Source organism: Streptomyces sp. Y2F8-2 (assembly GCF_014905555.1).
Lineage (GTDB): Bacteria > Actinomycetota > Actinomycetes > Streptomycetales > Streptomycetaceae > Streptomyces > Streptomyces cynarae.
In genome coordinates, this window is the sequence record NZ_BNGS01000001.1 from 454,218 (window position 1) to 915,590 (window position 461,373).

The window sequence follows — 461,373 nt, forward strand, 5'->3', positions numbered from 1 at the left end:
GGCCAGCACCGCGGCGTGCCAGTCGTGGTCCGTGACGCCGTCGACGAGCAGATGGCCGCCGTTCGCGCAGATCGCGTACGCCGGGGTGGGGCCCGGCAGGTTGATGCGCTGGTACTGCTTGCGGGTGCGGGTGGTGGTCGGTACGAACACCGCCCGGTCGCCGAGGTCGGTGAGCAGCCCGGCCGCGGTCTCGGTCATGTACGACAGCGGCCTGCTCTCGTGGACCTCCACGCACAGCAGCCGGGGCGCCCGCGCGTCCGGCATGGTCAGTGCGAGCGCCGCGGAGGAGTAGATCAGGGTGCGGTCGAGGTCGCTGGCGACCAGTACGGGGCTCATCCGGCCACCGCCTTGCCGTCGGCGCCCGTCGCACCCCGCGTGTACCGGGGGTGGATCAGCCCCACGCAGGTGTACGGCAGCCCGTCGACCTCCTCCACCGGCACGCCCCGCTGGGCGGCCAGCAGGCGCACATGGTCGAGGTCGGCGCCGGCCCCGGCGCGGGCCAGGATCTTCCACGGCACCCTGCGCAGCAGCACGCGCGTGGTCTCGCCGACGCCCGGCTTGACCAGGTTCACGTCGTGGATGCCGTACTCCTCGCTGATGCGCTCCACGGCCGCCCAGCCCTCCCAGGTCGGCGTGCGGTCACCGGCCAGCAGTTCCTTGGCCTGGAGATCGACCGCCTCCTCGACCTCGGTGAAGCGGGCCGAGACGGCGTCGAGGAAGGCCACCGAGACATCGGCCCCCGCCAGCTCGCGGTAGAACTTGGCGCCGTGGTAGTCGTGCGGGCCGATCAGGTCGGCGCGCAGCACCGTGCGCGAGATCAGGCCGGAGACCGTGGAGTTGAGGCAGGCGGACGGGATGAGGAAGTCCTCCCGGGTGCCGTACGTCCGCACGCACGAGCCCGGGTCGGCGAGCACCGCGATCTCCGGGTCGAAGCCGGTGATGCCGTCGGACGCCTCGAACTCCCTGATCGCCTCGGCGAGTTCCCGAGTGATGGCGCCCTTTCCGGTCCAGCCGTCGACGAAGACGACGTCGCTCGGGTCGTGGCGGTCGGCGAGGTAGCGCAGCGCGTTGGCGTCGATGCCGCGGCCGCGCACGATGGACACCGCGTAGTGCGGCAGGTCCAGGCCGTGCCGGTGCCGGGCCCAGCGGCGCATGAGGACCCCGACGGGGGTGCCGGCGCGGGCCAGGGAGACCAGGACGGGGCGCGGCGACCGTTCGGCGAGGACCGTCTCGGTGACCACGCCGACGGCCTGCGCCAGGCGGGCGGCCGAGGCCTCGAGGGCCGCGTGGAACAGCTCCTGGTACTGCTCGCTCGGCTGGTACTCCACCGGCAGCGACTCCGCGTAGTGCGCGCCGCCGCTCTGGATGGCCTCCTCGCGCTCCTCGGTCGGCGCCTCCAGGGTGACGTCCGAGAGGTCCTGGAGCAGCCAGCCGACCTCGTCGGGCGCGTACGAGGAGAAGGCGGGGCCGCGGAGGGGCTCGGGCAGCATGGCGGAACTTTCTGACGAGGCGGCGACGGGCGGGGGCGGCGCGGGGACGTAGGCGGGGACCACCGCGAGCAGGACGTGCGGGGTGTGCGCGGCGAGCCGGTCCAGGAGCCCGCCGGGGGCGTGCAGTCGGGGGGTGTCGGCCACCGAGTCCACGACCGCGACGACGGCGTCGAAGCCGGCGCCCGCCACGTTGTAGGCGTAGCGCTCGCCGGGGCCGTCGGCCGGGTCGTCGTGCGCGGGGAACACGATGCGGGTGCGTATCGCGTAGCCGGGGTCGTCGACCGCGAGGACGGGCGAACGGGTGGTGGTGGAGTAGCGGATCTCGGCGGGCACCGTCTCCTCCAGCTCGCGGGCGAGCCTGAGCGGCGCGTACATCAGCTCCTCGAAGCCGAGTACGAGGACACGGCGGGCGCCCGCGGGCAGTGCCCGGGCGAGCCGCGCCGCCATCGCGGGCAGTGCGCGCTCGAGGCGGGAGCGGTGCTCGGGGGTGAAACCGTGCCGTCCGCCGTCGGGCAGCCCGTGGGGCCAGCCGAGGTCGACGCGGGTGATCGTCCCGTGGGCCTCTTCGTGGCGCACGGGCGTCTCGTGCCGGGCGACCAGCTCCTGCCCCTTCTCCAGGACGCCCTCGGGCAGCTTCACCGTGCCCGAGGCCGCGGCCACCAGGTCCACGCGGGCGCCGATCTGCTGGGCGAAGTCCTCGAGCCGGCCCAGATCGGCGGGCGAGCGCAGGTCGACCAGGGCGACGACGACGTACCGCTCGCGCGGGTACCGCTCGTGCAGGTCGCGGATCGTGTTCATGACGGTGTTGCCGGTGGAGAACTCGTCGTCGACCAGGACGAGCGGGCCGTCGCCCGCCAGCAGCGCCGGGTCTTGCGGGAGCAGCAGGTGCGAGGTGGCGTGGGAGTGGGACTCCTCGAAACCGCCGGCGCGGGCGACGCCCTCGACGGGGCGGCGGGTGGAGTGCAGGTAGGGCACCGGGCCGAGGCCGTCCGCGACGGAGTGACCGAGTCCGGTGGCCGTCTCCGCGTACCCGAGGACGACCGCGTGGTCCGCGTCCTCCTCCCCCAGCAGGTCCCGCACCCGCCGGCCGAGCGCCACCCCGTGGCCGTGGACGACGGACGGGAGTTGCGGGACGTGCTTGCCCAGCACGTTGGAGACGAGCAGGTGCGCCCGCTTGGGGTTGCGGCGCAGCGCGAGCCCCAGCAGCTGCGTCAACCGCTCGTCGCCGACGAGTTCGACCCCGAGCCGCTCGGCGACCCAGGTCCCGGACCAGACCACGTTCTTCATCGATTCCTTCACGGCTGTCACTGCGGCAGCCCGGCTGCCAGCAGCTCGACGAAGCCGACGTTCTCGTTGGCGACGCCGAAGACCTCGGCGCGCCGCAGGGTGCGCTCGGCCCAGGCGCGGTGCGGCTTCACCTCGTTCATCTTGTTGGTGTACGCCGAGCGCAGGACCCCGCCGCCGAGTCGCTCGGGCCGCAGGATGTCCTGGGCGTCGCTGTACTCCTCGTGGCTGACGACCGACAGCGCGTGCACGGGCATCACGTGCGAGGGGTGGATGCAGGTCTTGCCGAGCAGGCCGTTGGCGCGGTCGAGGGAGATCTCGCGCAGCAGCCCGTCCATGTCGTGCTCGATCAGCGTCTCGCGCAGTTCCTCGACGTGGCCCTCGAGGAAGGGGCTGCGGCGCAACTGCGGCTTGAACATGCGCTCCTGGACCCGGAAGTACTCCCACACGGGCCCGGTCACCGTGAACCCGGTGCCGTCGGCCCGGCCGAGGACGTTGACGACGTCGGCGATCACGGAGGCGACGATCTGGACGTCGTAGGCGGTCATGTCGGGGGCCCGGCGCAGGCCGTACGAGGAGCAGAAGTCGGTGACGCCGAGGCGCAGCGCGAGGACGCGGTCGCGCCACTTGTCGACCGTGCGGAAGATGCCGTCCAGGGTCTCCCGGCGAGACTCCAGGTAGAGCAGGTCGGGCGACTCCAGGACGGGCATGGCGAACAGGCGGCGCCCGCTCGCCGTCTCGGCCGCGGTGAGCGCCTCCAGGAAGGGGACGCCGCGTTCCTCGGTGAACTTGGGCAGCACGAAGCCGGACAGCAGCCGGACGGCCGGGCCGAGGCGGGCGACCAGGTCCGGGATCTGCTCCGGGACGCGGACGCGGACGAAGAGGAGCGGCAGTTCCGCGTCCCCGCCCGATGCGAGGTCGGTGAACTGCCGGACCAGGTTCTCCTCCGCGGGCACGACGTCCGCGTCGTCGATGGAGTCCTCCAGGCACAGCACCATGGAGACGACACCGCGGGCCGCCTGCTTGACCACGTCGTCGGCCAGGTGCGGGCGGGTCGCCGGACTGTAGAGGGTGGCGCCGAGGGCCGCCGCGAGAACGGGGGCCGGCGAGTCGGCGGTGAAGACGGCCGGCTCGCGGTAGAAGAGACGCTTCCGCTCCTCAGGGGCGATGTGCCCGAAATGACGCATATGACTCCCCCGTGATGCAGGACTGCCCGGAAAGACGTGGCCGGTAATAGTACGTACAACTCCGTGTCATGGGTTCCCCTCGGGCATGAAGTTCAGGTAACTCGGCCGTGTCGACGCACGTGCGGAGAACATGCGGACGGATGGCCCCCGCGTTGTCGTGACCAGGACGGAGAGGGCAGGATGACGGGCATGACGCACGCGATGGTGAAGGGGTCGAACGTACTGCTCGAGGCCACGGCGGTACGGGCGGTGCTGCGCTGGGCGCCGGGGCAGGGCGTGCCCGAGGTCGACGCCTCGGCGCTGCTCCTGGGTTCCGACGGTCGTGTGCGGTCCGACGAGGACTTCGTCTTCTACAACCAGCCCCGGCATCCGTCCGGGAAGGTCCGGCTGCTCGGGAAGAAACGGGAGACGGACGGGCTGACCGACACCATCCAGACGGACCTGGCGGGTGTCGAGCCGGGGGTGGGGCGGATCCTGCTGGTCGCCTCGGCGGACGACGTCACGTTCGACCGGGTGCGAGGGCTGCGCATCCTGCTGTACGACGCGGGGGTCCTGGAGGGGGAGCCGCTGGCGTACTTCGACGTCAAGCCGGAGACGGGCGCGGAGACGGCGCTGATCTGCGGGGAGCTGTACCGGCGGGGGGAGGACTGGAAGTTCCGGGCGCTGGGTGAGGGATACACCAACGGGCTGAAGGGCCTCGCGAACGACTTCGGCATCTCGGTGGACGAGTCGGAGGAGGCGGCGGCGGCTCCTGCGCCGGAGGTGCCGGTTCCTGCGCCGGAGGTGCCGGTTCCTGCGCCGGAGGTGCCGGTTCCCGCGGCGGAGGGGTCGGTGCCGTTGCCGCCGGAGCAGCCGGTGGGGGCGCCTGCGGCGTACGGGTATCCGGCGGAGGCGGGGACCGCGGCTGTGGCTGCGCCTGCGACTGCCCCGGTGCAGCCCGCTTACGGGTATCCGCAGCCGGCGTACGGGTATCCGCAGACTGCGCCGGTGCCCGCGTACGGCTATCCGCAGACGGCACTGCCGGTGCCGGACCCCGACTTCAAGCTGCCGCCGCAGGGGCCGCAGTTCATCGGGCGCCAGGGTTAGGCGCTCCCGGCGGCTCCGGTTTCCCGGGGAGGCACGACTGCCCGCGGCCACGACGGCTGACGCTTGCCCGCAGCCCACGTACGACGGCTACGCCTTGGTCTTGTAGCCGCGGCCCCACTGCAGGCCCCAGCCGTACAGGCGGTCCAGCTCTGCCTGGAAGCCGTAGACGAACCTCACCTCCCGGCGGACGATGATCTCGCCCTTGACGTTCTCGATGAGGACGACCGCGCAGGAGCGGGCCTGGGGGTGGCGTTCGTCGAGGCCGATCTCGATGCGGGGGCCGCTGCTCGGGTAGAGCGTGACGTGGGCGTGGGTACGGTCGAACGCCGGCGTCTGGTCGTAGATGTAGACGAAGATCAGCAGCCGCTTGAAGTCGTCCCGGTGGTCGAGGTTGACGAAGATCGTCTCACCGGAGCCGGAGCCGAACCGGTCGTCGCCGCTCAGCTTGATGTACGGCGGGTCGTTGAGCTCCCCGTAGAAGCTGCCCAGCGGCTGCACCACGCCCTTCGTGCCGTCGCTCAGCTCGTACAGGCACCCCAGGTCGAGGTCCACGTTGACCATGCTCTGGGTGTGCGCCTGCACGACCTCGGGGGTGAAGAACCGCAGCGGGTTGCGGAGCAGGCTGCCGCGCTCGGGGCCGCCTATGTCGGACGTCCGCATGCGCCACGAAAGGTTGATGCGCAGGTTGCCGCTCGCCGCGCCCTGCTTGGTGAGCGAGACCCGGTGGTGCCGCTTGGTCAGTTCGATCGCGTTGGTCGCCGCGCTGCCCGAGTCGAAGTCCGTCGCCCGCGCGCGCCACACGCCGTCCCAGAAACCCATGCCCGCCCCCTGCACCTACACGTCCCACCGGTTCCACAGCCGCGGGGCGGCCGCCGAGGACGCCTCCTCGCGACCGCCCCGCACAGAGCGTTCCTCGCCCCGCGTCCCATCACACCCCGGACGAGACCTCAGTCTTCTCGTCCGAGGCCGTCGCTTTTCCCTCGGCCGCGGCGAGCGCTCGGTTGCGGCGCACGGAGGACCAGAAGGACGCTGCGATCAGGACGACGCCGACGAGGCCGGTGACCACCTCGTTGATCTCGTACTGGATGGTGACGAGGAGGATCACGGCGAGCGCGCCGATCGCGTAATGGGCGCCGTGCTCCAGGTAGACGTAGTCGTCGAGGGTGCCCTGGCGGACCAGGTAGACCGTCAGCGACCGCACGTACATCGCGCCGATGCCGAGGCCGAGCGCCATCAGGACGATGTCGTTGGTGATGGCGAACGCGCCGATCACGCCGTCGAAGGAGAAGGACGCGTCCAGGACCTCCAGGTAGAGGAACATGAAGAACGCGGCCTGGCCGGCCAGGAGCACCGCCGAGCGCGGCTTGCCGCTGCGGGCGGCCTCTTCCTCCTCCTCGTGCTCGCGCTCCTCCTCTTCCTCGAGCTTGTCCTCGAAGTAACCGGAGAGACCGCCGACGATCATGTAGGTGATCAGACCGGCGATACCGGAGATGAGCACCGTCTGCGCCTTGTCGACGTGCGCGCCGCCGTGCTGGTGGGCGTGGGCTGCGAAGGTCATGGAGGCGATCAGCAGGACGATCAGCGAGATGCAGACCGACAGCATGTCGACCTTGCCGAGCTTGGCGAGCGGACGCTCGATCCAGCGCAGCCACTGGATGTCCCGGTCCTCGAAGATGAAGTCGAGGAAGATCATCAGCAGGAACATACCGCCGAACGCCGCGATCGCCGGGTGGGCGTCGGTGACGAGCTGCTGGTACTGGTCCTTGTCCGTCAGCGCGAGGTTGACGGCGTCTATGGGGTTCTTCTTCGCGGTGACGGCGACGATGACGACGGGGAAGACCAGTCGCATGCCGAAGACCGCGATCAGCACGCCGACCGTGAGGAAGATCTTCTGCCAGAAGGCGTTCATCTTCTTCAGGATTCCGGCGTTGACCACCGCGTTGTCGAAGGACAGCGAGATCTCGAGGATGGAGAGGATCGCCACGATGCCGAAGGCGGTCCACCCCCCATAGAGGACCGCCAGGGCCAAGCCGACCGCGGTGACCACGAACGACCAGCCGAAGGTTTTCAGAAGCACTGGCTACCCAATCCGTATGTGTACGGGGCTACCCGTCGCCGTACCCGGCTTTACCCAACATTGACCACAGAGTCTAGAGGGGTCCCGGTCCAGCCGGGACATGTGGTCAAGCCGTACCGGAACATCGCAGGTCCGGGAGGGCAAAGGCCTGGAGGCGGGCACAGCGGAGAGCCCCTTTACGAAACGTTCACTCCGAAGTCGAGAGCGATGCCGCGCAGGCCGGACGCGTACCCCTGACCCACGGCGCGGAACTTCCATTCGCCGCTGTGGCGGTAGACCTCGCCGAAGATCATGGCCGTTTCGGTGGAGGCGTCCTCGCTGAGGTCGTAGCGGGCGAGCTCCTGGCCGTCGGCCTGGTTGACGACACGGATGAAGGCATTGCTGACCTGGCCGAACGTCTGACCGCGCTCATCGGCGAGGTGGATGGAGACCGGGAAGACGATCTTGTCGCACTGGGGCGGGACCTTGGAGAGGTCCACCAGGATGCTCTCGTCGTCGCCCTCACCCTCACCGGTGAGGTTGTCGCCGGTGTGTTCGACAGAGCCGTCGGGGCTCTTGAGCTGGTTGTAGAAGACGAACCACTCGTCACCGAGAACCCGACCGCCGCTGCACAGCAGTGCGCTGGCATCGAGGTCGAAGGGGGCCCCGGTGGTGGAGCGCGCGTCCCAGCCGAGCCCGATCATCACCTGCGTGAGGTTCGGCGCGGCCTTGGACAGGGAGACGTTGCCTCCCTTGGCGAGCGTGACGCCCATGATCCTGATCCTCCCCGGTACGTGGTTGCCCCGGGAGCGAAAGCCCCCGGTGGCCGGGGGCTGATCCCCCGGTCGCGGGGGTTTCCTCCCCCGGTGGCCGGGGTGGTGCCCCGGTGACGAGGCCGGCCCCGGTGGCAGGGCTTCACCCCGTTGCTCGGGCTTGGCCCCATTGATGGGTCGGCCCACTGAGGGTCGGCCCCACTGATGGGTCGGCCCCGGCGATGGAGTCGACCCCGGCGATGAGGGTTTCTTCCCCCGGCTGGTCGGGGGCTCCCCCGGTGGTCCTGGTTTCTCCCCCGGTGACCGGAGGGGAAACCCTCGGCGGCCGGAGGCGTGGTGCCGCGCGGGCGAGTCGTCGAGGCCGGAGGCAGGCCGACGAGCCCCGAGGGGCACACGGCCCTCGCGCAGCAGACGGCTCCCCGCACCGCCCGCGCCGGACGGTGCGGAGGAGTCCGTGGGCTGGTGCGCTCGGCTCAGACGTTGACGCCGAAGTCCTGGGCGATGCCCCGCAGGCCCGAGGCGTAGCCCTGGCCGATGGCACGGAACTTCCACTCGGTGCCATGGCGGTACAGCTCGCCGAACACCATGGCGGTCTCCGTGGACGCGTCCTCGCTCAGGTCGTACCGCGCGATCTCCTGCTGGTTGGCCTGGTTCACCACGCGGATGAACGCGTTGCGCACCTGGCCGAAGGACTGCTGACGGTTCTCGGCGTCGTAGATCGACACCGGGAAGACGATCTTGTCGACGTCCGCCGGCACACCGGCGAGGTTGACCTTGATCACCTCGTCGTCGCCCTCGCCCTCACCCGTGAGGTTGTCACCCGTGTGCTCGACGGAGCCGTCGGGGCTCTTGAGGTTGTTGAAGAACACGAAGTGCTGGTCGCTGGCCACCTTGCCCGACGAGTTCAGCAGCAGAGCGCTGGCGTCCAGGTCGAAGTCGGTGCCGGTGGTGGTGCGGACGTCCCAGCCGAGTCCCACGAGGACCGCGGTCAGGCCGGGGGCCTCCTTGGTCAGCGATACGTTGCCGCCCTTGCTGAGGCTGACTCCCACGAGTCCCTCCATTGGTGTCCAGGGGCGGGGAGCCCCGTCGTGCGATGTACCGGATCAACGAGTCGATCCTAGTGACGGGTTCCCACGCCCCACAGGCCTTGGAACCGAAGTAAGCCGAAGGGGCGCGCCCCTCGGGCGGACCCTTCGACACGGGATCACAGGGTGTCGAGCGCCTTCACGTACTCGTTCAGGTCGCGCGCGTCCGGCAGGCCGTTGACGACGGTCCACCGCACGACGCCCTCCTTGTCGATGATGAAGGTCCCGCGCACCGCGCAACCCTTGTCCTCGTCGAAGACGCCGTAGGCGCGCGAAATGTTGCCGTGCGGCCAGAAGTCGGACAGCAGCGGGTACTCCAGGCCCTCCTGCTCGGCGAAGACACGCAGGGTGTGGATGGAGTCGTTGGAGACGGCGAGCAGCTGGGTGTCGTCGTTGACGAACTTCGGCAGGTTGTCGCGCAGCGCGCACAGCTCGCCGGTGCACACGCCGGTGAAGGCGAACGGGTAGAAGAGCAGCACCACGTTCTTCTGACCGCGGAAGTCCGAGAGCTTCACGGCCCTGCCGTGGTTGTCCTTGAGCTCGAAGTCGGGGGCCTTGTCGCCGACCTGGATCGCCATGGTCCTGCTTCCCTTTCGACGGGACGGTTGAGGCAGGACCACCCTACGCAGCGACCAGGGCACGCTCACGGACGGGCTGGGCGAAACCAGCCCGTCCTGGGGGTGCCCCCTGCTCGAAGAGCTTGGCGGAGATCGAGGACGAGGCCGTTCAGGCCGATGGGGTCTGGGGGCGCAGCCCCCGGCTGCGGCCACCCAGACGGGGGCACCGCTCAGCGCACGGCACCCCAGCGGAGCGTCACCGCTTGGACTTCGCCGCCTTCGGCGTCACCAGACGCGAGCCGCTCCAGTCCTTGCCCACACTGACGCTCTTGGACGCCGACAGACCCGCCGTCGTCGCGGCCTCCGAGATGTCGCTGGGCTCCACGTAGCCCGTTCGGCCGGTCTTCGGCGTGAGGAGCAGGATCGAGCCGCCTTCTTCGACGTACGTGGTGGCGTCCACCAGCGCATCCGTCAGGTCGCCGTCCTCGTCGCGGAACCACAGCACCACGGCATCGGCAACGTCGTCGTAGTCCTCGTCCACGAGCTCGCTGCCGACAACTTCCTCGATGGCCTCGCGAAGCTCCTGGTCGACATCGTCGTCGTAGCCGATCTCCTGGACCACCTGCTCGGGCTGGAACCCCAGCCTCACGGCAGGGTTCGTCCGCTCCTCCGCGTGGTCCGCGGTCGCGCTCACGGGTTGCCTCCTGATCATGTGTTGGTGAGTATCTCAGCCACGCGCGTACGCGAAGCATTGGCCGTAGTCCACACGGGCGGGGCGGATCGCGCAAGTACCCGGCGGTTCAGACCGCCGAAACGGTGACGATCCCGGCCGTGTCGCCGCAACTCCAGGCACCGTATCGCGCCGCGAGGTGACCTACACCACACCGTTCTGCCCGGTTTGCGCATTCCGGAATCATCCGCGGGTACGAGTCCCGAATGACTTTGCGGGGCGCGTCACGGCCTGGGCGTATCGTTGCGTTTTGATCGGGCCCGCCCCTGAACATCCGGTCCGCCGCCGTGGTTACCTCGCGGTAGAGATGACGTTTCACTTCCCCGAGGTACACGATGGGGACCGGTGCAGGCACAGGAAAAAAGTGGCCCTCTGACAGGTAAGGAACAGCGTGGCTTCCGGATCCGATCGCAATCCGATCATCATTGGCGGCCTTCCGAGTCAGGTTCCTGACTTCGATCCCGAGGAAACCCAGGAGTGGCTCGACTCGCTCGACGCCGCCGTGGACCAGCGCGGCCGTGAGCGGGCCCGCTACCTGATGCTCCGTCTGATCGAGCGGGCCCGTGAGCGGCGTGTGGCCGTGCCCGAGATGCGCAGCACGGACTACGTCAACACCATCGCGACCAAGGACGAGCCGTTCTTCCCCGGAAACGAGGAGATCGAGCGCAAGATCCTCAACGCCACCCGGTGGAACGCCGCCGTCATGGTCTCCCGCGCCCAGCGCCCGGGCATCGGCGTCGGCGGTCACATCGCGACGTTCGCCTCCTCCGCCTCGCTGTACGACGTGGGCTTCAACCACTTCTTCCGCGGCAAGGACGAGGGCGACGGCGGCGACCAGGTCTTCTTCCAGGGGCACGCCTCCCCGGGCATCTACGCCCGCGCGTACCTCCTGGACCGGCTCACCGAGCAGCACCTGGACGGCTTCCGCCAGGAGAAGTCCAAGTCCCCGTACGGCCTCTCCAGCTACCCGCACCCGCGGTCGATGCCGGACTTCTGGGAGTTCCCGACGGTCTCCATGGGCCTCGGCCCGATCGGCGCGATCTACCAGGCGCGGATGAACCGCTACATGGAGGCGCGCGGCATCGCCGACGCCTCCAAGTCGCACGTGTGGGCCTTTCTGGGCGACGGCGAGATGGACGAGCCCGAGTCGCTCGGACAGCTGACGATCGCCGCCCGCGAGGGCCTGGACAACCTGACCTTCGTCGTCAACTGCAACCTGCAGCGCCTGGACGGCCCGGTGCGCGGCAACGGCAAGATCATCCAGGAGCTGGAGTCGGTCTTCCGTGGCGCCGGCTGGAACGTGATCAAGCTCATCTGGGACCGCTCCTGGGACCCGCTGCTGGCCCGGGACCGGGACGGCGTGCTGGTCAACAAGATGAACACGACGCCCGACGGCCAGTTCCAGACGTACGCCACCGAGTCCGGCGCGTACATCCGCGAGCACTTCTTCGGCGACGACCTGCGGCTGCGCGCGATGGTCGAGAACATGACCGACGACCAGATCCTGCACCTGGGCCGCGGCGGTCACGACCACCGCAAGATCTACGCCGCGTTCTCCGCGGCGAAGGCCCACAAGGGCCAGCCGACGGTGATCCTGGCCAAGACGATCAAGGGCTGGACGCTGGGCCCGAACTTCGAGGGCCGCAACGCCACCCACCAGATGAAGAAGCTGACGGTCACCGACCTCAAGCACTTCCGGGACCGCCTGCACCTGCCGATCTCCGACAAGGAGCTGGAGTCCGGCCCGCCGCCGTACTACCACCCGGGCCGGGACTCGGAGGAGATCCAGTACATGCACGACATGCGCAAGGCGTGCGGCGGGTACGTCCCGACGCGCGTCGTGCGGTCGAAGCCGCTGGCGCTGCCGGACGACAAGACGTACGCGACTGTGAAGAAGGGCTCCGGTCAGCAGTCCATCGCCACGACCATGGCGTTCGTACGGCTGTTGAAGGACCTCATGCGGGACAAGGAGCTCGGCAGGCGGTTCGTACTGATCGCGCCCGACGAGTACCGCACCTTCGGCATGGACTCGTTCTTCCCGAGCGCGAAGATCTACAACCCGCTCGGTCAGCAGTACGAGGCCGTGGACCGGGACCTGCTGCTCGCGTACAAGGAATCGCCGACCGGGCAGATGCTGCACGACGGCATCTCCGAGGCGGGCTGCACGGCGTCGCTGATCGCGGCGGGTTCGGCGTACGCCACGCACGGCGAGCCGCTCATCCCGGTGTACGTCTTCTACTCGATGTTCGGTTTCCAGCGCACCGGCGACCAGTTCTGGCAGATGGCCGACCAGCTGGCGCGCGGCTTCGTCCTCGGCGCGACCGCCGGACGTACGACACTGACCGGTGAGGGCCTGCAGCACGCGGACGGCCACTCGCAGCTGCTCGCCTCCACCAACCCGGCGTGCGTGGCCTACGACCCGGCGTTCGCCTACGAGATCGCCTACATCGTCCAGGACGGCCTGCGCCGGATGTACGGTTCCTCGCCCGAGCACCCGCACGGCGAGGACGTCTTCTACTACCTCACCGTCTACAACGAGCCGATCCAGCACCCGGCCGAGCCGGCGAACGTGGACGTCGAGGGCATCCTCAAGGGCATCTACCGCTTCAGCGAGGGCACGGCGGGCAGCGTCCCGGCGCAGATCATGGCCTCGGGCGTCGCTCTGCCCTGGGCGATCGAGGCGCAGAAGCTCCTCGCCGAGGAGTGGAACGTGAAGGCCGACGTCTGGTCGGCCACCTCCTGGAACGAGCTGCGGCGCGAGGCGGTGGCGTGCGAGGAGCACAACCTGCTGCACCCGGAGGAGGAGCAGCGCGTCCCGTACGTGACGCGGAAGCTCAGCGGTGCTCAGGGGCCGTTCGTGGCGGTGTCCGACTGGATGCGGTCGGTGCCGGACCAGATCGCGCGCTGGGTGCCGGGCACGTACCAGTCACTGGGCGCGGACGGCTTCGGCTTCGCCGACACGCGCGGTGCGGCGCGCCGCTTCTTCCACATCGACGCGCAGTCCGTCGTCGTGGCGGTGCTCGCGGAGCTGGCGAAGGAGGGGAAGGTCGACCGCTCGGTGCTGAAGCAGGCCATCGACCGGTATCAGCTGCTGGATGTGACGGCGGCGGACCCGGGCGCGGCGGGTGGCGACGCGTGACGTCACGCCGCGCTCGGGTTGAGCGGTAGCGGCGGTGACGGCCGAAGGGCGGCGGGGCCCGGCTCCCGCCGCCCTTCGTCGTCATATCTCTTTACGTTCTTTACGATGCGGGCATGAACGAGCAGTCGGCGCAGGCCCGTTGGGAGGACCTCACCCAGCGCCCCCTGCTGGCGCTGGCGGTCCTGTTCGGCGTCGCGTACGCGGTGCCGATCGTGGACAGCGGGGCGAGCCGGGCAGTGGCGACCGCTTGCGCGGTGGCGGAGTGGGCGGTGTGGGCGGCGTTCGCCGCCGACTACCTGGTGCGGCTGGCGCTGTCCGGCCGGCGGCGTGAGTTCGTACGGACGCACTGGCTGGACCTGTGCGCGGTGATCCTGCCGATGCTGCAGCCGCTCAGACTGCTGCGGATGGTGGCCACGCTGATACTCGTGGGGCGGCGGGCGCGGATGGCCTCGCAGATCCGGCTGACGACGTATGTCGGCGGAGCGGTGATCGGGCTGCTGATGTTCGGGTCGCTGGCCGTGCTGTCGGTGGAACGGGAGTCGCCGCGCGGGAACATCAGGACGCTGGGCGACGCGGTGTGGTGGTCGTTCACGACGATGACGACTGTCGGGTACGGGGATCATGCGCCGACCACCGGGCTGGGGCGGATGATCGCCGTCGGGCTGATGCTGTCGGGCATAGCCCTGCTGGGTGTGGTGACCGCGAACATCGCCGCGTGGTTCATCGCGCGGTTCGAGAAGGACGACGTCGAGGAGCGGCGGCAGACCGCGGCGATCGAGGCGCTGACGGAGGAGGTGCGGGCGCTTCGCGCGGAGGTCGCCTCGCTGGTGCGGGAGCGGGAGGGGCAGCGGGGTTAGCCCCGTGCCGGGGAGTTCACGACTGCCCGCAGCTGCGCTACGTCAACCCCGGCGCCCCGCCCGCCAGCCACACGATCGCCAGGAGCGTGTCGATCGCTCCCAGGACCACGGCCACCAGGGCCGGCACCGAACGGTTTCCCGTCCAGGTGCGGCCCATGGCCAGCCAGCCGCAGACGACCGCGACCGGGCCCAGGATGATGCCGAGGGCGAAGAAGCCCGCGATCGCACAGATGACTCCGACGATCCCGAGCGTCGCGCGATCCGGCCCGCTCCGGGACCACATCCGGCTCCGTGAGCGGGGGTACCTGCGCGTGCCGTGTCCGAAGCCCGCCATCATCATCTCCCTGAACTCGGCCGTCGGTTCGGGCTGATGTGCGGGTACCCCCGTTTCGCGTTTCAGTCCTGCCGATGCGCTGCCCCCCTCCAGCAGCGCACCGCAGGACGTGACCCACTGTGACCCGCGGCACGCGCCCGGCGGGAGGGATCTTGAGCGCCTTCACCCTGATGAGCGAACTTGCCCCCGGGCGGCGTCAGATGTGCGCGGCGCCCGCGCCCGCCTCCGCGTTCTCCCCGCGTTTGGTGAGCAGCGCGACCAGTACGGCCACGGCCGCGACCCCGGCCGCGACGAGGGAGGCGAGGCTCATCCCGGAGATGAACGTGTCGTGCGCGACGGAGGTGATCTTCGCGGCGAACGCCTCCGGCGTGCCCTTCGGCACCGGGGCGACCCCGACCTGCACCGCCTCGGAGGCCTGGTCCAGCTGGGCCTGGCTGAGCGGCGGGAGCCCCGCGTCCTTCCAGTTGCCGGGCAGGTCGTGGTCCACCTTGGAGGCCATCACGGCGCCCAGCACGGCCGTACCGAGGCTGCCGCCGATCTGCATGGCGGCCTGCTGGAGACCGCCGGCCACACCGGACAGCTCCATGGCCGCGTTGCCGACGATGACCTCGGTGGCACCGACCATCACGGGCGCCAGGCCAAGGCCCAGGAGGGCGAACCACAGCGACATGACGGCGCTCCCCGTGCCGGCCTCGAGCGTGGACATGCCGTACATGGCGACGGCGGTGGCGGCCATGCCGCCGGCGAGCGGGATGCGCGGGCCCAGCTTGGTGATCAGCGCGCCCGCGAGCGGGGAGCCGACGATCATCATGCCGGTCAGCGGCAGGAGGTGCAGGCCGGCCTCGATCGGGCTCATCCCGTGCACGTTCTGCAGGTAGAAGGTGACGAAGAACAGGCCGCCCATGAAGGCGATCGCCATCAGGACCATCAGGACGACACCCGCGGACAGCGGCACCGAGCGGAACAGCGACAGCGGGATCAGCGGCTCCTTCACCTTCGTCTCCCAGACGGAGAAGAGGGCGAAGCCCAGCACGGACGCTCCGATGAACAGCCAGGTCTTCCCGTCGCCCCAGCCCCATGTCGGGGCCTTGATCAGCGCCCAGACCAGGCAGAACATGGCGCCGGACAGCAGCGCGATGCCGAGGATGTCGAAGGCGCGCGGCGCGTTCTCGGCGCGGTGGTCGGTCAGGATCAGCAGGCCCAGGACCAGGGCGAGGGCGCCGACCGGAACGTTGATGAAGAACACCGACTGCCAGTTGACGTGCTCGACGAGGACGCCGCCGAGGATCGGGCCGCCCGCGGTGGAGGCGCCGATGACCATGCCCCAGATGCCGATCGCCATGTTCAGCTTCTCGGCCGGGAAGGTGGCCCGCAGCAGGCCGAGCGCGGCCGGCATCAGCAGCGCGCCGAACAGGCCCTGGAAGACGCGGAAGGTGACGACCGCGGCGATGCTGTGCGACAGGCCGATCGCGCCCGACGCGGCGGCGAAGCCGGTCACGCCGATGAGGAAGGTCTGCCGGTGGCCGAAGCGGTCGCCGAGCTTGCCCGCGGTGATCAGGGACACCGCGAGGGCGAGGAAGTAGCCGTTGGTGATCCACTGGACATCGGCGAAGCTGGCGCCCAGGTCCTTCTGGATGGCCGGGTTGGCGATGGCCACGATGGTGCCGTCCAGGGCCACCATCATGACCCCCACGGCAACGGTGATCAGGGTGAACCACGGGTGCCCGCGCAGCCCCCTGCCCGGCGCGGGGTCCGACGGGGCTGCCGGCGCCTTGTCCCCCGGCCCTGTCGTGTCGACGGTCTGACTAGTCATGCGTTCGAGGCTAGTGACAGCCACTGACAATTGACAAACCATTTCACAAGTCGGTAACTGTCACGCCGCTCCCGGATAGTGTGAACGGGACTGATGAACGGAATGAGGACTGATGGAAACGGCGTCGCGGCCGGGTCTGCGTGAGCGCAAGAAGCAGCGCACCCGGGACGCGCTGTTGCGTGCCGCCCTGGAGCTGTTCACCACCCGGGGGTACGAGGAGACGACCGTCGACGACATCGCCGAGGCCGTGGACGTCTCGCAGCGCACCTTCTTCCGGTACTTCGCCGGCAAGGAGGACGTCGTCTTCTTCGCCCAGTCCGTCGCGGAGGAGCATTTCGTCGACCTCCTGCGCGGACGGCCGCTCGACGAGGCCCCTTTGGAGGCGCTGCGGCAGGCGGTGCTGGAGGGCTGGGACGGCATCGGCGAGGCCATCGAGCGGATCGTCCCGGTGGAACTCCACATGCGCACCTACCGGTTGATCGAGTCGACACCCTCCCTGTTCGCCACCCATCTGCGCCGCTCGGCGGAGCTGGAGGAGGAGATCGCCCGGATCATCGCCGAGCGTGAGGGACTCGACGTGGACACGGACCCGCGGCCGCGTGTCGCGGTGGCCGTGTTCGGCGGGGTGATCCGGGTCACGGAGCGCCTGTGGTGCGCGGGAGGCGACACCAGCGTGGACGCGATCCGCGAGCTGACGGCCTCGTATCTCGACGCCCTCCGCCCCGCGTTGGCGGACAAGTGGCGCACGGAGTGACGACGTACGCATACCGCGGGAACTGATTGTGTGTCGGCCCCGCGGGCGTCAAGTGAATTCCCGGCACACTCGGAGGCGCCGGCCGCCGGGCGAGTGACCTCTCGGTGACAGCGTGTGCCAAGTGGTGTGCGCCTCATCGACTTAGCGTGATGATCGAACGCAAGGCCTACCCGTTTTGCCCTAATTGGCATATAGGAAACGTGAGACGCGTCACTCGGTTAACGCGAGACCCTCTCGTTCTCCTAGTGTGTCCTCCCAGTGACTTCCTTCGACACCTCCCCGCAACTCAACGTCTGGCGCGCACTGCTCGCGCTGGCCGTGGTCTTCGTGATGCTCACGACGACCGGCTGGACCGCCGTGCGCAGCCACCGTGGCGCGACGCCCCTCGAGGCGTCGCGTTCTGCGTGGGAGCACGGCACGATCGCCGGGCACAGGCTGCCGGACCCCGGCGACTCCCCGGCCCACCTCGCCCGCTTCTTCTCCTCGCTCAGCGCCCACCAGCGCTCCCGGCTCGCCCACCGTTACCCGCTCGCGGTCGGCAACATGAACGGCGCGCCGGTGGGCCTGCGTTACGAGGCCAACCGCATCGCCCTCGACCAGCAGCGGAGGGTCGAGCGCGCCCGGATGCACGACGACCGGCTGTCGTCGGTGGGCCAGCAGGCGGCGGGCCGCCTCATGCACCGCTTCGAGGCGCTGATGCAGCAGGGCCGGCAGATCCTCGCCTTCGACCCGGACGGTTCGGGCCGCATCGCGGAGGTCTTCGGCGACCTGGACTCCGCCCGGCGGGTCTCGGTCGTCGTACCCGGTGTCGACACCGACCTGCTCACCTTCCAGCGCACCGTCCGCAAGTACTCGGCCCCGGTCGGCATGGCCCAGTCGCTGTACACGGCGGAGCGTGCGGCGAGCCCCGGGACCCGTACGGCCGTGATCGCCTGGGCCGACTACACCTCGCCCAGCGGCCTCGGCATGGAGGCGGCGACCGCGATGCGCGCCGAGGTGGGCGCCGTCCGGCTGAACGCCCTGCTGCGCGCCCTGCCCGGCCGGTCGTCCGTCCAGCTGTACTGCCACAGCTACGGCTCGGTGCTGTGCGGGATCGCCGCGCGCACGCTGCCCGCACGGGTGTCCGACATAACGGTGGCGGGCAGCCCCGGCATGCGCACCGAGTCGGCCACCGGGCTGCACACCACGGCCCGGGTGTGGGCCATGCGGGACGCCGACGACTGGATCCAGGACGTGCCGTACCTGGAGGTCGGGGGCCTCGGCCACGGCGCCGACCCGGTCTCCCGCGGCTTCGGCGCGAGGGTGCTGTCCGCACAGGGGGCGCAGGGGCACGCCGGCTACTTCGCGCCGGGCACCGAGAGCCTGCGCAACTTCGCCGAGATCGGCGTCGGGGCGTACGACGCGGTGCACTGCGCACGCGACGATGACGCGTGCCGGGCCGATCTGCCCGGCACGGTGCCGGTCGGACGCGCGTAGAAGACCAGGAATTGCGGTCTGCTCGGGGAGCGACGGAGGAGCGCGTGCCGCATACGATGAGCCGCATGGGTGACGTACTGGCCGGATTTCATGCCGTCTGGGAGTTCGAGTCCGACTCCGTGCTCATCCGCTTCGAACGGGGGATCCGCACACCGAAGCTGTTCCAGGCGCTGGGGCAGCGCCGTATCCCCCTGGAGGCGATCGCGGGGGTCGCACTGAGCCCGGGCAGACGCGGGACCGTGGTCCTGCACGCGGTGCCGAGACCCGGCGCCGACCCGCTGATGGAAGCGGCGGACGGACAGCTCAAGGAGACCTCCGACCCCTACCGGCTGGTCCTGCCCGCCGCCCGCGAGACCCTGGCCGAGTACTACGCGGACGAGCTGCGCGCCCGTATCGGAGGGGACGGCACGCCGGCCGAGCGGTTCCTGGTCGCGCCGCCCGAGGCGCCGCTGCAGTTCAAGGCATACGACGGGAAGGCGTCCTTCGACGGCAAGGCGGTGTCCTTCCGCTGGTTCTGGACGGGCGCGTCCTCGGCCAAGTGGAAGGCCGGCGACCAGAGTTTCCCGGTCACCGGCCTCAGCGGGGTGGAGTGGCGCTCGCCCGAGGTGTTCGACGGGTACCTGCGGTTGCTGCGCCGAGATGCGGGTGGCCTGCCGCCGGCTCAGCCGGACCAGGACCCGGCGGCTGTGGTGTTCGGGCTCGGCTACGGCCCGGTGCATGAGTCGTTGCCGTTCGCCGCGGCGGTGCTGGCCGCGGTGCGCGGCGCGGGCACCGCCCCGGTCGCCGTGCCCGCCCCCCGGCGGGACCCGGCGGACATCGCCGAGCGGATTCGCCACCTCGGGGAGCTGCATGAGGCGGGGCTCGTCACGGACGAGGAGTTCTCCGTGAAGAAGGCGGAGTTGCTGGCGGAGCTTTAGAGCTCCGCCGGGGGCGGGGCGACCTCCCTGTGCCCCCATCGCGGCGGAGCCCCACGATGTCGCAGGCCAGCGCCCCTGTCGGGGCGTACCACTCCGGCCCGTGCGACGCGCCCTACTCCCGCCCCACCGACGTGAAGCTCATGTCCGGGTAGCGGTCGCCCGCCACCTTGGCCGCGATCGGCTCCAGCAGGGACAGCTCCTCCTCCGTCAGGACGATGCGTGCGGCCTCCACGTTCTCCTCGACGCGGTGGCGCTTGGTCGTACCCGGGATGGGGACCACCGCGAGGCCGCGCACCGTGGCCTGCTGCTGCACCCAGGCCAGTGCGATCTGCGCCGGTGAGGCGCCGTGGGCCTTCGCGACCGACCGGATCGGTTCGAGGAGCGCCACGTTGGCGGCCGCGTTCTCGCCGGTGAAGCGGGGCATCGTACGGCGGAAGTCCTGGTCGGTGAGGTCCGTCTCCGCGTTCGAGAAGGAGCCCGTGAGGAAGCCTCGGCCGAGCGGCGAGTACGGCACCAGGGCCACGCCCAGCTCCTTGGCGGCCGGCACCACATGGGCCTCGATGTCACGGCTGAACAGCGACCACTCCGACTGCACGGCGGCGATCGGGTGGACGGCCCGGGCCGCCCGGAGTTCGTCGGCGGTGACCTCGCTCAGCCCCAGGTGCTTGACCTTGCCCTCGCGCACCAGCTCCGCCATCGTGCCGACGGACTCCTCGATCGGGACGTTCACGTCCCGGCGGTGCATGTAGTAGAGGTCGATCACGTCGACGTCCAGGCGCTTCAGGCTCGCCTCGACGCACTGACGGATGTAGGGCGGGTCGTTGCGGACGACCCGCTTGAACGGGTCGTCGGGCGAGGTCGAGATCGCGAACTTGGTGGCGATGACGACCTCGTCCCGGTGCGCCTTGAAGAACGGCGACAGGAACCGCTCGTTCTCGCCCGCGCCGTACATGTCCGCCGTGTCGTACAGGGTGACGCCGAGCTCCAGCGCCCGCTCCAGGGTGGCACGCGACTCCTCGGCGTCCGCGGGGCCGTACGCGAAGCTCATGCCCATGCAGCCGAGGCCCTGCACACCCACCTCGGGGCCGTCGTCGCCGAGCCGCACCTGCGTGATCCTGCTGTCCGTCATCAGGGCCTCTCCGACGCCAGGGCGCGCCCGGCGTCCGCGTAGAAATCGATCTTCCGGTTGAGCACCGCGAGCGTGTCCTGCAGCTCCGCGATCCGGGCGAGCACGTCCCGGCGGGTCGCCTCCAGGAGTTCGTAGCGCTCGGCATACGTGTGGTCTCCGGCGCGGACCAGCTCGGCGTAGCGCACCATGTCGGCGACGGGCATGCCGGTGAGCCGGAGCTTGCCGACGAGATCGAGCCAGTCCAGGTCGGCGTTGCAGTAGCGGCGCTGCCCGGTGTGCGAGCGGTCCACGTTGGGCATCAGCCCGATCCGCTCGTACCAGCGCAGGGTGTGCGCCGTCAGGCCGGTGAAGGCGACGACCTCGCTGATCGTGTAACTGTCCTGTCCATCGGGGCGGGGGTGCCGCCCGGGCGGTACGCCGCAGATGTCGGTCCCGTTTTCGGCCGCCTGGGCCAAGGTCTCGATCACCGTCATGGCCTCCACGCTAGGGCCTTCGAGTGCACTCCAAGCAAGCGGAATGCAATGAAAATGGCGAGACCCGGACGACGGGCTGTGACTAGCGTGCGGGACATGAGTCTCGTACGCCGGGCCGTGCCCGAGGACGCCGACGAAGTGCTGCGCCTGCGCCAGGTGATGATCGACTCGGTCTTCTCGACCGGCTCCTCCGCCCCCTCCGCCTCGTCCACGAAGTGGCACGAGGAGTCCCTGCCGACCCTGCGCGGCCGGCTCGCCGATCCGGACGGCGGCTTCGCGGCGTTCGTCGTGGACCATCCGGAGCGGCCGGGGGCGCTGGCGGCGCTGGTGGCCGGGACGATCGAGTACCGGATCGGGCGGGCGGGCAATCCGCACGGGCGGGTGGGGCACGTCTTCAGCGTCGCCACGGATCCGGACGCGCGCCGCCGCGGCTATGCCCGCGCCTGCATGGAGGAGCTGCTGGGCTGGTTCCGGGAGCAGGAGGTCCCCCAGGTCGACCTGAACGCGTCCGCCGAAGCGGAGCCGCTGTACGCGTCGCTGGGCTTCGTGCGCAAGCCGGACCCCTCGATGCGGTTGCAGCTGTGAGCCGCTTAGGCTCGGGGGCATGCCCCTGCAGAGCCTGGCACTGATCGAGAACTGGCCCGTTCCCGCCGCCGCCGCGGCGGTCGTCCGCGCGGACGGCACCGTCCTCGGTGCGCACGGTCCGGTCGACCACCGCTTCCCGCTGGCCTCGGTCACCAAGCCGCTCGCCGCGTACGCGGTGCTCGTCGCGTACGAGGAGGGTGCGATCGAGCTCGACGAGCCGGCGGGGCCGTCCGGCGCCACGGTGCGTCATCTGCTCGCGCACACCTCCGGGCTGGCCTTCGACGAGCACCGGGTGACGTCGGCGCCCGGGGAGCGGCGGCTGTACTCGAACGCGGGGTTCGAGGTGCTGGGCGACCATGTGGCGAAGGCGACGGACATCCCGTTCGCCGAGTACGCCCGGCAGGCAGTGCTGGAGCCGCTCGGCATGACGTCCACGACCCTCGACGGCTCCCCGGCGAAGGACGGCGTCTCCACGGTGGCGGACCTGGCGCGGTTCGCGGCGGAGGTGCAGGCGCCGCGACTGCTCGATGTGCGCACGGTGGCGGAGGCGATGACGGTGCAGTACCCCGGGACGAAGGGGGTGCTGCCCGGGTACGGGCACCAGAACCCGAACGACTGGGGGTTGGGGTTCGAGATCCGCGACTCGAAGTCGCCGCACTGGACGGGTTCTTCGTCCTCGCCGCGAACGTTCGGGCACTTCGGGCAGTCGGGCACGTTCCTGTGGGTCGATCCGGACGCGGGGGTGGCGTGCGTAGCGCTGACGGACCGCGCCTTCGGCCCGTGGGCGATCGAGGCGTGGACGCCGTTCACGGACGCGGTGCTGGCGGAGGTGCGGGGCTGACCGCTCGGGCGCGGCGCTCGGTCGCGCATCCCCAGGCCACCGTCAGCGCGGCGGCGCCCAGGCCGAACGCGGCGACGAGCGCGTTCATCCAGGTGTAGACGCCGCTGCCCGAATACGTCGTGCCGTCGTCCAGGACGCAGTCGAAGCCCAACGGCAGGTGGGACGGACGGTATCCGACGAGGTGCTCGCGCACGTCCCGGGGGACGTCACGGCAGGAGGGGGAGGGGGTCGAGTCAGCGCCGGACTCGGATTCGTGCGCCGCGTAGTCGACCGCGCCGAGCCCGATCAGGTAGAGGCCGACGGCTGCGACCGCCGCCATGACGGCGCACCAGCGCAACAGGTCCAGGGCCCAGTCCGGACGGCGTCCGGGGAGGGCGGCGGAGAGGACCTTGACAACGACCGCTATGAGCCAGACGGGGCTCGCCAACAGGGCGGGCAGTGCCAGCAGGACGAGCACGGGTCGGTCACCTTCCCTGAGGGTGCGTGCGGAGGCATCGCACTACTGGGGAGTCATTTCCCACACCAGCAGTTCCGCCCGCGTCACCGCCACCGCCTCCAGGTCCTTGGCGTCCGTGATCCGCGCCGCGTCCCCCGGCCCCAACTCCTCACCGTCCAGCAGCACTTCGCCACGCACCACGTGCACGTACAGGAACGGCGCATCCGGCACCGCCGTCCGCTCCTCCGCGCCCAGGCGCCGTACATGGAGCATCGCGCCCGCCTCCGGGACCGCGTACGGGGTGGAGTCGGCGATGCCGTGGACGACCTCGTAGACCGGGTCGCCGCCGGGTGTCAGGGGGGACAGCCACATCTGGACGAAGACCAGGGGGGTCTCACCGTCGTTGCGTTCGACGTGGCGGACGCCTGCCCCCGCGCTCAGGCGCTGGACGTCGCCGGGGCGGATCACCGACGTGTGGCCCGTGGAGTCGCGGTGGGTCAGTTCGCCCTCCACCACCCATGTGACGATCTCCGTGTGGCTGTGCGGGTGCTCGTCGAAGCCGGCGCCCGGTGCGAGCCGCTCCTCGTTGCAGGCGATCACCGCGCCGAAGCGGAGATTGTCCGGGTCGTAGTGCGGGCCGAAGCTGAAGGCGTGCAGGGACTCGATCCCGGCCGCCGGGTCCCCTCCGCGGTAGCGCTCGCCGGTGCGCCGTACGTCCATCACAGCCCCACCGTAGCCCCGTACATCCCGCGCTCAGGGACCCCCGCCACACGGTCCCGTCCCGATAAGGCAGTCTTGTCCCCGTGCCCGAACCCGAAGCCCGCCTCACCGAGCCCGCACCGCATTCCATCCATCCGCACGCCGCGACCCTGAAGCGGCTGGAGAAATCTTCCGGAAGCCTCGCCGCGCAGGCCATCGCGCGCATGGACGAGACGCTGCCCTGGTACCGGGCGATGCCTCCGGAGAACCGTTCCTGGATCGGGCTGGTGGCTCAGGCGGGTATCGCCGCGTTCACCGAGTGGTTCCGGCACCCGGACGCCCCGCAGGCCATCTCCACCGATGTGTTCGGCACCGCGCCGCGCGAGCTGACCAGGGCGATCACCCTGCGGCAGACCGTGGAGATGGTGCGCACCACCATCGAGGTCATGGAGTCCGCCATCGACGAGGTGGCCGCCCCTGGCGACGAGTCCGTGCTGCGCGAGGCGCTCCTCGTGTACGCGCGGGAGATCGCCTTCGCCACCGCGCAGGTCTACGCCCAGGCCGCCGAGGCCCGCGGCGCCTGGGACGCGCGGCTCGAGTCGCTCGTCGTGAACGCCGTGCTCAGCGGGGAGGCCGACGAGGGGGCCGTCAGCCGGGCCGCCGCACTTGGCTGGAACTCGCCTGAACATGTGTGCGTGGTGCTCGGTACGGCGCCCGACGGTGACAGCGAGTTGACGGTGGAGGCCATTCGACGGGCTGCCCGGCACGCCAAATTGCAGGTCCTCACCGGGGTGCTCGGGGACCGGCTCGTGGTCATCGCCGGCGGCAGCGACAATCCGCTCGCCGTCGCCAAGTCGCTCATCGGGCCGTTCGCCGCCGGGCCGGTCGTCGCGGGGCCGATCGTGCCCGATCTGCTCGCCGCGACCCGGTCCGCGCAGGCCGCCGCCGCGGGCCTGAAGGCGTGTTCTGCCTGGCAGGACGCGCCGCGCCCGGTCCTGGCGGACGATCTGCTGCCGGAGCGCGCGATCGCAGGCGATCCGGGTGCGCGCGAGCAACTGGTGGAGGAGATCTACAGACCGCTGGAGGAGGCGGGCTCGGCGCTGCTGGAAACGCTCAGCGTGTACCTGGAGCAGGCATCCAGTCTCGAGGGCGCCGCGCGCATGCTCTTCGTTCACCCGAACACCGTCCGCTACCGGCTCCGACGTGTGACTGACGTCACCGGTTGGTCACCCTCTGATGTACGCTCCGCGTTCACGTTGCGGATCGCGCTGATCCTGGGGCGTCTGGCCGAGGGTGATCCCCAGACCTAGTCTTTTGTCGGGGGCCCACAAAACCCCCTGCGGTTCTTCGTCCTTGTCCCCACGGGCGGCCCCGGCCGTCCCCAAGAGAGAGTGTGAGAGTGCTCGTACTCGTCGCTCCCGGCCAGGGCGCCCAGACGCCCGGCTTCCTGACCTCCTGGCTCGACCTCCCCGGCGCCGCCGACCGCGTCGGCGCCTGGTCGGAGGCCATCGGACTGGACCTCGTCCACTACGGCACGCAGGCCGACGCCGACGCCATCCGGGACACCGCCGTAGCCCAGCCCCTGCTGGTGGCTGCCGGGCTGCTGTCCGCCGCGGCACTCGGTATCGGCACATCTGCCGCTGACGCGGCGGGCACCCCCGGCGCCGTCGCCGGGCACAGCGTCGGCGAGATCACCGCAGCGGCCTTCGCGGGCGTCCTCGGCGACACCGCCGCGCTGACCCTGGTCCGCAAGCGGGGTCTGGCCATGGCGGACGCCGCCGCGATCACGCCCACCGGCATGTCGGCCCTGCTCGGCGGCGACCCCGAGACGACGATCCCGCACCTGGACAAGCTGGGCCTGACCCCGGCGAACGTGAACGGCGCCGGGCAGATCGTGGCCGCCGGCACCCTGGAGCAGCTCGCCGCCCTGGAGGCGGACAAGCCGGAGGGTGTGCGCCGGGTCGTTCCGCTGAAGGTGGCCGGTGCCTTCCACACCCACCACATGGCCCCCGCGGTCGACGCCCTCGCGCACGCCGCCGAGGCGCTGACGCCCGCCGACCCGCAGGTCACGTACGTCTCCAACAAGGACGGGCAGACCGTCGAGACCGGTGCCGAGGTGCTCAAGCGCCTGGTCGGCCAGGTCGCCAACCCGGTCCGCTGGGACCTGTGCATGGAGACCTTCGAGAAGCTGGGCGCGACCGCGCTGATCGAGGTGTGCCCCGGCGGCACCCTCACCGGCATCGCCAAGCGCGCGCTGCCGGGCGTCAAGACCCTCGCCCTGAAGACCCCCGACGACCTCGACGCGGCTCGCGAGCTCATCGCCGAGCACAGCGCCTGATCAGGAGAGCGAGAGCATGTCGAAGATCAAGGCACGCAAAGGCGCCCCCTACGCGCGCATCCTCGGCGTCGGCGGGTACCGTCCGGTCCGGGTGGTGCCGAACGAGGTGATCCTGGAGAAGATCGACTCCTCCGACGAGTGGATCCGCTCCCGCTCCGGCATCGAGACCCGGCACTGGGCGAACGACGAGGAGACCGTCGCCGCGATGTCGATCGAGGCGGCCGGCAAGGCGATCGCCGACGCGGGCATCGCGGCCGACCAGATCGGCGCGGTCGTCGTCTCCACCGTCTCCCACTTCAGTCAGACCCCGGCCGTCGCCACCGAGATCGCCGACAAGCTCGGCACGAACAAGGCCGCCGCCTTCGACATCTCCGCGGGCTGCGCGGGCTTCGGGTACGGCCTCACGCTCGCCAAGGGCATGGTCGTCGAAGGCTCCGCGGAGTACGTCCTCGTCATCGGCGTCGAGCGGCTGTCGGACCTGACGGACCTGGAGGACCGGGCCACCGCGTTCCTGTTCGGCGACGGTGCCGGCGCGGTCGTCGTGGGTCCCTCCGAGGAGCCGCACATCGGTCCGACCGTGTGGGGCTCGGAGGGCGACAAGTCCGAGACGATCAAGCAGACGGTGCCGTGGAACGAATTCCACTCTCGACTTCGCTCGAGCGGGGGGACCCCCACGGGCGACGTCTCCGAGCTCCCGGTGGACAGCGAGGGCAACGTCAAGTTCCCCGCGATCACGCAGGAGGGCCAGGCGGTGTTCCGCTGGGCCGTGTTCGAGATGGCGAAGGTCGCCCAGCAGGCGCTGGACGCGGCCGGGATCACCTCGGACGACCTGGACGTCTTCATCCCGCACCAGGCCAACGTGCGGATCATCGACTCGATGGTGAAGACTCTCAAGCTGCCGGAGCACGTCACGGTCGCCCGTGACATCCGCACCACCGGCAACACCTCGGCCGCCTCGATCCCGCTCGCGATGGAGCGGCTCCTGGCGACCGGCGAGGCGAAGAGCGGCGACACCGCGCTCGTCATCGGCTTCGGGGCGGGTCTCGTCTACGCCGCCACGGTCGTTACCCTCCCCTAGGCACTCCGTGCCGGATCATGCGGTCCGGTGCGGAACTGCACCACCTGCCGCTGACGCGGCGGGCGCCACACCCTGATGGATATCTACGAAGGAGCGCCTGACATGGCCGCCACTCAGGAAGAGATCGTCGCCGGTCTCGCCGAGATCGTGAACGAGATCGCCGGGATCCCCACCGAGGACGTCCAGCTGGACAAGTCCTTCACCGACGACCTGGACGTCGACTCGCTGTCCATGGTCGAGGTCGTCGTCGCCGCCGAGGAGCGCTTCGACGTCAAGATCCCCGACGACGACGTCAAGAACCTCAAGACGGTCGGTGACGCCGCCGAGTACATCCTCAAGCACCAGGCCTGATCGACCGATCACCTGGGCAGACAGCCAGGCGCCGGGCCAGTGGTCCGGTCGCCGGGCCGTCGCCCCGCCACCCGGCGGTGGCGCCGCTGAATCCTCGTATCCGTTGGAGAAAGAATTCCCGTGAGCTCGACCAATCGCACCGTGGTCGTCACCGGTATCGGCGCAACCACACCGCTGGGTGGCGACGCGGCCTCTACCTGGGAGGGCCTGATCGCCGGCAAGTCCGGCGTCGGACCCCTGGAGCAGGAGTGGGCCGCCGAGCAGGCGGTCCGCATCGCCGCGCAGATCGCCGTGGAGCCGTCCGAGGTCATCCCGCGGCCCCAGGCCCGCCGTCTGGACCGTTCGGCGCAGTTCGCGCTGATCGCGGCCAAGGAGGCCTGGGCGGACGCCGGTTTCACCGCCACGGCGGGCGAGGACGCAAGCGTCGACCCCGACCGGCTCGGCGCGGTCATCGCCTCCGGCATCGGCGGTGTGACGACCCTGCTCGACCAGTACGACGTGCTGAAGGAGAAGGGCGTCCGCCGTGTCTCCCCGCACACCGTGCCGATGCTGATGCCGAACGGCCCGTCCGCGAACGTGGGCCTGCTCGTCGGCGCCCGCGCCGGTGTGCACACCCCGGTCTCCGCGTGCGCTTCGGGCGCCGAGGCCATCGGCTACGCCATCGAGATGATCCGCACCGGCCGCGCCGACGTCGTCGTCGCCGGCGGTACGGAGGCGGCGATCCACCCGCTGCCCATCGCCGCGTTCGGCAACATGATGGCGATGTCCAAGAACAACGACGACCCGCAGGGCGCCTCGCGTCCCTACGACGTCGACCGTGACGGCTTCGTCCTCGGTGAGGGCGCGGGCGTCCTGGTCCTGGAGTCCGCCGAGCACGCCGCCAAGCGCGGCGCCCGCGTCTACGCGGAGGCGGTCGGCCAGGGCATCTCCGCCGACGGCCACGACATCGTGCAGCCCGAGCCCGAGGGCCGCGGCATCTCGCACGCCCTGCACAACCTGCTGGACAACAGCGACCTCGACCCGGCGGAGATCGTGCACGTCAACGCGCACGCCACCTCGACGCCGGCCGGTGACATCGCCGAACTGAAGGCGCTGCGGAAGGTGTTCGGGGACCACGCGGACCACATCGCGGTCTCCGCGACCAAGTCGATGACCGGTCACCTTCTCGGTGGTGCGGGCGGCGTGGAGTCGGTGGCGACCGTTCTCGCGCTGTACAACCGGGTGGCGCCGCCGACGATCAACGTGCAGAACATCGACCCGGAGGCCGAGGCCAACGCGGACGTCGTCCGCGGGGAGGCCCGGAAGCTGCGGGCCGAGGGCCGGATCGCCGCGCTGAACGACTCGTTCGGGTTCGGCGGCCACAACGTGGTGCTGGCGTTCCGGACGGTCTGATCAGCACCCCGGGCTACACGTGAGGGGCCCCCACCGGCTGGTGGGGGCCCCTCACGTCGTGTGCGGAGGTCTTCAAACCACCTGGTGGAGCCAGCGCACCGGCGCTCCCTCGCCCGCGTACCGGAACGGTTCCAGTTCGTCGTCCCACGGCTTGCCCAGGAGCCGGGCCAGTTCCGCCTCCAGGTCGCTCTCGCCGCGCTGGGAGCGGATGAGGGCCGCGCGCAGCCGGTCCTCGGGGATCAGGATGTCGCCGTGGATGCCGGTGACCGCGTGGAAGATGCCCAGGTCGGGGGTGCAGCTGTAGCGCTCGCCCTCGGCGGTCGGGCACGGTTCCGCGGTGACCTCGAAGCGCAGCAGCTGCCAGCCGCGCAGCGCGGAGGCGAGCTTGGAGGCGGTGCCGGCCTCGCCCTGCCAGGAGAACTCCGATCTCCAGGTGCCGGGGGCGGCGGGCTGCCGGATCCAGTCGAGGTTGACGCGGGTGCCCAGCACGCCCGCGAGGGCCCACTCGACGTGCGGGCACAGTGCGCGGGGCGCGGAGTGCACGTACAGGACTCCACGTGTCGTCACCTGAACCTCCGGGCAGAGCGCCACATCTTGTAACTTTGCGGAACGGGTGTGGCAAGGGCGGCCACGGGGCGAGGCTACCGTGCGGCGGGCCGAGGAGTGTGACGTACCGTCGGTCCCGTTGCCCGTGAATGCCGAGGTTTCACCCAAGGGGACGCGGGCCTGACCCAGCGTGTTCGAAGCGCTGCCGAACGAGGGGACCACGGATGCGGAAGCGAAGCCACCGCTTCAGGGCCGTCGCCGCGGTCGCGGCCGCGGTCGTCCTGGGGCTCGCGGGATGCGACGCCTCGGGTGGCGACGGGGGGCGGGGCACCGCGCCGTCGTCGCGGCCGTCCCCGAAACCGGTCTGGAACCGCTCCCCCGACTCGATCGCCGCGGTCGGCGACTCCATCACACGCGGCTTCGACGCCTGCACCGTGCTGTCCGACTGCCCTCAGGTGTCGTGGGCGACGGGCACCGACACCGGCGTCGACAGCCTGGCCGTACGGCTCCTCGGGGCGACCGGGGCGGCGGAGCGCAGCTGGAACTACGCGACGACCGGGGCACGGATGGCCGACCTGGCCGGGCAGGTCGCGCAGGCGGTGCAGCGCAGGCCGGAGCTGGTGACGGTGATGGTCGGGGCCAACGACGCCTGCCGCTCCTCCACCTCGGCGATGACCCCGGTCGACGACTTCCGCGAGCAGTTCGAGGACGCGATGGCGGTCCTGCGCCGGTCGCTGCCGAACGCCCAGGTGTACGTCTCCAGCGTGCCGAACCTCATGCGGCTGTGGTCCGAGGGCCGCACCAGTGCGCTCGGCAAGCAGGTGTGGAAGCTGGGCATCTGCCCGTCGATGCTGGGCGACGCGGACGCGCTGGACGCCGCGTCCACCCAGCGGCGCGCCACCGTGCAGTCGCGGGTGGAGGAGTACAACCGGGTCCTGAAGGAGGTGTGCGCGAAGGACCGGCGGTGCCGCTTCGACGGCAACGCGGTCTTCGACTACCGCTTCGGGCCCGCGCAGTTGAGCCCCTGGGACTGGTTCCACCCGAGCAGGAACGGTCAGGCACGACTCGCCGAGATCGCCTACCGTGCCGTCACCGCCGAGGATCCCGTGACCTAGGGTTTCCCACATGAGCGAACTTTTCGGCACACTTCCCGACGGCTCGGCGGTCCACCGCTGGACGCTGGAGCGGGGCGGGGTGCGGGTGCGCGTCCTGTCGTACGGCGGGATCGTGCAGTCGGCGGAGGTCCCGGACCGGGACTGGGCCCGGGCGGACGTGGTGCTGGGCTTCCCGGGTCTGGACGGCTATCTGCGCCACCCCGAGTCGTTCCTCGGGGCTCTGGTCGGGCGGTACGCCAACCGCATCGCGGGCGCCCGCTTCCCGCTCGACGGCCGGACCTACGCGCTGGAGCCGAACAACGGCCCCAACTCGCTGCACGGCGGGTCGCGGGGCTTCGACAAGCGGATCTGGGACGGGGAGCCGGTGGAGCACGGCGTCCGGCTGTCCCGGGTCAGCCCGCACGGCGAGGAGGGCTTCCCGGGCCGGCTCGAGGTCTCGGCGACGTACACCCTCGATGCGGACGGCGCGCTGCGGATCGTGTACGAGGCGGTCACGGACGCGCCGACCGTGGTGAACCTGACGAACCACTCGTACTGGAACCTGGCGGGTTCCGGGAACGCGGGCGGCCACGAGCTGAGCATCGCGGCCTCCCGGTACACCCCGGTGGACGCGGACCTGATCCCGACGGGAGCGCTGGAGACCGTCGAGGGCAGCCGTTTCGACTTCCGGGAGTCCCGGAAGGTGGGCTCCGGCTACGACCACAACTTCGTGCTCGACAAGGGTGTGACGCGCACCCCGGTCGAGGTCGCCGAGCTGCACGACCCGGCGTCAGGGCGCCTGCTCACCGTGTCCACGACCGAACCCGGCGTGCAGTTGTACACGGCCGACCACCTCGGCGCCCCGTTCGCCCCCGGCGACGGCATCGCACTGGAGACCCAGCACTTCCCGGACTCACCGAACCGCCCGGACTTCCCGAGCACGCGGCTGCGGCCGGGCGAGGGGTACCGGTCGGAGACGGTGTACCGCTTCTCGGTGCGCTGAGGTCCGTCGAACGAGCGACGAGCCCCGGTCCGGCCGTCAGGTCCCGGACCGGGGCTGTTCGTAGGGGGACTCGGTCCCGCCTCAGACGTTAATCGCCGTCGTGACCCGGTGGTCGGCGATCGGGCGTCCGCCCTGGACTTCGTACGAACCCTTCACAAACGTCCACGTGGGCGCGCGCTCGTCGCAGATCTTCGGCGCCTCTGACGGCACGGCACTCCCCTGCCGCGGCGCCGGTCCTGTCCCCGGCCGGGGAGGCGTTCGTGGCGGCCTTGCGGGAGACGGCGTACGTCCCCGGAGGCGCGCTCAGTGGTGGGTGATCTGCTCGTCCTCGGGGGCGTCCTCCGCCTCCCGGGCGTTCTCCTCACCCAGCAGGTCCCGGGCCAGCAGTGTGGCGCCCGCGACCGCGCCCGGCATCAGGAAGACGGCGACGAACGGGACGAGGAACGCCAGGCCGAGGGGTGTGCCGAAACCCCAGACGAGCAGCTTGCGGGAGCGCAACAGGGTGAGGCGGTCGCGGAGTTCGACGCTGCGGCGCTGGAGCGCCACGGCGGTGAGTTCCTCGGTGAGGAAGAAGCCTGTGACGAAGAAGCCGATGACCGGGACGGCGGTCTGGCCCACGAACGGCAGGAAGCCGAGGGCGAAGAGCAGGACGCCCCAGAGTGCGGCCCGTACGAGGACGCGGAGGCTGTCGCGGGCCGATATCCACATCTCCCGGTGGAGGGGCAGGTCCGACTCGGGTGCGGTGCCGTCCGGGGAGACGTCGCGGTCGACCTTCTCCGAGAGGTTCTCGTAGAAGGGCTGGCCTATGAGCAGGGTGACCGCGGTGAAGGTGAGAACGGCGAGGAGGAGCGCGAGGGCGAACAGCACGACGGTGAGAAAACCGCGGAAGAGCCCGAGCCAGGGGTCCGGCCAGCCGTCGGCGAAGGGGGTGGCCCAGGTGACGAGGTCGTCGCCCCACAGGGCGAGTGCGACGAGCGCCGCCGCGTACAGGACGAGGGCGATCAGGCCCGGCAGGATGCCGAAGCCGTACTGTTTGCCGTGGCGGGCCACCCAGCGTTGGCCCTTGAGGAGATAGCCGAGTCCCGCGCCCAGATCATGCATGGGAAAACCCTATCGGCGGTCGGCCTTTCGATTGTCATGGTGGCGTCACCATCGCCGTCACACTCGTGCCGCCCTCGCGTGGAGGCGGCGGTTCCCCCAGGCGGACGGCACGATGAAGGCCGCACCCCACGTCCAGGGGCGCGGCCTTCGCCGTACGCAACGACCCCGGTCAGGCGGGCGTCACGGTGAGGCAGGTGGTGTTCCGCCGGTCAGAGCTCGACGATCATCTTGCCGACGTTGTCGCCGCGCAGGACGCCGAAGAACGCCTCCAGGTTGTTCTCGATGCCCTCGACGACGGTCTCGCGGTACTTCAGCTCGCCGGAGCGGATCCAGGCGCCGACCTCCTCGACGAACTGCGGCTGCAGGTCGTAGTGGTCGCCGACCAGGAAGCCCTCGATCCGGCCGCGGGTCTGGATGAGCCGGGCGAGGTTCCTCGGGCCGGGAGCGGGCTCGGTGTTGTTGTAGACGGAGATCATGCCGCAGACGGCGATGCGCCCACCGCGGTTGAGGGAGCCGATGGCGGCCTCCAGGTGGTCGCCGCCGACGTTGTCGAAGTAGACGTCGATCCCGTCGGGGGCGGCGGCGCGGAGCTGCTCGCTCACGGGGCCGTTCTTGTAGTTGAAGGCGGCGTCGAAGCCGTACTCCTCCAGCAGCAGCTTGACCTTCTCGTCGGAGCCCGCGGAACCGATGACCCGGGAGGCGCCCTTGAGCTTGGCGATCTGGCCGACCTGGCTGCCGACGGCGCCCGCGGCACCGGAGACGAAGACGGAGTCGCCCTCCTTGAAGGCGGCGGTGCGCAGCAGGCCGGCGTAGGCGGTGAGGCCGGTCATGCCGAGGACGCCCAGGTACGTGGAGAGGGGTGCGGCCGCGGGGTCGACCTTGACGGCGTTCTTCGCGTCCACTGCCGCGTACTCGCGCCAGCCGAAGAAGTGCAGCACGTGGTCGCCGACGGCCAGGCCCTCGGCGTCGGAGGCCACGATCTCGCCGACCGCTCCGCCCTGCATGACCTTGCCGAGTTCGAAGGGGGCGACGTAGGACTTGGCGGCGCTCATACGGCCACGCATGTACGGGTCGACGGAGAGGTACTTGTTCCGCACGAGCACCTGACCCTCGCCCGGCGTCGGGACCTCCGCGTCGACCAGGGCGAAGTCCTCGGGCTTCGGCCAGCCGACCGGTCGGCTGAGCAGGTGCCATTCGCGGTTGATCATGACTACGCCTTTCGGATTTACTTCAGTACCTAAAACAACCATGCTCCTGAATATTTCAGTGTGTCAAGTAACCGGGTATCCTGAAGCGCATGGCCACTCCGCGGAAGACCCCTCGCCCCGACGCCCTGACCCTGGAAGTCGTCGAGCTCATCGGCGAGGTGGTGGCCCGCTTCTACGAGGACTACGAGACCGCGGCCGGCGAGCACGCGCTGACGGGCGCGCAGGCACGCCTGCTCAGCCTTCTGTCGCTGGAGCCGCTGCCGATGCGCAAGCTGGCCCAGAAACTGAAGTGCGAGCCGTCGAACGTCACCGGCATCGTCGACCGCCTGGAGTCCCGCGGCCTGGTCGAACGCCGCCCGGACCCGGCGGACCGCCGTGTGAAGCTGGCCGCGGCGACGGACGACGGCCGCCGCGTCGCCCGCAGCCTGCGCGAGTCACTGCGCTTCGCGAAAGAGCCCTTGGCCGCGCTCACCGAGGAGGAGCGCCACGTGATGCGGGGGCTGTTGCAGCGGATGCTGACCGGGGACACCCAGGTGTACTGAGAACGGAGAACGAGGGATGCGGCAGACCCTGTCGGCCATGCGCGCCACCGGGGCGGAAACGGCTGAGCGGTCCGGTGCACGGCGTGCCCCGGACCGCTCGGACTGGGAACGTCCCTATTGGATCAGGTCTTCCTGCGGGTCGTCATGAACCGCTGGACCAGGATGAACGCGCACAGCAGCACACCGGTGGCGATCTTCGTCCACCAGGAGCTGAGCGTGCCCTCGAACTGGATGATGCTCTTGATCAGGCCCAGCACCAGCACACCGAACAGGGTTCCCAGCACGTAGCCGGAGCCACCCGTCAGCAGCGTGCCGCCGATGACGACCGCGGCGATCGCGTCGAGTTCCATGCCGGTCGCGTGCAGCGGGTCGCCGGACTGGATGTACAGGGTGAACAGCAGGCCGGCGAGCGCCGAGCAGAAGCCGCTCACCGTGTACACAGCGATCTTCGTGCCGCCCTGCGGGAGGCCCATCAGCATGGCCGACTGCTCGTTGCCGCCGATGGCGTACACCCTGCGCCCGAAGCGCGTGTAGTGCAGGACGTAGAACGCCACGGCGAGGACGACCAGCGCGACGATCGCACCGAGCGACAGGAAGCCCACCCCCAGCGACACCTGCGCCTGGGCCATGCGGCTCACCGAGGAGTCGCTGATGGAGATCGACTCCTTGCTGATGACCAGGCACAGGCCGCGGAAGAGGAAGAGGCCGGCGAGGGTCACAATGAAGGGCTGGATCTCGAAGTTGTGGATCACATAGCCCATCAGGAAGCCCCCGAAGGCACCCACGGCCAGCGCCATGGGAATCACGAGCGGCAGCGGCACCCCCTGGCGCTCCACCAGCCAGGCCGTGAACATCGTGGTGAAACCGATCATCGAGCCGACGGACAGGTCGATGCCGCCGGACAGGATGACGAAGGTGGCGCCGACGGCCGCGACCAGCAGATAGCCGTTGTCGATGAACAGGTTCAAGAAGACCTGCGGTTCGGCGAACCCGTAGTACTGGTAGCGGCTCAGGCCCACGCCGTACATCACGAGGAAGAGCAGTGCCGTCGCGACGACGGGCAGGCGCGGGTCACCGAGCAGACGCCGCGCCTTGGACGGGGTACGGCTGTCCGGCGCCGTGGGGCTCTGGGTGGTCGCGCTCATCACGACACCTCCATCTTGGGAGCGGCGTCGGCCGCCGCGGCGGTGTCCGCCGGGGGCGCGGTCGGCGTGGCGCTCCCCTTCGTGCCGAACCTGGCACCGAACAGCCTGGCGCGGAACTTCGGGGACTGCAGCAGGCAGACGACGATGACGACGGCGGCCTTGAAGACCAGGTTGGTCTGGGTCGGCACACCGATGGTGTAGATCGTGGTGGTCAGGGTCTGGATGACCAGGGCGCCGACCACCGTGCCGCCGACGGAGAACCGGCCGCCCAGGAGCGAGGTGCCGCCGATCACCACCGCGAGGATCGCGTCGAGTTCGATCCACAGGCCGGCGTTGTTGCCGTCCGCGGCCGAGGTGTTGGAGCTGATCATCAGGCCCGCGATGCCGGCGCACAGCGCACAGAACACGTACACCATGATCTTGATGCGCAGGGACCTGATGCCCACCAGGCGGCTGGCCTCGGCGTTGCCGCCGACCGACTCGACGAGCAGACCGAGTGCCGTGCGGCGGGTCAGCGCGACGGTGACGGCCACGACCACGGCCACCACGAAGATGGAGAACGGCAGCGTCAGCCAGTAGCCGCCGCCGATCAGCTTGTACGGGTCGCTGTTCACGGTGATGATCTGGCCGCCGCTGATCAGCTGGGCGACACCGCGACCGGCGACCATGATGATCAGCGTGGCGATGATCGGCTGGATGCCCATCCTGGCAACCAGGAAGCCGTTCCACAGACCGCAGACGACTGCGGCCAGCAGGCCCAGGCCCATGGCGAGCAGCACTCCCGACAGGGCGTTCTGGTCGGCCTGGTGGCTGATGTACGAGCAGGCCAGCGCTCCGGTGATGGCGACCACCGCGCCGACGGAGAGGTCGATGCCGCCGGTCGCGATGACCAGGGTCATGCCGACTGCCACCAGGATGAGGGGCGATCCGAACAGCACGATGGAGACGAGGCTGCCGTAGAGGTGACCGCCCGACATCCGCACGGAGAAGAAGTCGGGCGTAAAGGGAACGTTGACGAGCAGCAGGAGGACGAGGACCGCCACCGGCCAGAAGAGGTGGTGTTGGGTCAGCGCTCGCCATCGGGAAGGGGTGGTCACTGGTGCTCTCCGCTCGCGATGGTCTCCAGGATCCGGCTGGTGGTGATCTCGGGCCCGTTGGCGATCTGCGCCACCAGCCGGCGGTCGCGCAGTACTCCGATGGTGTGACTGAGCCGGAGTACCTCCTCCAGCTCGGCCGCGATGTACAGGACGGACATGCCGTCCTCGGAGAGGGAGACCACGAGCTTCTGGATCTCCGCCTTCGCGCCGATGTCGATGCCGCGCGTCGGCTCGTCCAGGATCAGCAGCTTCGGCTGGGTGATCAGCCAGCGGGCCAGCAGCACCTTCTGCTGGTTGCCGCCGCTGAGCTGTCCGACCCGGGCCTCCGGATTGGCGGGGCGGATGTCCAGCGCCTTGATGTACTTGGCGACGAGTTCGTCGCGCTGCGAGACGGGGATGGGCCGGGTCCAGCCGCGCGCGGCCTGCAGGGCCAGGATGATGTTCTCCCGCACCGTCAGATCCGGCACCAGCCCCTCGGTCTTGCGGTTCTCGGAGCAGAACGCGACGCCGGCGCCGATCGCGTCGTTGGGAGCACTCATCGACACCTGCTTGCCGCCGATGGACACCGTGCCGCTGTCCGGCTGGTCGGCGCCGAAGAGCAACCGGGCGAGTTCGGTCCGTCCCGATCCGAGCAGGCCGGCGAGCCCGACCACCTCGCCCTTCTTGATCTCCAGGTCGAAGGGTGCGATGCCGCCGATCCTGCCGAGGCCGTCCGCCCGGAGCAGCGTCTCGCCGAGGTCGGAGTGCAGCTGCTGGTCGTGAAGCTCCTCCAGCTGGTCCAGTGCCTTGCCGAGCATGAGCTGGACGAGACCGACCTGATCGAGGTCGCGCACCATGTGCTCACCGACGAGGGTGCCGTTGCGCAGCACGGTCATCCGGTCGCAGACCTCGTAGATCTGATCGAGGAAGTGCGAGACGAACAGAATCGCGACGCCCTCGTCCCTCAACCGCCGCATGAGGGCGAACAGTTCGAGGACCTCGTCCCGGTCGAGGCTGGAGGTCGGCTCGTCGAGGATCAGCACCTTGGTGCCCGGTGCCTCGTCGCCGCTGCCGCCGGTGCCCACCGACCGCACGATCGCGACCAGTTGCTGCACGGCCAGCGGGTACGAGGACAGGGGTGCGGTGACGTCGATGTCGAGGCCGAGCCGGTCGACGAGCTCTGCCGCCTCCTTGCGCAGCCGCTTCCACTGGATGCGGCCCATGCGGGTCGGTTCGCGCCCGATGAAGATGTTCTCCGCCACCGACAGGTTCGGGCAGAGGTTGACCTCCTGGTAGACCGTGCTGATACCGGCCTGCTGCGCCTGCAGCGGGCTGCCGAACCGCACGGACTTCCCGTCCAGCGTGACCGTGCCGCCATCCAGGGAGTAGACCCCCGTCAGCACCTTGATCAGGGTGGACTTGCCCGCGCCGTTCTCGCCGATCAGGGCGTGGATCTCGCCGGGGAAGAGCCGGAAGTCGACGTCCGACAGAGCCCGTACCCCCGGGAACTCTTTGACAATGCCCGTCATTTCCAGGACGGGCCGCGGCTCTGCCATGGCAGCGCTCCTATTGAGACTGGTTCAGGCCCGCAGGGAGCCCCGTGACCGAGGGCTCGGCCGGACGGGGGCTCCCTGCCGTGGGCGCGGTCGGTCAGTACTTGCGGTTCGGGAGCGCGGCTGCGGCCTGGTCCTGCATGAAGTCGCCCTCCTTGGTCTTGATCCAGCGCTCGACCGTCTGGCCCTCGTGAACCTTCTTCACGACCTCCATGAGCTGGGGGCCGAGCAGCGGGTTGCACTCGACAATGGCGTTGATCTTGCCCTGGGACATGGCGACGAAGCCGTCGTGGACGCCGTCGATCGAGACGATCAGGATGTCCTTGCCGGGCTTCTTGCCCGCCGCCTCGATGGACTGGATGGCGCCGAGGGCCATGTCGTCGTTGTGCGCGAAGAGCACGTTGACGTCCGGGTTGGACTGCAGGAAGGCCGCCATGACCTGCTTGCCGCCGGCGCGGGTGAAGTCACCGGTCTGGCTGACGACGATCTTCCAGTCGTCCTTGTGCTGCGCGTCCATGACCTCCTTGAAGCCCTTGGCGCGCTCGATCGCCGGGGCGGCGCCGGTGGTGCCCTCCAGCTGGGCGATCTTCACCGCACCCTTGTGGCCAGCCTTCTCCAGGACCTTCTCCAGGATCCTCGCGGCGCGGCGGCCCTCGTCGGTGAAGTCGGAGCCGACCAGGGTCACATACAGCGAGTCGTCGGAGGTCTCCACCGAGCGGTCGGTGAGAACCACCGGGATCTTCGCGGCCTTGGCCTCCTTGAGCACCGCGTCCCAGCCGGTGACGACCACCGGCGAGAAGGCGATGACGTCCACCTTCTGCGCGATGTAGCTGCGGATGGCGGAGATCTGGTTCTCCTGCTTCTGCTGGGCGTCGGAGAACTTGAGGTTGTAACCCGCCGCCTTGGCCGCGTCCTTCACGGAGGTGGTGTTGGCGCTGCGCCAGCCGCTCTCGGATCCGACCTGGGAGAAGCCGAGGGTGATCGTCTTGCTGCCGCCCCCGGAGGAGCCGGAGGAACTGTTGTCCTTCTTGGCACAGGCCGCCAGGCCACCCGCGGCCGCCACGCCGACCGCCGCCGTGAGGAAGTTCCTTCTGTTGAGCATGTTCTTCTCCTTTGAAGAGCCGACCCGGGGGATGGGACCCGCTGGTGCTGGAGGGGAGCCGGCCGCGGTGCGTCCAGCCTGTCGATCATTGTTCGAAATATCGGCCACGCTGCTGCGCGCGGTGCGGCCGACCGGTCGGTCAGTGGGGTACGCCCTCCGTTCGAGCGGCGTACGGGAAAGTGCTGGCGCGGACGACGAGTTGGGGTTCGATCGTGATCCGGGCCGTGGTGGCGGGTGGCCGGCCCTCGATCAACTCCAGGAGCAGCGCGATGCCGCGCTTGCCCACTGCCGAGAAGTCCTGCCGAACGGTGGTGAGAGGAGGAGCGTAGAACTCCGACTCCGGGATGTCATCGAAACCGACCACCGCGACGTCCTGGGGCGTTCGGACTCCCGCCTCACGCAGGGCCCGCAACACCCCCAGTGCCATCTGGTCGTTGGCCGCGAAGACGGCGGTCAGCCCTCGGCCCACCCAGCCGGCCAGTTCCTGGCCGGCGCGGTACCCCGACAGCGGACTCCAGTCCCCGCGCAGCGGGACGGGCGCCTCGACGCCCGCCGCATCCAAGGTCGCCCGCCAGCCGGCGGCCCGGTCGGCCGCCTCCTGCCAGTCCTCGGGCCCGGCGAGGTGCCAGACCGTGCGGTGGCCGGCGGCCAGCAGATGACTGGTGGCCAGCGTCGCTCCCAGGTGCTGGTCCACACTGACGCCGGGAATGTCGACGCCCGGCGCGCTGCCCACGACCACCACCGGGAAGGGGTAACGGAGTTCGGCGAGAGCGTCCACCGCCGACTGCTGCGGAGCGATGGTGACCACTCCTTCCACTCCGCCCTCGCTGAGGTGGTCCATGGCTTCGGAGAGCGTCTCCATGGTCAGCTTGCGCAGGCTGACCGTCGAGACCAGATATCCCTCGGCGCGGGCCGCTTCTTCGAGCGCGAACAACGTACTGGCCGGCCCGTAGAGGGTGGTGTCGGAGGCGACCACACCCAGCGTCCGGGTGCGCCGGGTCACCAGGGCCCGTGCGGAGGAGTTGCGGCGATAGCCCATCTCCTCGATCACGCGCAGCACCCTGGCCCGTGTCGCGTCCCGCACATTGGGGTGGTCCCCCAGCACACGGGACACGGTCTGGTGGGACACACCGGCCACGCGCGCCACGTCCGCCATGGTGGGCGGTCGAAGTTCACTGTCTGGCACGACCACCCCTCCTCTGGCGCTCGCCTGCCGGTAACTCCTGCGATGTGGGCGGTTGTCGCCGCGCCGCGGGTTTCGCTCCGTGGTTCCGGAAAGCCCGACGGTACGCGCGGGAGGGGCGAGTTGGCGCGCTGTGCATATGGCCCTCGCACCTCCCGTCCTGCGTTGACCGCTCACTGGTGAATGCGGGGGCTATTGTGAGCGCTAACAATTCACGGGAGTCAAGAGGGCTGCACCGATATCGTCGTTCACGGTTGAATAACGCACCTGGCGGCGGCACGTCCGCCATGGTCAAAGGCCCGGAGCAGGCCACGGGCACCCGTGTCGAGCGGCAGCTCGGCAACGCCGCGGCGACCGAGACGAGTCGACGTGAGCCCCACTGGGGCCGTTCGGAACACGAGGGCGTCGGGCAAGCCGCCTCCCGAACATCACCCTCCAGCCGTCGCCCTACGTGCACCACCACAGGAAGCGCGTGCACGTCTGGGAGGGCGAGGGATCCGGCTTCGACGTCGTGGGATCCGCCGTCGGCCTGCCCGTCTCGGCCGGGCGCGTCGTCGCCGGACCCTGCGTCGGCGTGACCGGCGAAGCGCCCGCGGTCGCCGACCGGGTGGCCTTGCCGCCGGCGCTCTTGGACGCGGAGGGCGACGGGGAATCCGAGGCCGATGCGGACGCCGAGGGGTTCGGTGACATCGAACCGGTGCCCGTGCTCGTCGGGCCGTCCAGGGACCGTGCCGGCCGTGCCGTCCTCTGCGCCTGCGACGACGTACCGCCCTCGGCATTCGCACCCCCCGCCGCCGGGGGCCCGGGGTCGGCGAAGGGCGCGTCGACGCCGAGTTCCGCGAGACTCAGGCCGCCCGCCGCGAGGACGAAACCCGCGGTGATCAGGAGGGTGCGCCGGCGGCGTCGGCGGTGGGCCGCGGCCTTGCGGTCACGACGACTGGTACTGCCACCGACGGCCGGTCCGGTCGCCTGCTCGTCGGCTTCCCGTCCAGTCCCTCGCCGACGCCCCTCTGCCCGGCGCCTGGCCGCCCGCCCCTGCGGCACGCTTCCGTCGTCGGGACCGTGCATGTGCTGGTCCGGACTGCCGGAGTCCTCGTCGCCGTACGGCTCGGCGGCGATGTCCGACTGCGGAGCGACGTCCGCTTCCTCCGCATGCGCGCGGAGTTCTTCGACTGCTGTGCCGCACCCCGGGCATGCGAGGGCGCCATTGAGGTGCCGTCGGCACGGGTGGCAGAAGTCCATGACGCGGGAAGACTAGGTCCCCCGTCGGGGACGTTCCCAGGAGCCTCTGTGAAAGTTATGTGGGAAACAGGCCGTTCGGGCGCGGCGACTTGATACCGGCACTCCACATTCCGCACCATCTCGCGGCATCCCCTCGGCAACCCCGGCATCCCCCGCCCATCCCCCCGATGCCGGCACAAAAGTAGCCTGAGAAAGTATCGGAACCGTTACTCGTTCGCCCCATTGACACTCCCGCCGCACCAAACTTACTGTCTGGCCAGCATTTCGAACGAGTGACGAAATCTCGAACAGCTGAAAGGCGAGCTCCGTGCGCATCACCGGAATCAGCACACACGTGGTCGGGACGCCCTGGCGGAATCTGACGTACGTACAGGTGCACACCGACGAGGGCATCACGGGCGTGGGCGAGACCCGCATGCTGGGCCACACCGACGCGCTGATCGGCTACCTCAAAGAGGCCGAGGTCAATCACATTCTCGGCTCGGACCCGTTCGCTGTCGAGGACCTGGTCCGCCGTATGAAGTACGGCGACTACGGGCGCGCGGGTGAGATCGTGATGTCCGGCATCGCCGTGGTCGAGATGGCCTGCTGGGACATCAAGGGCAAGGCCCTCGGGGTGCCCGTCTGGCAGCTGCTCGGCGGCAAGGTCACCGACAAGGTCAAGGCTTACGCGAACGGGTGGTACACCACCGAGCGGACGCCGGAGGCCTATCACAAGGCCGCCCAGGGGGTCATGGAGCGCGGGTACCGGGCCCTCAAGATCGACCCCTTCGGTACCGGCCACTTCGAGCTCGACCACGAGCAGACCATGTACGCGGTCTCCCTCATCGAGGCTGTGCGCGACGCCATCGGGCCGGAGGCCGAGCTGATGCTGGAGATGCACGGCCGCTTCTCCCCCGCGACCGCCGTGCGGCTCGCCAAGGAGCTGGCGCCGTTCAAGCCCGCCTGGCTTGAGGAGCCGGTTCCGCCGGAGAACCTCAAGGCGCTCGAGAAGGTCGCCGCCAAGGTCGACATGCCGGTCGCCACGGGCGAGCGCATCCACGACCGCATCGAGTTCCGCGAGCTGTTCGACAGCCAGGCCGTGGACATCATCCAGCCCGACCTCGGCCACATCGGCGGCATCTGGGAGACGCGGAAGCTGGCCGCGACCGCCGAGACGCACTACATGCTGGTGGCGCCGCACAACGTGGGCGGCTCGGTACTCACCGCCGCCTCCCTCCAAGTCGGCTTCACCACGCCGAACTTCAAGATCCTCGAGCACTTCAACGACTTCGCGGACGCGGAGATCAAGAAGGTGGTCAAGGGTGCCCCGCAGGTGAACCCGGAGGACGGCTGCTTCCACCTCTCCGACGCCCCGGGCCTCGGTGTGGAACTGGACACCGACGCGGCGGCCGAGTTCCCGCAGCAGCGGGCCCACTTCGACCTGTGGGCCGAGGGCTGGGAAAGGCGCAACCCGAAGGACGGGCAGTGACCACCGCCGTAGTCGTGGAGGCGCCCGGCGCTTACCGGCTCGAGGAGCACACACCGCGCGAGCCCGGCCCGGGCGAGGCGCTGGTGCGGGTCCACGCGGTCGGCATTTGCGGCAGCGACCGCGAGGTCTACCAGGGCAACCGGCCCGAGGGCTACGTGCGCTACCCGCTCACTCCCGGCCACGAGTGGTCCGGCACGGTGGAGGCGGTCGGCGCCGGGGTGCCCGAGTCGCTGGTCGGCCGCAAGGCCGTCGGGGAGGGCTTCCGCAACTGCCAGGTCTGCGACCGCTGCCACGCGGGCGAGACGACGCTGTGCACCTCGGGGTACGAGGAGACGGGCTTCACCCAGCCCGGCGCGATGGCCACCACCCTCACGCTCCCGGCCCGCCTGCTGCACATCCTGCCGGACGACGCCGATCTCACGGCGGCGGCCCTGCTGGAGCCGGCCGCCTGCATCGCGGCCGCCGCGCTGAAGGGGAACGCACAGCCGGGCGAGCGGGTCGCGGTCGTCGGCACGGGCACGCTCGGCATGTTCGCCGTGCAGTTCCTGAAGGCGGTCTCGCCCTCGGAGCTGCTGGTGGTGGGCACCAGGAACGACCGCGAGGCGCTGTCGCGGCGGTTCGGCGCGACCGACTTCCGCACCAAGGACCAAGAGCTCCCCGACGACTTCGACGTCGTCATCGAGACCGCCGGGTCCGCCTCCGCCGCGCGCACCTCCGCCTCGCTGCTGCGGCGCGGCGGGCGGCTCGTCCTGACGGGCATCCCGGCGCCGGGCGCCGAGGGCCTGGACCCGACCGACCTCGTCGTACGGCAGCTGGAGGTGCACACCGTCTTCGGTGCGCCGCCGGACGCCTGGGCGCACGCGGTGCGGGTCTTCGGCGCGGGGCTGCTCGATCCGCTGCGGCTGGTCACGCACGAGCTGCCGCTCACCGAGTTCCCGCAGGCCATCGAGCTGGTGGGGTCCGGCGACCCGAAGGTCGGCAAGGTCCTGCTACGACCGTGACACCCCTAGAGCCGTACGCCGGTACGGAGTTACCTGACGAGCTCCGTACCGGCGTACCACCAGGCCCACCCGCACCCCGAGCCGCGAACTTCGTCCGATATACCGAACATGAAGGACTCCTCGTGACCACCGACTCCGCTACGGCAGCCCGCAGGCCCGGTGAGCAGGCGCTCGCCGCGCTCGGCCTGGGCGCCCCCGCCCCCTCCCCCGCCGACGCCTCGCCGCACACCTTCCCCGGAGGCGGCCGCTGGCGCACCGAGATCCCCTCGTGCGAGGGGCCCGAGGCGCTCGCGGTGGTCCTCAAGGAGTCCTCCCGGCTCGATGTGCCGATCCACCGGATCAGCCAGGGCAGCGGCGTCTGGATGCTGACCGACGCCGAGATCACCGAGATGGTCGAGGCCACGGCCGAACGTGACATCGAGCTGTGCCTGTTCACGGGGCCGCGCGGCACCTGGGACATCGGCGGCTCGGTCCGCACCGACTCGCGCGGCGCGGGTCTGCGGGCTCGTGGCCACGACGCGGTCGCAGGCTGTGTCGAGGACGCCGTCCGGGCGACGGAGCTGGGCGTGAAGTGCCTGCTCGTCGCCGATGAGGGCGTGCTGTGGACTCTGCACCGCGCCCGCGAGAAGGGCATCATCCCGGCCGACACCACGCTGAAGGTCTCGGCGCTGATCGGCCCGGTCAACCCGGCCGCGTACGCCGTGTACGAGCGCCTGGGCGCGGACTCGGTCAACGTGCCCAGCGACCTGACGCTCGATCACCTCACCGAGATCCGGCGGGTCTCCGCCGCCCCCATGGACATGTACATCGAAGCGCCCGACGATCTCGGCGGCTATGTGCGCATGTACGAGGTCGCCGAGCTGATCCGGCGCGGCGCGCCGCTGTACCTCAAGTTCGGTCTGTCCAAGGCGCCCGGAATCTACCCGTACGGCAACCATATGCGGGAGCTGACCCTGGCCACCGCCAAGGAACGCGTGCGGCGCGGCCGGCTCGCCCTGGACCTGCTCGCACGCCACGGAGCGGACGGCGACATGGCGCCGCTCGGCTCCCGGCTGCCGGGCTCGCTCAACCGGTTCGCCATTCCGTCATAACGTTCCGGAAACTCGGCTTCACACCGGCCGACAACCCCGCGCAGAATCCCACACACCTGCTCTCGGTCGAGACTCCGCACGGCATCCGAACGACCGAACACCTCCCGCACAGCAAGGACTGATCATCATGCGCACTCGCAGAGCCGCTCTCACCGCGATAGCCGGAGCCGCCTCCCTCGCTCTCACCCTGACCGCCTGCGGCCAGAGCGGCGAGGGCGGCAGTAAGGAGAAGGCGGGCAGCGCCAAGGGCGGGACCATCGGCATCGCGATGCCGACCAAGTCCTCCGAGCGCTGGATCAACGACGGCAACAACGTCGTCAAGAACCTTCAGGCCGCGGGCTACAAGACCAAGCTGGTCTACGGGGAGGACGACCCCGACACCCAGGTATCCCAGATCGAGAACCTGATCACCCAGGGCGTCAAGGGCCTGATCATCGCGGCCATCGACAACAAGTCCCTGAACAACGTCCTCCAGCAGGCCGCACAGGCGAAGATCCCGGTCATCGCCTACGACCGCCTGATCCTCGGCACCAAGAACGTCGACTACTACGCCTCGTTCGACAACGAGAAGGTCGGCGTGCTGCAGGGCACCTACATCGTGCAGAAGCTCGGCCTGGACAAGGGCAAGAAGGGCCCCTTCAACATCGAGCTGTTCGCCGGCTCGAACGACGACAACAACACCAAGTACTTCTTCAACGGCGCGATGAGCGTGCTCCAGCCGTACATCGACAAGAAGGAGCTGGTGGTCAAGTCCGGGCAGACACAGCTCAACCAGGTCACCACGCTGCGCTGGGACGGCACCACCGCGCAGAAGCGCATGGAGGACATCCTCACCTCCGCCTACAAGAGCGGCAAGGTCGACGCGGTGCTCTCGCCCTACGACGGCATCTCCATCGGCATCCTGTCCGCGCTGAAGTCGGACGGCTACGGCTCGGCGAGCAAGCCGCTGCCGGTCATCACCGGCCAGGACGCCGAGCTCGCCTCGGTGAAGTCGATCATCGCCGGTCAGCAGACGCAGACCGTCTACAAGGACACCCGCCAGCTCGCCAAGGTCGCCGCGACCATGGTCGACGACGCCCTCAACGGCAAGACCCCGCAGGTCAACGACACCAAGACCTACAACAACGGCACCAAGATCGTCCCCGCCTACCTGCTGCAGCCGGTGAGCGTCGACAAGACGAACTACGAGGACGTGCTGGTCAAGGGCGGCTACTACACCGACGCCCAGCTCAAGTAACCGGCGTACACCCTCACCGACCGCACACGACTGGAAGGCACGACCATGGCGGGACCCGTCCTGGAAATGCGCTCGATCGTCAAGACCTTTCCCGGCGTCAAGGCGCTGTCGGACGTCACTCTGACCGTCCGTCAGGGCGAGGTCCACGCCATCTGCGGGGAGAACGGCGCCGGCAAGTCGACCTTGATGAAGGTCCTCTCCGGCGTCCACCCGCACGGCACGTACGAGGGGGAGATCCTCTTCGAGGGAGAGGTCTGCCGCTTCAAGGACATCCGGGCGAGCGAAGAGCACGGCATCGTGATCATCCACCAGGAGCTGGCGCTGGTGCCGTTTCTCTCCATCGCCGAGAACATCTTCCTCGGCAACGAACACGCCGCACGCGGATTCATCAACTGGAACGAGACGCTCAAGCACGCCACCGAACTGCTGCGCCGCGTCGGTCTCGACGAGCACCCGGAGACCCGGATCGCCGACATCGGCGTGGGCAAGCAGCAGCTCGTGGAGATCGCCAAGGCGCTCTCCAAGGACGTCAAGCTCCTCATCCTGGACGAGCCGACGGCGGCCCTGAACGACGAGGACAGCGGCAAGCTCCTCGATCTCATCCTGGAGCTGAAGAACCAGGGCATCACCTCGATCATCATCTCCCACAAGCTGAACGAGATCCGCAAGGTCGCCGACTCGGTGACGATCCTGCGCGACGGCCGCACCATCGAGACGCTGGACGTCAAGGCGCCGGAGACCACCGAGGAGCGGATCATCGCCGGCATGGTCGGCCGCGACCTCGACCACCGGTTCCCCGAGCGCTCCCCGCACGAGGCGGAGGAGGGCGCGGCGCCGGCCCTGGAGATCCGCAACTGGACCGTGTTCCACCCGATCGACCAGCAGCGCAAGGTCGTCGACGACGTGTCGATCCAGGTGCGGCGCGGGGAGATCGTCGGCATCGCGGGCCTGATGGGCGCGGGCCGTACCGAGCTGGCCATGAACGTCTTCGGGCGCACCTACGGCCGGTACGCGGGCGGCACGGTCCTCAAGGACGGCAAGGAGATCCGTACGAAGACCGTCGCCGAGGCGGTCGAGCACGGCATCGCCTACGTCACCGAGGACCGCAAGCACTACGGGCTGAACCTCATCGACACCATCAACCGCAACATCTCGCTGACCGCGCTGAACAAGGTGGCCAAGCGGGGCATCGTCGACGAGCACGAGGAGCGGCAGGTCTCCGAGGGCTTCCGCAAGACCATGAACATCAAGGCGCCGACCGTCTTCGAGCCGGTGGGCAAGCTGTCGGGCGGTAACCAGCAGAAGGTCGTCCTCAGCAAGTGGATCTTCGCGGGACCGGACGTGCTGATCCTGGACGAGCCCACCCGCGGCATCGACGTGGGCGCCAAGTACGAGATCTACACGGTGATCGACCAGCTGGCCGCGCAGGGCAAGGCGGTCGTCTTCATCTCCTCCGAGCTGCCGGAGCTGCTCGGCATGTGCGACCGCATCTACACCATGGCCGCCGGGCGGCTGACCGGAGAGGTTCCACGGGCCGAGGCCACCCAGGAAGTGCTGATGCGCCAGATGACGAAGGACAAAGAGGTAACCCGATGAGCACCGATGTGACCGCCAAGACCCCGGCCCCGGCGCCGCCGGGCAAGAGCGGATCGGCCACCAGCAGGGGCCTGCTCCAGCTGGTTCTGGGCGGCCTGCGCCGCAACATGCGCCAGTACGGGATGCTGATCGCGCTCGGCCTGATCGTCATCTTCTTCCAGGTGGCGACCGGCGGGGACCTGCTGCTGCCGCGCAACGTCTCCAACCTGGTGCTGCAGAACAGCTACATCCTGATCCTCGCGATCGGCATGATGCTGGTCATCATCGCCGGGCACATCGATCTGTCGGTCGGCTCGCTGACGGCGTTCGTGGGTGCGTTCGCGGCCGTGCTGACGGTGGAGCACAGTGTGGCGTGGCCCCTCGCGCTCGTGCTGTGTCTGCTGGTGGGCGCGGTGGCGGGCGCGGTGCAGGGATACCTCATCGCGTATCTCGGCATACCGTCGTTCATCGTCACCCTCGCGGGGATGCTGCTCTTCCGCGGCCTGACGGAGATCCTGCTCAAGGGACAGACCCTCGGCCCCTTCCCGGACGGGCTGCAGAAGCTCGGCAACGGCTTCCTGCCCGAGGTCGGCCCGAACACCAACTACCACAACCTCACGCTGCTGCTCGGCCTCGTCATGATCGCCGCCGTGGTGTGGCAGGAGGTGCGCGACCGGCGTCGCCAGCAGGAGTTCTCCCTGGACGTGCTGCCGGCCCGGATGTTCGCGCTGAAGATCGTCGCGATCGTCGCCGCCATCCTGGCCCTCACGATGCTGCTCGCCAGCTACCAGGGGGCGCCGATCATCCTCATCGTCCTCGGTGTCCTGGTGGTCGGCTACGGCTACGTCATGCGCAACGCCGTCTTCGGCCGTCACATCTACGCGATCGGCGGCAACCTGCCGGCCGCGAAGCTGTCCGGCGTGAAGGACAAGCGGGTCACCTTCCAGGTGTTCCTGAACATGGGAGTGCTCGCGGCCCTGGCGGGTCTGGTGGTCGCCGCCCGTCTGAACGCGGCCTCGCCGAAGGCGGGCGTGAACTTCGAGCTCGAGGCGATCGCCTCTTCCTTCATCGGTGGTGCGTCCATGAGCGGCGGTGTCGGTACCGTCCTCGGCGCGATCATCGGTGGTCTCGTGCTCGGTGTGCTGAACAACGGCATGAACCTCCTCAGCGTCGGCACCGACTGGCAGCAGGTCATCAAGGGCCTGGCCCTTTTGGTGGCGGTCGGCTTCGACGTGTGGAACAAGCGCAAGTCCGGTTCGTGAGCCGGTAAGGGCCCCCACCGAAAGGCGGGGGCCCTTTTCCCTGGGCACGGCGCAGGCAGCAGAAGGCAGGAAGCCCGTGAAGGAACTCTTCGGCAAGCTCGCCGACGGCACCAAGGTCTACCGCTGGTCCCTGGAGAACGGCGGGACCCGCCTGAAGGTCCTGAACTGGGGTGGTGTGGTCCAGGGCCTGGAGATCCCCGACCGGCACGGCCGCTGCGCCAACGTCTCCCTGGGCTTCGACAACATCGACGACTACGTGGCGAAGACCCCGTACTTCGGCGCCCTCATCGGCCGCTACGGCAACCGCATAGCCAAGGGCCGGTTCACCCTGGACGGCAAGGGCTACCAGCTCTCCGTCAACGACAGCGAGAACAGCCTGCACGGCGGCAAGCAGGGCTTCGACAAGCACATCTGGGACGTCGAGCCGTTCACCAGGGGCTCCGACGTGGGCCTGCACCTGTACTACACGAGCGTCGACGGCGAGATGGGCTACCCGGGCACGCTCAAGGCCAAGGTGACGTACACCCTCGACAAGCACGGCGACTGGCGCATCGACTACGAGGCCACCACCGACAAGGCCACCGTCGTCAACCTCACCAGCCACGTCTACTGGAACCTGGCCGGCGAGGGCAGCGGCACCATCGAGGACCACGAGCTGCAGATCGCCGCCTCCCGCTACACGCCCACCGACTCGGGCCTCATCCCCACCGGCGAGCTGGCGAAGGTCGCCGGCACCCCCTTCGACTTTCGCCACGCCAAGGCGGTCGGACGGGACATCCGGGCCGGCCACCCGCAGCAGGTGCAGGCCAAGGGCTACGACCACAACTGGGTCCTGGACAAGGGCGTCACCGCGAAGCCCGAGCACGTGGCCACGCTGCGCGACCCGCGATCGGGCCGCACCCTGAAGATCTCCACCGACCAGCCGGGCCTGCAGTTCTACTCGGGCAACTTCCTCGACGGCACCCTGGTCGGCACCAGCGGCCACACCTACCGCCAGGGCGACGCGCTGTGCCTGGAGACCCAGCACTTCCCGGACTCGCCGAACCACGCGAACTTCCCGTCGACCGTGCTGCGGCCCGGGCAGACGTACCGGACGACGACGATCCACTCGTTCAGCGCGTAAACGCGAGGGAACTCACACTCGACGCACACCAGTTGAACAACGCCACGTCCGCATCCGTATGAGTGGGTGGCCCGTGCTCCCCCGCACGGGCCACCCACCGTACGGAGGTTGCCTTGGCAGACAACGTCACCTCGCTGTTCCGCAGCTCCGCGGCGCACAGCCCCTCGATGGCGGCGCTGACACGGGAGAACGACGGAGTCGGCCCGGTGGACTTCTGCATCCCCTGCAACCCGTACTTCCCCACGCCCGCCATGTTCGAGGAGATGGCGGGCAAGCTGCGTGAGATCCTCACCTACTACCCGAGCGGCGCGGAGACGATCACGGCCGAGCTGTGCGGTCTGCTCCAGCTGCCGCCGCAGTGCGTCGCCATGGGCAACGGCTCCACCGAGCTGATCACCTGGATCGACCACCTGCTGGTCCGCGAGTCCCTCGCCGTCCCCGTCCCCACCTTCGGCCGCTGGACCGACCAGCCCATGGAGACCGGCAAGCGGGTCGACATGTTCCCGCTCCAGGAGTCCAGCGGCTTCTCCCTGGACCTCATCCAGTACGCCGAGTTCATCCGCAAGCGGGGCACCCGGGTCGCCGTCGTCTGCAACCCGAACAACCCCGACGGCGGCTACCAGTACAAGCACGCCCTGGTGCAGTTCATGGACCAGATGGCCGACCTCGACCTGGTCGTCGTGGACGAGTCCTTCCTGGAGTTCGCGGACGCCGAGGCCGACCCCAGCGTCGTGCAGGAGGCCATGCTGCGGCCCAACGTCGTCGTGCTGCGCAGCCTCGGCAAGAACTTCGGCCTGCACGGCATACGCTTCGGCTACCTGGTCGCCAACCCGTCGCTCGCGGGCCGGATCCGCTCCATGCTGCCGAAGTGGAACCTCAACTCCTTCGCCGAGCACGTGGTGTTCATGTTGAAGGAGCACGGGGCGGAGTACCAGCAGAGCCTGCAGCAGGTGCGCCGCGACCGTCTCGAGATGGCCAGCCACCTCTCGGCGCTGCCCGGCCTGACGGTCTACCCGTCCCAGGGCAACTTCCTCTTCGTGCGCCTCCCCGTCGGTGCCGAGGGCACCGTGGTCCGCGACCGGCTGCTCACCGAGCACCGGATCCTGGTCCGCGAGTGCGGCAACAAGATCGGCTCCTCCAGCCGCTTCCTGCGACTCGTGGTGCGCCCCCAGGTGGACGTGCGTCGCCTGGTGTCCGCCCTGGAGCAGGTGCTCTACGGGTCCAGGAGGGGAGCCGCCGTGCCCGAGCTGAGCCGGGGAACCGGTTACAGCTCGGGTACGGCGGCGGTGGACCGCCTGGTCAGCGAGACCAACGGGGCCGGGGTGCGGGGGCTCGCCGCCCGGGCCGTAGGGTCCGGTCCAGGGCTCCCGGCCGCCGCACCGCTCCCCGCCGCGCAGCCGGCCGTCGGCGGTACGCCGATGCCCGCGGCAGCCCAGGCCGCTCCCCTGCCTCCGGCGCCCTCGCCACTGCTCACGCCCGCACCCGCACCGGCTCCGGCCCCGCTGCCGACCCCCGCGCCCGCTCCGGTCCCCGCGCCCGCTCCGACGCCGTTCCCGGCGGCCGCCCCGGTCCCCGCGGCTGCCGCGGCGACCGGCCCCACCCCGCCGGGCGTTCCCGCGCGCGGCGGCCTGACCGCCGCCCAGGTGCGCGGCGTGACCGCGCCCGCCCCCGGCATCCCCGGCCTGGCACCGGCCCCGGCCACCGGCTGGCCCAGCCCGCCGGCCTGGCCGAACGCGGCGGGGATGGGGCAGGCGGGGTAGGACCGCGGCGCAGGTGCCGTCCGGGTGATACAAAAGCCACCGAGTTATTCCTTGATGTCCGATTTACTCCTATAAATACCAAGGAATCACCAAGCAACTGTTTCGCCCGTTGAATAACCGCACCCAAAATGCCGCTCGGCCCCGAGTGACGCAATTCACTTACGATGCACCTTAGTGCTTTTACCCGGTCCTTAACTCCCCGACTTTGCGGACATGCCCCAATCCGAGGCACGGGCGACAACTAGCCCGCTTAGTAAAAACGGGAATTGTCGAGTTATTCCCAGCGGCTAAGAATGTTCCCGCCGCAGCGCACCGCAAACGAAATGCGGTGCTGTTTGTCGAGGGGAACCGGCAACTGCGGGCAATGCAATCCCCGGACCAAGGACCGCACCATGCCCAAACACGCCTTCAACCGCTCGCGCCGGGCCCGCCGGTTCTCCACCGGCGGCGCCGTCACCGCTTGCTCTTTCGCCCTGGCCTGCACGGCCGTGCTCGGGGCGGCCCAGGCCGCCAACGCCGCTCCGGCCGCTTCGGCAGCCGTCGCGGGAACTCCGGCCGCGTCCACCGCTACGACCACATACGTCGTCCGGCTCGGCGACCACCTGGCTTCCATCGCACGGGCCCACAATGTGCCGGGCGGCTGGCAGGCCATCGCAGCGGCCAACAAGCTTTCCAGCCCCTACATCATCCGGCCGGGTCAGGTCTTGATTCTTCCCACCGGTTCTTCCTCGATCAAGAAAACCGTGTCCGCCGCGGCCACGAAAACCGCGCCGGCTTCCAGCGGCGTGATCTACGCCAACAATCTGGACGGCTGGATCAAGCACTCGCTGGCGGTCATGAAGCAGCACGGTATTCCGGGTTCCTACAACGGCATTTACCGCAATGTCATGCGCGAGTCCTCCGGCAACCCGAAGGCCATCAACCTCTGGGACTCCAACGCCGCGAAGGGCATCCCGTCCAAGGGCCTCCTCCAGGTCATCGACCCGACCTTCCGCGCCTACCACGTGCCGGGAACCTCGTGGAACATCTACGACCCGGTCGCCAACATCACCGCCGCGTGCAACTACGCCTACCACCGCTACGGCTCGATCGACAACGTCAACGGCCCCTACTGACGGGCCTGATCCGCGACTCGGGGTGGTGGCGCAGGGCAGCCACCACCCCGTCCGTGCCCAACGGCCGGAAAACGCCCGGTGTCCCGGGATGACATGCCAGTGAATTCACCATAGAAGACGACCTTTCCCCCTCCCCATCAGCCGCCCGCTCCGGCCACCATGACCTCCCCATCCACCTTGTGACGTCTGGGAGTCGGCCGTGAACGGCTTTCCCTGGGACACCGCCCTGGCCGTCGTCGGTCTGGCCGTCTCCGGTGCCGCGGCTCTGTGGGAGTTCGTCGTCGGCAGCCGGAAGCTCCTCGGCTACCGCGTGCAGATGGACACGACCGCCCAGGACGCGGCCGCCGCGCCGTACGCGGGAGTGCTGCGGCAGATGCAGCACAACGGCACGTCCCTGCACGACCCGTCGTTCGTCCTGCTGCGCATCGAGAACAGCGGCCGGGCCCCCATCGTGGAGGACGACTACCTGGCGCCCGACGGCGCCCGGGCCGGCATCCAGGTCACGTTCCGGGGCCGCCGGGTCGTCGGCATGGTCGTCACCGAACTCAGCCGCAGCGAGCTGCGCAGCTTCTTCGTCCCCTCCGGCAACGGCCAGGGCACCCCTCAGCCGGTGCCGGGCCTCGGGGTCAGCGACGGGCTCATCGAACTGCCCAAGGTGAAGCTGAACCGCCGCGACCACTACAAGGTGCTGGCGGTGCTGGAACGCGAGGCGGGCTTCACCGAGCAGACGTTCCCCGACCCGGAGGTGGTCGGCGGCATCGTGGGCGGGGTCCGCCGCGGCAGGATGCGAAGGACCGAGTACTACCCGTTCGCCGCCAAGCCGGTCCGGGTGCTGCTCGTCCTCCTGGTCCTGGTGCTCATCGGGCAGTCCCTGTTCATGCTCCTGCGCAGCGACCCGAAGCCCGCGCCGCTGGACTGCGCCAAGGGCACGCTCACCCTGTCCGGCTCCACCGCGTTCGCGCCGGTTCTGCGGGAGGCCGCGCGGCAGTACGAGAAGACGTGCCCCGACGCGCGCATCCCGCTCTCGAACGACACTTTCAAGGGCAGCGTCCCCGGGCTCAACGCCCTGGAGGCGGCAGGGAAACAGGACAAGCCGAAGGGCGGCAAGGGCCTCGGCGACCGTCTGGCGTTCAGCGACGGCCCCAAGAGCGGGACCGGCCACCCGCAACTGCTCCCCCGCCCTGTGGCCCTCTCCCTCTTCACGCTGGTCGTCAACCCGGACGCGGGCGTGAAGGACCTGCCGCTGAAGCAGATCAGGGAGATCTACGCCGGCAGGATAACCAACTGGAAGCAGGTCAACGGCAACGACGTGCCCATCCACCTCGTGAGCCGCTACCCCGGTTCCGGCACCCGCATCACCCTCGAACTCCGCGTCCTCGGCAACCAGCGACTGCCGGGCGTCACGGCGAGCGACTGCGTCGCCATGGACACCGCCGAGCCGGGCCGCTGCGAGGTCGGCGACACCCAGACCCTCCTGGACACCGTGGCCTCGACCCCGGGCGCCCTGGGCCACAGCGAGGTCGGAGCGGCCACGGCCCACGCCGGCATCCAGCCCGTCCGCATCGACGGCTACCCGGCCACGCTGGAGGGCGTCGACGGCGGCGCCTACCCGTACTGGCAGACCGAGTACGCCTACACCTACGGCGAACCACCCGCCGACTCCCTCGCCGCAGGCTTCCTGCGCTATCTCTCCGACGAGGTCGGCAAGGACGTCATCCGCTCCCACGGCGACCGCCCCTGCGCGGAACTGGCCAAACCGCTGCTGTGCCGTCCGAGTGGGTAGCCCGCCTCGGTGCCGAGTCTCACGGGTTCTCCCACGACGCCGGTTCCGCGGCCAGGCGGCGGACCGGTTCCGGGAGGGTGTCCGTCGCGATGTCGGCGAGCGTGACGCCCTCGAGGATCTTGCGTACGTTCGCCCGCAGGGCGATCCACAGGGGCAGGAGCGGCTGCGCCGAGCCGGTGTAGGTGAGGCCCGTGGGCCGCTCCCCCCGTACCGACACGATCGGACCGTCCACCGCGCGGATGACGTCCGCCACGGTGATCGCGGACGGCTCCCGGGCCAGCGCGTAGCCTCCGGTGCCGCCGCGTCGGCTGGTGACCAGGCCCGCGCGGCGCAGATCGCCCAGGATGCCCTCCAGGAACTTGTGCGGAATGCCCTGCGCGGCCGCGACCGTCTCCGCCTTCACCGGTGCCGTGTCCTCGCGCACGGTCAGCTCCAGCGCCGCCCGTACCGCGTAATCCGCCCGTGCCGAGATCCTCATGCGGCCATTGTCATGCCTGCCACGGGTGACAATCCTCGCGTGGCGATGAGCAGACGTACATTCCATATGATCACCGGCACCGCCGCGCTCGGTCTGGCGCTCGGCGGCAGCGGTGAGGTGCGGGCCGCCGTGAGCGCCCCGACCGGTCCGCCCCCGGATCCTCGGCGGGCGGACGGACGGGCGCACACCGTCGGCTTCGACCGGTACTCGATGCTCGTCGACGGCCGGAGGGTCGTGCTGTGGTCGGGCGAGATGCACCCGTTCCGGCTGCCGAGCCCGTCACTGTGGCGGGACGTGCTGCAGAAGATGCGCGCCCACGGGTACAACACCGTCAGCGTCTATGTGGCGTGGAACTTCCACTCCTCCGCCCCCGGCCACCATGACTTCACGGGCGTCCGCGACCTGGACCTGTTCCTGCGCACCGCCGCCGAAACCGGTCTGTACGTGATCCTGCGCCCGGGCCCCTACATCAACGCCGAGGTCGACGCGGGCGGCTTCCCCGGCTGGCTGACGGCGACGCCGGGCACGGCCCGCACCTCCGATCCGACGTATCTGGGTCACGTCGACGAGTGGCTGACGGCCGTCAACCGGATCGCCGTACGGCACCTGTACACGCGCGGCGGCGGCACGATCGTCCTCTACCAGCTCGAGAACGAGTACGCGAACCACGTCACCGAGGCCGCCGGCCGCGACTACATGGCCCACCTGTACGCCAAGGTCCGCGCCGACGGCATCGATGTGCCGCTCTTCCACAACGACAAGGGCCGCAACGGCTACTGGGCGCCCGGCACCTTCGACACCGGCGGGGAGCGGGGGCGCTGGCTGTACGGCTTCGACGGGTATCCGTCCCCGTTCCGCCCGCCGCCGGACTGGGGGTACTTCGGGCCGGGCGGGACCAAGGGCGGGTCCACCGCGAGTCCCGGCACGCCGGGCTTCCTGGCCGAGTTCGGGGGCGGCTGGTTCGACCCGTGGGGCGGGGCCGAGTTCGGCGGGAAGGGGTACGCGGAGTCGCGCCGCACCCGGGACGCGGCGTACGAGCGGCGCTTCTACCTGACCAACCTCGCCAACGGCATCAGGATCCACAACGTGTACATGACGTTCGGCGGCACGTCGTGGGGGTGGCTGCCCGCGCCGGTCGTCTACACGTCGTACGACTACGGCGCCGCCCTCGACGAGGCCAGGCAGCCGACCGCCAAGCTGGTCCCGATGCACCAGATCGGGCATCTGCTGCACACCGTGCCGGACCTGGCCGAGCTGGACCGGGCGGAGGACGTCGACGTCGGCGGCGGCTCGGAGCTCAGGGCGTATCACCTGGTCAATCCGGGCACCGGCGCGCACGTGTACGTGCTGCGCAACGACGCCTCCGGTGAGGCCGAGGCCGCCGTCCCCGTCGCCGGGACCACCGTCCGGGTGCGCGTGCCTGGCCTCGACGCCCGGCTGCTGGCCGCCGGGATCTCGCTCGGGCGGCGGACGCTGCGGTACTCCTCCGCGCAGCCCATGCTGCGGCTGGCCGTCGGGCGGCAGGACGTCGCCGTGTTCACGGGCCGTTCGGGCGAGGCGACGACGACCGTCCTGGAGTGCGCGCGCGAGCCGAGGGTCACCGTGCTGGAGGGGGACGCGGCGCACAATTACGCACGGGGCGCCCTGCGCCTGGACGTGCGGCTCGACGGGCTCGTCCGGGTGCTGGTGGAGGGCGGAGGCGTGGCGCGTCCGCTGCTGCTCCTCCTCGCGGACGACGAGACGTCCGTACGGCTATGGCCCCACCACACACCGTCGGGGCCGTTCCTGGTGCACGGGCCCGCCCTGCTGCGCACCGCCGAGCGTCGCGGCACCACCGCACAGCTCACCGGCGACACGGTCGACGACGCCGATCTGGAGGTGTGGGCGCCGCCCGGAGTGACCGAGGTCTTCTGGAACGGTGCTCCCGTGCCCGCGCGCGGCACCCCGTCCGGCAGTGTGCGCGCCACCCGGCGGCTGCCGGGCGCGGCACCGGTCCGGCTGCCCGCGCTGACCGGGTGGCGCCGGAGGGCGGAGAACCCCGAGGCCGCCGTTGGCTTCGACGACTCGGCGTGGCGGACGGCCGACCGGACGACGTCGTACGCCACGACTCCTGTGCCGGCCGGACAGCCCGTCCTCTTCGCCGACGACTACGGCTTCCACTACGGGGACGTCTGGTACCGGGGCCGTTTCGAGGGAGCGGCGGGCGCCGAGTCCGTGTCGCTGGCGTACGTGTCCGGCACACAGGGGTTGCTGATGGCGTGGCTGGACGGGAAGCCGCTGGGCACCCACCGGATGCCCGTGCCGGACGCCAGGACGGTGCGGCGGGGGACGTGGTCGGCCACGGCGACGTTCCCCATCGCGCCGGGTGAGGGACCGCACGTGCTGTCGGTGCTGGTCCGGCGCATGCAGCACGACGAGGACGGCGGGGCGAACGACAGCCACAAGGCGGGCCGGGGCCTGGTCTCCGTCGCCTTCGACGGGGCGTCGCCCGCGGTGCGCTGGCGGATCCAGGGCGAGGCCGCCCCGGACCCGGTGCGCGGCCCGCTGAACAACGGCGGGCTGTACGGGGAGCGGCACGGCTGGCATCTGCCCGGGTTCCCGGACGGCGACTGGGAGGCGGTCCCGCTTCCGCGTGCCGAGCGGGGGCAGGGTGTGGTCTGGTACCGGACGCGGTTCCGGTTGGCCGTCGCTCCCGGCACGGACGCGTCCATCGGGCTCACCCTGACGGACGATCCGGCGCGTGCCTACCGGGCGCAGATCTTCCTCAACGGCTGGAACATGGGCCAGTACATCAACGACGTGGGCCCCCAGCACACCTTCGTCCTGCCCAACGGCGTGCTCGACACCCGGGGCCCGAACACGCTCGCGCTGGCGGTCCTCGCCGACGGGACCACCCCGTCGGGGCCGGGCACCGCCGAACTGACGCTGCTGGGACGGACGGCCGGGGGAGTCCCGGTGACGCTGGTGGACTCCCCCGGCTTTGCGACCCGGAAAGACCGTTCACTCCGGGCACAGTCCAGGGCCTCCACCCGGTGATGACCGGGCGGAGGCCCTGAGCGGACGAGGGGTCAGCCGGCGAAAGCGGGCTGCGCCAGGCCCTTTCCGGCGCCGGGGACGACGAGGAGCGAGCCGGAGAGCGGGTGCGGCGCCTGAAGGCCCGTGCGGGCGGTGGTGATGTACAGGTCGGCCAGGTCGGCGCCGCCGAACGCGCATGCGGTCGGGCGCTCGACGGGCAGTTCCAGGACGCGGTCCAGGTCCCCGGACGGGGTGTAGCGGTGGATCGCGCCGCCGTCCCACAGGGCGACCCACACACAGCCGTCGGCGTCGACCGTCAGCCCGTCCGGGAAGCCGCGCTCGACGTGGGCGAGGGCGCGTCTGCCCGCCGGAAGCCCGTCGTCGCCGACGTCGAAGACGTCGATGCGGCGGGTCGGCGAGTCGATGTAGTACATCAGCCGGCCGTCGGGGCTCCAGCCGGTGCCGTTGCTCACGGCGACGTCGTCGAGGACGGTGCGGACGGTGCCGTCGCCGGTGATCCGGGACAGGGTGCCGCCGCCCGGCGCCTCGTCGTAGCGCATGGTGCCCGCCCACAGGGAGCCGTCCGGGGCGACGGCCGCGTCGTTGCCCCGGCGGCCGGGGACCGGCTCGTGGCGCAGCCAGCGGAAGGTGCCGTCGGGGTCGCGCAGGCCCACGCCGTCGCGGAGGTTGAGCACCAGGCCGCCGCCGGAGCGCGGCTTGGCGGCACCCACGTGCTGCTCGCTGGTCATGACCGTGCGGCGCCCGGAGGCGGGGTCGTACGTGTGCACCCGGGACCCCAGGATGTCCACCCAGATCAGCCGACCGCCGTCGGCGTCCCACGTCGGGCCCTCACCGAGGGCCGCCTCCTCGCGTACGGCGCGCTCGTACGTCGTCGTCATGCGACGCCCCGGTGGCCGAGCCGCTCGGAGAGTTCCGCGGCGCCCTTCACGACGAGCTGCTCCAGCTCGGCGAGGCGCTCGTCGCTCCAGCGGATCATGGGCACCGAGATGGACAGTGCCGCAACGACCTGCCCGGTGCGGTCGCGCACGGGGGCGGCGACGCAGCTGACGTCGGGATTGGACTCGCGGCTCTCCACGGCGATGCCGCGGGCGCGGATCTGGGCCAGTGCCTCACGCAGGGCCGCCGGGTCGGTGATGCTGTTGGGAGTCATCGCGACCAGCTCGGCGTCGTCCGGGATGCGGGCGGCGAGTTCCGGCTCGGGCAGGGACGCGAGGAGCATCTTGCCGACGGAGGTGCAGTGGGCGGGGAGCCGGCGCCCGGCCGCCGACACCATGCGCACGGCGTGCGTGGAGTCGACCTTGGCGATGTAGATGACGTCGGTGCCCTCGAGGATGGCCACGTGGACGGTCTCGTCGCAGGTCTCGGCCACGGACCGGGCGACCTGCAGTCCCTCGGCGGCGAGGTCGAGCTGCTCGGCGTAGCGGCTGCCGAGCTGGTACGGGCGGACGCCGAGGCGGTAGCGTCCCGGCTGCCCCTGTACCGGCACGATGTACGAGCGCGCGGCGAGCGTGGTGACGAGCTCGTGCACCGTGGTGCGCGGCAGCTGGAGCTTGCGCACGATGTCGGGGGCGGACAGCGTGCCGTCCCCGTCGAGGAAGAGCTCCAGGATGTCGAGAGCCCGGGTGACGGCAGGTACGAGGCGTCCCACGACCGGCCCCCTCTCCATGTTCGAAATTTCAACTGACGATCGGCATGACGAACACAGGCTAGTCATAGTGCGCTGGGGCGGCAATGGTCGTGCGCGCTGCGGGATTCGGCAAGTGGTCAGCGAGGATGGACGGCATGCCGTCCGCCTTCACGCCCCGCGACTTCCAGCTGGTCCTGCTGCGCCGCATGGCCGACCACAACCCGGACCTGGTGGAGGACGCCCGCCATGAGCTGGGTGTCTCCATCGCGGACATGCGCGAGGCCAACAAGCGCTGGCAGGCGATGGTCCGCTCACCGCGCTCCCGCTCGGCCCTGAGCCGGTACCGCTCGGTCCTGGGCGAGCCCGAGTCGACGACGCCCCGCCGCATCGGCGACCTGGACTGCGACGCCCTGCTGTGGCCGGTCCCCCTCTGGTCCGACCTGCGCTTCGAGGTCCTGGTGGCGCCGAACGGGGTGGTGTGGAACGAGTGGCTGGTACGGGCCCCGGGCGCGCCGTCCCCCGAGCTGAAGACCCTGGAGGACCTGACCCCCTGGTCCTGCACGGTCGACGAGGCGGCCCGCGCCTTCGCCCCCGCCCGCCCCCTGGAGGGCACGGCGCCGACCCGCTGGGGCCTGGCCTTCACGGCCCCGGACGCGCGGGGCGTACGCCATCAGGTCGCCGCGGAGTTCACCTGGGGGCTGTTGCAGCGGGTGGGCGTCAGCGGGCAGCGGTGAGGATCGCGTCCACCACCACGGGCAGCGACCCGGCGTGGAGGTCGAGGAACAGGTTCGGCTCGACGAGCTCCAGCTCCATCACGCACGGCTGCCCGTCCGCCCCGTCCACCAGGTCGACGCGGGCGTAGAGGAGGTCGGCGTGGCCCGGTACGGCGGCCAGGGCGCCCTCGGCGGTGGCGAGTTCGGCCCGGGTCGGGGTCCAGGGCTCCAGGCCGGGGTGGGCCACCTTCTTCTCGTCGTACGGGGTGCCGGGCGCCAGGACGGCCCCCTTCCGGCTGGCGTGCAGCAGCCGCCCGCCGAAGAACTGCACCGCCCGCTCCCCGCTCACGTCGATGCCCTTCACATAGGGCTGCACCATCGCCGTGAACCCGTCGGCGTGCAGGCGGGCGAGCTGTCGTACGGCGGTGTCGTGCTCCCCGGGCGTGTACCGGGCGGCGAACCGGGCGCCGGCGCCGGAGGTGGGCTTGACGACGTACTCGTGGTCTTCGGGCAGGTCGGCGGGGTCGCCGGGGGCGATGTACCGCGTGGGGACGGTGGGGACACCCACGGCGGCCAGGTCCCCGAGGTACCGCTTGTCGGTGTTCCAGCGCACGACGTCCGCCGGATTGGCCAGCCGGGTGGCCCTCCCGCACCGCTCGGCCCACGCGGTGAACTCGGCCGCCCGCCAGCTGTAGTCCCACGTGGACCGGATCACGGCCAGGTCGTATCCCGCCCAGTCGACGTCCGTGTCGTCCCAGTACACGGCGTCCGCCTCGGCCCCCGCCGCCCGCAACTCCCGTATGAGCACCGGCAGATCGCGGTCGACGGCGACCTCCGGCCCGGGACGGCAGGTGACGAGTGCGACTCGGGCCACGTCTGGACTCCTGTTCGTACGACCAATGCTCCGCGACGATTCCTCCGCGCAGGCTAACAACAAGGCGTTGACGGGCGGCGACGACGCCGGTGCCGTACCCGATCTGCGGCTGCACGACGCGCTGCCGGGCGACCGGTATCTGCTGTGCTCGGACGGCCTGTCCGGGGTCGTGCCGGACGAGGAGATCCGCTCCGCGCTCACGTCCGCGTCCGCCCCGGACGAGGCGGTGCGGGCACTGGTGGGCGCGGCGAACGCCGCCGGCGGTCCGGACAACGTGAGCTGGGTGGTGGCGGAGGTGGTGGAGGCCGCATAGCGGACGGGGCTGTGCGGCACGATGGGTTCGTAGGTCCCGTCCGTACGTCCGCCTCGACGCAAGGAGTGTCCGCGTGTCCTCCCTCTTTCCGGCGCTGTCCGATCCCTCGGCCGGCCGGCGGCCCGCCCTGCGGTTCGGGGAGCGGGGTCTGACCTATGCGCAGCTCGCCTCGGCGGCGGGGGCGCTCGCCGGGCGGATCCGCGGAGTGGGGAGGGTGGCCGTGTGGGCCACGCCCTCCCTGGAGACCGCCGTCGCCGCGGTCGCCGCGCTGAGTGCCGGTGTGCCCTTCGTCCCGCTCAACCCGAAGTCCGGCGAGCGGGAGCTCGGGCACATCCTGGCGGACAGCGCGCCGTCGCTGGTGCTCGCCGGGCCGGGCGTCGAACTGCCCGGCCCGGTCGGCGGACTGGAGCGCGTCGACGTCGATGTGCACGGCTCCGGGGCTCTCCCGGAGGACGGGACGGGCGACGAGGACCCCGCCCTCGTCGTCTACACCTCCGGCACCACGGGCCCGCCCAAGGGCGCCGTCATCCCCCGTCGCGCCGTCGCCACCACCCTCGACGCGCTCGCGGACGCCTGGCAGTGGACCGGCGACGACGTACTCGTGCACGGGTTGCCGTTGTTCCATGTGCACGGGCTGGTGCTGGGTGTCCTCGGGCCGCTGCGGCGCGGCGGGTCCGTGCGGCACCTGGGGCGGTTCAGTACGGACGGTGTGGCGCGGGAGCTGGGCGAGGGCGCGACCATGCTGTTCGGCGTGCCGACGATGTACCACCGCATCGCCGAGGCCCTGCCCGCCGAGCCCGAGCTGGCCAAGGCGCTCGCCGGGGCCCGGCTGCTCGTCTCCGGGTCCGCCGCGCTGCCGGTGCACGACCACGAGCGGATCGCCGCCGCGACCGGCCGCCGGGTCATCGAGCGGTACGGGATGACCGAGACGCTGATGAACACCAGCGTGCGGGTGGACGGGGAGGCACGCGCGGGGACGGTGGGGGTTCCGCTGCCGGGCGTGGAGTTGCGGCTCGTGGAGGAGGACGGGTCCGTGGTCGCCGCCCGCGACGGCGAGAGCGTCGGGGAGATCCAGGTGCGCGGGCCGAATCTGTTCACCGAGTACCTCAACCGGCCCGACGCCACCGCCGCCGCGTTCACCCCGGACGGCTGGTTCCGCACCGGGGACATGGCGGTGCGCGAGCCCGACGGGTACGTGCGGATCGTCGGGCGCAAGGCGACCGATCTCATCAAGAGCGGCGGCTACAAGATCGGGGCCGGGGAGATCGAGAACGCGCTTCTCGAGCACCCGGGTGTCCGGGAGGCCGCCGTCGCCGGGGAGCCCGACGACGACCTGGGCGAGCGGATCGTCGCCTGGGTGGTGCCCGCGGATCCCGCGGCGCCGCCCAGTGCCGACGAGCTGGCCGGCCACGTCGCCCGCCGGCTGGCCCCGCACAAGCGTCCGCGTGTGGTGCGGTACCTGGACGCCCTGCCCCGCAACGACATGGGGAAGATCATGAAGCGGGCCCTGCGGGATGCCTGAGCGCCCTTCCGCACGGGACGCCCTCGCCCTGGTCACCGACGACTTCGCGGAACTCCCGTCCCCCGCGCGCGACGGCCGGCCCGACGGCCCGTTGGCCTGGCCCGGCTACGACGCCTCCCGCGCCCGCGCCGCCGCGCGCACCGGCGAGGAGGAGTCCGTCGTCTGCGGGCGCGCCACCGTCGGCGGCACCCCGGTCGTGCTGATCGCGTTCGAGTTCGGCTTCCTCGGCGGCTCCCTGGGCGAACGCACCGGGGACCGGCTGGAGGCGGCCCACGTCCACGCCCGTGAGCGGCGACTGCCGGTGGTCTCGCTGGTCTCGACGGGCGGCAGCCGGATGCAGGAGGGCATGCTCGCGCTGACCCAGTTGCAGCGCGTGGCCCGCCAGTCGGCGCTCACCCGCGCGGTCGGTCTGCCCCAGCTGGCGGTGTTGCGGGACCCGACGACGGGCGGCGGCTGGGCCACGCTGGGTGCGGGCGCCGACGTGGTGCTGGCCCTGCCGGAGGCCCAGGTCGGCTTCGCGGGCTCCCGGGTGCGCCCACCGGACGCGGACCCGGCGGCGTACACCGCCCAGGCGCAGCTCGCGGCGGGCACCGTCGACGCGGTCATACGGCCCGGAGAGCTGCGCGAGACGCTGGGGCGGTGGCTGGCGCTGCTGACGGCGCCCTCCACCGAGCCCGCGCCCGTGCCCGGTGCGCTCGGCCAGGTGGACCTCCCGGCCACCGGCTGGGACGCGGTGCGGCGCGCCCGCGACCCGGAGCGCCCCCGCGCGGACGCCTACCTGGACGCCTACTTCACCGGCCGGGCGGCCATCAGCGGCGACCGGTGCGGCGGCACCGACCCGGACGGCATGCTGTGCGGCTTCGGCACCCACGACGGCCGGACCGTCGCCTACGCCGCCCAGACCGGCACCGCGACCCGGCCCGCCGGGTACCGTACGGCCGCCCGGCTGATCCGCCTGGCGGACCGGCTGTCCCTGCCGGTGCTGACGCTGGTGGACACCCCGGGCGCCGCCAACGACGCCGACGCCGAACGGCAGGGCGCGGGCGCCGCGATCGCGGACCTGTTCGCCGCGGTCGCCACCGCCCGTACGCCGATCACCACGCTGGTCATCGGCGAGGGCGGCTCGGGCGGCGCCCTCGCGCTCGCCGCGCCCGGCAACACGTGGGTCACGCCGGACAGCTACTTCTCCGTCATCGCCCCGGAGCTCGCCGCCGCGATACTCAAGCGCCCGCCGGAGCAGGTGCGGCAGACGGCGGACCAGCTCCGGGTCCGGCCCCAGGACCTGGTCGCCCTGGGGGTGGTACGGGGGATCGCCGGCGCCGCCACGTGACGGGCGGACCCCGTACAAGGTCCCCCGTGCGCGACGCGCCCAGGACCACCCGCCCGGACCACCCCGGGGGGCGCGGGCCCGCGTCACGGCAGAGGATGCGGAGAAGAGGCCCGCCGCCCGGCGGCCCGCCCGCGGTCCGTTCTCGGGAGGTACCGCCATGACCGTCAGCCTGGACCAGCTGCGCCGCTGCCACTTCGCCGTCGACCTGGGCGCGGCGAGGACCCGCGTCTACGTCAAGGGCGCCGGTCTGGTGGTGGACCAGCCCAGTGCGGCGGCCGTGAACACCCGCACGGGTGCGCTGATCGCGGTCGGTGAGTTCGCCGAGAAGATGACGGGCCGCACGCCCTCCTACATCCGCGTCGTCCGGCCCGTCTCCGGCGGTACCGTCGTCGACATCGAGATGGCCCAGCGCATGCTGCGCCATCTGCTCGGCGAGAAGCTCCGCCGCAGCCTGCGCCGCAAGCCCCGGCTGCGGGCCGCCGCCTGCACCCCGCACGACGCGGACCCGCTGGCCCAGCGCGCGGCCGTGGAGACGCTGGTCGGGCTGGGGGCGCGCAGGGTGGAGCTGGTGGACACGCTCGTCGCGGCGGCCGTGGGGTGCGGGCTGCCCGTCGAGCAGCCGGAAGCCTCCATGATCATGGTGTGCGGGGCCGCCGCCACGCAGATCGCGGTGCTGTCGCTGGGGAACATCGTGACCGCCGAGCGCATCCCGGTGGGCGGCGAGGCCGTCGATCACGCCATAGTGCAACACCTGCGGCACGAGCACGCGTTGATGCTCCCGAGCCAGTCCGTACGGCCGCTGCGGCTCGCCCTGTGCGCGGGCGGGTTCACCTCGGACGGGCCGGCCTCCACCGAGATCATGGGGCGGGACGTGGCGACCGGGCTCGCGCGCTCCGTGAAGGTCGACACGGCGGCCGTGCGGAACGCCATCCAGACCCCGCTGACCGCCGTCCTGGACGGCATCGGCAAGGTGCTGCGGGACTGCCCGCCCGATCTGGTGGCCGACCTCGCCGACCGCGGGATCATGATGGTCGGGGGCAGTGCGCTGCTGCCGGGACTCGACGACATGCTGCGCCAGGCGACCGGCATGCCCGTGCACATCGCCGAACGGCCCGACATCTGCGCGGTGCAGGGCCTGGGCGCGATGCTGGAGGGCAGGATCCAGCCTCTGACGTTGGATCCACTGGCGGCCTGAGCCCCCCGGTCGCGCTGAAGGCCGGACGGCTTCGGCGGGATCGGGGCGGCGTCCGGGTGGCCTGCGCACGGAGCGGCGGGCGTTCCGTACGATGGGCGCCATGACGTCCCGCGTGCGCACCCGCTTCTCGGTGAGCCGTGCCCGCTGGGTGCTGCTGGTGATGGCGGTGCTGGCCGGGGTGCTGGCCATGCACGCGCTGTCGCCGTCCGGGACGCCGTCGGCGGGGCAGCACGTCATGGTGGGGGCGCCAGGTACGGCAGGGCATCGGACCGTATCCGCATCCGCTCCCGCTCCCGCGGACGACTGCGTGTGCCCCCATCTGTCGAGCGCCGACCATGGCGGGATGGCCATGGACCACTCCGGCGGCACCTGCGCGGCCGGGGGCACCGCCGCCTCCTACGTCCCGCCCGCCCTGCTGCCCGCGCTCACGGTCCCCGGGGAGTGCGCCGCGGCCTTCTCCGGTCACCCCGTCGCACGGACGGCCGAGGGCCGGGCTCCGCCCGACCTGTCCGAACTACAGCTTCTGCGGATCTAGAGGCGCCCGCACGACACCGGCCTTCTCAGGTGGCGTGCTCCGGTCCGTCTCATGATCCGTTCTTCCCGCGCGCCTGCGCGGGGTGTTCCAAGGAGCTGTACTTCTCATGGCATTTCGCCGTTCCTCGATCCGCCGTACCGTCGCGCTGGCCGCGGCCGCGACCGCAGCGGTGGTGCTGACCGCCTGCGGCGGCAGCGACTCCTCCTCGCCCTCCTCCTCGCCCTCCGCCTCGTCCTCCGCCTCGTCGGGGCACTCCGGCCACGGCATGGGGTCGATGTCCCCGGCCGCCCCCTCGGGCGCCGCCTCCGCGGCGCAGGGCGGCCACAACGCGCAGGACGTGACGTTCGCGCAGGAGATGATCCCCCACCACCGCCAGGCCGTGGCCATGGCCGCCCTGGCCCCGTCGCGGGCCTCCTCCCAGGACGTCAAGGACCTCGCCGCGAGGATCCGGAAGGCACAGGACCCGGAGATCGCCACCATGTCGGGCTGGCTGAAGGCGTGGGGCGAGAAGGTCCCCGACGGCAGCGGGTCCGGCATGGAGAGCATGCCGGGCATGGACCACTCCGGCTCGTCGATGCCCGGCATGATGTCCGACGGGGACATGAAGAAACTTCAGAACCTGTCGGGTGACGCCTTCGACAAGGCCTTCCTCCAGATGATGATCGGCCACCACGAGGGCGCGATCGCCATGGCGAGGACCGAAGGGGCCAAGGGTGCCTACGGTCCCGCGCAGACGATGGCGAAGTCGATCGTCACCTCGCAGTCCGCCGAGATCACCGAGATGAAGAAGATGCTCGGCGAGCGGTAGGCAGTGGTCAGCAGGCAGTAGTCAGTGGGCTGTGGGCCCAGGGCCGGTTCGGGGCGGTGGCGGTACGGCCGCTGCCCCGGATCCGGCTCCCTTCGCACCCGGGCGACGGCGCGGTGTCAGGTGACGGCGCGGAGCCTGCCGTAGGGCCGGTGGCGGAAGGACTCGTGGCGGAGCTGATCGACGCTCCGGGCGGTCTCCTCGTCCGCGGGCAGGTGAACGACCAGCTGCTGCGCGTCCGCGGAGAGCTCGAGTGTCTCCCGGTGGAAGCGGAGTTCGTGTGCGGTGGGATGGTTCAGTCGGAGGACGCCGCGCTTCGGGACCATGTGCCGGTTCAGGCGCCGTGTGAAGTCGGGACCGGCGAGGGGCGCGAGTTCCGCGGTGAACCACTCGGAGTTCTCGACGGACGGCCCGAGCCACAGGTCGAAGGCCTGCTGGTCCGCGATGTCGTCCCAGTCGGCGAAGAAGGTGCGGGCGCGGGGGTCGGTGAACACATAGCGGGTGAGGTTGGGTGCGCCGGTCTCCAGCAACCCGGTTCCGTCCATCAGCCACGCGTAGCCGCCGGTGTGGGCGAGGACGTCGCCCAGACGGTTCGTCACCAGCGCGATCCCCGGCTCGAGGAGGCGCAGGGTCTCCAGTACGGACGGCCGGACCTCGCGCCGAGGCGGCGCCGGCCGGGTGTGGGCGACACACTCACCGCCGCTGATCTTCGCGAGGTAGCGCAGGTGGTTGCGCTCCGCGGGGTCGAGACTGAGGGCGTCCGCGAGCGCGTTCACCACCGCCACGGAGGGGTTGCGGTCGCGGCCCTGCTCGATACGGGTCAGGTACTCGACGCTGATGCCGGCCCGCACGGCCACGTCCGTGCGTCGCAGACCGGGTGAACGGCGGCGGCCATGATCCGGTATCCCCAACTCGTCCGGCTGGATACTGTCGCGCTTGGCCCGGACGAAGTCACCCAACGGTGTACCCATGCCGTGAGCATACGGTGACGCCCCGCCGGTCGTGGAGTGCTGAGGGTGGCCCTGCGGGGGCCAGCCTGAGCCCGGCCTGGTTGGGCTCATCGCGGCGGCCGATGGTGGTGGGCATGGAGAACACGCACAAGCTGGTCATCATCGTTGGCAGCGTCCGGGAGGGCCGGTTCGGTCCCGTGGTGGCTTCATGGGTCGCCGATCAGGCCCGTGCGCACGGGGGATTCGACGTCGAGGTCGTCGATCTGGCGGACGTCGAGGTCCCGTTGGCCCTGCCCGCCGTGCCGCCGAAGTTCGCGGGCGACGACTACCCCCGTCCGGCCGGGATGGAGCCCCTGACGTCGGCACTCGACGGCGCGGACGCGTTCGTCATCGTCACGCCGGAGTACAACCACAGTTATCCGGCCTCGCTGAAGGCGGCCATCGACTGGCATTTCACCCACTGGACCGCCAAGCCGGTCGCGTTCGTGAGCTACGGCGGCGCGGCAGGTGGCCGGCATGCCGTACTGCATCTGGAGAACGTTCTGACCGAGTTGCACGCGGTGACGATCCGCGACGGTCTCGCCTTCCCGAACTACTTCACGGCGTGGCGGGACGGTCAGCCGCTCGACCCCGAGGCCCCCGGGTACGCCAAGACGTTGCTGGACCAACTCACCTGGTGGGCGGGCGCACTTCGGACGGCACGCGAAGCCGCCCCCTACCCGGCGTGAGCCGGTCGCAGCACGACAAGAAGAGGCCGCCCGCCCGCGCGAGGAGCGCGGGGCGGACGGCCGCCTTCGAGCCGGCGATCAGAAGGAGACGTTGACGCCGGCCTGGTGGTAGGCGCCGAGGGTGCCGACGGTGCCCAGGGCAACGCCCTCGACGGTGCCGACCTGAGCCAGGACGTCCGCGTCGCTGACCGTCGTCGGGCCGACGGCCGCGCTGGCGTGCGGGGCCAGGCCGCCGGAGACGTTGTCGAGCTCGGCGTCGGACAGCTCGGCGGTGTGAACCTGGGGAGCGGAGTTCATGATGGAACTTCCCTTCGCATGTGGTGTTCCGCAAGGGGGGAGCGTCCCGCTGGGGACAGGTGGCGGGCCGCGACCGCGGGCGTGCGGCATCCGTTACCGGCCACCCTTCGCACGACCCCGCGGCGCCAGAGATCAAAGCACGGAGTGCGCCGGCTATCCAATCAATCGGCGCTTCCACCAGAGCGGTTGACCGCGCGGGCCACGCATCCGTAAAGGCGCGCGCACGAATTGGGGGCGGTTTCTCCACACGCCGCACCGACCCGGGACGGAACCGGCGCTTCCCCCGTGATGCGGAACAAGACATTCCGCGCCAATGGAACGCGCCCCGGCCACCCGTCGTGGAGATCCCTCGCACCTCGTGCCGCAGTTGCGCATTCACGGTGCAGATTCACCGAACTCGGGGTGACCGACGGCCCGCCCCGCCGAAGAGGGGCCCGGCCCCGTCCGTGATCGGGCAGGCAGCGGCGTCCCGGGCGTCGACCACGGCCTCCGCGGAGCGGCGCACCGGACCACGACCGACACCGCACCTTCCGCCCCGCTGAACAGCGTAAAGGGGGCCATGTCGTCGACTTGACGACACGTCACCGGTTTGCCGGGTAGTTGTCCGGTCCCGCCGACACGCAACCCTGGTTGGACGCCGCCACCAGCCAGGGCAGGACGCCGTTGTCCTGCCGCAGGTCGATGTAGAGGGCCACCGTGCGGATCAGATACCGGTGTTTCCAGCTCGTGTAGCCGAACTGGGTCGCCTGGAGCGCATCGGAGTCGCGGCAGACCGCGGAGCCGGTGCCCTCCAGCGGGCACCAGTAGGACCAGTCCCCGGTGGGGGTGTTCTTGAACTGCTGATAGGCACTGCCGGCGGTGCCCTTGTCGGCGAACGGGACAACCACCGCCGAGACCATGATGTTTCCACCCGCGTCGATGTACGAACCGGTGACGATGTCACCGCCCGAGCAGCCCAGGCGCGCGAGCGTGGCACGCACTTCGGCGCTGCGGCCCGCCTGGGCGCAGGAGTGCACACCCTGGCTGCGGCGCGTGTATGTCACGCCTTTGGAGTCCGTGAAAGAGGCCGCGAGCAGTGCCGAGGGGGTGGCCGGGGTGCCGTCGGTGGCCTCGTCGTCGAGCGTCGTGACGTCGAAGGCCGTGGGGCTCGGCGGCTCGGAGACGGGTTCTTCGCTGTCCTCGGGGGTCGCTTCGGATTCCTTCTCGGAGGGTGTCGCGGTGTCGGTGGTCGGGGCGGACTCCGGCTTCCAGGACGACGACGCCTGCGAGAAGGGCGTCTCGGACGGCGACACCTTCGACTGCGCGTCCTTGTCGTACACCGTGAACGCGAGCGTCCCCACGGCGGCGGTGGCCGCGACCAGCACTACGGTCAGCAGGGTCCGGGCGCCGACCACGATCCACTGGTTGTTCTGGGTGTTGTTGTCGCCGTTCAGCACGCCCTGGGCGCCGGAGGCGTTCACGTCGAACTGAGAAGGCATGGATGACGTGCCGTCAGTTGAACGTGTTGTTCTGAGTGCTGTGGTCGCCGTTCAGCACCCCCCGGGCGCCGCGGGCGTCCACGATCATGGCCCCGAGCCGGCGTTCCGCGCCGAGCAGGACGCGGCGGGAGGCGGCGAGGATCTCCTCGTCCCGCTCCAACCCCATGCCGGTGAGCACCTCGGTCAGCCGTGTCCCCCACGCGTCGGGGTCCGACTCATGCGCGTCCAGGACGCGTACGCCGTAATCCCCCTTACCGGCCAGCCGGTCGCGCAGCCGGGCGTACAGATCGCGGACGGCTTCGCGTGCCGTGTCCGTGAGCCCCGCCGAGGCTCCCGCGGCCAGGGCGGCGGCCACCAACTCCACTTCGGTCACCAGAACTCCCTTCACTCCCCGCGATGCGCGGCGGCACACTGTCAGGTCTGCGACCATGGCAGGCGGCGATGTACTGGCGATGAAGCGCCGCTGGTGCGCGGGGGCGGGGGGTTTTGGGGTGGTGGGCGGCGAAGCTCCTCAGCGGCTGCGGATCGAGCTGCTCGGGCCGTTGCGGGCCTGGCGGGACGGCACACTCCTGGAGTTGGGATCGGTCAAGGCGCAGGCCCTCCTGGCCGCTCTGCTGCTCGGCCGATGGGGCAGGGCCGGCCACGAGCGGCTGCTCGACGCGGTGTGGGGTACGGAAGCGCCCTTGTCCGGGCGCAATTTGCTGGCCATCTACGTCAAGCAACTGCGCAGCAGGCTCGACCCCGAGAACACGCCGCCCGCCGAATCGGTGATCCGCAGCGGACAGGGCTGGTACGGCTTCGTCGCCGACACGGCCGTACTCGATGTGACGGACCTGGAGGAGCGGGCCGTAGAGGCGCTGCGCACCAGGCAGAACGGCGACCCGGCCACCGCCGCCGACCAACTGGCCGCCGCGCTCGCCCTGTTCCGGGGCGAGCCGCTGGCCGGCCTGCCCGGTCCGTTCGCCGATGCCGAGCGGGACCGACTGGCCATGCGTCGGCGGGAGCTCAGGCTCGCCCGCCTGGAGTGCCTGATGCTGCTCGGCCGGTACGCGGACGCGCTGGACGACTTCGCCGCCCCCTCCACCGCCGATCTGCTCGATGAGTCGCTGGCCGCCTACCGCATGCGGGCCCTGTACGGCAGCGGACGCCAGGGCGACGCGCTGCGCGTCTTCGAGGAGATGCGCGGGCGCCTGGAGGAGGAACTGGGCGTGGATCCAGGGCCGGAACTGGCCGGGGTGCACCTGGCCGTGCTGCGCCGGGACGCCGGGCTGCTGCCGCGCGTCCACGCCGCCGCCGACGAACGGTCCCGCGCCGACCGGGCCGCCGACAAGCTGCCCCACCCCCGGCCCGCCGCCGACCAACCGCCCCACCTCCGCCGTACTGTCAACCAATTGCCGGGCGACGCCGGGTACTTGATCGGCCGCAAGGATGCACTGCGGCTACTCACGGAGCCGTTTCCGCCGGAGTCGGTGGCCGTCCTGACCGTGGACGGCCCGGCCGGCGTCGGCAAGAGCGCCCTCGTCGTCCGCGCGGCCCGCGAAATCTGCACCGAGTACCCGGACGGCTGCCTCTTCGTCGACCTGCGTGCCCACAGCACCCAGCGGCGGCAGTCCCCGGAGCAGGCCCTGCAACGCCTGCTGCGCTCGCTCGGCGCGGCCAAGGGCGAGCTGCCCGCCGACCTCGACGAACTCACCGCCGCCTGGCGGACCGCGACGAGTGGGCTACGGCTGCTGCTGGTCCTGGACGACGCCCTGGACGCCGATCAGATCCGCCCGTTGCTGCCCGCCGGGGCCGGCAGCAGGGTGCTGGTGGGAAGCCGGCGCCGGCTCACCGAACTCGACGCCGACCGCCGGATCACCCTGGAGCCCCTGACCAGCGCGGACTCGGTTGCCCTGCTCACCCATCTCATCGGCGCGGAGCGCGCGAACGACGACCTGGAGGCCGTGAACCGGCTGGCCGAACTCTGCGACGGCCTGCCGCTGGCGCTGCGCATCGCCGGGTCGCGGCTGCAGAACCGACGGAGCTGGCCGGTGCGGGGGCAGGTGGACCGGATGGCGGGCGACGAGGGACGTATGGAGGAGCTGACCGCCGGGAAGCGCAGTGTGGAGGCCAACTTTCGACTGTCGTACGACCAGCATCTGACCCCTTCGCAGCAACGGGCCTTCCGCGCCCTGGGGTTGGTGCCGACCGTCGAGTTCGACGCGCTGATGCCTGCGGCCATGCTCGGCCTGCCGGCCCGCGCGACCGAGCGGATCCTGGCGAGCCTGGTCGATGTGAGCCTGCTCCAGGAGCCGCGGCCGGGCCGCTACCGGCTGCACGACCTGGTGCGGGTGTTCGCCCGCCGGGTCGCGGAAGCGGTGCCGGAGGAGGCGGCCGTCGCGCGCCGCGCGGCGCTGCGAGTGGTCCTCGACGCGGCGCGGACCGCCAGTGACTGGGGCGCGGTGAGTTTCCCCACCGGCCCCCGGCCCGCCGAGGCACTGTTCGAGGACTGGCGGGACGCGGAGGCCTGGCTGGACGCGGCAGGCGGCGAACTCCCCGATGTCGTCGGGCACGCGGTCGCCTACGGCGAGATCGACTTCGCCTGCTGGATCGCGGAGGCCCTGTGCGACTACTTCACCCGGCAGGGCCGCTATCACGAGTCGCAGACGGCTCTGGAGATCACGCTGGCGCGCGTGACGGAGAGCACCGACGCCCGGATGGCCACGTCGCTCAGGGGCTGCCTGGCCTACACCGCCGTGTACCAGCGCCGGTATGCGCAGTCGCGCGCCCTGTTCACCGAGGGACTGCACCTCAGCCGGAGCCGCGGCGACCGGCTCAATGAGTCCCGGGCGCTCGCCGGACTGGGTTCCGTCCACGTGAGTGTGGGCGAGGGAGACCTGGCGATCGCCCACGTCACCGCGGCACTGGACGTATCCCGCCCGGGGAACGACCACTGGGCCAGCTGCATGTCCCTGCTCATTCTGGGCCGCGCCCACCAGTACGCGGGACGGGACGAAGAGGCGCTGGCCCACTATGCCGAGGCCCGTGTCCACGCCGAAGCGATCGGCAGGCCGCACCAGCTCGGCAGGATCCTGAGCATCGCCGCCGACGGCCACCTCAGGCTCGGTCGGCACGGCGAGGCGAAGACCCTGTTACGCCAGGCGCTCGACCTCGCCGAGCAGTCCGGGGACCTCTTCTTCTGCGCCCGCAGCCTGACCCGCCTCGGTACGGTCGAACAAGCCGAGGGAGACCTGCTGGCGGCCATGGCCTTCCACGGACTCGCCCTCCAGCGGTTCGAGTTGCTGTCCCGCATTCCCGCACCCGGCCACGACTGGCTCGAAATGGACATCCGCACCCGCCTGGGCCACGCTTACGCGGCGGCGGGCTGCCTCCGCGCGGCGCGTGACCAGTTCCAGCGGGTGGTGGATGTGGGCGACGCCCGCTGACCCGTGAACCACCGGCGAGCGGGAGATGCCCGGGTCGAGTCCGAACACGTCTGTACCCACGAGAACGGCGGGCCTCTTCCCCCCGGCTGGGTGTCCCGACGCCTCAGGCGTCTCGTCGAGCTGTCCGGCCTGACCACCCCGCGCATCGAGGTCTCCACACTCGGCGACGAGTCCGTCTCCCTCGGCGCGATCCACACCCCCACGCGGCGCTCGACGCCACCTACACCTGGTGCCCCATGCCGGACGGCGTCCACCGCCGCTCCCGCGTCGTCCAGGAGCAGCTCACAGCCAAGGGTGAGCACCGCAAGCGCAGGCCCCGTCGACCTCCTCGGACCTTCGCGAGGACGCCGCCGGTGGAACCGGTGAGGGTGGACAACGCCCCTGGATCTTGGTCTGAGGGAGTGAAGGAGGGCCGCCACGCTGGCGTGGCGGCCCTCCTTCTTGCGCTTCTCTGGATAGAAACGCTTCTGCGCGTGTAGCGCCCAGTGGGGCGGGTGGGACTCGAACCCACGGCCGACGGATTATGAGTCCGCTGCTCTAACCGGCTGAGCTACCGCCCCGTCACGGCGCGTCGCGTACATGTGTGCGCGCCGTCTGCCGCAGCATAGCCGCTCATACGATCTCCTGCTTCGGATGGTCGTCTTCCGCGGCCCTTCATGACCTTGAGGACTTCGCCGCGGGCGCGGCGGTTCCCCCGGGCATGAAAAAGGACCCCGAAGGGTCCTCGTTCAGCATGCTCCCCCGACTGGACTCGAACCAGTAACCTGCCGGTTAACAGCCGGCTGCTCTGCCAATTGAGCTACGGAGGACCGAGCTCCCCCGACTGGACTCGAACCAGTAACCTGCCGGTTAACAGCCGGCTGCTCTGCCAATTGAGCTACGGAGGAATGCCTCGTTGCATCGAACGTACCTCCCCGGGTATCCGCCAGGGGGCGCTCGCTCGCTGCGACACATACATTAGCGCAAGCAGGGGGGTGCTCCGCCAACCGGTACTCCTCGACACCGGCGCCCACGCAAGGGACGACGCAGACGCAAGGGAAGGATGGCCGCCATGCGCTATCGGCTCACGTTCGTCGCCGGGCTGGTCCTGGGCTATGTGCTGGGCACACGGGCCGGGCGCGAGCGTTACGAGCAGTTGAAGAAATCCGCCCGGCAGGTCGCGCAGAACCCTGCCGTGCGCAACACCGCCGAGACCGCCGCCCACCAGGGCCGCGAGATCGCCGGGAAGGCCCTCCACGCGGTGGGGGCCAAGGTGGGCGATCACATGCCCGACTCGGTCGCCGACCGCGTGCGCTCACTGCGCGAACGCGGCACGAACGGCAGCGGCCCCGACGACTGGGGCACCAGCAACAGCTGACCGCGGATCGGTGACGTGCGCGCCGGGAGGGCCCCGCGGCTCCTCCCGGCGCGCACGTCCACCCCCTTCCGTACGGCAGAATTCCGCCATGGGGATAGTCGCCGGGTTGGACAGTTCACCCGATTTCACTCGTATCGTCGTCTGCGACACGGACACGGGGGCCGTGCTCAGGCAGGGGTATGCGCCGCATCCGGTGGAGACCCTCGAGGGTGGAGGCCGTCCCTCCGACATCGACCCGCAGGCCTGGCTGCTGTCGCTCGGGGAGGCGGCCGGCGGCGGGCTCCTGGAGGGCGTGCAGGCCATCGGAGTCTCCGCGCAGGCGAACGCGCTGGTCCCGCTCGACACACAGGGCGCCACCGTGCGGCCCGCGCTGGTCGGCGGCGACAAGCGGGCACAGGTGGCGGCGGCCGACCTGATCGACGCGCTCGGCGGCCGGCAGGCCTGGGCCGAGGCAGTCGGCTGCGTCCCGCAGGCCGCGCAGCCCGTGACCAAGCTGCGCTGGCTCGCCAAGACGGAGCCCGACAACGCGCTCCGCACCGCCGTGCTGATGCAGGCCCACGACTGGCTGGTGTGGCAGCTGCTCGGCCGCCCCGTGAGGCGGACCACCGACCGGGGCGGCGCCTCCGGGACCGGGTACTGGTCGGCGGCGACCGGCACCTATCGCAGCGACCTCGTCGAGCTGGCCCTCGGCCACCAGGCCATGGTGCCCGAGGTGATCGGCCCCTCCGAGGCGGCCGGTACGACTCCGGAAGGGCTGCTGATCTCCGCCGGCACCGGGGAGACCATGGCCGCCGCGCTGGGTCTGGGCATCGGGCTCGGCGACGCGGTGGTCTCGCTCGGTGCCTCCGGGTCCGTGATGGCCGTCCACCCCGAGGCGCTCGTCGACTCCTCCGGGATGATCACCTCGCTGGCGGACGCCACGGGCATGCACCTGCCGGTGGTGACCACCCTCAACGCCGTGCGCACCCTGCGCGGCACCGCCGAACTCCTCGGCCTGCCGGACCTCGAGTCGCTGTCCGACCTGGCGATGAAGTCGACGCCAGGCTCGCACGGGCTCGTCCTGCTCCCCTACCTGGAGGGCGAGCGGACCCCGAACCTGCCGCACACCGCGGGCACCCTGGCCGGGCTGCGGCGCGAGTCGATGAAGCCGGAGCACCTGGCGCGGGCCGCGTTCGAGGGCATGCTGTGCGGGCTCGCGGACGCGCTGGACGTGCTGCGCGGGCGCGGCGTGGAGGTGCGGCGGATCTTCCTGCTGGGCGCCGCCGCGGAGCTGCCCGCCGTGCAGGCCGCGGCGCCCTCGCTGTTCGGCGCGCAGGTCGTCGTCCCCCAGCCCGCGGACTACGCGGCCATCGGCGCGGCCCGCCAGGCGGCCTGGTCGCTCGGCGTCTCCCGGGGCACCCTCGACCCGCGCACCCCGCCCCCGTGGCAGGGCGCGGCGGCCCAGGTCCTGGAGCCGGGCGAGGAGCTCGCGGTGGGCCAGGCCGTACGGCAGCAGTACGTGTCGGTACGCGAGCAGACGCATCCGGGAGCGTTCCGCCCGTAGACGCGCTGATCGTCGCGGCCGTAGAGGCGGCCGTGACGCCCATCTCACGGGGCGTCACCCGTACGGCGGCCGCCCGGCGGTGACGCACGTCACCACCCTTCAGGACTACGCCCGAAGGCCGAGGCCGCTCGGTCTTATGACCGCTGTCGGCTTAATCGGTTGAGGTAACGCGGGTGGAGTGTTCGACGATAGGGCGTGGTGCACCACCGACCGCCTCCCTTTTCGTCGACCACTCCGAGAGACTCCGCGTGCTCATACGACTTCTGAGGGCCCATATGGGCCCGTACAAGAAACCGATAGCCCTGCTGGTGCTGCTGCAGTTCCTGCAGACCTGCGCCACGCTCTATCTGCCCACCCTGAACGCGCACATCATCGACAACGGTGTCGTGAAGGGGGACACGAACTACATCCTGACCTTCGGCGGCCTCATGATCGGGGTCTCGATGGGCCAGGTCGTGTGCAACATGGGCGCCGTCTACTTCGGAGCCCGGACCGCGTCGGCCGTAGGCCGGGACATCAGGGCAGCCGTCTTCGACCGGGTGCAGTCGTTCTCCTCCCGTGAGGTGGGTCACTTCGGCGCGCCGTCGCTGATCACCCGCACCACGAACGACGTGCAGCAGGTGCAGATGCTCGCCCTGATGACGTTCACCCTGATGGTGTCGGCGCCGATCATGTGCGTGGGCGGCATCGTCCTGGCGCTCGGTCTGGACGTGCCGCTGTCCGGTGTCCTGGTCGCCGTGGTGCCCGTGCTCGGCATCTCCGTGACGCTGATCGTGCGCCGGCTGCGGCCGCTGTTCCGCAGCATGCAGGTCCGCCTCGACACGGTGAACCGGGTGCTGCGCGAGCAGATCTCCGGCAACCGGGTCATCCGCGCCTTCGTCCGCGACGACTACGAGAAGGAGCGCTTCAAGGGCTCGAACACCGAGCTCACCGACGTGGCCCTCGCCACCGGCCGCACGCTGGCGCTGATGTTCCCCATCGTGATGACCGTGGTGAACCTCTCCTCGATCGCCGTGGTGTGGTTCGGCGCGCACCGCATCGACAGCGGCGGCATGCAGATCGGCGACCTGACGGCGTTCCTCGCCTACCTCATGCAGATCGTCATGTCCGTGATGATGGCCACCTTCATGTTCATGATGGTGCCGCGCGCGGAGGTCTGCGCCGAGCGCATCCAGGACGTCCTCGACACCTCCTCCAGCGTCGTACCGCCCACCGCGCCCGTAGCCGAACTGCGCCGGCACGGTCATCTGGAGATCCGGGGCGCCGGGTTCCGCTATCCGGGTGCCGAGGAGCCGGTGCTCAAGGCCATCGACCTGGTGGCGCGGCCCGGCGAGATCACGGCCGTCATCGGGTCCACCGGAAGCGGCAAGTCCACCCTGCTCGGGCTGATCCCCCGCCTGTTCGACGCCACCGAGGGCGAGGTCCTCGTGGACGGTGTGAACGTGCGGGAGATCGAACCGACGCTGCTGGCCAAGACGGTCGGACTGGTGCCGCAGAAGCCGTACCTGTTCGCGGGCACGGTCGCCACGAACCTGCGCTACGGCAATCCGGACGCCACCGACGAGGAGCTGTGGCACGCGCTGGAGGTGGCGCAGGCCAAGGACTTCGTCTCCAAGCTGGAGAACGGCCTGGACTCCCCCATCGCGCAGGGCGGCACCAACGTCTCCGGTGGCCAGCGGCAGCGCCTCGCGATCGCCCGCACCCTGGTGCAGCGCCCGGAGATCTACCTCTTCGACGACTCCTTCTCCGCCCTCGACTACGCCACCGACGCGGCCCTGCGGGCGGCGCTCACCCGGGAGACCGCCGAGGCGACCGTCGTCATCGTCGCCCAGCGGGTGGCGACCATCCGGGGCGCCGACCGGATCGTCGTCCTGGACGAGGGCCGTGTCGTCGGCACCGGCCGCCACCACGAGCTGATGGCGGGCAACGAGACCTACCGGGAGATCGTGCTCTCCCAGCTCACGGAAGCGGAGGCTGCCTGATGGCCGGGCCCATGCGGGGGATGATGGGCGGGGGCGGCCCCGACCAGCGCTCGATGGACTTCAAGGGGTCCGGGAAACGGCTCCTCGCCCAGTTCGCACCCGAACGCCCCACCATGATCGCGATGCTGGTCTGCGGTGTGCTGAGCGTCGGGCTGTCCGTGGTCGGACCGAAGATCCTGGGCAGGGCGACGGACCTCGTCTTCGCCGGGATCATCGGCCGTCAGATGCCGGCGGGCCTGAGCAAGGAACAGGTCCTCGACTCCATGCGGAAGCGCGGCCAGGGCGGCATCGCCGACATGCTCTCCGGCACGGACTTCACCCCGGGCAAGGGCATCGACTTCGGTGCCGTGGGGAACGTCCTGCTGCTCGCGCTGTGCACGTTCCTGGTGGCCGGCCTGCTGATGGCGGTGTCGACGAGGCTCTCCAACCGGGCCATCAACAGGACGATCTACCGCATCCGTGAGGACGTGCAGGCGAAGCTGTCGCGGCTTCCGCTGTCGTACTTCGACCAGCGGCAGCGCGGTGAGGTGCTCAGCCGCGCGACCAACGACATCGACAACATCCAGCAGACGCTGTCGCAGTCGATGGGCCAGCTCATCAACTCGCTGCTGACGATCGTCGGCGTGCTGGCGGTGATGTTCTGGGTGTCGTGGCTGCTGGCGCTGGTCGCCCTGGTGACCGTGCCGCTGTCGTTCTTCGTCGCGACCCGTGTGGGCAAGCGGTCGCAGCCGCACTTCGTGCAGCAGTGGCGCACCACCGGCAAGCTGAACGCCCACATCGAGGAGATGTACACCGGGCACACGCTGGTGAAGGTGTTCGGTCGGCAGGAGGAGTCGGCCAGGCAGTTCGCGGAACAGAACGAGGCGCTGTACGAGGCGGGGTTCCGGGCGCAGTTCAACAGCGGTGTGATGCAGCCGCTGATGATGTTCGTGTCCAACCTGAACTATGTGCTGGTCGCGGTGGTCGGCGGTCTCCGGGTCGCGTCGGGCGCCCTGTCGATCGGTGATGTGCAGGCCTTCATCCAGTACTCGCGGCAGTTCTCGATGCCGCTCACTCAGGTCGCGTCGATGGCGAACCTGGTGCAGTCGGGTGTCGCATCGGCGGAGCGGATCTTCGAGCTGCTGGACGCGGAGGAGCAGGGGGCCGACCCCGAGCGCGGGCTGCGCCCGGAGGAGCTGCGCGGGCGGGTCGCGCTGGAGAACGTGTCGTTCCGCTACGACCCGGAGAAGCCGCTCATCGAGAACCTGTCGCTGAAGGTGGAGCCGGGCCAGACGGTCGCGATCGTCGGCCCGACGGGAGCGGGCAAGACCACGCTCGTCAACCTGCTGATGCGCTTCTACGACGTCACCGGCGGACGGATCACGCTCGACGGGGTCGACATCGCGAAGATGTCCCGGGACGAACTGCGGTCCTCGATCGGGATGGTGCTGCAGGACACCTGGCTGTTCGGCGGCACCATCGCGGAGAACATCGCCTACGGCGCCTCCCGGAAGGTCACGCGCAGCGAGATCGAGGAGGCGGCGCGGGCGGCCCACGCGGACCGGTTCATCCGTACGCTGCCGGACGGCTACGACACGGTGATCGACGACGAGGGGACGGGGGTCAGCGCGGGTGAGAAGCAGCTCATCACGATCGCGCGGGCGTTCCTGTCGGACCCGGTGATCCTGGTGCTGGACGAGGCGACGAGTTCCGTGGACACGCGGACCGAGGTGCTGATCCAGAAGGCGATGGCGAAGCTGGCGCACGGGCGGACGTCGTTCGTGATCGCGCACCGGCTGTCGACGATCCGGGACGCCGACACGATCCTCGTGATGGAGAACGGCTCCATCGTCGAACAGGGCTCGCACACGGAGCTGTTGGCCGCGGACGGGGCGTACGCACGGCTGTACAAGGCACAGTTCGCCCAGGCTGTCGCCGAGGTGGACTGAGCAGTTGCCCGGCGTCGGGGGTGCCGCTGCGCCCACCCGTGCCGCCCCTGGGGGCACCTCCCAGGCCGTTAAGGCACCGGGGGAGGCACGACTGCCCGCAGCTACGGCTCGGGAGCGGCACCCCGACGTCAGTCCAGGTAGCCCCTGAGCTGGTCCGCGAAGGCGTGGTCGCGGAGCTTGTTCAGCGTCTTGGACTCGATCTGGCGGATGCGTTCGCGGGTGACGCCGAAGATGCGGCCTATCTCCTCCAGGGTGCGGGGGCGGCCGTCGACGAGTCCGTACCGCAGCTGCACGACCTTGCGCTCCCTCTCCCCCAGCGTGGACAGGACCGCTTCCAGGTGCTCCCTGAGCAGCAGGAACGCCGCGGACTCGACCGGGCTGGCGGCGTCGCCGTCCTCGATGAGGTCGCCGAGGGCCACGTCGTCCTCCTCGCCGACGGGGGCGTGCAGGGAGACGGGCTCCTGGGCGAGCCGCAGCACCTCGCTGACCCGCTCGCTGGGCAGCTCAAGATGCGCGGCGACCTCTTCCGGGGTGGGTTCGTAGCCGCGTTCCTGGAGCATGCGGCGCTGGACGCGGATGACCCGGTTGATCAGCTCGACGACGTGGACCGGGACACGGATCGTGCGGGCCTGGTCGGCGAGGGCGCGGGACATGGCCTGCCGGATCCACCAGGTCGCGTACGTGGAGAACTTGTAGCCGCGGGCGTAGTCGAACTTCTCGACCGCCCTGATCAGACCGAGGTTCCCCTCCTGCACGAGGTCGAGCATGGTCAGCCCGCGGCCGACGTACCGCTTGGCGACGGAGACGACGAGACGCAGATTGGCCTCGATCAGCCGCCGCTTGGCCATGCGCCCCATGACGACGAGCCGGTCCAGGTCGAGCGCCAGCCGGATGTCCAGGTCGGGGGTGTTGAGGAGCTTCTCCTCGGCGAACAGGCCGGCTTCGACGCGGCGGGCGAGTTCGACCTCCTCGGCGGCCGTCAGCAGCGGGATGCGGCCGATCTCGCGCAGATACTGGCGGAACAGGTCGGAGGAGGGGCCACCGGTGTCGGCACGGTCGCGCGGGGCTTCGACGGGTTCAGCGGGTTCGACGGCGTCGAGCGGCTCCTCGAGCTCGGACGGGCCCGGTGGTTCCGGCTCGGCCTCCGTCTCGGGGTGGTGCGCGAGCCGGTTCTGCGGCGGAACCGCCGGGAGGACGCCGGCCTCCGCGGCCGGCTCGTCGTTCAGGATGTCCGGTTGGGTGAGGGTCTGGGTCTGCACGGGGGGCGACCTCCAGGAATGTCGCTGCTTCAGGCGTGCGGCAGCGGTACGTCGGTGAGCGGAACCGCGGGGGTGTCGGACCCGCCGCCAGGGGCGGGCCGGCCGCGCTCCGAGGACTCAGGCACCGGAACCCAGTGTGGAGTACGACACATCACCGCCACGAGGGTTGTGCGCCCACTTTTTGAGTCCGGTCCGTGACCGGGTGGTTACGCTGCCGCACGGGTGTGCGGTACGCCGCCTACAGCGCGGCCGCCCCCCGCTCCCGCAGCGCCTGGTCGTACTGCTGCAGTACCCACAGCTCGTTCTGCACGGCGGCCAGTTGGGCCGGGTCGCCGTGTGTGCCCAGGCGGGTCAGGGTGGACTGGATGTCGCGGATCCGGCGTTCTACCGCGCGGCGGCGGACCGTGACGAGGACCGTGCCCGCGTACACCTCGTCCACCGTCCTGCGCATGATCGCCTCGACGGCCAGTTCCGTGACCATCGCGCGCACCGTGTCGTCGGGCGCCGCCTCGCGGACCCGGACCAGGTACTCCTGCGGGTCCTGCGCGCCCCACTCCGCGCCCCCCGCCTCCATGATCGCCTGCCGTACGGCCGCGTACGGCGCCGCCGTGAACTCGTCGACCCCGTAGGCGTCGAACGCGGGCGACACCAACTCCGGCCGCTGGAGGGCGAGTTTCAGCAGCTCGCGCTCGGTCGCGTAGACCGGGTTGCGAAGGGTGAGCGCCGGGCCGGAGACGGCCGGGCGGGGCGCCGCCGCGTAGCGCTCCGCCGGGCGCGGACCCGTCGGCGCCGGGCCCCTGCCGCCCCGGTCGCGCGCCCAACGGGCCAGCTGCGCCACCCGCTTGACCACGAACTGCGTGTCCAGGATGCCGAGCATGCCCGCGAGCTGGACCGCCACCTCGTGCTGCGCGCCGCTGTTCTTGATGCGGGCCACGACCGGCGCCGCCTCGTCCAGCGCGGCCGCGCGGCCCGCCGGGGTCTCCAGGTCGTAGCGGCCGACGATCTGGCGCAGCGCGAACTCGAAGAGCGGCGTACGCGGCTCCGCCAGGTCCGCGACCGCCTCGTCGCCCTTGGCGAGCCGCAGGTCGCAGGGGTCCATGCCGTCCGGCGCGATCGCGATGTACGTCTCGGCGGCGAACTTCTGGTCGTCCTCGAAGGCCCTCAGGGCCGCCTTCTGGCCGGCCGCGTCGCCGTCGAAGGTGAAGATGACGCGCGCGCTGCCGTTGTCCATCAGCAGCCGCCGCAGGATCTTGATGTGCTCGCCGCCGAAGGCCGTGCCGCAGGTCGCGATGGCCGTGGTGACGCCCGCGAGGTGGCAGGCCATGACGTCCGTGTAGCCCTCGACGACCACGGCCCGGCTGGTCTTCGCGATGTCCTTCTTCGCCAGGTCGATGCCGTACAGGACCTGGGACTTCCGGTAGATCGCCGTTTCGGGGGTGTTCAGGTACTTCGGGCCGGTGTCCGCCTCGTAGAGCTTGCGGGCGCCGAAGCCGACCACATCGCCGCCGATGTCCCGGATGGGCCACATCAGCCGGCCGCGAAAGCGGTCGATGGGGCCCCGGCGGCCCTCCTGGGACAGGCCGGAGAGGATCAGTTCCTTGTCGCTGAAGCCCTTGCCGCGCAGATAGCGGGTGAGGTGGTCCCAGCCCTGCGGGCTGTAGCCGACGCCGAAGTGGACGGCGGCGGCCTGGTCGAAGCCGCGCTCGGCCAGGAACTTGCGCCCCGCCTCGGCCTCCGGGCTCGCGTCGAGCTGCTCGGCGTACCACTGGGCGGCCAGCTGGTGGGCCTCCACCAGGCGGATGCGTTCCCCGCGCTGGTGGGTGGGGTTGTACCCGCCCTCCTCGTACCGCAGCGTGATGCCCGCGCGGGCGGCCAGGCGCTCGACCGCCTCCGAGAACGAGAGGTGGTCGACCTTCATCACGAATGTGATGGTGTCGCCGCCCTCCTGGCAGCCGAAGCAGTGGAACAGCCCCTTGCTTGGGCTGACCTGGAAGGACGGCGACTTCTCGTCGTGGAAGGGGCACAGCCCCTTCAGGTTTCCCCCGCCGGCGTTGCGCAGCTGGAGGTACTCGGACACGACGGCGTCGATCGGGACCGCGTCCCGTACCGCCTTCACGTCCTCGTCGTTGATCCGTCCTGCCACGAGGAGATTCTACGGGGGTGGTGTGACAGGAACGGCTTCCCGTCCGCTCACGAGGTCAGGCTCTCCAACGGCACCCCCGGGTCCGACAACGCCTCGGGGTCCACCACCGTGCGCTCCCGGATCAGCTTCTGGATGCGGTCCGTGACATCCCACACGTTCACGTTCATCCCGGCCAGCACCCTGCCCTCCTTGAGCCAGAAGGCGATGAAGTGCCGCTTGCCGGCGTCACCCCGGATGACCACCTCGTCGTACGTCCCGGGCGGCGCCCACCCCGAGTACTCCATCCCCACGTCGTACTGGTCGGAGAAGAAGTACGGCACCCGGTCGTACGTCACCTCGTGCCCGAGCATCGCGCGGGCGGCGGCCGGGCCGCCGTTCAGGGCGTTCGCCCAGTGCTCGACGCGCAGCCGGGTGCCGAAGAGGGGATGGTGGAAGGACGCCACGTCACCGGCCGCGTAGATGTCGGGGTCGGAGGTGCGCAGAGCGGCGTCCACCGCGATACCGCCTCCCTGCGCGGGGTCGGCCAGCTCCAGCCCGGCCGCCTCCGCGAGAGCGACCCTGGGGGCCGCGCCGATCGCGGCGAGCACGTCGTGCGCGGGGTGCTCCTCGCCGTCGTCGGTGCGGGCGGCCAGCACCATGCCGTCCTGGCCGATGATCTCGGTGAGCCGCACCCCGAAGTGGAAGCGGACCCCGTGGTCGCGGTGCAGCTCCGCGAACAGCTCGCCCAGCTCGGGGCCGAGGACGTGGTGCAGCGGGGTCGGCGCGGACTGGATGACGGTGACCTCCGCGCCGTACTCGCGGGCGGCGGCCGCGACCTCCAGGCCGATCCAGCCGGCGCCCGCGATCACGATGTGGCCGTTGTCCCGGCCGAGGGCGGTGAGGACGCCCTTGAGGCGCTCGGCATGGGAGAGCCGGCGCAGGTGGTGGACGCCCGCGAGGTCCGTGCCGGGGATGTCCAGGCGGCGGGGCTCGGCGCCGGTCACGAGGAGCAGCTTGTCGTAGTGGACGAGCGTGCCGTCGTCGCCGAAGCGGACCGTCTTGGCGGCGCGGTCGATGGCGTCGACGCTCTGGCCGAGGTGCAGCTCGACGTCGTTGCGCGCGTACCAGGAGGGCTCGTGGACGAAGACGCTGTCGCGCTCCTCCTTGCCGAGCAGGTAGCCCTTGGACAGGGGAGGCCGTTCGTACGGGTGGTCGCGTTCGTCGCAGATCAGTATCACGCGGCCGCTGAAGCCCTCCGCTCGGAGCGTCTCGGCCGCCTTGGCGCCGGCGAGACCTCCTCCGACGATGACGAATGTCTGATCCGCGTCGACCACTTGATGCCTCCTCGTAAGGATGTCGCCACATGCGAGCCTCCCGCACGGGAGCGGGCTGCGGGAAGAGGGAGTGCCCCGATCAGGCCACGGAAGGGCACGACCGGCCGTCACGTGCCGCCGTCATGTACGGGTCATGGCGGGTCATGCGCGGTTCATGTGCCGGTCATGCGCGCCCCGTCAGCCGCGCGTGCAGGTGGCCGGCCGAGGCGTCCGTGAGCGAGGCGATCTGGTCGACGATCACCCGCTTGCGGGCGCGGTCGTCGGCGGCCTCCTCGAACAGCGCCCTGAACTGCGGGTCCAGTCCGTCGGGCGCCCGGGCGGTGAGCGCCTCGGCCAGTTCGGCGACGACGACGCGCTGGTCGGCGCGGATCCGCTCCTGCTCGGCGCGCTGCATCACGTACAGGTCGGCGACCGCTTTGAGGACCGCGCACTCCATGCGGGTGCTGCGGGGCACGACCAGCTCGGCGGCGTATCTGGTCAGGCGCCCGCTTCCGTACGCCGCCCGGGTGGCCCCCTCCGCCGCCAGGCAGAAGCGGCCGATGAGCTGGCTGGTGGCGTCCTTGAGGCGGCCCTGGGCGATGGCGGAGCCGTCGTATTCGCGTGGCCACCACTGCTGGGCGAGGAGCCGGTCGAGGGCTTCGGCCAGCTCCTCGGGGTCGGTGTCCGCGGGCACGTACCGGCCGAGGGCGACGGCGAAGACCGCCTGCCGCTCCGGTTCGGCGTGCAGGCTGCCGGGGTCGACGTATCCGGCGTGCAGCCCGTCCTCGAAGTCGTGCACGGAGTAGGCCACGTCGTCGGACCAGTCCATGACCTGGGCCTCGAAGCAGGTGCGGTGGCTGGGGGCGCCCTTGCGGAACCAGTCGAAGACGGGGCGGTCGTCCTCGTAGACGCCGAACTTCGCGGAGGTGGGGTCGGTGGGGTGGGCGCCGCGCGGCCAGGGGTACTTGGTGGCGGCGTCGAGGACGGCGCGGGTGAGGTTGAGGCCCACGCTGACGAGTTCGCCGGTGCAGACATGGGGGACGAACCGCTTGGGCTCGATGCGGGCGAGCAGGCGCAGGGACTGGGCGTTGCCCTCGAAGCCGCCGCAGTCGTGAGCGAACTCGTTCAGCGCCTGTTCGCCGTTGTGCCCGAAGGGCGGGTGGCCGAGGTCGTGGGAGAGGCAGGCGGCCTCCACCAGGTCCGGGTCGCAGCCGAGGGCGGCGCCGAGCTCGCGGCCGACCTGGGCGCATTCCAGCGAGTGGGTGAGCCGGGTGCGGGGGCTGGCGTCCCAGGCTTCACTCCTGGTGCCGGGGGTGACGACCTGGGTCTTGCCCGCCAGACGGCGCAGCGCGGCCGAGTGCAGCACGCGGGCGCGGTCGCGCTGGAAGGCGGTGCGGCCGGGGCGTTTGTCGGGCTCCGCGGCCCAGCGCTCGGTGTCCGAGGCGTCGTACGCCGAGCCGTTCTCGCAGCGTGTGGGGGTCTCGTGGGCCTTCGGTGCGATCCCGTCCATGACCTGACAGTAATCGCAGCCACGGACGATCGGGATGTCGTCGTCCGTTTCTCGCCGGACCGTCAGGCGTGCTCAGGCCGATGCCAGGGCGGGTTCCGTGGCCGCCTCCGGGGTCGCGAGAGTCTGGTCGTAGCGGTGCAGGACCAGGCGGGCCATCGCCGCGTGGGCGCCGAGAGGGGCGGCCGCGATCCACGGGGCGGCCTCGGCGCACTCCGTGTGGAAGCGGCCGGGGGCGGTGAAGTACGAGGCGACGGCGACCCGGTGGCGGCCGCGGGCGGCCAGCGCACGGACCGCCTGGGGCACGGTGGGCGCTGCGGCGGAGGCGTAGGCGGGGACGACGGGGACACCGAGGCGTTCGGCGAGGAGCTGGGCGGTGCGGCGGGTGTCGACGGCGGATTCGGGGTCGCGGGAGCCTGCGGCGGCCAGCACCACCGCGCTGGTGCGGCGCAGGGCGCCGCTCATGCCGGCCGGCCAGCCGGCCTCGACCAGCCGGGCGTACAGGGTCTCCACGAGGAGCGGGTGCGGGCCGAGCGGGGCCGCCACGCGCGTGTGGGCGCGCGCCGCTGCCGCCGCCTCGGGGATGTCCTGCTTGACGTGGTAGCCGCGGCTGAGCAGCAGCGGTACGAGGACGGCGTGAGCGTCGCCGAGGGAGGCGAGGGTGTCGGGCAGCAGCGGCTCGTTCAGCTCGATGTGCCCGAGGCGCACCGGCAGGTGCGGGCGCAGCTCACGGACCCGTTCCATGAGGGTCCGCACCGTCTCCAGGGCACGCGGGTCGCGGCTGCCGTGCGCCACGAGGACGAGCGCGGGCGGGGCGGGACGCCGGCTGCCGTCGAGCGAGACGAGGCTGAGCTGACTGCCGAGCTGGCTGGTGATCCTGTTCATGAGCTGCGCCGTACTGTCGAGGTGGGCGCCACCGGACGGCCGGCCGCCGGGGCGCAGGGGGGACTCGTCGGGTGGAAGGTTCGACGCCGTCATGCACCGATCCTGGCGGCAGCAGGTTGCCGCGCCGTTGCGCGGCCGTGACCGGGTTGTTTTCCGGCGCTTCACGGCGCGGGCGCGGAAGGTGTGAGGGGTGTCGCGAGGCGGGCGCGAACCGGATGGCCGTTCGCCGCGTCCCTCTTGGCATGCCGGGCATGAAGATCCACAGACCGAGGCTGCCGCGCACGCGCGCCGGACAGCGCAGGGCCGTTCAGGTCCTGGCCGCGCTGTGCGTGCTGGCGCTGCTGCCGGCCACCTGGTTGTACCTGACCACGGCCGGCCGGCTGCGCACCACCGCGGACGTGCCGCGCACCGAGGTCGCCGTCGTCTTCGGCGCGGGCCTGTGGGGCGGCGAGCCGTCGCCGTACCTGGCCCATCGCCTGGACGCGGCGGCGGCCCTGTACCGGGCGAGCCGGATCAAGGTCGTCCTGGTCACCGGGGACAACAGCCGCAAGGACTACGACGAGCCGGACGCGATGCGCGCGTACCTGGCGCGGCACGGCGTGCCGCGCGAGCGGGTCGTGACCGACTACGCCGGCTTCGACACCTGGGACTCCTGCGTCCGGGCGAAGAAGATCTTCGGTGTCGACCGGGCCGTCCTGGTCAGCCAGGGCTTCCACATCCGCCGCGCGGTCGCCCTGTGCCAGGCGGCGGGCGTGACGTCGTACGGCGTCGGGGTGGCGGACAAGCACGACGTGACCTGGTACTACGGCGGCACCCGGGAGGTCTTCGCGGCGGGCAAGGCGGCCCTGGACGCGCTGTTCCGCCCGGACCCGACGTTCCTCGGGCCGAAGGAGCAGGGGGTCACGAAGGCGCTGGCGGGGGCACGGGACTGAGCGTGGAGATCACGGAAGGCCTTCCCGCTCGGCGAGGGCGTGGACTTCCGGGAGGGCGAGGACGAGGACTCCATGTGCAGGATGCCGCCGTGGGCTACGGCTTCCGCCCGATGCGGGCCGCGGGCTGGCTGCTGGTGCTGTTGTGCACCGGTACGCTCGCCTTCGCACTGCACCGTCCGCCCGCGCTGAAGCCGTCCGAGGCGCCCGGCTTCAATCCGTTCGTCTACACCCTGGACCTGCTGCTGCCGATCGTCGACTTCGGCCAGCAGGGGGCGTACGCGCCGCGCGGCTGGTACCAGTGGCTGTCGTACCTGCTGATCGCCACCGGCTGGGTGCTGGCGACGACGATCGCGGCGGGCGTCACCCGCTCGCTGAACCGGCAATGAACCCGGGGCCGCGGACCTCACGCCGCCCCGGGGCCGGCGGGGAGGTCCTGGTCCCGGCCGTGTAACCGGCAGCGCCCCGCCGCGTAACACGGCCGACGCACGCTGAGCGGCATGCAGACCACCTCGACGCCCACACACTGCCCGTACTGCGCCCTGCAGTGCGGGATGAACCTCAATCCCACGCCCGAGGGGGGCGTCGAGGTGGCCGAGCGTGCCGACTTCCCGGTGAACCGGGGCGCGCTGTGCGGCAAGGGCCGTACGGCGCCCGAGGTGCTGTCGTCACGGGTGCGGCTGACGTCGCCGCTGGTCCGGTCCGGGGGCGAGCTCAGGCCTGCCACCTGGGAGGAGGCGCTGGACCGTATCGCCGGGGCGTTCTCGCGCGCGCGGGCGGAGCACGGGCCGGACGCGCTCGGCGTGTTCGGCGGGGGCGGGCTGACGAACGAGAAGGCGTACACGCTCGGGAAGTTCGCGCGAGTGGTGCTCGGCACCTCGCAGATCGACTACAACGGGCGGTTCTGCATGTCGTCCGCGGCGGCCGCGGGGACGAAGGCGTTCGGGCTCGACCGGGGGCTGCCGTTCCCGCTGGAGGACATCCCGAAGACCGGGTGTGTGATCCTCGTCGGCTCCAACCTCGCCGAGACGATGCCACCGGCGCTGCGGTATCTGACGGAGCTCAAGGAGAACGGCGGCACGCTGATCGTCGTCGACCCGCGGCGGACGCGGACGGCCGAGCAGGCGGATCTGCACCTGGCGCCGCGCCCGGGCACGGACCTCGCGCTGGCGCTCGGCCTGCTGCACCTGGTGGTCGCCGAGGGGCGCACGGACGAGGCGTACATCCGGGAGCGCACCAGCGGCTGGGAGGAGGCGCGGGCGGCGGCGATGGCGCACTGGCCGGAGTACGTGGAGCGGATCACGGGGGTGTCCGTTCCGCAGCTCCGGGAGGCCGTACGGCTGTTCTGTGCGCCGGAGAACGCGATGGTGCTGACCGCGCGCGGGCCCGAGCAGCAGTCCAAGGGCACGGACACGGTGAGCGCGTGGATCAACCTGTGCCTGGCCACCGGGCGCGCCGGTCGCCCCCTGTCCGGCTACGGATGTCTGACCGGGCAGGGCAACGGGCAGGGCGGCCGGGAGCACGGCCAGAAGGCCGACCAGCTGCCTGGCTACCGCAAGCTGACCGACCCGGCGGCACGCCGGCACGTGGCGGAGGTGTGGGGCGTGGACCCGGACTCGCTGCCGGGCCCGGGCCGCAGTGCCTACGAACTCCTCGACGCCCTCGGCACGGACATCCGCACGCTGCTGCTGATGGGCTCCAACCCGGTGGTGTCGGCACCCCGCGCCGCGCACATCGAGGACCGGCTGCGCTCGCTGGACTTCCTCGCCGTCTGCGACGTGGTCCTGTCGGAGACGGCGGAGCTGGCGGACGTGGTGCTGCCGGTCACGCAGTGGGCGGAGGAGACGGGCACGACGACCAACCTGGAGGGCCGGGTCCTGCTGCGCCGCCGCGCGCTGACCCCGCCGCCCGGGGTGCGCAGCGACCTGGAGGTCATGCACGAACTCGCCGCCCGCCTGGGCGTGGAGAAAGGCTTTCCCACGGACCCGGAGGAGGTCTTCGAGGAACTGCGCCGAGCCAGCGCGGGCGGTCCGGCGGACTACTCCGGGATCACCTACCGCAGGCTGGCGGAGGAGAACGGGGTGTTCTGGCCGTGCCCGGTGCCGGCCGCCGACTCGCAGAAAGGCGAGGACGCCTCCCTCGACGTGCTCCCCGACGACCCGGCGGACCCCTCGGGCGAACGGGCGCCCGGCGTCCACCCCGGCACCCCCCGCCTCTTCCTCGACCGTTTCGCCACCGAGGACGGACGGGCCCGGTTCGCCGCCGTCTCCTACCGGGCGGTCGCCGAGGAACCCGACGACGCGTACCCGGTGCTGCTGACCACCGGCCGCGTGGTGGCGCAGTACCAGTCGGGGGCGCAGACCCGGCGTGTCGCGGAGCTGAACGCCGCCGCGCCCGGGCCGTTCGTGGAGATGCACCCACGGCTGGCGGAGCGGCTCGGCGCGGCGGAGGGGGACGCGGTCGCGGTGGTGTCGCGGCGGGGACGGGCCGTCGCGCCCGCGCGGATCAGCCGTGCCATCCGGCCCGACACCGTGTTCATGCCGTTCCACTGGCCGGGCGAGGGCCGCGCCAACACGCTGACCAACCCCGCCCTCGACCCCACCTCGCGCATGCCCGAGTTCAAGGTGTGCGCGGTACGGCTGGAGCGCTTGGGCCAGGGCTCCGCGGAGTGAGGTCGGAGGTGGGCGTACGGGACGCGCTCGCCGCACTGTCCGGCGGTGGCGTGCCGTCGGCCGACGCGCTGCCCGGAAGGGGGGAGGTGGGCGCGCCGCCCTCTGCGGTGTTCTCCCGGGTCGGGTCGACGCCGACGGTCAGCGTCGCGACGAAGCCCGTCTCGGCGTCCCCGGTGACCGTCATCAGCCCGTCCCTGGCGCCGCCACCACGGTAGACCGGGTCGTGCGCGAGCCGGGTACGGGTGCCCGTGTGCTGGGTGTACGGGGCCTTCGCGTACACCGCGTCGGCGTCGCCGTCGGGGAAGAAGAGCTGCCCGGTCCAGTTGACCCTGCCGCCCTTGTAGGTGCCGGCGGTCTTCTTGCCTCCGGTGTGCACCTTGACGTTGAGGTGCGGGGCGCGCCCCGTGTACCAGCCGGGGAAGATCGTCACGAACTCGACGACGCCGTCGGCGCCGGTGGTCTGGAAGCCGCGCAGGTACGTCGTGGGGGCGATGCCGCTGACGTGGCTCTCGGCGGGTGCCGTGCCGCCCGGGCGGACGGCGGGGAAGCCGGAGTGGTAGCCCCAGGCGTCGCACTGCCAGATCTCGACGGCCGCGTCCTTCAGGAGGGCGCAGACATGGGGCTCGTCGCGCACGGTGAGCCGTACGGTGAGCGGGACCCCTTCCTTGCCCTCGGTGATGTCCCTGCGGAAGGGCGCGTCGGCCAGGTGGTACGGCCCTTGCGTGACGCTCGGGTTGAGCACGCACAGCTGCGCGCCGGGTGCCTCGTGGGCGTCCGGCGCGTGCCGGTGGGAGGACGAGCAGGCGCCGGTCCCCAGTCCCAGGACGGCACCCACGGCGGCACCGCCCAGCCTGAGCGCACGCCGCCGGGTGAAGTCGCTATCGGTCATGGCCGGGACCCTAGGTGGCGCGACACGACGGTGAGCGGGGGCGCACGGGGCGGTCGCCCACACGAGGGACGCACGCAGGTGAGTCAGGGGGGCTGGAGAAGCGAGCGGGGCAAGGCCGTGCGGTAACTGATCACGGTCGCCTGACCGTTTTTCCGTTCCTCGAAAGAGTGAACGCTCCTCCATCGCCCGGCAGCCGTGTCTGCGCTTCGCCAAGGCTGTGCGTATGGTCACCGCCACCCATGAGACCTCCCACCGGATCTTCCAGGACCATCCGGAAGTCCTCGCTCCAGTCTTCAAGGCACTGGGACTGCCGCCGCCCTTGAAGGCGGACATCGAAGCGATCACCCCCGACGCGACGGAGATCAAACCGTTGGAGCGCCGTGTGGACACGGTGCTGAAGGTCGAGCCGTCCGACGGTGACGGCTTTCTGCTCGCCATCGAGGCCCAGACAAGACGGGCTCCCGACAAGGGGACCAACGGGTCTATTACGTGAGCTACCTGTACGCCAAGTTCGAACTGCTGGTGCTGCTGGTCGCCGTCTGTCGCAACCGCTCCACCGCGACGTGGGCGGCCGGGCCGTTCGAGTGCCGAGTCGGCCCCTGGAAGACCCAGGTCACCCGTCCCTTCGTCCTCGGACCGGACACCATCGCGCGGATCACCGACGAGTCGGAGGTGGCGCGGCAGCCGGCGCTGGCGACGCTCAGTGTCATCGTGCACAGCGAAAGCGAGGACATCGCGCCCATACTGGAACTGCTGGCCCGCGGAATGCGGTCGTTCGACAAAGCCACGGCCAAGTACTGGTCGGAACTCGTGGAAATCGGCCTGGAGGACACTCCGACCCGTGAGACGTGGAGGGAGCTGGAGAAGATGGTCGTCACCTACTTCCCGGGCAGGGGCACGGTCTTCGAGGAGGCCTACCTGGACGGCGCGGCCAAGGGCCAGGCCAAGGGCGTTCTGCGCGTCCTGGAAGTGCGTGGGCTCCCGGTCTCCGACGCCGTACGCGAACGCATCACCACCTGCACCGACCTTGCCCGCCTCGACGATTGGCTCGACCGGGCCGGTACGGTCGAACGGGCGGAGGATCTGTTCGACGAGAACCCGGAGGCTCCCGAGCCGAGCCCTTGTTGACCGGCTCGGAGTGGGTACCGCCGAGTTGGTCTGCCATGCCGCCTGGGGAGGCAGACGACAAGTGCCCGGTCCTCAAGGTGGATACCCCGGCCCAGAACCGCCTGTTCCTGTGCGAGGTCACGGCGAAGATCCTCCACCAGGGCATGGCCCTGCTGGGTCCGGTCGCCCGAGCGTCGCTGACCGATTGCCAACGTCGACGGCCCAGCCCGAACCTCCTGGTTCGGGCTGGGCCGTCTGCGTTGGAGCCCGGAACAAGCGCCCGGCACCCCTACGGTTCGGTCACGAACTCTGCGGATCGGGCCAGGATTCCAGCTGCTCGACAATGGCCTCGAGGGACGCCTGGAACTGCGAATCCGGGATCGAGCCCTGCGCGTACCGCTCCCACAGGTCCGGAAGCTGTTCCACAGTCATCCCGAATTCGATGACGAGGTCGGCGAGGCGCAGCGGATCGACCGAGACCTTCCCTTCAGTGATCATCCACCGTTGCGCCGCGGCATACGCCGTGATGCCCCGGCCGGCGAGGGCGACCGTGTCCCAGCCGAGGCGGTCGCTGCTCGCCATCCTGATCAGAGCCTCGTAATATTCCGAGTTTCTCAGACTCACCGTGGTGCCGCCTCTTTGATCGCGCGCATGCAGGTAGAAAACAGTCGGGCTCCCGCACGGCACAGCGGCCGCACGGGGAGCCCGACTCAGACTGTCAGTCCTCGCGGAAGGCGGAGGGCAGGCCTCTCTTGGCCCACACCGCCATGCGAGTTCCGGTCTCGGGTATGTCCGTCACACCTCCCGCCCGCAGGACATCGCAGACATGCGTCAGACAACTGTTGGTCAGGAAGTCGTACGGCCCCTGCTCCGTTCCGATCCTGCTCGCCTGGAAGGACCGCGCGGCGTCGGCGTTCGGAAGACGGAAGGAGAACGTCATCGTACCGGTCCCGCCGTTGTAGTTCCTGATCGGCGTCTCGGTGTGCCCCACGTTCGGCATCAACTCGGAGTGCGTGATGTCTCCCTGCGCGTCCATCACCTCGACGGTGAAGTGAACGTTGGTGCCGTCAGCGGTGTGCGCGTGAACCAGGGCCGTTCCCTCGTCGCCCGTCGGACACGAGTCGTTGTGGACGAGCAGCGACGTCCCGCCGGCCAGCACGTAGTACGTGTGGACATCACCGACGGTGAGGTTGTGGACGGTCGATCCGAGCGCCGTCCAGCGCTCCACCGCGGTGACCTGGACGTACGTTCCCGCACTGGTCTGCAGCCACTCGCCGGACTTCAGGTTGGTGGCCTTGATCCACGCGTGCAGCTCCGGGACCCAGAAGGGGTGGGCATCGGTCGCGGTGACCTCGGCCGTCTTGGTGCCCTTCTTGCCGTCGACGTCGATCGTGACCTTGACCAGGTGCTTCAGGCCCCGGCCCGTGATCTCGGCCGTGACCGTCTCGATCCGGGTCTCGCCGGTCTTCGGGTCCGTGGCGACGACCTTGTCACCGGTCTTGACCTTCTCGATCCGCTTGGTCGAGCCGTCGGCCATGAGGACCTTCGTGCCCGGCGTGAAGCTGTTACACCCGGGACCGCCGCCCTCGGCCTTGCCCGAGCCGCCGCTGCCGCTGGATCCTCCCTTGCTCTTGGCGGAGCCGCCGGACTTGCCGCCCGGATGGGAGTCGCCGCCGCCCTTGCCGCCGCCTCCGTGGGAGTGCGAGGAGACCTTCGGGGCCGCCTCGGCCGCGGCGTGCTTCTGGCGTGGGTTGCCGGTTTTCTTGGCGAGGTCGAGGGCCTTGTCGGCGGTGCGTTTGGCTTCTTCCGCCGCCTTCTTCCTCGCCCGTTGCGCCGCGAGCTTCTTCGCTCGCTCGATCGCCAGCTTCTTCGCCCGTAGCGCCGCCCTCTCGGCCGCCTTCGCCGCCTTCAGGACCAGCTCCGCCGCCTTCTTGGCCGCGCGGAAGGACTCGACCGCCTTGATGGTGCGCTTGACGGCCTTCATCACCGCCGGGATCTTGCCGAGCTTCCCCCACGGGATGGCGTCGAGCACGATGCCCATGCAGGACCACATGTCGCCGCCGAAGCAGGCGATGGCGTCGTTGATGCCGATGAAGTCCTTCAGCGTCTCCCACGCCACGGCGAGGATCACCGAGGTGAGGGACTTGCCCTGCATCGCCTGCGCCTGCGCGACCTGCGCCGCGGACAGACCCGCGCCCGCGAGGGCCGCGGCCCGCTCGGAGGCGGTCAGGGCGATGGACTCGCCCGTCGGGTCGGCGTACGTCACCGGGTTGTTGTGCGCGTAGGCGTACCCGTTGGACTGCAGGACGTCGTTCAGGTCCAGCAGGGGGTCGGCGGACAGGAAACGGCCCACCACCGGGTCGTACAGCCGCGCGCCCAGCCCGACGAAGCCCGAGGCGTTGTCGTCGGTGGCACCGAGGAACCCGGTGTGCGCCTGCCGGCTGACCCCGATGGTGTCGGTGCCGCGCTGGTTGCCGAACGGGTCCTGCTTGCGGATGCGGACCGACATCCCGCCGTCGAGGGCGACCTCGGCGTACGGGCTGCCCTGGTGGTCACCGGTGATCGCGACCAGGCGCTCACTCCCGGTGCCGTTGGCGTAGCGCATGACCGCGCCGCCGGGGGCGTCGTAGGTGCGCTGGGTGTGGACCAGGACGCCGCCCTTCTGGACGGTGACCTCGGCCTCGCCCAGGCTGAGCGTGGCCTGCTTGCCCTTGATGGTCAGCAGCTGCTCGCCGCCGGGGCCGTAGATGTAACGGGTGTCGTTCTGCGGCGCCCACAGCTGCTCGGCCTTCGTGCCGTCGCAGGTGGCGAGCACGACCGGGGTCGAGTTCGCCGAGTTGGCGCCCTGGACCGCCAGGCACAGGCCCGAGGCCACGTGGGTCAGCTGGCCGGAGGCGTTGCGCTTGAGCTCCTGACCGGCCGAGCCGTCGCACTTCTGCAACTGGACGGCCGACCCGGCGGTGTTGCCGGCGGGCTGGACGCACCACTTGTCGTAGACGTTCAGCGTGCCCTGGTCGGGGTTGGTCCCGCCCGGGGTGGGGCTGAAGCGCCAGTTCTGCGCGATCGAGGCGTTGCACTGGTACAGCTGGATCGCCGTACCCGCGACCGCCGCACCGCCCTTGAGGTCCAGGCACTTGTCGGCGAGGCCCACGTACGGGGTCCTGCCGGCGGTGCCCTGACCGGTGATGCGGTCGATCTTGCCGTCGTAGGTCCAGCTCAGCGACTGCTTGTCACCGTTCTGGACGGACGTGATCGTCTTGGTCTCGCCGGTGAGCTCGTACAGCCGCTCCGCCTCGGCCTTGACCTGCGCGCCGGCCGGCGTGGTGTAGGTCTTCGACACCTTGGTCAGCGTGTGCGGCTGGGTGCCGTCGGCCTTGCCGTAGGCGTAGGTGGTCGTGGCGTCCTTGGCGGTGGTGCCGGTGAGGTCCTTCTCGGTCAGCTTGGTGCGGTTGCCGAGCAGGTCGTACTCGTACTCCTGCCAGTAGCCGGAGTTGTCCTTCCCGGCCGCCACGTTCAGCGAGCCGTCGGCGTTCTTCGGGCCGGCGCAGGCGGTCTCGGGCTTGGAGGTCAGGTCCTTCGCCGTCCACGCCGTCTTCAGCTCACCCAGCGGGTTGTACGCGAAGCACTGCCGCTCCTCGATGCCGGTGGCCGACTCCGAGACGGAGGTGACGTTGCCGGCCGGGTCGTAGGTGTACGACCGCTTCGAGACGAGGTTGCCGGGGAGCAGGGAGGTGTCGCCGCCGTTGGTGGCGCCCTTCTCCCGGTAGACCTGCTGGTCCTTCAGCTCACCACTGGACTCGTCGTAGGTGTTCTGCGTCCACACCCGGTAGGGCTGGGCGCCGAGCGTGGAGCGCAGCACCTGGCCGTAGGGGTCGTAGACCGTCTCGGAGCCGTACCAGTCCTTGCCGGAGATGGAGAGCGGCTTGCCGTCCTTGTTGTAGCGGACGACCAGCTTCTCGGAGGCGAGCTTGCCGATCTTCGGCAGCGTGGACTCCTCCAGCATGCCGTTGTCGCTGTACTTGTAGGAGTACGTGTACGACTGGTCCAGGCCCCAGGCGGAGGCCACCGTGAGCGGCAGGTTCAGCGTGGTCGAGGTCGGCTGGTAGTCCTTGGTGTAGCCGTCGACCTTCTGCGTGTACGCCTCACCGTCGGTGTAGCGGGTGGCGGTGGCCGGCATGCCCTTGCCACCGGGCGCCGTGTCATAACCGAACTGCGCCAGGAGGGTGCCGCCCGAGTCGTTCAGGCGCTGCTCGGTCGGCCGCGACAGCTGGTCGTAGCCGTTCCAGATGGTGATGTTACGGGCGTTCGTCGTGGTGAGAACGCGGTCGTGGTTGTCGTACGTCGTCCGCGTGGTGCCCGTGTCCGGGTCGGTAGCGGTCTCGGTGCGGCCGCGGTGGTCGTACGTCCACGTCCACGGGTGGGCGGTGTCGGCGGAGTTGGTCGCCTTCGCCAGCCGGCCGAGGGCGTCGTAGTCGTACTTCATCGACGTGAAGCCGCCGGGCGCGTCCGGGTTGAAGGTGTCGACCCGGGAGGTGCGGCCGAGGGCGTCGGTGAAGACGCGGTAGTCGGAGGCGCCGGTCGGGTTGTCGACCTTCGACCAGTCCAGGCCGTACTGGTACTTGGTGGCCCGCTCGGGGACCTCCCGCGAGCTGACCGTGCCGGTCTGCGGGTCCGCGACCTTGAGGACCGGGGTCTCCTGCAGCACGCGGCCGGAACCGTCGTAGGTGTAGCGCGTGATGTTGGGGACCTGCGTGTCGGCGTCCGGGGTGAACAGCTCGCCCGGCGTGGCCTCGTAGGTCAGGTAGGCGTTGTTGGTCTGCCAGACCTCACCGGAGCTGTTGTACAGCGTGTCGGTGATCAGCCAGCCGCCGCCGTCCGCCTGCTCCTGCTGCTGCCGCTCCCGCCCGAGCCCGTCGTAGAGGGTGACGGAGGTCTCGACGCGGTCGTTGTAGCCGCGGGTGTAGGTGGTGACGTACGCCGGCTTGCGGTCGGGGTTGGCCGGATCGTACGTGGGGACCGTGTAGACGGCCCGGAAGTCCGGCACGGCCGTGTCGGAGGGGGCGCGGTCGGCGGCCCATGCCTTCTCGAGGCGGCCCAGCGGGTCGAATTCGGCCTGCGTGACGTGGCCGTTGGCGTCGGTCGTCTTCGTGGTGGTGCCCCGGCCCGGCTCGATCTCCCGGGTCTCGGAGTGGCCGACCGCGTTGGTCTCGGTCACCTTGAAGACCTGGCCGGTGGACGGCTCGTAGGTGATCAGGCCCGAGGTCTTGTGGTCCTGGTCCGTGGTGCGGGTGACACGGCCGACGGCGTCGAACTCGGTGGTGCCGTCGGACTGCCAGCCGGTGCCGGCCCCGTTGACGGACCAGGTCTCGGACGCCTCGCCCTTGGTGGTGTCGTCGAGCGCGGCGCCGTAGCCCTGCCCGTCGTAGGCGGTGCGCAGGCCGCTGCTGAGCGTGCTGAGGTCGCTGAAGTCCGCCGCCGCGCAGGTGGTCGGGGAGACCAGGACCTGCCGGGTCAGACCGATCAGGTTCTTGGCGGTGTTGTGGACGTACTCCGACTTGGTGCACGACTCGTCGCCGGAACGGCCGGTGTCGCCGAGGGACTCCACCAGTACGGGCAGACCGTAGGTCGACTCGTAGGTGGTGTGCGTCTTGACGATCCGCAGGGGCCGGTTGTCGTCGGTGTTCGTGGTGGAGGACTTGGTGTACGCGATCTCGTCCGGCTCGGTCACGCGCCAGGCGCGCAGCGGGTCCAGGCCGTCGTCACGGTCGCGGTGGGCCAGCTCGGTGGCCTCCGGGACGGTGACGGAGCGGGAGACCCACGCCGTGTCGGGGTCGTCGGCATTGTCGTAGTCGAGTTCTTCGGCGATCCGGCCCGCGAACGGCTCGCGGTCCTTGGCGATCTCGTTGCCCTCGATGTCCTTCACCGACACGGTGTCGCCCATGCCGCGGAAGAACCGGGTGACGGCCTTGGACCGCTTGGAGCCGATGGACGCGTCGTCGGCTCCGGTGATCACCGTGGTCTGCTCGAAACCCGCGAACTGGGAGTAGGTGCGCGTGGACTTCTTGGTGAACTCGGCGTCGGCGAGCTTCCAGCCCGGGTTCTTGTACTGGTAGGCGGTCTTCGTGGCGAACGCGCCGTCGACGTTGGGGAGTTCCTCGATGGAGTCCACGACGTACTTGTGGAACCAGTCGATGTCCTCGACCTCGGGGTCGGGGTTCCAGAACGCCGGGTAGCACAGGCGCGTGTTGGACTTCAGCGCCGCGGTGTCGCTCTTGCCGGGCAGGTTGGTGCCGGTCGCGCAGTCGCCCTCGGGCTTCTTGTAGGTGACGACGGTCTCGCCGCCGTACTCGTTGATGACGCGGGCGACACGCAGCCGGGAGAAGCCGGGGCGCGCGTCGCCCGGGCGCATCACCCGGTTGGGCATGTCCTCGGCGTTGGACTCGAAGCGCACCGCGTTCATGGTGACGCTGCGGTCCGTGGTGCCGTTGCGGCCGAAGCCGGTGCGCTGGATCGACTCCAGCCACAGCGCGGTGTTCGGGCCGGTCTTCAGGACGGGGAAGCTGTGCTTGAGGTTGTACTGGTCCACCACCTGGCGTGCGGTGGTGTCGGTGCGGCGCTGCGCGGAGGTCTGGATCTGCACCAGACGCTTGCGGCTCCAGAACGACGGACCCGCGTTCCAGCACTTGCGTGTGTAGGTGGAGGTGACCTGCTTGCAGTTCAGGTCGGCCGGGGTGTCGTACCAGATGCGGTACTTGCCCGGGTCCTTGTCCTCGAAGTTGGCGTCCGAGCAGGTCAGCGTGTCTTCGGGCAGGCAGCGCTCGTCCACCTTGAAGGTCACGCGGGCCGGGGCGGTCGCGGAGAACAGGGTGTCCTTGCGCTGGCCGTAGTCGATGTGGTCGAGCCAGCCGTCACGGTCGTAGACGACCGGCGCCTTGAAGTTGAAGTTGCGGGCGTAGTAGTTCTGCGCCTTCTTCCACCACAGGGACATGGCGTTGCCGTGGATGTCCTCGACGTAGTCGAGGTTCCAGCGCCAGCCCTGCGTGCAGGCGGAGCCGACCCAGTCGCCGGCCTTGTAGCAGTCCTCGCCCTCGTGGTTGCCGTACACCGGCACGGTCAGCACCGAGTCGGTGGTCGACTGGCCGTCGGACCAGCCGGGCAGCTTGTTCAGGCCGAAGTAGTAGCGGGTGCCGTCCCTGGTGGTGACGACCCAGTACTCGCCGTTGCGGGCGCCGTTGCCGTTGCCGGAGTCGGTGAGCCGCTCGATCTTCGAGCCGTCACCGTTGGCGGTGAACCACTTGCCCTGGTCCTTGTCCCAGACCAGTTCGGTGGTCATGCCGCCCAGCGACAGCGTGGCGTTCATCGAACCCCAGCACAGGTCCGCGGTGCGGTGCGTGGCGTTGTTCGAGCCGGACTTCTTGGAGTCCTGACGGCAGTTGACGTAGGTCCGGGTGATCGAGCCCGGGTTGTAGTCCCAGCCGTCACCGATCCAGGAGGCCTGGTTGTTGGTGGCGGAGGTGCGGCCGTCGACCGACTGCGAGGAGTAGCCCAGCGAGATCTTCGGCATCGGGCCGCCGGCGGTCTGCGGCACCTGCACGTCGTAGGAGTACGTGAACGCGCCGGAGGAGGATCCGGCCGACCAGGACCCCGAGGACAGCACCGGGGTGGCGGTGAAGTCGCCGGAGGCCGAGGCGCCCGTGTCCATCGCGCCGATGACCTGCGGACCGGAGGCGTCCACCGCCGGGAGCACGTCACCGCTGCGGTACGACGCCGTCCGGGCACTGGACTTGACGGTGCCCGCGTTGCCGCCGAGCAGGTTCGACACCGGCACTGAGCCGGTGAGGATGGTGCGCGTGCCGGTCTTCTTCGCGGCCCTGGTCCGGGTGGGCGCCTTGGCTGCGGGGACCACCTTGATCGAACTGCGCAGCCGCTGAGGCTGCTTGTCGTTCTTGCCCGACATGGTGGTCACACCGCTGTCGATGGCGCAGTCACCGGCGTCGGGCGCGTCCATGACGCAGTTGGGCAGCAGGACCAGCCCGAAGCGCTCGGCTGCTCGCTGGCCGTACAGGTCCTTGAAGCCGGAGGTGTCCACGTCGATCGTGACCTGCGCGGCCGGGTCGGCGTCGGCCGGCGGCGTGACCTTCATGATCATGCCGGCGACGTTCGCGTCCTGGGACGCGGTCGGCGCGGCCAGGTCGACCTTCCAGTCACCGTCGATCGCGGCCGGGTCGGTGCCCGCGGGCACGCCGACGGCGATCGGCAGGTCGCCGACCGGGACCGTGCTGCCGGGCGCGGTGCCGGCCTGCAAGGTGGCGACACCGCTGTCCTGCGCCCATGGTGTGACCGCGGTCGGGACGTAGGGGTCGGCGGGCACCTCGGGCGCGGTGGTGAGGTTCTTCTCGGCTTCCTTGTCCTGCGGAATCGCCGTGGACTTCGGCAGGTCGGGGAGCTTGACCTCCTCCCGGGCCATGCCGGGGCCGGGTATCGCCCACGCCTCCGTGCCGAGACTGCTCACCAACAAGGCCGTGGACAACAAAAGGACGGTCGCCGCGCGGCTTTGCCGGCGGCGCCGTCGTTGTGACTCCGTCATCGCTGGGCGTGCCCGCCCCAGCCACAACGGTGGACTTTGAGCGCGCATACGCGTCGACCCCACCAAGGCATGCAAAGAAAAACGACAGATGGAATCCGCACCTTCTGTCATGACCCCCACAGGTTTCAAGATCGGTCCGCAAAGGTTCCCGGACGCGATGTGATCTGCGTCATGGCGCCAGACCTGACGAGTGATCACCTTCGTGGACAAGTCGGCAAGACCGCGGCAACCCGCCCCTATGACCGCACATCAGGTGATCAAAAGCCGCACTTGAGGCACCGTCAAAGCGGAGTCAAGCCCGCCTCATTCGTTCGTCACAACTTCATAAACTCTTCATATGTGGACCTGACGTGACGTTCGTGTGATCGTGTGCGCGACTCTGCCCCGCGGCCCGCCGACCGGGGCCGTTCGTGCTGTCCGTATCCGCCTGGTCCACACGGGAGTAGACCGCCGCCGTGTCCGCGCCGCCTCGTTTTCTCAGCCCCTTCGTGCGCACGCGCACCAGGCTGGCTGTCACCCTCGGCCTCGTCCTGGCCGCTCTGACCGCCGCACTGTTGCCCTGGTGGCAACCCGACGACGCCTCACCACCCCAGGCGGCCGAGGCCACCCGCGCCCGGCAGGCCGCCACCGGCCCGCGCGACGAGGCCGACGCCCAGGCCGAGGCCCGCCGCACCCACAAGCCGGTCCTCGTCGAGACGGCCACCACGGCCACGTCCCAGACGTGGGCCCAGCCGGACGGCCAGTTGCGCACCAGCATCACGGCCACGCCGGCCCGGGCGAAGACCGCCACGGGCCAGTGGGCGCCGATCGACAACCACCTGCGGCGGGTGAAGAACGCCCCGCGCGGCCTCGGCATCCAGCCGGTCAACCCCGCGCGGCCCGTCCGCTTCTCCAGCGGCAGCAAGGACACCCACGCCGACCGCTCCTTCGTCCGTGCGCCTTTGACGGGCCGCCGGGAAACCGTGCTGGCCGAGGTCGACATCGACGGCCACACCGTCGCCTACACCTGGCCCGGCACCCTGCCCGAGCCGGTGCTCGACGGCCCGCGCGCCCTGTACTCCGAGGTGCTGCCCGGCGTCGACCTGCTGCTGGTCGCCCGCGCCGAGGGCGGCTTCGCCCAGCTGCTGATCGTCAAGACCAAGGAGGCCGCGCAGTCCCCGGCGCTGGCCACCGTGGCCTACGGCCTGCGCTCCAAGACGGCCGTCTTCCACCACGACGCCGGCAGCGGCCGCATCCTGGTCCAGGACCGCTCCGGCAAGGAAATCGGCTCCATCCCCACCCCGTTCGCCTGGGACTCCGCCGGCCGCGACCCCGAGCTCGACGAGGGCAGGGGCACCCCGCGCACCTCGGTCGACACCCCCACCGACGTGCTGAAGCTGTCCGGCCTGAGCGGCATCGAGCCCGGCGCGCACAGCGCCCCCATGCCGGTCGAGCTCGACGGCGACGGCACCGGCACCGCCCGCCTCGACCTGCACGCCGCGCAGGCCGGGCTGTTCACGAACGCCGACGTGAAGTTCCCGGTGTTCGTCGACCCGACCATGAACGGCGGCTGGCTCGCCTGGACCGTCGCCTACAAGCCGTACCCGAACTCGAGCTTCTGGGACGGCACCAACTTCTCCTCCGGCACCTCCGACGCCCGCGTCGGCTTCGAGAACGAGACCGGCGGCACCGCCCGCTCCTTCTGGCGGATGAAGTTCGACACCAGCATCGAGGGCGCGGACGTCTCCAAGGCCACCTTCAAGGTGCTCAACAACCACTCCTGGTCGTGCACCACCCGTGACTTCCAGTTCTGGCTGACCGGGGCCATCTCGTCGGGCACCACCTGGAACAAGCAGCCGAGCTGGTCCACGCAGCTGGACCACCACTCCTTCGCGCACGGCTGGTCCTCCAGCTCCTGCCCCGACGACTACGAGGCGTTCCCGGTGACGGCCGGCGCGCAGAAGGCCGCCGAGGGCGGCTGGTCGAACATCACCTTCGGCATGCGCGCGAGCAGCGAGTCGGACGTGCAGACGTGGCGCAAGTTCCAGGCGACCAGCGCCACCCTCGAGGTCGTCTACAACCGGCCGCCCTCCGAGCCCACCGGTGGCAAGACCACGCCGGGCGGTACCTGCTCCGTCGGCGGCTCGGGCGTGACCGTCGGCAAGACCAACATCGTGCTGTCGGCCAACGCCAAGGATGCCGACGGCAACCTCAGCAAGCTGCGCTTCCGCTTCTGGAAGACCGGCGGCACGGTCCCGTCCGGCTGGCTGGTCACTCCCAACTCCAGCGGAACCGCCACCTACACCGTGCCCGCCACGTTCCCGCTGGAGGACAAGACCACCTACTCGTGGGACGTGCGCGCGGAGGACTCCGGCGGCCTGACCTCCTCGTACTTCCCTCCCGGCACCGACCCGTGCCGGCTCAACATCGACGCCAGCGCCCCGCCGCAGCCCACCGTCGACAGCGACAACTTCCCCGCGGCCACGCCCGACGGGCAGACCTGGTCCACGGTCAAGTTCGGCGACCATGGGGCGGTGACCTTCACCTCCGAGGGCGCGACGAAGTTCCGCTGGTCCTTCGAGGGCAACAACCCGGTCTACGTGAACGCCACCAACGGCACCGCGACCGTCGACCCGATGTTCCCCGCGCACGCCGGGCCGAACACGCTCCAGGTGTACGCCTACGACGCCGCCGGCAACGCCAGCCAGCGCACCGACTACACCTTCTACGTGCCGCCGCGGGACACCGCCGACGGCCCCATGGACACCGGCGGTGACGCCAAGCCGGATCTGCTGATCGTCGACGCCAACGGCAACCTGCGCAACTGCGTCGGCGGCGACGACGGCGACCTGTACAACTGCCTGGTCGGGTCCTACGACAGCACCAAGCCGAAGGACCAGCAGGCCGACCCACAGGGCCACTGGTTCGACCCGGCCACCGGCAAGGCCGCCCTGATCACGCACTACCAGGACGCCTACCCCGGCGACGGCTCCACCGACCTGTTCGCAGCCACCCCCGACGGGCACTTCTACCTCTACCCCGGCGACGGCTACGGCAGCTACGACGTCTCCCAGCGCCTGGAGGTCCGCCTCCCGTCGAACGCCCCCGCGCCCTCGACGTGGACCCAGATCAAGGCCGTCGGCGACATCACCGGCGACAAGCTGCCCGACCTGGTGCTGCGGGCCGGCACCGCCTTCTGGACCCTGTCCGGCTACACCGGTGCCACCTTCCAGACCGCGACCTTGATGGAGGGCACCGCCTGGGCCCGCCGGGAGATCGTCAACGTCACCGACATCAGCGGCGACAACACGCCCGACCTGCTGTGGCGCAACCTGGACAACGGCAACATGTACGACCGCCAGGGCAAGCCGGGTGCCGTCACCGGCAGCGTCGACCTCGAGTCGCTGAAGCTGGCCGCCAACTCGCTGACCGGGAAGGACGAGTCCTACGGCACCGGCTGGGACGAGGCCGGCGTGCCGACGGCCATCGGCATCCCGGACGTCAACCAGGACGGCATCCCCGACATCTGGGCCCGCTTCGCCTCCGACGGCTACACGCGGATCTACCACCCGTCGCGGACGAACACCAACGCTGCGGTGAGGGTCGTCCTGTCGGTGAACTGGAACACGATCAAGGCCTTCGGCTGACGGTCGGCTCCGTTACCTCGCGTGAGCCCCGGCACCCTGTGCCGGGGCTCACCCCGTTTCCCGAGTCCGCCGGCTCAGCCAGTCCCCGCTCTCGATCAGCCTGCCCCGCCGCCGCAGGCGGGTCGCGACGGCGGGGGCGGCCAGGTACACCCAGGCCCGTACGGTCCTGCCGTCCGCGGCGGTCACCTCCCGCTGCACCCGCTCGTAGAGGCTGCGCGGATCACCCGGCACGTATTCCTCCAGGCGGTCCAGCAGGACGAGGAGACCGTCGTACGCCTCGGGCCGGGCGGTGACGATCTCGCCCGTGACCGTGCCGCCGTCCGCGTCCGCCACCGCGTAGGGGTAGCCGGGCCCTTCGTACAGCACCGCACCCGGCAGCAGGCCCGGCTCCTCGGAGCCGGTGCGGCCGTGCAGGAAGAGGGCGTGGTTGTGCTCGCCCGGGCGCAGCGTCCCGTAGACGAAGAACGGCAGTCTCACAGAACCGATTCTTCCCCCTCACACATCTCCCCGGCTGCTCCATGGACATGACATGCCCTGGACCCTTCAATCGGAGGGACGCCAGGGGGTTCCCCGCCCCTGCCCTCCCCACGCGCCCCCGGGCGCCTTCCCTAGGAGACCGATGAGCCGGATACGGCCTGCCCGAGGTTCCCGTCTCACCGCGGCCGGCACCGCCGCGACCGCCGCCGCCCTGCTGGCCGCCGCACTCGCCCCGGCCCCCGCCGCCGAGGCGGCCGCCAGACCCAGCCGGTCCACCGTGATCCGCGACGCCGCGGCGGTGCTGGTGCGCGAGGCCGCCCGCCTGGGCCTGACACCGGCGCAGGGCACGAACGTACGGGACGTCGTCGTGGACCCGGACGGCAGCCGGCATGTGCGTTATGACCGGACCTTTCGTCAGCTGCCCGTCGTCGGCGGCGACTTCGTGCTCCACCTGGCGCCCGACGGGTCGTACCGCAGCGCCGACCGGGCCACCAGGCGCGACATCTCCCTGCCGACCATCACCCCGGCCGTGAAGGCCCCCAAGGCCGCCGACCTCGCCACCGCCGCGCTGCGCGCCGCGAACGCCGGGGAGTTGCTCAAGCACCTGACCGCCAGGCCGCAGCTCGTCGTCGACGCGCTGCACGGCGCGCCCCGGCTGGCCTGGCGCACCGAGGTCACCGGGCAGGACACGCTCGGCAACCCGGTCGCGCGCACCGTGGTCACGGACGCCGGCACCGGGCGGCAGATCGACGCCTGGGACAGCATCGAGACGGCGACCGGTGACGGCAAGTCCCTCTACAGCGGGACGGTTCCGCTTGAGACGACGCAGTCCGGGTCGGCGTACCAGCTCAAGGACCCCACGCGGGGCGGCACGTACACGGGCGACGCCGAGAACAAGACCGACCTGTGCTTCCTCACCACCATCTGCGTCAGCCGCGCCCCCGCCACCCTCTTCACCGACTCCGACAACCACTGGGGTTCGGGCACGGTGTCGGACCGCTCCTCCGCGGCGGTGGACGCGCAGTACGGCACCGACGTGACCTGGGACTACTACAAGAACGTGCACGGCCGCAGCGGCATCGCGGGCGACGGCAAGGGCTCCTACAACCGCGTCCACTACGGCACGAACTACAACAACGCCTTCTGGGACGACAACTGCTTCTGCATGACGTACGGCGACGGTGACGGCACGGCGCTCGGGCCGCTGGTGGCGCTGGACGTGGCCGGGCACGAGATGACGCACGGCGTGACGTCCAAGACGGCGGCGCTGGCGTACTCCGGGGAGTCGGGCGGGCTGAACGAGGCCACCTCCGACATCTTCGGAACGCTGGTGGAGTGGTACGCGAACAACGCCTCCGACCCCGGTGACTACCTGATCGGCGAGAAGATCGTCCGCTCGGGCTTCGGCAAGTCGGCGCTGCGCTACATGGACAAGCCGTCCAAGGACGTCAACTCGGCCGACTGCTGGAGCAGTTCGGTGGGCAACCTGGACGTGCACTACTCGTCCGGCGTCGCGAACCACTTCGCGTACCTGCTCGCGGAGGGCAGCGGCGCCAAGACCCTCAACGGCGTCGCCTACGACTCCCCCACCTGCAACGGCTCCACGGTGACGGGCATCGGCCGGGACAAGCTCGGCAAGATCTGGTACCGGGCGCTCACCGTCTACATGACGTCCTCCACGAACTACGCGGGCGCCCGCACGGCGACGCTGAACGCGGCGAAGGACCTCTACGGGGCGGGGAGCACGGAGTACAACGCCGTGGCGGCGGCCTGGAGCGCCGTGAACGTCGGCTGAGGGAAATACGGTGGCGGGCCGGGTGCCGCCCTGCCTACGCTGCGGCACCCGACCGCCGTACTTCCGCTGGAGACCGATGCCCGCCGCGAAGATGCACGCCGACGAACTGGACGTGGACACCGCGCTGGTGCGCCGGCTGGTCGCCGGGCAGTTCCCTCGGTGGGCCGGGCTGCCGGTCACCGAGGTGCCGTCGGCCGGGACGGACAACGCCATGTACCGGCTGGGCGACGACATGGTCGTACGGCTGCCCCGGCGGCCCGGCGGGGCGCGGCAGGTGGACAAGGAGCAGCGCTGGCTGCCGCTGCTGGCCCCGCATCTGCCGCTGACCGTCCCGGTGCCGCTCGGCAGGGGCGCCCCGGCACCCGGGTACGCGCATCCGTGGTCGGTGCTGCGCTGGCTGGACGGCGGGAACGCGTACGACGACCCGATCACCGAACTCGGCGACGCAGCCGTGGAGTTGGGTCGTTTCGTGGTGGCCTTGCGGCGGGTCGACGCGAGCGGCGGCCCGATGTCCTGGCGGGGCGGCCCGGTGGCGGCGAACGACGCGTACGTCCGTGCGGCCATCCGCGACCTGGGCGCGGACGGCACGGTGGACGCCGCCGCGGCGACGGCACTGTGGGAGGAGGTCGTCCGGCTCCCGCAGTGGGAGGGCGATCCGGTCTGGCTGCACGGGGACCTGCTGCCCGGGAACCTGCTCACGACCGCGGGCCGGCTCACCGCGGTGATCGACTTCGGGGGCCTGGGCGTGGGCGACCCGGCGGCCGACACCCTGGCCGCGTGGGCGGTCTTCACCCACGGCACCCGAGACCGGTTCCGCGAGGCGGCCGCCGTGGACGACGCGACCTGGGCCCGGGGCCGGGGTTGGGCCCTGTGCTTCGGCCTGATGGCGGAGCACTACTACCGGGAGACCAATCCTGTCCTGGCGGCGGTGGGGCACCGGGCGGTGACCGAGGCGCTGGCGGACCGGGGCTTCCTGGCGGCGCAGCGGACGGCATCCGGCGCCTGACGACCGGTCACCCGTTCACCAGTGCCTGTTCACCACCCCCGTTCACCCTGGGGTGTTCTTCCCTCACTCGCCGCCCCCGCGCCGCTGACCTGCCAAAACGTCGCCGCCGACGACTTCGGCGGGCACCCGTTCACCGCATTCCTGACACACCGTCAGCGAGCGGCCGCGCTCCGCTGCCCTTTTCCTCGACAGTGCGAGGACACGACCGACACAGCGGCACGCCGGTGAGGCCGCGGGCCGTGTCCCGCCCGAGGAGCACCACGATGCGACGTACGGCCCGCTCGCTGACCGGCACCGCGCTCGCCCTGGCCGCCGCGGGACTCGCCGCCGCGCCCGCGTACGGCGGTGAGACCGGGAGGCTGGAGGTCTTCCCCTCCATGGCCGTGCCCGGGAGCGTGGTCACCGTCAACACGGCGGCGTGCGGCGCGGACGGCTCCGCGGCGGGCGACGCCACCGCGGTCGGCGGCGGCACGTTCACGCTCGCGCCCAGCACGCACGAGCAGGACGTGATCGGCCGGTTCCGGGTGCCGCCCAGCGCGCAGCCGGGGACGTACGAGATCGTCGCCACGTGCTCCGGAGGCCGGCGGGCCAGGGTGACCGGCGACCTGACGGTCACCCTCAGCGCGGCCAAGGATCAGACGCGTCCGCGAGGAAGCGTGAAGACGGGGGTCGGCGGTGCACTCGGCCCCGACCCCGTGCGGACCGCGGCCGGTGTGACGGCGCTCGCCGTCGCCGCCGCGGGCGGTACCTGGCTCCTGCATCGCCGAATGAGAGGCGACGGGATCTGACGGACACCTCCGCTGTCCGTCGCCGGTACCGCCGTCCCCGTCCCCCTCCGGGTCCGACTGCCCCTCGCGGCCCGGAGGGGGTCCGGGGCCCCGCCTTCCCGGAAGGAGCTTCGTGTGCACAAGGTCGGTAACGCCGCGATAGCGTCCGTCACGGCGGTCTCCCTCTGCTCCGGCGCCTGGCTGCTGCACAGCGCCTACCGGAGCGACGCTCCCCCTCAACCCTCGGCCGCCCAGGGCGCCGTGGAGCCGGACCGTGAGGGCTCCGCCGCGCCCGCGCTGCCGCCCTCCCCGCCCGACCGCATCCGCATACCCTCGATCCACGTGGACGCCCCGCTGATGGGCCTGAGGCTGACCAGCGCGGGCAGCCTGGACGTCCCGCCCGCCGACGACAAGAACCTCGCCGGCTGGTACGAGGCCGGCACCATGCCCGGCGAGACCGGCACCGCGATCGTCGCCGGGCACGTCGACAACACCCGGGGCCCGGCGGTCTTCTACGACCTGGGCGCCCTGAGCAAGGGCAGCACGATCGAGATCGGCCGCCGCGACGGCTCGACCGCCCTGTTCACCGTGGACGCGGTCGAGGTCTACGCCGCGCGGAACTTCCCCGACGACAAGGTGTACGGCGCGGCGGGGCGCCCCGAGCTACGGGTGATCACCTGCGGCGGCGGCTACTCGAAGACAACGGGCTACCAGGGCAACGTGGTCGTCTTCGCCCACCTGACGGGCAGCCGCTGAACCGCCCGGGACGGCTGCGGCACCCACCGCTCGCTCAGGCCGGCCACTGCTCGTACGCCAGGTTCGCGACCAGGGCGAACACCACCGTCAGCAGCACGATCCGCACGAACCCGCTGCCCCGCTTCAGTGCCGTCCGCGCCCCGATCATGCCGCCGGCCAGGTTGAAGCCGGCCATCAGCACCGCCAGCTGCCAGAACACCGTGCCCTTCCACCCGAACGTGGCGAGCGCGCCCGCGTTGGTGCAGCAGTTGACGATCTTCGCGGTGGCGGAGGCGGTCACCAGGTCCAGGTGCAGCACCGCGGTGAGCGCCAGGACGAGGAAGGTGCCGGTGCCGGGGCCGATGAGGCCGTCGTAGAAGCCGATGCCGAGGCCCGCGAGCCCGATCGCGGCGAGCACCCGGCGTGCGGAGACCGGCCCGGTGGAGGGGGCGGTGCCGAAGGCGGGGCGCAGGATCACGAAGGCGCCGACGCCGAGCAGCACCACCATGACGACCGGCTTGAGGACGTCGGTGCTCAGCCCGGCGGCCACGAACGCCCCGGCCGTGGACCCGGCGAGCGCCGCGAGCCCGATCCGTACGGCCGTGCCCACGTCGACCGGTGTCCGGCGCGCGTACGTCACGGCCGCCCCCGTCGTCCCGACGATCGCGACGGCCTTGTTGGTGCCGAGCGCGTACGACGCCGGGGTGCCGGCGGGCAGCCCCAGCAGCAGTACGGGAAGCAGCAGCAGCCCGCCACCTCCGACCACGGCGTCGATCCAGCCGGCCGCGAGCGCGGCGAGGCACAGGGCGGCCACCAAGGTCAGCGAAATGTCGGGCATGATCGTGACCCTAGGGACGGGATCGGTGGCCCGTCCATCCATATGAGGGTCTTCTGAGGTTGCACGAGGGTCTTCCGAGGGTTGCCGACGGCCCCGCAGCCGGGCCTGTGACCGGCCCGGCGGCGGACTTAAGGGAGGGGTCCTCGGCGCCGTCCTCAGGCGGCCCGCACCTCGTACGCCGCCACCCGGACCGTCTCGTCGTCCAGGCACTGGCCGGTCTCCAGGTCGAAGCGCTGCTTGAGCAGCGGCGAGGCGACGAAGGGGCGGCCCTGGTGGGTGCCGGTCAGCCCCCGGGAGAGGACCGCGGCGCCGCCGAAGGGGTCCCGGTTGTCGATGCCGTACAGCCGGCCAGAGCGGTCCCGGAAGAGCGCAACCTGGCGGCCGTCCGGCAGCAGTGCCGCCACGCCGCGGCCCGGGGTCAGCGTGCTCATGTCGCAGACGGGGAACCAGGTGTCCTCGTCGATCCGGAGCTCGATCTTCAGGTCGGTGGTCTCGAGTGCCAGGGTCATCGCTGGGCGCTTCCTTCCAGGGGTCGCGTGCCGATGGTGAGCAGCGGCAGGTCGGGCTTGATCTGGTCGCGCTCGGGGACGAAGCCGACGACCGGGTCGGGGGTGTCCGGCGCGTTGACGAAGGACACGAACCGGGCGAGCTTCTCGGGGTCGTTGATGGTCTCGGCCCACTCGTCGCGGTAGTTCGCGACGTGCGCGGCCATCAGGGCCTCCAGCTCGTCGCAGATGCCGAGCGAGTCGTGGACGACCACGTCGCGCACGTGGTCCAGGCCGCCGGGGATCCGCTCCAGCCACACGCTGGTGCGTTCCAGGCGGTCGGCGGTACGGATGTAGAACATCAGGAACCGGTCGATGAGGCGGATCAGCTCCGCGTCGGACAGGTCCTGGGCGAGGAGGTCCGCGTGGCGCGGGGTGGCGCCGCCGTTGCCGCCGACGTAGAGGTTCCAGCCGCCCGCGGTGGCGATCACGCCGAAGTCCTTCGACTGGGCCTCGGCGCACTCGCGGGCGCACCCGGAGACGGCCGACTTCAGCTTGTGCGGGGAGCGCAGGCCCCGGTAGCGCAGCTCCAGGTCGATCGCCATGCGGACGGAGTCCTGGACGCCGTAGCGGCACCAGGTGGAGCCCACGCAGGACTTCACGGTGCGCAGCGCCTTGCCGTAGGCGTGGCCGGACTCGAAGCCGGCGTCGACCAGCCGGGCCCAGATCAGCGGGAGCTGCTCGACGCGCGCGCCGAACAGGTCGATCCGCTGACCGCCGGTGATCTTCGTGTAGAGGCCGAAGTCCCGGGCGATCTCGCCGATCACGATCAGCTTCTCCGGGGTGATCTCACCGCCGGGGATGCGCGGCACGACCGAGTAGGAGCCGTTCTTCTGCAGGTTGGCCAGGAAGTGGTCGTTGCTGTCCTGCAGCGCGGCCTGCTCGCCGTCCAGGACGTAACCGCTCGCGCCGATCGTCGGGGCGAGCGAGGCGATGATCGAGGCGACGGCCGGCTTGCAGGTCTCGCAGCCGTCGCCGCCGCGGGCGCCCTCGCGGCCGTAGCGGTCGAGCAGGTCCTGGTAGGAGTTGATGCGCAGGGCGAGGACGATCTCGTACAGCTCCTCGCGGGTCTGCGAGAAGCAGCCGCACAGGCCCTTGTCGACCTCGACGCCGCTCGCCTCGAGCTCGGCGTCGACCAGCTGGCCCAGCACCTTGACACAGCTTCCGCACGTCGTGCCGGCCTTGGTGCACTTCTTCACCTCGGGCACGGTGGTGCACTTGTGCTCGGTGACCGCGCCGCGGATCGTGCCCTTGGTGACGTTGTTGCAGGAGCAGATGATCGCGTCGTCCGGCAGCGCGGTCGGGCCGAGCTGGGCGGACTCCCCGGCGCCGGCGGGCAGCACCAGCGACTCGGGCGAGACGGGCGGGATGGAACCGGTGAAGGCCTTCAGCGTGCCGTACGCCTCCGCGTCGCCGACCAGGATGCCGCCGAGCAGCGTGCCGTCGCGGCCGATGACCAGCTTCTTGTACAGACCCGAGCGCGAGTCGGAGTAGACGACGTCGAGGCAGTCCTCGGTGGTGCCGTGCGCGTCGCCGAAGGAGGCCACGTCGACGCCGAGCAGCTTCAGCTTGGTGGACAGGTCGGCGCCGGTGAACGTCAACTGGTCGGTCTCGTGGGCGGCGATCGTCGCGGCCGCCGTCTCGGCCTGCTCGTAACCGGGCGCGACCAGGCCGTACACCCGGCCGTCCGCCGCGAGCGCGCACTCGCCGATCGCGAACACGTGCGGGTCGGTGACCGTGCGGCACTGCTCGTCGACGGTGATACCGCCGCGCTCGCCCACCGTCAGACCGCAGTCACGGGCCAGCTGGTCACGGGGGCGGACACCGGCCGAGAACACCACCATGTCGGTGGCGAGTTCGGAGCCGTCGGAGAGCTTCATGCCGGTGACGGAGCCGTCCTCACCGACGACGATCTCCTGGGTGCCCGTGCCGGTGTGCACGCTCAGGCCCATGTCCTCGATGGTGCGCAGCAGCGCGGCGCCGCCGCCCTCGTCGACCTGCACGGGCATCAGACGCGGCGCGAACTCCACGATGTGCGTGTTCAGGCCGAGGCCCTTGAGCGCGCCGGCCGCTTCGAGACCGAGCAGACCGCCGCCGACCACCGCGCCCGTGGTCGCCTTCGTCTTGGCGTACTCCTCGATGGCCAGCAGATCCTCGATGGTGCGGTAGACGAAACAGCCCTCGGCGTCCTTGCCGGGGACCGGCGGGACGAAGGGGTAGGAGCCGGTGGCGAGGACGAGCGTGTCGTACGCGACCGTCAGCCCGGAGCGGGCGGTGACCGTCCTCGCCTCCCGGTCGATGGTCTCGGCCGGGTCGCCGATGTGCAGCTCGATGCCGTGCGTGGCGATGAACTCCATGTCGGTCATGGACAGCTCGTCGGGCGTGGTGCCCGAGAAGTACGAGGTGAGCTGCACGCGGTCGTAGGCGGGGCGAGGCTCCTCGCACAGCACGACCACCCGGTGCGTGGCGGTCAGGCCGCGCTCGGCGAGCGCTTCGAGGAAGCGCTGGCCGACCATGCCATGGCCGACGAGCACGATCGTGGGGGTGGTGTCCGTGGACATCAGGAGCCTCCATCGTTGGTGAGCAGGTGGAGCAGCGGGGCACCGTCCGTGGGGAGCGGCTCTGCTCCCTCCCAGGCGCGGGCGAGCGCGCCGACGGTGCCGAGTTCGCCGACGAGTACGCCGCCGACCAGGCGGTCGTCGCGGACGACGACCTTCCGGTAGGTGCCGCGGGTGGCGTCGGTGAGCTGAACGACGTCGTCGCCGGGGCGGGGTTCGGTCTCGCCGAAGGCGGCGAGGTCGAGGAAGTCGTGCCCGGCGAGGGTGAGCCGGGTCAGGGAGCGGGTGCCGGTGTAGCGGGAGTTCGGGTCTCCGGCCAGCGACTCCGCCAGCGCCTCGGCCTGTTCGAGAGCCGGGGTGGCGAGCCCGTACACCGTGCCGTCGTGCTGGGCGCAGTCGCCGATGGCCCGGATGTGCGGGTCGGAGGTGCGCAGTTCGTCGTCGACGAGGATGCCCTTGTGGACGGCGAGGCCCGCGTCCTGGGCGAGGCCCACCCGGGGGTGGACGCCGCAGGCCAGGATGACGAGGTCGGTGTCGAGGGCGTAGCCGTCGGCCATCTCCACGGTGCGGACGGCGCCGCCGAGGGTGCGCACGCCGCGCACCCGGGTCTCGGTGTGGACCTCGACGCCGAGGCCGGTGAGGTGGCGGCGCACCAGCTTGGACGCCGACGGGTCGAGCTGGCGTTCCATCAGGCGCTCGGCCTGCTGGGCCAGGACGACCTGGGCGCCGCGGGCGGCGAGCGCGCGGGCGGCGGAGACGCCGAGGAGCCCGCCGCCGATGACGACGGCGCGCGCACCCGGGCGGACAGCCTTGGCGAGGCCCAGGCAGTCGTCCATGGTGCGGAACGCGTGGACGCCCTCGGGCAGCTCGGGCCGGTCGGGGGTGAGCAGACCGCGCAGGGGCGGCAGGACGGGGTTCGAACCGGTGGCGAGGACGAGCGTGTCGTATGCGATCACCGCACCGTCCGAGCAGTGGATCTCGCGGGCCGCCCGGTCGATCCGGGTGACCCGGGCGCGGACGAGGCGCTCGGGGGCCGGGAGGGAGATCACCTCGGGCGCGTAGCGGCCGGCCAGCACGTCGGCGAGCAGCACACGGTTGTACGGGGGGTGCTCCTCCTCGCCGACGACCAGGGCGGGCACACCTAGCTCGCCGAGCCGCCGGGCGAGTCGGACGCCCGCGAGCCCGGCGCCGATCACCACCACACGCGTATTCGAGGTCATGTGTCGAGCGTGCGGTGCCGACGTTACCCGGCCGCATCACGACTGTTTCCCACGGGGAACGCTGCCCTCAGCAGGGGCGGGGGGTGGGTGTGAGGGTTCCGGGGGCGGGGCGGGGGCGCGGTGTGAGACGGGGCTCGGGACGCCCCACGACCGTTGTCAGAGCCGACTGGCAGAGTGTTCGACATGGAGCAGGAGCACCAGCAGCGCACGTCAGTTCGCCTCGTCGTCGTGGATCCGGAACTGGACGCTCAATGCGATCGGGTGGAGCAGCGCTTGCTGGTTCCCCTGGTCAAGGCTCCCCGTGAGGGGTGTGATCACGCGTTGTTCGCGGACGGGCTCGCCGCCTTCCGGCACATCCGGGCGGCACTGGCCGAAGCGGTGGCCCGCGGACCGCGGGTGTGGACGCCGAACGGCCGCTGGGAGCACGAGGGTCTGCGCGTCGTCCAGCTGCCCGCCGAAGAGACGGACCTGTTGTACGCACTGCTGCGTGAGCTGTCCGGGGCCCTCGTCGCATCGCCGCAGCCGTCGGGCGGCGTCGCCGCGTTCCTCGGCGACGTGTCCGCCGAGGGCGAGTCCGCGGTCGGCCTGGTCGGTGCGTTGGCGCGTGTGCTGTCGATGGTGGACCTCGCGCCCGACGCCGACACCGATGTCCTCTTCACGACGTTGCAGACGGCGGCCGGCGACGAGGATGTGCGGCTCTCCCACGTACAGGAGGAGGCGTGGCAGCGGCTCGCCCACCGGGTCACCATGCTGCTGACCGAGTCCGCTCCACTGCACCGTTTCCTTTACTGACGCGAGAGGGCGGCACCCCCCGCACAGGGGTGCCGCCCTCTCTGTGGTGCTCCGGAACGCTGCCGTGTCGGTGAGGGTCGGGGTGACCGGCAGCGATTCCGGCGTTCGGTGAAGGTCCGCCAGAGGACCTACCGGTGGTCGCTTCCCTGCGACTGCGACGCCGCCCGGCCGGCCTCCAGGCGGGCCACGGGGATGCGGAACGGGGAGCAGGAGACGTAGTCCAGGCCCACCTCGTGGAAGAAGTGCACCGACTCCGGGTCACCGCCGTGCTCGCCGCACACGCCGAGCTTGAGGTCGGGGCGGGTGGCGCGGCCCGCCTTCGCGGCGTCGCGGACCAGCTTGCCCACGCCGTCCTTGTCGATCGTCTCGAACGGGGAGACGCCGAAGATGCCCTTCTCCAGGTACGCCGTGAAGAAGCTCGCCTCCACGTCGTCCCGGCTGAAGCCCCACACCGTCTGCGTGAGGTCGTTGGTGCCGAAGGAGAAGAACTCGGCGGCCTCCGCGATCTGACCCGCCGTGAGCGCGGCCCGCGGCAGCTCGATCATCGTGCCGATCGCGAGGTTCAGCTCCGTGCCCGTCGCCGACTCGACCTCCGCGATGACGTTGTCGGCCTCTTCGCGGACGATCTCCAGCTCCTGGACCGTGCCGACGAGCGGGATCATGACCTCGGCGCGCGGGTCGCCCTTGGCCGCCTTGCGCTCGGCCGCCGCCTCCGCGATCGCCCGGACCTGCATGGTGAACAGGCCGGGGATGACCAGGCCGAGACGTACGCCGCGCAGGCCGAGCATCGGGTTCTGCTCGTGCAGCCGGTGCACGGCCTGGAGCAGGCGCAGCTCGTTCTCGTGCGGCTCCTGGCGGGACTCGGCGAGGGCCACGCGGACCGACAGCTCGGTGATGTCCGGCAGGAACTCGTGCAGCGGCGGGTCCAGCAGGCGGATCGTGACCGGAAGGCCGTCCATCGCCTCGAACAGTTCCACGAAGTCCTGCTTCTGCAGGGGCAGGAGCTGCTTGAGCGACTCCTCGCGCTCCGCCTCCGTGTCCGCCAGGATCAGGCGCTCGACCAGCTCACGCCGGTCTCCGAGGAACATGTGCTCGGTGCGGCACAGGCCGATGCCCTGGGCGCCGAAGCGGCGTGCGCGCAGCGCGTCCTCGGCGTTGTCGGCGTTGGCGCGCACCCGCAGGCGGCGCTTGCGGTCGGCGAAGGCCATGATGCGGTGCACGGCCTCGACCAGTTCGTCGGCGTCGTCGGCGCCCGCGTGCATCCGGCCCTCGAAGTACTCCACGACCGGGGACGGGACCACCGGGACCTCGCCCAGGTAGACCTTTCCGCTCGAGCCGTCGATGGAGATGACGTCGCCCTCCTCGACGACGTGCCCGCCCGGGACCGTCATCCGGCGGCGCTTGGTGTCGACCTCCAGCTCCTCGGCGCCGCACACACAGGTCTTGCCCATGCCGCGTGCGACGACGGCCGCGTGGGAGGTCTTGCCGCCGCGGGAGGTCAGGATGCCCTCGGCCGCGATCATGCCGTCCAGGTCGTCGGGGTTGGTCTCGCGGCGGACCAGGATGACCTTCTCGCCGGAGCGGGACCACTTCACCGCCGTGTACGAGTCGAAGACCGCCTTGCCGACCGCCGCGCCCGGCGAGGCCGCGATGCCGCGGGCGACCTGCTGGACCTTCGCCTTCTCGTCGAACCGGGGGAACATCAGCTGCGCGAGCTGCGCGCCCGTCACCCGCTGCAGCGCCTCGGCCTCGTCGATCAGGCCCTGGTCCACCAGCTGGGTCGCGATGCGGAAGGCCGCGGCCGCCGTGCGCTTGCCGACGCGGGTCTGCAGCATCCACAGCTTGCCGCGCTCGATGGTGAACTCGATGTCGCAGAGGTCCTTGTAGTGGTTCTCCAGCGTCTCCATGATCTGCAGCAGCTGGTCGTACGACTTCTTGTCGATGTTCTCCAGCTCCGCGAGCGGGACGGTGTTGCGGATGCCCGCGACCACGTCCTCACCCTGCGCGTTCTGCAGGTAGTCGCCGTAGACGCCCTGGTGGCCGGAGGCGGGGTCCCGGGTGAAGGCGACGCCCGTGCCGGAGTCGGGGCCGAGGTTGCCGAAGACCATCGAGCAGACGTTGACCGCGGTGCCGAGGTCGTGCGGGATGCGCTCCTGACGGCGGTAGAGCTTGGCGCGGTCGCCGTTCCAGGAGTCGAAGACCGCCTTGATGGCGAGGTCCATCTGCTCGCGCGGGTCCTGCGGGAAGTCGCGCCCGGCCTCGGCCTTGACGATCTTCTTGAACTTGGTGACCAGCTTCTTCAGGTCGGCCGCGTCGAGCTGGGTGTCGTCGGCGACCTTCTTGGCCTCCTTGGCCGCCTCCAGCGCGTCCTCGAAGAGCTCGCCGTCGACGCCGAGGACCGTCTTGCCGAACATCTGGATGAGCCGGCGGTAGGAGTCCCACGCGAAGCGGTCGTCGCCGGCCTGCTTCGCCAGGCCCTGCACGGACTTGTCGGAGAGCCCGATGTTCAGGACGGTGTCCATCATGCCCGGCATCGAGAACTTGGCCCCGGAGCGGACGGAGACGAGCAGGGGGTTGTCGGGCTGGCCGAGCTTCTTGCCCATCTTCTTCTCGAGGGCCTCGAGGTGCGCACTCACCTCGTCACGCAGTGCCGGGGGTTCCTCGCCGCTGTCCAGGTAGACCTTGCAGGCCTCGGTGGTGATCGTGAAGCCCGGAGGAACCGGCAGGCCCAGGTTGGTCATCTCGGCGAGGTTCGCGCCCTTGCCGCCGAGAAGGTCCTTGAGGTCCTTGTTGCCTTCGGTGAAGTCGTAAACGAACTTCATGCCCTCGACGCCGTTCTCTGTTACGTGGCGATCTTTGTTTTCCGACACGGTCTCGACTCCTCGAGGACGCGGTGGCTGCCCTGACGGCGAGGAACATACCCAGATCAAAGGCGTCTGGGTACGTCCACTTGCCCGCCATGTGCCCGTAACCACTCGTCCGCCACCGGATCGAAAGTCAAGGCTTGGCAAGTGGCGACCGGGCGATGTTTTCACTTGTTGAAGGCATCAACGCCCGTAGAGGGGGTTTGATGCTCAGATGAGCGGGCCTCGACACTTCTGATTTTCGATCGATGAACGATCAAGGGGTGACACTCAGTGCCACCCCTTGAGGAAGTGCAGCCGCCCAAGATCCGCTCATCTGAGCGCAACCCCTATCAGGGGTGGCGAGAATCACGCTAACCGAGGACGCCCGATTTCACCATGCGGACGCCGATCCGGACCGAAATGCAGCTGTCAGGCACCCGACAAGAAGAGAGAGGGATCTCCGGTCATGGGCGGGGCTTCAGACACCCAGTGCCTTCAACCGCTCCTCCACCCGCTCCGGTGCGTACAGGTGCTCGACGACCAACGCGCCCGCACCCACCAGCCCCGCCCGCTCGCCGAGCCGCGAGACCACCACGTCCAGATGCGCGGTGGAGCGGGGCAGCGCCCGCTGGTACAGCAGTTCCCGCACACCCGTCAGGAACGGCGTCCCGGCGAGGTCGCCCGCGATCATCAGCACCCCCGGGTTCAGCAGGGTCACCACGGTCGCCAGCACCTCCCCGACCCTCCGCCCGGCCTCCCGCGCGAGCGCAACGGCCTCCGGGTGCCCCGCGGCCAGCAGGTCCCGTACGTCCGAGCCGGAGGCGGCCGGCACTCCCGCCCGATCCAGCCGGCGCGCCACGGCACCGCCGCTCGCGACGGCGGCCAGGCAGCCGTAGGACCCGCAGCGGCACAGCGCGTCGGCGCCCTCGGGGACGCGGATGTGCCCGATGTCGCCGGCGCCCCCGTCGATGCCGCGGTAGATCCGGCCGTCCACGACCACACCCGCGCCGATACCGGTGGAGACCTTGACCAGCACGAACGCCCGGCAGTCCGGGTGCGCGGTGCGCTGCTCGCCGTACGCCATCAGGTTCGCGTCGTTGTCGACCAGGACGGGGACGTCGGCGGCGCCGCGCGCATGCTCGGTGAAGGCGCGGGCGAGGCGCCCCGTTATGTCGTAGCCGTCCCAGCCCGGCATGATCGGCGGCTGCACGACAAGGCCGGTGTCGCTGTCGACGGGCCCCGGTACCGCGAGGCCGATCCCGCAGACCTCGTGCGCCTGATGGGCCGCCTTGTCGAGGAGTCCGGCGAACCAGCGGCCCAGTTCACCGAGGACGGCGTCCGGGCCCTCCTCCAGGAGCAGGACGCCGCTGTGCTCGGCCAGGATCTCCCCGGCCAGGGTGAGGACGGCCGCGCGGGCGTGCCGGGTGTCGAGGTCGGCGGCGAGCACCACGGCATGGGCGTCGTCGAACTCGAGCGTGATCGAGGGGCGTCCGCCCAGCGGCGAGTCGACCGGTCCGCCCGCGCCCTCGCGCAGCCACCCGGCCCGGAACAGCCGGTCGAGGCGCTGGCCGACCGTGGCCCGGGACAGGCCGGTGGCCTGCTGCAGGGCGCCCCGGGTCGTGGCGCGGCCACTGCGCACCAGCTCGAGCAGATCTCCGGCGCCGGCCGACGCGCCCGGCTTTCCAGCTCTTCCGGTCATGCGCACCCCCTTGCGTTCAACGATCCTGCATTACATAGTGAGTTTTGCGTGTTAAATAGACGTAACCCTACGGTAGCCACTGCCGAACCGCGCCGAACCGCTCGGCCGCACGTCTTTCGGGGAGACCTGAGTGGAGCGCACGACCCAACTCACCGCCCGCCGTACGGAACCGGCGCTTCCCGAGCGTCCCCCGGGCTCACCGACCACGTCCCGCCCCCGTGACACCACGCCTTCCGGGGCACCTGTATACGATCCGGCCGTTCCGGGATCGCTGCACGTCAGGGCGGCGCAGGTACTCGACGCCAACTGGACGGGGACGTCCACGGTCCCCTCGCGCGGGCTGTACCCGCACCAGTGGTCCTGGGACTCGGCGTTCATCGCGATCGGACTGCGCCACATCTCGCCGTTACGGGCGCAGACCGAGCTGGAGACGCTGCTGGACGCACAGTGGGCGGACGGGCGGATCCCGCACATCGTGTTCAACCCCTCCGTGCCCTTCGACGCGTACTTCCCGAGCCCCGACTTCTGGCGCTCCTCCACGGCCGGGCGCGCGGCGGGCGCCCCGCGCACCGTACAGACCTCGGGCATCGTGCAGCCACCGGTACACGCGCTGGCGGCCTGGCTGGTGCACCTGGCCGACCCCGGGCTGTCCCTGGCGCGCGGCTTCCTCGCCCGGGTGTACCCGCACCTGGCGGCCTGGCACCGCTATCTGCTCCACCGCCGCGACCTGGGCGGCGGCGGACTGGCATCGGTGGTGCATCCCTGGGAGCAGGGCATGGACAACAGCCCCGCCTGGGACGCGCCGCTGTCCCGGATCACCCCGGCCCCGGCCCGCTCGTTCCGCCGCGCCGACCTGGCCCACGGCGCGCCGGAGGACCGGCCGACGGATCTGGACTACGGGCGGTACGTCCGGCTGGCGACGGAGTACCGCGACGGCGGATACGCCGACGGAACAGACAAGGGGGCGGCCCGTAGGGCCTCGGTCGAGGGTGGTGCTGGGAGACGGGTGGGCGGCTTCGCGGTGGAGGACCCGGCGTTCAACGCGCTGCTGATCGCGTCGGAGCACGCGCTGGCCCGTATCGCCCAGGAGCTGGGCGCACCGGGGACGGCACGGCACGCCCGCGCGGAGCGCCTGACGGAGGCTCTGATCGACCGGCTGTGGGACCCCGTGGAGGGGATGTTCTTCTGCCGGGACGTGTATGGGGGCGAGACGCGGGAGAGCGGTGCTCTCGATCGAGATCAGCGCTTCGGGAGCAGCGCTCTCGGATCAGAGCGCCGCTCCCTCACCGGCGCCCTCGTCCCCGAGCGCACCGTCTCCGGCCTCATCCCCCTGCTGCTGCCCACCCTCCCGCGCGACATCACCACCGCCCTTGTCCGCACCCTGCGCGGGCCGCACTTCTCGCTCGGCGACGCCACCCGGCTCGTCCCCAGCTACGACCTGCTCGGCGAGGCCTTCGATCCGCACCGGTACTGGCGCGGGCCCGCCTGGTTCAACACCGGCTGGCTGCTGGAGCGCGGGCTGCGCCTGCACGGCGAGCAGGCGGACGCCGACGCGCTGCGCGAGGCCCTGCTGGAGACCTCGGGCACCTCCGACTTCGCGGAGTACGTCGATCCGTACACCGGCGAGGCGTGCGGAGCGGTCGGCTTCGGCTGGACCGCCGCCCTCACACTCGACCTGCTCCACGACCACCCCGGACAGGGCGTGTCCCCGACCGGCACCGGCACGTTCGACAGGAGTGACAAAGGAGGGGGCCGGGGATGACGGACCGGCATCATCTGCTCGTGTGCGGCGGGACGTTCGCCGCCGTGAGCGACAGCGGGGACATCAGCGGGGTGCGGGGCGCCGGCTCCCCGTCCGGGTTGTTCGTACGGGACGCGCGCCATCTGAGCCGCTGGCAACTCACCGTGGACGGCGCGGTGCCCGAGACGCTCACGCCGGTCGCCGACGGGGACACGGCGCGCTGCGTCCTCGTGCCGCGCGGAGGCCGCCAGGAGCCGCCCGCGCACACGCTCTTCCGCGAACAGGCCGTCGTCGACGGTGCGTTCGTGGAGTCGCTGCGCGTGACCAGCAACCGCCCGGTGCCGACCACGGTCCGGGTCGCGGTCACCGTGGACGCCGATTTCACGGACCAGTTCGAGCTGCGCTCCGACCACCGTACGTACACGAAGACGGGTGCCGTGCGCTTCCGCCGGGTCCTGGAGGACGGTGTGGAGTTCGGCTACCGGCGCGGCGAATGGCGCTCCTGTACGACGGTCACGGCCGAGCCCGCGCCGGACGGTGTCGAGGAGACCGGCACGGGCGCCCGGCGCCTGGTGTGGACGCTGGAGCTGGAGCCGCACGGCTCGGCGGAACTGTCCCTGCGGGTCGCCGCCCGGCCGCACGGGGCGGTGCAGGCCCCCGTGGTCCCCGCGTCCCCGGCCGCCGCCAACCACCGACTCCTCCGCCTGGAGGGCGAGTTCATGGAAGGCATCGCCTTCCCCAGCGGCTGGCCCGAGCTGGCCACGGCCTGTGCGCGGGGCCTGTCCGACCTGGCCGCGCTCCAGGTCCCGGCGACGGGCCCCGACGGCGAGGAGTTGCGCGTCCCGGCGGCCGGCGCGCCCTGGTTCCTCACGCTCCTCGCCCGCGACGCACTCCTGACCTCCCTCTTCGTGCTCCCCTACCGCCCCGAGCCGGCGGCGGCCACCCTGCCCGCGCTCGCCGCGACCCAGGCGACCGAGGTCGCCGCGGGTTCGGTCGCCCAGCCGGGGAAGATCGTGCACGAGGTGCGGCACGGTGAGCTGGCGCACTTCGGGCAGGTGCCGTACGGGCGGTACTACGGCTCGGTCGACGCGACACCGCTCTTCCTGGTGCTGCTCGGGGCCTACGTCGAGCAGACCGGTGACACGGCGATGGCTCGCCGGCTGGAGCCCCACGCCCGAGCGGCGATCGGCTGGATGCTGGACCACGGCGGCCTCACCTCGCGCGGCTACCTGGTCTACCGCGCCGACCAGGGCGGCCTCGCCAACCAGAACTGGAAGGACTCCCCCGGCGCCATCTGCTCCGCCGACGGCAGCCGCCCCACCGGGCCGGTGATGGCGGCGGGCGCGCAGGGCTACGCGTACGACGCGCTGCGCCGCACCGCGCACCTGGCGCGCACGGTGTGGGGGGACGAGGTGTACGCGGCGCTGCTCGAACAGGCGGCCGCGGATCTACGCGACCGCTTTCAGCGGGACTTCTGGATGGAGGAACAGGCGTTCCCGGCGCTCGCGCTGGACGGCGAGGGCAACCAGGTGGACGCGCTGGCCTCGGACGCGGGGCATCTGCTGTGGTCGGGCCTGCTGGACAAGGAGTACGGGGAACTGGTGGGCCGCCGCCTCCTGGAGGAGGACTTCTTCTCGGGCTGGGGCGTCCGCACCCTGGCCGCGGGCCAGGCGGCCTACCACCCGATGTCGTACCACCGCGGTTCGGTCTGGCCGCACGACAACGCGCTGATCACGCTGGGCCTCGCCCGCTACGGCCTGCACGACGAGGCCCGTACGGTCGCCCACGCCCTGGTCGACGCGGCGACGGCGACGGGCCACCGACTGCCGGAGGTGCTCGCCGGGTACGGCCGCGACAGCCATCCGGAGCCGGTGCCGTACCCGCACGCCTGCGTCCGCGAGTCCCGCTCGGCGGCGACACCACTCGCCCTGCTCACGGCGGTGGGCGGGGCGTAGCCCCGGCCACAGCGGTGAGCAGGGCGCAGCCCCCACAGACACCCGGGACCGCGCGGAGCCAATGGGCGGGCGGCGCGCGGCCCCGGGGCGGCTCCCTCCCGACGCCCCGCCTGTACGACCCGACGTGCTCCCGGAGTGGTTGACCTGGGATTTGCCGGGTGTTTGCCGGGCGCTGGGGCGCCGTGGTGAACGCATGTACCCGGCCACCCGTACGGGATGACGGCGGGCCGGCCTCCCCAGCGTGGCCCGCCCTCCACCACGGGCTTCGCACGGAAGGACCCTCGGGTTGCCTCTCAACACGCGCGCACCACACACGACGAGCAAGGCGGCGGCGGCCACCGACGGGGTCCTGCCGGCGGAGGAGGACGAACGGCCGGTGCCGGAGGCGGAGCCCGTCGCGCCGGACGCGCCCGCCGACCGTACGACGGAGCCGGACGCCCAGGACGCCCGCGCGGCCGAGGACACCCCCACCGCCGAGGACACCCGCACGACCGAAGACACCCGCACCGCCGAGGACACCCGCACCGCCGAAGGCACCCCCGCCGCCGAGGACACCCGCACGACCGAAGACACCCCCACCGCCGAAAGCGGGGCGGCGGAAACCGGAGCGGCGGAAAACCGGGCCGGCATGGCCAACGGCCCTCGTCACCGCTTCCGCTGGCGCACCTGGCGGGCCGACCACCCGGTCGCCGCCCGCGTCCTCGGTGTCACGGTCACCGTGCTCGCCGGTGTCCTCGTCGTCGTCTCGCTCGTCATGCCCAACAGGCTCGCGAGCTTCCGGCCGGCCATGTTCACGCGAATACCGGTGGAGGCGCTGATCGGGGGCGTCGTGCTGACCGCTCTGCCCCGGCGGCCGCGGCTGGTCGTCGCCTGGGTCGGCGGTGTCGCGCTCGGCGTGCAGACCATGCTCAACCTGCTGGACGCCGGCTTCTACCAGTACCTCGGCCGCGACTTCAACGCCGTCCTCGACTGGCCCCTCCTCAGCGACGCCTACTCCTACCTCCAGGACACCCTCGGCGGGGCGGGCGCCCTGGGAGTCCTGCTCGCGGCCGTCGCGATCGTCCTCGTCGTCCTCGCCGTCTCGGCGCTGTCGGTCGTGCTGCTCGGCAACGTCATGGCCCGGCACCGCACCACCACCACCCGGACCGTCCTCGTGCTCAGCATGGTGTGGATGACCTGCACGGTCCTCGGCCTCCAGTTCGGGGGCGTGTCGCTGGCCGCCGAACGCACCGTCACGATGCTCAAGGCCCGCTCCGACCTCATCCGTCAGACCCTCAGGGACGAGCGGGACTTCGCGAAGACCGCCAGGGTCGACGCCTTCGGCGCCACCCCGGGCTCGCAGCTCGTGCCCGATCTGCGCGGCAAGGACATGATCTTCACGTTCATCGAGAGCTACGGCCGCAGCGCCATCGAGGACCCGATCATGGCACCCGGCGTCGACAAGACCCTCGACACCAGCACCCAGGCCCTCGCCAAGGCCGGCTTCCACGCCAAGAGCGGCTGGCTGACCTCGGCGACGTACGGCGGCAGCAGCTGGCTCGGCCACTCCACGTTCCTGTCGGGCCTGTGGATCGACAACCAGAACCGCTACCGCACCGTCACCACCAGCAACCACCTCAGCCTCACGAAGGTGTTCAAGAAGACCGGCGCCTGGGACACCGTGGGCATCATGCCCGGTGTGCAGAAGGGCTGGCCGGAGCAGAAGTACTACGGCCTCGACAAGGTCTACAACGCCTTCGAGATGGGCTACGAGGGCCCGAAGTTCAGCTGGTCCACCATGCCCGACCAGTACGCGCTCGAGGCGTTCCAGCGCCTGGAGCACGGCAGGAAGCGCGACAAGCCGCTGATGTCGGAGATCATCCTGACGTCCAGCCACACCCCCTGGGCGCCCATCCCGAAGATGGTCGGCTGGAACCAGCTGGGCAACGGCTCGATCTTCGACGCCATCCAGAAGGCGGGCAACAAGCCCGACTACACCTACACCAGCGACACCCACTCCAGGGAGGAGTACGGCAAGTCCGTCCAGTACTCGGTGACCGCCCTCACCCAGTTCCTGGAGCGCTACGGCAACGACGACACCGTGCTCGTCTTCCTCGGCGACCACCAGGCGAACGCCCACGTCAGCGGCAACCACGCCAGCCATGACGTCCCCTGCGCGATCGTCGCCAAGGACCCGAAGGTCCTCGACAAGATCGCGAGCTGGGGCTGGACGGACGGCCTGCGGCCCGCGCACAACGCGCCGGTGTGGAAGATGAGTTCCTTCCGCGACCGCTTCCTGACGGCGTACGGCTCCACGCCGCACCCCTCCAAGGACTGATCAGCCTCCGGAGGTGTCGAGCTCCGCGTCCTCGCCGACCCCCGCGCAGTCGTACGGGTCCTTCAGCCAGCCGTCCGGCAGGACCACCCGGTTGTTGCCGGACGTACGGCCGCGGGGCCCGTCGGCGCCGGACGGCCAGGGCTGGTCGAGGTCCAGCTCGTCCAGGCCGGCCCGCAGCTCCTGAAGGGAGGAGGTGATCGCGAGCCGCTTGCGCATCTCGGAGCCGACCGCGAAGCCCTTCAGGTACCAGGCCACGTGCTTGCGGAAGTCGATGACGCCGCGCGACTCGTCGCCGAGCCACTCGCCGAGCAGGGTGGCGTGCCGGACCATGACGTCGGCGACCTCGCGGAGGGTCGGCCTGGCACTGTATCCATCAGTGCCTCCGGCACGGGCTTCCGTCCGCCCCTCGAAAGCGGCCACCAGGTCCGCGAACAGCCATGGCCGCCCCAGGCAGCCGCGCCCCACGACCACCCCGTCGCAGCCGGTCTCGCGCACCATCCGCAGCGCGTCCTCGGCCGACCAGATGTCGCCGTTGCCCAGTACCGGGATCTCCGGCACATGCTCCTTCAACCGCGCGATGGCGTCCCAGTCCGCCGTGCCGCCGTAGTGCTGGGCGGCCGTACGCCCGTGCAGCGCGATGGCCGTCACGCCCTCCTCGACGGCGATCCGACCGGCGTCGAGGTAGGTGATGTGGTCGTCGTCGATGCCCTTGCGCATCTTCATGGTGACCGGGAGGTCGCCGGCCCCGCTGACCGCCTCACGCAGGATCGCCCGCAGCAGGTTCCGCTTGTACGGCAGCGCGGAGCCGCCGCCCTTGCGGGTCACCTTCGGCACCGGGCAGCCGAAGTTGAGGTCGATGTGGTCGGCGAGGTCCTCCTCCGCGATCATGCGGACGGCCTTGCCGACGGTCGCCGGGTCCACGCCGTACAGCTGGATCGACCGCGGCCGCTCGCTCGCGTCGAACTTGATCAGCTGCATGGTCTTGTCGTTGCGCTCGACCAGCGCCCGCGTCGTGATCATCTCGCTCACGAACAGCCCCTTGCCGCCGCTGAACTCTCGGCACAGCGTGCGGAACGGCGCGTTCGTGATCCCGGCCATGGGCGCGAGCACGACGGGCGGCTGGACGGTGTGCGGGCCGATCTGCAAGAGGGACTCGGTCATGGGCATTGCCCCATTGTCGCGTATCGGCAATGATCATGTAGCACTCATTAGTTAGACACACTATCAATGTCGGCGTACCATGAACCGCATGCCCGAGCTCAGCCATCGCCGACGTCTTCTGGTGCTCGCGATCTGCTGCATGAGCCTGCTGATCGTGAGCCTCGACAACACCGTCCTGAACGTGGCGCTGCCCTCGATGCAGCGGGAACTGCATGCGAGCGTGTCCGGCCTGCAGTGGACGATCGACGCGTACACGCTGGTCCTGGCCTCGCTGCTGATGCTCGCGGGTTCGACGGCCGACCGGATCGGCCGCAAGCGGGTCTTCATGGCGGGCCTGATCGTCTTCAGCGTCGGCTCCCTGCTGTGCTCGCTCGCGCCGAACCTCGAACTGCTGGTCGTGTTCCGCATGGTGCAGGCGGTGGGCGGCTCGATGCTCAACCCGGTCGCGATGTCGATCATCACCAACACCTTCACCGACGCACGTGAACGCGCCCGCGCGATCGGCGTGTGGGGCGCCGTGGTCGGCATATCCATGGCCGCGGGCCCACTGGTCGGCGGGCTGCTGGTGGAGTCGGTCGGCTGGCGTTCGATCTTCTGGGTCAACCTGCCGGTCGGACTGGCCGCACTCCTGCTCACCCAGCGCTTCGTCCCCGAGTCCCGGGCGCCCAAGGCGCGTCGCCCGGACCCGGTCGGCCAGCTGCTGGTGATCGCCCTGTTCGGCTGCCTGACGTACACGATCATCGAGGCCCCGGACGCGAGTGCCGGAAGGATCGCCCCGTTCGCCGTGGTCGCGTTCGCGGCCCTGCTCGGCCTGTTCTGGTACGAGCCGCGACGCACCGACCCGCTCATTGACCTGCGCTTCTTCCGCTCGGCGCCGTTCAGCGGGGCCACGGTGATCGCCATCAGCGCGTTCGCGGCCCTCGGCGGCTTCCTGTTCCTGTCCACGCTCTACCTGCAGAACGTACGCGGACTGGACGCGCTGCACGCGGGCCTGTGGATGCTGGCGCTGGCGGCCCCGACGATGCTGTGCGCCCCGCTGTCCGGGCGCCTGGTCGGCAACCGCGGGCCGCGCCTGCCGCTGCTGGTGGCGGGCTGTGCGATGACCGCGAGCGCGGTGCTGTTCGCGGCCTTCGAGGCGGAGACGTCGAACACCACGCTGCTCGTCGGCTATGTCCTGTTCGGCATCGGCTTCGGCTTCGTCAACGCCCCCATCACCAACACCGCCGTCTCCGGCATGCCCCGCGCCCAGGCCGGCGTCGCCGCGGCGGTCGCCTCCACCAGCCGCCAGCTCGGCCAGACCCTCGGCGTGGCGGTGGTCGGCGCGGTGCTGGCCTCCGGTGTGACGGCGTCGGCGTACCGGCAGACGTTCGTCTCGGCGGCCCGCCCCGGCTGGTGGATTCTCGTCGCCTGCGGTGCGGCCGTGCTGATACTCGGGGCGCTCACCACCGGCCGGTGGGCCAGGAGGACGGCCGAGCGTACGGCTGACCGGCTCGAGTCCCCCGAGGTTCGTGAGGCCTCCGGCGTCTCCGCCTAGCGCCTCCTCGGGTCAGGCGGCACTCCGCTGCGACGCGATCGCCTGCAACTTCTCCAGCCGCACCCGCGACTCGCGGTCCGCCGGCGCGTACGTCACCATCCGGGGCCCGTTGTGCGGCCCGAGCCACAGATCGGTGTGGTCGAGAGTCAGCAAGCCCACGTGGGCGTTGCGGAACTGCTTGCGCTTGCTGCGGGAGCCGACCACCTCGTGCCGTTCCCAGGCCTCGCGGAACTCGGCGGACTCTGTCATCAGCCGGTTGAGCAGCATCTTCCAGGCGGGCTCACCGAGATGGTCGGCCATGTTGGCGCGGAACTTGGCGGCCATCAGCCGCATGGTCGCCTCGTGCTCGACGATCGCCGCCCGCCAGTCCGGGTGCGTGTAGCACAGCACCATGCAGTTGCGGTCCGCCGGCGGGACGGCATCGAGGTCGCACATCAGCAGCCCGTAGGTGCGGTTGTAGGCGAGGATGTCGTACCGGCTGTTGGAGATGCAGGCCGGGAGCGGTTCGAGCTGTTCCAGCAGGATGCGCTGGGCCTCGGTGACAGACGGGCAGTGCGCGCCGGGTGCCGGGTCGACGGCACCGGCCAGGTTGAACAGATGGGCCCGCTCGCTGGCGTCGAGCAGCAGCGTGCGGGCGAGGGCGTCGAGGACCTGGACGGACACCTGGATGTCCCGGGCCTGCTCGAGCCAGGTGTACCAGGTGACACCGACCGCAGCGAGCTGCGCGACCTCCTCACGGCGCAGCCCCGGGGTGCGGCGGCGCCGACCGCGGGGCAGCCCGACCTGCTCGGGGGTGATGTGCTCGCGGCGGTGCCGCAGGAACGCTGCCAGTTCATGCCGCCGGATCTCGGATGCGCGCCGGTCGGGCGCCTCCGCCTCCCGGTCCGTCCGTGTCTCGGGGACCGCCACCATCTCCTGCGCCATCGTCGCCATGCCCCCAGCCTGCCGCTCCGCGGAGCCTGTTTCCAGGTAGTCCTGCTACCAGGATAAAGACACTCTGGTACCACGCTGAGGGTCGGCGGAGCCTTGCTGGTGTGACCGAGACTCTCACTTCCCCTACCGTCCGCTCACCGGTGGCGACCCCACGGCTGGGCGGGCTCGGACTGTTCACGGTGCTGCTGGGCGCGGCACTGCCCCTCATCGACTTCTTCATCGTCAACGTCGCCCTCCCGACGATCGGCAGGGACCTGCACGCGGGCGAGTCCGTCCTCGAACTCGTCGTCGCCGGGTACGGGGTGTCGTACGCCGTCCTGCTGGTGCTCGGCGGCCGGCTGGGCGACCTGTTCGGCCGGCGTGAGTTCTTCCTCTACGGGATGGCCGCCTTCGGTGTGACCTCGCTGGCGTGCGGGCTCGCCCCGACGGCCTGGACGCTGGTGGCGGCGCGGGTCGCGCAGGGCGCGGCGGCCGCGGCGATGCTGCCGCAGGTGCTCGCCACGATCCAGGCGGCGACCAGCGGGCAGCGCCGCGCCAAGGCGATGGGCCTGTACGGTGCGACGGCCGGCCTGTCCATGGTGGCCGGGCAGATCCTCGGCGGCGTGCTGGTGGCGGCCGACATCTGGGGCACCGGCTGGCGTTCGGTGTTCCTCGTCAACGTGCCGGTCGTGGCGGTCGGCCTGTTCCTGGGCGCGCGGGCGGTCCCGGAGACCCGCTCGCAGCACCCGGAGCCGGTGGACGGGCCCGGCACGGTGCTGCTCGCCGTCTCGCTGCTGACCCTGCTGGCGCCACTGACCGAGGGCCGGGCCGCGGGCTGGCCGCTGTGGACCTGGCTGGCGCTGGCCGCGTTCCCGTTCGCGGCGTGGGCGTTCTACGCGGTGGAGCGCCGCGCGGACCGGCAGGGCCGTACGCCGCTGGTGCCGCCGAGCCTGTTCGCGCTCACCTCGCTGCGGCGGGGACTGGTGATGATGGTGCCGTTCTCGATCGGGTTCAGCGGATTCATGTTCGTGATCGCGGTGTCGCTCCAGCAGGGCGCGGGGCTCGGTCCGGTCCCCGCGGGTCTGGCGCTGACGCCGATGGCGCTGGCGTTCTTCGTGGTCTCGCTGTACGGGCCGCGGCTGGTCGCCCGCTTCGGCACCCGGGTGGTGACCGCCGGGGGGCTGATCCAGGCGGTCGGCATCGGGTTGCTGGTCCTGACCGCCTGGCGCTCCTGGCCGCACCTGGGCGTGTGGGAGCTGCTGCCGGGCGCGGCGGTGGCGGGCGCGGGCCAGGCGCTCCAGCTCCCGATCATCATGCGGATCGTCCTGTCCGAGGTGCCGACGGCGCGCGCGGGCGTCGGCAGCGGTGTCATGGTGACGACACAGCAGTCGGCGCTGGCGCTGGGCGTGGCGACGCTCGGCACGCTGTTCCTGACGCTGGTGCCGGGCATGGGCATGCGCGACGCCCTGGTGACGACGCTGCTGGTGCAGCTGGCCGGCATCGCCCTGACGGCCGCCCTGAGCCTGCGCCTGCCGCGCACGATCGCATGAGGGCGGTGTTCCTGCGGGGCGCCCGTGACCCGGTGCGGCCACGGTCGCCCCGTGGCCGCACCGAGCGGCAGGCCCGCTGCCCGGGAGGGCCGAAGTCCGCCGACGACGGTCAGGGGTCGCTGCTGTCGGCGGCGCCCTCGGCCGTCTTCCAGGGCATCAGTTGAGCACCTGCTGGGTGACGACGATGTGACCCTGGTCGGGATTGAGGACGCCGCCGAGCCGGCTGAAGGCTCCGTCCGTCAGGTCCAGGCACTTGGGTTCCTGGGGCGTCTGCTGGAAGGTGCCGCGGTCGTTGATGCGGACCACCAGGGACCTGCCGTTCGCCACGTTCGTGACCTTCACCCTGGTCCCGAAGGGAAGTTGCGGGTTGCGGGTCAGGGAGGTGGCAGCGGTGTCCGCGTTGTTGTCGAAGACCTCGCCGCTGGCGGTCAGCGCGCCGGCCGGTACGGGGCCGTAGTGCGTCGCCCAGCACTGGCCGGCGGCTGCCTGGGCGGTGCCCGCGGCAGGCGTGGCGGTGGCGGTGGGCGCCATCACCAGGAGCGCACCGAGCGCAGCGGCCCCGACGGCAGGGCGGACGAAGGGTATTGCACGACTCATCGCTTTTCTTGCCTCTCTCGGACGTCGTCGTATGGATGACGGACGGAAGACGGAAGGAAGGAAGAGGAAAGACGGAAGGAAGGAGAGGAATCCGCGCGGGAACGGGGGTCAGCCCGCCGCCCGGTACGCGGCGCCCGCCTGCGTGGCGGTGGTGCCGTTGTAGAGACCGGTGCCGTCGCCGCGGCTCGTGGAGAGCGTGAACCACGCGTACCGTTCGACGTACGACAGCGACTGGAGCAGGTCGGTCGACTGTTTGATGAACGCCGCCTGCTGGGCCTGCGTCGGATACCTCGGCGTACCGGACGAGAAGTCGATCAGCGCGTACTCGGTGATCCAGACGGGCTTGTTGTAGCGTTCGTGGACGCTTTGGATGTACGTCCAGAACTGGCCGACCGCGTTGGCGGTGTTGAAGTCGGCGCCGTACCAGTGCAGTGGGATGAAGTCGACTCGGTAGCCGCGCGAGGCCGCGCCCTGCAGGAAGCGGTCCAGCCAGCTGCCGGCGGCGTTCGCGCCGGTCGCCACCGCGGGCGCGCCGAGTCTGAGACCGGTCGACTGCAGCCGCGGCCACAGATCGAGCGCCTGCTGCACGGTCATGTTGGCCTGTCCCGCCATGTCGGGTTCGTTGAAGCCGAGCAGGGTGCTGCCCTGCTGCTTCGCCTGGTTGAGCTCCGCGTCCGTGACCGAGCCCGGCCCCCAGATCATGGGGACGAACTCGACGCCCGCGGGCGCCGTTATCTGCCCTCGGCCCGAGGACCAGGTGTAGAACCAGCCCACCTTGGAGTCGGCGAGGTCCTGGGTGACCCCGCTGAAGTTCCAGGCGCTGATGCCCTTCTTCTTCACGGCGGCGGCCGCCGTGTCCGGCACCGCCGGCGCGGTGGCTGCGCTTGCCCGGCCGCCCACGGCGAGCCCGGCCGGAAGCGAGAGCAGCCCGGCGACGACGCTCCTTCTGCGCAGGGAGTCCGACGGCATGCTCAGGCTCCCTTGTGGAACTCGACGGTGAAGCCGTTGCACCGGCTGCACTGCTGCATCACCTGGTTGCCGGGTTCCTGGTCCTGCTTCGACCAGCCGTAGGCTCGCGGGCAGTTGGTCGCGATCATGTCGCTGTAGGCGGTCTTGGCATCGCGGTTGGGGTTGGTGCAGAGCATGGGCGTGCCGTCCGCCCACCGGGTCAGATCGGCGGCCGGGCACTTCGGCAGCAGGTTCTGGGAGCAGCCCTGGGTGGCGCAGCCGCCGCCGCTTCCGGTCACGTTCACCGGGGTGATGGTGATCGGCACGGAGAAGGCGTTGACGTAGCTGACGTCGTACCAGGGCGCGAGGCCGTCGGCGCTGTCGAAGTTGAACTCCGCGAGGCTGACGGGTTGTTCGGTCTTGTTCGGGTCGCACTTCTGGGCGTACACGCCGCAGTCGCCGAGTTGGCAGTGGAAGGTGCTGCCGACGGTGCCGCCGCATCCCATGCGGGCGAAGAACTTCCCGCGCCAGTGGCCGGGCGCCGCGGTCTCGGGGATCGTCACGGTCGCCGACTGGCCGGGGTCCAGGATCGGCAGTCCGGTCAGCGGCTTCGAGCCGTCGTCGTTGACGGTGCTGCCGATCCAGATCCGGCGTCCGGTGTGGTTGACGAAGGTGACGGTGTGGTTGGTGGCGGCCGCTGCGGCGGGCACCACCCGGTGGGCGGCGGCGCCCGCAGACGTCTTCGTGTGGGTCTGCGCGGGCGTCTGGTGCGGTGCCAGGGCCACCAGCAGGGCGGCGGCCACGGCGGCCAGAGTGGTCAGGATTCTGCGCACAACTCCTCCGTCGCGCGAGTCATGAAGAGCGGTACGAAGGTGGCTTCAGCAGGTCACCCTGTCGCCCGGGGTCACGCCGAGGATCTGCGCGAACTGCCGGTAGAGGTTGATCCGGTCCTGCATCTCGGCGGGGTTGCGGCCGTTGCACTCGACGGCGCCGTTGATGCTGCGGATGGTCTCGCCGAACCCGGCCCCGGAGACCATGGCCTGGTGGGGTGTCATCGTGCCCGGACCGGACTGGGTGTTCCAGTACCACAGCGCGGTCTTCCAGGAGACCTGGCCGTCCGTCGCCACCAGGTCCGGCTGGTGCAGCAGGTCGATCCCCAGCGCGTCGCCCGCCGCCTTGTAGTTGAAGTTCCAGCTGAGCTGGAGCGGGCCGCGCCCGTAGTACGCCGCCTGTCCGGCCGGGCAGCCGTAGGGGCGCGTCGTGTCGCAGTACGTCGGCCAGTTGGCGGTGTTCTGCTCCTTGATGTACCGCAGGCCGCCGGTTTCGTGGCCGACGTTCGCCAGGAAGGCCGCCGCCTCCAGCTTCCGGTCCCGGTCGTTGCCGGTGTGCGCGAAGGCGGGGTACGCGCCGGTCGCGTTGGCCAGCGCGTCGTAGGTGTAGAAGGCGTTCTTGTTCGGGAACATCTGCTGGAACTGGGCCCGGGTCACGACGAAGTCGGCCGCGTCCGCCCGCGCCGGCACGCCGACCTGGGAGGCGGCGGCCGAGGTGGGCAGGACGAGCGCCGAGACGGCTGCCGCCGCGGCGGCAGCGGCCACGAGGGCACGTCGAATGCGCATGACTGTCTCTCCTGAGGGATTGGGGGGTGGCTCGCGTGAGGCTTCGGCAACGTTGTCAGCAGCTCATTGTTGAGTGCATGACAGCAGCGCCTCACGGGATCTCCTGAGAGCGCTCACAGGATCTGACGGGCCCTATGACAACCATCCGGGCAGGAACCTGTCAATGGTCCGGACCACATGTCGCGCCTTTCCGGACATCCTGCGGCCCCGCCGCAGGTGGGGCCAACTCCGCGTGCGCCGACACCCGTTGATGCCGGTCATGTGGCGGGTTCGGTTCCACTTGTGCGGGGAGCGGGGTCCGGACGGGGTGGATCACCAAAGGTGGGGACGGCCGATCATCGGCCGGATCATGCCTTCTGCTCCCGTGAAGAGCGTCACGCCTCCTCGGCCCGGCGTGCCCGAAGCGTGCGGACCTTGTGCCGGTTGCCGCAGTGCTCCATCGAGCACCAGCGGCGGCGGCCCGGGCGGGACGTGTCGGCGTACACCAACTGGCAGTCCTCGGCGGCGCACATGCGGATGCGGTCCGCGAAGGGGCCGGTGAGCAGGTCCACGGCGTCCCGGGCCACTGTGGACAGCAGTTGCGTGCCACTGCCGGGGCCGGCCCAGGTGCGCGTGCCGTCCGCGTCGATCGCCGGGACGAGGGGAGGCCGCCGGGCGGCCTCGTTGATGAGACGTACGTCGTCGAGGGCGGCCGGCGACGTCCCTTCCGTCCGCGCGAGAACGACCCGCCACAGCGCGTCGCGCACCCTCCGAGCCGCCGCCACCTCCCCCTGTGTGATCTGCAGGACCGGCGTCGGCGCCAGCCGGGACCGCCGCGCCCACCGGACCAGATCCGCCGGCTCGTGCAGCACCTCGTAGCGCCGGAAGACCCCCGGCCCGCCGGTGGGCAGCAACTCCAGGCTCAAGGCTCCCGCGTCGAAGCGGAACTCGGCCCCGGTACGCGACCGCAGCACGAGTCCGGGCGTACCGGCGGCCCGCCTTCTGGACGACGACTCCATGTAACCAATATAAATGGTTACATGGCAGCCCCACTGGACTGGAAACTGGTCGTCGACACGCACGACGCCCCCGTCCTCGCGGACTTCTGGGCGGCGGCGCTGGGGTACGAGGTGGAGGACAACAGCGCACTGATCAACCGTCTGCTGACAGCCGGTCAGCTTCCGGAGGAGGCGGTAGCGGAGCACAACGGCACTCGGATCTTCCGGGGCTTCGCCGCCATCCGGCACCCGGACGACCCGTACGACAAGGAGACGGGCATCGGCCGGGGCCGCCGCATCCTCTTCCAGGACGTCCCCGAACCGAAGTCCGCCAAGAACCGCCTCCACCTCGACGTGCACGCCGGCCCGGACGCCCGGGACACGACGGCCGCCCGTCTGGAGTCCCTGGGCGCGACCCGCGTCAGGGAGGTGGACAAGGGCCCGGCCGGGCACTGGTGGGTCATGCGGGACCCGGAGGGCAACGAGTTCTGCGTCGCCTAGCCGCCTGGCCCTGAACGTGTTCGGAACGGCCCGACGCCCACCCGAGGGACGGTGGCCCGTCGAGCGGCCGCCCGAGCACCTCCAGGCCGCCTCTGCCACGACTTCGGACCATCCGGCGGCGGCAGGCCACGCCCAGGGCGTCGAGTCGCTCGTAGTGGACGGCCATCCGCCGCTCGGAGTCGGCGAAGCCCCGCTCCTGCGGCGCGCCTCGGGAGCTTCGCGGAGGAGCGCGCCGGTCAGGACAGCGGCGCGCAGTCACCGGCTGCCGGAGCAGACCGCCTTGGCGCTCTAGGACACGGCGGAAGCCGTCGGGGCGGGGTCGTTCTCCCGGATGGGTGGGGCGGCGGGGTCGTTCTCCCGGGTGCTCGTGGCGGCGGTGCCCGTGTGGGCGGCCAGGGCCTTCTCCAGACGCCGGATGTGGTAGTACTGCACCCGCGTGGTGCGCTGCAGGGCCATGACCGCACCGAGGAACTGGTCCATCTCGGCGGCCCGGGTGAGGATGTCGTCGGGTACGTTCTCGTCCCGCAGGCAGGCTTCCGCGTCCTGAGCGAGTACGGCGTGCGCCCAGCCACGGGTGATCGGCTTGTACAGACCCGGGTGTTTGACCACGATCCGCGCCCGGATGGCGAGGTCGTTCTCCGCGGCTTCCAGATGCAGTCCGGTGTCCTTGTTGCGCGCCCCGAACAGCGGCTCATGGATGTGGTGGGCGTCGAAGCCGTGCTCGACGCAGCCGATCCAGAAGTCCCAGTCCTCCCCCGCTCTCATGCTCTCGTCGTACCCGCCCACGGCCTGCCACGCCTCACGGCGGTACAGCGAGCAGTAGAACATGATCAGCCGCTGGAGCATCAGTTCCCGGCTGTAGGCGGGGAGGGGCATCGCCTGCGGGGGCAGGTCGTCGTCGGTGAAGGTGAAGACGTCCGTCGACGCGATGGCGATGCCGGGGTCGCCGTCCAGGACCGCGACAGTCTTCTCCAGCATCGTGGGCGCGATCACGTCGTCGGCGTCGAGCGGAAGGATGTAGCGGCCGGCGGCCGCCTCGATCCCGGTGTTGCGGGCGGCGGAGACTCCGGCGTTGGCCTGCTGGAGCAGCCGGATGCACCGGTCGGGGTGGCGGGCGATCAGGCCCTTCGCCACCTCGGCGGTGTCGTCGGTGCTGCCGTCGTCGACGATGACGAGTTCCCAGTCACGGAACGTCTGGGCGACGACGCTGGACACCGCGTCGGGCAGATAGCGGGCGTAGTCGTGGCAGGGGATGACCACCGAGACCACAGGGTCGAAACCGTGGGGCATGAGCCGTCTTTCGCTCGGAACGGAAGGGGGGGACGAGGAGCGAGGACCACGGGCGGCAGGCCTGCGCGATGTCGGGCGCGGGCGGCCCCCCCGGCCCTGCGTCAGGGCCACGTCGCAGCGGACCCGCCGATCACTGCTAGCCGATACGCAGGCCGGACGCGTAGGAGCGGTCGGCGTAGTCGGAGTAGTTGCCGGAGCCGTGGTGACCGTGGTGGTGACCGTAGTCACAGATGATCACATTGGACATGGACGGGCAGCAGTGGCTGTAGTCACTGATGGTGACGTTGGCCATGGACGGGCAGCAGTGGCTGTAGTCGCTGATGGTGACGTTGGCCAGGTTCTTGCAGGGTCGCTCCGCCCCCGGTATGAGGGTGGCGTCGCCGCTCATCGGCTGCCCTTGGTGCGCGTACGGGGCCGACGCCGTCAGGGTGTCCTGACCGAGAGCAGAGGCGTAGGCGGCCTCCGCGGTGTTGAGTAGTCCGGCGGTTGCCAGTGCGGCCGGGAGTGCCAGCGAGGACATGACACGAGCTTTCACGGTAGTGCCTTCCTGTCGGGGAAGCTGCCCCGGCATGCCGGCGGCCTTCACGGCAGGGGCAGCAGCGCCACAGTAGGATTTGCATACATAGCGTGGCAAAATGATTACGCTATGCGAGTGGCGGGGGGCGACGTAGCGGCACCGTGCCGCTCAGGACGAGGACAGGGCCGCGGTGTCCGCCGGTTCGGGGGCATGGTGCGGATGCAGGACTTCCAGGTCGGGCAGCGCCCAGCAGGCGGTGCCCATGTCCCGGGCCATCGCGGCGAGGCCCTCGGTCTCGATGAGGTACTGGTACGGGAAGGACGGGAAGTTCAGGCCGTCACGGTGCAGGTCGGCGCGCACCAGCAGTACGGTGCCGCCGACCGAGTCGACGCGGATGAGGCCCTTCCCGCGCAAGGCGTCGAGGTAGATCCGGCCGAACCCCTTGGGCGGCTGCAGAATGCCGTCGCGAAGCCACTGGGACCAGTTGAGCGTGCGGGCGCCGGGGTGGAGCACGAAGGTGTTGAGGTCGAACGTGGGACCACCGGCCGTGCTGGCACAGTGCGGAACGACGATGTCCTTGCGCGCTCCGAGCAGGCGCTGGACGAGGTCGGCCGGGTAGCCGGTGACGTCGACGTCGAGCCACAGCACCCACTCCTCGTCGGTGAGGGCTCGGGAGAGCAGATGGTTACGGGCCTTGGCCAGGACCGACCGGCGTCGGCGCTGGACACCGGGCTCCCAACGAGGGCCGGTCAACTGGAGTCCGAAGTCCCGGTGCACCAGGGTGACCCGCCGGTACTCGGCCTTAAGGCCGGGCAGGGCCTGGCGCAGCAGTTCCGGGGTGGCGTCCTTGCTGTCGCCCTCCAGCAGCCCCAGGGAGATCGCCTCGCGCGGGTAGTCGAGGGAGCGAAGCCCCTCCAGATAGCCGGGCAGGAACGCGGCCGCGTCCTTGACGGGGGTGAGCACCAGCACCCGGGGCCGCTCACTCGCCGGGCCCGGGGCGGGCTCGACGTCCGCCCGCGGCCGTCGCTCGGACGCCCGGGCGGCGGGATGGGTCTCGGCGTGGACGATGTCCTCCGGCTCGATCGGCAGCCGGTCCGCCATGGCCAGCAGCCGCTCGGCGTAGGCGCCGGGTTCGGCCCAGACCTCGGTCGCCACCTCGAAGTGCTCGGCGAAGTGGGACTCGTCGAACGTGTTGCCGCCGTGACAGACGTACGTGTACAGCTCCGGTGCGTCGACCGACACGACCCGGCCGGTGCGGACCAGCTCTTCCGCCACGGGTGTGTCCTCGCCCCGGCGAAGCGCCGGATAGCGCGGCATCCGGTCCTTGGCGCAGATCATCGACCCTTCCCAGACCCGCGCGCAGGAGATCGCGAGTTTGTGGCGAGCGGGCCACCACAGCCGTTCACGGGCGAGGAAACAGGCATCGGCGCCGAGTGCGAGGATCGCCGCCATCTGCGTCTCGACCCGCTCCGGGTCGTACAGGTCGTCGTCGTCCCACTGGCATACGTACGCTCCGGTCGCCCGGTCCACCGCCTCGTTGCGCAGTTCACCGAGCGGCCGGCCCTCAGGGGGGAGCCGGTGATGGCGGATCCGCGGGTCGCCCAGCTCGCGGATGTGCTGCTCGAGACCGTCGTCCGTGCCGTCCTCCACGACGACCAGTTCCAGGTCCGGGTACGTCTGCGTACGGAAGCATGTGATCGCGCGGCGGGCCGTCGACGAGCGGTCCTTGGTCACCATCAGGCAGGACACCGTCGGCGTGGGCGCGCCCGAGGCCCAGCGACGGCGCTGCGCGTCAAGGCTGAGCACCCCCTCGGCGAGCGGGTGCATCCCCTGGCTGGTCCAGAACGGGAACCGCTTGCCGGCCGAGGTCCGCGGCGTTGCGGGGATGTCGGGCGTCCAGCTGCCGGACCAGTGGTGCACGGCGTACGCATGCTCGTGGTTCGACTGCTGAGGGCCGAACAGCTCTGTCGCGTAGGGGCTCACCTCCGGATACAGGACTTCAGGGTCGAGGACCGTGACCGAGGCGGGCTGCGGGGCGCTGTCGACGGCCCTGGTGAGGAAGAAGGGGCCGGTGGCGTCCAGGGCACCGGGCGCCCGGTGCGCGCCGACCAGTTGCCGGTGCACGTGGGCCCAGAAGGGGTGGCCCGGACGTGACGCGATGAACGCGTTGCCGACGATGCGGCGCAATCCGCGTTGGCGGGCCAGCAGCAGCCGTGTGTGCGCCTCGGGTTCGCAGCCGAGGACGAGTTCCCGTCCGTCGAGGAGTGCGTCGACCGGCTTCAGGCACTCGAAGTCCATGTCCACGTAGAGCCCGCCGAAATGATCGAGCAGGAAGTAGCGGATCGCGTCGGCCCGCATGATCCCTTCGGGGTAGCCGTCGTACACCGGCAGGAACCAGGGATAGTGCTCCTGGAGGAAGGCACGGTTGTCCGCGTCGGTCCACAGCCGGTATCCCCAGCCGGGATGATGCAGACGCCAGGAATCGACCCACTTCTGCCATTTCTGAGGTACGTCGGTGTCTTTCCAGGTCTGATGGATCAGGGTGGGAATCTTCTCCGGTGTCCGCATACTCGCAGTATGAAGATCCTTTTTCCGTTGAAGTGGATCCGGCAGGACCTGCCGACCCGATCTTCACCCGGGCGGCAGGGCGGCACCGGTCGGCGGTGCATCCCGACCGCCGAGTGCGCTCCCAAGGGGCGCGAGGAACTGCGCGACCAGCCACGACGAACCCGCACCCTGCGAACAAGATCGCGAAGCCCCTCCGGCGATCCGCGTGAAAAACGCCGGGCGAGCTGGAATCCCTCCAGCTCGCCCGGCGTCGTCGTCCCGCGCGGAGTGCCCAGCGCCTAGCAGCCCAGGAGCCGCCCGGCCAGGTACCCCTCGATCTGGTCGAGAGAAACCCGCTCCTGCTTCATGGAGTCACGCTCACGCACCGTCACCGCGTTGTCCTCCAGCGTGTCGAAGTCCACCGTCACGCAGTACGGCGTACCGATCTCGTCCTGGCGGCGGTAGCGGCGGCCGATCGCGCCCGCGTCGTCGAACTCGATGTTCCAGTGCTTCCGCAGCGCCTGCGCGAGACCCTTGGCCTTCGGCGACAGCTCCGGGTTCCGGGACAGCGGCAGCACCGCGACCTTCACGGGAGCCAGGCGGTGGTCGAGGCGCAGCACCGTGCGCTTCTCCATCTTGCCCTTGGCGTTGGGCGCCTCGTCCTCGACGTACGCGTCGAGGAGGAACGCCAGCATGGTGCGCCCGACACCCGCCGCGGGCTCGATGACGAACGGCGTCCAGCGCTCGCCGGCCTCCTGGTCGAAGTAGGAGAGGTCCTGGCCGGAGGCCTTGGAGTGCGCCGACAGGTCGTAGTCCGTGCGGTTCGCGACGCCCTCCAGCTCGCCCCACTCCGAGCCGCCGAACTGGAAGCGGTACTCGATGTCGGCGGTGCGCTTGGAGTAGTGGGAGAGCTTCTCCTTCGGGTGCTCGTACCAGCGCATGTTCTCCTCACGCAGGCCGAGACCCGTGTACCAGTTCCAGCGCTCCTGCATCCAGTACTCGTGCCACTTCTCGTCCTCGCCCGGCTTGACGAAGAACTCCATCTCCATCTGCTCGAACTCGCGGGTGCGGAAGATGAAGTTGCCCGGCGTGATCTCGTTGCGGAACGACTTGCCCATCTGCGCGATGCCGAACGGCGGCTTGCGGCGCGAGGTCTGCTGGACCTGGAGGAAGTTGGTGAAGATGCCCTGCGCGGTCTCGGGGCGCAGGTACGCGATGGAGCCGCTGTCCTGCGTCGGGCCGAGGTGGGTGGAGAGCAGACCCGAGAACTGCTTCGGCTCGGTGAACTGGCCCTTGTTGCCGCAGTTGGGGCAGTTGATGTCCGCGAGGCCGTTCTCCGGGAGGCGGCCGTGCTTGGCCTCGTACGCCTCCTCCAGGTGGTCGGCACGGAAGCGCTTGTGACAGGAGGTGCACTCGGTGAGCGGGTCGGTGAAGGTGGCGACGTGCCCGGAGGCCACCCAGACCTCGGTCGCCAGGATCACCGACGAGTCGATACCGACGACGTCCTCGCGCGACGTCACCATGTAGCGCCACCACTGGCGCTTGATGTTCTCCTTGAGCTCGACACCCAGCGGTCCGTAGTCCCAGGCGGCGCGCTGACCGCCGTAGATCTCGCTGCAGGGGAATACGAAGCCACGGCGCTTGCTCAGGCTGACGATGGTGTCGATCTTGTCGGCGGCCACGGTGCTCTCTTCATTACGACGACGGGCGACGAAGCGAGACGCTTCAAAGCGAATGCTTCAGGGTACCGGCGGTGGCTCCCTCTCAATCAAATCGGTGCCGTCCACAAGCCCACACAGAGCTTGTTGACAACGGTTTCCATGTTTGATGAAAATGACTGTCATGAACGGACGACGACGCCTCATATCCGGGACCGCGGTCGCGGCGGCCACCGCCCTCGGGCTCGGAGCCCTCTCCGCGTGCTCCTCCTCCAGTGCCGCAGCGGGCGACAGCGGCAGGTTCGACGTCGTGGCGTCGTTCTACCCGCTGGCCTTCCTCGCCGAGCAGATCGGCGGGTCGTACGTCCACGTCACCAGTCTGACCCAGCCCGGTCAGGAGCCGCACGACCTGGAGATCAGCGCCAAGCAGACCGCGCAGCTCCAGGAGTCCGACGCGGTCCTCTACCTCAAGGGCCTGCAGCCCTCCGTCGACGACGCGGTGGCCCAGTCCGAGATCAGGACGAAGATCGACGCCGCCTCCCTGACCTCCCTGGAGAAGCACGGCAACGAGGTCGGCGGGCACGCGGCCGCCCACGACACCCACCAGGGCGAGGAGACCGGCGGCAAGGACCCCCACATCTGGCTCGACCCGGTGCGCTACGCCCAGGTCGCCAAGGGCGTCGGCGCCGCCTTCGAGAAGGCGGACCCGAAGCACGCGGACACCTACAAGAAGAACACCGAGGCGCTGGTCGAGAAGCTCGACGACCTGAACACCCAGTACGCGGACGGACTGAGGAACACGAAGACCAAGGTCTTCGTCACCACGCACGCCGCCTTCGGCTACCTCGCCGAGCGCTACGGCCTCACCGAGGAGGCCATCAACGGTCTGGACCCCGAGTCCGAGCCCAGCGCCGCCCGCGTCCGCGACCTCGAGAAGATGGCCAGGGCCGACGGCGTCTCCACGGTCTTCTACGAGACGCTGGTGAGCGACAAGACCGCGAAGACCATCGCGAAGGACGCGAACCTGAAGACGGACGTCCTCGACCCGCTCGAGGGCATCACTGCGAAGTCCCGCGGCCGCGACTACTTCCAGGTCATGGAGTCCAACCTCAAAGCCCTGCAGACCGCCTTGGGCAGCAAGTGATCGCAACGGAGGACGCCATGGGCGCCATGGACGCGATGGGCGAGCCCGTCATATCGATGCGCGGCGTACGCGCCGACCTGGGCTCGCGCCCGGTCCTGCGCGGCATCGACCTCACCGTGCACCGCGGTGAGGTGGTCGCGCTGCTCGGGGCGAACGGCTCGGGCAAGTCGACCGCCGTGCGGAGCATCATCGGCCAGGTGCCGGTGAGCGCCGGGGAGATCGCACTCTTCGGCACCCCGCGGCGCGCCTTCCGCGACTGGCGGCGCGTCGGGTACGTGCCGCAGCGCACCACCGCCGCGGGCGGCGTGCCCGCCACGGTGACCGAGGTGGTCTCCTCGGGCCGCCTGTCCCGGGCGCGCTTCGGCATCCTGCGCAAGGCCGACCACGAGGCCGTACGCCACGCCCTGGACCTCGTCGGCATGGCGGACCGGGCCAAGGACTCCGTGGGCGCCCTGTCCGGCGGTCAGCACCAGCGCGTGCTGATCGCCCGCGCGCTCGCCTCCCAGCCGGAGCTGCTGATCATGGACGAGCCGATGGCGGGCGTGGACCTGGCGAGCCAGGAGGTGCTCGCCCGGACACTTGAGGAGCAGGTGGCCTCCGGCGCCACCGTCCTGCTGGTGCTGCACGAACTGGGCCCGCTGGAGCCCCTGATCGACCGGGCGGTCGTCCTGCGCGACGGCTGCGTACTGCACGACGGCCCGCCCCCGAAGGCCGTGGGCCAGCACGCCCTGCCCGGCCACGACCATGTCCACCCGCACGACGCCGCGGGCACCGAACCGATCCGCACGGGACTGCTGAGCTGATGGACTTCCTGAACTACGCCTTCATGCAGCGGGCCCTGCTCGCCGCCGTCCTGGTCGGCATCACGGCCCCCGCCGTCGGCATCTACCTCGTCCAGCGCCGCCAGGCCCTGATGGGCGACGGCATCGGCCACGTGGCGATGACCGGCGTCGGCCTCGGCTTCCTCCTGTCCACCTCACCGGTGTGGATGGCGACGGCCGTCTCCGTCCTCGGCTCGGTCCTCATGGAACTGATCCGCTGGTACGGGAAGACGCGCGGCGACATCGCGCTCGCGATGCTCTTCTACGGCGGTATGGCCGGCGGCGTCATGTTCATCAACCTCGCGCCGGGCGGCTCCAACGCGAACCTGACGTCGTACCTGTTCGGCTCGCTGTCCACCGTCTCGCAGTCCGACGTGGTGGCGATCTGCCTGCTCGCGGCCTTCGTCGTCCTGGTCACCCTCGGCCTGCGCCGCCAGCTCTTCGCGGTCAGCCAGGACGAGGAGTTCGCCCGGGTGACGGGCCTGCCGGTGCGCGCGCTGAACCTGCTGACGGCGGTCACGGCGGCCGTGACCGTGACCGTCGCGATGCGGGTGGTCGGTCTCCTCCTGGTCTCCGCGCTGATGGTGGTCCCGGTGGCGGCCGCGCAGCAGCTCGGCCGCAGCTTCGCGGCGACCTTCGCGATCGCGGTCGCCATCGGCGTGACCGTCACCCTCGGCGGCACGATCACGTCGTACTACCAGGACGTGCCGCCCGGCGCGACGATCGTGCTGCTGACCATCGCCGCGTTCATCGCACTCACCGCCCTCGCCACTCCGCTGGCCCGGCGACGCGCGCGGGCGCTCGCCGCCGCACAGCCCTCCGGGGACCCCGCAGAGTGCGCGATTCCGGCCACTCGGGGGGCCGGCGACGAGGTCGGAGTCTGACCGCGCACAGGCCGGGCTGGCACAATGGCCCGGCAGGGCACAGACGTGCGGCGCGAAGAGCCCAAGGGGCGCGCCGGTGCTGAGGTCGTGGGCTCGCGGAGGCCCCGAGGGCTGAGCACCGTCACGGTCTCGGCACCCGCTCGCAGCGCCCCGCAGGCGAACGAGCCGTCAAGAAGGAGGCAACCGGTGACCACCGCAGGACCGCCCGTGAAGGGCCGCGCCACCCGGCAGCGTGCCGCTGTCGCGGCGGCCCTCGACGAGGTCGACGAGTTCCGCAGCGCGCAGGAGCTCCACGACATGCTCAAGCACAAGGGCGACTCGGTGGGCCTGACGACGGTCTACCGCACCCTGCAGTCCCTCGCCGACGCCGGCGAGGTCGACGTCCTGCGCACCTCCGACGGCGAGTCCGTCTACCGCCGCTGCTCGACCGGCGAACACCACCACCACCTGGTCTGCCGCGTCTGCGGCAAGGCCGTCGAAGTCGAGGGCCCCGCGGTGGAGAAGTGGGCGGAGGCGATCGCGGCAGAGCACGGTTTCGTCAACGTCGCCCACACGGTGGAGATCTTCGGCACGTGCGCGGAGTGCGCGGGCGCCTCCGGCGACTGAACGCGAGGCCCTCGTGGCCGACGGCTTCGAGCGCCCGCCGGTCGGGCCCCCGCCGTGTCATCGGTCCCGGTTCCGGGTCGGAGCCGGGGCGGCGCCCGGCACGACAGCGGGCTCAGGGCGACATGGCTCCCCGGTTCACGCACGAGTAGGAACCGTCGTCGTTCCGCCCCACGCTGTCGTACGACCGGCAGTGCAGCATCGGGGCGAGCGTCCACATCCGCAGCACGACGAGGCCGGCGAACAGGGCCGCGACCGCCCACCCCGCGTACGACGGTCGCAGCCGAGCACCGTTCCGCCGACGGCGAGCAGCACGGCGAACACCAGCGCGCCCACGGTCATCGGTGCCCCGTTGTCCAGCAGGCCGGAGACCGTCTCCGTGTCGGTCGTGACCATGGAGCCGAAGAACACCACGAGCCCCGCGCAGCCGAAGGCGACGACCGCCGCGCAGCCTCGGACGACGCTCATACGCGGGTCAGGTGGCGGTCCAGCAGGGCCCGCAACCGGTCCACGTCCTCCGGGGTGCGCGCCCCGCTTAGAGTCCCGAACAAAATGGGAGCCCGGCTCGTGCTCCCATTTTGTTCGGGACTCTTGGGCCGTGATGGTCACTCAGGCTGGTTCGCGGTCGCGCGGCCGGTCTCGTAGGGGCTCTCATAGCCCTCGTAGGCCACGTGCATCGTCATCCCGGCGCCGGCGTGGGCGAGGTTGTGGCAGTGGTCCATCCACATCCCCGGGTTGTCGGCACGGAACGCCACCTCGTAGCGCTCGCCGGGAGCCACATTCAGGGTGTCCGCCCACCAGGGGCTGCCGGAGACGGCGTGGCCGTTGCGGCTGAGCACGAGCATCCGGTGGCCGTGCAGATGCATCGGATGGTCGCCGAAGCTGCGGTTGACGAACGTCGTCCTGACCAGGTCTCCGGTACGCACCGCCAAGGTCGGCACGTTCGGGAACGTCCTGCCGTTGATGGTCCAGCGCAGTGTGAAGCGGCCGTCGTAGAAGCCGAAGCTCTGGCCGAGCACCACCGTGTAGGCGCGGTCGAACCGGGCCTTGTCGAAGGGCGTCGGGGCGGGCCTGCCGTAGGAGGCCGGGTCGAAGTCCGGACCGGACGCGACCGGGGTCGGCTCACCCCCACCGGTCGGGGACAGCAGCACTCCGGCGTCCCCTCGAGCGAGCCGCAGCTGAACGGGACGCTCGGGCATGGTGAACGTGAGGTCGTACCGGCCGCCGCCGGGGACGCTGATCCGCTCGTTCCCCAGCGGGGTGGGGCCGTTGAGGTCCGTGCCGTCGACGGCGGCCACGGTGAAAGGCGCCCCGGAGAACGCGAAGGTGCGCAGATGGCTGTCGGCGTTGATCAGGCGGAGGCGCACCTTCCGGCCCGGCTGAACCGCCTTGCGCGACACCGATCCGGACGGGGCACCGCCGGCCAGGGACAGCGCGGTGACGTTCCCGTCCCGGGAGGGCCAGCGATGTGAGACCACGGCCAGGTCCTCTCCTGCGGCGGACGACCGGGCGGGTTCGACGATCAGGGCGCCGAACAGCCCGCGCTCCACCTGCTCGGCCGACTGCTGGTGCGAGTGGTACCAGAAGCTGCCCGCCCGGTCGGCCACGAACCGGTAGACGTGCCGGCCACCGGGAGGGACCGCGTCCTGCGTCACTCCGGCCACGCCGTCCTCCGCGTTGGGCACGTCCACGCCGTGCCAGTGCACCGTCACTCCCGCCGCGACATCCCGGTTGACGAGCGTGACCTCGACCAGCTCGCCCTGCCGGACGCGCAGCTCGGGGCCGGGCAGCCGCCCGTCGAACGTCCACGCCTCGACCCGCTGTCCGGAGGCGAGCGTGGTCGGGGTGCGCCGGGCGGTCAGCGTGAAGCGGCGGTCCGGCTCGCGGTCCCGGGGTCCGGTCAGAGTCGATATGTCGGTGCCGTGCGTGCCGTGCTCGTGCCCCGTGCCGTGCGAGCCGTGGGAGGCCATCGGCATCCGGTCGGGGAGCCTGCTCGCCGCCGCGGACCACCCGCCCGCCGCCACCACGGCGAGCGCGGCGCCCGACACCACCAGCGCCTTCCATCCCGGCGCCAGCCGGCCACCGGCCATGAGGGCCTCCCACTTCCGTGCGGCCGACGCGAACACCAGCAGCAAGGTCGGTACGACCACGGCCGGGACGAGGTACGGCGGTGCCGGCGGGCTGAACGTCACGAAGAGGTGCTCGGCGGCCGCGAACGCCGCGGTACGCACCCGCCACACGGCCGGACGACCGCGCGGCGGCGCCAGGCACACGGCCGCGACCAGCAGCGGCAGCACGAGGGGGACGAAGTCGGCTGCGAGAAGCCGGTCGACCGACACGAGCACCGTCCCGGCGACGAGTCGCAGCGCCACCGGCAGCAGGGCGAGGAGCAGCAGGACCCCGCGCAGGCGCGGCGCACGCGCCCCCAGGGCCGCGGCCGTGCCGTACAGCAGCACCAGGCCGAGGGCCGCGGAGAAACCGAGGATGAAGAAGACCACCATGGGGCCCGATGCTCCCGGCCCGGGGCACTCGCCCGCGTCCGCCGGAGCCGGTAACTTCGCCCTGCTGCGGGCGGGTTACGCATACCGTACGAGTTGTATCGTCCGAATACCTCACAGGGCGGATTCCCGCGCATGCCCCTGCAGTCGACACTTGACCGCGTGATGAACCGCGTCGGGATCCGCAACGCCCTGCCTGCCGTCTCGGTGGCGACGCTGACGCTGGTGTTCGCGGCCGGCGGCATCGGGCCCTCGGGCGGTGACGACCGGCCGGTGGATGCCGGAGCGGTCGCGCTGGCCGTCGGCTGCGCCGTCGCGCTCGGTCTGCGCACCCGTCTCCCCTTCACCGCGCTGCTCGCCGCCGATGGGATCACGCTCGGCTGGCTGGCCGCGGGCTACCCCGGACGCCTGATCACACTCAGCGCACTGATCACGTGCTACACCGTGACGGCGCGCCGCGGCTGGCGGTGGGGGGTCGCCGGCGCACTGGTGTGCCTGGCCACCACATCGGTGGTGACGAAGGTGTGGCTGACCGGGTCCTGGTTCGACGACCGGTCCTTCAACGGGGCCGCCCTCATCGTCGCCTCGTTCGCGCTGGGCGCCGCGATCCACTACCACCGCGCCTTCGCCGCCGGGGCCAGGGCGCACGCCGAACAGGTCGCCCAGGCGCGCGCCGAGCAGGCCAGGCGCGAGGTCGCCGAGGAGCGGCTGAGGATCGCACGCGAACTGCACGACGTGTTCGGGCACACCATGGCCGCGATCAGTGTGCAGGCCGGGGTCGCCGTCCATGTGATGGAGCGGCGCCCCGCGCAGGCCGCCGAGGCGCTCACCGCGATCAAGCGGATCAGCGACGAGGGACTTGACGAGGTGCGCACCCTGCTGGGCGCGTTACGCGGCGTTCCGTCCCCGGCCGCACCGGAGTCCGTGGGTCTGGCCCGGGCCGACCGCCTGCTGGAGACGCTGAAGTCGACCGGGGTGCACACCGAGCTCACGGTGCGGGGCGCCGTCAGACCGCTGCCCGCGGCGACCGACCTGACCGCCTACCGGGTCCTTCAGGAGTCCCTGACCAACATCCGCCGCCACGCCCACGCCACAGCGGTGCGCGTGGCCGTCGACTACGGCCCCTCGCGGCTGGACCTGACCGTGACCGACAACGGCCGGGGCGGAACGCCCGACGGCCGCGGCAGCGGAATCGAGGGCATGGCCGCCCGCGCCGACGCCCTGGGCGGCTCCCTTTCCGCGGGCCCGCAGCCGGGCGGCGGCTTCGCGGTGCGCTGCTCGCTGCCCCTCGTCCCCCCTGAGGAGGCTTCATGATCCGGGTGCTCATCGCCGACGACCAGGCCCTGGTGCGCGGCGGTTTCCGGGTGCTGATCGAGACGGAGCCGGACATGACCGTGGTCGCCGAGGCCCGGGACGGTGACGAGGCCGTCGCACTGACCCGTGGCGAACGCCCCGACGTGGTGCTCATGGACATCCAGATGCCCGGCACGGGCGGGCTGGCCGCCACCCGCCTCATCACCGGGGATCCGGCACTGGCCGGGGTGCGGGTGCTGATCCTCACGACGTTCGACCAGGACGACTACCTGATGGACGGGCTGGATGCGGGAGCCAGCGGTTTCCTGCTGAAGAATACCGAGCCGGCCCAGCTGCTCCACGGCATACGCCTGGTCGCGGGCGGCGAGGAACTGCTCTCGCCCGGGCTGGCCCGGCGTCTGCTCGGCGGCCGCCGCCCGCACGTGGATCCCGGTGTCTTCGCGCACCTGACCGACCGGGAACGTGAGGTGGTCGCCCTCGCCGCCCAGGGCCTGAGCAACGACGAGATCTCGGCGACCCTCCACATCAGCCTGGCCACGACGAAGACCCACGTCAGCCGGGCTCTCACCAAGCTCGACGCCCGTGACCGCGCCCACCTGGTCGCCCTGGCCTACCAGCAGGGGCTCATCACTCCGGGCCCGGAGCGGCTCTAGGCCTGCTCGCCCTCCATCGCCAGCAGCTCCTCGTTCGGGATCGCGCCGCCGAAGCGGCGGTCGCGGGAGGCGTACTCGACGCACGCCCGCCACAGGTCCCGCCGGTCGAAGTCCGGCCACAGCACGTCCTGGAAGACCATCTCGGCGTAGGCACTCTGCCACAGCAGGTAGTTGGAGGTGCGCTGCTCGCCGCTCGGGCGCAGGAACAGGTCGACGTCCGGCATGTCCGGGTAGTACAGGTGCTTGGCGACCGTCTTCTCGTTGACCTTCGACGGGTCGAGCCGGCCGGCCTTGACCTCCTCCGCGATGGCCTGCACCGCGTCCGCGATCTCCGCGCGGCCGCCGTAGTTCATGCAGAAGTACAGCGTGAGCCGGTCGTTGCCCTTGGTCTGCTCCTGGGCGACCTGGAGCTCCTTGGCGACGGACTTCCACAGCCGGGGCATACGGCCCACCCAGCGCACCCGCACGCCCAGTTCGTCGAGCTGGTCGCGGGTCTTGCGGATGAAGTCGCGGTTGAAGTTCATCAGGAAGCGGACCTCGTCGGGCGAGCGCTTCCAGTTCTCGGTGGAGAAGGCGTACAGCGAGATGCTGCCGACGCCCATCTCGATCGCGCCCTGCAGCACGTCCAGCACCCGCTCGGCACCGACCTTGTGTCCCTCGGTGCGCGGCAGCCCGCGCTGCTTGGCCCACCGCCCGTTCCCGTCCATGACGATCGCCACGTGGTTCGGGATCAGCTCCCCGGGGAGCTTCGGAGGCCGCGCGCCGGACGGGTGCGGCTCAGGCGTCCTGTACTCCCGGCGCTGGCGCCCCAGAAACCCGCGTACGGCCATGTGCTTCTCGCTCCTCGGTTCTTCGGTCTGTTCGCTCTGTCGCTCTGTCGCTTTGTCGCTGTATCGCCGTGTCGGTCTGCCGCTCCGACAACTGTGACGCCGCGTCGCTCTACTGTTCCACGTACCGGAGCGAGCGCAGCCCCCGCTCCAGGTGCCAGTGCAGATACGCCGACACGAGCCCGCTGCCCTCCCGGACGTACCGCGCCTCGCACGCGTCCGCGGTCTCCCAGTCTCCCGTCAGCAGCGCGCCGAGCAGTTCCAGGGCCTGCGGCGAGGGTACGACGCTGCCGGGCACCCGGCAGTCGGCGCACACGGACCCGCCCGAGGCGACCGAGAAGAAGCGGTTCGGCCCCGGCATGCCGCACTTCGCGCAGTCGCCGAAGCTGGGCGCGTAGCCGTTGACGGCGAGTGAACGCAGCAGGAAGGCGTCCAGGACGAGGTGCGGCGCGTGCTCACCACGGGCGAGCGTCCTCAGGCCCCCGACCAGCAGCAGATACTGCTGGACGGCCGGCTCCCCCTCATGGTCGGTGAACCGCTCGGCGGTCTCCAGCATGGCGGTCCCGGCGGTGTACCGGGCGTAGTCGGTGACGATCCCACCACCGTAGGGGGCGATGGTCTCGCTCTGCGTGCACAGCGGCAGCCCCCGCCCGACCAGCTCGCTCCCGCGCGCGAAGAACTGCACGTCCACGTGCGAGAACGGCTCCAGCCTGGCCCCGAACTTCGACTTCGTCCGGCGCACCCCGCGGGCCACGGCGCGTACACGTCCGTGACCCCGCGTGAGCAGCGTGATGATCCGGTCCGCCTCACCCAGCTTCTGGGTGCGCAGCACGATGCCGTCGTCGCGGAACAGACTCATGGGGTCCATTCTCGCCTACGGCGGACCCGCCTCGGGCCGGGTCCTCAAGGGACCTCACCGCGGCTGCGTGCGTTGGCGTACGCGGTGGCGGCCCGCAGGCGCTCGGCCGGTGTCGCGGGGCGCACGGCCTCCGGTTCGACGTCCCACTCCTTGCCCCCGCCGTACGGTCTCAGCTGTACGTAGGGGCCCTCGTGCCCCATGACGATGCCCACCCTCCCGGTGCGGGTGTCGACGGCGTACGACCCGATCGGCGGCTTCTTCTTCATCGCGCCTCCGCCGCCGGCCGCGCCCGCAGCGCCTCCGCGAGCCGGGCGGCGACGTCGACGGAACAGCCGCCCGATTCCACCAGCGGACAGGGAGTCTCCCGCGCCAGACTTGCCGGGTCGAGCCGGAGCGACGGCAATGTGATTCCGGCGCTCGCGAGCGCAGCCCGCAATTCCTTCACTGTCTCCTCCGCCTCTTCGACGCGGTGCGCCGAGTCTCGTCCCCCGAGTGATACGTGTACTGCAGTCACCGTGCTCCCCTTCCCCGTGCAATTTCACGCTTCGCATCTCCATGGTGACGCTCTGCATCTACACTCGACAGGTGTCTGTGCCCTACAAGTGCGAGGCAGCAGGGGTGCGTTGAGCCATGGCCAACGGTGCGCGGCAGGCGGCGTGGGAGTTCTTCGGTACCGAGCTGAAGCGGCGACGGGAGAACGCGGGGTTCACCCAGGCGGCTGGGGGCGCGTGTTTTCGTCTCGGGCGGCCACATCGGCCAATTCGAACAAGCGATTCGCAAACCGCAGTTGGATGTGGCACAGCGGATCGACGAGGTCCTGCAAACCGAGGGCTTTTTCGAGCGGACGTGGCGAAAGCTCATTGATGACGCGAGATATGCGGATTATTTCGCTCAGGTGGTTGAGCTCGAGCGGACGGCGACGAAGAACTGCGAGTTCGCGCCGACGTTGGTGCCGGGGTTGCCGCAGACGGCGGAGTACGCGAGCGCGGTGACGCTCGCCGACCCTACGATCTGCCCAGGGCCGCCGCGCTCTCGCCTACGGCGTCCCTGGCTCTGATCGAGGCCGCCTGGACGGCGTTCGTGCGCGGACACCGCGGGTCAGCGGTCGGACACGAGCAGCCGGTACCCGACGTCGATGCTGTCGAGCGTGAGCAGCTCGGCGTGGCGTGTGTGCCAGCGGCCGGTCGCCAGGTCCTCCGCGAGCCGGGTCAGGCCGGGCGCGAGGGCGTCTTCGCCGGTCTGGGCGAACAGGGAGACTCCCGCCCGCACCTGCGGGTCGAGGTAGGCGCTGGGGCGGCGCCAGTATGCGGCGCCGAATCCGTCCGCGCAGTCATGGGGAACCCGGACCGGTTCCTGGCGCGCCCCACCGAGCAGGTCAGCCAGTCGGTCGGTGGGGACGGCGCGGGTGTCGTCGAACGCGGCCGCCTCCGGCAGGTACTCCCGTACGAGCCAGAACCGCTCGCGGAAGATGCGCTGGTCCCAGGTCAGGATGACGATGCGGCGGCGGGCGACCCGGCGCAGTTCCTTGATTCCGGCCGCCAGGTCGGACCAGTGGTGGACGGTGAGCAGGGCCATCACGGCGTCGGCGGCACCGTCACGCAGCGGGAGGCGTTCCGCGACGGCCTGCACGGCCGGTGCGGATCCCGGCGGGCGCTGGGCGATCATGACCTGGCTGGGTTCCACCGCGAGGACCGTCTGCGGCGGTTCGTACGAGCCGGTGCCCGCGCCGACGTTGATCACGTCCCTGACGTCGCCGAGTGCGGTGCGGATCTGCGCGCCGATCCGCGGATCAGGCTGCCGTGTCCGGGCATACGTCGCGCCGAGCGTGTCGTAGGTCGCCATGCCGGTCAGTCTGCCCAGCAGGCGCGGTCTCAGGCGTCGCCCGTCCGCCCGAGGATCTCGCGCACTCCCTGGTCGCGCACAACGCCCGTGCTGTCCCCGCGCAGCACCTCGTCGCCGTCCTGGTTGACGATCACGATGCCGAACTCGATCTTCATCCCGGCCCGTTTCCGTTCCAGTGCCCGCACTGTCACGTGTGCGGTGATGGTGTCCCCTTCCCAGACGGGCTTGAGGAACTCCCAGCTCATCCGACGGGCGATGTAGTCCAGTCGGCCGCCGATCTGCGTCGCCAACGAGGCTGTCAGCAGCCCGTGCGCCATGACCGGCCCGTCAGCCGGGATGTGGTGGCGCCCCTCGTCGCCCACCAGGGAGGCGAAAGCCGCGATGTCCTCAGCCAGAATGGTGCGCTCCGCCGTGAGAACCTGCCCCACCGCCAGAGCGGACGCCTTGTTTGCTCCACGAGTGTGGATATCACCGTTCTGGGACATGTCCTCCCCTTCGTCTTCGGTCCGGATCGGTGTCACCTTGAGTGGCTGACACGGGCAGGTTCAGTTCCCAGGAGACGCCGAACCGGGCCGTCACCGAGGTGGAGGCAACGGCCCGTCCGGTCCTGTCGGTACGTACCGCTACAGCAGGTTGTAGACCTGGAACCCGCTGCCGATCTTGACCGGCTTCTGGTAGACGGACTGAGCGTTGCCCGTGCCCGAGTACCGGAGCAGGTCGCCGTTCGGCTTGCGAGCGATCAGGTCCGGCTTTCCGTCGGCGTCGAGGTCGCCGACCGACAGCAGCCGGTCGTACGTGTTCCAGCCGCCGCCGATCCTCGTACGGGGCGCGAAGGGGGCCGTGTAGTCGCCCGTGCCCTTGTAGAGCCAGAGAACGCCGGACTTGTCCCGGGCGACGATGTCGGCCTTGCCGTCACCGGTCAGGTCACCCTGGCCGGCGATCTGGGTGTACTGGCCCCAGCCTTGGCCGATACGTTTCCGCGGGGCGAGCTTTCCGTCCGGGTGGGCGAGGTACTCCCACAGAGCACCGGCCTTGTCGACGCCGATGAGGTCGGCCTCCTTGGCTCCGCCGAGGTCTCCGGGGGAGAGGACCGTGGTGTAGATGCTCCAGCCCGTGCCGACATGGTTGGTGTGCATGTCGAGGTGGTCATCGATCCACTGGTAGTCCAGCTTCCCGTCCTTGTAGAGGTACCAGGTGCCGTCGCTCCACCCGTCCTTGTCGTTGTCGACGTCGATCGAGTCGGCGAAGGCTTCGAAGGTGACCCCCACGTCTTCGCGGGGCTCGAAACCGCCCTTGCGGTCCGTGAAGTACAAGTACAGCTCGGCGGTCCGCCTGTGAACGGCGGTCAGCGGGAAGCTGGGCGTCTGCACCGGGCCGTCCGCACGGACGCGCGGCCCCAGGCTCTGTACGTCGTGGGCCTGGTGCCGGGGCCCGGATGCGGCACGCGTCCGGGCGGCCCCGGCCGGGTCGCCGGAGGCGAAGGCCGTACCGGCCGTGGCGGCCAGCACGGCCGTGACGGCGGTGGCGGCCAGTGCGCTCCGGAACGCACGACGACGTCTGACGACGGTCATGAAGATCCCCCTGTGATCTGCTCAACGGCACTTGGTCATGTGCCAGCGGTGATCAAGCGTCCCACAAGTCCCTCACAGGCTCATCGGAATTGCCTCGTTGACGACCGATCTCGCGTACGAGTCGTACGACCTCGAGCTGATTGACCCGTGCTTCCCGGTGCGCTTGTATCCCCGAGCGGGCTCGAAGAGGGCTTCGGTGTCGTCTCACGTGATCCGTCGATCAGCGCCGACGGGCGGTACTACCTCGCTACGACGTCCGGAGCAACGCCGCACGGAGCAACGCCGCACGGAGCAGACCGTGGACGCTGCGGCGTGCGACGCGCGGCCGTACCCCTCAGCCGGACGCGGCGGTCGGTGCGGGCAGCGGGTCCGGTCCGGTGGGCTCGGTCGCCTCCCACAGGACGTTGAACCGCTTCATGCGCTCCTGGACGTGCTCGGGTGTCATCTTCAGGAGTGTCTTGGCCGGTACGACGTCCACGTCCGGCTCTATCTCGTAGCAGAGCTGCCCGTCGAAGACGATGAAGTCGTTCGTGAGCGTGAGACGGGCCCGCTGCGGCAGTTCCGAGCGGACCGCGATGCGAGCGTCGATGCCGAGGTCCCGCTGGCTGCGGCAGAGGTCCTCCAGTTCCTCGGTGCGTTCGAGCGGATTCTTCACGAGGAACAGCCGCCGCACCCGCACTCCCCGCTTCACGGCCTCTTCCTGTGCCTTCAGGTAGCGGTTGGCGGGCTCGCTGGTCCAGAAGTCGCGGTCCACGGGGGTGCTGGTGGCCTCCAGGGTGCGGGCGCAGCACGCGGTGAGGGCGATCAGCCAGTCGTGCTCCTCGCCCGGGCGGTCCGTGCTGCCACGGCTGAGGCTCTCCATCGTGGACGCGAGCTGGGCGATCCGGTCCTGGGCGAAGTCCTTCACCAGCTGTGACTCCTGGCGGCCCACATGCGTGTAGGCGCGCGCCAGCCGCGCCACGCCGTCGGACCGCAGCACCGAGCGGTCCACCTCGCTGAACAGCTCGGTCGCCTCACTGATCCGGACGAAGGCCCCCTCGACCTCCCTGCGCATCTCGAGGTGGTACTTGTCCAGGCCCTGCTCCATCGAGTTCAGCCGCTGCTCGAAGTCCACGAGGTACTGGATGATCAGTGCCGCGCCACCGAGGACGACGGACACGGTCAGCTGCCACACCCCGTTCTTGTCCTGGTTCAGGACGTTGGTCAGGAAGTAGGTGGCACCGGCCACCACCGCCGTGACCAGTGTCTTCCGTAACAGGTTCGGTGAGCGCTGCCCCTCCTCGCTCCTCGACGCCCTGCGTGCGTCCCCTGATGACGCTCCTGACGCTCCTGTCATGTCGGTCTCCCCCGTCCCGATTGTCGGTTCGTGCCGCCCTTCAGCGCGTGCTCAGCGCTTCGTGCAGCAACGGAATGGCCTGGACGGCCAGTTGGTCGCGGATGCGCTGGACCAGGGTCTGCCACTGACGGGTGAACCCCGGCTCCCGTTCCAGCACGTCCCACAGGTGACCCAGTGTGCGGTCCACGTGTGCGCGCGGCATCCACACATGCAGCAGGTGATCGACGGCCGGGCGCAGCGCGAGGACGGCCGAGGGGCCGTCCGCCGCACCGAGCCGGCTGCTGTCCAACATGTGCACGACGGTCGTCAGCAGCCAGTCGTGCAGGGCGAGGTCCTCGCACAGGCCGGCGGCCGCGGCGGCCGGCACGTCCTCCGGAAGCCTCAGTTCCACGGTGCGCAGCCCGTGCTCGGCGAGGGTGAAGCGCTGAAGCGACGGTCCCTCGCCCTCGGGGGCGCGTCGCGCGACCCAGCGCAGATGGGTGCGCCGGGACTTGAAGGGTGCCTTGTGGTCGAGCAGCGGGTGGCGCAGCAGTTGGGCGAGCAGGCCCTCGGCGATCATTCCGAGGTCGAGTTCGCCGCGTGCGCCGCCGCGCAGGACGCCTTCGGCGGTGGCCTGTTCGGGGAGCTTCCCGAAGGGTTCGACCAGGCCGGGCCTGACCAGGTAGTGGCCCCAGGGACGGCGCGTGTCGGGGCCGGCGGACGGGGCGCTGAAGTAGGCGGTGGCCTGCAGGACGCGGCCCTCGGTGAGCGCGGCGCGGGCGGCCACGGTGCCGACGCCGCGCACCTTGGCGCCGTTGGAGGTGGGCAGCCGGCAGTCCACGCCGGTGAGGACGTCCGGGGACAGCGCGTACAGGTTGGGCCGCTCGGAGACCCGGACGTGTTCGTCGGCGCGCAGCCTCAGCAGCTGGGCGGCGGCCCGGCCGTCCAGTGCGTGGAAGGACGGCAGCAGACAGGTCCGCACCTCACCGCAGGCGAGCACCGGGCGCGCCGACTGTCCCCCGGCCGGCACCTCAGCTCTCCTCGGCGGTGAAGGCGCCGGCGGGCTCCTCGTAGAAGACGTACGTGGCGCGCTGCGCGACCGCGTCCGGCACCGCCGCGCCCTCGCGGGCGGAACGCTCGGCGACCTGCTTGAGCGCGCCCGAGTCGACGTCTATCTGGTCGAGGATGAGCCGGACGGCGTCCTCGACGGCGAGGAAGCGGTTGGCCATCAGGGTGCAGGTGCGGTAGGCGCTGAACGGCGCCGCCGTCGGGTTGAGCTGGATCAGCGGTGGCAGCCGGTCCCACTCGTGGGGGAAGTCGCGGCCGTTCCAGGGGCGCGGTACGAGGACGGGCTCGCCGAGGTGGCGCAGCAGGCCGAGGCGGGCGAGCTGCCAGACGGCGGCGAGGAACGGGCAGGACCACAGGCGCTGTCCGTCCTTCTCGGACCACAGCTCGACGTCCATGAACACGGAGTGGTTGCGGGCGGCGGTCTCCTGGGGCGGCTGCCAGCCGGTGATCTCCCCCATGGCGCTGCGCGAGCCGGGGCTGCGCTGCCCGTTGGCGAGCCAGCCGGTCTGGCTGACGGGCGGGCGGGAGCCGTAGCTGCCCGGTGGGGGCGACTCGACGAGGCGGTGCATCACGGCCTCGGCGAGTTCGATCTTGTCGGCGACGGCGCAGCCCGACTCGCGGGCCAGGTAGTCGATGACGAGCCCGGCCCGCTCGGCCTCCTCAAGCACCACGGGGACCAGTTCCGCCGGGGTGGAGAAGCGGGTGAAGTAGTCGTCGACGAGGAAGCAGGTGCTGATGCGGGGCCGCTTGCCGCCGTTGCGGCGGGCGGCGGCGGCCCGGGCGGCGTCCACCCAGACGCGCACCTCGGCGAAGTGCTCACGCAGCCGCTCGGGCCCGGCCTCGAAGTCCTCCATGTAGAGGTGGCCGAGTTCGAGGGAGAGGTGGGCGAGCGGTACGGACTGGGTGCGGGGCTCTGCGGTGGTCTCGCGGAACACGGCTTCCGTCACGGCTGCTCCCAGTACTTGTCGTCGGTCAGCCGGTTCGCCAGTTCGCTCAGTGCCTCCCACGTCTCCCGGTTGGCGATCTGGCTGTCGAGAACGTCCTCGTCGGTGATGAGCTGCTCGCGCCACTGCAGGACGGGCTCCAGCGGCACCGAGCCCAGGACCTGGGTGTATCCGATGCCGAGGGTGGAGGACATCTGCTTCAGGTCGCGGTCGCAGGCGCGCATCCACGCCGACTGGGTCGCCGACACCTGCGACCACAGCGCGGACTCGGGGTCGGGTACGGCGGCCCGGACGAACCGGATGACGTTGCGCAGCGCCTCCTCGTCGTGGCCGCGGGCCACCCCGCCGGCGACGATGCCGCGCTTGCCGTAGACCAGGCTCGCCGCGGCCCCCACGTGCTGCCGGGTCCAGCGGTGGAAGACCAGCCAGCGGGCCAGGACACCGCGCAGCTCGCGCTGCGAGGTGGCCTCCAGGGCCATGTCGACGGCGTAGCTGCGGCCGGCGCTGAGGTCGACGACGATCATGTCGAACTCGCCGTTGAGCCGCAGCAGGAGGTCGACGCAGCGGCGCAGGGTCTCGTCGGTGGTGGCGAACTCGCCGCCGCTGACGTCACCGGGCATCAGCACCAGGCTGCCCGAGCCGGGGGGCCGGTTGCGCAGCACCGGGTGTTCGGTCTCGGCCCAGACGTCGATGCGGGCCGGTTCGCCGACCTCGCCGGTCAGGTACGAGTGCAGGCCTCGGTCCTCGGCGGCCCGGCGGGCGTCGGGTACGTCGAAGACGGCCGCCGCGGTGGGCGAGCCGAAGTCGAAGTCGAGGTAGCAGACGTCGTCACCGCCCAGCGCCCGGTGGTAGGCGAGGTTGGCGCTGGTGACGGAGCGGCCCGTGCCTCCCTTGTCGGAGGCCGCGAAGACGAGCACGGTCACACCCCCTGGGCCGCGGCTTCCCGGGCCCGGGCGAGGGCGTCGAGCTGTCCGAGGACGTCGAGGGTCAACGAGCAGGCGGTGCCGGGTTGTTCGTCCACGAGCTTGCGGGCGCGGCGCAACTTGACCTCGATGCTCCTGAGCTCCATGCCTCGGTTGCCTTCGGAGGCCGGCGCGGGCTCCATCTGTTCGTTGCCGAGGAGGTGGGTCGACTCGCTCAGCAACGCCCTGGCCAGCACGGTGAGTTCGGTGCTGCGGATGGGGGGCTGCTTGTACATCTGGTGGACCTGGACCATCACCTCGGTGACGCGCTCGGTGACGCTCCAGGACACCTGCCCCTCGTACGCCGGGGTCTCGGGGTAGGCGGCGTGGACGTTGTCCCACAGGCCGGTGCCCTCGCCGTCGCCGATCCGGCGCCGCCACAGGTGGTCGAAGATGTCCTCGGCGAGCCGGAGCAGCCGGTCGTGCGAGCCGAGGTTGCGGGACAGCGTGCACAGCTGGATGGTCCGCTTGAGCAGCTGCGCGGAGAAGTCGCTCATGATCCACTGCATGGGCGGTCCGACGCTCTCGCTGCCCTGCAACGGCAGGGTGACGCCGGGGTGGTGCAGCCGGACCATGGGGTCGTCCTGGGTCATTCGGCTGGTGATGCGGCCGCGTTCGGCGAGGCGTTCCATGACGCTGACGGTGCGGGTCAGGTCGTCGTCGGTGGCGCGGCGCCGCATCAGGTCGTGGACGAGGATGGCGGCGACGGAGAGGGAGAAGTACTCGGATTCGAGTTTCTGGCCGGTGGTGCGCCAGGGGATGTCCTCGAGGGGCCAGCGGTCGCCGCCGAAGCGCGCGATGCCGGACCAGAACTGCTGGGTGATCTCCCAGCGCAGTCGTAACGCCTCGGCGAGCCGCTGCTGTTCGGGGTTGAGCAGGCCGAGGGTGAGGGTGCGGTCGGAGAAGAGGTCCTGGATGCCGTCGAGGGCGACCACGGTGAAGTAGAGGTACGGCACCGGGTTGGCGACGCCCTGGGGCTGCGGTCCGATGGGTTCGTCGGTCGGGACCTCGGGCGCGTCCCTGACGATGCTCCAGCCCCAGCCGCACTCGAAGAGCTGGTTGGGGTCCTTGAGGCCTTCCTCGACGTCGACACCGAGGACGAAGCTCTCGACCATGGCGGCGCGCAGTGCCTCGAAGCGGTCCTGGAACCTGCGCAGCACATGCCGCTGCGACAGCCGTCCCTGGCCGAGGAGTTCGCACAGCGTGCGCCCCTGGGAGGAGTCGGTGTCGAAGACGTTGATGGTGAAGGAGCGCAGCAGGCTCACCATGGCGGCGGTGAGGCGGTTGCTGGTGGCGGTGCGCACTTCCTGGATGGTCTCCAGGACGTCGCCGCGCCGGGTCTTGGACTCGTAGATCTTGAGGAAGCCGAGGGTGGCCAGGCACAGGGTGATCGACATGGAGTACGAGTCGACGACTCCGAGGTCGCGCTGTTCCTGGGTGAGGTCGCGGTCCTTGTCCCCGGACACGAAGTAGTGGCCGCCGGCGAACGTGGGTCTCTTCTCGTCGGTGTGCCTGCGCATGAACTCGGCGGTGGCCGTGACGAGGTTCGCGGGGATCTCCAGGCGCCCGCCCGCCCGCTTCATCACCCTCTGGACGTCGTCCTGTGTGGTGTCCGGGTCGTCCAGGCGGAAGGCGGGGATCTCCGTGGCCGGATACAGGATGCAGAGCAGGCGCTCGGCATCGGCGACGCTGCTTTCCCCACCCCGTTTGCCCCAGGTCCACTCCCCGCCGTCGAACGAGTGGCGGGCGATCGCCTGCCAGATGTCCAGCAGATGCTGGCGTGGCTTGATCTGCATCCCATGCCCCTCACACAGGCCGCGCTGCCATCATTGGAGGCGTGCCGTCTTCTGTTGTGACGATGCGGTCCTCAAACGGCCGGAATATCGGACTCCGGAATGTCGGACTCCGAATTCCTCCAGCCGTAGGCGACGATCATTCCCGAATAGCCTTCACGCACGGCGGCCGAAGCCTTGAGACGCATGGTCTTGAACTCGCCCGCGAAAGGCACGAGACTCTCGTACACCTCCAACTCTCCCACGTCGCACGCCGGGAAGAAATGCTTGCCCGCGTGATACCCGGACGAATGTTCCATGAAAGCGGCGGCGAAGGGCGCACCTGGGGCGAGGGCGCGCAGGAAGCACTCGACGGCGCGGGCGAACTCCGCGTGCGAGGTGGTCATCGACTCCGCCACGAAGAACATGGTCCCCATGGACCAGCGGCCCTGGTGCCGCACCAGGTCGAAGAGGTTGCCCGACTGGACCCGGACCACGTCCCGGAACCTGGCGCGCGGGTCCAACTCCAGTGCGCCGTATACCTCGTTCTTGCGCAGGAGGTCCCAGAACTGGTCCCAGTTCCCGTCATAGGAGGCGACCTGGCTCTCGAGGTAGCGGACGTTCGACGGCGAGCGCTCGTAGAGGGTGATCTCGTCGCACCAGGGGAGCATGGCGAGCGCCGGGTAGAGGTTCGCGCCGGCCCCGACATCGATGCCCGAAACGTGGGTGGTGTCACGTCCCTGGAAATGATCGCCGAAATGATCGCCCACGATCTGAAGGATCTCCGCGTCCTCCGCCTGCAGGCCGCGGTAATTGTGCTCAACGTAGGCGATGGGGTCGAATGCGGCCCATGATACGTCCGCATTCAGCTGTACGTCCCCCGGCGATCTGAAGGTCATTGGTCGAGCGTACCAATCGGAAGACCGGGCGGGATCCCCCTTGGGCCAACCGGGCGACGCAGTTACGCCACTTGGGGCGCACCGGGGGCGCATCGGGGCGAATGACTTATTGGACCTGATCCTGCCTTGAAGGGGCCGGATCGCCCCGCTCAAGATGGTCGGAAATCTGTCGAACATACCCGAACGACAGACAGCGCGCGTCCCACTCGTACCACCCGTACGGATGGTCACGGGCGCTTGACTCCATTCCGCAGGGGGGCGGCATGACTGTGTTTCCAGAGGAACGTTTCCCTTCGCGTGGCGGGCCCACCGGGCCGGCTCTGTTCCACGATCGGGCGTTCGTCGACCGCCCCCTGACGATGCGGGGGGTCACGGAGGACGACCTGCCCGAACTGGTCCGGGTGGACAGGGAGGCCTTCCCCGACGAGCCGTACCCCTACTTCGTGCTGCGCCAGCTGTTCGACCTGCACGGGGACTGCCTGCTGGTGCTGGACGACGGGCAGAGCCTGCACGGGTACGTCCTGTACGTCACCACGCCGGACCGCTACCGGAGTTGGATCGTCAGCCTCGGTGTGACCCGGGACCAGCGGGGGCGCGGGCTCGGCCGGCGGCTGATGCTGGAGGTGCTGCGCCGACTGCGGGCGGAGGAGGTGCGCGAGGTGCGGCTGACGGTGGAGCCGGCGAACGCGGCCGCGATCATGCTCTACCGGTCGCTGGGCTTCTCGTCCGACGAGGGGGTGCGCAAGGACTACTTCGGGGCCGGAGAGGACCGGCTCATCATGACGCTGGGCCTGTGAAGCGCCGTACGTACCGCCGCTGCCAGGGCGTTTCCACGGCGTGCCGGTCGTAGTGGGCGCGCACGTAGGCCACGGCCTGGTCCGGCGGTACGCCGTCCAGTACGGCGAGGCAGGCGAGCGCGGTACCGGTGCGGCCACGTCCGCCGCCGCAGGCGACCTCGACGCGCCCGCGCGCGGCCCGCTCCCATGCCTCGGCCAGCAGCCGCCGCGCCTCGCCACGGCTGCTGGGCAGCCGGAAGTCGGGCCATCGCAGCCAGTCGGAGGCCCAGGGCACGTCCGGGGGCCGCTTGCCGAGCAGATACAGCCCGTACGTGGGCACGGGCCCGTCCGGCACGGGCCGCCGCAGGCCCCGGCCGCGCACCAGCCGCCCGGACGGCAGCCGCAGGACGCCGGGTGCCTCGGGATCCCAGCCTTCGCCGTCGGCCGTTCCGGTGCCGTTGTCCGGTTCGGGATCGCTCATCGGTCCAGTGTCGGCCGACGGGCCCGCGCGGGCGGCCGTTTCGCGGGCAGCGGACGGGCGCGTCGGCGGCCGTCGGCCACCGCTCCCGCTGCCACCATCCTGGGGAGGGGACGAGCCGTCCCCGAGCCGAACACGTCGGCCGTCCCGGCCCTCCCCGGCCACCGCCACGGCCGGCGCAGCGCCGGGAACAGGAACACGTCCGGGAGCCCCGATGCCCTTCCCCGCCCCGCTGACCGGTGTCATCCCGCCCGTCTGCACCCCTCTGACACCGGACCGCGAGGTGGATGTGCCCTCGCTGCTGCGGCTGGTGGACCATCTGCTGGACGGCGGGGTGGACGCCCTGTTCGTGCTCGGGTCGTCCGCCGAGGCCGCCCACCTCACGGACCGTCAGCGCGCTGTCGTGGTCGAGTCGGTGGTGGCCCACGTCGCGGGGCAGGTGCCGGTACTGGCCGGGGCCATCGACATGACGACACCGCGGGTGCTGGACCACGTGGCGTATGTGACACGGGCGGGCGCGGACGCGGTCGTCGTGACGGCGCCCTTCTACACGCGGACGCACCCCGCGGAGATCGCCCGGCACTACCGGCTGGTCGCCCACCGCTCCCCCGTGCCGGTCGTCGCCTACGACATCCCGGTCTCCGTGCACGTGAAGCTCGGCCCTGAGCTGGTGCTGGAGCTGGCGGCGGACGGGACGCTGGCCGGGCTGAAGGACTCCAGCGGCGACCTGGCCGGTCTGCGAGCGGTCGTGACGGGGGTGCGGTCACGTCCCGCGCTCACCGGGTTCAGCGCGCTGACGGGTTCGGAGCTGGTCGTGGACTCGGCACTGGCGCTCGGCGCCGACGGGGCGGTGCCCGGGCTGGCCAATGTGGACCCGGAGGGCTATGTCCGTCTGGACCGGCTGTGCCGCGCGGGCGACTGGGAGGCGGCGCGGGCGGAACAGGAGCGGCTGTGCGCGCTGTACGGCATGGTCGGCGTCGGGGACCCGGCCCGGATGGGCGTGAGTTCGTCGGCGCTGGGGGCGTTCAAGGCGGCGTTGCATCTGCGCGGGGTGATCGCGTGTCCGGCGACGGCGGAGCCACAGGTGCCGCTCACGCAGGAGGAGCGGGAGGGCGTCGGGAAGCATCTCGCGGCGGCCGGGCTGCTGTGACGCCTCGCTCCGGGGCGGTCAGGGGTGCACCGGAGCCGGACCGAGTGACCTGTGCCCCGTCGTGGGAACTACGACACCGTGCGGGCCGCCGCGAGCAGGCGGGTCACGTCCTGCGAGCAGATCGTCAGGGCCGCGCCCACCGTGGCCAGGACGTCACGTTCCGCGGGGGTGTAGGGGCCGTCGGCGAGCGCGATGCGGGCGCCCTGGAGGAGGATCGACTCGCGGCCGGTGGGGGCGAGGTGAGGGGCGAGCGGGTCCAGGGCCTCGTGCAGCTCTATGGCCAGACTCGCGCCGCCGCCCGGTTCGCCGCAGACCCGGCCGGTGTCGGCGGCCACGGCGTCGACCAGGGCGCTGAGCCCGTCCGCCGTGCAGTCGTCGAAGCCGGCGGAGCGGACGGCGGCGGCGGCCGTCTCCAGGGACGTACGGGAGCAGCTGCCGCCCGCGGCGAGGACCGCCAGGGCCACGGTGTGGACGGCGTCGCGGAGCATCGCGGCGAAGCGGGTGGTGGTCGGGTGGTCGAGGACGTCCGTGCCGTAGTGGTGGCCGCAGGCCGCGCACTCCACGACCGGACCCGTCTCCCCGCGCGGCACGACCGGCAGGCCGGCGAGGGTGAGGCGGCGGCGTCCGGTGAGGCGCTGGTAGTTGCGGTCGCCCCCGCAGCCGGGGCAGAAGAACTCGCCGTCGCCGACGGTGGTCCACGCGATGCGGACGCCGAGGACCTGCGAAATGCGGCCCTTGCGGGCTTCTGGGCCGTTGCGTCCCCGTCCTGGCAGCACGTCGCACCTCCGTCCTCGCCGCGGCAACATCGCCGCTGCTGGCGTGATGTTAGCCACATTGTTGAGGCGGAGTCAGTACCCCGGACGAGACCTCCTCGTGATCTTCGGCCGAAATGGCCGGTGCACGACGCGGCCCCGTCCGCCTCGGGAGGCGGACGGGGCCGTGAACGTGGAGGTCAGAGGGTCAGCGGGCGGCTCGGTTGACCGCGGAGACGACCGCCTTCAGCGAGGCACGTGTCGTATTCGCGTCGATGCCGATCCCCCACAGGACCTTTCCGTCGATCGCGCATTCGATGTACGAGGCGGCCTGCGCGGAGGCGCCCTCGCTCATCGTGTGCTCCTGGTAGTCCAGCAGGCGTACGTCGATGCCGATGGACTGCAGGGCGTCGAAGAACGCGGAGATCGGGCCGTTGCCGGTGCCGGTCAGGACGGTGTCCTCGCCGTCGACGGTGGCCTCGACCGTCAGGGTGTCGACGCCGTCCTTGTCGGTGGTCGTCTGACCCGTCCTGACCTGGATGCGGCCCCACGGGTTGTCCGGGTTCGGCAGGTACTCGTCCTGGAAGACGTCCCAGATCTCCTTCGGCGTGATCTCGCCGCCCTCGGCGTCCGTCTTCGCCTGGATGATCTTCGAGAACTCGATCTGCATCCGGCGCGGCAGGTCCAGCTTGTGGTCGTTCTTCAGGACGTAGGAGATACCGCCCTTGCCGGACTGCGAGTTGACGCGGATGACCGCCTCGTAGGAGCGGCCGACGTCCTTGGGGTCGATCGGCAGGTACGGCACCGCCCACTCGATGTCGTCGACCGTGACGCCCTTGGCCTTCGCGTCGGCCTCCATGGCGTCGAAGCCCTTCTTGATGGCGTCCTGGTGGGAGCCGGAGAAGGACGTGTAGACGAGGTCCCCGATGTAGGGGTGGCGCGGGTGGACCTCCATCTGGTTGCAGTACTCCCAGGTACGGCGGATCTCGTCGATGTGGGAGAAGTCGATCTGCGGGTCGACGCCCTGGGAGAAGAGGTTCATGCCCAGGGTGACCAGGTCGACGTTACCGGTGCGCTCGCCCTGGCCGAACAGGCAGCCCTCGACGCGGTCGGCGCCCGCCATCACCGCCAGCTCGGCGGCGGCGACGGCCGTGCCGCGGTCGTTGTGCGGGTGGACGGACAGGCAGACGAACTCGCGGCGGGAGAGGTTGCGGTGCATCCACTCGAAGCGGTCCGCGTGCGTGGAGGGGGTCGAACGCTCCACGGTGGCGGGCAGGTTGAGGATGATCTCGCGGTCCGGGCCGGGCTGCCAGACGTCCATGACCGACTCGCAGACCTCCAGGGCGAAGTCCAGCTCGGTGTCGGTGAAGATCTCGGGGCTGTACTGGTAGCCGAACTCGGTCTCGGGGCCCAGCAGCTTCTCCGCGTACTCCATCACCAGCCGCGTGCCGTCGACGGCGATCTGCTTGATGTCGTCCTTGGAGCCGCGGAAGACGACCCGGCGGAAGACCGGGGCGGTGGCGTTGTACAGGTGGACGTTGGCGCGCCGCGCGCCCTTCAGGGACTCCACGGTCCGCTCGATCAGGTCCTCGCGGGCCTGGGTGAGGACGGAGATCGTCACGTCCTCGGGGATCGCGCCCTCTTCCTCGATGATGGAGCGCACGAAGTCGAAGTCGGTCTGGCCGGAGGCCGGGAAGCCGATCTCGATCTCCTTGTAGCCCATCTTCACCAGCAGGTCGAACATGGCGCGCTTGCGCACCGGCGACATGGGGTCGATCAGGGCCTGGTTGCCGTCGCGCAGGTCGGTGGAGAGCCAGCGCGGGGCCTTGGTGATCCGCTGGTCGGGCCAGGTGCGGTCGGGGATGTCGACCTGCTCGTACGGCCGGTACTTGTGGATCGGCATGGAGGTGGGCTGCTGGCGGTTCGCCATGGTGCGTGGGCTCCTCAAGGGGTCCGGAAGGACGGCCGACGACGCAACGCCAAGCACCGCGGGGAGGGAGTCGGCCTCGACTACAGGCCCTCGCCGCGGCAGCTAAGGAGAAGCAGCCCGAAACGCATGATGCTCCGCATGCTAGCCGAGGCGCGCCGGATGCGAAGGCCTGTATCAGTATGCGGGACCGGGGGCAGCTTTCGGACAAAGAGTTCTTAAAGTCACATTTCCCTTGCGTTCCCGCTCGGTGACGGATCCTGCGGACCCACCGGCGCCTGGGGCCGCATGCACGAGTTGGTGCCGCTCGGCGGCGGGCTGCCGACCGGTCCGGCGCGGGCGCGCTCCAGTCACCGTTTGCCCGGTACGTCCCCGGGTACTGCGATCCCTCGTCGACCCCTCGTCCAGGACCGCACACTCCACGGGAGGCCCGTATGTCCGCCCCCACCCCGTCCGTGTCCAAGGTGGCCGTGATCACCGGATCCGACTCCGGGATCGGCCGCGCCACCGCCGTCCGCCTGGCCGAGGCGGGGATGGACGTCGGCATCACGTGGCACAGCGACCGGAAGGGCGCCGAGCAGACCGCCGACGAGGTCCGCGGCAAGGGGCGGCGGGCCGCCGTGGCCCAGGTGGACCTCACCCGGCTGCCCGAGGCCGCGGACAGGGTCGACGCCCTGTGCGAGGAACTCGGCCGCATCGACGTCCTGGTCAACAACGCCGGTACGGGCACCATGACCCCCTTCCTGGACCTGGGCCTGGACGATGTGCGCCAGGTCCTGGACGTCGACCTGCTCGGCCCGTTCCTGTGCGGCCAGCGCGCGGCGCGGAGGATGATCCGGCAGGGCGACGGCGGCCGGATCGTCAACGTGACCTCGGTGCACGAACACCAGCCGCGCGTGGGTGCGGCCCCGTACTGCGCGGCCAAGGGCGGTCTCGGCCTGCTCACCCAGGTCATGGCCCTGGAACTGGCCGAGCACGGCATCACCGTCAACGCGGTGGCACCCGGCGAGATCGCCACGCCGATGACCGGGCAGGAGGACACCGACGTGCACACCGAGCGCCGCCCCGGGGTCCCGCTCGGACGGCCGGGCGACGCCCGCGAGGTCGCGGCCGTGATCGCCTTCCTCGCCGGCCCCGACGCCTCCTATGTCACCGGCGCCTCCTGGAGCGTGGACGGCGGCATGCTGCGCATGGGCCCGATGGCCGGCTCCCACATGGCCGGTGACGACTGGCGGCGCCCCTGACCCGGGGCGGCGCCCGTGAAACGAGAGGGCGGGGTCAGTCCACCCCGCGGATCCGCCCCACCAGCCCCGCCCCCGCGATCCCGATCAGCGCCGCCACCAGGTAGAGGACCCGGTATCCGCCGAGGTAGGTGACGATCGGTGCCGCCAGCGCGGGCGCCGCGACCTGGGGCAGGGCGTTGGCGACATTGACGACCCCCAGGTCCTTGCCCCGGTCCAGGGCCTTCGGCAGGAGGTCCGTCATCAGGGCGAAGTCCACCGACGTGAACACCCCGAAGCCCACGCCCAGCACCGCCGCCGCCACGATCGCCCCCGGCCAGGTCTGCCACGCCGACAGGGCCGCCGTCGCCACCGCCATCAGCACCCCCGACCAGATCACGAACGGCTTGCGGCGACCCACCCGGTCCGACCAGACCCCGCCGACCACCACCGTGGCCAGCAGCGTCACCCCGTTCACCGCGGTGAGGACCAGGACGCCCTGGTCGGGATCGTGGTAGTGGACGCGGTCCCGGAGGTAGTACAGGAGGTACAGCAGGACCAGGGCGTTGCTGAGGTTGATCAGGAAGCGGGTCAGCCAGGCCCAGCCCAGATCCGGGTGGCGGCGCGGGCTCAGCCGGAAGCCGGCCAGGAAGCCCCGCCAGGACCAGGGCGGACGGGCCGCCACCGGCAGCCGCAGATCCCGGTGGCCGAGGACGTACGGCAGGACGCCCGCCACCGTGAACACCGCGCACGCCGCGTAGCCCGCCCCGATGCCCCCGGCCGCCGTCGCCAGGCCCGTCCCGCCGACCACGCCGAGGATCTGAGCCGCCCCCAGCCAGCCGCCCACCGAACCCCGCTGCGGCCGGGGCACCCGGTCCGGCACCGCCGCCGTCACCGCCGCGAACGCCGCGTTCAGGGTCAGCTGCACCAGGCACCAGCCGAGCGCCATGGTCCAGGGACCGCCCGCGGCCGCGAGCAGCAGCAGCGACACCGCGCCGCCCGCGGTGCCGGCCACGATCCACGGTGTACGGCGGCCCCGGCGCGCCGTCGTCCGGTCCGACAGGGCGCCGAAGAACGGGTTCGCCACCAGCGACACCGCCGCGCCCGCGCCCGTCACCCAGGCCAGCATCGTCTCCTTGGACATCCCGGAGCCGGGCGCGAAGTCCTTCGCCTGGGAGGCCAGCAGGATCTGCAGCGGGCCGTACCAGCCGACCCAGATCGCCCCGTTGGCCAGCGACAGGGCGGCGGTCCAGCCCCGGCCGACGCGTTCGACGGGTTCGGCGAGGGCGTCGACGTCGGGCAGGGCCCGGTCGGCCGTCGTCATCCCCGCGCCCGCAGTAGGTCCCGGAACCAGCCGTACGACGCCTTCGGCGTCCTCTCCAGCGTCTTGTAGTCCACGTGCACCAGCCCGAACCGGCGCGCGTACCCCTCGGCCCACTCGAAGTTGTCCAGCAGCGACCAGACGAAGTAGCCCCGTACGTCGACACCGGCCTCGAGCGCCCGGTGCAGGGCACGGATGTGCCCGTCCAGGTAGGCGATGCGCTCCTGGTCGTCGACGCCCTCGTAGGAGCAGCCGTTCTCGGTGATGACCACGGGCGGCAGCCGGTCGCCGTAGCGCGCGCGGAAGCCGGTCAGCAGCTCGGTGAGCGCCTCGGGGACCACCGGCCAGCCGAAGTCGGTGACCGGGTGGCCCGCGATCTCCCGGACGGAGAAGGGCAGTCCGGCGGGGAGTGTCAGGCCGCCGAACTCGATCTCCGCGCCCTGCGGGGCGCCCACCCGCGTCGGCGCGTAGTAGTTGATCCCGTACCAGTCGACCGGCTCCGCGATCACCTTCAGGTCGGAGTGCACGTCGCCCGGCATCAACTCGCCGATGCCTTCCGGGTACTGGCCGAGCAGCAGCGGGTCCGAGAACAACCGGTTCAGCAGGACGTCGTAGAACTCCGCCGCCTCCACGTCCTCCCGCTTCTCGGACGCCGGCCACGTCGGGCCGTGCGAGTTGGCGATCCCGATGTCGCTCGCCCCGGCCGCGCGCAGCGCCCGTACGGCCAGGCCGTGGGCCAGCAGCTGGTGGTGGGCCACCGGCAGGGCGTCGAACATCAGCTGCCTGCCGGGCGCGTGCGCCCCGAGCGCATGGCCCAGGAGCGTGTGCTCGGCGGGTTCGTTGAGGGTGATCCACTTGTGCACGCGGTCGCCGAGACGGCCGGCCACCTCCGACACGTAGTCGGCGAATCGCGACGCCGTGTCCCGCTGGAGCCAGTCCAGCGTGACCGGCAGGTCCCAGTGGAAGAGGGTCACGACCGGGCGTACGCCCGCCGCGCACAGCTCGTCGACCAGGCGGTCGTAGAAGTCGAGGCCGCCGGGTGTGTTCACCCGCGGCCAGGAAACGGAGAAGCGGTACGCGTCCACGCCCAGGCCGGCCAGGAGCGCCACGTCCTCGCGGTAGCGGTGGTAGTGGTCGCAGGCCACCTCCGCGGTCGAGCCGTCCTTCACCCGGCCGGGCTCGGCGGTGAAGGCGTCCCACACCGAGGGCTCGCGCGCGTCGGCCGCCCCCTCGATCTGGTGGGCCGAGGTGGACACGCCCCACAGGAAGCCGGGCGGGAACTGGGGTATCGGGTCCGTCGCCCTGCGCTCGTCTGTCGCCATGCGCGGATCATCCTTACCGCCGGTAACGGAAGTCAACGGGCAGGCGCGAACAAGCAGTCAGGCCCCTTCTTCTCTTCAAGTACCCGCAGTCAGGCCCCTTCCTTCAGTACCCGCGAGACCAACTGCCGCTGCTCCTCGGTCAGCCGGGGATCGGCGGCGTACACCGTCCTGCCGTCCACGGTGATCTGGTAGCTGAACCCGTCGGGAACCCCCGCGGGAGGCGCGCCCTGGCCGGCCGCGAGCGCGCGCTCGGCCAGGGCATGCCACTCGGGTGCGTCGGGTCGCCCCGAGGTGTCCACCTCGGCCTGCCGCTCGACGCCCGCGAAACCGCCCGTGCGCCTGACGTGAATACGCATGGGTGTCTGTCTAGTACAGAACTACGCGGTCGGCACCCCGACCTCCTCCCAGGCCTTGAGCACCGCCTCCTGCTCCTGGCCGGTGGCGCCGTAGCGGGACTTGGCGGCCGTCACGGTCAGCTTCGCGAAGTCGGCGAAGGTCGCGTCCTGTTGCAGTTCGCCGCCGGTGAGCACGTCGTACCAGATCTGCCCGGCCCGCTCCCAGGCGTGTCCGCCGAGCGCGCCGGCGACCAGGTAGAAGGCGTGGTTGGGGATGCCGGAGTTGATGTGCACGCCGCCGTTGTCCTGGCTGGTCCTCACATACCCGGCCATGGTCGCGGGCTGCGGGTCCTTGCCGAGCGCCGGATCGTCGTACGCGGTGCCCGGCGCCTTCATGGAGCGCAGCGCCGTGCCGTTCACCTGCGGGGCGAGGAGTCCGGCGCCGATCAGCCAGTCGGCCTGGTCGGCGGTCTGGCCGAGGGTGTACTGCTTGATCAGCGAGCCGAAGACGTCCGAGACGGACTCGTTGAGGGCACCCGACTGGCCGAAGTAGACCAGGTTGGCCGTGTACTGGGTGACGCCGTGGGTGAGTTCGTGCCCGATGACGTCCACCGGGAGGGTGAAGTCGAGGAAGATCCTGCCGTCGCCGTCGCCGAACACCATCTGCTCGCCGTTCCAGAAGGCGTTGTCGTAGTCCTCGCCGAAGTGCACGCTGGCGTCCAGCGGGAGGCCCTTGCCGTCGACGGAGTCGCGGCCGTACGCCGTCCGGTACAGCTCGAAGGTGGCGCCGAGGCCCGTGTAGGCGCGGTTGACGGTGGCGTCCTTGCCGGGCTCGTCGCCCTCGCCGCGGACCTCCTTCCCGGGCAGCGTCTGGTGGTGCCCGGCGTCGTAGACGGTGCGGTGCGGCCGGCCGACGGTGTCCTGGGGCGGGGTCGCCGCGGGTGCGCCGATGACCGTGGTCAGCCGGCGGCGGGTGCGCTCGAGGGCGTCGCGCTCCAGGGTGCGGCGCGCGGGAGCGGCGAGCGCGGTGTCCTCGTGCCGGGCGAGTTTGTCGAGGACGTGCGGTGGCACGATGGTGCAGAAGACGGGCCCGTGGCCCCCGTGACTGGTCATGTGCGGCACCATTGCACTGAGTCATCGCCCTGTCACCCCTCGCAACCATGATTGATGAAAAGGCGCGATACGGAGCGGTGTGTTCCGCGAAGAGGTGGTATGGGTCTCCGCGCCCGAGGGTGGCGGCCCGGGGTGGCGAAGTCACCCGAGCGGCGGTGCAAGACCGCGACGAAAAGCCCTACGGGTCTGTCAGCCCCGCGTCGTACTCTTGAAGTCGCGAGGCCGCCGTCAGTCGTGCGGCCGTACGGAGGAGGAATCGCAGGCCTACAGAGCCGGCCCATGACTCAGACACCCACAGCTCACACCCCCGCGCAGGGGCAGGCGAGTGCACAGATCACCGTCCCCGCCCAGCACCCGATGGTGATGGTGCTGGGTTCCGGCGACTCCCTGCTGCGCGTGATCGAGACGGCCTTCCCCGGGGTCGACATCCATGTCCGGGGCAATGAGATCAGCGCGGTCGGCGAGGCGACGGAGGTCGCCCTGATCCAGCGCCTGTTCGCCGAGATGATGCTGGTGCTCCGCACCGGGCAGCCGATGACGGAGGACGCAGTGGAACGCTCGATCGCCATGCTCCGGGCGGGCGAGAACGGCGAGGGTGCGCCGGAGACCCCGGCGCAGGTGCTGACGCAGAACATCCTGTCGTCGCGCGGCCGCACCATCCGCCCGAAGACGCTCAACCAGAAGCGGTACGTGGACGCGATCGACAAGCACACGATCGTCTTCGGCATCGGCCCCGCGGGTACGGGCAAGACCTACCTCGCCATGGCGAAGGCGGTGCAGGCCCTGCAGTCCAAGCAGGTCAACCGCATCATCCTGACCCGTCCGGCGGTGGAGGCGGGCGAGCGCCTCGGCTTCCTGCCCGGCACCCTCTACGAGAAGATCGACCCGTACCTGCGCCCGCTGTACGACGCGCTGCACGACATGCTCGACCCCGACTCGATCCCCCGGCTGATGGCCGCGGGCACGATCGAGGTCGCCCCCCTCGCGTACATGCGCGGCCGCACGCTCAACGACGCCTTCATCATCCTGGACGAGGCCCAGAACACCAGCCCCGAGCAGATGAAGATGTTCCTCACCCGCCTCGGCTTCGACTCGAAGATCGTGATCACGGGTGACGTCACCCAGGTCGACCTCCCGGACGGCACCAAGAGCGGTCTGCGCCAGGTCCAGGAGATCCTGGAGGGCGTCGAGGACGTCCACTTCTCCCGGCTGTCGTCGCACGATGTCGTACGGCACAAGCTGGTCGGCCGTATCGTCGACGCGTACGAGCAGTACGACAGCAGGCACGGCACCCAGAACGGCACGCACAAGGGGCAGAGCCGGGGCAAGGCCGGGCACAAGGGGAAGTAGAGACCGAGCACCACATGTCGATCGACGTCAACAACGAGTCCGGAACCGAGGTCGACGAGCAGGCGATCCTCGACATCGCCCGCTACGCGCTCGCGCGGATGCGCATCCACCCGCTCTCCGAGCTCTCGGTGATCGTCGTGGACGCCGACGCCATGGAGCAGCTGCACGTGCAGTGGATGGACCTGCCGGGGCCCACGGACGTCATGTCCTTCCCGATGGACGAGCTGCGGCCGCCGTCCAAGGACGACGACGAGCCCCCGCAGGGTCTGCTCGGCGACATCGTGCTGTGCCCCGAGGTCGCCGCCAAGCAGGGCGCCGAGGCCCCGACGCAGCACTCCATGGACGAGGAGCTGCAGTTGCTCACCGTCCACGGGGTGCTGCACCTGCTGGGCTACGACCACGAGGAACCGGACGAGAAGGCCGAGATGTTCGGTCTGCAGGCCGCCATCGTGGACGGCTGGCGCGCGGAGAGGGGCCTGACCGGCCCGTCCCCGGCCCCCACCGTGTCATGAGCCCCCAGATCGTCGTCGGCGCGATCGCCCTGGTCGTCGTCGCCTGGCTCGCCGCCTGCGCGGAGGCGGGCCTGGCGCGCGTCTCCAGCTTCCGCGCCGAGGAGGCCGTCAGGGCGGGCCGGCGCGGCAGCGCCAAGCTCGCCCAGGTCGCCGCGGACCCGACCCGCTACCTGAACGTGGCGCTGCTGGTCCGTGTCGCCTGCGAGATGGCCGCCGCCGCCCTGGTCACCTACGCCTGCCTGAAGGAGCTCAGCGGGACCGCCGAGGCCCTGCTGGTGGCGATCGCGGTCATGGTCCTGGTGTCGTACGTCGCCGTCGGCGTCTCCCCGCGCACGATCGGCCGCCAGCACCCGCTGAACACGGCCACGGTGGCGGCGTACGTCCTGGTGCCGCTGGCCCGGATCATGGGCCCGATCCCGTCCCTCCTCATCCTCATCGGCAACGCGCTCACCCCTGGCAAGGGCTTCCGCCGCGGCCCCTTCGCCTCCGAGGCGGAGCTGCGCGCCCTCGTCGACCTCGCCGAGAAGGAGTCCCTGATCGAGGCCGAGGAGCGCCGCATGGTGCACTCGGTGTTCGAGCTGGGCGACACCCTGGTGCGGGAGGTGATGGTGCCGAGGACGGACCTGGTCACCATCGAGCGCTTCAAGACGATCCGCCAGGCCCTCACCCTCGCCCTGCGCTCCGGTTTCTCGCGCATCCCGGTCACCGGGGAGAGCGAGGACGACGTCGTCGGGATCGTGTACCTGAAGGACCTGGTCCGCAAGACGCACATCAGCCGGGACGCCGAGTCGGAGCTGGTGTCCACCGCCATGCGGCCGGCCGCCTTCGTGCCCGACACCAAGAACGCGGGCGACCTGCTGCGCGAGATGCAGAAGGAGCGCAACCACGTCGCGGTCGTCATCGACGAGTACGGCGGCACGGCCGGCATCGTCACCATCGAGGACATCCTCGAGGAGATCGTCGGCGAGATCACCGACGAGTACGACCGCGAACTGCCGCCGGTGGAGGAGCTGGGCGACGACCGCTACCGGGTCACCGCCCGTCTGGACATCGGCGACCTGGGCGAGCTGTACGGGCTCGAGGCGTTCGACGACGAGGACGTGGAGACCGTCGGCGGTCTGCTCGCCAAGGCCCTGGGCCGGGTGCCCATCGCCGGGGCGTCGTCCGTGGTGGAGCTTCCGGACGGCCGGGAACTGCGCCTGACGGCGGAGGCCGCGGCGGGCCGCCGCAACAAGATCGTGACGGTATTGGTGGAGCCCGTGGGTCCGGCGGAGAGCGCCGAGGACGAGGAGAAGAAGCCCGAGTGACCCCTCAGGAGCTGCGCACCTTCTGTCTGTCGTTCAACGCGGCGGTGGAGGACTTCCCGTTCAACCCGGAGACCTCGGTCTTCAAGGTGCAGGGCAAGCTCTTCGCGCTGACGACCCTGGACGCGCGGCCGCTGAAGGTCAACCTCAAGTGCGACCCGGACGACGCGGTGCGGCTCCGCCGCGAGCACGAGGGCCTGATCGTCCCCGGCTGGCACATGAACAAGCGCCACTGGAACACGGTCACGGTCGACGGCGAGCTCCCGGACCGCCTGGTCCGGGAGCTCGTCGAGGACTCGTACGACCTGGTCGTCGCCGGCCTACCGCGCGCCGACCGCCTCCGACTCGACCGCCCCTGAGCCGCCCGCACGCCGGGTGCGCAGTCCCAGCGCCACCAGCACCGCCGCCGCCAGGACGATCGCGGCGTCCAGCGCGATCACCGTGTGCACGCCCGACAGCAGGTCCGTCGAGGTGGTGGCAAGGACGCCGAGGATCGGGATGCCCACGGTGATGCCGACCTGCTGGGTGGAGGTGACCAGGCCGGTGGCCAGGCCCTGCTCCTCGTCCGGGACGCCCGAGGTGACCGTCAGGCCGTAGGAGATGATCGCGCCCAGGTGGCACATGCTGGCCAGGGAGACGGCGGCCGTGGCGAGCCACACCGACCAGACGTGGCTGTTCAGGCCCAGCAGGGCGGCGATCAGCGCCCCCTGCCCGGCGAGCGAGCCGACCAGCGTGCGGCGGGCGCCGAAGCGGCCGATGACCTTGGGGGCGTACGTGCCCGCCACCGCCGACAGGACACCCTGGAAGCCGAAGACCAGACCGGTCTCGAAGGCGGACAGACGCAGGACCTCCTGGAGGTAGAGCGTCAGCACGAAGATCACCGTCGACATCATCGAGAAGGTGACCAGGCCGCCCAGGTTGCCCCACGCCACCGTGCGGCGGCGCAGCATGGGCAGCGAGACCAGGGGCTGCGCGGTGCGGGACTCGACGAAGGCGAACGCCGTCAGCAGAAGGGCGCCGACGACCAGCGTCGTGATGACGTCCGCACGGCCGAAGCCGTGGTCGGCGGCCGTGGACAGGGCGTAGATCAGGGAGAGCAGGCCGCCGGTGACGGTGATCGCGCCGGGGACGTCCAGGCGCGGGCGGTCCGGGGTGCGGGACTCGGGCAGCAGACCGGGGGCGAGCGGGAGCACGATCAGCGCGAAGACCGAGAGCAGGCCCATCGTGGAGCGCCAGCCGAGGGCGTCGGTGAGGACGCCGCCCGCGACCATGCCGACCGTGAAGCCCAGCGACAGCAGCGTGCCGGAGATACCGAGGGCGCGGTCGCGGGCCGGGCCCTCCGGGAAGGTGGTGGTGAGCAGCGACATCCCGGTCGGCACGATCGCCGCCGCGCCGAGGCCCTGAAGGGCGCGGCCCGCCAGGAACGAGGCCGGGTCCCAGGCGAACGTCGCGAGCAGCGAGGCGGCGCCGAACAGGGCCAGGCCGGCCAGGAACAGCTTGCGGCGCCCGTAGAGGTCGCCGATCCGGCCGAACAGGAGCAGGAAGCCACCGGACGGCAGGGCGAACGCGGTGACCGCCCACTGAAGGGCGGAGCGGCTCATTCCCAGGTCGTCGCCGAGGACGGGCAGCGCCACGTTCAGGACGGAGAAGTCCAGCGCGACCATGAACTGGGCCGCGCACAGCACGAAGAGGACGAGTTTGTCGCGCGTCGACAGCCGGGGGTTGTCGAGCGGTTCGCGTGCGGAGGTGGTCGAGGTGGAGGTGGTGGTGTCGATCGCCATGGGCAAGAGCCTCGTGCGAGCGGAACATCCATGGGGAGTCGGCACTTATGGTGGTGGTCGCACCACCAGACACCGACGGGGGGATCCGTACGTGCCCGAGGACGCGCTGAAGAGCCATCGGCTGCGGGAGTTGCGCGAGTTCCTGATGAGCAGGCGTGCCCGGGTCACCCCGGCGGAGGCCGGACTGCCCGCCGGCGGGCCGCGGCGCCGTACGCCCGGTCTGCGCCGCGAGGAGGTCGCCGTGCTGGCCGGGGTGGGCGTCTCCTGGTACCAGTGGCTGGAACAGGGGCGGGACATCTCCGTCTCCCCGCAGGTACTGGACGCGGTGGCGCGGGTGCTGCGGCTCAGCAACGCGGAGCGCCGGCATCTGTACGTCCTGGCCGGGCTGAACCCGCCCGCGCCGGAGCCGGCGCCCGACCACGGCTGCGAGGGCATGCGGCGGCTGATCGACGCCTGGATGCCGTATCCGGCCCACATCATGGACCGGTACTACAACTGCGTGATGTACAACGACGCCGCGGGCTGGGTGCTCGGGATGCGGCCCGAGATCACGCAGAACTGCATCGTCGACTTCTTCACCGACCCGCTGTACCGCTCCCGCTCCCACAGCTGGGAGCAGAACGCGCACACGGTCGTCGCACAGTTCCGGGCGATGTGCTCGGACAACCCCGACGACGAGGGGTTCCGGGCGGTGCTGGCCGAGCTCAAGGCGGCGAGCCCGGAGTTCACCGAGCTGTGGGAGCGGCGGGACATCAAGGACGCCGGGGTGGTCCGCAAGGAGCTGGACCATCCGCTGGTGGGGCTGCTGTGCGTGGAGTCGACGGCGCTGAAGGTGCCGGCGCGGCCCGACCTGACGATCGTGCTCCACACCCCGCTGGAGGAGGCGAACACCACGGCGAAGCTGGAGTGGCTGGCCTCGCCGCAGGGCAGGCGCGGGGCGATGTATCCCGTGGCGGGCTGACCTCGGCGTCTTCCGTCACGGGACGACTTCGGCGGTAACGCGTCACGGGACGACTTCGGCGGTAACGCGTCGCGGGACGATCTCGGCGGTAACGCGTCGCGGGACGATCTCGGCGGCAACCCGTCGCGGGACGATCTCGGCGGTGTACCCCGTTGCGCGATGACCTCGACCGCTCTTCGTATGCTCGTGGCATGACCGACAGCAATGCGCTCGACCCCGAGGACCGCAAGATCGTCACCCTGGCCCGTTCCGCGCGGGCCCGCAACGGCGTGCCCGAGGGGGCCGCGGTGCGGGACGAGACCGGACGGACGTACGTCGCCGGGACCGTCGCCCTCGAGTCGCTGAAGCTGAGTGCCCTGCAGACGGCGGTGGCCATGGCGGTGGCCTCGGGCGCGAAGTCGCTGGAGGCGGCGGCGGTCGTCACGGAGGCCGGGGTCGCGTCCGCGGAGGACCGCGCGGCCGTACGGGATCTCGGCGGGCCTCAGACGCCCGTGCTGGTGGCCGGGCCGGACGGGACGGTTCGCGTCACGGTGACCGCGGGCTGACGGCTCGCGCCACGGTCGAATGGACAAAACTGACGGCCCGTCAGTCCACTTGCCGCATCTCCATTGACTTCTCACACAACCCGCACGTCAATGGCCCCCTGTCGGCGCAGAAGAGCCGCTGCGCCCGCAACCACACGAGGGGGCCGTCATGGCTTTACCGACTCGAAGACGCCGCTGGGCCTCGATACTCACGGTGACCGCCCTCGCGGTCGCCGGCGGGGGTGCCCTGGCCTGTCCGGCCGGCGCCGCACCGCAGCAGGTGGACTTCCCCACCCACTGCATTCCGCCCGCGGTCGCGGGCATCCCCCCGATCGACGGCACCACCACCGCGAAGATCACGGTGGACAACGCCAGTCCCAAGGTCGGCGACACGGTCACCGTGACCTACACGGTGGTCAAGGCCGCCGCGAGCAATCCGACCGACCTGGCGCTGCCGGCCGACATCATGACCCCGACCGGAAAAGTGTCCCTCGGGGGCGCCCAGACCGGTGACGTCACCGTCGCCGGGCCGAAGAAGAACCCGCCGGTGCCGGGGAAGGCGGCCTTCCCGTCCTTCTCCATGACCGGAACGTTCACCGTCACCAAGGCCGGCCAGATCACCCTCTCGCCGGGCGACTACAACATCCACACCAGCTACATCCTCGAGCTGGACACCCCGTGCACGGTGACCAACCCGCCCGCCCCGGTGTCGGAGACCGTCACGGCGACCGACGGCACCCCGGCCAACACCCGGGCCATCTCGCTGAGTTCGGCCTCCGGTGACCCGGGCGCCAGTGTCACCGTCAGCGGCAGCAACTTCACGCCGGGCGCGACCGTCACCCTGGCCGGGCGGGCCGGGGGCACCCCGACCGCGGACACCGCCACCGTGACCGCGAACTCCCAGGGCTCCTTCAGCGGTTCACTCGTCGTCAACGACAGAGCCACGACCGGGATCGTGGCCTACGAGGGCGGCTCCTGGAGCCAGGACAAGGGCGCGGGCCCGGCGGCGTACGTGGTCGACGACAACACGCCCGTCCCGGCCGGCAGTCAGAAGCTGACCACCACCGTCAAGGCGGGCACCCTGTCCATGTCCCAGGCCGGGGACGCCGTGGCCCTGGCGGCGGTGGACTTCGGCGAGGGAGGGACCTCCGCCGGGAAGCTCCAGACCGTGACCGTGCAGGACTTCCGCGGTGGCCCCGCCGGCTGGTCCCTGACCGGCAAGGTCACGAACTTCACCGGGCCCGGCGGCAAGATCGACGCCGGGAAGCTGAACTGGACCCCGGCCTGCGCGACCAAGCCGGGCAGCCCCAGCACCTGCAAGGCCGGCTCGGCAGGAGCCGTGGGCACCTCGGGGGCGACCCTCGCGTCGACGTCCGACGGCATGCTCACCGGCGGCCAGTTCACCGTCGACGCCGGGCTGTCCCTGGACGTACCGGCGTTCACGCCTCCGGGCTCGTACTCCGGTGTGCTCACCCTGACGCTCGCCTGAGCGCAAGGGGCGTCCGCACCCGCCCGTTCCCCGTCCCTCGTCCGTGGGGGTCCGCACCCATGCGCAAGCTGTACGTCCTCCTCCTGGGCCTCGCGCTCGCAGGGCAGGCCACGCCCGCGCACGCCGCCGACAACGGCAGCTGGTCGGTCTACCCGGTCGCCTCGAAAGTCGCCGCGCGGCCGTACTTCTACCTCTCCGCCGACCCCGGCCAGACCCTCAGCGACAAGGTCGCCGTCCAGAACAAGACCGGCAAGCCGATCGCCTTCCGGCTCTACGCGGCCGACGCCTACAACACGCCCAGGGACGGCGGCTTCGCCGTACGCACGCCGGCGGAACGGATGCTGGCGGTGGGCGCCTGGGCGAGGCCCGCGCAGTCCCGGATCACCGTGCCCGGGCACAGGACCGTCACCGTGCCCTTCACGCTGCATGTGCCCGAGGCTGCGGAACCCGGCGACCACCCGGGCGCGATCGTCGCGCTCGACGAGCAGCCGGCCCCGGGCAGCGGCACGCCGGCCCTCGGCGTGCAGCGGGCGGTCGCCGCACGGGTCTACCTCCGCGTCGGCGGACCCACGCTGCCCGCCATCGCCGTGGAGGACGTCCGTGTCACCCACCGGCAACCCCTGGTCCCCGGCCTCGGCGACAGCACGGCGACCGTCTCCTACACCCTGCACAACACGGGCAACGTCACCCTCGCCCCGAAGGTGGAGCTGCGGGCGACGGGCCTGTTCGGCCGGACGCTCCTGACGCGCTCACTGTCGCGGATCCCCTCCGAGCTGCTGCCCGGTCAGCGCGTGCGGTTGTCCGAACCATGGCGGGACGCACCCCAGTTCGACTGGGGCGACGTCACATTGACGGCGAGCGCGAAGGACACGCGTGAGTCGGCGAGCGCCTCGTTCTTCGCGCTGCCGTGGCTGGTGGTCGCGGCCGTGTTCGTCGCGGGGGTCGTGGCGGGAGCGTCGGCGGTCAGAGCGCGTCGGGGCCGCGTTCGCCCGTCCGTACGCGTACGACCGTCTCGACCGGCAGTGCCCAGACCTTTCCGTCTCCGATCTTCCCCGTCTGCGCGGCCTTCACGATCGCGTCGATGACGGCGTCGGCGTCCGCGTCCTCCACCACGACCTCGATCCGGACCTTGGGCACGAGGTCGACCCGGTACTCGGCCCCCCGGTACACCTCGGTGTGGCCGCGCTGACGGCCGTAGCCGCTGGCCTCGGTCACGGTCAGGCCGTGCACTCCGAGTTCCTGCAGGGCCGTCTTGACCGCGTCGAGGCGGAACGGCTTGACGATCGCGGTGATGAGCTTCATGCCTGGGTCGTGACCTTCTGGGTGGTTGCGGGGACGGAGTGGGCGACCGGGGCGCCGTGGCCCAGGACCCCGTGATCGTAAGCGGTCTCGGCGTGCACCGTAAGGTCCAGTCCGGTGTGCTCCTGCTCCTCGCTCGCGCGCAAGCCCATCGTCTTGTCGATCAGCTTGCCGATGCCGTACGTCACGGCGAAGGCGTACAGCGCCACCACGACCACCGCGAGGAGCTGCTTGCCGAGCTGGGCGATCCCGCCGCCGTAGAGGAGGCCCTCGGCCCCGCCGGTCATCTCCTTCACCGCGAACAGGCCGATGAGGAGGGTGCCGATGACGCCGCCGACCAGGTGGACGCCGACGACGTCGAGCGAGTCGTCGTAGTTCAGCTTGAACTTCCAGCTCACGGCGTACGAGCAGACGACGCCGGCGGCGAGGCCGACGACCAGCGCGCCGAGCAGGGACACCGTGCCGCAGGACGGCGTGATGGCGACCAGGCCCGCGACCGCGCCGGACGCCGCGCCCAGAGTGGTGGGGTGGCCGTCGCGCTTCTGCTCGACGAAGAGCCAGCCGAGCAGGCCGGTGCAGCCGGCGGCGAGGGTGTTGAGGAAGGCGGCCGCGGCGAGGCCGTTCGCGCCGAGGGCCGAACCGGCGTTGAATCCGAACCAGCCGAACCACAGCAGACCTGCGCCGAGCATCACCATGGGCAGGTTGTGGGGACGCATGGCGTCCTTCTTGAAGCCCAGACGCGGGCCGAGGACCAGGCACAGCGCCAGTCCGGACGCGCCGGAGGTGATCTCGACGGGCAGGCCGCCCGCGAAGTCGAGGGCGCCGAGCCTGTCCAGGATCCAGCCGCCCGGACCCCACACCCAGTGGGCGACGGGAACGTATACGAGCAGGGCCCAGACGGGCACGAAGACCAGCCAGGCGCCGAACTTCGCGCGGTCCGCGATCGCGCCGCTGATCAGGGCGGCGGTGATGATCGCGAAGGTGAGCTGGAAGGTGGCGAAGAGGAGGGTGGGCACGGTGCCGTGGAGGCTGTCCGGGCCGAGGCCCGCCATGCCCGAGTGCTTCAGCCCGCCGATGAGGCCGGCGAACGCGTCGTCGCCGAAGGCGAGGGAGTAGCCGCAGGCCAGCCACACCACCGTGACCAGGGCGATCGACACGAAGCTCATCATCAGCATGTTGAGCACGCTTTTCGTGCGGACCATGCCGCCGTAGAAGAGGGCGAGGCCGGGAGTCATCAGCAGCACGAGGGCGGTGGCGGCGAGCAGCCAGGCGGTGTCGCCGGTGTCGATGGGGGTCCCCCCTGCTCGAGCGGAGTCGAGAGCTAGGGGGAGGGGCGCGGCCAGGGTCACGGGCTCTCCTACGGTCCGGGGGCTCGTCCGAGGGTCACCGGCGCTCGTTTCCTGTTGCGTACAGGTGTGTTTCCGTGACGTTTCGTATTGCGGGAAGGTTTCCGGAATCTCACCGGGGTGCTCGCGGGGCCCGGGGCGCGGCCGGGCGTGCGGAGGGGCTCCGTGGATCAGGGAGAATGGGCGCCATGAGCGTGCGCACCCAGCCATCCGAGCCCACCGAGGCCGTCCACCGGGCGGGCTTCGCCTGTTTCGTGGGCCGCCCCAACGCGGGCAAGTCCACCCTGACGAACGCTCTGGTCGGGCAGAAGGTGGCGATCACCTCGAACCGGCCGCAGACGACGCGGCACACGGTGCGGGGCATCGTGCACCGGCCGGACGCCCAGCTGATCCTGGTGGACACACCGGGTCTGCACAAGCCGCGCACGCTGCTGGGCGAGCGGCTGAACGACGTGGTGCGCACGACGTGGGCGGAGGTCGACGTGATCGGCTTCTGTCTGCCCGCCGACCAGAAGATCGGCCCAGGGGACCGCTTCATCGCGAAGGAACTGGCGGGGATCAGGAAGACCCCCAAGGTCGCGATCGTCACGAAGACGGACCTGGTGGACTCCAAGGCCCTGGCCGAGCAGCTCATCGCGATCGACCGGCTGGGTGAGGAGCTGGGGATCGAGTGGGCGGAGATCGTCCCCGTGTCGGCGACCGCGAACAAGCAGGTGGACCTGCTGGCGGACCTGCTGATCCCGCTGCTGCCGGAGGGGCCGGCGCTGTATCCCGAGGGCGATCTGACGGACGAGCCGGAGCAGGTCATGGTGGCGGAGCTCATCCGTGAGGCGGCGCTGGAGGGCGTCCGGGACGAACTGCCGCACTCGATCGCGGTGGTGGTGGAGGAGATGCTGCCGCGCGAGGACCGGCCCGCGGACAAGCCGCTGCTGGACATCCACGCGAACGTCTACATCGAGCGGCCGAGCCAGAAGGGGATCATCATCGGTCCCAAGGGCAAGCGGCTGAAGGAGGTCGGCATCAAGTCCCGCAAGCACATCGAGGCGCTGCTGGGGACGCCGGTGTTCCTGGACCTCCACGTGAAGGTGGCCAAGGACTGGCAACGGGACCCGAAGCAGCTGCGGCGCCTGGGCTTCTGAGCGGTTCCCGCCCCTGCCACCCCTACCCTTCCCGCCCTCCAGGGGCTCCGCCCCTTCGCCCCCGCCGGGGCTCCGCCCCTGCACCCCGCCGGGGCTCCGCCCCTACACCCCGCCGAGGCTGCGCCCCTACACCCCGCCGAGGCTGCGCCCCTACACCCCGCCGAGGCTGCGCCCCTACACCCCGCCGGGGCTCCGCCCCTACACCCCGCCGGGGCTCCGCCCCTACACCCCGTCGGCGCTCCGCCCCTGCACCCCGTCGGCGCTCCGCCCCTACACCCCGCCGAGGCTGCGCCCCTACACCCCGCCGAGGCTGCGCCCCTACACCCCGCCGGGGCTCCGCCCCAGACCCCGTTCGGGGGCCGGCCCCCGAACCCCCGCTCCTCGAACGCCGGAGGGGCTGAATTCTGCGCCCGTCCGGCGTCTCCCTGCTCGAAGAGCTTGGGGAAGTTCGAGGACGGGGCCGTAGGCCGACGGCGGGGGTCTGGGGGCGCAGCCCCCCAGGGTCGGGAAGGGTAGGGGCGGCGGGGGCGGGAAAAATCCCGTGCCACCCCCGCGGCGTCACCCCGGTCGGCGGAAGCCGATCGTCGGGACGGCGCGGCGGCGCGGCCACGCTTCGATGTCCTCCTGCGGGACCAGGCCCTCCAGGAACGCGTAGCGGGTCAGGGCCGCCGGGTCCTGGCTCTCGTAGGACTGGACCTTGCGCCACCATGCCCCGATCTCCGACCAGTCGGGCGCCGACAACGAGCCGCCGAACTCCTGGACGGACAGCGCCGCCGTCAGACCGGCGAAGGCGAGGCGGTCGGCCAGCGGCCACTCCGCCAGCGTGCCGGTCACGAAACCCGCCACGAAGACGTCACCCGCCCCCGTGGGGTCCAGCGCCTCCACGGCGATCGCGGGCACGCCCGCGCTCTCCCCGGTGCGCCCGTCCACGGCGTACGCCCCCTCCGCGCCGAGGGTGACCACGGCCAGCGGCACGTACTCGGTGAGCGCGTGCGCGGCGGCGCGCGGGCAGTCCGTGCGCGTGTACCGCATGGCCTCCTCCGCGTTCGGCAGGAACGCCTCGCAGTGTTCGAGGTCGGCCAGCGCCGCCGGGTCCCACGCCCCGGTCTCGTCCCAGCCGACGTCGGCGAAGATCCGTGTGCCCTGCTTCGCGGCCTCCGCGATCCACGGCTCACGCCTGCCCGGCGTCAGCGAGGCGACCGCGGCCCGGGCGCGCGGCGGGCAGGCGAAAAGATCTTCGCCCGGAGGGCGTCCGTTGAGGGTGGTGGTGGGCGACGGGCGGGATGGCTCCTCCGGCGGCGGCTCGTGGCCGTGGGAGACCATGGTGCGCTCGCCCTCGTAGGCCATGGAGACGGTCACCGGGGAGTGCCAGCCGGGGACTTTGCGGGACGGCGAGAGGTCGATGCCCTCGCCCTCCTTCAACTCGTCCCAGCAGTACTCGCCGTAGTGGTCGTCACCGAAGGCCGCCGCCAGGCACGTCCGCAGGCCGAGGCGGGCCAGCGCGGTGGCCATGTTGGCGACGCCGCCGGGGCTCGACCCCATGCCCCGCGCCCAGGACTCGGTGCCACGCACCGGGGCGGAGTCGAGGCCGGTGAAGATGATGTCGAGGAAGACGGTCCCCGTGAGGTAGACGTCCCAGGGCGGGTCGCCGGGCGCGCGCAGCGCGCCAAGGGGGTCGACGTGGGCGTGGTGGCGGTGTGGTCCCTCTCCGATGGACGCGGTCACGGTGCGCTCCCTGGCGTGGTGCTGATCCAGCCAGTGTGCACCAAGCGTCCCTCCGGGCGGGCCGGTCGCCCGCGCCCGCCCGGGTCGGCGGTCGGCCATCGGCTGCCGGCGGGCGCGCGCCCCGTACCCGCCACGTTCGCGGGCCGCTACCAGCGGGGCACCGTCGGCGTCACCCACCCCGGGTCCGCGACCCGCATCGCCGCCGCGTCGTCGCGGTCGCGCAGGCCGCCGTCGTCGGCGAGCCAGCGCTCGTGCAGCGCGGCCAGCCGGTCGCGGTCCAGCGTGACGCCGAGCCCGGGCGCGTCGGGGACGGCGACCCGGCCACCGGTGAAGGCGATGCGCTCGGTGATGACGTCCTCGGACTGCCACGGGTAGTGGGTGTCGCAGGCGTGGTGCAGGCCCGGCACGGTGGAGGCGACATGGGTCATCGCGGCCAGCGAGATGCCGAGGTGCGTGTTGGAGTGCATGGACACCCCGACCCCGAACGCGCGGCAGATCGCGGCCAGTTCGCGCGTGTTGCGCAGCCCGCCCCAGTAGTGGTGGTCGGAGAGCACCACCTGCACGGCGCCCTGCGTGAACGCCTCCTTGATCTCGTCGAACGTGGTCACGCACATGTTGGTGGCGAGCGGCACTCCCGCCCGTCGCCCACCACCACCCTTGTCCGAGGCTCCCCCAGAGCTGAACGCCTGGGGGGACCCCCATCGCGCCGCCCCTTTCAATCGCGCGGCGACCTCGGCCATGGCGGGTGTGCCGAGGGCCGGGTCCTCCAGGTACTCGAGGACGTCGCGCAGTTCCTCGGCCACCTTCACGGAGGTCTCCACCGACCAGGCGCCGTTGGGGTCCAGGCGCAGCGGGTGCCCGGGGAACGCCTCGGCGAGCGCGCGGATCGCGGCGATCTCCTGATCGGGTGGGAAGACCCCGCCCTTGAGCTTGAAGGACGTGAAGCCGTACCGCTCCTTGAACCTGCGTGCCTGTGCGACGACGCCCGCCGGTTCGAGTGCGGCACCCCAGTCGTCCTGCTCTGCCGCTACCCCCTCGGGGTGGCCGGCCCACTTGTAGAACAGGTACGCGCTGTACTCGACCTCGTCGCGCAGCTTGCCGCCGAGCAGCGCGTGCACGGGCAGGCCGAGCGCCTTGCCGAGCGCGTCGAGGCAGGCGACCTCGAAGGCGGACAGGACGGACAGGCGCAGTTTGTCGCTGGTCTGGACGCCGCGCAGCCCGCCGACGTCGAGCCGGTCGGAGGCCCGGGAGCCGTCGACGGCCACGTCCTCGGCGACCGTGAACAGGCCGTTGAGATCGGACACCTGACGGCCGAGCAGCTTCTCGGCGAGGGGCCGGGCGAGTTCCAGGTACTTGGTGTCGCCGTAGGTCTCGCCGACGCCGCTGGTCCCGTCGGCCGTCACCACCTCGACGATCAGCCGGGGCGTGTACGGCTGGTGGACGCCCTGGGTGTTCAGCAGGGGTGGGTCGGCGACCAGGATCGGGGTCAGCCGTACCTCGGAGACCGTCAGGTCGCGGGTCACAGGGCGGCTCCTACCAGGTCGAGTCCGGTGGTCAGCAGGTCCTTCAGGTCGGCCAGGTCTGCGGCCGACGGCTCGGTGAGCGGGGCGCGCACGGGTCCCACGGGGCGGCCGCGCAGCCGGGCGGCGGCCTTGACCAGCGACACGGCGTATCCGGGCACCCGGTCGCGCAGCGCGACGAGCGGGACGTAGAAGTCGCGCAGCAGCTTGTCCACCCTGGCGTCGTCTCCGGCGTGCAGCGCGGTGAAGAAGGCGTCCGCGATCTCGGGGGCGAAGGCGTGGACGGCTGAGGAGTAGGCCGGGACGCCCACGGCGGCGTACGCGCGGGCCTGGACCTCCGCGGTGGCGGCGCCGTTGAAGAACAGGAAGCCCTCGGGTGCGGCGAGGGTGAGCCGTTGCAGCCGGTCGAGGTCGCTGTGGCCGTCCTTGAGGCCGATGACACCGGGGATCTCGGTGATGCGCCGGAACGCCTGAAGGCCGTAGGCGACCTGGCCGCGCTGGTAGGCGATCAGTGGCAGCCGGGTGCGGGCGGCGATGTGCTCGAGCTGGGCGACGAGCCCGTCCTGCGGGGCGGCGACGAGGTAGTGCGGCAGGACGAGCAGCGCGTCGGCGCCCGCCTCCTCGGCGATCCGCGCGAACCGCACGGCCTGCGCCCAGCCGTATCCGACGCCCGCGACGACGGGCACGGTGCCTGCGGCGGCCTCCACCGCGGCGGTGACGACCTGCCCGTACTCGTCCTCGTCCAGGGAGAAGAACTCACCGGTGCCGCAGGCGGGGAAGACTGCGCCGGGGCCGGTGGCGAGCTGCGCCCCGACATGGGCGCGGAACCCCTCGAGGTCGAGGGAGCCGTCGTCGTGGAAGCTCGTGAGCGGGAACGACAGGATCCCGCGCGCCATACCGTCCCGCAGCCGCCGCGCCACGGCCTCCGTGTCCGAACCGCCGCTCACCCTGTTCATCTCCCTGCCTGAATACCGTCCACGTATGAAGATGGAGGTTAGATACGCGAACGGATGCCGTCAATGCCCCGCACCGCGACCGGAGTGCCGCACCGCCCGCCGCATTACCATCGCCGCATGTCCGACACAGGGGGCGTCCGCGAGGTGAAGTCGGCCGCGCGCACGGTGGAACTGCTCGAGGTGCTCGCCGCGCGCGGCGACCGTCCGGCACGCCTGCAGGAGCTGGCGGACGAGCTCGGCGTACCGCGCAGCTCGATGTACGCCCTGCTGCAGACCCTGATCTCACGGGGCTGGGTGCGGACGGACGTCACCGGCTCGCTGTACGGCATCGGCATCCACGCGCTGCTGACGGGCACGAGCTACCTGGACTCCGACCCGCGTGTCCGCACCGTCCGCCCCTACCTGGACGAGGCGTCGGAGGCGCTCGGCGAGACGATCCACCTGGGACGGCTGGACGGCAGGGACGTGGCGTATCTGGCGACGCGCGAGTCGCACGAATACCTGCGCACGATCAGCCGCGTGGGCCGGCGGCTGCCCGCGCACGCGGGCGCGCTCGGCAAGGCACTGCTGGCGGAACGGCCGGACGAGGCGGTGCCGCAGGGGCCGTTCGAGCCCTTGACCGCCCACACGCACACCACGCGGGAGTCCCTGCTGACGGACCTCGCCGCCACGCGCGAGCGGGGCTATTCCATCGACCGGGAGGAGAGCGTCGTCGGCATCGCGGGCTTCGGCTTCGCCCTGCGCTATGACACCCCGGCACAGGACGCGATCAGCTGCTCGGTGCCGGTGGCCCGGCTGACGCAGGGTCATGAGGAGCGGATCGTCGCCGTGATGCGGGAGATCCGGGCCAGGATCGAGGGCATCACGGTGGGTGGTGCGGGCGCTCCGCACTGGCGCTGAGGGCGGCGGACGACCAAGGGAGCGACTGCTACTACCCGACGCCACCAGGACCAAACCCAAAAGTGACTCAGATCACATACTCTGCGCTTCTTCTCGAAACGCGTGCTTGATACAAATTCCCTGCACGTTCCTGTCGTTCGACGGACGGCGCCCCTCCCCCATTCTGAGCCGCTCTTTTTCGCACGCCCTGGAACGCCCGTGTCCTCCCGCACCGCCCCGCCCTGGCCCCTCGTCGCCCTTTTCACGGCCGGGTACCTCGCCTCGTACCTGCTGCCCACCACCGTCGGCAGGCTCGACTCCGGTCTTCCGCTCTCCGCCACCGAGGCCGGCTCCATCGGCAGTGCCCTGCTGCTGAGTTCGGCCACCGCCGGCTTCCTGCTCGCCGCGCACGTCCGGCGCATCGGCCCCCGCCGCCTCGCCCGCGCCGGTCTCCTGTGCGCCGCCGTCGGCTACGGCACGGCTGCCCTGAGCCACAGCATCCCCGTGGTCGTCGCGGCGGCGGTCGTCGGCGGGTTCGGGTCGGGGACGGTCACCACGGTCGCCGCGACCGGTATCGCCGCCCACCACGACCCCCACCGCGCCTCCACACTCGGCCTGCTCGGGGTGTCCGCGCTCGCGGGCGCCGTCTACCTGACGGTCCCCCACCTCGGCCCGGGCCACGGCCTGCCGCTCGCCGCGATCGCACTCACCGCGCTGATGGTGTGGCCGGCGACCGCTCGCCTCACCTCCGACGGTCCGGCCCCCACGGCCGCCCGCGAGAGCGTCCGGCTCCCCCATCCGCGCTCGGGGCTGGTCCTGGCCGCCTGCATGCTGTGCTGGTCCCTCGCCCAGAACTCCCTCTGGGGCGTCAGCGGACGCATCGGCCTCACCCAGGCGCACCTCACGGAGGTCACCGTCGGCGCGGTCTTCGCGGTCGCGCTCGGCGCCGGGCTGCTCGGCGTGACGGGCGCGGGCGCGCTCGGCCCGCGCCTCGGGCGTGCGCTGCCCATCGGCGCGGGCACCGCGCTCATCGCCGGCTGCATCGCGGTCAGCGCGTCCGCCACCGGGCTCGGCACCTTCGCGACCGGCGAGATCGCCTGGAACACGCTCTACCCGATCGTGCTGTCGTATCTGATCGGCCTCGCCGCCTCCCTCGACGGGCGGGGCCGGTGGGCCGTCCTCGTCGGCTCCGCGTCCTCGCTCGGCACGGCGGCGGGCCCGCTGACCGGCAGTGTGCTGTCCGCGCAGGCGGGGTTCCCGGCGATGGGCGCCATCCTCGCCGCCGGGCTGCTCGCGATCGCGTTCCCGCTGACCGCGGTCGCCCTGCGCACCGGGGGCCGCACACTGCGGCCGGCCGCGGTGCGCCGTGGGTGGGGGTCCCCCCGGCTCGAAGAGCTCGCAGGCGGCGCACCGGTCGTGGAGGTGCCCGACGCCTACGAGAACGCGTACGCGTCCACCTCGGCGAGATAGCGCGCCCGCCGCTCCTCGTCGTGCTCCAGGAAGGACGCGAGGAAGGAGTTGCGGGCCAGCTCGCGCAGCCGCTCCTCGCCAAGCCCCAGGGACGCACGGACGGCGTCGAAGTTGTCGCCGGCGTAGCCGCCGAAGTAGGCGGGGTCGTCGGAGTTGACGGTGCACAGCAGCCCGGCGTCGAGCATGGCGGGCAGGGGGTGGGCCTCCAGGGTGTCGACGGCGCGCAGGCGGACGTTGGACAGGGGGCACAGGGTCAGCGGGATCCGCTCCCGCACGAGCCGCTCCACCAGCGCCGGGTCCTCCATGCAGCGCAGCCCGTGGTCGACGCGCTCGACACCGAGCACGTCGAGGGCCTCGGTGATGTACTCCGGCGGCCCCTCCTCACCGGCGTGCGCCACGCGCCTGAGACCCAGGGCGGCGGCGGCCTCGTACACCTCGCGGAACTTGACCGGCGGATGCCCGACCTCGGCCGAGTCGAGACCCACACCGGTGATCCGGTCGAGGTACGGCCTCGCCGCTTCCAGCGTCTCCATGGCCGATTCGGCGGACTCGTCCCGCAGGAAGCACATGATCAACTGGCTGGAGACGCCGTGGTTCTGCTCGCTGTGGCCGAGCGCGCGCCACAGCCCCTCCACCACCGTGCCCATGTCCACGCCGCGGGCGGTGTGGGCCTGCGGGTCGAAGAAGATCTCGGCGTGCCGCACGCCCTGCGCGGCGGCGCGCGCGAGATAGGCGTTCGCGAGGTCCTCGAAGTCCCGCTCGGTGCGCAGGACGGCCATCAGCTCGTAGTACAGGTTCAGGAAGGACTGGAGGTCCTGAAAGGCGTAGGCCGCGCGCAGTTCGCCGGTGTCGGCGTAGGGCAGCTTCACACCGTTGCGAGCGGCCAGCTCAAAGGCCAGCTCGGGCTCCAGGGTGCCTTCGATGTGCAGGTGCAGTTCAGCTTTCGGGAGGGGCATCGAAGCATCGTACGGGGGCTTCACCGCCGTTTCGGAACCGGCACCCGCATCAGGTCGTGCGCCACGGTCAGCTCTCCCTCGAACCCGGCGGCACGCGCCTGCCGTTCGAATTCTCCCCCAGACTCCGTCTGGGAGGTGCCCCCAGGCTCGGTGTAGCGCTGGCTGAAGTGGGTGAGGACGAGATGCCGCACCCCGGCCTCCACGGCGACACGTCCGGCCTGTCCGGCCGTCAGATGCCCGTGGTCGTCGGCGAGTCTGGCGTCCTCGTCCAGGAAGGTCGACTCGATGACGAGCATGTCGCAGCCGTCGGCGAGGGCGTGGACACCGTCACACAGCCGGGTGTCCATGACGAACGCGAACCGCTGCCCGCGCCGCACCTCGCTGACCTCCTCCAGCGACACGCCCCCGAGGGAGCCCTCCCGCTGCATCCGCCCGACGTCGGGGCCCTTGATGCCGTACGCCGCGAGCCGTTCGGGCAGCATGCGGCGCCCGTCGGGTTCGATGATCCGGTAGCCGTAGGACTCGACGGGGTGGGAGAGCCGGCGTGCCTGGAGCGTGTACGCGGGGGTCACCGCGAGGGGCCCGTCCGCGTCGACCGGCGCCTCGGTCAGGGAGACGGTCTCGCGGTACGCCGTCGCGTAGCGCAGCCGCTCGAAGAACCGCTGTCCCGACTTCGGGTAGTGCGCGGTGATCTCGTGCGGCACCTGGTCGAGGTTGATGCGCTGGATGACACCGGCGAGGCCCAGCGAGTGGTCGCCGTGGAAGTGCGTGACGCAGATCCGGTGCAGGTCGTGGGCGGCGACCCCGGCGCGCAGCATCTGCCGCTGGGTGCCCTCGCCGGGGTCGAAGAGGATGCCCTCGCCGTCCCAGCGCAGCAGGTACCCGTTGTGGTTGCGGTGCCGGGTCGGGACCTGGCTGGCGGTGCCGAGCACGACCAGTTCGCGTACGGACACGGCGCCTTACCCGGGGGGCCACTGCAGGCCGCGGCCGCCCAGGACGTGGGCGTGCGCGTGCCAGACGGTCTGGCCGGCGCCGCTGCCGGTGTTGAACACCACGCGGTAACTGTCGAGCTTCTCCTGCGCGGCGACCTCACCGGCCTCGCGGAGCAGGTCGGCGGTGATGGCCGGTTCGGCGGCGGCGAGGGCGGCGATGTCCCGGTGGTGCACCCGGGGGATGACCAGCACATGGGTCGGCGCCTGGGGGTTGATGTCCTGGAAGGCGACGGTGGTGTCGGTCTCCCGGACGATCGTCGCCGGGATCTGCCCCGCGACGATCTTGCAGAACAGGCAGTCGTCCTGCGGCTCTCCCGCCATGCGTGCCTCCTCACACGGACTGATCACTACGACGGCATGCTATCGGGCCCGGCCCACCGGCCGCCTTGAGAGGGCTGACGGATGCGGGGCATCCGGTGGCGGCCCGGCGGCGCGGGGGCCCGGGAGGCGGGTGGTGGGCCGCTCGGCGTGGGCCGGGGGCGGGTGGTGGGCCGCTCGGCGTGGGCCGGGAGACGGCAGGGCGGCGATCCGTCCCGCCAGGCCACCGGCTCCCGCTCCTCCGGCGACCGAGCCGGCCCCGTCCGTCCCTCCCGCCCTGCCGCCCTGGAAGAGCGGGCGGGTGCGGAACGTCCGCCGAGAAGCGGCGGATCGGGCGCGCCGACGGGAGGGAGCACCGACGCACCGGCGCGAGCCACCCGCAGCGGATACGGGAGCGGCAGCGCGTGCGCGGCGGATCACAGTGCCGGCAGCTCCGGGGGCTGTTTCGCCGGACGTTCCTCCAGTGCCGCCAGTGCCAGACGGATCGCCTCGTCCAACTGCGTGTCGCGGTCCGCCGCGTGGTCCTGCGGGGCCTGGACCACCTCGACGTCGGGATCGACGCCGTGGTTCTCCACGTCCCACCCGTACCCCTCCATCCAGAAGGCGTACTTGGGCTGGGTCACCAGAGTGCCGTCGACCAGCCGGTACTTGCTGTCGATCCCGATGACACCGCCCCACGTCCGCGTCCCGACCACCGGGCCGATGCCGAGCGCCTTGATGGCCGCGTTGACGATGTCGCCGTCCGAGCCGGAGAACTCGTTGGCGACCGCGACGACGGGCCCGCGCGGCGCGTCCTCCGGGTAGCTGTACGGCCGTAGTCCGCGCGGCAGGTCCCAGCCCACGATCCGCCGCGCCAGTTTCTCCACGACCAGTTGGGAGGTGTGGCCGCCCCGGTTCTCCCGGACGTCCACGACCAGCCCCTCCCGGGCGACCTCGACCCGCAGGTCACGGTGGAGCTGCGCCCACCCGGAGCCCACCATGTCCGGCACGTGCAGATACCCGAGCCGCCCGCCGGACCTCTCGTGCACGTACGCCCGCCGGTCCGCCACCCAGGCGTGGTACCTGAGCGGCTCCTCGTCGGCGATCGGGACGACGACGGCGTACCGCAGGTCGCCCCCGCCCGCCGGCGAGACCGTCAGCTCCACCGGTTTGCCGGCCGTCCCCACCAGCAGCGGCCCGGGCCCGGTCACCGGATCCACCGGACGCCCGCCGACCGCGACGATCGCGTCACCGGCCCGTATCGCCACCCCGGGCGCGGCCAGCGGTGCCTGGGCGTCGGGGTCGGAGGTCTCCGAGGGCAGCACCCGGTCGACGCGCCAACTGCCGTCCGCGTGCCGGGAGATGTCGGCGCCGAGCAGTCCCTGCCGCCGGTCGTGGCCCGGTCCGTAGCCGTGGGGAAGGACGTACGCGTGCGAGGTGCCCAGCTCGCCCTGCACCTCCCACAGCAGGTCGACCAGGTCGTCGTGGGTGGCGACCCGCTCGAGCACCGGCCGGTACCGGTCCAGTACGCCGTCCCAGTCGACGCCGCCCAGGTCGGGCCGCCAGAAGTTGTCCCGCATGATCCGGCCGGTCTCGTCGAACATCTGCCGCCACTCGGCCGCCGGATCGACGGTCTGCCGGATGCGCGACAGGTCGACGGTGATGTTCGCGTCGGAGTCGTCGTCGTTCGGGGCGCGCCGGTCGCTGGGGACGACCTTGAGCTTGCCGTCGGTCCACAGCAGCACCCGCTTGCCGTCGCCGGTGACCGAGAAGTGGTCGGCGTCCGAGGCGAGGTGCTCGATGCGCTGCTGGACGAGGTCGTACCGCTCCAGCTCGCTCCTGGGGTCGGGATCGTCGGGCGTGGCGCGGGAGGCGCCGAGGACGCCGCGCACCGGGTGCCGCAGCCACAGCACCCCGTCCTTGGCGGCGCGCAGCCCCGAGTAGCGCGCGGCCTCCACCGGGAACGGCACGATCCGGTCGGCGAGGCCCTCCAGGTCGACGCGGGTGGTCGGCGCGCCTTCGCTGTCGGGTGTCTCGTCCTTGTCGGGCGTCTCGAAGGGGCGGCCGTGCCGCTGCGGACCGAACGGGGACGGGGTGGTCGCGGCCAGCGTGATCAGGTGCGGCCGGGAGCCGCCCACGAAGGCGAGGTCGAAGACGTGGTCGTCGTACACCGGGTCGAAGGAGCGCGCCGAGAGGAACGCGAGGTGCTTGCCGTCCAGGGTGAACGCGGGCGCGTAGTCCCGGAACCGCAGCGGGGTCGCCTCGGTCACCGACAGGTCGGCCGTGTTGGCGAGTTTCAGGTGGCGCAGCGGGCGCGGCCCGGGGTGCGACCAGGCCAGCCACGCGGAGTCGGGTGCGAAGACGAGCCCGCTGACCTCGCCGTCCTCACTGCGGTCGACCTCGCGCACCTCGCCGCTGTCCCGCTCGACGAGCAGCACCCGCCCGTCGTGCGCGGCGACGGCCACCTTGCTGCCGTCGGGCGACACCGCGAGCCCCAGCACCCGCCCGAGCTGCCCTGCGGCGAGCCGTCGCGGGACGGCGCCGGGGGCGAGGCCGGTGGCGGGCGCGAACTCCAGCGCGTCGTCGCCCTCCGCGTCCGTCACCCACACCACCCACTCCTCGCCGTCCGCGCGGAAGGTGTGCGGCAGCCGGGCGCGCACGCCGTGCTCGGCGGCGAGCGCGCGGGCGGGTCCCGAACGGTGGGTCACCCAGTGGACGGCGCCGCGCACCGAGACGGCGCTGCCGCGCCCGGTGTGGTCGGGCGAGGCGGCCCCGAACCAGCGCGAGGCGTCGACCGGATACGGCTGGAGGTCCACGCGCTGCCCGCCGAGCCGGATGTCGAGCGGCCTGGGCTCGGCGCCGTCGAGGTCGTCGAGGATCCACAGCCGGCCGGCGGAGGAGTACACGACCCGGGTGCCGTCGGTGGCCGCGTGGCGGGCGTAGAAGCCTCCCCCGCTCTCGACTCCTCCCCCACTCTCGACTCCTCCCCCACTCTCGACTTCGCTCGAGCGTGGGGACCCCCATGAGCGGGAGGACCCCCATGAGCGGGAGGTGCCCCCACCGGGCGTGTGCCGCCGCAGGTCGGAGCCGTCGGCGAGCGACGAGTACAGCGCCCCGACGCCCTCGTGGTCAGAGAGGAAGACGATACGGTCCCCCACCCACGACGGGTACTCGATGTTGCCGTCCAGGTCCTCGTGCAGCCGTGCGAACTCGCCGTTGCCCTCGCGGTCGATCCACAGCTTGCCGGCCGTGCCGCCCCGGTACCGCTTCCAGAGGGCGGCCTCGCGGGCCCCGGCGGACAGCAGCACGGTGTGCGGCCCGTACGCGACCTCGCCGACGGGCCCGTACGGCAGCGTCGTGGCCGGTCCCCCGTCGAGCGGTACGGCGTGCGCCCAGGTGCGGCGCAGCGAGGCCTGACCGACCGTGCTGAGCGCGAGCACGTCTCCGTCGGGGGTCCAGCCGCGCACCTGTGTCTTCCAACTCCCCCAGTGCGTGAGGCGCTTGGCGGGCCCGCCGTCGATCGGCGCGATGTGCACCTCGGGGGCGCCGTCGCGGGTGGAGGTCCAGGCGACGGTCGTGCCGTCCGGGGAGATGCGGGGGTGGTTCACGGGTATGTTGTCGGCGCTGACCCGCCAGGCGCGGCCGCCGTCGAGTGGGGCGACCCAGACGTCGTCCTCGGCGGTGAAGGCGACCAACTCGCCGTGCAGGTGCGGGAAACGGAGATACGCGGGCGATGCGGACTGAGTCACCAGGTCACCCTAAGCAGCGAGCGCGGTCCCGAACAGGGGGCTTCCCCACTTGCCTGCGTCGCATGCGTCCGTCACTTGCCCTGAACCGGCCAGCAGGTGGGGTCGCCCTGGCACCAGATGGTCCTGGTGACGGTGACCGTGACCGTGGGCCCGGGCCGTCCGGGGCCGGTCGGGTTGCCGGCGGGCGGACGGGGCGTGCCGCCCTGGCAGTCGCCGAGGCCGCTGACGTGGAACAACTCCTTGCCGCCCACGGTGGCCCTGAGGTCCCCGCGGACGCACCTGCCGTCGACGGCGCGGGTAACCCGGCCCTTGACGGTGATGTCCTTGCCGTCGTCCGTCTGCCCCTTGCAGTCGACGGTGACGACGGCGGTCTCGCTCGCCGAGGGCGCCGAGCCGGACGTGCCCCTCGTGCCGGCCCCGCCGCCGTAGTCGCCCGAGCAGCTCAGCCAGCGCACCTTCACATGCTGCCGCTGAAGCTCCTTGGTGGCGGTCTGGTCCGTGGTGTACGCCACCGACGCGGAACTGAGATCACCGGGTTGGCAGGCCACGGCCCCGCCCACGGCCACCACCGCGAGGCCGGTGACCGCGGCGAGCCGTCGTGAGCCGGGTCGTCGCCCGATGCGCCGCAATGCCCCCATGAAGGGCAGCGTGCCACTCCCGCAGCGCAGACGGTAGAGCGCATACGGCCACGCGAGCGCCCCGCCGTCAGCCTCGCCGCACCATCAGCCTCCCCGCGCCGTCAGCCTCCCCGCCCCGTCGGCCTCCCCGCGTCGTCAGCCGCGCAGCAGCAGCCACTGCTGAAGTTCCACCAGATTGCCCTCCGGGTCCTTCAGGTGGGCGACGCGCATGCGGTCGGTCATGGGGGCCGGGCCGTGCAGCAGGGTCGCGCCGCGGGAGGTGATCTCGGCGCAGTACGCGTCCAGGTCGTCCACGCGAAGCACCACCAGCGACCGGTGGCCCGTGGCCTCGTCGCCCAGTTCGCCGAGGACCTGAGCCATCATCGCCCGGTCCTGGAGCGCGATGCCCGCGGAGCCGGTGGCCGGGCTGAACTTCTCGTACGGCCCGTCGGCCGCGCCCGACTGCGGCTTGAGGCCGAGGACGTCGGCGTAGAAGCGGTAGCAGGCCGGGAAGTCCGAGACCAGCAGCCGCACTTGGGCGAGTTCCATGGCGTTCCCCCGGTGGCTCGATGGATCCGTTGGAGATCCGTGCGTCAGGACCAGCGGCCCGTGCGGCCGAGCAGCAGCGCGGCCGCCGCGGTGCCGGCGGTCGATGTACGAAGGACACTACGCCCGAGGACGTACGCCTTCGCACCGGCTTCCCGGAACAGCGCCAACTCCTCGGAGGAGATGCCGCCTTCGGGCCCGACGACCAGCACGATCTCCCCCTCGGCGGGGAGTTGGGCGGTGGCGAGCGGCTCGCTGCCGTACTCGAAGTCCGAGTGGAGCACGGCGGCGAAGTCGGCTTTGGCGAGAAGTGCGGCAACCTGCTTGGTGGTCGCCGCGTCCGCGACCTCCGGGAAGCGCACCCGGCGCGACTGCTTGCCCGCCTCGCGGGCGGTGGCCCGCCACTTGCCGAGTGCCTTCAGCCCGCGGTCGCCCTTCCACTGGGTGATGCACCGGGAGGCCTGCCAGGGGACGATCGCGTCGACGCCGACCTCGGTCATGGTCTCCACGGCCAGCTCACCGCGGTCGCCCTTGGGGAGGGCCTGGACGACGGTGATACGGGGAGACTCCAGGGGCTCCTCGTTCACCCCGTGCATGTGGACGACCAACCGGTCCTTGCCCTCGGTGTCGACGACCTCGCACTCCGCCCACCGCCCGGCGCCGTCGGTCAGCACGACGGTCTCCCCCGGGCGCAGCCGCTTCACGGACACCGCATGGCGTCCCTCGGGGCCGTCCAGGACGTACCGTCCTCCGGAACCGGCCCGGAAGTCCTCCACCACGAACACCGGAGCCGTCATCGCCCGGCACCCCCCGTCGACAACGCTGTCGCCGCCTCCTGAACCTCCGCGACCAGCACCTCCACCAGCCGGCCGGCGGGCAGGTCCCGCGCCAGGCGGTGGCCCTGGCCCGCCCACAGGGCCATGCCCTGCGCGTCACCGGCCTTGGCGGCCGCCTTGCGCAGGGGGGAGGTGAGGTGGTGGATCTCGGGGTACGCGGCGGGCGCGTAGGGGCCGTGTTCGCGCATGAACCTGTTGACCAGCCCGCGCGCCGGGCGTCCGGAGAAGGCCCGGGTCAGCTCGGTGCGGACGAAGTGGGGGTCGGTCAGCGCCTGCTTGTGCGCGGAGTGGGCACCGGACTCGGGCGTGGCCAGGAACGCGGTGCCGAGCTGTGCGGCGCTCGCGCCCGCGGCGAGGACGGCGGCGATCTGGCTGCCGCACATGATGCCTCCGGCGGCGACGATCGGAATGCTCACGGTCTCGCGGACCTGGGCGAGGAGCGAGAGCAGCCCTATGCCGGCGCCGTCGTTCTCGTGACTGTCCCGGTGGGTGCCCTGGTGGCCGCCGGCCTCGAGGCCCTGCGCGATCACCGCGTCGGCGCCCGCCTCCTGCACGGCCAGGGCCTCCTCTGCGGTGGTCGCGGTGACCAGGGTGAGGGTGCCCAGGCGACGCAGGGAGGCCAGGACGTCCGGGGCCGGGACCCCGAAGTGGAAGGAGACCACGGGGACCGGGTCGTCGAGGAGGACGGCGAGCTTGGCGTCGTAGCCGTCGTCGCGGCCGCTGTCGCGATCGCCCAGCTCGGTCTCGTACCAGGTGGCCTCGCCGGCGAGCTGGTTGGCGTACACCTCGACGGCGGCCGGGTCGGCATACTCGGGCTGCGGCATGAAGACGTTCACGCCGAAGGGGCGGTGGGTCAGCCCGCGGAGCTGCTTGATCTCCTGGTACATCCCGTCGGCGGTCTTGTACCCGGCGGCGAGGAAACCCAGGCCGCCGGCCTCGGACACGGCGGCGGCGAGCTGCGGCACGGAGGCGCCGCCCGCCATGGGGGCCTGCACGATCGGGTGCGGGAAGAGATCGGTCAGGGAGGACATGACGGCATGTTGTCACGTCTTTCGAACGAGTCCGAATCCACCGGTCCCGTCGCATACGCGGGAGGAAGGGCGGTCTGGGGGCGCAGCCCCCAGGGACGGCCGGCCCGGCGCCGGATGCCATCCAACGCCGGGTCCGACACCGTCAGCGCCCGTTGAACGCATCCTTCAACCGCGAGAACAACCCCTGCTGCCCCGGCTGACTGTGCCTGACCGGGGGCCAACCCCCGGACCCCCGGCCGACGCCGGCACTCGCCTCAGCGCCCGTTGAACGCATCCTTCAACCGCGAGAACAACCCCTGCTGCCCCGGCTGGAACTGCCCCTGTGGCCGCTCCTCGCCGCGGAGCTTCGCCAGCTCGCGCAGCAGTCGCTCCTGCTCGGGGTCCAGCTTGGTGGGCGTCTGGACCTCGACGTGGACGACCAGGTCGCCCCGGCCGCCGCCGCGCAGATGCGTGACACCGCGGTTGTGCAGCGGGATCGACTGCCCGGACTGCGTACCGGGACGGATGTCGACCTCCTCCAGGCCGTCCAGCGTCTCCAGCGGCACCTTCGTGCCGAGGGCCGCCGCCGTCATCGGGATGGTGACCGTGCAGTGCAGATCGTCGCCGCGGCGCTGGAACGTCTGGTGCGGCAGCTCGTGGATCTCGACGTACAGGTCGCCGGCCGGACCGCCGCCGGGGCCGACCTCGCCCTCGCCCGCGAGCTGGATCCGTGTGCCGTTGTCGACACCGGCCGGGATCTTCACGGTGAGCGTCCGGCGCGAGCGCACCCGCCCGTCACCGGCGCACTCCGGGCACGGGTTCGGGACGATCGTGCCGAAGCCCTGGCACTGCGGGCACGGCCGGGAGGTCATGACCTGGCCCAGGAAGGACCGGGTCACCTGGGAGACCTCACCGCGGCCACGGCACATGTCACACGTCTGCGCCGACGTACCGGGCGCGGCGCCCTCGCCGTTGCAGGTGTTGCAGACGACGGCCGTGTCGACCTGGATGTCCTTCGTCGTGCCGAAGGCCGCCTCGTCCAGCTCGACCTCGAGCCGGATCATCGCGTCCTGGCCCCGGCGGGTGCGCGAGCGCGGACCGCGCTGCGACGCCGTACCGAAGAACGCGTCCATGATGTCGGAGAAGTTCCCGAAGCCGCCCGCGCCGAAGCCGCCCGCGCCGGCGCCGCCCGACTGGGACAGCGGGTCGCCGCCGAGGTCGTAGACCTGCTTCTTCTGCGGGTCCGAGAGCACCTCGTACGCGGCGTTGATCTCCTTGAACCGCTCCTGCGTCTTCGGATCGGGATTGACGTCCGGGTGCAGCTCGCGGGCGAGCCGGCGGAACGCCTTCTTGATCTCTTCCTGCGACGCGTCGCGGCGCACGCCGAGTACGGCGTAGTAGTCCGTGGCCACTTACGACTCCGCCAGGATCTGTCCGACGTACCGTGCCACCGCTCGTACCGCTCCCATCGTTCCCGGGTAATCCATGCGGGTCGGTCCGACCACGCCGAGTTTCGCTACTGCCTCGCCGCCCGAACCGTAGCCCACGGAGACGATGGACGTGGAGTTGAGTCCTTCGTGCGCGTTCTCATGACCGATACGTACCCGCATGGCCGGATCCTTCGCCTCACCCAGCAGTTTGAGGAGCACGACCTGCTCCTCCAGCGCCTCCAGGACGGGGCGGATGGTGAGAGGGAAGTCATGCGCGAAGCGGGTCAGGTTCGCGGTGCCGCCGATCATCAGCCGTTCCTCGGTCTCCTCCACGAGCGTCTCCAGCAGCGTGGAGAGCACCGTCGAGACAGTGCCGCGGTCCTCCGGCTCCTCGAACGCCTCGGGCAGATCCTGCACGAGCTGCGGGACGTCCGCGAAGCGGCGGCCGGCGACCCGGCTGTTGAGCCGCGCGCGCAGGTCCGCGAGCGACGTCTCACCGAACGGCGCCGGGCAGTCGATCATGCGCTGCTCGACCCGGCCGGTGTCCGTGATCAGCACGAGCATCACACGCGCGGGTGCCATCGACAGCAGCTCGACATGGCGCACGGTCGAACGCGTCAGCGACGGGTACTGCACCACGGCGACCTGCCGGGTGAGCTGTGCGAGCAACCGCACCGTGCGCGCCACCACGTCGTCGAGGTCGACGGCGCCCTCCAGGAAGTTCTGGATCGCGCGGCGCTCGGGCGGGCTCATCGGCTTCACGGCCGCGAGCTTGTCGACGAAGAGGCGGTAGCCCTTGTCCGTGGGAATGCGTCCTGCGCTGGTGTGCGGCTGGGCGATGTACCCCTCGTCCTCCAGCGCGGCCATGTCGTTCCGGACGGTGGCCGGGGAGACGCCGAGGTTGTGCCGCTCGGTGAGGGCCTTGGAACCCACCGGCTCTTCGGTGCCGACGTAGTCCTGGACGATGGCGCGCAACACCTCGAGCCTGCGTTCACTGAGCATCGCGCACACCTCCAGCGGTCATGTCCCCTTGGCGCTTCCCCTGGCACTCTGCACTTGCGAGTGCCAGCATTCCCCGCCCCAGTGTACGGCTGTCGGGTACACACCCGGCAAGGGCGGGCGCCGGTGCCGTGCCGAGGTGTTACCGACCCGTACCGGCCTGTCCTGCCGGGTGGGGCGCCTGCGGATAGCGTCGCCGTATGACGGTGTGGTGGGAAGGGTCGGGGTGGGAGGCGCTCGGGGCGCGTGCGGGGCGGACCAGGCTGCCGGTCTGGGACTGCACGGCCGGGCTGGTGGTGGGCGACGACGCGGCGCTGCTGGTCGACGCCGGATCGAGCCGGGCCGAGGGCGCGCGCTTGCGCGGCGCGGCGGAGCGGCTGCTGGAGCCGCTCGGCGGAGACCGGCGTGTGACGCATCTCGCGCTCACCCATCCGCACTTCGACCATGTCTTCGGGGCGGCGGCGTTCGCGGGCGCGGAGGTGTTCGGAGCGGTGGGCATCGACAGGGTGCTCGCGTACGGGCGGGGGGAACTGGTCGCGGACGCGGTCCGCAACGGCCTGGACCCCGCGGAGGCGGCCGAGGCGGCGGACGCACTGGTCCGCCCGCACCACCAGGTCTCCGGCGAGTGGACGCTGGACCTGGGCGGGGTCCAGGTGCTGCTGGCGAATGTGGGCCCGGGCCACACGGCCCACGATCTGGTGGTGTTCGTCCCCGGGGACCCCGGGTTCCCGGAAGTGGTCTTCTGCGGGGACCTGGTGGAGGAGTCCGGCGAGCCTCAGTCGGGCCCGGACGCGATCCCCTCGCACTGGCCGGCGGCCCTGGACCGGCTGCTGGAGCTGGGCGGCGAGGACGCGGCGTACGTGCCGGGGCACGGGGCGGTGGTGGACGCGGGGTTCGTACGGGCCCAGCGCGACGAGTTGGCGGCACGCTTCGGCGTGTCGTAGCACCTCGAGGGCGTCTTCTCCTATCGTCACTCGAATGCGCCAGTACTCTCCGGATCTGACCCCTCCGTGGAAGAAGCCGAAGCCCGTACCGGAGGTCCCGGCGGACCCCGGTCTGGTGGTGGAGGAGCCGCGCACGGGGTTCTGCGGGGCGGTGATCCGCTGCGAGGCGGGCACGGTGACGCTGGAGGACCGCTTCGGCAAGCACCGGGTGTTCCCGCTGGAGCCGGGGGGCTTCCTGCTGGAGGGCCGGACGGTGACCCTGGTCCGTCCCAGGCCCTCGGTGCAGCGCCCCACGCGTACGGCGTCCGGCTCGGTGGCCGTTCCGGGGGCGCGCGCGAGGGTGGCCCGCGCCGGCCGTATCTATGTGGAGGGCCGCCACGACGCCGAACTGGTCGAGAAGGTGTGGGGCGACGACCTGCGCATCGAGGGCGTGGTGGTGGAGTACCTGGAGGGCGTCGACGACCTGCCGTCGATCGTCGAGTCCTTCGCCCCGGGCCCGGACGCGCGCCTGGGTGTCCTGGTGGACCACCTGGTCCCCGGCACGAAGGAGTGGCGCATCGCGCAGTCGGTGACGAGCGAGCACGCGCTCGTGGTCGGACACCCGTACATCGACATCTGGGAGGCGGTGAAGCCGGCGTCCCTGGGGATCGAGGCATGGCCGCGGGTTCCTCGCGGGCAGGACTGGAAGACGGGGGTGTGCCGGGCGCTGGGGTGGCCGTCGGACAACACCGGCGCGGTGTGGCAGGCGATCCTGAAGCGGGTGGGGTCTTACAAGGACCTGGAGCCGGAGTTGCTGGGGAGGGTGGAGGAGTTGATCGACTTCGTTACGGCAGGTGGTGACGCCGGACTCCGGTGAGCGTTCCGAACTCGCTGGTGTCCAGTTCGATGCCGAGGGGTTCCAGGGGAAGGGGGTCGCCGAACTTCGTAATCCGCTGCGCTCGATAGTCAGCTACTTCGCCGTCTCCGACGGGTTCGGTGAGCAGGACGCAGTGGGCAACGATCGGGTCGATGATCAGGTACGCGGGGATCTTGCCTGCCGCGTAGATGGAACGCTTGATCCCGTAGTCCCGGTCGACACTCGTCTTGGAGACCACCTCGACGACCAACGTGATCAACTGGGACGGCAGCAAGCGCCCCGAGTCCGGGGCAAGACCTCGTTCCAGCACCAACAGGTCCGGCACGGTTTCACTGGCCTCATCGACAATGTCCACATCCGTCGTCTGGAGCCGCTCCCAATGCTTACGTGGGATCTGGTCCTGCACGTCCACCACGATCCGGTTGTGCACCAGATCGGGAGTGGCCATCATCACGATTTCCCCCCGGAGAAGCTCGACCTTGACGCCCCCGGGAGGCTCAAACTCCTCGAAGAACTTGGTCATCCCACGCTCGTCCACAGCGGTCATCTCCGTGGCCCTCCACATCCGCCGCGTACTTTTGGCGGCAGCCTACGAACCAGGTTAGGGACCGAACCTCCGTTCCGCTGGCATTCACCCGCCGGAGTGATCAGTCCACCAGGTCCCGCACCACCGCATCCGCGAGCAGCCGCCCCCGCAGCGTGAGCACCGCCCGCCCCGCCTCGTAGGGCCCTGCCTCCAGCAGCCCCTCCCCCAGCGCCCGGCGCGAAGCCGCGAGCCCCTCCTCCCGCAGCAGGGCCAACGGCGCCCCCTCCCGCAGCCGCAGCTCCAACAGGATCCGCTCCACCCGGCGGTCCTCCTCCGACAGGACCTCCCGCCCGGCTCCCGGGGAGCGGCCACCCGCCAGCGCCGCCGCGTACGCCCCCGGGTGCTTCACGTTCCACCAGCGCACCCCGCCCACATGGCTGTGGGCGCCCGGGCCCGCGCCCCACCAGTCGGCGCCCCGCCAGTACAGCTCGTTGTGCAGGCAGCGGCCGGCGGTGGACGTGGCCCAGTTCGAGACCTCGTACCAGTCGTACCCCGCCGACCCCAGCACCTCGTCCGCGATCAGATAGCGGTCCGCGTGCACGTCGTCGTCCGTCATCGGGATCTCGCCCCGGCGGATGCGCCGGGCGAGCTGCGTGCCTTCCTCCACGATCAGCGCGTACGCCGAGATGTGGTCCGGGGCCGCTCCCAGCGCCGCGTCCAGGGAGGCGCGCCAGTCGTCGTCCGACTCCCCCGGGGTGCCGTAGATCAGGTCCAGGTTCACGTGCTCGAAGCCCGCCGCCCGCGCCTCGGCCACGCACGCCTCGGGACGGCCCGGGGTGTGCGTGCGGTCGAGGATCTTCAGGACGTGCGGGCGGGCGCTCTGCATGCCGAAGGAGATCCGGGTGAAGCCGCCCTCCCGGAGGGTGGTCAGATACGCCGGATCGACCGACTCCGGGTTGGCCTCCGTGGTCACCTCCGCGTCCTGCGCGAGGCCGAACTCGTCGCGGATCGCCCCCAGCATCCGTACGAGGTCGTCCGCGGCCAGCAGCGTCGGCGTACCGCCCCCGACGAAGACCGTGCGCACCTGGCGCGGGTCGTCGCCCAGCACCTTGCGGGCCAGGCGGACCTCGTCGACCAGGGTCGACGCGTAGTTGTCCCGGGAGGCGAGGACGCCTCCCGTGCCCCGCAGCTCCGTCGCCGTGTACGTGTTGAAGTCGCAGTAACCGCAGCGCGTCGCGCAGTACGGCACATGGAGGTAGAACCCGAGGGGGCGCTCGGCGGCCCCGGCGAGCGCGTGCGCGGGCAGCGCGCCGTCGTCGGGGACCGGTTCGCCGTCGGGGAGTGCGGAAGGCATGTCCCCCATTGTCCCGTACTGCCAGAAGTCCTCATTCCGCCTGCAGCACCAGCAGCGCCAGATCGTCCTCCGGCGGCTTCCCGCCGAACTCGTGCACCAGCGTCCTGATCCGCTCCGCGACCAGCTCCGCGTTCATCCCGGCGCAGCCCGCCAGGGCCGCCGCGAGCCCGTCGCCGTCGTCGAACTGGCGGGACCCGCTGCGCCGCTCGGTCACCCCGTCGGTGACGCACAGCAGTGTGTCTCCGGAGCGCAGATCGAAGGTCTCGCACGTGTACGTCTCGTCCTCGACGACCCCGAGCAGCGTCTGCGGCTGGGCCACGGCCCGTACGTCGCCGCCCGGGCCGAGCAGCAGCGGCAGCGGATGCCCGGCCGAGGCGAGCGTGCAGCGCACTCCGCCGTCGAAGGGGACCAGTTCCCCGTAGAGGAGGGAGAGGAAGCGGGCGTGGGGGCCCTCGTCGGCGACCGGCATCGGCGTGCCCGCCGCGACCAGCGCCCGGGCCGCCGCGTCGGAGGCCTCCGTGGCGTCGTCGAGCAGGAGTTGGTTGAGGCGGTCCAGGACGTCGGGGACGTCGTAGCCTTCGCGGGCCAGCAGCCGCAGCCAGGGCCGGGCGAGGCCGATCACGACCGCGGCCTCCGGACCCTTGCCCTGGACATCGCCGAGCGCGAAGCACCACCGTCCGTGGCCGGCGGGGAAGATGTCGTAGAAGTCACCGCTCGGTCCGCCCATGTCGCACGGCTCGTACACAAGTGCGCTGCTCACCCCCGGGATCTCGGCGACCGCGCCGGGCAGCAGCCCGCGCTGGAGCACCCGGCTGATGGTGGCCTGGCGCGCGTACTGCCGGGCCGCCCCGATGGCCAGCGCCACCCGGCGGCTGAGGTCCTCGACGAGTCCGGTGATCTCGTCGGGGAAGCGCAGCAATCCGCCCCGTCCGATGACGAGCGTCCCGAGCGGCCGCCCGCCCGCGATCAGCCGGTAGGCGAGCGCCGCCCCGGTCGCGCCCCGCGGGCCCAGCGCCTCGCCGGGCCAGGGCACGGGCACCGCCCGGGAACGCACCGACTCGGGCAGCCGGGGCGGGTCCTTCTCCAGGGCCCGGCGCAGTTCCTCGATGTGGTTCTCGCTGCCGTGCCAGACGCGGGCGAGCCGGGGCCCGGCCGCGACCGGCGCGGAAGGGCCGCGCCAGCCGGTCGCCTCGTCCTCCAGCCACACCGCGCACCAGTCGGCGAGCCGGGGCACGATCAGCTGCCCGGTGAGCGCGGCGACCAGGTCCTCGTCGAGCTGCCCGGCGAGCAGGTCGGACGCCTCGGCCAAGAAGGACAGCGCGCCGCGGCCCCGCCACTCCCGGTCGTACAGGCCGCGCCCGGGTTCGGCGAAGGCGGAGAGTTCGGGCCCGAGTATCTCGGCGGGGCTCAGCCCGCGTCCCAGGGCGCTGTCTCCGGCGTACGTCTCGATCGCGTCCTCGGCGTCCAGGGCGGCGTGCAGGGGAAGCAGCGCCCAGACGGTCTTCGTGCCGGTGCGGTAGCTGATTCCCCAGGCCGTGGAGAGGGAGGAGACGAGGCGCAGGCCGCGGCCGTACTCCGGTATGCCGTAGGGCCGCTCGGCGCCGTCGTCCCGGACCGCGCGCGAGGGGTGGTGGTCGGAGACCTCGACGAGGAGCTCGGCCGACTCGCCCTGCGCGTCCTTGAGGCGGCAGACCAGCTCGACGTCGGTGCCGGCGTGCACCACGGCGTTGGTGACGAGTTCGCTGACGACGAGCAGGGCGTCGTCGGCCAGCCGCTCGGTGACGGCGTCGGGCTCGGCGGGCCGGTCCCACTCGCTGAGGGCGGCGCGCACGAGCCGGCGGGCGTTGCCGGCCGCGAGGGGGCTGCCGGGCAGGGTCGACCGCACCACGGTGCGCAGCCCCGCGGACTCGAGTAGGTCGGGGGCGCGGGAGGCGGTCTCCCGTTGGGTGGGAATGGGCCCCATGGACAGCTCCCCGGGCAGTTCGGTCGAATGAGCCTGTGGCGATGCGGACAGGGTGACAGACTGACCCCGCCCATAAGCACCGAGTTACCGAAGTGGCCCGCCATGAGTGAGAACCGTGCTACCCATGTGGTCGAAGACGGACAGATTCGAGCAGGGCATGCCCACTGAGAAGACGTCCGAGGACAGCGCCGGCATCCTCCTCGTCGACGACATGGAGGAGAACCTGACGGCGCTGGAGGCCGTGCTGCGCTCGCTCAACGAGCCGCTGGTGCGCGCGCGATCGGGCGAGGAGGCGATGAAGGCGCTGCTCGAGCGCCGGTTCGCAGTGGTCCTGCTGGACATCCGCATGCCCGGCATGGACGGTTTCGAGACCGCCGCGCACATCAAACGGCTCGACCGGACCAAGGACGTCCCGATCGTCTTCCTGACCGGCTCGGACGCGGAGGCCGGGTATGCCTTCCGGGGCTACGCGACGGGGGCCGCGGACTATCTGACGAAGCCGTTCGATCCGTGGGTGCTGCGGGCCAAGGTGACGGTGTTCCTCGATCTGTACCGCAAGAGCAGGCGGTTGGAGCGGCTGCAGGAGGGCCTGGCCGGCCTGGTGGAGCGCCTGTCCGGCCTGGAGGATCGCCTGTCTGCGGACGACCTCCCGGACCTGGCTCGACTACGGTGCCAGGTCCGGGAGTTACAGCAGTTGGCAGCCGAGGGGCAGGCGTCCTGACGCCCTCTCAGGCTTCGCGCGATCCCGCGTACATCTCATCGATCAGGTGCTTGTACTCCCGTTCGACGACCGGCCGCTTCAGCTTCAGGCTGGGCGTGATCTCCCCGTGCTCCACGTCGAGGTCCCGCGGCAGCAAGCGGAACTTCTTGATGGTCTGCCAGCGCTGCAGGCCCTCGTTGAGCTGCTTGACATAGCCGTCGACCATCTCGACCGTCTGCGGCGCGGCCACGACCTCGGCGTAGGACTTGCCCTCCAGGCCGTTCTCCTTCGCCCACTGAAGGATCGCGACCTCGTCGAGCGCGATGAGCGCGGTGCAGAAGTTACGGTCGGCGCCGTGCACGAGGATGTTGGAGACGTAGGGGCACACCGCCTTGAACTGTCCCTCGACCTCGGCGGGCGCGATGTACTTGCCGCCGGAGGTCTTGATGAGGTCCTTCTTGCGGTCGGTGATGCGCAGATACCCGTCGGGCGACAGCTCGCCGATGTCACCGGTGTGGAACCAGCCGTCCGGTTCCAGCACCTCGGCGGTCTTCTCGGGCAGCCCGTGGTAGCCCTCCATGATGCCGGGGCCGCGCAGCAGGATCTCGCCGTCGTCCGCGATGCGCACCTCCGTGCCGGGCAGCGGCTTGCCGACCGTGCCCGTGCGGTAGGCCTCGCCCGGGTTGACGAAGGAGGCCGCGGAGGACTCGGTGAGGCCGTAGCCCTCCAGGATGTGGATGCCGGCGCCCGCGAAGAAGTACCCGATCTCGGGTGCGAGGGCGGCCGAGCCGGAGACGCAGGCGCGCAGCCGGCCGCCGAACGCCTCGCGGATCTTGGCGTACACGAGGGCGTCCGCGACCTTGTGCTTGGCGCCGAGGCCGAACGGCACGGCGTGGGTGCCGGTGCGGCGGAAGTTGTCCTGCGAGACCTTGGCGTACTCGCGGGCCACCTCTGCCGCCCACTGGAAGATCTTGTACTTGGCCGGACCGCCCGCCCGGGCCTTGGCCGCGACGCCGTTGTAGACCTTCTCGAAGATGCGCGGCACGGCCGCCATGTACGTCGGCTGCACGACCGGCAGATTCTCGATGATCTTGTCGACGCGGCCGTCGACGGCGGTGACGTGCCCGACCTCGATCTGGCCGGAGGTCAGCACCTTGCCGAAGACGTGGGCGAGCGGCAGCCACAGGTACTGCACGTCCTCGGGGCCGAGCAGCCCGGTCGCGGCGATCGCCTTCGCCATGTACGCCCAGTTGTCGTGCGGCAGGCGCACGCCCTTGGGGCGGCCGGTGGTACCGGAGGTGTAGATGAGCGTGGCGAGCTGGTCCTTGGTGATCGCGCCGACCCGTTCCTTGATCAGCTCGGGGTGCTTCTCCAGGTAGGCGGCGCCGCGCTGCTCCAGTTCGGCCAGGCTGAGCACGCCGTCGCCGGTCTCGGCGCCCGCCGGGTCGATCACCACGATATGGGTCAGGGCGGGCAGCTCGTCGCGCTTCTGCCGGGCCTTGGCGAGCTGCTCGGCGTTCTCCGCGACGAGGACCTTGCTCTGGGAGTCGGCGAGGATGAAGGCCGACTCCTCGGCGTTGGTCTGCGGATAGATGGTGGTCGTGGCGGCACCGGCGCACAGGATGCCGAGGTCGGCGAGGATCCACTCGACCCGGGTGGAGGAGGCGAGGGCGACGCGCTGCTCGGGCTGGACACCCAGTTCGATGAGCCCGGCCGCGATCGCGTGGACCCGCTCGGCGGCCTCGGCCCAGCTCAGCGACTTCCAGTCGTCGGGGCCCTCACCGGAGGCCGGGGGCACGGGGTAGCGGTAGGCCTCGGCGTCCGGCGTGGCCGCCACGCGCTCCAGGAAGAGCGCCGCCACGGAGGGCGGACGGTTCTCGATCAAAGTCTGTGTGTCGCTCACGACATCCTCCGGGGCCCGCGGCGGTGCGGCTGGCTGGCTCATTGCTGCTGGATCGTTGCGGCTGCAGTCACTCGAGACCTTTTGTTTAACTCACGAGTAACCCTCGAGCAGGCATCAGAGTAGAGCCCGTCCGGCCGGTTCGTAAGGGGCGGTGGCCTGTCGTTTCGTACACAGAGCGACCGGGCGCACGCACGGGGGCCCGCCGCGCTTTCGCACGACGGGCCCCGTACCGCCCGGTTTGCCGGGGTCATCGCGTGGAGACCGGGGTTACTTCTTGCCCTTGCTCGACCCCGCGCTGTCATCGCTGGAGAGCACCGCGATGAAGGCTTCCTGCGGAACTTCCACGGAACCCACCATCTTCATCCGCTTCTTACCCTCCTTCTGCTTCTCCAGCAGCTTCCGCTTACGGGAGATGTCACCGCCGTAGCACTTGGCGAGGACGTCCTTGCGGATGGCGCGGATGGTCTCGCGGGCGATCACGCGGGAGCCGATGGCGGCCTGCACCGGCACCTCGAAGTTCTGCCGCGGGATGAGTTCCTTCAGCTTGGCGACGAGCCGGACGCCGTAGGCGTACGCCTGGTCCTTGTGGGTGATCGCGGAGAAGGCGTCGACCTTGTCGCCGTGCAGCAGGATGTCCACCTTGACCAGGCTGGAGGACTGCTCTCCCGTGGGCTCGTAGTCCAGGGAGGCATAGCCGCGCGTCTTGGACTTCAGCTGGTCGAAGAAGTCGAAGACGATCTCGGCGAGCGGCAGCGTGTAGCGGATCTCGACGCGGTCCTCGGAGAGGTAGTCCATGCCGAGGAGGGTGCCGCGGCGGGTCTGGCACAGCTCCATGATCGCGCCGATGAACTCGGTGGGCGCGAGGATGGTGGCCCGTACGACCGGCTCGTACACCTCGGCGAGCTTGCCCTCGGGGAATTCGCTCGGATTGGTGACCGTGTACTCGGTGCCGTCCTCCATGATCACGCGGTAGACCACGTTGGGCGCGGTGGCGATCAGGTCCAGCCCGAACTCACGCTCGAGCCGCTCACGGACGACGTCGAGGTGCAGCAGTCCGAGGAAGCCGACCCGGAAGCCGAAGCCGAGGGCGGCGGAGGTCTCCGGCTCGTAGACGAGGGCGGCGTCGTTGAGCTGGAGCTTGTCCAGGGCCTCGCGCAGATCGGGGTAGTCCGAACCGTCCAGCGGATACAGGCCCGAGAAGACCATGGGCTTCGGGTCCTTGTACCCGCCCAGCGGCTTCTCGGCGCCCTTGACCTGGCTGGTGATGGTGTCACCGACCTTGGACTGGCGGACGTCCTTCACCCCGGTGATGAGGTAGCCCACCTCACCGACCCCGAGGCCGTCGGCACCGAGCATCTCGGGCGAGTTGACGCCGATCTCCAGCAGTTCGTGCGTGGCGCCGGTGGACATCATCCGGATGCGCTCACGCTTGTTGAGCTGGCCGTCGACGACACGGACGTAGGTGACGACGCCGCGGTAGGAGTCGTAGACCGAGTCGAAGATCATCGCGCGGGCGGGCGCGTCGGCGACGCCGACCGGGGCCGGGATCTGCTCGACGACCTTGTCCAGCAGCGCCTCGACGCCGAGGCCGGTCTTGGCGGAGACCTTCAGCACGTCGCCGGGATCGCAGCCGATGAGGTTGGCGAGTTCCTCGGCGAACTTCTCCGGCTGCGCGGCCGGCAGGTCGATCTTGTTGAGGACGGGGATGATCGTGAGGTCGTTCTCCATCGCCAGGTAGAGGTTGGCGAGGGTCTGGGCCTCGATGCCCTGGGCGGCGTCGACGAGGAGGATGGTCCCCTCGCACGCGGCGAGGGACCGCGAGACCTCGTAGGTGAAGTCGACGTGCCCCGGGGTGTCGATCATGTTCAGGATGTGCGTGTTGCCCGGATCGTGGGTGGGGGCCCAGGGCAGCCGCACGGCCTGGGACTTGATGGTGATGCCGCGCTCGCGCTCGATGTCCATGCGGTCGAGGTACTGAGCGCGCATCTGCCGCTGCTCGACGACGCCGGTCAGCTGGAGCATCCGGTCGGCGAGCGTGGACTTGCCGTGGTCGATGTGCGCGATGATGCAGAAATTGCGGATCAGAGCCGGGTCGGTACGGCTCGGCTCGGGCACATGGCTAGGGATCGCGGGCACGCAGGGTCCTGATTCTTGAGGCGTCCGCAGTGTCTGCGGTCTCGGGTCGGATCGATACGTAGCCTCCATGGTCCCACGCGCGCGGGGCTACGACCGGTTCGGGCCGTGCCGGAGGCGATGGAACGGGTGGCCGGGGGAGGCCTCCCGGCCGGTTTGGGCGGGCCAGAGGGCGACTGGTAGCCTGGGTGGCTGTGTCTCCTGCCCTCTCAGCGCGAGGCACGTCTTCAAGAAATCACCGGCGCGTGGGACGTCCAGTCTGGCGTGCCTGAACCTGTAAAGGCTCATTCGTGGCGAACATCAAGTCCCAGATCAAGCGGAACAAGACGAACGAGAAGGCGCGCCTGCGCAACAAGGCCGTCAAGTCCTCGCTCAAGACCGCGATCCGCAAGGCTCGCGAGGCCGCTGCCGCGGGCGACGTCGAGAAGGCCACCGAGCTCCAGCGCGCCGCCGCGCGTGCGCTCGACAAGGCCGTCTCGAAGGGCGTCATCCACAAGAACCAGGCCGCCAACAAGAAGTCGGCGCTGGCCACCAAGGTCGCGACCCTCAAGGGCTGAGCCCTCCTTTTGATCTGAACTGATCCAACCGCCGGTAGGACCCAGAGCGGGCCCTCTCTCATCCGCTCCCGACCGGCACCCCGAGTCCGTACGCGGCCTGCGTTCGCCACGCGGGTACGGACTCATCCGCTTGAACCGAAGGCCCCGCCACCCGTCCTTCCCCAGGACGGAGTGCGCGGGGCCTTCGGCATGGGGAGCCGGTCGGGGACGGGGCCGGTTGGGTGAGGAGTCACGTCGGCATGAGGAGCCACGTCGGCACGGGAAGCCGCGCGTGGGTGGGCCGCGCTCCTCGCTATCCGCGCCCCCGGGACCGCGCCGCGCGGGCGATCGTCACCACGGCCTTCTCCAGCGCGTACTCCGGGTCGTCGCCACCGCCCTTCACGCCCGCGTCCGCCTCGGCCACCGCGCGCAGCGCGACCGCGACCCCCTCCGGCGTCCAGCCCCGCATCTGCTGCCGGACCCGGTCGATCTTCCACGGCGGCATACCCAGCTCCCGGGCGAGGTCCGCGGGGCGACCGCCTCGGGCCGAGGAGAGCTTTCCGATCGCCCGCACACCCTGCGCCAGCGCGCTCGTGATCATCACCGGCGCCACGCCTGTCGCCAACGACCACCTGAGCGCCTCAAGCGCCTCCGCCGCCCGCCCCTCGACCGCCCGGTCCGCGACCGTGAAGCTGGAGGCCTCGGCCCGCCCGGTGTAGTACCGCCCGACCACCGCCTCGTCGATCGTGCCCTCGACGTCCGCGGTGAGCTGCGCCACCGCGGACGCCAACTCCCTCAGATCGCTGCCGATCGCGTCGACCAGCGCCTGGCACGCCTCGGGCGTCGCCGAACGCCCCAGCGTGCGGAACTCTCCGCGCACGAACGCCAGCCGGTCCGCAGGCTTGGTCATCTTCGGGCACGCCACCTCCCGGGCGCCCGCCTTGCGCGCGGCGTCGAGCAGGCCCTTGCCCTTGGCGCCGCCCGCGTGCAGCAGCACCAGGGTGATCTCCTCGGCGGGCGAGGAGAAGTACCCCTTGAGTTCCTTGATCGTGTCGGCTGGAAGATCCTGTGCGTTGCGTACGACCACGACCTTGCGCTCGGCGAAGAGCGACGGGCTTGTCAGCTCGGCCAGTGTGCCGGGCTGCAACTGCTCCGGGGTCAGATCCCGTACGTCCGTGTCGGCGTCGGCGCTCCGGGCGGCGGCCACCACCTCCCGCACGGCACGGTCGAGCAGGAGGTCCTCCTGGCCCACGGCAAGGGTGACGGGGGCGAGGGGGTCTTCATTCGCGGTCTTCTTGGCCATCACGGACAGCATCCCACGCGCCACTGACAACGGGCGCCCGCGGCCGCCGCCGCCCGGAGGGTTACGGCTCCTCCCGCCAGCCGTCCCACTCCCCCGCGAACGCGTCCAGCCGCTCCGGATCGAGCAACTGTTGTTCGTCCCGCAGCACCACCAGCCACTGCGCGTCCTCGGCGTCGTCCTCACCGGCCAGCGCGTCCCGGACGATCCGCGGTTCCTCGTCCAGCCCGAACCGCTCCACCAGCGCCTGCGCCGCCTCCTGAGCGGCATCACGGTCCGGCAGCACCAGCACATGTCTCACATCGCTCACGACGCCCATTGTCGGGCACTGGCGACGCGACCAGAGACCCCGTCCGCTGCACCCGGTTCGGAGATCAGCCGCTTCGACCGGCCTCTCGCAGCGTGGGCGCCCGGTCCAGCTCGATCCCGAACCGCTCCCGGTACACCTCCAGCACCTCCTTCTCATCCGCCAGTTCCGTCCCCTCCTTCCGCCCGTCCGGGGTCGTCACCGTCAGTCGGCTGCCACTGAGCGTGACCCGCCCTCCGTCCTCCGTGACCCGCGAGCACACCAGCGACCGCACGAAGTGCGACTCGGGCGACGTGCTGTGCCACCAGGCCCCGGCCCTGAAGTCCCCGAGCGCCCGCGGCCGCACCTCCAGCCGGTACTGCCGCCTGCCCTCCCGCATCACGTCCAGATCCTCGAACTCGGCCGAACCACCGCCTCCCCGCGTCCCCGCCGCATCCGCCCCCGCTTCGACCACCCGGAACACCCCGGCCGGGTCCCGCTGCTCGCCCCGCTGCCGCAACGCCAGCGGACAGTGGCTGTGCGCACCGAACCCGACGTCCGCCAGCCAGTCGCCTCCGTCCACCGTCCGTACCCGCAGCGCGAGATGGTCGAACGGAATCCCGAGCCGCCCCTCGTCGTCGTAGACCCGCCCGGCGAGCAGCGTGACATCGAAGCCGAGCGCGGCCAGCAACGCCCCGAACGCTCCGTTGAGTTCGTAGCAGAAGCCGCCCCTGCGCGCCCCCACGATCTTGTCCAGCAGCCGCTCCTCCTCCAGCACGATCTTCTCGCCGAGGTGGATCGACAGGTTCTCGAACGGCACGGTCCTCAGATGGCGCAGATGCAGCTCGCGCAGCACATCGCCGGTGGGCCAGGCGGGGTGCTGCGCCCCGATCCGGCGGAGGTAGGCGTCAACCTGTGCGGAGTCCATGCCCTCAGTCTCTCGCCACGCTCAACCCCCCGCCCGCCCCGGTGACGGCGATCGCGCCGTCCTGGTCCGTACGCAGCACCAGCGCGCCCTCGTCCCGCAGCGCCGCGACCGTGCTCGGCGCCGGATGACCGTAGGGGTTGCCCCTGCCGCACGAGATCAACGCGAGCCGCGGTGCCACCCTGCGTATGAGCTCCGGGTCCTGGTAGGCCGACCCGTGATGGGCGACCTTGAGGACGTCCACGGGTCCCAGCTCCGCCCCGGCCGGTGATCTCAGCAGCTCCTGCTGGGCCGGTGGTTCGAGATCCCCGAGCAGCAGCAGGGTCAGCCCCGCCGACCGCACGAACAGCGCCACACTCGCGTCGTTCGGTCCGTCGGGGGACGGGGCGGGATCCGGGGGAGGCCACAGCACCCGCCAGTCGAGCTCCCCGGTGCGGCGGCCCTCCCCGGCGACGGCGCGGGTCACCGGAATGTGCCGGGCGGCCGCCTGAGCGCGCACGAACGCGGCCTGGTCCGGTGGCTCGTCGAACCCGGTCGTCTCGATCGCCCCCACCGCACGCCCGCGCAGCACTCCCGGGAGCCCCGCCACATGGTCGGCGTGGAAGTGGGTCAGCACGAGCAGCGCGACCCGGCTGACGCCGAGCACGGTCAGACACCGGTCGACCAGCGTCGGATCGGGCCCCGCGTCCACGACCACCGCCGTGCCCTCGCCCGCCGCCAGCACGGTCGCATCACCCTGCCCCACGTCACACATCGCGAACCGCCAGCCCGGCGGCGGCCATCCGGTGATCACCCGGGTCAGAGGGGGCGGCTGCACCACCACGAGCAGCAGCACCACGGCGCAGGCACCGGTCAACCAGGGGTGCCTCAGCAGCCGTCGGCAGACGAGCAGGACCATCGCCGTCACGGCTGCCAGCAGCAGCGCCCCCGTCCAGCTGCCGGGCCAGTCCACCGCGCCGCCCGGCAACGACGCCCCGGTGCGCGCGATGCCGGCGATCCATCCGGCCGGCCAACCCGCGCACCACGCCAGCGCCTTGGCGACCGGCAGAGCCACCGGAGCCACCGCCAGTGCCGCGAACCCCAGCACCGTGGCCGGTGCCACCGCGAACTCCGCGAGCAGGTTGCAGGGCACCGCGACCAAGCTCACCCGCGCCGACAGCACCGCGACGACCGGTGCGCACAGCGCCTGGGCGGCGGCCGCGGCGGCCAGCGCCTCGGCGAGCCTCGGCGGCACCCGGCGCCGCCGCAACTCCGCGCTCCAGCGCGGGGCGACCGTCAGCAGCGCCCCGGTGGCCAGCACCGACAGCAGGAAGCCGTAGCCCCGCGCGAGCCAGGGGTCGTACAGCACCAGCAGCAGGACCGCGGCGGCCAGCGCGGGAAGCAGGGATCTGCGGCGCCCGGTGGCGAGCGCGAGCAGCGCGATCGTCCCGCAGGCCGCGGCCCGCAGCACGCTCGGGTCGGGCCGGCACACCACCACGAAGCCGAGGGTGAGCACGCCGCCCAGCAGCGCCGTGCCCCGCAGCGGGATGCCGAGCAGTGGTGCGAGTCCTCGGCGCTCGACGCGCTGTGCCAGTCCGGCCGGGCCGATGAACAGGGCCAGCAGAAGCGTGAAATTGCCTCCGCTCACGGCCAGCAGATGCGTGAGATCCGTGTCCTTGAAGGCGTCGTCCAGCTCCGGGGTGACTCGTGAGGTGTCGCCCACGACCAGCCCCGGCAGCAGCGCCCGCGCGTCCGGGCCGAGCCCCTCGGTCGCCTCCCGCAGTCCCGCGCGCAACCGCCCCGCCCATCGCTGCGCCGTCGACGGCTCGCCCACGACGTCGGGTGGTCCCCCGCCCCGGACGCGCACCACGGCGGCGACGCGGTCACCTCCGGTCAGCGGGGGTGCCAGTCTGCCCGCCACGCGCACCCGCGTCGAAGGCAGCAGCGCAAGCCACGGCCACCGCCCGGGCTCCACCCCGCGGGTGCGCGGATCGACGACCAGCAGCACGGGCGTCCGCGTCGCGACCACGGCCCCGTCGGCCTTCGTCAGGCGCCGCATCTCGCCGTCGAGCAGGACGGCGGTGGCCGTGGCGTGATCGCCCTTGATCCTGGGCCGGGTGAGCCGTGGATCGGAGGTGACCTCGATCTCCGCGGTCACTTCGGCACCCTGACGCGCCAGCGCGGGAACCGGCCCCCGTCGCAGATCCGCGCCATGGAGCCCGGCGGAGGCGGCGGCAGCGGCGACACAGAGCAGCACGGCGGCGACCGACACCGCCGACCGCGGGGCCCCGGCCCGAAGCCCGCCGCCGACGCGTTCCCTCCGCAGCACCAACAGCCCACCGGCCGCCGCAAGACAGCCGACGGTCACACCGACGACCCAGGCGGCCGGCGCGTCCAGAGCCCACGCGGCCGCGCCCCAGGCCCCCAACGCGGGCCCGACCAGCCGGAGATCCGCCGGCCCCTCCTGCCGGGGGTGGGGATCACCCAGCGGACTGCGGACATCCCCCGGTGGCGCCTTCGGCCCGTCCGCGCCGGGTTGCTTCGGCGGCCTCATGGCCGTACGAGGTTCCGTAGGTCGGCGAAACGGCGTGCGCCGATGCCGTTGACCTGCCGTAGTTCGTCGACCGAGCGGAAACCGCCGTGCTGGGACCGGTAGTCGACGATGTGCTGGGCCAGCACGGGCCCCACCCCGGGCAGCGCGTCGAGTTGGTCCACCGTCGCGGTGCTGAGGGAGACCGGGGTGCCGGGAGCGGCCGATCCGCCGGCCGCCGGGAGGGCCGGGCCGGTGCCCGGCGCCGGGGCCGGGCCGCCCACCACGATCTGCTCGCCGTCCACCAGGAGGCGGGCGCGGTTGAGGCCGTCGATGTCGGTGCCCGGGCGCACTCCGCCCGCCGCCCGCAGGGCGTCCGCCACCCGTGACCCGGCCGGCAGCCTCTGCAACCCGGGGTTGCGCACCTTGCCGCCGACGTCCACCACCACGACGGCACCCGTCCCCGCTCCGGTGCCGCCTGTCGCCTGCGGCCCCGTCGCCTGCGCTCCCGTCGAGGCGCCCGACTCGGCCGAACGCCTGGCTCCCGCCGTCCCGTAGGGCGCCGCCGCCCGCACCACCTCGGGCGCCCGCACCGGCTCGGTCCGGCCCGTCCAGAAGTGCTGCGCCGCGAAAACCACAGCCACCAGCAGGAGTACGCCCAGCGCGGCCACGCTCCTCCGCTCCAGCCCGCACCTGGCCTGCAGCCACAGCGGCATCCGTTCGCGCAGTGCCGGGACGACCCGCGCCCGCCAGGCGCCGCCCGTCGCGGCGGGCTCGGGTGCGTCCATGTCGCCGACGGCGGCCGGCCCGCTCGGCCGGGCGATCCCGCTCCCCGCCGACGTGCCCGCCCGTGACTCCCCGACGTCCCGGTCCGCCCTCGGTGGGCCGTTTCCCCATGCCTGTCGTTCCGTTGCTCCTTCGGCAAAGGGTGCCTCCGCACGTTCGGCGAAGAGTGCCTGCGCGCGCAGGCGCAGCACGTCAGCGGCTGAGGGCTGGTGTCGTCGGGTGTGCGCCCGCGGATGCCGCGGGCGGTGGTGGGCGCGGCCGTCGGAGCCGGGGCCGCGGCCGGGACCGCTGGTGGGAGCGGTGGTGCGTGAACGTGATCGAAGTGCCATGCGCCGAGGATCGGGCAGATCGCCGACCTGGCGATGATCTTGGTCGATTCCCGGGGATTACTGCCCAGTTGTGGATAACTCCGTCACCCACATGAGTCACCATCGCCCCAGGTCCGGTGTGACCCTGTCACCGAGGCGACACCACGGCCCCCAGCAGACCCGGTCCCGTGTGCGCCCCGATCACCGCCCCGACCTCGCTCACATGCAGGTCGGCCAGCCCGGGCACCCGTGCGCGCAGGCGGTCGGCGAGCGCCGACGCCCGTTCCGGAGCGGCGAGATGGTGGACCGCGATGTCGACCTTTCCGTCGCCGGCGCGCTCGGCGACGATCTCCTCCAGGCGGGCGATGGCCTTGGACGCCGTACGCACCTTCTCCAGCAACTCGATACGGCCGCCGTTCAGCTGCAAGAGCGGCTTGACCGCGAGCGCCGAGCCGAGCAGCGCCTGCGCGGCGCCGATCCGGCCGCCGCGCCGCAGATAGTCCAGGGTGTCCACGTAGAAGTACGCGGAGGTGTCCGCGGCCCGCTTCTCCGCCGCTGTGACGGCGTCGTCGACCGTGCCGCCCGCCTCCGCGGCCTGGGCGGCGGCCAGCGCGCAGAAGCCGAGGGCCATCGCGACCATCCCGGTGTCGACCACGCGCACCGGCACGGGAGCCTCGCGCCCGGCGAGCACCGCGGCGTCGTACGTGCCGGAGAACTCGGAGGACAGGTGCAGCGAGACGATGTCGCTCGCCCCCGTCGCGGCGACCTTGCGGTAGGTGTCCGCGAACAGCTCCGGGCTGGGCCGGGACGTGGTGACGGGCCGTCGCTTCTGCAAGGCCTGGGCCAGGGAACGGGCGGAGATCTCGGTGCCCTCTTCGAGTGCCTGGTCGCCGAGGACCACGGTCAGGGGCACCGCGGTGATGCCGTGGCGCTCCATCGTCCGCGGCGGCAGGTAGGCCGTTGAATCGGTGACGATCGCGACATGGCGGGACATGAGCTGGAGGTTACCTGCCGGAACGCGCCGGTGGCAGACCGACCCCGCCGACCTGGACGGTCTGTGGAGGGATCATCGGGTGCTCTCGGGGCGGGGCTTCCTCTGCCAGGGATACACGGGCCGCTGGGTGCGCGAGCCGAGCGCCGGCCGGGTCTGCTCCCGCGCCGTACGCGACTCGGGTGTCTCCGGCCAGGTCTGGGAGGAGGCCGCATCCTCCGGCGCCGGCGCCTCGGGCCAGGACGCGGCGGACCCCGTCGGCTGCTCTCTGGTCCAGTGGCGCAGGGCGCCCGCCTCGACGTCGATCTGGGCGCTCAGCGCGTCCAGGTCGTCGTCCGCGAACCGACGTGCCCTGTCATGGGCGGCCCAGCGCAGCGAGTCCGCCGACCGGGTGACGCGCTCGGTCCGTACGCGCAGCTCGGGCAGTCGGGAGACCAGCGCCTGGCGGTCCGGCTCCGCCTCCAGGCGCCGCAGCTCGGCGTCCAGTTCGTGTCCGTGCGCGCTGAGGCGCTTGAAGAGGCCCAGCGCCTCCTTCAGCGACTCGTCCTCGGTGACGCCCGCGTGGAGGGCGTCCTGAGTTGCGCGCATCGAGGTCCGCAGCCTCAGTCGCAGCTCGGCGAGTTCACCCGCCGGACCGGGTTGGGTGAGGGTCCTGGCGCGCAGGGTGGTGTCCTCCACCGTGCGCCGGGCCTGCGCGATCGTCCGGTCCACGCCGCGTTTCGCCGCGCCGACCGCCTTCACCGTCGCATACACGCCTAGGACGAGGCACAGCACGAACAGGAGCGCGATGACGGTCAGAACGGCTTCCACAACGCTCCTCCTCCGGTCGGCCGGGCGGCTGCTCACCGCTCTTCCACGGTAAACGCAACGGGCAGGCCCAGGGTTCCGGAAGAACCCCGAACCTGCCCGTAGGGGACTACCCCGACAAGGGCGGCACAGGTCGCCCGAAGCGACGGCCGCTATGCCGTGACGATGTTCACCAGCTTCGGCGCGCGCACGATCACCTTGCGGATCCCGGCGCCGCCCAGGGCCGCGACCACCTTCTCGTCGGCCAGCGCCACCTTCTCCAGTTCCTCCTCGGAGATCGAGGGCGGGACCTCCAGGCGAGCCTTGACCTTGCCCTTCACCTGGACCACGCAGGTCACGGTCTCGTCCACGACGTAGGCGGGGTCGGCGACCGGGAAGTCACGGTGGACGACGGAGTCGGTGTGGCCCAGCCTGCGCCACAGCTCCTCGGCGATGTGCGGGGCCAGCGGAGCGATCAGCAGCACCAGCGACTCGGCGACCGAGCGCGGCACCGGGCCTCCCGCCTTCGTCAGGTGGTTGTTCAGCTCGGTGATCTTGGCGATGGCCGTGTTGAACCGCAGGCCCTCCAGGTCCTGGCGGACGCCGTCGATGGCCTTGTGCAGGGCGCGCAGGGTGTCCTCGTCGGGCTCGGCGTCGGTGACGGTGACCTCGCCGGTGGTCTCGTCGACGACATTGCGCCACAGCCGCTGCAGCAGCCGGAACTGGCCGACCACCGCGCGCGTGTCCCACGGCCGCGACACGTCCAGCGGACCCATCGCCATCTCGTACAGGCGCAGGGTGTCCGCGCCGTACTCGGCGGCGATCTCGTCCGGAGTGACCGCGTTCTTCAGGGACTTGCCCATCTTGCCCAGCAGGCGGCTGACCTTCTCGCCCTGGTAGTAGTACGCGCCGTCGCGCTCCTCCACCTCGGCGGCCGGCACCGCGATGCCGCGGCTGTCGCGGTAGACGTAGGCCTGGATCATGCCCTGGTTGAACAGCTTGTGGAACGGCTCCGCGGAGGAGACGTACCCCAGGTCGTACAGCACCTTGGACCAGAAGCGCGCGTACAGCAGGTGCAGCACGGCGTGCTCGGCGCCGCCGACGTACAGGTCGACGCCACCGTGCGGCATGCCCTCGCGCGGGCCCATCCAGTACTGCTCGATGGCCGGGTCGACCAGCTTCTCGCTGTTGTGCGGGTCCAGGTAGCGCAGCTCGTACCAGCAGGAACCGGCCCAGTTGGGCATGGTGTTGGTCTCGCGGCGGTACTGCTTCGGGCCGTCGCCCAGGTCCAGGGTGACGTTGACCCACTCCTCATTGCGCGACAGCGGGGTCTCGGGCTGGGTGTCGGCGTCGTCCGGGTCGAAGGTGCGCGGCGAGTAGTCCTCGACCTCGGGCAGCTCCAGCGGCAGCATCGACTCGGGCAGCGCGTGGGCGACGCCGTCCTCGTCGTAGACGATCGGGAAGGGCTCACCCCAGTAGCGCTGGCGGCTGAACAGCCAGTCGCGCAGGCGGAAGTTGACCGTGCCCTCGCCGATTCCCTTGCGCTCCAGCCACTCGGTGATGCGCGCCTTGGCGTCGGTGACGCCCAGACCGTCCAGCTTCACCGAGTCACCGGAGGAGTTGACGATCTTCGCGTCGTAGGAGACGAAGGCGTCCTCCCACGTCGACGGGTCGATGCCGCGGCCGTCGGTGGGCTCCACGACGCAGCGGATCGGCAGCTCGAAGGCGCGCGCGAAGGCGAAGTCGCGGCTGTCGTGCGCCGGGACGGCCATGATCGCGCCGGTGCCGTAGCCCATCAGCACGTAGTCGGCGATGAACACGGGGATCTTCTCCCCGTTGACCGGGTTGGTGGCGTACGCGCCCGTGAAGACGCCGGTCTTGTCCTTGGCCTCGGCCTGCCGCTCGACGTCCGACTTGGAGGCGGCCTGGGCACGGTAGGCGGCGACGGCCTCGGCGGGCGTGGCGTGGCCGCCGGTCCACACCTCGTGCGTGCCCTCGGGCCACGCCTCGGGGGTGAACTTCTCGACCAGCGGGTGCTCGGGTGCCAGCACCATGTAGGTGGCGCCGAACAGGGTGTCCTGGCGCGTGGTGAAGATCGTGATCGTCTCGCCGTCGATCGGGAAGTCGACCCGGGCCCCTTCGGAGCGGCCGATCCAGTTGCGCTGCTGCAGCTTGATCGCCTCGGGCCAGTCCAGCTCCTCCAGGTCCTCCAGCAGCCGGTCGGCGTAGGCGGTGATGCGCATGTTCCACTGGCGCAGCTTGGCCTTGAAGACGGGGTAGTTGCCACGCTCGGAGCGGCCGTCGGCGGTGACCTCCTCGTTGGCCAGGACCGTACCCAGGCCGGGGCACCAGTTGACGGGCGCGTCGGAGGCGTAGGCCAGTCGGTACTCGCCCAGGACGTCGGCGCGCTCGGCGGCGGTCAGCTCGTTCCACGCGCGCGTGGTGCCCGGAATCGCCCGCTCACCCGACTCGAACTGGGCGATCAGCTGGGAGATCGGGCGGGCCTTGCGGGCCTCGTCGTCGTACCAGGAGTTGAAGATCTGCAGGAAGATCCACTGGGTCCACTTGTAGTAGTCCGGGTCGATCGTGGCGAACGACCGGCGCTTGTCGTGACCCAGGCCCAGCCGGCGCAGCTGGGACTTCATGTTCTCGATGTTGGCCTCGGTGGACACGCGCGGGTGCGTGCCGGTCTGCACGGCGTACTGCTCGGCGGGCAGGCCGAAGGCGTCGAAGCCCAGGGTGTGCAGGACGTTGTGCCCGGTCATGCGCTGGAATCGGGCGAAGACGTCGGTGGCGATGTACCCCAGGGGGTGGCCGACGTGCAGGCCGGCACCCGAGGGGTACGGGAACATGTCCATGATGAACTTCTTGGGCCTGGCGGCCAGCTCGGGATCGCCTGCCAGGTCCCCGCTCGGGTTCGGCGCCTCGTAGGTGCCCTCGGCGTCCCAGAAGTCCTGCCAGCGTGCCTCGATCTCGGCCGCCAGGGCGGCCGTGTAGCGGTGCGGCGCGGCCTCCGCCGACACGGCGGCGGCAGCGGGATTCGTCTCGCTCATGATCCTCAAAGCTCCATAGATCGTCTCTGCCAGCGGAAATGAAAAAGCCCCTCGCACAGGAGGGGTCGCCGCGCCGATTCCGACCATCGGATTCGCCCGGTGGTCGGGACTGATCAGCGCGGCTCGCTAAGCAGAAGGCGTACGGCACGCATGGCGTCAGGGTACCGCAGCGCCCGAGCGCACCGCGACGGGCCACCGGGGTCACCGCGGGAGCGCACCCGGGACGACCGGGAGCCGACCCGGGTCGGACGCGGACCCGACGCGACCCGACGCGGACCCGACGCGGACCCGACGCGGACCCGACTCTGAGCGAACCGGATGAACCCAACACCGATCGCAGCCGTACTCAGACATCGACGGTCAGGTGGCGCACGTCACGAAAGGCTGAATCGAGTTCAAATATTACTTCGCGTAACAGCAGCTAATCGGACATCGCAACCACGCCGCGACCCTTTGATAACAACGCAATAACTGAAACCACGTACCGCTCGGTTTGGAGCCACCTAGAGTGCGGCAGCGGGACCGCCTTCCCGAAACTGTTCGGAGTTGCCCCCATGAACCCTCCACGTAGTAACAGCTCGCTCCCCAAGCCGGGCCGCTCGGCCTACGGCGTGGCGTCGGCTGTGGTGCTGCTGCTCATACCCGTCATCGTGCTGGCCGGCGGGAACGCAGTCCGGGACTTCCTCAACTTCGGAGCGGGCGTGCTCTCGCTCGTCTCCCTCAGCTGCTCCGTGATCTGGGGCCTCGTCGCCCAGGACCGGATCTTCCTCAACACCCGCCAGCGGATCGTGGCGCAGGCCGTCCACCGGACCACCGCGGTCGCTTCGATCGCGTTCCTCCTGGTGCACGTCACGGTCAAGATCGCGCTCGAACACACTGTGCTGATCGCCGCGCTGATCCCCTTCAGCCTGGGCGTCAGCGGCTCGGCCGGCCTCATCGGCCTCGGCTCCCTGGCCGGCCTCCTCATGATCTTCGTGGGTATCACCGGCGCGCTGCGCAGCGCTTTCGCGACCCCCGCGCCGGTCGCGGCGCGCTGGCGGGCGATGCACATGCTGGCCTACCCGTCCTGGTGCGCCGCGCTCGTGCACGGCCTGTACGCGGGACGCGCGGCGAAGCCGTTCTTCATGGTGTCCTACGAGCTGTGCCTGCTCGGGGTCATGGGGGCGCTGGCCCTGCGCGCCGCGCCGCGCCCGTTCAAGCGCAAGGTGGCCGACAGGGTCTTCGCGATCGTCGGCGGCGGTGACATGGCGGGACGCGAAGGGCTGGACGCCAGCCGCGCTCGCAACGCGGAGGCGGCGGCCACCCTGGCGGGCTTCTCGGGGCGCTCGGCGGACCGCGCCGGCGGCCGGGAGGGTGGTCTGGTCCCCCCACAGCCCTCAACGCCCCTGTACGAGGCTCCCGCAGCCCGCAGCATGACCCCGGAGCCCGGCAACGGCTTCGCGGCCGCCTACCGGGCCACGTCGGCCACCCCGCGCGCGCAGACACCGATGATGCCGGACGCGACCCAGCGGATGGATCTGTACGACACACAGGCCACCGAGGCCATGCCGCGCGTCGACGCCGGCGGCAGCACCTCGGGCAGCTGGCCGATCCCGTCACCGCCGCCGGTCGGGGAGGCGCCTCCCTCCGCGTACGACCCGCTCCAGGACACCGGATACACCGTCCCGGCCTATGGCAGTCCGGGATACAACGGGTACGGCGCGAGTGAGATGTACGACACCGGTGAGACGAACGTACCGTTCGGCACGTACAACTCGAACAACACGTACAACAGCGGTCCCGCAGCGGAAACGTTCCCCGGCGCCTTCGACACGCCGGGAGCCGGCGAACCCTGGAACGCGCCTTCCGGAGGCTTTAAGTGAACGAGGCCCTGCCCGACGTCCCAGAAGTCCGGGTGGTCGGGCTTCCGCAGCTCACGTCGGGCTTCGACCTTGTCGAGAGACTCGACCTGCCGATGCACCTCAAGGTGCACGGCCCGCTCGAGCCCATGGGCGGAGAGCAGCTCGCACAGCTCGCCGAGCAGATCAACCTCAAGGGGCGCGGCGGCGCCGGCTTCCCCTTCCACAAGAAGCTGCGCTCGGTCGCCGAGTCCGCGATCCGCCGCGGCATCCGGCCGGTCGTGGTCGTCAACGGAAGCGAGGACGAGCCCGCCTGCCGCAAGGACACGGTGCTGATCAACCGCGCCCCGCACCTCATCCTGGACGGCGCCCTGCTGGTCGCGGAGGCCCTGGGCGCCCGCCAGCTCGTCGTCGGGGTGACACGTGCCTCGACCGAGCGGTCGATGGAGCAGGCGCTGGCCGAGCGCGGGCTGAGCGACCGGCGCGGCGCGCCCATCCGCGCGCGCGTGCAGCGCAATCCGGTGCGCATGGTCACCGGAGCCGCCGCCTCGCTGATCCGCTCGATCGACGGCGGTCCGGCGATCCCTCCGGGGCGCAAGACCAGCGCCTCGCAGAGCGGGGTCGGCGGCGCGCCCACGCTGCTGTCGAACGCCGAGACGTTCGCCCAGCTGGCGATCGCCGCGCGCATCGGCGCCGAGCGCTACTGCAACACCGGTCTGTACGACGAACCCGGCACCGTCATGCTCACCGTCTCCGGCGCGGTCAACCGCCCCATGGTGATCGAGGTCCCCACGGGCGTCCCGCTGCGGTACGTGCTCCAGCTGGCCGGCGCCCCGCCCGTCCCGCAGGGCGTGCTGACCGGCGGCTACCACGGCAAGTGGATCGACGCGACGACCGTCAACGAGGCGGTCGTCTCGCGCAACTCCCTGGACGCCGTCGGCGGCTCGCTCGGCGCCGGCGCGATCCTGCCGATCAGCCAGGAGACCTGCCCGCTCGGCGAGTCCCTGCAGGTGGCGAAGTGGCTGGCCGAGGAGAGCGCGGGCCAGTGCGGCCCCTGCTACCTGGGGCTGCCGGCCGCGGCCCGCGGCATGGAGGACATCCTCAACGGTGGCGGTCCGGCCGCCCTGGAGGCCCTCAAGCAGGTCGCCAAGGCCGTGAAGAGGCGCGGTGCGTGCTCGCACCCGGACGGCTCCGCGATGTTCCTGGAATCGACCATCAAGGCGTTCACGGACGACCTGGCCGCGCACGTCCTCGGCAACGGCTGCGGCCGGCCCGTGGAGGGCGTGCTGCCGCTGTTCGAGGACGGCAGGGCCCCGACGGGCATCCCGGGCGGCGGACAGGCCGAGCCGGAGGCGGGGGCCAGCCGGCAGAAGATCTACGTGGACTGGACGCTGTGCCGTGGCCACGGCCTGTGCGCGGACATCCTCCCGGAGGTGTTCGAACTGGGTGCCGACGGCTTCCCCACGGTCGCCCAGGCGCCGGTGCCGCTGTACGCGGAGGCGAAAGCCCTGCGGGCCGTGCGCCGCTGCCCGGCGCTCGCGCTGCGGATCGAGGAGGACACCCGGTCCGGTCCGCCGTCACGCAGCAACCTGCCCGTGCTGTCGCAGGGCCGCGGACGCCGGGCCCTCGGGCGCTGACCGGGCCCTCGGGCGCTGGCCACACGGACGGCGGGCCACCCTCACCGGGGGCCCGCCGTTTCGTTCCCACACGTCCGCGTACGCGGACTGTCCTCCCCGCGTGCGCAGTCGTCTTCCCCGCTCGCACATGTGTCCGCGGCCGTCCACGCCGAACGCACGACGAAGGCGGCCCATCCCTCGGATGAACCGCCTTCAACTTCTGTGGAGCTAAGGAGAATTGAACTCCTGACCTCCTGCATGCCATGCAGGCGCTCTACCAACTGAGCTATAGCCCCTTGCGGCCACGCGGCGGAACCGCGTATCGGCCTTGCCGCCCGGTTTCCCCGGCGGCGACGCCAACATTACACGGTCCACCGGGTGGAACACCAAATCGTTTCCCTCGTCCCCCGCGTCAGGCCGTGGCGAACGAGTAGAAGCGTTTGAGCGTGCAGTGCTCGTCCAGGAGGCGGCCGTAGATCGGCTCCCCCTCCAGCTCCCGATAGGTTTCGATCGGGTCGCCTTTTATGATCAGCGCCCGTGCGCATTCCTCGCACCAGTACTGGTAGTCCGGGTTGACCGGCTCCATGTCACGGACGATCGGCGTGCCGCTGCCGCACCAGTCGCACTTCCGCCTGTGTGCACCCATCGATCAGCTCCAGCTGTGGCCGCAGGCCGTGCACACGTAGGAGATGCCGCCGTTGTCGCCGAGCACCTGGGCGACGTGGGACGAGCCGCACGAGGGGCAGTCGAGGAGGGTGGCATTCCGACGTGTCACCGCCACTGCGAGGAGATCGTGGACCTCCCCGCGGATGCTCGCTGGCATCGCTACTCCCTCCCGTCGGGCCGCGCCCCCTTCCGGCCGTTTGATTCTGCCACGGCCGGACCAATACGGTCAGCGACGCCTTCGTACCAGTCCGGACACAGCACCCAGCGTGGCCGTCGCGGCCAGCGCGTACATGCACACGAGGAGCGCGTCCGAAGAGGTATACGCCCCAGGGGCCCCCAGTGACTCAAGCCGGTTCAGGAAGAGTGCGCCGAAGGCCGCCACACCGAGCAGCTGACCGAGCTGGGTGACCGTGGCGAGCAGGCCGCTGGCGTCGGCCGCGTCCTCGGGCCGCACGGTGGCGAGGGCCCCGGTCAGGGTGGGGCTGAAGGCGAGCGCAAGGCCCACCCCGACGCCCGCGAAGGCCGGGTACAGCCCGGCTCCGCCGTGGCTCCCCCCGTGCAGGGCGAGGCCCACCCCGGTCACCGACAGGCCGGTGAGGACGAACCCTGCCGGGATCAGGTGACGTTGCCAGGAGGTCGGCCACTTGCGCCAGGTCAGACCGGCCAGCCCGAACATCACGGCGGTCGGCGCGAAGGTCAGCCCCGCCCGCAGGGCGCTGTAGCCGAGGCCGCCCTGGATGTGGAGGGTCAGCGAGAAGAGAAAACCGGCGTTGACGGCCATCACGGCCAGCAGCCGGAAGACCGCGAGGCCGATACCGGGATGGCGCAGCACCCTCGGCGCGATCAACGGCGCCCCGCCGCGCCGGGCGAGCCGGGACTCGTATCCCAGGAACAGGGCGAAGGCCAGTGCGGCCGCGGCCAGGGACAGCCAGGACCACAGCGGCCAGTGCTCCTCCTGGCCGAGCACGAGCGGCACGGTCAGCAACGAGACGGCACCGCCGAGCAGCACCAGGCCGGGCAGGTCGAGGCCGCGCGAGCGTTCGCTGGCGTGTGCGTCGTCCCGCTGCAGGACGCGGCTGCCGACGGCCAGCAGTACGGCGCCGACGGGCACATTCACGAGGAACACCGGCCGCCAGCCCGCGCCGAACAGGTCGGCGCTGACCAGGACCCCGCCCAGCACCTGCCCGGCGGCGGCACCGGTGGCCAGGACGGCGGAGTAGGCCCCGAGCGCCTTCGCCCGGGCCTCGCCGGTGAAGTGACGCTGGATCAGGCTGAGCACCTGCGGGATCATCACGGCCGACCCGGCGCCCTGCACCAGCCGGAAGGCGATCAACTCCCCCGTTCCCCCGGCCAGTCCGCAGGCCAGCGAGGCGGCCGTGAACACCGCGATCCCGGCGAGGTGGACCCGGCGGTGGCCGAGCAGGTCGCCGAGGCGCGCACCGGTGATCAGCAGCACGGCGTACGCGATGGAGTACCCGGCGACGACCAACTGCAGTCCGGCGTCGCTCGCGTGGAGGTCCGAACCGATCGTGGGCACGGCGACGTTGACGATGAAGACGTCGAGCAGGGCCATGAACTGGGCGGTGAGCACGACCGCGAGCAGCCGGCCGGGGCGATTGTCAGTGGTGGGGGTTTTACTGGTCGCAGGTCGGGTTCCGGGAGTGGATCCGGGACCCGGTGGGATTGTCGTCGTCATGTCTGCGAGCCTGGCGACGAGCGGACACGGGTGACGAGAGCCCGCCGATGCTGGTACCGACAGCACCTGGCAGCGACCGGCTCCGGTCCCGACGATGGAGACGGGGGATGTGGGGACCATGACGACGACACAGCGCCGCAGGCCGGAGCTGGCCGCCTTCCTGCGCAGCAGGCGGGCCCGGGTGACACCGGCCGACGTGGGCATGCCGCCGGGACTGCGGCGCCGGACACCGGGTCTGCGCCGCGAGGAGGTGGCGCAGCTCTCCGGGGTGGGTGTGACCTGGTACACATGGCTCGAGCAGGGCCGCCCGATCAACGCCTCGCCACAGGTCCTGGACGCGGTGGCGCGCACGCTGCGCCTGGACCAGCCGGAGCGCGAGCACCTGTACCACCTGGCGGAGGTGCCCTACGACGGGGGCGGGGAGGGGCTGCCCCAGCGGGTCGGCCAGGACGTCCAGGACGTCATCGACGCCTTGGATCCGCGTCCGGCGGTGGTCTACAACTCGCGTTACGACGTCCTCGCCACGAACGCCGCCTACGGCGACCTGTTCCGGATTCCGAGGACGCCGGACATCGGCGCGGCGAACGCGCTGTGGACGCTGTTCATGGTGCCCGAGGAGGCCTGCCCGGTGGTGCACCGGGACAGGGAGCTGCCGGTGATGGTGGCCACTCTTCGCTCCGCGTACGGCAGACATGTGGGCGAGCCGGCGTGGGAGGACTTCATACGCAAGCTGTCGGCGGCCAGTGCGTACTTCGCGGAGCTGTGGGCGAGCGGCGAGGTGACCCCGCCCGGGCCGCGGGTGAAGACCTTCCGTCACAAGGCGGTGGGCGAGCTGAGGATGACCTCGCTGTCCCTGTCGATCGACGGAATGCCGGAGTGCAGGATCGTGGCGTACACGCCGGAGAACGAGGAGGCTCACGAGAAGGTCGCACTGCTCAGGGCGCGGAGGCAGCGGCTGTGGCCGTCGTCGGACGAGGCGGCCGGGGAGGTCGTCCGCATGGGGAACACAGAAAATCCCGCCCCTTGACGGGACGGGATCCTGATCATCGATCTTTGACAACTCAACAGAGTGCCGATCCGTGGAGCTAAGGAGAATTGAACTCCTGACCTCCTGCATGCCATGCAGGCGCTCTACCAACTGAGCTATAGCCCCTCGTTCCACGCGGCGGAGCCGCATGGTGTTTCGCCCCGCTCGGCGGGGCGAACAAGAAGAACTTTAGCCTGCGACCTGCCAGAAAGTGAAATCCGGGTCAGGAGCACCCGCGAGGCCGCTCAGTCGTCGTCGCCGAGGACCGGTTCCGGCAGGGTGCCCGCGTTGTGTTCGAGGAGGCGCCAGCCGCGGGTGCCTTCGCCGAGGACGGACCAGCAGCAGTTGGAGAGACCGCCGAGGCTCTCCCAGTGCTGGGCCTCCAGGCCGAGCAGGCGGCCGATGGTGGTGCGGATCGTGCCGCCGTGGCTGACCACCACGAGCGTGCCGTCCACGGGGAGCTTCTCGGCATGGCGGAGCACCACGGGGGCGGCCCGGTCGGCGACCTCGGTCTCCAGCTCGCCACCGCCGCGGCGGACGGGCTCGCCGCGCTTCCAGGCGGCGTATTCCTCGCCGTGCCGGGCGATGATCTCCTCGTGGGTCAGCCCCTGCCAGACGCCCGCGTACGTCTCGCGCAGGGCCTCGTCCAGGGTGACCTCCAGGCCGGTGAGCGTGGCCAGCTCGGCGGCCGTGGCGGCGGCGCGCCTGAGGTCGGAGGCGACGATGGCGTCCGGCTTCAGTGAGGCGAGCAGGCGCGCGGAGCGGCGGGCCTGGCCGATGCCGGTCTCGGTCAGTTCGACATCCGTGGAGCCCTGGAAGCGGCGCTCCACGTTCCAGGACGTCTGGCCGTGGCGCCACAGGATGATCCGGCGCCCCCGGCCCTTCTTCCCCGTGTCGGTGCCCGCTGCCGTCACCGCAGCTCCCCGCCCAGCTGCGCGTCCAGCTCGGCGGCGTCCTGGGCGGCCTGCAGCCTGGCGTGTTCCGCGGCCTTGCCGCGGGTGGCCTTGGCGTCGGGCGGCAGGTCCAGCTCGGGGCAGTCCTTCCACAACCGCTCCAGGGCGTAGAAGACGCGCTCCTCGCTGTGCTGGACGTGCACCACGATGTCGACGTAGTCCAGGAGCACCCAGCGGGCCTCACGGTCGCCCTCGCGGCGTACCGGCTTGGCGCCGAGTTCCTTCAGCAGCCGCTCCTCGATCTCGTCGACGATCGACTTGACCTGGCGGTCGTTGGGGGCCGAGGCCAGCAGGAAGGCGTCCGTGATCGAGAGAACGTCGCTGACGTCGTAGGCGACGATGTCGTGCGCGAGCTTGTCGGCGGCCGCCTGGGCGGCGGTGTTGATGAGTTCCAGAGAGCGGTCCGTGGCGGTCACTACAAGGCTTTCCGTCGGCGGTCAGTGATACCTCAAGGGTCTCACGGACCGCCGACGGCACCCCATGTGATTAATGGAGCACGCCCCGGCGGCCGAAATGTGGCCCACGTCACGAGGACGGCTTGAAGTCCTTGCCGAGCACGACCGAGACGTTCGCGTTCGGGGCGCCCGTGCCCTTCTTGACGGCGCTGGTGGGCAGGCCGAGGGTCTTGGCGACCTCGATGGCGTTCTGTTTGTCGCCGTCGTCGGCGTAGGTCACCTGGGAGGTGGCCTGGGCCGGGCCGGTACCGGCGTCGACGGAGGTGTAGCCGCCGTTGACGAGGACGACACGGGCCTGCTCGGCGGCGGCCTGGGAACCAGTGGCGTTCTTGATGCCGACCCGGACGGCGTCACCGGCCTGGGGGCTCTTCACGGTGCCACCGAGCAGCGTCTTGACCACGGTGTCGGTGGCCTTCTGGCCGACGGTGCCGTCGGACTGGACCGGCAGCAGTGCGGTCTTGTAGTCGCCCTCCTTGGCGTGGTCCGCGAGCTTGGCCAGGAAGGTGCCGAGGTCGTTGTCGGTCAGGGAGGGGTCGAGGATCTGGGCGAGCGTCTGCACGGTGGTCGTCGCGGCCTGCGGGTCGGAGGACATCTTGCGCAGCACCCCCTGCATCACCTGGCCGAACCGCTCGAGCTGGGCGTCCTGGGACTCCCCGGTGGCCCGGTAGGTGGCGTAGGCGACGGCCATCGTGCCGCTGAGGGTCTGGTCCTGCCCCTTGTGCACGAGGGGCGCGCCGCCCTTCTTCTTGGGGTCCGGGTCGGGGACGTCGGCGTTGGTGTCGACCTCGATGTTGCCGACGAGTTCGACGAGGTTCTCCAGGTAGGGCGTGTCGAGGCGCCAGGTGCCCTCGATCCTGGTGCCGAGGACCGAGTCGATGGCGTCGCTGGTGCCGGAGGAGCCGTCGTCGGCGACCGACTTGGCGAGGGTGGTGGTGCTGCCGTCGTCCGAGGTCAGAGCGAGGGAGTTGGGCAGCAGGACGGTGGCGCCCTGCTTGGTGGTGGTGTTGTCGACGAGCAGCGCGGTGGAGGTGCCGCCGCCCTTGGTGTTGTGCAGGTGGACGACGATCACGTCACGGTTCTGGGCGGTGGCGGCCGTCGTCGTCGTGCCGGACTTGCCGCCGGAGGAGAGGCCGGGCAGCTTGCCCGCGTACCAGAGGTAGCCGACGCCGCCGACAGCCACCAGGGCGAGCACGACGGCCAGGGCGATGATCCGGCTGCGGGCGCGGCGGCGGGCCTCCTCGCGGCGCTCGGTGCGGTTCTCGGTGAACTTCAGCCAGTCGATGACGTCCTCGGAGTCGCCGTCGGGCTCCTCGACGAAGGCGAACTGTTCGGTGCGGTAGTCGCGGTCGCCGTGCGGCTCCTTCTCGGAGGTCTCATCGCCTGTGGGCGTGCCGTCGTCGGCGAAGCCGGCCCCGGGGGCGTGCCCCGGGGCGCTGTCGGCCGGGCCGGCCTGGTGCGGGATGTAGGCGGTCTGTTCGGTGACGCGCGGCTGCTGACCACTGGTCGCGGACCGGCCGTAGGGGTCGTGGCCGGCGGCGGTCGTGGTGCCGTACGGGGCGTAGGGGTCGTAAGGCGGGGCGGGGGGCTGCGGGCCGGTGTCATGGGAGGACTCCGGCTGATGCCGGCCGGTGTGGTAGGGCCCCACGGACTGCTGGGTGCCGGTGCCGGTCGCGTACGGGTCGTAGCCGTATCCCTGGTGCTGCTGGTCGGGCTGTGCGCCGTACGGGTCGTAGCCCTGCGGGGTCCGCTGTGCGGGCACCTGCCGGTACACAGGCTGCCCGAACTCGTCGTAGCCGACGAGCTCGTACTGGTCGCCGCCCGCGTATCCGTCGTATCGGTCGTTCACCGGTGCCCCTCTCGGCTCACTCGCCGCGGTACAGCTGCCGTTTGTCGATGTAGCGCACGACGCCGTCCGGCACCAGGTACCAGACGGGTTCGCCCTTGGCGACTCTCGCACGGCAGTCTGTGGACGAGATGGCCAGCGCGGGAACTTCGACGAGCGACACGCCGCCCTCGGGGAGGCCCGGGTCTGCGAGGGTGTGACCGGGGCGGGTGACGCCGATGAAGTGGGCCAGGGAGAACAACTCGTCGGTGTAACGCCAGGTGAGGATCTGGCTGAGCGCGTCGGCGCCGGTGATGAAGAAGAGGTCGGTGTCGGGGTTGAGCGCCTTCAGATCACGCAGGGTGTCCGTGGTGTAGGTGGGACCGCCCCGGTCGATGTCGATGCGGCTCACCGAGAACTGGGGGTTCTCGGCGGTCGCGATGACCGTCATCAGATAGCGGTCCTCGGCGGGGCTGACCTTGCGGTCGGTCTTCTGCCACGGCTGGCCGGTGGGCACGAACACCACCTCGTCGAGGTGGAACTGGGCGGCCACCTCGCTGGCCGCGACCAGGTGGCCGTGGTGGATCGGATCGAACGTTCCGCCCATGACGCCGAGGCGGCGCTTGCCCGGGCTCGACGGCCCGCTGCCGGGGCCGGGTCCCGTGCCCTTCGCCGGACCGGTGGGTGTGTGCTGCTCTCCCATGCGTGCAGACCCTACCGGCCCGGCCAACGGGCACCGGCCGACAGGCCCCCGCAAGCGGCCGGGACGGGCTCTTGGCCTCGGCTCAGCGGTCGCGGTTGAAGCGGGTGGTGATCCACAGCAGCAGCAGGAGGATGACGAGGGCGCCTCCGCCGGTCATGAAGGGGCTGATGCTCGCGTGGCGCTCGCCTTCGCCCTCGGCGAGGGTGGCCAACTGGGCAGCGGTGCTGTGGAAGCTCATCTTCGGCAGTACCTATCCGGTGTGGGCGGGATAAAGACGTCGGCTCATCGTATGCGGGCGCGTTCCGGGGCATCACGGCGACTCCGCCGTTGGGCGCGGACCGCGGGGCATCGGGCAGGCCCGGGCCGACGGTTCCCGCCCGCCGGGCGCCCCCGCGCGGCGCCCGGGTCAGTCCTTGCGCTTGTAGCCCCGCAGCAGGAACCAGCCGGTCAGGACGCAGCCGAGGACCATCACGATCAGGACGACTCGGAGCAGGTTGCCCGGGCCCTGTCGGCTGGCGGCCGTCGCTGCCTCGGTGAGCCAGGCGGCGCTGATGTGCTCCATGAGATCGCTCCTTACGGTGTGCTGCCCTGTCACGGTATCTCCGCCTAGGCTGGACACCGCTTCGGGGGCGCATCGCGCGGGCCGCACACAGTGAGCCATCAGACACATGGGGGAACGCATGTCCGACGACGGTCAGGGTCAGAACGGTCACGAGCAGGTGCCGAGCAGGCAGCGCAGGCGTTTTCCGGGGATCTCCTCGCGCGCGTACGAGCACCCGGCGGACCGCTCGGCCCTGGTGGCCCTGCGGAAGCTGAGCGGCTTCGACACGGTCTTCAAGGCCCTCAGCGGTCTGCTGCCCGAGCGCAGCCTCAGGCTGCTGTTCCTCTCCGACTCGGTGCGGGTCTCGGACGCGCAGTTCCCCCACCTGCACGACATGCTGCGGGACGCCTGCTACATCCTGGACCTGGAGAAGGTCCCGCCGATGTACGTCACGCAGGACCCGCAGCCGAACGCGATGTGCATCGGCCTCGACGAGCCGATCATCGTCCTGACGACCGGGCTCGTGGAACTGCTGGACGAGGAGGAGATGCGGGCGGTCGTCGGGCACGAGGTCGGGCACGCGCTCTCGGGCCACTCCGTCTACCGGACCATCCTGCTGTTCCTGACCAGCCTCGCGCTCCGGGTCGCCTGGATCCCGCTGGGCAACCTCGCGATCATGGCGATCGTGACCGCGCTGCGGGAGTGGTTCCGCAAGTCGGAGCTGTCGGCCGACCGCGCCGGTCTGCTGGTCGGGCAGGATCTGCAGGCCTCGATGCGCGGGCTGATGAAGATGGCGGGTGGCAACCATCTGCACGAGATGAACGTGGACGCGTTCCTCGAGCAGGCCGAGGAGTACGAGGCCGGGGGCGATCTGCGCGACTCCGTGCTCAAGATCCTCAACGTGCTGCCGCGTACGCACCCCTTCACCACGGTCCGCGCGGCCGAGCTGAAGAAGTGGGCGGCCTCCCGCGACCACCAGCGGATCATGGACGGTCACTACGCGCGGCGCAGCGAGGACGGGGACACCTCGGTGTCGGACTCGTTCCGGCAGTCGGCGGCGAGCTACGCGAACGAGGTCAGGCAGTCCAAGGACCCGCTGATGAAGCTGGTCAACGACCTCGCGGGCGGCGCCGGCGACCTCGGCGACCGGGTGCGGCGCGGCTTCGCGGGCTTTACGGGCAGCGCTCCCAAGGACGCGCCGCGCGAACCGGACGACAGCCGCCCGGACGACAGCCACCCGGGCGGCGAGAGCCCCTACGGCAAGAACTGACGGCCTCCGCCCGGGCCGGCCTGGTGCGGGGGGACGGGCCCGGTGGGCGGTCCCTACGGCCCGGTGGGCAGTCCCTACGGCCCGGTGGGCAGTCCCTACGGCCCGGTGGGCGGTCCCTACGGCCCGGTGGGCGGTCCCTACACCTTCGGTTCCGCGCTCGCCGACAGCGTGCCGCACACGGCCGTCGCGCTGCCCGTCGCGAAGGGGTCGGTGCCGGCCGGGCCGCCCGCCTTGGCGGTCTGACCGGCGAGCAGCGGCCGGAGGTGGCTCCCGGTGTCCTCGGCGCAGGCGAGCGGTCCGGCCTGGACGTAGGCGGCGACCAGCTCCGCCTGGTTCAGGCGGAGGTCGTCACGGTCGAAGCGGAACGTCAGCTCGCGACGCACGGTGAACAGCGAGGCCTTCGCCTTGGCGTCGGAGCCGGCCGGCTTCAGCGCGTACACCACCGTGTGGTCGGCGCTGACCTCCAGCGTGTCGGAGTCGGCCTCGATGGCCTGCAGCGTGCCCTGGACGCGGATGTCGGGGTCGGCCAGCCGGGCACGGGAGTTATCGAAGCGGACCAGCCAGCCGGTGGCCGCGTGCCGCCCGTCCGAGGCCGGGTGGGAGAAGCTCTGGTCGAACTGGTCGAACTGCTGCGGATCGAGCAGCAGGCGCACCGGGCGCACGGCGCCGCCGGTGAGGACGGCCGGGTCGAGAGAGGACGCGACCAGGTAGTTCTTCGCGTCGGTCAGGGCGGCGTAGACCTGGCTCTCGGAGAAGTGCGCGGTACGCCGGGCGGCGGGGAAGGTGATGCCCTGGGCGCCGATGCGGAACTGCGCGGCGGGGCTGTGCTCGAACAGCGCCTCGGGGTCCGTGGCGCCGGGTACGGCGGACTGCGGGGCCAGCGGTATCACCGTCATGCGCAGCGGTTCGGCGGTCTGGGCCCTGGGCGCCTGGTACGGATGGCGCACGCCCATGTAGATCGCGGTGGCGAAGGCGACGGCTATGAGCAGGACGAGGATCAGCGCCTGTCTGGGCAGTGCGCGGTGCAGGAGCGGGCGCCGGCGCACGGCGGGGGCGTGGTCGGCCATCCGCTCCTGGGCGGAGTACTCCTGGAGGCGGGCAGCCCGGACGAACGACTCGTCGAACACGACGGATCGGTACTCGTCCTCGCCACCACTTGGAGCACCCTCGGGCAGCCCCTCGGGTGGGTCTCCAGGCCCGCCCATATCTTCAGAGTAGGTCTCCGGGAGCCCGGGTAAACGCCCTGGTACACGACAAGTTCTGACAGGTCCTCACCAGGTTTTGGAACGAATTTCGAACCCTCGGGTCGGGCCGGTTCGGCCCAGCGCCTGTGAGCTTGTGGAACGCCCCGGTTCGGAGGGTCAGGGGGTCCGCGGCACCGCTGAGAACGCGGGGGGCGAGTAGTCCGCGGAGGCCGAGGGGCCGGTGCCCGCGCCGGCTTCCTGGCCCTGCTCCAGACCGGTCGAGGCGGGCGTGGGGACCTGGTCCTGACGACCGGAGGACCCGCCCCGGTACACCGCGGTGAAGGCCAGGGCGACCATGCCGATACCCATGACGAGGGCGAGCATCCAGGCGACAGGGCGGTGCCAGCGGGCGCCCTTGCCGTAGGCCCTGCCGAAGGGCCCCACGGTGCCGTAGCGGCCGTCGAGGGCGTCCAGGTCGTCCAGGTCGTCGGGGTCCAGGCCGTGGCCGAAGCCGTCGTCGGGGCCGAATCCGTCGTCGTAGCGCTCGTCGTCGCCCCGTGCGGCCCTGCCGCGTGCCCGGCGCGCCTCCGCCTCCTGGGCGTCGGCGCGGGCCTGGGCGGCGGCGAGGAGTCTCTCCACGGCCGTCGGCTCGTGGACCACGGCGGCCCGTATCCAGGCCTCGTCGAAGACCGCGGAGGCGAACTCTTCGTCCATCGCTCCGCGGTCGCGGTCGTCGTCGGGCTCCGGGCCGTCAGCGAACGGCGTGCCCCCCACGTCCTCCGGCACGGATCCAGAGTAGACCTGGGGGGTCAATTTGGGCAGACGGTATGGAAATTCATCCGACTGGCGAGACGGTTCACAGGCGGGTGCCAGGAACCGGCACCGCTCTGCGGAACGAGCGCTCGCTCAGCGCCGTACGTGCCCGTCGCCGGTGACGATGTACTTGGTGCTGGTCAGCTCCGGCAGGCCCATCGGCCCCCTGGCGTGCAGCTTCTGGGTGGAGATCCCGATCTCCGCGCCGAAGCCGAACTGGCCGCCGTCCGTGAAGCGCGTCGAGGCGTTCACGGCGACCGTCGTCGAATCGACCAGTTGGGTGAATCGGCGGGCGGCCTGCTGCGAGGTGGTGACGATCGCCTCGGTGTGGCCGGAGCTCCACAGCCGGATGTGCGATACGGCCTTGTCGAGCGAGTCCACGACCGCGGCGGCGATGTCGTACGACAGGTACTCGGTGTCCCAGTCGTCGGCGGTCGCCTCCACCACCGTGGCCCGGGAGTCCTTGGCGTACGCCATCACGCGCTCGTCGGCGTGCACGGTGACCCCTGCGTCCGCGAGGGCGTCCAGGGCGCGCGGCAGGAACTCGGGTGCGATGTCCTGGTGGACCAGCAGCGTCTCGGCGGCGTTGCAGACACTCGGCCGCTGCGCCTTGGAGTTGATCAGGATGTCGATCGCCATGTCGATGTCGGCCCGGGCGTCGACGTAGACGTGGCAGTTGCCGGTGCCGGTCTCGATCACCGGGACGGTGGACTCCTCGACGACCGTGCGGATCAGGGAGGCGCCGCCGCGCGGGATGAGCACGTCGACCAGGCCGCGGGCCCGCATCAGCTCGCGCACCGACTCGCGGCTCTCGCCGGGCACGAGCTGGACGGCGTCGGCGGGCAGGCCGGCCCCGCCCACGGCGTCGCGCAGCACCCGTACGAGCGCGGCGTTCGACTCGTAGGCGGAGGAGGAGCCGCGCAGCAGGACCGCGTTGCCGGACTTCAGACACAGGGCGGCGGCGTCGACGGTCACGTTCGGCCGGGCCTCGTAGATGATCCCGACGACGCCGAGCGGGACGCGGACCTGGCGCAGGTCGATGCCGTTGGGCAGCGTGGAGCCGCGGACGACCTCGCCGACCGGGTCGGGCAGGGCGGCGACGTCCCGGACGTCGGAGGCGATGGCCCGGACCCGCTCGGGGGTGAGCGTGAGCCGGTCGATGATCGCCTCACTGGTGCCGGCCTCGCGGGCCTTGGCGATGTCCCTGGCGTTGGCCTCGACGATCTCGCTCGTGCGGACCTCCAGCGCGTCCGCCATGGCGAGCAGCGCGTCGTCCTTCTCGGACCGCGGCAGCGGCGCGAGGTCTGCGGCGGCGGCCCGGGCACGGTAGGCGGCCTGGGCCACCGGGGACATGGAGTCGTACGGCGAGAGCGTGGTCATGAGGGAAGCGTAGTGCGCCGGACATCCCCGTTCAGGGCTCGTCCCACCTTCCGAGACGCGCTCAAAACGGGTGAACTCCGACCGGTGTGGCCGGTGGCGGCCCGTATCCCTCGGTGACCCGCTGGTGGTAGGTGTCGCGGTCGACGACCTCCAGGCCGACGATCTCCCAGGGCGGCAGCCCCGCGCTCTGCCGGTGCTCGCCCCACAGGCGCAGCGCGACCGCGGCGGCGTCATGCAGGTCGCGGGCCTCCTCCCAGTAACGGATCTCGGCGTGGTCGCACGCGTAGCGGCTGGTCAGCAGGAAGGGGTGGTCGTTGGCCAGCTGTTCGAGGGAGCGCCGCACCTCCTTCAGCGGTGCCTCCTCACCGGAGACGCTGAGCGTGACGTGCCACAGCCGGGGCGTCTCGCCGGGCTCCTGGTGCGCGTCGGCGGGCTCCTGGTACGCCTCCCCGGCCGGGACGCTGGTCAGCGCCCGCTGCTCGTCCACCCTGCGCGGGACGCCGCCCCGGGAGGCACCGGAGGTGCCACCACCGCGGGACGCCGCCCCCGGGCGCACTCGTCTCACGACGGCCTCCTTACGCGGTGCTCGTGCGGAATGGGTGCCGGGGACCCGGTCGGTCGACCGGTCCCCGAGACCCAGTGGAGCAGGCCGCGCGGGCCCGTGGGGCGGTTTTGCGGAACGTCCCTCACCGGACGGGGCCCGCGGGGCGGGACTTTCGGCCTGTCGCTCAGGCGCGGAACGCGGGCTTACGGCTTCACGGGTGCAGGACGACCAGGTCGTCCCGGTGGATGACCTCACGTTCGTAGGCGGGGCCCAGTTCGCGCGCCAGTTCCCTGGTCGAGCGGCCGATCAGCCGGGGGATCTCCTTGGCGTCGAAGTTGACGAGCCCGCGTGCGACCGCCCGCCCCTCGCTGTCACGCAGTTCGACGGGGTCGCCCGCGCTGAAGTCGCCCTCGACCGCGGCGATGCCGGCGGGCAGCAGCGACTTGCGGCGTTCGACGACCGCGCGCACGGCTCCGTCGTCGAGGGTGAGGGCGCCCTGCGGGGTGGAGGCGTGCTGCAACCACAGCAGCCGGTCCGCGGAGCGCTTGCCGGTGGGGTGGAAGTACGTGCCGGTGTCACGGCCCGCGAGGGCGTCGGCGGCGTGCACGGCGGAGGTGAGCACCACGGGAATGCCGGCCGCCGCCGCGATGCGGGCCGCCTCGACCTTGGTGACCATGCCGCCGGTGCCGACGCCGGCCTTGCCCGCGCTGCCGATCTCCACGTGCGCCAGGTCCTCCGGGCCCCGCACCTCCGCTATCCGCGAGGTGCCGGGCTTGCTGGGATCCCCGTCGTAGACGCCGTCCACGTCCGACAGCAGGACCAGCAGGTCGGCGTGGACGAGGTGGGCGACGAGCGCGGCGAGGCGGTCGTTGTCGCCGAAGCGGATCTCGTCGGTGGCGACGGTGTCGTTCTCGTTGACGACCGGCAGCGCGCCCATCGCGAGAAGCTTGTCGAGGGTGCGGGAGGCGTTGCGGTGGTGGGCGCGACGGCTGGTGTCGTCGCCGGTCAGCAGGATCTGGCCGACGCGGATGCCGTAGCGGGCGAAGGAGGCCGTGTAGCGGGCGACCAGAAGGCCCTGGCCGACGCTGGCGGCGGCCTGCTGGCGGGCCAGGTCGCGGGGGCGGCGGCGCAGACCGAGAGGCGCGAGGCCGGCGGCGATGGCACCGGAGGAGACGAGGACGACCTCCCTCTCCCCACCGCTGCGGTGTTTGGCGAGCACGTCGACCAGGGCGTCGACGCGGTCGGCGTCGAGCCCGCCCGCGGCCGTGGTCAGTGAGGAGGAGCCCACCTTGACGACGATCCTGTGGGCCTCTTCCACGGCCTGTCTTGCGCCTGCCACCTGCTGTTCTTCCCCTCGCGCGCGATACCCGCTCCCGTCCGGCAATCTACGCGAAGACGCACGGGTGCCGCGCACCGGTCCAGGAAGCGGACGGTGACCGCGGCGCGCCGTCCGGTCACCGAGACGTCACACCAGCCGCACCGCCGGCACGCCCGCTCGACCCGCAGTCCGGCGGACGCGCGGGAGGAGGCCTTCGTGCGCAGCACTGCGGGCAGCCGGGGGCCGACCCCCGGCTGCCGCGGCTGTCAGAACGGCTCGAAGTCGTCGAACTCCTGCTGTGCCTCGTCGTGTTCGGCCTGCCGTTCCTTGCGCCGCTGCGCAGCAGGCCGTACGCCCTCGAACCGGTGGTCCTCGCCGCGTCGTCCGAGCATCTCGGCGCCGGCCATCAGCGACGGCTCCCAGTCGAAGACGACCGCGTTGTCCTCGGGTCCGATGGCGACGCCGTCCCCGGCCTTCGCGCCCGCCTTCATCAGCTTTTCCTCGACGCCGAGGCGGTTCAGCCGGTCGGCGAGGTAGCCCACGGCCTCGTCGTTGTTGAAGTCGGTCTGGCGCACCCAGCGCTCGGGCTTCTCGCCGCGCACGCGGAAGAGCCCGTCGGCCTCGCGCGTGACGGTGAAACCGGCGTCGTCGACGGCCTGCGGCCGGATGACGATCCGGGTCGCCTCCTCCTTCGGCTTGGCGGCACGCGCCTTCGCGACCAGGTCGGCCAGGGCGTACGACAGCTCCTTCAGCCCGGTGTGCGCGACCGCGGACACCTCGAAGACGCGGTAGCCGCGGGCCTGGAGGTCGGGCCGCACCATCTCGGCGAGGTCCTTGCCGTCAGGCACGTCGATCTTGTTGAGGACGACGATGCGCGGGCGGTTGTCGAGGCCGCCGTACTGCCTCAGCTCCTCCTCGATGACGTCGAGGTCGGAGACGGGGTCGCGGTCGGACTCCAGCGTGGCCGTGTCCAGCACGTGCACGAGGACGCTGCACCGCTCGACGTGCCGCAGGAACTCCAGGCCCAGCCCCTTGCCCTGGCTGGCACCCGGGATGAGCCCGGGAACGTCGGCGATGGTGTACACGGTCGAGCCCGTGGCGACCACGCCCAGGTTCGGGACGAGGGTGGTGAACGGGTAGTCGGCGATCTTCGGCTTGGCGGCGGACAGCACGGAGATGAGCGAGGACTTGCCCGCGCTCGGGTAGCCGACGAGGGCCACGTCCGCGACGGTCTTCAGCTCCAGCACGATGTCCTGCACGTCGCCGGGCTCGCCGAGCAGCGCGAAACCGGGCGCCTTGCGGCGGGCCGAGGCCAGCGCCGCGTTGCCGAGGCCGCCGCGGCCGCCCTGGGCGGCGATGTACGACGTGCCGTGGCCGACCAGGTCGGCCAGTACGTTGCCCGACTTGTCGAGCACGACCGTGCCGTTCGGGACCGGCAGGACGAGGTCCTGGCCGTCCTTGCCGGAGCGGAAGCCGCCCTCGCCGGGCTTGCCGTTGGTGGCCTTGCGGTGCGGGGAGTGGTGGTAGTCGAGCAGCGTGGTGACCGACTGGTCGACGGTGAGGATGACGTCGCCGCCGCGTCCGCCGTTGCCGCCGTCGGGGCCGCCGAGCGGCTTGAACTTCTCACGGTGGACGGAGGCACAGCCGTGGCCTCCGTTACCCGCGGCGACGTGCAGTTCGACGCGGTCCACGAAGGTGGTCATGGTTCAGTGCCTCCAGAAAACGTACGGGGTGTGTGCTGTCCGACAGCTGTCCAACAAGCGAAAGGCGGACCCGCCTTCCCGACCGGGAAGTGAGGTCCGCCTCGCTGAACGTTCGGTCGTAGCCGTGAATCAGGAGATTCAGGCGACGGGAACGATGTTCACGACCTTGCGGCCACGGTGGGTGCCGAACTGCACCGAACCGGCCTGCAGCGCGAACAGCGTGTCGTCGCCGCCGCGGCCGACGCCCGCGCCCGGGTGGAAGTGGGTGCCGCGCTGGCGGACCAGGATCTCACCCGCGGAGACGACCTGACCGCCGAAGCGCTTCACGCCGAGCCGCTGGGCGTTGGAGTCGCGACCGTTCCGGGTGGACGATGCGCCCTTCTTGTGTGCCATCTGTTCTCAGTCCCTTACTTCGCAGCCGTGGGGATCTCGGTGACCCTGATCGCCGTGTACTGCTGGCGGTGGCCCTGGCGACGGCGGTAACCGGTCTTGTTCTTGTAGCGCAGAATGTCGATCTTCTGGCCCTTGTGGTGGTCCACGACCTCAGCCTGGACCTTGATGCCGGCCAGCACCCACGGGTCGCTGGTCACGGAGTCGCCGTCGACCACGAGCAGGGTCGAGAGCTCGACCGTGTCGCCGACCTTGGCGGTGGAAATCTTGTCAACCTCGACGATGTCGCCGACAGCAACCTTGTGCTGACGACCACCGCTGCGCACGATCGCGTACACGCGGAACTCACTCTCTCGCTCGGGAACGGCACCCCCGCAGGCCAGCCGCCCTGCGAAACGCGCGAGCGACCTCTCCCGGCCGGTCCTTGCGGCCCGCGTCCGGGAGGAAGAGGTTTACGGGGATGTGGCGCATCAGTGGACACGCCGACGGTCAAGGTTACGGGGCCGGGTCGGGAAGGGTCAAACCGGGTCCTGTCCGCCACTGCCCCACACGACGGCGGCCCGCCCGGACAGATCCGGGCGGGCCGCCGTCGTGACGGTGCCGTCGCGTCGAAGGGTCAGTCCTCCGCGGTGACCGAAACGGTCGGCTGTGCCGACTGCTCGGCCGCCGCCGTCTTCTTGGCCGCCGCCTTCTTGGCGGTCGTCTTCTTCGCGGCGGTCTTCTTCGCGGCCGTCTTCTTGGCCGCCGTCTTCTTGGTGGCCGCCTTCTTCGCCGTGGCCTTCTTGGCGGTCTTGCGGGCCGCCTTCTTGGCGGGCGCCGCCGCCTCGGGCTCGGCCTCCGCCGGGGCCTCGGTCTGCTCCGCCGGGGCCTCAGCCGCCGATGGGACGACCACGACCGCCGTCTCCTCCGACGAGGTCGGCGCCGTGGCCTTGCGGACGGCACGGCGGCGCGGACGGGCCGGAGCGCTCTCCACGGGCGCCTCGGCGGCCGGCTGGGCGGCCGGCTCGGCCACGGGCTCAACCGGAGCCGGGGCCGGGGCTTCCGGCTCCTCGGCGGGCTGTGCCGCGGCCTCCGGGACCGTCACCACGGCCTCGGCGGGCGAACCGGCCGGCGTCGACGCCTTGCGGGTCGCCCGACGGCGCGTACGGCCCTTCGGCGCGGCCTCCTCCTCGGCGGGCGCGGGCGCCTCGACGACCGGGTCCTCGGCCGCCACCGGCTCCGCCTCCGCCTCGGACCGCGACTTCGGTGCGCGCTCGTCCGTACGGGACTTCGGCGCCCGCTCCTCGGCCCGCGGGGCGCCCGCCGGAGCCGACGCCCGCCGGCTCACCCGGCGCCGCGAACGGCCACGGGACGCGGCGGCCTCCGCCTCGGCCACGCTGCTGTACAGCTCCTCGTCCGGCGCGACCGAGTCCATCAGCGACTCCGTCACGGCCGACTCCGACAGCGCCGCCGGAGCCGCGACCTCGGGCTCGGCGACCGTGGCCTCGAGGGCCTCCTCGACCTCGGCCTCGACCGCGACCGCCTCGTGCGTCTCGGGCTCTGCCTCGGCACCGCCCCGGCCGCGCTTCCTGCGCTTGCCGCCGCCGGCCGCGGCCGCCTGGTCCATGTGCACGATCACGCCACGGCCGTTGCAGTGCACGCAGGTCTCGGAGAACGACTCCAGCAGGCCCTGTCCGACCCGCTTGCGGGTCATCTGGACGAGGCCCAGCGAGGTCACCTCGGCGACCTGGTGCTTCGTACGGTCCCGGCCCAGGCACTCCAGCAGGCGCCGCAGCACCAGATCCCGGTTGGACTCCAGCACCATGTCGATGAAGTCGATCACGATGATGCCGCCGAGGTCGCGCAGCCGCAGCTGGCGGACGATCTCCTCGGCCGCCTCCAGGTTGTTCCTGGTGACGGTCTCCTCGAGGTTGCCGCCCTGACCGGTGAACTTGCCGGTGTTGACGTCGATGACGACCATCGCCTCGGTCCGGTCGATCACCAGCGAACCGCCGCTGGGCAGCCACACCTTGCGGTCCAGCGCCTTGGCGAGCTGCTCGTCGATCCGGTACGTGGCGAAGACGTCGACCTCGCTGGTCCACCTCTGCAGGCGCGGCGCGAGGTCCGGCGCGACGTGCGAGACGTATCCGTGGATCGTCTCCCAGGCGTCGTCACCGCTGACGATGACCTTGGAGAAGTCCTCGTTGAAGATGTCGCGCACGACGCGGACGGTCATGTCCGGCTCGCCGTACAGCAGCGTCGGCGCGTTGCCGTTCTTCGACTTCTTCTGGATCTCCTCCCACTGCGCCTGGAGCCGTTCGACGTCCCGGCGCAGCTCGTCCTCGCTCGCACCCTCGGCGGCGGTGCGCACGATGACGCCCGCGTCCTCGGGGACGATCTTCTTGAGGATGGTCTTCAGCCGGGCCCGCTCGGTGTCGGGCAGCTTGCGGCTGATGCCGGTCATCGAGCCTTCGGGGACGTACACGAGGTAACGGCCCGGCAGGGAGACCTGGCTGGTCAGGCGGGCGCCCTTGTGGCCGATCGGGTCCTTCGTCACCTGGACGAGGACCGACTGCCCGGACTTGAGGGCGGACTCGATGCGGCGCGGGCCGTTGGCCATGCCCAGCGCCTCGAAGTTGACCTCACCGGCGTAGAGCACCGCGTTGCGGCCCTTGCCGATGTCGATGAAGGCGGCCTCCATCGACGGCAGCACGTTCTGGACCTTGCCCAGGTAGACGTTGCCGACGTACGACGTCGACTGCTCCTTGTTGACGTAGTGCTCGACGAGCACGCCGTCCTCGAGGACGCCGATCTGCGTGCGCTCGCCGTTCTGCCGGACGACCATCACACGCTCGACGGCCTCGCGGCGGGCCAGGAACTCGGCCTCGGTGATGATCGGGACGCGGCGTCGGCCCTGCTCGCGGCCCTCCCGGCGGCGCTGCTTCTTCGCCTCCAGACGGGTCGAGCCCTTGATGGACTGCACCTCGTCGGACGGCTCGGCGGCCTTGCGCGGCTCGCGGACCTTGACGACCGTGCGCTCCGGGTCGTCGGGCGTCGGCTCGTTGTCGACGAGCACGTCACCGGCCCGGCGGCGGCGCCTGCGACGGCGACGGCTGGTGCTGCTGGAGGACGCCGTGTCCTCGGCGTGCTCCTGGGCCTCCTCGTCGTCCTCCTCCACCTGCTCGGCGGTGTCCTCGGCGTCCTGCGCGGCCTGCTCGGCGGCGAGTTCCTCGGCCTCGTCACCCTCCGCGGACTCGCCCTCGGCCTCGGCGGACTCGCCACGGCGACGACGGCGGCCACCGCGGCGGCGGCGCCGACGCGAACCGGTCTCCTCGGCCTCCTCGTCCTCGGCGGACTCCTCCGCCTCCTCGGCCTCCTCCACCTCGTCGGTGGTCTCCGGTGCCACGGCCACGGGCTCCTCGTCACCGCCCCGGCGACGGCGGCGGCGGCGCGCACCGGCGGTCTCCTCCTCGGCGGCCTCCTCCTGCTCCGCCGCCTCGGCGGCAGCGGCAGCGGCGGCCCGCTCCGGGGTCTGGAACATCGGCTCGGTGAACACCGGCGCCTGGAACACGGCCACGGCGGGTCGTGCGGGCCGCTGCGCGGCCTCGGACGCCTCGTCGGCGCCGGAGGCGGGCTGCGCGGGCTCGGAGAAGCCGCCGGCGGCCCTGCGGACGACACGACGGCGACGACGCGGGGCGGCCTCCTCGGCGGCCGGCTCGGCCTCGACCGCGGGGGTCTCGGGCGCCGAGGCGGGGGCGTGGGCGCCTTCCTCGACGACCTCGGCCTTCTCGCTCGCGCCGGCCGTACCGGCGGCCTCGGCCTGCGGGGCCTCGTCGGCGGCGCCCTCGGGCGCGGCGGCCGACGCGGACACCCGGCGGGTGGCACGGCGACGGGTACGACGGGCGGGCTCCTCGGCGGCGGGGGCCTGGGGCTCCTCGGCGGGGGCCTGCACGGCCGCCTTCGTCTCGGCCTCGGCGGCCGCCTCCTGCTCCGCGGCCTCGGTGCGGGCGGGCGCTGCGGAGGGCGCCGAGACGCGGCGCGTGGCACGGCGACGCGCACGAGCCGGAGCGGGTGCCTCCTCGGCGACCGGCTCGGCCTCGACCGTGGGGGTCTCGGGCGCCTCGCCACCGTCGCCACCGGCGGGCACGACGACCTCGACGGTCTCGGCCGCCGCGGGCGACCCGGTGGGCGCCGACGCACGTCGCGTGGCACGCCGACGCGGACGAGCGGGAGCGGACACCGCCGCGGCGACCGGCTCGGCCTCGGCCTCCGGGGCCTCGGACTCCTCGGCGCCGTCCCCACCGGCGGGCACGACGACCTCCACGGCCTCCGCGGTCGCGGGCGCCCCGGCGGGCGCCGACGCACGGCGCGTGGCACGCCGACGCGCACGAGCCGGAACGGGCGCCTCCGCGGGGGCGGGCTCGGCTTCGGCGGCACCGGAAACGGCGGCCTCGGCCACCGCCCCGGTCTCCTCGGTCTCTTCTGCCCCAGCGGTCGGGGGCTCCGCCTCCGCCGGTATGGCCGGCCCGGCCCCGTTCGCGGGGTCGGGCACCGTGACCTCGCCGGTCACGGCGTCGGCGCTCGGCGGGCCCGCCGGGCGCGAGGCGACGCGGCGCCGACGGCGCGGCGGCAGGGTGTCGCTGGGGGTGTTGTTCTCGGAACCCTCGGTGGGTTCGGTCGGTTCGAGCATGCGGGCGTTTCTCCCGTCAGGCTCCCGGGCGCCGCGCCTGGTCCGGCATGATCGCCGTTGACGTCCGCGGCTCGCGCTGTGCGCGGTGCCGCCGTCCGGGGCGCGGGCGCCGCACGGGAGCTCTCTGTGTCCTGTCTCGCCGGTTCCGTACTCCTTGTTGTGCACGGCCTGGCGAAAGTCTTCTGGTCGGTGCGCTGCCCGACCCAGGTGGCTCCCGAGTACGAGGGCGGCGCTACGACGTACGTCCCTGCGCGGGACCTTCCTTACGCCGGCGCCGTCGCGGCGGCAGTAGCGGCGGCCTGATGCGGCTCGGTCGCTGCTGCCTCGCGGTCGGGCGCGAGCGGGTCGGTCACCGTGCCGGTCTCTTCATCGAACAGCCCCTGCGCCAGCCTGGTCACCGCTGCGGGGACCGGCGGCGCCAGGTCGGCCACGGCGCGGAGACCGGACAGGACGTCGTCGGGTCGTACGGCAGGCGTCACGTGCCGAACAACCAGCCGCAGTATCGCACAGGGCTGGTCGCTCGGCCTATCAGCCTGCGAACTGTGCGCTTCGACGCGCTCCAGGCTCGCGACGGCGGGACGGGCGTCGAAGGTGCGCATGCCGTTCTTGGTCAGGCGCTGGACCTCGACGCTCTCGGCCGCGTTGAAGGCCGCGACGGCACGCTCTGCCTCCGCCGGGTCCACACCGTCCAGCCGCAGCTCCCACACGGAGGCCGTCAGCCGGTCGGCGAGCCCCGACGTGCGGGCCTCGACCGCCTCCAGGACGTCGAGCCCGGCGGGCAACGACTCGTCGAGGAGGACACGCAGCCGCTCCGGATCGCGCGCCTCGGTGAGCGCGATCTCCAGGTACTCCGCCTCACTGCCCGTGCCGGTGGGTGCGGCATTGGCGTACGACACCTTCGGATGCGGCGTGAACCCGGCCGAGTACGCCATCGGCACCTCGGCACGGCGCAACGCACGCTCGAAGGCGCGCTGGAAGTCACGGTGGCTGGTGAACCGGAGGCGGCCGCGCTTGGTGTAACGCAGTCGAATGCGCTGCACCGCGGGTGCGGGCGGCGGGCCTTCGGGCTGTCGCTTGCCCAGTGTCGTTCAGTCCTTCGTGAGAGCGGTGGTACTCCTACCTACATTACGTGTCCGGCGGCCCAAACGTTCCCGCCGGGCACCCGCATCTACGGGTGCCCGGCGGTGCCGGCTCGCGAAACCCCTGCGCGGGAGACCTCGAAGATCACACGTACGAGCCACGGCGTGACGGCCCCTTCGGGCAGCGGACGTCCCGCTCGGGCCGCTCTCCGGTCGCCAGGAAGCGGGAGACGGTGCGGTCGCCGCACGCGTTCCCGTTGGCCAGGTAGGCGCCGTGGCCGGTGGAGTCGACGGTCACCATGACGGCACGCGCCCCGAACGCCTCGCGGAGCTTCCGCGCGCCGCTCAGCGGGGTGGCGACGTCGTGTGCGTTCTGCACGAGCAGGATGCCGGAGGGCCCTCTCGGCGTGATCCGGACCGGCGCCTGCTCCGGCGGGTACGGCCAGGCGGCGCAGACCATCGCGTTCCGGGGCATGCCGGCGGTCAGCGGGTGTTCCCGGCGGCTCTCGGCGACACCGTCGCGGTACGCGGCCGCCGACCTGGGCCAGGCCACGTCGTTGCAGATGGTCGCGGCGCTGACCGCGGTGACGTTCTGCAGCACCGCATCGGGCTGCGCGGCGGGCGCGGGCGGGACGGTGCCGTTCCGGGCGGCCAGCATCAGCTTCGCCAGGGCGGGGAAACGGCTCGGCGTGTAGAAGCTGTCGAGCATCGCCTGGCGCAGCACGTTGCCGTTCAGCTCCTCGGGGTTGGCGCCCGGCCAGGGGATCGGTGCGCGGTCGAGGCGTGCGGCCAGGCGCAGGAACAGCGGTCGCACCTCTGCCGCCGTCACGGCCACCCGGTCAGGGTTGCCGGGCGCCGAGGCCCACCGGGCGAACTCGGGGAAGGTGTCCTCGACGCCGGTCTCGTACGCGGCGAGCCAGGCCCGGGAGACCCTGACGGGGTCGGGGTCGTCGTTGCTGTCGAGCACGACGCGGTCGGTGCGCTGCGGGAACAACTGGCTGTAGACGGCGCCGACGTACGTACCGTACGAGACACCCCACGCGGAGAGCCTGCGCTCGCCGAGCGCGACGCGGATGCGGTCGATGTCGCGGGCCTCGTCGACGGTGCTGATGTGCCGGATCAGCTCACCGCCGTTGCGCGCGCAGGCGTCCGCCGTCCGCCGCGCGGTGGCCATGTTCCCGATGACCGACCCGTCCGCCGCGGGCCAGGGCCGCAGCTTCGACAGTGCGAGGTCGCCGTGTTCGAGACCGCAGCTGACGGAGGTGGAGGGCGCGAGCCCGCGCGGCGCGAAACCGATCAGGTCGTAGGCGTCCCGCACCTCCTGCGGCAGCTTCTGCCCCTTGCCCGACGGGTCGTTGAGGCTGGAGCCTCCGGGGCCGCCGGGGATCAGCAGCAGCGCGCCGCGGCGGGCGGACGGCTTCTCGCCGGGGATGCGGGAGACCACGACGTCGATCTTCCGGCCCCCGGGGTCGGCGTAGTCCATCGGCACCTCGACGGACGCACACCGCTGGCGGGGATCGAGCCCATGACCCTCGCACCTGGTCCAGTTCAGGGAGGGGGCCTCGGCGGAGGATGCGGATGCGGATGCGGTCGGGGAGACGGTCAGCGGGGCGGCGATACAGAGGACGGCGGCGGATACGGCGGTCCAGACGGCTCTCGTGCTGCTGGTCTGCTTCATGCCGATGAGCCTCGCGGATCACGACCGTCCTTCCCATCCGGCCAACGTGCCTGTCCCTACGGGGGTTTGCCCCCGCAGGCCCCCTCCGGGCCGCCCTGCCACCGCGCGGAGGACATGCCGCTCAACGGACGGCCCGAGACGCCGGTTTCACCCGATTGCACCGGATGAGCGGGCTCCACGGCACCGATGCGTCAACGCTGATGTGCGTACACCCCAGAGGAACCCCAGCGGAAAGCGAGAAGGGCATGAGCACATCCACGGTCCACGGCATACGTCGCCGCACACATCGCTGCCGCATCGCCGCGGCGGGATGCGCCGTCGCCACCCTGAGCGCGGTCACGGCGGCTCCGGCCGTCGCAGACAGCGGCGCAAGCGATCCCAAGCCCACCATCGTCCTGGTGCACGGCGCCTTTGCCGACGGCTCCAGCTGGAACGGGGTGATCGAACGGCTCGAGAGCCGCGGCTACACGGTCATGGCCCCGGCCAACCCACTGCGCGGGCTGTACAGCGACTCCGCCTACATCGCCTCGGTGCTCAAGAGCGTCAAAGGCCCCGTGGTAGTGGTCGGCCACTCCTACGGAGGAGCCGTGATCAGCACGGCCGCAGCCGGCAACCCCCAGGTGAGGTCCCTCGTGTACATCTCAGCGCTGATGCCCGACGTGGGCGAAAGCGGCATGTCGCTGTCCGCCCGCTTCCCCAGCGCCCTGGGCACCGCCACCACATCGGTGCCCTACCGGACGGGCGACGCCGGCGGAACCGACCTGTACCTCAAGCGGGACAAGGTGCACCCGGTCTTCGCCGCCTGCCTGCCGGCGAGCGAGGCGAATCTGCTGGCGGTGACCCAGCGGCCCGCGGCCAGCACCGCGTTCTCGGAGAAGGCCCAGGTCGCGGCGTGGAAGAACATCCCCTCCTGGGCCCTGGTCGGCCGTCAGGACATGACCATCAGCCCGGACCAGGAACGCTTCGAGGCCAAGCGCGCCGGCTCCCACACCGTGGAGATCGACACCTGCCACGTGTCCCTGATCGCCCGCCCCGACGCCGTCACCGACCTGATCCTCCAGGCCGCCACCGCTGCCCCTACCGGGACCACGCGCCCGGCGCTCGTGCGACGCGCAGGCCCTGCCGGGCGGTGAGCCGGCAAAGACGGTACGGCCTGCGACCGATGAGTTCCGGAGCGCGGTGCGGTCTACCTCTGGACAAGCGAAAGCCGCGCACGAGCTCTGTGAGGCGACCATGACCAGCCCCGCACTACCACCCGTCGTCGACACCGCCACCTGGGAACGCCGGCTCGAGGCACTGCGTGCCCGGGAGAAGGCCGCGACGCGGGAACTCGACGCCATCGCCGCCGAGCGTCGTCGCCTGCCGATGGTCGAGATGCCCGACTACACCCTCGAGGGCGAGGACGGCCCCGTTCGGCTGGCGGACGTCTTCGAAGGCAAGAGGCAACTGATCGTCTACAACCACATGTGGTTCGCCGGCAAGGAATGGCAGTGCCCGGGCTGCACGGGGTTCACCTCGCAGTACACCCGCCTGGAGTTCCTGGACAACTACGACGCACGATTCGTCATCGTCACCCAGGGCCCGATCAAAGAGGCGCTCGCCTACAAGCAGCGGGTCGGCAACCGGATGACCTGGTACTCGACAGCCGACAGCTCATTCGGGGCCGACGTCGGCGCACCGCCCGGCGGAGGATTCGCGGTCAACGTGTTCCTGCGCGACGGCGACACCGTCTACCGCACCTGGCACACCAACGGCCGGGGCACCGAGCAACTCAGTCACAGCTTCGCGCTGATCGACGTCCTGCCGTACGGACGGCAGGAGGAATGGCAGGACTCACCCGAGGGCTGGCCTCAGTCGCCCACCTACAGCCGGTGGGCGAGCTCCGAGGACATCGCCGCGCTCTACGGCCCGGGCCCCGGCGGCGGCTGACCTATCACGGCCGATGAGCGGGGCGACTCGGTGCCATGACATGCGGGGTGCTCTACCGGCGGACCGCCGAGATCAGTCCGCCGGGCCGCTCCTCGCGCTGCGGCGGGGTGCTGATCGGGCGGCCGTAGGCGGCGGCGCGCTCGCGCAGGGTGTGGCAGCTGGCCTCCCAGCCGTGCCCGGCCAGCCAGCCCACCGGGTCGTCGGGCATCTCCGAAACCCACATGGACGCGGCCGATCCCGGCACGGCGTCCGCGCCGAAGCGCTCGATCACACCGCGCGGGCCCAACGTCAGCCCCATCCGACTGCCTGCCGCCGACTGCGCGCTGATCCGGGCCAGCAGCAGTTCCACCGCGTCCTCGGGCAGATAGATCAGCAGTCCTTCGGCGATCCACACGGTCGGCACCGCCGGGTCGTGCCCGGCGGCGGCCAGCGCGCCCGGCCAGTCCTCACGCAGATCGACCGCGACGGTGATCCGCTCGCAGCGTGCGACGGCCCGCTCCTGGCGCAGCACCGAAGCCTTGAAGTCCAGTGGCGCGGCGGTGTCGACCTCGAACAGCCGGGTGCCCTCGGGCCAGTCCATCCGGAAGGCCCGGCTGTCCATGCCGGCGCCGAGCAGCACGACCTGCCGCACCCCGGACGCGGAGGCCTGCTGCAACAGGTCGTCGAGGAACTTCGTCCTGATGACGATGGAGAACGCCACGCCCTGCCGGCGGCGTCGCGCGGCCTCGTCACCGGGCAGCGGCGGCGAGGAGAGCCCCAGGCCGCCGGCGGTGGCGAAGGCCTGCGCCAGTGGGTCGCGGAACAGCGCGTTCTCCCGCTCGGTCTCCAGGGCCCGCACCCTGGCCACCCCCACCGCCGTGGCCCACACTCCCGACGGCTGCACCCGCTCCTGCTCATCAGTCACCGCGCCAGCCTAGACGGTCGATTCCAGGGGGCCCTGATGAGTGGAGCCAGGTTCATGCGCGGCCGGCCGGTCATACGCGCACTGACCGACCTGGATGTGCGTGTCCATCTGAGGGCTGAACCACACCGAAGACTGGGCCGGTCCAGCGCCGTGGACGGTTCTGCGGGGTTTGGATGAAGAACCCACCGCCCGGCGCAGCACCCCTTATCTCAGCCTCATGTACTGGACATCCCCTGGACATCCCGCAGCGCGACGTCCAAGGAGGGAGGGGCATCACGCAACGAGCCAGGGTCACCTACCCGCAGTGAGGAGGCGCTCCCTAGCCGTTTCTGTGCTGGACCGCGGAATGCGTGTCCATGAACCTGCGGTCCCCTGGGCGAGGGCTCGCGCCCCGACCAGTGCCTACCGTTGACTTGCTTCCGGGCGGGCCGCTGCGACCTCCGGGCCGACTGTCTCAAGGCTCGGTGTCACGGCCTTGCGCTCCTGAATGTGCGCGTAGGCCATCAGGCCGAACAGGACCGCGAGCAGCACGGCCGAGGAGCCCGCGGTGCCGAGGTTCAGTCCGCCCTTGGCGACCGGCTTGGTGAGGAAGTCGCCGGCGGTAGCGCCGAGGGGGCGGGTGAGGACGAAGGCGATCCAGAACAGGAGGACGTTCGGGACGGCGGGCACCTTCATCAGGACGACCAGCACGACCAGCACGCTGGACACCAGCGCCGCACCACCCAGGTAGCCGAGTCCGGAGCTGTCGGACAGGAAGTCACCCATCGAGGTACCGAGGGTGTTGGAGACGAGGATCGCCGCCCAGAACAGGGCCTCGCCCTTGAAGGTGACGATGTCGCGGATCTGGAACGTCATCCCGCTGATCCTCCAGGCGAGGAAGATCGCCAGGAGGATGGAGACGAGGATCGCGGCTCCCTCCGGGTAGCCGAGGCCGAGGCCTTGCGGACCCCAGCCCAGCGAAGAAGCTCCGCCCGAGAGGTACTTGTCGCTGGCGTCGCGGTTCATGAAGTCAGACATCGTCGTGCCGGCCATGCTGGTCGACAGGATCACGGTCCAGTAGAAGAACGGGTTGTACCGCGAGGACCGCAGCTGCACCACCAGCGTCACCGCGAAGATCAGGAACAGGGCGATCGTGGTGAGGAAATAGCCGATTTTGAGCGTCTGGGAGAACAGGTCGCCCGCCGTCTCCCCCAGGGTCGTCGCGGCGATCTTCATGATCCAGAACGCCAGCGTGACCTCGGGCAGCTTCTTCATCACAGACTTCGTCGACGTCAAAAGGGTGCTCCTGTACTTGTGGGGGTTGGATCTCCGTTCGACCCTGACAAGATCAACCTGAACGCATCCTGGACGTGCGCACCATGGATCTTGCGTCAGTGCGCCCGCTGTGTTTTACCTGTCAACCTCTGCATCGTCCGCACCTCGCATAGCAGCCGCCGCTCCAGCTCGAACTCCCAAGCCGGAAGCGGCGGAGGCTAGGGCCCGTCAGCGCACCGGAAGGCCTCCGGTTCTACGATTTACGGCGGCCGGGCTCGCCGTGTTCACCTTCGGCAGGCTCCGCCGAAGGCACCAGAGAGAGCTCGGCCAAGCTCGGCGCCGCCCTCATGTGGCAGCCTCAGCCCCACTCAGCTCAGAGATCGGCCCGACCACTTCCCGCCGCATGTGTGGCGGCTCAGCGGGTTTGTGAGCTGCATCGCCAGGGTGACCACGAAGGCCAGTAGGAAGATCATCGCGCCGACGGCGTAGCCGAGGTTCAATGACGCCGGTGACGAAATTCGATGCCGACTCGCCCAGTGCGGTTGTGACGATCTTGGTCGCCCTGAACATCGCGCCGACCATCGGCAGCTTGCTCACGGCAACCTTGCTCATCGACGGTCCCATCCTCACCCCTTACGAGGCACCGGCCTGCCCAATCCCTCGTGGCGGACCGCAGACCTGGCCCGCGAGTCCATAGGTCCCCAACGCGGACGCTCGATCCCGCTTCATCCTGCTGATCCACCCGACAGGGCGACGGTCGAGGGGCGCCCGACAGATAAAGCACCTGCCGGCTTGGCACGGGTGCTGCGAAAACCACCGAGCCCTCTCCTGATCAGGGAGAGGGCTCAGGACGGCATGCAACTGCGCAAGGGGCCGTAGGGAGCTCAGACCCACTCCACCTTTGAGTGGATGTCCGAAGGGCCCCCAGGAGGCGGCAGCGGCGTTCTCGGCGTATCCCGCGCAGGCCTCTGCCGCCTAGCCTGAGCACCGAGCGCGTTCAGTACGGCAGCTCTGTCTTCCTCGCTGATAATCCGCCAAGGCCTCGGCCAGCGCCGTAACGCGGCACTCACGTCAGTGGGCGTGTTCGCTGGTCGCAGACCTCTTGACCGTCAGCGGAAGCAACTTCTTGCCGGTCGGGCCGATTTGTATGGCCGTGTCCATCTGCGGACACACCCCGCAGTCGAAGCAAGGCGTCCACCGGCAGTCCTCGACCTCCGTCTCGTCGAGGGCGTCCTGCCAGTCCTCCCAGAGCCAGTCCTTGTCGAGGCCGGAGTCGAGGTGGTCCCAGGGGAGGACCTCCTCGTAGGTGCGCTCGCGGGTGGTGTACCAGTCGACGTCCACGCCGTAGGGGGCCAGCGCCTTCTCCGCGCACGCCATCCAGCGGTCGTAGGAGAAGTGCTCTCGCCAGCCGTCGAAGCGGCCGCCGTCGTCGTACACCGCGCGGATCACCGCGCCGATCCGGCGGTCGCCGCGCGACAGCAGGCCCTCGACGATGCCCGGCTTGCCGTCGTGGTAGCGGAAGCCGATCGAGCGGCCGTACTTCTTGTCGCCGCGGATCTTGTCCCTCAGCTTCTCCAGGCGCGTGTCCGTCTCCTCGGCGGAGAGCTGGGGCGCCCACTGGAAGGGAGTGTGGGGCTTGGGGACGAAGCCGCCGATCGAGACCGTGCAGCGGATGTCGTTGGAGCCCGAGACCTCGCGGCCCTTCTGGATCACGCGCGTCGCCATGTCGGCGATCTGGAGGACGTCCTCGTCGGTCTCCGTCGGCAGGCCGCACATGAAGTACAGCTTCACCTGGCGCCAGCCGTTGCCGTAGGCGGTGGCGACCGTGCGGATGAGGTCTTCCTCCGAGACCATCTTGTTGATGACCTTGCGGATGCGTTCCGAGCCGCCCTCCGGGGCGAAGGTCAGGCCCGAGCGGCGGCCGTTGCGGGTGAGCTCGTTCGCGAGGTCGATGTTGAACGCGTCCACGCGGGTGGAGGGGAGCGAGAGGCCGATCTTGTCGTCCTCGTAGCGGTCCGCCAGGCCCTTGGCGATGTCGCCGATCTCCGAGTGGTCCGCCGAGGACAGGGAGAGCAGGCCCACCTCTTCGAAACCCGTGGCCTTCAGGCCCTTGTCGACCATCTCGCCGATGCCCGTGATGGACCGCTCACGGACCGGGCGCGTGATCATGCCCGCCTGGCAGAAGCGGCAGCCTCGGGTGCAGCCCCGGAAGATCTCGACCGACATGCGCTCGTGGACCGTCTCCGCGAGCGGGACGAGCGGCTGCTTGGGGTAGGGCCACTCGTCGAGGTCCATGACCGTGTGCTTCGACACGCGCCACGGGACGCCGGAGCGGTTGGGGACCACGCGGGCGATACGGCCGTCGGGGAGGTACTCGACGTCGTAGAACGCCGGGACGTACACCCCGCCGGTCTTCGCCAGGCGGAAGAGGACTTCCTCGCGGCCGCCGGGGCGGCCCTCCGCCTTCCAAGCACGGATGATCTTGCTGACCTCGAGGACCGCCTGCTCGCCGTCGCCGATCACCGCGCAGTCGATGAAGTCCGCGATCGGCTCGGGGTTGAAGGCCGCGTGGCCGCCCGCCATGACGATCGGGTCGTCGACGGTGCGGTCCTTGGACTCCAGCGGGATGCCGGCGAGGTCCAGGGCCGTCAGCATGTTCGTGTAGCCCAGCTCCGTGGAGAAGCTGATGCCGAACACGTCGAAGGCCTTCACCGGGCGGTGGCTGTCGACGGTGAACTGAGGGACGCCGTGCTCCCGCATCAGCGCCTCCAGGTCCGGCCACACGCTGTAGGTGCGCTCGGCGAGGACGCCCTGCTGCTCGTTCAGGACCTCGTAGAGGATCATGACGCCCTGGTTGGGCAGCCCGACCTCGTAGGCGTCGGGATACATGAGTGCCCAGCGGACGTCGCACTCGTCCCACGGCTTGACGGTGGAGTTCAGCTCGCCGCCCACGTACTGGATCGGCTTCTGCACGTGTGGCAGCAGAGCTTCGAGCTGCGGGAACACCGATACAGCGGCTTCGGCAGACATCTCGCGACTTTCGTGAGCTGGACGGAACTGTCAGGGGTGACCATCTAGCCTAACGCGGCCGGGACACCTCCTCGGACGCCCGCAGGGCAGGGGTCGCAGGGCAGGGCCGCAGGGCAGGGGTCGCAGGCGCCGGTCAGCCCGTCCCGCCTCGGCATCGAGCCCGGGCAGGCCCCATCCGCTCAGACGTCCGCTTCCGCCTCCACCGCCTGCCACAGTTCCGGCAGGGCCGCCTCCGCCGCTGCCGCCCGCTGTTCCTCGCGGCCGTACAGGACGCCGTAGGTGAACGCGTTCTCCCCCGCCGTGTGTGCCTGTGACGAGAGCTCTCGCAGGGCGATCCGGGCCATCACGCTGTCCTGGTGGTCGCCGAGCAGGGTCTGCAGGGACTTCATCGCCGTGGCCAGGGATTCGGCGGGGCCGCCCAGGGCGGGTGCGGCGGCCTCGGCGGCGTACCGGGTGCGCTTGGCCTTCTTGCGGGCCTCGTGGATGGCGAGGTCGCGGTCGGTGCCCGGTGGCTGGTCCAGGGCGCGGCCGATCAGGTCGGCGACCTTGCGGACGTCCTTCCGTACGGCCTTGGCGATCACCTTGGACGGTTTCCCGGCGGCCGCCTTCAGCAGGGGCGGGTCGGTGACCAGGGCGTCCAGTGCGTCCAGCAGTCGCAGGTAGCGCTCGCCGTCCAGGACCGCGATCAGCCGGCGCCGGGAGCCGCCGCGCCCCGCGCGGGACCAGGTGCGCAGCCGGCCGCGGACCGGGCCGACGACCAGGTGGCGGGGCAGTGCGGCGACGGCGGCCGTCAGGCGTTCGGTCAGCACCTCTTGGTCGCGGTCCACGCCCAGCTCGCCGGCCAGCCACTTCAGCTCGTCGGCGATCGGGACGGTGACGGCGGGGTCGAGGACCTTGGCGTAGGAGCGGAGTGTGCTGCGCAGTCGGCGGGTGGCCACGCGCAGGGCGTGCACGGAGTCGAAGGCGTCCTGGCGTACCGCGGGGTCGAGGGCGACGATCGCGTCCCGTTGGGCGCGGACGTAGGCGAGGACGTGGTCGCCCGCGGTGGCCGGTGGGGGCTGCTCACCGGTCGTGGTGGGCCCGCCGGTCTCCTGCAGTGCCCTGGCGAGCTTGGAGTGGGACGGTGAGCGGTGCACTCCGGCCTTGCGGAGTCTCTTCTCGACCTTGTCGAGGAAGCGGGGGTCGGCGTCGTCCGCGAGTTCGACCTCGATCTCGGTCCAGGCGGCGGTGCCGGTGCCGCCGCTGAGCCGCTCGGCGCGGACGTGGTCGAGGCTGACCTCGGCGAGCAGGGCGCCGTCGGCGTCGACGAGGTGGCGGACGTGGCGGGCGGAGCGCAGGCGTACGAGGGGGACGAGGGGGGTGTCGCGGACGCGGGAGCGGACGAGGGCGGACAGGGAGGCGGGGACGGTGTCGGAGAGCGGGGCGCGGATCTCGTCGCGGACCCCGTCGGCGACCGGCAGCTTGAGGTGCCAGCCGGCGTCGGCGCCTCCGGTGCGGCGGCGCAGGGTCAGACGGGCGCGGGCCAGTCGTTCGTCGGCCGTGTCGTAGTAGGTGGCGTCGAGTTCGGCGACGCCCTTGTCGATGACGGCCGAGACGCCCGCGACGCCGGTCAGGTCGGGCAGTTGGTCGTCGGCTGCGGCCTCGTACTTGCGCTCGATCTCGCGCTTGGTGTCCGCCATGACGCGAATCTAGTGGGAATCGGTGCGGGACGGCAGGGGTGCCACTGGGCCCGTCATGCCTCCGGCCCGAGCGAAGTCGAGCGTGGGGGAGTTCGAGGACGAGGCCGTTCAGGCCGATCGGGGGTCTGGGGCGGAGCCCCGGAGACGGCCGCCGCGACGGCCGCACCGGACGACCGGCCCGCACCGGACGGCGGCCCGACCGCCGAAGGCCTACGCCGACATCGGCCGCTCCACCCGGATGGACTGCAGCAGTCCCACCGCCATCCAGACGGCGAACATCGAAGAGCCGCCGTAGGACACGAACGGCAGTGGCAGGCCCGCGACCGGCATGATGCCGAGGGTCATGCCGACGTTCTCGAAGGACTGGAAGGCGAACCAGGCGATGATGCCGGCGGCGACGATCGTGCCGTACAGCTCCGTCGTCTCGCGGGCGATCCGGCAGGCCCGCCACAGGACGACGCCGAGCAGGACGAGGATCAGGCCGGCGCCGAGGAAGCCCAGCTCCTCCCCCGCGACCGTGAAGACGAAGTCGGTCTGCTGTTCGGGCACGAACTGGCCCGTGGTCTGGGAGCCGTGGAAGAGTCCCGCGCCGGTCAGTCCGCCGGAGCCGATGGCGATGCGTGCCTGGTTGGTGTTGTAGCCGACGCCGGAGGGGTCGAGGTCGGGGTTGGCGAAGGCGGCGAAGCGGTTGATCTGGTACTCGTCCAGGATGTGGAGTTGCCAGACGGCGATCGCGCCGACGGCGCCCGCGGTGAGCAGGCCGAAGATCCAGCGGTTGGGGGCGCCGGAGGCGAGCAGCACGCCCAGCACGATGACCGCCATGACCATCGTGGAACCGAGGTCCGGCATGAGCATGACGATCATCATGGGGATGGCGGCCAGGCCCAGGGACTGCGCCACGGTCCGGTGATCGGGGTACGGCTTGTCGCCGGCGTCGACCCGGGCCGCGAGCAGCATCGCCATGCCCAGGATGATCGTGATCTTCACGAACTCGGAGGGCTGGAGGGAGAAGCCGCCGCCGAAGACGAGCCAGTTGCGGTTGCCGTTGATGGTGGCGCCGAGCGGGGTGAGCACCAGCAGCACCATGAACAGCGAGATGCCGTACAGGATCGGCACGGCGGTGCGCAGGGTGCGGTGGCCGAGCCAGATCGTGCCGATCATCAGGGCGATCCCGATGCCGGTGTTCATCAGGTGCCGGATCAGGAAGTAGTACGGGTCGCCCTGGTTGATCTCGGTGCGGTTGCGGGTGGCCGAGTAGACGAGGGCCGTGCCGATCAGGGACAGGGCCAGGGCAGACAGCAGTATCGGCCAGTCGAGGCGGCGGGCCAGGCCGTCGCGGGCGAAGATCCGCGTCCAGCCGGCCCGCTCGGGCCCGTACCCGGAGACGGAGAAGTTGTTCGCTCCGGTCACGTGAGGGTCCTCCGCCTCTTCTTGGGGCGGCCCGTGCGCCGTCGGGTGTCGCGGTTGCTCGCGGTCGGCGACGGCGCGGTGGCCGGCGGGTTGTCGGTGGGCGCCGTCTGCCCGGGCGACGGGCTGGCCTGGTTGGCGTTGGGGTCGTACTTCTCGATCTTCGGGGAGACGATCGAGCCGTCGGGCTGGATCTTGGGCAGGCCCTGCTGCGGGGTGTAGAGCAGGGCCTTCTTCTTGTCGATCGAGCCGTCGGACTGGACGCCGTACAGCGCGTTGTAGATGTTGTGGACGGCCTCACCGGAGGCGCCGGAACCGGTACCGGCCTGGGAGATCGTCATCACGACCGTGTAGTCCTTGGAGAACGTGGCCAGCCACGACGTGGTCTGCTTGCCGTAGACCTCGGCGGTACCGGTCTTGGCGTGCAGCGGGATCTTGTCCTGCGGCCAGCCGCCGAACTTCCACGCGGCGGTACCGCGGGTGACGACGCCCGCGAGGGCCTCCTCCATGACGTCCCGCGTCTTGGCGTCGATCGGCAGCCTGCCGTGCGACTTGGGCTTGATCTCGGTGACCTTCTTGCCGTCGGGGCTGACGATCGCCTTGCCGATGGTCGGGTCCCACAGCGTGCCGCCGTTGGAGATCGCCGAGTACATGACGGCCTCCTGGATCGGGGTCAGGAGAGTGTCGCCCTGGCCGATCGAGTAGTTGATCTCGTCACCCTCGCGCATCTTGTTGCCCTCGAGGCAGTTCTCGTACGCGATCTTCTCGACGTAACTTCCGTCCTTCTTGCCGGTCTTGCACCAGGCGTCCTTGTTGGCCTCCCAGTACTTCTGCTTCCACTCGCGGTCGGGGACGCGGCCGGAGACCTCGTTGGGCAGGTCGATGCCGGTGGGCTTGCCGAGGCCGAACTGGTGGGCGGTCTTGAAGAACCAGTCCTTGGGCTGCCCCTTCTTGGGGTTGATGCCGCCGTCCTTCTTCCACTCGTTGTCCGCGAGGCCGTAGAAGACGGTGTCGCAGGAGACCTCCAGGGCGCGGCCGAGGGAGATCGGGCCGAAGTTCTCCCCCTCGAAGTTCTTGAAGACCTGGCCGCCGACCGAGTAGGAGCTCGTGCACGGGTAGTGGCCGTCGAAGTCGTAGCCGGCCTGGATCGCGGCGGCCGTGGAGACCACCTTGAAGGTGGAACCGGGCGCGGACTGGCCCTGGATGGCCCGGTTGAGCAGCGGGTAGTCGGAGTCCTTGCCGGTGAGCTTCTTGTAGTCCTTGGCGGAGATCCCGCCGACCCACACGTTCGGGTCGTACGTCGGCGCGGACGCCATGGCGATGACGCGGCCGGTCTTGGCCTCCATCACGACGACGGCACCGGAGTCGGCCTTGTACTTCTCCCCGGTGATCTTGTCGAACTGGGTGCGGGCGACTTTCATCGCCCGGTCCAGCTCGTACTCGGCGACCCGCTGCACCCGGGCGTCGATGCTCGTGACCAGTTTGGAGCCGGGTTCGGCGGCGTCCGACTTGGCCTTGCCGATGACCCGGCCGAGGTTGTCGACCTCGTAGCGGGTGACGCCGGCCTTGCCGCGCAGCACCGCGTCGTACTGGCGCTCGAGCCCGGAGCGGCCCACCATGTCGGAGCGCAGATACGGGGAGTCGGTGTTCTTCGCCTGCTGGATCTCCTGGTCCGTGACGGGCGAGAGGTAGCCGAGCACCTGCGCGGTGTTGGCGTCGCCGGGGCTCGGGTAACGGCGCACGGCCTCCGGCTCGGCGGTGATGCCGGGGAAGTCCTCGGAGCGCTCACGGATCTGGAGGGCCTGCCGGGGCGTGGCCTCGTCGGTGATGGGGATGGGCTGGTACGGGGAGCCGTTCCAGCAGGGCTGGGGCGTCTTGGCGTCGCACAGCCGGACCTTGTCCATCACGTCCTGGGGCTTCATGCCCAGCACACCGGACAGCTTGGTCAGGACGGCCTTGCCGCCGTCCTTCATCTTCATCAGGTCGGTGCGGGACGCGGAGACGACGAGCTTGGTCTCGTTGTCGGCGAGCGGGACTCCGCGCGCGTCCAGGATGTCACCGCGTACGGCGGGCTGGACGACCTGCTGGACGTGGTTGCCGGACGCCTCCTTCTGGTACTGGGCGCCCTCGCGGATCTGCAGGTACCACAGGCGGCTGCCGAGAGTGCCGAGAAGGGAGAAGACGAGGATCTGGATGACGACGAGCCGGATCTGGACCCGTGGAGTCCGCCCGGTCTCAGGAATGTTAGTCATGGGCGCAGCCCATTCCGTTGAGGGTGGTGGTGGGCGACGGGTGGGCGTTGGTCACTGCTGCCGCCCCCTCTCAGCGCACGTACGGGTCATACGAATACACGGTCGACCTGTGCGGCCCAGGTCTCGTCACAGCCGCTTGACCCCCTTGATGCGTCCCGCCCGGGCCACCCTGGCCTTGGCGGCTCTGACTCTCAGGCCGCTGCGCTGGCTGCCGATGCGCAGCCCGGTGCCGGAGGACAGCCAGCCGGAGGAGACGTCGGCCGCCTTGGCGGAGTTGGTCTCGGCGAGCGGGTCGTTGTCGGCGCGGCGGGCCAGGGCCATGATCCCGGGCACCACGAAGGGCGCGAGCAGCAGGTCGTACAGCGCGGCGGTGAACAGCAGGCTCGGCAGGCCCACATGGCGGGCGGCGGTGTCACCGACGAGGGCACCCACGCCCGCGTACAGCAGGGTGGAGCCGATCGCGGCGGCGACCACCACGACCATGGGGCCGCTGGCGGACTTCAGGCGGCCGTTCTCCGGCTTGGCGAGTCCGGCCAGGTAGCCGATGGCGCACAGCACGAGGGCGTAGCGGCCGGCGGCGTGGTCGGCGGGCGGGGCCAGGTCGGACAGCAGGCCCGCGCCGAAGCCGACGAGACAGCCGCCGACGTGGCCGTAGACGAGAGCCAGGCCGACGACGGTCAGCAGCACCAGGTCCGGGACGGCGCCGGGCAGGTGCAGACGGGCGAGGACGCTCACCTGGATCACCAGGGCGACGAGGACCAGGGGGGTGGCGAGCAGCATCCGGTTGAGGCGCATCAGGTTCGGCTCCTAGGGCGTCTGCTGCCCGCCGTCGGCGGAGGCCGAGGGGGTGACGGTGACGGTCACGGTCGGCGTGGGCGTCGGCTGCGGTTTCGGTGGCAGGACGGTGTCGCGCGGGTCCTTCTTGGGCGTCTGGACGACGACGCCGACGACATCGAGCTTGGTGAAGGACACGAACGGGGTCACGTAGATCGTGCGGGTCAGGTCGCCGCCGGAGGGGTCGACCCGGGAGACCACGCCGACCGGGACGCCCGGCACGAACGGCCTGTCTGCCTCGGAACCGAAGGTGACCAGACGGTCGCCCTTCTTCACGTCCGCCTTGGCGTTGAGGAGCTGCACACGCAGCGGGCGGTCGCCCTGCCCGGAGGCGAAACCGAGTTCGTCGCTGCCCTCCATTCGGGTGCCGACGGTGAAGTCGGGGTCGTTGGCCAGCAGCACCGTCGAGGTGTCCGGGCCGACGGTGGTGACACGGCCGACCAGCCCGTCGCCGTTGAGGACGGTCATGTCGCGCTTGATGCCGTCGTTCGCGCCCACGTCGATGGTGACGGTCCAGGAGAAGCCCTGGGCCGCTCCTATCCCGATGACCTCCGCGCCCTTGATGCCGTACTGGCCCTCGCCCGCCACCCGGATCATCTTGTCCAGCTGCTTGAGCCGGCTGCGGTTGCGGTCGTCGCTGCCCAGCTTCGCCTTCAAGGCCGCGTTGTCGCGCTTCAGTTGGGCGATGCGGTCGTGCCGGCTGCCGGAGTCGCGTACGGCCGCGATCGCGTTGCCGACGGGGTCGACGGCGGACGACACCCCGTTCTCGATCGGGCCGAAGACCGTGGCGGCGGCCTGGCGGGCACCTTCGACCGGCGAGTCCTGGCCACCGCGGATGTCCACCGTGATCAGCGCGAACGCGATGGCGATCAGCAGCACCAGGAGCAGCCGGCTCTCTCGTGTGTCCCTCACGTGCGGCGGCCGTGCCTTCCTCGTCGTATGGGAGGTTCGGGATGGGGGGTTCGGGATGGGAGGTTCGGTTGATGGCGATACGGGGCTTATGCCTCTATATCAACGATCCGCCGCACGAGCACAGATGGTCTCGTACGGCGGAGTCGGCGCGTCGCGTCATCTGCGGGGCTGGGCGTCCAGCACCTGCTGGAGCGCCTCGAACTCCTCGACGCACTTGCCGGAGCCGAGCGCCACGCTGTCCAGCGGGTCCTCGGCGATGTGGATCGGCATGCCGGTCTCCCGGCGCAGCCGCTCGTCGAGGCCGCGCAGCAGGGCGCCGCCGCCGGTGAGGACGATCCCGCGGTCCATGACGTCGCCGGACAGCTCCGGCGGGCACTTGTCGAGGGTCGTCTTGACCGCGTCCACGATCGCGTTGACCGGTTCCTCGATGGCCTTGCGGACCTCGGCCGCGGAGATGACCACGGTCTTGGGCAGGCCGGAGACCAGGTCCCGGCCGCGGATTTCGGTGTGCTCGTCAGTGTCGAGGTCGTACGCCGAACCGATCGTGATCTTGATCTGCTCGGCCGTCCGCTCACCGAGGAGGAGCGAGTACTCCTTCTTGACGTACTGGATGATCGCGTTGTCCAGTTCGTCGCCCGCGACGCGGATGGACTGGGCGGTGACGATGCCGCCGAGCGAGATGACCGCGACCTCCGTGGTGCCGCCGCCGATGTCCACCACCATGTTGCCCGTGGCCTCGTGGACCGGCAGGCCGGAGCCGATGGCGGCGGCCATGGGCTCCTCGATGATGTGCACCTGGCGGGCGCCGGCCTGGGAGGACGCCTCGATGACGGCCCGGCGCTCAACGCCCGTGATGCCCGACGGCACACAGACGACGACCCGCGGACGAGCCAGATACCGCCGCTTGTGGATCTTCAGGATGAAGTAGCGGAGCATCCGCTCGGTGATCTCGAAGTCGGCGATCACGCCGTCCTTCAGCGGGCGCACGGCCACGATGTTGCCCGGCGTCCGGCCGATCATCTTCTTCGCTTCCGCGCCGACCGCGAGGATGCCACCGGTGTTGGTGTTGATCGCGACGACGGACGGCTCGTTGAGTACGATCCCGCGACCCCTGACGTACACCAGCGTGTTGGCGGTCCCGAGGTCGACAGCCATGTCACGGCCGATGAACGACATTGAGTTCCCCATCAGGATTCGTCTGGCCTTCCCAAGTGGAGCGTTGGACAGCTTTCGTTGGGGCGGCGAAGTGGGTGCTGTGACGTGAAGGCTTACATCGTAGTCTCGCCTGCACGAAACACTGCGCGAGGGTCTCCGCCATTGTCAGCAGATGACGCGTCGCCTCGCTCCTGGAGACGGGCGTTCGGGGGTAGCCGTTCCCCCGAACACGCCGCATATGCCAAGGGTCGGCGGGGTTTCCGGGGCCGGGAATCCCGGCGGGACCGTTACGACATCCGGGTGACGTGACAAACCCTCAGAAATCATCCACAAGACGGGTTCGGAAGTTCATCATTCTTGGACTCAGAAGCGCCCGGGAAAGAAGATCTTCAGTTCGCGCTCGGCCGACTCTTCGGAGTCCGATGCATGGATGAGGTTCTCGCGGACGATCACACCGAAATCGCCGCGGATGGAGCCCGGGGTGGCGGCGAGGGGGTCGGTGGCGCCGGCCAGCGCGCGCACGCCCTCGATGACCCGCTCACCCTCGACGACGAGCGCGACGACCGGACCGGAGGCCATGAACTCCACCAGCGGCTCGTAGAACGGCTTGCCCTTGTGCTCGCCGTAGTGCTGCTCCAGCGTGTCCTGGTCCAGGGTGCGCATGTCCAGCGCGCTGATGGTCCAGCCGGCCTTGCGCTCGATACGGCCGATGATCTCGCCGATCAGCCCGCGACGAACGGCGTCGGGCTTGAGGAGGACGAGGGTGCGCGAGGTCACGAGAGGGCTCCTTTACCAAGGTTTTCGGTGCGTAGAGGTTACAGGGCGGGTCTGGGTGGACGTTACGCAGCGTCAGGTGCCCTCTGGTGCGGCGGCCGGCTGGGGGCCGCGCCCCGGACCACCGCTTCCGGCCTGAACGGCCTCGTGCTCGAACTCCCCCGGGCTCTTCGCGAAGGGGGACCGCCGGCGGGCTACCGGCTGCCCTCGGCCGCGAATCTCGCCTTGGCCTCGTCGATCTTCCGCCCGTAGTGGACCGACGCCCACCACAGCGCGGCGAAGACCGCCCCCATGAAGAACATCGTCGGTACGAAGACCCCGGAGGCGATCAGCGCGATCTGCAGAGCCCAGCCCAGCTGGACCCCGCCGGGCCGGGTGATCATGCCGCAGAGCAGGATGCTGAGCAGCATCGCGATCCCGCTGACCGTCCAGACCGTGCCCGTGGACAGGCCCGGGTCCTTCATGGCGACCAGCGCGGCGAAACCGATGACGAAGAACTCGCCGATCAGCGTCGAAGCACACAGCGTACGCACGACAGCTCAGCCCTTCCCCAGCAGCAGTCGGGCCTCGCCGACGGTGATGACGGAACCGGTGACGAGCACGCCGGCGCCCGCGTACTCCCCCTCCTCCTCGGCCAGCGTGATCGCGGCCTCCAGCGCGTCCGGCAGTCTCGGCTCGACCTGGACGCGCTCCTCGCCGAAGACCTCCACGGCGATCGCGGCCAGCTCGTCCGCGTCCATCGCGCGGTGGCTGGAGTTCTGGGTGACCACGACCTCCGCGAAGATCGGTTCGAAGGCCTCGAGCAGCCCCCGTACGTTCTTGTCGCCGCTCGCCCCCACCACCCCGATCAGCCGGCTGAAGTCGAACGCCTCGCTCACCGCCTCCGCGGTGGCCCGGGCGCCCGCCGGGTTGTGGGCGGCGTCCAGGACGATCGTCGGGGAACGCCGTACGACCTCCAGCCGGCCCGGGGACGACACCGACGCGAAGGCCTTGCGGACCGTGTCGATGTCCAGCGGCTCGGGGCGCTGGGAGCCGACGCCGAAGAACGCCTCCACCGCGGCGAGCGCCACGGCGGCGTTGTGGGCCTGGTAGGCGCCGTGCAGCGGCAGGTACACCTCGTCGTACTCGCCGCCGAGGCCGCGCAGCGTGAGGAGCTGCCCGCCGACCGCGACCTGCCGCGACACGACCCCGAACTCCAGCCCCTCGCGGGCCACGGTCGCGTCCACCTCCACGGCCTTCTTCAGCAGCACCTGGGCCGCGTCGACCGGCTGCTGGGCGAGGATGACGGTGGAGTCGGACTTGATGATCCCGGCCTTCTCACCCGCGATCTCGCCGGGCGTGGAGCCGAGCCGGTCGGTGTGGTCCAGGTCGATGGGGGTGACGACGGCGACGTCCCCGTCGATCACGTTGGTGGCGTCCCAGCTGCCGCCCATGCCGACCTCGACGACCGCGACGTCCACGGGCGCGTCCGCGAAGGCGGCGTACGCCATGCCGGTGAGCACCTCGAAGAAGGACAGCCGGTACTCCTGCGAGGCGTCGACCATCTCGATGTACGGCTTGATGTCCTGGTACGTCTCGACGAACCGCTCGGCGGTGATCGGGGCGCCGTCCAGGCTGATGCGCTCGGTGATCGACTGGACGTGCGGGCTCGTGTACCGGCCGGTGCGCAGCTCGAAGGAGCCGAGGAGGGCCTCGATCATGCGTGCGGTGGAGGTCTTGCCGTTGGTGCCGGTGATGTGGATGGAGGGGTACGAGCGCTGCGGCTCCCCCAGTACGTCCATCAGCGCGGAGATACGGCTGACGGACGGCTCCAGCTTGGTCTCGCCCCAGCGGGTCGCCAGCTCGGCCTCGACCTCGCGCAGCGCCTTGTCGACCTCGGGGCCCTCGGGCCGCGTGGGCACGTCGGCCTGCGCCGGGCCGCCCTGGGTGCGCAGGGTACGGCTGCCGGCCTCGATCACCGCGAGGTCGGGATCGCGGGTGGTCTCCGCCTCGATGATCTCTTCGAAGCTGTCGAGGGGGTCGGGGGTGTCGCTGGTGCCAGGCGCTTCGCTCACGAGGCCCAGTCTACGGAGCGGGTGCCTGCGGCGCGGCGCCGGTATGGGGTGGCTTGCCCTGTCGGGCGACTGCGGGCCGCCATGGGTTGGTCGCGCAGTTCCCCGCGCCCCTGACGGGGCACGCTGAAGGCCCCGGCGCCTCATCGGCACCGGGGCCTTCACCTGCGTACAACCGGCTACGCCTGCGGCAGCTTCTCCAGCTGGGCGGTGATGCGGGTGATGTCCTCGTCCGCCTTGGCCAGACGTGTGCGGATCTTGCCCACCACGTTCTCCGGGGCCTTCGCCAGGAACGCCTCGTTGCCAAGCTTGGCCGTGGCCTGGGCCTTCTCCTTCTCCGCGGCGGCGAGGTCCTTCGCGAGGCGCTTGCGCTCCGCGGCGACATCGATCGTGCCGGAGAGGTCGAGGGCCACCTCGGCGCCCGCCACCGGCAGGGTGGCCGTGGCGGTGAAGGAGTCGCCCTCGGGCTGGAGCCGGAGCAGCTGGCGGATGGCGGCCTCGTGCGGGGCGAGGGCCGTGCCGTCGAGCGTCAGGCGGGCCGGAACCCGCTGGCCCGGCTGGAGGCCCTGGTCGGCGCGGAAACGGCGGACCTCGGTGATGACCGACTGGAGCGTGGAGATCTCCTGCTCGGCCGCCTGGTCGCGGAAGCCGCTGTCGGTCGGCCAGTCCGCGATGACGACCGACTCACCGCCCGTGAGGGTGGTCCACAGCGTCTCGGTGACGAACGGCACGATCGGGTGCAGCAGCTTCAGCGTGACGTCCAGGACCTCACCGAGGACCCGCTTGCTGACCTCGGCCGCCTCGCCGCCCGCCTGGAAGGTGGTCTTCGACAGCTCGACGTACCAGTCGAAGACCTCGTCCCACGCGAAGTGGAAGAGGGCGTCGGACAGCTTGGCGAACTGGAAGTCGTCGTAGAAGGCGTCGACTTCGGCGACGACCGAGTTCAGCCGGGACAGGATCCAGCGGTCGGTGGCCGACATCTTCTCGGGCGAGGGCAGCGGGCCCTCGACCGTGGCGCCGTTCATCAGCGCGAAGCGGGTCGCGTTCCAGATCTTGTTGGCGAAGTTGCGCGACCCCTGGACCCAGTCCTCGCCGATCGGGACGTCGACACCGGGGTTGGCGCCACGGGCCAGGGTGAACCGGAGCGCGTCCGAGCCGTACTTGTCCATCCAGTCCAGCGGGTTGACCGCGTTGCCGAAGGACTTCGACATCTTCTTGCCGAACTGGTCGCGGACCATGCCGTGCAGGGCGATGGTGTGGAACGGCGGGGTGCCGTCCATCGCGTACAGGCCGAACATCATCATCCGGGCGACCCAGAAGAACAGGATGTCGTAGCCGGTGACCAGGACGGAGTTCGGATAGAACTTCTTCAGGCTCTCGGTCTGCTCGGGCCAGCCCAGCGTGGAGAAGGGCCACAGGCCGGAGGAGAACCAGGTGTCGAGGACGTCGGTGTCCTGACGCCAGCCCTCGCCGCTCGGCGGCTCCTCGTCCGGGCCGACGCAGACGACCTCGCCGTCCGGCCCGTACCAGACCGGGATGCGGTGGCCCCACCACAACTGGCGTGAGATGCACCAGTCGTGGAGGTTGTCGACCCAGTCGAAGTACCGCTTCTCCATCTCCTGCGGATGGATCTTGACCTTGCCCTCGCGGACCGCGTCACCGGCGGCCTTGGCGAGCGGCCCGACCTTGACCCACCACTGCATGGACAGGCGCGGCTCGATGGTGGTCTTGCAGCGCGAGCAGTGGCCGACGGAGTGGACGTACGGCCGCTTCTCGGCGACGATCCGGCCATCGGCGCGCAGGGCGGCGACGATCGCCGAGCGGGCCTCGAAGCGGTCCAGGCCCTGGAAGGGGCCGTGCGCGGTGATGACGGCGTGCTCGTCCATCACGGTGATGGCGGGCAGGCCGTGGCGCTGGCCGATCTCGAAGTCGTTCGGGTCGTGGGCCGGGGTGACCTTGACGGCGCCGGTGCCGAACGCGGGGTCGACGTGCTCGTCCGCGACGACCGGGATGGAGCGGTCGGTGAGCGGCAGCTTGACCAGCTTGCCGACCAGGTGCTTGTAGCGCTCGTCGTCGGGGTGGACGGCGACGGCCGTGTCACCGAGCATCGTCTCGGCGCGTGTGGTGGCGACGACGATGGTGTCGTCCCCGTCGCCGTACTTCATCGAGACGAGTTCGCCGTCGTCGTCCTGGTACTCCACCTCGATGTCCGAGATGGCGGTCAGGCAACGCGGACACCAGTTGATGATGCGCTCGGCGCGGTAGATCAGCTCGTCGTCGTAGAGGCGCTTGAAGATGGTCTGGACGGCCTGGGAGAGGCCCTCGTCCATGGTGAACCGCTCGCGGGACCAGGCGACGCCGTCGCCGAGGCGCCGCATCTGCCCGGAGATCTGCCCGCCGGACTCGGCCTTCCACTGCCAGACGCGCTCGACGAAGGCTTCCCGCCCCAGGTCGTGCCGGGACTTGCCCTCCTTCGCGAGCTCGCGCTCGACCACGTTCTGCGTGGCGATACCGGCGTGGTCCATGCCGGGCTGCCACAGCGTCTCGTGGCCCTGCATGCGCTTGCGGCGGGTCAGGGCGTCGATGAGGGTGTGCTCGAAGGCGTGCCCCAGGTGGAGGGAGCCGGTGACGTTCGGCGGCGGGATGACGATGGTGTACGGAGGCTTGTCGCTCTTCTCGTCGGCCTCGAAGTAACCGCGCTCTACCCAGCGCTCGTACAGCGGCCCCTCTACATCGGCCGGCGCGTACTGGGTCGGCAGTTCGGTGTGGGGCGCTGATGGCTGCTGCTGAGCGTTCTCGGTCACGGGGGTCAGTTTAGAGGTGTCACGGCCCCGTCCCGAAACACGATTCTTTCGTAACGGCCAGCCCCCTGGCGACCCGGCGTTCCCCGGCCTGCGCCAGGATGTCAGGGCCACATAAGCGTCTGGAGGGGAACCCAGAACATGAGCTACAACCAGCCGGGCCCGTACGGCGGGCAGCCCCAGCAGCCCGGACCGTACGGTCAGCCGGGGCAGGGGCAGGGGCAGCCGGGGCCGTACGGTCAGCCGGGCCCCTACGGTCGGCCGCCGCAGGCCCCCCAGCCCCAGCCCGGCTACGGCTACCCCCAGCAGACCCCGCAGGCGCCCGGCTACGGCTACCCCCAGCAGCCCCCGCAGGCCGCCCCGCCCCAGCAGAACCCGTACGCCCAGCAGCAGCCGCAGCCGCCCTACGGCCAGCAGCCTCCGTACGGCCAGCCGCCCTACGGCCAGCAGCAGCCCTACGGCGTCCCGCAGCCGCCGGTCCCAGGGGGCGGCAAGAAGAAGACGGGGCTGATCATCGGCGCGGTGGCGGTGGCGGCGGCGATCGCGGTGGGGGCGTACTTCGTCCTCGCCGGTGGCGGGTCCTCCGGTCTCGCGGACGACGGTCCGCACAAGCTGACGACGCCGCAGAAGGTGCTCGGCGAGTACAACCGGGCGACCAAGGAGAGCGACACCAGCGACACCAGCTCCAGCACCGTCAAGGACCTGGAGAAGAGCGGCATCAAGAACGGCACCGCCGTCTACGGCGCGTACTCGACGGCCGACCTCAGCAAGTACGACCCGAGCGATCCTTCGACCCTGCCCGACAAGTCCAAGCTGCTCACGGCCAAGGGCGTCACCCTCATCGGGGCCTACGGCAAGATCGCCGATCCGAAGGCGGCCCTGGACGCGTACTTCTCCCAGATCAAGAAGAACTTCCAGAAGAACTCGTCCGCCGGCGGTGCCGCGGGCAAGAGCGAACTGGTCGGCGAGCCCGAGTCGGTCGGCATCGACGGCGCGGTCATGAAGTGCCAGGCGGCCAAGGGGACCAACCAGCTCACCAAGCAGCAGCAGACCGACTGGTTCTGCGCCTGGGCCGACTACAGCACGATGGCCATGGTCTCCCCCGGCAACAACGCGGCCGACGTGTCGAAGGACACCGCGGCCGACATCACCCGCAAGCTCCGCGACGACGTGCGCGTCAAGGCCTGACACCGCCGTACGCCACAACAGTGAAGGGGCCCGTCGACCGGGCCCCTTCGCCGTGTGCACGGGGGTTGCGGCTAAGCCGTCTTCTGCTCGCCCGGGCCGCGCCCGCGAGCGTCCCGCGGGATCAGGGTCGGGTTGACGTTGCGGAGCACCACGTCGGCCGTGATCACGACGCGGGCCACGTCCTTGCGGGACGGGACCTCGTACATCACCGCCTGGAGGACCTCCTCCATGATGGCGCGCAGACCCCGGGCGCCCGTCTGGCGCAGGATCGCCTGGTCGGCGATCGCTTCGAGGGCCTCGCGCTCGAAGTCCAGCTCCACGCCGTCGAGTTCGAAGAGCCGTTGGTACTGCTTCACCAGCGCGTTCCGCGGTTCGACGAGGATCTGCAGCAGGGCCTTGCGGTCGAGGTTGTGGACCGAGGTGATGACCGGGAGACGGCCGATGAACTCGGGGATCATCCCGAACTTCACCAGGTCCTCGGGCATGACGTCCTCGAACTGGTCCTTGGCCTCCAGTTCGCGTTTCGAGCGGATGGTGGCGCCGAAGCCGATGCCCTTCGCCCCCGCCCGGGACTCGATGATCTTCTCCAGGCCCGCGAACGCGCCGCCCACGATGAACAGCACGTTCGTCGTGTCGATCTGGATGAACTCCTGGTGCGGGTGCTTGCGGCCGCCCTGCGGCGGGACCGAGGCCGTCGTGCCCTCAAGGATCTTCAGCAGGGCCTGCTGGACGCCCTCGCCGCTCACGTCCCGGGTGATCGACGGGTTCTCGCTCTTGCGGGCCACCTTGTCGATCTCGTCGATGTAGATGATGCCCGTCTCGGCCTTCTTGACGTCGTAGTCGGCCGCCTGGATGAGCTTCAGCAGGATGTTCTCGACGTCCTCGCCGACATACCCCGCCTCCGTCAGCGCGGTCGCGTCGGCGATCGCGAACGGGACGTTCAGCATGCGGGCCAGGGTCTGGGCGAGCAGCGTCTTGCCGGAGCCCGTGGGGCCCAGCAGCAGGATGTTCGACTTGGCCAACTCGATGGCGTCGTCGCGGCCTTGGGCGCCGCCGTTCTCACCGGCCTGGACCCGCTTGTAGTGGTTGTACACCGCGACGGACAGGGCCTTCTTGGCCGCCTCCTGGCCGACCACGTACCCCTCGAGGAACTCGTAGATCTCGCGGGGCTTGGGAAGCTCCTCCCAGCGCACCTCGCTCGTCTCGGCGAGCTCCTCCTCGATGATCTCGTTGCAGAGATCGATGCACTCGTCGCAGATGTACACACCGGGGCCTGCGATGAGCTTCTTGACCTGCTTCTGGCTCTTGCCGCAGAACGAGCACTTGAGCAGATCGCCGCCGTCACCGATGCGTGCCACGGTGTGCTTCCCCTTCGCCTGGGAGACGCCTTACATCCAGCGGCTCCTGGTGCTGCCTTATGTCGACGGTACCTTGCCGGGCCCCCCGTTCGGGCCCCCCTTGGCGTGGTTCGCTCGACGTGAGCCGGGGCAAACCGTGCCAAGGGGCGGCAGACGATACAGGTCCGGTGACGAATCGCGTGGATCCGTGTCAGCGAACCGCGGTGTTGTTCATCTTCCGGGTAGAGATGATCTGGTCGATCAGGCCGTACTGCAACGCGTCCTCGGCCGTGAGGATCTTGTCGCGCTCGATGTCCTCGCGGATCTTCTCGATCGGCTGGGTGGAGTGCTTGGCCAGCATCTCCTCCAGCTGGGTCCGCATCCGGAGAATCTCGTTGGCGGCGATCTCCAGGTCGGAGACCTGGCCGCGGCCGGTCTCGCTGTAGGGCTGGTGGATCAGCACACGGGCGTTCGGCAGCGCCATGCGCTTGCCCGGGGTGCCCGCGGCCAGCAGCACGGCGGCGGCGGAGGCGGCCTGCCCCATGCAGACCGTCTGGATGTCCGGCTTCACGAACTGCATCGTGTCGTAGATGGCCGTGAGCGCGGTGAAGGAACCGCCGGGGCTGTTGATGTAGACCGAGATGTCCCGGTCGGGGTCCATCGACTCCAGGCACAGCAGCTGCGCCATGACGTCGTTGGCGGAGGCGTCGTCGATCTGGACGCCGAGGAAGATCACGCGCTCCTCGAAGAGCTTCGCGTACGGGTCGTACTCGCGGATGCCCTGCGAGGTGCGCTCGACGAAGCGCGGGATGACGTAGCGGGACTCGGCCGCGGGGCCGGTGTACTCGGCGCGCATACGGTCGTAGATGCCGCTGCCGGGGAAGTCGTTCACGGTGTCTCCTGAAGGGGGCTGGGGCGGTGGCTGGGGGCTTGAGGGGCGCTGGGGGCTGTTCGGGTCCTTGTGGGTCCTGTACGGCCGCTGCGGCTGCCGCCGGGCCTGGGACCGGCTCCGGGCCCATGGGCGCCTGCCGGGCCTCTGGAGGGCCCTGCGGCGGTGCCGGGGCCGGGGAGCCCTCACGTGCCCGGGCGGGCCGGCCGGCTCGTGCTCGACCGGTCCGAAAGGCCGACGGGACCGGCTGCCCGGCCGCGCAGGCCTTCGGGGCCTCGTCGCAGGCTCACGGTCCGCCTGGGCGGCCGTGGGGCCTCGAGCGGACCCCGTGAGCCCTTACGAGCCCGCCCCGGTGCCTCCGCCGCCCGGCATGCCGACAGCGGTGGTGATGACCTCGTCGATCAGGCCGTACTCCTTGGCCTCCTGGGCGTCGAACCAACGGTCGCGGTCCGAGTCCCGGGTGATCTGCTCGACCGACTGGCCGGTGTGGAAGGCGGTCAGCTCGGCCATGCGCTTCTTGGTGTGCAGAAGCCGCTCGGCGTGGATCTTGATGTCCGACGCGGAGCCGGCGAGGCCGGCCGAGGGCTGGTGGATCAGGATCTCGGCGTTGGGCAGGGCGAAGCGCTTGCCCGGGGTGCCCGCGCTGAGCAGGAACTGCCCCATGGAGGCCGCCATGCCCATGGCGATCGTCACCACGTCGTTCTTGATGTACTGCATGGTGTCGTAGATCGCCATGCCGGCCGTGATCGAGCCGCCCGGGCTGTTGATGTACAGGTAAATGTCCTTGTCCGGGTCGGAGGCAAGGAGCAGCAGCTGTGCGGTGATCTTGTTGGCGATGTCGTCGTCCACCGGCTGGCCGAGGAAGATGATCCGCTCGTTGAGCAGCCGGTTGTAGACCTGGTCGCCGAGGCCGCCACCGATGGAAGGCTCGCCGGCGGCGGAGGGCATCAGATTCGTCACGTATCCACCTGCTCGTCTTACGACGGCACGGGGCCGTCTCACGTGTCCTGCTGGGGCGTGGGACCCCGTCCGACCCCCTGCGGGGCGGCTTCGGGGACTCCCCTGCCCTCGTATTCATGGACCCTAACGCGCGGGTCCCTTCGGGGAATCCCGCATAAGGGGCTGTTCGCTGTGAGCGCATGCGCTCCGCGGGGTGGGCGGAGGGTGGTGCCGGGGCCCGGTTGTGCGGGGGTCCGCGCCGGGGGTGCCGTCGCGGGGCTCCGGGTCCATTGTCGCCGTGCAGGGTGCCGTCGTCGCGTCGGTGTGGGCTTGTGGTGGGTCGCTCGCGCAGTTCCCGCGCCCCTTTGGGCGCCCCCCGCCGGGGGCCGACCGGTTACCGGCGGTCGCCAGGCGATTGCCGGCCATGCGCATACGGCGACGGGCCCCGAAGCGCGCTGTGCGCCCCGGGGCCCGTGCTGCCGTAGCGAGGGAGGTTACGCCTCCGGCTTCTCCTCGGTGGCCTCGGCGGAGGCGTCCGTGGAGGCCTCGGCGGACTCCTCCTCCGACTCCTCCTCGTCGTCCAGGTCGACGATCTCGCCGTTGGTGTCCTTGACCGTCGCGGCCTCGACGACCAGCGCCAGGGCCTTGCCGCGGGCGACCTCGCCGACCAGCATCGGGACCTGGCCGCCCTCGACGACCGCCTGGGCGAACTGGTCGGGGGACATGCCGGAGGAGGCCGCGCGCCGCATGAGGTGCTCGGTGAGCTCCTCCTGGTTGACGTTGAGCTTCTCCTTGTTGACCAGCTCGTCCAGGACGAACTGGGTCTTGATGCCCTTGATCGCGGCCTCGCGCGTCTCGGTCTCGAACTCCTCGGCGGTCTTGCCCTGGATCTCCAGGTACCGGTCGAGGGTCAGACCCATCTGGCCGAGCTGGTGGTGCTCGAGGTTGTGCTTACGGGTGTTGATCTCGTCCTCGAGGAGCTTCTCGGGGACCGGGACCTCGACCAGCTCGAGGAGCTTGTCCAGGACGCGCTCCTGGGCCTGCGTGGCCTGGTCGTACTGCTTCATGTTCTCGAGGCGCTTGCGGCTGTCCGCCTTCAGCTCCTCCAGCGTGTCGAACTCGGACGCGAGCTGCGCGAACTCGTCGTCGAGCTCCGGCAGTTCCCGGGCGGCGACCTGGGTGACCTTGACCGTCACCTCGGCCTCCCTGCCGGCGGCCGAGCCGCCCTTCAGCTCGGAGGTGAAGGTGGCCTCCTCGCCTGCCGACAGGCCCTTCACGGCGTCGTCGATACCGTCCAGCAGCTCACCGGAGCCGATCGTGTACGAGACGTCCTTGGCGACGCCGTCCTCGAGGACCTCACCGTCGACCTTGGCCTCCAGGTCGATCGTGACCACGTCGCCGTCCTCGGCGGCGCGCTCGACCGGGGAGGTGGACGCGAAGCGGTCGCGCAGCTGCTGGACCGACTTCTCGACGTCCTCGTCGGTGACCTCGACGGCGTCGACCTCGACCTCGATGCCCGAGTAGTCCGGGATCTCGATGGTCGGGCGGACGTCGACCTCGGCGGTGAAGGACAGCAGCTCGTTGTCCTTCAGCTCCGTGATGTCGACCTCGGGCTGGCCCAGCGGGTTCAGCTCGGCCTCGTTGACCGCCTCGGTGTAGAGCTTGGGCAGCGCGTCGTTGACGGCCTCCTCCAGCACGGCGCCACGGCCGAACCGCTGGTCGATGACCCGGGCGGGGATCTTGCCCTTGCGGAAGCCCTTCACCGTGACCTGCTGGTTGATCTTCTTGTACGCCGCGTCGAGGCTGTCCTTGAGCTCCTCGAAGGGCACCTCGACAGTGAGCCGAACCCGGGTCGGGTTCAGGGTCTCCACGGCGCTCTTCACGGTTCGGTCTCCTTGTGGCTGACTTCTTGGGGTTCTGCCGAGCCTGCGCCACCCGGAGGGGCGGGCATGCCTTCGGCGGATTCGCGGGCCCCTGCCTGAGAGACATGGCAGTGCAGACACACGGGCGCGCAGCTTGCATAGTAACCGCAGGCACTGAGCGCCCCCAAAGGCGATCACCCGGATCGGCGCCGGGCCGTGCCGGGCCGGTGGTCGGGGTGGCGGGATTTGAACCCACGGCCTTCCGCTCCCAAAGCGGACGCGCTACCAAGCTGCGCCACACCCCGTCTGGTGCGACACGTAGGGTACATGCCCGGACCGGCTGAGTCGGCCGGTTTGTTCGCGGGCGTGTGCGAGCCCCGACGCGTTGGCCTACGAGGCGGGCGACCCGCTACGATGCCTTCTGTGCCGCGGTCGGTGACCCGCGGCGCATCGTGTTGCGGGCGTAGCTCAATGGTAGAGCCCTAGTCTTCCAAACTAGCTACGCGGGTTCGATTCCCGTCGCCCGCTCTGACGGCTCAGGGCCAGGTCGGAGAAGTGACCCTCCGACCTGGCCCTGATCGTTTCCGGGTCTGCCGAGTCCGGCGTGTCCCCCGTGCGCCGCTTCGGCTTGCGATCTTTTTCACCGACGCCGCTAGAACCGCCGAGCGAAGCGCGTGTAGGCGCGTGCCCGGCCGCGCACGCCGACCGCATGTCTCGTAGCCGCCGCTTCGATCCGCTGCGCTTGCGGACCCGCAACCGCGCGGCCCCGTTCACGGCGTACCAGCACGATCGTCAAGGCCGCCAGGACGAACCCGACCGCTGGCGCAGTCAGCACCAGGTAGACCATCGTCCCCCCTCCCCTCCCGCGCCCCGGCGCCGATCACCAGGGACTGCCGAGGAGCGTACCCATCGGCCATCGGTGGCTGAACAGAGAAGGCGCCGACAAGGTGCAAAGAGCAGGAGGCAGCCGTCCGTACCCCCTGCGTGCCCATGTGGGCGAGGTACTGCGACGCCGGGCAGCCGCCGGCCGTGACCATGGTCTTCTCGGCGTGGAACGGCGTGTCCGGGCGCGCCGGGCCCAGGGCGCGGGCCGGTCGGCGATCGGTGGCGCACTGCCGGTGCGGCCGTCGCCGAAGTCGCCCGGACCGGACCAGCCGACTCCGCAGAGGGCGAGCCGACCGGTGCCGGGCGTGGTCCCGTCCCCTCAGCTCAGAAGCGGATCGAGTTGATCGTGTCCGCTATCGAGTTCAGGAAGCGGTTTATGGACGGAGCCATGCCGGTGGAGGCCAGGAAGAAGCCGAAGAGCATCGCCACGATCGCCGGTCCGGCCTTGATCGAGCCCCCTCTGATCATCACCACCAGGATGATCGCCAACAGCAGCACCACTGACAGCGAAATCGCCACAACTGATCACACCCTCGGTCGGTCCGCTCTCCCGGCCCGGGGCGCCGTCCCCTGCACACCCCGCCAGAACCATCGTGCCACCAACCGGCCCGCCCTATGCGGCCGCTGAGGCATCGTCGACCACCTTGGCGGCAACTCGTCACAGAGAGGAGCGGTCAGCCATGGTCAACCCGGCTGCGGCGCAAGGAAATCGCACGGTACGCGTAGGGCCAATCGGCGCTGATCGTTTCCATGCCCGCACATCGTGTGCGCAGGTGATTCCACACCGACATCTCACCATCCGCCGCGAGGGCGCGCGGGAGTTGGGCGCGCCCGTGGTGGTCCGGGCCGGTGGTGCCGGCGCTGCCGGGCTGCTCGCCGGCGCTCAGCGCCTGCTGCTCCTCCTGGGCGCCGCGCCGGACCCTGTCCGGTCGGGGCTCCCTTCAGGTGCCGAATGAGCCGCTCGAAGTCCTGCGACCGCGACAGGTCCCCCGGGTCCCCGGCCACGGGTAGTACAGCGCCGGTCCCGTCCTCGGGCCCAGGGGGACCGGGGGCTCCCGCAGGGGTGTGCGGCGGGCCCTGTCGCCCGGCATGGCCCGCACCTCCTCCGCGCCCAGCACGAACGCGTACGGGACGCCCGGGCCCTCGAAGCGGGGCAGGACCGATCGCCCACAGCGGCGTACCGCCACCGACTCCGGCAGCTGGCTGTCGTAGTCCCGTGCCATGGAATTCGTCCTGTGTACTCGTCGTTGCCGGCGGACCGTCAATCACCGGCGGTGAGGCCGAGGTGGCGCCGCATGGTGGCGTACTTGCGGGTGAGCCGCTCCGCGGTGGGGGCGTCGAGGGCGGCGAGCCGCTGCGGATCCGCGTTGTGGGCGAGGTCGGCGGCCTTCACCAGACGGGCCCCGGGGGTGGCGAGGATGCGCCGCGCGTACGCCTGCGGGTCCTCGCCGGGCCGCTTGGTGACGGCCCGTACGACGGCCTTCGTCGTGGGGGACAAGGGGGCGGTGTCGAGCCACTCCTCGCTGAGGACACCGTCCTCCACGGAGTCGTGCAGCCAGGCGGCGGCGACGAGTTCGTCTCCCCCGCCGCGGGCGCGCACACCCTCGGCGACGGCCGCGAGGTGCTCGGCGTAGGGCCGTCCGGCCTTGTCCTTCTGCGCGGAGTGCGCGGCGCGGGCGACGGCCTCGACCTCGGCCGGTGTCATGAGCGACATGACAGCCTCCCCCTGATTCTGCTTCCGCAACATAGGGCATGGCCGAGCAGGGAGTACACCCCGCCGGCCACCGCGGGCGCGCCCCCGGACGCGCCCCCCTCAGCGCACCGCCTGCGCCGTCGCCGTCTCCCGGCAGATCAGGAGCAGCGCCCGGTCGTCGTTCACATCCTTCGCGACCGCCTCGATGAGGTGCCAGGCCGCGCCGCGGAAGCCGCCCGTGACATAGCGGTCGGCCTCGCCCATGAGGCGGTCCATGCCTTCCACGATGTCGCGGTCGGACGTCTCCACCAGGCCGTCCGTGAACAGCATCAGCACGTCGCCGGGCCGCAGCGTCCCCTTCACGGAGTCGAACTGGGCGCCGTCGTAGACGCCGAGGAGCGGTCCCTCGGCCGCCTTCTCCTCCCAGCGGCCGGTGCCCGCGCTGAGCTGCAGACCCGGCGGGTGTCCGGCGGAGTAGAGCTCGTAGTCGCCGGACTCCAGGTCCAGGACCAGGTGGATGGAGGTGGCGAACCCCTCGTCCCAGTCCTGGCGGAGGAGGTAGCCGTTCGCCGCGGGCAGGAACGCGTGCGGTGGGAGCGATCCCAGCAGTCCGCCGAACGCCCCGGACAGCAGCAGTGCGCGCGAACCGGCGTCCATGCCCTTGCCGGAGACGTCGGTGAGGACGACCTCCAGTGTGCGGCCCCCGTTGGTGCGGGCCGCCACCACGAAGTCGCCGGAGAAGGACTGCCCGCCTGCCGGTCTGAGCGCCATCTCGCGGTGCCAGCCCAGCGGCAGCTTCGGGAGCTTGCTCTGGACCCGGATGCGTTCCCGCAGGTCGAAGAGCATGGTCCCGCCGCGCCGCCACGGCACCCCGACCCGGCTGCGGAACTGCGCGATCAGCAGGCCGAAGAGGCCGCAGGCCGCGACCACGAGCACGGTGCCCGGAGTGACCCGGGACGGCCCCTCGGTGTAGGGGCCGAGTCTGACGGACTCGACGATCAGCGCGGTCGCGGCCGCGGCGTACAGGCCGAGCAGGCTGGAGGGGCGCAGCAGCAGGCCGCCGGCGACGATGGGGAGGACCAGGACGGCCGGTGAGCACCAGACGGGGTCGGCCAGGGTGACCGCCGCGATCAGCGGGATCGTCAGCAGCAGGCCGGCCAGCGCGACCCAGTCCGAGCCGTCCCCGCGGAAGTAGTCCACGGCGGATCGGCGCATGCCGGTGCGGGCCCGGTGCCACTGCTTCCTCAACCGGGCCGTGAACGTCTCGGCTTCCGCGCGCCGCTCTCGTCCTGTTGCCATTGTTCGGGACCCTATCCATCGGACCAGCCCCTTGGCACGGGAGGTCCCACTTGTCCCCCGTCCGAGCGCTGAACTTCACAGGAAGCGGCGCCCCGTAACGCGGGGGAAATTCCCTCGCTCGCCCCGCATTGCCCTGATAGGCATGGCACATGACGACGGACGTGCGGGTGCTGCGGCAGGACGAGTGGGACACGTGGTACGACAACCTGGTCCGGGCCTTCGGCGGCGCGGACCAAGCACCCGAAGAACGCGCATTGGATCGCGAACTCACCGAATTCGATCGATCCCTGGGCGTGTGGGACGGAACCACATGTGTGGGCACTGCGGGCGCGTTCAGCTTCCGTCTCACCGTCCCCGGCGGCGCCTCCGTCCCCGCGGCGGGCGTCACCATGGTGAGTGTGGCGGCCACGCACCGCCGCCGCGGGGTGCTGACCTCGATGATGCGCCGGCAGCTGGACGACGTCCGCTCCTGGGGGGAGCCGCTGGCGGTGCTGACCGCCTCAGAGCCCGCGATCTACGGCCGGTTCGGGTACGGCGCGGCGACGTTCCAGCTGGGCGCGGAGATCGACACGAGCCGCGTCGAGCTGTCCGTTCCGGCCGGCACGGATGACGTACGACTGCGGTACGCGGCCCCCGCCGACGTGCTCGACGCCTGCGAGGCGGTGTACGCACGGCTGGTGCCCGGCCGTCCCGGCATGCTGGAGCGGCGGCCCGGCTGGGAGCGGGCGGGGCTGCTGGACCCGGCGAGCGAGCGGGACGGGGCGTCCGCGCTGCAGTGCGTGGTCGCCGAGCGCGGGGGCGAGATCACGGGGTACGCCCGCTTCCGCACCAAGCTCGGCTGGGGGGTCGCCGGGCACGACGGGACGGTGACCCTGGTGGACCTGGCCGCGCTGGACCCGGCGACGGATGCGGCGCTGTGGCGCTTCCTGTTCGGCGTGGACCTGACGACGACGCTGGTCGTGCGCGCGCGGCCGGTCGACGACGCCTGGCAGCACCTGGTGTCCGACATCCGGCGGTGCCGGCCACGGCTGAGGGATGCCCTCCATCTGCGTCTCGTCGATGTCGGCGCGGCCCTGGAGGCACGGACGTACCAGGCGCCCGTGGACGTGGTGTTCGAGGTCGAGGACGCCTTCTGCCCCTGGAACGAGGGGCGCTGGCGGCTGACGGGCGACGCGAAGGGCGCCTCGTGTGCGCGCACGGCGGACGCGGCCGATCTCACCCTGTCGGTGCGGGAGTTGGGGTCCGCGTATCTGGGCGGGGTGTCGCTCACGTCGCTGGCCGCGGCCGGGCGGGTACGGGAGCTGCGGCAGGGGGCGCTGGCGGAGGCGTCCCTGGCGTTCGGCTCGGTGGTGGCGCCGTGGCTGCCGCACGGGTTCTAGGCCCCGGGGGGCGAAAGGCTCTGCGGGCTCCACGAAGGGCCCTATGACCTCTGGCAGCCGGGGCACCAGAACAGGTTGCGGGCGGCGAGAGAGGCGGTGCGGATCTCGCCGCCACAGAGGTGGCAGGGCAGGCCGGCCCTGCGGTACACGTACACCTCGCCGCCGTGGTCGTCGACGCGCGGCGGGCGGCCCATGGCCTCGGGGGTGTGTTCGGGCCGCACGGTGTCGATGCGGTTGGTGCGGACGCCCTCGCGCATCAGGGCGACGAGGTCGGCCCAGATGGCGTCCCACTCGGCGGGCGTGATGTCCTTGCCCGGCCGGTAGGGGTCGATGCCGTGCCGGAAGAGGACCTCGGCGCGGTAGACGTTGCCCACCCCCGCGATGACCTTCTGGTCCATGAGCAGGGCGGCGATGCTCGTCCGGCTGCGGCGGACCCGCCGGTGGGCGGTCTCCGGGTCGGCGTCGGCGCGCAGCGGGTCGGGGCCGAGGCGGCCGTGGACCGCGGTCTTCTCCTCGCCGGTGACCAGCGCGCAGGTGGTGGGGCCGCGCAGGTCGACGTACGCGGTGGGGTTCGCCAGACGCAGGCGGACCGTGTCGGTGGGCGGGGGCGCGGGGCCGTCGCCGAAGGTGACCTTGCCGAACAGGCCGAGGTGGATGTGCACCCAGTCGGCGCCGCGGAAGCCGAGGAAGAGGTGCTTGCCGTGGGCGTCGGCCGTGTGCAGCTCGGCCCCGTCGAGGAGGGCGGCGGCGTCGGCGAACTTGCCCTGGGGGCTGGTGACGGCGACCGCGCCGCCGGCGAACCGCGCCGCGTAGTCCCGGGCCAGACGGTGGATGGTGTGCCCCTCTGGCACGGCTTCCCTCAACCTTTCACAACAGCGGGGCGCGCCGGGGGCACTACCGCCCCCTGGCTCCGCCCTGCCCCTGACCTGCCGGTTCTCAGCCCTGCGGGTGGTGCGGGGGGATCGGCGGCAGCTCGCCCGTGGTCTCGTACGAGGACAGCATGCCGATGCGTCGCTCATGCCGCTCGTCGCCCGAGAACGGCGTGTTCAGGAACGTCTCGACGAACTTCGTCGCCTCTTCCACCGTGTGCATCCGGGCGCCCACGGCGACGACGTTCGCGTTGTTGTGCTGCCGGCCCAGGGAGGCCGTCTCCTCGCTCCAGGCGAGGGCCGCACGCACGCCCTTCACCTTGTTCGCGGCGATCTGCTCCCCGTTGCCGGAGCCGCCGATCACGATGCCGAGGGCGTCGGGGTCCGCGGCGGTGCGCTCCGCGGCGCGGAGGCAGAACGGCGGGTAGTCGTCCTGGGCGTCGTAGATGTGGGGCCCGCAGTCGACGGGCTCGTGCCCGGCGGCCTTGAGCCACTCGACGAGGTGGTTCTTCAGTTCGAAACCGGCATGGTCGGAGCCGAGGTACACGCGCATGGTCCGAGTGTGTCACGTCCGTCGCGGCTCGGCCTCGTGGGGTGACGGCCAGGAATAGGTGTGAGCTACACCATAGAACCTCAAGGAAACCTCAAGTAACAATCCGGATTCAAAGGTTCCCGAATTTGTTCGCCTCGGATTCACTGGACCGGCTCGTACACCGCTCGTACGAGCCCCCGCACTTCCGCTCGTACGGGGCAGAAGGTGTCCGTCCGTACGTGTGTCCCCTCTTGTTTCTCGTACACCCGGCGCAAAGGAATCACCCTTTATGACTTCGCAGCCGACCCCCACCCAGGCCGGAAACGCATCCGGCCGCCCCGGAGAACCCGGCGGCGGCCTTCAGGCAGGACTCAAGAACCGTCATCTGTCGATGATCGCCATCGGTGGCGTCATCGGTGCCGGCCTGTTCGTCGGATCCAGCTCCGGCATCGCCACCGCCGGCCCCGGCATCCTGCTCTCGTACGCTCTCGTCGGCACGCTCGTGGTGCTGGTGATGCGGATGCTGGGCGAGATGTCCGCCGCGAACCCCACCTCGGGCTCCTTCTCCGCGCACGCGGACCGGGCGCTCGGCCGCTGGGCCGGTTTCTCGATCGGCTGGCTGTACTGGTTCTTCTGGGTCGTCGTGCTCGCCGTGGAGGCCACCGCGGGCGCCAAGATCCTCTCCGGGTGGGTCCCGGCCGTGCCGCAGTGGGGCTGGGCGCTCATCGTCATGATCGTGCTGACCGCGACCAACCTGGTCTCCGTCGGCTCCTACGGTGAGTTCGAGTTCTGGTTCGCCGGGATCAAGGTCGTGGCGATCGGTGCGTTCATCGTCGTCGGCGCCCTCGCCGTCTTCGGGGTGCTGCCGGGCGTCCACAGCGACAAGGCGAGCCTGGGCAACCTCACCGGTCACGGCGGCTTCCTGCCCCACGGACCCGGCGCCATCCTCACCGGTGTGCTGCTGGTCGTGTTCTCCTTCATGGGCAGCGAGATCGCCACGCTGGCGGCCGGCGAGTCGGAGGACCCGCAGCGGGCGGTCACCAAGTCGACGAACAGCATCATCTGGCGTATCGCCGTCTTCTACCTGGGCTCGATCTTCGTGGTCGTCTCGCTGCTGCCGTGGAACGACCCGTCGATCAAGGACAAGGGCTCCTACGTCGCCGCCCTGGACTCCCTCGGCATCGCGCACGCCGGCCAGATCATGAACGTCATCGTGCTGACGTCGGTGCTGTCCTGTCTGAACTCCGGGCTCTACACGGCCTCCCGCATGGCCTTCTCGCTGGGCCAGCGGGGTGACGCGCCGAAGGCGTTCGCGCGGACCACGTCCCGTGGCGTGCCGATGGCCGCGATCGTCGCGTCCGTCGTCTTCGGCTTCGTCGCCGTCTTCTTCAACTACAAGTTCCCGGACTCGGTCTTCCTCTTCCTGGTCAACTCCAGTGGCGCGGTGGCCCTGTTCGTGTGGCTGGTCATCTGCTTCTCGCAGCTGCGGATGCGGAAGATCATCCAGCGCGAGGCGCCGGAGAAGCTGCTCGTCAAGATGTGGCTGTACCCGTACCTGACCTGGGCGACGGCCGCGCTGATCGTGTTCGTCCTCGGCTACATGCTGACCGACACCGAGCACGACGGACGTGAGACGGTGCTGCTGTCGCTGCTCGTCGCCGCCGTGGTGCTGGTGATCGCCGTGGTGAAGGAGCGGATCGCGGGCAACCGCCCGGCCGCCCCCGCCGAGGCACCGGCCGACAAGATCTCCGTCGGCTGATCCGACGCCCCTGGGAACATGGCCGCATAACTTGACGGAACCTGTCAGGTTATGCGGCCATCATGCGTCGCATGACCTACACGGACAACCGCGCAGACCTGACCCTGCTCCGCCCCGGCGACGCCGGCTACGACGACGAACTCGCCGGATTCCAGACCGGGTTCACCCAACGGCCCTCGGTGATCGCGGCCGTCCGGTCGACCGCGGACGTGGTGGCCGCCGTGCGGTACGCGGCCGCCGAAGACCTGCCGGTGGGCGTACAGGCCACCGGACACGGGCTGCCCGGGGGCTACGAGGGCGGGCTGCTCATCACGACCCGGCGGCTGGACGGGCTCACCGTGGATCCCGAGGCGCGTACGGTCCGCGTGCAGGCGGGGGTGCGCTGGGGGCAGGTCGTCGCGGCGGCCGAGCCGTACGGGCTGGCACCGCTCAACGGCTCGGCGCCCGGCGTGGGCGCGGTGTCGTACACCCTGGGCGGCGGACTCGGCATCCTCGCACGGCAGTTCGGGTACGCGGCCGACCATGTGCGGTGGCTGGAGGTCGTCACCGCCGACGGCGAACTCCGCCGTGTCACCCCGGAGTCCGACCCCGACCTGTACTGGGCGCTGCTGGGCGCGGGGCAGAACTTCGGCATCGTGACCGAGCTGGAGATCGGCCTCGTTCCGGTGCGGACGCTGTACGGCGGCTCGCTCGCCTTCGACGGGCGCGAGGTGGACCCCGCGGCCGTGCTGCGCGCGTACGAGGCGTGGACGCGGACCGTGCCGGACGGGGTGACCTCTTCCTTCGCCGCCGTACCGTACCCGGACCTGCCCGCGCTGCCGCCCCACCTGCGCGGCCGGTACCTCGTCTCGATCAGGGTCGCCCACACGGGCGCCGACGGCGAACGGCTCACGGCCCCGCTGCGGGAGATCGGGCCGGTGCTGTCGGACTCGCTGCGCGAGATGCCGTACGCCGAGAGCCACACCATCCACAGCGACCCGGACTTCCCGCACGCCTACTACGGCGACAGCGCGGTGCTGCGGGAGCTGGACGTCGAACGGGCCGGGGAACTGCTGAAGCGGACCGGGCCCGAGGCGGGCCAGATGTGTGTCGTGCAGATCAACCACCTGGGCGGGGCGCTGGCCCGGCCCGCACCGAACGCGGTGCCGTACCGCGAGGGGCGGTTCCTGGTGCGGCTGCTGACCGTGGGCGACCGTGAGCGGGCGCGGGCCGTACTGGACCCGGCGTTCGCCCTGCTGGCGGACGATCGCCTGGGCCGCTCGCTGAACTTCGCCTTCGGGGCCGGGGACCGGGGTGCCGGACTGTACGACCCGGAAACGCGGAAGAGGCTCGCCGGGCTGAAGGAGACTTACGACCCGGCGAACCTCTTCCGCAGGAACTACGGCGTCAGCGCTTGCTGACGAACTTCCAGGCGGTGGGCAGCGCGCCCATCGCCAGGGCGGCCTTGAGGGCGTCACCGATCAGGAACGGGGTGAGTCCGGCCGCGACCGCCTGGGGGAAGGAGAGGTGCGCCGCCAGGGCCAGGTAGGGGACGCCGACCGCGTAGATGATCGCCTCGCCGAGGATCATCGTGCCCGCCATGCGCAGCGGGGAGCGGTCGGCGCCTCGGCGGGCCAGGGCGCCCACGGCCGCCGAGGCGAGCAGCATGCCGATGACATAGCCGAAGGAGACGGCTCCCGCGCCGGAGGCGCCGCCCGCGAACCACGGCACGCCGGCCACACCGGCGAGCGCGTACAGGGCGAGGGAGAGGAAGCCGCGGCGGGCGCCGAGCGCGGTGCCGACGAGCAGCGCGGCGAAGGTCTGGCCGGTCACCGGCACCGGGGACCCGGGCACCGGGACCGACAGCTGGGCCGCGAGGCCGGTGAGCACGGCGCCGCCGATGACGAGGGCCGCGTCGCGGACGCGGGACGTCGGCAGCAGGTCGGCGAGGACCGTGCCGGGGCGGGCGAGGGTGGTGGCGGTGCTCATGGGGACTCCGCGGGGTGGTGTGGACACGTCGGGACAGCGTGACGCTATCCCAGCGCCCTTGGGCCGATCACCATCGGCGGTCGACAAAGGGTGGAACAGCGCGTTCGTGAACTTCGCACAAAGGGTGCTCCTTACACATGGTCAGGCGTGAGACCGGTCACTGAGATGAAGGCGTTCCACTCACGCTTTGGTGGCGACCGGGAACTGTAGGGTCCCGCCAAAGCCCCGAGGGGCTCGTCTCGCCCGTCGGTCGCCGTCTGGGCAGCGGTGGGCCGTTTTGCTAGCTTCGAGCGCATGGTTGCCCAGGCCCGGAACTTCACGTCGCGTCGCTATGTCGACCTGCGACGCCAGGGCACGGCCACCTGTCGCCGCCCGGTGTAGGGGCGGGCTCCGGCGCGCCTCGAGCCTTCCGAGACGTGTCGGCCCCGTTCCCGAGGACGGTTCTCCATGCCCCGTACCGCGGCATCCACTCTTGTCTCCCCCGTTCCCCGTGCCGCCGACAGCGACCGGCGGCGTACCAGCGCCAGCGTCGTACTGCGGTCCGTGCTGGAGCACGGGCCGGTGGCGCGCAGCACCGTCGCCCGGCTGACCGGGCTGTCGCCCGCGTCCGTGACCGAGCACTGCGCCCGGCTGACCGGGCTCGGGCTGATCCGTGAGGAGGCGGCCCCGCGCCGCTCGAACGGGGTGGGCCGGCCGCATGTGCCCGTCGATCTCGACACCGAGCGGTTCCTGGTCTGCGGGGTGCACGTGGCCGTGCCGTACACCACGGTCGCGCTGCTCGATCTGCGCGGGCGCGTCGTGGCGCAACGCGAGGTGAAGCACGAGCGGACGGACCCCGGCTGGGTGCTGGCCCGGGCCGCGGAGGGACTCGCGGCACTGCTCGCCGAGGCGCCCGGCCGCGGGCCGCTCGGGGTCGGCGTCGCGGTCGGCGGCTGGGTGGACCGGGAGACGGGCACCGTGGTCGAGCACGAGCTGCTGGGCTGGCGCGAGGTGCCGGTGCGGGAGCTGCTCGAGGCCCGTACCGGGCTGCCGGTCCATGTGGACGGGCACGCGCGCGCGTTGGTCAACGGGGAGCGGCTGTTCGGGCGGGCCCGGGGCAGCCGCAGCGTGCTGCACCTGTTCGTGGGCAACGTGGTCGATGCGGCCTTCGCCACCAACGACGAGGTGCACCACGGGCCCCGCTCCCAGGCGGGGGCGATCGCCCACCTTCCGGTGCCGGGCGGCACCGAGCCGTGCGCGTGCGGCCGTACCGGCTGCCTTCAAGTGGAGCTGAGCGAGCGGACGTTGTGCCGACGAGCCCGGGCGGCCGGGGTGATCGACGGGGTGAACCCGATGCACGTGGTGACCGCGGCGGCGGCCGGGGACGCGGTGGCGCGGCGGCTGCTGAGGGAACGGGCCCGGACGACCGGGTGGGCGGCCGGGCTGCTGCTGGACGTCCTGAACCCGGAGACGGTCGTGGTGACCGAGGTGGGTGTCATGCACTTCGAGGACTGCTTGCACGCACTGCGGGAAGCGGCCGGAATACGCCGGGCGGCGGCCGTCGTGCCGACCAGTTTCCCGGATTCCGTGCTTGCGGTAGCGGGCGGCTCCGTGGTTCTCGACGTGCTGTTCCGGGACCCGCTGGGCGCGTCACCTGAGGCTATTTAATTCAGAAACTCGGAATGTTGACAGGGGTCGTCCATGGCCGGGAACATCCTGCTCATGAACCCGCTCACGAGCTGTCGCACCCTCTGTTGCTGACACATTGCCGCGCATGAAGCGCGTGTTTCCGTCTGCGTGAGTTCACTTCTTCCGGCACCCTTCCCGTCCGGGATTCCCCACTTCCGGCATGCGGCCCGCCCGGAATTCCTCCTGCCTTTGTGCTCTGTTCCGCTCCGTGCATCCAGGGAGTCCTCCCATGCCTTCTCCATCTGTTTCCGGTCTCGACCGCCGCCTGTTTCTCACCTCTCTGCTCGGCGCGTCCGCCGCCGTCGCCGGGCTCAGCGGCTGCGCGGGCGGCAGTGCCGCCGCCGACACCTCGGGCGCCGCCACCAAGCCGCTCGCCGACAAGGTCCCGGCCGGCACCAGCCTGAAGATCGCCTCGTACCAGAACCAGCAGCAGCTGCAGTTCAAGCTGGCGAGGCTGCCCAAGCTGCCGTTCACAGTGTCGAGTTGGGCGAACATCGGGGCCGGCCCCGATGTGATCAACGCGTTCCGCGCCAAGTCCCTCGACCTCGCCAACAACGCGGGCATCCCGCCGATCCAGGCGCACTACCAGGGCTTCGCCGCGAAGATCGTGGCGATCGACATCACCCGCAAGCCCAACTACCTCTTCGCCACCAAACCCGGCAGCGACATCCGCACGGTCGAGGACTTCAAGGGCAAGAGGCTGGCCTTCTCCCAGGGCCAGGCGCAGGGCGTCGTACTGCTGCGGGCGCTGAAGAAGGCGGGCCTGAAGTACGACGACGTGAAGCTGGTCCCACTGACCAGCAACCAGTTCCTCACCGCGCTGCAGTCCGGGCAGGTGGACGTGGCCCCGCTCGGCAACAACCAGGCACCCGCCTATCTGAAGCAGTACGGGCCCAAGGGCGCCCACACCATCACCACCGACGTGGTCGACCTGCTGAACCTGCTGTGGGCGCCGCAGTCCGTGCTCAACGACCCGGCCAAGGCCGCCGCGATCGCCGCGTACATCCCCCAGTGGGCCCGGGGCCAGGTGTGGCAGTACGAGCACCCCGACGTCTGGGACGAGGAGTTCTACGTCAAGACGCAGAACCTGACCCTTGAGCAGGCCGAGTCCATCACCGCGCTCGCCAACAAGCCGCTGTTCCCGCCCGTTTGGGACGAGGCGATCAAGTGGGAGCAGGAGACCGCCGATCTGCTCGCCGAGGGCGGCTTCGTGAAGAAGTTCGACGTCTCCTCGCTCTTCGACCACCGCTTCGAGTCCATCGCCGCCAGGGCCGTGCCGGCGGAGTACCGGAGGTGAGCGCCGTGACCGCGACCACGGCAGCCCTGGCGGCGACGGCCGCCGAGGAACTCCCCCAGGTCCGCCGGCGCCGCCGGCTCTCCCCCGGGCGTCAGCTGCCCGCCGCCCGGCTCATCGGCCCGCTGCTGCTCCTCGTCCTGTGGGCAGCCGCCTCGGCCGCCGGAGCGCTCGACCCGGGGGCCGTCCCGGCGCCCTGGACGGTGCTGAGGACGGCCGGCCACCTGTGGACGGACGGCACGCTGTCCACGGACGTGCTGACCTCGCTGAAGCGGGCCGCGTACGGCTTCGCGATCGGCCTGACCGCGGGCGTGCTGCTGGCGCTCGCCTCGGGGCTCAGCCGGGTGGGGGAAGCGCTGATCGACGGAACCGTGCAGCTCAACCGGGCGATCCCGACCCTCGGTCTGATCCCGCTGTTCATCCTCTGGCTGGGCATCGGCGAGACCTTCAAGATCGCCATCATCGCGATCGTCGTCTACATCCCCATCTACCTGAACACGCACTCCGCACTGTCCGGCATCGACAGCCGGTACGTCGAACTCGCCGAAGTGCAGGGCCTGTCGAGGTTCACCTTCATCCGGCAGGTGGTGATCCCCGGCGCGCTCCCCGGGTTCTTCGTGGGGCTCCGGCTCGGCGTGACCGGCTCCTGGCTGGGCCTGGTGGTCCTGGAGCAGATCAACGCCACCAGCGGCCTCGGCTACATGATGTTCCAGGCGCAGAACTACGGCCAGACCGACGTCATCCTGGTCGGCCTGCTGATCTACGGCGTCTTCGGCCTGGTCTCCGACAGCGTGGTCCGTCTCATCGAACGGAGGGTGCTGTCGTGGCGCCGCACACTGAGCAGCTGACCCGGCCCGCCGTCCGGCTGCGGGGCCTGACCCGGTCGTTCGACGGCCGTACGGTCCTCGACGGCATCGACCTCGACCTGCCCGCAGGACAGTTCACCGCCCTGCTCGGGCACAGCGGCTCGGGCAAGTCCACCCTGCTGCGGGCCGTCGCCGGACTCGACCACGGGGTGGCCGGAAGGGGGCAGCTCACCGCGCCCGAGCGGGTCTCGGTGGTCTTCCAGGACTCCCGGCTGCTGCCCTGGCGCCGGGTGCTGGACAACGTCCTGCTGGGCCTGGACGGCAGCGACGCCGAGGAACGCGGCCGGGCCGCCCTCACGGAGGTGGGCCTGAAGGGCCGCGAGCGGGCCTGGCCGGGCGAGCTGTCCGGCGGTGAGGCCCAGCGGGCCGCGCTGGCCCGCTCCCTGGTCCGCGAGCCCGAACTCCTGCTGGCCGACGAGCCGTTCGGGGCACTGGACGCACTCACCCGGATCAAGATGCACAACCTGCTGCGCGAGCTGTGGAAGCGCCACCGGCCCTCCGTGCTGCTCGTGACCCACGACGTGGACGAGGCGATCGTGCTCGCCGACCGCGTCCTCGTCCTGGACCAGGGCCGTATCGGCCTCGACCTGACCATCGACCGCCCGCATCCGCGCTCCTACCGCGAGCCGGTCCTGGGCGAATACCGCGAGCGGCTGCTGGCCGCCCTGGGCGTCACGGAGGACCATCAGTGACACAGAGAAGGCTGCACCTGAACGCGTTCCTGATGAACACCGGTCACCACGAGGCCTCGTGGCGGCTCCCGGAGAGCGACCCCTACGCGCACGTCGCCCTCGCGCACTACGTCGACCTGGCGCGGACCGCCGAGCGCGGCACCTTCGACTCCCTCTTCCTCGCCGACGGCCCCCAGCTGTGGAACAACCTCGCCCAGCGGCCGGCCGGCGCCCTGGAACCGCTCACCCTGCTGACCGCGCTGGCGACGGCCACCGAGCACATCGGCCTGATCGCCACCGCCTCCACCTCCTACAACTCCCCGTACAACCTGGCCCGCAAGTTCGCCTCGCTGGACATCATCAGCGGGGGCCGCGCGGGCTGGAACATCGTCACCACCGCGGGCGCCGAGGCCGCGCGCAACTTCGGCCTGGACGCCGAGCCCGCGCACGCCGAGCGCTACGCGCGCGCCGCCGAGTTCCTCGACGTGGCCCTCAAGCTCTGGGACAGCTGGGAGGACGACGCCATCGTCGCCGACAAGGCGGCCGGAGTCTGGGGCGACGACAGCAAGATCCACCCGCCCCGGCACAAGGGGAGGTACTTCAGCGTCGCCGGCGCCCTCAACGTGCCGCGCACCCCGCAGGGTTACCCGCTGCTTGTGCAGGCGGGCTCCTCGGAGGACGGGAAGCGGTTCGCGGCACGGTACGCGGAGGCGGTGTTCACCGCCCAGCAGACCATCGAGGACGCGCAGGCCTTCTACGCCGACCTCAAGTCCCGCACCGAGCGGGCCGGACGCGACCCCGACCACGTCAAGGTGCTGCCCGGCATCGTCCCCGTGCTCGGCTCTACCGAGGCCGAGGCCAGAGCCGCCGAGCAGCTCCTCGAGGACCACATCGTCCACGACCACGGGGTGGGCCGCCTGGAGAGCCTGCTGCACCTGGAGCCCGGGACCCTGGAGCTGGACGCCCTGCTCCCCGCCGACCTGCCGCCCGAGTCCGCCATCGAGGGCGCCAAGAGCCGCTACACGCTCGTCGTGGAGCTGGCCAGGCGCGAACGGCTGACCGTACGGCAGCTGATCGGGCGGCTCGGCGGCGGGCGCGGGCACCTCACCTTCGCAGGGACCCCCGAACAGGTCGCCGACCAGATCGAGACCTGGTTCACACAGGGAGCCGCCGACGGCTTCAACATCATGCCCGCGGTGCTGCCCTCCGGCCTGGAGGCGTTCGTCGAGCACGTCGTGCCGATCCTGCGCGCCCGTGGCCTGCTGCGCACGGAGTACGGCCCCCGCCAGACCCTGCGGGAGCGCTACGGCCTCCCCCGCCCCGCCAACCAGTACCTGACCCCCGCACTCGCCACCGCCTGAAAGGACCCGCCATGTCCATCGAGATCACCAAGGTCACCGCACGCATCGGCGCCCGGGTCTCCGGAGTCGACATCACCAAGCCGCTCGACCAGGAGCAGGTCACCGCCATCCGCGAGGCCCTGAACGCCCACAAGGCACTCGTCTTCGACGCCGGAGACCTGGACGACGAGGGCCAGCAGGCCTTCGCCCGCCGGCTGGGCGACCTCACCACCGCCCACCCGACGGTCGGCGCCGTCGAGGGCGCCCCGAACGTGCTGCCCGTGGACAGCGAGCGGGGCCGCGCCAACCACTGGCACACCGACGTCACCTTCGTCCTCAACCCGCCGCAGGCCAGCACCCTGCGCTCGATCACGATCCCGCCCTACGGCGGCGAGACCCTGATCGCCAACGCGGCGGCGGCCTACCGCGACCTGCCGGAGCCGCTGCGCCGCCTGGCCGACACCCTGTGGGCCGAGCACACCAACGACTACGACTACGCGGTGCCGGAGGAGGAGATCGACGAGGAGAAGGCCGCCCAGCGCGCCCAGTTCACCTCGATCAAGTACCGCACCGCCCACCCCGTCGTCCGCGTCCATCCGCTGACCGGGGAGCGCGGGCTGTTCATCGGCGGTTTCGCGCAGCGGATCGTGGGCCTGTCGGTCGGCGAGTCCCGCAAGATCCTGGAGCTGCTCCAGGCGTACGTCACCCGTCCGGAGAACATCCTGCGCCACCGCTGGGCCCGGAACGAGCTGGTGCTCTTCGACAACCGGATCACCCAGCACTACGCCATCGACAACTACGACGGGCAGCCGCGCCGGCTGCACCGGGTGACCGTCGCCGGTGACGTCCCGGTCGGCGTCGAGGGCAAGGAGAGCTACTCGATCGAGGGCGACGCCTCGCACTACACGCCGGTCGCCGCGTAACCGGAAGGTCACCCGCCGTACATCCGGCGTCCGGATAGTGGGCAGCCTCTCCGTCCCACCGGAGAGGCTGCCCACACTGTGGGCGTTTTGCCCCTTCTCACGTACGGGACGAGCACCGCCCATGCCCAGCACCACCGTCGAGACGCCGCCGACCGACGACGTCTCCCTCTCCCACGGCCTCAAGCAGCGCCATCTGTCGATGATCGCCCTCGGCGGGGTGATCGGCGCCGGCCTGTTCGTCGGGTCCGGCGCGGGCATCGCCGCCGCCGGGCCGTCGATCGTGATCGCGTACGCCGTCTCCGGTCTGCTCGTCATGCTGGTGATGCGGATGCTCGGCGAGATGTCGGCCGCCTATCCGTCGTCGGGCTCCTTCTCCGCGCACGCCGAGCGGGCCATCGGCCCCTGGGCGGGCTTCACCGCGGGCTGGTCGTTCTGGGTGCTGCTGTGCACGGCGGTCGGCCTGGAGGGCATCGGCGCCGCGAAGATCGTCACCGGCTGGCTGCCCGGCACCCCGGAATGGGCGTGGGTGGCGCTGTTCATGGTGGTCTTCTGCGGGGCCAACCTGGCCGCCGTGAAGAACTTCGGCGAGTTCGAGTTCTGGTTCGCCGCGCTGAAGGTCGGCGCGATCACCCTGTTCCTGGTGCTCGGCGTGCTGGCGATCGCGGGCGTACTGCCCGGCACCGACTCCCCCGGCGCCTCGCACCTGACCGACTTCCTGCCGCACGGCAGCGAGGGCCTGGTCATCGGCCTGCTCGCGTCGGTGTTCGCGTACGGCGGCCTGGAGACCGTCACCATCGCGGCGGCCGAGTCGCAGGACCCGGTCAGGGGTGTGGCGAGCGCGGTGCGTACGGCGATGTGGCGCATCGCGGTGTTCTACGTCGGCTCGATGGCGGTCATCGTCACGCTGGTCCCGTGGAACGCGAAGGAGGTCGTCGAGAAGGGCCCGTACGTGGCCGCCCTCGACCACCTGGGCATTCCGGGCGCCGGGCAGCTGATGAACGTGGTGGTGCTGGTCGCGCTGCTGTCCGCGATGAACGCCAACATCTACGGCTCCTCGCGCATCGCGTACTCGCTGGTGGAGCGCGGCCAGGGCCCGAAGGCGCTGGGCAGGGTCTTCGGCGGCGTCCCGCGGATCGCGGTGCTGGTGTCCTCGGTCTTCGGGTTCGTGTGCGTGGTGCTGAGCTACTGGCGGCCGGACGACGTCTTCCCCTGGCTGCTGAACATGATCGGCGCGGTGATCCTGGTCGTCTGGGTCTTCATCGCGGTCTCGCAGCTGCGCCTGCGCCGCCGCCTGGAGCGGGAGACGCCCGGCAGGCTGGTCGTGCGGATGTGGGCGTTCCCCGTGCTGACGTGGCTCGCGCTGGCCGGCATGGCGGCGATCTTCGTGCTGATGGCGCGGCAGCCCGACACCCGTGTTCAGCTGTACTCGACGGGCGGGATGACCCTGTTCCTGGCGGCCGTCGGCTACGTCTGGCAGCGGGCGCGCGCCGAACGCTGACGCCGGGAGCGCCGCGTGGCGGTCCCGCGCGCTCCTCTTTCCGTCGCACGTGGGATTGACGGTCCGCCACCTCGGGATCACCCTCGGTCGACAAGCCGTTCCCACGAGGGGACGGGGACGGGAAGGGGAGCCGATGGAGTCGACCGACCCGGTACGTGTGGTGGCCGCGGGTGACCGCTTCGTCGTGCCGTCGCTGATCACGGCGGCCATACACCACGAGATGGACGAACATCCCTGCGAAGTACGGGAGTTGGAACTCCCGGAGGGCGCGGGCGACGCCGAGGAGGAGCTGATCAAGGCGCTGGCGGACGCCGAGGTCCTCGTCACCCGCGGCGGTCCGGTCACCGAGCGGGTGCTGGCCGCCGCACCGGAGCTGCGGCTGGTGGTCGTGTGCCGGGGCGGCCCGGTGAACGTCGACCTCGATGCGGCCAAGGCGCACGGCGTCCGCGTGTGCCGTGCGCCCGGCGGCGAGGCGGCGGCCACCGCCGAGTTCACGCTCGGCCTGATGCTGGCCGCCCTGCGCCGCATCCCCGAGGCCCACGCATTCCTGACCCGGCAAGGGAGGTGGCAGGGCCCCGCGTCCCTCACGTACGAGCACGCCGGCCCGGAGCTGGAGGACCTGCCGGTGGGCCTGATCGGTCACGGCGCGGTGGGCAGCCGGGTCGCGCGGGCGCTGTGCGCGTTCGGGGCACGGGTGATGGTCTACGACCCGTATGTGCGCGGCGAGGTGCACGGGCTGCGGATCGGCTCGCTCGACGACCTTCTGCGCCGCTCCCGTGTGATCACCCTGCACACCCCGCTCACCTCCGGGACCCGGGGCCTGATCGGGGCCCGGGAGCTGGCCCTGCTGCCGCGCGGCGCGGTGGTGGTGAACGCGGCGGACGGGGAGCTGCTGGACGAGGACACGCTGTGCGACGCCCTGGAGAGCGGGCAGCTGTCGGCAGCGGCCCTCGACACGTACGCGCACGAGCCGCTGCCGCCGGACTCCCGGCTCCTCGCTCTGGCACAGCGGCTGGTGCTGACCCCGCGCCTCGGCGGGTCGAGCCGTGCGGCGGCCGAGAAGGCGGCCGGGATCGCGGCGGAGGAGGTGGGCCGCTGGGTGCGCGGGGAGCCCCCGGCGCACGCCCTGTCGTGATCGGTCACAACGAGGAGACAGCCATGACCTACCGGGCATACCGGCGGTGTCCCAACTGCGGAGACACCATGCAGGACTTCCGGGAGCTGGAGGGGGACGAGGAGAAGGCGGCGGCCGAGGAGGCCCTCCGACCGGTCCTTGAGGGCCACCCCTTCGTCGCGAAGGACTACCACCGCTGCGCCCGCCCCGGCTGCCGGCGGATCCAGCGCAAGGACCACTGGAGGACGGGGGCGACGTTGCCGGAGGAGTCCTAGTGCCCCGACAGGCACGGAACACGGGAAAGGGCGCCGCACCGGCCGTGGCTGCGGCGCCCTGCCCACCCGGCCTCAGCGGCACCCGGAGGTGAGGACTACAGGTTGCTGAAGTCCGGCCCCTTCGTCCGCGTCCGCTTGATCTCGTAGAAGCCCGGCACCGACGCGACCGCCAGCGTCCCGTCCCAGAGCCTCGCCGCCTCCTCGCCCTTCGGCGCCGGAGTCACCACCGGCCCGAAGAAGGCGATCTGCTCCCCGTCCGGGCCCGGCACCGCGATCACCGGCGTGCCCACCTCCTGGCCCACCTTCTCGATGCCCTCCTTGTGCGAGGCGCGCAGCTGCGCATCGAACTCGAAGTCCTCCTGCTCGGCGTAGTCGATCAGGTCGGCGGGCAGACCGACCTCCTCCAGCGCCGCCGCGATCGCCTCGAGCGTCGGGCCCTCGTCCTGGTTGTGGAAGCGCGTGCCGAGGGCGGTGTACAGCGGTCCGAGGACGTCCGCACCGTGCTTCTGCCACGCCGCCGTCACCACCCGCACCGGCTTCCACGCCTTGGTCGCCAGCATCTCCCGGTACTCCTCGGGCAGCTGGTCGATCCTGTCCTCGTTGAGCACCGCCAGGCTCATGATGTGCCAGCGCACCTCGATGTCCCGGACCTTCTCCACCTCCAGCACCCAGCGGGAGGTCATCCAGGCCCAGGGGCACAGCGGGTCGAACCAGAAGTCGACGGGGGTCTTGCCGGAAGCGGTCGCGGTCTCGGACATGGCTCTCCTCGGAAACGTGGACGTTCAACCGGCAACAACCGGTGCACCGCCCGGGTCATTCCCTCGCACGTGCCTGCCGTATTCCCTGCTGCCCCGGGTCAGGGGCGCATGGCAGGATCGGTCCTGTCCGTGCCACCCAGCAGCCGCCAAGGAGTGCCGCCCGTGCCCGGTGAGAACCTGTCCCGCGACGAGGCCCAGGAGAGGGCCGCCCTGCTGTCCGTCGACGGGTACGACGTGTCGCTCGACCTGCGCTCCGCCGTGGGCGAGGCACCCGGCAGCGCGGACGAGCCGCGTACCTTCCGCTCGGTCACCACGATCCGCTTCCGCTGCGCCGAGCCGGGCACGTCGAGCTTCGCCGACCTGATCGCCCCGAGCGTCACCGCGGTGTCCCTCAACGGCAAGGACCTCGACCCCGGCGAGGTCTTCGACGGCACCCGCATCCTGCTGGAGGACCTGGCCGCGGAGAACGAGCTGGTGGTCGACGCCCAGTGCGCCTACTCCCGCACCGGTGAGGGCCTGCACCGCTTCGTCGACCCGGAGGACGGCGAGGTCTACCTGTACACCCAGTACGAGCCCGCCGACGCCCGCCGCGTCTTCGCGAACTTCGAGCAGCCCGACCTCAAGGCCCCCTTCCGCTTCGAGGTCCGCGCCCCCGAGGGCTGGACGGTGTGGAGCAACGGCGTCGGCGAGAAGCACGACGGGGTGTGGCGGTTCGCGGAGACCAAGCCGATCTCGACGTACATCACCTGCGTCGTGGCGGGCCCGTACCACTACGTCACCGACACCTACACCCGCACCCTCGACGACGGCACGACCCTCGAGATCCCGCTCGGCGCGATGTGCCGCAAGGGCCTGGCCCGGCACTTCGACGCGGACGACGTCTTCCTGATCACCAAGCAGGGCCTGGACTTCTTCCACGACCACTTCGACTACCCGTACCCGTTCGGCAAGTACGACCAGGCGTTCGTGCCCGAGTACAACCTCGGCGCCATGGAGAACCCGGGGCTCGTGACCTTCACCGAGGAGTTCGTCTTCCGCGGCAAGGTCACCCAGGCGTCCTACGAGCGCCGGGCCAATGTGATCCTGCACGAGATGGCCCACATGTGGTTCGGCGACCTGGTGACCATGGCCTGGTGGGACGACCTGTGGCTGAAGGAGTCCTTCGCGGACTTCATGGGCTCGTTCTCGCTGGTGGAGGCGACCCGGTTCACGAGCGGCTGGATCACCTTCGCCAACAACCGCAAGGCATGGGCGTACCGCGCCGACCAGCTGCCCTCCACGCACCCGATCACGGCGGACATCCGCGACCTCCAGGACGCGAAGCTCAACTTCGACGGCATCACCTACGCCAAGGGCGCGTCCGTACTGAAGCAGCTGGTGGCGTACGTCGGGCGGGAGGCGTTCCTGGAGGGCGCGCGCCGCTACTTCAAGCGGAACGCGTACGGCAACACGCGCCTGACCGACCTGCTGTCGGTGCTGGAGGAGACGAGCGGCCGGGACATGGCGTCCTGGGCGCGCTCCTGGCTCCAGACGGCGGGCGTCAACTCCCTGACTCCGCAGGTGCTGCTGGGTGAGGACGGGCGGATCGCGGAGCTGTCGGTGCTCCAGGAGGCGGCCGGCCCCGCCCATCAGTCGGCTCCGCCGACGGGCATCCAGGAGCTGCGCCCGCACCGGGTGGCGATCGGCCTGTACCGCACCGAGGGCGACGCGCTCGTGCGGTACGCGCGCGCCGAGGTGGACGTGCACGGTCCGCGGACGGTCGTCGGTGAACTGGCGGGCGCCGGGACGCCGGAGCTGGTCCTGGTCAACGACGACGACCTCACCTACTGCAAGATCCGCTTCGACGACACCTCGCTGGAGACCCTGAAGGACCGTCTCGGCGACATCACCGACCCGCTGGCCCGCGCCCTGTGCTGGTCGGCGCTGTGGAACCTGACCCGGGACGCTCTGCTGCCGGCGCGGGACTTCGTCGACCTGGTGCTGCGGTTCGCCGGCCGGGAGTCCGACATCGGCGTGCTGCAGATGCTGCACACCTGGGCCGACTCGGCGCTGACGCACTACGCGGCGCCCGCGTGGCGAAAGACGGGCGGGCGGCTGCTCTCCGAGGGCGCGCTGCGCGAGCTGCGGCAGGCCGAGCCGGGCAGCCAGCACCAGCTGACCTGGGCGCGGTTCTTCGCGGCGGTGGCGTTCCAGGAGGCCGATCTGCGGCTGCTGCGGGGGCTGCTGGACGGCACGGACAAGATCGACGGGCTGGAGGTGGACCAGGAGCTGCGCTGGGCGTTCCTGCGGCCGCTGGCGGCGCACGGGGCCGCCGACGAGTCGGTGCTCGCCGCCGAGCTGGCCCGCGACGACACGGCCTCCGGCAAGCGCCACCAGGTCCGCTGCCTGGCCTCGCGCCCCTCGGCCGCGGTCAAGGCGCAGGCGTGGGCGCAGGTCGTCGAGTCCGACACGCTGTCGAACGCGCTCGTCGAGGCGACCATCGCGGGCTTTGTGCAGCCCTCCCAGCGGGAGCTGCTCGCGCCGTACGCGGAGAAGTATTTCGCGGCGATCGGGCGGGTGTGGGCGGAGCGGTCCATCCAGATCGGGATGCACGTGGTCAGGGGCCTGTTCCCGGCGCTGCAGGACTCGCCGGAGACGCTGGAGGCGACGGACGCATGGATCGCCGCGCACGAGGACGCCCCGCCGGCGCTGCGACGGCTGGTGCTGGAGGCGCGCGACGACCTGGCACGCGCCCTGCGGGGGCAGGCCTGCGACGCGGCGGCGGCCGGCTGACACCGGGGGACGGCGGTTGGCGGGCGGCTCGCCGGGCCGGAGACGGCGATGGACGGGCGCGGCGGGACGACGGTGACGAAATACGAGTATCGGAACCCGTAACCTGCCGCGTCCCCCGTCCGGACCAGCCTCTTTCGGCAGTCGAACGCACGTACTTTAGCGCCGTGTTGTCCGCATTTGTCGACAGACGTGTAACAGCGGTTAGAGGGCGCACCGGGGGCGGGAAACCCGGGATCATGAACCACAACACCCCGCTCTCCCCCCGCCCCCTACGCCATCTGTCCGATGTGCAGCGCCGGGTGCTGACCACCGCCCAGCTGCGCGCCCACGGAGTGACCGCCGCCGAGACCACCGGGAAGTGCAGGCCCGGCGGCCCCTGGCAGCAGTTCCTGCCCGGCGTGTACCTGCTGCACCCCGGCCCGCCGACCTCCGAGGAACGCCTGCACGGGGTGCTGCTCTACGCGGCCCGTTCCTCGCTCGCCGACCCCGTGCCCGCGGTCCCGGCCCAGCCCGGCGCGGGCGCCCCGCACGGCCCGCTGCCGTACACGGACGCGATGGTCACCGGTCTGGCCGCCCTCGCTCTGTACGGCTTCGCCTCCGTGCCCGGACTGTCGTCACTCGAGAAGATCGACGTCCTTGTGCCGCGGACGCGCCGGCTGCGCAGCACCGGCTGCGCCCGGCTGGTCCGCACCCCGTCGCTGCCCGACCCGCGACTGGTGACCGGCGTGCCCGTCGCCCCGGTCGTACGCGCCCTGGCCGACGCGGTGGCGGAGGTACCGGACGCGACTGTGGTGCGCCGCCTGCTGACCGAGGCGGTCCGCGACGGACACTGCGAACCGGCCGCGGTGGTACGGGAGTTGAACCAGGCGCGGCTGCTGAGCCGCCCGCACGTGGTGGACGCCGTGGACGCGCTGCTGGCGGAGAGCCGGGCGGTCGCGGAGGACCGCCTGTACCGGATGGTGCGCGAGCACGGCCTGCCGGACCCGGTCTGGAACGTGGACCTGAGGCTGCCGGACGGCCCCTACCTCGGCGGCCTGGACGCGTACTGGCCCGAGCAGGCGGTGGCGCTGGAACTGGACACCCGCGCCCCGCGCCACGACGAGGACGCGCTGTGGTCGGAGTACGCCCGCAAGCGCGAGCAGCTGGAGCGGCTCGGCATCACGGTCGTGTACCTGACGCCGAAGAAGCTGCGCGACTGTCCGGAGCAGCAGGCGACGGTGGTCCGTACGGCGCTGATGGCGTCCCTGGACCGGGAGCCGGCCGCGCCGGTGGAGGTGCTGCCCCGGTGACGGACCGGGGTGACACGAGGAGGGGAGAGGAGGGGCCGCCGACAGGTGCCGGCGGCCCCTCCTCGTGTGCGGGTCCGGTTCGGCCCGGGGACGCCGGTGACCGTCAGAGCGGGTCAGGGAGGGGCGGTTCGGGGAGCGCGGGCTCCCGCTCCGGCGCGGTGGGCCTCATCGCCTGCGCGTGGACGCGGTCGATGAGGTCGGCGTACGCGGCGATCATGCGGGTGCGGCTGAAACGCTCGCGGCTGCGGGCGAGGACGGGCGCGAGGTCGGGGCGGGCGGCGGCGGCCTCGGTCCAGGCCCGGGCGATCACCTCGGGATCCGGCGGGGTGAGGTGGCCGTGCCCGGACACGATCAGCGCGCTGTCCCCCACGTCCGTGGCGACCGGGACCGCCCCGCACATCATGCCCTCGATCAGGCACAGCGGGGCCGCCTCCCCCCAGGACGAGGTCAGCGCCACCACGTCGGAGGCGGCGTAGACCGTCTCCATGTCGCGCCGGACGCCCAGCGCGTGCAGCCGTTCGGTGAGCCCCGTGTCGCCGCCGAAGGCCTCCCGGATGTCGGCGGCCAGCCCGGGCTGGTCCCCGGTCATGCCCGCGCCGCACATCAGCACGTGCCCGGCGGGCTCACGGCGCAGCCAGGCGTGCGCGGCGCGCAGGAACAGCGGGACGTTCTTCATGGCGTCGTAGCGGGCCGCGAAGACGACGACCGGGGCGGTGTCGGGGATACCGAGCGCCTCCCGCATGCGAAGGCGCCGGCCCGGGTCGGGCCGGAACCGGAGCAGGTCGACCCCGTTGGGGATGACGTGCAGCAGCTCGGCCGGGATCCCGGCGGCCCGGTAGGCCTCCCGGGTGGACTCGGCGCAGCAGACGCAGGCGACCACGGTGCCGTCGGCGATGGCGGCCTTCAGCTCGGCGAGCGCCCCGCCCTGGTTCTCCGGGTCGGAGCGGTGCAGGCAGACGATCACGGGGCGGCGTGGCAGGCCCCCCTGGTTGAGCAGGCCGAGCGGCTGCTCCTTGAGCGACAGGACGACGTCGGCCCCGGCCATCGCCCGTGCCGTCTCCGCCAGCTCCGGCCCGCTGAAGACGGCCGGATCGACGGCCGGGACCCCGCTCAGCCCGAAGGTACGGCCCAGGGACGCGACCTCCACCCCGGCCGCGGTCAGCGACCGGTAGCAGGCGTCGTCCCGCATGGTCTGCCGGGTCGCCTCACGGAGCACTTCCCCGTGGACGCTGAGCACCCGGTGGTGCTGGCCGCCTTCGCGCAGCCCCAGGACGACGTCGCTGTGGAGGATCCGGGCGCCCCCGGAGAAGAAGCCGTCGTAGACCGACAGCACGCGCAGCTCGTGCCTTACGCGCACGTGACCACCCGCCTTGCACAAGTGTCGAACCATCCCCGTGAACAGCGGGTTGGTCGCTATGAGGCGGCACAAATGTTTCGAACGGATGAACACCGCGTCTCATGTCCGGGTCGACTGGGTTACGCCGTAATTCGTCGGTCTTGTGCACCCTGATCCAGGGGCACACCGCATTTTCGGTGGCCAGGGGCCGGCGGCCGATGTGACGATGAACCGATGACCGAGCCGATCACTGTGACCACGGAGGACGGGCGCCGGTACACCGTCCGCGAGGCCACACCCGACGACGAGCCGGGCGTGACGTCCCTGTTCGAGGCGAGCACGGAGTACTTCGAGGCGGCCACCGGCCTGCCCTCGGGCCCCGCCGATCTGCAGAGCCTGTACTACAGCCTGCCGCCGGGCGCCGACTGGCAGGACAAACGGATCCTGGTCGTGACCGAGGGCGCCGACGGCCCGGTGGTGGGGATCGTCGACGCGGTGCTGCGCCACCCGGACCCGGACGCCTGCGCGGTGGGCCTGTTCCTGCTGCACCCCTCCCTGTGGGGCGCCGGAGCGGCCCGGCCCCTGGCCACCGCACTGCTGGACCGCACGGCCGCCTCGGGCACGGCCCGGGTGACCGCGACGGTGCCGTCGGACTGGGACCGGGGCCGCCGCTTCCTCGCCGCGCTCTCCTTCCGCTTCACGGGCCCGGCCTCACAGGGCCCGACGACCGCGAACCGCTCGACGGGGCCACGGGAGCCGGTGGTGGAGAGGGCGGAGCTGGTGCTGGCACCGAAGGCCGGGTGACGGCACCGGAGGACGGGTGACGGAGGCCCGCCCCTGATGAGGCGCGGTCACTCTTCGAGCGCCTCCTGGGGAAGGGGAGGAGTCCCGAGAACTGCGAGGTGTCCGTCGGCCGGCCGTTCGCGCCACAGCCGCAGCGCCACGTCGACGAGCCGTACCCGGGTCAGTCCGGGCACGGCGTCCAGGTCCTGCCAGGCGGCGAAGTCCGTGGAGCCACCCACCTCGTACCGGAGTTCGCCGCCGACGATCTCTCCCTCGTAGATCAGCCGCAGCGCCTGGTGGTCGGTGGCGGGCTCCAGGCCGCGGCGCCGGAAGAGGTGGCGGCGGGAGTCGACTCCGAGGAGGCCGGTCACCCGGATCCGGTAGCCGGTCTCCTCGGTCACCTCGCGGCGGACGGTGTCGTAGGGGTCCTCGCCGTGCTCCATGCCGCCGCCGGGCAGCACCCACTCGGGGGTGCCGTCGGGGCCCGGCGAGCGGGCGAGCAGGAGTTGTCCGTCGCGGACGCACACGGCGTAGGCCGCCACCCTCAAATTCCGTCGCACATACGGACGTTAGCGCGCCGAGGCGTGGTCGGCCGGTGCGTTTCCAGGCCGGGGGTCGGCGCCGCGGCCGCCCGCGGCGGCGGCGCGAAGGCGGCCCGTCACCCGGGGTGCACACGCGTGGGCCGAGCCGCGCGGCGGCGGCGCGAAGGCGGCCCGTCACCCGGTGCGCGCACGCGTGAGCCGAACCGCTCCGCTACGCGCGTAGGGGCACAGTCGGCTCATAGGTATGTCCCGTCCTGCTCCTGTACGTCCCCGATGACGCATGGCGGGATTACGCCATGCGTCCACCCCGCCTCGGTCAACTCTCCCCAAACATCTGTCGCTTGGGTAAAGCTGAGCGGTCACCCGGACCCGACATCCGGACGACTGCGGTCAGGACCGATCCACTGTCGGATTCCGGCCGCACCGCCCACGTTCCTTTACCTACAAGGGATGCCGATGACCACCGACCCTCACCGCGCCCCGACATCGGGCGCGAGACGCGTGGCCCGCGCCGCCGTGACCGCCGGTCTCGTGGCCGCGCTCTCCGCGGCCGGGCCCATACCCCTGGCCTTCTCCGCGGACCACCCGACGACCGATGCCGACCCCGCCGTGAAGTCCGCGAGCGCCAAGCTCGGTTCGGACGACGCGGACCTGCTCGCCGAGGCCAAGGCCGACGGCGCCAAGAACGTCACCATGATGGTCGCGACCGCGCCCGGGCAGACCGAGCAGGTCGCCAAGGAGCTGGACGCGGTCAAGGGCGGCTCCGTGGGCCGCGCCTACGACAAGCTCGGCTACGTCCGCGCCACCGTCCCGACGGCCGAGGCGGACTCGGCGATCGCGGCCGCCGAGAAGCTGTCCTCCGTGCACGCCATCGACCTGAAGCGGGAGATCCCGCTCGACGACCCGTCGCCGAGCGCGGACGGCGTCAAGTCCGGGGCGAACAGCGCCACTTATCCGGCCCCCGGCAAGAACACCCCGGCCAGGAACCCGTACAACCCGTCCTTCGAGACGGGTGCCGTCGACTTCGTGCAGGAGCACCCGAAGGCGGACGGCCGCGGCATCACCATCGGCATCCTCGACTCGGGCGTGGACCTCGGCCACCCGGCGCTGCAGAAGACCACCACCGGCGAGCGGAAGATCGTCGACTGGGTGACCTCGACGGACCCGATCGTCGACAGCGACGCGACCTGGCGCCCCATGGTGACGACGGTCTCCGGCCCCTCCTTCACCTACGGCGGCCAGAGCTGGAAGGCCCCGGCGGGCTCGTACGGGATCAGCTCCTTCAAGGAGTCCGCGACCACCGGCGGCGACGAGAAGGGCGACCTCAACCGCGACGGCGACACCACCGACAGCTGGGGCGTCCTGTACGACCCGGCGGCCGGCACGGTCACCGTCGACCTGAACAACGACCACGACTTCACCGACGACACGCCGATGAAGCCGTACAAGGACGGCTTCCAGGTCGGCTACTTCGGCACCGACGACCCGAAGACGGACGTCGTCGAGCGGGTGCCGTTCGTCGTGCAGATCCGCAAGGACGTCCCGATGGACCCCTACGGCGGGTCCTGGGTCGGCAAGAAGGCCGACTTCGTCAACATCGGCGTCATCGAGTCCGAGCACGGCACCCACGTCGCCGGCATCACCGCCGCCAACGGCCTGTTCGGCGGCACGATGAACGGCGCCGCCCCGGGCGCCAAGATCGTCTCCTCCCGTGCCTGCACCTGGACCGGCGGCTGCACCAACGTCGCGCTCACCGAGGGCATGATCGACCTCGTCGTCAACCGCGGCGTCGACATCGTCAACATGTCCATCGGCGGCCTGCCGGCGCTCAACGACGGCAACAACGCGCGCGCCGAGCTGTACACGCGCCTGATCGACACCTACGGCGTCCAGCTGGTGATCTCCGCGGGCAACTCCGGCCCCGGCGCCAACACCATCGGCGACCCCGGCCTCGCGGACAAGGTGATCTCGGTCGGCGCGGCCATCTCCAAGGAGACCTGGGCCGCCAACTACGGCTCGGTGGTGGAGAAGAAGTACCAGATGATGCCCTTCTCCTCGCGCGGCCCGCGCGAGGACGGCGGCTTCACACCGACGCTCGTCGCGCCCGGCGCCGCGATCAACACCACCCAGACCTGGCTGCCGGGCTCCCCGGTCACCGAGGCGGGCTACTCGCTTCCGGCCGGCTACTCCATGCTCCAGGGCACCTCGATGGCTTCCCCGCAGGCCGCGGGCGCGAGCGCGCTGCTGCTGTCCGCCGCCGAGCAGAAGGGCATCGACCTCACACCCGCGAAGCTGCGCACCGCGCTGACCTCGACCGCCGACCACATCAAGGGTGTGCAGGCGTACGAGGAGGGTGCGGGCCGCATCAACATCGTCGACGCCTGGGACGCGATCCGCGACGACGCGACCTCCCACGACTACACCGTGAAGGCCCCGGTCGACACCGCGATCGACTACGCGCTGAAGACCCCCGGCTTCGGCACCGGCCTGTACGACCGCGAGGGCGGCCTCAAGGCGGGCGAGAAGAAGACGTACGACATCACCGTCACCCGCACCTCCGGCCCCGACACGCCGGTCTGGCACACGCTGCGCTTCGAGAACAACGCGGGTGACACCTTCCGCCTCCTCGGCTCGCCCCTGGTGAAGCTGCCGCTGAACCAGCCGGTGACCGTGAAGGTCCAGGCCGCGCCGCGCTCGGCGGGCATCAAGAGCGCGATCCTCGAGGTCGACGACCCGTTCACCGAGGGTGTCGACAAGCAGATCCTCACCACCGTCGTGGTGTCGACCCCCGTCAAGTACACCTACTCGGCGCCGGGTTCGGTGCAGCGCAACAGCACCCGGTCGTACTTCCTGACCGTGCCCGAGGGCGCGAAGTCGCTGGAGGTGGCGATCGGCGGGCTGAAGGACAAGAGCCAGACCCGGTTCATCGCGATCCACCCGTACGGCACTCCGGTCGACAACACCTCGACGCCGTACTGCTACAACAACTACCTCGACGGCAACGGCTGCAAGCCCGACGTGCGCTCGTACGCGGACCCGCAGGCCGGTGTCTGGGAGATCGAGGTCGAGTCGCGCCGCACCTCGCCGCTGCTCGACAACCCCTACACACTGGACGTCACCGTCCTCGGCGCGGCGTTCGACCCTGAGACCGTGACCGTGCCCGAGGCCAAGGTCGGCACCCCGGCCGCCGCCTCCTGGAAGGTGACCAACAAGTTCGCCGCGCTCGACGGCAAGCTGGTCGGCGGCCCGCTCGGCTCGTCCAAGACGGCCCGGCCGACCATCAAGAACGGCGAGACGCAGACCACCACCGTCGAGGTGCCCGCCGGTGCCACCTCGCTGGACGTCGCGATCGGCAACGTGTCCGACACAGCCGCCGACCTCGACCTGACGGTCTACGACGCGAGCGGCAAGCAGGTCGCACAGTCCGCCGACGGCGACTCGGAGGAGTCGGTGCACATCGGCTCGCCGGCCGCCGGGACGTACACCATCCAGGTGGCGGGCTACTCGGTCCCGTCCGGCTCGACCGCGTACGACTACCGGGACGTGTTCTTCTCCCCCGCGCTCGGTTCCGTCACGGTCGACGGCTCGGCCCCGGTCAAGCTCGGCACGGGCGACTCCGCGACGGTGTCCGGCACGGTCACCGCGGCCGCTCCGGCACCCGAGGGCCGGGAGTTCTTCGGCCAGGTCCAGCTGGTGAACGCGCGCGGCACGGTCGCGGGCACCGGCAGCGTGAAGATCGAGAAGGTCACGCCGTAGGGCTTCCTACGGCTGTGGGGGCGGGCGTCCATGGGGCGCCCGCCCCCTTTCTCGTCCGCCCGGCCGATGGGGCGTACATCACATCGTCGTGTGCGCCGGACGGGGCGGGGGCAGGCACGGGGCAGCACAGCTTGCGGTGCGGGACCCCCGTCGGCTGAATTTATGCAGCTCAGCGGGATGGACGCCGCAGTTCCGCAACCGCCGGCCGGGCCGTCGCGTCCCATTCCTCGGGCACGCCGTACAAAGAATTGGACAGGCGGGCCGGGGTCGGCCGCATGATGGAAAAGCCTCGGTCAGGCAACACGCACGCAAAGATCACGAGAGGGAGTCGCCGTGAGGGTCGGAATCGTCGGAGCGACCGGTCAGGTCGGCACGGTCATGCGCAGGATCCTCGCGGAGCGCGACTTCCCGGTCACCGAGCTGCGCCTGTTCGCCTCGGCCCGTTCGGCGGGGACCATCCTCGACGGCGTGACGGTGGAGGACGCGGCGACGGCCGACTACACCGGCCTGGACATCGTGCTGTTCTCGGCGGGCGGCGCGACCTCCAGGGCGCTGGCCGAGAAGGTCGCCTCGCAGGGCGCCGTCGTGATCGACAACTCCTCCGCATGGCGCAAGGACCCGGACGTGCCGCTGGTGGTCTCCGAGGTGAACCCGCACGCGGTGGTGAACCGGCCGAAGGGCATCATCGCCAACCCGAACTGCACGACGATGGCCGCGATGCCGGTGCTCAAGCCGCTGCACGAGGAGGCGGGGCTCGAGGCGCTGGTCGTCGCCACCTACCAGGCGGTGTCCGGCTCGGGCCTCGCGGGCGTGGCGGAGCTGCACGGACAGGCGCAGAAGGTGGTCGCCGAGGCCGACAAGCTGACCCACGACGGTGAGGCGGTCGACTTCCCCGAGCCGCAGGTCTACAAGCGCCCCATCGCCTTCAACGTCGTCCCCTTCGCGGGCAACCTCGTCGACGACGGCCTGAACGAGACCGACGAGGAGCAGAAGCTCCGCAACGAGTCCCGCAAGATCCTCGAGATCCCCGCTCTGAAGGTCTCCGGCACCTGCGTGCGCGTCCCGGTGTTCTCCGGCCACTCCCTCCAGGTCAACGCCCGCTTCACGCGTCCCCTGTCGGTGGAGCGTGCGACGGAGCTGCTGGCCGGCGCGCCGGGCGTGGCCCTCTCCGACATCCCGACCCCGCTGCAGGCGGCCGGCAAGGACCCGTCGTACGTGGGCCGCATCCGCCGCGACGAGACGGTCGAGAACGGCCTGGCCCTGTTCGTCTCCAACGACAACCTCCGCAAGGGCGCGGCCCTGAACGCGGTGCAGATCGCCGAGCTGGTGGCGGCGGAGCTGAAGAAGTAGGGAAAACCCTCACGCCGAGATGGGGCGCGCACCGCTGCCGGTGCGCGCCCCTTGCTGTGCGTCCGGTCATCGCTTGGCACGGCGGTGACGTGGAAGGATGACGGAACCGACACACCACGAGGAGATGACCGCGTGCCTGGCACAAACCTGACTCGCGAAGAGGCGCAGCAGCGGGCGAAGCTGCTCACCGTTGACTCGTACGAGATCGATCTCGACCTCTCCGGCGCGCAGGAGGGCGGCACCTACCGGTCCGTGACCACGGTGCGCTTCGACTCCGCGGAGAACGGCGCGGAGTCCTTCATCGACCTGGTGGCCCCGACCGTCCACGAGGTCACTCTCAACGGCGACTCCCTCGACCCCGCCGACGTCTTCAAGGACTCGCGGATCACCCTGCCCGGGCTACTGGAGGGCCGCAACATCCTCCGCGTCGTCGCCGACTGCGCCTACACCAACACCGGCGAGGGCCTGCACCGCTTCGTCGACCCCGTCGACAACCAGGCCTACCTCTACACCCAGTTCGAGGTGCCCGACGCCCGGCGGGTGTTCGCCTCCTTCGAGCAGCCGGACCTGAAGGCCACCTTCCAGTTCACTGTGAAGGCGCCCAGCGGCTGGACCGTCATTTCCAACTCGCCCACCCCCGAGCCCAAGGACGACGTCTGGGTCTTCGAGCCGACGCCGCGGATCTCGACGTATGTCACCGCGCTGATCGTCGGCCCGTACCACTCCGTGCACAGCGTGTACGAGAAGGACGGCCAGAGCGTCCCGCTCGGCATCTACTGCCGGCCCTCCCTCGCCGAGTACCTCGACTCGGACGCGATCTTCGAGGTGACCCGGCAGGGCTTCGAGTGGTTCCAGGAGAAGTTCGACTTCCCGTACCCGTTCAAGAAGTACGACCAGCTCTTCGTGCCGGAGTTCAACGCGGGCGCGATGGAGAACGCGGGCGCGGTCACCCTGCGCGACCAGTATGTGTTCCGCTCCAAGGTGACGGACGCGGCGTACGAGGCCCGGGCCGCCACGATCCTGCACGAGCTGGCCCACATGTGGTTCGGCGACCTGGTGACCATGGAGTGGTGGAACGACCTGTGGCTGAACGAGTCGTTCGCCACCTACGCCGAGGCCGCCTGCCAGGCGCTCCACCCGAATTCCCGGTGGCCGCACTCCTGGACCACGTTCGCCAACCAGATGAAGACGTGGGCGTACCGGCAGGACCAGCTGCCCTCCACGCACCCGATCATGGCCGAGATCAACGACCTGGACGACGTCCTGGTCAACTTCGACGGCATCACGTACGCCAAGGGCGCCAGCGTCCTCAAGCAGCTCGTCGCCTACGTCGGCATGGACGCGTTCTTCCGCGGCGTGCAGGCGTACTTCAAGCGGCACGCATACGGCAACACGCGCCTGTCGGACCTGCTGGGCGCCCTGGAGGAGACCTCCGGCCGGGACCTGAAGACGTGGTCCAAGAAGTGGCTGGAGACCGCGGGCATCAACATCCTGCGGCCTGAGGTCGAGACGGACGAGCACGGCGTCATCACGTCCTTCGCGATCCGCCAGGAGGCCCCCGCCCTGCCCGCCGGCGCCAAGGGCGAGCCGATCCTGCGCCCGCACCGCATCGCCATCGGCCTGTACGGCCTCGACGAGGACAGCGGCAAGCTGCTGCGCGACGAGGACGGCCGCATCGAGGTGGACATCGACGGCGAGCTGACCGCCGTGCCGCAGCTGACCGGCCGGCACCGCCCGGACGTGATCCTGCTCAACGACGACGACCTGTCGTACGCCAAGGTGCGCCTGGACGAGAAGTCGCTGGCCTTCGTCACCGAGCACCTGGGCGACTTCGAGTCGTCGCTGCCGCGCGCCCTGTGCTGGGCCTCCGCCTGGGACATGACCCGGGACGCGGAGCTGGCGACCCGGGACTACCTCTCGCTCGTCCTGTCCGGCATCGCCAAGGAGTCCGACATCGGTGTCGTGCAGTCGCTGCACCGCCAGGTGAAGCTGGCGATCGACCTGTACGCCGACCCGTCCGCGCGTGAGGCGCTGCTGACCCGGTGGACGGACGCGACCCTGGCCCATCTGCGCGCCGCCGAGCCGGGCAGCGACCACCAGCTCGCCTGGGCGCGCGCCTTCGCGGCGACCGCCCGCACCCCGGAGCAGCTGGACCTGCTGGAGGCGCTGCTCGACGGCTCGCAGTCGGTGGAGGGCCTGGTCGTGGACACCGAGCTGCGCTGGGCGTTCGTGGAGCGGCTCGCCGCGGTGGGCCGCTTCGACGAGGCGGAGATCGCGGGCGAGCTGGAGCGCGACAAGACGGCGGCCGGTGAGCGGCACGCGGCCACCGCCCGGGCCGCCCGCCCGACCGCGGAGGCCAAGGCCGAGGCGTGGGCGTCGGTCGTGGAGTCCGACAAGCTGCCGAACGCCGTGCAGGAGGCGGTGATCGCGGGCTTCGTCGAGACCGACCAGCGGGAGCTGCTCGCCCCGTACACGGAGAAGTACTTCGAGGTGGTCAGGGACATCTGGGACTCCCGCTCGCACGAGATGGCCCAGCAGATCGTGGTCGGTCTCTACCCGTCCATCCAGGTGTCCGAGGACACGCTGGCGAAGACCGACGCCTGGCTGGCCTCCGCCGAACCGCCTCCGGCTCTGCGCCGCCTGGTCTCGGAGGCCCGCGCGGGCATCGAACGGGCACTGAAGGCCCAGGCGGCGGACGCGGCCGCCGCCTGATCGCACGCGGAAGGGGCGCCCGGCTCGTGCGGGGCGCCCCTTTTTCAGTGGCCGGGGTTTCGGTGGCCGGGTTTCCGGTGGCCGCGGCGGCCGGTCGGTTCGCTCGCCGGTACGGTCATCCCCGGCCCGTCCAACTCAGCAGCGCGGCCTCGATCTGGGCGGCGTCGGGCGCCTCGGCGGCCCAGGCGACATAGCCGTCCGGCCGTACCAGCACGGTCGTGTGCCGTTCGCCCGCCCAGTGCTCCACGGCCAGCCGGTCCTTGCGGCCGGCCGCGTCGTACGGGCCCGGGGTGACCAGCACGAACCGGCCGCCCCGCAGGGCCTCGTAGAGCCGGCCGCCGGTGAGGGCCACGTCCGGGATGCGCCTGCCGGTCAAGGGGTGAGCCCCGCGGGGAGCGGCGTAGGCGTAGCCGATGCCGGTGACCTGGCCCGTCACGCGCCGCCGGAGGGGGCCGACGTGGGTGACGGCGGCGGCGAGCACGGTGCGCAGTGCGAGGGTCCAGGGGCGCTTGGCCATGGCGAGGCGCACGATGCCGCCGCTGCTGCGCAGCACCGACCTGCCGACGGGATGCCGCTCGGACTGGTAGGTGTCCAGGAGGGCGGGGTCGGCGTGGCCGCGCAGGACGGCGGCGAGCTTCCAGGAGAGGTTCGCGGCGTCCTGCAGACCGGTGTTCATGCCCTGCCCGCCGGCCGGGGTGTGCACATGCGCGGCGTCCCCGGCGAGGAAGACACGGCCGACGCGGTAGGCGGGCGCCTGGCGCTCGTCGCTGTGGAAGCGGGACATCCAGCGCGCGTCGCGCATGCCGTAGTCGCGGCCGAGCGCGAGGCGGACGGTCTCGCGGACCTCGTCGAGGTCGAGCGGCGCGCTGTCGGGAACGTCGCGGCCGCGCTGCCAGGCGATGACCCGGTGGTAGCCGTCGCCGAACGGCGCGATGAAGGCGAAGGCGTCACCGACGGCGTTGGCGGTCAGGGTGTGCTCGGGCCGCTCGTCGAGGAGGACGTCGGCGAGGACGACGGAACGGATGACGGACCTGCCCGGGAAGGACAGGCCGATCGAGGTGCGTACGGCACTGCGGAGACCGTCGGCGCCCACGGCGTAGGCGGCGCGCAGTTGGCCGGGCCCGCCGTCGGGGCGGCGGACGTGCAGCGTCACGCCGTCGGCGTCCTGGCCGACGCCGGTGACCTCGGTCTCGTGCAGGAACCGCACCCCGGCGTCGGCCGCGCGCCGCTCCAGCGCCTTCTCGACCTCGTACTGGGGCAGGACGAGCAGGTGGCGGAAGCGGGAGGGGAGGGTGTCGAGCCGGATCGAGAGCCCGCCGAAGAGCCGGATGTCGGAGAGCGGCTGTCCCTTGGCCTCGAGGTCGTCGGCGAGATCGCGGGCGTCGAGTTGCTCCAGGGTGCGGGCGTGCAGGACGAAGGCGCGGGAGAGGTTGCTGATCTTGTGGGGGCGCTTCTCGACGAGGGTGACGGGGACGCCGGCGGTGGCGAGGTCACCGGCGAGGAGGAGACCCGTGGGGCCGGAGCCGACGACGAGGACGCCGGTGGGGGTGGTTTCGCCGTCGCCGGGAGCGGTGGTGACGGTGGTGCGGGGCGTCTGTGCCATGGCTGCCTCCTGATGCCAACGCGTGTAGGCCAACGCTCGTTGGCCAACATATGTTGACCAACACTGGACGGTCAACACCTGTTGGCCTACGTTTGTTGGCATGTCCGAAAAGCCACCACCCCGCCGCTCCGACGCCACCCGCGGCGCGATCCTCGCCGCCGCCCGGGAGCGCTTCGCCTCCGACGGCTACGAGCGCACCACCATCCGCGCGATCGCCAGGGACGCGCGGATCGACCCGTCCATGGTGATGCGCTACTACGGCTCCAAGGAGGGCCTCTTCGACGCGGTGCTCGACGTCGATCTGCGCCTGCCCGACCTGAGGGGAGTGCCCCGCCACGATGTGGGCGTGGTCCTGGTGAACCACTTCCTCACCCTCTGGGAGGAGAACCACGACGCGCTCACCGCGCTGCTGCGCGTCGGCGTCACCAACCCGGCGGGAGCCCGGCGGCTCCAGGAGATCTTCCGCGACCAGCTGCTGCCGGTCGCGCGGCAGACCTGCCCCGACCCCGAGCAGTCACCCACCCGGGCCGGGCTCGCCGCCTCGCAGGTCGTCGGGATGGCGTTCGCCCGGTACGTCCTGAAGATCCCGCCGGCCGTCGCCCTCACCCGCGAGGAGGTGGTGGCGTGGCTGGCCCCTACGCTGCGGCGCTACCTCACCGCACCGCATCCGTAGACCCGAAGGTGTGGAGAACGACGGTAGGCCCGCGGAGCCGCGGGCCTACGAACACGCCGAGGGAGCCCACGCACCCGCCCGGTGCGCGGACTCCCTCGGCGGACAGTCGATTGTGTGGGCGTCAGCCCTGCTTGGTCTCCTTGCGGGTCTTGTCGGTCACCATGACCAGGCCCGCGATGACCAGGAACAGGACGATGGGCGCCGCCACGAACAACCCCAGCGTGTCGGCCACGCTCAGGCCCTTGCCGGGGTCGTCGCCGTCGTCGCGGGTCAGCGCGAGCGCGGGGGACGACATGAGCAGCATCATCAGCGTCGTACCGGCGGCCAGGGCGCCGGCGCGCAGGGCGTTCTTCTTGTCCACGGTGCAAAAGTAGCGAACGCCCGAACGGCCCGCGCGCCCGGGGTGGCCGTATCGGGCCGCCGAGGTCCCGTCCCGGTCACCGGGGCGCCGTACCGGGGCCGCCGAGGTCCCGTCCCGGTCACCGGGGCGCCGTCCCGGGGCCGCCGAGTGCCGCACCGGGGCCGCCCGCGGTGCCGTACCGCGCCTATCGGCCCCGTACCACGTCCATCAGCGCATACAGCCGCGGCGAGGCCGCCAGGTCCTCCAGTGTCACCGGGCGTCCCTGCGCGTCCGCGATCGGCAGGCGCCAGTTCGGGTACTGGTCCCAGGTGCCCGGCAGGTTCTGCGGGCGGCGGTCGCCCACCGCGTCGGGCAGCCAGACGCCGACCAGCCGGGCGGGGGTGCGCAGCAGGAAGCGGTGGACGGCCTGGATCTCCCTCTCCTCCGACACCGCCGAGTTCCCCCCGCTGCCCCCTTCCAGCAGGCCGAGCCGCGACAGCAGGGCGAGCCACTGGCCGGTCTCGGCGGCGGCTTCGGCGCGCTCCTCGGCCAGGGGGCGGGTGAGCAGGCCGAGGCGGTCGCGCAGTTCGACGTGCTCCCCGCTGAGCCGGGCGGCGGTGGGCGGCAGGTCGTGGGTGGTGGCGGTGGCCAGGCAGTCGGCGCGCCAGCGTTCGGGCGGCAGCGGCTGCCCGTCGCCCTCCCAGTCCCGTTCGAACCACAGGACGGACGTGCCGAGCACCCCGCGCTCGTGCAGCGTCTCGCGCACCCCGGGCTCCACCGTCCCGAGGTCCTCGCCGATGACCAGCGCCCCGGCGCGCGAGGCCTCCAGTACCAGGACGGCGAGCATGGCCTCGGCGTCGTAGCGGACGTAGGTGCCCTCGGTGGGCGGCTGCCCCTGCGGCACCCACCACAGCCGGAACAGGCCCATGACGTGGTCGATGCGCAGGGCGCCCGCGTGCCGCAGCAGGGCGCGCAGCAGTCGGCGGTAGGGGGCGTAGCCGGAGGCGGCGAGCCGGTCGGGGCGCCAGGGTGGAAGGCCCCAGTCCTGGCCGCGCGGGTTGAAGGCGTCCGGCGGGGCGCCCACCGACATCCCGGACGCCAGGTACTCCTGCTGGGCCCAGGCGTCGGCACCGCCCGGATGCACGCCGACCGCGAGGTCGTGGATCAGCCCGATCGGCATTCCGGCGTCGCGGGCGGTGCGCTGGGCGGTGGCGAGCTGGGCGTCGGTGAGCCAGGCGAGCCGGCTGTGGAAGTCGACGCGGTCCATCAGCGCGGCCCGGGCGCGGCCGATCGCGGCCGAGCGGGGGTCGCGCAGCCGGGTGGGCCAGCTGTGCCAGTCGGGGCCGTAGAGCTCGGCGAGCGCGCACCAGGTGGCGTGGTCCTCCAGCTCCCGGCCCTGCTCGGCGAGGAAGTCGGCGTAGGCGGCGCGCCGTCCGGGCCCCAGCGGGACGGCGTGCACGAGCTCCAGCGCCTCGCGTTTGAGCTCCCACACGGCATCGCGGTCGATCAACTCGCCCTTGTCGAGAACGGATTCACGCAGCCGCGCGGCGCGCTCCAGCAGCGTCCGGATGCGGGAGCGGTCCTCGGCGTAGGGGAACTCGGGGATGTCCTCGACGCGCAGGTGCACGGGGTCCGGGTAGCGGCGGGAGGAGGGGCGGTAGGGGGACGGGTCGGTGGGAGCGCCGGGTACGGCCGCATGCAACGGGTTGACCTGCACGAACCCCGCGCCGAGCGCACGTCCGGCCCAGGCGGTGAGCTCGGCCAGGTCGCCGAGGTCGCCCATGCCCCAGGAGCGGCGGGAGAGCAGGGAGTAGAGCTGGACGAGCAGTCCGTGGGAGCGCCCCGGCGGCGCGGGCAGCCGGGCGGGGGCGGCGATGAGGTGGGCCTCGGCCGTGCGGCCGTCGGCGGCGGTGACGTGGAGGGTGTGGACGCCGGGCGGGAGGTCGTCGGCGGAGGCGCGCGTCTCGCCCTGTTCCGTCTCGACGCGCACCCGGGTGCCGGCCGGGAGGGCGGCGAGTGCGGCGGGCGGCTCGCCGCCCCAGCCGACCACGGTCGGGGGCAGCAGCCGTTCCCGCAGCTCTCTTTCACGGGCGGCCAGGGCGTCGCCCACGGCGTCCGGGGTGCTCGCGTCCACGCCGAGCGCGGTGAGGGCGGCGGAGACCGCGGTGTCCGAGGCCGTGACCGTACGGTCCGGCGAGGGGCGGTAGGAGGTGGCGACGCCGTGCAGCGCGGCGAGCCGGAACAGGGGCGTGTCGTCGCGCGCGGGGTCCGCCGGTGTCATCTAGTACCCCATGGGGTCCGGGCCGGCGGCCAGAGGCTCACTCGTCAGGGGGGCGACGTCGGCGAGCGGGGGTTCGCTGGTGAGGGGCTCGGCGTCGGGCAGCGGCGGCTCGCTGGTCAGCGGCGCCTGGGTGCGGGCGCCCTCCGCGCTGAGGACGCCGATCGGGGCCCGGGGGGCGGCGGACGGTTCCGCGCGACGTTTGGACAGGGTCGGGAGCGGATGGTGTGCCGGTGCGGCCACGGGGGCCTCCTTGTCGTCGTGCGACGTTCTGCGGGTGAGTGCAGCCCTACCCAGTGGGCGCGTGCGCAGACGTGTGAGGACGGACAACGTGGGTCTGGTCACACAACGTACTGCCGCGCCGCCTCCCCGGGTCGCCGACACCCCACGGAAAGGTAAAAGGCAAGAAAACGAACGTTGTTGACAAGGTGAAGAAGTTAAGTGATCTTTAGGGGCCCCTCCGGACCCTGCCCGGTCCGAAGGGGCCAGGAGGCGCATCCGCCTCCGGAGCACATGATCCGCAACCTGGTGAGGAGTAACAGACATGCGTTCCGTGACCACCATACGCCGGGCGGCTCTGGCCGCCGCCGCCGTGGCTTCCCTCGGCCTGATCAACGCGCCCTCGGCCGCCGCCAACTGGACCAGCTACATCAGCAGCTGGACCGACGGCAACGAGTCCCGCCGCTGGGCGGACGAGAGCTACTCGCAGGTCCAGTTCACCAACTGCTTCGCCCAGTACGGCACCCAGGACTCGGTCGTCGTCAAGATGTGGCAGGACAAGCCGCTGGCGACCGACCCGAGCTACGGCAGCAAGACGTTCACCAACTGCTTCAAGGGCTCGGGCTACACCAGCAACGGCGAGTGGACCGGCCTGCCGTCGGGTGACTTCTACTTCGAGGCGGACAAGATCGCCCAGGGCGGCTCCTGCTGTCTGCTCAACGTCAGCACCGTCTACGTCGACACCACCCAGGCGGACTGACCGGCCGACCACCCGAGGAGGGGAGGGGCGTTCACCGGCCACCACCCGGGGAGCGCCCCTCCCCCGCCCCCCACCCGAGGACATCCGTGAGACTTCGCACGCGGCTGCGCGCCAGCAGCGCCTTGTGGGCCTTCCCCGTCGCGATCGCGCTGGCCCTCTTCTACTACTACGAGGTCACCGCCGGCCCGATCTCCGCGTCGAGCTACGCCTACGCCCCGACCCTGGTCGCCTACCCGCTGGCGTCCATGTACCCGTTCGCCTACGCCCTGGCCGCCGCCCTGGGCGCCTGGGAGAGCGGGCGTCTGACTCAGGGCGCCGTCTGGCAGCTCGCCCCGGCCCGCTCCCGCTACCGGATAGCCGCCGATGCGCTCGGGCCCGTGGTCGCCGTGGCCTGGCTGTTGCTGCTCCTTCCGGTGACCATGGCCTTCGCCCAGGAAGGTGCGACGCCCACCCTCGTGAGCCTGCGGCCGCTGCTGATGGCCATGCTCGTGTGCGTCGCGCACTCGGTGATCGGCTTCGCCGTGGGACTGCGGACGAAGCCCGTCTTCGCGGCTCCCGTCCTGGCCGTGGCGGTCTGGCTGCTGGTGGCGACATCGGTCACCCTCGACACGTTCTGGTGGCGCCAGATCAGCGGCCAGTACCCCGCGACCCTGGGCTTCGGCGAAGCCGCGACCTGGACCTCCATGCTCGCCCAGTCCCTGCCGACCTGCGGTCTGGCACTGGCGGTCGCGCTCCTGTGGTCGTCCTGGTCCGCGCTGCGCCGGCCCGCGCTGCGCGGGGCACTCGCCGTCTGTCTCGCGGGCGCCTGTGCGGTGAGCGCCTTCTGCATCACCCGGGACTGGGGCCCCGTGCCCCCCTTGGCAAAGGGTGAGGTCGCCATGTCGTGCACGGGCACGGCGCCGCAGGTCTGCATGCCGGAGGTGACGGCGGACGACCTGGACGCCGTGCACACCGACGTGGCGAGCGCCCTCAAGGACCTGGCCGCCGCAGGCATCACGCGGACCCCTCCGCAGCTGGTCACCGACACGCTCGCCGACGGACCCGACCACCCGGCCTCCACCGGGAGCACCTGGCGGGTGGGGCTGACCAAGGGTGCCAAGCGCGGAACGGTCCGCTACCAGATCGTGCGCAGCGCGATCACCTTCCCCTGCCGCCGGCCCGACCTCGCCACCACCCGGGTCGTGGTCGGATGGGCGGCCGAGCGGACCGGTGAGTCGAAGACGTTCGAGAAGCTCCTGGCGCAGGACCCGTTCTACGGCACCGAGCAGCGCTCCGCGCTCCAGCGGCAGGTGCGTGCCGTGCTCGGCAAGCCCGGGCCGGAGCAGACCCGCTGGTACCGCCGGCAGCTGACCGCGGCGTGCGCGAAGGCCGAGAACGGAGGGGCCGCATGATCTGGTGGCTCAAGGCGCGCCAGGCCCACGTGGTGCTTCCCGCGAGCCTCGCCGGACTGGCCGCACTGACGCTCGTCTTCCAGGACACGACGGCCCTGCTGCCGTCGATCAGCCTGTCGGGCGGCACCCAGACCCAGGTGATGACCTTCGTCGCGATCGTGCCGGTCGCCGCGGTGGCACGCTGTCTGGACTCCCGGCTCCCGGCGCCGGAGGGCTCGGGGATCCGGCCGGTACGACGGCTGGACACCCTGCTGGTCCTCTCGGTCGTCGCGGCCTCGTTGCTCGTCGGCTTCGCGATCGGCGCCCTCACGGGCTCCTCCGCCGCCTGGGCCGTGGGCCGCAACACGGCCTTCCTCACCGGTCTGATGCTCTGCTTCCACGCCCTGGTCGGCACGCCCGCCGTCATGGTGCCGGTCGCCTGGGTCATGGCCGTCGTCCTGGTGGGCTTCCGCACCTTCACGGACCCGTACTTCTGGGCGATCGTCCCGGAACCGCTCGGCGCTCCGCACGCCGCGATCGCCGCCGTCCTGGCCCTCGCCGCCGGCATCGCCGCCCAGCTCCGCTCCCCTAGGAATCAGCCATGACCCTGGTACTCGCCGACTGCACCTACTCCTACGGGCGGCGCAAGAGGCCCGTGCTCAGCGACTTCAGCTACGAACTGCCCGGCGGCCTGACCATCCTGCTGGGCCCCAACGGCGCGGGGAAGTCGACGCTGCTGAAGATGTCCGCCTCCGTCGTCGTCCCGGAGTCGGGCTCGGTCTCCTTCGGCAGGCTGCGCGCCGGCAGCAAGGAGTTCCGCAAGGCCGTCGCCTGGATGCCGCAGACCATCACCCCGCTCGCCTCCCTGACTGCACGGGAGTACGTCGCCTACATCGGCTGGCTCAAGGGGATGAACCGCGGCGACGCCTGGTCGCAGGCGCGCCGGGCGCTGCAGCGCGTCGAGCTGTCCGACAAGGCCGACGAGCGCACCACCCGCCTCTCCGGCGGCCAGCTGCGCAGGGTGGGGGTGGCGGCGGCCCTGGTGCACGACGCCAGGGTGCTCCTGCTGGACGAGCCGACGGCCGGCATGGACCCGCGTCAGCGCCGGGTCTTCCGGGACATCCTCGCCGGTCTGAGGGAGGACGTGCGCGTGCTCATGTCCACGCACGATGTCGCGGACCTCGCCGAGGAGGCCGACCACGTCACCGTTCTGGAGGCCGGCCGGATCCTGCACTCCGGCACCACCGAGTCCTTCCTCGCCCACACCCCGGCCGACGTCCCCCAGGGACGTGCCGCGGAGGGCGCGTACACCGCTCTCCTGGGCCACGGGGAGCCGTAGGCCAGGACAGCCCGGCGGCGGTCGACGGCATGCCGCCGCCGATCGCCCCCGGGAACACGAAGGCCCGGATCCTCAGGCAGAAATGCCGTCGATCCGGGCCAAGGCGTCGTCCGCGCCGTACGGCTGCAGGTATGGCAGCCAGCGCGGGTCCCTATGGCCGGTGCCGATGATGCGCCAGGCCAGACCGGTGGGCGGGGCGGGTTTGTGGCGCAGCCGCCAGCCCAGCTCGACGAGGTGGCGGTCGGCCTTGACGTGGTTGCAGCGGCGGCAGGAGGCCACCACGTTGTCCCAGACGTGCTGACCACCGCGGCTGCGCGGGATGACGTGGTCGACGCTGGTTGCGACGCCACCGCAGTACATGCACCGGCCGCCGTCGCGGGCGAAGAGCGCACGACGGGTGAGAGGAACGGGCCCCCGGTAGGGAACCCGTACGAATCGCTTCAGCCGGACCACGCTGGGTGCGGGGACAGTGACGGTCGCGCTGTGCAGGTAGGCGCCGGACTCCTCGAGGCAGACGGCCTTGTTCTCGAGGACGAGGACGAGCGCGCGGCGGAGCGGTACGACGCCGAGTGGCTCGTACGACGCGTTGAGGACCAGGACGTGCGGCACGGATGCCCTCCTTGTACGCCGGCGGCGCGTGGCTCGCGCCGGGACGATCTGAGAGCCAGTCTCCCCTCATGCCTGGTGGAAGCGCCACCATGTCCCGGTAACGGGCTGGGAGTGTTTTCGACCACACCCGGGGCGCCACCGGGCGCGCGCCCCCCTGCTTCACCTGGTGAACCCCCAGGTGACACGGTCTCTCCACGGAACATCGTCATGATCCCCACACGATGCCCCGTTAGTGTGGTGCTCCTGCCGTCCGGTGACCTTTCCGTGACCTCGACGACCTTGACCGCCCCCACCGGACGCAGACGCACTGGAGGTACCCGCCGTGTCCCTGCCCGCCCTACTGACCGCCGGCGCCACACCGGCTCCGTCCCCCACGGAGTCGACGGCTCCGGCGGTTCCCACGCTCCAGGACGCCCAGGAGAGCGCGAACCATGCCGCGAGCTGGGTCGAGCAGAACTGGTCGACCTGGCTCGCGATAGGCCTCAGGGTCATCCTGATCCTGGTCATCGCGGCAGTGCTGAGAGTGGCGGTACGGCGCGCGATCACCCAGCTCATCGAGCGCATGAACCGCAGCACCGAGGCGACGGCGAACGGCACCTCGCTGGGCGGCCTGCTGGTCAACGCCGAGCGCCGCCGGCAGCGCGCGGCGGCCATCGGATCGGTGCTGCGCTCGGTGGCGAGCTTCCTGATCCTGGGCACCGCGGCGCTGATGGTGCTGGCGACCTTCCAGATCAACCTGGCCCCGCTGCTGGCCTCGGCGGGTGTCGCTGGTGTCGCGGTCGGTTTCGGCGCCCGCAACCTGGTCACGGACTTCCTGTCCGGCGTGTTCATGATCCTCGAGGACCAGTACGGCGTCGGGGACAGCATCGACGCGGGTGTGGCCTCGGGTGAGGTGATCGAGGTCGGCCTGCGAGTGACGAAGCTGCGCGGTGCCGACGGCGAGATCTGGTACGTCCGCAACGGCGAGATCAAGCGCATCGGCAACCTCTCGCAGGGCTGGGCGACGGCCGGGGTGGACGTCACCGTCCGCGCGAGCGAGAACCTGGACCGGGTGAAGGCGGTCCTGGACGCGGTGGCCGAGCGGATGAGCAAGGACGAGCCCTGGAACGAGATCCTCTGGGGCCCCGTCGAGGTGCTCGGACTGGACAGCGTGCTGATCGACTCCATGGTGGTCCGTCTCTCGGCGAAGACCATGCCGGGCAAGGCACTGGCGGTGGAGCGCGAGCTGCGCTGGCGCGTCAAGCGGGCCTTCGACGAGGAGGACATCCGCATCGTGGGCGGCCTGCCCGCAACCCTCACGGAGGAGGAGGCCGCCGACCCTGCGGCCCCGGTGGCACCCCCGTCGGCCCACTCCAACCCGGACTCCCCGCAGTCGGAGGCGGCGTCCCCGATCCCACCGCCGCGTCCGGCGGCGAAGTAGCGGGTCGCACGGTCGTGTGAGGGAGGCGGCGCCTGGTTGTTCCGGGCGCCGCTTCTTCGTGTGCGCGGGGAGGGCGGAACGGTTCAGCACGCTCGTTCGGTGAACGGGAACGTTTTTGCAGGTCAGTGACCCGATCGGCTCGCGCATGCTCCTGCCGGGGAACCCAGCGTGGGCGTAGCCTGGCACCAGCGCGACAAGGAGAACCAGCAGTGATCGCCGAACCCCTCATGGAGCCGGTCATGCCACAGGTGGACCCCATCGACCTGTTGATCGCGTTCGAGGAGGCAGCGTCACCGATGCCGATTCGGGCGGAGTACATCGAGGGGACGGGCATCGTGCCGCCTCAACCGGAGCATCGGCACAACGCCGGGGCCATCAAGCTGATCGTTCAGCTCCACATGGCAGGAATGGATCTGGCAGGTGCGGGCGACGGGTTTCGTGTCGCCCACACAGACGGGCGCACCATGGCACTGGTGGTCCCGGACCTCTAGGTCTGCCACCGCGAACCCACCGAACTCGACGAGTCCTACCGCAAGGCCCACAAGGGCTGGTATCCGATCAACATGGTCGCGCTCATCGGCGAGGTCACCTCCACCAACCACGAGACGGATACAGGCCCCAAGCTGCGCACCTATGCCGCCGCCGGCGTCCCCGTCTACGTACTGATCAACCGCCACACGCAGACGGCGCACTGCTACACCGAGCCGATCCTGCCCGGCGACGACCCCACCGCCGCGTACTACGGCAACGAGTCCAAGGTCCACCTGGGCGAACTCCTCACCCTCCCCAACCCCTACCCCACCCTGGACACGACCCCTTTCCTGGAGAGCTGACCCGGTAACGACTCGGTCGCCCGCCGGTGGCCGGTATTGACGCCTCCGGCGGTTCGCGCCTACCTTCCTGCCACCGATAGGAAACCTTCCTAACAGATCGCGAGCACAGCGATCAGTCGGTGGACTTCCCCGCGCCCTCACTGAGAAGCTGGGCCGTTGAAAGGCAGGTGGCGACACGCATGGCAGGATCCGCCGGTACACCGGGCACCCCCCGGGTGCTGCGCGCCATGAACGACCGCGCCGCCCTGGATCTGCTCCTGGAGCACGGCCCGCTCAGCCGCACCCGCATCGGCAAGCTCACCGGCCTGTCGAAGCCCACCGCCTCCCAACTGCTCGCCCGTCTCGAGGCCGCCGGACTCGTCCTGATGACCGGTACCAGCGAGGGCCGCCCGGGCCCCAGCGCCCAGCTGTACGTCGTCAACCCGGCCGCCGCCCATGTCGCCGGCCTGGACGTCACCCCCGAGCGCATCCTCGCCGCCGTCGCCGACATCACGGGCCGGACGGTCGGCGAGTACGAGCTGCCCACCCCCGGCCGCCGCACGGCGCAACCCGTCGTACGGCAGGTCACCGACGCCCTCGACGGCGCCGTGAAGGCCGCCGGGCTCGCCGCCTCCGACGTGCACCGGGTGGTCATCGGCACCCCGGGCGCCTTCGACCCCAACACCGGCCGCCTGCGCTACGCCTCCCACCTGCCCGGCTGGCACTCCCCCACGCTGCTGGAGGAACTGGCCGCCGCCCTGCCGATGCCGGTCGAGTACGAGAACGACGTCAACCTCGTCGCCCTCGCCGAGCAGCGCCTGGGCGCGGCCAGGGGCCACGACGACTTCGTCCTGCTGTGGAGCGAGGGCGGTCTCGGCGCGGCCCTCGTCCTCGGCGGACGCCTGCACCGCGGCTGGACCGGCGGCGCGGGCGAGGTCGGGTTCCTGCCGGTGCCCGGCGCACCCCTGGTGCGCCACGTCACCAAGGCCAACAGCGGCGGCTTCCAGGAACTGGCCGGCTCCCAGACCATCCCGGCACTGGCCCGCGAACTCGGCATCGACGACGTACCCACCGGCCCGTACGCCGAGGTCGCCGCCACCCTCGTCGCCCGGGCCGCCGACAGCGCCACCGGCCCCCACCGGCGGCTCCTTCAGACGTACGCGACCCGGCTGGCCACCGGTCTGGCCTCGCTCGCCTCCGTGCTCGACCCCGAACTCGTCGTCCTCAGCGGCGCCTCCCTCACCGCCGGGGGCGAGCCGCTGCGAGGCCTGCTCCAGGCCGAACTGGAGGAGCTGGCCGCATCCCGGCCACGCCTCGTCGTAGGCGACGTGCGTGAACACCCCGTGCTGCGCGGGGCGCTGGAGAGCGCCCTCGCCACCACCCGCGACGAGGTCTTCGACACCTCGCGCTGAGTCCCCGGGTCCCCACCCCGGTTCCACCCCTGCCCCGGCACCCACTCCGGTCGAACCACACCCCCGCCCGTCCCAGGGAGACCCCGTCATGCCCGAAACAGTCCGAAAAGTTGCTTTCGCCCTGACCGCATCGGTCGCTCTCCTCACGACCGCCTGTACCGGCCAGTCCTCCTCCGGCGCGAGTGACGACGCGTCCAAGCAGACCACCATCAACTTCTGGCACGCCTGGAGCGCGCCGAACGAGACCAAGGCCGTGAACGCGCTGATCGCCGGCTTCGAGAAGGCGCACCCCAACATCCACGTCAACGTCGTCGCCAACATGACCGACGACAAGATCAACCAGGCGCTGCGCACGGGCGGCGACAAGGCCCCGGACGTCATCTCCTCATTCACCACCAACAACGTCGGCAAGTTCTGCTCGTCGGGTGCACTGGTCGACCTCAACCCCTTCTTCAAGAAGGCGGGCATCGACCCGGAGACGACGTTCCCGAAGGCGATGAACGAATACACCCAGTTCGACGGGAACCGCTGCTCGGCGCCGCTGCTGGGTGACGCCTACGGGCTCTACTACAACAAGACGGCCTTCGCGAAGGCGGGCATCAAGACTCCGCCGAAGACCTGGTCCGAATTCGAGACCGACGCCAAGAAACTGACCATCCCGGACGGCGACAGCTACAAGCAGCTCGGCTTCATGCCGGACTACCACGGCTGGGAGACCACGACCGAGCACTACTTCGGCCAGTTCTCCCCGACGTACTTCGACAAGGCCGGCAAGTCGCAGCTCGCCACGGACCCCGCCTTCGAGGCCGGATTCAAGCTCCAGAAGAAGCTCGTCGACGAACTCGGCGGCTTCAAGAAACTGGAGACCTACCGTTCCAAGCTCGGCGACGAATGGGGCGTCAAGCACCCCTTCCACACCGGTCAGGTGGCCATGCAGCTGGACGGCGAATGGCGCCTGGGCATGGCCCTGGACGCCAAGCCGAAGTTCGACATCGGCGTGGCCCCGCTGCCCGTCCCCGACGACCAGGTGAGCCAGTACGGCAAGGGCTACATCACCGGCACCATCACCGGCATCTCCGCCGCCAGCCACAAGCAGAACGCGGCCTGGGAGCTGGTGAAGTACATGACCACGGACACGGACGCGGTGGTGAACTTCTCCAACGCCATCCACAACGTGCCCTCGACCCTTGCCGCGCTGAAGTCCCCGAAGCTGAAGTACGACCCGCGCTTCAAGACGTTCCTGGACATCGCCGCGAACCCGAACTCGACCACCTCTCCGGCCTCCATCAACGGCGGCGTGTATCTCACGACGATCCAGAACTTCGGCTACGACTACGAGAGCGGAAAGGTCACCGACCTCAAGGCGGGCCTGAAGAAGACGGCCGCGCAGATCGACACGGACATCGCGCAGGCGAAGTAGTCCGACGATGAGCACCATCACTCTGGCGTCGAAGCGCCGCAGGTCGGCGCTTCGCACTCTCGCCTTCATGTCGCCCTGGTTGATCGGCTTCGCGGTCTTCTTCGCGTATCCGCTGATCTCGACGGTCTATTTCTCCTTCATGCACTACGACGGCTTCAAAGCGCCGACGTGGAGCGGGACGAAGAACTGGACGTACGTCTTCGAGCACTACCCCTACTTCTGGCCGGCTCTGCGAAACACCCTGTGGCTGGTGGTGGTCACGGTGACCCTGCGAGTCCTCTTCGGACTGGGCATCGGCCTCCTCATCACGAAGATCAAGACCGGCACGGGTGTCTTCCGCACCCTCTTCTACCTGCCCTACCTGGCCCCACCAGTGGCGGCCACGATGGCCTTCGCCTTTCTCCTCAACCCCGGTACCGGCCCGGTCAACTCGATCCTGGAGAAGATCGGCATCCCGGCCCCGGGCTGGTTCAACGACCCGAACTGGTCCAAGCCGGCCCTCACTCTCCTCTTCCTGTGGGGCGTGGGCGACCTGATGGTCATCTTCATGGCCGCGCTGCTCGACGTACCGAAGGAGCAGTACGAGGCGGCCGAGCTGGACGGGGCCTCGGCGTGGCAGCGGTTCCGGTTCGTCACGGTCCCGAACATCTCGCCGATCATCATGTTCGCGGTGGTCACCGGGGTGATCGCGGCGATGCAGTGCTACACCCAGCCGCTGGTCGCCGGAAAGGTCGCCTCGGGCGTGATCCAGGGCGCGGGCACCATGTTCGAGCCCGGCTACCCCGAGAGGTCGACGCTCACCCTCCCCCAACTCGTCTACAACCTGGGCTTCCAGCGCTTCGACTACGGCTCGGCCTGTGTGGTCGCCCTCGTCCTGTTCGCCCTCTCCATGGCCTTCACCGCGTTCCTGATGCGGCGCCGCGGCGGACTCATCCAGGCAGGTGACTGACAGATGACCCAAGTACTGGACCGGCCCGTGGAGTTGAAGACCCCGGCCTCCCCCGCCGAACGCACGGCCCGCCGCAAGGCGCTCCTGGAATGGATAGCCATCCACTCCCTCGGCATCGCCGCGGCCCTGTTCTTCACCCTCCCCTTCGTCTTCGTCTTCCTCACCTCGCTCATGAGCGACGACCAGGCCCTCAGCCGGGACCTGATCCCGCACACCTGGGAGTGGGCCAACTACCGCAAGGTCTTCGACACCCCGGGCTTTCTCACCTGGTGGAAGAACACCCTGATCTACGCCGGCGCGGGCACGGTCCTCGTGGTCCTGTCCTCGATCCCCGTGGCGTACGCGCTGGCCAAGTTCCGCTTCCGGGGCCGCAACCTCTCCCTGATGCTGGTGATCTCGATGATGATGCTGCCGCCCCAGGTGGTGGTCATCCCGATGTACCTGTTCTGGGCAAAGCAGCTGGATCTGTCCGGCACCCTGTGGCCGCTGATCATCCCGCTCGCATTCGGGGACGCGTTCTCGATCTTCCTCCTCCGCCAGTTCCTGATGACGATCCCCAACGAGTACCTGGACGCGGCGAAGGTGGACGGCTGCGGAGACATGCGCACCCTGCTGAAAGTCGTCCTCCCGATGGCGAAGCCCGGCATCGCCGCGGTGGCCCTCTTCCAGTTCTTCAACGCCTGGAACGACTACTTCGGCCCCCAGATCTACACCTCGGAGAACCCGGCCGCCTGGACCCTCAGTTACGGCCTGGAGTCCTTCAAAGGCGCCCACCACACCGACTGGAACCTCACCATGGCCGCGACCGTGCTGGTCATGGCCCCCGTGATCCTCGTGTTCTTCTTCGCCCAGAAGGCGTTCGTAGAGGGCGTCACGCTGACCGGAGTGAAGGGTTAACTGTTCATGAAACTCACCGTGGTCGGCGGAGGCTCGACCTACACCCCCGAACTCATCGACGGCTTCGCCCGGCTGCGCGACACCCTGCCCGTCGAGGAGCTGGTCCTCGTCGACCCGGCGCCCGAACGCCTGGAGCTGGTGAGTGGGCTGGCCCGCCGGATCTTCGCCAAACAGGGGCACGACGGCCGGATCGTGACGACCGACGACCTGGACGCCGGCGTGGACGGCGCCGACGCCGTGCTGCTCCAGCTGCGCGTCGGCGGCCAGGCCGCGCGGGAGCAGGACGAGACCTGGCCGCTGGAGTGCGGCTGCGTCGGCCAGGAGACGACCGGCGCGGGCGGCCTCGCCAAGGCGCTGCGTACGGTGCCGGTGGTCCTGGACATCGCCGAACGGGTCCGCCGCACCAACCCGAAGGCCTGGATCATCGACTTCACCAACCCTGTCGGCATCGTCACCCGTGCCCTGCTGAAGGAGGGCCACCGGGCCGTCGGACTGTGCAACGTGGCGATCGGCTTCCAGCGGAAGTTCGCCGCGCTGCTGGGGGTCACCCCGGCTGATGTGCACCTGGACCATGTGGGCCTGAACCATCTCACCTGGGAGACCGGTGTGCGCCTGGGCGGCCCCGAGGGCGAGAACGTGCTGCCCAAGCTGCTCACCGAGCACGGCGAGGCGATCGCCGCCGATCTGCGCCTGCCCAGGGCCCTGGTGGACCGGCTCGGCGTGGTCCCGTCGTACTACCTGCGCTACTACTACGCGCACGACGAGGTCGTGCGGGAACTGAGGACGAAGCCCTCGCGCGCCGCCGAAGTCGCCGCCATGGAACGGGAGTTGCTGCAGATGTACGGCGACCCGGCGCTCGACGAGAAGCCGGCGCTGCTCGCCCGGCGGGGCGGCGCCTACTACTCGGAGGCCGCGGTCGACCTCGCGGCGGCGCTGCTCGGCGGTTCCGGGTCGCCGTACCAGGTGGTGAACGCGTACAACCACGGCACGCTGCCCTTCCTCCCCGACGACGCGGTGATCGAGGTGCAGGCGGCCGTCGGCCCGCACGGACCGGCCCCGCTGCCTGTACCGGCCGTGGACCCGCTGTACGCGGGGCTGATGGCGAACGTGACGGCGTACGAGGAGCTGGCCCTGGACGCCGCCCTGCGCGGCGGCCGGGACCGTGTCTTCCGCGCCCTGCTCTCCCACCCCCTGATCGGCCAGTACGACCACGCCGACGCCCTCACCGACCGACTGATCGCGCACAACCGGGAGCACCTCGCGTGGGCCTGACCGCAAGTGTCCTCGCCATCGACGCGGGCAACAGCAAGACCGACGTCGCCGTGGTGGCCGCCGACGGCGAGGTCCTCGGCACCGCGCGGGGCGGGGGGTTCCGGCCGCCGGCCGTGGGCGTGGAGACGGCGGTGGACGCCCTGGCGGAAGCCGTCGAGCGGGCCTGCGCGGCGGCGGGGGTCGCCTCGGTCGCCCATGTCTCGGCCTGCCTGGCCAACGCCGACCTGCCGGTGGAGGAGGAGCAGCTGGCCGCCGCGCTGCACGCGCGCGCGTGGGGCACGACGGTGGAGGTGCGCAACGACACGTTCGCGATCCTGCGGGCCGGGGTGGCCGAACCGAGAGGCGTCGCCGTGGTCTGCGGCGCCGGCATCAACTGCGTCGGCATGCGCCCCGACGGACGCACCGCCCGCTTCCCCGCACTCGGCCGCATCTCCGGTGACTGGGGCGGCGGCTGGGGCCTTGCGGAGGAGGCCATGTGGTGGGCGGCGCGCGCGGAGGACGGCCGCGGCGGCTCCACCGCCCTGGCACGCACGCTGCCGGCGCACTTCGGTCTCGCCTCGGTGTACGCGCTCATCGAGGCGCTGCACCTGGGACACATCGCCCACGACCGGCGCCACGAGCTGACCCCGGTGCTGTTCGCGACGGCCGAGGAGGGCGACCCGGTGGCCCGCGCGGTCGTGGACCGGTTGGCGGAGGAGGTGGTCACGATGGCGACGGTGGCGCTGAGGCGGCTGGACCTCCTGGAGGAGGAGACCCCGGTCGTACTGGGCGGCAGCATCCTGGCGGCCCGGCACCCCCAACTGGACGGCGCGGTGAGGGACCTCCTGGCGTCGAAGGCCCCGAAGGCGGTCCCCCAGGTGGTCACGGCCCGCCCGGTCCTGGGAGCGGCACTACTGGGCCTGGACCACGAGGGCGCCCCGCGGCAGGCCCAGGAACGGGTACGGGGGTACTACGAGGGGACGTAGCGCGGGCGCCGGGCGGAGCGTGGCTACGGCAGCCGCCGGGCCGCCCCGGCCACCGCAGCTGCCGTGGCTGCGGGCAGTCGGCCTGCGCAGCTGCGGGCAGTCGTGCCGCTGGGGGGACGGGTGGGCGCCGGGGGTACCTCCCAGGCCGTTGAGGCACTGGGGGGAGGCACCCCGTCAGCGCCGGGCTGCGCAACCTCCCCCGGCCCACCCCACCCCCGGGAACCGAACACCACCAGAACGCGTATTCAAGAGCGGGGGGAGGGGCAAAACGGCACAGCTCAGCAACAAGATCACCCAAAGCCCTGTGCGGACAGCACCCCCGGCGGCGATACTTGCCGCGACGGATGGCCAAGGGGGAGGTCAGGTGACACAGCTGCAGCACGGCGTCGCCCCACCGGCGACGCCCCTCGCACCCCGCCGCACCGCCTTCGCCGAGGGCGCCGACCGCCTGCGCGCCGCCGCCGCCACCGAACCCGGCCGGCTCCGCGTCATCGGCGCCGTCCTCGCCCTGCTCGTCGTCTCCTTCGGCGCCGTCACCGCCTGGCAGATGACCGACCGCGCGGGCGCCGCCGACGACGTGCTCCACCGCAGCCAGCCGCTCAGCGCGGGCGCCGCCGACATCTACCGCTCCCTCGCCGACGCCAACACCGCGGCCTCCAGCGGCTTCCTGGCGGGCGGCCAGGAACCCGCCGCGACCACCCTCCGCTACGAGAAGGACATCCGGACGGCCGCCGCCAAGCTGGTCACCGCCGCCGCCAACGCCGAGCCCGGCTCCCCCTCCGCGGCCACCATCACCAAGCTCAACACGCTGCTCCCGGAGTACAAGGGCCTCATCGAACGTGCCCGCGCCAACAACCGCCAGGGCTTCCCGGTCGGCGGCGCCTATCTGCGGGCGGCGAACGAGAAGATGCAGCAGGAGATGCTGCCGGCCGCCCAGGACCTGTACACCAAGGAGAACCAGCGGCTGCGCTCCGACTACAAGAGCGCCACTCCGTATCCCTGGTTCGCCCTCGCCCTCGGCGTCCTCGCGCTCGCCGCCCTCGGCTGGGCGCAGCGCCGCCACTACCTGCGGACCAACCGGGTGCTCAACCACGGTCTGGTCGCCGCCACGGCCGCCTCCGCGATCGTCCTGCTGTGGCTGGTCGCCGGCCACAGCGTCGCCCGCGCGGGCCTGAACTCCTCGTACGCGCACGGCATCCGCTCGCTGAACGTGCTGCACGACGCCCGTATCGCGTCCCTGAACGCGCGCGGAAACGAGAACCTGACCCTGGTCAGCCGCGGCGCCGAGACCAAGAAGCTGCCGAGCGGGGTGGTCGAGGACGCCTACGACTACGCGTTCCAGCAGGACATGGACGCACTCGGCACGACCCTGGCCAAGGCGGCCTCCCTCGCCGACGACCAGGCGGGCGAGCAGCCCGTGAAGGCCGCCACCGGCAACATGAAGGTGTGGCAGGAGCGCCACAAGCAGGCCCGGGCGGCCGACGACGACGGCAACTACCAGGCGGCCCTGAACAAGATCATCGGCTCCAGGGCGGACCAGCCCACCGGCGAGTGCTTCGACAGCGTGGACGCGAACCTGGCGAAGGCGCTGGACCACGAGGAGAGTGAGTTCGTGCAGGCGGCGAGCGACGGCCGGGACGCCATGACCGGGCTCCCGGTGGGCGCGGCCGTCCTCGCCGTGCTGGGCGCCTCCGGCGCGGTGCTCGGCATCGGGCGCAGGCTGTCGGAGTACCGGTGAGAGGGGGAGCGGCGATGATCGCACGGCGTCTGAGGGCGAGCCTGAAGGGCTGGGGCGGCGTGGCGGCGATGCTCGTCGCCTGCGCGCTCACCCTGGTCCTCGCGCTGCTGCTGCCGCTGACCCACCCCCGCGGGAACGGCTCCACGGGCACCGGCGGCCCGGGCCTCGCCCAGGCCACGCAGGCCAAGGACGACTCCTGCGACGGCCACCCGGAGCGGATGAGCCCGCCGCCGTCGAACGACGAGACGGGCCGGGCGGTCACGGCCATCAAGCAGCGCGGCTATCTCTCGGTGGGCGTCGACCAGAACAGCTACCACTGGGGCTACCGCGACCCCAACAGCAAGGGCAGCGACCTCGAGGGCTTCGACATCGACCTCGCCCGCGAGATCGCCCGGCAGATCACCGGCAGCCCGGACGCCGTCCGCTTCCACGCCATCCCCACCAACCAGCGCATCCCGGCGATCAAGAACCACCAGGTGGACATGGTGGTGCGCACCATGACGATCACCTGCGCCCGGCTGGCGGACGTCTCCTTCTCCGAGCCGTACTTCACGACCGGTCAGCAGGTCCTTGCGCCCAAGTCGTCCTCGATCACGGGCTATGACACGTCGCTCGTCGGCAGGAGGATCTGCTCGGCCCAGGGCTCGACCGCGGGCGCGAAGCTGACCGAGGACAGGAAGTCCGGCCGGCTCGCCGCGTCCGCCGACATCTCCACCACCGTCCCCAACCAGCTCGACTGCCTGGTGAAACTGCAACTCGGCGAAGTCGACGCGGTGGTCACCGACGGAGCGCTCGCCGCGAGCCAGGCCGCCCAGGACCCGACCGTCGAACTCAAGGGGAAGCCCTTCACGACCGAGTACTACGGCGTGGCGATGAACAAGGATGACAAGGATCTGGTACGCCGGGTCAACCAGGTGCTGGAGGACTACCGCAAGGACGGCTGGCAGGCCTCGTACACCAGGTGGCTGTCCCAGACGCTGGGCAAGGACTCGACGCCGTCACAGCCGCCTTCCACCTGAACCGGCGCAACCGACCTGGTACCACTGGAGAGTTGCCCCGGCGCACCGGACACGCGCGCGGGGAACGACGAGAGCGAGAGGTGATCGATGGGCGTCACGGGACCCACCGGGCCGGTGCTGGACCGGGACGAGGTGGACCGTGCGCTGGCGCGGCTCGGTGCGGAGCACGAGGCCATAGAGACCTCGCTCCTCGCCCTCCAGGACCACGCGGGCCGCAGACTCCTCGAGGGCGCCGAACTGACCGGCGTCACCAAGGAGCGGTGGGCGTCGGCGGAGGCGTCGATCACCCTGCTGTGGGCGTACTTCGACGCCTACACGGACACGCTGCGCACCGCCCGGGAGATCCGCTCCCGCAGACGCTGGTCGAGCCGCGAGGACCTGGCCGAGCTGACCGAACTGCTGCGCGGCCCGAGCGTCACCGTCGCGGGCGGCACCACGGCGACGGCGAACGCGCCGACCCTGGCGGGCACCGGCCGGCTCAGCGAGCAGTTCACCCTGGAGCAGCTCGTGGACCGGATGAACGACCTGTACGCGTCCTCGCTGGACATGGTCGTGGCCGCCGACGCGGTGTGGTCGGCGCTGCCCGCCCGCATCGATTTACTGGCCGCGGAGTTGCAGCGCACGCGTCAGCTCGCCCACTCGGTGGGCGTACGCCCCGGTGAGCATCCGGCCGGCGACGACCTGGAGCGCATCACCCGCACCCTGACCAGGCTGCGGGAGCAGGTGGTCTCCGACCCGCTGGCGTACTGGGTCCCGGCCCAGGGGAGTTCGGCTCCCGGCGGCGGCAGGCCGGACACCACGGTGTACGACCGCCAGGCGCGCGCCCTGGAGGACGTACGCCGGGAGATCGACGCCGTACTGACGGTGCGTCAGGACGCGGAGAAGCGGCTCGTCAGACTGCGCGACCTGCTCAGCCGCGCCGACCGCACCCTGGCCGAGGCCCGCAGCGCGCGCGGTGAGGTGCTGGCGAAGATCGCCGCCTCGGAGGTGCCCGCGGTCAGCGGTCCGCCCACCGCGCTGCAGGAGCAGTTGGCGACGGCCGCCGAGTACCGCAGGCACGCCCAGTGGCACCGCCTGTCGCCGCTCCTGGACTCACTGGAGCAGAGGGCGGAGGACGAACTCCAGCGCGCCCGCGAGTCGCTGACGGCGGTCACCGCGCCGCTCGCGGTCCGCGCCGAGCTGCGCGGCCGCCTCGACGCGTACAAGGCGAAGGTGGCCCGGCACGGCCTGGCGGAGGACCCGCTGCTGGTCGAGCGGTACGACACGGCCCGCCGCATGCTGTGGAGCGCACCCTGCGACCTGAGGGCCGCCGAGCAGGCGGTGCTGCGCTACCAGCGGGCGGCCGCGGAACTGCTCGGCGCGCGCGTGCCCGAACCGGGCGCACCGGCCGACCGGAGGGGGGAGGCATGAGCCAGGCGGGGCGGACGTGCCAGCGGCCCGGCTGCGAGGGGTCGTACGAGGACGTGGGCGGCGGCGAGCTGTACTGCGACACGTGCGGGCTCGCGCCGGTCGTCTCGGCGAAGGGCGCGGAGGGCTCGTCGCCCGCGGGAGGCACCGCGGACGGCAAGGGCTCCCAAGGTTCGGGAACCGGCGGTGCGCGGCCCGGTTCCGGAGCGTCGTCGCGGTCGTCGCAGTCCAGGCGGTCGTCACAGTCGCGGCGGTCGGTGTCGGGCCGGCTGTCCGGGAAGTCCACCGGCCGCTCGGTGTCGGTGCGCAGCTCCGGTTCCACGGCCGGGAGTTCGGGCCGCAGCCGGCTCGGCCTGGGGCTGGTGCAGGTCCCGGCGGTGCCGCGGCCCGACCCGCGGGCCATGGTGCTGGAGCGCGCGGAGGTGCCCGAACGCAAGCGGTTCTGCTCGCGCTCCGACTGCGGGGCCCCGGTGGGGCGGGCGCGCGGCGACCGGCCCGGGCGCACGGAGGGGTTCTGCACCAAGTGCGGCCACCCCTATTCGTTCGTCCCGAAGCTGAAGGCCCAGGACATCGTGCACGGCCAGTACGAGGTCGTGGGCTGCCTGGCGCACGGCGGGCTCGGCTGGATCTACCTGGCGGTGGACCGCGCCGTCTCCGACCGCTGGGTGGTCCTCAAGGGCCTGCTGGACACCGGCGACCAGGACGCGATGGCCGCGGCGATCTCCGAGCGGCGCTTCCTCGCGGAGATCGAGCACGCCAACATCGTGCGGATCTACAACTTCGTCGAGCACCTCGACCAGCGCACGGGCTCCCTCGACGGCTACATCGTCATGGAGTACGTCGGCGGCAAGTCGCTGAAGGAGATCGCCAACGAGCGTCGCGCACCGGACGGGCGACGCGATCCGCTGCCGGTGGAGCAGGCGTGCGCATACGGCATCGAGGCGCTGGAGGCGCTCGGCCATCTGCACAGCCGGAACCTGCTGTACTGCGACTTCAAGGTCGACAACGCCATCCAGACCGAGGACCAGCTCAAGCTGATCGACATGGGCGCGGTGCGCAGGATGGACGACGACGAGTCGGCCATCTACGGCACGGTCGGCTACCAGGCGCCCGAGGTCGCGGAGGTCGGCCCGTCGGTGGCCTCCGACCTGTACACGGTCGCGCGCACCCTGGCGGTGCTCACCTTCGACTTCCAGGGCTACACGAACGCCTACGCCGACTCCCTGCCCGACCCGGACACCATCGAGGTCTTCCGCCGGTACGAGTCCTTCTACCGGCTGCTGGTCCGCGCCACCGACCCCGACCCCGCGCGCCGGTTCGCGTCCGCGCAGGAGATGTCGGAGCAGCTGACGGGGGTGCTGCGGGAGGTCGTCGCGCTTCGGACGGGCCGTCCGAGGCCCGCGCTGTCGACGCTGTTCGGTCCGGAACTCAGGGTCACGGACACGGAGTTGTTCCCGAAGCAGGCCGAGGAGGTGTCGCGGCTGGGGGCCCGGGTGGTGCCGGCGCGCCGCCTGCGCCGGTCGGCCGGGGGTGCGCTGCCCGCCACGCCGGGAACGGCGGGCTCCGGAGCCGGGAGTACGCTGCCCGCCACGCCGGGCACCGTGGGGGCTGCGTCCGCCTCCGCCGTCGAAGCCCCTGCCCCCGCCGCCCCTCCCGCCGTCTCCGGCTCCCCCGCCGCCGGTACCGGTCCGGCGGCGGCCGGGGGCACGGGTGGCGCGGCCGCCGTCGGCGCCCCCGCCGTCGTCAAGCCGGTCGACGCCCCTGCCGCCGCGCTCGCGCTGCCGGTCCCGCATGTCGATCCCGGCGACCCCAACGCCGGTTTCCTGGCCGGTCTCATCGCCTCCGCGCCCGCCGAGCTGATCGTCGCTCTGCGGAGCGCACCCACCGCCTCGCCGGAGCTGAGGCTGCGCGAGCTGCGCGCCCGGCTGGAAATGGGCGAGACGGCGGGTGCCGGGCAGGCCCTCGCGGCCCTGGAGGCGGACCACGCGGACGACTGGCGGGTCGTGTGGTACCGCGGCGTCACCGCGCTCGTCACGGGCGACCACGAGGCCGCCGCGCTCTCCTTCGACGCGGTCTACGACGCCTTCCCCGGCGAGCCCGCGCCCAAGCTGGCCCTCGGCCTGTGCGCGGAGGTCCTCGGCCAGCTCGACAACGCCGCCGAGTACTACCGCCTCGTATGGACGACCGATCCGAGCTACGTCAGCGCGGCGTTCGGTCTCGCCCGCGTCCGGTTCGCCGCCGGTGACCGCCAGGGTGCCGTGCGTACCCTGGAGTCCGTGCCGGAGGCGTCCATCCACTACACCGCCGCCCGCGTCGCCGCCGTCCGGGCGCGGCTGCGGCAGCGCACCGGCCGGGGACCGGACCAGGCCTTCCTGGACGACCTGGTGGCCGCCGCGGGACAGGTGCAGGCGCTGGAGGCGTACGGTCTGGACGCCGTGCGGCGCGAGCAGTTGTCCACAGAGGTCCTGGGCTGTGCGCTGGACTGGGTACTCTCCGGTGGCCAGGGCTCCGCGCCGCCCCCGGCCGACGGGCGGGCGCTGCTCGGCAGCGACCTGGACGAGCGCGGCCTGCGCTTCGGCCTGGAGCGCTCGTACCGGACGCTGGCCAGACTCGCACAGGGCGGCGAGGAGAGGATCGACCTGGTGGAACGTGCAAACCGTTACCGCCCCCGGACGTGGGTGTGATCGATGTCGCAGATGCCCCGGTCGACGGCGCTTTCGCGGTGCCCCAGCTGTGAGGAGCCCCTGGAGTCGGGCGACCTCTACTGCGGCGCCTGCGGGTACGACCTGTCGGTGGTGCCCGCCCCGCCGTCCGACCCCCCGACACTGACCATGAACGGCACGGTGCCACGGGCCTCTTCGGAGGCACCCCCGGTGGACTGGCCGGCCGCCCCGCCGACCGGCGGCCCGCAGGCGCCCGCCCCGGTGCACCTGCCGACCGACCTGCCGGGCACGGACCTGGGCGGCGCCGAGCCTCCCGGCACGTCCGCCGGGAGGGGCGTGCGGTTCGACCGTCCCGTGGAACCCGACGACTACCACCTCGCCTCCCCCGAGCACTCGGCTCCTCCCCCGCTCTCGGCGTCGTTCGAGCGGGAGGACCCCCATGAGCAGGGGCGAACCCCGTCCCAGCCGGTCGACCCGCGCACCACCGTGCCGTCCACGCCTCCCGCCGGCACGAAGGTCTGCGTGGCCTGCCGCGCGGGCACCGTGGACAGCGACGGCTACTGCGAGAACTGCGGCCACGCCCAGCCGCGCGAACGCGACCACCTGGAGCAGGAGTTGGGCGCGGTCGCGGCGGTCAGCGACCGCGGCCTGCGCCACCACCGCAACGAGGACGCGTTCACGGTCTCCTCGACCGCGCTGCCCGACGGCTCGCCCGCGGTCGTCGCGATCGTCTGCGACGGCGTGTCCTCGGCGACCCGCCCCGACGACGCCTCTCTGGCCGCCGCCCGGGCGGCGAACGAGGCGCTCCTCGACGCCCTGCCGCGCGGCACGCACCCGCAGCAGGCCATGCACGACGCGATCATCGCCGCCTCGCACGCCGTCAACTCCCTGGCCGCCGAGCCGGAGACGGCCCAGGAGCACGCCCCGCACCAGAACGCGCCCGCGTGCACCCTGGTCGGCGCCGTCGTCACCGCGAGTCTGCTCGTCGTCGGCTGGGTCGGCGACAGCCGCGCCTACTGGGTCCCGGTGGACCGCGCCGCGCCGCCGGCCCGGCTCACCGAGGACGACTCCTGGGCCGCGCAGATGGTCGCCGCGGGCCTGATGAGCGAGGCCGAGGCGTACGCCGACGAGCGTGCCCACGCGATCACGGGCTGGCTCGGCGCGGACGCCTACGAACTGGACCCGCACACGGCGTCGTTCAAGCCGGACCGGCCGGGTGTCGTGGTGGTGTGCACCGACGGGCTGTGGAACTACGCGGAGGCCGCCGAGGAGATGGCCGAGGTGGTGCCGCTCGACGCCGGGCTCCGCCCGCTGCACGCCGCCCGGGTACTTCTGGGGCACGCCCTGGACGGCGGCGGGCACGACAACGTAACAGTGGCGGTCCTCCCGTTCCCGGCCCTGCCGCAGGGGGCAGGATCCGCCTGAGAGGTGTGCCGGGGGCGCCGTGAGGGCCCCGGACGCGCCCGGGGCCGGCAGGGGTCGGCCCCAGGGCTCCTCATTCGGATCAGCCCGGCATGAGCCGAAAGAGGGGCCCCAAGTCCTGTCGTGGGGAGTTCGACGGCAGGACCCAGGACCGGAGGGGACCGGTCCGCCACCAGTCGTCACCCACCGCGGTGGGTTTCTCAAGGGGGATCCGATACGGCCATGGCCAATTTCTCGAAGTCGAACGTGCCGCAGTTCTCGGTGGACGTCTACCAGAACGAGTACCTGCCGGAGGGGGGCCGCGAGGTCAACGCCATCGTCACGGTGACGGCGACCGGCGGCGGCACGATCGGAAGCGCCGTCACGGCGCCCCACCTCTACGCGCCGGGGAAGGGCCCGGACGCGGCCGTGGCGATCATGGTCGACTGCTCCGGGTCGATGGACTATCCGCCGACCAAGATGCGCAACGCGCGTGAGGCGACCGCCGCCGCCATCGACACCCTGCGCGACGGCGTGCACTTCGCGGTGATCGGCGGCACCCATGTGACCAAGGAGGTCTACCCGGGCGGCGGGCGGCTCGCGGTCGCCGACGCGACCACCCGCGGCCAGGCCAAACAGGCGCTGCGCCGGCTGAGCGCGGGCGGCGGCACCGCGATCGGCACCTGGCTGCGGCTCGCGGACCGGCTGCTGTCCTCCGCGGACGTCTCCATACGCCACGGCATCCTGCTCACCGACGGCCGCAACGAGCACGAGTCCCCCGACGCGCTGAAGGCCACGCTGGACGCCTGCGCCGGCCGGTTCACCTGCGACGCGCGGGGAGTGGGCACCGACTGGGAGGTCAAGGAGGTCACCGGGATCGCCTCCGCGCTGCTCGGCACCGCCGACATCGTCGCCGATCCGGCCGCCCTCGCCGCCGACTTCACACAAATGATGGAGACGGCCATGGGCAAGGAGGTCGCGGACGTCGCGCTGCGGCTGTGGACACCCGTCGGCACGGAGATCGCATTCGTCAAGCAGGTGGCGCCCACCGTCGAGGACCTGACCGCCCGACGGGTCGAGGCGGGTCCGCGCGCCGGGGACTACCCCACCGGCTCCTGGGGCGACGAGTCCCGCGACTACCACGTCTGCGTCCGGGTCCCGGCGGCGAACATCGGCCAGGAGATGCTGGCCGCGCGCGTGTCCTTGGTCATACCCCAGGCTGGGGGTGCCTCAGCCGAGAGTGGGGGAGGAAGTGCCCAGAGCCTGGGCGTCCAGGGGCTCGTACGCGCCGTGTGGACCGACGACATGGCGGCGTCCACGTCCATCAACCCCCAGGTCGCCCACTACACAGGGCAGGCCGAACTCGCCCAAGTCATCCAGCAGGGGCTGGATCTGCGCAAAGAGGGCGATTTCGATGGCGCAACGGCCAAACTGGGCCGCGCCGTTCAGCTCGCGAATGCCTCAGGGAACGCGGATACTGCGAAACTGCTTGCGAAGGTGGTGGACGTGGTCGATGCCGCGACAGGTACTGTGCGACTGAAGGCGAAGGTCGCGGAGGCCGACGAGATGACACTCGAGACACGGTCCACAAAGACTGTTCGCGTAAAGAAGTGACATGACAGCCAGCCCGACCCCCAGGGGTTGGAGAACCACGCCGGTCCCGGTGACCGGAAGAAGGAGAGGGGGACGCACCGACATGCCGACCTGCCCGAACGGACACCAGTCGGGTTCCGACGACTGGTGCGAGGTCTGCGGTCACCGTATGGCCGGTGCCGTACCCCCGCCGCCTCCACCGCCGCCCGCCGCCGGTTACGGCTACCCGCCGCCGGGTTCGCCCCCGCCGCCTCCGGGCGCGGGCGGCCGCCCGGGGGGACGCCCGCTGTCCGCCGTACCGGATTCCGAGCCGGAGCTGTGCCCGCAGTGCCGTACGCCCCGCGAGGGCGGCGCCCCGTTCTGCGAGGAGTGCCGGTGGAACTTCCTGACCAACACGGCGACCTCGTACACCCCCGCCGCCCCGCGCACGCCGGCGCCGGGTCTGCCGCCGCACTTCCAGCAGGGCCGACCGGCCGGGCCCGGCCCGGACTCGTACGACTACGAGAGGTCCCGGCCGTCGCAGGTCAACCGGCCTGCGGAACCGATTCCGCCGTCGCCGCCGTTCGGCAGCGAGCCGTCCGGGCCGACGCGGTTCGGCCCGGATGCCTCACGCCCGGCCGGTCCCGCCGGTCCCGCCGGTCCGTCCGGTCCGCCCGGCTTCGGTGCCGATCCGTCGCGTCCGGTTCCGCCGCCGCCCGGGTCCACGCCCGGTGGTCCGGGCGGTCCCGGTGCTCCCGGTGGCCCGGGTGGTCCCGGCGCGTCCGGCGGTCCGCAGACCACGGCTCCGGGTGCCCCGTCGGGCTTCCCGCAGGGCGCACCGCCCTCCGCCTTCCAGCGGCCCGGTCCGCCGCCTCCCCCGCCGCCGACCCAGGGTTTCCCTCCGCCCGCCCCTGCGCAGTCGGGCGGTCCGTCCTTCGGCGGCGGTGACGACGACTGGGTGATCTCACCGCCGTCGTCCGCCCCGGCGCCCGGCGGCCCGGGTGGCCCGGGCGGCCCCGGCGGCCCCGGTGGCGGTCAGGGCGGTGCCTACGGTTACCCGCAGCCCGGCGCCACCCAGGCCCCGCCGCGCCCGTACGAGCAGCAGCAGCCCGCGACCTGGACCGCGACCATCGGCCCGGACCGCGAGTACTTCATGGCGATGATGCAGCGCTCCGGACCGGAGGCCGCGGGCCTCAACCTGCCCGCGTACTCCCCGGAGCAGCAGCGCACGCTCACCGGCAACCAGGTCACCATCGGCCGCCGCCGCCACTCCACCGGCGACACCCCCGACATCGACCTGTCGGTGCCGCCGGAGGACCCGGGCGTCTCGCACCAGCACGCGATGCTGGTGCAGCAGCCGGACGGGTCCTGGGCGATCGTCGACCAGAACTCCACCAACGGCACCACGGTCAACGGCTCCGAGGAGCCCATCCAGCCCTTCGTGCCGGTGCCCCTGCAGGACGGGGACCGGGTGCACGTGGGCGCCTGGACGACGATCACCATCCGCCGGGGCTGAGGGGCTGGAAGAACCGACGGTCAGGGGAGGGGCCAGGCGTACGGCCCCTCCGGATCGTCCAGCCACGCCCAGGAGCGGTCGCCGCCGACCGTGATGCCGTACCGCTCCCGCCCGGGCTGTTCCTCGCGCTCCCACAGCGTGTACGCCTCGTACGGGTCGAGGCTGCCCCGCGTCAGGGCCAGCAGGAACCGGAACCGGTCGTTGCCGCGCGCCCGCTGCGGCAGCCCGCCCAGATCCCGCGGCTCCGGTTCGGCGCGGGTGCCCCCGCGCAACGGCACGAAGAAGGCGGGCGTACGCAGGAAACGCCCCTCGGCGTGCCCCGCGTCCCGCACCCGCAGGGCGATCAGCCCCGTCGCGAACGGCGTCAGGATGCGCGCGCCCGGAACGCACTGCGCGAGCCAGGCGCCCGGGATCGAACTCAGCGAGCAGGTCGCGATGACCCGGTCGAAGGGGCCGCGTTCCGGTACGCCGCGCGCGCCGTCGCCCGTGACCACGGCCGGACGGTATCCCGCGGCCGCCAGGTGCTGCCGGGCGGACTCGGTGATCTCCGGGTCCAGGTCGATGGTGGTGACCCGGTCGTCGCCGAGGCGGTGGGCGAGCAGGGCCGCGTTGTAGCCGGTGCCGGCGCCGATCTCCAGTACGGCGTTCCCGTCCTCGACCCCCAGCTCGGTCAGCATCTCCGCCATCAGGGAGGGCTGGCTGCTGGAGGAGAGCAGCTCGCCGTCGCGCACACGGGTGGCCAGCGGCGTGTCGGTGTACGCGCCGCGCAGCCACTGTTCCCTGCGCTCCGGGTCGGGGTCGCCGCACCATCGGCGCTCGTAGCCGCCCCTGACGCCGATGTAGTAGTACGGCACGAAGAGGTGGCGCGGCACCGCCTCGAACGCCTCCCGCCACCCGGGGTCCGCGCTCCAGGCGCCGCTCGCGTCGATCTCCCGCACGAGTTCCGCCCGTGCGGACGCGGCGAGGTTCTCCAGATCCTGGTCGAGAGCGTGCGTGGCCATACCCCCACTGTGCTGCGGCACACAGTCCCGGGGCGAGCACGCCGCGCGCCGGATCCGGAATCCGTCCCTCTGGCCCCCTGGTCCTAAGCCTTGCGTCCTCGGTCGGCGTGTCTGAGACCATGGAGCATGTGAAAGAGATTCGGCGCGGCACGCTTCAGGAGCAGACCTTCTACGAGCAGGTCGGCGGTGAGGAGACCTTCCGCCGCCTGGTCCACCGTTTCTACGAGGGAGTCGCCGAGGATCCGGTCCTGCGGCCCATGTACCCCGAAGAGGACCTGGGCCCGGCCGAAGAGCGCCTCGTTCTGTTCCTGATCCAGTACTGGGGCGGCCCGACGACGTACAGCGAGCGGCGCGGGCACCCCCGTCTGCGCATGCGCCACGCCCCGTTCGCCGTGAACCAGGCCGCGCACGACGCCTGGCTGAAGCACATGCGGGTGGCGGTGGAGGAACTCGGCCTCTCCGAGGAGCACGAGACCACGCTGTGGAACTACCTGACGTACGCCGCCGCGACGATGGTGAACACCCCGGGGTGAGCCTTGGGGTCAGGCTCCGCTGAAGGTCAGCAGACGTTGACGTTCAGCGGACGCTGACGTTCAGCGCGCCGAGTCCGGCCCTGCGCACGGCGATCGACCCGTACGGCGTGCGCAGCCGGAGCCACGCGCCGCAGGAGAGCAGCGCGACCGGTTCCTCGGTGGACGCCTGCGGGGCCGGGCGCAGGAAGCCGAGCGACTGCGCCGCGTGCACGGCCCGCACCGGCAGTCCGGTGTCCCCCACCGGGCGGGACCAGATCTCACGGCCGATCCGGTCGAGTTCGGCACGGGTGCGCCGCTCGGCCGGCAGCTCCTCCGTGCGGGACCTGAACTCGGCCACCGCCGCCGCCACGGTCGCCCGCAGCGCGTCGGGCGCCGCGAGCCCCGGCTCGGGCCGCCAGCCGACGCGCGGCGGCAGGACCCCCGCCCAGGGCGGCCCGGTGACGGCGGCGGGCACCGCCGCCGTGGCCGCCGACTCGTCGACGGACTCCAGGAGTTCACCCGCCGACACGGTCACATCGAGCTGGACCTCCAGCCCGTCCTCGTACGGCTTGGCGAGCCGCACCGCGCGGACCGCGAGCACCTCGAACGACGGCGGCCGTCCGAAGACCGCCAGCGTCGTCCCGGCCGCCTGCAGACGTACCGCGGCGCCGCGGTCGTAGTGGAGCAGCCGGGCCAGGAAGGCGGCGAGGTCCGCCGCCTCCCCGTCGTCGGCGAGGTGGAGCACCGTCATGCGGCGACGGCCTCCTCCTCGTGGTCCCGGTAGTCCTCGAGGAACGCGCGCTCCTCCGCCGTGATCCGGCGGGGCCGCTGTGCCTCGAAGTCGAACGGCACGACCACCGTCGAGGCCCGGACGCAGACCTGGTCGCCGTCCTTGACCTCGTAGGCGACCGTGAAGGACGCCGCCTTGATCTCCGTCACCCACAGCTCGATGTCCACCGGCTCGGGCCGGTGGACGAGCTGCCGCTTGTAGTCGATCTCATGGCGTGCCACGACGGATCCCTGCCTGAACTGCTTGTCCGGGCGGCTCAGGAAGTCGATCCGGGCCTCCTCCAGGTAGCTGAGGAAAACCGCGTTGTTGACGTGGCCGTATGCGTCCATGTCCGCCCAGCGCAGCGGGCAGCGGTAGATGTGGCGCAAGATCAGCCCCGGGTCAGCTTCCGGTAGGTGGCACGGTGCGGACGGGCCGCGTCCGGGCCGAGCCGCTCGATCTTGTTCTTCTCGTACGACTCGAAGTTGCCCTCGAACCAGAACCACTTGGACTCGCCCTCGTAGGCGAGGATGTGGGTGGCCACACGGTCGAGGAACCAGCGGTCGTGGGAGACGACGACGGCGCAGCCGGGGAACTCGAGCAGCGCGTTCTCGAGCGACGACAGCGTCTCCACGTCGAGGTCGTTGGTCGGCTCGTCGAGCAGCAGCAGGTTGCCGCCCTGCTTCAGGGTGAGCGCGAGGTTGAGGCGGTTGCGCTCACCGCCGGAGAGGACACCCGCGGGCTTCTGCTGGTCCGGGCCCTTGAAGCCGAAGGCGGACACGTACGCCCGGCTCGGCATCTCGACCTGGCCGACGTTGATGTAGTCCAGGCCGTCGGAGACGACCTCCCACAGCGTCTTCTTCGGGTCGATGTTGGCGCGGGTCTGGTCGACGTACGAGATCTTGACGGTCTCGCCGACCTTGATGTCACCGGAGTCCGGCGTCTCCAGGCCCTGGATCATCTTGAAGAGGGTGGTCTTGCCGGCGCCGTTCGGGCCGATGACACCCACGATGCCGTTACGGGGCAGCGTGAACGAAAGCCCGTCCACGAGGATCTTCTCCCCGAAGGCCTTGTGCAGGTCGTTGACCTCGACCACGACGTTGCCCAGGCGCGGGCCCGGCGGGATCTGGATCTCCTCGAAGTCCAGCTTCCGCATCTTCTCGGCCTCGGCGGCCATCTCCTCGTAGCGGGCCAGACGCGCCTTGGACTTGGCCTGGCGCCCCTTGGCGTTCGACCGCACCCACTCGAGCTCTTCCTTCAGACGCTTCTGCCGCTTGGCGTCCTTCTGGCCCTCGACCTTGAGGCGGGTGGCCTTGGTCTCCAGGTAGGTGGAGTAGTTGCCCTGGTAGGGGTAGGCGCGGCCGCGGTCCAGCTCGAGGATCCACTCGGCGACGTTGTCGAGGAAGTACCGGTCGTGGGTGATCGCCACGACGGTGCCCTCGTACTTGGCCAGGTGCTGCTCCAGCCAGTTCACGGACTCGGCGTCGAGGTGGTTGGTGGGCTCGTCGAGGAGCAGCAGGTCGGGCTGCTCGAGGAGGAGCTTGCAGAGCGCGACGCGGCGCTTCTCACCACCGGAGAGGTTGGTGACGGGCCAGTCGCCGGGCGGGCAGCCCAGGGCGTCCATGGCCTGCTCCAGCTGGGAGTCCAGGTCCCACGCGTTGGCGTGGTCGAGGTCCTCCTGGAGCTTGCCCATCTCCTCCATCAGCGCGTCGGTGTACTCGACCGCCATCTGCTCGGCGATCTCGTTGAACCGGTCGAGCTTGCCCTTGATCTCGGCAACGCCCTCCTGGACGTTCTCCAGGACGGTCTTCTCCTCGTTCAGCGGAGGCTCCTGGAGCAGGATGCCGACGCTGTAGCCGGGCGTGAGGAACGCGTCACCGTTCGACGGCTGCTCCAGCCCCGCCATGATCTTCAGCACGGTCGACTTACCGGCACCGTTCGGACCGACGACGCCGATCTTGGCACCCGGCAAGAAGTTCAGGGTGACGTCGTCGAGAATCACCTTGTCGCCGTGCGCCTTGCGCGCCTTGCGCATGGTGTAAATGAACTCAGCCAAGAGAAACCGTCCGGCAGCTTGAAATCTGGCAGTGGGCAGATACACCCCATCTTGCCGTACGGCCAGGCCTGGGCGGAAACGCGTTAGGTCCGGGGCCTGTGACCTGGGGCTTCGCCGTCGACGGCTGGGGATCGCCTGTCACTGACGCTCGACGTCGGTCGCCCTCGGGCAGCCTCGGACGCCCAGGGACGCCCCCAGGGCAGAGAGTCACTCCCCCGCTACGCCGGGCTATCGTGCGGCCGTGACAAGCGCAGCGGAGCGCCCCGTCCTCTTCGTCGACGTCGCCGTCGACGGACGGCTCATACCGTTCGGTTCCCCATCCAGTCGCCTGCAGGCCCCTGCTTCCGACTCGGAGGCGTCCCTTGACCAGGGGGACCCCCTGCTCACCGTATGGGCCTCGACATGGATGAAGGAGGCAAACGAGGCCGTCGCCCCACGTATCGGACTGCCAAGGCTGCCCGTCGTGGAGCGGCCGGACGCCTGCGCCGACGACAGTCCGCTGTCCGCGACCGGTGCGACGGCCATCTGGCGCGTCACCGAGTTCGCCTATGAGTTCACGTTGCCGGACGACTCCATGAACAAGGTGCCCTGCGTCTTTGTCATGCGTGTTCGGGACGGTCAGATCATCGAGTCACGCGATTACATCGACCCGATCCGTACATACACGGCACGCGGGGACCTCGACCTGCTCATCGCGTCCTTGCGGAAGGAAGGTTCCTGACGTCCGGCTTCACGCGGTGAGCTGTCAATGGCCAAGACCGAACGGAGGTTGAGAAGATCCTGGCATGCAGTTCGACGACCCGGCCGACTTGAGTCGCGTATGCACAGAACGGCTCGGCGAGAAGGCCGGTCGACAGTTCGCTGCCATGGCCCGCCGCGGCTTTCAGTTGGTCCGCCCAGCAGGAAGTGTCCAGGCCACTGGGCAATGCCGACTTGGTGGGCCTGCCCTCCTCGAACCGGAGATCTGCTGGCCCGAACGGCCCGGCCGTCCATCTGCTCCGGCTTGCCGAGGACACCGAACTCGGATGGGGCTGGGGGACGCCGGAACGTTGTACTTCACGATCCCGGTCAAGGCACTCGCGACCGGCGACTTCAGCCAGGCCGTGGCGCAGGCTCTCTGCTGCTGATCCGCACAGCAGGAGGCCGCTGCCGGAGACCGCATCGTCGTCGCCGTGCTCTCTCGCGAACGACCTGGACGCCATGGGCAGCGTCTGCTCGGCTCCGCCTGGGTCGACGGCGTGGAAGCCTGCGCCGGCATCTGCAGCTCAGTGACCTTACGTGCACTCCCAGTGGCTGCGTGTCATCCCGCCCGAATCAGTAGGGGTGCCGGTCCGGCTTCGTCTCCCAGGCCTCGTACGCCGTCGCGCCCAGCTCGGGGTGAATCTGCTCGATGTGGATCCGGCGCTCGTCCAGCGGTTTCTGGAAGTCCTCGTACTGGAAGGCGTCGTCGAAGCCGATATTCCGCGTGGCGTCCAGGTCGCAGCTGAAATAGACGTTGTCGATGCGCGACCAATAGATGGCGCTCATGCACATCGGACACGGTGCACCGCTGATGTAGATCGAACAGCCCTGGAGCATCCGGGCGCGCTCGGGTACCAGGTCGGGGGAGCCTTCGGGACGCGGCACATATTGCAGGGTGCCCTCGTTCTGGTGCTCTTCCGGGATGGTGGGCGCCTGGGGGTTGAGGAGCTGGGCCGCCTTGCGGATGGTCTCCACCTCGGCGTGTGCGGTCGGGTCGCCGGTCAGGAGCACGCGGTTCTGCCCCCGGGCGAGGATCTCGCCGTCCCTGGTGATGACGGCGCCGAACGGGCCACCCCATCCATGCTCGACGGATTCCGTGGCCAGCCGTACCGCTTCCGCCAGGAACTCCTTGTGCTCCATGACGACCTCCGCTTCCCGCGATTTCACGGCTCGACATTCAACGGTTTTCACATTCCACCGATTTGCCCCTTAAATCCCGTTCAGATTAGGCTACTCCGTATGAACGCCAGCGCAAACCGCGCCCCTGGTGAGGCCGGAGCGACCGTGGTGATCACGCAAAGGGTCGTACCCGGTCGCGAGGAGGACTACAAGCGCTGGCAAGGGCAGGTGAATCGGGCTGTACGGGACTTCGACGGGTTCGAGGGAACGGAGCTGTACCCGCCCGAATCCGCCGAGGAAAACCAGTGGGTCGTGGTGTTCCGTTTCTCGGGCGTCGACCAGTTGAGCGCCTGGCTCGAGTCCGCGACGCGCCGGGAGCTTCTGCATGAGGGCCGCGACTTGTTCGAGGGGGAGTCATCCCAGGAGGTCCTCAGAGGAGGGCGACCGGCTCGGGAAGCCGTGACGGCGGTCGTCTCCCACGACGTGAAGCCCGGCCGCGAACGGGACTTCCTGCGCTGGCAGGACAAGGTCCTGAAGACTCAGCAGAAGTACCGGGGCTTCAAAGGGTCCGAACTCTTCGCCCCCGTCGAGGGGATCCAGGATCGCTGGGTCGTCATGTTCCGCTTCGACACCCGTGAACACCTCGACCAGTGGCTCGAGTCGGACGTCCGCGGGAAACTGCTGGACGAGGGACGCGACTACTTCGCCGACTTCGATGTGCGCGAGATCGCGTCGGCCTTCAGCGGCTGGTTCCGTTTCGGCGGCAGGGAGGAGGCGGGTGCCCCTCCCAACTGGAAGCAGGCCATGTCCGTTCTCCTCGCGCTCTATCCCACCGTCGTGGTGCTCAACCTCAGCGTGGGCCGTGCCCTCACGGATGCCGGCGTTCCGGGGTACCTCGGCCTGTTCATCGGAAACGTGTTGAGCGTCGCGATTCTGACCTGGGTTCTGATGCCTTTGGTGAACCGCGCCCTGACCTTCTGGCTGGCGCCCGACCGGCCACGGTCGCGACGCGTCGAGCTCGCGGGCGCCGCCCTGGTGACGGCGTGCTACGCGGGGCTCCTCGCTGTTTTCGGCTTCACCACTTGACGTGCCGAGGTGAGGAGCACAGGTGATGAACCGCCACACCCGAACTCGCCGTCTCGCGGGAATGTCGGTGAGACGGGACGACGCCGATTACGAAGCCATCCGCACCGCCGCGGTGTGGAACGGGCTCACACCGGCGCGGTACCCGGACGTCATCGTCCGCCCGGCCTCGGCCGACGACGTCGTGGAGGCGGTCCGCCTGGCCCGCGCCCAGGGACTCCGGATCGCCATGCGGTCGGGAGGACACAGCTGGTGCGGGTCACCGCTACGTGACGGCGGCATGCTCATCGACCTGTCCGGACTCCGCACGTGTGCGGTCGACCCGGTCTCCGCAACGGCGACGGTGCGGCCCGGGATCACGGGCCGGGAGCTCACTCCCGAGCTCGGCCGTCACGGGTTCGCCTTCCCCACGGGCCACTGCGGATCCGTCGCCGTCGGCGGATACCTCCTCAGCGGAGGCCTGGGATGGAACTCCGGAGTCCGTGGACCGGCCTGCGCCGACGTCACAGGCGTCGAAGCCGTCACCGCGAACGGCGAGCCGATCACCTGCAACGAGCGTGAACACCAGGACCTGTTCTGGGCGGCACGCGGAGCGGGTCCCGGTTTCTTCGCCGCGGTCACCGCCTTCCACCTCAGGCTGTATCCACGCCCCGAGGCGATCACCAGCACCACGTGGACCTTCCCCCTCGCGGACGTCGTCGAGGTGACGCACTGGGCCATGGGGGCGTCCTCAGAGCTCCCCCCGAGCGTCGAGCTGAGCTTCTCCCTCGCCACGGCGGACCCCGGCTCGGCGCCGGGCCCGAAAGTGGTGACCGTGACGGGGACCGCCTTCGCCCATTGCAAGCAAGAGGCCTACGACTTCCTGGGACCGCTCCGGACCTGTCCCCTCGCCGAACGCTCCCTCTCGCGCCGACTGGACGAGCCGATGACGTTCGAGACCCTGTACGACCTCTCCGCCACCCTGTGGGGTCCTGAGTACCGCTATGCGGCGGACACGCTGTGGTCGGACGCCGACTTCCCCACGCTGCTCGCGCGACTCGCCGACGTCTTCGACGCGGCCCCGTCGAGCAGGTCGCTGATCCTGGCGCCGGTCTCGCCGGCGGGCCGACCACCCGAGGACATGGCCTTCTCCGCGCTCGGGAACAGCTACGTCGCTCTGTACGCCGTCTGGCAGGATCCCCGCCAAGACGCGGTCAACATCAACTGGCTGCGTCAGGCCATGCACGCGATCGAACCCCTGGGGACGGGGCACTACATCGCCGAGGCCGACCTCACCGCCGCGTCGTCCCGTGCCCGCCGGTCCTTCGCCCCGGACGACTGGCAGCGGCTGCAGAGCCTCAAGACGACGTACGACCCGGAGGACGTCTTCTGGTCCTATCTGTCACCTGAGGACGCCTCGCCATGACGCTCGGTCATATTCTCAGTCATATTCGATGACCTTCCGTGACTTGGGCCGCTTCGTATCGCTCAGTCGTGCGTCGACGTCTGCTTCCTGCGGACCAGGAGCAGTGCCGCGCCGCCGGCCAGGACCAGGGCTATCGCCGTGCCCGCGATGAGCGGGGTGGCACTCGACGTGCCCGTCTCGGCGAGGTTGGTGTCCGTTGCCGTGCCGCCCGCCGTGGCCGGGCTGGGCTCGCTGAGCGTCTGGATCTTCAGGCCGCCCGCGGCGGTCTCCGTCTTGCAGTCGAGAACGCCCTTGACCCACTTCTTGTAACCTGCCGGGCCCTTGATCGTGAAGTCGTAGGGCTGGTCCTCTTGCAACGGGATGGTCACCTTCTGTGACGCCCCTGCCGGGATCGTGTGCTCGGCGCCCATCAGATCGAACGTGAACGCCTTGTCGCCCTTGTTCACGGCGGAGATGTCCACAGCACCCTCGGCACAGTTCTTCTCGGCCGACAGGCCCGGTATGGCGCCCTTCTCGGCCCAGGCCGCCGTGGTCGTGGCCGAGACGGTGGACTCGCTGGAGCCGGCGAGTATCTGCGTCTGGCTGCGGGTCTCGGAGGTGAGAGCCCGGCCGACCGGCACGGTGGTCGACGCCTGGACCGTCAGCTCTGCCCAACCGCCCTGCGCCGTCTTGGGAACCTGGAAGTAGATCCGGCTGCCGTCGGCCGCGGTCGTGACCGGCTTGCCGCCCTTGTCGACGATCTTCACTTGCGTGGTGGCGGCGTCCGCCGGCGGGGTCACCGTCACGCTGTCCGCGTTCGTGTGCACCGTGACCGGGCCGAGCCGCTCGCCCGGGTGGCCCGCGACGGCCGGCGGGTCGAGGGTCAGGGACGCCGCGGGCTCCGGGAGGCTCCGTGCGTGCTTCTCCAGGTAGTCCGCGAGTCTCTCGGCCTGCGGGTCGACCGCGTCCACGTCGGCGCTGTCCGAGAAACGCCAGATCGCCACCTGGGTGCCGGCCGCCGCGTCCTGCTCGGTGAGGCCCTTGGCCCCGGCCTCGGCCGCCAACCGCGCCAGGTCGTTCACCTGCGGGTAGGAGTTCTGCAGGATCCAGCGGATCTTTCCGGCGTTCTTGTTGCCGTTCAGGGACGTGCCGCTCCAGGACGTCTCGTGGTACCTGGCCTCCTTCTGCGTGGGGTTGCGGATGTCGATGCCGTACGTCTGCAGGGTTCCGCCGTTGTCGACGGACATCTCGAACAGGCCCGCCGACACCTGTTCGTCCGTGCCGCCGCCGTGGATGACGGCGGCCCCGTAGGTCTTGAGGCCGCCGATGGTCGCGGTCGCCCCGCCCTCGCTCTGCGGCGTCCCGTCGGCGGCCGCCGCCCCCGCGGCGGCCAGCGGGCCCGCCGCGACGAGTCCGGACACCAGCGTCGCGGCAGCGAGGCGGGCGGCCCCTCGCCTGCGCGCGGACGACGCAGAGAATGCAGCAAACACAGAATTCCCCTTCGCGCAGGACCCGTTGACGTGGGGGGCGTGGTCCCACCAGCAGAATCAGAAGCCCCAAGAGCTATGCCCGGCATCCTAGGGAGGCCGCGCACCCCGCTCCCCGATCATGTGACCCGACGGCCGATCCGACTCGTAATCGTTATCCCTCACACAGCCTGTGAGCTGCGCCTATCGCCCTTAGGGCAGGAAGCGTCAGCATATGGGGCGATACTTGCGGTGATAAGCCGCAGTCGGGCCAGGACGGATGGCGGCTGTGCCTGACGTCACGTCACTCCGGCTGGCTCCGGGCTCGGTTGCTCCGCCCCTTCTCGCGGGTGTGTCTCCTCCGGCATCCGACTCGTCGGTTCCGTCTCCCAGTTGGGCTCCGGCTGCGCCGTCACTCCGCTCTGCGTCTCGGGCCGCGACGACCGTCGGAAGGCCGAGGTGCCGCGGGACAGGTCGTGGCCGATCGCCGCCGCGTCGAGGTCCGCCGACAGCCAGCCCTGCCCGTCGCGCTGCTCGGTCCGCACCTTCAACCGCCCCTGGACGACGAGCGGATCCCCCACCGCCACCGATGCGGCGACGTTCGTGGCCAGCGAGCGCCGGGCCCACACCGTGAAGAAGTTGGTGTGCCCGTCCGTCCACACGTTCTTCTCGCGGTCCAGATACCGCGCCGTCACCGCCAGCCGGAAGCGGGCGGTGGGTCCCGTCGGCGACTCCCGGTAGACCGGCTGTGTGGCGACGTTGCCGACCACGCACACCGTCGTCTCGTTCATGGCGAATCCCCTCCCTCGCTCCGGCCGCACGCCGAAGCGGAACGCGTACGGGCCTGTCCCGCACGGATGCGTCTGCCGCAGCGGCCACGCCCTGTCGCCCGCCGCCGCCGCACGGCGACCGCGTCGTCCGCGATCGCCGCGAAGCCAGACTGCCTCCGTCGGCCCGAGCCCGCTGGGCCCTGTGGGCTACCGCCCGGTTGTGGAAAACTCCGCCACCCGAACGAGTGCCTCCGCCCCTTCCCGTGCCTGTGCGACGCCTCCGTCAGCTCTCCGACGCGGCGGCCGCACGGCGCTCACCCCACCCGCGCCCCCACCCCGGCCCCCGCCACCTTCGCGTACTGCTCCCGCACTTCCCGGTACCGCAGCAGTTCCGCCGCCACCGGATCCAGGACCCGGGCCCGTCCGCACGCGGCTGCCGCGTCCCTCAGCCGCCGTTCCGCCTCGAGGCCGTACCGCCGGGCCGGTCCGCGGGCCGCCACCCCGCAGCCCCACTCGACGCCCGGACCACCGGCCAGGCCGACCAGCAACAGCAGCAGCGGCATCCAGAGGCCCGACGGCATGAACCCGACGACCTGCCCCACCAACCACACACACCCCAGAAGTTGCAGAAGCGTCATCGACGCCTGGGCGAGCACGGCGACCCGCCACCAGCCCGGCCGGGGCGGCCGCCCCGAGGGCGGGGTGGTGCGCAGCGCCAGTTCGTCCAGCGCCTCCGGCAGCCCCTGCGCGCCCCGTACCGCGGCCTCGCGCACCGCCTGGGCCCAGGGCGCCGGCAGCCCGGCCGTCGCCCGGTCCGCCACCGTCCGCACGGCCTGCTCGACGCACTGCCGCGCGGTGGCCTCCCCGTCCGGGGGCATGGGCACCGGCAGGCGTCCCGTGGAGGGTTCCCGCCGGTCCCGGTACCACCTCCACAGCCGCAGCCACGGCGTGCCGCACGCGCGGTTGGCGTGCCGCAGCCAGGCGCGCTCGGCGGCCTCCCCCGCAGCGGTCGCGCCGACCGCGTCCGCGAGCCGCCCGGCGAACTCCTCACGCGTCTCCTCGGTGAGCCCGGCATGGCCCGCGGTGGCATAGACCGGCCGCAGCCGGGCGGCGGCCACGTCCACGTCCGCGGAGACACGGCGCGCGGCAGCCCCCCGCTCGGCCACGAACTGTCCGAGCGCCTCGCGCAGTTCCCCCACGCCCTCGCCGGTGAGCGCGGACAGCGCCAGCACGGTCGCGCCCGGCTCGCCGTACTCCCCCAGGGCGATCCCGTCCCCGTCGAGCAGCCGCCGCAGATCGTCGAGGACCTGCTCGGCGGCCTCCCCGGGGAGCCGGTCGACCTGGTTGAGGACGACGAACATGACCTCGGCGTGCCCGGCCAGGGGCCGCAGATAGCGCTCGTGGAGAACGGCGTCGGCGTACTTCTCGGGGTCGACCACCCAGATGACGGCGTCCACCAGGGCCAGAATGCGGTCGACCTGCTGCCGGTGTTCCACGGCCGCGGAGTCGTGGTCGGGCAGGTCGACCAGGACGAGGCCGCTCAGCCGCGCCTCGCCCTCGGGGTTCGGCAGGGGGCGTCGACGCAGCCGCCCCGCAACGCCCAGGCGGTCGAGCAGCGGGCCCGTGCCGTCGCTCCAACTGCACGCGATCGGCGCGGCGGTGGTCGGCCGGCGCAGCCCGGTCTCGGAGAGGGGCACGCCGGCGAGCGCGTTGAAGAGCGTCGACTTCCCGCTGCCGGTGGCCCCCGCGACGGCGACCACGGTGTGCTCCCCGGAGAGCCTGCGACGCGCGGCCGCCTCGTCCAGCACCCGGCCCGCCTCCACGAGCGTGCTGCTGTCCAGCCGGGTCCGCGACAGACCCACCAGTTCGCGCAGTGCGTCCAGCCGGGAGCGCAGCGGCCCGTCGTAGGCGAGCGGCGCGGGCTGCCGTACGGCCGCGTCACCCGGCGCGTCCGGTCTGGTGCCGTCCGGCGGGACGGCCGTACCGGGCGTACGGCGGGCGATCAGTCCGTCGTCCCAGACGGTCGGGGACTCCGTATGCGCCGCCGGGTCGCCGTGCTGCACGCGCGCGTGCCGGTCGTCGTCCGCCGGGCCCCCGGTCGGGGGCGTCGCCTTCGGGACGCCCATCGGGACGCCCATCGGGGAGCTGTGCGGCACGCCGATGTCCGCACGGGTCTGCTCCGCCGCGGAATCGTGCTCCTCACGCGCGTACTCGCCGACTGACCGTCCGTCGCCCGCCCGCTGCTCGGCGGTGGCGACGACCCCTTCCGCGAGCTCGTGTTCGGGACTTTTTGCGTGACCCATGTGCTCGGTGTGATCCCTGGCGGCGGTCACCGCGGTCACCTCTCCTTCTCGAGTACGGACAGCGCGGCGATGAGATCGGCCTGGGGCTCGGCGTGGACGTCGAGGGCGTCGAGGGGGGCGAGGCGGCGTTCGCGTTCCGTGCGCAGGGCCCGGTCGAGGTACTCCGAGAGCAGCCGCGCGGCCCGGTCGCGCAGCCGCAGCGCCCGATGCGCGCCGATCCGCTCGGCAAGCCCCTCGCCGGCCGCCCGCGCCCGCCCTCCGCCGAGCAGGGCCGTGGCGACGAGGGCGGCCACCTCCTCGGCGTCCGGGGCGGTGCTCTTGTCCAGGTCGCGCACCGCTTCCTCGGAGTACTCCTCCAGGACGCGCCGCCAGCGTCGTACGGTCATCCCGATGCGGTGCTCGGCGCTGTCCAGCGTGGGGTCGCGCTGCATCAGTTCCGGGGTCGCCGCGGCGGGTTCGCGACGCCAGGCCTCCTCGACGCGCTCGTCGGCGGCTGCGATCGCGCACAGCAGCAGGGCGCCGAGGCTGTCGACGAGGGCGTCCAGCAGTTCCCCGGCGGTGCAGTCCACGGGGTGGCCGCGCCAGCGTTTCAGGGCGTCGCCGGCGAGGACGGCCCCGGACTCCAGACGCTCCCGCACGCGCGCGCACTCGCTGTCGTACGCGGTGTCGACGGCCGCGGTGAGCCGAAGAGCGGCGGCGTACTGGGCGGCGGCGGCGCCGGCCAGTTCCGGCAGCCGGGCCCTGAGCGAGTCGAGGACTCCCTGGGCCGTCCGTGTCATGGCGGCCTCCCGGGCGGCGGGATCCCGGACCAGGTTCGCGAGCCACAAGCGCAGCGGCTCGACGGCGGTGGCGGGCAGCAGCCCCCCGCCCCAGGCGGACTCGGGCAGCTCGGGCACGGTGAACCGGGGGACGTCGCCGAGCCCGGCCTTGGTGAGCAGGGCGCCGTACTGCCGCGACACCTCGGACACGACCTGGTGCGGTACCCGGTCGAGCACGGTGACGAGGGTCGCGCGGTACTCCTTGGCGGTGCGCAGCAGGTGCCAGGGCACGGCGTCGGCGTAGCGGGCGGCGGTGGTGACCAGGACCCAGACGTCGGCGGCGCAGATCAGCTCGGCGGCGAGGATCCGGTTGCCCGCGACCAGGGAGTCGATGTCGGGCGCGTCGAGGAGGGCGAGCCCGCGCGGGAGCGTGTCGGCGGTCTCGATGCGCAGCACCCGCTCCTCGCGGCCCACGGCGGTGCGTGGGTCGTCGCCGGACTCCTGCTGCGGCACCCATACGCGCGGAAGGGTGGGCAGGACGCGCATACGGCTGAACCAGTGGTGGTCGCCCGGATGGCAGACCAGGACGGGCGTTCGGGTGGTGGGCCGGAGGACGCCCGCCTCGCTGACCTTGCGCCCTACGAGGGAATTGACGAGCGTCGACTTGCCGCTCCCGGTCGATCCCCCGATGACGGCCAGAAGGGGCGCTTCAGGCTCTCGCAGCCGGGGCACCACATAGTCGTCGAGCTGTGCGAGAAGCTCGTCGCGGTTCGCACGCGCGCGTGGAGCCCCGGCCAGGGGCAGCGGGAAGCGTGCGGCGGCGACACGGTCGCGCAGGGCGGAGAGTGCGTCGAGCAGCTGAGGCCGTACGTCCAAGGTCACCACATGCGAAGAATGCCCAACTTTGGACGCTTTCTGAAGCATATGGCGATGTCTGCGCGCCGAAGGACAGACGGGACGGATGGGGCGACTGGGACCCAGGCATAACGAGTGCACAACACCCGGGGCGTGGAACGCCAAAAGCGATGCACGATTCGCACCTGCCTGCGATTATCGGACCGCTTCACTGAACCTCCACACGGAGCCACGGAGGCGAAGCAACAGGGACAAGGGCCCGGGGAGCCCTATCCTTGTCCCCGGCAAGGTCACGGATCAGCCCGTCCGGGCCCCACGACAGGCCACCACACAGGCCCCCGTAGCTCAGTGGATAGAGCAGGCGCCTTCTAAGCGCTTGGCCGCAGGTTCGAGTCCTGCCGGGGGCGCCGCCCACGACCAGCGAAAACGCCCCGGAGGGAATCTTCCCTCCGGGGCGTTTCGTGTCTCTGACGGCAACGCTGAGGGCAACGGCCCCGTCACTCGTCGGCCAGCAGGCTCCCCAGCCTGTCCTGGGTGGCCTGGAGGCTGAACCTGCACCAGCTTGGCGACGTTACGCCGCACCAGTTCCTCGCGGGCGGCACGCGGGAGGGCGTTCCCCGGCCCGAAGCCGCTTCGCCGACCTCAGTACTGACTGTTGCGGAAGCCGATGGCCACGGCGCCCCACCAGCAGGCCTGAGACACCAGAGCCGTCGCGGCTCCCCAAGCCAGGAGGCTCGGCGTGACCACGGCACTGCCCTGTTGCTTCATGCGTCTGTTGAGGAGCCCGGCTTGGAGGCCGTTGAGGGTGAGGACGAGCACCAGCCCCAACTTGATGCGGGTCAGGGCGGAGCCGAGGTTCGGGTGGAGCATTACGCCGCTGGCCACGAGACCGGCGAGGCCGCTCCAGATCAGGAGGTGGAGGTGGGCTGTGCTGTTCAGGGCGTCGCGCAAGGTGCACCGGCCTGTCAGATACAGGAGCGCATGGTAGTCAGCCACCAAGACGGCCCCGAAGCCGAGCACGAGCGAGGCCAGGTGGGCAAAAAGCGCCACGGTGTGGAGGGTGGCGTCCACTCGCAGATGCAGGGATATCCAGGTGCAGGCCGAGAAGGCCAGGCAGACGGCCAGCGCGGCCGCTCCGACCGTCCACCATGTGTCGTACAGCCCCAACCGCCGGGTGGGCGCCGCCTCAGGGGACACGGATGGCTCCGAGGGCAGCACGGACACAGGCGACTCCTAAGTGATCACAGACGATAGTTAGGTAAGGCTCACCTAAGGATGATTTTCAGTCAAGTCGCCATGTGAACGGGGTTGCAGCCGCGACGCGAGCGTGATCAGAGCGTGCCATTCCCGCGACCTGAGCTCGGCGACGCGCGGCTGCACGGCTGCACGGCAGGGAAGTACAGCAACCCCGCCGACTAGCACCGACCGGCCATACTCCTCACTGGTCGCCTGGCCGGCACGGCAGACCTCAGTGACCTTTGCCCATAGCTCGCATCGAGGGGCGGCCTCACATCCACAGCTGAACATCGACGACGCCGGTCGGAGGGCGTACACGAGCGCTCCCTCGGCCGCAGCAACGCCAGGTTCACCAGGAGTGCGATTGCGTTCGACCACGTCCGAGGACTCTCCGGATCAGCAAGAACGCGCCTATGGCGATCAGGGCGAGCCCCGTCAGGATCAAGGTCGCCCCGAGTGCGGTCAGAAACGTCCCGATCAGGATGAGGAGCGCCCCGATGAGGATCAGGAGCGTCCCGATGATGAAGAGAAAGATCGCGAGGACGGTCACCTCATCCTCCTGTTCTCCCTCCCGCTCTGGTTTCTTCCCCTGCAGACACTCTGCTCCACATCACCACGCCTTGCAGTCAGGAGGCCGCATGGCTTGAGCTACCGCGACAGCCAGGACGCCCTGGGGTGTCCCCAGGATGTTCGAGGCCGGTCGACGGCGACCGACAGTGGCAGAGGAGCCACAGGTACAGCAGTGACGGGGGCGCACTCTGCGGCAAAGGCGGCACAGTGCGGAGCCCACGCGGCGACGGCAATGACGCAGCGCTGACGGCGACGAACAAAGACGGCGGTAGCCGTCGACAGTCGGTCACGGCTGCGGCGTCAGCCGAACCGGACGCGCGGCACGGGCGTGCCCGCACCTCCTTTCCCGAGCGGATCGAGCTCTCAGGCACGTGGCGATGTGCCTTACGAGTGAATCCAGCCGTTCGTTGATCGGCAGCCGACGTGACGGCGGGAAGGCCATTCTGAACACCGGACAAGTGACGGGCAGGGAGCGCCCCTATGCCGAAGTTCCTCATCCAGTCCACCTACACGCCCGAGGGGACGAAGGGCTTGCTCAAGGAAGGCGCGAGTGGCCGCCGCGCCGCTGTCGAACAGGTCGTCGCCGGCCTCGGCGGGACAGTCGAGGCCATGTACTTCGCCTTCGGAGAGGACGACCTCGTGTGCATCCTCGACTTCCCCGACCCAGTGTCCATGGCCGCCGTAAGTCTCAGCGTCAAGGCCAGCGGAGCGCTCCACACCCGGGCCACTCCCCTCCTCACCCTCGACGAGATCGACGAGGCTGCCCGCCGGCAGGTCACCTTCCGCCCTCCCGGCGCGTAAGCCAAGATGGCCCGGCCCGGGAGAGCCGCCAGACGCGTCACAGATCGTGCGGGCAACCCAGGACCAGGGGCATCCCATGGAAACGGTGGACATCGTGGTGCCCGGCGCGCATGGCGAGATCGTCTACGAGATCCCGATCAACCGTTGGCTGCTAGCTCGCAGGGCGACTGACATGCACCGGACGAGGTTCGAAAGGCGTGCGCCCCGTCGACGACAGATGGTCGTCGGCGAGGCGCCACTACGAGACCAGCGGTCCCTAGGCCATGGGCGATGGAGGCGATGGAGTCATTCGCCGAGCTGGGCGGCCAGGAACACTGCTGCCACCGAGGGGCGGACTGCGTACGTTGCGCCCGTGCTCCGCTCAGGGGCCGCCCACCAGTAGAACGGATACCGCCGCCCGCTGTTGCTCTGAGCTTTGTCCATTCCACGCACCACACCTGCCACGCGCGCCGCCAGATTCCCCTCATTCGGCCAGCCCAGAGCCTTGTCCGCCAGTTCCGTGCAGTGGATCGTACGGCCAGGGGTGCGCAGCATGTACTCGAACATCCGCCGGGCCTGCGGGGCGAGCTCAGCCAGGAACACCGCGGCACGCTCCAGGTCCTCCGGGCTCCATTCCGGGGCGCCGTAGTGCTTCTCTTCGCCAGAGTGCTCAGCCCATCGCGGATCAACCTCAGACAGATACTCGGTCATGCCCGCCCCCAACAGTCAGTGCATGGCGTGAGTGTCGTTCGCACCGTACAGATCCGCCGGGACACTGTGTGTCGAATCCGTGTCGAAGTTCTACCGGCGAACACCCTTGACGATCAAGGGTGGGCTCGAAGGGGTCGTGGGGCGGTTGCCCATCGTGACGGGGCCGTCGGCGGTACTGGCGGACACCACGGCCGGGTTTGAGAGTTCCGGAAGAGAGTTCCGGAAAATATCGGCGAGCCTTTGCCTGCCCCTGGTTACCCTGCCTTGTCCTGAACAGGCCAGGGAGGTCCCCATGATCAGCACCACGTCCTTTCCCGAGCGGATCGAGCTCTCGGGGGAGGGCCTCGTTCTCCGCGACTGGACGGAGGCGGACCTGGCCGCGATGCCGGAGCTGTTCGACCACCCCGACATCGCGTACTGGACACCCATCGTCTCCCCCTTCGACGAAGCGGCCGCCCGCACACGACTGGACCGGGACCGGCAGCTGCGAGCGGAGGGCACGACCATCCTGCTCGCCATCACCGTCGACGGCGGCGCACCGCTCGGCGAGGTGATGCTGCGGCGTACCCCCGAGGGCCCGGAGCTCGGCTATGCGGTCGGCCCGGCGCACCGCGGCCAGGGGCTGGCGGCGCGGGCGGTGCGGGTGATGGCCGCATACGCCTTCGAGCAACTGGGCGCGGAGAACGTGATCCTGGAGCTCGAGGCCGAGAACGCCGCCAGTGTCGCCGTGGCCACCAAGGCGGGCTTCAGACTGCTCGACGTGCCGCTGATCAGGGGTGAGGAGAAGGGCCGGCCCTACGCGCTGCAAACGTGGGGTCTCAACCGCCCCTGATCGACCATGAAGAGTCGGACCAGGCTGGGCGGCGGGGAGCGTGACCTTCGAAGTTGTCTACGGCTCTGTCGCCGGGGCGCCTGTCCCCGGAACGATCAGTCCTGTCTCGTAGGCCACGACGACGGCTTGGGCGCGGTCGCGGAGGCGCAGCTTGGCCAGGATGCGGGCCACGTGGGTTTTGACGGTGGCCTCGCTCAGGCCGAAGCGCGCGGCGAGTTCGGCCTGAGCGAGGCCGCTGCCGAGCGAGCGTCTCACCCTCGGCGGGTTTGTCATCGCGGTGACGGGTGCCCTGCTGCCGGCCGGCTGGGCCGCCAGGAACAACACCGCCACCGCGCTGCGCACCGAGTGAACCGTGCCCTGGCGCCGGGCGATCTGCAGCAGGCCGGTCAGCGCCTGACAACGCCGAGCACACCGTTCACCACGGCCCCCGCCCCGCGCCGACCCATCCGGCCGAGAATTCGGGACGAAGGGCAGTCGTGCTGGATTGTGTATCGGCGCGCACCGTCCTGGCGGAGTGTGTTTGCCGTTCAGGCGAGCGGCAACGCGAAGTCCATGAGTCAATCGAACAGCGGCACGAATCAAGGTTCCGCATCCAAGCGGAGTGCATCTGCCAAGGCCCGGCGGGCCACTACGAAGGCGACTGCCCCCGCGTCGCGGGCGGCAGACGAGGCAGCCGAAAAGACCGGTGCCGTGGCGTCAGCAGCCGGGGACGCGGCCGAGCGTGCTGCCGGGACGGGCACCGCGGTCGTGCACAGCGCGGCCGAGCGTGTCCAAGCCGGTCGGCAGGCCGTCATCGCCGCCTCGGGACAGGCCGTGGGCTTCGCCAAGACGGCATGGACGTTGATCGCCCATCGAAAGCTCCTCGCCGCCGGTGTGGGTGCGGGCTTGTCGGCGTTGGGTGCCACGTCCTACCTGGCGGGCCGTCGTGCGGGGCGCCGCACGCACGGTCCGATCACCCGTCTGACCGGCGGGCGGATCTGAGGCGACAGGCCCGGGCCCCGTCACTTCGCAGCGGGGCCGCGAGGGATGCACGGGCCGCTCGAGCGGCGCGTCTTCACGGGGTCGGCGTCAGCCGGCCGTTGACCCGCCGAAGGTCCGTACGGGTCTTCGGCGCTCCGCCCCGTCCAGGTCGACGGGGGACGTGCTCCCCCGGTGGAAACTGGCCCCGGCCCGGGGGATGGTGAGCCGGGGCCAGGGCTGTCAGGTCGTCGGGGACAGTGGGATGTTGTGGGTGTGGCGGAAGAGGTTCTGGGGGTCCACGGTCGACTTGAGGGACTGGAGGCGGGCGTAGGTCTCCGGCTCGAACAGGTCGCGGACCTGGGACTCGGAGACAGGCGTGCCGTCGTTGTAGACGAAGTTGAGGCTGCGGCCCACCGTCCACTGCTTGAGGGCGTCGTAGACCCGCTGGTGGACCGGGCGCGCGGCCTCCGGCGGGGCCGCCATGCCGCCGGTCATCAGGCGGAGCACGTACTGGGCCGAGCGGCCGCCGACCGCGCTGGGGTGGGCAGGGGGGCGGGAGAGGGCGCCGCCCAGGTGACGGATGTCGATGATGCACGGGACCGGGGTGCCCGGGCCCGCCAGGTCGATCAGGGTCTGGAGGGCGATGGGGTCCAACTCCCGCAGCAGCACGTTGCCGCCGAAGTAGGCGTGCGAGAACGCCGGGTCGTGGTAGACCGATCCCGCCTCCTCGTACGGCATCTCGCGTACCGAGTCGATCAGTCGGGGGCCGAGCGCACGCAGCGGCTCCACCAGGCGCTCGCCGTCCTCCGCGCTGCCGTTGAAGACGAACCGCACGTGGGCGACGTACTTGCCGCGCAGCGGCTCGGGGAACGCGGGGGCAGGGGGGTAGCCCATCAGCCCGATCGACGAGGTGAGTTGCTCCGGCACCGTCAGCGTCCACTCGTGGTACGCCCGCAGCAACTCCACCGGGTCGTCCGCCTCGAAGTACAGGCCGCCGCCGTAGAAGCGCGCCACCGGGACCAGTTCCGTCTCGACGGCGGTCACCACGCCGAAGGCGCCGCCGCCGCCCCGCAGCGCGAAGAACAGGTCCGGGTCCGACTCCGCCGTGACGTGGCGCAGGGTGCCGTCCGGCGTGACCACGTCGAGGGAGCGGACGAGGTCGGAGGCGTAGCCGAACTCACGGCCCATCAGTCCCGTGCCGCCGCCGAGCAGATAGCCCACCACGCCCACGTGGGGCGCCGAGCCGTTGAGGGGGGCCAGGCCGTGCGGGGCCGCGGCCTTGATCACCTGTTCCCAGCGCACGCCCGCCTCGACCCGTACGGTGCGGGCCTCCGCGTCCAGTTCGAGGCCGGTCATCCGGTGCGTGCTGATCAGCACCCCCTCCCCGCGCAGCGCGGTGACGATGCCGTGACCGGTGGAGTGCACGGCCACCGGCAGGTCGAGGCCGGCGGCGAACCGCACCGCCGCGCGCACGTCGTCAGCGCACGTCGCCCCGACGATCACGGAGGGTTCGTGCCGGAAACCGGCCTGGAAGCCGGACCGCTCCTCGTCGTAGCCCTCGTCGCCCGGCCGCAGCACAGGGCCTTTCACCTGCCCGGTCAGGCCTTCCAGGTCGACGTCGACGCTCATCTGCTCGTTCCTTTCCAGGGGGGTCGGCTGCCACCCTGCCGTTGCCTGTGTCGGCAGTCGATGGATGGGCTTGTTTGCACACCGCGCCGGTTGCTCGGCCCGGGTCGGTCGGTGATGCGGCCGCCGGTCAGTCGGTGAGCCGACTGGCGGTCAGTCCGTGCTCCGGCTGCCGGTCAGTCCGGGATCCGGCTGCCGGTCAGTCCGGGACGCGGCGCCACCGGAGTACGCGCAGCTGGGGGCGGCCCACCAGGGCCCGGCCGCGCAGCTCCAGTTCGTCCCGGGCGACGAAGACCAGGTCGCGGATCTGGTCCGTGCCCAGCCACGACCTGTCCGGCGCCAGGTCGATCGTGTGGACGACGCGGTCGCCGTCCCGGCGCCAGGTGCCCGCGTAGCTCATGTAGTCGGGCCGCCCGGGCCGCGCGGGACCGGTGCGCATCATCGTCACGGAGAGCCGGCCGCCCGGGGCGTAGACCAGCAGGCCCGCCGGTGCGGGCCCGAGCGGGCCCTCGTGCACCGTGCCGTCGTCGTCCAGGTCGTGAAAGGACCGCAGGGACCAGACGCCGGTCAGGTCCTCGTCGGTCTCCCACGGACCGGCCGCGCGAGCGGTGGTCTCCGGTGCCGTGGGGCGGGCTTCACGTCCCGTGCCGTCCGGTGCGGTGAGCTGTGCTGTCGTCGTGGGGTGCATCGGCGTCTCCCTTCCGGGGCGCTCAGGCCGCGGGAGCGGCGGGTTCAGGGGTGTCGTCGCCGGTCATGCCTCGCTGGGCCCGGCGGGTCGTTTCCTCGAGCGGCTCGGGCGGCAGTGCGCTCACCTCGTCGAGGCGGGCGGTCTGCTCGTCGGTGAGGCGTAGGTCGAGGGCGGCCAGGTAGTCCTCCAGATGGGCGGGGGTGCGCGGGCCGATCACCGGCACCAGCGTGGTGCCGCTGCGCCGGGCGCGGTGCAGGACCCAGGCGACGGCCACCCGGGAGGCGGGCTCCCCCATCTCCGCGGCGACGGCCAGGACGGCGTCCACGACCGCGGTGACGCGGGCGCTGGACTCCGTACGGATGACGCGTCCGCCCAGGTCGGTCAGGCGGCCCGCGCTGCTCGTGCGGTACTTGCCGGTGAGCAGTCCGCCGCCGAGCGGCGACCACAGGGCCGCGCCGAGGCCCAGGGCCTCGGCCATGGGCAGCAGGTCGCGGTCGGCGGTGCGTTCGGCGAGGCTGTACTCGGTCTGGATGCCGATCAGGGGGGACCAGCCGCGCAGTTCGGCGATGGTTGCGGCCCGGGAGACCCGCCATGCGGGGAAGTTGGACAGACCCGCGTAGAGGATCTTCCCGGCGCGCACCAGATCGTCGAAGGCGGCCAGGATCTCCTCGACCGGGGTCACCGGGTCGGGGAAGTGCGCCCAGTAGATGTCGATGTGGTCGGTGCGCAGCCGCCGCAGGCTCGCCTCCAGCGAGCGGATCATGCTCTTGCGGCTGTTGCCGGGGCGGGGGCCGGCGCCACGGGCCGTGTCCCCGGGGGCCCCGGAGGCCCCGGAGGCCCCGGTGCCCAAGGTGTACTTGCCGGACAGCACGAACGCGTCGCGGTCCGCCCCGACGAACTCGCCCACCAGTTCCTCGGCCTGGCCGCTCTGGTAGTAGTCGGCGGTGTCGATCAGGGTGCCGCCGGCCTCGGCGAAGCGCTCGAACATGCGGCGGGCGACGGCGGGCTCGGCCCCGGCTCCCCAGCGGGTGCCGAAGTTGACGGTGCCGAGCCCGTACTGGGAGACCCTCAGGCCGGTCTTCCGTCCGAAGGCGGGACTGCGCATGGCGGGCCTCCTCAGGCGGCCAGGGGGATGGTGGGCCGGTCGCCGGGCACGGCGCCGAGCGCGGCCCAGTCGACCGGGGCGCCGGCCGTCCACAGCGTGCCGAGCGTGGTCAGCAGTCCGGCGGTTTCGGGAGTGCGGGCGCCGGGGTGCGGCAGCGACGAGAGGGCGGTGGTGCCCGGGGGCAGGTCGGAGCGTCGTTTGACGAGTCCGGTCAGGGCGGGGCCGGGGCCGGTCTCCAGGAGGACTCCGGGGGCGTCGGCGAGCAGGGTGGCGACGGCGTCGGAGAACCGCACGGTCTGCCGCAGGTGCCGGGCCCAGTAGTCGGGGTCCGTGGCCTGCTCGGCGGTGATCCAGGCACCGGTGACGCCGGAGACGAACCTCTCCGCGGGCGGGCGCAGGCCGATCCCGGCGGCGGCCTCGCGCAGCCGGTCCACGCAGCCGTCCATCATCCTGCTGTGGAAGGCGTGCGAGACGCGCAGGCGGCGGCCGGGCGTGCCGGCGCCGGCGAGCCTCTCCTCGACGCGCGCGATGGCCTCCTCGGTGCCGGCCAGCACGCACGAGTCGGGGGCGTTGACCGTGGCCAGGTCGGTGCCCTCGGTGAGACAGGGGGCGAGTGCGTGCTCGGGGAGCGGGACCGCGAGCATCGCCCCGGGCGGCGCCTGCTGCATCAGCCGGGCGCGCAGTGCCACGAAGCGCAGGGCGTCCGGGAGTTCCATGACCCCGGCCAGGGTGGCGGCGACGTACTCGCCGAGGCTGTGCCCGATCATCGCGGCGGGCCGCACGCCCAGCGCGATCAGGGTGCGGGCCAAGGCGTACTCCAGCGCGAACAGGGCGGGCTGTGCGGCCTCGGTCTGCCGGAGTCCGGCTCCCGTCGCGTCCTGGAGGACGGGGCGCAGGTCCATTCCGGCGGCGCTGTGCAGCAGGTCGAGGCAGCGGTCCAGTTCGGCGCGGAAGAGCGGGAGGTCGTGGGCGAGGGCGAGGCCCATGCGGCCGTACTGGGAGCCCTGGCCGGGGAAGACGAAGGCGATGGCGGGCGGTCGGCCGTCCGGCCGCTGCGGCGCTGCTCCCGGTCCCGTCGGCGCCCCTCGCCGTGCCGCCGGCGCCCCTCCCGGCCCCGTCGGCACTCCTCCCGTCACCGCCTGCCCAGCGGCCTGCCGGAGTTCATGCCGTGCCTTCTCCCGCTCCCGCTGCAGTGCCTTCGCCAGGTCCTCGTCGGTCTCCCCCACCGCGAAGGCGCGGTACGGGGGTACCGGCGCGGTCACCGCCACCACCCGGTGGGCCCCCGCCCTGACGTGCACCGTCCCGCCGGACGGCTCCTCCACCAGGAGGCCGCGGATCCGGGCGAGCAGCCGGTGCCGCTGGTCGGGGGCGCGGAAGTAGAAGTGGCCCCCGGGCAGGTGGACGGTCTCGAACGGCCCCTCGGTGTGCTCCCGCCAGTTCTCCACACGCAGGGTCTCGCGCTCCTGGTCGCCCGCGAAGACGGTGAGCGGGATCTGAAGGGGCGGGCCGGGCTCGAAGGGGTACGTCTCGAAGATCCGCAGGTCGGCGCGGAACGTGCCGAGCACCATGGCGCGCAGGGCGGCGTCCTCGTGCACCTGGGCGGGCAGGGCGCCCCAGCGTCGCTCGACCTCGGCGAGCAGTTCGTCGTCCGGGAGGGTGTGGACGGTCGTGGCGGCGCGCGGGTGGGGCGGGGGCGGGCTGGAGGACAGCAGCAGCCGGGTCGGCAGCGGCCGGCCCAGGCGGCGCAGCGCACGGGTCACCTCGAAGGCCACCAGTCCACCCAGGCTGTGACCGAAGAAGGCGAACGGGCGCTGCGGCTCCAGGACCGCGACCACCGCGTCGACCAGCTCGGGCATGCCGGTGACGGGGGGCTCGGCGTGCCGCGCGGCACGGCCGGGGAGCTGGATGCCGTGGACCTCGAGCTCGGGCAGTTCGTCGCCGAAGCGGACGTACTCGCCGGGCGAACCCCCTGCGTGGGCGAAGCAGTACAGGTCCGCGACGGCGTCGGGGCGGCGGGTGCGGGTGACCAGCCACCGGCCGCGTGGCGTACCGGCGTTCATGGGTGGTGCTCCTTTCGGGAGGCGGGGGCGGGGGCTCACGGCGGGGGCCGTCAGGCGACCGGGGCCGGTTCGGGTGTGCGCCCGCCGAGCCGGTCGGCGACCAGGGCCGCGAACTCGGCCGGGGTCTGCGCGTCGTACAGCACCGACGATTCCAGCTCCACCCCGAACGACTCACGCGCCAACGCCAGCAACTGCGTCGCGACCAGCGAATCCCCACCCAGATCGAAGAACCCGGCATCCGGACCCACCGACTCCAGCCCCAACGTCCGGGCGAACAACTCCGACACCGCGGTCAGCGTGACCGGAACACCAGAGGCCGGCGGCACGGCGGCGGAGGACGCGGCGGCTGCTTCGACCAGGGCCGCGAACTCGGCCGGGGTCTGCGCGTCGTACAGCACCGACGACTCCAGCTCCACCCCGAACGACTCACGCGCCAACGCCAGCAACTGCGTCGCGACCAGCGAATCCCCACCCAGATCGAAGAACCCGGCATCCGGACCCACCGACTCCAGCCCCAACGTCCGGGCGAACAACTCCGACACCGCGGCCAGCGTGACCGGAACACCAGAGGCCGGCGGCACGGCTGCGGTCGGGGCTTCCGGGGCCGGGGACGCCTCGGGCGTGGCGTCCGGGGAGGCGGGGGCCACTGGCTCCACGACGTAGCGCCGGCGCTCGAAGGGGTACGTCGGCAGTGGCACCTTGCGGCGCCGCCCGGATCCGTGCACGGCGCTCCAGTCGACGGACAGGCCGCCGAGCCACAGCCGGCCGAGGGCGGTCAGCAGGGCGGCGCGGGCGCCGAGCGCACCGGCCTCCTCGGGCAGGACCGGCAGCAGCGTGGTGCCGCGGTCCTCGGCCGACACGTCGGCGCCTGCCGTGCTGACCGGGATGCTCGGGTCGCGGCGGGTGACGTTGCTGCCGCCGTCGGCCTGGGCCCCGGGGTCGGCCCCGGCCCCGGCTCCGGCCCCGGTCAGGATGAGGCGCACCGCGTCCGCGACTGTGTACACCCCCGCCACGGTCTCGGCGACGAGCGCCCCGGTGCCGTGTCCCGCGACCGCCGCGGCACGGACGCCCCAGGACTGCCACAGCCGGCCCAGGGCCAGCTCGGTGGCGAAGACGTCGAGGGCTTCCGGGACCTCCGCGTCCGGGTCGGCGAGGGCCAGGCACTCCTCGACGGTGCGCCGGAACAGGGGCTCCGCGCGCAGGTCGCGGGTGTCGGCGCGGGTCGCGGTGCCGGGGAAGAACAGGGTGACGGGGCCGGCGAAGACGGCGGCCGTGGAGTCGGTGAGGCGGCCGCGGTCCAGGCCGTCGAGGACGCGTACGGCGTCCGCGGGGCCGTCGACGACCGCGCAGCGGCGCACGGGCAGTTCGCGGCGGCCGGTCTGGAGGGTCCAGGCCACGTCGGGCAGCGCGAGTCCGGGGCGGTCGCGCAGGTGGGCGGCGAGCCGGTCGGTCAGCGTGTCGAGAGCCGTTTCGGTGCGGGCCGACAGGACGAGCAGCTGGGGTCCGGGCTCCGCCGCGCCCGGTTCGGGGCCGCTGCGCGCCGGCTCGGGTGCCTGTTCCAGGACCACGTGCGCGTTGGTGCCGCCGATACCGAAGGAGCTCACCCCGGCCCGGCGCGGGACGCCGCCGTCCGGGCGCCACTCGCGGACCTCGGTGACCACCTCGAAGGGGCTCGACGCGAAGTCGATCCCGGGGTTGGGCGCGGTGTAGTTCAGGCTCGGCGGCAGGACGCCGTGCTCCAGGGCGAGCACGGTCTTGATCAGCCCGGCTGCCCCGGCGGCCGCGTCGGTGTGCCCGATGTTGGTCTTCACCGCGCCGATGCCGCAGAACCCGGTGCGGTCGGTGTCCTCGCGGAACGCCCGGGTCAGGGCGGTGATCTCGATGGGGTCGCCGAGCGGGGTGGCCGTGCCGTGCGCCTCGACGTAGGTGACGGTGTCCGCGTCGACGCCCGCGACGAGTTGGGCCTCGCGGATCACGGCGGCCTGTCCGGACACGCTGGGCGCGGTGAAGCCGACCCGGTCGGAGCCGTCGTTGTTGACCGCGGAGCCGCGCAGCACGGCACGGATCCGGTCGCCGTCGGCCCGCGCGTCGGCGAGCCGCTTGAGGACGACGATGCCGACGCCGTCCCCGCCCACCGTGCCGCCCGCGGCGGCGTCGAAGGTGCGGCAGACGCCGTCCGCGGAGATGATCCCGCCCTCGATGTACGGGCTCTCCTTGGCCGGGACGCGCACCGCGACGCCTCCGGCGAGTGCCAGGTCGCAGTCGCCGGACAGCAGCGCCTGCACAGCGGTGTGCACGGCGACCAGGGAGGTCGCGCAGGCGGCCTGCACCACGACGGCGGGGCCGCGCAGGCCCAGCTTGTAGGCGACGCGGGAGGCCAGGTAGTCGGGGGCGTTGGCGACCAGGATCTCCATGTCGGTCACGGAAGGCAGCTCGTCCCGGCGCTCCTTGAGCAACTGCGCGTACGCCGTGTCGGTGCTGCCCGCGTACACGCCGACGCGCCCGGAGTGCCGGTCCGGGTCCTGGCCCGCGTCCTCCAGCGCCTCGACCGCGCACTCCAGGAACACCCGGTGCTGCGGGTTGAGCAGGCGCGCCTCGCGCGGCGAGAAGCCGAAGTAGTCCGCGTCGAACCACTCGGGGTCCTTCAGCAGGCCGCGCGCGGGCGTGTACGCGCTGCCGCCGCGGGGCGCGGGACGGCGCGGGAAGCGGGTGACGGTCTCCCGTCCCCGCACGAGGTTGTGCCAGAACTCGTCGGCGTTCTCGGCTCCCGGGTACCGGCATGCCAGGCCGACGACGGCGACCAGGCCGTCGTCCTGCCCGGCGTCCGCCCCGGCGTCGTCGATGCGGTCACTCGCCACGGCCGGGCCCTCCGAGTCCGGTGCGGGCGCGGCGCGCCGCGAGCCGGGAGCGGCCGCCCCCGGGGCGTCGTGCCGTGCGGCCGAGCGGCTCCCCGGCGCCGCCGTCCCCGTCCAGGTGTGCGGCGAGCCCGCGCACCGTGGGGTACTGGAACAGGTCCACGAGCGGCGGGGCCGCGCCGAGGCGGGCGGTGATGCGGTCCTGCACCATGTGCAGCAGGACGGAGTGCCCGCCGAGGTCGAAGAAGTTGTCCTCGGCCCCCACCTCGGGCAGTTCGAGGACCTCGCACCAGATGCCGGCGAGGACACGCTCGGTGTCCGTGGCCGGGGGATGGGAAATCACCGGTCTTCTCCCCTGTGTCGCGCGGATGTCTTGCGCCGGATGACGGGGGACGGCCGTGGCTCCGAGGGCCGCGCCGCCGTGCGACTGACGCACATCCTCGGTTGAACGCGGTCCGTCATCGAAAGCATCGTCCGGCGGCCCTCTCCAGGAATTCCATTCCTGGTCTCATGAGCGGTCTATAGAAGGCCCAAGGGACGTCGCCCCCATGCACGACCACGCGATTGACTCCTTCTCAGGAGGAACGATCCGGTGGGCAACTGCGGATCGTTGCCGATGGTTGAAATAGGCCCGTACTGTTCCGGGCGCTGTCTTCCAGGGGAGGAAACTCATGACCGCGCAGACCATGACCGGCAGGCAGTTGCCGGAGTTCCCGCTCCGCAGCGTCGAACGGCGCACGGACGCGGCGGAGGAGTACGCGAGGCTGGCGGCCGGGGCCCCGGTCACCCAGGTACGGCTGCCCAGCGGCCGCCCCGCATGGCTGATCGTGGGCTATCGGGAGGTGCGTACGGCGCTCACCGATCCGCGGTTCTCCCGGAACGAGGCGGTCCGCGACCCGGGCGGGCACCTGCTGGCCGTGGAGGCGGTCGGCACGTCGATACTCAACCTCGACCCGCCCGCCCACACCCGGTTGCGCCGCGTGGCCGCGCGCGGCTTCACCGAGGCGCGGATCGCCGCCCTGCGGCCCCGCATCACCGAGACGGTGGGTGAGCTCCTCGACGACCTGGCACAGCAGCACCCCGACCCCGTGGACCTGTGCGAGGGCTTCTGCAAGGTGCTGCCGGTGCGGGTCATCGGCGAGATCCTCGGGGTGCCGCCGGCCGACCGGTACCGGATCGAGAAGTGGCGCGACGGCCTCGACGCGCCGATCACCGGGAACGGCGCGCCGGACACCTCGGCACACGCCGAACTCCTCGAATACATCGACGAGTTGGTGGCCGAGCGGCGTGAGCGGCCGCAGGACGACCTGCTGAGCGTGCTGGCCCGGGCGGGCGAGGACGGTGAGGAGGAGGACGTCCTGACCGACCGGGAGATCGCCGCGCTGGGCGGCACCCTGCTGGTCGCCGGCTTCGAGAACACCGTGGCGCAACTCGGCCTGGTGCTGCGGGAGGTGCTGACCGGACCGGACGGGCCGCGCGGCCTGCCGCAGGACGAGGAGGCGCTGGCGGCCGAGGTCGAGGAGCTGATCCGGCGGCTGCCGATCGGCGACTACGGCGGCACGCTGGCCCGCAAGGCGACCGAGGACGTCGAACTGGGCGGGGTGTCCGTCAAGGCCGGCGACATCGTGATCGCCGCGGTGCAGGCCGCCAACTTCGACCCGGAGGCCTTCGCCGACCCGCGCCGCCACGACCCGGTGCGCGACACCGTCGCCCACCACCTGGCGTTCGGCTACGGGGTGCACCGCTGCCTCGGCGCTCCGGTGGCGCGGATCGAACTCCAGGAGTCCCTCAAGGCGTTGCGTGACCGGTTCCCCGGAATGCGGCTCGCCGTGCCGGCCGAGGAACTGCGTTTCCACGAGGCCGCGATCAACCGGCGTCTGGTGTCCCTTCCCGTCGTCTGGTGATCACGCTCGTCACCGATTCCGGTCCACGGAGAATTCGATGCCCGTCCGTGGCCGGTGAAATACGGCGATGCCCGCCCCCCTGCCGGGGACGGGCATCGCCGCTTGCGCATCCGCGGGTCATCCGCGAATGACGCCTTTGGTCCGCATCAGGAAATGCGCGAGATAGCCGTCGTGCGGAATTCCGGTGTCGGTCCAGTACGTGGGATGGTCGCCGATGTACACGTTCGCGATGCTCGGCTCGTCGAGGAACGCGTCGATCAGTTCGGTGTCCTGCGTGTACGCGCCGAGGATCAGCGTGTCGCGCAGGGGGGCCACGCCCTGCGCGCGCGACCAGGGGGCCACCCACACGCAGGGGAAGGGCAGTTCGGTGCCGGCGCGGTCGTCGTCGGCGCTGTCGAGCTGGTGGACGACGGGGCGGAGCACCGCACTGCCGTCGCCCAGTTCCTCGACGAAGCCGTCGCCGCCGAGGTGGCAGCGGGCGTCCCCGGCGCGGTCCCGTACGTACTTCTCCAGGGCGCGCGCGGCGACCGCGGACTGCACCGGCAGGACCGCGTTCTCGTCCTCGGGCGGCAGGGCGGGCAGCGCCGCGAGCCGCTCGGCGATCGCCTCGGCGACCGGGGTCGGGTCGCCCTCGACCAGGACGGCCGTCGCGTTGACGCAGCCGGTGCCGCCGTGATGGGCGATGGAGTCGACCACGGTGTCCAGGTGGGCGCGCCAGTCGGTGTCCGCGGTCAGCAGGATCTTGGACCGGCCGGGGGTCAGCGGCAGTACGGCCGGATCGTCGGCGTACTGGCGGATGACCTCGTCGCTTCCGTACGCGAGGTCGGCGCCGCTCAGCAGCGCCTCGGCGGCGGCGTGGTCGGTGGGCAGCAGCACCACCTGGTCCTCGCCGAACCCCGCCATGCGCAGCGCGCTCACCAGGCGGTGCGGGGTGAACGGCTCACGGCGTGAGGGGCGTACGGCGACGCGGTAGCCGAGGGCCAGGGCCTCGGGCCACAGGGTGTGCGTCCCGGGGTGGTTGCCGGCGGCGTGCACGGCGAACACCTCGCCCCTGCGGGTCCACACGGCGCGCCCGGAGCGGGTCAGCGGGTCGCGCCAGTCCCCGACCGCGCCGTGCGGGCGGGCGTGCTGGAGGCCGCGGTGGAGCTGGGCGGTGCGGTGCAGCGCGGTGCGGGTGGCGGCGCGTACCACCGTCAGGGGAACGCCGGAGACCCGGCTGACCGCGTGCTCGTAGTCGTCGACGGTGAGGCCGCCGATGGTCTCGGTGGCGAAGATGCGTCCGGCGCGCACGATCGCCGCGATCCGCTCGTCCGCGGGCAGCGGCCGGGCGCGGCGCAGCGCGGCCATGGCCCGGTCGACGTAGACGGCCGGGGCGAGGGAGAGCTCGGCCACCGGCTGACCGGAGACGTCGGCGACCGGGGCGCGGCTGCGGGAGCGGTACGGCCCCGAGGGGCCGAGGACGTCCAGCTGGATCGGTCCGCCGTCCGGCGCCGGCGCTCCAGGCTCCGCCGCCAGGGCCGTCGCGGGCGCGGGTGCCGTCGTCCGGGCGGGTGCGGTCGTCATCAGTAGACCCCCTCGATGACGGTCTCGTTCTCGAAGGTGGCGACCGGGGCGATGTCGGCGGCCGCGTCGCCGACCCGGCCGGGCAGCGCCTCGACGCGGGTGGCGAGGTCGCGCTCCAGGTTGTTGGGCAGGAACAGCGCCTTGGACACGTGGTTCATGACCACCTGGCCGCGCTCCCCGTACGCCACGGGGCGGCGGGTGGCCGGATCGACGACGGAGAAGGTCACGTACGGCGAGAAGGTGTCGAAGACACAGGCGTCGCCGGTGTCCCCGGCCCGCTGGCCCGCGATGCCGAGGATCATCGTGCTGCCGTAGTGCCCGTACAGGACGGTGTCCGGGAAGATCTCGGTGCGGTACAGGTGCAGGGTGTCGGGGTCGAGCTGGGTGCCTCCCCAGCGGATGGCCCGCACCTTGTCGTTGACGAGCTTCACCAGGTCGTCGCGGCGCACCAGGCGCTCCAGCAGGGCGGGGGTGATGGTGAGCACCCCGATGTCCTGGGTGCGCAGCACGAACGCCGCCTGGTCGATGACGTGTTCGGCGTATGCGTCGGCCTGGTCCTTGCGGCCCTCGGCGATGAGCTTCTTCACCCAGCGCGGGTCGAGGTCGACCTGGAAGCCGTACCGGCCGTGGGTGGCCGCGGACCGGCGGAAGATCTCGCCGACGATGTGCGGCCCGGACGGAGTCAGGCCCAGCCAGTCCACTCCGCGCGGGAAGCCGTGCTCGTCCAGGTTGGCGTTGCTCCACTCGACCAGCCGGTCGAGCCAGTCGCGGGGGCACACCACGCGCTTGGGCGCGCCGGTGGTGCCGCCGCTCTCGTAGATGCCGACGATGTCCGGGCGGGGGCCGTAGCCCTTGGGGATCAGCTCGTGCACCGGGACCTTGCGCATCTCGTTCACGACGTTCGGGAACAGGTGCAGGTCGGCGTGGCTCTTGATGTCCCTGCGCGGGTCGAAGTCCAGGGCCCTGGCCCGCTGAAGCCAGTAAGGGGAGCCGGTCTCGGGGCTGAAGTGCCATTCCATCGCCGCCTGGACGAACTCGTCCGGGTCGGGGCGGCTGTCGAAGGGGAGCTCCAGCAGGGGGTTGACTGCGGTGGGCACGACGTCTCCTTGATCGTCTCACGGTGGGTGGGCGGGCGCGGCGGGCCGGGTCAGCCGGGGGTGTGGAAGGCGCGGTCGTACCAGACGAGCGCCTTGCCCGGGGCGCGGGTCCGGGTGCCGCAGATCGCGCCCAGTACGAGGACGTGGTCGCCGGCCTCCACCACCTGGTCGAGCCGGCAGTGCAGCGTCATCAGGGCGTCCGGCAGATACGGCAGTCCGGTGCCCGGCCACTCGGCGAAGGTCCCCTGGGCGAACCGGTCCTGGCCCTGCCGGGCGAAGCCGCGGGCGACGTCCTGCTGATGCCCGGCGAGCACGTTGACCACGAACTCGGGTGCGGCCAGCAGGTCGTCGTGGCAGCTGGAGGTGCGGGCCAGGCCCACCGACAGCAGCGGCGGGTCCATGGACACCGAGGAGACGGCGCTGGCCGTGAACCCGCGCCGCCGTCCCACCGCGTCCACGGTGGTGACGACCGTGACGGGGGCGGCGAGCAGCGCCATCGCGTCGCGGAACTCCTGGTTGCCGATGAGGGAGGGCCGCGCCAGTGCCTCAACTGTCATGATTCACCTTCCGTCGCAAGCGGTCCGGGGCCGTCAGAAACGGTCCGGGGAGAGGAAGCCGGCGTCGATCGCCGCAGGCTTGTGCTGCACCAGGTCGGCGAGGAGCTCCCCGATGCCCGTGGCGTGCTTGAACCCGTGGGCGTTGCATCCGCCGGCGACCACGAGCCTGCTGTCCCCGCCGGGGCGTCCGATGACGAACTGGCCGTCGGGGGTCTTCGCGTACATGCAGACCGCGACCTTCGACGGCACGTCCGCGAGGCCGGGCAGCTTCTCGGGGAGCAGGGAGCCGAGCTCCGTCCAGTCCTCGGGGCGGACGGCGCGGTCGTCGGTCAGCGGGTCCAGCGGGGTGGGCACCCGGCCGTGCTCCTCCAAGCCGAGTTTGACGTCGTGCCCGTTCTCGGCGCCGTTGCCCCACAGCACCCGGCCGCCCTCGATCTCCCGCATGAAGACGGGCAGGTCGGCGAGGCCGAAGCCGTCCTCGTGGCCCGCCCGGGGACGGAACCAGGTGATCGGCATCCGGTACGTCTCCACGGGGAGGCCGGGCACCAGGGAGCCGAGCCACGCGCCGGCCGCGACGACGACCTGCCGGACCCGCAGTTCGGTCTGGGCCGTGCGCACCAGCGCGCCGCCGGGCACCAGTTCGATCGCGTCGACACGGGTGCCGGTGTGGACCCGGGCCCCGGCGGCCCGGGCCAGGCCGACGGCGGCCCGCACCGACTCCTCCGGGCGCAGGATGCCCGCGGACGGCTCCCACACGCCGATGTGGTCGGCGGGCAGCGCGGCCTGCCGGGGGAAGCGCTCGCGCAGCAGGGCCGGGGTCAGGGTCTCCACCTCGATGCCGTGGACGCGGGCCGCGCGCAGGGTGCCGCCGGCGATGAGACCGTCCTCGGGGCCGATCAGCAGACCGCCTGCGGGAACGAACAGCTGCTGCCCGTGGGCCTGCTCCAGCTGGTGCCACAGCTCCAGGGAGCGGCGGGCCAGGGGGACCAGGTGGGGGTGTTCCAGGCAGGTGACGCGGAACATCCGGGAGCCGCCGTGCGAGGAGCCGAACGGGTGGCCCGGTTCGTGGCGGTCGAGTCCCACGGCTTCGATGCCGCGCGCCGCCAGCTGCCACAGGGCCGAGGCGCCCCAGGCTCCCAGGCCCACGACGGCCACTTCCGCGTCCCACCCGGCCATGTCCCCTCCTCCTTCGGGCCGGCCACGATCCGGCCGGCCGACGGCGTCCACCACACCACCCGGCGCCGGCGCGGGGCCTGAGTAGCCACCACTCATCCGGGTCCCCGGACGGGAGGACGGGGGTGAGTGCGGCCTGACGGCCGCTCGGTTGAGTACCGCTCAGTTGAGTACCGCTCACTCACGCTGCCCGGGCTGGGCGCGTGGTCCGATCGGCCCGGCGGGAGACACCCGCGCGTCGAACACGGGGAACGGCCCGCGACGGCGGAGCGGTCGCGGACCGGACGGATCGAAAGAGGGACCGCATGGAATTCCGGATCTTGGGCGCCCCGGAGGTGGCCGCCGGACCGCGCGCACCGGGCGTGGCGCTCACCAGCCCGAAACAGCGCACCCTGCTCGGCGCGCTGCTCACCCGGCCGGGCGGTGTCGTCCCCGCGGAGCAGCTGATCCGCGAACTGTGGGGCGACTGCCCGCCCGGCAAGGCGGGCAACGCGCTGCAGGCGCACGTGTCGCGGCTGCGGCAGGCGCTGATCTCGGTCGAGCCGGAGCGGGCCAACACCCCGCGCCTGGTGGCCCGGGGCGCCGGATATCTGCTCCAGGTCCGCCCCGAGGAACTGGACCGCACCCGCTTCCGCAACGCCGTGGAGCGCGGCCGAGCCCTGGGGGAGCGCGATCCGCGCACCGCCTGGCGGCAGTTGCGCGACGCGCTGGCACTGTGGCGGGGGCCCGCCCTGTACGGCAGTGCGCGCGGACCGCTGTGCTCCGGGGTCGCCCGGCGGCTGGAGGCGGAGCGGCTCGACGTGCTGGAGCTGTACTTCGACTGCGGGCTGCGCGCCGGGCGCCACGCGCAGCTGGTGGAGGAGATCGACGCGGTCGCCCTGGCGCACCCCGGCCGCTCCCGCTTCCAGGAGCAACTGGCCCTGGCGATGCGCCGCGTCGGCGGCTACGACCTGCCCGCCGACGAGCCCGCCCCGCGCGATACCGCGACGCTCCGGGGCGGTCTCGGTTCGGGGCGGGAGGAGCCCGCATCGGGCCTGCGGCGGCCCGACGCCGCTGCCGGGGGCTTCGGGGGCGGCGTGCAGGAGTCCGGGCCGGGCGTACCGAAGTTCGAGGCGTTCCGGAGCGCCGCCCTCGGCTACAGCCGGGAGGAACTTGCACCGGACGTACGGGAATCCGAGACCGCCACCGGCGACTTCGGGCTCGACCCCGAGGAGCCCGGGCCGGGGCGGCGGGATGCCGGGGCCGCATCGGGCGGCTCCGCGTCGGTACCGGGGAAGCCCGGGCCGGCCCCCTACGGCACCGGCACCGGCATCGACCTCGGCTCCGGTTCACAGGTCCACGCACCGGGCCGACGGGATGATGACCCCGCTCCGGAGAGCTCTTCGCCGGGTCGGCACGGTCGTCGGGCGGAACCCAAGTCGCCTTGGCCGGGCACCAGCGGTCATCGACCCGATCCCACGGCGCCGGCGCCGAACGTGAGCGGTCGGCAGCCCGACCTCACGGCCCTCCACCTGGATCCGAACGGACGTCGGCCACGTCCTACGGCCCCCCGGCCGGGCCCCAGCGGTCGTCTCCCCGGTTCCACGGCGCCCCGGCCGGGCCCGGCCGGCCACCGGCCCGATGCCACCGCCTCCCGCCCCGGCCCGAACGGACGTCGACCCGACCCCTCGGCCCACCAGCCTCACTCGAACGGCCGCCCGTCGCAGCCCACGGGCGCTGGGTCGGACCGGCGGCAGCCGGCGCCCGATGCGGAGGGGCGTCGGCCGGTCGAGGCCGGCGGCAGACCGGAAGCGCCTGCACACGGCCCCGTCCCGGCCGGTCGGCGGCCAGGTGTCCCGGGGGCACACGGACCGGCCGGAGCCGCTCGCGGTGGCATCGGCGCCCGCTCCGGCGCCGCCGACGGCGACCGCGACCGCGACGACGCGAACGGGCGCTCCTCCACGACCGGAACCGCCACCCGCGTCGCCACGGGCCCCGGCGGCACGGACGGCCGTGGTCGGCGCACCGGCCACGCCGACGACCGTGCTCTCGGTACCGTCCCCGGGTCAGGCCCCACCGGGTCCGGCGCGGTGGGCCGCGCCCCCGGTCACGCCGGCCCCGTGCCCGCCACGAGCAACGGCACCGGGCGCGGGGGCGGACTCGCCGCTCCCGGCCCCGGTCGCCCGCGAGCCGTGCCACGGGCCCCGCGGGAGACGGCGACGACGGGGCCCGGAAGCCGGGGTGTGTGGCTCGGCAACGAGGCGGAGCCGGAGCGGGCCGCGGAGCGGCGGGAGCTGATCCGGCTGCGCGAGCGGGTCGCGCTGCTCGCTTCGCAGCAGAGGGAGTTGCAGGCTCAGGTGGAGCACCTCACCGCGCTTCTCGGCAGTCGGCTCCCGGCGCCCGCTCAGACCGGCACCGCGAGCGCGGCACGGCGGCCGACCTGACCACCCGCACCACGGGGAGCAAGCCCTCACCGCGGCGCCGGCGCCGACAAGCGACGCCGGCCGGGGCCCCCGAAGGGGTCCCCCCAGCGCCCGCCCGTGCCGCCCTGGGGGTCCCCCGATGGGACAAGCCGCTCACCGCGTTCCTCGCCGGCCGGCTTCCGGCTTCCGACGTCCGGCGTCCGGCGTCCGGCGTCCGGTCAGGCCGGCACCGCGAGGGCGGCGCGGCAGCGGATCTCGGCGCCCGTGCCGTCCTGCGGCGCGTCGTCCTGGAACGCCGGCATCACCTCGGCCGCGAACAATTCCATCGCGGCGGCCGCCCGGCCGTATTCCATGGCGCCCGGGTTGAACTGGAGGCTGAAGGAGAGATCCGTGCCGAACTGCTCGCGTACCGTCTCGATCTGGGCGAGCACGTCGGACGGATTTCCCGCCAGTACCTTGTTCGCCCCGAGCGCGGCACGGAAGTCGTAATTCCGCGCCTTCTCGAGGAACTTCTCGTACCCGGGATAGTCCGCCGATCCCTTCTCGGCGAGCGGGGCGACGGCCTTCGCCATGTGGTCCACGTAGTTGCGCTCGTAGAATTCGCCCTGCTGGTACGCCGTTTCCCGGTCGGCGTCCACATAGCAGGTGAATTTGATCTGGATGCGGCGGGCCGCCGGGTCGTGCCCCGCCGCGTCCCAGGCCCGCCGGTAGTGGACCAGCATCGCGGCCAGTTGCTCGGCGGAGGTGACCGACGGCACGACCTGAAGGTGGTGCCCGGCGGTGCCGGCCGCCGCGCAGGACTCGGCGCTGGACGCCGAGGCGATGTAGATCGGCGGGTGCGGGTCCTGGTACGGGCGGGGCAGCATGGTGACCGGCCCGAACCGGTGGAAGCTGCCCTCCCAGACCAGGTTCTCCTCTGTCCACAGCCTGCGGATCGCCTCGACACCCTCGGCGAACCGGGCCCGGCTCTCGTCCATGGACACGCCGAACGCCTCGAACTCCGTGGGCAGGAAGGCGCGTCCGAAGCCGACGTCGAGCCGGCCGTGCGAGAGGTGGTCGAGCATGGCCAGCTTGCCGGCCAGTTTCACCGGGTGGGTGAAGGCGGGCACGCACGCCCCGGTGGCCAGCCGGATCCGCGTGGTGCGGGCGGCGGCCGCCGTGAGCAGCGTGATCGGGTCGGGGCAGTAACCGCCGTAACCCGAGAAGTAGTGTTCGACGGTCTGCGCCTGGGTGAACCCGAGGGACTCGGCCAGTTCGATGAGCCGCAGCGTCTCGTCGTAGTAGGCCGTCGCCGTTTTCTCGGCCGGGTCGATGACCGGAAAGAAGTTCACACCGAATTCCATGACGACTCCCTGTGGTCGTGTATGCGTCCTCGTTCTTGGACTCGCCTTGCCACGCACCCCACATTGCCCCCGACACGTCATCAACTGTCAAGGAAGGACCGGCGGCTGATGTCAGGACGTCAGCCTGGAGTCAGCAAAGGCCCGTATTCCTTCCCCCACTCCCCCGCATCCCTAAGCTGCGAATGCAGTACGCGATCGGCGAGCAAGTCGAGCTGGCAAGAAGGGGATGACCATGCGGGGAAGTTATTCCGTGCCGTACGCGAAACGCGGAACCATACTCGGCGCGGCCGAGGTCGCGGCTCTCGAGGACGTCGTCGCCTCTGACGACGCGCTGACGATGGGCGCCTGGCGGGAACGCTTCGAAGAGCGCTTCGCCCGCCATGTCGGGGCCCGTCACGCCCTGTCGGTCACCAGCGGCACGGTTGCCCTGGAACTGGCCATCCATCTGCTGGACCTACAGCCGGGCGACGAGGTCGTCGTCACCCCGCAGACGTTCCAGGCGACAGCCCAGCCGCTGCTCGGGTCGCCGGCCCGGGTGCGCTTCTGCGACGTACAACCCGAGTCCCTGAACATGGACCCGGTCGTTCTGAAGTCCCTGGTCAACGAGCGGACCCGGGCGATCCTGCTGGTGCACTACGGCGGCTGGTCGGCCGACATGGACGAGATCATGGCGATCGCCCGCGAGCGCGGCATCACCGTGATCGAGGACTGCGCGCACGCCCTCGGCGCCCGGTACGACGGACGGCGCCCCGGTTCGCTCGGCGACATCGGCTGCTTCAGCTTCCACTCCGCCAAGAACATCAGCACCCTGGGCGAGGGCGGCATGCTGACCTTCGACCGGGACGACTGGGCGGAGCGGATCGACCGGCTGCGGTCCAACGAGATCGACGGTGTCCTGACGGCGGTGCCGGAGCCCACCGCGCCGGCCCCGGAGCTGCTGCCCTGGATGAAGTTCACCTCCGGCGCCTATGAGCGGGTGGTCTCCGAGTTCCGCAGGCCGGGCACGAACGCGACCCTGTCGGAGGCCGCGGCCGCCGTGGGTCTCGTGCAGATGGACCGGCTCGACACCCTGGTGGCCCGGCGCCGCGCGATCGCCGCGCGCCTCGACGAGGTCGTGGCCGCCCACCCGTACACCCGCGTGCAGCGGCCGAGGCCGGGCATCCAGCACGCCCAGCACCTGTACACCTGCTTCCTGGACGGCCCGGACGGCGCCCGCGAGCGCCTGGTGCACGGCCTCAACTCCCGTGGCGTGGAAGTGCAGTTGCGCTACTTCCCGCTGCACCTGCTGCCGGAGTGGCAGCAGCGCGGCCACGGCGCCGGCGAGTGCCCGGTCGCCGAGCACCTGTGGTTCCACGAGCACGTCAATCTGCCCTGCCACCCGGGGCTGTCCGACGCGCAGGTCGACCACCTGGTGAACGCACTGGACGAGGCCCTGACACAGGCGCTGGCCCCGGCCGCCGACGCCCAGCCGGTCGGCGCGGCGCGCGGCTGACCCTTCCCACCTCCCCTTCTTCCCGAGGAGCCCACCATGCCCTTCATCAACGTGAAGCTCTACGAGGACCGCCTCGACGAGCGGACCGAGGCCGCGCTCATCGCCCGCCTCACCGAGGCCGTCGGCGACGTCTTCGGACCCGGCGCCGCCGAACAGACCTGGATCGCCGTGCAGGGAGTGCCCCGCAGGCGCTGGGGCATCGGCGGCAAGCCCGGCTCCACCGACCAGTAGCCGGTCCCTGAGCGTGCGCGGAAGGAGGACCGTGAGGTGAAGGTCGACGACATCTACCTGGCCGGGGTGGGCACCCATCTGCCCCCGGCCGTCCCCACCGAGCAGGCCGTGAAGGCCGGCTGGTGGGACGCCGACGCCCGGGAGGCGTCCGGCATCGAGTCGGTGACGGTGGAGAGCGAACTGCCCGCCCCCGAGATGGCGGTGCGCGCGGCGCGCACCGCGCTGCGCCGCTCCGGCCACCGTCCCGAGGACTTCGCGTCCCTGCTGCACACCGGCACCTTCAGCCAGGGCCAGGAGGGCTGGTCCGCGCAGCACTACGTACTGCTGCACACCCTCGCCACGCCGATCAGCGCGGTAGAGGTGCGCCAGGGCTGCCTGGGCATGCTGTCCGCGCTCGGCATGGCCGCCGCGCAGCTGGCCGCCGCCCCGGAAGGCAAGGACGCGGTGCTGCTGACCGGCGCGGACACCTTCTCCACTCCGCTGGTGGACCGCTGGCGCGCGATGGACCTGTTCGTGCTCGGCGACGCGGGCTCCGCCCTGGTGGTCTCCCGCCGCTCCGGCTTCGCGCGGCTGCTGGCGGTCGGCTCGCTGTCGGATCCCCACATGGAGTGGCGCCACCGCGACGGCCGCGTCCAGTTGCCGCCGCAGCAGCCGCAGGAACGGCTGATGGACTTCCAGTCCCGTTCCGACTACTGGCGGCGCAAGTGGGCCGAGGGGCACACCCCGCCGGGCGGCAGCTGGCAGGAGCTGTGCGAGGAGGCCGTGCAGCGCACGCTCGCGGAGGCCGGGACCGCCATCGAGGACATCGCCCGCGTGGTCACCGTGTCCTTCACCCGGGACGCCCTGGAGGCGATGTTCCTCGAACCGCTCGGCATCGACATCTCCCGCAGCACCTGGGAGATGGGCCGCCGTACGGGCCACGCCAGCGTCAACGACCTGGCGATCGGCCTCGAGTACCTGTGGACCACCGGCCAGGTGGTGCCCGGGGACCGGGTCCTGCTGGTCGGCGCGACCCCGGGCATGGAGTGCGGCTGCGCCGTGGTCGAGATCACCGCGCCGCCCACCGGTGAAGCGGACGCCGTGTCCGGGTGACCGCCGCCGACCGACCCAATCGAGTACGAGTTGAAGGAGACGACCATGCTCGACGGATGCACGCCCTGGCCGCAGGACGTCGCCGAGCGCTACCGCACCGAGGGCTACTGGCGCGGTGAGACGCTGCTGGATCTGCTGGACGAGTCCGTCCGCCGGGTCGGTGGCAGGACCGCCCTCGTCGGGCCGGGCACCCGGCTGACGTACGACGAACTCGACCGCCGCTCCCGGCGCATGGCCGCGGGCTTCAGGGCCCGCGGCATCAGGGCCGGGGACCGCGTGGTGGTGCAACTGCCCAACACGCCGGAGTTCGTCGTGGTCTGCTTCGCGCTGTTCCGCCTGGACGCCAAACCGGTGTTCTGCCTGCCCGCGCACCGCGCGGCCGAGGTCCGCCACCTGTGCGAGCTGTCGCAGGCGGTCGGCTATGTCTTCCCGGCCGAGCTGAACGGTTTCGACCACCTGGGGCTCGCACGCCGGGTCCGTGACGAACTGCCCACGCTGCAGCATCTGTTCGTGTACGGCGAGGACACCGCCGGCGTCGGCGCGGTGCCGCTCGCCGAGGTGGACGCCGAGCCGGAGGAACTGCCCGCGCCGGACCCGTCGGACGTGGCGTTCTTCCTGCTGTCCGGCGGCACCACGGGCCTGCCGAAGCTGATCCCGCGGATCCACGAGGAGTACGCGTACCAGGCGCGGGCCGCCTCCCAGGCGTCCGGCCTGGGCGAGCAGGACGTGTATCTCGCGGTGCTGCCGGTCGAGTTCAACTTCACCTGGGGCTGCCCGGGTGTGATCGGAGCCCTTCAGCAGGGCGGCACGGTGGTGTTCGCCGAGGAGCCCACGCCCGACGTGTGCTTCGCGCTCATCGAGAAGGAGGGGGTGACGATCACCTCCGTCGTGCCCAGCGTCGTACAGATGTGGCTCGACGAGGCCGAGTGGCTGGACAACGACATCTCCTCGCTGCGCACCCTGCAGATCGGCAGCGCCAAGCTGCACCCGGAGGTCGCCGCGCGAGTCGAACCGGCGTTCGGTTGCCGGCTGCAGCAGGTGTTCGGCATGGCGGAGGGCCTGCTCACCTTCACCCGCGAGGGTGATCCGCAGGAGACGGTGCTGACCACGCAGGGCCGCGCGATCTCACCCGCCGACGAGATCCGCATCGTGGGCGAGGACGACCGCGAGGTGCCGGTCGGCGAGACCGGTGAGCTGCTGGCCCGCGGGCCGTACACACTGCGCGGCTACTACCGGGCGCCGGAGCACAACGCGCGCGCCTTCACCGCGGACGGCTTCTACCGCAGCGGTGACCTGGCCCGGCTCACCGAGGACGGCGATCTGGTGATCGAGGGCCGCATCAAGGACGTCATCATCCGCGGCGGCGACAAGGTCCCGGCCGACGAGGTCGAGCGGCATCTGCTGACCCTGCCGGCGGTGGCGCGGGCCGCGCTGGTGCCCGTACCCGACACCTACCTGGGCGAGAAGACCTGCGCGTTCGTCGTGCCACAGGGCACTCCGCCGTCCCTGGTGGAGCTGAAGGAGGCGCTGCGGGCCAGGGGCCTTGCCGAGTACAAGCTCCCGGACCGGATCGAGTACCTCGGCAGCCTGCCGCTGACCGGGCTCGGCAAGGTCGACAAGAAGCGGCTGTCCGCGATCGCCCGGGGCGAGGACGCGCCCGCGGCCGCGAGCCTGCCGGCCGCCGGCTGATCCACCGGCCCGCCGTCCCACCACCGAGAGGGAGGAACTCCCATGAACAGCACCACCCGAGCCGAGGACGAGGTGCGGGCGGCGGTCGCCGAGTTGCTCGGCACCGCCCCGCAGGAGGTCCCCGGCGACGCCCGCCTGGTCGACCTCGGGCTGACCTCGCTCCAGGTCATGCGGCTCGGCTCGCGCTGGCGCCGCGCCGGGATCCGGGTGAAGTACCAGGACCTGGCCGCCGAGCCCACCGTGAACGCCTGGGCCCGGCTCGTCTCCGAGAACGCCGAGAACTCCGGGAACTCCGGGAACTCCGGGAACTCCGGGAACGGGGAGAGGTGAGGAAATCATGGCCACCCGAGTACGGAAATTCCGTGTCGACGGAACGGCTGCCCGGCTCGCCCGGCATCTGCTGGATGCCGACGTGGAACAGCTCGTCCGTTTCTCCTGCGTCGGGGACGAGGTGACGCTCGACATCCCCGACACGCATTTCCACGTGCATCTGCGGGAATCCGGAGACTCGTTCCAGCTGCAATTCCGGATGACCCATGACGGTCCGGCGAAGCCGCGTTCCTGGTCCCGTCGGCTGCCCGTGTCGGACGGGCTGCCCGGGATAGCCCGGTGCATCGCGGGCGACGTGCGCACCATGGCGCGCGAGCTCGCCCCGCTCGCGGCCGCAGCGGGGGTGTGAGCGCCATGACGACGGCTCTCTTCCCCCGTGCGCGACGCGGCGAACTGCTGGTCGTGGGGCTCTGCTTCGCGGCGATCGTGTGCGAGGGCTACGACCTGATCGTGTACGGCGCGGTGGTGCCGGAGCTGCTCCGCTACGAGCCGTGGCACCTGACGCCCGCCGAGGCGGGCGCGATCGGCAGCTACGGGTTGTTCGGCATGCTGGTCGGCGCCCTGTGCGCGGGCGCGGTCGCGGACGTCCTGGGGCGCCGCCGCACCGTCCTGATCAGCGTGGCGTGGTTCTCGCTCGCCATGGCGGCCTGTGCGCTCGCCCCCACGCCCGGCTGGTTCGGGCTGTTCCGGGCGCTCGGCGGTCTGGGCCTGGGCGGAGTCATGCCCACGGCGATCGCCCTGACCGTGGAGTGCTCGGCGCCGCACCGGCGCAGCCTCAACAACGCGCTGATGTTCTCCGGTTATTCGGTCGGCGGGATCCTCGCCGCGGTGCTGGCGATGCCGCTGCTGCCGCGCTACGGCTTCCGCGTCATGTTCTGGATCGGGGTGCTGCCGCTGGTACTGGTGGTGCCGCTGCTGTGGCGGTACCTGCCGGAGTCGGCGGCGTTCCTGCGGAACGAGGGCCGTCTCGCCGAGACGGAGGCGGTGGCACGGCGCTTCACCGCCGGCCGGGCCGCGCCCACCGTGCCGGCCGCGGGCCGGGCCTCCGCGCGGGCGGTGACACTCGCCCTGTTCTCACCCCGCCACCTGCGGGCCACCCTGCTGTTCGCCCTGACGAGCTTCTTCGGTCTGCTCCTCGTGTACGGACTGAACACCTGGCTGCCCGAGATCATGAAGGGGGCGGGATACCCGCTGTCGGGGTCGCTGCTGTTCCTCGTCGCGATGAACGCGGGCGCGGTCGCCGGCTCGCTGCTGCTCGCGCCGCTCGGCGACCGCATCGGCATGAAGCCGGTCACCGCGCTCTCCTTCGCCGCCGCCGCGGTGTCCATCGCCCTGCTCAGCCGGGCGACGTACGCGCCCGCGCTGTATCTGCTCGTCGCGGTCGCCGGATGCGGCACGATCGGCACCCAGATCCTGGTCAACGCCTATGTGGCGCTGCACTATCCGCCGCAGATCAGGGCGACCGCGCTGGGCTGGGCGCTCGGGATCGGGCGGTTCGGGGCGGTGGCCGGGCCGGCCGTCGGGGGGCTGCTGGTCGCCGCGGACGTCGGTGCGGCGGTGAACTTCTACGCCTTCGCCGTGCCCGCCGTGCTCGGTGCCGGCTCGGTCCTGCTGCTCCCGGGCCGACGCCGCACCCCGGCCGCTGCGCCTGCCGCGCCGTCCTCCGAGCCGGTGAAGGCGGCGGCTTGACGGCCCCGCCTCCCGTCGGCGCACTCCGGAACTCCTCGTCCGCCCGCCGCACCCGGCGGGCGGGCAGAGTGCGGGAGCGGACGGTCGGTGGGTGGAGGCCTCCGCCCCGGGTGCCGGGAACGGCGGTCCGGGCGGAGGCCTTCGTTCAGTCCGTCGGCGGCAGGGCCGGTACGGCCGTCGGTGCCGTGGCCTGGCTCTGGTCCGCCGCTGCGGACGGGGCGGGCTGCCGGGCCGCCGCAGCGAGCAGCACCCCGAGCGCCATGGCTCCGCAGACCACCAACAGGGCGGGCACGAGGGCCGCCACGAGGGAGTGGGACAGCACGGTGGACGCCAGGTCGGTGATCTTCCGGGCCAGTTCGGGCGAGGCTTCGCGGGCCAGCGCGGGAGCGGACCGGCCGCCTCCGGCCGCGGCACCGGCCGCCGCCCCGGTCATCTCGTCCACGAACCGCCCGCGCAGCGGAGCGGGCAGCGCGCGGGCCGCGTCGGCGGCTCGCGGGGTCACGTCCGCCAGCAGCCGGTTCTGCAGCACGGCGACCGCGACCAGACCGCCGAGGACGGAGCCGAACTGGCGGTTGCTGTTGAGGACTCCGGACGCGGCCCCGGCGAGCCGGTGCGGGACGTCGTACGTGGCCAGGGTCTGCATCGGCCCGAAGGTGCAGCCGACGCCCGCGCCCGCGACGGCGAACCCGGGCAGGAAGGCGTACCAGGGCGTTTCCACCTCGGCGATGAACGCCACCGAGCCGATGCCGGCGATGAACAGTACGAGTCCGGCGACCAGGATGTACTTGCCGCCGACCCGGTCCACGAGACGCCCGGCGACCGGGGCCACGGCGACGGAGACGACGGCGATGGGCGCCATCGTCAGACCGGTCTTGAGCGCGTTGTAGCCCAGCACCGACTGCAGATAGATGTTCAGCGGCAGGAAGACACCGACCGTGCACAGCGACACGAGGACGTTCACGCCGTTCATCAGCGTGTAGTTGCGGTCCTTGAACAGCTCGAACGGGACCAGCGGGGAGCGGCCCTGCTTGCGTCGCTGGTCCAGCAGGAACAGCAGCAGCACCACGGCACCGGCGGCGAGGACCCCTGGGATGGTGATCCAGCCGTCGACCGTGCCCCAGTCGTAGCGCTGGCCCTCGGCGAGGCCGTAGGTGAGCAGCACCAGGCCGACGGTGAGCAGCAGCACGCCGAGCGGGTCCAGCGAGGCCCGGCGGCCGGGACGCACGTCGGTCAGCAGCAGCGGGCCGAGCACCAGGACGGCCACGCCGATGGGCAGGTTGATGTAGAACACCCAGCGCCAGTCGGCGACGGTGATCAGCAGCCCGCCGAGCGTGGGGCCCGCGACGGTCGCCACGCCCGCGATCGCGCCCCACACGCCGAGCGCCGAGCCGCGCCGCTCCGCGGGGAAGACCGCGATGATGAACGTCATGGTCTGCGGCAGCAGCAGCGCCGCGCCCAGGCCCTGCACGAACCGGCCGGCGATCAACTGCTCGGTGTTCTGGGCCAGGCCGCAGGCCATGGACGACACGGTGAAGAGCACCACGCCGCCGAGGAAGAGGTTGCGCGGCCCCCAGAGGTCGCCGAGGCGTCCCGCGGTGATGAGGAACGCCGCCACGGCGATGACGTAGCCGTTGATCATCCAGGCGATGTCGGCGAGGGAGGCGTGCAGATCGCCGGAGATGCTCGGCACGGCGACGTTGATGATCGTCATGTCGAGCATGGTCATGAAGTAGCCGAGGGACAGCACCGTCAGCATGGCCCAGGGGTTGCCGCGCAGCTTCGTGTTCATGTGACTCCTTGGGAAGCGGTCCGGTGCGGGCGGCAGCGGCCGGACGCGTCGCCGCCGCCCCCGGCGGACCGAGTCAGCCGAAGAACGGCCGGTCGATGATCCAGAGCCAGGTGCCGTCGGGCTGGCGGTGGGCCACTTCGGCACGGGCGCCACCGTCGCCGGTGCGCGCCGTCGTCAGGGCGTAGTCGCCGCTGCGCAGCACGGGCAGCACCGTGCCCGCGTCGAACTTGGGCTTCTTCGCCAGCAGTTGGGTGTAGACCGCGCGCAGCGCCTCGTGGCCGGTGGTCTCGCGGCCCGGCGGGACGGCCACCACGGCGTCCGGCTCGTACAGCGCCAGCAGGCCCTCGACGTCCCCGGCGTTGCCGCGTTCGATGAAGAGCCGCAGCAGGTCCTCCGGGCTCTTGGCGGTTTCGCGTTCAGTCATCCGCGTACTCACTCTCCACATCGGTGTGCGAACGGCAGGCGGCAGCGGTGCGCGCGTGCCGGTGCGCACGGGCCTGCCGTCCGGGAATTGTGGCAGTGCATTCCGCTTCGGGGGCAGCGCGAAGTCCTCACTTGCACAGCGGACTTGCACACGGAATAAGTCCGGCCGGGCGTTCGACTGCGTACATTGTCCGGGGACCCGGACGGGTCGTACGGTGCCGCGGATCCGAATGGCTTCCACCGAAGGAATTTCACCGCGATGACCGAAACCGTCACCTCGGAAGACACGGCTGAATTGCTTCCCGAATTCCCACTGCGTTTCGGCGAGGAGGAGTCCCGCACGGACGGAGCCCTGGCCTACGCGCAGCTCGCGACCGGCGACCCGGTGACCCGGGTGCGGCTGCCCAGCGGCCGTCCCGCCTGGCTGGTCACCGGCTACCAGGAGGTCCGCGCCGTCCTCACCGACGCGCGGGCCTCGCGGCAGGCCGCCGCCCGCTCGGACGGCGCGCAGGTCCTTGCCGTGGAGCGGGTCGGCACCTCGATCCTCACCCTCGACCCGCCGGACCACACCCGGCTGCGCCGGATCGTGGGCCGGGGCTTCACCGCGCGCCGCAGCGAGGCGCTGCGGCCCCGCATCGCCGAGATGGCCGGGGAACTGCTCGACGACCTCGCCGCCGGACCGCGCCCCGCGGACATCAACGAGCAGTTCTGCATGCTGCTTCCGGTCCGGGTCATCTGCGAACTGCTCGGCGTGCCGCTCGGGGACCGGCACCGCTTCGAGGCGTGGCGGGACGCGCTGATCGCCCCGACCGGACCCGACCGGCCTTTCGACGCCGGTGCGCACCAGGCCCTGCTCGCGTACATCGGCGAGCTCGTGGCGGCCAAGCGCAAGGAGCCGGGCGACGACCTGCTGAGCATCCTCGCCGCCGCGGGGCAGGGCCCCTCGGACAAGGACGACGCCCTGACCGATCAGGAGATCGTCGCGCTCGGCGGCACCCTGCTGGTCGCCGGCTTCGAGACCACCGTCGCCCAGCTCGGCCTCTGCCTGCGGGAGATCCTGGCCCGCCCGGAGGGTCTGCTGAGCGTGCCCACGGAGCGGACGGAACTGGCCGCCGAGGTCGAGGAGCTGGTCCGCCGGCTGCCCATAGGCAACTTCGGCGGCACGCTGGCCCGGCAGGCGACGGAGGACATGCAGGTGGGCGGCGTCCTCATCCGCGCGGGCGAGGTGATCGTCGCCGCCACCCAGGCGGCCAACTTCGACCCGGCCGCCTTCCCGGCCCCGCTGGACCACGACGCTGCCCGGGACAACGGCAGCCACCAGATGGCCTTCGGCTTCGGAGTGCACCACTGCCTGGGCTCCCCCGTCGCCCGCATCGAGATCCAGGAGGCGTTGCTGGCGCTGCGCACCCGCTTCCCGGGTATGCGGCTCGCCGTGCCCGACGAGGAGCTGCGGTTCGTGCCCGGCGCGGCCAGCAGGAGGCTGGAGCGGTTCCCGGTCACCTGGTGACCGGCAGTCCCCCATCCGGCGCGCCGGGCCCGGGAGGCCTCCTCCCGGGCCCGGTCGCATGCCGGGCCCCACGGGTGGGCCGCCCGACCGCCCGCACGGGCCGCCGACGCCCACGCGCTGCCGGGCCGGGCCCGGACGTTTGTGAGTGACGTCCACTCAAGAGACGGGTATCGCCCGCGTGTTGTGCTGCTCTCCGCCGGTCACCGCACCGAAAGGAGGGCACGGGGTGAGAGCCGGACACATTCATCTCGCGGGCATCGGCACCTGGCGCCCGGCCACCGCGCACATCCGCCCACCGGGCGCGTTCGCCCGTCCCGGCGCCGCGCCCACGGCCGGACCCGGGTCGACCTCCGGGTCCTGGACGGCCACCGGGCATGACTCGGCGGCCCGGTCGTCCCAGGCCGCCCGCCACGACACCACGGCCCGGCCGAAGACCGACCACGACGACAGCGCAGCCTGCCCGAAGGCCGAACCCGGCGACGCGGCGGCCCGACCCGACGTCCAACCCGCCGACACGGCAGCCCGGTCCCAGGCCGACGGCGACGACACCACGGCCCGGCCCGGCGCCGAGGCCGCCGTGCACGCCGCCCGGACCGCCCTGACGCGCGCTGGGCTGCCGTACGAACGGTTCGGTGCGCTTCTGCACGGCAGCACGCTTCCGGCCGGCCCCGCGCACCTGTCGGTGCCGCACTACGTCCTGCACCGCACCCTCGGCCGGGCCGTCACCGCGGCCGAGCTGCGCCAGGGACAGCTCTCCCTGCTGTCCGCGCTGGGACTGTGCGCCCATCTGCTGCGCGCACCGGGCGGCAAGGACGCCGTCCTGATCACCGGATCCGACCCGGCCGCCCCCGCACCTGAGACCCGGGGCGACCTCGGTGTCCGGGACGACCCGCACGCGTCGGCCACCGCCCCGGCCGCACCCACCGGCCACGCGCTCGTCGTCTCGCGGCTCGGCGGCTTCGCCCGCGTGCTGTCGGTCGCCGAGAACTGCGACCCCGGCCACTACGACCTGCGCATCCCGCCCGGCACCGGCTGGGCCGCGCTGCGTACCCGCACCGAGGACCAGGTCCTCGCCGAGGCCGGCGTCGCCCGGGGCGATCTCGCCGCGACCCTCACCGGCGCGTCCGGCGCGGGCGACCTGGTGCCGGCCCTGGAGGAGCTGTGCGCCACGGGCCGCGCGGCGCCCGGCGACCGGCTGCTGCTCACCGCCGCCACGCCGGGGCTGGAAGCGGGCGCCGCCGTCCTGGAGATCACCGCGGCCCTGCCCTGACACCACTCCCGTGCCCGCACGGGCTGCGCCCCACCTGAAGTCCCGTTCCCTACCCAGGAGGCCCGGACCATGGCGAACACCATTCCGCCGGTACCGCCCTATTCCCTGCCCACCCGCGCCGACCTGCCCGAGAACACCGTCTCCTGGACGGTGGACCCGCGCCGGGCGCTGCTGCTCGTCCACGACATGCAGCACTACTTCCTCAGGTGCTTCGGCGACCGCTCCCCGGGACCCGAACTCCTCGCCCACGCCACCGCCGTACGGCGCGCGGCGGCGGTCGCCGGCGTGCCGGTGGCGTACACCGCCCAGCCCGGCAGCATGACGCCCGCCGAACGCGGCCTGCTCAAGGACTTCTGGGGCGAGGGCATGCGCGCGACCGCGGCCGACCGGGACATCCCCGCGTCCCTGGCGCCGGCCCCCGGCGACACCGTCTTCACCAAGTGGCGCCCCAGCGCCTTCTTCCGCACCGGGCTGCTGGACCTGCTCCGCGACAGCGGACGCGACCAGCTGATCCTGTGCGGCGTGTACGCACACGTGGGCCTGCTGCAGACCGCCTGCGAGGCCATGGCGCACGACATCCAGCCGTTCTTCGTGGCGGACGCCGTCGCCGACTTCAGCGAGCGGGACCACCGCATGGCCGTGGAGTACGCGGCCAAGCGCTGCGCCATGGTCGTGACCACGGCCGACGTGTGCGACGCCCTGGCCCTTCAGACCACCGGAGCCCTGCGATGACGTACCCGGACCTGCTGGACGCGCTGACCGGTCCGACCCCGCCCGCGGCGTTCGCGCTGCTGCACCGCCCGGAGACGGCCGCCGAGCGGATCGACCTGCTCACCGGCACCCTGCACGAGGCCGACACCCTCGCCGAGGTGCCGCTGCCCGCGCCCGGTGGGCGCGCACGCCACGAGGCGCTGGTGCTGCTGCCCTACCGGCAGATCGCCGAGCGCGGCTTCGAGGCGCCCGACGACGGGGCGCCGCTGACGGTGATGAGCATCGAGCGGCAGACCTCGGCACCGGTCGGCGAGGTGCTCGACCGGCTCCCCGACGTGCCGCTGAGCGCCCGCGACCTGGGCTTCGACCTGGACGACGACGCCTACGCCGACGCCGTGCGCCGCGTCGTCGACGAGGAGATCGGCACCGGCGCCGGCGCCAACTTCGTCCTCAAGCGCACCTTCGTGACGCAGTTCGACCACTGGTCGCCGCAGGCGGCGCTCGCGCTCTTCAAGCGGCTGCTGCGCCATTCGGCGGGCGCCTACTGGACCTTCCTGATCCACACCGGGGAGCGCACGCTGCTCGGCGCGAGCCCCGAGCGGCACATCACCCTCGACGCGGGCACCGCCGTGATGAATCCCATCAGCGGCACCTACCGCTACCCGGAGTCCGGCCCGTCCGCCGACGGCCTCCTCGAGTTCCTGGCCGACCACAAGGAGGCCAACGAGCTGTACATGGTCGTCGACGAGGAACTGAAGATGATGAGCCGGATCTGCGAGGGCGGAGGCCGCGTGGTGGGCCCCCGGCTGCGCGCCATGGACCGGCTCGCGCACACCGAGTACTTCGTCGAGGGGCACTCCCGGCTCGATGTGCGCACCGTCCTGCACGAGACGCTGTTCGCGCCGACCGTCACCGGCAGCCCCCTGGAGAGCGCCTGCCGGGTGATCTCCAAGTACGAGCCGGGCGGCCGGGGTTACTACGCGGGCGTGGCCGCGCTGATCGGCCGGGACGCCGCGGGTGAGCGCGCCCTGGACACGGCGATCCTGATCCGCACCGCCGACGTGGACGCCGCGGGCACGCTGCGGCTGAGCGTCGGGGCGACCCTGGTGCGGGACTCCGACCCCTACGCGGAGGCCGCCGAGACGCGGGCCAAGGCGGCGGGCCTGCTGGCCGTGGTGCACGGCGACCCGGGCGCCGCCGCGGCGGAGCCGGGCGAGGTGTCCCCGGCCGCCGCGGCCGCCCGCCGGCTGAGCCTGCTGCCCGCGGTCGCCCTCGCCCTGTCCGCCCGCAACGAACCGCTGGCTCCGTTCTGGCGCGCCGACCCGCGGCGACGGCGGACGGCCGGCTCGCCGCTGGCCGGGCTGCGGGCCCTGTTCGTGGACGCCGAGGACACGTTCACGGCGATGGGCGCCGACCTGATGCGGGCCCTGGGGCTCGAGGTCGTGGTGCGCCGGTTCGACGAGGCGTACGACCTCGACGGCAACGACCTGGTCGTGGTGGGCCCGGGACCGGGCGACCCCCGGGACACCGCCCATCCGAAGATCGCCCACATGCGGGCGCTCACCGGGGAGTTGCTGCGCCGGGGCACGCCGTTTCTGTCGGTGTGCCTGGGCCATCAGATCCTCAGTTCGGTGCTCGGCCTGGAACTGGTCCGCAAGGACGTGCCGAACCAAGGCGTGCAGCGCACCATCGACCTGTTCGGGCACCGCGAGGACGTCTACTTCTACAACACGTTCACCGCGGTGAGCGCGGCGGACGCCTTCCCCGGCCCTGCCGCCCGCCCCGGCCCCGTCCAGGTCGCCCGGGACCCGGCCACCGGCGAGGTCCACGGGTTGCGCGGCGCGGGCTTCGCGTCCGTGCAGTTCCATCCCGAGTCCGTCATGTCGCGGGCCGGCGTGCACACCTTCGAACGCCTGGTCAGCGGCCTGTTCCCGGCCCGTCTCCGTTCACCCCTCCCCTACTCGGAACGCGAGGAAGTCGCATGAGCGCCCTTCTGCCCCCGTCGTCCCTTGCCGTGCCCGAGGCGCTCCAGCAGCCGGTGTGGCCCGACCCCGAGGCCCTGCGGACCGTCCGGGAGCGGCTGCGGACCGCGCTGCCGCTGGTGCTGCCGACCGAGTGCGACGTCCTGCGCCGGAGGCTCGCCGCCGTCGCGGCCGGCAAGGCGTTCGTGCTGCAGGGCGGCGACTGCGCGGAGACCTTCCGCGACCTGTCGCTCGGCACGGTCTCACGCAAGATGGACACCCTGTTCGGTACGGCCGACGAGCTGAGCGAGGCGATGTTCCTCCCGGTCGTCGTCGTGGCGCGGCTCGCCGGCCAGTACGCCAAACCCCGTTCCCAGCCGGTGGAGACCCGGGACGGGGTGACCCTGCCGTCGTACCGGGGCGACGCCGTGAACGGCCCGGAGTTCACCGCCGAGGCCCGCACCCCGGACCCGCACCGGATGCTGCAGGTGTACGCGGCGGCCGGGGCGACGCTGAACGCCGTGCGCTCGCTGCTCACCGAACGGCGCACGGCCCTCGGGCAGCGGGAGATGTTCGTCTCGCACGAGGCGCTCCTGCTCGACTACGAGCGCCCGCTGACCCGGCCGGACGCCCGCACCGGCGACTCGTACGCGGGCTCCGGACACCTGCTGTGGGTCGGCGAGCGGACCCGGCAGACGGACGGGGCGCACATCGAGTACCTGTCCCGGATCCGCAACCCGGTCGCGGTGAAGGTCGGCCCGACGGCCACGCCCGCCGAGGTGCTGGCCCTGGTCGAGCGGCTCGACCCGGACCGGGAGCCGGGCCGGCTCACGCTCGTCGCGCGGATGGGCGCCGACCGGGTGCGGGACGCGCTGCCGCCGCTGGTGGAGAGCGTCGCCGCGGCGGGCGGGCAGGTGGTGTGGATATGCGACCCGATGCACGGCAACACCTACAACGCGCCGTCGGGGCACAAGACCCGGCACTTCGACGCGGTCCTCGACGAGGTCACCGGCTTCTTCGAGGTGCACCGGTCGCTGGGCACGCACGCGGGCGGCCTGCACCTGGAGATGACCGGGGAGGAGGTCACGGAGTGCGTCGGCGCCGGCGTCGCCCCGGCCGACCTGCCGCTCCGCTACGAGACGGCCTGCGACCCGCGGCTCAACCGCAGCCAGACGCTGGAACTGGCCCGGCTGGTCGGCGAGTTGGCCACCCCGGTGGCCGGGTGAGGCAGCCGGCCGCGTGAAGGGCCCCGGCCGGACGGCCGGGGCCCTTCACGGAGAGGACGGACGAGAGAGGAGGGCTCACAGATGGTGGGCGAGCTCCGTGCGGGCGGTGACGCCGAGCTTCCCGTACACCCGGTGCAGGTGGTTCTCCACCGTGCGCACGGAGACGACGAGCCGGTCGGCTATCTCCTGGTTGGACAGTCGGGAGGCGGCCAGCGAGGCGACCTCGCGCTCCCGGGCGGTCAGCCGGGCCATGCCCGGGGCGGGTTCCGTCCAGGACGCCGATGCGGGCGCCCAGGGCGGGAGTTCACCGTCGTAGGCGGCGAGGAGCTCCGCGCACCGCACGCGTGCGGCGCGGCCCCGGCGACGGCGGCCGGCCGCCTGGTGCGCGCGGGCGGCCTGCGCGGACGCCTCGGCGGCGAGCGGCGGCGCGCCGAACGAGGCGAACCGGTCGGCGACCGTGTCCAGCGCGTCGCCGTCGCGCCGGGCCAGGGCCCGGACGTGGGTGGCGAGCAGCGCCGGGTACCCGCCGTCGTCCTCGCGGACCAGCCGGGCGAGGTCCGCGGCGGATGCCGCCGCGTCACCGACCCGGCCCGCCAGGTGCAGGGCCGTGACCGCCTGCTGCAGACGCCCGGCCGCGGCCGCTCGGGAGGCGACCTCGCGGGCGCGGCGCGCGGCGCCCGCGAGGTCGCCGGTGTAGGCGAGGACGAGGGCGTGCTCGAGGGCGGCGCCGTCCACGGCGAGCGGGTAGGCCACGGACTGCCGCTCGACCGCGCGGGCCTCGACGACGGTCCGTACGGCCTCGGTGTGCTCACCGGCCTCGGCGAGCGCACCGGCCAGCTGGGAGAGCGTCCAGGCGGGGGTGGTGAACCAGTCGGCGCGGTCGTCGCGGGCGCAGGCCCGCCGCAGCAGCGCGACGGCCTCGTCGTAGCGCCCGGCGCTGCGGTAGGTGCGGGCCCGCACCACCGCGCCGCGGATCTCGCCGCGGCTGCCCGCGCTGTCGTGGCGGATCCCGTCGAGTGCGGCGGACAGCTCGGCGGTCCGGCCGGCGTGGAACGCGGCGCGGCTGGTCAGCAGCCGGGCCGCCAGCCGGTGTTCGGCGTCCCAGCCGTCCATCCGGTCGCGCACCTGCCGCAGCAGCGCGAGCGCGCCGGCGGCGTCGCCGCGTTCGATCCGTGCCAGCGCCACGGGCGGCACGACCAGGGCGGCGGCGTCCGGGCCCGGGAGCCCGGTGCCGGCCGCGCCGCCGGTGTCGTCCCGCAGCAACTGCAGGACGGTACGGGCACCGAGCAGCTCGGGGTCGTCGGGGCGCCTCGCGGCGGCCGTCTCCACGAGCGTGGCGGCCTCGGGGACCCGGTGCAGGCCCCAGGCCAGGTTGAGGGCCCGCGCCGCCTCGTCCCCGGTTCCCCGGGCGAACTCCTCCTCCGCCTCCCCGTGCCGACCCTGCCCGGCGAGCGCCCGCGCCAGCAGGGCACCGGGACCACCCCCGCCGTGGTCCCGGTCGCCCTGCGCCGCGAGTCCCAGGCGGCCCAGGCGCTCCGCGAGGGCGAAGTCCCGGCGGCGCAGGGCCGCGTCGGCCGCCGCGAGCAGCCGGTGCGGCGGGAGCTCGTCGCCCGCGGCGAGCCGCAGCGCGACCGTGCGCGGACCGTCGTCGGTGCGGCGGGCGCCGGTCGCCTCGATGGCCTCGGCCAGCCGCAGCCGCAGCCGCCGGGCGGTCAGATCGGGCAGCCCGGCGGTGAGCACGGGCGCGTACAGCGGATGGGCGAGGCGCAGCCGTAGCCGTTTGCCGTCGCGTTCGGTGACCACGACGCCGCGCCGGTTGAGGGACTCGGCGGCGTGGATGAGGTCCTCGACCGGTGCCAGACCGGCCTCCAGGGGTCCGGCGAGGGCGATCATCGCGGCGAGTTCCGCCTCGTCGTCGGCGAGCGGGCCGAGCCGCAGCCGCACCATCTCGGCGAGCCGGTCGGAGGGCTCGCCGGCGGGGCCGTGCCACTGCCAGGTGTCGCCGTCGAGCCGCAGGCCGCCCTCGGCGAGCGCGGATTCGACGATCTCGCACAGGAACTGGGCGTTGCCCAGGGTCAGCGACCACAGCCCGTCCAGGCTCGGCCGGGCGATCCGGCCGCCGAGCCGGGCCCGCAGCAGGGCCTCGGCCGCGGCCGGGTCGAACGGCTCGACGGGGATCCGCTCGACCCGGCCCTCGACCCACAGCCGGGAGACACCGTCCGGCAGCGGCATGCCGGACGGGGCCGCCCCGAGCAGGGCGGCCCGGCCGGCGCGGACCAGCGTGTACAGCCGCTCCGCCGCGCCCGGTACCAGCAGGTGCACGTCGTCGGCCCCGACGACGGTCCGGCCCCCGCCGTCCGCCTCGCCGAAGTGCCGGTCCAGGTCGGTGGCGCGCGGGTCGTGCAGCCACACGGTGGTGTGCCCGGCGTGCCGTGCCGCCTGCATGGCGGCGGCGAGCAGCCGGCTCTTTCCGGTGCCGGGCTCTCCGACGAGGAGGGCGCCGCCGCGCTCCACCGCGGCGGCGACGTCCGTCAGTTCGGTCTCCCTGGCCGTGAGGGGCCATGCGGCGCCGGCGTACGGCGTGATCGGCATGGTGCGGTCACTCCTTGTCCGCTGGGTGCTCCGGTGCCGGGCGCCGGCCGGGTGCCGGGCGCCCGTGGCGTCGTTCACGCCGGTGTCAGGCCATGAGTCCGGCGCGGGCGACGATGACCGCGGAGCCGCCCACCTCGATCGACTCCACGTGGTCGGCCCGGCCGGACGCCGTGGCGAGCATGGTGGACAGGCGCCCCATCTCGACGCCCTGCTGGATCTCGATCTGCCGGCCGAACTCGACCAGGCCGTGCCGGGCCAGATGCAGGGCCAGCGGGCCGGCCGCGGATCCGGTCGCCGCGTCCTCGACGACGCCGTAGGCGGGCGAGAACATGCGGTTGCGCCATTGCGTGCCGGATCCGGCGAAACAGTTGGCGGCCATGTCCGGGAACTTGGCGAGCGCCTTGTGGTCGGGTTCCAGGGCGGAGAGCGCCTCGATGCTCTCGAGGCCCACGTAGACGTGCCGGGGGCCGTTGCGGTACGCGGTCACCGGCAGGGTGGAGGAGTCGAGGCCGAGAGCGGCGAGGAGTTCGTCGGCGTGCTCGTACACCTCCCAGGTCGGGATGGGCTGCCGCATCCGTGCCGAGACGATCCTCCCGTCGTCGCCGCGGTCGAAGACGAAGGGGATCACTCCCATCGCCGTCTCGAGCCGGAGCCGGTTGGCCCGGACCGACTCACCGAGCACGATGGCCGTGCCCAGCAGCGGATGACCCGCGAAGGGCAGCTCGTTGACCGGGGTGAAGATACGGATGCGCGCGTCGCCGCCCTCCTGGGGCGGCAGCACGAAGGTGGTCTCCGACAGGTTCATCTCCCGGGCGATGCGCTGCATCCGCGGGCCGGGTATGTCGGCCGCGTCCAGAAAAACGGCCACCGGGTTGCCCTCGAGACGCGTACTCGTAAAGGCGTCAGCCACCATGTAGGCGTGCATCATCCGTCCAATCGCGCGGGCGCCGGAGCCATGTCCGTCACCTTTCTGTCGTAGGGAGGGGGGACGGCCCCGCACCCCGAGGTGCGGGGCCGGGGCGCGTCACGGCTGCAGGCGGCTCGTCGTCCAGCCCCGGTCGGTCCGCTGGTAGACCAGCCGGTGGTGCAGCCGGTCGGTGCGGGCCTGCCAGAACTCCACCGCGTCGGGGGTCAGCAGGTATCCGGCGAAGGACTCCGGCCGGGGCAGGGCACCGAGCCCGGTGAGCCGGGCGGCCTCGGCGCGCAGCCGCTCCTCGTCGTCAAGAAGTTCGCTCTGCCGGGAGACCGTGGACATGGCGTGCGTGCCCACCGGGCGCACGGCCCACAGGTGGTCCGCCTCGGCGTCCGGCAGCCGCTCGACGGGGCCTTCGAGGACGATCTGGCGGCCGTTCTCGCGCCAGTACAGCACCGCGGACGCCCGGGGGCGCCGGGCGAGTTCGCGGCCCTTGCGGCTGCCCGCGTGGGTGGTGAACACCAGGCCGCGGTCGGTGATCGTGTTGACCTGGACGGTACGGCTGGAGGGGCGGCCGCCCTCGTCCGCGGTGGCCAGCGCCATGGCTCCCGGCTCCCGCACCCCTTCTTCGGCGGCCGTGCCGAACCAGTCTCTGAGCAGCCCGATGGGGTCGTCGGGGAAGGGCGGGTCCACGGGCGTCGCGGTCACGTGCGCCTCCGTCGTGCTCATACCTGCAGCGCGCGGCCGAGGCCCGCGAGGCTGGAGATGCCGGCCAGCTCGTGGATGCCTTCCGCGACGGCCTCGATGTCGAACACCGCGCGCTGGGTGGGCGGGTAGCCGATGAGTTCCGCGGCGCTGCGCGGGTGCGGGGGCGCGGACGCCTCGGCCGATTCCCAGATGAAGACGGCGCCCCAGCGGTTGTGCTCCTGGTCGGCGATCCAGAATTTGTAGATCAGTCCGGGCTGGCGGTTCCATGCGTCGACGGCCTCGTCGCGCAGGAAGTTCCGCAGGGTTTGGATGGTCTGGTCGGATGCGCTCAGATCCCACCAGGCGACCATGGCCCTCATGACATGTAAACCTTTCTCGGGTGAGGCGGCGGTGGCCGCCGCCGTCAGTCGATGCCGCGCAGGATGTGCGTCTCGTTCGGCACGTCCTCGCAGCCGGCGAGCCTGATCGGCGCACAGTGCGCCCAGACGTCCAGGCTCCGCGGCAGGCCGTACCGAGTGGTTCGCCGCGTGCGGCCCAGGGCCCGGCGGCGTGCAGCCTTTTCCTTCGGGGACACCACGACTCCTCGTCGCCGGGAACTCTTCGACGCGAACTCTTCGACGCGGGCTGTCCGGCACGGACCTTTCGGCACCGGCCGTCCAGGGCGGGGACTAGGTGGGAATTCCTTCCCGCTTGATCTGCGGGACGTCGATGCCGAGCGCACGGAGCTGGTTGAACGGGTTCATGAATTCCCGGGCCTGCTTGATCTTTCCGTTCTCCAGCAGGAACGAGTGAATGAAGTGGTTCTCGTAATAGCCCTCGGGATAGCCGGGGAACAGAATCTTCCCCTTGCCGTCGCACTCGACCCAGAAGCGGTTCGGGTCCTGCGTCTCGTAGATCTCGATGTTGTACCAGACCCAGTCGGGGAAGCACCGCAGCGACCAGACGGCGTGCTCGCCCAGACGGTCGCGGCCGTGGATGGCGATGGGGCCCGGGGTGTCGGCCGTCCACAGACCGCCCACCCCGTCCTCCGTGAACAGGTGATGCCGCGTCAGGCGGTCCTGGCCCAGGGTGTGCATGTACGTCTCGACGGCGGCGCGGTTGGCGCGCCGCAGTTCGGCCTCGTCGGCGAAGACCGCGGTGTCGGCGGTGCCGTTCAGCTGTGCGGTGTCGGACACGGTGTCCTCCGGCGTCGTACGGACGGATGGGTGCTGCCGCCCGCCACCGTGGGACGGGTGTCTATAGCCGGGGAGCGCGCTGCCATATTTCGTCTATACGCGCGTGGCAACGTCCTGCCCACGCAGCTTCCTGACGCCCGGCCCTGCTGAATCCGGGCCGACCGTTCGCGCAGAATGCCGGAACGGAGACGACTCCGCCACGGGGCAAGGAGAGGGCGATGGAATTCCGGCTGCTGGGAAATGTCGAGGTGCTGGGCGAGCGCGGCGCGGTCCCACTGCCGGGCGCGAAGGTGCGCACGGCGCTCGCGGCCCTGGTCCTCGCCCGCGGCTGGCCCGTGCCGGACTCCGCGCTGACCTCGGCGCTGTGGGGCTGGCACCCGCCGGACACCCGGACCGCGCAGCTGTACACCTACATGTCGCGGCTGCGGCGGCTGCTGGGTCCGTCGGTGCGGCTCGAGCGGCAGCAGTCCGGCTATCTGCTGCACGCCCAGGACGCCGCCGTCGACGTACTGGAATTCGAGCAGTTGGCGGCCGAGGGGGCGCGGGCGCTGCGCCAGCGGCAGTTCGAACGGGCGAGCCGGCGGCTGGGGCAGGCGCTGCGGCTGTGGCGCGGGACAGCGCTCGCCGATGTGACGGAGCATCTGGCGGACGCGGAGCGGCCCCGGCTGGAGGAGGCCCGGGCGCTGGCCCTGGAGGACCGTCTGGAGGCGGATCTGGCGCTGGGCAGGCACCGGGAGCTGATCGCGGAGCTGACGGGCCTGGTGCACGCGTTCCCGCTGCGCGAGCGGCTGCGCGCCCAGCTGATGACCGCGCTGTACCGCTGCGACCGGCAGAGCGACGCGCTCGCGGTGTACCACCACGGACGGCAGCTGCTTGCCGACGAACTCGGGGTGGATCCGGGGCCGACGCTCAGCGCCGCGTACCAGACCGTGCTGAACAACGCCCCGGTCCTGGCGGTGCCGCCGGCCGGGCGCGCCGCCGCCCCGGTGCCGGCCGCGTCGGCCGACGCGCCGGCGATGCTGCCGCCCCCCGCGGACGACTTCACCGGGCGGCAGCGGGAACTGGCCGAGCTCGCCCGGCTGTTGCCGCCGTGGGACGAGGGCGAGGAGGGCCCGCAGCGTCCGCGGCGCTTCCTGCTGACCGGCATGGCGGGCGTCGGCAAGTCGACGCTGGCCGTGCAGGTGGCGCACACGGTCGCGGCCTCCTTCCCCGAGGGACAGCTGTACGCCGACCTGCGCGCGCCGGACGGCGCGCCGCGGGACCCGCGCACGGTGCTGTCCGAGCTGCTGCGGGCGCTCGGCGACGGCGCCGAGGACCTGGCGGGCGCCGCCCTGCCCGCGTACGTGCAGCGGTATCGCGCCCGTACGGCGGGCAAGGCGCTGCTGGTGGTCCTCGACAACCTGGTGGCGGAGCGGCAGTTGGACCCGCTGCTGCCGGGCGGGACGGGATCCGCGGTGGTGGTCACCGCCCGGACGCATCCGGCGGCGGTCTCCGGCATACGTACGGTGGTCCTCGAGCCGCTGCGCCCCGGCGAGTCGTTGACGCTCCTGGGGGCGATGGCCGGGGCGTCGCGGCTGGCCCGCGAGCCGGAGGCGGCACGGGACTTGGTGGCGTACTGCGAGGGGCTGCCGCTGGCGCTGCGCGCGGTGGGCGCCCGCCTGGCCGCCCGGCCCCGGCTCCCCCTGTCCTGGCTGGCCGACCGCCTCGCCGAACCCGAGGCGAGGCTCGGGGAGTTGCGGTACGGCGAGCTGTCCGTGGCCGCGAGCCTGGCCCACTCGCTGCACGGCCTCGACGACATCGCCGTCGCGGTGCTGCGGAGCCTCCCCGCTCTGGGCGGTCGCCCGTTCACCGCGGCGGAGGCCGCCGGGCGGGCCGGGAGCGCGGAGCCCGCGTCGTTCGAGCAGGCCCTGGATCGGCTGGCCGACGCCCGCCTGCTGGACCTGTCGGCGATCGACGACCGGGGACAGCCGCTGTACCGCTGCCCCGGTCTGGTACAGCTGTTCGCCCGGTCCCTCGAAGCTCCGGCGCCCGGTCAGGCCCGGGCCGGGGCCGGGGCACACGGTGAGGCCCAGGCGGGGGCCGGGGCACACGGCCAGGCCCAGACCCCGGCCCTGGCAGCGGCACCCGGTCAGGCCCAGACCCCGGCCTTGGCAGGGGCACCCGGTCAGGCCCAGACCCCGGCCGTGACAGGGGCACCCGGCGGGGCCTGAGGGCGGGTCTGCGGCCGGCCCACCCTCTCCTCACGTCGCGCCACGGTCGCTCCTCCCCCGCCGTCCGGGGGCCGCCCGCACGGGCGACGGCGGCTGCGGGACCGGCGTGAGCCAGCCGCGGGCGGCGGCGAGGACACCTGCCTGGAAGCGGCTGCGAGCTTGCAGGCGTTCGAGGAGGTGCGCGGTGACACGGCGTCCGGTGCGCACCGATATCCCCAGTTTGCGGGCGACGACCTCGTCGGTGTGCCCGGCCGCGAGCAGTTCGAGGACCGCGCGTTCCTGGCCGGTGGGGCGTTCGTCGTCGGCCGGCTCCGGCTCGGGGTCGAGCGGCTCGGAGCGCTGCCACTGCAGCTCGAAGAGGGCGTTCAGGGCGGTGACGGCAGGGCCGCCGTCCAGGACCAGGATGCCCTCGTCCAACTGGTCCGGATCGCGCAGCAGCACTGCGGTGCGGCCGTCGAACAAGGCCATGCGCAACGGCAGTTCGGGCACCGCACGCACCTCGGCACCGCTGCCCCGCAGCCAGCGGGCGTGGGCGAGGGCGTCCCGGTCGCCGGCGAGGCCGGTCACGCACAGGTAGCGGGCACGCAGGCGGCGGCCGACCACTCCCTGCTCCAGCACGCGGGAGGCCTCCGGCGAGCTCTCCAGCCGCGGGCCGCGCGGCGCGAACAGCGCGAACTCGCGCTCGCAGCCGTACGCGTACCGCTCCAGCCGGGAGCGGACCGCGTCCTCGCCGGTGAACTGCCTGACCCCGCTGGGCCCGGTGCCCGGGGCCTCGTCCATGAGCTCGATCAGCATGCGGCTGATTTCGAACCGGGCCTCCGCGACGGCCTTCTGCCGCTCCAGCAGCCGCTGTTCCTGGCGGGCCAGCAGGCGCTGCAGGCTCAGCTCGGGGTCGACGAGCCGCATGCGTCCGGGCCGCTCCTCGGAGGGCCGCAGCAGCGCCAGGCGGATCAGTTCGTCCCACGCGTCCTCGATCCGGTCGGGCGCCCAGCCCAGGATCCCGGCCAGTTCCTGCCGTCCCAGCTGTGGAGTCCTGAGCATGACGCCGTACACGGCTGCGGCGTCCGGGCCCAGTCCGAGTTCGTCAAGCATCGTCGGTTCCTCGTCGGGGGGTGGGTCGGATCGGAGGGTCGGCGGAGGGGAGGGGACGCGCGAGGGACGCGGTCCGGCGGTGTGCGACCGCGGGGGTGCGGCAGTTGCACGCGTGGTGCGCCGTCGGGCGCTCCGGCGGGTGGGCGGACCGCACTTCCCGGTGTCCGTCGGGGACTCTTCGGCCGGGCGTCATCCGGCCCGGCCGTCCAGGCTGCGGGCCAGGTCGAGCCAGGCCTCGGCGCACTGCCGGGCCAGGCCGGCGGCGATGCCGGTGCAGTGCGGCGGCACGCTGTCGACGAGCTGGCGGCGACGCTCGGTGGGGACGGCATGGGTGGCCATCAGCCGCAGCAGGTAGCGGCCGTTCTCGGTGAGCCGTACCGACGGGTCGCGGCTGAGCACCCGCAGCAGCTCGTCCCGCTCCTCGGCCGCCGGGCGTCCGGCCGCGCCGCGTCCGCCGCGGGTCCGCGCCGGGCGGCCCGCGCGTCCGGTGTCCTCGTCGGCTCCCTCGGTCCCGTCGACCGGCCGGTCCACCCCGGCCGGCTTGGCGGCCCGCCGCTCCCGCTGCCCGGGGGGCACGGGGTCCTCGCCCCGCAGCACCCGCTGGCGTACGTCCCTGACCGTGCCCGGCGAGATGCCGACCGCGGCCGCGACGACGCGCAGGGACGCCTCGGGGTGCGCCGCGATGAACGCGCCGGCCTGGCGGCGGGCCTCGGCGGTGCTCAGCGGGCGGACCCGCCCGTCGCGGCCCACGCGGACCGCGGCCTGCGGTTCCGGGCCCTCCATGCGCTGGCGGATCGCGCACACGGTGCGGGCGGACAGGCCGACCACCGAGGCGATGGCCCGGTCGGACCACTGGGGATGGGTGCGCAGGATGCGGTGGGCGGCCGCGGTGCGGTCGGCCGTGGACAGCGGCAGGCCGTGTTTGACGTTCAACTCGACGGCGAGCACGAAGGCGTCGTGCTCCGACCCGTCGAAGAACCGCACCGGCAGCCGTTCCTCGCCGCGCAGGCGCGCGGCGCGCAGCCGGTGCATGCCGTCGACGACCCGCATCGTCGCGCGGTGCACGATGACGGGCGGCAGGGTCGCCCCGGACCCGGCGAGCGTCCGTGCGTGCGCCGCGTCCTCCCCGCCCAGCCGCGGGGACGCGGCCGGGAGCAGCGAGTCGATCGGGACGAGCTCCACGGGGGAGAGTCGGTTGTGGTGCGCGGCCTCGGGATCGGCCGTGTCCAGGAACAGGGCCGCGGAGTCCGCGAGGCTGAGCGGTAACCCGCCGCCCGGGGATCCGATGGTCAGGGCGCTCCCCTGGGCGGCGGTCCCGGTCTCCCGGATCGGTGCGCCTGTGTCGGTGGAGTCGGTGCTGCTCACGTGGCTGTCCCCCCGGTCGGGTCGGTCGTGCGGGGTCGCATCCGAGGAGGCGTACGGAGCCGGGCGCGAGCTGCGGTCCCGGCCGGTGACAGATGTGTGGCGTTCCGCATGGTGCGTGTCCCCCTTCGGGGCGGCGGGGCCGTTCGGGGTTCGGGCCGTCCGCCAAGTCCCCGCTTCAAGCATAATACCTTCGCGAAGGAATTTTATTGGAGCCGAGTGGCGCCCGGCAGGCGCGCGGCGAGTTCCGGGGCGTCCCCGACGATGACCGGGTGGCCCACCTCGGTGAGCATCGCCAGGTCCGAGACGTGGTCGCCGTAGGCGAAGCAGTTCCGCGGGTCGGCCCCGGGGTACCGGTCCAGCAGCCGCCGGACCAGTCGCCGCTTGCCCTCCCCGATCACCGGCCCGTCCCGAAGTTCGCCGGTCAGCACCCCGCCGCGCTCCTCCGGGCGGGCGCACAGCAGGTGCCGGGCGCCGACCGCTTCGGCCACGGGGTCGAGGAGCGCCGGGAACGACCCGGAGACGAGCGCGACGACGGCGCCCTCGGCGCGGTGCGCGTCCAGGGCCGCGCGGGTGCCGGGGACGAAGAACCCGGTCCGGCGCGACCGTTCGCGATACCAGCGGCGCCCCGCCTCCGCGACGGCGGCGGCGCTCTCACCGGCCCAGGCCCGGTAGTACCGGCGGTTCGCCTCCTCGCGGGACACCCCGGCGCCCGCCATCGCGGCGAGTCCGGCGGCGAGGCGCCGGGCGTGCCGGACGCCCCGTGCGCCGTACCGCTCACCCCAGTAGAAACCCAGGAAATCGATGAGGCTCTTGCAGGCGACGAGCGTCTCGTCCACGTCACTGAACACCACCACCCGCACGGCGACGGCACCGTCCGGCCGCTCCCGCCCGGTGGACCCGAGCGGACCGGACGGCACCGGGCAGGGGGCGGGTCCGCACGGGGGCGGAGACACCGGTGCGCCGTGGGGCGGCGCAGCGGCCGCCGACTCCCTCGTCCCGTTCACGCCGCCGGCGCGGGCCTGCCCGACGACGGTCCGCGGGGCCGCGTGCGAGTGTCCGCCGCGCGCCAGGGCTCGCGTGCCCGTTGCCCGTTCGACCGTCTTCGCGGCAGCTCCGCCCGCACGGCCCTCGACCGCCGCCACCGCCGGCGTCCGCTCCCCCGTGGCCATGCCCTCGTCACCTGCCCTCGGCCGCCGGAGCCGCCGTGCCGACGCGGGCATAGGCCTCCGCCGCGGGGCCGAGCCGCAGGGCGGCGTGCCCGGCGGCGGTGTGCACATCGCGCCAGGCGCGCTGGAAGTCGCCCGTGGCGTCGCTGCCGTGCGAGCCGCCGGTGCGGAAGAGGCGGTCCACGGCTGCCACCACGAGTTCGGCTCCGACCGCGGCGTCCCGCTGGCCGTGCGCGACCGCACCCTCGGCCCGAGGGTCCACGTCCGCCCGGCGCGCCACCTCGCGCAACAGCAGCCCGGCGGCGTCGAGTTCGGCGGAGGAGCGGGCGAACGCCTCCCAGACGGGAACGGCTGCGGAGGCCGCGCCCGACGCCGCCTTGCCCAGCACCAGCTCGCTCCACAGCCGCAGGGCCCGCCGGGCGGCGCCCAACGCCACCGCGACCAGCAGGACTCCGCCGACGAGCTGGGCGGGGGCGGCATAGGGGACGGGGCGTCCGGGCGTCGCGTCGCCGCTCATCATCGCGGCCATCTCGAAGGAGCGCCGACGCGGCACGAACACTCCGTCGAGCGCAATCTCGTGACTGCCCGTCCCGCGCAGGCCGACGCTGTTCCAGGAGTCGATGACCTCGACCTCGGCCCGGGGCACGGCGAAGACGAGCGCACGCGCGCCCCCGCCCGCGTCCGCATCCGCCTGCCGTTCCGGCGCGGCCACCAGCACCCAGTCGGCATGGTCCACGCCGCTGGCGAACCGCCATCTGCCGCTCACCCGCCAGCCGTCGGCCTCGGGCTCGGCGCTGCCCGCCGGCGGGATGACCGCCGCCGATATCCGCACGTCGGGCGTTCGGCCCCAGAGGTCCCGTTGCCCCTCCTCGGGCAGGAACGCGGCGAAGCGCCCGTGGCCCGCCCACAGCACCCCGCACCATCCGGCGGAGGCGCAGCTCCCGGCGACCTCGACGGTCGCGTCGAACAGCTCGGCGAAGCCGCCCTCGCCGCCGCCCCAGGTCCGGGGCACGAAGTGGCGGGCGAAGCCCGCTTCGGTCAGCGCCCGCGCGGTCCGCGCGGAGATGTGCCGTTCCTGCTCGGCGTCGGCCGCGCCGAGCGAGGCGACCGCGGCGGCCGGGGCCGGAGCGAGCAGCCCGTGCCGCCGAACGTCCGCTGCGATCAGGTCAGTCAGCTCGGTCATCCCTTGAACTCCTCGGATCAATGCGATTGTTTGAGACGGCCCGGACCATGACGAGGGCGTTCGGGCTAGTAAAAATTCCTTCGCGAAGGTATCTTTAGCATGTACCAGCAGCCCTCGGAAGGGAAGAGGGATGACCGGAAAGCAGGCACGGTCACGGCTGACGTACGAACGCGTCCTGGACGCCGCGGCCGAGGAGTTCGCCCGGCAGGGGTACCCGAACACCAATCTGCAGCGGGTCGCGGAACGCACCGGCCTCACCAAGGGCGCCCTGTACGGCCACTTCCCCTCCAAGGAGAAACTGGCCAGGGCCCTGGTCGAGCAGTTCGACGCGGCCCTGAGCACACCGGACCATGACAGGACGGGGGGCGACGACGGCACGCACGCCTCCGGCGGTCCGGACGGTACCGCGCTCGGCAAGCTGCGCTCGCTCACCTTCTCGCTCGCCGACCGCCTCGAGAACGACATCCGCACCGCCGCCGCCCTCCGTCTCGTCATGGACCGCGCCCAGCGGACCGGGGAGCCCCCGACGATGCTGTCCCGGCTGCGGGCGCACGCCGTGGAACTGGTAGTGGAGGCCCAGCGGGAGCGGGACGTCGACCCGGAGCTGCCTGCCGAGCGCGTCGCCAACGTGCTGCTCGCCGTGCTGTTCGGCGCGCACTGCACGGCACCCGTCGTGAACTGGACCAAGCTGCCGGACCGGGTCCGCGAGATGTGGGACCTCCTGGACCCGGCCCTACGCGGACACCGGGCCGAACCCGGCTCCTGACCGTGAGGGCACGCCACCGCCCCGGGCCGACCCGGGGCAGACGGGGCACGGCGGCGGCCGGCGTGCGGGCGGAGGGAGAGGTCACCCTCCGCCCGCACCGCCGCCCCGACGGAACGTCAGCCGGCCTCCACCGACACCGCCACACGACGGGGAACGTCAGCCGACCGCCACCCGCCCCGCCACACGACGGGGAACGTCAGCCGACCGCCACCCGCCCCGCCACACGACGGGGAGCATCAGCCGGCCTCCACCCACACCACCACACGACGGGGAGCATCAGCCGACCGCCACCCACACCACCGCCCGAGGGAACGTCAGTCCGCCTCCGCCACACCGCCACCCGACGGAGCGTCAGCCGTTCTCCGCCCACACCAGGTCCGCCGTGGTGACCACCTTGCCGCACTGCACCGCGTCGACGGTCAGCCGGCGGGTGCCGGCGTCGTGGCGGTCGTCCCGGACGACGAGTGAGACCGGGGCGTCCAGCTCGACGAAGAGGCGGCAGTCGGTGGTGCACGAGACCAGGGAGTACGCGCCGACGTCGGACGAGCCGCCGTTGACGAGCAGATGCCCGAGCTGCCGGAACCCCTCGAGGGACGCCATCATCGGCAGATGGTCGGTGGGGTGGTCGAACAGGATCGCGTGGTCGGTGTCGATCCGCATGCGCCACTCCCCCGCGGCGGACCGCTCCAGCACACAGTCCTTGGCCCGCAACCGGCCCGTCCCGGTGGGCGGCACCGTCTCCCACTCCGCCCCGCCGGGCCCCGTCCGCACCGCGTCGCTCGTCAGTGAGACCGGGCTCGCGTAGGGGGTGCTGCGGGACCGCAGAACCTGATAAGTCCGTTCGTCCAGTGCGATGAAGCGGATCCCGGCCCGCCCGCAGACCTTCCCGTCCACGGTCAGCTCCGCCTCCAGGCGCAGTCCGTGACGGCGCGGCGGCCGATGCCCCACGCGCACGCAGCGGACGTCCAGCACCACGGAGTGCGGCACCCCGCGCACGCGCAGGGGCGCCGGATCCGTGATCTCGAAGTCCATGTCGTAGGCCACGAACCGGTAGCCGAGAGGCACGTCGTAGTACTCGTGGGAGAGGTAGACCAACGACTGCCGAAGCGTTTCTGCAATGAGCAGAGGATCCGTGCGGCCCAGCGGATCCGGGTAGTACAGCGCATGGTCCCTGGGCCACTGCGCGGCGACCAGGAAGTGGTCCTCCCCGATCGGTGCCGTGTCGGTGAGAAAGACCTCGGCCATGGCCGCACGGTGCACCAGGGTGCGCGGCACCGGCCTGAGATGATCGAGGCGCTGCACGAAGTCGGCACTCCACGCACCGCCGGGCACGACGGGCGCTTCGCACGTCGAGGTGCGGACGTCCGGCTCACCGCCCCGGTCGGTCACGGTCTCGGCTCTCGGAGCGGTCGCCTCCGCGGCTAAGACGTCAAACATTGATGCATCCTCCACTCAGTCACGATGGAACGATGTACGGATCGCTGCGATGACGGAGCGGGGGCAAGAACCCATCCCCCCGGGGCGAGAAAATATACCTTCGAGAAGGAATATTGCAATGCCTGCCGCTCTCCCCGACGATGGTCGGCATACCAAGGAGCAATGAACGTGAAGAGGAGCACTGTGGGAGCAGAAGACAAGCCCACGCGCCGACCCTCGCCCAGGGCAGCCAGGCCGCGCGAGCTCAAGCAGGAGCGCGCCGTCCGCACCCGTCAGCAGGTGCTGGACGCGGCCGCCGCCGCCTTCGCGGAACGGGGCTTTCCGGCCGTGACCATGCTCGACATCGCCGAGATCGCGGGCATGACGAAGGGCGCCGTCTACTTCCACTACGCCAACAAGGAAGCCCTGGCCACCGCGGTGAGCGAGGAGTTCTACCGCCGTCTTCCCCTGATCGCCGAGGAGGTGGGCAAGGCCGGGCTGCCTCCCCTTCAGGCGGTGGCCGAGCTCCTCAACCGCACGGCGCTGGCCTTCCGCGACGACACGATGATCCAGGCCGGGGCACGGCTGCAGATCGAGTCGGCGTCCATCAACGCCTCGCTTCCCGAGCCGTTCGTCGGATACACCGAGTCGGTCACGCAGCTGCTCGACCGGGCCCGGAGCGCGGGCGACCTGCCGTCGCACAGCGCCCCGGACGCTCTGGGCCGGGTGCTCGTAGCGGCGTTCTTCGGGGCGCAGCACATCTCGTGGCGGCTCGACCAGCGGGCCGATCTCGTGACGCGCGTGCGGGAGATCATCGACGCCGTGCTGCCCATGGCGACCTCCGCGGCCGGCAAGGTCTGACACCGCCGAGCTGACACCTGGTCCCTTCCCGCACCGGACCACCCCCGGAGACCTGACCACCCCCGGACGGCCCGACGACCGCCGCCACGCCGCTGCGGCGGCCGTCGGGAGGCCCGGCGGCGGTCACATCAGCGGATGTGCAGGCTGTCGAGGTACGACCGCACGTTGCGGCGGGTCTCGGTCACGCTGTCGCCGCCGAACTTCTCCGCCACCGCGTCCGCCAGCACCAGGGCGACCATCGCCTCGGCGACGATGCCGGCCGCCGGCACCGCGCACACGTCCGAGCGCTGGTGATGGGCCTTGGCCGCCTCGCCGGTGGCCACGTCGACGGTGGCCAGCGCCCGCGGCACGGTGGCGATCGGCTTCATCGCCGCCCGCACGCGCAGCGGTTCACCCGTGGACAGACCGCCCTCGGTGCCCCCGGAACGGCCGGTGGCACGCCTGATCCCGCCACCCGTCCGCACGATCTCGTCGTGCGCCTCGGACCCCGGCACCCGCGCCAGCCCGAACCCGTCGCCGACCTCGACCCCCTTGATCGCCTGGATGCCCATCAGCGCGGCGGCCAGCCGTGCGTCAAGCCGCCGGTCCCAGTGCACGTGCGAGCCCAGCCCGACCGGCACGCCGTACGCGAGGACCTCGACCACACCGCCGAGCGTGTCACCGTCCTTGTGCGCCTGGTCGATCTCCGCGACCATCGCCTTCGACGCGTCCGCGTCCAGACACCGCACCGGATCCGCGTCCAGCCTCGCCACGTCGGCCGGGGTCGGGTGGACGCCGTACGGGGCCTTGGCGCTCGCCAACTCGACGACGTGCGAGACGATCTCGATCCCGGCGGTCTCCTTCAGGTACGAGCGGACCACCGCGCCCAGCGCCACGCGGGCCGCCGTCTCGCGGGCCGAGGCACGTTCCAGGATCGGCCGGGCCTCGTCGAAGCCGTATTTCTGCATCCCCGCCAGGTCGGCGTGACCGGGCCTGGGCCGGGTCAGGGGCGCATTGCGCGCGAGGCCCTCGAGGATCGCCGGGTCCACGGGGTCGGCCGACATGACCTGTTCCCACTTGGGCCACTCGGTGTTGCCGACCATGATCGCGACCGGTGAGCCGAGGGTGAGCCCGTGCCGTACACCGCCCAGGAAGGTGACCTCGTCACGCTCGAACTTCATGCGCGCGCCGCGTCCATGGCCCAGCCGCCGCCTCGCCAGGTGGTCCGCCACCATCCCGGTGGTGATCGGCACGCCGGCGGGAAGCCCCTCCAGCGTCGCGACCAGCGCGGGACCGTGGGACTCCCCCGCCGTCAGCCAGCGCAGCCTGCCCGCCGTCGCGCCGCTCATGCCGCCTCCCGCCGACCGGTCAGGGGCGCCGCCGCCCACGACGTGGCGGCGGCCGACCAGGGCTCGCCGCGCCGCAGTGCCACGGGAGCGGTGACCGTCCGTTCCGCGTCGCGCGGGGCCGACTGCCGCCGGGACAGCGCCGCCCCGAGCACGAGCGCCAGCGCGGCGACCTCCTCCGCCGTGGGCTCTCCCCTGACGACCCGCCAGGCCCCGGCGGCCAGCAGGTCGGGCGCGCGAAACCCCTCGCTGCGGGCGCTCATTGGGGCTGGTTCCCATGCTTCCGGCCGGGCAGGGGGACGTGTTTCTCGCGCAGCATGGCCAGCACTCCAATCAGTGCGGAACGGGTGTCCGCAGGGTCGATGACGTCGTCGACGAGGCCGCGTTCGGCCGCGTAGTAGGGATGCATCAATGCGCGCCGGTACTCCTCGACGCGCTGCCGACGGGTGACCTCCGGGTCCTCGGAGGCGAGCCCACCAAGGGCGCGCCGGTCTTCTCCGCCAGGTCCATGAGTCTGTGGATCTTCTGGGCGTGGGCCTCGCCGAGGGCGCCGCCGAACATGCGGAAGTCATGGGCGTACGCGAAGACCGTACGGCCGTGGACGGTGCCCCAGCCGGTGACGACGCCCTCCGTGTACGGCCTCTTGTGCTCCAGGCCGAAGCCGCTCGCGCGGTGCCGGCGGAAGGGTTCGGTCTCCGTGAACGTGCCCTTGTCGAAGAGGAGCACGAGCCGCTCGCGCGCGGTGAGCTTGCCCTTCGCGTGCTGTGCGGCCGTGGCCTCGGAGCCCGGTCCGGCGTGCACCTGCTCGCGCAGGGCGGCCAGCGCGGCCGCCTTGGCGCGGGCGTCCCCCGGCTCGGTCATCTGCACGCCCCCCTCCGGAATCGGGACCGGCCGCTCCCGGCCGCACCCTGGCCTCAGCTGGACATCTGCCATGGTGGACGCCCGCCCTAGCCGGAGCCTTGCAGGGATCTGTACCGGCGGCCTCAGTCCCGAGGCTCACCGCTCCCGCGTCGACGCGATCCTGCGCGCCCACGGCTTCGAGGGCTGACCGGCGCGCCTGACGGACCGTCGAGGACTGAGGGGAACCGTCCCGGGAGCGCCGCCCGGGGCATTGGGGTGATGCCCGCGGCGCCTCCGTTTGACAGGAACCGGAAATGTCAACTGGTTCCCCGTCGACGCACGCCCCGGAATTCCATGGGCCCGGTACCGAGAGGGAACCTGATGGCGAGGAGGAAACGAATCCCCTTCCGTTGGATTCGCATCTGGGCCACCGCGGGCATCGCCTTTCCCATGACGCTCGCCATCACCTCGGCGCCGTCGGCCGCGAGCACTCCTCACATCCGTCCCGCCGACGACGAAAAGCCGGAATGCCGGCTCAGCACAGGGCCTTTTCAACGGCAGGTGGAGATGTATCTGGGTCTGCGCCAGGACGGAGAGCAGTCTGCGGAGGACTGCGCGGCCATCCAACAGATGCAGCAGAAGTACGAGATCGACCCGGCGGACGGGTATGCCGGCCTCATCAGCTATCGAGCCGCGAGCGTGACCTGGGCCGCGGCCCACAAGAAGTCCCTCACCGGATGCCCCAAGGCGGCGAAAATCGTGGTCTGCGTGGACCAGAACCGTCAGTTGCTGTGGGTGCGGAAGAACAAGAAGATCGTCTTCGGGCCTGTCCCGGCGCGTACCGGCCGTCCGGGTTACCTCACCCGCAATGGCCCGCACAAGATCTACCGGCGCGTGAAGGACTTCTATTCGACGCAGTTTCCCGGCCCCATGCCGTACAGCCAGTTCTTCGACCGCGGCGAGGCCCTCCACGCGAGCTACCGGCCCATTTTCGAGGACCCGGGATCGCACGGGTGCGTGAATCTGCGGTACGACGACGCCAAGGTGCTCTGGTCTCTGCTCCGCATCAGTGACAGCGTCTACCTCTGGGGCACCAGGAAGGGAGAGTAGTCGCACGGCGAATTCCCGGGCGGCCGTCCACAGGGCCACCGGGCCGCGGTACCCCGTCCGATAAGGTGCCCCCCGTTGATCAAAGGGGGCTGACATGCGGCTTCGCTGTGCCGTGCTCGACGACTTCCAGCAGATCGCGACAACCGTCGCGGACTGGTCACCGATCGGGGACCGGGTGGAGGTGGTGTCCTTCGCCGAGCACTTCGACGACGAGGAGGCCCTGGCCACGGCGCTGGCGGAGTTCGACATCGTGGTCACGCTGCGCGAGCGCGTGCCGTTCCCGGGCTCGTTGTTCGCCCGGCTGCCCAGACTGCACCTGCTCGTCGCCTCCGGCATGCGCAACAGCGTCATCGACTACGCCGCCGCGGAGGCGCACGGGGTGACCGTCTGCGGCACGGAGAGCTCCGGCACACCGCCCGTCGAGCTGACCTGGGCCCTGCTGCTCGGGCTCGCGCGCGGCATCGTCGAGGAGAGCAACGCCCTGCGGCACGGCGGCCCTTGGCAGAGCACCGTGGGCGCGGACCTGCACGGACGGCGGCTCGGACTCCTCGGTCTCGGCAGGATCGGCAGCCGGGTGGCGCGGGTCGGGCTCGCGTTCGGAATGGAGGTCGCCGCCTGGAGCGAGAACCTCACGAAGGAGCGCGCGGACGAGGTCGGGGTGGAACTCGCCGGGTCCAAGGAGGAGTTGCTCGCGACAAGCGACTTCGTCTCGGTGCACCTCGCGCTCGGTGACCGCACCCGCCACCTGGTCGGCGCCCGTGAACTGGCGCTCATGAAGCCGACCGCCTACCTCGTCAACACCTCACGTGCCGCCATCGTCGACCAGGACGCCCTGCTCGCGGCCCTGCACGAGGGCCGTATCGCGGGCGCGGCCGTCGACGTGTTCGACGTGGAGCCGCTTCCGGCCGACCACCCGATGCGCACCGCCCCGCGCCTGCTCGCCACCCCCCATCTGGGCTACGTCTCGCGCGACAACTACGCGACGTACTACGGCCAGGCCGTGGAGGACATCCAGGCACACCTGGACGGGAAGCCGGTGCGCCGCCTCGGCTGACCGGCGGCCGCGGAGCCTCAGCCGCGCAGGCTGAGGGCCGGCACCAGGACGTGCGCGGCCGTGGTCAGCGTCTCCTCGGCGCCCGCGAACGCCGCCAGCCGCTCCGGCTCGACGGGCCTGCCGGGCGCGGCCTCGGGCCAGGGGCGGGTGGCGAACAGGAAGTGGGCGTGGCCGCGTGCGCGGAGGGCGGCGAGCCACTGGGGCGGCACGGCGCACTGGGCGTTCAGATACGGCATGGTGACGACGGCCTGGCCCGCCTCGACCAGCAGCGTCACGGGCAGGCCGGGGCGCTGGGTGCCGTCGATGAGCTGATCGCCCGGGTAGAGCCCGTTGGTGCGCAGCAGCGCCTCGACGGCGGCCGCCGAGCCCTCCGGACCGCTCTCCCCGTCGCCGAGGGAGTAGGCGAGCAGGTAGGGCATGTCCCCGCCGGGGGCCTCGCCACTCCAGGCCAGGACGACGAGCGTGCCGAGGTCGGCGGCGCGGAAGGGGCGCGTTGCGCTGGAAGTTGTGGTCACCGCGGAACCGTATCGACGGCCCGGCGGCCCAGCGGACGGTTTCTCGCCCGACCGGGGGATGCGCACGGCGGCGACCACACGAACGAGGGACCCGGACGGCCAGGGCCTGTCTTTCGGATCAGGTCGGCTGCGAGGGAGGGTCCCTCGCAACACAAGGGTCCCTCGCAATACACCTAGCGGCCCCGGAGCGGGAGGCCGCCGAGCAGCCGGGTGGGGCCGGCCTGCCGGTTGAGGGCGGCCGCCGCGCCGTTCACAGTGCTCAGCACCGAGTGCTTGTTCTCGGTGTCCAGGGTGTCGGACTGGTGGGCGATGGGGCGGACGTCGAGGGTCTTCTGGGTGGTGACGGTCTGCAGCGCACCGTTGAGGCTGGTGGGCGTCAGGTCGGAGGCGTCGTCGGCGAAGGCGGGTGCGGCGACACCGGTGACGACCAGGGACCCGGCGACGACGGCGACGGCCTTGAGGGACTTCATCCGTGTTCCTTTCTTCGGCGACCGAAGTCACCGGAGCTTCGGTGACCGAAGTCACCGGAGGGGACGGTTCGTCCTGGCTAACGAGCCCCCGACCCGACGGAAACCCTTAGGGCCTCTCGTTTGGATCAGGCCGGTTCAGCGCTTGGGCGGGTACGGCATGGCCGAGACCGTGCGCTGCGGCGGGTCCGTGGGCGTGCCGGCCGGCGCGAGCTTCGAGCCGGACGTCGGAGACGACGTCGGCGTGGTCGTGGGGCTGGGCTTGGCAGTGGCGCTCCCGCTCGGCTTCGGCATCATCGACGGCGGGAGGCTGGGCATGCTCGGCAGGCTGGGAAGGGGCGGCATGGTCACCCCGCCGGCCACGGAGGCGACGAGGACGCTGATGAGCTTGTTGAGCACGGCCGTGGCCGCGGGCAGTACCTGACCGCCGTTGCCGGACGTGGTCGCGGCGGCCAGTTCGTCGACCGCCTTGCGCAGAGCAGCGAGCGCGTCGCCCTGCACGTCGTTGCGCGACGGTATGGGCAGGGTCGGCGCCGGGGTGGGCGGGGCGATCTTGGAGATGGCGTCCTGCGCGGCCCTGCTGAGCTTGGCCGCCTCGTTGGCGGGCAGCCGGTGGTTGTCCGCCGTGAGCGCGGCCTTGACGAGCTCGGAGACCGGCGCGACGGCACGGTCGACTTCGGTGAGCTGCTGGACCCGGGGCAGGAGCACCTCCGGACCGGGCAGCGGGGCGGAGGCGTGGGTACGGCCACGGGGCGCGTCGTGGTCGGCCGCCACCGCGGCGGGGCCGGTGATGCCGAGCAGCAAGGCGGCGCAGACAGCGGCGGAAGCAAGGCGGCGGTTGGACAGAGCAGGCATGAGTGGTCCCCTTCGTGGTCGGTGAGGGTGCTTGTGCTCACCGTGGAAGGAGCCGTCATGGCCTGCAACAGATCGGCCGCCCGCAGTAGCGTCCGCGGCCCGTCTGGCACCACGTTTCCGCTGGTGAGAGGCCATAGGAACGGGTTGGCGACGGCGCCACCCGTTCGGTGCAACGCCGAACGGGCGCAATGACGCCAACCGGCCGTCCCCCCGAGGGGGGAACGGCCGGCGCAAGGGTCCGCTGTCGGGCGTCAGCCGTTGGCGCAGGTGTTGCCGAACGCCGGGTTCAGCAGGCCGACGACGTCGATCGTGTTCCCGCACACGTTGACCGGAACGTGAATCGGGACCTGCACGACGTTGCCCGACAGAACGCCCGGAGAGTTGTCGGCGGCGGCGCTTGCGCCGCTGTCGGCGGCGGCGATGCCGGCGGTGCCCGCCACGGCCGCGGCGGCAACGGAGGTCAGGGCAAGGCCCTTCGCGATACGCGACATGGAGAGGTGCTCCTTGGGGATCGTCACAACAGCCGGGCGGAATGCCCGACGTTGAGTCAACTGCGATGCACCCGCCCGGGTTGCGCCTCCGATGGGGTGATCTCCGGAATTGCCGTGCTTCACCCTTCCGGGACACTTGACCGGTTTCCGTGTGTCGATGCCGAAGATGCGGCCGCCGTGCTCGCCGACGGCCGCCGTGGTGTTCAGCCCGGAGTACGCCGACTCACGGGTCGTCGGGGGCCGGCCGGGCCGAGCGATACGGACGGAGCCCTCGAAGCCCGGCGGGACCGTGGCCGCGCCGATGGGGGTCTCCAGGCGGCTGCGCGGGCCGGCGAGCGCGAGCCGGATCCCCCGGTAGCCGATCACACCGGGGCGCAGGCGGGGGTGCGGCCGCGCGAGCACGGTTTCCCAACTCCCGCCCGGCCGCGCGCACTTCGCGCCACCGTCCCGCGCTCGCCGTACGTCCTCCCGGGACACCCGGAAACCGCCCGTAATGCCCACCCGCCACAGCCTCCGGAAGTCCACCGGCCCTCGATTTCCCGAAACCACGTCAAGGTGTCATCCGAATGTCTGGACAAAACATTGACAGGGCTCCCCGGCGCGGCTAGACCTGGGGGACAGCCGAAGCGAAGGGAACCCGATGCAGGCCTACGACCTGATCACCATGGGCCGGATCGGCGTGGACCTCTATCCACTGCAGACCGGGGTGCCCCTGCAGCAGGTCACGTCCTTCGGGAAGTTCCTGGGCGGTTCGGCGACGAACGTCGCGGTCGCCGCAGCCCGGCTCGGCCGGCGTACGGCGGTGATCACGCGCACGGGCGACGACCCCTTCGGCGCCTACCTCCACGAGGCGCTGCGCGGCTTCGGCGTCGACGACCGCTGGGTCACAGCGGTGGCCGGGCTGCCGACACCGGTCACGTTCTGCGAGATCTTCCCGCCGGACGACTTCCCGCTGTACTTCTACCGGCAGCCCAAGGCGCCGGACCTGGAGATCGACGCGCACGAGCTGGACCTGGACGCGATCCGCGCCGCGCGCGTCTTCTGGATCACGGGCACGGGCCTGTGCGAGGAGCCCAGCCGCACCGCCACGCTCGCGGCGCTCGCCCACCGCGCCGAGGCCGGAACGACGGTCTTCGACCTCGACTGGCGGCCCATGTTCTGGCGTGATCCGGACACCGCGCGCCCGTTCTACGCCGATGCCCTGCGCCACACCACCGTCGCGGTCGGCAACGTCGACGAGGTGGAGATCGCCACCGGTGAGCGCGATCCGCACGCCGCCGCACGCGCCCTGCTGGACGCCGGTGTCGAGCTGGCCGTGGTCAAACAGGGACCCAAGGGCGTCCTCGCGGTCAGCAGCACGGGCGAGTCGGCCGAGGTGCCGCCGCTCCCGGTGAAGGTCCTCAACGGCCTCGGCGCGGGCGACGCCTTCGGCGGGTCGCTGTGCCACGGGCTGCTGGCCGGCTGGGACCTGGAGCGGATCATGCGGTACGGCAACGCGGCGGGCGCCATCGTCGCCTCCCGCCTGGAGTGCTCCTCCGCGATGCCCACGGCCGACGAGGTGGAGGCGGCGATCACGGCGGGAGCGGTGCTGTGACCGCCGCCACGAGAACATAGCGGACAAGCTTGACAACTCCCGGGCAGGGACACCGTGTTCGCGGGCATGACCGGCCTCGCGCACGGGTCCGGACGCCCGGGCACCGATCGCCTCCGGCGCGGGAGACCGCTTCGCCCTGGCAGGAGCGAAGTGCGAGCGCAGACTCCCCGCCCGCTACGGCCCCGCGCCGGAGGTCCGAGCGACGTACGGTCGAGACGTGCAGGGTGGCAGGGCCGTACCCCAGGTGCGGATCTGCTTCCACCCGGACCACACGGAGGGATACCGATGACCTCAACGACGAGGCTCACGGTCGCTCAGGCGCTCGTACGCTTCCTGGCCGCCCAGTACTCCGAGCGCGACGGCGTGCGCCGCCGGCTGATCGCCGCCACCTGGGGCGTCTTCGGGCACGGCAACGTCGCGGGCCTCGGGCAGGCGCTGGTCGAGTACCCCGACGCCATGCCGTACCACCAGGGCCGCAACGAGCAGTCGATGGTGCACGCGGCGGTCGGCTACGCCCGCCAGTCGAACCGGCTGTCCACGCACGCGGTGACGACGTCCATCGGACCCGGCGCGACCAACCTGGTCACGGGTGCCGCCCTCGCCACGATCAACCACCTCCCGGTCCTCCTGCTGCCCGGCGACGTCTTCGCCACCCGCCCGGCCGACCCGGTCCTCCAGCAGCTCGAGGTCCCGCACGCCGGCGACGTGTCCGTCAACGACTGTCTGCGCCCGGTGTCGAAGTACTTCGACCGGATCACCCGCCCGGAGGCGCTGATACCGGCCGCCCTGCAGGCGATGCGCGTGCTCACCGACCCGGTGGAGACGGGCGCGGTCACGCTGGCGCTGCCGCAGGACGTGCAGGCGGAGGGCTTCGACTGGCCGGAGGAGTTCTTCGCCGAGCGGACCTGGAACGTGCGCCGCCCGGGCCCCGACCCGATCGAACTCGGCGAGGCCGTCCGGGCGATCCGCGGCGCCCGGCGCCCGCTCGTGATCGCGGGCGGTGGTGTCCACCACAGCCGCGCCGAGGAGGCCCTGGCCGAGTTCGCCGAGGCCACCGGCATCCCGGTCGCCTCCACCCAGGCCGGCAAGGGTTCGCTGCGCTGGGACCACCCCCAGGACGTCGGCGGCATCGGCCACACCGGCACCGCGGCCGCCGACGAGCTGGCCCGCACCGCCGACCTGGTCATCGGCGTCGGCACCCGCTACACGGACTTCACCACGGCCTCCGGCACCCTCTTCGCCGGTGCGGGCGTCCGCTTCCTGAACATCAACATCGCCTCGTTCGACGGGCACAAGATGTCCGGGACGCCGCTGGTCGCGGACGCCCGCAGCGGGCTGGAGGAGCTGACCGAGGCGCTGGAGCTGCACGACCACCGGGTCGATCCGGCGTACGTCACCGAGTACACGGAGGACAAGGAGCGCTGGGAGCAGCGCGTGGAGGCCTGCTTCGAGGCCGAGGAGCCGGATCTGCGGCCGACGCAGCCGCAGGTCGTCGGCGCGCTGGACGCGGTGGTGGACGAGTCGGACGTGATCATCAACGCGGCCGGTTCGCTCCCCGGCGACCTGCACAAGCTGTGGCGGTCCCGCTCCCGCGACCAGTACCACGTCGAGTACGGCTACTCGTGCATGGGTTACGAGATCCCGGCCGCGATCGGCGTGAAGCTGGCCGCGCCGGACCGGCCCGTGTGGGCGCTGGTCGGCGACGGCACCTATCTGATGATGCCGACGGAGATCGTGACGGCCGTGCAGGAGGGCATCGCGATCAAGGTGCTGATCGTGCAGAACCACGGCTACGCGTCCATCGGCGGCCTGTCGGAGTCCGTGGGCGGCGAGCGGTTCGGCACCGCCTACCGCTTCCGCTCCGACGACGGCACGTACACGGGGACGAAGCTGCCCGTGGACCTCGCCGCCAACGCGGCCAGTCTCGGGATGCGGGTGCTGCGCGCCAGGACCGTACGCGACCTGGGTGACGTGCTCGCCGAGGCGCGCGCCGCGGACACTCCCACATGTGTCTATGTGGAGACCGAAACCGCAGACACTGTGTCGGGCGCGCCTCCCGCGCAGGCCTGGTGGGATGTACCCGTGGCCGAGACCGCGACCCGGCCGTCCGCGGTCAAGGCGCGTGAGGTCTACGAACGGCACGTTGCCACCCGACGCCGCCATCTGTGAAGGAGTTCTCGGGCATGACGAAGATCGTCAACCACTGGATCGGCGGCAAGACCGCCGAAGGCGCGTCGGGCACGTACGGGCCGGTGACGGATCCGGCGACCGGCGCGGTCACCACGAAGGTCGCGTTCGCGACCGTGGAGGAGGTGGACGCGGCCGTCGCCGCGGCCAAGGAGGCGTACGCGACCTGGGGCCAGTCCTCGCTCGCGCAGCGCACCTCGATCCTGTTCCGGTTCCGGGCGCTGCTGGACGAGCACCGCGACGAGATCGCGGAGCTGATCACCGCCGAGCACGGCAAGGTGCACGGCGACGCGCTCGGCGAGGTGGCGCGCGGTCTGGAGATCGTGGACCTGGCCTGCGGCATCAACGTGCAGCTGAAGGGCGAGCTGTCCACGCAGGTGGCGAGCCGGGTTGACGTGGCCTCGATCCGGCAGCCGCTGGGCGTGGTCGCGGGCATCACGCCGTTCAACTTCCCGGCGATGGTGCCGATGTGGATGTTCCCGATCGCCATCGCGTGCGGCAACACCTTCGTGCTGAAGCCGTCCGAGAAGGACCCGTCGGCGTCGATCCGCCTCGCCGAACTGCTGGCCGAGGCGGGTCTGCCGGACGGCGTCTTCAACGTCGTGCACGGCGACAAGGTGGCCGTGGACCGGCTGCTCGAACACCCGGACGTCAAGGCGGTGTCGTTCGTCGGCTCCACCCCGATCGCCCGCTACATCCACACCACGGCCTCCGCGCACGGCAAGCGCGTGCAGGCCCTGGGCGGCGCCAAGAACCACATGCTGGTCCTGCCGGACGCCGACCTGGACGCGGCGGCGGACGCGGCGGTCTCGGCGGCGTACGGCTCCGCCGGTGAGCGCTGCATGGCCATCTCCGCGGTCGTCGCGGTCGGCTCGATCGGCGACGAGCTGGTGGAGAAGATCCGCGAGCGCGCCGAGAAGATCAAGATCGGTCCGGGCGACGACCCGACGTCCGAGATGGGCCCGCTGATCACGAAGGCGCACCGTGACAAGGTGGCGTCCTACGTCGCCGGCGCGGCGGCGGAGGGCGCCGAGGTCGTCCTGGACGGCACCGGCTACACCGTCGACGGCTACGAGGACGGTCACTGGATCGGCATCTCGCTGCTGGACAGGGTGCCGACCACGGCGAAGGCGTACCAGGACGAGATCTTCGGCCCGGTGCTGTGCGTCCTGCGCGTGGACACGTACGACGAGGGCGTGGCTCTGATCAACTCCTCGCCCTTCGGCAACGGCACCGCGATCTTCACCCGGGACGGCGGCGCGGCCCGCCGCTTCCAGCTGGAGATCGAGGCCGGCATGGTCGGCGTGAACGTGCCGATCCCGGTCCCGGTGGGCTACCACTCCTTCGGCGGCTGGAAGGACTCGCTCTTCGGCGACCACCACATCTACGGGAACGACGGCACGCACTTCTACACCCGCGGCAAGGTGGTCACCTCCCGCTGGCCCGACCCGGCCGACGCCCCGGCGGGCGTGGACCTGGGGTTCCCGCGCAACCACTGATCATCGCCCGGCAGGGCTGACGAGGCCGTCCGTCATGCGGACGGCCTCATTTTTTTCCGGGACCCGGCTGCGGTTCCCGTATGCTCGCAAGATGCCGAACAGACGGACCGATTGACGCGCGATTCCGTCGTAGATCGCTTTTTTGGTGCGGATTCCGTAGGTGAACACCCATTGACGCGGCGGTTTTCGTCGGGGTTCGATGCGTGCGCCGGGAGCGGACCAGAGCACGTACGACCGAAGCCGCGGAGGCGATAACGCTCCCGACCCCACCATGTCGCACGAGTCGATCGGAACCGCCGCATGACCGACACGCTCCGCCCTGTCGAGAACGCCCCCGTCCCGGTATCGGGCAGTCCCCAGAAGCTGAAGCGGTCCATCGGCGTCGTCGGCGGCACCCTGCTCACCCTGTCGTGCGTGACGCCCGCCTCCACGCTCTTCGTGGTCGTCCCCGACCTGTTCGGCTCGCTGGGCACCGCCACCGCCCTCACCATCGCCATCGGCTCCGTCCTCTGTATCGCGGTGGCGTTCTGCTACTCGGAGCTGGGCACCCTGATCCCCAGCGCGGGCGGCGAGTACGCGATGGTGTCGACGCTGGCCGGACGGCTCGCGGGCTGGCTGGTGTTCGTGCTGTCCCTGCTGGTCGTCATGATCGTGCCGCCGGTGATCGCGATGGGCACGGCGGACTACCTGGCTCCGGTGGTGCACCTCGACCCGGCCATGACGGGTGCCGGGGTCATGCTCCTCGCCACCCTCGCCGGCCTGCTGGACCTGCGCGCCAACGCCTGGATCACCGGCATCTTCCTGGTCCTGGAGGTCGTGGCCGCGGGCGTCGTCGCGGTCCTCGGCTTCGCGCACGGCGAGCGGGGAGCCGGCAGTCTGGTCTCGATGCAGGTGACCGGCGCCGGAGGGCACACGGACCACGTCACGGCCATGATGGTGGTCTCCGGCCTCGCCATCGCCCTCTTCGTCACCCAGGGCTTCTCGACCGCCGTCTACCTCTCCGAGGAACTGGAGCACCCGCGCCGCACCGTGGCCCGCACGGTCCTCGCCACCCTCGCCATCTCCTCGGTCGTCATCCTGGTCCCGGTCGTCGCCATCACCATGGGCGCCCCCGACCTCAAGGCGCTGACCGGCGGCGACCTCAGCAGCATGGTCACCGCCTGGTCGAACACCGCCGTCGGCACCTTCGTGAGCCTGTGCGTGGCGCTCGCGATCATCAACGCGGGCATCGTCATGGTCATCCAGAACTCCCGCGTGCTGTTCGCCTCGGCCCGCGACAAGGCCTGGCCCGAGCCGGTCAACCACGCGCTCGCCAGGCTCGGCCGGTTCGGCTCCCCGTGGGTCGCCACCCTCGTCGTCGGCGTCCCCGGCGCAGTGCTCTGCTTCGTCAACCTGGACACCCTCTACGGCGTCACGGGCGTCTCCGTGACCGGCATGTACCTGCTCGTCGCGGTGGCCGCCCTGCTCGCCCGGCGCGGCGCGCACGCGCACACGCCGGCCTGGCGGATGCCGCTGTGGCCCGCGATGCCGGTCCTGCTGATCGCGGTCCTGGGCTACATCCTCACCCAGCAGGAGGCGACCTACCTGCTGTGGACGGGCGGCATCACGGCCGCCGCCACCCTCTACTGGGCCCTGTACCTCCGCCCGCGCCGCGCGACCCGCTGGCTGGTGTCGCTCCCGGAGGACGCGCGGGCCTGAGCCGCCGTCCCCGTCGCCCCGTCGCCCCTGCCGCCCACCACCGGCGGCAGGGGCGGCCGCGTCGTCGTACCACGGCTGCGGTACGCGGCGGCGGGCCCGTACTCCCGCAGGAGGGGCCGTGGTTCAGTCCCGCGGCTGCCCCGGTTGTCGGTGGCGACCTCTACCGTTGACGCATGGATCTTCGACTGCCCGCATTCCGTGGGCTGCGCCGAGGGGCCGTGGCCGCCGTGGTCGCGGCCCTCCTCGTGCTGGCCGGCGTCGGGACGTGGACGGCCGTCGCATCGGACGACGCGCCGGCCGTACACCGCACCGACAGAGCCATGGACATGGGCGGCGGAGTACGGATCGACGCCTCTTTCTTCACGTCCGGATCCCCCGGCCGCCGCCCGGCCGTCCTGCTCGCGCACGGCTTCGGCGGCAGCAAGGACGACATGAAGGACCAGGCGGTCACGCTCGCCCGGGACGGGTACGCGGTGCTGACCTGGTCGGCGCGCGGCTTCGGCAGGTCCACCGGAAAGATCGGGCTGAACGACCCGAAGGGCGAGGTCGCCGACGTCTCCCGGCTCATCGACTGGCTGGCGAAGCGGCCGGAGGTCCAGCTGGACAAGCCGGGCGATCCGCGGGTGGGCATGGCCGGTGCCTCCTACGGCGGGGCGATCGCGCTGCTGGCCGCGGGCTACGACCACCGGGTGGACGCCATCGCCCCGGCGATCACGTACTGGAACCTGGCGGACGCCCTGTTCCCGAACGGCGTGTTCAAGAAGCTGTGGGCCGGCGTCTTCGTGAACTCCGGCGGCGGCTGTGCGAAGTTCACCGCCGAGCTGTGCCGGATGTACGAGCGGGTCGCCGAGTCCGGCAGGCCGGACGCGGAGGCGCGTGCCCTGCTCCAGGCGCGTTCGCCGTCCGCCGTGGGCGAGGACATCAAGGTGCCCACCCTGCTGGTGCAGGGCCAGTCCGACTCGCTGTTCCCGCTCGGCCAGGCGGACGCGGCGGCCCGGGCGATCCGCGCCAACGGCGCCCCGGTGGACGTCGACTGGATCGCGGGCGGTCACGACGGCGGGGACATGGAGACCAGCCGCGTGCAGGCCCGTGACACCGCCTGGTTCGACCGCTATCTGAAGGGCGACAAGGGCGTCGACACGGGGCCCGCCTTCCGGATCACCCGCACCGGAGGCATCGACTCCACGGACGGTGCGGCCCAGTTGAAGGGCGCGAGCGGCGCCTCGTACCCGGGGCTGGAGAGCGGGCAGCTGACGGTCGAGCTCAGCGGCCGTCAGCAGCGCTTCGCCAACCCGGCCGGGGCCACCCCGCCCGCGGTCTCCGCCCTCCCCGGCCTCGGCGGCTCGGGCGGCCTCGCCCAGCTGTCGTCGCTGGGCGTCGGGGTGTCACTCGACTTCCCCGGACAGTACGCGCAGTTCGACTCGCGTCCCGTGCGCCAGGACCTGTGGATCACCGGCTCGCCGACCGTGACGGTGCATGTCACCTCGACGAGCGACGACGCCGTGCTGTTCGGCAAGGTGTACGACGTCGGCCCCGGCAGGGGACAGCCGGTACTGCCGTCGCAACTGGTCGCCCCCGTCCGGGTGGAGGGAGCCAGGACCGGCAAGGACGTCACGCTGACCCTGCCCGCCGTCGACCACGAGGTCCAGAAGGGACACCGGCTTCGGCTGGTCCTCGCCTCCACGGACCTCGGCTACGCCTCCCCGACCGCACCCGCCATGTACACGGTCTCCCTGAAGAGCGGACTGAAGGTGCCGACGGCACCCGGGGTCGCGACCGCTGCGGCCCCGCTTCCCTCCTGGGTGTGGTGGCTGCCGGTGACCGGAGCGGTCGTCGCGGCGGCCCTGCTGCTCACGGCCCGCCGCCGTACGACGGCACCGGCGCCCGACCCGGCGCTGGCGGAGGTGCCGCTGCAGATCACCGGCCTGAGCAAGCGGTACGCGAAGTCGGCGGAGCGGTACGCCGTCAGGGACCTGTCCTTCCGCGTGGAGAAGGGACAGGTGCTGGGCCTGCTGGGGCCGAACGGCGCGGGCAAGACGACCACGCTGCGCATGCTGATGGGCCTGATCCGGCCGGACGGCGGCGAGATCCGCGTCTTCGGGCATGCGGTGCGCCCCGGTGCCCCGGTGCTGTCACGGGTCGGGGCCTTCGTGGAGGGCGCCGGCTTCCTGCCGCACCTGTCCGGCCGGGAGAATCTGGAGCTGTACTGGCGGGCCACGGGCCGCCCGGCCGAGGACGCGCACCTGGACGAGGCGCTCGAGATCGCGGGGCTCGGCGACGCGCTGGAGCGCGCGGTGCGCACGTACTCCCAGGGCATGCGGCAGCGCCTCGCCATCGCCCAGGCGATGCTCGGCCTGCCGGACCTGCTGATCCTGGACGAGCCGACCAACGGCCTGGACCCGCCGCAGATCCGCGAGATGCGCCAGGTCATGATCCGGTACGCGGCGGGCGGCCGCACGGTCATCGTCTCCAGCCACCTGCTGGCGGAGGTCGAGCAGTCCTGCACCCACCTGGTGGTCATGGACCGCGGCCGACTGCTCCAGGCGGGCCCGGTCAAGGAGATCGTCGGCTCGGGCGACACCCTGCTCGTCGGCACCACCGCACCCGTGGAGGAGCCCCTCGTCGAGAAGGTGGGCGCGCTGCCGGGCGTGGCCTCGGTGGTGCGCACGGAGGACGGGCTGCTGGTCCGGCTCGACACGGGCGGCAGCGCCCGGCGGCTGGTCGCGGAGCTGGTGCGGCTGGACGTCCCCGTGGAGTCCGTGGGCCCCCACCGGCGTCTGGAGGACGCCTTCCTGACCCTGATCGGAGGTTCGGCATGAGTACGCTCGCCGAGCGGGCGGAGACGGCCGACGGGTACCGGGCGCGGCGGACGCTGCCGCTGCGCGTGGAACTCGTGCGGCAGTTGAAGCGGCGCCGCACCCTCGTGATGGGGGCCATCCTGGCCCTGCTGCCGTTCGTGCTGGCCGTCGCGTTCGCCATCGGCGGCGACCCGGGCTCACGCAACGGCCAGGTGACGCTGATGGACACGGCGACCGCGTCGGGTGCCAACTTCGCCGCGGTGAACCTGTTCGTCTCCGCCGGGTTCCTGCTGGTCATCCCGGTGGCCCTGTTCTGCGGCGACACGGTCGCCTCGGAGGCGAGCTGGTCCTCGCTGCGCTATCTGCTCGCGGCACCCGTGCCCCGCGCCCGCCTGCTGTGGTCCAAGCTCGCGGTGGGACTCGGCATGAGCCTCGCGGCCATGGTGCTGCTGCCCGTCGTCGCGCTCGCGGTGGGTACGACCGCCTACGGCTGGGGGCCGCTGGAGATACCGACCGGCGGCTCCCTCTCCCCGGGCACGGCGGCCCAGCGGCTCGTCGTCGTGGTGGCGTACATCTTCGTGTCCCAACTGGTCACCGCCGGGCTCGCGTTCTGGCTGTCGACGAAGACGGACGCCCCGCTGGGCGCGGTGGGCGGCGCGGTCGGGCTCACCATCGTGGGGAACGTGCTGGACGCGGTCACCGCTCTCGGCCACTGGCGCGACTTCCTGCCGGCGCACTGGCAGTTCGCCTGGGCCGACGCGGTGCAGACCCAGCCGGAGTGGGCCGGCATGGTCCAGGGCACGGCGATCTCGGTGACGTACGCGCTCGTGCTGTTCGCCCTGGCGTTCCGCGGTTTCGCCCGCAAGGACGTCGTCTCCTAGCGCCCGTTGCGGCACCAGGACAGCCGGAGATCCCCGGAGCCGAGTGACCGGAGCGCATACGAAGGAGCGGCCCGCCGAATCGCTCGGCGGGCCGCTCCTCGTGCGCCGGATGCCCCGGACTCAGCCGTTGTTGGTGCCGTTCGCGGACAGGACCGGAACGTTGTCCAGGATGTGCGACAGCGGCTCGTCGCCCTTGGCCTGGGTGGAGTTCTCGGTGCACTGCTGGTTCTGCGACGCCGACAGGACGGGGATGTCCTGCACGCCGACCGGCACGACACCGACGAGCGAACCGGCGTTGACCTTCGCCGGCAGACCGACACAGGGCTTGTTCAGCGAGCCCTGGACGAGCGCCATCTGGGGGCTCATGGCGCCGTAGGTGGCCGAGTTGCCGTACTGCTGCGTCGAGGTGTTGCCGTTGGTGGACGTCGTCCCGGTGTCGTTGCCGACCGCCAGCGCCTGGGGAGCGGCCGCCGCCGAGACGCCCACCACGGAAGCAGCGACCGCCGCGGCGGCCATGAACCTCTTCATCACTTGCTAGTCCCTTCTGGAGAAACCCCGTCCACCGGAGCGCTCTGGACAACTGCCGCACGGTGTCATGGTTGCTCCCCTTCACTCCGATGGCCGATATCGAGAGGTGCAAGCGGATCCGTATGCCGGGCGCGTATTTCCAGAATTACTGCCCGCGGAACGGGCCCGACCGGGTGAACGGCCGAAACCAATTCAAGGGTTCCGGGTTGGTCGCAGAGCAGGAACACGTGTCTTCTGTCAGGAAAGGAACCGACATGTTCAAGAAGGCGATGGCCGCGGCAGCGGTCGCGGCTTCCGTGGTGGGTGTCTCGGCGGCGGCCGCTCCGCAGGCGCTGGCGCTCGGCGACGACACCGGGACCACGTCCACCAACTCGAACACCATCTCGGAGTCGTTCGGCAACGCGGCGACCTCGGGCGCCATGAGCCCGCAGATGTCCCTGGTGCAGGGCTCACTGAACAAGCTCTGCCTCGGTGTGCCGGCCAAGGCCAACGCCGGTTCACTCGTCGGCCTGGTGCCGGTCGCCGTGCAGGACGTCCCGGTCCTGTCGGCTCCGCAGAACCAGCAGTGCACCGAGAACTCCACCCAGACCAAGGGCGACGAGCCGCTGTCGCACATCGTGGACGACGTTCCGGTCCTGTCCGCGAACGGAACCGGCAACAGCTGACCGTCTTCGCGCACCGGTCGGCCGCCCGCTTTCGCATCTTCGGGCGGCCCGGACGCGGGCGGTCGTCGGCACATTCTCCTTTTCCCGGCCTCCTCCCGAATGGCTTTCGATCGCACGAAGCCACGCCGACGGCTCGCCCCGCCTTTCGTGTGTATTCACGATCGGCGTTCGGGTGAATTGCGCGGCGGCCCGCGCCAGGGAGTTGCTTCGGCCGTCCATTCCTCGTTTCACAGATGCAGGTCGTGCGGCGAGCCGTTTCAAGCCGTGCTCGCTCGGTCTCGGCCGTCACAGGGGCACGACCGCACAGAAGGGAAACTCCGTGAAGCACAAGAAGAGCGCCGCCGTCGTGGCCGGCGCCATCATGGCTCTGGGAATGGCCGCGCCGGCCATGGCGGACTCCGGAGCCGACGCGTCCGCAAGCAACTCCCCGGGTGTCCTGTCCGGGAACGTCATCCAGGTTCCCGTGCACGTGCCCGTCAACGTCTGCGGCAACAGCCTCAACATCATCGCGCTGCTGAACCCCACAGCCGGCAACGCGTGCTCCAACACCTGACGCCATGGCCGCGCGCGGCTGAGGTCGTCGCACACCAGCCGTCCGGCTGTGTCACAGCCGGCCTTGGACTGCTCTTCTCGGTTCCAGGGCCGGCTTTACCACTTCTCCCACCTCTACCAGCAGGAAGACAACGAGATTGCGACAGACCCTGAGCAGGGGAATGGTCGCGGCGGCCGCCGCGACGGGCATTCTGTCCCTGTGCGGCAGCCCGGTGTTCGCCGACTCGACCGCCGACGGCTCGACGTCCGGATCACCGGGCCTCGCGTCCGGCAACACCGTCCAGGCCCCCGTGAACGTCCCCGTCAATGTCTGCGGCAACACGGTCAACGTGATCGCCGTGCTGAACCCGGCGTTCGGCAACGCCTGTGCCAACGGCCGGGGCGCCATGGCATCCCCTGCACCCGTGACCCCCGCCCCCACACCGACCGTCCCGGTGCAGACGCCACCGCGCGGCAACGGTTCCGGCACCCCGAGCACCCCGCCCGGGTCCGGCACCCCGAGCACCCCGCCCGGGTCCGGCACCTCGAGCACCCCGCCCGGGTCCGGCACCACGAACCCTCCGGGTTCCGGGGCGACGCCCCAGACGCCGGGCACCGGGACGACCCCGCCGACAGGAACGCTGCCGCCCCAGGCAGGTGTCCCGCAGACGGACATCCCGCGGGCCGGCGTGCAGCCCGTGGCGGCCTCGCACACCCTGCCCGCCCTGGCGGAGACCGGCAGTGAGGGCCTCCTCGCGGCCTCGGCCGTCAGCGTCGCCATGCTGACCGGCGGGCTCATCCTGTACCGACGGGGGCGGGTCACCTCCCGCCGGTAGCGCGCCGGGTGCCGTGCGTCCCGCGTCCGGCACCCGTGCCGTCGTTCAGGCGTCACTCCCTCAGTTCACCGCCCAGGGGCGGCGTCCACTCCGGGCGCCGCCCCTGGGCCGTTCAGCCGAGGGGCACTGGCGCCCGATGCGCCACCCGTGTCACAAAGAACTCCCTCCGGTCACGCATGTCCCGGCTGTGCGGGCCTTCTGTCACAGCCGGTTCACAGGCCCTTTCCCGTGCGCGTCGCGGGTCGTTGACCCGGCACAGGCTTTGTGATCGCCAGCGCGGGCCCGGCTCCCCCGACGACCTCCCCCCGGTCGCCGCCGTGGCGTGCGCGAGGAGGTGCTTGAAGATGACGGACCGTCGCCTCTGGTCCTACAAGGAGATCGCCGCCCACATCCGCGTGCAGCCGGACACCGTCAGGTCCTATCGCAAGCACGGGCTGCTTCCCCCACCGGACCATGTGGAGGGCGGAAAGCCCTACTGGTACGCCGACACCGTCCGGGCCTGGGTGGCCTCCCGCCCGGGCAACCGCGGCCGCGGAGAGCCCTGACGGCCTCCCCCGGTGCCTGCGAGTGGCCCGTCCCGGTCGGGGCGGGCCACTCGGCTCTCGCCGCCGGTGGCCGGCCGGCTCAGCGCCACGGCTCGACGACCGTCACTCCCTGCCCCGGTGCCGTACCCATGGCCGCCAGTGCCTCGGGGGACGCGGCCAGCGGGATGGCCGACGTGACCAGGAGGTCGGGGCGCACGGCGCCGGACCGGACCAGCTCCAGCATCGCCGGATACGTGTGGGCCGCCATGCCGTGACTGCCGAGGATCTCCAGTTCCAGGGCGATCACCCGCGACATGGGGACGGGGGTGGTGCCGTCGGAGGAGGGCAGCAGGCCGACCTGGACGTGGCGTCCGCGGCGGCGCAGTCCGTTCACCGACGCGGCGCACGTCGCCGGCGAGCCGAGCGCGTCGAGGGAGACGTGGGCGCCGCCGCCGGTCAGGGCGCGGACCGCTTCGGCCGTGTCGTCGGTGCCCGTCGCGTTCACACACTCCGCCGCGCCGAACTTCCGTGCCAGCTCGAGGGCCTGGGGCGACAGGTCCACGGCCACGACCCGCGTCCCCGCGGCCGCCGCGATCATCACCGCCGACAGCCCGACACCCCCGCAGCCGTGCACGGCGACCCACTCCCCCGCGGCAGGCCGCCCCTGCTGGACGACCGCCCGGAACGCCGTGGCGAACCGGCACCCGAGCGCCGCCGCCGTCCGGAACGACATCTCCTCCGGCACCGCGACCAGGTTCACGTCCGCGTGCTCCAGCGCCACGTACTGTGCGAAGGACCCCCAGTGCGTGAACCCGGGCTGGGTCTGCCGCTCGCACACCTGCTGGTCGCCCGCCGCACAGGACGGACAGCTGCCACAGGCGCAGACGAACGGCACCGTGACCCGGTCGCCGGGCCGCCAGCGCCTCACCCCGGGGCCGACCGCCTCGACCACACCGGCGAGTTCATGGCCGGGCACGTGCGGGAGCGTGACGTCCGGGTCGTGCCCCATCCAGCCGTGCCAGTCGCTGCGGCACAGCCCCGTCGCCTCGACCCGCACCACGGCCCCGTGCTCTGACGGTTCCGGGTCCGCCACCTCGCGCACCTCGGCCCGCTCCCCGTACCGCTCGAACACCACCGCACGCATACGACCGACCCTCCGCCATGTCCGCGATCCCTGCCCCGGATCGTCTCCTGTCGAACGCTAGTGCCCCGCCCGTGCCCCGTGCCCCGGGCCTCCTCCGCGTCCGCGAGATGCGACCCGCCGACGGCGGCCGAACGGAACGCGCCCCGCCGATGCGCCCCCACCTCCCCTCGTCGGGTACCCCCAGGGGGTATAGTGTGATTCTCGTAAGCCACACACGCCTCCCTGAGGAGTAATGCCATGACCGCGCAGACCGACACCCCGGGTTCCGTGACGACCGTCTACAAGGTGAGCGGGATGAGCTGCGGGCACTGTGAAGGCTCCGTCTCCGGCGAGATCTCCGGCATCGACGGCGTCACCTCGGTCACCGCCGTCGCGTCCACCGGCGAGGTGACGGTCGTCTCCGCCGTCCCCCTCGACGACGAGGCGGTGCGCGCCGCGGTCGACGAGGCGGGCTTCGAGCTCGTCGGCAAGGCCTGAACCACCGGCATCGCCCACCGCACCGAGCCGTACCGACCAGCTGATACTGGCTCCGCACGGCCCGGTCCGTTGTCTGGAGTCCGGACATGACCAGCACCACAGCACCAGCCCCGATAAACGACACGACCGCGCGTTCCGAGGTCGAGCTCACGATCGGCGGCATGACCTGCGCCTCCTGCGCGGCCCGTGTCGAGAAGAAGCTCAACCGGATGGACGGCGTCACCGCCACGGTCAACTTCGCGACGGAGAAGGCGAAGATCTCCTACCCGGAGGGGATCGAGGTCGCCGATCTGATCGCCACGGTGGTGAAGACCGGCTACTCCGCCGAGGAACCCCCGCCGCCGCAGCCGGAACGGCCCGCCGGGACCGAGGAGCCCTCGGGGCTCGAAGAAGACCCGGAGCTCGCCTCTCTCCGCCGGCGCCTGACCGTCTCCGCGCTGCTCGCCCTGCCCGTCGTGCTGCTCGCGATGGTTCCGGCCCTTCAGTTCGACAACTGGCAGTGGCTCTCGCTCACCCTCGCCGCACCCGTCGTCGTATGGGGCGGTCTGCCGTTCCACAAGGCGGCGTTCACCAATGCCCGGCACGGCGCGGCCACCATGGACACGCTCGTCTCGGTCGGCACGCTCGCCGCCTTCGGCTGGTCGCTGTGGGCGCTGTTCTGGGGGCACGCGGGCATGCCGGGCATGCGCCACGGCTTCGAGCTCACCGTCTCCCGTACCGACGGGGCGTCCACGATCTACCTCGAGGTGGCCGCCGGTGTCGTCGCGTTCATCCTGCTCGGACGCTACCTGGAGGCCCGCTCCAAGCGGCGCGCGGGCGCGGCCCTGAAGGCGCTGCTCGAACTGGGCGCGAAGGACGTTTCCGTGCTGCGGGAGGGACGTGAGGTACGCGTTCCGGTGGCGCGGCTGGCCGTCGGCGACCGGTTCGTGGTCCGGCCCGGGGAGAAGATCGCCACCGACGGGACCGTCGTGGAGGGCGCCTCCGCGGTCGACGCGTCCATGCTCACCGGCGAGTCGGTGCCGGTCGATGTGGCGGTGGGCGATTCCGTGACAGGCGCGACCGTGAACGTCGGCGGCCGCCTGGTGGTCGAGGCGACCCGGGTCGGCGCGGACACCCAGCTCGCGCGGATGGCGCGGCTCGTGGAGGACGCGCAGAACGGCAAGGCGGAGGTGCAGCGCCTCGCCGACCGCATCTCCGGGATCTTCGTGCCCGTGGTGCTGCTGATCGCCCTCGGCACCTTCGGGGTGTGGCTCGGCGTCACCGGGGACACCGTCGCCGCCTTCACCGCGGCGGTCGCGGTGCTGATCATCGCCTGCCCGTGCGCACTGGGCCTCGCCACCCCGACCGCCCTGATGGTCGGCACGGGCCGCGGCGCCCAGCTCGGCATCCTGATCAAGGGTCCGGAGGTGCTGGAGTCCACACGGCGGGTCGACACCGTGGTCCTGGACAAGACCGGAACGGTGACCACCGGCCGGATGACGCTCCAGGAGGTGTACGCCGCCGAGGACAGCGACGAGAAGGAGGTTCTGCGGCTCGCAGGGGCCCTGGAACACGCCTCCGAGCACCCGATCGCCCGGGCGGTCGCGGAAGGCGCTCAGGAGCGCCTCGGCGACCTTCCGGCGCCGGAGCACTTCGAGAACGTGCCCGGACTCGGCGTGCGCGGCCGCGTCGAGGGACACGAGGTCACGGTGGGCCGCTTCCCCGGCGCGCTCCCGGAGCCGCTGGCCGGCGCCAAGGCCGGGGCCGAGACGCAGGGACGTACGGCCGTGGTGGTCGTCCGGGACGGGGTGGCACTGGGTGTCGTCACCGTGGCCGACGCGGTCAAGGAGACCAGCGCCGAAGCCGTACGGGACCTGCGCGCGCTGGGGCTGCGGCCGGTGCTGCTGACCGGGGACAACCGGGCGGTGGCCGAGGCGGTGGCGCGGGCCGTCGGCATCGACGGCGCGGACGTGATCGCCGAGGTGCTGCCCGAGGACAAGGTCGACGTCGTCCGGCGGCTCCAGGGCGAGGGGCGGACCGTCGCCATGGTCGGCGACGGCGTCAACGACGCGGCCGCCCTCGCCACCGCCGATCTGGGCCTGGCCATGGGCACCGGGACGGACGCGGCGATCGAGGCGAGCGATCTGACGCTGGTGCGCGGGGACCTGCGGGTGGCCGCGGACGCGATCCGGTTGTCACGGCGCACGCTCGCCACGATCAAGGGGAACCTGGCGTGGGCCTTCGGGTACAACGTGGCCGCCCTGCCGCTGGCCGCGGCGGGCTTCCTCAACCCGATGATCGCGGGTGCGGCCATGGCCTTCTCGTCGGTGTTCGTGGTCACGAACAGCCTGCGGCTGCGGGCGTTCTCGTGAGGGGACCGCGGGGACACCGGCCTCGGCGCGCGGTTCCCGGGACGGGGCGGTAAGAGTCCCTCTAGAGTCGGAAGCGAGCCTCACATAAGCTCTTCACAAGGCCCGCGCATCATCCTTACGCTGGGGCCTCGATCAACGTGTCGAGGCTCTTGCGCATCTTCAGGAGGTGCGCAAGAGACACAGATCACAGTGACGTGAACGTAACCAGCGGAAGGGTTCGTGGGTCTAAGTTGGCGATGTCGGAAGCGTCTTGGGGGGCGCGACTGACATCTGGGGATGTCTTGGGGGACGTCCCCGGGAAACTGCGTTGCCGGGGCACGTACACCGGGGAGCTTTGAGCGGCCCTCCCGTCCGTACGCGTCCCGGCAGACCGCACCGCAGTGGTATGCCGAGTTCTGCTCGTTTTGCTCACAGCGATTCAGGCGCTGTCCCGCAGGCGCCCGGCCGGATCCCGTGGGGGGAATCCGCACCGGGACATGGGAAGGCGCCCTGGTCGTCGGCCCGTGGGGGGACCGGCGCCGGGGCGCCTTCTGCTTTTCCGGCTCATGTGCGCGGAGCGCGCGGCGTACGCCGTTCTACGAAGACGGCGTACGCCATGGGTACGTACGACAGCTACGCGGCAGCGCCGCTCAGCGCTCCTCGACCGGGACGAAGTCGCGCTCGACCACACCGGTGACCGTGCCGACCCGGGGGCAACCCCCGGACCCCCGGCCGACCCAGAAGCCCACGCCACCCCAAGCCGACACACCGACCGGAGCCACCGAAACCGGCGGGCGGGGCACCAGACACCCGGCACCCCACACCGGCAGGTCTCAGCGCTCCTCGACCGGGACGAAGTCGCGCTCGACCACACCGGTGTAGATCTGGCGCGGGCGGCCGATGCGGGAGCCCGGCTCCTTGATCATCTCGTGCCACTGGGCGATCCAGCCCGGCAGGCGGCCGAGGGCGAACAGGACCGTGAACATCTCGGTCGGGAAGCCCATGGCGCGGTAGATCAGGCCGGTGTAGAAGTCCACGTTCGGGTAGAGCTTGCGCTCGACGAAGTAGTCGTCGGACAGCGCGTGCTCCTCCAGCTTGAGCGCGATGTCGAGGAGCTCGTCCTCCTTGCCCAGGGCGGAGAGGACGTCGTGCGCGGCGGCCTTGATGATCTTGGCGCGCGGGTCGAAGTTCTTGTAGACCCGGTGGCCGAAGCCCATCAGGCGGACGCCGTCCTCCTTGTTCTTCACCTTGCGGATGAAGGTGTCGACGTCGTTTCCGGAGTCGCGGATGCCCTCGAGCATCTCCAGGACGGACTGGTTGGCGCCACCGTGCAGCGGGCCCCAGAGCGCGTTGATGCCGGCCGAGATCGAGGCGAACATGTTCGCCTGCGAGGAGCCCACCAGGCGGACCGTGGAGGTCGAACAGTTCTGCTCGTGGTCGGCGTGCAGGATCAGCAGCTTGTCGAGCGCGGACACGACGACCGGGTCCAGCTCGAACTCCTGCGCGGGGACCGAGAAGGTCATGCGCAGGAAGTTCTCGACGTAGCCGAGGTCGTTGCGCGGGTAGACGAACGGGTGACCGATCGACTTCTTGTAGGCGTACGCCGCGATCGTCGGGAGCTTGGCGAGCAGGCGGATGGTGGAGAGGTTGCGCTGCTTCTCGTCGAACGGGTTGTGGCTGTCCTGGTAGAACGTGGACAGCGCGGAGACCACCGAGGACAGCATGGCCATCGGGTGGGCGTCGCGGGGGAAGCCCTTGTAGAAGTTCTTGACGTCCTCGTGCAGCAGGGTGTGCTGCGTGATGTCGTTCTTGAAGGCGGAGAGCTCGTCGACCGTGGGCAGCTCGCCGTTGATCAGCAGGTAGGCGACCTCCAGGAAGGTGGAGCGCTCGGCCAGCTGCTCGATCGGGTAGCCGCGGTACCGGAGGATGCCCTCCTCGCCGTCGAGGTAGGTGATGGCGGATTTGTAGGCGGCGGTGTTGCCGTAGCCGCTGTCCAGGGTCACCAGACCGGTCTGGGCGCGGAGCTTCCCGATGTCGAAGCCCTTGTCACCGACGGTGCTGTCGACCACCGGGTAGGTGTACTCGTTGCCGTCGTACCGCAGTACTACAGAGTTGTCGCTCACGTCTTCCCTCACCGACGTAGTGCCTCATCTTCGAGGTGCCCTGACTGTCTCTACCATCCCCCATTTGGCGCAGGAGAGTGCACTCGGGGTCGGCCGTTGGGCTCATCGGCGGCACTGAGTGCCGTCAACCTGCTCATCCTGCCCCCCTCCGACCCGTTCCGGAAGTGCTCTGTGACCTTCGCGACTCATTTGATCGATCATTTTTTTCGATGACCGGGGTGGGCGGTGGCGGGGTGCCGAGGACGGGAGGTGCTCAGCTCTCCAGGGGCCGCGGCGACAGCCTGAAGTCCAGTGCCGTGCAGCGGCGGCCGGCCGACACCGTACGCACCGCCTGACCGATCGCCTTGCGTGAACCGACGAGCACGACCAGCTTCTTGGCCCGGGTGACCGCGGTGTAGAGCAGGTTCCGCTGGAGCATCATCCAGGCTCCGGTGGTGACCGGGATGACCACCGCCGGATACTCGCTTCCCTGTGAGCGGTGGATCGTCACCGCGTAGGCGTGGGCCAGCTCGTCGAGCTCGTCGAACTCGTACGCCACCTCCTCGTCCTCGTCCGTCAGCACCGTCAGGCTCTGATCGACCGGGTCGAGCGCGGTGACCACGCCGACGGTGCCGTTGAAGACGCCGTTCTTCCCCTTCTCGTAATTGTTGCGAATCTGGGTCACCTTGTCGCCGACGCGGAAGACGCGGCCGCCGAACCGCTTCTCGGGCAGGTCGGGGCGGGCGGGGGTGATCGCCTGCTGGAGCAGGCCGTTGAGGGTGCCCGCGCCTGCGGGTCCGCGGTGCATGGGCGCGAGCACCTGCACGTCGCGGCGCGGGTCGAGGCCGAAGCGGGCCGGGATCCGCCGGGCCGCCACGTCCACGGTGAGCCGTCCGGCGGCCTCGGTGTCGTCCTCGACGAAGAGGAAGAAGTCCTTCAGGCCGTCGGTGAGGGGATGCTGTCCGGCGTTGATGCGGTGCGCGTTGGTGACGACACCGGACTGCTGGGCCTGGCGGAACACGCGGGTGAGCCGGACGGCCGGGATCGGGCTGCCGTCGGCGAGCAGGTCCCTCAGGACCTCGCCGGCTCCCACGCTCGGCAGCTGGTCGACGTCGCCGACGAAGAGGAGGTGGGCACCGGGCGGCACGGCCTTGACCAGCTTGTTGGCGAGCAGGAGGTCGAGCATGGAGGCCTCGTCGACGACGACCAGGTCGGCGTCGAGCGGGCGGTCCCTGTCGTACGCCGCGTCGCCGCCGGGCTTCAGCTCCAGCAGCCGGTGGACGGTGGAGGCCTCGGCGCCGGTCAGCTCGGACAGGCGCTTGGCGGCACGGCCGGTGGGCGCGGCGAGCACGACCTTGGCCCGCTTGGCCCGGGCCAGCTCGACGATCGACCGTACGGTGAACGACTTGCCGCAGCCGGGGCCGCCGGTCAGGACGGCGACCTTCTCGGTCAGCGCGAGCCGTACGGCCTGCTCCTGCTCGGGCGCCAGTTCGGCCCCCGTACGCCCCTTGAGCCAGCCCAGGGCCTTGTCCCAGGCCACGTCCCGGAAGCCGGGCATCCGGTCCTCCTGCGTGCGCAGGAGGCGCAGCAGCTGGGCGGAGAGGGAGAGTTCGGCGCGGTGGAAGGGGACCAGGTAGACGGCGGTGACGGGGTCGCCTCCGTCCGGGCCGGGCACCTTCTCCCGTACGACACCGGGGTCGTCGCCGTCCTCCGGTGGCTCCGCCAGCTCTGCGAGGCACTCGATGACGAGGCCGGTGTCGACCTGGAGGAGTTTCACGGCGTCGGCGATGAGCTGCTCCTCCGGGAGGTAGCAGTGCCCCTGGTCGGCGGACTGCGACAGGGCGTACTGCAGGCCGGCCTTGACGCGCTCGGGACTGTCGTGCGGGATGCCGACGGACTGGGCGATGCGGTCGGCGGTGAGGAAGCCGATGCCCCAGACGTCGGCGGCGAGGCGGTAGGGCTGGTTCTTGACGACGGAGATGGAGGCGTCGCCGTACTTCTTGTAGATGCGGACGGCGATGGAGGTGGACACCTCGACGGTCTGCAGGAAGAGCATGACCTCCTTGATCGCCTTCTGCTCCTCCCAGGCGTCGGCGATCTTCTTGGTGCGCTTGGGGCCGAGGCCGGGGACCTCGATGAGCCGCTCGGGCTCCTCCTCGATGATCTTCAGGGTGTCCAGCCCGAAGTGCTGGGTGATCCGGTCGGCGAAGACGGGGCCGATGCCCTTGACGAGTCCGGACCCGAGGTAGCGGCGGATGCCCTGGACGGTGGCCGGGAGGACGGTCGTGTAGTTCTCCACCGTGAACTGCCGCCCGTACTGGGGGTGCGACCCCCAGCGCCCCTCCATCCGCAGCGACTCGCCCACCTGCGCACCGAGGAGCGCACCGACGACGGTGAGCAGGTCACCACCGCCGCGGCCGGTGTCGACGCGGGCGACGGTGTACCCGTTCTCCTCGTTGGCGTACGTGATCCGCTCGAGCACACCTTCCAGCACGGCGAGCCGCCGCTCCCCGGCGTCGGCCGCCTGCCCTGCCCGACTGGCCTCCTTGGTCATGATCCGACGCTACCGCCGGGGTGTGACAGACGGGGCCGGGTGGGGCGGACCACGGTGAGCACCCAGGAGTTCAGCTCCTGGCCGGGCACGCTCCCCTGACGCGGCGTCACACGGCGGCTTCCCTCAACCACCGGCCGCTCCACGGAGGTTGACGGCCGCCGAACCGACCGCGCCGCTGTCGACTGCGCTGCCCCATGACCCCGCCCGCCTCAAGTGACCCCCGTCACACAGGTCACAATCCGGTCTCGCCCTCGCCCCACCCCTTGAAGGGGGGAATGTAATCGTTTCCAATCCTCTTTGTCAGTCGTGAAAACGATTCCACGGACTCACAAGGAGGTGGTCCGGCGATGGCGAGCATCAAGGACGTCGCCGCCGAGGCGGGGGTCTCCGTCGCCACGGTGTCGCGCGTCCTGAACGACCACCCGTCGGTCAGCGCCGAGGCACGCACCCGTGTGCTGGCCGCCGTCGAGGCGCTGGGCTACCGCCCGAACGCCGTCGCCCGGTCCCTGCGCACCGACCAGACCCACACCCTCGGCCTGGTCATCAGCGACGTACTCAACCCCTACTTCACCCATCTGGCCCGCTCCGTCGAGGAGGAGGCCCGCGCCCTCGGCTACAGCGTGATCATCGGCAACGCCGACGAGCGGCCCGACCTCCAGGACCACCATGTGCGGACCCTGCTGGACCGGCGGATCGACGGACTGCTCGTCTCCCCGACGGACGGCGGGTCGCCGCTCATGCTGGACGCTGCGCGGGCCGGCACCCCGATGGTCTTCGTGGACCGGTGGATCGCGGGCGTCGACGTACCCGTCGTACGCTCCGACGGCCGCGCCGCCGTCCACGACCTCGTCCGTCATCTGCACGGGCTCGGCCACCGGCGGCTCGCGATCATCGCCGGCCCGGCGGCGACCACGACCGGCCGGGAGCGCGTCGAGGCCTTCCGCGAGGCCCTGGCCGAGTACGGGCTCCCCCTGCCGGACACCTACATCGGCCAGGGCGACTTCCAGGTCGAGAGCGGGCGCCGGGCCACCGAGCGGTTCCTCGACCTGGCCGAGCCGCCCGAGGTCGTGTTCGCCGCCGACAACCTGATGGCGCTCGGCGCGCTGGACGCCGTCCGGGCGCGCGGCCTGCGGGTGCCGGACGACATCGCGCTCGCCGCGTTCGACGACATCCCGTGGTTCGTGCACACCGATCCTCCGATCACCGCGATCGCCCAGCCCACCGGCCGGCTGGGACGCGCCGCCGTGCGCGCGCTGGTCGACCGCATCGAGGGGCGGCACCCCGAGTCCGTCACCCTCCCCGCCCGTCTCGTCGTACGCCGCTCGTGCGGCGAGCCGCCTGCACAGGCCCCCGCTGTGCAGTTCCCCGTACAAAGGAGCCAGTCGTGAGCAACCCTGACGAGTTGCTGCGCATCGAAGGCATACGCAAGACCTTCCCCGGCGTGGTCGCGCTCGACGGCGTCGACTTCGATCTGCGCCGCGGCGAGGTGCACGTGCTGCTCGGTGAGAACGGCGCGGGCAAGAGCACCCTCATCAAGATGCTCTCCGGCGCCTACCGCCCCGACGCGGGGCGGATCCTGGTCGGCGGCGAGGAGGTGCGCATCCACGGTGCGCAGGACTCCGAGCGCCTCGGGATCGCCACCATCTACCAGGAGTTCAACCTCGTTCCCGACCTGACCGTCGCCGAGAACATCTTCCTGGGCCGCCAGCCGCGCCGCTTCGGCATGATCGACCGCAAGAAGATGGAGGCCGACGCCGCCGCACTCCTCGAACGCGTCGGTGTGCACGTGTCTCCCCGCGCGCGGGTGCGTGAACTGGGCATCGCCCGGCTCCAGATGGTCGAGATCGCGAAGGCGCTCAGCCTGAACGCGCGCGTGCTCATCATGGACGAGCCGACGGCCGTGCTCACCTCCGAAGAGGTCGAGAAGCTGTTCGCCATCGTGCGCGCGCTGCGCGAGGACGGCGTCGGCATCGTCTTCATCACCCACCATCTGGAGGAGATCGCCGCCCTCGGGGACCGGGTGACCGTGATCCGCGACGGCAGGAGCGTCGGGCAGGTGCCCGCCTCCACGCCCGAGGACGAGCTCGTGCGCCTCATGGTGGGACGGTCGATCGAGCAGCAGTACCCACGCGAACGGCCCGACACCGGCGCGGCGTTGCTCACCGTCGAGGGGCTCACCCGGGACGGGGTCTTCCACGACGTGTCGTTCGAGGTGCGGGCCGGTGAGGTCGTCGGCATCGCGGGGCTGGTGGGGGCCGGCCGTACGGAGGTCGTACGGGCGGTGTTCGGCGCCGATCCCTATGACAGGGGAGCCGTGCGCGTCGCCGGCACTCAGGTGCGCCGGTACGACGTGAACGCCGCGCTGGAGGCCGGGATCGGGCTCGTGCCCGAGGACCGCAAGGGCCAGGGTCTCGTCCTGGACGCGTCCATCGAGGAGAACCTCGGACTCGTGACCATGCGGGCCGCGACCCGCGGCGGGCTCGTCGACCGCAAGGGGCAGCACGCCGCCGCGGCCAAGGTCGCCGACCAGCTGCGCGTGCGGATGGCCGGTCTCGGGCAGCACGTGCGCACGCTCTCCGGTGGCAACCAGCAGAAGGTCGTCATCGGCAAGTGGCTCCTGGCGAACACCAAGGTGCTCATCCTCGACGAGCCGACGCGCGGTATCGACGTCGGCGCCAAGGTCGAGATCTACCAACTGATCAACGAACTCACGGCCGCGGGCGCCGCCGTCCTGATGATCTCCAGCGATCTGCCCGAGGTGCTCGGCATGAGCGACCGGGTGCTGGTGATGGCCCAGGGCCGGATCGCGGGCGAACTCTCCGCCGACGAGGCGACGCAGGACTCCGTCATGGCGCTCGCCGTCAGCACACCCACCACGTCTGTGAACGAAATGGAGGCCACCCGTGGCCACTGACACGCTCAAGAGCACAGCGGGCGCCGGTGGCGCCACGGGGGTCCGCAGACTCCTGCTCGACAACGGCGCGCTCACCGCGCTGATCGTCCTGGTCATCGCGATGTCGGCGCTGTCCGGCGACTTCCTGACGACCGACAACCTCCTCAACATCGGCGTCCAGGCGGCCGTCACGGCCATCCTCGCCTTCGGCGTCACCTTCGTGATCGTCTCGGCGGGCATCGACCTGTCGGTGGGTTCGGTCGCCGCGCTGTCGGCCACCGTCCTGGCCTGGAGCGCCACGTCGGCGGGCGTCCCCGTCGCGACAGCGGTGATCCTCGCGATCGCGACCGGCCTCGCCGCCGGACTCGTCAACGGCATCCTGATCTCGTACGGGAAGCTCCCGCCGTTCATCGCGACGCTCGCCATGCTGTCGGTGGGCCGTGGTCTGTCGCTGGTCATCTCGCAGGGCTCCCCGATCGCGTTCCCGAACTCGGTCTCGCACCTCGGTGACACGCTGGGCGGCTGGCTGCCCGTGCCGGTCCTCGTCATGGTCGTCATGGGCCTGATCACCGCGTTCGTCCTCGGCCGCACGTACATCGGCCGTTCCATGTACGCGATCGGCGGCAACGAGGAAGCGGCCCGTCTGTCGGGTCTTCGGGTGAAGAAGCAGAAGATCGCGATCTACGCGCTGTCGGGTCTGTTCGCCGCGGCCGCGGGCATCGTGCTCGCCGCGCGCCTCTCCTCCGCGCAGCCTCAGGCCGCCAACGGTTACGAGCTGGACGCGATCGCCGCGGTGGTCATCGGCGGCGCCTCCCTCGCGGGCGGCACCGGCAAGGCGTCGGGCACGCTGATCGGCGCGCTGATCCTGGCGGTGCTGCGCAACGGCCTCAACCTCCTGTCGGTGTCCGCCTTCTGGCAGCAGGTCGTCATCGGTGTCGTCATCGCCCTGGCGGTGCTCCTGGACACCGTGCGCCGCAAGGCCGGGGCCACCCCCGTGGCCGCCGGCACCTCTCCGGGCGGCCGGGGCCGGCAGACGCTGACGTACGCGCTCGCGGCCGTGGTCGCGGTGGCCGTGGTGGGCGGGATGTCCTTCCTGCACGGCGGCTCGTCCTCCACCACGCCGAAGGTGGGCCTGTCGCTGTCCACCCTCAACAACCCCTTCTTCGTGCAGATCAAGCAGGGCGCGCAGGCGGAGGCGAAGAAGCTGGGCGTCGACCTGACCGTCACGGACGCGCAGAACGACGCCTCGCAGCAGGCCAACCAGTTGCAGAACTTCACCAGCTCGGGCCTCGGCGCGATCGTCGTCAACCCGGTGGACTCGGACGCCGCGGGCCCGGCGGTGCGGGCCGCGAACAAGGCGGGCGTCCCCGTCGTGGGCGTCGACCGCGGCGTCAACAAGGCGAAGACGGCCGCGCTGGTCGCCTCCGACAACGTCGAGGGCGGCAAGCTGGGCGCCGAGGCGCTGGCCGAGAAGCTCGGCGGCAAGGGCAAGATCGTGATCCTGCAGGGTCTGGCCGGCACGTCCGCGAGCCGTGAGCGCGGCGCGGGCTTCGCCGAGGGCCTGAAGGCCTACCCGGGCATCCAGGTCGTCGCCAAGCAGCCCGCCGACTTCGACCGCACCAAGGGCCTCGACGTGATGACGAACCTGCTCCAGGCCCACCCGGACATCCAGGGCGTCTTCGCCGAGAACGACGAGATGGCGCTCGGCGCGATCAAGGCGCTGGGGTCGAAGGCCGGGAAGTCCGTCCAGGTCGTCGGCTTCGACGGTGAGCCGGACGGACTCGCCGCGGTCAAGGCGGGCACGCTGTACGCGTCGGTGGCGCAGCAGCCTTCGCAGCTGGGCCGGATCGCGATCGACAACGCGCTGCGGGCCGCTCAGGGCAAGAAGGTCGAGGAAACGGTCATGGTGCCGGTGAAGGTGGTCACGAAGGAGAACGTGGCCGGGTTCACCGGCTGACCCGCCCCGTCCGGTCGCCACGGCGGCGGGCCGCGCAGCACGCGCGGTCCGCCGCCGTGGGGCCGGATTCACCGCTTTGTCGGATGCACGGGGATCCGCTGGGATCCGTTGGGAGACAGTTCATGTACGACTACGACCTGCTGGTCGTGGGATCGGCCAACGCCGACCTGGTGATCGGGGTCGAGCGGCGGCCCGCGGCCGGGGAGACCGTGCTCGGCTCCGACCTGGCCGTCCACCCGGGCGGCAAGGGCGCGAACCAGGCGGTGGCCGCCGCCCGCCTCGGTGCCCGTACGGCGCTGCTGGCCCGGGTCGGCGACGACGCGCACGGCCGGCTGCTGCTGGACGCGCAGCGCGCGGCGGGCGTCGACACGGTGGGGGTCCTGGTCGGCGGGGCGCCCACGGGGGTCGCGCTGATCACGGTGGACCCGTCGGGGGACAACAGCATCGTGGTCTCCCCGGGCGCCAACGGGCGGCTCGCCCCCGAGGACGTACGGGCCGCACAGAGCCTGCTGCACGCCTCCCAGGTGGTGTCGGCGCAGCTGGAGATCCCGCTGGAGACGGTGGAGGAGGTCGTACGGAACCTGCCGTCCGGCACCCGGTTCGTGCTGAACCCGTCGCCGCCGAGGCCACTGCCCGCCGAGGTGCTGGCGGCCTGTGACCCGCTGATCGTGAACGAGCACGAGGCACGGGTCATCGCGGGCGACGAGCTGGGCGGGGCGCCCGAGGACTGGGCACGGGCGCTGCTGGCGCTCGGCCCCCGCTCGGTGGTGGTGACGCTGGGCGCGGAGGGCGCTCTGGTGGCGGCCGACGGTTCGATGACCCGTGTCCCCTCGGTGAAGGTGGACGCCGTCGACACGACGGGCGCGGGCGACGCTTTCACGGCGGCGCTGGCCTGGCGGCTGGGCACGGGCGCGGCGCTGCCCGAGGCGGCGGCGTACGCGGCGCGGGTGGGGGCGGCGGCGGTGACGCGCCCCGGCGCTCAGGAGTCCTACCCCACCGCCGAGGAGGTCGAAGCCCTGTGCGGTGCCGGTCTGGGGGGCAACCCCCGGACGCCCGGCCGGCAAGGCGAGCCGGGAGAGCCCGCGCGAGGAGCGTCCGCGCGAGGTGAGTCCCTGTGAAGAAGGCCGGAATCCTGAACCGTCACCTCGCGGGCGCGCTGGCCGAGTTGGGGCACGGGCACGGGGTCCTGATATGCGACGCCGGCATGCCGATCCCGGCGGGCCCCCGGGTCGTGGACCTGGCGTTCCGCGCCGGGGTGCCGTCCTTCGCGGAGGTCCTGGACGGTCTGCTCCAGGAGCTGGTGGTGGAGGGCGCCACGGCCGCGCACGAGGTGCGGGACGCCAACCCGCAGGCCACGACGCTGCTGGAGGCCCGCTTCCCGGACCTCGAGCTGGTCCCGCACGAGAAGCTGAAGCGGCTTGCGGCCGATGCCCACCTGGTGGTCCGCACCGGTGAGGCCCGCCCGTACGCGAACGTACTCCTGCGCTGCGGCGTCTTCTTCTGAACCGGCCGCTCTGCTCAACCAGGCGATCTGCCGAACCGGGCGATCTGCCGAACCGGGCGATCTGCTGAACCGGCCGCTCCGCCCGAGATACTTCGAGGGGCCCGGTCACTGCCCGGGCCCCTCGGTTTCCCCCCACCCAGCCAGAACCCCCGTGATCCCCCCAGATCCCCCCGGGGAGTCCTGACTCCCCTTACGACACGCAGAAGGCGGCAAGGGTTGCATCTTTCGCCGGGGAATTTTCCGCGGGGTCCGGTGCGGGCGGCGCAAGAACTGGCACGGGATGTGGACAGGGTCGATGATGGAAGTGGAGCAAGAAGGTGATGGATCACGAACGACCGTGAGCCGGACAAGGCAGACTCCTCGTCGAGGGAGGCGTCCGCTCCTCAGCGAGTGAGCGCTCCCCGGGCCATGCGGAGCGCGGCCGAACAGCTGACCGAGCTGCTCGGGCGGGCTCCTCAGTCCGTTTCGGCGCTGAGGCCGACGGACCAGGGCTGGGAAGCCCTCGTCGAGGTCCTGGAGCTGGAGCGCGTTCCGGACACGAGCAGTGTGATGGCCAGCTACCGGGTCGTTCTGGACCCCGCGGGCAATCTGATGGGCTACGAACAGGTACGCCGCTACACCCGCGCGCAGGTCGACAAAGAGGGCCGCTGACAGCGGCTGACGCCCTTCGCCCGAAGGGACAGAAGATTGTGACTGTAATGCCGCAGGGCGGTGGTCTGCCTGCCGGCGGGGGCGGCGGAGGCTCCGGCAACCTCTACGACGTACTGGAACTGGTTCTCGACCGGGGCCTCGTCATCGACGCATTCGTACGGTTGTCCCTCATTGGAATCGAGATTCTGAAGGTGGACGCCCGCGTGGTCGTCGCCAGCGTCGACACGTATCTGCGCTTCGCCGAGGCCTGCAACCGGCTGGACCTGGAGTCCGGCCGCAAGGCCCCCGCGACGCTGACGGACATCACCCAGAGCATCACCGAGGGTGGTGCCCAGGGCAAGGCCAAGGGCGCGCTGACCGGCGCGGTGGAGGCGTTCACCGAATCGCTCCAGAAGGGGAGCAAGGAGCGCGAGAGGGAGCCCGAGCACAGCGAACGCGGCTCGTCGAGCCACCGCTCCTCGAAGGACCGGGAGGAGTGAGCGAGCCGATGTCGCTGTACGTGTACGCGATCACCAAGGACTCGCATCCGCTGGATCTGGACGGGGTCAAGGGCGTGGGCGAGGCCCCCGCCGAGTTGCGGACCGTCCGCAGCGGCTCGCTGTGCGCCGTCGTCAGTGACGCCCCCCAGGACCTGTCGGTCGCGCGCCGGGACCTGGAGGCGCACAACGAGGTCCAGGGACGTCTGTGGGCCGGCGGCAGCATCCTGCCGCTCGGCTTCGGATACGTCGCGGAGAACGAGGACGCCGTACGCGCCGTGCTCGAGTCGCGGGGCGAGGAGTTCTCCCGGCGTCTGGACGAGCTCAGCGGGCGGGCCGAGTTCAACGTCAAGGGCGTGCAGGAAGAGGACGCCCTGCTGCGGACCATCCTCGAGGAGTCCGAGCAGGCCCGGGCGCTGAGCGCGCGGACCCGCGAGGGCGGCAGCTACGACGATCGCCTGGCGCTCGGTCAGCTCATCGCGCAGGAGGTGCAGAGCCGCCAGGACGCGCAGGCCGAGCTGGTCCTCGCCGCGCTGCGGCCGCTCGCACTGGCCGAGAAGGTGTCCCCGCCGTCCAAGCAGTACTTCGTGAACGCGTCCTTCCTGGTGGAGGGCGACCGGGCGGAGGAGTTCACACGGGCCGGGCAGGAGCTGGCCGAGCGCATCGGAGAGGGCATCGAGGTGCGGGTACGGGGGCCGCTGCCGCCGTACAGCTTCGCCTGACCGCCCTGCCCGACCGGCCCACCGACCGGCCCGGACGGCATGAGGAGGAGGCGCTGTGGGAGGACTGGTCACCGGGATCCTGGGGCTGCCGTTCGCCCCGGTCAAGGGCATCGGCTGGGTGCTCGACAAGGTCGTCAAGACCGCGGAGCAGGAGTACTACGACCCGGCCCCCATCCAGGAGGAGCTGGTGAACCTGGAGCAGGCGCGGACCGAGGGCCGCATCGCCGAGGAGGAGTTCGCGCAGCGCGAGGAGGCGCTGCTGCACCGCTTGGAGGAGATCAGGGCCTACCACCTGCGGAAGGCGCAGGGCGGGCCGTGACGGTCGGCGAAAGAAAGAAGGAACCATGAACAACGCCAAGATCGGCGCGGCTGTTCTCGGCGGCTATCTGCTCGGCCGGACGAAGAAGGGCAAGCTCGCCCTGAGCCTGGGGGCGGCGATGGCCGGGTCGCGGATGAGGCCCGGGCAGGTCGGCAAGCTGCTCCAGGACTCCCCCGTCCTCGGCAACGTCAGCAAGCAGGTGCGCGGTGAGCTGGCGAGCGCGGGCAAGGCCGCGGCCACCACCGTGCTGTCGGCGAAGGCCGAGAGCCTGGCCGACGCCCTGCACGAACGCACCGAGGGGCTGAAGGAGAGGACGCACGGCGAAGGCGGGCGCGGTCGGCACGAGGAAGCCCGCGACGAGGAGGGCGCCGACGAGGAGGGGGACCGGGACGAGGGCCGCCGGAGAGAGCGTCGGAGCGGAGCAGGGGAAGAGCCGGGTCGCCGGAGCGAGGGGCGCGGGAAGAAGGCGAAGAGCGGGTCCGCACGACCGAGGAGGCCGGACGATGGTTGAGGGCACCCTCAACAAGGTTCGCGATCAGGTGCAGGGAACCCCGGGCGCGGACCGGCTGAAGGAAGAGTTCGAGAACTACCTGCAGGCCCGGCTCCAGGTGATGCTCGAGGGCATGGGCGAGCGGCTGGGTGAGGGGGCGCGCCGGCTGGCGGAGACGCACGTCGGTCCCGGCATGCTGGGCAAACTCGCTCTCAAGGGCGGCAAGAGGCTCCTCGGCGGGGACGGCGCGGGGGCGGGGGCGGGCGGGATTCTGTCCCAGGCGAAGGACACGCTGCTCGGCAAGGCCAAGGAGGCGGCGGGCGTAGGCGGCAAGAAGAACAAGCCCGGCGGACCGCAGCGGGGACTGACCATCATCGAGGACGTCGACGTGGGCGTGCCCGTCCGCGAGGCCTACAACCAGTGGACGCAGTTCCCGGACTTCGAAAAGTTCGCCAAGGGTGTCGAGAACGTCCGGCAGGACGACGAGACCAACACCCACTGGCAGGCGAAGATCGCCAAGTCACGTCGTCAATGGCGGGGCATCGTGACCGAGCAGGTGCCCGATGAGCGCATCGCCTGGACCAGCGAGGGCCCCAAGGGCACGAACAAGGGCGTCGTCACCTTCCACCCGCTCGGCGACAACCTCACCAAGGTGCTGCTCGTCATGCAGTACTACCCCAAGGGTCTGTTCGAGAAGACGGGCAGCCTGTGGCGCGCCCAGGGGCGGCGGGTGCGGCTCGATCTCAAGCTCTACCGCTCGTTCGTCATGAGCCGCGGTGAGGCCACCGGCGCCTGGCGCGGCGAGATCCGCGACGGGGAGGTGGTCCGCAGCTCGGAGGAGGTCGAGCGCGAGGAAGAGGAAGAGGCTGAGAAGGAGGGCCGCGGGGAGCGGGAAGAGGAGCCCGAGGAGCGGGAAGAGGAGCCCGAGGAGCGCCGCCGGGACGAGGAAGAGGAAGAAGAAGAGGCGGACAGAGAAGAGGGACGCCGGGGACGCCGGGACGAGGACGAAGAGGACGAGGACGAAGAGGAGCCCGAGTCCTCCGAGGAAGACGACGAGTGGGAGGAGGACGAGGACGAGCAACCCGACGACCGCTACGACGAGAGGGAGGCACCCGAAGGGCGTCGGCGCCGCGGATAGTCGCGGGCGCTGAGGTGCGCGAGCTCGCCGGCCTTCGTCGCCGCCGGCGCCGGGTGCTCAGGGAAACGAGGTCGAGTGTGCCGTGTCCGATCCCGCCGTCCCCGCGTCGCGGCCCCTGACCCCCTACAGTCAGGGGTCCTCCGGCGCGAATCTGGCCGACATCCTTGAACGCGTGCTCGACAAGGGCATCGTGATCGTCGGCGACATCAAGATCAACCTGCTCGACATCGAGTTGCTCACCATCAAGCTCCGGCTCCTGGTCGCCTCCGTGGACAAGGCCCGGGAGATCGGCATCGACTGGTGGGAGCACGACCCGGCGCTGTCCTCCCGCGCCGACGGTCGGCACAGCCTCCGGGAACAGAACGAGCAGCTGCGGGCCGAAGTGGAGGAGCTGCGCAAACAGCTCACGTCGCCCCCACCGCCCGAGCTGTCCGAGGGCAGGTCCGCCCGCCGCAGCCGGCCGCGGGAGGACCGCGACGCCGAACGAGAGCCACGCCGGGACCGCGACGCCGAACGAGAGCCACGCCGGGACCGCGACGCCGAACGAGAGCCACGCCGGGACCGCGACGCCGAACGAGAGCCACGCCGGGACCGCGACGCCGAACGAGAGCCGCGCACCGAGCCACGGCGCACCCGGCGCAGGGCCGATGAGGACGAGGACCGGAGCTGAGGGCGGTGGACGAGCAGCTGTGCTACGCGTATGCCGTGCTGGGTGCGTCGGCCCTGGACGAGACGGTGCTCGCGCCCGTCCGGGGCGTGGCGGACGCCCCCGTCACCCTGGTCCGCCACGGCCGGGTGGCGGCCGCGGTCAGCGCGGTGCCCGCGGCCGAGTTCTCGGAGGCGGCCCTGAGGGCCGGTCTCGAGGACCTGCGGTGGCTGGAGGCGACGGCCTGGGCGCACCACTTCGTGATCGAGACCCTGGCCGGGCACACCACGGTCCTTCCGCTGCGGCTGGCCACCGTCTACCTGGACGAGAGCCGGGTACGGGAGATGCTGGCCGGGCGGGAGGCGGAGTTCGCCGCACTCCTCGACCGGCTCGCCTCGCATGTGGAGTGGGGCGTGAAGGTCTACGTCGAGGCGCCGCCGGAGCCCCCGCCCGCCCAGGCGCCCACCGGCGCCCCGGCGGGCGAGGAGAACCCGGGGCGGGCGTATCTGCGCAGCCGTCGGCACCAGCGGCAGGCGCGCGAGGACGCCTGGCGGCTCGCCGAGGAGGCCGTGCGGCGGACCGAGGTGGAGGCCAGGGGCCTGGCGGTGGAGCGCACCCGGCACCGGCCGCAGCAGGGGGGCCTCGCGCAGGTGCCGGGCGAGAACATCGCCAACGACGCCTATCTGGTCCCGCGCCGGCTGTCCGGGGAGTTCCGCGACCGGATGCTGCACGCCGCCGACGGCCTGCCCGGGGTCCGCGTCGACGTCACCGGGCCGTGGGCGCCGTACTCGTTCACCGCGCCGCTCGCGCCCGACGCGCAGGAAGGGGCCGGGCAGCGGTGAGCGACTACGGCCCGTACGACGACCGTCCGGTCGCTCAGCCGCAGGTGGCGTTGATCGACCTGCTGGACCGGCTGCTCAGCGGCGGTGTGGTGCTCACCGGCGATCTTGTGCTGTCCATCGCCGACGTCGACCTGGTGCGGATCTCGCTGCGCGCGGTGATCGTCGCGATCCGCGAGGAGCTGGACGCGGAGTGGGCGACGTTCCTGCCCCCGGGACACTCCGCGCTTCCGGTCCACGGGAGCCACGGTGACGGGCCCGGCTGACGACCCGCGCGCGGACCGGCTGCGCGAGGTGGCCGAGGCCGCGACCCGGGCGTTCTCACTGCTGCCCGCCCGCCCGGACGAGATCCCCCCGCCGTCCGCCGGGCGAGGCGAGGGCGTCGCGCGCCGTCTGCACGCCGACCCGGAGACGGTGGAGCGGGATCTCGTCAAACTGGTCCTCACCATCGTCGAGTTGCTGCGCCAGCTGATGGAGCGGCAGGCCCTGCACCGCGTCGACGAGGGCGACCTCAGCGAGGAGCAGGAGGAACGGCTCGGAATGACCCTGATGCTCCTGCACGACCGGATGGCCGAGCTGTGCGACCAGTACGGCCTCACCATGGCCGACCTCAACATCGACCTGGGCCCGCTGGGCTCGCTGCTTCCGCCCTGAGGGCCTGTGAGCGGGCCGGGCCGCGCGGGCCCGGCCCACCCGGGGCGTCACCGGATCACGTGCTCCACGAACCGCTCGACCGTCTCCGCGAGGACCTCCCGGCCGTCCCGCGCCCATAGGCCGTCGTTGAACAGCTCGACCTCGATGGGACCGGTATAGCCCGCGGCCTCCACGTATCCCTTCCACTCGCGCATGTCGACCGCGCCGTCGCCGATCTGCCCGCGGCCGTTGAGGACGCCCTCCGGCAGCGGGGTGGTCCAGTCGGCGAGCTGGAAGGTGTGGATCCGGCCACCGGCGCCCGCGCGGGCGATCTGCTCGGGGGCCGTGTCGTCCCACCAGATGTGGTACGTGTCCACCGTGACGCCCACCTGCTCCGCCGGGAAGCGTTCGGCCAGGTCGAGCGCCTGGGCCAGGGTCGAGACCACACAGCGGTCCGAGGCGTACATCGGGTGGAGCGGCTCGATGGCCAGCCGCACGCCGCGCTCGGCCGCGTACGGGCCCAGTTCCGCGAGCGCGTCCGCGATCCGCTCGCGCGCCCCGCGCAGGTCCTTGGAGCCGGCCGGCAGCCCGCCCGAGACCAGGACCAGCGTGTCCGTGCCCAGCGCGGCCGCCTCGTCGACCGCCCGGCGGTTGTCGTCGAGGGCGCGCGCCCGCTCGTCGGGGTCGATCGCGGTGAAGAAGCCGCCCCGGCACAGGGTCGTCACCGTCAGCCCGGCGTCGCGGACCAGCTTCGCCGTCGCCTCCAGGCCGTGGGACTGCACGGGCTCCCGCCACAGGCCCACGCCCCGTACGCCCGACTCCTGGCAGGCATCGACCAGTTCGGGCATGGACAGCTGCTTCACCGTCATCTGGTTGATGGAGAACCGCTCCGGTGCCGTGCTCACTGGGCCACTCCGTACAGGGACAGCAGCGTCTTCATCCGCGTCTCGGCCAGCTCCGGGTCGGGGAACAGACCGAGGCCGTCGGCCAGTTCGTACGCCTTCGCGAAGTGCGGCAGCGAGCGCGCCGACTGCAGGCCGCCGACCATGGTGAAGTGCTCCTGGTGGCCCGCGAGCCAGGCCAGGAAGACCACGCCCGTCTTGTAGAAGCGGGTGGGCGCCTGGAACAGGTGGCGGGACAGCTCCACGGTCGGGTCGAGGAGTTCCCGGAAACCCTTCACGTCACCGGTGTCCAGGACCCGTACCGCCTCGGCGGCCAGTGGGCCGAGCGGGTCGAAGATGCCGAGCAGGGCGTGGCTGAAGCCCTGCGCGTCGCCGGCGATCAGCTCCGGGTAGTTGAAGTCGTCGCCGGTGTAGCAGCGCACGCCCTGCGGGAGGCGGCGGCGCAGGTCGATCTCGCGCTGGGCGTCGAGCAGGGAGATCTTGACGCCGTCCACCGTGTCCGGGTGGGCGGCGATGACCTCGAGGAACACGTCCGTGGCGGCGTCCAGGTCGTTCGAGCCCCAGTAGCCCTCCAGCGCCGGGTCGAACATCGGGCCGAGCCAGTGCAGGACGACGGGTTCGGCGGCCTGGCGCAGCAGGTGGCCGTAGATCTCCAGGTAGTCCTCGGGACCCTTCGCCGTGGCGGCCAGGGCGCGGGACGCCATGAGGATCGCCTGCGCGCCCGCCTCCTCCACCACGGCGAGCTGCTCCTCGTACGCCTTGCGGATCTCCTCCAGGGAGCCGGCGGCGAGCTGGTCGGTGCCGACCCCGCAGGCGATCCGCCCGCCGACCGCCTTCGCCTCCGCGGCGGACCGGCGGATCAGCTCGGCCGCGCCCGCCCAGTCCAGGCCCATCCCGCGCTGCGCGGTGTCCATGGCTTCCGCGACGCCGAGCCCGTGCGACCACAGATGGCGGCGGAAGGCGAGCGTGGCGTCCCAGTCGACCGCGGCGGGCGAGTCGGGGGAGACGTCCGCGTACGGGTCCGCGACGACGTGCGCCGCCGAGAAGACCGTACGGGAGGTGAACGGCGTGCCGGAGGTGAGGGCGAGGGGCTCGCGGCGCGGCTCGTACGCCCTGAGCCGCCCGCTCGCATCGGGGAGGTGGATGGTCACAGGGAGATCTCCGGTACGTCGATACGGCGGCCCTCGGCCGAGGACTTCAGCCCGAGTTCGGCGAGCTGGACGCCGCGGGCGCCGGCCAGCAGGTCCCAGTGGTAGGGGGCGTCGGCGTAGACGTGCTTGAGGAACAGCTCCCACTGGGCCTTGAAGCCGTTGTCGAACTCGCCGTTGTCGGGCACTTCCTGCCACTGGTCGCGGAAGACCTCGGTGGCGGGGACGTCCGGGTTCCACACGGGCTTCGGGGTCGCCGAGCGGTGCTGCACGCGGCACTTGCGCAGTCCGGCGACCGCCGAGCCCTCGGTTCCGTCCACCTGGAACTCCACCAGCTCGTCGCGGTTGACGCGCACCGCCCAGGAGGAGTTGATCTGGGCGATCGCACCGCCCTCCAGCTCGAAGACGCCGTAGGCGGCGTCGTCGGCGGTGGCGTCGTAGGGCTTGCCGTTCTCGTCCCAGCGCTGCGGGATGTGGGTGGTCGCCAGGGCCTGTACGGACTTCACGCGGCCGAACAGCTCGTGCAGCACGTACTCCCAGTGCGGGAACATGTCGACAACGATGCCACCGCCGTCCTCGGCACGGTAGTTCCAGGAGGGCCGCTGGGCGGGCTGCCAGTCGCCCTCGAACACCCAGTAGCCGAACTCGCCGCGCACCGAAAGGATGCGGCCGAAGAAGCCGCCGTCGATGAGCCGCTTGAGCTTCAGCAGGCCGGGCAGGAAGAGCTTGTCCTGGACGACGCCGTGCCTGACGCCCTTCTCATGGGCGAGGCGGGCCAGTTCCAGGGCGCCCTCCAGGCCGGTGGCCGTCGGCTTCTCGGTGTAGATGTGCTTGCCCGCCGCGATCGCCTTCTTGATCGACTCCTCGCGGGCGGAGGTGACCTGCGCGTCGAAGTAGATGTCGACGGTCGGGTCGGCGAGGACCGCGTCCACGTCCGTCGACCAGTGCTCCAGGCCGTGCCGCTCGGCGAGCGCCTTCAGGGCGTGCTCACGGCGGCCGACGAGGACCGGCTCGGGCCACAGCACGGCGCCGTCGCCCAGGTCGAGGCCGCCCTCCTCGCGGAGGGCCAGGATGGAACGGACGAGGTGCTGGCGGTAGCCCATGCGCCCCGTCACGCCGTTCATGGCGATACGCACCGTCTTGCGTGTCACGTCGATCCCTTCGTACGCGTCCGGCGCCCCGTACGCTCTGGGGCGAGCGTGACAGCAAGCGCTTTCTATACAGGAAGACGCTAGCCTCTGTGCGGTGGCTCGGACAAGACCGCGGGGCCGACGAGATGCACGTGTCCGCATACAGCGTCACAGGATGTGACACGACGGACACGGGGCCGTGAAGTCGGCCGGTCCGGGAGCGTGAAGTTGGTCGGTCCGTCGAACACGGTGAACCGCGGGCCTGTACACGGGTGTCTGTAGAGCTGTAGATGGATCTCGGCGGATGTCGGTGGACGGACACGACGGACACCGCCGAGCACGACGGGTACGACGAAACACGCGACCGGAGGACGACGACGATGACGGTGACCCTGGCGGACGTGGCGGCGCGCGCGCAGGTGTCGCCCGCCACCGTGTCGCGCGTGCTGAACGGGAACTATCCCGTGGCGGCGTCGACCCGGGAGCGGGTGCTGCGCGCGGTGGACGAGCTGGACTACGTCCTCAACGGCCCGGCGAGCTCGCTGGCGGCGGCCACCTCCGACCTGGTCGGCATCCTGGTCAACGACATCGCCGACCCCTTCTTCGGGATCATGGCGAGCGCGATCCAGTCGGAGATCGGGGGCCCGGGCGGACGGGCCGGCGGCGAACGGCTCGCCGTGGTGTGCAACACGGTCGGCTCGCCGGAGCGGGAGCTGACCTATCTGACGCTGCTCCAGCGGCAGCGGGCGGCGGCCGTGGTGCTCACCGGTGGCGCGGTGGAGGTCAGCGCGCATGTGGAGGCCGTGGGCGCGAAGCTGCGCAAGCTCGCGGCGGCGGGGACCCGGGTGGTGCTGTGCGGCCGGCCGCCGGCGCCCGAGGCGGTCGCCCTCACCTTCGACAACCGCGGCGGCGGCCGGCAGCTCACCGAGCACCTGATCGGGCTCGGGCACCGGCGGCTCGGCTATATCGCCGGCCCGGAGGAGCGCACGACGACGCGGCACCGACTTGAGGGTCACCGGGCGGCACTGGCCGCGGCCGGGATCGAGGACGACCCGCGCCTGACCGTGCACGGCCGCTACGACCGCCGGGCCGGTTACGAGGCGACGCTGGAACTGCTGCGCCGGGACCCCTCGCTCACGGCGATCGTGGCCGCGAACGACACGGTGGCGCTGGGCGCCTGCGCGGCGCTGCGCGACTCCGGGCTGCGCATCCCCGACGACGTGTCGGTGGCGGGCTTCGACGACCTCCCGTTCGCGATCGACGCGGTACCGGCCCTGACCACGGTCCGCCTCCCGCTCTCGGAGGCGGGGGCCCGCGCGGGCCGTATCGCGATGGGACGCGAGGAGCCGCCGCCGGGCGGGATCGCGACGGTCCGGGGCGAGTTGATGGTGCGGGGGTCGACGGGGGCGCCGCGGGCGTAGGGCCGTGGCCGGTCCCGTGGCTGGCGCTGAGACTGATCACCGGACGTGGTGCGATGCCCGGCATGTACGGCTTCGACGAAGCAAGCCCCGCCGGGGAAGGTTTCCCGTCGGGGCCTGGACAGGGCCGGGCGAGGAGGGCGCCCTCTTACGGAGGAGCCCAGCGACACCGGTATGTCGGCGTCCTCGTCGCCGATCCGCCCTTCCGTCGGCGTGGCGGAGGAATGCCCGTAAGGGCCCATGCCCGTGACGGTGGCGATCCGGCCCGGCGCGCCCGAGTGTCGCCGACGGGCGCTGCCCGCACCTGCCGAGTAGGGTCCGTTTGCATGAAGCTCGCGTTCTCCACCCTCGGTGTCCCAGGCCTGCCCATACCCGACGTGGTCCACCTCGCGGCCACCCACGGCTACCACGGTGTCGAGCTGCGCGCGCATCCCGACGAACCCGTGCACCCGGGCATCGGCCCCGCCGAACGGGCCGACGCGGCCGCCGCGTTCAAGGCGGCCGGTGTCGAGGTCCTGGGGCTCGCGGGGTACGCGCGTGTGGCCGCGCCGGGTGACGACGCGCCGGTCCTGGCGGAGATCCGCGACCTCCTCGACCTGGCCCGCGACGTGGGCGCCCCCTTCGTCCGCGTCTTCCCCGGTGGCGGCACCGAGCAGAGCCCGGAGGAGGCCGACGCGACGGCCGCCCGGCGCCTGGGCACCGCCGCCGAGTACGCCGCCGACGCCGGAGTACGGATCCTGCTGGAGACGCACGACTCGCACCCCACCGGCGCGGACGCCCTGCGTGTCCTCGGCGCGGTCGGCCACCGGAACGCGGGCGCGCTGTGGGACGTGATGCACACCTGGCTGGGCGGCGAGCAGCCGCAGGAGACGTACGCGGCGCTGTCCCCCTACCTCGGCTACGTCCAGGTCAAGGACATCGCGTCCGCCGAGGACAAGACACCGCTGCCGCTCGGCTCCGGCGTCCTCCCGCTCGCCGAGTGCGTGGAGGTCCTCTCCCGCCACGGCTGGGACGGCTGGCTGTGCTGGGAGTACGAGAAGCGCTGGTACGAGTCGGCGACACCACTGCCGGAGCTGCTGGGGGCGGGACGGGAGCACCTGGGGCGGTTGCTGAACGAGTCGGCGTAAGGGGCCGAGGGCGGCGGGGAGAACCGCCCTCGGCTCACTCGCCGTGCGGCGCGCCGACTGCGCGCGGATGCGGCCGGTCAGAGGCGGCGTGCCACGAAGTCGGCCACCTGCGTGCCGAGTTGTCGGCCCGCGCTGTTGTCGAGGGAGGTGTGCTGACCCGACCAGATCCGGCTGAGCCACGCTTCGGTGGCGGCGTCCTGGAAGCCGCGGAAGGTGCGGGTGACGCCCTTCGACGTCACCGCGAGAGGGTGGTGCGCACCGTAGAGTCCGGCGAGCGTCGTCGCCGCTGCCTGGCTGAGCGCACCGTGAGCACCGGGGTAGGACGGATCCGGGGCGGTCGGCAGCAGGGGGGTCCAGGCGGGATCACCGGTGATGCGCGGGTTGTAGTGCGTGCCGCCGAGCCGGATGGCGGTCACGGGGCGCCAGACACGGTAGGCGTACTTCGCGTCGTACATGGCGATCGCGGTGTCGGCGAGGGCCAGGTCGAGCCGGGCGAAGACCTTCACAGCCTTCTCCAGGCTCGCGTTCTGCGAGGTGACGAGGTTCTGCGCGACCTGGTTCCAGACGTTCCATACCGGCGCCGCCGCCCAGAACTTCGCGGCCGCGGTCTGG

390 protein-coding genes, 8 tRNA genes and 12 pseudogenes (2 of these 410 running past the window's edge) are annotated in these 461,373 nt (G+C 71.4%); 189 read left to right on the forward strand and 221 right to left on the reverse strand.

What is annotated here, in order from left to right:
- The 3 genes in view from SY2F82_RS02090 to SY2F82_RS02100 are tightly spaced (at most 17 nt apart) and all read right to left on the reverse strand, a layout consistent with a single transcriptional unit that may run on beyond the window.
- A protein-coding gene (locus tag SY2F82_RS02090; RefSeq protein WP_200417177.1) for an HAD family hydrolase crosses the window boundary here: on the reverse strand, nt 1-336 show its start. The gene continues 477 nt to the left of window position 1, outside the view; 336 of the gene's 813 nt are visible here — the first part of the coding sequence; it begins with the start codon at nt 334-336; its stop codon lies beyond the left edge, outside the window.
- Complete coding sequence (locus tag SY2F82_RS02095) at nt 333-2,777, reverse strand: phosphoribosyltransferase (protein WP_200417178.1); 2,445 nt, start codon at nt 2,775-2,777, stop codon at nt 333-335. Before SY2F82_RS02095 ends, SY2F82_RS02090 begins: the two co-directional genes overlap by 4 nt.
- A gap of 17 nt (nt 2,778-2,794) precedes the next feature.
- On the reverse strand, nt 2,795-3,961 hold the full coding sequence (locus SY2F82_RS02100) for an HpcH/HpaI aldolase/citrate lyase family protein (RefSeq protein ID WP_200417179.1): 1,167 nt from the start codon (nt 3,959-3,961) through the stop codon (nt 2,795-2,797).
- 189 nt (nt 3,962-4,150) lie between these two features.
- On the opposite strand from SY2F82_RS02100, the gene SY2F82_RS02105 reads away from it, so the two are divergent.
- Nucleotides 4,151-5,047 carry a TerD family protein gene (locus tag SY2F82_RS02105; RefSeq protein WP_200417772.1) on the forward strand — a complete coding sequence of 299 codons (897 nt, stop codon included), beginning with the start codon at nt 4,151-4,153 and terminating at the stop codon, nt 5,045-5,047.
- Nucleotides 5,048-5,134: 87 nt separating this feature from the next.
- On the opposite strand, the gene SY2F82_RS02110 is transcribed toward SY2F82_RS02105, so the two are convergent.
- The 6 genes from SY2F82_RS02110 to SY2F82_RS02135 all read right to left on the reverse strand — a co-directional run bounded on the left by SY2F82_RS02110 (nt 5,135) and on the right by SY2F82_RS02135 (nt 10,212).
- The gene (locus SY2F82_RS02110) at nt 5,135-5,866 is read right to left on the reverse strand and encodes a Tellurium resistance (protein ID WP_200417180.1); all 732 of its coding nucleotides are present in this window, start codon (nt 5,864-5,866) and stop codon (nt 5,135-5,137) included.
- Nucleotides 5,867-5,975: 109 nt separating this feature from the next.
- The gene (locus tag SY2F82_RS02115) at nt 5,976-7,124 is read right to left on the reverse strand and encodes a DUF475 domain-containing protein (RefSeq protein WP_200417181.1); all 1,149 of its coding nucleotides are present in this window, start codon (nt 7,122-7,124) and stop codon (nt 5,976-5,978) included.
- 176 nt (nt 7,125-7,300) lie between these two features.
- Nucleotides 7,301-7,876 (reverse strand): TerD family protein, encoded by a 576-nt coding sequence (locus SY2F82_RS02120; protein ID WP_200417182.1) that lies wholly within the window; start codon nt 7,874-7,876, stop codon nt 7,301-7,303.
- Between the two features lie 473 nt (nt 7,877-8,349).
- The gene (locus tag SY2F82_RS02125) at nt 8,350-8,925 is read right to left on the reverse strand and encodes a TerD family protein (protein ID WP_200417183.1); all 576 of its coding nucleotides are present in this window, start codon (nt 8,923-8,925) and stop codon (nt 8,350-8,352) included.
- Nucleotides 8,926-9,080: 155 nt separating this feature from the next.
- Nucleotides 9,081-9,539, reverse strand: a complete 459-nt coding sequence (locus SY2F82_RS02130; protein ID WP_200417184.1) for a peroxiredoxin — start codon at nt 9,537-9,539, stop codon at nt 9,081-9,083.
- A gap of 235 nt (nt 9,540-9,774) precedes the next feature.
- Nucleotides 9,775-10,212, reverse strand: coding sequence for a DUF3052 domain-containing protein (locus SY2F82_RS02135; RefSeq protein ID WP_200417185.1), 438 nt, complete (start codon nt 10,210-10,212; stop codon nt 9,775-9,777).
- Nucleotides 10,213-10,639: 427 nt separating this feature from the next.
- Here SY2F82_RS02135 and aceE point away from each other — a divergent pair, with 427 nt between their 5' ends.
- Nucleotides 10,640-13,387, forward strand: coding sequence for a pyruvate dehydrogenase (acetyl-transferring), homodimeric type (gene aceE, locus SY2F82_RS02140; protein ID WP_200417186.1), 2,748 nt, complete (start codon nt 10,640-10,642; stop codon nt 13,385-13,387).
- A gap of 113 nt (nt 13,388-13,500) precedes the next feature.
- On the forward strand, nt 13,501-14,244 hold the full coding sequence (locus SY2F82_RS02145) for a potassium channel family protein (RefSeq protein WP_200417187.1): 744 nt from the start codon (nt 13,501-13,503) through the stop codon (nt 14,242-14,244).
- Nucleotides 14,245-14,281: 37 nt separating this feature from the next.
- Here the strand turns inward: SY2F82_RS02145 and SY2F82_RS02150 are convergent, their stop codons facing one another.
- Both SY2F82_RS02150 and SY2F82_RS02155 read right to left on the reverse strand, forming a co-directional pair.
- The gene (locus tag SY2F82_RS02150) at nt 14,282-14,581 is read right to left on the reverse strand and encodes a small hydrophobic protein (protein WP_200417773.1); all 300 of its coding nucleotides are present in this window, start codon (nt 14,579-14,581) and stop codon (nt 14,282-14,284) included.
- 193 nt (nt 14,582-14,774) lie between these two features.
- Complete coding sequence (locus SY2F82_RS02155; RefSeq protein ID WP_200417188.1) at nt 14,775-16,391, reverse strand: MFS transporter; 1,617 nt, start codon at nt 16,389-16,391, stop codon at nt 14,775-14,777.
- A gap of 112 nt (nt 16,392-16,503) precedes the next feature.
- Between SY2F82_RS02155 and SY2F82_RS02160 the strand changes: the two genes are divergently transcribed.
- The 3 genes from SY2F82_RS02160 to SY2F82_RS02170 all read left to right on the forward strand — a co-directional run bounded on the left by SY2F82_RS02160 (nt 16,504) and on the right by SY2F82_RS02170 (nt 19,538).
- A complete protein-coding gene (locus tag SY2F82_RS02160; RefSeq protein ID WP_200417189.1) occupies nt 16,504-17,145 on the forward strand; it encodes a TetR family transcriptional regulator in 642 nt (213 codons plus the stop codon).
- A gap of 258 nt (nt 17,146-17,403) precedes the next feature.
- Entirely contained in the window at nt 17,404-18,621 is a 1,218-nt protein-coding gene (locus SY2F82_RS02165) for an alpha/beta hydrolase (protein ID WP_200417190.1), read from the forward strand.
- A gap of 65 nt (nt 18,622-18,686) precedes the next feature.
- Nucleotides 18,687-19,538, forward strand: a complete 852-nt coding sequence (locus tag SY2F82_RS02170; RefSeq protein ID WP_200417191.1) for a DUF4429 domain-containing protein — start codon at nt 18,687-18,689, stop codon at nt 19,536-19,538.
- Between the two features lie 112 nt (nt 19,539-19,650).
- Here SY2F82_RS02170 and SY2F82_RS02175 read toward each other — a convergent pair whose 3' ends face one another.
- Together SY2F82_RS02175 and SY2F82_RS02180 are read right to left on the reverse strand one after the other, a co-directional pair.
- Nucleotides 19,651-20,667: an aldo/keto reductase gene (locus SY2F82_RS02175; RefSeq protein ID WP_200417192.1), complete on the reverse strand. Its 1,017-nt coding sequence runs from the start codon at nt 20,665-20,667 to the stop codon at nt 19,651-19,653.
- Entirely contained in the window at nt 20,667-21,140 is a 474-nt protein-coding gene (locus SY2F82_RS02180) for a MerR family transcriptional regulator (RefSeq protein WP_200417193.1), read from the reverse strand. The genes SY2F82_RS02175 and SY2F82_RS02180 overlap by 1 nt, the downstream gene beginning before the upstream one ends.
- 96 nt (nt 21,141-21,236) lie before the next feature.
- On the opposite strand from SY2F82_RS02180, the gene SY2F82_RS02185 reads away from it, so the two are divergent.
- Both SY2F82_RS02185 and SY2F82_RS02190 read left to right on the forward strand, forming a co-directional pair.
- A complete protein-coding gene (locus tag SY2F82_RS02185) occupies nt 21,237-21,725 on the forward strand; it encodes a GNAT family N-acetyltransferase (RefSeq protein WP_200417194.1) in 489 nt (162 codons plus the stop codon).
- A 19-nt stretch (nt 21,726-21,744) separates the two neighbouring features.
- Nucleotides 21,745-22,566 carry a serine hydrolase gene (locus tag SY2F82_RS02190; protein ID WP_200417195.1) on the forward strand — a complete coding sequence of 274 codons (822 nt, stop codon included), beginning with the start codon at nt 21,745-21,747 and terminating at the stop codon, nt 22,564-22,566.
- Here SY2F82_RS02190 and SY2F82_RS02195 read toward each other — a convergent pair.
- Both SY2F82_RS02195 and SY2F82_RS02200 read right to left on the reverse strand, forming a co-directional pair.
- The gene (locus SY2F82_RS02195; RefSeq protein ID WP_200417196.1) at nt 22,532-23,023 is read right to left on the reverse strand and encodes a hypothetical protein; all 492 of its coding nucleotides are present in this window, start codon (nt 23,021-23,023) and stop codon (nt 22,532-22,534) included. The two genes, SY2F82_RS02190 and SY2F82_RS02195, sit on opposite strands and share 35 nt — an antisense overlap.
- A gap of 42 nt (nt 23,024-23,065) precedes the next feature.
- Nucleotides 23,066-23,725, reverse strand: coding sequence for a pirin family protein (locus SY2F82_RS02200; RefSeq protein WP_236041050.1), 660 nt, complete (start codon nt 23,723-23,725; stop codon nt 23,066-23,068).
- Between the two features lie 80 nt (nt 23,726-23,805).
- On the opposite strand from SY2F82_RS02200, the gene fasR reads away from it, so the two are divergent.
- From fasR to fabF, 5 genes are all read left to right on the forward strand, one after another.
- On the forward strand, nt 23,806-25,011 hold the full coding sequence (gene fasR / locus SY2F82_RS02205; protein ID WP_200417197.1) for a fatty acid biosynthesis transcriptional regulator FasR: 1,206 nt from the start codon (nt 23,806-23,808) through the stop codon (nt 25,009-25,011).
- A gap of 89 nt (nt 25,012-25,100) precedes the next feature.
- Nucleotides 25,101-26,039: an ACP S-malonyltransferase gene (locus tag SY2F82_RS02210; RefSeq protein ID WP_200417198.1), complete on the forward strand. Its 939-nt coding sequence runs from the start codon at nt 25,101-25,103 to the stop codon at nt 26,037-26,039.
- 16 nt (nt 26,040-26,055) lie between these two features.
- Nucleotides 26,056-27,117, forward strand: coding sequence for a ketoacyl-ACP synthase III (locus tag SY2F82_RS02215; protein WP_200417199.1), 1,062 nt, complete (start codon nt 26,056-26,058; stop codon nt 27,115-27,117).
- 102 nt (nt 27,118-27,219) lie between these two features.
- Nucleotides 27,220-27,468, forward strand: a complete 249-nt coding sequence (locus tag SY2F82_RS02220; protein WP_043440034.1) for an acyl carrier protein — start codon at nt 27,220-27,222, stop codon at nt 27,466-27,468.
- Between the two features lie 120 nt (nt 27,469-27,588).
- Complete coding sequence (fabF, locus tag SY2F82_RS02225) at nt 27,589-28,860, forward strand: beta-ketoacyl-ACP synthase II (RefSeq protein WP_200417200.1); 1,272 nt, start codon at nt 27,589-27,591, stop codon at nt 28,858-28,860.
- Between the two features lie 72 nt (nt 28,861-28,932).
- Here the strand turns inward: fabF and SY2F82_RS02230 are convergent, their stop codons facing one another.
- Nucleotides 28,933-29,427, reverse strand: coding sequence for a DUF3145 domain-containing protein (locus SY2F82_RS02230; protein ID WP_200417201.1), 495 nt, complete (start codon nt 29,425-29,427; stop codon nt 28,933-28,935).
- Nucleotides 29,428-29,630: 203 nt separating this feature from the next.
- Between SY2F82_RS02230 and SY2F82_RS02235 the strand changes: the two genes are divergently transcribed.
- Complete coding sequence (locus SY2F82_RS02235) at nt 29,631-30,521, forward strand: SGNH/GDSL hydrolase family protein (protein ID WP_200417202.1); 891 nt, start codon at nt 29,631-29,633, stop codon at nt 30,519-30,521.
- A 10-nt stretch (nt 30,522-30,531) separates the two neighbouring features.
- The gene (locus SY2F82_RS02240) at nt 30,532-31,503 is read left to right on the forward strand and encodes an aldose epimerase family protein (RefSeq protein WP_200417203.1); all 972 of its coding nucleotides are present in this window, start codon (nt 30,532-30,534) and stop codon (nt 31,501-31,503) included.
- Nucleotides 31,504-31,806: 303 nt separating this feature from the next.
- Here the strand turns inward: SY2F82_RS02240 and SY2F82_RS02245 are convergent, their stop codons facing one another.
- Nucleotides 31,807-32,604, reverse strand: coding sequence for an EI24 domain-containing protein (locus SY2F82_RS02245; RefSeq protein ID WP_200417204.1), 798 nt, complete (start codon nt 32,602-32,604; stop codon nt 31,807-31,809).
- 209 nt (nt 32,605-32,813) lie between these two features.
- Nucleotides 32,814-33,812, reverse strand: a complete 999-nt coding sequence (locus SY2F82_RS02250) for an NADP-dependent oxidoreductase (RefSeq protein ID WP_200417205.1) — start codon at nt 33,810-33,812, stop codon at nt 32,814-32,816.
- A gap of 89 nt (nt 33,813-33,901) precedes the next feature.
- Between SY2F82_RS02250 and SY2F82_RS02255 the strand changes: the two genes are divergently transcribed.
- Nucleotides 33,902-34,354, forward strand: a complete 453-nt coding sequence (locus SY2F82_RS02255; protein ID WP_200417206.1) for a MarR family winged helix-turn-helix transcriptional regulator — start codon at nt 33,902-33,904, stop codon at nt 34,352-34,354.
- A gap of 122 nt (nt 34,355-34,476) precedes the next feature.
- Here SY2F82_RS02255 and yjfF read toward each other — a convergent pair whose 3' ends face one another.
- From yjfF to SY2F82_RS02285, 6 genes are all read right to left on the reverse strand, one after another.
- The gene (gene yjfF, locus SY2F82_RS02260; protein WP_200417207.1) at nt 34,477-35,499 is read right to left on the reverse strand and encodes a galactofuranose ABC transporter, permease protein YjfF; all 1,023 of its coding nucleotides are present in this window, start codon (nt 35,497-35,499) and stop codon (nt 34,477-34,479) included.
- Nucleotides 35,499-36,596 (reverse strand): ABC transporter permease, encoded by a 1,098-nt coding sequence (locus tag SY2F82_RS02265; protein WP_200417208.1) that lies wholly within the window; start codon nt 36,594-36,596, stop codon nt 35,499-35,501. Before SY2F82_RS02265 ends, yjfF begins: the two co-directional genes overlap by 1 nt.
- A complete protein-coding gene (locus tag SY2F82_RS02270; protein WP_200417209.1) occupies nt 36,593-38,131 on the reverse strand; it encodes a sugar ABC transporter ATP-binding protein in 1,539 nt (512 codons plus the stop codon). Before SY2F82_RS02270 ends, SY2F82_RS02265 begins: the two co-directional genes overlap by 4 nt.
- Nucleotides 38,132-38,225: 94 nt before the next feature.
- Entirely contained in the window at nt 38,226-39,230 is a 1,005-nt protein-coding gene (locus tag SY2F82_RS02275; RefSeq protein ID WP_200417210.1) for an ABC transporter substrate-binding protein, read from the reverse strand.
- Nucleotides 39,231-39,369: 139 nt separating this feature from the next.
- Complete coding sequence (locus SY2F82_RS02280; RefSeq protein ID WP_374707125.1) at nt 39,370-40,386, reverse strand: LacI family DNA-binding transcriptional regulator; 1,017 nt, start codon at nt 40,384-40,386, stop codon at nt 39,370-39,372.
- Between the two features lie 474 nt (nt 40,387-40,860).
- Nucleotides 40,861-41,655, reverse strand: a complete 795-nt coding sequence (locus tag SY2F82_RS02285) for a hypothetical protein (RefSeq protein ID WP_200417212.1) — start codon at nt 41,653-41,655, stop codon at nt 40,861-40,863.
- 307 nt (nt 41,656-41,962) lie between these two features.
- On the opposite strand from SY2F82_RS02285, the gene SY2F82_RS02290 reads away from it, so the two are divergent.
- The 10 genes from SY2F82_RS02290 (at nt 41,963) to SY2F82_RS02335 (ending at nt 55,073) form a co-directional block, all read left to right on the forward strand.
- Nucleotides 41,963-43,126 (forward strand): mandelate racemase/muconate lactonizing enzyme family protein, encoded by a 1,164-nt coding sequence (locus tag SY2F82_RS02290; protein WP_200417213.1) that lies wholly within the window; start codon nt 41,963-41,965, stop codon nt 43,124-43,126.
- On the forward strand, nt 43,123-44,127 hold the full coding sequence (locus tag SY2F82_RS02295; RefSeq protein WP_200417214.1) for a zinc-binding dehydrogenase: 1,005 nt from the start codon (nt 43,123-43,125) through the stop codon (nt 44,125-44,127). The genes SY2F82_RS02290 and SY2F82_RS02295 overlap by 4 nt, the downstream gene beginning before the upstream one ends.
- 122 nt (nt 44,128-44,249) lie before the next feature.
- Nucleotides 44,250-45,218, forward strand: a complete 969-nt coding sequence (locus SY2F82_RS02300) for a hypothetical protein (protein ID WP_200417215.1) — start codon at nt 44,250-44,252, stop codon at nt 45,216-45,218.
- A 127-nt stretch (nt 45,219-45,345) separates the two neighbouring features.
- Nucleotides 45,346-46,455, forward strand: a complete 1,110-nt coding sequence (chvE, locus tag SY2F82_RS02305) for a multiple monosaccharide ABC transporter substrate-binding protein (RefSeq protein WP_200417216.1) — start codon at nt 45,346-45,348, stop codon at nt 46,453-46,455.
- 45 nt (nt 46,456-46,500) lie between these two features.
- Entirely contained in the window at nt 46,501-48,051 is a 1,551-nt protein-coding gene (gene mmsA, locus SY2F82_RS02310) for a multiple monosaccharide ABC transporter ATP-binding protein (RefSeq protein ID WP_200417217.1), read from the forward strand.
- Entirely contained in the window at nt 48,048-49,292 is a 1,245-nt protein-coding gene (mmsB, locus tag SY2F82_RS02315; RefSeq protein ID WP_200417218.1) for a multiple monosaccharide ABC transporter permease, read from the forward strand. The genes mmsA (SY2F82_RS02310) and mmsB overlap by 4 nt, the downstream gene beginning before the upstream one ends.
- A 40-nt stretch (nt 49,293-49,332) precedes the next feature.
- Entirely contained in the window at nt 49,333-50,415 is a 1,083-nt protein-coding gene (locus tag SY2F82_RS02320) for an aldose epimerase family protein (RefSeq protein ID WP_200417775.1), read from the forward strand.
- Between the two features lie 113 nt (nt 50,416-50,528).
- Nucleotides 50,529-52,175: a histidinol-phosphate transaminase gene (locus SY2F82_RS02325; RefSeq protein WP_200417219.1), complete on the forward strand. Its 1,647-nt coding sequence runs from the start codon at nt 50,529-50,531 to the stop codon at nt 52,173-52,175.
- Nucleotides 52,176-52,567: 392 nt separating this feature from the next.
- The gene (locus SY2F82_RS02330; protein ID WP_200417220.1) at nt 52,568-53,290 is read left to right on the forward strand and encodes a LysM peptidoglycan-binding domain-containing protein; all 723 of its coding nucleotides are present in this window, start codon (nt 52,568-52,570) and stop codon (nt 53,288-53,290) included.
- A gap of 199 nt (nt 53,291-53,489) precedes the next feature.
- Nucleotides 53,490-55,073 (forward strand): substrate-binding domain-containing protein, encoded by a 1,584-nt coding sequence (locus SY2F82_RS02335; protein WP_236041051.1) that lies wholly within the window; start codon nt 53,490-53,492, stop codon nt 55,071-55,073.
- Between the two features lie 19 nt (nt 55,074-55,092).
- On the opposite strand, the gene SY2F82_RS02340 is transcribed toward SY2F82_RS02335, so the two are convergent.
- Nucleotides 55,093-55,551, reverse strand: coding sequence for an Rrf2 family transcriptional regulator (locus SY2F82_RS02340; RefSeq protein ID WP_200417221.1), 459 nt, complete (start codon nt 55,549-55,551; stop codon nt 55,093-55,095).
- Nucleotides 55,552-55,590: 39 nt separating this feature from the next.
- On the opposite strand from SY2F82_RS02340, the gene SY2F82_RS02345 reads away from it, so the two are divergent.
- Nucleotides 55,591-58,587: a beta-galactosidase gene (locus tag SY2F82_RS02345; RefSeq protein ID WP_200417222.1), complete on the forward strand. Its 2,997-nt coding sequence runs from the start codon at nt 55,591-55,593 to the stop codon at nt 58,585-58,587.
- A 32-nt stretch (nt 58,588-58,619) separates the two neighbouring features.
- Here the strand turns inward: SY2F82_RS02345 and SY2F82_RS02350 are convergent, their stop codons facing one another.
- The gene (locus tag SY2F82_RS02350; RefSeq protein WP_200417223.1) at nt 58,620-59,465 is read right to left on the reverse strand and encodes an SMP-30/gluconolactonase/LRE family protein; all 846 of its coding nucleotides are present in this window, start codon (nt 59,463-59,465) and stop codon (nt 58,620-58,622) included.
- Nucleotides 59,462-60,235, reverse strand: a complete 774-nt coding sequence (locus SY2F82_RS02355) for an IclR family transcriptional regulator (RefSeq protein ID WP_200417224.1) — start codon at nt 60,233-60,235, stop codon at nt 59,462-59,464. The genes SY2F82_RS02350 and SY2F82_RS02355 overlap by 4 nt, the downstream gene beginning before the upstream one ends.
- Before the next feature lie 134 nt (nt 60,236-60,369).
- Between SY2F82_RS02355 and SY2F82_RS02360 the strand changes: the two genes are divergently transcribed.
- The gene (locus SY2F82_RS02360; RefSeq protein WP_236041052.1) at nt 60,370-60,948 is read left to right on the forward strand and encodes a hypothetical protein; all 579 of its coding nucleotides are present in this window, start codon (nt 60,370-60,372) and stop codon (nt 60,946-60,948) included.
- Here the strand turns inward: SY2F82_RS02360 and SY2F82_RS02365 are convergent.
- Nucleotides 60,932-61,801, reverse strand: a complete 870-nt coding sequence (locus SY2F82_RS02365) for a RimK family alpha-L-glutamate ligase (RefSeq protein WP_200417226.1) — start codon at nt 61,799-61,801, stop codon at nt 60,932-60,934. The two genes, SY2F82_RS02360 and SY2F82_RS02365, sit on opposite strands and share 17 nt — an antisense overlap.
- Nucleotides 61,802-61,862: 61 nt before the next feature.
- Between SY2F82_RS02365 and SY2F82_RS02370 the strand changes: the two are divergent.
- The 6 genes and pseudogenes from SY2F82_RS02370 to SY2F82_RS02395 form a co-directional block, all read left to right on the forward strand.
- Nucleotides 61,863-62,114 (forward strand): annotated as a pseudogene (locus SY2F82_RS02370) (PP2C family serine/threonine-protein phosphatase); the annotation flags it as partial.
- Between the two features lie 73 nt (nt 62,115-62,187).
- Entirely contained in the window at nt 62,188-63,636 is a 1,449-nt protein-coding gene (locus SY2F82_RS02375) for an acyl-CoA synthetase (RefSeq protein ID WP_200417227.1), read from the forward strand.
- A complete protein-coding gene (locus SY2F82_RS02380) occupies nt 63,629-64,966 on the forward strand; it encodes a carboxyl transferase domain-containing protein (protein ID WP_200417228.1) in 1,338 nt (445 codons plus the stop codon). The genes SY2F82_RS02375 and SY2F82_RS02380 overlap by 8 nt, the downstream gene beginning before the upstream one ends.
- Nucleotides 64,967-65,123: 157 nt before the next feature.
- Nucleotides 65,124-66,161, forward strand: coding sequence for a rod shape-determining protein (locus SY2F82_RS02385; RefSeq protein ID WP_103838219.1), 1,038 nt, complete (start codon nt 65,124-65,126; stop codon nt 66,159-66,161).
- Nucleotides 66,162-66,261: 100 nt separating this feature from the next.
- Nucleotides 66,262-66,696, forward strand: coding sequence for a DUF6153 family protein (locus SY2F82_RS02390; protein WP_200417229.1), 435 nt, complete (start codon nt 66,262-66,264; stop codon nt 66,694-66,696).
- 106 nt (nt 66,697-66,802) lie between these two features.
- Nucleotides 66,803-67,504, forward strand: a complete 702-nt coding sequence (locus tag SY2F82_RS02395) for a DUF305 domain-containing protein (protein WP_200417230.1) — start codon at nt 66,803-66,805, stop codon at nt 67,502-67,504.
- A gap of 116 nt (nt 67,505-67,620) precedes the next feature.
- Here the strand turns inward: SY2F82_RS02395 and SY2F82_RS02400 are convergent, their stop codons facing one another.
- Complete coding sequence (locus tag SY2F82_RS02400; RefSeq protein ID WP_200417231.1) at nt 67,621-68,472, reverse strand: helix-turn-helix domain-containing protein; 852 nt, start codon at nt 68,470-68,472, stop codon at nt 67,621-67,623.
- Between the two features lie 113 nt (nt 68,473-68,585).
- Between SY2F82_RS02400 and SY2F82_RS02405 the strand changes: the two genes are divergently transcribed.
- Nucleotides 68,586-69,179, forward strand: a complete 594-nt coding sequence (locus SY2F82_RS02405) for an NADPH-dependent FMN reductase (protein ID WP_200417232.1) — start codon at nt 68,586-68,588, stop codon at nt 69,177-69,179.
- Nucleotides 69,180-69,257: 78 nt separating this feature from the next.
- On the opposite strand, the gene SY2F82_RS02410 is transcribed toward SY2F82_RS02405, so the two are convergent.
- The 3 genes from SY2F82_RS02410 to SY2F82_RS02420 all read right to left on the reverse strand — a co-directional run bounded on the left by SY2F82_RS02410 (nt 69,258) and on the right by SY2F82_RS02420 (nt 71,327).
- Nucleotides 69,258-69,476 carry a class IIb bacteriocin, lactobin A/cerein 7B family gene (locus SY2F82_RS02410; RefSeq protein WP_200417233.1) on the reverse strand — a complete coding sequence of 73 codons (219 nt, stop codon included), beginning with the start codon at nt 69,474-69,476 and terminating at the stop codon, nt 69,258-69,260.
- Nucleotides 69,477-70,057: 581 nt separating this feature from the next.
- Nucleotides 70,058-70,954: a hypothetical protein gene (locus tag SY2F82_RS02415; protein ID WP_200417234.1), complete on the reverse strand. Its 897-nt coding sequence runs from the start codon at nt 70,952-70,954 to the stop codon at nt 70,058-70,060.
- Between the two features lie 13 nt (nt 70,955-70,967).
- The gene (locus SY2F82_RS02420) at nt 70,968-71,327 is read right to left on the reverse strand and encodes a hypothetical protein (RefSeq protein ID WP_200417235.1); all 360 of its coding nucleotides are present in this window, start codon (nt 71,325-71,327) and stop codon (nt 70,968-70,970) included.
- Nucleotides 71,328-71,382: 55 nt separating this feature from the next.
- Between SY2F82_RS02420 and SY2F82_RS02425 the strand changes: the two genes are divergently transcribed.
- Both SY2F82_RS02425 and SY2F82_RS38600 read left to right on the forward strand, forming a co-directional pair.
- Complete coding sequence (locus SY2F82_RS02425; protein ID WP_236041053.1) at nt 71,383-74,379, forward strand: BTAD domain-containing putative transcriptional regulator; 2,997 nt, start codon at nt 71,383-71,385, stop codon at nt 74,377-74,379.
- 215 nt (nt 74,380-74,594) lie between these two features.
- Nucleotides 74,595-74,709, forward strand: a pseudogene (locus tag SY2F82_RS38600) (VapC toxin family PIN domain ribonuclease); the annotation flags it as partial.
- Nucleotides 74,710-74,865: 156 nt separating this feature from the next.
- On the opposite strand, the gene SY2F82_RS02430 reads toward SY2F82_RS38600, so the two are convergent.
- The 3 genes from SY2F82_RS02430 to SY2F82_RS02440 form a co-directional block, all read right to left on the reverse strand.
- Nucleotides 74,866-74,939, reverse strand: a tRNA-Ile gene (locus SY2F82_RS02430).
- A gap of 176 nt (nt 74,940-75,115) precedes the next feature.
- A tRNA-Asn gene (locus SY2F82_RS02435) sits at nt 75,116-75,188 on the reverse strand.
- A gap of 5 nt (nt 75,189-75,193) precedes the next feature.
- Nucleotides 75,194-75,266: transfer RNA gene (locus SY2F82_RS02440), tRNA-Asn, on the reverse strand.
- Between the two features lie 164 nt (nt 75,267-75,430).
- Here SY2F82_RS02440 and SY2F82_RS02445 point away from each other — a divergent pair.
- From SY2F82_RS02445 to SY2F82_RS02460, 4 genes are all read left to right on the forward strand, one after another.
- Complete coding sequence (locus tag SY2F82_RS02445) at nt 75,431-75,736, forward strand: YtxH domain-containing protein (RefSeq protein WP_200417236.1); 306 nt, start codon at nt 75,431-75,433, stop codon at nt 75,734-75,736.
- A gap of 88 nt (nt 75,737-75,824) precedes the next feature.
- Complete coding sequence (locus tag SY2F82_RS02450; RefSeq protein WP_200417237.1) at nt 75,825-77,279, forward strand: FGGY-family carbohydrate kinase; 1,455 nt, start codon at nt 75,825-75,827, stop codon at nt 77,277-77,279.
- Nucleotides 77,280-77,527: 248 nt separating this feature from the next.
- Nucleotides 77,528-79,261 (forward strand): ABC transporter ATP-binding protein, encoded by a 1,734-nt coding sequence (locus tag SY2F82_RS02455; RefSeq protein WP_200417238.1) that lies wholly within the window; start codon nt 77,528-77,530, stop codon nt 79,259-79,261.
- Nucleotides 79,261-81,189, forward strand: a complete 1,929-nt coding sequence (locus SY2F82_RS02460) for an ABC transporter ATP-binding protein (RefSeq protein WP_200417239.1) — start codon at nt 79,261-79,263, stop codon at nt 81,187-81,189. Before SY2F82_RS02455 ends, SY2F82_RS02460 begins: the two co-directional genes overlap by 1 nt.
- Nucleotides 81,190-81,317: 128 nt before the next feature.
- On the opposite strand, the pseudogene SY2F82_RS02465 reads toward SY2F82_RS02460, so the two are convergent.
- The 5 genes and pseudogenes from SY2F82_RS02465 to SY2F82_RS02485 form a co-directional block, all read right to left on the reverse strand.
- Nucleotides 81,318-82,573 (reverse strand): annotated as a pseudogene (locus tag SY2F82_RS02465) (RNA polymerase sigma factor).
- A gap of 113 nt (nt 82,574-82,686) precedes the next feature.
- Nucleotides 82,687-84,591 carry a DNA primase gene (gene dnaG / locus SY2F82_RS02470; RefSeq protein ID WP_200417240.1) on the reverse strand — a complete coding sequence of 635 codons (1,905 nt, stop codon included), beginning with the start codon at nt 84,589-84,591 and terminating at the stop codon, nt 82,687-82,689.
- A 47-nt stretch (nt 84,592-84,638) separates the two neighbouring features.
- Entirely contained in the window at nt 84,639-85,904 is a 1,266-nt protein-coding gene (locus tag SY2F82_RS02475; protein ID WP_200417241.1) for an NAD(P)/FAD-dependent oxidoreductase, read from the reverse strand.
- Nucleotides 85,905-86,067: 163 nt separating this feature from the next.
- A complete protein-coding gene (locus SY2F82_RS02480; RefSeq protein WP_200417242.1) occupies nt 86,068-87,393 on the reverse strand; it encodes a deoxyguanosinetriphosphate triphosphohydrolase in 1,326 nt (441 codons plus the stop codon).
- 72 nt (nt 87,394-87,465) lie between these two features.
- On the reverse strand, nt 87,466-88,368 hold the full coding sequence (locus tag SY2F82_RS02485) for a sirohydrochlorin chelatase (protein WP_200417243.1): 903 nt from the start codon (nt 88,366-88,368) through the stop codon (nt 87,466-87,468).
- 158 nt (nt 88,369-88,526) lie between these two features.
- Here SY2F82_RS02485 and SY2F82_RS02490 point away from each other — a divergent pair, with 158 nt between their 5' ends.
- From SY2F82_RS02490 to SY2F82_RS02500, 3 genes and pseudogenes are all read left to right on the forward strand, one after another.
- Nucleotides 88,527-89,207 carry a vancomycin high temperature exclusion protein gene (locus tag SY2F82_RS02490; RefSeq protein ID WP_374707113.1) on the forward strand — a complete coding sequence of 227 codons (681 nt, stop codon included), beginning with the start codon at nt 88,527-88,529 and terminating at the stop codon, nt 89,205-89,207.
- A gap of 71 nt (nt 89,208-89,278) precedes the next feature.
- A pseudogene (locus SY2F82_RS02495) lies at nt 89,279-89,593 on the forward strand (membrane-associated oxidoreductase); the annotation flags it as partial.
- 111 nt (nt 89,594-89,704) lie between these two features.
- Entirely contained in the window at nt 89,705-91,876 is a 2,172-nt protein-coding gene (locus SY2F82_RS02500; RefSeq protein ID WP_200417245.1) for a molybdopterin oxidoreductase family protein, read from the forward strand.
- Here SY2F82_RS02500 and SY2F82_RS02505 read toward each other — a convergent pair.
- Complete coding sequence (locus tag SY2F82_RS02505) at nt 91,824-92,765, reverse strand: intradiol ring-cleavage dioxygenase (RefSeq protein ID WP_236041055.1); 942 nt, start codon at nt 92,763-92,765, stop codon at nt 91,824-91,826. The genes SY2F82_RS02500 and SY2F82_RS02505 overlap by 53 nt on opposite strands.
- Before the next feature lie 223 nt (nt 92,766-92,988).
- Here SY2F82_RS02505 and SY2F82_RS39645 point away from each other — a divergent pair, with 223 nt between their 5' ends.
- The 3 genes and pseudogenes from SY2F82_RS39645 to SY2F82_RS39470 all read left to right on the forward strand — a co-directional run.
- The gene (locus SY2F82_RS39645; protein ID WP_308437739.1) at nt 92,989-93,258 is read left to right on the forward strand and encodes a hypothetical protein; all 270 of its coding nucleotides are present in this window, start codon (nt 92,989-92,991) and stop codon (nt 93,256-93,258) included.
- Nucleotides 93,255-93,893 carry a hypothetical protein gene (locus SY2F82_RS02510; RefSeq protein WP_308437740.1) on the forward strand — a complete coding sequence of 213 codons (639 nt, stop codon included), beginning with the start codon at nt 93,255-93,257 and terminating at the stop codon, nt 93,891-93,893. The genes SY2F82_RS39645 and SY2F82_RS02510 overlap by 4 nt, the downstream gene beginning before the upstream one ends.
- 56 nt (nt 93,894-93,949) lie before the next feature.
- Nucleotides 93,950-94,073, forward strand: a pseudogene (locus SY2F82_RS39470) (DALR anticodon-binding domain-containing protein); the annotation flags it as partial.
- Nucleotides 94,074-94,172: 99 nt separating this feature from the next.
- Here the strand turns inward: SY2F82_RS39470 and SY2F82_RS02515 are convergent.
- Both SY2F82_RS02515 and SY2F82_RS02520 read right to left on the reverse strand, forming a co-directional pair.
- Nucleotides 94,173-94,496, reverse strand: coding sequence for a hypothetical protein (locus tag SY2F82_RS02515; RefSeq protein ID WP_200417825.1), 324 nt, complete (start codon nt 94,494-94,496; stop codon nt 94,173-94,175).
- A 94-nt stretch (nt 94,497-94,590) separates the two neighbouring features.
- Nucleotides 94,591-102,339: a ricin-type beta-trefoil lectin domain protein gene (locus SY2F82_RS02520; protein ID WP_236041165.1), complete on the reverse strand. Its 7,749-nt coding sequence runs from the start codon at nt 102,337-102,339 to the stop codon at nt 94,591-94,593.
- Nucleotides 102,340-102,914: 575 nt separating this feature from the next.
- Between SY2F82_RS02520 and SY2F82_RS02525 the strand changes: the two genes are divergently transcribed.
- Nucleotides 102,915-106,085 carry a DNRLRE domain-containing protein gene (locus SY2F82_RS02525; protein ID WP_200417247.1) on the forward strand — a complete coding sequence of 1,057 codons (3,171 nt, stop codon included), beginning with the start codon at nt 102,915-102,917 and terminating at the stop codon, nt 106,083-106,085.
- 48 nt (nt 106,086-106,133) lie between these two features.
- Here SY2F82_RS02525 and SY2F82_RS02530 read toward each other — a convergent pair whose 3' ends face one another.
- Entirely contained in the window at nt 106,134-106,562 is a 429-nt protein-coding gene (locus SY2F82_RS02530; protein ID WP_200417248.1) for a gamma-glutamylcyclotransferase family protein, read from the reverse strand.
- A 142-nt stretch (nt 106,563-106,704) separates the two neighbouring features.
- Here SY2F82_RS02530 and SY2F82_RS02535 point away from each other — a divergent pair, with 142 nt between their 5' ends.
- The 4 genes from SY2F82_RS02535 (at nt 106,705) to SY2F82_RS02550 (ending at nt 110,886) form a co-directional block, all read left to right on the forward strand.
- A complete protein-coding gene (locus SY2F82_RS02535; protein ID WP_200417249.1) occupies nt 106,705-108,357 on the forward strand; it encodes a M4 family metallopeptidase in 1,653 nt (550 codons plus the stop codon).
- Between the two features lie 76 nt (nt 108,358-108,433).
- Nucleotides 108,434-109,363, forward strand: a complete 930-nt coding sequence (locus tag SY2F82_RS02540; RefSeq protein ID WP_200417250.1) for an aminoglycoside phosphotransferase family protein — start codon at nt 108,434-108,436, stop codon at nt 109,361-109,363.
- 263 nt (nt 109,364-109,626) lie between these two features.
- Nucleotides 109,627-110,151 (forward strand): hypothetical protein, encoded by a 525-nt coding sequence (locus tag SY2F82_RS02545; RefSeq protein WP_200417251.1) that lies wholly within the window; start codon nt 109,627-109,629, stop codon nt 110,149-110,151.
- A 114-nt stretch (nt 110,152-110,265) separates the two neighbouring features.
- Nucleotides 110,266-110,886, forward strand: coding sequence for a class F sortase (locus tag SY2F82_RS02550; RefSeq protein WP_200417252.1), 621 nt, complete (start codon nt 110,266-110,268; stop codon nt 110,884-110,886).
- 34 nt (nt 110,887-110,920) lie between these two features.
- Here the strand turns inward: SY2F82_RS02550 and SY2F82_RS02555 are convergent, their stop codons facing one another.
- The 4 genes from SY2F82_RS02555 to SY2F82_RS02570 form a co-directional block, all read right to left on the reverse strand.
- A complete protein-coding gene (locus tag SY2F82_RS02555) occupies nt 110,921-111,703 on the reverse strand; it encodes a TSUP family transporter (protein ID WP_200417253.1) in 783 nt (260 codons plus the stop codon).
- A gap of 155 nt (nt 111,704-111,858) precedes the next feature.
- Nucleotides 111,859-112,212: a nitrite reductase small subunit NirD gene (nirD, locus tag SY2F82_RS02560; RefSeq protein ID WP_200417254.1), complete on the reverse strand. Its 354-nt coding sequence runs from the start codon at nt 112,210-112,212 to the stop codon at nt 111,859-111,861.
- Entirely contained in the window at nt 112,209-114,809 is a 2,601-nt protein-coding gene (gene nirB, locus SY2F82_RS02565) for a nitrite reductase large subunit NirB (protein WP_200417255.1), read from the reverse strand. Before nirB ends, nirD begins: the two co-directional genes overlap by 4 nt.
- Nucleotides 114,809-116,026, reverse strand: a complete 1,218-nt coding sequence (locus SY2F82_RS02570) for an NAD(P)/FAD-dependent oxidoreductase (protein ID WP_200417256.1) — start codon at nt 116,024-116,026, stop codon at nt 114,809-114,811. The genes nirB and SY2F82_RS02570 overlap by 1 nt, the downstream gene beginning before the upstream one ends.
- 183 nt (nt 116,027-116,209) lie before the next feature.
- On the opposite strand from SY2F82_RS02570, the gene SY2F82_RS02575 reads away from it, so the two are divergent.
- Nucleotides 116,210-116,818, forward strand: a complete 609-nt coding sequence (locus tag SY2F82_RS02575) for a hypothetical protein (RefSeq protein ID WP_200417257.1) — start codon at nt 116,210-116,212, stop codon at nt 116,816-116,818.
- Nucleotides 116,819-116,946: 128 nt separating this feature from the next.
- Here the strand turns inward: SY2F82_RS02575 and ppdK are convergent, their stop codons facing one another.
- Nucleotides 116,947-119,640 (reverse strand): pyruvate, phosphate dikinase, encoded by a 2,694-nt coding sequence (gene ppdK / locus SY2F82_RS02580; RefSeq protein ID WP_200417258.1) that lies wholly within the window; start codon nt 119,638-119,640, stop codon nt 116,947-116,949.
- A 502-nt stretch (nt 119,641-120,142) separates the two neighbouring features.
- Nucleotides 120,143-121,363, reverse strand: a complete 1,221-nt coding sequence (locus tag SY2F82_RS02585) for an ROK family protein (RefSeq protein WP_200417259.1) — start codon at nt 121,361-121,363, stop codon at nt 120,143-120,145.
- 130 nt (nt 121,364-121,493) lie between these two features.
- Here SY2F82_RS02585 and SY2F82_RS02590 point away from each other — a divergent pair, with 130 nt between their 5' ends.
- The 3 genes from SY2F82_RS02590 to SY2F82_RS02600 all read left to right on the forward strand — a co-directional run bounded on the left by SY2F82_RS02590 (nt 121,494) and on the right by SY2F82_RS02600 (nt 127,376).
- The gene (locus SY2F82_RS02590; protein WP_200417260.1) at nt 121,494-123,125 is read left to right on the forward strand and encodes a hypothetical protein; all 1,632 of its coding nucleotides are present in this window, start codon (nt 121,494-121,496) and stop codon (nt 123,123-123,125) included.
- Entirely contained in the window at nt 123,122-125,059 is a 1,938-nt protein-coding gene (locus SY2F82_RS02595; RefSeq protein ID WP_200417261.1) for a glycogen debranching N-terminal domain-containing protein, read from the forward strand. Before SY2F82_RS02590 ends, SY2F82_RS02595 begins: the two co-directional genes overlap by 4 nt.
- Nucleotides 125,060-125,687: 628 nt before the next feature.
- On the forward strand, nt 125,688-127,376 hold the full coding sequence (locus SY2F82_RS02600) for a sulfatase-like hydrolase/transferase (protein ID WP_200417778.1): 1,689 nt from the start codon (nt 125,688-125,690) through the stop codon (nt 127,374-127,376).
- Here SY2F82_RS02600 and dusB read toward each other — a convergent pair whose 3' ends face one another.
- Nucleotides 127,377-128,543, reverse strand: a complete 1,167-nt coding sequence (dusB, locus tag SY2F82_RS02605) for a tRNA dihydrouridine synthase DusB (protein WP_200417262.1) — start codon at nt 128,541-128,543, stop codon at nt 127,377-127,379. It lies immediately after the preceding gene.
- An 82-nt stretch (nt 128,544-128,625) separates the two neighbouring features.
- Between dusB and SY2F82_RS02610 the strand changes: the two genes are divergently transcribed.
- On the forward strand, nt 128,626-130,071 hold the full coding sequence (locus SY2F82_RS02610; protein ID WP_200417263.1) for an MFS transporter: 1,446 nt from the start codon (nt 128,626-128,628) through the stop codon (nt 130,069-130,071).
- A gap of 12 nt (nt 130,072-130,083) precedes the next feature.
- Here the strand turns inward: SY2F82_RS02610 and SY2F82_RS02615 are convergent, their stop codons facing one another.
- Nucleotides 130,084-130,983, reverse strand: a complete 900-nt coding sequence (locus tag SY2F82_RS02615) for a helix-turn-helix transcriptional regulator (protein WP_236041166.1) — start codon at nt 130,981-130,983, stop codon at nt 130,084-130,086.
- A 122-nt stretch (nt 130,984-131,105) separates the two neighbouring features.
- On the opposite strand from SY2F82_RS02615, the gene SY2F82_RS02620 reads away from it, so the two are divergent.
- Both SY2F82_RS02620 and SY2F82_RS02625 read left to right on the forward strand, forming a co-directional pair.
- A complete protein-coding gene (locus tag SY2F82_RS02620) occupies nt 131,106-132,533 on the forward strand; it encodes an MFS transporter (RefSeq protein WP_200417265.1) in 1,428 nt (475 codons plus the stop codon).
- Complete coding sequence (locus tag SY2F82_RS02625) at nt 132,530-132,697, forward strand: hypothetical protein (protein ID WP_200417266.1); 168 nt, start codon at nt 132,530-132,532, stop codon at nt 132,695-132,697. Before SY2F82_RS02620 ends, SY2F82_RS02625 begins: the two co-directional genes overlap by 4 nt.
- On the opposite strand, the gene SY2F82_RS02630 is transcribed toward SY2F82_RS02625, so the two are convergent.
- From SY2F82_RS02630 to SY2F82_RS02650, 5 genes are all read right to left on the reverse strand, one after another.
- On the reverse strand, nt 132,690-133,130 hold the full coding sequence (locus tag SY2F82_RS02630; RefSeq protein WP_236041057.1) for a septal ring lytic transglycosylase RlpA family protein: 441 nt from the start codon (nt 133,128-133,130) through the stop codon (nt 132,690-132,692). The two genes, SY2F82_RS02625 and SY2F82_RS02630, sit on opposite strands and share 8 nt — an antisense overlap.
- Before the next feature lie 108 nt (nt 133,131-133,238).
- A complete protein-coding gene (locus SY2F82_RS02635) occupies nt 133,239-134,099 on the reverse strand; it encodes a glycoside hydrolase family protein (RefSeq protein ID WP_200417267.1) in 861 nt (286 codons plus the stop codon).
- Between the two features lie 2 nt (nt 134,100-134,101).
- On the reverse strand, nt 134,102-134,911 hold the full coding sequence (locus tag SY2F82_RS02640; protein WP_200417268.1) for a thaumatin family protein: 810 nt from the start codon (nt 134,909-134,911) through the stop codon (nt 134,102-134,104).
- Nucleotides 134,912-134,956: 45 nt separating this feature from the next.
- Entirely contained in the window at nt 134,957-135,694 is a 738-nt protein-coding gene (locus SY2F82_RS02645; protein ID WP_200417269.1) for a chitinase, read from the reverse strand.
- A 374-nt stretch (nt 135,695-136,068) separates the two neighbouring features.
- Nucleotides 136,069-136,692 (reverse strand): ABATE domain-containing protein, encoded by a 624-nt coding sequence (locus SY2F82_RS02650; protein WP_200417270.1) that lies wholly within the window; start codon nt 136,690-136,692, stop codon nt 136,069-136,071.
- A gap of 21 nt (nt 136,693-136,713) precedes the next feature.
- On the opposite strand from SY2F82_RS02650, the gene SY2F82_RS02655 reads away from it, so the two are divergent.
- Nucleotides 136,714-137,172, forward strand: coding sequence for a VOC family protein (locus SY2F82_RS02655; RefSeq protein WP_200417271.1), 459 nt, complete (start codon nt 136,714-136,716; stop codon nt 137,170-137,172).
- Between the two features lie 288 nt (nt 137,173-137,460).
- Here the strand turns inward: SY2F82_RS02655 and SY2F82_RS02660 are convergent, their stop codons facing one another.
- The 4 genes from SY2F82_RS02660 to SY2F82_RS02675 all read right to left on the reverse strand — a co-directional run bounded on the left by SY2F82_RS02660 (nt 137,461) and on the right by SY2F82_RS02675 (nt 143,208).
- A complete protein-coding gene (locus SY2F82_RS02660) occupies nt 137,461-138,462 on the reverse strand; it encodes a glycosyltransferase family A protein (protein ID WP_200417272.1) in 1,002 nt (333 codons plus the stop codon).
- 136 nt (nt 138,463-138,598) lie between these two features.
- Nucleotides 138,599-138,982 carry a hypothetical protein gene (locus tag SY2F82_RS02665; RefSeq protein WP_200417273.1) on the reverse strand — a complete coding sequence of 128 codons (384 nt, stop codon included), beginning with the start codon at nt 138,980-138,982 and terminating at the stop codon, nt 138,599-138,601.
- A 165-nt stretch (nt 138,983-139,147) separates the two neighbouring features.
- The gene (locus SY2F82_RS02670; protein ID WP_200417274.1) at nt 139,148-141,547 is read right to left on the reverse strand and encodes a glycosyltransferase; all 2,400 of its coding nucleotides are present in this window, start codon (nt 141,545-141,547) and stop codon (nt 139,148-139,150) included.
- A gap of 278 nt (nt 141,548-141,825) precedes the next feature.
- Nucleotides 141,826-143,208 carry a glycine--tRNA ligase gene (locus SY2F82_RS02675; RefSeq protein WP_200417275.1) on the reverse strand — a complete coding sequence of 461 codons (1,383 nt, stop codon included), beginning with the start codon at nt 143,206-143,208 and terminating at the stop codon, nt 141,826-141,828.
- A gap of 160 nt (nt 143,209-143,368) precedes the next feature.
- Here SY2F82_RS02675 and SY2F82_RS02680 point away from each other — a divergent pair, with 160 nt between their 5' ends.
- From SY2F82_RS02680 to SY2F82_RS02695, 4 genes are all read left to right on the forward strand, one after another.
- Nucleotides 143,369-144,328, forward strand: coding sequence for a metal ABC transporter substrate-binding protein (locus SY2F82_RS02680; protein WP_200417276.1), 960 nt, complete (start codon nt 143,369-143,371; stop codon nt 144,326-144,328).
- Between the two features lie 17 nt (nt 144,329-144,345).
- A complete protein-coding gene (locus SY2F82_RS02685) occupies nt 144,346-145,131 on the forward strand; it encodes a metal ABC transporter ATP-binding protein (RefSeq protein ID WP_236041059.1) in 786 nt (261 codons plus the stop codon).
- On the forward strand, nt 145,131-146,033 hold the full coding sequence (locus tag SY2F82_RS02690) for a metal ABC transporter permease (protein ID WP_200417277.1): 903 nt from the start codon (nt 145,131-145,133) through the stop codon (nt 146,031-146,033). The genes SY2F82_RS02685 and SY2F82_RS02690 overlap by 1 nt, the downstream gene beginning before the upstream one ends.
- Nucleotides 146,034-146,219: 186 nt before the next feature.
- On the forward strand, nt 146,220-146,639 hold the full coding sequence (locus tag SY2F82_RS02695) for a Fur family transcriptional regulator (protein ID WP_200417278.1): 420 nt from the start codon (nt 146,220-146,222) through the stop codon (nt 146,637-146,639).
- 135 nt (nt 146,640-146,774) lie between these two features.
- Here the strand turns inward: SY2F82_RS02695 and SY2F82_RS02700 are convergent, their stop codons facing one another.
- Both SY2F82_RS02700 and SY2F82_RS02705 read right to left on the reverse strand, forming a co-directional pair.
- A complete protein-coding gene (locus SY2F82_RS02700; protein ID WP_200417279.1) occupies nt 146,775-147,104 on the reverse strand; it encodes a hypothetical protein in 330 nt (109 codons plus the stop codon).
- Between the two features lie 137 nt (nt 147,105-147,241).
- Nucleotides 147,242-149,137, reverse strand: coding sequence for a multicopper oxidase family protein (locus SY2F82_RS02705; protein ID WP_200417280.1), 1,896 nt, complete (start codon nt 149,135-149,137; stop codon nt 147,242-147,244).
- 162 nt (nt 149,138-149,299) lie between these two features.
- On the opposite strand from SY2F82_RS02705, the gene SY2F82_RS02710 reads away from it, so the two are divergent.
- Together SY2F82_RS02710 and SY2F82_RS02715 are read left to right on the forward strand one after the other, a co-directional pair.
- The gene (locus tag SY2F82_RS02710; protein WP_236041167.1) at nt 149,300-150,448 is read left to right on the forward strand and encodes a sensor histidine kinase; all 1,149 of its coding nucleotides are present in this window, start codon (nt 149,300-149,302) and stop codon (nt 150,446-150,448) included.
- Nucleotides 150,445-151,101 carry a response regulator transcription factor gene (locus tag SY2F82_RS02715; protein ID WP_200417282.1) on the forward strand — a complete coding sequence of 219 codons (657 nt, stop codon included), beginning with the start codon at nt 150,445-150,447 and terminating at the stop codon, nt 151,099-151,101. The genes SY2F82_RS02710 and SY2F82_RS02715 overlap by 4 nt, the downstream gene beginning before the upstream one ends.
- On the opposite strand, the gene SY2F82_RS02720 is transcribed toward SY2F82_RS02715, so the two are convergent.
- The 3 genes from SY2F82_RS02720 to SY2F82_RS02730 form a co-directional block, all read right to left on the reverse strand.
- A complete protein-coding gene (locus SY2F82_RS02720) occupies nt 151,098-151,931 on the reverse strand; it encodes an isoprenyl transferase (RefSeq protein WP_200417283.1) in 834 nt (277 codons plus the stop codon). The two genes, SY2F82_RS02715 and SY2F82_RS02720, sit on opposite strands and share 4 nt — an antisense overlap.
- A 109-nt stretch (nt 151,932-152,040) precedes the next feature.
- Nucleotides 152,041-152,787 (reverse strand): DNA repair protein RecO, encoded by a 747-nt coding sequence (recO, locus tag SY2F82_RS02725; RefSeq protein WP_200417284.1) that lies wholly within the window; start codon nt 152,785-152,787, stop codon nt 152,041-152,043.
- A gap of 44 nt (nt 152,788-152,831) precedes the next feature.
- Nucleotides 152,832-153,053, reverse strand: a complete 222-nt coding sequence (locus SY2F82_RS02730) for a hypothetical protein (protein WP_200417285.1) — start codon at nt 153,051-153,053, stop codon at nt 152,832-152,834.
- Between the two features lie 364 nt (nt 153,054-153,417).
- Here SY2F82_RS02730 and SY2F82_RS02735 point away from each other — a divergent pair.
- A pseudogene (locus SY2F82_RS02735) lies at nt 153,418-153,787 on the forward strand (Scr1 family TA system antitoxin-like transcriptional regulator); the annotation flags it as partial.
- Between the two features lie 98 nt (nt 153,788-153,885).
- Here the strand turns inward: SY2F82_RS02735 and SY2F82_RS02740 are convergent.
- From SY2F82_RS02740 to SY2F82_RS02780, 9 genes are all read right to left on the reverse strand, one after another.
- Nucleotides 153,886-154,629: a methyltransferase domain-containing protein gene (locus tag SY2F82_RS02740; protein WP_200417286.1), complete on the reverse strand. Its 744-nt coding sequence runs from the start codon at nt 154,627-154,629 to the stop codon at nt 153,886-153,888.
- A 29-nt stretch (nt 154,630-154,658) separates the two neighbouring features.
- On the reverse strand, nt 154,659-155,150 hold the full coding sequence (locus SY2F82_RS02745; RefSeq protein WP_200417287.1) for a hotdog domain-containing protein: 492 nt from the start codon (nt 155,148-155,150) through the stop codon (nt 154,659-154,661).
- Between the two features lie 102 nt (nt 155,151-155,252).
- Complete coding sequence (locus SY2F82_RS02750; RefSeq protein ID WP_200417288.1) at nt 155,253-156,200, reverse strand: VCBS repeat-containing protein; 948 nt, start codon at nt 156,198-156,200, stop codon at nt 155,253-155,255.
- A gap of 334 nt (nt 156,201-156,534) precedes the next feature.
- Complete coding sequence (locus SY2F82_RS02755; protein WP_200417289.1) at nt 156,535-157,536, reverse strand: DUF6879 family protein; 1,002 nt, start codon at nt 157,534-157,536, stop codon at nt 156,535-156,537.
- A gap of 40 nt (nt 157,537-157,576) precedes the next feature.
- Nucleotides 157,577-158,545: an SCO2521 family protein gene (locus SY2F82_RS02760; RefSeq protein ID WP_200417290.1), complete on the reverse strand. Its 969-nt coding sequence runs from the start codon at nt 158,543-158,545 to the stop codon at nt 157,577-157,579.
- A 1-nt stretch (nt 158,546) separates the two neighbouring features.
- Nucleotides 158,547-159,530: an SCO2522 family protein gene (locus SY2F82_RS02765; protein WP_200417291.1), complete on the reverse strand. Its 984-nt coding sequence runs from the start codon at nt 159,528-159,530 to the stop codon at nt 158,547-158,549.
- On the reverse strand, nt 159,527-160,444 hold the full coding sequence (locus SY2F82_RS02770) for an SCO2523 family variant P-loop protein (RefSeq protein WP_200417780.1): 918 nt from the start codon (nt 160,442-160,444) through the stop codon (nt 159,527-159,529). The genes SY2F82_RS02765 and SY2F82_RS02770 overlap by 4 nt, the downstream gene beginning before the upstream one ends.
- A gap of 2 nt (nt 160,445-160,446) precedes the next feature.
- Complete coding sequence (locus tag SY2F82_RS02775) at nt 160,447-162,285, reverse strand: SCO2524 family protein (protein ID WP_200417292.1); 1,839 nt, start codon at nt 162,283-162,285, stop codon at nt 160,447-160,449.
- A gap of 71 nt (nt 162,286-162,356) precedes the next feature.
- Complete coding sequence (locus SY2F82_RS02780) at nt 162,357-163,160, reverse strand: SCO2525 family SAM-dependent methyltransferase (protein WP_200417293.1); 804 nt, start codon at nt 163,158-163,160, stop codon at nt 162,357-162,359.
- A gap of 263 nt (nt 163,161-163,423) precedes the next feature.
- Here SY2F82_RS02780 and SY2F82_RS02785 point away from each other — a divergent pair, with 263 nt between their 5' ends.
- Nucleotides 163,424-163,957: a GNAT family N-acetyltransferase gene (locus tag SY2F82_RS02785; protein WP_200417294.1), complete on the forward strand. Its 534-nt coding sequence runs from the start codon at nt 163,424-163,426 to the stop codon at nt 163,955-163,957.
- On the opposite strand, the gene SY2F82_RS02790 is transcribed toward SY2F82_RS02785, so the two are convergent.
- A complete protein-coding gene (locus SY2F82_RS02790) occupies nt 163,938-164,417 on the reverse strand; it encodes a protein-tyrosine phosphatase family protein (protein ID WP_200417295.1) in 480 nt (159 codons plus the stop codon). The genes SY2F82_RS02785 and SY2F82_RS02790 overlap by 20 nt on opposite strands.
- Before the next feature lie 211 nt (nt 164,418-164,628).
- Between SY2F82_RS02790 and SY2F82_RS02795 the strand changes: the two genes are divergently transcribed.
- Entirely contained in the window at nt 164,629-165,564 is a 936-nt protein-coding gene (locus SY2F82_RS02795; RefSeq protein WP_200417296.1) for a dihydrodipicolinate synthase family protein, read from the forward strand.
- A 68-nt stretch (nt 165,565-165,632) separates the two neighbouring features.
- Here SY2F82_RS02795 and SY2F82_RS02800 read toward each other — a convergent pair whose 3' ends face one another.
- Together SY2F82_RS02800 and leuA are read right to left on the reverse strand one after the other, a co-directional pair.
- On the reverse strand, nt 165,633-166,340 hold the full coding sequence (locus tag SY2F82_RS02800) for a TerB family tellurite resistance protein (protein WP_200417297.1): 708 nt from the start codon (nt 166,338-166,340) through the stop codon (nt 165,633-165,635).
- Nucleotides 166,341-166,524: 184 nt separating this feature from the next.
- Nucleotides 166,525-168,246, reverse strand: coding sequence for a 2-isopropylmalate synthase (gene leuA / locus SY2F82_RS02805; protein ID WP_200417298.1), 1,722 nt, complete (start codon nt 168,244-168,246; stop codon nt 166,525-166,527).
- Between the two features lie 431 nt (nt 168,247-168,677).
- On the opposite strand from leuA, the gene SY2F82_RS02810 reads away from it, so the two are divergent.
- Nucleotides 168,678-169,487, forward strand: coding sequence for an SDR family oxidoreductase (locus SY2F82_RS02810; RefSeq protein WP_200417299.1), 810 nt, complete (start codon nt 168,678-168,680; stop codon nt 169,485-169,487).
- 34 nt (nt 169,488-169,521) lie between these two features.
- Here the strand turns inward: SY2F82_RS02810 and SY2F82_RS02815 are convergent, their stop codons facing one another.
- The 4 genes from SY2F82_RS02815 to SY2F82_RS02830 all read right to left on the reverse strand — a co-directional run bounded on the left by SY2F82_RS02815 (nt 169,522) and on the right by SY2F82_RS02830 (nt 173,554).
- Complete coding sequence (locus SY2F82_RS02815; protein ID WP_200417300.1) at nt 169,522-170,787, reverse strand: MFS transporter; 1,266 nt, start codon at nt 170,785-170,787, stop codon at nt 169,522-169,524.
- Complete coding sequence (locus tag SY2F82_RS02820; protein ID WP_200417301.1) at nt 170,784-172,106, reverse strand: GH1 family beta-glucosidase; 1,323 nt, start codon at nt 172,104-172,106, stop codon at nt 170,784-170,786. Before SY2F82_RS02820 ends, SY2F82_RS02815 begins: the two co-directional genes overlap by 4 nt.
- 89 nt (nt 172,107-172,195) lie before the next feature.
- On the reverse strand, nt 172,196-172,462 hold the full coding sequence (locus tag SY2F82_RS02825) for a protealysin inhibitor emfourin (RefSeq protein ID WP_200417302.1): 267 nt from the start codon (nt 172,460-172,462) through the stop codon (nt 172,196-172,198).
- Between the two features lie 21 nt (nt 172,463-172,483).
- The gene (locus SY2F82_RS02830; RefSeq protein WP_200417303.1) at nt 172,484-173,554 is read right to left on the reverse strand and encodes a M4 family metallopeptidase; all 1,071 of its coding nucleotides are present in this window, start codon (nt 173,552-173,554) and stop codon (nt 172,484-172,486) included.
- 279 nt (nt 173,555-173,833) lie between these two features.
- Here SY2F82_RS02830 and SY2F82_RS02835 point away from each other — a divergent pair, with 279 nt between their 5' ends.
- From SY2F82_RS02835 to SY2F82_RS02850, 4 genes are read left to right on the forward strand one after another with little or no spacing between them, the layout of a single operon-like run.
- Nucleotides 173,834-174,904, forward strand: coding sequence for a PhoH family protein (locus SY2F82_RS02835; protein ID WP_200417304.1), 1,071 nt, complete (start codon nt 173,834-173,836; stop codon nt 174,902-174,904).
- 14 nt (nt 174,905-174,918) lie between these two features.
- On the forward strand, nt 174,919-175,416 hold the full coding sequence (gene ybeY, locus SY2F82_RS02840; RefSeq protein WP_103838288.1) for an rRNA maturation RNase YbeY: 498 nt from the start codon (nt 174,919-174,921) through the stop codon (nt 175,414-175,416).
- Nucleotides 175,413-176,723 (forward strand): hemolysin family protein, encoded by a 1,311-nt coding sequence (locus SY2F82_RS02845; RefSeq protein WP_200417305.1) that lies wholly within the window; start codon nt 175,413-175,415, stop codon nt 176,721-176,723. The genes ybeY and SY2F82_RS02845 overlap by 4 nt, the downstream gene beginning before the upstream one ends.
- On the forward strand, nt 176,720-177,079 hold the full coding sequence (locus SY2F82_RS02850) for an MmcQ/YjbR family DNA-binding protein (protein ID WP_200417306.1): 360 nt from the start codon (nt 176,720-176,722) through the stop codon (nt 177,077-177,079). Before SY2F82_RS02845 ends, SY2F82_RS02850 begins: the two co-directional genes overlap by 4 nt.
- Here SY2F82_RS02850 and SY2F82_RS02855 read toward each other — a convergent pair.
- Nucleotides 177,041-178,501, reverse strand: a complete 1,461-nt coding sequence (locus tag SY2F82_RS02855; protein ID WP_200417307.1) for an MFS transporter — start codon at nt 178,499-178,501, stop codon at nt 177,041-177,043. The two genes, SY2F82_RS02850 and SY2F82_RS02855, sit on opposite strands and share 39 nt — an antisense overlap.
- Nucleotides 178,502-178,592: 91 nt before the next feature.
- On the opposite strand from SY2F82_RS02855, the gene SY2F82_RS02860 reads away from it, so the two are divergent.
- The 4 genes and pseudogenes from SY2F82_RS02860 to SY2F82_RS02875 all read left to right on the forward strand — a co-directional run.
- Nucleotides 178,593-179,462 carry a helix-turn-helix transcriptional regulator gene (locus SY2F82_RS02860; protein WP_236041063.1) on the forward strand — a complete coding sequence of 290 codons (870 nt, stop codon included), beginning with the start codon at nt 178,593-178,595 and terminating at the stop codon, nt 179,460-179,462.
- Nucleotides 179,463-179,653: 191 nt separating this feature from the next.
- Entirely contained in the window at nt 179,654-180,007 is a 354-nt protein-coding gene (locus SY2F82_RS02865) for a cytidine deaminase (RefSeq protein ID WP_200417308.1), read from the forward strand.
- A 148-nt stretch (nt 180,008-180,155) separates the two neighbouring features.
- Nucleotides 180,156-181,475, forward strand: coding sequence for a beta-xylosidase (locus tag SY2F82_RS02870; RefSeq protein ID WP_200417309.1), 1,320 nt, complete (start codon nt 180,156-180,158; stop codon nt 181,473-181,475).
- A gap of 59 nt (nt 181,476-181,534) precedes the next feature.
- Nucleotides 181,535-182,542: pseudogene (locus SY2F82_RS02875) on the forward strand (WxL protein peptidoglycan domain-containing protein); the annotation flags it as partial.
- On the opposite strand, the gene SY2F82_RS02880 reads toward SY2F82_RS02875, so the two are convergent.
- Both SY2F82_RS02880 and SY2F82_RS02885 read right to left on the reverse strand, forming a co-directional pair.
- The gene (locus SY2F82_RS02880; protein WP_200417310.1) at nt 182,439-182,777 is read right to left on the reverse strand and encodes a P-II family nitrogen regulator; all 339 of its coding nucleotides are present in this window, start codon (nt 182,775-182,777) and stop codon (nt 182,439-182,441) included. The pseudogene SY2F82_RS02875 and the gene SY2F82_RS02880 overlap by 104 nt on opposite strands.
- On the reverse strand, nt 182,774-184,123 hold the full coding sequence (locus SY2F82_RS02885) for an ammonium transporter (protein ID WP_374707114.1): 1,350 nt from the start codon (nt 184,121-184,123) through the stop codon (nt 182,774-182,776). Before SY2F82_RS02885 ends, SY2F82_RS02880 begins: the two co-directional genes overlap by 4 nt.
- 185 nt (nt 184,124-184,308) lie before the next feature.
- Here SY2F82_RS02885 and era point away from each other — a divergent pair, with 185 nt between their 5' ends.
- On the forward strand, nt 184,309-185,259 hold the full coding sequence (gene era, locus SY2F82_RS02890; RefSeq protein ID WP_200417311.1) for a GTPase Era: 951 nt from the start codon (nt 184,309-184,311) through the stop codon (nt 185,257-185,259).
- A 558-nt stretch (nt 185,260-185,817) separates the two neighbouring features.
- Here the strand turns inward: era and SY2F82_RS02895 are convergent.
- The 3 genes from SY2F82_RS02895 to SY2F82_RS02905 all read right to left on the reverse strand — a co-directional run bounded on the left by SY2F82_RS02895 (nt 185,818) and on the right by SY2F82_RS02905 (nt 189,400).
- The gene (locus SY2F82_RS02895; RefSeq protein WP_236041065.1) at nt 185,818-186,984 is read right to left on the reverse strand and encodes a carbohydrate kinase family protein; all 1,167 of its coding nucleotides are present in this window, start codon (nt 186,982-186,984) and stop codon (nt 185,818-185,820) included.
- A gap of 146 nt (nt 186,985-187,130) precedes the next feature.
- Nucleotides 187,131-188,507: a glucarate dehydratase family protein gene (locus tag SY2F82_RS02900; protein ID WP_200417312.1), complete on the reverse strand. Its 1,377-nt coding sequence runs from the start codon at nt 188,505-188,507 to the stop codon at nt 187,131-187,133.
- On the reverse strand, nt 188,504-189,400 hold the full coding sequence (locus SY2F82_RS02905; RefSeq protein WP_374707126.1) for a 5-dehydro-4-deoxyglucarate dehydratase: 897 nt from the start codon (nt 189,398-189,400) through the stop codon (nt 188,504-188,506). The genes SY2F82_RS02900 and SY2F82_RS02905 overlap by 4 nt, the downstream gene beginning before the upstream one ends.
- 177 nt (nt 189,401-189,577) lie before the next feature.
- On the opposite strand from SY2F82_RS02905, the gene SY2F82_RS02910 reads away from it, so the two are divergent.
- Together SY2F82_RS02910 and SY2F82_RS02915 are read left to right on the forward strand one after the other, a co-directional pair.
- A complete protein-coding gene (locus SY2F82_RS02910) occupies nt 189,578-190,360 on the forward strand; it encodes an IclR family transcriptional regulator (RefSeq protein WP_200417314.1) in 783 nt (260 codons plus the stop codon).
- A 198-nt stretch (nt 190,361-190,558) separates the two neighbouring features.
- Nucleotides 190,559-191,809 carry a sugar MFS transporter gene (locus SY2F82_RS02915; RefSeq protein WP_200417315.1) on the forward strand — a complete coding sequence of 417 codons (1,251 nt, stop codon included), beginning with the start codon at nt 190,559-190,561 and terminating at the stop codon, nt 191,807-191,809.
- Here the strand turns inward: SY2F82_RS02915 and SY2F82_RS02920 are convergent.
- The 10 genes from SY2F82_RS02920 to hrcA form a co-directional block, all read right to left on the reverse strand.
- Nucleotides 191,773-192,765 (reverse strand): adenosine deaminase, encoded by a 993-nt coding sequence (locus SY2F82_RS02920; RefSeq protein ID WP_200417316.1) that lies wholly within the window; start codon nt 192,763-192,765, stop codon nt 191,773-191,775. The two genes, SY2F82_RS02915 and SY2F82_RS02920, sit on opposite strands and share 37 nt — an antisense overlap.
- 20 nt (nt 192,766-192,785) lie before the next feature.
- Nucleotides 192,786-193,718 (reverse strand): ribonuclease Z, encoded by a 933-nt coding sequence (locus SY2F82_RS02925; RefSeq protein ID WP_200417317.1) that lies wholly within the window; start codon nt 193,716-193,718, stop codon nt 192,786-192,788.
- 6 nt (nt 193,719-193,724) lie between these two features.
- A complete protein-coding gene (locus SY2F82_RS02930) occupies nt 193,725-194,078 on the reverse strand; it encodes a histidine triad nucleotide-binding protein (protein WP_200417318.1) in 354 nt (117 codons plus the stop codon).
- A 413-nt stretch (nt 194,079-194,491) separates the two neighbouring features.
- Nucleotides 194,492-197,803 carry a S41 family peptidase gene (locus SY2F82_RS02935; RefSeq protein ID WP_200417319.1) on the reverse strand — a complete coding sequence of 1,104 codons (3,312 nt, stop codon included), beginning with the start codon at nt 197,801-197,803 and terminating at the stop codon, nt 194,492-194,494.
- Between the two features lie 71 nt (nt 197,804-197,874).
- Nucleotides 197,875-198,441 (reverse strand): hypothetical protein, encoded by a 567-nt coding sequence (locus SY2F82_RS02940; RefSeq protein ID WP_200417320.1) that lies wholly within the window; start codon nt 198,439-198,441, stop codon nt 197,875-197,877.
- Nucleotides 198,442-198,576: 135 nt separating this feature from the next.
- Nucleotides 198,577-198,969 (reverse strand): VOC family protein, encoded by a 393-nt coding sequence (locus tag SY2F82_RS02945; RefSeq protein WP_200417321.1) that lies wholly within the window; start codon nt 198,967-198,969, stop codon nt 198,577-198,579.
- Nucleotides 198,970-199,013: 44 nt separating this feature from the next.
- Nucleotides 199,014-199,763 carry a 16S rRNA (uracil(1498)-N(3))-methyltransferase gene (locus tag SY2F82_RS02950; protein ID WP_200417322.1) on the reverse strand — a complete coding sequence of 250 codons (750 nt, stop codon included), beginning with the start codon at nt 199,761-199,763 and terminating at the stop codon, nt 199,014-199,016.
- Nucleotides 199,760-200,833, reverse strand: a complete 1,074-nt coding sequence (locus SY2F82_RS02955) for a nitronate monooxygenase (RefSeq protein ID WP_200417323.1) — start codon at nt 200,831-200,833, stop codon at nt 199,760-199,762. The genes SY2F82_RS02950 and SY2F82_RS02955 overlap by 4 nt, the downstream gene beginning before the upstream one ends.
- 254 nt (nt 200,834-201,087) lie before the next feature.
- Nucleotides 201,088-202,224 carry a molecular chaperone DnaJ gene (gene dnaJ / locus SY2F82_RS02960; protein WP_200417324.1) on the reverse strand — a complete coding sequence of 379 codons (1,137 nt, stop codon included), beginning with the start codon at nt 202,222-202,224 and terminating at the stop codon, nt 201,088-201,090.
- The gene (gene hrcA, locus SY2F82_RS02965) at nt 202,225-203,244 is read right to left on the reverse strand and encodes a heat-inducible transcriptional repressor HrcA (protein ID WP_103838309.1); all 1,020 of its coding nucleotides are present in this window, start codon (nt 203,242-203,244) and stop codon (nt 202,225-202,227) included.
- A gap of 197 nt (nt 203,245-203,441) precedes the next feature.
- On the opposite strand from hrcA, the gene SY2F82_RS02970 reads away from it, so the two are divergent.
- Both SY2F82_RS02970 and SY2F82_RS02975 read left to right on the forward strand, forming a co-directional pair.
- The gene (locus tag SY2F82_RS02970) at nt 203,442-204,185 is read left to right on the forward strand and encodes an MBL fold metallo-hydrolase (protein WP_200417325.1); all 744 of its coding nucleotides are present in this window, start codon (nt 203,442-203,444) and stop codon (nt 204,183-204,185) included.
- Between the two features lie 34 nt (nt 204,186-204,219).
- The gene (locus SY2F82_RS02975; RefSeq protein ID WP_200417326.1) at nt 204,220-205,041 is read left to right on the forward strand and encodes a DUF3097 domain-containing protein; all 822 of its coding nucleotides are present in this window, start codon (nt 204,220-204,222) and stop codon (nt 205,039-205,041) included.
- On the opposite strand, the gene SY2F82_RS02980 is transcribed toward SY2F82_RS02975, so the two are convergent.
- From SY2F82_RS02980 to SY2F82_RS02990, 3 genes are all read right to left on the reverse strand, one after another.
- Complete coding sequence (locus tag SY2F82_RS02980; RefSeq protein ID WP_236041067.1) at nt 205,010-205,588, reverse strand: Uma2 family endonuclease; 579 nt, start codon at nt 205,586-205,588, stop codon at nt 205,010-205,012. The genes SY2F82_RS02975 and SY2F82_RS02980 overlap by 32 nt on opposite strands.
- Nucleotides 205,589-205,688: 100 nt before the next feature.
- Nucleotides 205,689-206,921 (reverse strand): radical SAM family heme chaperone HemW, encoded by a 1,233-nt coding sequence (gene hemW, locus SY2F82_RS02985; RefSeq protein ID WP_200417328.1) that lies wholly within the window; start codon nt 206,919-206,921, stop codon nt 205,689-205,691.
- Between the two features lie 31 nt (nt 206,922-206,952).
- Nucleotides 206,953-208,884, reverse strand: coding sequence for a SpoIIE family protein phosphatase (locus SY2F82_RS02990; RefSeq protein WP_200417329.1), 1,932 nt, complete (start codon nt 208,882-208,884; stop codon nt 206,953-206,955).
- Between the two features lie 157 nt (nt 208,885-209,041).
- On the opposite strand from SY2F82_RS02990, the gene SY2F82_RS02995 reads away from it, so the two are divergent.
- Nucleotides 209,042-209,605, forward strand: coding sequence for a two-component system response regulator (locus tag SY2F82_RS02995; protein WP_200417784.1), 564 nt, complete (start codon nt 209,042-209,044; stop codon nt 209,603-209,605).
- Between the two features lie 7 nt (nt 209,606-209,612).
- Here SY2F82_RS02995 and SY2F82_RS03000 read toward each other — a convergent pair whose 3' ends face one another.
- Together SY2F82_RS03000 and lepA are read right to left on the reverse strand one after the other, a co-directional pair.
- Nucleotides 209,613-211,487 (reverse strand): long-chain fatty acid--CoA ligase, encoded by a 1,875-nt coding sequence (locus tag SY2F82_RS03000; RefSeq protein WP_200417330.1) that lies wholly within the window; start codon nt 211,485-211,487, stop codon nt 209,613-209,615.
- Nucleotides 211,488-211,754: 267 nt separating this feature from the next.
- Nucleotides 211,755-213,623, reverse strand: coding sequence for a translation elongation factor 4 (gene lepA, locus SY2F82_RS03005; protein WP_200417331.1), 1,869 nt, complete (start codon nt 213,621-213,623; stop codon nt 211,755-211,757).
- Between the two features lie 287 nt (nt 213,624-213,910).
- Between lepA and rpsT the strand changes: the two genes are divergently transcribed.
- Nucleotides 213,911-214,177 (forward strand): 30S ribosomal protein S20, encoded by a 267-nt coding sequence (rpsT, locus tag SY2F82_RS03010; RefSeq protein WP_200417332.1) that lies wholly within the window; start codon nt 213,911-213,913, stop codon nt 214,175-214,177.
- 292 nt (nt 214,178-214,469) lie between these two features.
- Here the strand turns inward: rpsT and holA are convergent, their stop codons facing one another.
- From holA to leuS, 8 genes are all read right to left on the reverse strand, one after another.
- Nucleotides 214,470-215,459, reverse strand: a complete 990-nt coding sequence (gene holA / locus SY2F82_RS03015; protein WP_200417333.1) for a DNA polymerase III subunit delta — start codon at nt 215,457-215,459, stop codon at nt 214,470-214,472.
- Between the two features lie 61 nt (nt 215,460-215,520).
- On the reverse strand, nt 215,521-215,766 hold the full coding sequence (locus SY2F82_RS03020; protein WP_200417334.1) for a hypothetical protein: 246 nt from the start codon (nt 215,764-215,766) through the stop codon (nt 215,521-215,523).
- A 64-nt stretch (nt 215,767-215,830) separates the two neighbouring features.
- Nucleotides 215,831-216,670 carry an arylamine N-acetyltransferase gene (locus SY2F82_RS03025; protein ID WP_200417335.1) on the reverse strand — a complete coding sequence of 280 codons (840 nt, stop codon included), beginning with the start codon at nt 216,668-216,670 and terminating at the stop codon, nt 215,831-215,833.
- Between the two features lie 4 nt (nt 216,671-216,674).
- Nucleotides 216,675-219,200, reverse strand: coding sequence for a ComEC/Rec2 family competence protein (locus tag SY2F82_RS03030; RefSeq protein WP_200417336.1), 2,526 nt, complete (start codon nt 219,198-219,200; stop codon nt 216,675-216,677).
- On the reverse strand, nt 219,197-220,291 hold the full coding sequence (locus SY2F82_RS03035) for a helix-hairpin-helix domain-containing protein (RefSeq protein WP_200417337.1): 1,095 nt from the start codon (nt 220,289-220,291) through the stop codon (nt 219,197-219,199). Before SY2F82_RS03035 ends, SY2F82_RS03030 begins: the two co-directional genes overlap by 4 nt.
- Nucleotides 220,292-220,418: 127 nt before the next feature.
- Nucleotides 220,419-221,264 carry a DegV family protein gene (locus tag SY2F82_RS03040; RefSeq protein ID WP_200417338.1) on the reverse strand — a complete coding sequence of 282 codons (846 nt, stop codon included), beginning with the start codon at nt 221,262-221,264 and terminating at the stop codon, nt 220,419-220,421.
- A 72-nt stretch (nt 221,265-221,336) separates the two neighbouring features.
- A complete protein-coding gene (locus SY2F82_RS03045; RefSeq protein WP_200417339.1) occupies nt 221,337-222,071 on the reverse strand; it encodes a hypothetical protein in 735 nt (244 codons plus the stop codon).
- A 149-nt stretch (nt 222,072-222,220) separates the two neighbouring features.
- Nucleotides 222,221-225,100 carry a leucine--tRNA ligase gene (leuS, locus tag SY2F82_RS03050; RefSeq protein WP_200417340.1) on the reverse strand — a complete coding sequence of 960 codons (2,880 nt, stop codon included), beginning with the start codon at nt 225,098-225,100 and terminating at the stop codon, nt 222,221-222,223.
- A 554-nt stretch (nt 225,101-225,654) separates the two neighbouring features.
- Between leuS and SY2F82_RS03055 the strand changes: the two genes are divergently transcribed.
- Both SY2F82_RS03055 and SY2F82_RS03060 read left to right on the forward strand, forming a co-directional pair.
- A complete protein-coding gene (locus tag SY2F82_RS03055) occupies nt 225,655-226,962 on the forward strand; it encodes a cytochrome b/b6 domain-containing protein (RefSeq protein WP_200417341.1) in 1,308 nt (435 codons plus the stop codon).
- On the forward strand, nt 226,959-228,575 hold the full coding sequence (locus tag SY2F82_RS03060; RefSeq protein ID WP_200417342.1) for an NADH-quinone oxidoreductase subunit NuoF family protein: 1,617 nt from the start codon (nt 226,959-226,961) through the stop codon (nt 228,573-228,575). Before SY2F82_RS03055 ends, SY2F82_RS03060 begins: the two co-directional genes overlap by 4 nt.
- 202 nt (nt 228,576-228,777) lie before the next feature.
- Here the strand turns inward: SY2F82_RS03060 and SY2F82_RS03065 are convergent.
- From SY2F82_RS03065 to SY2F82_RS03080, 4 genes are all read right to left on the reverse strand, one after another.
- Nucleotides 228,778-228,850: transfer RNA gene (locus SY2F82_RS03065), tRNA-Ala, on the reverse strand.
- A 116-nt stretch (nt 228,851-228,966) separates the two neighbouring features.
- The gene (locus SY2F82_RS03070) at nt 228,967-229,200 is read right to left on the reverse strand and encodes a hypothetical protein (protein WP_016643127.1); all 234 of its coding nucleotides are present in this window, start codon (nt 229,198-229,200) and stop codon (nt 228,967-228,969) included.
- A 3-nt stretch (nt 229,201-229,203) separates the two neighbouring features.
- The gene (locus SY2F82_RS03075) at nt 229,204-229,377 is read right to left on the reverse strand and encodes a hypothetical protein (protein ID WP_200417343.1); all 174 of its coding nucleotides are present in this window, start codon (nt 229,375-229,377) and stop codon (nt 229,204-229,206) included.
- A 69-nt stretch (nt 229,378-229,446) separates the two neighbouring features.
- Nucleotides 229,447-230,811, reverse strand: a complete 1,365-nt coding sequence (locus SY2F82_RS03080; RefSeq protein ID WP_236041070.1) for an MFS transporter — start codon at nt 230,809-230,811, stop codon at nt 229,447-229,449.
- Nucleotides 230,812-231,034: 223 nt separating this feature from the next.
- Here SY2F82_RS03080 and SY2F82_RS03085 point away from each other — a divergent pair, with 223 nt between their 5' ends.
- A complete protein-coding gene (locus tag SY2F82_RS03085; RefSeq protein ID WP_200417345.1) occupies nt 231,035-231,943 on the forward strand; it encodes a helix-turn-helix transcriptional regulator in 909 nt (302 codons plus the stop codon).
- A 53-nt stretch (nt 231,944-231,996) separates the two neighbouring features.
- Here SY2F82_RS03085 and SY2F82_RS03090 read toward each other — a convergent pair.
- The 7 genes from SY2F82_RS03090 to SY2F82_RS03120 all read right to left on the reverse strand — a co-directional run bounded on the left by SY2F82_RS03090 (nt 231,997) and on the right by SY2F82_RS03120 (nt 236,438).
- Nucleotides 231,997-232,069, reverse strand: a tRNA-Ala gene (locus SY2F82_RS03090).
- A 119-nt stretch (nt 232,070-232,188) separates the two neighbouring features.
- Nucleotides 232,189-232,857, reverse strand: coding sequence for a histidine phosphatase family protein (locus SY2F82_RS03095; RefSeq protein WP_200417346.1), 669 nt, complete (start codon nt 232,855-232,857; stop codon nt 232,189-232,191).
- Entirely contained in the window at nt 232,854-233,312 is a 459-nt protein-coding gene (gene rsfS, locus SY2F82_RS03100; RefSeq protein ID WP_200417347.1) for a ribosome silencing factor, read from the reverse strand. Before rsfS ends, SY2F82_RS03095 begins: the two co-directional genes overlap by 4 nt.
- Before the next feature lie 109 nt (nt 233,313-233,421).
- Nucleotides 233,422-235,197: an LCP family protein gene (locus SY2F82_RS03105; RefSeq protein ID WP_200417348.1), complete on the reverse strand. Its 1,776-nt coding sequence runs from the start codon at nt 235,195-235,197 to the stop codon at nt 233,422-233,424.
- 16 nt (nt 235,198-235,213) lie between these two features.
- Nucleotides 235,214-235,876, reverse strand: a complete 663-nt coding sequence (gene nadD, locus SY2F82_RS03110) for a nicotinate-nucleotide adenylyltransferase (protein WP_200417349.1) — start codon at nt 235,874-235,876, stop codon at nt 235,214-235,216.
- Between the two features lie 82 nt (nt 235,877-235,958).
- Nucleotides 235,959-236,114 carry a hypothetical protein gene (locus SY2F82_RS03115; protein ID WP_181923042.1) on the reverse strand — a complete coding sequence of 52 codons (156 nt, stop codon included), beginning with the start codon at nt 236,112-236,114 and terminating at the stop codon, nt 235,959-235,961.
- Nucleotides 236,115-236,282: 168 nt separating this feature from the next.
- The gene (locus SY2F82_RS03120; RefSeq protein WP_200417350.1) at nt 236,283-236,438 is read right to left on the reverse strand and encodes a hypothetical protein; all 156 of its coding nucleotides are present in this window, start codon (nt 236,436-236,438) and stop codon (nt 236,283-236,285) included.
- A 118-nt stretch (nt 236,439-236,556) separates the two neighbouring features.
- Here SY2F82_RS03120 and SY2F82_RS03125 point away from each other — a divergent pair, with 118 nt between their 5' ends.
- The gene (locus SY2F82_RS03125; RefSeq protein ID WP_200417351.1) at nt 236,557-237,687 is read left to right on the forward strand and encodes a M48 family metallopeptidase; all 1,131 of its coding nucleotides are present in this window, start codon (nt 236,557-236,559) and stop codon (nt 237,685-237,687) included.
- A 137-nt stretch (nt 237,688-237,824) separates the two neighbouring features.
- Here SY2F82_RS03125 and SY2F82_RS03130 read toward each other — a convergent pair whose 3' ends face one another.
- From SY2F82_RS03130 to SY2F82_RS03180, 11 genes are all read right to left on the reverse strand, one after another.
- Nucleotides 237,825-238,892 carry a hypothetical protein gene (locus SY2F82_RS03130; protein ID WP_200417352.1) on the reverse strand — a complete coding sequence of 356 codons (1,068 nt, stop codon included), beginning with the start codon at nt 238,890-238,892 and terminating at the stop codon, nt 237,825-237,827.
- A gap of 156 nt (nt 238,893-239,048) precedes the next feature.
- A complete protein-coding gene (locus SY2F82_RS03135; protein WP_200417353.1) occupies nt 239,049-239,684 on the reverse strand; it encodes a hypothetical protein in 636 nt (211 codons plus the stop codon).
- Nucleotides 239,685-239,777: 93 nt separating this feature from the next.
- On the reverse strand, nt 239,778-241,064 hold the full coding sequence (locus SY2F82_RS03140; protein ID WP_200417354.1) for a glutamate-5-semialdehyde dehydrogenase: 1,287 nt from the start codon (nt 241,062-241,064) through the stop codon (nt 239,778-239,780).
- A gap of 61 nt (nt 241,065-241,125) precedes the next feature.
- A complete protein-coding gene (locus SY2F82_RS03145; RefSeq protein WP_200417355.1) occupies nt 241,126-241,629 on the reverse strand; it encodes a hypothetical protein in 504 nt (167 codons plus the stop codon).
- Nucleotides 241,630-241,819: 190 nt separating this feature from the next.
- Nucleotides 241,820-242,947, reverse strand: a complete 1,128-nt coding sequence (gene proB, locus SY2F82_RS03150) for a glutamate 5-kinase (RefSeq protein ID WP_200417356.1) — start codon at nt 242,945-242,947, stop codon at nt 241,820-241,822.
- 245 nt (nt 242,948-243,192) lie between these two features.
- A complete protein-coding gene (gene obgE, locus SY2F82_RS03155; RefSeq protein ID WP_200417357.1) occupies nt 243,193-244,629 on the reverse strand; it encodes a GTPase ObgE in 1,437 nt (478 codons plus the stop codon).
- A 138-nt stretch (nt 244,630-244,767) separates the two neighbouring features.
- Entirely contained in the window at nt 244,768-245,022 is a 255-nt protein-coding gene (gene rpmA / locus SY2F82_RS03160) for a 50S ribosomal protein L27 (RefSeq protein WP_014672692.1), read from the reverse strand.
- A 14-nt stretch (nt 245,023-245,036) separates the two neighbouring features.
- Nucleotides 245,037-245,357, reverse strand: coding sequence for a 50S ribosomal protein L21 (rplU, locus tag SY2F82_RS03165; RefSeq protein WP_200417358.1), 321 nt, complete (start codon nt 245,355-245,357; stop codon nt 245,037-245,039).
- A gap of 278 nt (nt 245,358-245,635) precedes the next feature.
- Nucleotides 245,636-249,688 carry a ribonuclease E/G gene (locus SY2F82_RS03170; RefSeq protein WP_200417359.1) on the reverse strand — a complete coding sequence of 1,351 codons (4,053 nt, stop codon included), beginning with the start codon at nt 249,686-249,688 and terminating at the stop codon, nt 245,636-245,638.
- Between the two features lie 263 nt (nt 249,689-249,951).
- Entirely contained in the window at nt 249,952-250,728 is a 777-nt protein-coding gene (locus SY2F82_RS03175; protein WP_200417360.1) for a TIGR03936 family radical SAM-associated protein, read from the reverse strand.
- A gap of 184 nt (nt 250,729-250,912) precedes the next feature.
- On the reverse strand, nt 250,913-252,445 hold the full coding sequence (locus SY2F82_RS03180; protein ID WP_200417361.1) for an alpha/beta hydrolase: 1,533 nt from the start codon (nt 252,443-252,445) through the stop codon (nt 250,913-250,915).
- A 245-nt stretch (nt 252,446-252,690) separates the two neighbouring features.
- Here SY2F82_RS03180 and SY2F82_RS03185 point away from each other — a divergent pair, with 245 nt between their 5' ends.
- Nucleotides 252,691-253,578 (forward strand): alpha/beta fold hydrolase, encoded by an 888-nt coding sequence (locus tag SY2F82_RS03185; protein ID WP_200417362.1) that lies wholly within the window; start codon nt 252,691-252,693, stop codon nt 253,576-253,578.
- Nucleotides 253,579-253,678: 100 nt separating this feature from the next.
- Nucleotides 253,679-254,374, forward strand: a complete 696-nt coding sequence (locus SY2F82_RS03190; RefSeq protein ID WP_200417363.1) for a DUF899 family protein — start codon at nt 253,679-253,681, stop codon at nt 254,372-254,374.
- Nucleotides 254,375-254,426: 52 nt separating this feature from the next.
- Here the strand turns inward: SY2F82_RS03190 and SY2F82_RS03195 are convergent, their stop codons facing one another.
- From SY2F82_RS03195 to SY2F82_RS03260, 14 genes are all read right to left on the reverse strand, one after another.
- Entirely contained in the window at nt 254,427-255,242 is an 816-nt protein-coding gene (locus SY2F82_RS03195; RefSeq protein WP_200417785.1) for a class I SAM-dependent methyltransferase, read from the reverse strand.
- Between the two features lie 438 nt (nt 255,243-255,680).
- Nucleotides 255,681-256,532, reverse strand: a complete 852-nt coding sequence (locus SY2F82_RS03200) for a hypothetical protein (protein ID WP_236041072.1) — start codon at nt 256,530-256,532, stop codon at nt 255,681-255,683.
- Nucleotides 256,533-256,877: 345 nt separating this feature from the next.
- Nucleotides 256,878-257,144, reverse strand: coding sequence for a hypothetical protein (locus tag SY2F82_RS03205; protein WP_200417365.1), 267 nt, complete (start codon nt 257,142-257,144; stop codon nt 256,878-256,880).
- Between the two features lie 459 nt (nt 257,145-257,603).
- Nucleotides 257,604-259,562, reverse strand: a complete 1,959-nt coding sequence (locus tag SY2F82_RS03210; RefSeq protein ID WP_200417366.1) for a TIGR03960 family B12-binding radical SAM protein — start codon at nt 259,560-259,562, stop codon at nt 257,604-257,606.
- A 179-nt stretch (nt 259,563-259,741) separates the two neighbouring features.
- A complete protein-coding gene (locus SY2F82_RS03215) occupies nt 259,742-261,241 on the reverse strand; it encodes a CYTH and CHAD domain-containing protein (RefSeq protein WP_200417367.1) in 1,500 nt (499 codons plus the stop codon).
- A 210-nt stretch (nt 261,242-261,451) separates the two neighbouring features.
- Complete coding sequence (gene rodA / locus SY2F82_RS03220; protein ID WP_200417368.1) at nt 261,452-262,651, reverse strand: rod shape-determining protein RodA; 1,200 nt, start codon at nt 262,649-262,651, stop codon at nt 261,452-261,454.
- Nucleotides 262,648-264,900 carry a penicillin-binding protein 2 gene (mrdA, locus tag SY2F82_RS03225; protein WP_200417369.1) on the reverse strand — a complete coding sequence of 751 codons (2,253 nt, stop codon included), beginning with the start codon at nt 264,898-264,900 and terminating at the stop codon, nt 262,648-262,650. The genes rodA and mrdA overlap by 4 nt, the downstream gene beginning before the upstream one ends.
- 126 nt (nt 264,901-265,026) lie before the next feature.
- Nucleotides 265,027-265,695 (reverse strand): rod shape-determining protein MreD, encoded by a 669-nt coding sequence (gene mreD / locus SY2F82_RS03230; protein WP_200417370.1) that lies wholly within the window; start codon nt 265,693-265,695, stop codon nt 265,027-265,029.
- A 12-nt stretch (nt 265,696-265,707) separates the two neighbouring features.
- On the reverse strand, nt 265,708-266,646 hold the full coding sequence (gene mreC / locus SY2F82_RS03235) for a rod shape-determining protein MreC (protein WP_200417371.1): 939 nt from the start codon (nt 266,644-266,646) through the stop codon (nt 265,708-265,710).
- A gap of 156 nt (nt 266,647-266,802) precedes the next feature.
- A complete protein-coding gene (locus SY2F82_RS03240) occupies nt 266,803-267,822 on the reverse strand; it encodes a rod shape-determining protein (protein ID WP_103845224.1) in 1,020 nt (339 codons plus the stop codon).
- A 342-nt stretch (nt 267,823-268,164) separates the two neighbouring features.
- Nucleotides 268,165-268,578, reverse strand: a complete 414-nt coding sequence (gene ndk, locus SY2F82_RS03245) for a nucleoside-diphosphate kinase (protein ID WP_200417372.1) — start codon at nt 268,576-268,578, stop codon at nt 268,165-268,167.
- A 191-nt stretch (nt 268,579-268,769) separates the two neighbouring features.
- Nucleotides 268,770-269,108, reverse strand: a complete 339-nt coding sequence (locus SY2F82_RS03250; protein ID WP_200417373.1) for a DUF4233 domain-containing protein — start codon at nt 269,106-269,108, stop codon at nt 268,770-268,772.
- A 6-nt stretch (nt 269,109-269,114) separates the two neighbouring features.
- Entirely contained in the window at nt 269,115-270,629 is a 1,515-nt protein-coding gene (locus SY2F82_RS03255; protein ID WP_200417374.1) for a folylpolyglutamate synthase/dihydrofolate synthase family protein, read from the reverse strand.
- A gap of 176 nt (nt 270,630-270,805) precedes the next feature.
- A complete protein-coding gene (locus SY2F82_RS03260) occupies nt 270,806-273,430 on the reverse strand; it encodes a valine--tRNA ligase (RefSeq protein WP_200417375.1) in 2,625 nt (874 codons plus the stop codon).
- Nucleotides 273,431-273,568: 138 nt separating this feature from the next.
- Between SY2F82_RS03260 and SY2F82_RS03265 the strand changes: the two genes are divergently transcribed.
- Nucleotides 273,569-274,615 (forward strand): hypothetical protein, encoded by a 1,047-nt coding sequence (locus SY2F82_RS03265; protein WP_200417376.1) that lies wholly within the window; start codon nt 273,569-273,571, stop codon nt 274,613-274,615.
- Nucleotides 274,616-274,686: 71 nt separating this feature from the next.
- On the opposite strand, the gene clpX is transcribed toward SY2F82_RS03265, so the two are convergent.
- The 5 genes from clpX to SY2F82_RS03290 form a co-directional block, all read right to left on the reverse strand.
- Nucleotides 274,687-275,973 carry an ATP-dependent Clp protease ATP-binding subunit ClpX gene (gene clpX / locus SY2F82_RS03270; protein ID WP_200417377.1) on the reverse strand — a complete coding sequence of 429 codons (1,287 nt, stop codon included), beginning with the start codon at nt 275,971-275,973 and terminating at the stop codon, nt 274,687-274,689.
- Nucleotides 275,974-276,163: 190 nt separating this feature from the next.
- Complete coding sequence (locus SY2F82_RS03275) at nt 276,164-276,844, reverse strand: ATP-dependent Clp protease proteolytic subunit (RefSeq protein WP_103842517.1); 681 nt, start codon at nt 276,842-276,844, stop codon at nt 276,164-276,166.
- Nucleotides 276,845-277,177: 333 nt separating this feature from the next.
- Nucleotides 277,178-277,789, reverse strand: coding sequence for an ATP-dependent Clp protease proteolytic subunit (locus SY2F82_RS03280; RefSeq protein ID WP_200417786.1), 612 nt, complete (start codon nt 277,787-277,789; stop codon nt 277,178-277,180).
- Nucleotides 277,790-278,274: 485 nt separating this feature from the next.
- On the reverse strand, nt 278,275-279,663 hold the full coding sequence (gene tig, locus SY2F82_RS03285) for a trigger factor (protein WP_200417378.1): 1,389 nt from the start codon (nt 279,661-279,663) through the stop codon (nt 278,275-278,277).
- 207 nt (nt 279,664-279,870) lie between these two features.
- A tRNA-Pro gene (locus SY2F82_RS03290) sits at nt 279,871-279,947 on the reverse strand.
- Nucleotides 279,948-280,099: 152 nt separating this feature from the next.
- Here SY2F82_RS03290 and SY2F82_RS03295 point away from each other — a divergent pair.
- Nucleotides 280,100-280,170 (forward strand) — tRNA-Gly (locus tag SY2F82_RS03295).
- A 124-nt stretch (nt 280,171-280,294) separates the two neighbouring features.
- Here SY2F82_RS03295 and SY2F82_RS03300 read toward each other — a convergent pair.
- The 5 genes and pseudogenes from SY2F82_RS03300 to SY2F82_RS03320 all read right to left on the reverse strand — a co-directional run bounded on the left by SY2F82_RS03300 (nt 280,295) and on the right by SY2F82_RS03320 (nt 283,519).
- Nucleotides 280,295-280,489 carry a hypothetical protein gene (locus SY2F82_RS03300; RefSeq protein WP_200417379.1) on the reverse strand — a complete coding sequence of 65 codons (195 nt, stop codon included), beginning with the start codon at nt 280,487-280,489 and terminating at the stop codon, nt 280,295-280,297.
- A 362-nt stretch (nt 280,490-280,851) separates the two neighbouring features.
- Nucleotides 280,852-281,046: a hypothetical protein gene (locus SY2F82_RS03305; RefSeq protein WP_200417380.1), complete on the reverse strand. Its 195-nt coding sequence runs from the start codon at nt 281,044-281,046 to the stop codon at nt 280,852-280,854.
- 414 nt (nt 281,047-281,460) lie between these two features.
- A pseudogene (locus SY2F82_RS03310) lies at nt 281,461-281,690 on the reverse strand (DUF6177 family protein); the annotation flags it as partial.
- A gap of 98 nt (nt 281,691-281,788) precedes the next feature.
- Nucleotides 281,789-282,241 (reverse strand): HD domain-containing protein, encoded by a 453-nt coding sequence (locus tag SY2F82_RS03315; RefSeq protein ID WP_200417381.1) that lies wholly within the window; start codon nt 282,239-282,241, stop codon nt 281,789-281,791.
- A gap of 99 nt (nt 282,242-282,340) precedes the next feature.
- Complete coding sequence (locus SY2F82_RS03320) at nt 282,341-283,519, reverse strand: PP2C family protein-serine/threonine phosphatase (protein ID WP_200417382.1); 1,179 nt, start codon at nt 283,517-283,519, stop codon at nt 282,341-282,343.
- 149 nt (nt 283,520-283,668) lie between these two features.
- Between SY2F82_RS03320 and SY2F82_RS03325 the strand changes: the two genes are divergently transcribed.
- Complete coding sequence (locus SY2F82_RS03325) at nt 283,669-284,898, forward strand: GNAT family N-acetyltransferase (RefSeq protein ID WP_200417383.1); 1,230 nt, start codon at nt 283,669-283,671, stop codon at nt 284,896-284,898.
- Nucleotides 284,899-284,939: 41 nt separating this feature from the next.
- On the opposite strand, the gene SY2F82_RS03330 is transcribed toward SY2F82_RS03325, so the two are convergent.
- Together SY2F82_RS03330 and SY2F82_RS03335 are read right to left on the reverse strand one after the other, a co-directional pair.
- A complete protein-coding gene (locus tag SY2F82_RS03330; protein WP_200417384.1) occupies nt 284,940-285,749 on the reverse strand; it encodes an Fpg/Nei family DNA glycosylase in 810 nt (269 codons plus the stop codon).
- Nucleotides 285,750-285,834: 85 nt separating this feature from the next.
- On the reverse strand, nt 285,835-286,320 hold the full coding sequence (locus SY2F82_RS03335) for a ribose-5-phosphate isomerase (RefSeq protein WP_200417385.1): 486 nt from the start codon (nt 286,318-286,320) through the stop codon (nt 285,835-285,837).
- Nucleotides 286,321-286,588: 268 nt separating this feature from the next.
- Between SY2F82_RS03335 and SY2F82_RS03340 the strand changes: the two genes are divergently transcribed.
- Both SY2F82_RS03340 and SY2F82_RS03345 read left to right on the forward strand, forming a co-directional pair.
- Entirely contained in the window at nt 286,589-288,058 is a 1,470-nt protein-coding gene (locus SY2F82_RS03340; RefSeq protein WP_200417386.1) for an amino acid permease, read from the forward strand.
- Nucleotides 288,059-288,120: 62 nt separating this feature from the next.
- The gene (locus SY2F82_RS03345) at nt 288,121-289,458 is read left to right on the forward strand and encodes an FAD-binding oxidoreductase (RefSeq protein ID WP_374707115.1); all 1,338 of its coding nucleotides are present in this window, start codon (nt 288,121-288,123) and stop codon (nt 289,456-289,458) included.
- Here the strand turns inward: SY2F82_RS03345 and SY2F82_RS03350 are convergent.
- Nucleotides 289,445-290,026: a biotin transporter BioY gene (locus SY2F82_RS03350; RefSeq protein WP_200417388.1), complete on the reverse strand. Its 582-nt coding sequence runs from the start codon at nt 290,024-290,026 to the stop codon at nt 289,445-289,447. The genes SY2F82_RS03345 and SY2F82_RS03350 overlap by 14 nt on opposite strands.
- Nucleotides 290,027-290,473: 447 nt before the next feature.
- Here SY2F82_RS03350 and SY2F82_RS03355 point away from each other — a divergent pair, with 447 nt between their 5' ends.
- The 9 genes from SY2F82_RS03355 to SY2F82_RS03395 all read left to right on the forward strand — a co-directional run bounded on the left by SY2F82_RS03355 (nt 290,474) and on the right by SY2F82_RS03395 (nt 299,675).
- Nucleotides 290,474-291,673 (forward strand): ROK family transcriptional regulator, encoded by a 1,200-nt coding sequence (locus tag SY2F82_RS03355; protein WP_200417389.1) that lies wholly within the window; start codon nt 290,474-290,476, stop codon nt 291,671-291,673.
- 250 nt (nt 291,674-291,923) lie between these two features.
- Nucleotides 291,924-292,991 (forward strand): ABC transporter substrate-binding protein, encoded by a 1,068-nt coding sequence (locus tag SY2F82_RS03360; RefSeq protein WP_200417390.1) that lies wholly within the window; start codon nt 291,924-291,926, stop codon nt 292,989-292,991.
- 5 nt (nt 292,992-292,996) lie between these two features.
- Nucleotides 292,997-293,836 carry an ABC transporter permease gene (locus SY2F82_RS03365; protein WP_374707116.1) on the forward strand — a complete coding sequence of 280 codons (840 nt, stop codon included), beginning with the start codon at nt 292,997-292,999 and terminating at the stop codon, nt 293,834-293,836.
- On the forward strand, nt 293,812-294,546 hold the full coding sequence (locus SY2F82_RS03370) for an ABC transporter ATP-binding protein (RefSeq protein ID WP_200417392.1): 735 nt from the start codon (nt 293,812-293,814) through the stop codon (nt 294,544-294,546). Before SY2F82_RS03365 ends, SY2F82_RS03370 begins: the two co-directional genes overlap by 25 nt.
- The gene (locus tag SY2F82_RS03375; RefSeq protein WP_200417393.1) at nt 294,543-295,886 is read left to right on the forward strand and encodes an LLM class flavin-dependent oxidoreductase; all 1,344 of its coding nucleotides are present in this window, start codon (nt 294,543-294,545) and stop codon (nt 295,884-295,886) included. The genes SY2F82_RS03370 and SY2F82_RS03375 overlap by 4 nt, the downstream gene beginning before the upstream one ends.
- A gap of 11 nt (nt 295,887-295,897) precedes the next feature.
- Nucleotides 295,898-296,788, forward strand: a complete 891-nt coding sequence (locus tag SY2F82_RS03380) for a TauD/TfdA family dioxygenase (protein ID WP_200417394.1) — start codon at nt 295,898-295,900, stop codon at nt 296,786-296,788.
- A 121-nt stretch (nt 296,789-296,909) separates the two neighbouring features.
- On the forward strand, nt 296,910-298,286 hold the full coding sequence (locus tag SY2F82_RS03385; protein WP_200417395.1) for an amino acid permease: 1,377 nt from the start codon (nt 296,910-296,912) through the stop codon (nt 298,284-298,286).
- Nucleotides 298,287-298,419: 133 nt separating this feature from the next.
- The gene (locus tag SY2F82_RS03390) at nt 298,420-299,421 is read left to right on the forward strand and encodes an NAD(P)-dependent oxidoreductase (RefSeq protein WP_200417396.1); all 1,002 of its coding nucleotides are present in this window, start codon (nt 298,420-298,422) and stop codon (nt 299,419-299,421) included.
- Nucleotides 299,422-299,444: 23 nt separating this feature from the next.
- Nucleotides 299,445-299,675 (forward strand): hypothetical protein, encoded by a 231-nt coding sequence (locus tag SY2F82_RS03395; RefSeq protein ID WP_200417397.1) that lies wholly within the window; start codon nt 299,445-299,447, stop codon nt 299,673-299,675.
- A gap of 95 nt (nt 299,676-299,770) precedes the next feature.
- Here SY2F82_RS03395 and SY2F82_RS03400 read toward each other — a convergent pair whose 3' ends face one another.
- Complete coding sequence (locus SY2F82_RS03400) at nt 299,771-300,433, reverse strand: DsbA family protein (protein ID WP_200417398.1); 663 nt, start codon at nt 300,431-300,433, stop codon at nt 299,771-299,773.
- 162 nt (nt 300,434-300,595) lie between these two features.
- On the opposite strand from SY2F82_RS03400, the gene pepN (SY2F82_RS03405) reads away from it, so the two are divergent.
- Nucleotides 300,596-303,205, forward strand: coding sequence for an aminopeptidase N (pepN, locus tag SY2F82_RS03405; protein ID WP_200417399.1), 2,610 nt, complete (start codon nt 300,596-300,598; stop codon nt 303,203-303,205).
- Between the two features lie 236 nt (nt 303,206-303,441).
- A complete protein-coding gene (locus SY2F82_RS03410) occupies nt 303,442-304,494 on the forward strand; it encodes a hypothetical protein (protein ID WP_200417400.1) in 1,053 nt (350 codons plus the stop codon).
- Nucleotides 304,495-304,597: 103 nt separating this feature from the next.
- Here SY2F82_RS03410 and SY2F82_RS03415 read toward each other — a convergent pair whose 3' ends face one another.
- Nucleotides 304,598-305,827: a glycosyltransferase gene (locus tag SY2F82_RS03415; RefSeq protein WP_200417787.1), complete on the reverse strand. Its 1,230-nt coding sequence runs from the start codon at nt 305,825-305,827 to the stop codon at nt 304,598-304,600.
- 237 nt (nt 305,828-306,064) lie between these two features.
- Here SY2F82_RS03415 and SY2F82_RS03420 point away from each other — a divergent pair, with 237 nt between their 5' ends.
- The gene (locus SY2F82_RS03420; RefSeq protein ID WP_200417401.1) at nt 306,065-306,634 is read left to right on the forward strand and encodes a GNAT family N-acetyltransferase; all 570 of its coding nucleotides are present in this window, start codon (nt 306,065-306,067) and stop codon (nt 306,632-306,634) included.
- A 47-nt stretch (nt 306,635-306,681) separates the two neighbouring features.
- On the opposite strand, the gene SY2F82_RS03425 is transcribed toward SY2F82_RS03420, so the two are convergent.
- On the reverse strand, nt 306,682-307,155 hold the full coding sequence (locus SY2F82_RS03425; protein ID WP_200417788.1) for an NUDIX hydrolase: 474 nt from the start codon (nt 307,153-307,155) through the stop codon (nt 306,682-306,684).
- 456 nt (nt 307,156-307,611) lie between these two features.
- On the opposite strand from SY2F82_RS03425, the gene SY2F82_RS03430 reads away from it, so the two are divergent.
- From SY2F82_RS03430 to pepN (SY2F82_RS03440), 3 genes are all read left to right on the forward strand, one after another.
- The gene (locus tag SY2F82_RS03430) at nt 307,612-310,911 is read left to right on the forward strand and encodes a S8 family serine peptidase (RefSeq protein WP_200417402.1); all 3,300 of its coding nucleotides are present in this window, start codon (nt 307,612-307,614) and stop codon (nt 310,909-310,911) included.
- A gap of 333 nt (nt 310,912-311,244) precedes the next feature.
- The gene (locus SY2F82_RS03435) at nt 311,245-312,261 is read left to right on the forward strand and encodes an aspartate-semialdehyde dehydrogenase (RefSeq protein ID WP_200417403.1); all 1,017 of its coding nucleotides are present in this window, start codon (nt 311,245-311,247) and stop codon (nt 312,259-312,261) included.
- A gap of 132 nt (nt 312,262-312,393) precedes the next feature.
- Entirely contained in the window at nt 312,394-314,973 is a 2,580-nt protein-coding gene (gene pepN / locus SY2F82_RS03440) for an aminopeptidase N (RefSeq protein WP_200417404.1), read from the forward strand.
- A 115-nt stretch (nt 314,974-315,088) separates the two neighbouring features.
- Here the strand turns inward: pepN (SY2F82_RS03440) and SY2F82_RS03445 are convergent, their stop codons facing one another.
- On the reverse strand, nt 315,089-316,576 hold the full coding sequence (locus SY2F82_RS03445) for an FAD-dependent monooxygenase (protein ID WP_200417405.1): 1,488 nt from the start codon (nt 316,574-316,576) through the stop codon (nt 315,089-315,091).
- 100 nt (nt 316,577-316,676) lie between these two features.
- Here SY2F82_RS03445 and SY2F82_RS03450 point away from each other — a divergent pair, with 100 nt between their 5' ends.
- Nucleotides 316,677-317,249 carry a TetR family transcriptional regulator gene (locus SY2F82_RS03450; protein WP_200417406.1) on the forward strand — a complete coding sequence of 191 codons (573 nt, stop codon included), beginning with the start codon at nt 316,677-316,679 and terminating at the stop codon, nt 317,247-317,249.
- Nucleotides 317,250-317,370: 121 nt separating this feature from the next.
- On the opposite strand, the gene SY2F82_RS03455 is transcribed toward SY2F82_RS03450, so the two are convergent.
- From SY2F82_RS03455 to SY2F82_RS03465, 3 genes are all read right to left on the reverse strand, one after another.
- Nucleotides 317,371-317,610, reverse strand: a complete 240-nt coding sequence (locus SY2F82_RS03455; RefSeq protein WP_200417407.1) for a hypothetical protein — start codon at nt 317,608-317,610, stop codon at nt 317,371-317,373.
- A 184-nt stretch (nt 317,611-317,794) separates the two neighbouring features.
- Nucleotides 317,795-319,870 (reverse strand): 4-alpha-glucanotransferase, encoded by a 2,076-nt coding sequence (gene malQ, locus SY2F82_RS03460; protein ID WP_200417408.1) that lies wholly within the window; start codon nt 319,868-319,870, stop codon nt 317,795-317,797.
- Complete coding sequence (locus tag SY2F82_RS03465) at nt 319,871-320,110, reverse strand: hypothetical protein (protein WP_103842593.1); 240 nt, start codon at nt 320,108-320,110, stop codon at nt 319,871-319,873.
- Nucleotides 320,111-320,411: 301 nt separating this feature from the next.
- Here SY2F82_RS03465 and SY2F82_RS03470 point away from each other — a divergent pair, with 301 nt between their 5' ends.
- The 4 genes from SY2F82_RS03470 to SY2F82_RS03485 all read left to right on the forward strand — a co-directional run bounded on the left by SY2F82_RS03470 (nt 320,412) and on the right by SY2F82_RS03485 (nt 323,555).
- A complete protein-coding gene (locus tag SY2F82_RS03470) occupies nt 320,412-320,846 on the forward strand; it encodes a hypothetical protein (RefSeq protein WP_200417409.1) in 435 nt (144 codons plus the stop codon).
- A gap of 86 nt (nt 320,847-320,932) precedes the next feature.
- Nucleotides 320,933-322,237: a hypothetical protein gene (locus SY2F82_RS03475; protein WP_200417410.1), complete on the forward strand. Its 1,305-nt coding sequence runs from the start codon at nt 320,933-320,935 to the stop codon at nt 322,235-322,237.
- Complete coding sequence (locus SY2F82_RS03480; protein WP_200417411.1) at nt 322,234-322,821, forward strand: hypothetical protein; 588 nt, start codon at nt 322,234-322,236, stop codon at nt 322,819-322,821. The genes SY2F82_RS03475 and SY2F82_RS03480 overlap by 4 nt, the downstream gene beginning before the upstream one ends.
- Nucleotides 322,818-323,555 (forward strand): ATP-binding cassette domain-containing protein, encoded by a 738-nt coding sequence (locus SY2F82_RS03485; RefSeq protein WP_200417412.1) that lies wholly within the window; start codon nt 322,818-322,820, stop codon nt 323,553-323,555. Before SY2F82_RS03480 ends, SY2F82_RS03485 begins: the two co-directional genes overlap by 4 nt.
- A 72-nt stretch (nt 323,556-323,627) precedes the next feature.
- Here the strand turns inward: SY2F82_RS03485 and SY2F82_RS03490 are convergent, their stop codons facing one another.
- Nucleotides 323,628-324,164: an HNH endonuclease gene (locus tag SY2F82_RS03490; RefSeq protein WP_200417413.1), complete on the reverse strand. Its 537-nt coding sequence runs from the start codon at nt 324,162-324,164 to the stop codon at nt 323,628-323,630.
- 322 nt (nt 324,165-324,486) lie between these two features.
- On the opposite strand from SY2F82_RS03490, the gene SY2F82_RS03495 reads away from it, so the two are divergent.
- The 16 genes and pseudogenes from SY2F82_RS03495 to SY2F82_RS03565 all read left to right on the forward strand — a co-directional run bounded on the left by SY2F82_RS03495 (nt 324,487) and on the right by SY2F82_RS03565 (nt 344,627).
- Nucleotides 324,487-325,584 carry a mechanosensitive ion channel family protein gene (locus SY2F82_RS03495; protein ID WP_200417414.1) on the forward strand — a complete coding sequence of 366 codons (1,098 nt, stop codon included), beginning with the start codon at nt 324,487-324,489 and terminating at the stop codon, nt 325,582-325,584.
- A 209-nt stretch (nt 325,585-325,793) separates the two neighbouring features.
- Nucleotides 325,794-326,075, forward strand: a complete 282-nt coding sequence (locus tag SY2F82_RS38615) for a hypothetical protein (protein WP_236041074.1) — start codon at nt 325,794-325,796, stop codon at nt 326,073-326,075.
- 54 nt (nt 326,076-326,129) lie between these two features.
- Nucleotides 326,130-326,417: pseudogene (locus tag SY2F82_RS38620) on the forward strand (Uma2 family endonuclease); the annotation flags it as partial.
- A 179-nt stretch (nt 326,418-326,596) separates the two neighbouring features.
- Complete coding sequence (locus tag SY2F82_RS03505) at nt 326,597-327,808, forward strand: ROK family transcriptional regulator (protein WP_200417415.1); 1,212 nt, start codon at nt 326,597-326,599, stop codon at nt 327,806-327,808.
- Between the two features lie 88 nt (nt 327,809-327,896).
- Nucleotides 327,897-329,228, forward strand: coding sequence for an ABC transporter substrate-binding protein (locus SY2F82_RS03510; RefSeq protein ID WP_200417416.1), 1,332 nt, complete (start codon nt 327,897-327,899; stop codon nt 329,226-329,228).
- A gap of 7 nt (nt 329,229-329,235) precedes the next feature.
- On the forward strand, nt 329,236-330,177 hold the full coding sequence (locus tag SY2F82_RS03515; RefSeq protein WP_200417417.1) for a carbohydrate ABC transporter permease: 942 nt from the start codon (nt 329,236-329,238) through the stop codon (nt 330,175-330,177).
- Nucleotides 330,178-330,180: 3 nt separating this feature from the next.
- Nucleotides 330,181-331,074, forward strand: coding sequence for a carbohydrate ABC transporter permease (locus SY2F82_RS03520; RefSeq protein WP_200417418.1), 894 nt, complete (start codon nt 330,181-330,183; stop codon nt 331,072-331,074).
- A 6-nt stretch (nt 331,075-331,080) separates the two neighbouring features.
- A complete protein-coding gene (locus SY2F82_RS03525) occupies nt 331,081-332,346 on the forward strand; it encodes a 6-phospho-beta-glucosidase (protein WP_200417419.1) in 1,266 nt (421 codons plus the stop codon).
- The gene (locus SY2F82_RS03530; RefSeq protein WP_200417420.1) at nt 332,337-333,311 is read left to right on the forward strand and encodes an N-acetylglucosamine kinase; all 975 of its coding nucleotides are present in this window, start codon (nt 332,337-332,339) and stop codon (nt 333,309-333,311) included. Before SY2F82_RS03525 ends, SY2F82_RS03530 begins: the two co-directional genes overlap by 10 nt.
- A 364-nt stretch (nt 333,312-333,675) precedes the next feature.
- The gene (locus tag SY2F82_RS03535) at nt 333,676-335,049 is read left to right on the forward strand and encodes a hypothetical protein (RefSeq protein WP_200417421.1); all 1,374 of its coding nucleotides are present in this window, start codon (nt 333,676-333,678) and stop codon (nt 335,047-335,049) included.
- Between the two features lie 14 nt (nt 335,050-335,063).
- A complete protein-coding gene (locus SY2F82_RS03540) occupies nt 335,064-336,068 on the forward strand; it encodes a glutamate ABC transporter substrate-binding protein (RefSeq protein ID WP_200417422.1) in 1,005 nt (334 codons plus the stop codon).
- 87 nt (nt 336,069-336,155) lie between these two features.
- Complete coding sequence (locus SY2F82_RS03545) at nt 336,156-337,478, forward strand: hypothetical protein (RefSeq protein WP_200417423.1); 1,323 nt, start codon at nt 336,156-336,158, stop codon at nt 337,476-337,478.
- On the forward strand, nt 337,475-340,159 hold the full coding sequence (locus SY2F82_RS03550) for a serine/threonine-protein kinase (RefSeq protein ID WP_200417424.1): 2,685 nt from the start codon (nt 337,475-337,477) through the stop codon (nt 340,157-340,159). Before SY2F82_RS03545 ends, SY2F82_RS03550 begins: the two co-directional genes overlap by 4 nt.
- Before the next feature lie 3 nt (nt 340,160-340,162).
- Entirely contained in the window at nt 340,163-341,563 is a 1,401-nt protein-coding gene (locus SY2F82_RS03555) for a protein phosphatase 2C domain-containing protein (protein ID WP_200417425.1), read from the forward strand.
- Nucleotides 341,564-341,782: 219 nt separating this feature from the next.
- Entirely contained in the window at nt 341,783-343,153 is a 1,371-nt protein-coding gene (locus SY2F82_RS03560) for a VWA domain-containing protein (RefSeq protein ID WP_200417426.1), read from the forward strand.
- An 82-nt stretch (nt 343,154-343,235) separates the two neighbouring features.
- On the forward strand, nt 343,236-344,627 hold the full coding sequence (locus SY2F82_RS03565) for an FHA domain-containing protein (RefSeq protein ID WP_200417427.1): 1,392 nt from the start codon (nt 343,236-343,238) through the stop codon (nt 344,625-344,627).
- Between the two features lie 20 nt (nt 344,628-344,647).
- On the opposite strand, the gene SY2F82_RS03570 is transcribed toward SY2F82_RS03565, so the two are convergent.
- A complete protein-coding gene (locus SY2F82_RS03570; protein WP_200417428.1) occupies nt 344,648-345,628 on the reverse strand; it encodes a methyltransferase domain-containing protein in 981 nt (326 codons plus the stop codon).
- A 119-nt stretch (nt 345,629-345,747) separates the two neighbouring features.
- Between SY2F82_RS03570 and SY2F82_RS03575 the strand changes: the two genes are divergently transcribed.
- On the forward strand, nt 345,748-346,161 hold the full coding sequence (locus SY2F82_RS03575; RefSeq protein ID WP_200417429.1) for a globin: 414 nt from the start codon (nt 345,748-345,750) through the stop codon (nt 346,159-346,161).
- A 43-nt stretch (nt 346,162-346,204) separates the two neighbouring features.
- On the opposite strand, the gene SY2F82_RS03580 is transcribed toward SY2F82_RS03575, so the two are convergent.
- The 3 genes from SY2F82_RS03580 to ettA are packed head-to-tail and all read right to left on the reverse strand — an operon-like array spanning nt 346,205 to nt 348,965.
- Entirely contained in the window at nt 346,205-346,891 is a 687-nt protein-coding gene (locus tag SY2F82_RS03580; RefSeq protein ID WP_200417430.1) for a hypothetical protein, read from the reverse strand.
- A complete protein-coding gene (locus tag SY2F82_RS03585; protein WP_200417431.1) occupies nt 346,888-347,298 on the reverse strand; it encodes a thioesterase family protein in 411 nt (136 codons plus the stop codon). The genes SY2F82_RS03580 and SY2F82_RS03585 overlap by 4 nt, the downstream gene beginning before the upstream one ends.
- Nucleotides 347,299-347,300: 2 nt before the next feature.
- The gene (gene ettA, locus SY2F82_RS03590; protein ID WP_200417432.1) at nt 347,301-348,965 is read right to left on the reverse strand and encodes an energy-dependent translational throttle protein EttA; all 1,665 of its coding nucleotides are present in this window, start codon (nt 348,963-348,965) and stop codon (nt 347,301-347,303) included.
- Nucleotides 348,966-349,206: 241 nt separating this feature from the next.
- Here ettA and SY2F82_RS03595 point away from each other — a divergent pair, with 241 nt between their 5' ends.
- Entirely contained in the window at nt 349,207-349,686 is a 480-nt protein-coding gene (locus SY2F82_RS03595; protein WP_200417433.1) for a hypothetical protein, read from the forward strand.
- A 593-nt stretch (nt 349,687-350,279) separates the two neighbouring features.
- On the opposite strand, the gene SY2F82_RS03605 is transcribed toward SY2F82_RS03595, so the two are convergent.
- Nucleotides 350,280-350,846 (reverse strand): nucleoside deaminase, encoded by a 567-nt coding sequence (locus SY2F82_RS03605; protein ID WP_200417434.1) that lies wholly within the window; start codon nt 350,844-350,846, stop codon nt 350,280-350,282.
- On the opposite strand from SY2F82_RS03605, the gene SY2F82_RS03610 reads away from it, so the two are divergent.
- On the forward strand, nt 350,838-351,911 hold the full coding sequence (locus tag SY2F82_RS03610; protein WP_236041080.1) for an antibiotic biosynthesis monooxygenase: 1,074 nt from the start codon (nt 350,838-350,840) through the stop codon (nt 351,909-351,911). The two genes, SY2F82_RS03605 and SY2F82_RS03610, sit on opposite strands and share 9 nt — an antisense overlap.
- A gap of 61 nt (nt 351,912-351,972) precedes the next feature.
- Nucleotides 351,973-353,313: an FAD-binding oxidoreductase gene (locus SY2F82_RS03615; protein WP_236041176.1), complete on the forward strand. Its 1,341-nt coding sequence runs from the start codon at nt 351,973-351,975 to the stop codon at nt 353,311-353,313.
- A 62-nt stretch (nt 353,314-353,375) separates the two neighbouring features.
- Here SY2F82_RS03615 and SY2F82_RS03620 read toward each other — a convergent pair whose 3' ends face one another.
- The 4 genes from SY2F82_RS03620 to SY2F82_RS03635 all read right to left on the reverse strand — a co-directional run bounded on the left by SY2F82_RS03620 (nt 353,376) and on the right by SY2F82_RS03635 (nt 359,474).
- Entirely contained in the window at nt 353,376-354,782 is a 1,407-nt protein-coding gene (locus SY2F82_RS03620) for a thioester domain-containing protein (protein WP_200417436.1), read from the reverse strand.
- 275 nt (nt 354,783-355,057) lie between these two features.
- A complete protein-coding gene (locus tag SY2F82_RS03625; RefSeq protein WP_200417437.1) occupies nt 355,058-355,549 on the reverse strand; it encodes a single-stranded DNA-binding protein in 492 nt (163 codons plus the stop codon).
- 293 nt (nt 355,550-355,842) lie between these two features.
- Nucleotides 355,843-357,666, reverse strand: coding sequence for a GTPase (locus tag SY2F82_RS03630; RefSeq protein ID WP_374707127.1), 1,824 nt, complete (start codon nt 357,664-357,666; stop codon nt 355,843-355,845).
- Nucleotides 357,667-357,866: 200 nt separating this feature from the next.
- The gene (locus SY2F82_RS03635; RefSeq protein ID WP_200417438.1) at nt 357,867-359,474 is read right to left on the reverse strand and encodes a dynamin family protein; all 1,608 of its coding nucleotides are present in this window, start codon (nt 359,472-359,474) and stop codon (nt 357,867-357,869) included.
- A gap of 304 nt (nt 359,475-359,778) precedes the next feature.
- On the opposite strand from SY2F82_RS03635, the gene SY2F82_RS03640 reads away from it, so the two are divergent.
- Nucleotides 359,779-359,851, forward strand: a tRNA-Arg gene (locus SY2F82_RS03640).
- Nucleotides 359,852-360,086: 235 nt separating this feature from the next.
- Here SY2F82_RS03640 and SY2F82_RS03645 read toward each other — a convergent pair.
- Nucleotides 360,087-360,668 (reverse strand): hypothetical protein, encoded by a 582-nt coding sequence (locus tag SY2F82_RS03645; RefSeq protein WP_200417439.1) that lies wholly within the window; start codon nt 360,666-360,668, stop codon nt 360,087-360,089.
- 361 nt (nt 360,669-361,029) lie between these two features.
- Nucleotides 361,030-361,230, reverse strand: coding sequence for a hypothetical protein (locus SY2F82_RS03650; protein WP_200417440.1), 201 nt, complete (start codon nt 361,228-361,230; stop codon nt 361,030-361,032).
- A 500-nt stretch (nt 361,231-361,730) separates the two neighbouring features.
- Between SY2F82_RS03650 and SY2F82_RS03655 the strand changes: the two genes are divergently transcribed.
- Nucleotides 361,731-362,051: a GYD domain-containing protein gene (locus SY2F82_RS03655; RefSeq protein ID WP_200417441.1), complete on the forward strand. Its 321-nt coding sequence runs from the start codon at nt 361,731-361,733 to the stop codon at nt 362,049-362,051.
- A gap of 285 nt (nt 362,052-362,336) precedes the next feature.
- Here SY2F82_RS03655 and SY2F82_RS03660 read toward each other — a convergent pair whose 3' ends face one another.
- A complete protein-coding gene (locus SY2F82_RS03660; protein WP_236041083.1) occupies nt 362,337-362,741 on the reverse strand; it encodes a DUF6416 domain-containing protein in 405 nt (134 codons plus the stop codon).
- A gap of 292 nt (nt 362,742-363,033) precedes the next feature.
- Between SY2F82_RS03660 and SY2F82_RS03665 the strand changes: the two genes are divergently transcribed.
- Entirely contained in the window at nt 363,034-363,573 is a 540-nt protein-coding gene (locus SY2F82_RS03665; protein ID WP_200417442.1) for a GNAT family N-acetyltransferase, read from the forward strand.
- Nucleotides 363,574-363,630: 57 nt separating this feature from the next.
- Here the strand turns inward: SY2F82_RS03665 and SY2F82_RS03670 are convergent.
- Nucleotides 363,631-363,828: pseudogene (locus SY2F82_RS03670) on the reverse strand (response regulator transcription factor); the annotation flags it as partial.
- Nucleotides 363,829-364,125: 297 nt separating this feature from the next.
- Between SY2F82_RS03670 and SY2F82_RS03675 the strand changes: the two are divergent.
- Nucleotides 364,126-364,554: a hypothetical protein gene (locus SY2F82_RS03675; protein ID WP_200417792.1), complete on the forward strand. Its 429-nt coding sequence runs from the start codon at nt 364,126-364,128 to the stop codon at nt 364,552-364,554.
- Nucleotides 364,555-364,773: 219 nt separating this feature from the next.
- Here the strand turns inward: SY2F82_RS03675 and SY2F82_RS03680 are convergent, their stop codons facing one another.
- The 6 genes from SY2F82_RS03680 to SY2F82_RS03705 form a co-directional block, all read right to left on the reverse strand.
- On the reverse strand, nt 364,774-366,162 hold the full coding sequence (locus SY2F82_RS03680; protein WP_200417443.1) for an FAD-binding oxidoreductase: 1,389 nt from the start codon (nt 366,160-366,162) through the stop codon (nt 364,774-364,776).
- A gap of 196 nt (nt 366,163-366,358) precedes the next feature.
- Nucleotides 366,359-366,847 carry a lipocalin-like domain-containing protein gene (locus SY2F82_RS03685; RefSeq protein WP_200417444.1) on the reverse strand — a complete coding sequence of 163 codons (489 nt, stop codon included), beginning with the start codon at nt 366,845-366,847 and terminating at the stop codon, nt 366,359-366,361.
- Nucleotides 366,848-366,869: 22 nt separating this feature from the next.
- Nucleotides 366,870-367,952 (reverse strand): aldo/keto reductase, encoded by a 1,083-nt coding sequence (locus SY2F82_RS03690; RefSeq protein ID WP_200417445.1) that lies wholly within the window; start codon nt 367,950-367,952, stop codon nt 366,870-366,872.
- Between the two features lie 11 nt (nt 367,953-367,963).
- On the reverse strand, nt 367,964-370,012 hold the full coding sequence (locus SY2F82_RS39475) for an acyltransferase domain-containing protein (protein WP_200417446.1): 2,049 nt from the start codon (nt 370,010-370,012) through the stop codon (nt 367,964-367,966).
- Between the two features lie 50 nt (nt 370,013-370,062).
- The gene (locus SY2F82_RS03700) at nt 370,063-372,870 is read right to left on the reverse strand and encodes a type I polyketide synthase (protein ID WP_200417447.1); all 2,808 of its coding nucleotides are present in this window, start codon (nt 372,868-372,870) and stop codon (nt 370,063-370,065) included.
- Nucleotides 372,860-373,210 carry a phosphopantetheine-binding protein gene (locus SY2F82_RS03705; RefSeq protein WP_200417448.1) on the reverse strand — a complete coding sequence of 117 codons (351 nt, stop codon included), beginning with the start codon at nt 373,208-373,210 and terminating at the stop codon, nt 372,860-372,862. The genes SY2F82_RS03700 and SY2F82_RS03705 overlap by 11 nt, the downstream gene beginning before the upstream one ends.
- A 328-nt stretch (nt 373,211-373,538) precedes the next feature.
- Here SY2F82_RS03705 and SY2F82_RS03710 point away from each other — a divergent pair, with 328 nt between their 5' ends.
- A complete protein-coding gene (locus SY2F82_RS03710) occupies nt 373,539-374,771 on the forward strand; it encodes a cytochrome P450 (protein ID WP_200417449.1) in 1,233 nt (410 codons plus the stop codon).
- Nucleotides 374,772-374,888: 117 nt separating this feature from the next.
- On the opposite strand, the gene SY2F82_RS03715 is transcribed toward SY2F82_RS03710, so the two are convergent.
- Genes SY2F82_RS03715 through solA form a run of 4 tightly spaced genes read right to left on the reverse strand, consistent with a single transcriptional unit; the run spans nt 374,889 to nt 379,164 of the window.
- Entirely contained in the window at nt 374,889-376,334 is a 1,446-nt protein-coding gene (locus SY2F82_RS03715; RefSeq protein WP_200417450.1) for an aldehyde dehydrogenase family protein, read from the reverse strand.
- Entirely contained in the window at nt 376,334-377,431 is a 1,098-nt protein-coding gene (locus tag SY2F82_RS03720) for a phenazine antibiotic biosynthesis protein (RefSeq protein ID WP_200417451.1), read from the reverse strand. Before SY2F82_RS03720 ends, SY2F82_RS03715 begins: the two co-directional genes overlap by 1 nt.
- A gap of 50 nt (nt 377,432-377,481) precedes the next feature.
- Nucleotides 377,482-377,988: a flavin reductase family protein gene (locus SY2F82_RS03725; protein WP_200417452.1), complete on the reverse strand. Its 507-nt coding sequence runs from the start codon at nt 377,986-377,988 to the stop codon at nt 377,482-377,484.
- A gap of 33 nt (nt 377,989-378,021) precedes the next feature.
- On the reverse strand, nt 378,022-379,164 hold the full coding sequence (solA, locus tag SY2F82_RS03730; RefSeq protein WP_200417453.1) for an N-methyl-L-tryptophan oxidase: 1,143 nt from the start codon (nt 379,162-379,164) through the stop codon (nt 378,022-378,024).
- Between the two features lie 302 nt (nt 379,165-379,466).
- On the opposite strand from solA, the gene SY2F82_RS03735 reads away from it, so the two are divergent.
- Nucleotides 379,467-381,584 carry a BTAD domain-containing putative transcriptional regulator gene (locus SY2F82_RS03735; RefSeq protein ID WP_200417454.1) on the forward strand — a complete coding sequence of 706 codons (2,118 nt, stop codon included), beginning with the start codon at nt 379,467-379,469 and terminating at the stop codon, nt 381,582-381,584.
- A gap of 197 nt (nt 381,585-381,781) precedes the next feature.
- Here the strand turns inward: SY2F82_RS03735 and SY2F82_RS03740 are convergent, their stop codons facing one another.
- Nucleotides 381,782-382,906, reverse strand: coding sequence for an LLM class flavin-dependent oxidoreductase (locus SY2F82_RS03740; RefSeq protein ID WP_200417455.1), 1,125 nt, complete (start codon nt 382,904-382,906; stop codon nt 381,782-381,784).
- Between the two features lie 232 nt (nt 382,907-383,138).
- On the opposite strand from SY2F82_RS03740, the gene SY2F82_RS03745 reads away from it, so the two are divergent.
- From SY2F82_RS03745 to SY2F82_RS03775, 7 genes are read left to right on the forward strand one after another with little or no spacing between them, the layout of a single operon-like run.
- Complete coding sequence (locus SY2F82_RS03745) at nt 383,139-384,398, forward strand: DegT/DnrJ/EryC1/StrS family aminotransferase (RefSeq protein WP_200417456.1); 1,260 nt, start codon at nt 383,139-383,141, stop codon at nt 384,396-384,398.
- A 36-nt stretch (nt 384,399-384,434) separates the two neighbouring features.
- A complete protein-coding gene (locus tag SY2F82_RS03750; RefSeq protein WP_200417457.1) occupies nt 384,435-384,629 on the forward strand; it encodes a tautomerase family protein in 195 nt (64 codons plus the stop codon).
- A 36-nt stretch (nt 384,630-384,665) separates the two neighbouring features.
- Nucleotides 384,666-385,721, forward strand: a complete 1,056-nt coding sequence (locus SY2F82_RS03755; RefSeq protein ID WP_200417458.1) for a ketoacyl-ACP synthase III family protein — start codon at nt 384,666-384,668, stop codon at nt 385,719-385,721.
- 45 nt (nt 385,722-385,766) lie between these two features.
- Complete coding sequence (locus SY2F82_RS03760) at nt 385,767-387,410, forward strand: (2,3-dihydroxybenzoyl)adenylate synthase (RefSeq protein ID WP_200417459.1); 1,644 nt, start codon at nt 385,767-385,769, stop codon at nt 387,408-387,410.
- Nucleotides 387,411-387,452: 42 nt separating this feature from the next.
- Nucleotides 387,453-387,740 carry a phosphopantetheine-binding protein gene (locus tag SY2F82_RS03765; RefSeq protein WP_200417460.1) on the forward strand — a complete coding sequence of 96 codons (288 nt, stop codon included), beginning with the start codon at nt 387,453-387,455 and terminating at the stop codon, nt 387,738-387,740.
- Nucleotides 387,741-387,747: 7 nt separating this feature from the next.
- Nucleotides 387,748-388,089 (forward strand): hypothetical protein, encoded by a 342-nt coding sequence (locus SY2F82_RS03770; RefSeq protein WP_200417461.1) that lies wholly within the window; start codon nt 387,748-387,750, stop codon nt 388,087-388,089.
- A 5-nt stretch (nt 388,090-388,094) separates the two neighbouring features.
- Nucleotides 388,095-389,429, forward strand: coding sequence for an aromatic acid/H+ symport family MFS transporter (locus SY2F82_RS03775; protein WP_200417462.1), 1,335 nt, complete (start codon nt 388,095-388,097; stop codon nt 389,427-389,429).
- Nucleotides 389,430-389,574: 145 nt separating this feature from the next.
- On the opposite strand, the gene SY2F82_RS03780 is transcribed toward SY2F82_RS03775, so the two are convergent.
- Entirely contained in the window at nt 389,575-391,218 is a 1,644-nt protein-coding gene (locus tag SY2F82_RS03780; RefSeq protein WP_200417463.1) for a DHA2 family efflux MFS transporter permease subunit, read from the reverse strand.
- Nucleotides 391,219-391,291: 73 nt separating this feature from the next.
- Entirely contained in the window at nt 391,292-391,642 is a 351-nt protein-coding gene (locus SY2F82_RS03785) for a nuclear transport factor 2 family protein (RefSeq protein WP_200417464.1), read from the reverse strand.
- A gap of 258 nt (nt 391,643-391,900) precedes the next feature.
- Between SY2F82_RS03785 and SY2F82_RS03790 the strand changes: the two genes are divergently transcribed.
- The 5 genes from SY2F82_RS03790 to SY2F82_RS03810 all read left to right on the forward strand — a co-directional run bounded on the left by SY2F82_RS03790 (nt 391,901) and on the right by SY2F82_RS03810 (nt 398,316).
- Nucleotides 391,901-393,148: a cytochrome P450 gene (locus tag SY2F82_RS03790; protein ID WP_200417465.1), complete on the forward strand. Its 1,248-nt coding sequence runs from the start codon at nt 391,901-391,903 to the stop codon at nt 393,146-393,148.
- Nucleotides 393,149-393,374: 226 nt separating this feature from the next.
- Nucleotides 393,375-394,418, forward strand: coding sequence for a hypothetical protein (locus tag SY2F82_RS03795; RefSeq protein WP_200417466.1), 1,044 nt, complete (start codon nt 393,375-393,377; stop codon nt 394,416-394,418).
- 69 nt (nt 394,419-394,487) lie between these two features.
- Nucleotides 394,488-395,150 carry an isochorismatase family protein gene (locus SY2F82_RS03800; protein ID WP_200417467.1) on the forward strand — a complete coding sequence of 221 codons (663 nt, stop codon included), beginning with the start codon at nt 394,488-394,490 and terminating at the stop codon, nt 395,148-395,150.
- A complete protein-coding gene (locus SY2F82_RS03805; RefSeq protein WP_200417468.1) occupies nt 395,147-397,114 on the forward strand; it encodes an anthranilate synthase family protein in 1,968 nt (655 codons plus the stop codon). Before SY2F82_RS03800 ends, SY2F82_RS03805 begins: the two co-directional genes overlap by 4 nt.
- Nucleotides 397,111-398,316 carry a 3-deoxy-7-phosphoheptulonate synthase gene (locus SY2F82_RS03810; RefSeq protein WP_200417469.1) on the forward strand — a complete coding sequence of 402 codons (1,206 nt, stop codon included), beginning with the start codon at nt 397,111-397,113 and terminating at the stop codon, nt 398,314-398,316. The genes SY2F82_RS03805 and SY2F82_RS03810 overlap by 4 nt, the downstream gene beginning before the upstream one ends.
- 75 nt (nt 398,317-398,391) lie before the next feature.
- Here the strand turns inward: SY2F82_RS03810 and SY2F82_RS03815 are convergent, their stop codons facing one another.
- The 6 genes from SY2F82_RS03815 to SY2F82_RS03840 form a co-directional block, all read right to left on the reverse strand.
- Nucleotides 398,392-400,908 (reverse strand): helix-turn-helix transcriptional regulator, encoded by a 2,517-nt coding sequence (locus SY2F82_RS03815; protein ID WP_200417470.1) that lies wholly within the window; start codon nt 400,906-400,908, stop codon nt 398,392-398,394.
- 85 nt (nt 400,909-400,993) lie between these two features.
- Nucleotides 400,994-401,836 carry a PhzF family phenazine biosynthesis isomerase gene (locus SY2F82_RS03820; protein WP_308437742.1) on the reverse strand — a complete coding sequence of 281 codons (843 nt, stop codon included), beginning with the start codon at nt 401,834-401,836 and terminating at the stop codon, nt 400,994-400,996.
- A gap of 96 nt (nt 401,837-401,932) precedes the next feature.
- Nucleotides 401,933-402,529 (reverse strand): phenazine biosynthesis FMN-dependent oxidase PhzG, encoded by a 597-nt coding sequence (gene phzG / locus SY2F82_RS03825; RefSeq protein WP_236041087.1) that lies wholly within the window; start codon nt 402,527-402,529, stop codon nt 401,933-401,935.
- Between the two features lie 17 nt (nt 402,530-402,546).
- Nucleotides 402,547-402,888 carry a hypothetical protein gene (locus tag SY2F82_RS03830; protein WP_200417472.1) on the reverse strand — a complete coding sequence of 114 codons (342 nt, stop codon included), beginning with the start codon at nt 402,886-402,888 and terminating at the stop codon, nt 402,547-402,549.
- 44 nt (nt 402,889-402,932) lie between these two features.
- A complete protein-coding gene (locus tag SY2F82_RS03835; protein WP_200417826.1) occupies nt 402,933-403,103 on the reverse strand; it encodes a hypothetical protein in 171 nt (56 codons plus the stop codon).
- Nucleotides 403,104-403,197: 94 nt separating this feature from the next.
- Entirely contained in the window at nt 403,198-403,704 is a 507-nt protein-coding gene (locus tag SY2F82_RS03840; protein ID WP_308437743.1) for a PhzA/PhzB family protein, read from the reverse strand.
- Nucleotides 403,705-403,922: 218 nt separating this feature from the next.
- Between SY2F82_RS03840 and SY2F82_RS03845 the strand changes: the two genes are divergently transcribed.
- Nucleotides 403,923-405,914 (forward strand): BTAD domain-containing putative transcriptional regulator, encoded by a 1,992-nt coding sequence (locus SY2F82_RS03845; RefSeq protein WP_236041094.1) that lies wholly within the window; start codon nt 403,923-403,925, stop codon nt 405,912-405,914.
- Between the two features lie 30 nt (nt 405,915-405,944).
- Here SY2F82_RS03845 and SY2F82_RS03850 read toward each other — a convergent pair whose 3' ends face one another.
- From SY2F82_RS03850 to SY2F82_RS03865, 4 genes are all read right to left on the reverse strand, one after another.
- On the reverse strand, nt 405,945-407,006 hold the full coding sequence (locus SY2F82_RS03850) for a LuxR C-terminal-related transcriptional regulator (RefSeq protein WP_200417473.1): 1,062 nt from the start codon (nt 407,004-407,006) through the stop codon (nt 405,945-405,947).
- A 189-nt stretch (nt 407,007-407,195) separates the two neighbouring features.
- Nucleotides 407,196-408,371, reverse strand: coding sequence for a ParB N-terminal domain-containing protein (locus SY2F82_RS03855; protein ID WP_236041096.1), 1,176 nt, complete (start codon nt 408,369-408,371; stop codon nt 407,196-407,198).
- A 203-nt stretch (nt 408,372-408,574) separates the two neighbouring features.
- Nucleotides 408,575-409,540, reverse strand: a complete 966-nt coding sequence (locus tag SY2F82_RS03860) for an HAD family phosphatase (RefSeq protein ID WP_200417475.1) — start codon at nt 409,538-409,540, stop codon at nt 408,575-408,577.
- Nucleotides 409,541-409,547: 7 nt separating this feature from the next.
- Complete coding sequence (locus SY2F82_RS03865; protein WP_200417476.1) at nt 409,548-410,720, reverse strand: oxidoreductase; 1,173 nt, start codon at nt 410,718-410,720, stop codon at nt 409,548-409,550.
- Nucleotides 410,721-410,850: 130 nt separating this feature from the next.
- Here SY2F82_RS03865 and SY2F82_RS03870 point away from each other — a divergent pair, with 130 nt between their 5' ends.
- On the forward strand, nt 410,851-411,486 hold the full coding sequence (locus SY2F82_RS03870) for a TetR/AcrR family transcriptional regulator (protein ID WP_200417477.1): 636 nt from the start codon (nt 410,851-410,853) through the stop codon (nt 411,484-411,486).
- 351 nt (nt 411,487-411,837) lie between these two features.
- Here SY2F82_RS03870 and SY2F82_RS03875 read toward each other — a convergent pair whose 3' ends face one another.
- Nucleotides 411,838-412,923 carry a ScbA/BarX family gamma-butyrolactone biosynthesis protein gene (locus SY2F82_RS03875; RefSeq protein WP_200417478.1) on the reverse strand — a complete coding sequence of 362 codons (1,086 nt, stop codon included), beginning with the start codon at nt 412,921-412,923 and terminating at the stop codon, nt 411,838-411,840.
- A gap of 162 nt (nt 412,924-413,085) precedes the next feature.
- On the opposite strand from SY2F82_RS03875, the gene SY2F82_RS03880 reads away from it, so the two are divergent.
- Complete coding sequence (locus tag SY2F82_RS03880) at nt 413,086-413,763, forward strand: ScbR family autoregulator-binding transcription factor (protein WP_200417479.1); 678 nt, start codon at nt 413,086-413,088, stop codon at nt 413,761-413,763.
- Between the two features lie 128 nt (nt 413,764-413,891).
- Here the strand turns inward: SY2F82_RS03880 and aroC are convergent, their stop codons facing one another.
- The 4 genes and pseudogenes from aroC to SY2F82_RS03900 form a co-directional block, all read right to left on the reverse strand.
- Nucleotides 413,892-415,091, reverse strand: coding sequence for a chorismate synthase (gene aroC, locus SY2F82_RS03885; protein WP_200417480.1), 1,200 nt, complete (start codon nt 415,089-415,091; stop codon nt 413,892-413,894).
- A complete protein-coding gene (locus tag SY2F82_RS03890) occupies nt 415,088-415,351 on the reverse strand; it encodes a hypothetical protein (protein ID WP_200417481.1) in 264 nt (87 codons plus the stop codon). The genes aroC and SY2F82_RS03890 overlap by 4 nt, the downstream gene beginning before the upstream one ends.
- On the reverse strand, nt 415,348-415,500 hold the full coding sequence (locus SY2F82_RS03895; RefSeq protein ID WP_236041100.1) for a carboxyl transferase domain-containing protein: 153 nt from the start codon (nt 415,498-415,500) through the stop codon (nt 415,348-415,350). Before SY2F82_RS03895 ends, SY2F82_RS03890 begins: the two co-directional genes overlap by 4 nt.
- A 62-nt stretch (nt 415,501-415,562) precedes the next feature.
- A pseudogene (locus tag SY2F82_RS03900) lies at nt 415,563-415,949 on the reverse strand (carboxyl transferase domain-containing protein); the annotation flags it as partial.
- Between the two features lie 429 nt (nt 415,950-416,378).
- Here SY2F82_RS03900 and SY2F82_RS03905 point away from each other — a divergent pair.
- Complete coding sequence (locus SY2F82_RS03905) at nt 416,379-417,038, forward strand: L,D-transpeptidase (protein WP_200417482.1); 660 nt, start codon at nt 416,379-416,381, stop codon at nt 417,036-417,038.
- 94 nt (nt 417,039-417,132) lie between these two features.
- Nucleotides 417,133-418,092 carry a D-2-hydroxyacid dehydrogenase family protein gene (locus SY2F82_RS03910; protein ID WP_200417483.1) on the forward strand — a complete coding sequence of 320 codons (960 nt, stop codon included), beginning with the start codon at nt 417,133-417,135 and terminating at the stop codon, nt 418,090-418,092.
- Nucleotides 418,093-418,109: 17 nt separating this feature from the next.
- Here SY2F82_RS03910 and SY2F82_RS03915 read toward each other — a convergent pair whose 3' ends face one another.
- From SY2F82_RS03915 to chpG, 4 genes are all read right to left on the reverse strand, one after another.
- Nucleotides 418,110-418,607 carry a DUF5949 family protein gene (locus SY2F82_RS03915; RefSeq protein WP_200417484.1) on the reverse strand — a complete coding sequence of 166 codons (498 nt, stop codon included), beginning with the start codon at nt 418,605-418,607 and terminating at the stop codon, nt 418,110-418,112.
- A 173-nt stretch (nt 418,608-418,780) separates the two neighbouring features.
- Nucleotides 418,781-419,077 carry a hypothetical protein gene (locus SY2F82_RS03920; protein ID WP_200417485.1) on the reverse strand — a complete coding sequence of 99 codons (297 nt, stop codon included), beginning with the start codon at nt 419,075-419,077 and terminating at the stop codon, nt 418,781-418,783.
- Nucleotides 419,078-419,212: 135 nt separating this feature from the next.
- Nucleotides 419,213-419,929 (reverse strand): hypothetical protein, encoded by a 717-nt coding sequence (locus SY2F82_RS03925; RefSeq protein WP_200417486.1) that lies wholly within the window; start codon nt 419,927-419,929, stop codon nt 419,213-419,215.
- 251 nt (nt 419,930-420,180) lie between these two features.
- Nucleotides 420,181-420,420 carry a chaplin ChpG gene (gene chpG, locus SY2F82_RS03930; RefSeq protein ID WP_181138935.1) on the reverse strand — a complete coding sequence of 80 codons (240 nt, stop codon included), beginning with the start codon at nt 420,418-420,420 and terminating at the stop codon, nt 420,181-420,183.
- 640 nt (nt 420,421-421,060) lie between these two features.
- Here chpG and iolC point away from each other — a divergent pair.
- The 7 genes and pseudogenes from iolC (at nt 421,061) to SY2F82_RS03960 (ending at nt 431,077) form a co-directional block, all read left to right on the forward strand.
- Complete coding sequence (iolC, locus tag SY2F82_RS03935) at nt 421,061-422,014, forward strand: 5-dehydro-2-deoxygluconokinase (protein ID WP_200417487.1); 954 nt, start codon at nt 421,061-421,063, stop codon at nt 422,012-422,014.
- Nucleotides 422,015-422,047: 33 nt separating this feature from the next.
- Nucleotides 422,048-422,210, forward strand: a pseudogene (locus tag SY2F82_RS38645) (5-deoxy-glucuronate isomerase); the annotation flags it as partial.
- A gap of 89 nt (nt 422,211-422,299) precedes the next feature.
- The gene (gene iolD, locus SY2F82_RS03940; RefSeq protein ID WP_200417488.1) at nt 422,300-424,183 is read left to right on the forward strand and encodes a 3D-(3,5/4)-trihydroxycyclohexane-1,2-dione acylhydrolase (decyclizing); all 1,884 of its coding nucleotides are present in this window, start codon (nt 422,300-422,302) and stop codon (nt 424,181-424,183) included.
- Between the two features lie 14 nt (nt 424,184-424,197).
- Nucleotides 424,198-425,700, forward strand: coding sequence for a CoA-acylating methylmalonate-semialdehyde dehydrogenase (mmsA, locus tag SY2F82_RS03945; RefSeq protein WP_200417489.1), 1,503 nt, complete (start codon nt 424,198-424,200; stop codon nt 425,698-425,700).
- A gap of 300 nt (nt 425,701-426,000) precedes the next feature.
- Nucleotides 426,001-427,398 carry an APC family permease gene (locus tag SY2F82_RS03950; RefSeq protein WP_200417490.1) on the forward strand — a complete coding sequence of 466 codons (1,398 nt, stop codon included), beginning with the start codon at nt 426,001-426,003 and terminating at the stop codon, nt 427,396-427,398.
- A 173-nt stretch (nt 427,399-427,571) separates the two neighbouring features.
- Nucleotides 427,572-430,217: an alpha/beta fold hydrolase gene (locus tag SY2F82_RS03955; RefSeq protein ID WP_200417491.1), complete on the forward strand. Its 2,646-nt coding sequence runs from the start codon at nt 427,572-427,574 to the stop codon at nt 430,215-430,217.
- Complete coding sequence (locus tag SY2F82_RS03960; protein ID WP_200417492.1) at nt 430,214-431,077, forward strand: ABC transporter permease; 864 nt, start codon at nt 430,214-430,216, stop codon at nt 431,075-431,077. The genes SY2F82_RS03955 and SY2F82_RS03960 overlap by 4 nt, the downstream gene beginning before the upstream one ends.
- A 120-nt stretch (nt 431,078-431,197) precedes the next feature.
- Here the strand turns inward: SY2F82_RS03960 and SY2F82_RS03965 are convergent, their stop codons facing one another.
- Nucleotides 431,198-431,605, reverse strand: coding sequence for a rodlin (locus SY2F82_RS03965; protein ID WP_374707117.1), 408 nt, complete (start codon nt 431,603-431,605; stop codon nt 431,198-431,200).
- A 254-nt stretch (nt 431,606-431,859) separates the two neighbouring features.
- Between SY2F82_RS03965 and SY2F82_RS03970 the strand changes: the two genes are divergently transcribed.
- The 4 genes from SY2F82_RS03970 (at nt 431,860) to SY2F82_RS03985 (ending at nt 434,182) form a co-directional block, all read left to right on the forward strand.
- Nucleotides 431,860-432,270 (forward strand): rodlin, encoded by a 411-nt coding sequence (locus SY2F82_RS03970; protein WP_200417494.1) that lies wholly within the window; start codon nt 431,860-431,862, stop codon nt 432,268-432,270.
- 319 nt (nt 432,271-432,589) lie between these two features.
- Nucleotides 432,590-432,823 (forward strand): chaplin, encoded by a 234-nt coding sequence (locus SY2F82_RS03975; protein ID WP_236041102.1) that lies wholly within the window; start codon nt 432,590-432,592, stop codon nt 432,821-432,823.
- 136 nt (nt 432,824-432,959) lie between these two features.
- The gene (locus tag SY2F82_RS03980; protein ID WP_200417495.1) at nt 432,960-433,637 is read left to right on the forward strand and encodes a chaplin; all 678 of its coding nucleotides are present in this window, start codon (nt 432,960-432,962) and stop codon (nt 433,635-433,637) included.
- A gap of 344 nt (nt 433,638-433,981) precedes the next feature.
- Nucleotides 433,982-434,182, forward strand: a complete 201-nt coding sequence (locus tag SY2F82_RS03985; RefSeq protein WP_200417496.1) for an AlpA family transcriptional regulator — start codon at nt 433,982-433,984, stop codon at nt 434,180-434,182.
- A 79-nt stretch (nt 434,183-434,261) separates the two neighbouring features.
- Here the strand turns inward: SY2F82_RS03985 and SY2F82_RS03990 are convergent, their stop codons facing one another.
- Nucleotides 434,262-435,305 carry a zinc-dependent alcohol dehydrogenase family protein gene (locus SY2F82_RS03990; protein WP_200417497.1) on the reverse strand — a complete coding sequence of 348 codons (1,044 nt, stop codon included), beginning with the start codon at nt 435,303-435,305 and terminating at the stop codon, nt 434,262-434,264.
- Nucleotides 435,306-435,542: 237 nt separating this feature from the next.
- Between SY2F82_RS03990 and SY2F82_RS03995 the strand changes: the two genes are divergently transcribed.
- Both SY2F82_RS03995 and SY2F82_RS04000 read left to right on the forward strand, forming a co-directional pair.
- Nucleotides 435,543-435,782, forward strand: a complete 240-nt coding sequence (locus SY2F82_RS03995; protein ID WP_200417498.1) for a heavy-metal-associated domain-containing protein — start codon at nt 435,543-435,545, stop codon at nt 435,780-435,782.
- Nucleotides 435,783-435,868: 86 nt separating this feature from the next.
- Nucleotides 435,869-438,133, forward strand: coding sequence for a cation-translocating P-type ATPase (locus SY2F82_RS04000; RefSeq protein WP_200417499.1), 2,265 nt, complete (start codon nt 435,869-435,871; stop codon nt 438,131-438,133).
- 812 nt (nt 438,134-438,945) lie between these two features.
- On the opposite strand, the gene SY2F82_RS04005 is transcribed toward SY2F82_RS04000, so the two are convergent.
- Nucleotides 438,946-440,235 carry a citrate synthase gene (locus SY2F82_RS04005; protein ID WP_200417500.1) on the reverse strand — a complete coding sequence of 430 codons (1,290 nt, stop codon included), beginning with the start codon at nt 440,233-440,235 and terminating at the stop codon, nt 438,946-438,948.
- 253 nt (nt 440,236-440,488) lie between these two features.
- Nucleotides 440,489-442,768, reverse strand: coding sequence for an ATP-dependent RecD-like DNA helicase (locus tag SY2F82_RS04010; RefSeq protein WP_200417501.1), 2,280 nt, complete (start codon nt 442,766-442,768; stop codon nt 440,489-440,491).
- Nucleotides 442,769-443,115: 347 nt separating this feature from the next.
- On the opposite strand from SY2F82_RS04010, the gene SY2F82_RS04015 reads away from it, so the two are divergent.
- From SY2F82_RS04015 to SY2F82_RS04085, 15 genes are all read left to right on the forward strand, one after another.
- Entirely contained in the window at nt 443,116-444,156 is a 1,041-nt protein-coding gene (locus SY2F82_RS04015; protein WP_200417502.1) for a LacI family DNA-binding transcriptional regulator, read from the forward strand.
- Nucleotides 444,153-445,682, forward strand: coding sequence for a sugar ABC transporter ATP-binding protein (locus SY2F82_RS04020; protein ID WP_200417503.1), 1,530 nt, complete (start codon nt 444,153-444,155; stop codon nt 445,680-445,682). Before SY2F82_RS04015 ends, SY2F82_RS04020 begins: the two co-directional genes overlap by 4 nt.
- Nucleotides 445,672-447,618, forward strand: coding sequence for a substrate-binding domain-containing protein (locus tag SY2F82_RS04025; protein ID WP_200417504.1), 1,947 nt, complete (start codon nt 445,672-445,674; stop codon nt 447,616-447,618). The genes SY2F82_RS04020 and SY2F82_RS04025 overlap by 11 nt, the downstream gene beginning before the upstream one ends.
- Nucleotides 447,619-447,740: 122 nt before the next feature.
- On the forward strand, nt 447,741-448,736 hold the full coding sequence (locus SY2F82_RS04030) for a ribokinase (protein WP_200417505.1): 996 nt from the start codon (nt 447,741-447,743) through the stop codon (nt 448,734-448,736).
- Nucleotides 448,733-449,122, forward strand: a complete 390-nt coding sequence (rbsD, locus tag SY2F82_RS04035) for a D-ribose pyranase (protein ID WP_200417506.1) — start codon at nt 448,733-448,735, stop codon at nt 449,120-449,122. Before SY2F82_RS04030 ends, rbsD begins: the two co-directional genes overlap by 4 nt.
- A gap of 324 nt (nt 449,123-449,446) precedes the next feature.
- The gene (locus tag SY2F82_RS04040) at nt 449,447-449,773 is read left to right on the forward strand and encodes a gas vesicle protein (RefSeq protein ID WP_200417796.1); all 327 of its coding nucleotides are present in this window, start codon (nt 449,447-449,449) and stop codon (nt 449,771-449,773) included.
- Between the two features lie 47 nt (nt 449,774-449,820).
- Complete coding sequence (locus tag SY2F82_RS04045) at nt 449,821-450,252, forward strand: gas vesicle structural protein GvpA (RefSeq protein WP_200417797.1); 432 nt, start codon at nt 449,821-449,823, stop codon at nt 450,250-450,252.
- A complete protein-coding gene (locus SY2F82_RS04050; protein WP_236041104.1) occupies nt 450,249-450,971 on the forward strand; it encodes a GvpL/GvpF family gas vesicle protein in 723 nt (240 codons plus the stop codon). The genes SY2F82_RS04045 and SY2F82_RS04050 overlap by 4 nt, the downstream gene beginning before the upstream one ends.
- A 55-nt stretch (nt 450,972-451,026) precedes the next feature.
- A complete protein-coding gene (locus tag SY2F82_RS04055; protein WP_200417507.1) occupies nt 451,027-451,290 on the forward strand; it encodes a gas vesicle protein GvpG in 264 nt (87 codons plus the stop codon).
- 25 nt (nt 451,291-451,315) lie between these two features.
- Nucleotides 451,316-451,801, forward strand: coding sequence for a hypothetical protein (locus SY2F82_RS04060; RefSeq protein WP_200417508.1), 486 nt, complete (start codon nt 451,316-451,318; stop codon nt 451,799-451,801).
- A complete protein-coding gene (locus SY2F82_RS04065) occupies nt 451,794-452,918 on the forward strand; it encodes an SRPBCC family protein (protein ID WP_200417509.1) in 1,125 nt (374 codons plus the stop codon). Before SY2F82_RS04060 ends, SY2F82_RS04065 begins: the two co-directional genes overlap by 8 nt.
- Nucleotides 452,919-453,000: 82 nt before the next feature.
- Entirely contained in the window at nt 453,001-453,588 is a 588-nt protein-coding gene (gvpJ, locus tag SY2F82_RS39785) for a gas vesicle protein (RefSeq protein WP_200417510.1), read from the forward strand.
- A 5-nt stretch (nt 453,589-453,593) separates the two neighbouring features.
- Nucleotides 453,594-454,406, forward strand: a complete 813-nt coding sequence (locus SY2F82_RS04075; RefSeq protein ID WP_200417511.1) for a GvpL/GvpF family gas vesicle protein — start codon at nt 453,594-453,596, stop codon at nt 454,404-454,406.
- On the forward strand, nt 454,403-454,669 hold the full coding sequence (locus tag SY2F82_RS04080; protein ID WP_200417512.1) for a gas vesicle protein: 267 nt from the start codon (nt 454,403-454,405) through the stop codon (nt 454,667-454,669). The genes SY2F82_RS04075 and SY2F82_RS04080 overlap by 4 nt, the downstream gene beginning before the upstream one ends.
- Nucleotides 454,653-455,057, forward strand: coding sequence for a gas vesicle protein K (locus SY2F82_RS04085; protein ID WP_200417513.1), 405 nt, complete (start codon nt 454,653-454,655; stop codon nt 455,055-455,057). The genes SY2F82_RS04080 and SY2F82_RS04085 overlap by 17 nt, the downstream gene beginning before the upstream one ends.
- A gap of 47 nt (nt 455,058-455,104) precedes the next feature.
- Here SY2F82_RS04085 and SY2F82_RS04090 read toward each other — a convergent pair whose 3' ends face one another.
- The 3 genes from SY2F82_RS04090 to SY2F82_RS04100 are packed head-to-tail and all read right to left on the reverse strand — an operon-like array spanning nt 455,105 to nt 458,237.
- Nucleotides 455,105-455,905, reverse strand: a complete 801-nt coding sequence (locus SY2F82_RS04090; RefSeq protein ID WP_200417799.1) for a sugar phosphate isomerase/epimerase — start codon at nt 455,903-455,905, stop codon at nt 455,105-455,107.
- Nucleotides 455,906-455,937: 32 nt separating this feature from the next.
- Nucleotides 455,938-457,089 carry a dihydrodipicolinate synthase family protein gene (locus SY2F82_RS04095; RefSeq protein ID WP_200417514.1) on the reverse strand — a complete coding sequence of 384 codons (1,152 nt, stop codon included), beginning with the start codon at nt 457,087-457,089 and terminating at the stop codon, nt 455,938-455,940.
- Complete coding sequence (locus tag SY2F82_RS04100) at nt 457,086-458,237, reverse strand: Gfo/Idh/MocA family protein (RefSeq protein ID WP_200417515.1); 1,152 nt, start codon at nt 458,235-458,237, stop codon at nt 457,086-457,088. Before SY2F82_RS04100 ends, SY2F82_RS04095 begins: the two co-directional genes overlap by 4 nt.
- A 359-nt stretch (nt 458,238-458,596) precedes the next feature.
- Between SY2F82_RS04100 and SY2F82_RS04105 the strand changes: the two genes are divergently transcribed.
- Nucleotides 458,597-459,637: a LacI family DNA-binding transcriptional regulator gene (locus SY2F82_RS04105; protein WP_200417516.1), complete on the forward strand. Its 1,041-nt coding sequence runs from the start codon at nt 458,597-458,599 to the stop codon at nt 459,635-459,637.
- Between the two features lie 323 nt (nt 459,638-459,960).
- Nucleotides 459,961-460,761 carry a sugar phosphate isomerase/epimerase gene (locus tag SY2F82_RS04110; RefSeq protein WP_200417517.1) on the forward strand — a complete coding sequence of 267 codons (801 nt, stop codon included), beginning with the start codon at nt 459,961-459,963 and terminating at the stop codon, nt 460,759-460,761.
- A 77-nt stretch (nt 460,762-460,838) separates the two neighbouring features.
- Here the strand turns inward: SY2F82_RS04110 and SY2F82_RS04115 are convergent, their stop codons facing one another.
- Nucleotides 460,839-461,373, reverse strand: partial view of a vanadium-dependent haloperoxidase gene (locus tag SY2F82_RS04115; RefSeq protein WP_200417518.1) — the end only. 743 nt of this gene lie beyond the right edge of the window; only the last 535 of its 1,278 coding nucleotides appear in the window; the start codon falls outside the window, past its right edge; its stop codon occupies nt 460,839-460,841.

Coding starts and splice junctions, on each gene's coding strand:
- SY2F82_RS02175 (WP_200417192.1), bottom strand. CDS start 20,667: ATGACGGACAGCAGGATCACGCAGGTGCGGCTCGGCGACGACGGCCCC.
- SY2F82_RS03850 (WP_200417473.1), bottom strand. CDS start 407,006: ATGCTTGACGAACTCGGACTGGGCCCGGACGCCGCAGCCGTGTACGGC.
- SY2F82_RS04065 (WP_200417509.1), top strand. CDS start 451,794: ATGGTTGAGGGCACCCTCAACAAGGTTCGCGATCAGGTGCAGGGAACC.
- SY2F82_RS03910 (WP_200417483.1), top strand. CDS start 417,133: ATGCGGCTTCGCTGTGCCGTGCTCGACGACTTCCAGCAGATCGCGACA.
- SY2F82_RS02215 (WP_200417199.1), top strand. CDS start 26,056: ATGTCGAAGATCAAGGCACGCAAAGGCGCCCCCTACGCGCGCATCCTC.
- SY2F82_RS03430 (WP_200417402.1), top strand. CDS start 307,612: ATGACCACCGACCCTCACCGCGCCCCGACATCGGGCGCGAGACGCGTG.
- SY2F82_RS03450 (WP_200417406.1), top strand. CDS start 316,677: ATGTCCGAAAAGCCACCACCCCGCCGCTCCGACGCCACCCGCGGCGCG.
- SY2F82_RS03970 (WP_200417494.1), top strand. CDS start 431,860: ATGTTCAAGAAGGCGATGGCCGCGGCAGCGGTCGCGGCTTCCGTGGTG.
- SY2F82_RS02855 (WP_200417307.1), bottom strand. CDS start 178,501: ATGGCGATCGACACCACCACCTCCACCTCGACCACCTCCGCACGCGAA.
- SY2F82_RS02395 (WP_200417230.1), top strand. CDS start 66,803: ATGGCATTTCGCCGTTCCTCGATCCGCCGTACCGTCGCGCTGGCCGCG.
- SY2F82_RS02845 (WP_200417305.1), top strand. CDS start 175,413: ATGAGCCCCCAGATCGTCGTCGGCGCGATCGCCCTGGTCGTCGTCGCC.
- SY2F82_RS03520 (WP_200417418.1), top strand. CDS start 330,181: ATGACCCAAGTACTGGACCGGCCCGTGGAGTTGAAGACCCCGGCCTCC.
- aroC (WP_200417480.1), bottom strand. CDS start 415,091: ATGAGCGGCGCGACGGCGGGCAGGCTGCGCTGGCTGACGGCGGGGGAG.
- SY2F82_RS03120 (WP_200417350.1), bottom strand. CDS start 236,438: ATGGAGCACATCAGCGCCGCCTGGCTCACCGAGGCAGCGACGGCCGCC.
- SY2F82_RS02460 (WP_200417239.1), top strand. CDS start 79,261: ATGGCCGGGCCCATGCGGGGGATGATGGGCGGGGGCGGCCCCGACCAG.
- SY2F82_RS02600 (WP_200417778.1), top strand. CDS start 125,688: ATGGCCAACGGCCCTCGTCACCGCTTCCGCTGGCGCACCTGGCGGGCC.
- hrcA (WP_103838309.1), bottom strand. CDS start 203,244: ATGCTCAGTGAACGCAGGCTCGAGGTGTTGCGCGCCATCGTCCAGGAC.
- SY2F82_RS02555 (WP_200417253.1), bottom strand. CDS start 111,703: ATGCCCGACATTTCGCTGACCTTGGTGGCCGCCCTGTGCCTCGCCGCG.
- mmsB (WP_200417218.1), top strand. CDS start 48,048: ATGAGCACCGATGTGACCGCCAAGACCCCGGCCCCGGCGCCGCCGGGC.
- SY2F82_RS02500 (WP_200417245.1), top strand. CDS start 89,705: ATGCAGACCACCTCGACGCCCACACACTGCCCGTACTGCGCCCTGCAG.
- malQ (WP_200417408.1), bottom strand. CDS start 319,870: ATGACACCGGCGGACCCCGCGCGCGACGACACGCCCCTGTTCCGGCTC.
- SY2F82_RS03180 (WP_200417361.1), bottom strand. CDS start 252,445: ATGAAGCAGACCAGCAGCACGAGAGCCGTCTGGACCGCCGTATCCGCC.
- SY2F82_RS03715 (WP_200417450.1), bottom strand. CDS start 376,334: ATGACGACCGCACCCGCCCGGACGACGGCACCCGCGCCCGCGACGGCC.
- SY2F82_RS02545 (WP_200417251.1), top strand. CDS start 109,627: ATGCGACGTACGGCCCGCTCGCTGACCGGCACCGCGCTCGCCCTGGCC.
- SY2F82_RS04000 (WP_200417499.1), top strand. CDS start 435,869: ATGACCAGCACCACAGCACCAGCCCCGATAAACGACACGACCGCGCGT.
- SY2F82_RS02410 (WP_200417233.1), bottom strand. CDS start 69,476: ATGAACTCCGCTCCCCAGGTTCACACCGCCGAGCTGTCCGACGCCGAG.
- SY2F82_RS03085 (WP_200417345.1), top strand. CDS start 231,035: ATGACGACGACACAGCGCCGCAGGCCGGAGCTGGCCGCCTTCCTGCGC.
- SY2F82_RS02630 (WP_236041057.1), bottom strand. CDS start 133,130: ATGAGTCGTGCAATACCCTTCGTCCGCCCTGCCGTCGGGGCCGCTGCG.
- era (WP_200417311.1), top strand. CDS start 184,309: ATGAGCGTGCGCACCCAGCCATCCGAGCCCACCGAGGCCGTCCACCGG.
- rpmA (WP_014672692.1), bottom strand. CDS start 245,022: ATGGCACACAAGAAGGGCGCATCGTCCACCCGGAACGGTCGCGACTCC.
- SY2F82_RS02655 (WP_200417271.1), top strand. CDS start 136,714: ATGGCAGCCCCACTGGACTGGAAACTGGTCGTCGACACGCACGACGCC.
- SY2F82_RS39475 (WP_200417446.1), bottom strand. CDS start 370,012: ATGAACGCCGGTACGCCACGCGGCCGGTGGCTGGTCACCCGCACCCGC.
- SY2F82_RS02155 (WP_200417188.1), bottom strand. CDS start 16,391: ATGACTAGTCAGACCGTCGACACGACAGGGCCGGGGGACAAGGCGCCG.
- SY2F82_RS03320 (WP_200417382.1), bottom strand. CDS start 283,519: ATGGCAACAGGACGAGAGCGGCGCGCGGAAGCCGAGACGTTCACGGCC.
- SY2F82_RS02170 (WP_200417191.1), top strand. CDS start 18,687: ATGGGTGACGTACTGGCCGGATTTCATGCCGTCTGGGAGTTCGAGTCC.
- SY2F82_RS39645 (WP_308437739.1), top strand. CDS start 92,989: ATGGTCACCGCCACCCATGAGACCTCCCACCGGATCTTCCAGGACCAT.
- SY2F82_RS02150 (WP_200417773.1), bottom strand. CDS start 14,581: ATGATGGCGGGCTTCGGACACGGCACGCGCAGGTACCCCCGCTCACGG.
- SY2F82_RS04010 (WP_200417501.1), bottom strand. CDS start 442,768: ATGACCAAGGAGGCCAGTCGGGCAGGGCAGGCGGCCGACGCCGGGGAG.
- SY2F82_RS02720 (WP_200417283.1), bottom strand. CDS start 151,931: ATGGCCGTACGCGGGTTTCTGGGGCGCCAGCGCCGGGAGTACAGGACG.
- SY2F82_RS02830 (WP_200417303.1), bottom strand. CDS start 173,554: ATGACCAGTCACGGGGGCCACGGGCCCGTCTTCTGCACCATCGTGCCA.
- mmsA (WP_200417489.1), top strand. CDS start 424,198: ATGACGAAGATCGTCAACCACTGGATCGGCGGCAAGACCGCCGAAGGC.
- SY2F82_RS02910 (WP_200417314.1), top strand. CDS start 189,578: ATGTCCGACACAGGGGGCGTCCGCGAGGTGAAGTCGGCCGCGCGCACG.
- SY2F82_RS02635 (WP_200417267.1), bottom strand. CDS start 134,099: ATGCCGTCGGACTCCCTGCGCAGAAGGAGCGTCGTCGCCGGGCTGCTC.
- SY2F82_RS02180 (WP_200417193.1), bottom strand. CDS start 21,140: ATGACGGTGATCGAGACCTTGGCCCAGGCGGCCGAAAACGGGACCGAC.
- SY2F82_RS03880 (WP_200417479.1), top strand. CDS start 413,086: ATGAACGTGAAGAGGAGCACTGTGGGAGCAGAAGACAAGCCCACGCGC.
- SY2F82_RS02650 (WP_200417270.1), bottom strand. CDS start 136,692: ATGGAGTCGTCGTCCAGAAGGCGGGCCGCCGGTACGCCCGGACTCGTG.
- SY2F82_RS03735 (WP_200417454.1), top strand. CDS start 379,467: ATGGAATTCCGGATCTTGGGCGCCCCGGAGGTGGCCGCCGGACCGCGC.
- SY2F82_RS03400 (WP_200417398.1), bottom strand. CDS start 300,433: ATGTCCGAGACCGCGACCGCTTCCGGCAAGACCCCCGTCGACTTCTGG.
- SY2F82_RS03780 (WP_200417463.1), bottom strand. CDS start 391,218: ATGAACACGAAGCTGCGCGGCAACCCCTGGGCCATGCTGACGGTGCTG.
- SY2F82_RS02235 (WP_200417202.1), top strand. CDS start 29,631: ATGCGGAAGCGAAGCCACCGCTTCAGGGCCGTCGCCGCGGTCGCGGCC.
- SY2F82_RS02360 (WP_236041052.1), top strand. CDS start 60,370: ATGCCGTCCGCCTTCACGCCCCGCGACTTCCAGCTGGTCCTGCTGCGC.
- SY2F82_RS03675 (WP_200417792.1), top strand. CDS start 364,126: ATGAGTCAATCGAACAGCGGCACGAATCAAGGTTCCGCATCCAAGCGG.
- SY2F82_RS03505 (WP_200417415.1), top strand. CDS start 326,597: ATGGCAGGATCCGCCGGTACACCGGGCACCCCCCGGGTGCTGCGCGCC.
- SY2F82_RS03745 (WP_200417456.1), top strand. CDS start 383,139: ATGCGGGGAAGTTATTCCGTGCCGTACGCGAAACGCGGAACCATACTC.
- SY2F82_RS02615 (WP_236041166.1), bottom strand. CDS start 130,983: ATGGTGGCGGTCCCCGAGACACGGACGGACCGGGAGGCGGAGGCGCCC.
- SY2F82_RS03280 (WP_200417786.1), bottom strand. CDS start 277,789: ATGCCCTCCGCCGCCGGCGAGCCTTCCATCGGTGGCGGCCTCGGCGAC.
- SY2F82_RS03560 (WP_200417426.1), top strand. CDS start 341,783: ATGGCCAATTTCTCGAAGTCGAACGTGCCGCAGTTCTCGGTGGACGTC.
- SY2F82_RS02330 (WP_200417220.1), top strand. CDS start 52,568: ATGCCCAAACACGCCTTCAACCGCTCGCGCCGGGCCCGCCGGTTCTCC.
- SY2F82_RS04105 (WP_200417516.1), top strand. CDS start 458,597: ATGACGGTGACCCTGGCGGACGTGGCGGCGCGCGCGCAGGTGTCGCCC.
- SY2F82_RS02710 (WP_236041167.1), top strand. CDS start 149,300: ATGAACCGCGTCGGGATCCGCAACGCCCTGCCTGCCGTCTCGGTGGCG.
- SY2F82_RS02575 (WP_200417257.1), top strand. CDS start 116,210: ATGGAGCAGGAGCACCAGCAGCGCACGTCAGTTCGCCTCGTCGTCGTG.
- SY2F82_RS03680 (WP_200417443.1), bottom strand. CDS start 366,162: ATGAGCGTCGACGTCGACCTGGAAGGCCTGACCGGGCAGGTGAAAGGC.
- leuS (WP_200417340.1), bottom strand. CDS start 225,100: ATGAGCGAGACGAATCCCGCTGCCGCCGCCGTGTCGGCGGAGGCCGCG.
- SY2F82_RS02445 (WP_200417236.1), top strand. CDS start 75,431: ATGCGCTATCGGCTCACGTTCGTCGCCGGGCTGGTCCTGGGCTATGTG.
- SY2F82_RS03785 (WP_200417464.1), bottom strand. CDS start 391,642: ATGACTGAACGCGAAACCGCCAAGAGCCCGGAGGACCTGCTGCGGCTC.
- SY2F82_RS03210 (WP_200417366.1), bottom strand. CDS start 259,562: ATGTCTGCCGAAGCCGCTGTATCGGTGTTCCCGCAGCTCGAAGCTCTG.
- SY2F82_RS03390 (WP_200417396.1), top strand. CDS start 298,420: ATGGAGTCGACCGACCCGGTACGTGTGGTGGCCGCGGGTGACCGCTTC.
- SY2F82_RS03570 (WP_200417428.1), bottom strand. CDS start 345,628: ATGGCCACGCACGCTCTCGACCAGGATCTGGAGAACCTCGCCGCGTCC.
- SY2F82_RS03525 (WP_200417419.1), top strand. CDS start 331,081: ATGAAACTCACCGTGGTCGGCGGAGGCTCGACCTACACCCCCGAACTC.
- ppdK (WP_200417258.1), bottom strand. CDS start 119,640: ATGAAGTTCGTTTACGACTTCACCGAAGGCAACAAGGACCTCAAGGAC.
- SY2F82_RS03845 (WP_236041094.1), top strand. CDS start 403,923: ATGGAATTCCGGCTGCTGGGAAATGTCGAGGTGCTGGGCGAGCGCGGC.
- SY2F82_RS02755 (WP_200417289.1), bottom strand. CDS start 157,536: ATGACAGGAGCGTCAGGAGCGTCATCAGGGGACGCACGCAGGGCGTCG.
- chpG (WP_181138935.1), bottom strand. CDS start 420,420: ATGTCGCGTATCGCGAAGGGCCTTGCCCTGACCTCCGTTGCCGCCGCG.
- SY2F82_RS02405 (WP_200417232.1), top strand. CDS start 68,586: ATGGAGAACACGCACAAGCTGGTCATCATCGTTGGCAGCGTCCGGGAG.
- SY2F82_RS04045 (WP_200417797.1), top strand. CDS start 449,821: ATGCCGCAGGGCGGTGGTCTGCCTGCCGGCGGGGGCGGCGGAGGCTCC.
- SY2F82_RS03800 (WP_200417467.1), top strand. CDS start 394,488: ATGGCGAACACCATTCCGCCGGTACCGCCCTATTCCCTGCCCACCCGC.
- solA (WP_200417453.1), bottom strand. CDS start 379,164: ATGGCCGGGTGGGACGCGGAAGTGGCCGTCGTGGGCCTGGGAGCCTGG.
- obgE (WP_200417357.1), bottom strand. CDS start 244,629: ATGACCACCTTCGTGGACCGCGTCGAACTGCACGTCGCCGCGGGTAAC.
- SY2F82_RS03725 (WP_200417452.1), bottom strand. CDS start 377,988: ATGACAGTTGAGGCACTGGCGCGGCCCTCCCTCATCGGCAACCAGGAG.
- nirB (WP_200417255.1), bottom strand. CDS start 114,809: ATGTCCACGGACACCACCCCCACGATCGTGCTCGTCGGCCATGGCATG.
- SY2F82_RS03875 (WP_200417478.1), bottom strand. CDS start 412,923: ATGTTTGACGTCTTAGCCGCGGAGGCGACCGCTCCGAGAGCCGAGACC.
- SY2F82_RS03335 (WP_200417385.1), bottom strand. CDS start 286,320: ATGCGCGTGTACCTCGGCTCCGACCATGCCGGTTTCGAACTGAAGAAC.
- SY2F82_RS03605 (WP_200417434.1), bottom strand. CDS start 350,846: ATGGAGCACAAGGAGTTCCTGGCGGAAGCGGTACGGCTGGCCACGGAA.
- SY2F82_RS03920 (WP_200417485.1), bottom strand. CDS start 419,077: ATGAAGTCCCTCAAGGCCGTCGCCGTCGTCGCCGGGTCCCTGGTCGTC.
- SY2F82_RS02810 (WP_200417299.1), top strand. CDS start 168,678: ATGTCCGCCCCCACCCCGTCCGTGTCCAAGGTGGCCGTGATCACCGGA.
- SY2F82_RS02255 (WP_200417206.1), top strand. CDS start 33,902: ATGGCCACTCCGCGGAAGACCCCTCGCCCCGACGCCCTGACCCTGGAA.
- SY2F82_RS03345 (WP_374707115.1), top strand. CDS start 288,121: ATGCGTCGCATGACCTACACGGACAACCGCGCAGACCTGACCCTGCTC.
- iolC (WP_200417487.1), top strand. CDS start 421,061: ATGCAGGCCTACGACCTGATCACCATGGGCCGGATCGGCGTGGACCTC.
- SY2F82_RS03630 (WP_374707127.1), bottom strand. CDS start 357,666: ATGGGCGTCCCGATGGGCGTCCCGAAGGCGACGCCCCCGACCGGGGGC.
- SY2F82_RS03925 (WP_200417486.1), bottom strand. CDS start 419,929: ATGCCTGCTCTGTCCAACCGCCGCCTTGCTTCCGCCGCTGTCTGCGCC.
- SY2F82_RS02380 (WP_200417228.1), top strand. CDS start 63,629: ATGCCTGAGCGCCCTTCCGCACGGGACGCCCTCGCCCTGGTCACCGAC.
- SY2F82_RS04015 (WP_200417502.1), top strand. CDS start 443,116: ATGGCGAGCATCAAGGACGTCGCCGCCGAGGCGGGGGTCTCCGTCGCC.
- SY2F82_RS03870 (WP_200417477.1), top strand. CDS start 410,851: ATGACCGGAAAGCAGGCACGGTCACGGCTGACGTACGAACGCGTCCTG.
- SY2F82_RS03865 (WP_200417476.1), bottom strand. CDS start 410,720: ATGACCGAGCTGACTGACCTGATCGCAGCGGACGTTCGGCGGCACGGG.
- SY2F82_RS02940 (WP_200417320.1), bottom strand. CDS start 198,441: ATGGGGGCATTGCGGCGCATCGGGCGACGACCCGGCTCACGACGGCTC.
- SY2F82_RS02610 (WP_200417263.1), top strand. CDS start 128,626: ATGCCCGAGCTCAGCCATCGCCGACGTCTTCTGGTGCTCGCGATCTGC.
- SY2F82_RS03115 (WP_181923042.1), bottom strand. CDS start 236,114: ATGAGCTTCCACAGCACCGCTGCCCAGTTGGCCACCCTCGCCGAGGGC.
- SY2F82_RS03300 (WP_200417379.1), bottom strand. CDS start 280,489: ATGGTCTACCTGGTGCTGACTGCGCCAGCGGTCGGGTTCGTCCTGGCG.
- SY2F82_RS03340 (WP_200417386.1), top strand. CDS start 286,589: ATGACTTCGCAGCCGACCCCCACCCAGGCCGGAAACGCATCCGGCCGC.
- SY2F82_RS02820 (WP_200417301.1), bottom strand. CDS start 172,106: ATGGCGACAGACGAGCGCAGGGCGACGGACCCGATACCCCAGTTCCCG.
- SY2F82_RS03205 (WP_200417365.1), bottom strand. CDS start 257,144: ATGAGCAAGGTTGCCGTGAGCAAGCTGCCGATGGTCGGCGCGATGTTC.
- SY2F82_RS02270 (WP_200417209.1), bottom strand. CDS start 38,131: ATGGCAGAGCCGCGGCCCGTCCTGGAAATGACGGGCATTGTCAAAGAG.
- SY2F82_RS02690 (WP_200417277.1), top strand. CDS start 145,131: ATGGACTTCCTGAACTACGCCTTCATGCAGCGGGCCCTGCTCGCCGCC.
- SY2F82_RS02250 (WP_200417205.1), bottom strand. CDS start 33,812: ATGATCAACCGCGAATGGCACCTGCTCAGCCGACCGGTCGGCTGGCCG.
- SY2F82_RS02715 (WP_200417282.1), top strand. CDS start 150,445: ATGATCCGGGTGCTCATCGCCGACGACCAGGCCCTGGTGCGCGGCGGT.
- SY2F82_RS03750 (WP_200417457.1), top strand. CDS start 384,435: ATGCCCTTCATCAACGTGAAGCTCTACGAGGACCGCCTCGACGAGCGG.
- SY2F82_RS02240 (WP_200417203.1), top strand. CDS start 30,532: ATGAGCGAACTTTTCGGCACACTTCCCGACGGCTCGGCGGTCCACCGC.
- SY2F82_RS03990 (WP_200417497.1), bottom strand. CDS start 435,305: ATGCGTGCGGTGGTGTTCGAGCGGTACGGGGAGCGGGCCGAGGTGCGC.
- SY2F82_RS03815 (WP_200417470.1), bottom strand. CDS start 400,908: ATGCCGATCACGCCGTACGCCGGCGCCGCATGGCCCCTCACGGCCAGG.
- SY2F82_RS03325 (WP_200417383.1), top strand. CDS start 283,669: ATGACGACGGACGTGCGGGTGCTGCGGCAGGACGAGTGGGACACGTGG.
- SY2F82_RS02815 (WP_200417300.1), bottom strand. CDS start 170,787: ATGACGACGGCCGACCGGGCCCTGCCCGACGTCGACGCCCTCGCCGAA.
- SY2F82_RS03200 (WP_236041072.1), bottom strand. CDS start 256,532: ATGAAGAAGCTGCCCGAGGTCACGCTGGCGTTCTGGATCATGAAGATC.
- SY2F82_RS02570 (WP_200417256.1), bottom strand. CDS start 116,026: ATGACCTCGAATACGCGTGTGGTGGTGATCGGCGCCGGGCTCGCGGGC.
- SY2F82_RS03625 (WP_200417437.1), bottom strand. CDS start 355,549: ATGAACGAGACGACGGTGTGCGTGGTCGGCAACGTCGCCACACAGCCG.
- SY2F82_RS02995 (WP_200417784.1), top strand. CDS start 209,042: ATGCCCACTGAGAAGACGTCCGAGGACAGCGCCGGCATCCTCCTCGTC.
- SY2F82_RS03185 (WP_200417362.1), top strand. CDS start 252,691: ATGAGCACATCCACGGTCCACGGCATACGTCGCCGCACACATCGCTGC.
- SY2F82_RS03830 (WP_200417472.1), bottom strand. CDS start 402,888: ATGAGGGCCATGGTCGCCTGGTGGGATCTGAGCGCATCCGACCAGACC.
- SY2F82_RS02955 (WP_200417323.1), bottom strand. CDS start 200,833: ATGTCCTCCCTGACCGATCTCTTCCCGCACCCGATCGTGCAGGCCCCC.
- SY2F82_RS02485 (WP_200417243.1), bottom strand. CDS start 88,368: ATGACGGCGTCGAACCTTCCACCCGACGAGTCCCCCCTGCGCCCCGGC.
- SY2F82_RS02775 (WP_200417292.1), bottom strand. CDS start 162,285: ATGCAGATCAAGCCACGCCAGCATCTGCTGGACATCTGGCAGGCGATC.
- SY2F82_RS03355 (WP_200417389.1), top strand. CDS start 290,474: ATGCCCCGTACCGCGGCATCCACTCTTGTCTCCCCCGTTCCCCGTGCC.
- SY2F82_RS02110 (WP_200417180.1), bottom strand. CDS start 5,866: ATGGGTTTCTGGGACGGCGTGTGGCGCGCGCGGGCGACGGACTTCGAC.
- SY2F82_RS03995 (WP_200417498.1), top strand. CDS start 435,543: ATGACCGCGCAGACCGACACCCCGGGTTCCGTGACGACCGTCTACAAG.
- SY2F82_RS02280 (WP_374707125.1), bottom strand. CDS start 40,386: ATGGCGGACGTGGCGCGCGTGGCCGGTGTGTCCCACCAGACCGTGTCC.
- SY2F82_RS02945 (WP_200417321.1), bottom strand. CDS start 198,969: ATGGAACTCGCCCAAGTGCGGCTGCTGGTCTCGGACTTCCCGGCCTGC.
- SY2F82_RS03765 (WP_200417460.1), top strand. CDS start 387,453: ATGAACAGCACCACCCGAGCCGAGGACGAGGTGCGGGCGGCGGTCGCC.
- SY2F82_RS03615 (WP_236041176.1), top strand. CDS start 351,973: ATGTCGGTGAGACGGGACGACGCCGATTACGAAGCCATCCGCACCGCC.
- SY2F82_RS03770 (WP_200417461.1), top strand. CDS start 387,748: ATGGCCACCCGAGTACGGAAATTCCGTGTCGACGGAACGGCTGCCCGG.
- SY2F82_RS03055 (WP_200417341.1), top strand. CDS start 225,655: ATGAACCCTCCACGTAGTAACAGCTCGCTCCCCAAGCCGGGCCGCTCG.
- SY2F82_RS03710 (WP_200417449.1), top strand. CDS start 373,539: ATGACCGCGCAGACCATGACCGGCAGGCAGTTGCCGGAGTTCCCGCTC.
- SY2F82_RS02220 (WP_043440034.1), top strand. CDS start 27,220: ATGGCCGCCACTCAGGAAGAGATCGTCGCCGGTCTCGCCGAGATCGTG.
- SY2F82_RS03470 (WP_200417409.1), top strand. CDS start 320,412: ATGCGTTCCGTGACCACCATACGCCGGGCGGCTCTGGCCGCCGCCGCC.
- SY2F82_RS03385 (WP_200417395.1), top strand. CDS start 296,910: ATGCCCAGCACCACCGTCGAGACGCCGCCGACCGACGACGTCTCCCTC.
- SY2F82_RS03025 (WP_200417335.1), bottom strand. CDS start 216,670: ATGGACTCCGCACAGGTTGACGCCTACCTCCGCCGGATCGGGGCGCAG.
- SY2F82_RS02920 (WP_200417316.1), bottom strand. CDS start 192,765: ATGCCCCTCCCGAAAGCTGAACTGCACCTGCACATCGAAGGCACCCTG.
- SY2F82_RS02385 (WP_103838219.1), top strand. CDS start 65,124: ATGACCGTCAGCCTGGACCAGCTGCGCCGCTGCCACTTCGCCGTCGAC.
- SY2F82_RS03580 (WP_200417430.1), bottom strand. CDS start 346,891: ATGACGGTGCTCCACCTCGCCGACGACGGGGAGGCGGCGGACCTCGCC.
- SY2F82_RS02190 (WP_200417195.1), top strand. CDS start 21,745: ATGCCCCTGCAGAGCCTGGCACTGATCGAGAACTGGCCCGTTCCCGCC.
- SY2F82_RS02795 (WP_200417296.1), top strand. CDS start 164,629: ATGCCCTTCCCCGCCCCGCTGACCGGTGTCATCCCGCCCGTCTGCACC.
- SY2F82_RS02450 (WP_200417237.1), top strand. CDS start 75,825: ATGGGGATAGTCGCCGGGTTGGACAGTTCACCCGATTTCACTCGTATC.
- hemW (WP_200417328.1), bottom strand. CDS start 206,921: ATGCCTTCCGCACTCCCCGACGGCGAACCGGTCCCCGACGACGGCGCG.
- SY2F82_RS02990 (WP_200417329.1), bottom strand. CDS start 208,884: ATGGGGCCCATTCCCACCCAACGGGAGACCGCCTCCCGCGCCCCCGAC.
- SY2F82_RS02685 (WP_236041059.1), top strand. CDS start 144,346: ATGGGCGCCATGGACGCGATGGGCGAGCCCGTCATATCGATGCGCGGC.
- SY2F82_RS03685 (WP_200417444.1), bottom strand. CDS start 366,847: ATGCACCCCACGACGACAGCACAGCTCACCGCACCGGACGGCACGGGA.
- SY2F82_RS03965 (WP_374707117.1), bottom strand. CDS start 431,605: ATGAAGAGGTTCATGGCCGCCGCGGCGGTCGCTGCTTCCGTGGTGGGC.
- mreD (WP_200417370.1), bottom strand. CDS start 265,695: ATGCGCCTCAACCGGATGCTGCTCGCCACCCCCCTGGTCCTCGTCGCC.
- SY2F82_RS03985 (WP_200417496.1), top strand. CDS start 433,982: ATGACGGACCGTCGCCTCTGGTCCTACAAGGAGATCGCCGCCCACATC.
- SY2F82_RS02975 (WP_200417326.1), top strand. CDS start 204,220: ATGCGCCAGTACTCTCCGGATCTGACCCCTCCGTGGAAGAAGCCGAAG.
- SY2F82_RS03360 (WP_200417390.1), top strand. CDS start 291,924: ATGCCTTCTCCATCTGTTTCCGGTCTCGACCGCCGCCTGTTTCTCACC.
- SY2F82_RS03790 (WP_200417465.1), top strand. CDS start 391,901: ATGACCGAAACCGTCACCTCGGAAGACACGGCTGAATTGCTTCCCGAA.
- SY2F82_RS03480 (WP_200417411.1), top strand. CDS start 322,234: ATGATCTGGTGGCTCAAGGCGCGCCAGGCCCACGTGGTGCTTCCCGCG.
- nirD (WP_200417254.1), bottom strand. CDS start 112,212: ATGACCCTGGCACTCGAGACCACCGACCTGAAGATCGAGCTCCGGATC.
- holA (WP_200417333.1), bottom strand. CDS start 215,459: ATGGCCAAGAAGACCGCGAATGAAGACCCCCTCGCCCCCGTCACCCTT.
- SY2F82_RS03660 (WP_236041083.1), bottom strand. CDS start 362,741: ATGACCGAGTATCTGTCTGAGGTTGATCCGCGATGGGCTGAGCACTCT.
- SY2F82_RS03240 (WP_103845224.1), bottom strand. CDS start 267,822: ATGTCGTTCATCGGCCGTGACATGGCTGTCGACCTCGGGACCGCCAAC.
- SY2F82_RS02730 (WP_200417285.1), bottom strand. CDS start 153,053: ATGAAGAAGAAGCCGCCGATCGGGTCGTACGCCGTCGACACCCGCACC.
- SY2F82_RS02340 (WP_200417221.1), bottom strand. CDS start 55,551: ATGAGGATCTCGGCACGGGCGGATTACGCGGTACGGGCGGCGCTGGAG.
- SY2F82_RS03655 (WP_200417441.1), top strand. CDS start 361,731: ATGCCGAAGTTCCTCATCCAGTCCACCTACACGCCCGAGGGGACGAAG.
- SY2F82_RS03905 (WP_200417482.1), top strand. CDS start 416,379: ATGACGCTCGCCATCACCTCGGCGCCGTCGGCCGCGAGCACTCCTCAC.
- chvE (WP_200417216.1), top strand. CDS start 45,346: ATGCGCACTCGCAGAGCCGCTCTCACCGCGATAGCCGGAGCCGCCTCC.
- SY2F82_RS02980 (WP_236041067.1), bottom strand. CDS start 205,588: ATGACCGCTGTGGACGAGCGTGGGATGACCAAGTTCTTCGAGGAGTTT.
- SY2F82_RS04030 (WP_200417505.1), top strand. CDS start 447,741: ATGTACGACTACGACCTGCTGGTCGTGGGATCGGCCAACGCCGACCTG.
- SY2F82_RS02825 (WP_200417302.1), bottom strand. CDS start 172,462: ATGCGTATTCACGTCAGGCGCACGGGCGGTTTCGCGGGCGTCGAGCGG.
- SY2F82_RS03420 (WP_200417401.1), top strand. CDS start 306,065: ATGACCGAGCCGATCACTGTGACCACGGAGGACGGGCGCCGGTACACC.
- SY2F82_RS03265 (WP_200417376.1), top strand. CDS start 273,569: ATGAGCTACAACCAGCCGGGCCCGTACGGCGGGCAGCCCCAGCAGCCC.
- SY2F82_RS03190 (WP_200417363.1), top strand. CDS start 253,679: ATGACCAGCCCCGCACTACCACCCGTCGTCGACACCGCCACCTGGGAA.
- SY2F82_RS03960 (WP_200417492.1), top strand. CDS start 430,214: ATGAGTACGCTCGCCGAGCGGGCGGAGACGGCCGACGGGTACCGGGCG.
- SY2F82_RS02865 (WP_200417308.1), top strand. CDS start 179,654: ATGACCGACAGCAATGCGCTCGACCCCGAGGACCGCAAGATCGTCACC.
- SY2F82_RS02275 (WP_200417210.1), bottom strand. CDS start 39,230: ATGCTCAACAGAAGGAACTTCCTCACGGCGGCGGTCGGCGTGGCGGCC.
- SY2F82_RS02130 (WP_200417184.1), bottom strand. CDS start 9,539: ATGGCGATCCAGGTCGGCGACAAGGCCCCCGACTTCGAGCTCAAGGAC.
- SY2F82_RS02700 (WP_200417279.1), bottom strand. CDS start 147,104: ATGAGCGTCGTCCGAGGCTGCGCGGCGGTCGTCGCCTTCGGCTGCGCG.
- SY2F82_RS04090 (WP_200417799.1), bottom strand. CDS start 455,905: ATGACGGTGAAGCAGCTGTCCATGCCCGAACTGGTCGATGCCTGCCAG.
- SY2F82_RS03540 (WP_200417422.1), top strand. CDS start 335,064: ATGATCGCACGGCGTCTGAGGGCGAGCCTGAAGGGCTGGGGCGGCGTG.
- SY2F82_RS04060 (WP_200417508.1), top strand. CDS start 451,316: ATGAACAACGCCAAGATCGGCGCGGCTGTTCTCGGCGGCTATCTGCTC.
- SY2F82_RS02160 (WP_200417189.1), top strand. CDS start 16,504: ATGGAAACGGCGTCGCGGCCGGGTCTGCGTGAGCGCAAGAAGCAGCGC.
- SY2F82_RS02680 (WP_200417276.1), top strand. CDS start 143,369: ATGAACGGACGACGACGCCTCATATCCGGGACCGCGGTCGCGGCGGCC.
- SY2F82_RS03030 (WP_200417336.1), bottom strand. CDS start 219,200: ATGAGGCCGCCGAAGCAACCCGGCGCGGACGGGCCGAAGGCGCCACCG.
- SY2F82_RS03445 (WP_200417405.1), bottom strand. CDS start 316,576: ATGGCACAGACGCCCCGCACCACCGTCACCACCGCTCCCGGCGACGGC.
- SY2F82_RS02145 (WP_200417187.1), top strand. CDS start 13,501: ATGAACGAGCAGTCGGCGCAGGCCCGTTGGGAGGACCTCACCCAGCGC.
- SY2F82_RS02540 (WP_200417250.1), top strand. CDS start 108,434: ATGCCCGCCGCGAAGATGCACGCCGACGAACTGGACGTGGACACCGCG.
- SY2F82_RS02425 (WP_236041053.1), top strand. CDS start 71,383: ATGGCAGGCGGCGATGTACTGGCGATGAAGCGCCGCTGGTGCGCGGGG.
- SY2F82_RS02780 (WP_200417293.1), bottom strand. CDS start 163,160: ATGACCTTCAGATCGCCGGGGGACGTACAGCTGAATGCGGACGTATCA.
- SY2F82_RS03575 (WP_200417429.1), top strand. CDS start 345,748: ATGGAGCATGTGAAAGAGATTCGGCGCGGCACGCTTCAGGAGCAGACC.
- SY2F82_RS03315 (WP_200417381.1), bottom strand. CDS start 282,241: ATGTCGCTCATGACACCGGCCGAGGTCGAGGCCGTCGCCCGCGCCGCG.
- SY2F82_RS02120 (WP_200417182.1), bottom strand. CDS start 7,876: ATGGGCGTCACGCTCGCCAAGGGAGGCAACGTCTCCCTGTCCAAGGCC.
- SY2F82_RS02480 (WP_200417242.1), bottom strand. CDS start 87,393: ATGGACGGGATCGCACCGAAGGCCCACGAGACCCCCACACGCTGCGAG.
- SY2F82_RS03665 (WP_200417442.1), top strand. CDS start 363,034: ATGATCAGCACCACGTCCTTTCCCGAGCGGATCGAGCTCTCGGGGGAG.
- SY2F82_RS03955 (WP_200417491.1), top strand. CDS start 427,572: ATGGATCTTCGACTGCCCGCATTCCGTGGGCTGCGCCGAGGGGCCGTG.
- SY2F82_RS04110 (WP_200417517.1), top strand. CDS start 459,961: ATGAAGCTCGCGTTCTCCACCCTCGGTGTCCCAGGCCTGCCCATACCC.
- SY2F82_RS02705 (WP_200417280.1), bottom strand. CDS start 149,137: ATGGTGGTCTTCTTCATCCTCGGTTTCTCCGCGGCCCTCGGCCTGGTG.
- SY2F82_RS02400 (WP_200417231.1), bottom strand. CDS start 68,472: ATGGGTACACCGTTGGGTGACTTCGTCCGGGCCAAGCGCGACAGTATC.
- leuA (WP_200417298.1), bottom strand. CDS start 168,246: ATGGCGAACCGCCAGCAGCCCACCTCCATGCCGATCCACAAGTACCGG.
- SY2F82_RS02750 (WP_200417288.1), bottom strand. CDS start 156,200: ATGACCGTCGTCAGACGTCGTCGTGCGTTCCGGAGCGCACTGGCCGCC.
- SY2F82_RS03565 (WP_200417427.1), top strand. CDS start 343,236: ATGCCGACCTGCCCGAACGGACACCAGTCGGGTTCCGACGACTGGTGC.
- nadD (WP_200417349.1), bottom strand. CDS start 235,876: ATGGGAGAGCAGCACACACCCACCGGTCCGGCGAAGGGCACGGGACCC.
- SY2F82_RS03810 (WP_200417469.1), top strand. CDS start 397,111: ATGAGCGCCCTTCTGCCCCCGTCGTCCCTTGCCGTGCCCGAGGCGCTC.
- SY2F82_RS03070 (WP_016643127.1), bottom strand. CDS start 229,200: ATGGGTGCACACAGGCGGAAGTGCGACTGGTGCGGCAGCGGCACGCCG.
- SY2F82_RS02245 (WP_200417204.1), bottom strand. CDS start 32,604: ATGCATGATCTGGGCGCGGGACTCGGCTATCTCCTCAAGGGCCAACGC.
- SY2F82_RS03805 (WP_200417468.1), top strand. CDS start 395,147: ATGACGTACCCGGACCTGCTGGACGCGCTGACCGGTCCGACCCCGCCC.
- SY2F82_RS02970 (WP_200417325.1), top strand. CDS start 203,442: ATGACGGTGTGGTGGGAAGGGTCGGGGTGGGAGGCGCTCGGGGCGCGT.
- SY2F82_RS02660 (WP_200417272.1), bottom strand. CDS start 138,462: ATGCCCCACGGTTTCGACCCTGTGGTCTCGGTGGTCATCCCCTGCCAC.
- recO (WP_200417284.1), bottom strand. CDS start 152,787: ATGAGTCTGTTCCGCGACGACGGCATCGTGCTGCGCACCCAGAAGCTG.
- SY2F82_RS03740 (WP_200417455.1), bottom strand. CDS start 382,906: ATGGAATTCGGTGTGAACTTCTTTCCGGTCATCGACCCGGCCGAGAAA.
- SY2F82_RS03035 (WP_200417337.1), bottom strand. CDS start 220,291: ATGGCACTTCGATCACGTTCACGCACCACCGCTCCCACCAGCGGTCCC.
- SY2F82_RS02520 (WP_236041165.1), bottom strand. CDS start 102,339: ATGGCCCGGGAGGAGGTCAAGCTCCCCGACCTGCCGAAGTCCACGGCG.
- SY2F82_RS03130 (WP_200417352.1), bottom strand. CDS start 238,892: ATGGGCGGGCCTGGAGACCCACCCGAGGGGCTGCCCGAGGGTGCTCCA.
- SY2F82_RS02105 (WP_200417772.1), top strand. CDS start 4,151: ATGACGCACGCGATGGTGAAGGGGTCGAACGTACTGCTCGAGGCCACG.
- SY2F82_RS03515 (WP_200417417.1), top strand. CDS start 329,236: ATGAGCACCATCACTCTGGCGTCGAAGCGCCGCAGGTCGGCGCTTCGC.
- iolD (WP_200417488.1), top strand. CDS start 422,300: ATGACCTCAACGACGAGGCTCACGGTCGCTCAGGCGCTCGTACGCTTC.
- SY2F82_RS03125 (WP_200417351.1), top strand. CDS start 236,557: ATGTCCGACGACGGTCAGGGTCAGAACGGTCACGAGCAGGTGCCGAGC.
- SY2F82_RS02670 (WP_200417274.1), bottom strand. CDS start 141,547: ATGCGGACACCGGAGAAGATTCCCACCCTGATCCATCAGACCTGGAAA.
- SY2F82_RS02285 (WP_200417212.1), bottom strand. CDS start 41,655: ATGGACTTCTGCCACCCGTGCCGACGGCACCTCAATGGCGCCCTCGCA.
- SY2F82_RS02835 (WP_200417304.1), top strand. CDS start 173,834: ATGACTCAGACACCCACAGCTCACACCCCCGCGCAGGGGCAGGCGAGT.
- SY2F82_RS03170 (WP_200417359.1), bottom strand. CDS start 249,688: ATGCTCGAACCGACCGAACCCACCGAGGGTTCCGAGAACAACACCCCC.
- SY2F82_RS03350 (WP_200417388.1), bottom strand. CDS start 290,026: ATGAGCACCGCCACCACCCTCGCCCGCCCCGGCACGGTCCTCGCCGAC.
- SY2F82_RS03140 (WP_200417354.1), bottom strand. CDS start 241,064: ATGACCACGCTCTCGCCGTACGACTCCATGTCCCCGGTGGCCCAGGCC.
- mrdA (WP_200417369.1), bottom strand. CDS start 264,900: ATGACTAACATTCCTGAGACCGGGCGGACTCCACGGGTCCAGATCCGG.
- dusB (WP_200417262.1), bottom strand. CDS start 128,543: ATGCCCATGACCGAGTCCCTCTTGCAGATCGGCCCGCACACCGTCCAG.
- SY2F82_RS03075 (WP_200417343.1), bottom strand. CDS start 229,377: ATGCCAGCGAGCATCCGCGGGGAGGTCCACGATCTCCTCGCAGTGGCG.
- SY2F82_RS02665 (WP_200417273.1), bottom strand. CDS start 138,982: ATGTCCTCGCTGGCACTCCCGGCCGCACTGGCAACCGCCGGACTACTC.
- SY2F82_RS03410 (WP_200417400.1), top strand. CDS start 303,442: ATGAACCACAACACCCCGCTCTCCCCCCGCCCCCTACGCCATCTGTCC.
- SY2F82_RS03380 (WP_200417394.1), top strand. CDS start 295,898: ATGTCCATCGAGATCACCAAGGTCACCGCACGCATCGGCGCCCGGGTC.
- SY2F82_RS03775 (WP_200417462.1), top strand. CDS start 388,095: ATGACGACGGCTCTCTTCCCCCGTGCGCGACGCGGCGAACTGCTGGTC.
- SY2F82_RS02415 (WP_200417234.1), bottom strand. CDS start 70,954: ATGCCTTCTCAGTTCGACGTGAACGCCTCCGGCGCCCAGGGCGTGCTG.
- SY2F82_RS02490 (WP_374707113.1), top strand. CDS start 88,527: ATGAAGATCCACAGACCGAGGCTGCCGCGCACGCGCGCCGGACAGCGC.
- SY2F82_RS03820 (WP_308437742.1), bottom strand. CDS start 401,836: ATGATGCACGCCTACATGGTGGCTGACGCCTTTACGAGTACGCGTCTC.
- SY2F82_RS02870 (WP_200417309.1), top strand. CDS start 180,156: ATGGCTTTACCGACTCGAAGACGCCGCTGGGCCTCGATACTCACGGTG.
- SY2F82_RS03760 (WP_200417459.1), top strand. CDS start 385,767: ATGCTCGACGGATGCACGCCCTGGCCGCAGGACGTCGCCGAGCGCTAC.
- SY2F82_RS02740 (WP_200417286.1), bottom strand. CDS start 154,629: ATGGCGACCTACGACACGCTCGGCGCGACGTATGCCCGGACACGGCAG.
- SY2F82_RS02930 (WP_200417318.1), bottom strand. CDS start 194,078: ATGGCGGGAGAGCCGCAGGACGACTGCCTGTTCTGCAAGATCGTCGCG.
- SY2F82_RS03510 (WP_200417416.1), top strand. CDS start 327,897: ATGCCCGAAACAGTCCGAAAAGTTGCTTTCGCCCTGACCGCATCGGTC.
- SY2F82_RS03550 (WP_200417424.1), top strand. CDS start 337,475: ATGAGCCAGGCGGGGCGGACGTGCCAGCGGCCCGGCTGCGAGGGGTCG.
- SY2F82_RS02905 (WP_374707126.1), bottom strand. CDS start 189,400: ATGGCGCGCGGGATCCTGTCGTTCCCGCTCACGAGCTTCCACGACGAC.
- SY2F82_RS02785 (WP_200417294.1), top strand. CDS start 163,424: ATGACTGTGTTTCCAGAGGAACGTTTCCCTTCGCGTGGCGGGCCCACC.
- SY2F82_RS03485 (WP_200417412.1), top strand. CDS start 322,818: ATGACCCTGGTACTCGCCGACTGCACCTACTCCTACGGGCGGCGCAAG.
- SY2F82_RS03890 (WP_200417481.1), bottom strand. CDS start 415,351: ATGAGCGCCCGCAGCGAGGGGTTTCGCGCGCCCGACCTGCTGGCCGCC.
- SY2F82_RS02100 (WP_200417179.1), bottom strand. CDS start 3,961: ATGCGTCATTTCGGGCACATCGCCCCTGAGGAGCGGAAGCGTCTCTTC.
- SY2F82_RS02390 (WP_200417229.1), top strand. CDS start 66,262: ATGACGTCCCGCGTGCGCACCCGCTTCTCGGTGAGCCGTGCCCGCTGG.
- ybeY (WP_103838288.1), top strand. CDS start 174,919: ATGTCGATCGACGTCAACAACGAGTCCGGAACCGAGGTCGACGAGCAG.
- SY2F82_RS03860 (WP_200417475.1), bottom strand. CDS start 409,540: ATGGCCACGGGGGAGCGGACGCCGGCGGTGGCGGCGGTCGAGGGCCGT.
- SY2F82_RS02585 (WP_200417259.1), bottom strand. CDS start 121,363: ATGACCGGAAGAGCTGGAAAGCCGGGCGCGTCGGCCGGCGCCGGAGAT.
- SY2F82_RS02625 (WP_200417266.1), top strand. CDS start 132,530: ATGAGGGCGGTGTTCCTGCGGGGCGCCCGTGACCCGGTGCGGCCACGG.
- SY2F82_RS03215 (WP_200417367.1), bottom strand. CDS start 261,241: ATGGCGGACACCAAGCGCGAGATCGAGCGCAAGTACGAGGCCGCAGCC.
- SY2F82_RS03545 (WP_200417423.1), top strand. CDS start 336,156: ATGGGCGTCACGGGACCCACCGGGCCGGTGCTGGACCGGGACGAGGTG.
- SY2F82_RS03395 (WP_200417397.1), top strand. CDS start 299,445: ATGACCTACCGGGCATACCGGCGGTGTCCCAACTGCGGAGACACCATG.
- SY2F82_RS02505 (WP_236041055.1), bottom strand. CDS start 92,765: ATGACCGATAGCGACTTCACCCGGCGGCGTGCGCTCAGGCTGGGCGGT.
- SY2F82_RS03690 (WP_200417445.1), bottom strand. CDS start 367,952: ATGCGCAGTCCCGCCTTCGGACGGAAGACCGGCCTGAGGGTCTCCCAG.
- SY2F82_RS02185 (WP_200417194.1), top strand. CDS start 21,237: ATGAGTCTCGTACGCCGGGCCGTGCCCGAGGACGCCGACGAAGTGCTG.
- SY2F82_RS02595 (WP_200417261.1), top strand. CDS start 123,122: ATGACGGACCGGCATCATCTGCTCGTGTGCGGCGGGACGTTCGCCGCC.
- SY2F82_RS02645 (WP_200417269.1), bottom strand. CDS start 135,694: ATGCGCATTCGACGTGCCCTCGTGGCCGCTGCCGCCGCGGCGGCAGCC.
- SY2F82_RS02950 (WP_200417322.1), bottom strand. CDS start 199,763: ATGACGGCTCCGGTGTTCGTGGTGGAGGACTTCCGGGCCGGTTCCGGA.
- SY2F82_RS03555 (WP_200417425.1), top strand. CDS start 340,163: ATGTCGCAGATGCCCCGGTCGACGGCGCTTTCGCGGTGCCCCAGCTGT.
- SY2F82_RS03950 (WP_200417490.1), top strand. CDS start 426,001: ATGACCGACACGCTCCGCCCTGTCGAGAACGCCCCCGTCCCGGTATCG.
- SY2F82_RS02535 (WP_200417249.1), top strand. CDS start 106,705: ATGAGCCGGATACGGCCTGCCCGAGGTTCCCGTCTCACCGCGGCCGGC.
- SY2F82_RS02095 (WP_200417178.1), bottom strand. CDS start 2,777: ATGAAGAACGTGGTCTGGTCCGGGACCTGGGTCGCCGAGCGGCTCGGG.
- SY2F82_RS03040 (WP_200417338.1), bottom strand. CDS start 221,264: ATGTCCCGCCATGTCGCGATCGTCACCGATTCAACGGCCTACCTGCCG.
- mmsA (WP_200417217.1), top strand. CDS start 46,501: ATGGCGGGACCCGTCCTGGAAATGCGCTCGATCGTCAAGACCTTTCCC.
- SY2F82_RS02880 (WP_200417310.1), bottom strand. CDS start 182,777: ATGAAGCTCATCACCGCGATCGTCAAGCCGTTCCGCCTCGACGCGGTC.
- SY2F82_RS02790 (WP_200417295.1), bottom strand. CDS start 164,417: ATGAGCGATCCCGAACCGGACAACGGCACCGGAACGGCCGACGGCGAA.
- SY2F82_RS02350 (WP_200417223.1), bottom strand. CDS start 59,465: ATGACGACGACGTACGAGCGCGCCGTACGCGAGGAGGCGGCCCTCGGT.
- yjfF (WP_200417207.1), bottom strand. CDS start 35,499: ATGAGCGCGACCACCCAGAGCCCCACGGCGCCGGACAGCCGTACCCCG.